At 38.2% G+C, this 346389-nt stretch carries 290 protein-coding genes, 3 tRNA genes and 8 pseudogenes; 126 read left to right on the plus strand and 175 right to left on the minus strand.

The annotated features are described in order from the left end of the window. The first annotated feature begins 52 nt into the window (after window positions 1-52). Both sbmA and ACG916_RS00010 read left to right on the plus strand, forming a co-directional pair. Window positions 53-973: a peptide antibiotic transporter SbmA gene (gene sbmA, locus ACG916_RS00005; protein WP_419330104.1), complete on the plus strand. Its 921-nt coding sequence runs from the start codon at window positions 53-55 to the stop codon at window positions 971-973. 1 nt (window position 974) lies between these two features. Beyond that, window positions 975-1155, plus strand: a pseudogene (locus ACG916_RS00010) (3-oxoadipate CoA-transferase); the annotation flags it as partial. A 294-nt stretch (window positions 1156-1449) separates the two neighbouring features. On the opposite strand, the gene phnX reads toward ACG916_RS00010, so the two are convergent. The 8 genes from phnX to ACG916_RS00050 form a co-directional block, all read right to left on the minus strand. Beyond that, window positions 1450-2265: a phosphonoacetaldehyde hydrolase gene (phnX, locus tag ACG916_RS00015; RefSeq protein ID WP_336951607.1), complete on the minus strand. Its 816-nt coding sequence runs from the start codon at window positions 2263-2265 to the stop codon at window positions 1450-1452. Window positions 2266-2459: 194 nt separating this feature from the next. Beyond that, the gene (gene phnW, locus ACG916_RS00020; RefSeq protein WP_419328583.1) at window positions 2460-3593 is read right to left on the minus strand and encodes a 2-aminoethylphosphonate--pyruvate transaminase; all 1134 of its coding nucleotides are present in this window, start codon (window positions 3591-3593) and stop codon (window positions 2460-2462) included. Window positions 3594-3648: 55 nt separating this feature from the next. Continuing rightward, window positions 3649-4803, minus strand: coding sequence for a TIGR03364 family FAD-dependent oxidoreductase (locus tag ACG916_RS00025; RefSeq protein WP_419328581.1), 1155 nt, complete (start codon window positions 4801-4803; stop codon window positions 3649-3651). A 114-nt stretch (window positions 4804-4917) separates the two neighbouring features. Beyond that, complete coding sequence (locus tag ACG916_RS00030; RefSeq protein ID WP_419328579.1) at window positions 4918-6633, minus strand: putative 2-aminoethylphosphonate ABC transporter permease subunit; 1716 nt, start codon at window positions 6631-6633, stop codon at window positions 4918-4920. Beyond that, complete coding sequence (locus tag ACG916_RS00035; protein ID WP_419328577.1) at window positions 6627-7820, minus strand: ABC transporter ATP-binding protein; 1194 nt, start codon at window positions 7818-7820, stop codon at window positions 6627-6629. Before ACG916_RS00035 ends, ACG916_RS00030 begins: the two co-directional genes overlap by 7 nt. Window positions 7821-7892: 72 nt before the next feature. Beyond that, entirely contained in the window at window positions 7893-8894 is a 1002-nt protein-coding gene (locus ACG916_RS00040) for a putative 2-aminoethylphosphonate ABC transporter substrate-binding protein (protein WP_419328621.1), read from the minus strand. A gap of 149 nt (window positions 8895-9043) precedes the next feature. Continuing rightward, window positions 9044-9778 carry a UTRA domain-containing protein gene (locus ACG916_RS00045; protein WP_410549091.1) on the minus strand — a complete coding sequence of 245 codons (735 nt, stop codon included), beginning with the start codon at window positions 9776-9778 and terminating at the stop codon, window positions 9044-9046. Window positions 9779-9956: 178 nt separating this feature from the next. Next, on the minus strand, window positions 9957-10232 hold the full coding sequence (locus ACG916_RS00050; RefSeq protein WP_419328575.1) for a hypothetical protein: 276 nt from the start codon (window positions 10230-10232) through the stop codon (window positions 9957-9959). Window positions 10233-10713: 481 nt separating this feature from the next. On the opposite strand from ACG916_RS00050, the gene ACG916_RS00055 reads away from it, so the two are divergent. After that, window positions 10714-11250, plus strand: coding sequence for a DUF4189 domain-containing protein (locus tag ACG916_RS00055; RefSeq protein ID WP_336951620.1), 537 nt, complete (start codon window positions 10714-10716; stop codon window positions 11248-11250). Between the two features lie 465 nt (window positions 11251-11715). On the opposite strand, the gene ACG916_RS00060 is transcribed toward ACG916_RS00055, so the two are convergent. The 12 genes and pseudogenes from ACG916_RS00060 to ACG916_RS00115 all read right to left on the minus strand — a co-directional run bounded on the left by ACG916_RS00060 (window position 11716) and on the right by ACG916_RS00115 (window position 19374). Beyond that, on the minus strand, window positions 11716-11850 hold the full coding sequence (locus tag ACG916_RS00060) for an HNH endonuclease (protein ID WP_419328574.1): 135 nt from the start codon (window positions 11848-11850) through the stop codon (window positions 11716-11718). Between the two features lie 277 nt (window positions 11851-12127). Beyond that, entirely contained in the window at window positions 12128-12469 is a 342-nt protein-coding gene (locus tag ACG916_RS00065; RefSeq protein ID WP_419328572.1) for a hypothetical protein, read from the minus strand. A gap of 224 nt (window positions 12470-12693) precedes the next feature. Continuing rightward, a complete protein-coding gene (locus ACG916_RS00070) occupies window positions 12694-13164 on the minus strand; it encodes an SMI1/KNR4 family protein (RefSeq protein ID WP_419328571.1) in 471 nt (156 codons plus the stop codon). A gap of 17 nt (window positions 13165-13181) precedes the next feature. Next, window positions 13182-13373, minus strand: coding sequence for an HNH endonuclease (locus tag ACG916_RS00075; RefSeq protein ID WP_419328569.1), 192 nt, complete (start codon window positions 13371-13373; stop codon window positions 13182-13184). A 115-nt stretch (window positions 13374-13488) separates the two neighbouring features. Then, the gene (locus ACG916_RS00080) at window positions 13489-13815 is read right to left on the minus strand and encodes a hypothetical protein (RefSeq protein WP_419328567.1); all 327 of its coding nucleotides are present in this window, start codon (window positions 13813-13815) and stop codon (window positions 13489-13491) included. A gap of 32 nt (window positions 13816-13847) precedes the next feature. Then, window positions 13848-15590 (minus strand): annotated as a pseudogene (locus tag ACG916_RS00085) (hypothetical protein); the annotation flags it as partial. Between the two features lie 306 nt (window positions 15591-15896). Next, a complete protein-coding gene (locus tag ACG916_RS00090; protein WP_419328565.1) occupies window positions 15897-16364 on the minus strand; it encodes a hypothetical protein in 468 nt (155 codons plus the stop codon). A gap of 27 nt (window positions 16365-16391) precedes the next feature. Continuing rightward, window positions 16392-17156, minus strand: a complete 765-nt coding sequence (locus ACG916_RS00095; protein WP_419328563.1) for a polymorphic toxin type 47 domain-containing protein — start codon at window positions 17154-17156, stop codon at window positions 16392-16394. A gap of 31 nt (window positions 17157-17187) precedes the next feature. Continuing rightward, window positions 17188-17510, minus strand: a pseudogene (locus ACG916_RS00100) (VENN motif pre-toxin domain-containing protein); the annotation flags it as partial. Between the two features lie 399 nt (window positions 17511-17909). Then, window positions 17910-18353 carry an immunity protein YezG family protein gene (locus tag ACG916_RS00105; RefSeq protein WP_419328561.1) on the minus strand — a complete coding sequence of 148 codons (444 nt, stop codon included), beginning with the start codon at window positions 18351-18353 and terminating at the stop codon, window positions 17910-17912. 428 nt (window positions 18354-18781) lie between these two features. After that, window positions 18782-18919: a hypothetical protein gene (locus ACG916_RS00110; protein ID WP_419328559.1), complete on the minus strand. Its 138-nt coding sequence runs from the start codon at window positions 18917-18919 to the stop codon at window positions 18782-18784. A 146-nt stretch (window positions 18920-19065) separates the two neighbouring features. Next, window positions 19066-19374: a MafI2 family immunity protein gene (locus tag ACG916_RS00115; protein WP_419328557.1), complete on the minus strand. Its 309-nt coding sequence runs from the start codon at window positions 19372-19374 to the stop codon at window positions 19066-19068. 45 nt (window positions 19375-19419) lie between these two features. Between ACG916_RS00115 and ACG916_RS00120 the strand changes: the two are divergent. Beyond that, window positions 19420-19503: pseudogene (locus ACG916_RS00120) on the plus strand (integrase); the annotation flags it as partial. Window positions 19504-19722: 219 nt separating this feature from the next. Here ACG916_RS00120 and cdiI read toward each other — a convergent pair. The 9 genes and pseudogenes from cdiI to ACG916_RS00165 form a co-directional block, all read right to left on the minus strand. Continuing rightward, window positions 19723-20109 carry a ribonuclease toxin immunity protein CdiI gene (cdiI, locus tag ACG916_RS00125; protein WP_419328556.1) on the minus strand — a complete coding sequence of 129 codons (387 nt, stop codon included), beginning with the start codon at window positions 20107-20109 and terminating at the stop codon, window positions 19723-19725. A gap of 39 nt (window positions 20110-20148) precedes the next feature. Next, entirely contained in the window at window positions 20149-20553 is a 405-nt protein-coding gene (locus ACG916_RS00130; protein WP_419330102.1) for a hypothetical protein, read from the minus strand. A gap of 317 nt (window positions 20554-20870) precedes the next feature. After that, the gene (locus tag ACG916_RS00135) at window positions 20871-21272 is read right to left on the minus strand and encodes a hypothetical protein (RefSeq protein WP_419328552.1); all 402 of its coding nucleotides are present in this window, start codon (window positions 21270-21272) and stop codon (window positions 20871-20873) included. Between the two features lie 144 nt (window positions 21273-21416). Next, window positions 21417-22019 carry a hypothetical protein gene (locus tag ACG916_RS00140; RefSeq protein ID WP_419261685.1) on the minus strand — a complete coding sequence of 201 codons (603 nt, stop codon included), beginning with the start codon at window positions 22017-22019 and terminating at the stop codon, window positions 21417-21419. Beyond that, complete coding sequence (locus ACG916_RS21750; protein ID WP_419328549.1) at window positions 22019-32752, minus strand: hemagglutinin repeat-containing protein; 10734 nt, start codon at window positions 32750-32752, stop codon at window positions 22019-22021. Before ACG916_RS21750 ends, ACG916_RS00140 begins: the two co-directional genes overlap by 1 nt. A 3-nt stretch (window positions 32753-32755) precedes the next feature. After that, complete coding sequence (locus tag ACG916_RS21755) at window positions 32756-34471, minus strand: two-partner secretion domain-containing protein (RefSeq protein ID WP_419371582.1); 1716 nt, start codon at window positions 34469-34471, stop codon at window positions 32756-32758. A 70-nt stretch (window positions 34472-34541) separates the two neighbouring features. Beyond that, window positions 34542-36287 (minus strand): annotated as a pseudogene (locus tag ACG916_RS00155) (ShlB/FhaC/HecB family hemolysin secretion/activation protein). Between the two features lie 1537 nt (window positions 36288-37824). Beyond that, a tRNA-Ser gene (locus ACG916_RS00160) sits at window positions 37825-37914 on the minus strand. 98 nt (window positions 37915-38012) lie between these two features. Further along, window positions 38013-40046 carry an oxidoreductase gene (locus ACG916_RS00165; protein WP_336951667.1) on the minus strand — a complete coding sequence of 678 codons (2034 nt, stop codon included), beginning with the start codon at window positions 40044-40046 and terminating at the stop codon, window positions 38013-38015. 261 nt (window positions 40047-40307) lie between these two features. Here ACG916_RS00165 and ACG916_RS00170 point away from each other — a divergent pair, with 261 nt between their 5' ends. Further along, a complete protein-coding gene (locus ACG916_RS00170; RefSeq protein WP_419327194.1) occupies window positions 40308-41135 on the plus strand; it encodes a hypothetical protein in 828 nt (275 codons plus the stop codon). A gap of 128 nt (window positions 41136-41263) precedes the next feature. Here the strand turns inward: ACG916_RS00170 and dld are convergent, their stop codons facing one another. The 5 genes and pseudogenes from dld to ACG916_RS00195 all read right to left on the minus strand — a co-directional run bounded on the left by dld (window position 41264) and on the right by ACG916_RS00195 (window position 48375). Further along, window positions 41264-42961 (minus strand): D-lactate dehydrogenase, encoded by a 1698-nt coding sequence (gene dld / locus ACG916_RS00175; RefSeq protein ID WP_419327193.1) that lies wholly within the window; start codon window positions 42959-42961, stop codon window positions 41264-41266. 297 nt (window positions 42962-43258) lie between these two features. Then, on the minus strand, window positions 43259-44413 hold the full coding sequence (gene lldD, locus ACG916_RS00180) for an FMN-dependent L-lactate dehydrogenase LldD (RefSeq protein WP_336951672.1): 1155 nt from the start codon (window positions 44411-44413) through the stop codon (window positions 43259-43261). A 2-nt stretch (window positions 44414-44415) separates the two neighbouring features. After that, window positions 44416-45159, minus strand: a complete 744-nt coding sequence (gene lldR / locus ACG916_RS00185; protein ID WP_336951674.1) for a transcriptional regulator LldR — start codon at window positions 45157-45159, stop codon at window positions 44416-44418. 42 nt (window positions 45160-45201) lie between these two features. Further along, the gene (gene lldP / locus ACG916_RS00190; protein ID WP_419327192.1) at window positions 45202-46872 is read right to left on the minus strand and encodes an L-lactate permease; all 1671 of its coding nucleotides are present in this window, start codon (window positions 46870-46872) and stop codon (window positions 45202-45204) included. Between the two features lie 585 nt (window positions 46873-47457). Beyond that, a pseudogene (locus tag ACG916_RS00195) lies at window positions 47458-48375 on the minus strand (DMT family transporter). A 152-nt stretch (window positions 48376-48527) separates the two neighbouring features. On the opposite strand from ACG916_RS00195, the gene ACG916_RS00200 reads away from it, so the two are divergent. Together ACG916_RS00200 and argG are read left to right on the plus strand one after the other, a co-directional pair. Next, the gene (locus ACG916_RS00200; RefSeq protein WP_336951678.1) at window positions 48528-49379 is read left to right on the plus strand and encodes a LysR family transcriptional regulator; all 852 of its coding nucleotides are present in this window, start codon (window positions 48528-48530) and stop codon (window positions 49377-49379) included. A gap of 591 nt (window positions 49380-49970) precedes the next feature. Continuing rightward, entirely contained in the window at window positions 49971-51314 is a 1344-nt protein-coding gene (gene argG / locus ACG916_RS00205) for an argininosuccinate synthase (protein WP_004724905.1), read from the plus strand. Between the two features lie 78 nt (window positions 51315-51392). Here argG and ACG916_RS00210 read toward each other — a convergent pair whose 3' ends face one another. The 4 genes from ACG916_RS00210 to icd all read right to left on the minus strand — a co-directional run bounded on the left by ACG916_RS00210 (window position 51393) and on the right by icd (window position 54772). Beyond that, entirely contained in the window at window positions 51393-51623 is a 231-nt protein-coding gene (locus ACG916_RS00210; protein ID WP_336951679.1) for a hypothetical protein, read from the minus strand. A gap of 300 nt (window positions 51624-51923) precedes the next feature. Beyond that, a complete protein-coding gene (locus ACG916_RS00215) occupies window positions 51924-52280 on the minus strand; it encodes a DUF4124 domain-containing protein (protein ID WP_166782095.1) in 357 nt (118 codons plus the stop codon). A gap of 166 nt (window positions 52281-52446) precedes the next feature. Beyond that, a complete protein-coding gene (locus tag ACG916_RS00220) occupies window positions 52447-52938 on the minus strand; it encodes a DUF2867 domain-containing protein (protein ID WP_336951680.1) in 492 nt (163 codons plus the stop codon). A gap of 577 nt (window positions 52939-53515) precedes the next feature. Beyond that, entirely contained in the window at window positions 53516-54772 is a 1257-nt protein-coding gene (icd, locus tag ACG916_RS00225) for an NADP-dependent isocitrate dehydrogenase (protein WP_333667652.1), read from the minus strand. 919 nt (window positions 54773-55691) lie between these two features. Here icd and ACG916_RS00230 point away from each other — a divergent pair. Together ACG916_RS00230 and ACG916_RS00235 are read left to right on the plus strand one after the other, a co-directional pair. Beyond that, window positions 55692-56984, plus strand: a complete 1293-nt coding sequence (locus tag ACG916_RS00230; RefSeq protein WP_336951681.1) for an MFS transporter — start codon at window positions 55692-55694, stop codon at window positions 56982-56984. 403 nt (window positions 56985-57387) lie between these two features. Further along, the gene (locus ACG916_RS00235; RefSeq protein WP_336951683.1) at window positions 57388-58176 is read left to right on the plus strand and encodes a pseudouridine synthase; all 789 of its coding nucleotides are present in this window, start codon (window positions 57388-57390) and stop codon (window positions 58174-58176) included. A gap of 259 nt (window positions 58177-58435) precedes the next feature. Here ACG916_RS00235 and ACG916_RS00240 read toward each other — a convergent pair whose 3' ends face one another. Then, a complete protein-coding gene (locus tag ACG916_RS00240) occupies window positions 58436-60667 on the minus strand; it encodes an NADP-dependent isocitrate dehydrogenase (protein ID WP_336951684.1) in 2232 nt (743 codons plus the stop codon). Window positions 60668-61351: 684 nt separating this feature from the next. Between ACG916_RS00240 and ACG916_RS00245 the strand changes: the two genes are divergently transcribed. Both ACG916_RS00245 and ACG916_RS00250 read left to right on the plus strand, forming a co-directional pair. After that, complete coding sequence (locus tag ACG916_RS00245; RefSeq protein ID WP_419330100.1) at window positions 61352-63808, plus strand: acyl-CoA dehydrogenase; 2457 nt, start codon at window positions 61352-61354, stop codon at window positions 63806-63808. A gap of 158 nt (window positions 63809-63966) precedes the next feature. Then, window positions 63967-64356 (plus strand): carboxymuconolactone decarboxylase family protein, encoded by a 390-nt coding sequence (locus ACG916_RS00250; RefSeq protein ID WP_336951688.1) that lies wholly within the window; start codon window positions 63967-63969, stop codon window positions 64354-64356. Between the two features lie 64 nt (window positions 64357-64420). Here the strand turns inward: ACG916_RS00250 and ACG916_RS00255 are convergent, their stop codons facing one another. Continuing rightward, complete coding sequence (locus ACG916_RS00255) at window positions 64421-64675, minus strand: hypothetical protein (RefSeq protein WP_336951690.1); 255 nt, start codon at window positions 64673-64675, stop codon at window positions 64421-64423. 308 nt (window positions 64676-64983) lie between these two features. Here ACG916_RS00255 and ACG916_RS00260 point away from each other — a divergent pair, with 308 nt between their 5' ends. From ACG916_RS00260 to ACG916_RS00275, 4 genes are all read left to right on the plus strand, one after another. After that, window positions 64984-65337 (plus strand): hypothetical protein, encoded by a 354-nt coding sequence (locus ACG916_RS00260; protein WP_336951692.1) that lies wholly within the window; start codon window positions 64984-64986, stop codon window positions 65335-65337. Between the two features lies 1 nt (window position 65338). After that, complete coding sequence (locus ACG916_RS00265; RefSeq protein WP_419327190.1) at window positions 65339-67057, plus strand: PepSY-associated TM helix domain-containing protein; 1719 nt, start codon at window positions 65339-65341, stop codon at window positions 67055-67057. Beyond that, entirely contained in the window at window positions 67054-67392 is a 339-nt protein-coding gene (locus ACG916_RS00270) for a DUF3325 domain-containing protein (RefSeq protein ID WP_336951695.1), read from the plus strand. The genes ACG916_RS00265 and ACG916_RS00270 overlap by 4 nt, the downstream gene beginning before the upstream one ends. An 86-nt stretch (window positions 67393-67478) precedes the next feature. Beyond that, on the plus strand, window positions 67479-68003 hold the full coding sequence (locus ACG916_RS00275) for a tetratricopeptide repeat protein (protein WP_336951696.1): 525 nt from the start codon (window positions 67479-67481) through the stop codon (window positions 68001-68003). A 454-nt stretch (window positions 68004-68457) separates the two neighbouring features. Here ACG916_RS00275 and ACG916_RS00280 read toward each other — a convergent pair whose 3' ends face one another. Then, entirely contained in the window at window positions 68458-69396 is a 939-nt protein-coding gene (locus ACG916_RS00280) for a DUF4424 family protein (protein WP_336951697.1), read from the minus strand. Window positions 69397-69415: 19 nt separating this feature from the next. After that, the gene (locus tag ACG916_RS00285) at window positions 69416-69967 is read right to left on the minus strand and encodes a hypothetical protein (protein WP_419327189.1); all 552 of its coding nucleotides are present in this window, start codon (window positions 69965-69967) and stop codon (window positions 69416-69418) included. A 418-nt stretch (window positions 69968-70385) separates the two neighbouring features. Here ACG916_RS00285 and ahcY point away from each other — a divergent pair, with 418 nt between their 5' ends. The 6 genes from ahcY to ACG916_RS00315 all read left to right on the plus strand — a co-directional run bounded on the left by ahcY (window position 70386) and on the right by ACG916_RS00315 (window position 80275). Next, window positions 70386-71768: an adenosylhomocysteinase gene (gene ahcY, locus ACG916_RS00290; RefSeq protein WP_004717024.1), complete on the plus strand. Its 1383-nt coding sequence runs from the start codon at window positions 70386-70388 to the stop codon at window positions 71766-71768. 152 nt (window positions 71769-71920) lie between these two features. Further along, on the plus strand, window positions 71921-72757 hold the full coding sequence (gene metF / locus ACG916_RS00295; protein WP_419327188.1) for a methylenetetrahydrofolate reductase [NAD(P)H]: 837 nt from the start codon (window positions 71921-71923) through the stop codon (window positions 72755-72757). 36 nt (window positions 72758-72793) lie between these two features. Next, window positions 72794-73513, plus strand: coding sequence for a 16S rRNA (uracil(1498)-N(3))-methyltransferase (locus ACG916_RS00300; protein ID WP_419327187.1), 720 nt, complete (start codon window positions 72794-72796; stop codon window positions 73511-73513). Between the two features lie 136 nt (window positions 73514-73649). Beyond that, complete coding sequence (locus tag ACG916_RS00305; RefSeq protein WP_419327186.1) at window positions 73650-76511, plus strand: sensor domain-containing protein; 2862 nt, start codon at window positions 73650-73652, stop codon at window positions 76509-76511. A 137-nt stretch (window positions 76512-76648) separates the two neighbouring features. Continuing rightward, complete coding sequence (locus ACG916_RS00310; protein ID WP_336951706.1) at window positions 76649-78919, plus strand: NADP-dependent malic enzyme; 2271 nt, start codon at window positions 76649-76651, stop codon at window positions 78917-78919. 114 nt (window positions 78920-79033) lie between these two features. After that, a complete protein-coding gene (locus tag ACG916_RS00315; protein WP_419330099.1) occupies window positions 79034-80275 on the plus strand; it encodes a multifunctional CCA addition/repair protein in 1242 nt (413 codons plus the stop codon). A 123-nt stretch (window positions 80276-80398) separates the two neighbouring features. On the opposite strand, the gene epmA is transcribed toward ACG916_RS00315, so the two are convergent. The 3 genes from epmA to sthA form a co-directional block, all read right to left on the minus strand. Further along, window positions 80399-81373 (minus strand): EF-P lysine aminoacylase EpmA, encoded by a 975-nt coding sequence (epmA, locus tag ACG916_RS00320; protein ID WP_419327184.1) that lies wholly within the window; start codon window positions 81371-81373, stop codon window positions 80399-80401. Continuing rightward, window positions 81370-82437, minus strand: coding sequence for a 4-phosphoerythronate dehydrogenase (locus ACG916_RS00325; protein WP_336951712.1), 1068 nt, complete (start codon window positions 82435-82437; stop codon window positions 81370-81372). Before ACG916_RS00325 ends, epmA begins: the two co-directional genes overlap by 4 nt. A 140-nt stretch (window positions 82438-82577) precedes the next feature. Then, complete coding sequence (gene sthA / locus ACG916_RS00330) at window positions 82578-83993, minus strand: Si-specific NAD(P)(+) transhydrogenase (protein WP_004717049.1); 1416 nt, start codon at window positions 83991-83993, stop codon at window positions 82578-82580. Window positions 83994-84195: 202 nt separating this feature from the next. Here sthA and lipA (ACG916_RS00335) point away from each other — a divergent pair, with 202 nt between their 5' ends. Next, the gene (gene lipA, locus ACG916_RS00335; RefSeq protein WP_004717052.1) at window positions 84196-85209 is read left to right on the plus strand and encodes a lipoyl synthase; all 1014 of its coding nucleotides are present in this window, start codon (window positions 84196-84198) and stop codon (window positions 85207-85209) included. Window positions 85210-85282: 73 nt separating this feature from the next. Here lipA (ACG916_RS00335) and ACG916_RS00340 read toward each other — a convergent pair whose 3' ends face one another. Then, window positions 85283-85702 (minus strand): hypothetical protein, encoded by a 420-nt coding sequence (locus ACG916_RS00340; protein WP_336951715.1) that lies wholly within the window; start codon window positions 85700-85702, stop codon window positions 85283-85285. Window positions 85703-86489: 787 nt separating this feature from the next. Here ACG916_RS00340 and uraH point away from each other — a divergent pair. Then, complete coding sequence (uraH, locus tag ACG916_RS00345; RefSeq protein ID WP_419327183.1) at window positions 86490-86891, plus strand: hydroxyisourate hydrolase; 402 nt, start codon at window positions 86490-86492, stop codon at window positions 86889-86891. A gap of 79 nt (window positions 86892-86970) precedes the next feature. On the opposite strand, the gene ACG916_RS00350 is transcribed toward uraH, so the two are convergent. Beyond that, window positions 86971-88674, minus strand: coding sequence for a M61 family metallopeptidase (locus ACG916_RS00350; protein WP_419327182.1), 1704 nt, complete (start codon window positions 88672-88674; stop codon window positions 86971-86973). Window positions 88675-88852: 178 nt separating this feature from the next. On the opposite strand from ACG916_RS00350, the gene ACG916_RS00355 reads away from it, so the two are divergent. From ACG916_RS00355 to ACG916_RS00370, 4 genes are all read left to right on the plus strand, one after another. Next, window positions 88853-90121, plus strand: coding sequence for a D-alanyl-D-alanine carboxypeptidase PBP6B (locus ACG916_RS00355; RefSeq protein ID WP_419327181.1), 1269 nt, complete (start codon window positions 88853-88855; stop codon window positions 90119-90121). A gap of 127 nt (window positions 90122-90248) precedes the next feature. Then, a complete protein-coding gene (locus tag ACG916_RS00360; RefSeq protein WP_336951721.1) occupies window positions 90249-91535 on the plus strand; it encodes an NAD(P)/FAD-dependent oxidoreductase in 1287 nt (428 codons plus the stop codon). Window positions 91536-91678: 143 nt separating this feature from the next. Beyond that, a complete protein-coding gene (locus ACG916_RS00365; RefSeq protein WP_004717066.1) occupies window positions 91679-92161 on the plus strand; it encodes an FKBP-type peptidyl-prolyl cis-trans isomerase in 483 nt (160 codons plus the stop codon). Between the two features lie 109 nt (window positions 92162-92270). Further along, complete coding sequence (locus tag ACG916_RS00370; protein ID WP_419327180.1) at window positions 92271-93707, plus strand: cryptochrome/photolyase family protein; 1437 nt, start codon at window positions 92271-92273, stop codon at window positions 93705-93707. A 32-nt stretch (window positions 93708-93739) separates the two neighbouring features. Here ACG916_RS00370 and ACG916_RS00375 read toward each other — a convergent pair whose 3' ends face one another. Further along, entirely contained in the window at window positions 93740-94219 is a 480-nt protein-coding gene (locus ACG916_RS00375) for a hypothetical protein (protein WP_419330097.1), read from the minus strand. A gap of 246 nt (window positions 94220-94465) precedes the next feature. Between ACG916_RS00375 and ACG916_RS00380 the strand changes: the two genes are divergently transcribed. Then, window positions 94466-94541: transfer RNA gene (locus tag ACG916_RS00380), tRNA-Asn, on the plus strand. A gap of 132 nt (window positions 94542-94673) precedes the next feature. Beyond that, a complete protein-coding gene (locus ACG916_RS00385; RefSeq protein WP_419327178.1) occupies window positions 94674-94859 on the plus strand; it encodes a hypothetical protein in 186 nt (61 codons plus the stop codon). 97 nt (window positions 94860-94956) lie between these two features. On the opposite strand, the gene ACG916_RS00390 is transcribed toward ACG916_RS00385, so the two are convergent. From ACG916_RS00390 to ACG916_RS00435, 10 genes are all read right to left on the minus strand, one after another. Continuing rightward, window positions 94957-95601: a MiaE family protein gene (locus ACG916_RS00390; RefSeq protein WP_336951728.1), complete on the minus strand. Its 645-nt coding sequence runs from the start codon at window positions 95599-95601 to the stop codon at window positions 94957-94959. 34 nt (window positions 95602-95635) lie between these two features. Then, window positions 95636-96361 carry a pyridoxine 5'-phosphate synthase gene (gene pdxJ, locus ACG916_RS00395; RefSeq protein WP_336951730.1) on the minus strand — a complete coding sequence of 242 codons (726 nt, stop codon included), beginning with the start codon at window positions 96359-96361 and terminating at the stop codon, window positions 95636-95638. A 31-nt stretch (window positions 96362-96392) separates the two neighbouring features. Next, window positions 96393-97112, minus strand: a complete 720-nt coding sequence (gene recO / locus ACG916_RS00400; RefSeq protein ID WP_336951731.1) for a DNA repair protein RecO — start codon at window positions 97110-97112, stop codon at window positions 96393-96395. Between the two features lie 11 nt (window positions 97113-97123). After that, window positions 97124-97315 (minus strand): NF038104 family lipoprotein, encoded by a 192-nt coding sequence (locus ACG916_RS00405; RefSeq protein WP_336951733.1) that lies wholly within the window; start codon window positions 97313-97315, stop codon window positions 97124-97126. A gap of 20 nt (window positions 97316-97335) precedes the next feature. After that, complete coding sequence (era, locus tag ACG916_RS00410; RefSeq protein ID WP_004823128.1) at window positions 97336-98364, minus strand: GTPase Era; 1029 nt, start codon at window positions 98362-98364, stop codon at window positions 97336-97338. 5 nt (window positions 98365-98369) lie between these two features. Further along, complete coding sequence (gene rnc / locus ACG916_RS00415) at window positions 98370-99062, minus strand: ribonuclease III (protein ID WP_004717088.1); 693 nt, start codon at window positions 99060-99062, stop codon at window positions 98370-98372. Further along, window positions 99034-99408 carry a DUF4845 domain-containing protein gene (locus ACG916_RS00420; RefSeq protein ID WP_336951736.1) on the minus strand — a complete coding sequence of 125 codons (375 nt, stop codon included), beginning with the start codon at window positions 99406-99408 and terminating at the stop codon, window positions 99034-99036. Before ACG916_RS00420 ends, rnc begins: the two co-directional genes overlap by 29 nt. A gap of 309 nt (window positions 99409-99717) precedes the next feature. Then, window positions 99718-100572 (minus strand): signal peptidase I, encoded by an 855-nt coding sequence (gene lepB / locus ACG916_RS00425; protein WP_419327177.1) that lies wholly within the window; start codon window positions 100570-100572, stop codon window positions 99718-99720. Between the two features lie 21 nt (window positions 100573-100593). Continuing rightward, entirely contained in the window at window positions 100594-102411 is a 1818-nt protein-coding gene (lepA, locus tag ACG916_RS00430; RefSeq protein ID WP_004717093.1) for a translation elongation factor 4, read from the minus strand. A gap of 261 nt (window positions 102412-102672) precedes the next feature. Next, window positions 102673-103503: an enoyl-CoA hydratase/isomerase family protein gene (locus ACG916_RS00435; protein ID WP_336951739.1), complete on the minus strand. Its 831-nt coding sequence runs from the start codon at window positions 103501-103503 to the stop codon at window positions 102673-102675. A gap of 97 nt (window positions 103504-103600) precedes the next feature. Between ACG916_RS00435 and ACG916_RS00440 the strand changes: the two genes are divergently transcribed. Beyond that, window positions 103601-104011 carry a winged helix-turn-helix transcriptional regulator gene (locus ACG916_RS00440; protein ID WP_419327176.1) on the plus strand — a complete coding sequence of 137 codons (411 nt, stop codon included), beginning with the start codon at window positions 103601-103603 and terminating at the stop codon, window positions 104009-104011. Between the two features lie 609 nt (window positions 104012-104620). Here the strand turns inward: ACG916_RS00440 and ACG916_RS00445 are convergent. Together ACG916_RS00445 and ACG916_RS00450 are read right to left on the minus strand one after the other, a co-directional pair. Continuing rightward, window positions 104621-105067 (minus strand): acyl-CoA thioesterase, encoded by a 447-nt coding sequence (locus tag ACG916_RS00445; protein ID WP_419327175.1) that lies wholly within the window; start codon window positions 105065-105067, stop codon window positions 104621-104623. Window positions 105068-105156: 89 nt separating this feature from the next. Then, on the minus strand, window positions 105157-106557 hold the full coding sequence (locus ACG916_RS00450; RefSeq protein ID WP_336951742.1) for a Do family serine endopeptidase: 1401 nt from the start codon (window positions 106555-106557) through the stop codon (window positions 105157-105159). 225 nt (window positions 106558-106782) lie between these two features. Between ACG916_RS00450 and nadB the strand changes: the two genes are divergently transcribed. Next, window positions 106783-108426 carry an L-aspartate oxidase gene (gene nadB / locus ACG916_RS00455; RefSeq protein ID WP_419327174.1) on the plus strand — a complete coding sequence of 548 codons (1644 nt, stop codon included), beginning with the start codon at window positions 106783-106785 and terminating at the stop codon, window positions 108424-108426. A 332-nt stretch (window positions 108427-108758) separates the two neighbouring features. Here nadB and ACG916_RS00460 read toward each other — a convergent pair whose 3' ends face one another. From ACG916_RS00460 to pabC, 8 genes are all read right to left on the minus strand, one after another. Continuing rightward, window positions 108759-109532 (minus strand): AraC family transcriptional regulator, encoded by a 774-nt coding sequence (locus tag ACG916_RS00460; RefSeq protein ID WP_336951744.1) that lies wholly within the window; start codon window positions 109530-109532, stop codon window positions 108759-108761. 18 nt (window positions 109533-109550) lie between these two features. Then, window positions 109551-109931, minus strand: a complete 381-nt coding sequence (locus ACG916_RS00465; protein ID WP_419327173.1) for a hypothetical protein — start codon at window positions 109929-109931, stop codon at window positions 109551-109553. 106 nt (window positions 109932-110037) lie between these two features. Further along, complete coding sequence (locus ACG916_RS00470; protein WP_419327172.1) at window positions 110038-110919, minus strand: arginase family protein; 882 nt, start codon at window positions 110917-110919, stop codon at window positions 110038-110040. Window positions 110920-110923: 4 nt separating this feature from the next. Then, window positions 110924-111904: a hypothetical protein gene (locus tag ACG916_RS00475; protein WP_419327171.1), complete on the minus strand. Its 981-nt coding sequence runs from the start codon at window positions 111902-111904 to the stop codon at window positions 110924-110926. A 467-nt stretch (window positions 111905-112371) separates the two neighbouring features. Beyond that, entirely contained in the window at window positions 112372-112797 is a 426-nt protein-coding gene (locus ACG916_RS00480; RefSeq protein WP_336951748.1) for a PaaI family thioesterase, read from the minus strand. Window positions 112798-113256: 459 nt separating this feature from the next. Next, entirely contained in the window at window positions 113257-113856 is a 600-nt protein-coding gene (gene tmk / locus ACG916_RS00485; protein ID WP_419327170.1) for a dTMP kinase, read from the minus strand. A 9-nt stretch (window positions 113857-113865) separates the two neighbouring features. Continuing rightward, a complete protein-coding gene (mltG, locus tag ACG916_RS00490) occupies window positions 113866-114927 on the minus strand; it encodes an endolytic transglycosylase MltG (protein WP_419327169.1) in 1062 nt (353 codons plus the stop codon). Further along, a complete protein-coding gene (gene pabC, locus ACG916_RS00495) occupies window positions 114920-115741 on the minus strand; it encodes an aminodeoxychorismate lyase (RefSeq protein ID WP_419327168.1) in 822 nt (273 codons plus the stop codon). The genes mltG and pabC overlap by 8 nt, the downstream gene beginning before the upstream one ends. A 163-nt stretch (window positions 115742-115904) precedes the next feature. Here pabC and ACG916_RS00500 point away from each other — a divergent pair, with 163 nt between their 5' ends. The 7 genes from ACG916_RS00500 to ACG916_RS00530 all read left to right on the plus strand — a co-directional run bounded on the left by ACG916_RS00500 (window position 115905) and on the right by ACG916_RS00530 (window position 122864). Further along, window positions 115905-116915, plus strand: a complete 1011-nt coding sequence (locus tag ACG916_RS00500) for a sulfate ABC transporter substrate-binding protein (RefSeq protein WP_336951752.1) — start codon at window positions 115905-115907, stop codon at window positions 116913-116915. 43 nt (window positions 116916-116958) lie between these two features. Further along, window positions 116959-117564 carry an RBBP9/YdeN family alpha/beta hydrolase gene (locus ACG916_RS00505; protein ID WP_336951753.1) on the plus strand — a complete coding sequence of 202 codons (606 nt, stop codon included), beginning with the start codon at window positions 116959-116961 and terminating at the stop codon, window positions 117562-117564. Window positions 117565-117644: 80 nt separating this feature from the next. Continuing rightward, window positions 117645-118478 (plus strand): sulfate ABC transporter permease subunit CysT, encoded by an 834-nt coding sequence (cysT, locus tag ACG916_RS00510; RefSeq protein ID WP_336951754.1) that lies wholly within the window; start codon window positions 117645-117647, stop codon window positions 118476-118478. After that, window positions 118475-119371 carry a sulfate ABC transporter permease subunit CysW gene (gene cysW / locus ACG916_RS00515; protein WP_419327167.1) on the plus strand — a complete coding sequence of 299 codons (897 nt, stop codon included), beginning with the start codon at window positions 118475-118477 and terminating at the stop codon, window positions 119369-119371. The genes cysT and cysW overlap by 4 nt, the downstream gene beginning before the upstream one ends. Window positions 119372-119381: 10 nt before the next feature. Beyond that, window positions 119382-120443 carry a sulfate/molybdate ABC transporter ATP-binding protein gene (locus ACG916_RS00520; protein ID WP_336951756.1) on the plus strand — a complete coding sequence of 354 codons (1062 nt, stop codon included), beginning with the start codon at window positions 119382-119384 and terminating at the stop codon, window positions 120441-120443. Between the two features lie 55 nt (window positions 120444-120498). Next, on the plus strand, window positions 120499-121428 hold the full coding sequence (locus tag ACG916_RS00525; protein ID WP_004717184.1) for a CysB family HTH-type transcriptional regulator: 930 nt from the start codon (window positions 120499-120501) through the stop codon (window positions 121426-121428). A gap of 218 nt (window positions 121429-121646) precedes the next feature. Next, window positions 121647-122864, plus strand: a complete 1218-nt coding sequence (locus ACG916_RS00530) for an OmpP1/FadL family transporter (protein WP_336951757.1) — start codon at window positions 121647-121649, stop codon at window positions 122862-122864. An 89-nt stretch (window positions 122865-122953) separates the two neighbouring features. Here the strand turns inward: ACG916_RS00530 and carO are convergent, their stop codons facing one another. After that, a complete protein-coding gene (carO, locus tag ACG916_RS00535; RefSeq protein ID WP_336951758.1) occupies window positions 122954-123700 on the minus strand; it encodes an ornithine uptake porin CarO in 747 nt (248 codons plus the stop codon). A 304-nt stretch (window positions 123701-124004) separates the two neighbouring features. Here carO and dapD point away from each other — a divergent pair, with 304 nt between their 5' ends. From dapD to ACG916_RS00565, 6 genes are all read left to right on the plus strand, one after another. After that, on the plus strand, window positions 124005-124826 hold the full coding sequence (gene dapD, locus ACG916_RS00540) for a 2,3,4,5-tetrahydropyridine-2,6-dicarboxylate N-succinyltransferase (protein ID WP_034612558.1): 822 nt from the start codon (window positions 124005-124007) through the stop codon (window positions 124824-124826). A 109-nt stretch (window positions 124827-124935) separates the two neighbouring features. Then, the gene (gene queE / locus ACG916_RS00545) at window positions 124936-125646 is read left to right on the plus strand and encodes a 7-carboxy-7-deazaguanine synthase QueE (protein ID WP_419327165.1); all 711 of its coding nucleotides are present in this window, start codon (window positions 124936-124938) and stop codon (window positions 125644-125646) included. A 36-nt stretch (window positions 125647-125682) separates the two neighbouring features. Further along, window positions 125683-126354 carry a 7-cyano-7-deazaguanine synthase QueC gene (gene queC / locus ACG916_RS00550; protein WP_004717194.1) on the plus strand — a complete coding sequence of 224 codons (672 nt, stop codon included), beginning with the start codon at window positions 125683-125685 and terminating at the stop codon, window positions 126352-126354. A gap of 13 nt (window positions 126355-126367) precedes the next feature. Continuing rightward, complete coding sequence (locus ACG916_RS00555) at window positions 126368-126778, plus strand: hypothetical protein (RefSeq protein WP_004717195.1); 411 nt, start codon at window positions 126368-126370, stop codon at window positions 126776-126778. Window positions 126779-126843: 65 nt separating this feature from the next. Continuing rightward, window positions 126844-127536, plus strand: coding sequence for a Dph6-related ATP pyrophosphatase (locus tag ACG916_RS00560; protein WP_419327164.1), 693 nt, complete (start codon window positions 126844-126846; stop codon window positions 127534-127536). A gap of 9 nt (window positions 127537-127545) precedes the next feature. Next, window positions 127546-128007 (plus strand): peroxiredoxin, encoded by a 462-nt coding sequence (locus ACG916_RS00565; RefSeq protein WP_419327163.1) that lies wholly within the window; start codon window positions 127546-127548, stop codon window positions 128005-128007. Between the two features lie 156 nt (window positions 128008-128163). Here ACG916_RS00565 and ACG916_RS00570 read toward each other — a convergent pair whose 3' ends face one another. Then, window positions 128164-128766 (minus strand): LysE/ArgO family amino acid transporter, encoded by a 603-nt coding sequence (locus tag ACG916_RS00570; RefSeq protein ID WP_419327162.1) that lies wholly within the window; start codon window positions 128764-128766, stop codon window positions 128164-128166. A 179-nt stretch (window positions 128767-128945) separates the two neighbouring features. Between ACG916_RS00570 and ACG916_RS00575 the strand changes: the two genes are divergently transcribed. Then, window positions 128946-129836 carry a LysR family transcriptional regulator ArgP gene (locus tag ACG916_RS00575; protein WP_336951765.1) on the plus strand — a complete coding sequence of 297 codons (891 nt, stop codon included), beginning with the start codon at window positions 128946-128948 and terminating at the stop codon, window positions 129834-129836. Between the two features lie 311 nt (window positions 129837-130147). On the opposite strand, the gene ACG916_RS00580 is transcribed toward ACG916_RS00575, so the two are convergent. Beyond that, window positions 130148-130711 carry a YceI family protein gene (locus ACG916_RS00580; protein WP_336951766.1) on the minus strand — a complete coding sequence of 188 codons (564 nt, stop codon included), beginning with the start codon at window positions 130709-130711 and terminating at the stop codon, window positions 130148-130150. 62 nt (window positions 130712-130773) lie between these two features. Next, entirely contained in the window at window positions 130774-131340 is a 567-nt protein-coding gene (locus ACG916_RS00585; protein ID WP_336951767.1) for a nicotinate-nicotinamide nucleotide adenylyltransferase, read from the minus strand. Between the two features lie 100 nt (window positions 131341-131440). On the opposite strand from ACG916_RS00585, the gene ACG916_RS00590 reads away from it, so the two are divergent. Then, window positions 131441-132241, plus strand: coding sequence for an enoyl-CoA hydratase (locus ACG916_RS00590; RefSeq protein ID WP_004717217.1), 801 nt, complete (start codon window positions 131441-131443; stop codon window positions 132239-132241). Window positions 132242-132339: 98 nt separating this feature from the next. After that, window positions 132340-133098, plus strand: a complete 759-nt coding sequence (locus ACG916_RS00595; RefSeq protein WP_419330096.1) for a nitroreductase family protein — start codon at window positions 132340-132342, stop codon at window positions 133096-133098. Window positions 133099-133154: 56 nt separating this feature from the next. Here ACG916_RS00595 and ACG916_RS00600 read toward each other — a convergent pair whose 3' ends face one another. The 6 genes from ACG916_RS00600 to ACG916_RS00625 all read right to left on the minus strand — a co-directional run bounded on the left by ACG916_RS00600 (window position 133155) and on the right by ACG916_RS00625 (window position 141551). Continuing rightward, window positions 133155-133469, minus strand: a complete 315-nt coding sequence (locus tag ACG916_RS00600) for a YqfO family protein (protein ID WP_419327161.1) — start codon at window positions 133467-133469, stop codon at window positions 133155-133157. A gap of 193 nt (window positions 133470-133662) precedes the next feature. Continuing rightward, a complete protein-coding gene (gene gyrA / locus ACG916_RS00605) occupies window positions 133663-136686 on the minus strand; it encodes a DNA gyrase subunit A (RefSeq protein ID WP_336951769.1) in 3024 nt (1007 codons plus the stop codon). Between the two features lie 524 nt (window positions 136687-137210). After that, a complete protein-coding gene (locus tag ACG916_RS00610; RefSeq protein WP_336951770.1) occupies window positions 137211-138026 on the minus strand; it encodes a zinc ribbon domain-containing protein in 816 nt (271 codons plus the stop codon). 733 nt (window positions 138027-138759) lie between these two features. After that, window positions 138760-139692: an FAD-binding protein gene (locus ACG916_RS00615; RefSeq protein ID WP_004717227.1), complete on the minus strand. Its 933-nt coding sequence runs from the start codon at window positions 139690-139692 to the stop codon at window positions 138760-138762. A 17-nt stretch (window positions 139693-139709) separates the two neighbouring features. Further along, a complete protein-coding gene (locus tag ACG916_RS00620; protein WP_004823176.1) occupies window positions 139710-140462 on the minus strand; it encodes an electron transfer flavoprotein subunit beta/FixA family protein in 753 nt (250 codons plus the stop codon). 483 nt (window positions 140463-140945) lie between these two features. Continuing rightward, window positions 140946-141551 (minus strand): LysE family translocator, encoded by a 606-nt coding sequence (locus ACG916_RS00625; protein ID WP_419327160.1) that lies wholly within the window; start codon window positions 141549-141551, stop codon window positions 140946-140948. Window positions 141552-141667: 116 nt separating this feature from the next. Between ACG916_RS00625 and ACG916_RS00630 the strand changes: the two genes are divergently transcribed. The 3 genes from ACG916_RS00630 (at window position 141668) to ACG916_RS00640 (ending at window position 143426) form a co-directional block, all read left to right on the plus strand. Then, window positions 141668-142162 (plus strand): Lrp/AsnC family transcriptional regulator, encoded by a 495-nt coding sequence (locus ACG916_RS00630; RefSeq protein WP_336951772.1) that lies wholly within the window; start codon window positions 141668-141670, stop codon window positions 142160-142162. Between the two features lie 24 nt (window positions 142163-142186). Next, window positions 142187-142741 carry a GNAT family N-acetyltransferase gene (locus ACG916_RS00635; protein WP_336951773.1) on the plus strand — a complete coding sequence of 185 codons (555 nt, stop codon included), beginning with the start codon at window positions 142187-142189 and terminating at the stop codon, window positions 142739-142741. A gap of 133 nt (window positions 142742-142874) precedes the next feature. Next, window positions 142875-143426 (plus strand): GNAT family N-acetyltransferase, encoded by a 552-nt coding sequence (locus ACG916_RS00640; RefSeq protein ID WP_336951774.1) that lies wholly within the window; start codon window positions 142875-142877, stop codon window positions 143424-143426. A gap of 1 nt (window position 143427) precedes the next feature. On the opposite strand, the gene ACG916_RS00645 is transcribed toward ACG916_RS00640, so the two are convergent. The 3 genes from ACG916_RS00645 to ACG916_RS00655 form a co-directional block, all read right to left on the minus strand. Beyond that, window positions 143428-143799, minus strand: coding sequence for a hypothetical protein (locus ACG916_RS00645; RefSeq protein ID WP_004717237.1), 372 nt, complete (start codon window positions 143797-143799; stop codon window positions 143428-143430). Window positions 143800-144027: 228 nt separating this feature from the next. Further along, window positions 144028-144927 carry a tyrosine recombinase XerC gene (locus ACG916_RS00650; RefSeq protein ID WP_336952130.1) on the minus strand — a complete coding sequence of 300 codons (900 nt, stop codon included), beginning with the start codon at window positions 144925-144927 and terminating at the stop codon, window positions 144028-144030. A gap of 80 nt (window positions 144928-145007) precedes the next feature. Then, window positions 145008-145967 (minus strand): M28 family peptidase, encoded by a 960-nt coding sequence (locus ACG916_RS00655; protein WP_419327159.1) that lies wholly within the window; start codon window positions 145965-145967, stop codon window positions 145008-145010. A 139-nt stretch (window positions 145968-146106) separates the two neighbouring features. Between ACG916_RS00655 and rlmH the strand changes: the two genes are divergently transcribed. From rlmH to ACG916_RS00675, 4 genes are all read left to right on the plus strand, one after another. Continuing rightward, window positions 146107-146589, plus strand: coding sequence for a 23S rRNA (pseudouridine(1915)-N(3))-methyltransferase RlmH (gene rlmH, locus ACG916_RS00660; protein WP_336951776.1), 483 nt, complete (start codon window positions 146107-146109; stop codon window positions 146587-146589). 126 nt (window positions 146590-146715) lie between these two features. Beyond that, a complete protein-coding gene (locus ACG916_RS00665) occupies window positions 146716-147492 on the plus strand; it encodes a dioxygenase family protein (RefSeq protein ID WP_004717246.1) in 777 nt (258 codons plus the stop codon). 166 nt (window positions 147493-147658) lie between these two features. Then, window positions 147659-148429: a DUF4377 domain-containing protein gene (locus ACG916_RS00670; protein ID WP_419327158.1), complete on the plus strand. Its 771-nt coding sequence runs from the start codon at window positions 147659-147661 to the stop codon at window positions 148427-148429. Window positions 148430-148703: 274 nt separating this feature from the next. Beyond that, on the plus strand, window positions 148704-149120 hold the full coding sequence (locus ACG916_RS00675; protein WP_336951778.1) for a DUF4377 domain-containing protein: 417 nt from the start codon (window positions 148704-148706) through the stop codon (window positions 149118-149120). A gap of 74 nt (window positions 149121-149194) precedes the next feature. Here ACG916_RS00675 and gdhA read toward each other — a convergent pair whose 3' ends face one another. Beyond that, entirely contained in the window at window positions 149195-150538 is a 1344-nt protein-coding gene (gene gdhA / locus ACG916_RS00680) for an NADP-specific glutamate dehydrogenase (protein WP_419327157.1), read from the minus strand. 345 nt (window positions 150539-150883) lie between these two features. Between gdhA and ACG916_RS00685 the strand changes: the two genes are divergently transcribed. Together ACG916_RS00685 and nth are read left to right on the plus strand one after the other, a co-directional pair. Further along, window positions 150884-151687 (plus strand): RnfABCDGE type electron transport complex subunit B, encoded by an 804-nt coding sequence (locus ACG916_RS00685; protein ID WP_336951780.1) that lies wholly within the window; start codon window positions 150884-150886, stop codon window positions 151685-151687. Continuing rightward, complete coding sequence (gene nth, locus ACG916_RS00690; protein WP_336951781.1) at window positions 151684-152361, plus strand: endonuclease III; 678 nt, start codon at window positions 151684-151686, stop codon at window positions 152359-152361. Before ACG916_RS00685 ends, nth begins: the two co-directional genes overlap by 4 nt. 655 nt (window positions 152362-153016) lie before the next feature. Here nth and ACG916_RS00695 read toward each other — a convergent pair. From ACG916_RS00695 to ACG916_RS00710, 4 genes are all read right to left on the minus strand, one after another. Beyond that, complete coding sequence (locus ACG916_RS00695; RefSeq protein ID WP_004823188.1) at window positions 153017-153232, minus strand: hypothetical protein; 216 nt, start codon at window positions 153230-153232, stop codon at window positions 153017-153019. Between the two features lie 90 nt (window positions 153233-153322). Next, window positions 153323-153976, minus strand: coding sequence for an adenylate kinase (gene adk / locus ACG916_RS00700; protein WP_004717260.1), 654 nt, complete (start codon window positions 153974-153976; stop codon window positions 153323-153325). Window positions 153977-154059: 83 nt separating this feature from the next. Continuing rightward, window positions 154060-155376 (minus strand): DUF445 domain-containing protein, encoded by a 1317-nt coding sequence (locus ACG916_RS00705; RefSeq protein ID WP_004717262.1) that lies wholly within the window; start codon window positions 155374-155376, stop codon window positions 154060-154062. Window positions 155377-155436: 60 nt separating this feature from the next. Further along, window positions 155437-155976: a hypothetical protein gene (locus ACG916_RS00710; RefSeq protein ID WP_336951782.1), complete on the minus strand. Its 540-nt coding sequence runs from the start codon at window positions 155974-155976 to the stop codon at window positions 155437-155439. 344 nt (window positions 155977-156320) lie between these two features. Between ACG916_RS00710 and mrdA the strand changes: the two genes are divergently transcribed. Further along, window positions 156321-158390, plus strand: coding sequence for a penicillin-binding protein 2 (mrdA, locus tag ACG916_RS00715; RefSeq protein ID WP_336951783.1), 2070 nt, complete (start codon window positions 156321-156323; stop codon window positions 158388-158390). Between the two features lie 4 nt (window positions 158391-158394). Continuing rightward, on the plus strand, window positions 158395-158943 hold the full coding sequence (rsmD, locus tag ACG916_RS00720) for a 16S rRNA (guanine(966)-N(2))-methyltransferase RsmD (RefSeq protein ID WP_171500312.1): 549 nt from the start codon (window positions 158395-158397) through the stop codon (window positions 158941-158943). A 420-nt stretch (window positions 158944-159363) separates the two neighbouring features. Here rsmD and ACG916_RS00725 read toward each other — a convergent pair whose 3' ends face one another. Both ACG916_RS00725 and ACG916_RS00730 read right to left on the minus strand, forming a co-directional pair. After that, complete coding sequence (locus ACG916_RS00725) at window positions 159364-159573, minus strand: hypothetical protein (protein WP_336951784.1); 210 nt, start codon at window positions 159571-159573, stop codon at window positions 159364-159366. A gap of 137 nt (window positions 159574-159710) precedes the next feature. After that, entirely contained in the window at window positions 159711-160277 is a 567-nt protein-coding gene (locus ACG916_RS00730) for a hypothetical protein (protein WP_419327156.1), read from the minus strand. A 429-nt stretch (window positions 160278-160706) separates the two neighbouring features. On the opposite strand from ACG916_RS00730, the gene ACG916_RS00735 reads away from it, so the two are divergent. Further along, complete coding sequence (locus ACG916_RS00735) at window positions 160707-161468, plus strand: 3-oxoacyl-ACP reductase (RefSeq protein WP_419327155.1); 762 nt, start codon at window positions 160707-160709, stop codon at window positions 161466-161468. A 153-nt stretch (window positions 161469-161621) separates the two neighbouring features. Here ACG916_RS00735 and sucD read toward each other — a convergent pair whose 3' ends face one another. The 9 genes from sucD to sdhC all read right to left on the minus strand — a co-directional run bounded on the left by sucD (window position 161622) and on the right by sdhC (window position 173413). Next, complete coding sequence (sucD, locus tag ACG916_RS00740) at window positions 161622-162512, minus strand: succinate--CoA ligase subunit alpha (protein ID WP_004717274.1); 891 nt, start codon at window positions 162510-162512, stop codon at window positions 161622-161624. 12 nt (window positions 162513-162524) lie between these two features. Beyond that, complete coding sequence (gene sucC, locus ACG916_RS00745) at window positions 162525-163691, minus strand: ADP-forming succinate--CoA ligase subunit beta (protein WP_004717276.1); 1167 nt, start codon at window positions 163689-163691, stop codon at window positions 162525-162527. A gap of 168 nt (window positions 163692-163859) precedes the next feature. After that, window positions 163860-165293, minus strand: a complete 1434-nt coding sequence (lpdA, locus tag ACG916_RS00750) for a dihydrolipoyl dehydrogenase (RefSeq protein ID WP_004717278.1) — start codon at window positions 165291-165293, stop codon at window positions 163860-163862. Window positions 165294-165353: 60 nt separating this feature from the next. Next, complete coding sequence (gene odhB, locus ACG916_RS00755; RefSeq protein WP_105713590.1) at window positions 165354-166565, minus strand: 2-oxoglutarate dehydrogenase complex dihydrolipoyllysine-residue succinyltransferase; 1212 nt, start codon at window positions 166563-166565, stop codon at window positions 165354-165356. Then, window positions 166565-169402: a 2-oxoglutarate dehydrogenase E1 component gene (locus tag ACG916_RS00760; RefSeq protein WP_004717282.1), complete on the minus strand. Its 2838-nt coding sequence runs from the start codon at window positions 169400-169402 to the stop codon at window positions 166565-166567. Before ACG916_RS00760 ends, odhB begins: the two co-directional genes overlap by 1 nt. Window positions 169403-170013: 611 nt before the next feature. Then, window positions 170014-170724 carry a succinate dehydrogenase iron-sulfur subunit gene (locus ACG916_RS00765; protein ID WP_004717284.1) on the minus strand — a complete coding sequence of 237 codons (711 nt, stop codon included), beginning with the start codon at window positions 170722-170724 and terminating at the stop codon, window positions 170014-170016. Between the two features lie 14 nt (window positions 170725-170738). Next, complete coding sequence (locus ACG916_RS00770) at window positions 170739-172637, minus strand: FAD-binding protein (protein ID WP_336951788.1); 1899 nt, start codon at window positions 172635-172637, stop codon at window positions 170739-170741. Between the two features lie 12 nt (window positions 172638-172649). Then, a complete protein-coding gene (gene sdhD, locus ACG916_RS00775) occupies window positions 172650-173015 on the minus strand; it encodes a succinate dehydrogenase, hydrophobic membrane anchor protein (RefSeq protein WP_336951790.1) in 366 nt (121 codons plus the stop codon). Further along, on the minus strand, window positions 173015-173413 hold the full coding sequence (sdhC, locus tag ACG916_RS00780; RefSeq protein WP_336951791.1) for a succinate dehydrogenase, cytochrome b556 subunit: 399 nt from the start codon (window positions 173411-173413) through the stop codon (window positions 173015-173017). Before sdhC ends, sdhD begins: the two co-directional genes overlap by 1 nt. Window positions 173414-174481: 1068 nt before the next feature. Between sdhC and gltA the strand changes: the two genes are divergently transcribed. The 3 genes from gltA to ACG916_RS00795 all read left to right on the plus strand — a co-directional run bounded on the left by gltA (window position 174482) and on the right by ACG916_RS00795 (window position 179381). Next, a complete protein-coding gene (gene gltA / locus ACG916_RS00785) occupies window positions 174482-175756 on the plus strand; it encodes a citrate synthase (protein ID WP_309285271.1) in 1275 nt (424 codons plus the stop codon). Window positions 175757-176013: 257 nt separating this feature from the next. Next, window positions 176014-177582: a peptide MFS transporter gene (locus ACG916_RS00790; RefSeq protein WP_336951793.1), complete on the plus strand. Its 1569-nt coding sequence runs from the start codon at window positions 176014-176016 to the stop codon at window positions 177580-177582. Beyond that, a complete protein-coding gene (locus ACG916_RS00795) occupies window positions 177579-179381 on the plus strand; it encodes an aminopeptidase P family protein (RefSeq protein WP_419327154.1) in 1803 nt (600 codons plus the stop codon). Before ACG916_RS00790 ends, ACG916_RS00795 begins: the two co-directional genes overlap by 4 nt. Window positions 179382-179705: 324 nt before the next feature. Here the strand turns inward: ACG916_RS00795 and ACG916_RS00800 are convergent, their stop codons facing one another. Beyond that, a complete protein-coding gene (locus ACG916_RS00800; RefSeq protein WP_336951795.1) occupies window positions 179706-180356 on the minus strand; it encodes a hypothetical protein in 651 nt (216 codons plus the stop codon). A gap of 36 nt (window positions 180357-180392) precedes the next feature. Continuing rightward, window positions 180393-181061: a YARHG domain-containing protein gene (locus tag ACG916_RS00805; protein ID WP_239045192.1), complete on the minus strand. Its 669-nt coding sequence runs from the start codon at window positions 181059-181061 to the stop codon at window positions 180393-180395. Window positions 181062-181267: 206 nt separating this feature from the next. On the opposite strand from ACG916_RS00805, the gene ACG916_RS00810 reads away from it, so the two are divergent. Continuing rightward, entirely contained in the window at window positions 181268-181957 is a 690-nt protein-coding gene (locus tag ACG916_RS00810; RefSeq protein ID WP_419327153.1) for a DUF2306 domain-containing protein, read from the plus strand. A gap of 38 nt (window positions 181958-181995) precedes the next feature. Here ACG916_RS00810 and ACG916_RS00815 read toward each other — a convergent pair whose 3' ends face one another. The 4 genes from ACG916_RS00815 to ACG916_RS00830 form a co-directional block, all read right to left on the minus strand. Beyond that, entirely contained in the window at window positions 181996-183522 is a 1527-nt protein-coding gene (locus ACG916_RS00815) for a flavin-containing monooxygenase (protein ID WP_419327199.1), read from the minus strand. Between the two features lie 281 nt (window positions 183523-183803). Then, window positions 183804-184649, minus strand: coding sequence for an SDR family NAD(P)-dependent oxidoreductase (locus tag ACG916_RS00820; RefSeq protein WP_336951798.1), 846 nt, complete (start codon window positions 184647-184649; stop codon window positions 183804-183806). A gap of 27 nt (window positions 184650-184676) precedes the next feature. Further along, entirely contained in the window at window positions 184677-185630 is a 954-nt protein-coding gene (locus ACG916_RS00825; protein WP_419327152.1) for a metal-dependent hydrolase, read from the minus strand. Window positions 185631-186005: 375 nt separating this feature from the next. Further along, on the minus strand, window positions 186006-186962 hold the full coding sequence (locus tag ACG916_RS00830) for a metal-dependent hydrolase (RefSeq protein ID WP_336951800.1): 957 nt from the start codon (window positions 186960-186962) through the stop codon (window positions 186006-186008). Between the two features lie 731 nt (window positions 186963-187693). Between ACG916_RS00830 and ACG916_RS00835 the strand changes: the two genes are divergently transcribed. The 3 genes from ACG916_RS00835 to ACG916_RS00845 all read left to right on the plus strand — a co-directional run bounded on the left by ACG916_RS00835 (window position 187694) and on the right by ACG916_RS00845 (window position 191262). After that, the gene (locus ACG916_RS00835; RefSeq protein WP_336951801.1) at window positions 187694-188203 is read left to right on the plus strand and encodes a hypothetical protein; all 510 of its coding nucleotides are present in this window, start codon (window positions 187694-187696) and stop codon (window positions 188201-188203) included. A 384-nt stretch (window positions 188204-188587) separates the two neighbouring features. After that, window positions 188588-190213, plus strand: a complete 1626-nt coding sequence (locus tag ACG916_RS00840; RefSeq protein WP_419330094.1) for an NAD+ synthase — start codon at window positions 188588-188590, stop codon at window positions 190211-190213. A 5-nt stretch (window positions 190214-190218) separates the two neighbouring features. Next, window positions 190219-191262 carry a hypothetical protein gene (locus tag ACG916_RS00845; RefSeq protein ID WP_336951804.1) on the plus strand — a complete coding sequence of 348 codons (1044 nt, stop codon included), beginning with the start codon at window positions 190219-190221 and terminating at the stop codon, window positions 191260-191262. Window positions 191263-191389: 127 nt separating this feature from the next. Here the strand turns inward: ACG916_RS00845 and ACG916_RS00850 are convergent. The 5 genes from ACG916_RS00850 to rlmE form a co-directional block, all read right to left on the minus strand. Beyond that, window positions 191390-191466 (minus strand) — tRNA-Met (locus tag ACG916_RS00850). 645 nt (window positions 191467-192111) lie between these two features. After that, on the minus strand, window positions 192112-192426 hold the full coding sequence (locus ACG916_RS00855) for a DUF5713 family protein (protein ID WP_336951806.1): 315 nt from the start codon (window positions 192424-192426) through the stop codon (window positions 192112-192114). Window positions 192427-192584: 158 nt separating this feature from the next. Next, window positions 192585-193439: a dihydropteroate synthase gene (gene folP / locus ACG916_RS00860; RefSeq protein WP_419327151.1), complete on the minus strand. Its 855-nt coding sequence runs from the start codon at window positions 193437-193439 to the stop codon at window positions 192585-192587. A 127-nt stretch (window positions 193440-193566) separates the two neighbouring features. Continuing rightward, on the minus strand, window positions 193567-195456 hold the full coding sequence (gene ftsH, locus ACG916_RS00865; RefSeq protein ID WP_336951808.1) for an ATP-dependent zinc metalloprotease FtsH: 1890 nt from the start codon (window positions 195454-195456) through the stop codon (window positions 193567-193569). A gap of 179 nt (window positions 195457-195635) precedes the next feature. Next, window positions 195636-196286 (minus strand): 23S rRNA (uridine(2552)-2'-O)-methyltransferase RlmE, encoded by a 651-nt coding sequence (gene rlmE / locus ACG916_RS00870; protein WP_004717323.1) that lies wholly within the window; start codon window positions 196284-196286, stop codon window positions 195636-195638. Window positions 196287-196485: 199 nt separating this feature from the next. Here rlmE and yhbY point away from each other — a divergent pair, with 199 nt between their 5' ends. Both yhbY and ACG916_RS00880 read left to right on the plus strand, forming a co-directional pair. Then, window positions 196486-196809, plus strand: coding sequence for a ribosome assembly RNA-binding protein YhbY (gene yhbY, locus ACG916_RS00875; protein ID WP_004717326.1), 324 nt, complete (start codon window positions 196486-196488; stop codon window positions 196807-196809). An 11-nt stretch (window positions 196810-196820) separates the two neighbouring features. Then, window positions 196821-197360, plus strand: coding sequence for a DOMON-like domain-containing protein (locus ACG916_RS00880; RefSeq protein WP_336951809.1), 540 nt, complete (start codon window positions 196821-196823; stop codon window positions 197358-197360). A gap of 114 nt (window positions 197361-197474) precedes the next feature. Here ACG916_RS00880 and ACG916_RS00885 read toward each other — a convergent pair whose 3' ends face one another. Further along, complete coding sequence (locus ACG916_RS00885; protein WP_336951811.1) at window positions 197475-197939, minus strand: hypothetical protein; 465 nt, start codon at window positions 197937-197939, stop codon at window positions 197475-197477. 319 nt (window positions 197940-198258) lie between these two features. Between ACG916_RS00885 and carA the strand changes: the two genes are divergently transcribed. The 5 genes from carA (at window position 198259) to ACG916_RS00910 (ending at window position 205605) form a co-directional block, all read left to right on the plus strand. Then, window positions 198259-199398: a glutamine-hydrolyzing carbamoyl-phosphate synthase small subunit gene (carA, locus tag ACG916_RS00890; RefSeq protein ID WP_336951812.1), complete on the plus strand. Its 1140-nt coding sequence runs from the start codon at window positions 198259-198261 to the stop codon at window positions 199396-199398. Between the two features lie 14 nt (window positions 199399-199412). Continuing rightward, window positions 199413-202646, plus strand: coding sequence for a carbamoyl-phosphate synthase large subunit (carB, locus tag ACG916_RS00895; protein WP_419327149.1), 3234 nt, complete (start codon window positions 199413-199415; stop codon window positions 202644-202646). Between the two features lie 92 nt (window positions 202647-202738). Beyond that, entirely contained in the window at window positions 202739-203215 is a 477-nt protein-coding gene (greA, locus tag ACG916_RS00900) for a transcription elongation factor GreA (protein ID WP_336951814.1), read from the plus strand. A gap of 736 nt (window positions 203216-203951) precedes the next feature. Continuing rightward, a complete protein-coding gene (locus ACG916_RS00905; RefSeq protein ID WP_419330091.1) occupies window positions 203952-204836 on the plus strand; it encodes a class I SAM-dependent methyltransferase in 885 nt (294 codons plus the stop codon). 145 nt (window positions 204837-204981) lie between these two features. Then, window positions 204982-205605 (plus strand): CatB-related O-acetyltransferase, encoded by a 624-nt coding sequence (locus tag ACG916_RS00910; RefSeq protein WP_419327147.1) that lies wholly within the window; start codon window positions 204982-204984, stop codon window positions 205603-205605. A gap of 86 nt (window positions 205606-205691) precedes the next feature. On the opposite strand, the gene ACG916_RS00915 is transcribed toward ACG916_RS00910, so the two are convergent. Beyond that, window positions 205692-207080, minus strand: a complete 1389-nt coding sequence (locus tag ACG916_RS00915) for an amino acid permease (RefSeq protein ID WP_004823234.1) — start codon at window positions 207078-207080, stop codon at window positions 205692-205694. A 352-nt stretch (window positions 207081-207432) separates the two neighbouring features. On the opposite strand from ACG916_RS00915, the gene fahA reads away from it, so the two are divergent. From fahA to ACG916_RS00935, 4 genes are all read left to right on the plus strand, one after another. After that, window positions 207433-208740 carry a fumarylacetoacetase gene (fahA, locus tag ACG916_RS00920; RefSeq protein ID WP_419327146.1) on the plus strand — a complete coding sequence of 436 codons (1308 nt, stop codon included), beginning with the start codon at window positions 207433-207435 and terminating at the stop codon, window positions 208738-208740. Continuing rightward, window positions 208727-209359, plus strand: a complete 633-nt coding sequence (maiA, locus tag ACG916_RS00925) for a maleylacetoacetate isomerase (RefSeq protein ID WP_419327145.1) — start codon at window positions 208727-208729, stop codon at window positions 209357-209359. Before fahA ends, maiA begins: the two co-directional genes overlap by 14 nt. Before the next feature lie 18 nt (window positions 209360-209377). After that, window positions 209378-209926 (plus strand): VOC family protein, encoded by a 549-nt coding sequence (locus ACG916_RS00930; protein ID WP_336951819.1) that lies wholly within the window; start codon window positions 209378-209380, stop codon window positions 209924-209926. Window positions 209927-210410: 484 nt separating this feature from the next. Further along, window positions 210411-211190 (plus strand): IclR family transcriptional regulator, encoded by a 780-nt coding sequence (locus tag ACG916_RS00935; RefSeq protein WP_336951820.1) that lies wholly within the window; start codon window positions 210411-210413, stop codon window positions 211188-211190. Between the two features lie 68 nt (window positions 211191-211258). Here ACG916_RS00935 and hppD read toward each other — a convergent pair whose 3' ends face one another. Next, window positions 211259-212314: a 4-hydroxyphenylpyruvate dioxygenase gene (gene hppD / locus ACG916_RS00940; RefSeq protein WP_336951821.1), complete on the minus strand. Its 1056-nt coding sequence runs from the start codon at window positions 212312-212314 to the stop codon at window positions 211259-211261. Window positions 212315-213484: 1170 nt separating this feature from the next. On the opposite strand from hppD, the gene ACG916_RS00945 reads away from it, so the two are divergent. Further along, the gene (locus ACG916_RS00945) at window positions 213485-213922 is read left to right on the plus strand and encodes a universal stress protein (protein ID WP_336951823.1); all 438 of its coding nucleotides are present in this window, start codon (window positions 213485-213487) and stop codon (window positions 213920-213922) included. Window positions 213923-213970: 48 nt separating this feature from the next. On the opposite strand, the gene ACG916_RS00950 is transcribed toward ACG916_RS00945, so the two are convergent. After that, entirely contained in the window at window positions 213971-214285 is a 315-nt protein-coding gene (locus ACG916_RS00950; protein WP_336951825.1) for an MGMT family protein, read from the minus strand. Window positions 214286-214452: 167 nt separating this feature from the next. Here ACG916_RS00950 and ACG916_RS00955 point away from each other — a divergent pair, with 167 nt between their 5' ends. Continuing rightward, complete coding sequence (locus tag ACG916_RS00955; RefSeq protein ID WP_419327143.1) at window positions 214453-215427, plus strand: alpha/beta fold hydrolase; 975 nt, start codon at window positions 214453-214455, stop codon at window positions 215425-215427. Between the two features lie 123 nt (window positions 215428-215550). Here the strand turns inward: ACG916_RS00955 and ACG916_RS00960 are convergent, their stop codons facing one another. The 3 genes from ACG916_RS00960 to ACG916_RS00970 all read right to left on the minus strand — a co-directional run bounded on the left by ACG916_RS00960 (window position 215551) and on the right by ACG916_RS00970 (window position 219145). Continuing rightward, window positions 215551-217050, minus strand: a complete 1500-nt coding sequence (locus ACG916_RS00960; RefSeq protein ID WP_419327142.1) for a cation:proton antiporter — start codon at window positions 217048-217050, stop codon at window positions 215551-215553. Window positions 217051-217276: 226 nt separating this feature from the next. Beyond that, window positions 217277-218167, minus strand: coding sequence for a KPN_02809 family neutral zinc metallopeptidase (gene ypfJ, locus ACG916_RS00965; RefSeq protein ID WP_336951828.1), 891 nt, complete (start codon window positions 218165-218167; stop codon window positions 217277-217279). Between the two features lie 51 nt (window positions 218168-218218). Further along, window positions 218219-219145: a DUF808 domain-containing protein gene (locus tag ACG916_RS00970; protein WP_336951829.1), complete on the minus strand. Its 927-nt coding sequence runs from the start codon at window positions 219143-219145 to the stop codon at window positions 218219-218221. A 196-nt stretch (window positions 219146-219341) separates the two neighbouring features. Here ACG916_RS00970 and trpS point away from each other — a divergent pair, with 196 nt between their 5' ends. After that, window positions 219342-220355: a tryptophan--tRNA ligase gene (gene trpS / locus ACG916_RS00975; RefSeq protein ID WP_004717376.1), complete on the plus strand. Its 1014-nt coding sequence runs from the start codon at window positions 219342-219344 to the stop codon at window positions 220353-220355. Between the two features lie 78 nt (window positions 220356-220433). Here the strand turns inward: trpS and lysS are convergent, their stop codons facing one another. Next, window positions 220434-221960, minus strand: coding sequence for a lysine--tRNA ligase (lysS, locus tag ACG916_RS00980; RefSeq protein ID WP_336951831.1), 1527 nt, complete (start codon window positions 221958-221960; stop codon window positions 220434-220436). Between the two features lie 103 nt (window positions 221961-222063). Here lysS and ACG916_RS00985 point away from each other — a divergent pair, with 103 nt between their 5' ends. Further along, a complete protein-coding gene (locus ACG916_RS00985) occupies window positions 222064-222780 on the plus strand; it encodes a hypothetical protein (protein WP_419327141.1) in 717 nt (238 codons plus the stop codon). Between the two features lie 50 nt (window positions 222781-222830). Here ACG916_RS00985 and ACG916_RS00990 read toward each other — a convergent pair whose 3' ends face one another. Beyond that, on the minus strand, window positions 222831-223274 hold the full coding sequence (locus tag ACG916_RS00990) for an SRPBCC family protein (RefSeq protein ID WP_336951834.1): 444 nt from the start codon (window positions 223272-223274) through the stop codon (window positions 222831-222833). Between the two features lie 321 nt (window positions 223275-223595). Between ACG916_RS00990 and ACG916_RS00995 the strand changes: the two genes are divergently transcribed. Then, window positions 223596-224099, plus strand: a complete 504-nt coding sequence (locus ACG916_RS00995; RefSeq protein ID WP_336952131.1) for a YqiA/YcfP family alpha/beta fold hydrolase — start codon at window positions 223596-223598, stop codon at window positions 224097-224099. Between the two features lie 146 nt (window positions 224100-224245). Here the strand turns inward: ACG916_RS00995 and ACG916_RS01000 are convergent, their stop codons facing one another. Next, a complete protein-coding gene (locus tag ACG916_RS01000; protein WP_336951835.1) occupies window positions 224246-224791 on the minus strand; it encodes an adenine phosphoribosyltransferase in 546 nt (181 codons plus the stop codon). A 492-nt stretch (window positions 224792-225283) separates the two neighbouring features. Here ACG916_RS01000 and rubA point away from each other — a divergent pair, with 492 nt between their 5' ends. From rubA to ACG916_RS01025, 5 genes are all read left to right on the plus strand, one after another. Continuing rightward, complete coding sequence (gene rubA, locus ACG916_RS01005; protein WP_004678010.1) at window positions 225284-225448, plus strand: rubredoxin RubA; 165 nt, start codon at window positions 225284-225286, stop codon at window positions 225446-225448. Window positions 225449-225552: 104 nt separating this feature from the next. Continuing rightward, complete coding sequence (locus ACG916_RS01010) at window positions 225553-226743, plus strand: NAD(P)/FAD-dependent oxidoreductase (protein WP_336951836.1); 1191 nt, start codon at window positions 225553-225555, stop codon at window positions 226741-226743. Window positions 226744-226801: 58 nt separating this feature from the next. Then, complete coding sequence (gene estB / locus ACG916_RS01015; protein WP_419327140.1) at window positions 226802-227740, plus strand: esterase EstB; 939 nt, start codon at window positions 226802-226804, stop codon at window positions 227738-227740. Window positions 227741-227753: 13 nt separating this feature from the next. Next, window positions 227754-228659 carry a LysR family transcriptional regulator OxyR gene (gene oxyR / locus ACG916_RS01020; protein ID WP_004717396.1) on the plus strand — a complete coding sequence of 302 codons (906 nt, stop codon included), beginning with the start codon at window positions 227754-227756 and terminating at the stop codon, window positions 228657-228659. A 346-nt stretch (window positions 228660-229005) separates the two neighbouring features. Then, window positions 229006-230220 (plus strand): TCR/Tet family MFS transporter, encoded by a 1215-nt coding sequence (locus ACG916_RS01025; protein WP_419327139.1) that lies wholly within the window; start codon window positions 229006-229008, stop codon window positions 230218-230220. Window positions 230221-230381: 161 nt separating this feature from the next. On the opposite strand, the gene ppk1 is transcribed toward ACG916_RS01025, so the two are convergent. Both ppk1 and mtgA read right to left on the minus strand, forming a co-directional pair. Beyond that, window positions 230382-232466, minus strand: coding sequence for a polyphosphate kinase 1 (ppk1, locus tag ACG916_RS01030; RefSeq protein ID WP_004823258.1), 2085 nt, complete (start codon window positions 232464-232466; stop codon window positions 230382-230384). Between the two features lie 112 nt (window positions 232467-232578). Further along, window positions 232579-233253, minus strand: coding sequence for a monofunctional biosynthetic peptidoglycan transglycosylase (gene mtgA, locus ACG916_RS01035; protein WP_004717400.1), 675 nt, complete (start codon window positions 233251-233253; stop codon window positions 232579-232581). A 73-nt stretch (window positions 233254-233326) separates the two neighbouring features. Between mtgA and ACG916_RS01040 the strand changes: the two genes are divergently transcribed. Continuing rightward, window positions 233327-234136 (plus strand): rhomboid family intramembrane serine protease, encoded by an 810-nt coding sequence (locus ACG916_RS01040; protein ID WP_336951842.1) that lies wholly within the window; start codon window positions 233327-233329, stop codon window positions 234134-234136. A gap of 178 nt (window positions 234137-234314) precedes the next feature. On the opposite strand, the gene ACG916_RS01045 is transcribed toward ACG916_RS01040, so the two are convergent. Together ACG916_RS01045 and ACG916_RS01050 are read right to left on the minus strand one after the other, a co-directional pair. Further along, complete coding sequence (locus ACG916_RS01045) at window positions 234315-236909, minus strand: ABC transporter permease (protein ID WP_419330089.1); 2595 nt, start codon at window positions 236907-236909, stop codon at window positions 234315-234317. Continuing rightward, complete coding sequence (locus ACG916_RS01050) at window positions 236909-237658, minus strand: ABC transporter ATP-binding protein (protein ID WP_419327137.1); 750 nt, start codon at window positions 237656-237658, stop codon at window positions 236909-236911. Before ACG916_RS01050 ends, ACG916_RS01045 begins: the two co-directional genes overlap by 1 nt. A gap of 45 nt (window positions 237659-237703) precedes the next feature. On the opposite strand from ACG916_RS01050, the gene ACG916_RS01055 reads away from it, so the two are divergent. Further along, entirely contained in the window at window positions 237704-238318 is a 615-nt protein-coding gene (locus ACG916_RS01055) for an arylesterase (RefSeq protein ID WP_419330087.1), read from the plus strand. 32 nt (window positions 238319-238350) lie between these two features. On the opposite strand, the gene ACG916_RS01060 is transcribed toward ACG916_RS01055, so the two are convergent. Beyond that, the gene (locus ACG916_RS01060) at window positions 238351-238947 is read right to left on the minus strand and encodes a TetR-like C-terminal domain-containing protein (RefSeq protein ID WP_336951850.1); all 597 of its coding nucleotides are present in this window, start codon (window positions 238945-238947) and stop codon (window positions 238351-238353) included. A 152-nt stretch (window positions 238948-239099) separates the two neighbouring features. On the opposite strand from ACG916_RS01060, the gene ACG916_RS01065 reads away from it, so the two are divergent. Then, window positions 239100-240305 (plus strand): MFS transporter, encoded by a 1206-nt coding sequence (locus ACG916_RS01065; protein ID WP_419327135.1) that lies wholly within the window; start codon window positions 239100-239102, stop codon window positions 240303-240305. Between the two features lie 63 nt (window positions 240306-240368). On the opposite strand, the gene thrH is transcribed toward ACG916_RS01065, so the two are convergent. Next, entirely contained in the window at window positions 240369-240986 is a 618-nt protein-coding gene (thrH, locus tag ACG916_RS01070) for a bifunctional phosphoserine phosphatase/homoserine phosphotransferase ThrH (RefSeq protein WP_419327134.1), read from the minus strand. A 321-nt stretch (window positions 240987-241307) separates the two neighbouring features. On the opposite strand from thrH, the gene ACG916_RS01075 reads away from it, so the two are divergent. Together ACG916_RS01075 and ACG916_RS01080 are read left to right on the plus strand one after the other, a co-directional pair. After that, window positions 241308-242042 (plus strand): phosphoadenylyl-sulfate reductase, encoded by a 735-nt coding sequence (locus ACG916_RS01075; RefSeq protein WP_419327133.1) that lies wholly within the window; start codon window positions 241308-241310, stop codon window positions 242040-242042. A 406-nt stretch (window positions 242043-242448) separates the two neighbouring features. Next, on the plus strand, window positions 242449-243900 hold the full coding sequence (locus ACG916_RS01080; protein WP_336951856.1) for a WS/DGAT/MGAT family O-acyltransferase: 1452 nt from the start codon (window positions 242449-242451) through the stop codon (window positions 243898-243900). A gap of 83 nt (window positions 243901-243983) precedes the next feature. On the opposite strand, the gene ACG916_RS01085 is transcribed toward ACG916_RS01080, so the two are convergent. The 6 genes from ACG916_RS01085 to ACG916_RS01110 all read right to left on the minus strand — a co-directional run bounded on the left by ACG916_RS01085 (window position 243984) and on the right by ACG916_RS01110 (window position 248763). Continuing rightward, a complete protein-coding gene (locus ACG916_RS01085; RefSeq protein ID WP_004717412.1) occupies window positions 243984-244157 on the minus strand; it encodes a PA1571 family protein in 174 nt (57 codons plus the stop codon). A gap of 132 nt (window positions 244158-244289) precedes the next feature. Next, window positions 244290-245744, minus strand: coding sequence for a ribonuclease G (gene rng / locus ACG916_RS01090; protein ID WP_336951858.1), 1455 nt, complete (start codon window positions 245742-245744; stop codon window positions 244290-244292). Window positions 245745-245795: 51 nt separating this feature from the next. Beyond that, complete coding sequence (locus tag ACG916_RS01095) at window positions 245796-246362, minus strand: Maf family nucleotide pyrophosphatase (protein WP_336951859.1); 567 nt, start codon at window positions 246360-246362, stop codon at window positions 245796-245798. Next, a complete protein-coding gene (mreD, locus tag ACG916_RS01100) occupies window positions 246350-246847 on the minus strand; it encodes a rod shape-determining protein MreD (protein WP_336951861.1) in 498 nt (165 codons plus the stop codon). The genes ACG916_RS01095 and mreD overlap by 13 nt, the downstream gene beginning before the upstream one ends. Then, window positions 246834-247691, minus strand: coding sequence for a rod shape-determining protein MreC (gene mreC, locus ACG916_RS01105; RefSeq protein WP_004717416.1), 858 nt, complete (start codon window positions 247689-247691; stop codon window positions 246834-246836). Before mreC ends, mreD begins: the two co-directional genes overlap by 14 nt. Window positions 247692-247722: 31 nt before the next feature. Further along, the gene (locus ACG916_RS01110) at window positions 247723-248763 is read right to left on the minus strand and encodes a rod shape-determining protein (protein ID WP_004717418.1); all 1041 of its coding nucleotides are present in this window, start codon (window positions 248761-248763) and stop codon (window positions 247723-247725) included. 134 nt (window positions 248764-248897) lie between these two features. Between ACG916_RS01110 and gatC the strand changes: the two genes are divergently transcribed. The 3 genes from gatC to gatB are packed head-to-tail and all read left to right on the plus strand — an operon-like array spanning window position 248898 to window position 252224. Then, window positions 248898-249212 (plus strand): Asp-tRNA(Asn)/Glu-tRNA(Gln) amidotransferase subunit GatC, encoded by a 315-nt coding sequence (gatC, locus tag ACG916_RS01115; protein ID WP_336951862.1) that lies wholly within the window; start codon window positions 248898-248900, stop codon window positions 249210-249212. A gap of 52 nt (window positions 249213-249264) precedes the next feature. Then, complete coding sequence (gene gatA, locus ACG916_RS01120; RefSeq protein ID WP_336951863.1) at window positions 249265-250743, plus strand: Asp-tRNA(Asn)/Glu-tRNA(Gln) amidotransferase subunit GatA; 1479 nt, start codon at window positions 249265-249267, stop codon at window positions 250741-250743. Continuing rightward, window positions 250743-252224 carry an Asp-tRNA(Asn)/Glu-tRNA(Gln) amidotransferase subunit GatB gene (gatB, locus tag ACG916_RS01125; RefSeq protein ID WP_004717427.1) on the plus strand — a complete coding sequence of 494 codons (1482 nt, stop codon included), beginning with the start codon at window positions 250743-250745 and terminating at the stop codon, window positions 252222-252224. The genes gatA and gatB overlap by 1 nt, the downstream gene beginning before the upstream one ends. 136 nt (window positions 252225-252360) lie before the next feature. Here the strand turns inward: gatB and ACG916_RS01130 are convergent, their stop codons facing one another. The 5 genes from ACG916_RS01130 to ACG916_RS01150 all read right to left on the minus strand — a co-directional run bounded on the left by ACG916_RS01130 (window position 252361) and on the right by ACG916_RS01150 (window position 255638). Next, complete coding sequence (locus ACG916_RS01130; RefSeq protein ID WP_336951865.1) at window positions 252361-252768, minus strand: PIN domain-containing protein; 408 nt, start codon at window positions 252766-252768, stop codon at window positions 252361-252363. Further along, window positions 252765-253016: a DUF6364 family protein gene (locus tag ACG916_RS01135; RefSeq protein WP_336951866.1), complete on the minus strand. Its 252-nt coding sequence runs from the start codon at window positions 253014-253016 to the stop codon at window positions 252765-252767. Before ACG916_RS01135 ends, ACG916_RS01130 begins: the two co-directional genes overlap by 4 nt. A 431-nt stretch (window positions 253017-253447) precedes the next feature. Further along, window positions 253448-254194, minus strand: coding sequence for a hypothetical protein (locus ACG916_RS01140; protein ID WP_335955461.1), 747 nt, complete (start codon window positions 254192-254194; stop codon window positions 253448-253450). 151 nt (window positions 254195-254345) lie between these two features. Continuing rightward, on the minus strand, window positions 254346-254840 hold the full coding sequence (locus ACG916_RS01145) for a DinB family protein (protein WP_336951867.1): 495 nt from the start codon (window positions 254838-254840) through the stop codon (window positions 254346-254348). A 276-nt stretch (window positions 254841-255116) separates the two neighbouring features. Beyond that, on the minus strand, window positions 255117-255638 hold the full coding sequence (locus ACG916_RS01150; protein WP_336951868.1) for a hypothetical protein: 522 nt from the start codon (window positions 255636-255638) through the stop codon (window positions 255117-255119). A 372-nt stretch (window positions 255639-256010) separates the two neighbouring features. Here ACG916_RS01150 and ACG916_RS01155 point away from each other — a divergent pair, with 372 nt between their 5' ends. Next, the gene (locus ACG916_RS01155; protein ID WP_419327132.1) at window positions 256011-257003 is read left to right on the plus strand and encodes a putative solute-binding protein; all 993 of its coding nucleotides are present in this window, start codon (window positions 256011-256013) and stop codon (window positions 257001-257003) included. A 54-nt stretch (window positions 257004-257057) separates the two neighbouring features. Here the strand turns inward: ACG916_RS01155 and ACG916_RS01160 are convergent, their stop codons facing one another. The 3 genes from ACG916_RS01160 to ACG916_RS01170 form a co-directional block, all read right to left on the minus strand. Next, complete coding sequence (locus tag ACG916_RS01160) at window positions 257058-258089, minus strand: hypothetical protein (RefSeq protein WP_419327131.1); 1032 nt, start codon at window positions 258087-258089, stop codon at window positions 257058-257060. Between the two features lie 267 nt (window positions 258090-258356). After that, window positions 258357-260429 carry a M13 family metallopeptidase gene (locus ACG916_RS01165; RefSeq protein ID WP_336951871.1) on the minus strand — a complete coding sequence of 691 codons (2073 nt, stop codon included), beginning with the start codon at window positions 260427-260429 and terminating at the stop codon, window positions 258357-258359. Window positions 260430-260671: 242 nt separating this feature from the next. Further along, on the minus strand, window positions 260672-261556 hold the full coding sequence (locus ACG916_RS01170; protein ID WP_419327130.1) for a LysR family transcriptional regulator: 885 nt from the start codon (window positions 261554-261556) through the stop codon (window positions 260672-260674). 164 nt (window positions 261557-261720) lie between these two features. On the opposite strand from ACG916_RS01170, the gene ACG916_RS01175 reads away from it, so the two are divergent. Together ACG916_RS01175 and ACG916_RS01180 are read left to right on the plus strand one after the other, a co-directional pair. Then, window positions 261721-262302 carry a chromate transporter gene (locus tag ACG916_RS01175; protein WP_419327129.1) on the plus strand — a complete coding sequence of 194 codons (582 nt, stop codon included), beginning with the start codon at window positions 261721-261723 and terminating at the stop codon, window positions 262300-262302. Between the two features lie 6 nt (window positions 262303-262308). Further along, the gene (locus tag ACG916_RS01180) at window positions 262309-262827 is read left to right on the plus strand and encodes a chromate transporter (protein WP_004823357.1); all 519 of its coding nucleotides are present in this window, start codon (window positions 262309-262311) and stop codon (window positions 262825-262827) included. A 160-nt stretch (window positions 262828-262987) separates the two neighbouring features. Here ACG916_RS01180 and ACG916_RS01185 read toward each other — a convergent pair whose 3' ends face one another. After that, window positions 262988-263461, minus strand: coding sequence for a hypothetical protein (locus ACG916_RS01185; protein ID WP_336951874.1), 474 nt, complete (start codon window positions 263459-263461; stop codon window positions 262988-262990). Window positions 263462-263610: 149 nt separating this feature from the next. Between ACG916_RS01185 and ACG916_RS01190 the strand changes: the two genes are divergently transcribed. The 3 genes from ACG916_RS01190 to ACG916_RS01200 all read left to right on the plus strand — a co-directional run bounded on the left by ACG916_RS01190 (window position 263611) and on the right by ACG916_RS01200 (window position 267095). Beyond that, complete coding sequence (locus ACG916_RS01190; protein WP_419327128.1) at window positions 263611-264189, plus strand: DJ-1/PfpI family protein; 579 nt, start codon at window positions 263611-263613, stop codon at window positions 264187-264189. A 196-nt stretch (window positions 264190-264385) separates the two neighbouring features. Continuing rightward, window positions 264386-264574 (plus strand): hypothetical protein, encoded by a 189-nt coding sequence (locus tag ACG916_RS01195; protein ID WP_262086650.1) that lies wholly within the window; start codon window positions 264386-264388, stop codon window positions 264572-264574. A gap of 280 nt (window positions 264575-264854) precedes the next feature. Then, window positions 264855-267095, plus strand: coding sequence for a TonB-dependent siderophore receptor (locus ACG916_RS01200; RefSeq protein ID WP_419327198.1), 2241 nt, complete (start codon window positions 264855-264857; stop codon window positions 267093-267095). 97 nt (window positions 267096-267192) lie between these two features. Here the strand turns inward: ACG916_RS01200 and zigA are convergent, their stop codons facing one another. Together zigA and ACG916_RS01210 are read right to left on the minus strand one after the other, a co-directional pair. Continuing rightward, entirely contained in the window at window positions 267193-268419 is a 1227-nt protein-coding gene (gene zigA / locus ACG916_RS01205) for a zinc metallochaperone GTPase ZigA (RefSeq protein WP_336952135.1), read from the minus strand. A gap of 305 nt (window positions 268420-268724) precedes the next feature. Then, a complete protein-coding gene (locus ACG916_RS01210) occupies window positions 268725-269483 on the minus strand; it encodes a peptidase M15 (protein ID WP_419327127.1) in 759 nt (252 codons plus the stop codon). Window positions 269484-269593: 110 nt separating this feature from the next. Here ACG916_RS01210 and folE2 point away from each other — a divergent pair, with 110 nt between their 5' ends. The 3 genes from folE2 to ACG916_RS01225 are packed head-to-tail and all read left to right on the plus strand — an operon-like array spanning window position 269594 to window position 272452. Continuing rightward, on the plus strand, window positions 269594-270496 hold the full coding sequence (gene folE2 / locus ACG916_RS01215; RefSeq protein ID WP_336951877.1) for a GTP cyclohydrolase FolE2: 903 nt from the start codon (window positions 269594-269596) through the stop codon (window positions 270494-270496). Between the two features lie 50 nt (window positions 270497-270546). After that, the gene (locus tag ACG916_RS01220; RefSeq protein ID WP_336951878.1) at window positions 270547-271107 is read left to right on the plus strand and encodes a gamma carbonic anhydrase family protein; all 561 of its coding nucleotides are present in this window, start codon (window positions 270547-270549) and stop codon (window positions 271105-271107) included. Beyond that, window positions 271097-272452 (plus strand): dihydroorotase, encoded by a 1356-nt coding sequence (locus ACG916_RS01225; protein WP_419327126.1) that lies wholly within the window; start codon window positions 271097-271099, stop codon window positions 272450-272452. The genes ACG916_RS01220 and ACG916_RS01225 overlap by 11 nt, the downstream gene beginning before the upstream one ends. A gap of 74 nt (window positions 272453-272526) precedes the next feature. On the opposite strand, the gene ACG916_RS01230 is transcribed toward ACG916_RS01225, so the two are convergent. Beyond that, a complete protein-coding gene (locus ACG916_RS01230) occupies window positions 272527-273225 on the minus strand; it encodes a type 1 glutamine amidotransferase domain-containing protein (protein ID WP_336951880.1) in 699 nt (232 codons plus the stop codon). 91 nt (window positions 273226-273316) lie between these two features. Here ACG916_RS01230 and ACG916_RS01235 point away from each other — a divergent pair. Further along, window positions 273317-273730 (plus strand): annotated as a pseudogene (locus tag ACG916_RS01235) (MerR family transcriptional regulator). A gap of 251 nt (window positions 273731-273981) precedes the next feature. Here the strand turns inward: ACG916_RS01235 and ACG916_RS01240 are convergent. The 5 genes from ACG916_RS01240 to ACG916_RS01260 form a co-directional block, all read right to left on the minus strand. Continuing rightward, on the minus strand, window positions 273982-275220 hold the full coding sequence (locus ACG916_RS01240; RefSeq protein ID WP_419327125.1) for an NADH:flavin oxidoreductase/NADH oxidase family protein: 1239 nt from the start codon (window positions 275218-275220) through the stop codon (window positions 273982-273984). A gap of 209 nt (window positions 275221-275429) precedes the next feature. Further along, a complete protein-coding gene (locus ACG916_RS01245) occupies window positions 275430-276260 on the minus strand; it encodes an alpha/beta fold hydrolase (protein ID WP_336951882.1) in 831 nt (276 codons plus the stop codon). Between the two features lie 401 nt (window positions 276261-276661). After that, entirely contained in the window at window positions 276662-277855 is a 1194-nt protein-coding gene (locus ACG916_RS01250; RefSeq protein ID WP_151956364.1) for an LLM class flavin-dependent oxidoreductase, read from the minus strand. 17 nt (window positions 277856-277872) lie between these two features. Further along, window positions 277873-280200: a TonB-dependent receptor gene (locus ACG916_RS01255; RefSeq protein WP_419327124.1), complete on the minus strand. Its 2328-nt coding sequence runs from the start codon at window positions 280198-280200 to the stop codon at window positions 277873-277875. A 263-nt stretch (window positions 280201-280463) separates the two neighbouring features. Beyond that, the gene (locus ACG916_RS01260) at window positions 280464-283076 is read right to left on the minus strand and encodes a TonB-dependent receptor (protein WP_419327123.1); all 2613 of its coding nucleotides are present in this window, start codon (window positions 283074-283076) and stop codon (window positions 280464-280466) included. Window positions 283077-283359: 283 nt separating this feature from the next. Here ACG916_RS01260 and ACG916_RS01265 point away from each other — a divergent pair, with 283 nt between their 5' ends. Further along, window positions 283360-284949: an ABC transporter substrate-binding protein gene (locus tag ACG916_RS01265; protein ID WP_419327122.1), complete on the plus strand. Its 1590-nt coding sequence runs from the start codon at window positions 283360-283362 to the stop codon at window positions 284947-284949. Window positions 284950-285273: 324 nt separating this feature from the next. Here ACG916_RS01265 and ACG916_RS01270 read toward each other — a convergent pair whose 3' ends face one another. The 4 genes from ACG916_RS01270 to ACG916_RS01285 form a co-directional block, all read right to left on the minus strand. Next, window positions 285274-285678: an ExbD/TolR family protein gene (locus ACG916_RS01270; protein ID WP_004717481.1), complete on the minus strand. Its 405-nt coding sequence runs from the start codon at window positions 285676-285678 to the stop codon at window positions 285274-285276. Next, window positions 285678-286418: a MotA/TolQ/ExbB proton channel family protein gene (locus tag ACG916_RS01275; protein WP_096734860.1), complete on the minus strand. Its 741-nt coding sequence runs from the start codon at window positions 286416-286418 to the stop codon at window positions 285678-285680. The genes ACG916_RS01270 and ACG916_RS01275 overlap by 1 nt, the downstream gene beginning before the upstream one ends. A 27-nt stretch (window positions 286419-286445) precedes the next feature. Continuing rightward, window positions 286446-287273 carry an energy transducer TonB gene (locus tag ACG916_RS01280; protein WP_224964047.1) on the minus strand — a complete coding sequence of 276 codons (828 nt, stop codon included), beginning with the start codon at window positions 287271-287273 and terminating at the stop codon, window positions 286446-286448. A 191-nt stretch (window positions 287274-287464) separates the two neighbouring features. Further along, window positions 287465-288598: an LLM class flavin-dependent oxidoreductase gene (locus tag ACG916_RS01285; RefSeq protein ID WP_419327121.1), complete on the minus strand. Its 1134-nt coding sequence runs from the start codon at window positions 288596-288598 to the stop codon at window positions 287465-287467. 315 nt (window positions 288599-288913) lie between these two features. On the opposite strand from ACG916_RS01285, the gene ACG916_RS01290 reads away from it, so the two are divergent. The 7 genes from ACG916_RS01290 to tatC all read left to right on the plus strand — a co-directional run bounded on the left by ACG916_RS01290 (window position 288914) and on the right by tatC (window position 293880). Further along, window positions 288914-289987 (plus strand): ABC transporter substrate-binding protein, encoded by a 1074-nt coding sequence (locus ACG916_RS01290; protein WP_419327120.1) that lies wholly within the window; start codon window positions 288914-288916, stop codon window positions 289985-289987. Window positions 289988-289990: 3 nt separating this feature from the next. Next, a complete protein-coding gene (locus ACG916_RS01295) occupies window positions 289991-290830 on the plus strand; it encodes an ABC transporter permease (RefSeq protein ID WP_419327119.1) in 840 nt (279 codons plus the stop codon). After that, a complete protein-coding gene (locus tag ACG916_RS01300) occupies window positions 290830-291618 on the plus strand; it encodes an ABC transporter permease (protein ID WP_004717492.1) in 789 nt (262 codons plus the stop codon). Before ACG916_RS01295 ends, ACG916_RS01300 begins: the two co-directional genes overlap by 1 nt. A gap of 30 nt (window positions 291619-291648) precedes the next feature. After that, window positions 291649-292404 carry an ABC transporter ATP-binding protein gene (locus ACG916_RS01305; RefSeq protein WP_004717493.1) on the plus strand — a complete coding sequence of 252 codons (756 nt, stop codon included), beginning with the start codon at window positions 291649-291651 and terminating at the stop codon, window positions 292402-292404. A 96-nt stretch (window positions 292405-292500) separates the two neighbouring features. Next, complete coding sequence (locus tag ACG916_RS01310; protein ID WP_004823388.1) at window positions 292501-292716, plus strand: Sec-independent protein translocase subunit TatA; 216 nt, start codon at window positions 292501-292503, stop codon at window positions 292714-292716. A 13-nt stretch (window positions 292717-292729) separates the two neighbouring features. Further along, window positions 292730-293146, plus strand: a complete 417-nt coding sequence (locus ACG916_RS01315) for a twin-arginine translocase TatA/TatE family subunit (RefSeq protein WP_004717498.1) — start codon at window positions 292730-292732, stop codon at window positions 293144-293146. Then, entirely contained in the window at window positions 293143-293880 is a 738-nt protein-coding gene (gene tatC, locus ACG916_RS01320) for a twin-arginine translocase subunit TatC (protein WP_419327118.1), read from the plus strand. The genes ACG916_RS01315 and tatC overlap by 4 nt, the downstream gene beginning before the upstream one ends. A gap of 42 nt (window positions 293881-293922) precedes the next feature. Here tatC and ACG916_RS01325 read toward each other — a convergent pair whose 3' ends face one another. Beyond that, window positions 293923-294993 carry a sigma-54 interaction domain-containing protein gene (locus tag ACG916_RS01325; RefSeq protein WP_419327117.1) on the minus strand — a complete coding sequence of 357 codons (1071 nt, stop codon included), beginning with the start codon at window positions 294991-294993 and terminating at the stop codon, window positions 293923-293925. Window positions 294994-295310: 317 nt separating this feature from the next. Here ACG916_RS01325 and ACG916_RS01330 point away from each other — a divergent pair, with 317 nt between their 5' ends. After that, the gene (locus ACG916_RS01330) at window positions 295311-296402 is read left to right on the plus strand and encodes an LLM class flavin-dependent oxidoreductase (protein ID WP_419327116.1); all 1092 of its coding nucleotides are present in this window, start codon (window positions 295311-295313) and stop codon (window positions 296400-296402) included. A 127-nt stretch (window positions 296403-296529) separates the two neighbouring features. Here ACG916_RS01330 and ACG916_RS01335 read toward each other — a convergent pair whose 3' ends face one another. The 4 genes from ACG916_RS01335 to ACG916_RS01350 form a co-directional block, all read right to left on the minus strand. Then, window positions 296530-297792 carry a lipase family protein gene (locus ACG916_RS01335; protein ID WP_419327115.1) on the minus strand — a complete coding sequence of 421 codons (1263 nt, stop codon included), beginning with the start codon at window positions 297790-297792 and terminating at the stop codon, window positions 296530-296532. A gap of 53 nt (window positions 297793-297845) precedes the next feature. Beyond that, window positions 297846-300338 carry a TonB-dependent receptor plug domain-containing protein gene (locus ACG916_RS01340; RefSeq protein WP_419327113.1) on the minus strand — a complete coding sequence of 831 codons (2493 nt, stop codon included), beginning with the start codon at window positions 300336-300338 and terminating at the stop codon, window positions 297846-297848. A 166-nt stretch (window positions 300339-300504) separates the two neighbouring features. After that, window positions 300505-302337, minus strand: a complete 1833-nt coding sequence (locus ACG916_RS01345; RefSeq protein ID WP_336951894.1) for an ABC transporter ATP-binding protein — start codon at window positions 302335-302337, stop codon at window positions 300505-300507. Then, the gene (locus ACG916_RS01350; RefSeq protein ID WP_419327112.1) at window positions 302334-304157 is read right to left on the minus strand and encodes an ABC transporter ATP-binding protein; all 1824 of its coding nucleotides are present in this window, start codon (window positions 304155-304157) and stop codon (window positions 302334-302336) included. Before ACG916_RS01350 ends, ACG916_RS01345 begins: the two co-directional genes overlap by 4 nt. 286 nt (window positions 304158-304443) lie before the next feature. Here ACG916_RS01350 and ACG916_RS01355 point away from each other — a divergent pair, with 286 nt between their 5' ends. Further along, the gene (locus ACG916_RS01355; RefSeq protein WP_419327111.1) at window positions 304444-305499 is read left to right on the plus strand and encodes an ABC transporter substrate-binding protein; all 1056 of its coding nucleotides are present in this window, start codon (window positions 304444-304446) and stop codon (window positions 305497-305499) included. A gap of 395 nt (window positions 305500-305894) precedes the next feature. On the opposite strand, the gene ACG916_RS01360 is transcribed toward ACG916_RS01355, so the two are convergent. From ACG916_RS01360 to ACG916_RS01430, 15 genes and pseudogenes are all read right to left on the minus strand, one after another. Further along, window positions 305895-307163, minus strand: coding sequence for an acyl-CoA dehydrogenase family protein (locus ACG916_RS01360; protein ID WP_419368145.1), 1269 nt, complete (start codon window positions 307161-307163; stop codon window positions 305895-305897). A gap of 24 nt (window positions 307164-307187) precedes the next feature. Next, the gene (locus ACG916_RS01365) at window positions 307188-309005 is read right to left on the minus strand and encodes a dipeptide ABC transporter ATP-binding protein (RefSeq protein ID WP_419327110.1); all 1818 of its coding nucleotides are present in this window, start codon (window positions 309003-309005) and stop codon (window positions 307188-307190) included. Then, a complete protein-coding gene (locus tag ACG916_RS01370) occupies window positions 309002-309856 on the minus strand; it encodes an ABC transporter permease (RefSeq protein ID WP_336951900.1) in 855 nt (284 codons plus the stop codon). Before ACG916_RS01370 ends, ACG916_RS01365 begins: the two co-directional genes overlap by 4 nt. Beyond that, window positions 309853-311004, minus strand: a complete 1152-nt coding sequence (locus ACG916_RS01375) for an ABC transporter permease (RefSeq protein ID WP_419330185.1) — start codon at window positions 311002-311004, stop codon at window positions 309853-309855. Before ACG916_RS01375 ends, ACG916_RS01370 begins: the two co-directional genes overlap by 4 nt. A gap of 2 nt (window positions 311005-311006) precedes the next feature. Next, on the minus strand, window positions 311007-312584 hold the full coding sequence (locus tag ACG916_RS01380; protein WP_336951901.1) for an ABC transporter substrate-binding protein: 1578 nt from the start codon (window positions 312582-312584) through the stop codon (window positions 311007-311009). 12 nt (window positions 312585-312596) lie between these two features. Next, complete coding sequence (locus ACG916_RS01385) at window positions 312597-313790, minus strand: LLM class flavin-dependent oxidoreductase (RefSeq protein WP_336951902.1); 1194 nt, start codon at window positions 313788-313790, stop codon at window positions 312597-312599. A gap of 33 nt (window positions 313791-313823) precedes the next feature. Continuing rightward, complete coding sequence (locus tag ACG916_RS01390; protein ID WP_336951903.1) at window positions 313824-314534, minus strand: class II aldolase/adducin family protein; 711 nt, start codon at window positions 314532-314534, stop codon at window positions 313824-313826. 15 nt (window positions 314535-314549) lie between these two features. Then, on the minus strand, window positions 314550-315608 hold the full coding sequence (locus ACG916_RS01395; RefSeq protein WP_336951904.1) for an ABC transporter substrate-binding protein: 1059 nt from the start codon (window positions 315606-315608) through the stop codon (window positions 314550-314552). 286 nt (window positions 315609-315894) lie between these two features. Further along, window positions 315895-316326, minus strand: a pseudogene (locus ACG916_RS01400) (TonB-dependent siderophore receptor); the annotation flags it as partial. 104 nt (window positions 316327-316430) lie between these two features. Then, window positions 316431-317489 (minus strand): 2,3-butanediol dehydrogenase, encoded by a 1059-nt coding sequence (locus ACG916_RS01405; protein ID WP_336951905.1) that lies wholly within the window; start codon window positions 317487-317489, stop codon window positions 316431-316433. A 22-nt stretch (window positions 317490-317511) separates the two neighbouring features. Next, window positions 317512-318297: an acetoin reductase gene (locus ACG916_RS01410; protein ID WP_336951906.1), complete on the minus strand. Its 786-nt coding sequence runs from the start codon at window positions 318295-318297 to the stop codon at window positions 317512-317514. An 11-nt stretch (window positions 318298-318308) separates the two neighbouring features. Further along, on the minus strand, window positions 318309-319709 hold the full coding sequence (lpdA, locus tag ACG916_RS01415) for a dihydrolipoyl dehydrogenase (RefSeq protein WP_336951907.1): 1401 nt from the start codon (window positions 319707-319709) through the stop codon (window positions 318309-318311). A 10-nt stretch (window positions 319710-319719) separates the two neighbouring features. Further along, the gene (locus ACG916_RS01420; RefSeq protein ID WP_336951908.1) at window positions 319720-321255 is read right to left on the minus strand and encodes a dihydrolipoamide acetyltransferase family protein; all 1536 of its coding nucleotides are present in this window, start codon (window positions 321253-321255) and stop codon (window positions 319720-319722) included. 1 nt (window position 321256) lies between these two features. Further along, window positions 321257-322276 (minus strand): alpha-ketoacid dehydrogenase subunit beta, encoded by a 1020-nt coding sequence (locus tag ACG916_RS01425; RefSeq protein ID WP_004717558.1) that lies wholly within the window; start codon window positions 322274-322276, stop codon window positions 321257-321259. Window positions 322277-322291: 15 nt separating this feature from the next. Further along, window positions 322292-323254 (minus strand): thiamine pyrophosphate-dependent dehydrogenase E1 component subunit alpha, encoded by a 963-nt coding sequence (locus ACG916_RS01430; RefSeq protein WP_336951909.1) that lies wholly within the window; start codon window positions 323252-323254, stop codon window positions 322292-322294. Between the two features lie 362 nt (window positions 323255-323616). Between ACG916_RS01430 and lipA (ACG916_RS01435) the strand changes: the two genes are divergently transcribed. From lipA (ACG916_RS01435) to ACG916_RS01450, 4 genes are all read left to right on the plus strand, one after another. Beyond that, window positions 323617-324609: a lipoyl synthase gene (gene lipA / locus ACG916_RS01435; RefSeq protein ID WP_419327108.1), complete on the plus strand. Its 993-nt coding sequence runs from the start codon at window positions 323617-323619 to the stop codon at window positions 324607-324609. 291 nt (window positions 324610-324900) lie between these two features. Next, window positions 324901-325998 (plus strand): helix-turn-helix domain-containing protein, encoded by a 1098-nt coding sequence (locus ACG916_RS01440; protein WP_004823428.1) that lies wholly within the window; start codon window positions 324901-324903, stop codon window positions 325996-325998. Window positions 325999-326872: 874 nt separating this feature from the next. Continuing rightward, complete coding sequence (locus tag ACG916_RS01445) at window positions 326873-327790, plus strand: siderophore-interacting protein (protein WP_419327196.1); 918 nt, start codon at window positions 326873-326875, stop codon at window positions 327788-327790. Between the two features lie 518 nt (window positions 327791-328308). Beyond that, on the plus strand, window positions 328309-330477 hold the full coding sequence (locus ACG916_RS01450; RefSeq protein WP_419327107.1) for a TonB-dependent siderophore receptor: 2169 nt from the start codon (window positions 328309-328311) through the stop codon (window positions 330475-330477). A 315-nt stretch (window positions 330478-330792) separates the two neighbouring features. Here ACG916_RS01450 and ACG916_RS01455 read toward each other — a convergent pair whose 3' ends face one another. Next, entirely contained in the window at window positions 330793-332385 is a 1593-nt protein-coding gene (locus ACG916_RS01455) for a BCCT family transporter (protein WP_419327106.1), read from the minus strand. Between the two features lie 263 nt (window positions 332386-332648). Between ACG916_RS01455 and betI the strand changes: the two genes are divergently transcribed. The 6 genes from betI (at window position 332649) to ACG916_RS01485 (ending at window position 339949) form a co-directional block, all read left to right on the plus strand. After that, the gene (gene betI, locus ACG916_RS01460; protein ID WP_336951915.1) at window positions 332649-333272 is read left to right on the plus strand and encodes a transcriptional regulator BetI; all 624 of its coding nucleotides are present in this window, start codon (window positions 332649-332651) and stop codon (window positions 333270-333272) included. Beyond that, the gene (gene betB, locus ACG916_RS01465) at window positions 333265-334737 is read left to right on the plus strand and encodes a betaine-aldehyde dehydrogenase (RefSeq protein WP_336951916.1); all 1473 of its coding nucleotides are present in this window, start codon (window positions 333265-333267) and stop codon (window positions 334735-334737) included. The genes betI and betB overlap by 8 nt, the downstream gene beginning before the upstream one ends. 89 nt (window positions 334738-334826) lie before the next feature. Beyond that, a complete protein-coding gene (gene betA / locus ACG916_RS01470) occupies window positions 334827-336521 on the plus strand; it encodes a choline dehydrogenase (protein WP_336951917.1) in 1695 nt (564 codons plus the stop codon). Between the two features lie 67 nt (window positions 336522-336588). Continuing rightward, window positions 336589-337383, plus strand: coding sequence for a TorF family putative porin (locus ACG916_RS01475; protein WP_419327105.1), 795 nt, complete (start codon window positions 336589-336591; stop codon window positions 337381-337383). 579 nt (window positions 337384-337962) lie between these two features. Continuing rightward, entirely contained in the window at window positions 337963-338550 is a 588-nt protein-coding gene (locus ACG916_RS01480) for a TetR/AcrR family transcriptional regulator (RefSeq protein WP_336951919.1), read from the plus strand. Between the two features lie 190 nt (window positions 338551-338740). After that, window positions 338741-339949: an MFS transporter gene (locus ACG916_RS01485; RefSeq protein WP_419330115.1), complete on the plus strand. Its 1209-nt coding sequence runs from the start codon at window positions 338741-338743 to the stop codon at window positions 339947-339949. Window positions 339950-340079: 130 nt separating this feature from the next. Here ACG916_RS01485 and ACG916_RS01490 read toward each other — a convergent pair whose 3' ends face one another. Beyond that, on the minus strand, window positions 340080-341987 hold the full coding sequence (locus ACG916_RS01490; protein WP_419327103.1) for a Tle4 family T6SS lipase effector: 1908 nt from the start codon (window positions 341985-341987) through the stop codon (window positions 340080-340082). Between the two features lie 2 nt (window positions 341988-341989). Then, window positions 341990-342997 carry a T6SS immunity protein Tli4 family protein gene (locus tag ACG916_RS01495; RefSeq protein ID WP_419327102.1) on the minus strand — a complete coding sequence of 336 codons (1008 nt, stop codon included), beginning with the start codon at window positions 342995-342997 and terminating at the stop codon, window positions 341990-341992. A gap of 364 nt (window positions 342998-343361) precedes the next feature. On the opposite strand from ACG916_RS01495, the gene ACG916_RS01500 reads away from it, so the two are divergent. Continuing rightward, on the plus strand, window positions 343362-343745 hold the full coding sequence (locus tag ACG916_RS01500; RefSeq protein ID WP_419327101.1) for a hypothetical protein: 384 nt from the start codon (window positions 343362-343364) through the stop codon (window positions 343743-343745). A 225-nt stretch (window positions 343746-343970) separates the two neighbouring features. Here ACG916_RS01500 and ACG916_RS01505 read toward each other — a convergent pair whose 3' ends face one another. After that, a complete protein-coding gene (locus ACG916_RS01505) occupies window positions 343971-346277 on the minus strand; it encodes a TonB-dependent receptor (RefSeq protein ID WP_419368146.1) in 2307 nt (768 codons plus the stop codon). Window positions 346278-346389 lie beyond the last annotated feature (112 nt).

Raw genomic sequence — 346389 nt, forward strand, 5'->3', positions numbered from 1 at the left:
GACCAGCTACCACAACAAAATAAGGTAGCTTAACTAGAGCAGAGTATCACTTATAAATAAGCTTTTAGTTGTTCAAACATGTGGGACCACCTCTCAAGTAAGCGTCGTAATCAATGCTTGGTATCAACCATTCTATAACCTTATTCAAAACATGTTAGAAAATGGTGGAGGTGATATTAAAGAACTCTATATGGGAACAATTACTTTCTTATTGATTGCTCTAGTTGCAGTTACTTTAGCTGTAATCAATTCTTTTTTTACCAGCCATTATGTATTTCGTTGGCGCACAGCTATGAATGAATATTATACCAAGCACTGGCAAGAACTACGTCATGTAGAAGGTGCTTCCCAACGTGTTCAAGAAGATACCATGCGTTTTGCAACAATTTTAGAAGACCTTGGTGTAAATTTTATTAAGGCGATCATGGTCCTAATTGCTTTCCTGCCTATTTTATTTGAACTTTCTAAACAAGTAACAGAATTACCACTGGTTGGAAATATTGATCATTCTTTAGTCTGGGCAGCAATCATATGGGCAATATTCGGTACAGTTTTACTTATGCTGGTCGGGATTAAATTACCCGGTCTACAATTTAATAATCAAAAGGTTGAAGCGGCTTATCGCAAAGAATTGGTTTATGGAGAGGATCATGAGCAACGGGCACAACCTAAAACATTAAAAGCACTATTTGGAAGTGTTCGGCAAAACTATTTCCGATTGTACTTTCATTACACCTATTTTAACCTTGCAAGCATCTGGTATATTCAATTAGATATTTTGTTTAGCTTATTCGTTTTATTTCCATCCATTGCAGCTGGAAAAATGACATTAGGACTCATTACCCAAATTACCAACGTTTTTGATCAAGTACGTCAATCTTTTCAATATTTGATTAACTCTTGGAAAACAATTATAGAGTTACTTTCCATTCACAAACGCTTAAAAGCTTTCGAATCAATTTTAGATAAATAACATTAAGACTAAATTATCTTATCCTGTAACAGCTTTGAAATGTGTTGATCGTCTTTATACTGATCTTTGTGTGATTGATGTGGCTGAGAAAGGTGTGAAAGTCATTGAAAACGTAGACAGTTTAAGCTTTGACGAATTGCAGTCGATAACTGGATGCGAAGTTGATTGATGTAACTATATAAAACCTCCCTTCGTCCCTCATGAAAGGGGGAGTAACTTAAATTGCAAAACATTGAATGGAAGCTATTAGGCAACATAAGTTTTATAAGCATAATTTTGGAAAACCGTACTCACTTCCTTATAAAATCGATTTAACTCATAGCTTGGTCTACCACAAACAACCAAGCAAACACTCAAGTTAATTAAACAATTTCTCATGGATTCATCATTTTCATGCAGCATGAGGAAATTAAAAAAAGAATTGATACTTCAGCACTAAAAAAATACCAGTCATAAAGACTGGTATTCATCATCTGTTAAGGCTTTTCACCATTTGCTAAACGCTGTTCAATCGCATCCAATACCGCAGGTAAGTCAGCAATACTATCAATCACATAATGTGTACCTGAAGCATTCATTTTTGCGTATGCTTTTTCTTTTAAACTTAGTTGTTCAGACGCTGAAAGTGCAGACCATTCTTCGAAGCTTAGCCCCACTTCATTCCCACTAACGGCCAAACCCACAGTCCAACAACCAGCGTTTAAACCTTCTTCGATGCCGACCACTGTGTCATCCACTTTCACCACATTTTTAACATCTAACACATCAAGTTCGATTAAGTTTTTCCACAACATTTCAGGATATGGACGACCATGTTTCACATCACTGGCTGTGATAGTACAGTCAGGCACATAGCCTTGATCAGCTGCATCTTGCATCAATTGACCAATCATCATCGAAGCATAACCAGTATTACTGCCAATTTTTGCACCACGGGCACGAATATCAGCAAATGCCTCTAATGCCCCCGGAATCAATTTTGAGCAGCTTGGGATGCTTTTCAATTGGTATGGAATAAAGTCCTGATATAAACGGTCAATATCCGCCACAGTCACTTCAGCACCATGTGCCTGTTTCCACGCATCTGCAACACGTGGCATTTTCAAAACTGCCGCAATGTGATCGCGTTTTTCCAAACCCATTGGCGCACGTGCTTCTTCAATTGAAATTTCAACTTTATTATCTGAAAATAAGGCCATAAATGCTAAAATTGGTGCACGTGAACCAAAATCTACTGTTGTACCTGCCCAATCAAAAACCACGGCTTGTAATGCTGAAGTTGAAGTGTTCATAAGTTTGTCCTATTCATTTCTCAAAGTTAAAAATAGCTATCTTGCGTAAGTTGAGTTTTGCGTAATATTTAATTTCAAATGGAAGCGCCCGCTCCTTTCAAAGGAGATAGCTAGGGAGAGGATTTATAATCTCCCCCCATCCAAACCTCCTTCCTGAGCCATAAATGGCGCAAAAATGAAGTTGTGAATTCCAATCAAATTCGATAGTGCTCAATCGCTGTTAAAAGTCGTTCAATATCATCTAAATAAATCTCTCCGATATTGCCGATACGGAAGCAATTTAAATCGGTGACTTTGCCGGGATAGATCACAAACCCTGCTTGTTTCAGATTTTCATACAAGGCTTGAAAGCTAAAATCGACTTCATTTGGATATAAAAATGTAGTGATAATTGGAGATTGTGGTGCGTCTTGATCTAAGACCATTTCAAAACCAAGCGCTTGCATACCTGCAGCTAAACGTTGTTGATTATGGAAATAACGCTGATAACGAGCGGTTACTCCACCTTCTTGTTCTAATTCTAAAAGTGCTTGATAAAAAGCACGCACCACATGAGTGGGTGAAGTAAAACGCCATTTACCATTATGCTGTTCCATGGTGTTCCATTGGTCATATAGGTCTAAACTGACTGAACAAGCCAAACCTTTGCACGCTTGTAATTGCTCACGTTTTGCCAAAATAAAACCAAAACCTGGTACACCTTGGATGCATTTATTGGCACTTGAAATCAAGAAATCAATTTCAAGCTCTGCAATGTCCATTGGTACACCACCAAAAGAACTCATCGCATCGACAATCCACACTTTGTTTTTGGCTTTGACAATGCGTCCAATCGCTTGAATTGGATTTAATAAACCTGTGGTGGTTTCGCAATGCACACATGACACATGAGTGATATTGTCATCTTCAAGTGCTTTTTCGATATCAGCCAGTTGAGGGATTTGCATTTCAGGGTAGCGTAATTCCACCACGTCAATTTTTAAACATCGAGCCATTTGCACCATGCGTGCACCATATGCCCCGTTATTGATAATTAAAATTTTACCATCCTTTGGAATCGCCGAACCTAACACTGCTTCTACAGAGAAACTCCCACTGCCTTGCATCAACACAGCACTATATTGTTCAGGTTTTGCAGTTGCCAACGCCACCAAACGACTGCGGATCTCCTGAACCAATGCGTTATATTCTTTGTCCCAAGTACACCAATCACGTTGCATCACACGACGCACACTTTTCGAGGTAGACAATGGTCCCGGTGTCAACAGTAAGTATTTATTTTCAACATCGTTTTCAATTGTGTTTGCAAGTTCAATTTGTGCGTTCATTTCGCCTAACCTTGTTCAATTTCATACAGTATAAACAAATCTGGTTTAAACCAGATTACAAAATATAATTTTCTAACATTTCTTTCATAAATCCTGCGCCTGTGGTCATGCCTTTGCCTGCAATCGCACTAACAAGGAAAATATTGGTTTCAGCTTCTATCACACATGCCAATTCCGTAGGATGAGTCAGATAGTAACCATTCCAACGAGATTCAATTTCAGGTAGTTCTAAGCCAATATTTTCTTTGCAATATTGCAAAATGAATTGGTTAATTTCTTCACGTTGATTAAATTGTGGTATCTCTTCAATCGGATAATATTCATGGCTATCGCCCAAAATAATTTGTCCGAATTCATTTTGTTTAATCAGGATGTGAATACCGTATTTTTCAACTAAACCGATTTGTGATTCATTGCGTAAATCTTGATGACTAGGGCAAATCTCAAAAGCGGGATAACGAGAGATCGACAATCCTGAATAAATCGAAGCTTTAAGATTGACTTTTAGCGGTTTGGTTAATGCCATTTGTAAAGTACAACGTAATAAACCTTTTTGTTGTAAGAGCTCGGGATACAACGATTGTGTCTCTTCACCATGACAAATCATGACTTTATTTGCGGTAAATGTTTGACCTGATGCCAAGCGAATATGCGCCATGCCTTGATCAAAGTTCGTCAATACCACAGAAGCATTGCAATGAATGTGTACACCAAGTTTTTCGGCATATTGCAACAAACGCAATCCCACCAAATGTGGCTCAAGTGAATAATCTTCATGAAACACCATACCGCCACGTAGCGCAGTTTCTGGGTTTAAATAAGCATATTGATCAAACAGTTGCTGCTTAGACAATAGACTTACAGGAATCTGATAATCAGCTGCAGCTTGAGCAAACTCGTTTAATACTTGCCATTCAAGTTCAGTATTGGCGAGATACAAGCCGTTTCGCTGTTGAAACGAAATATCGGTTTGTGCCTGAATCCGTTGATAAAATTCACGGGTCGCCAAAGCATATTCACGCCATTTCGCATCAGGACGGCTTAGAGTCGAAGTCCCAACCATGCCAAAGTTACGGCGAGTCGCACCTATAGGTTGTGCATATTTTTCAAAGACTTGCACCTTTAAACCTTGCTCTGCCGCTTGGATTGCAGCCGATAATCCTAAAATGCCTGCACCGACAATAATTAAGTCAAATTGTGCTGTATTCATTGTCTTTTCCACCTTATCTACCTTTTTTAGGACGCAAAATCCCCAGCGCCTAAAAGAAAGCGTTCAATTCAAATGATTTAGTTAATTAAAAAGATTGACTAAAAGATCAATTTGTTATGAATGTGTTTGCTCATGCCAACGTTGTGTCGATACCATCATTTTCCGAGTGAATAACCAATGCAGCAACTTGACTGCACATGAGGTGAGTAAAATCAAAATACTCATCGCCACAGCTGCCACGGTATCACCTGCATCATCCATATTCAGCACCGCCACCGATGCCAAATTGGTATCAGGTGAATAAAGGAAAATCGCAGCTGAAACAGTTGTCATAGCATTGACAAATAAATACACCAACACATCACACAGCGCAGGAAAGGTTAAAGGCAAATATACTTTGCGGAACATTGTCCAATGTGAAGATCCTAAACTTTGTGCAGCATGATCAAGTTGATTCGGGATCTGTTGAATCGCATGCGTTAAGGTCAAATGTGGCACGGTGTAATAATGAATAATGGTTGAAATCACCAACAGCGTCATCGTACCGTAAACGAAAGATACAGGATTTTGCGGTGCGTTAAAGAACAAGATATAAGCAATACCCAACACCAAGCCCGGCACAGCCAAAGGCAATAACACCAAGGCTTTTACATAGTTTTTTAGCAAAGGATGTGCTTTAAAACGGGTACTAAATAAGGCAATGATGAAAATTATCATCGTACCGAAAACTGTACTAAACAATGCCAATTTTATTGAGTTAAAATAACTTGACCAACCACCACCATCAACATAGTCAAAACGATAATGATTTAAGGTCATTGACAAATCATAGGGCCAATAGCGAATGAATGATGCGAGAATCGCAGTCACAATAATCAGTAAAATACCGCCTGAAATCACCCCACAAAATACAGTTAATGCTTTTTCAATTCGAGGATTGGCACGCAAACGATAAGGCTGAATTTGGAAATTTTGATAGCGTTCCTGATGGCGACTTTGGTATCGATCAAAAATGAATGCCAACACCGCAGGACAGAGTAACAGAATCGAAATGACGGCACCCATGTTCATATTTTGTTGACCAATGATCTGCTTATATACATCCAAAGCCATCATATTGAATGACCCTCCAATCACTTTGGGAATCCCGAAATCGGTAATGACATAAGTAAATGCCACTAGACAGGCACTGACTAAACCATAGCGAATCGCAGGAAAAGTCACAGCGCAATGGGTTTGTAGTGTATTTTTTCCTAAAGCATGAGAAGCCTCAATTAAATGTTGATCAATATGGCGAAATGCACCCATCATCAACATGACCATGGCAGGAAATAGCCAAAAGCAATAACTGATCAAAATGCCTAGTGGACCATAAATTTCCACCTCTCCCAGCATGCCCTTAAAAACACCTTGCTGACCAAATAAATATACCAAAGCCAATGAAGGCAGAAGTGAAGGCGCAAGAATCGGTAAAAATGCCACGGTTTTAAAGAAAGCTTTGCCTCGAATATTGCAATTGATCAATGCAAAAGCATAAACACTTGCCAAGCTCACCGTAATCAACATGGCTGTAATGGCGATCCACATCGAATTAAAAATCGATGAGATTAAGGCCGGATTGGAAAAATAAGCTGTAAAGTTATACAACCCAACAAATTGATGCTGTTCATTTAAAAATGCGCTTTGCATCAATACGATTAAGGGTGCAATCAAACTCATGGTGAATAGAATTGCTGCGACAAACAACACCGCACTTGAACGCAATGAATAACGAAAACGATGTGCTGTTTGACTACTTAATAAAGCATCTGCAGCAGACTGATTTAACATCTCGCATGCCCTCGTGAATCAAACACATGTAAGTCACGAATCGGCACTTGCAGATACATTCCATCTTGCACCACCGCCATATGTTGATGATCCACATCAACTTGCAACATATTGTCATCTGCCTGATCTTGGTTTTGCATCACGCAAAATAGACGACGTTTAGCACCTAAAAACTCAGTATTGACAATATGTACAGCTAAATTTAAATATTCAGTAGAAGGTTCATTTCCAGCAACTAATTTGACATTTTCAGGTCGAAAAGCGATTTCATAATGTTCATCTTGGGCAAAGCTTAAATGTGGAAATTCAATAAAAGATTGCTCATTGATTTTTAAATGATGCGTATCGACCACTACTGTCTGTATAAAATTCATCGAACCAATAAACTGTGCTACAAAACGAGTTTGCGGTTTGTAATAAATATTATGTGGCGTATCGAGTTGTTCAATCACACCTTTATTCATCACCGCCACACGGTCAGAAATACTTAACGCCTCTTCCTGATCATGCGTAACCATGATCGCAGGCAAATTTAATTGACATTGAATGGTACGAATTTTTTGGCGGAGGTTTAAACGTACCAAAGCATCCAAAGCGGACAAAGGTTCATCCAACAATAAAACATCAGGATTGGGCGCAATTGCACGGGCTAAAGCCACACGCTGTTGCTGACCACCTGACAATTGATTGGGATATTTTTCTGAGATATTGGGCAATTCAATTAAGTTTAATAATTCATTGATACGAAATTGAATCTCTTGCGCTGACCAGTGTTTTTTATGCAAACCAAATGCAATATTTTCCGCCACAGTTAAGTTTGGAAAGAGTGCATAGTTTTGGAAAACAATGCCACATTTACGTTTTGCAGTATTAAAATGGGTAATATCAATTTGTTGTTTAATCACTTTGCCATAATCAGGCTGTTCAAGCCCAGCAATGATGCGTAGCAATGTTGTTTTACCACAACCTGATGGACCTAAAAAACTAACAAATTCACCTGCTTTCAAGTCAAGGTTAATGTGTTCCAAGACACGGCTTGAACCAAAAGATTTTTGAATATCCATCACTTCAAGCACTGTTTTTGATTCTGCCATTTTAAACGTTCTTAAAGTTGAGAGCAGATGCCCTGCCGAGTTTGGCATGTCTTGCCCTGTCCTACTATTTTGTAAATGCGATGGAATTTGCATACTGCACCTAGTTTTTAATCGTTAATTTTGAATAACTGATTCTGAATAGCTTTTTGTGTGTATATGATTCAATTACTTTTCAAATTTTGCTGACCATTGTTTTAGAATTGATTCACGCTGTTCAGCTGCCCAATAAAAATCATTCTTCACCAATTGCTGCGCGAGATTTTTTGGGAAGTCTTGGTTTTTGCTATGAACATTTTGATGTGCCACCATTGAAAAGTTTTGTGCATAAGCTTCATTGGCAGCTTGGCTAACACTCCAATCAATAAACTTCTCTGCACTGCTGAGTTTTTTCGTACCTTTGACAATAGCTGAGGCTTCCATTTCCCAACCTAGCCCCTCTTTCGGATAGACAATTTCTAAAGGTGCACCACGTGATTTCAGCTTAAAGCCCGGATAACCAAACGAAATTCCGATGACCGTTTCACCTTGAGCCGCCATCTTGCAAGGCTTCGAGCCTGAATGCACATACTGAGAAATGTTTTTATCGAGTGCCTGCATATATTGCCAAGCTTGTTTTTCACCAAAAATTTGTATCCATGCAGTCACATCCAAATAGCCTGTGCCACTCGATGCCGGATTTGGCATCACGATTAACCCTTTATAAATTGGTTTAGTCAGGTCTTGCCATGTTTGCGGAATCGGAAGTTTTTTCTTTTCCAATTCAACAGTATTGACACAAACAGCTGACTCCCAAGCAGTCATGCCTGTCCATGTTGGAATGTCGTTTTGGCTATAAAAATCAGTTTTAAGTTGTTCAATATGCTTCGGACGATACGGTTGCAATAAGTCTTTTTTTTCCATGACCAATAAACTGGTCAAAGCAAGTCCCATCACTACATCGGCTTGTGGATTCTTTTGTTCTGCTAATAATTTTGCGGTGATCACACCTGTCGAATCACGCACCCATTTTACTTTTAATTCAGGATGTACTTTGCGTAATTCCCATTGATAACGCTTTAATTGATCCGCTTCAACCGCGGTATAGACTGTGATTTGCTCAACATCATTCGAGGTTGAAGACGTGGTGCATGCTGTGCTGACACAAGCAAAGAGAATACTTGTGCCCATAGCGAGGAGCTTTTTTTGCTGCTGTTTCAGATACGGGCTCATTATGACATTCCTAACGAATGCTGCTTCTTGATAGCCTGTATTTCAACAAAAGTTTATGACAATTTAATTAATCTGGTTTAAACCAGATTAATTATTTTAATTCTATATTATGACGCTTCAAAATGTAAATCGAGTACATCATGTAACCAATATTCTTGGTCAACATCGGTAATCACTCCATTTTGATCGCAGTTGGTACGGCAAATATATAACCCCATACTACCAACATTGACATGCAAAGCTTTGGCTTGTTGTTCTGACAATACCGTTGGATAAAGATTAATATGCGCTCGGGTCAATTGCCGTTGATAATGCTCTGCCATCAGAGTCGTAATAGAACCTTCTAATTGTTGTTCTAAGAATTGAGGAAATAAACTTGCATTAATACGTAAATGTTCAACTACCGCAGGACGACCATTGATACTACGACGTCGCCACATCGAATAAATATCATCACCCACCGAAATTTTTAAATGTGCTGCATCCCAAGAGGTCGCTTGCAGCAATTCCGCAGAAATCAATTCCGTACTTGGTACACCCCCTTGCTCAGTCACATATTGGTTAAAACTTTTAGTCGATTGCGGCCGGTAAATAATTCGTGGCGCACGAACAAACCAACCACGGCGATCTAAACGATAAATCAGACCATCCATTTCCAAAGCCAATAATGCTTCTCGAACTGCGACACGTGTAGTAGCAAATTGTTCCATCAACACACGCTCTGAAGCGAGTTTGGTATTGGCACTCCATTGCCCAGACTCAATCTCATGGGCAATAGCATCTCGAATGGCAATATATTTGGGAATACGTGGAGAAGTCGTTTCTTGAACAGGCATACACATTTATTTTGTGAAAATTTCTTCTAATATACTCAAATATCGTGTCTAAGCGATGACATTTTTAAAATAAGCATAGTTCATACACAAATTTTATGTTTTAAAAAGCTCATCTTTTGATGAGCTTTTGGAGATCACAATGAAATGTGTTGAGTCAAAAAGACTCATGATTTTTCTCAAAGAATTACTTATTTGTTTTGTTTGGCATCTCCATATTTGAATGATTCATATCCCTCATCGAAGAAGGCATATTGGTCATTTTTGAATGATCCATTTGTGACATTTCTGAAGCGTTTCCATGCTGATGTTGCGTTGAGTTATTTGTTTGAGTTTTAGGATCATTGTTTGTTTTACAATTTTTTTCACATTTCTTTTGTTTTTTGTCTATTGGCTGTTCATCGACTGTTCTAGTCAATACTTTGTCTTCATCCTCATGTGCCCATGTTTGAACTGTGGTCATTAAAGCACCCATACAGATTAAAGCTTTTACACTTCGACTAAGTACATTTCTCATGAGTTTCTCTCAGATTAAGTTTGTTCACTTTTACAATAAAATAATTTGCCAAACTTTAAAGTGACATGAAAATGATATTTTAGTCAGCCAAAACTATATGAGCTTTTATAAAACAATCTGCAGCATATGATCACAGTATAAGTACTTTGGTGTTCTACTCATTCAATCAACTCAAAATGGGGGTTTTCCGAACGATTTGTTTTTTCTATAAAAAAGAAAGCCAATGTTCATTTTAATGCCACATCAATTCGCTAAATTATTGCATTAAAAGACGGAACTAAAAATTTTAGGTACTATACTTTCTACCGAGAATACACTGACATTTAAAAACACAAGAGAACCTAGTATTATTTTAAAATATAAAACTCATACAAAAAAATTCATAGTATTTTTATCATTAATTTCTGATTTTAAAAGGGCTTAAAGAATGATATTGACAAATAATCAGTTTTTTTATTTATCCATTTTCTTTATTCTTATCATTTATTTAACTATTGAGAATGCACATGCTGAAGGGAATTGTCCTTCAGGCTATTATCCTATAGGTGGACAAGGTGTTCAAGGTTGCGCACCTATTTCAGGCGGAGGAAGTGGTGGATATACAAATCAAAATCCAACGTTGTATCCTCAGATTGAAACATTATGGGGTGCGATTGCAGAGGATAAAAGTAAAGGCTTAAAAGGGCGTCCAATTGGTTTTACAAGAAATTTTAAATCTAAAGATGAGGCACAAGCAAAAGCATTAAAAGCGTGTCAACAGGATGGCGGACAAAAATGTGAAGTATCTAAAACTTATTCTAATCGCTGTGTTGCTATAGCTGATCCAATTAATGATGGTCAAAAATCAAAAATTTTACTTGATTTTTCAGAGGATGGTGCTAAAAAAGGTGCATTAGTGTTTTGTTTAAGTGAAAATTTACAGCCTTGTCGTATTGTATATTCTGGTTGTAGTATTGGAGATTAGATAATAAATAATGAACGTATTCAAAATACAAATTATGAAATAGATTTTGAAATCGCCAGATTAAAACGATCTCGATGAATCACACAATTACCTCATCTCTTTTAGACAAATTTCTGAATAAATTAAAAAAATCCCTTGTATCAACAAGGGATTTTTAAATATTTGGCGGAAGCGCTTCATACTGTCTAAAACTGTCTGACATAAAATTATTTTTTAATAACTTAAAATAAAAACCAATCCAACCGATCAGTTTTAAAACTTAAAAAATTTAAATCTCGCTCATCTTCTTTTTATAAATATTTTAAAAATAAAAAACATTTTCAACTGGGGCTAAAGCATCATGATCTTTTATTAAATTAATATAACTCATCGGAAAGTTATATCCTAAACTACTCTCAACTTCATGTATTATATCTAAGGATAGTTGTCCGCTATCATCATAAACTCGCATCTTATTTACCTATCTTAATAATTATCACTTGATAAAGAATTTTGCCCCGAATGAGGAACAGCCTTATTCGAATGAATAGAGTTTGGAACTAATTGCATATTATTCGGCGCTGACTGTCTATTATGATACCAAGTATAATCAGGGATCATCTTTAATTACATTCCACATATCTTTTGATTCTTGAATCATTTGTCCTGTGTAACTTTTTATCTCATCTAGCTTAGTTTTAAATATCACAACATCATCAAAAATTGCTAAACCTCGACTATGAAATGGTGCAATTTATAACTCTGGATTTTAATATTTACCAAATTCTAAATCTATCCACTTAATTTCCGAAAATTTACTCTTAAAAAAATACCCTCCAAATTAGACTATAAGTGTCCAACTTTCAGGGTGCAATTCAAATTTTAGAGGTTTTTAACATTAATCATTAAATTCATCCATACATGATTGTATTTCATAAATAAACTGCGTTTTCGCTTTACCTTGCTCATCTATAGTTAATATAAACTTTCTCCAATCACCACCTGTATGTGATTGCATTTCATCATGAAGTTGTTTACACATTCTATCAATATTATGTTGGGCAACATCATCTTCCTTTGGTGATAATGTTTTTCCTTCATTTTCATACCACATACTGATAGAACGCCAACCTTCATCAGGATTAAATTTATATTCCAAATGAGCAGATTCATATAAACTATCACTTGAATAATGCAATAATTTAGCTAACTCATTCAAAATATTAATTTGAGCTTCCATTATTGTCCTCCACCAGCTTTATTCTCAAACATTACAGGATCTAGCTTTTTACCATCTATAGGAAACTCTACAAAAACTTTGTCTGGTCTTAATGAATTTGAATATTTTTTATAAATTTAAATACTTATTATTTATCATCTTTAAATTAATTTTTTTAATTTTTTCTCTACAGATTCAAATATGAGAGCTGTTAAGCGAATAACAGCCCTCTTTATTAATATCTACTATTCATGTAACAAATTTAAAAAATCATCAAAATTATTAGCTACATTATTAACAACCATAGAACTTGTTCCATCTTCATAATCAACAAAGTCATCATGATAAACCAATACTATTTTGGGTTCTGTACTTTTAATATTATCTCTATAATCAAAGCAAATATAGTCTCCATTTCCACATCTACCAAATATAACAAGATTTTTTACTCCATAATTATTTAGATCAGATATATTACTTTGCTTTTTTAAAATATTACCATTTAGATGATTATCTTTAAAGCTAATAAAGACAATATCTCTGTCATCTTGCTTACCATAAAAATTGATAAAATCAAAACAATCTTCTTCTGGTCTAAGAGCATCATGCTGTAGCATTAAATCAATATAAGTTTTTGGGAAAAAATAACCTAATTCATCTTGGACTCTTTGAATCTCATTTAATGAATTTTGACCATTATCCTGATAAACACGCATTATTTTCTCCTTTTCTTTTACTTACCTATTTTCAATGAGTTTTGCCCTGTATGAGGTACAGCTTTATTCGAATGAAATTCATCTGGGACTAATTGCATAGTGTTGGGTGAAGATTGAGGATTGTGATGCCAAGTATAATCATCTATTTTTTTCTGAACGCAATTAATACAGTTGAGCAGATCAAAATTCACTCTTAGCCATTGAATCATTTTTAATCATTTCCCACATTCGTGTCTCCCCTACAAATCAGGCAGATATCTCTCACATTATCACTTAAAATTAAGAAAGGTTAATCTTACGATCATTGTGCAAAAAGCCGTTGTTTTAAAAAAAGAAAAAAACTGCAGTTCTTTTTTCTAATGCAATTGAAATTAGTTTCTTAATCTTTCTCCATAATTTTTCATTATCAGAGTATTTTATTGAAAAATCATTCGTAATATCTAATGCTAAAACTAATGATTCATATATAATTTTTTCATCCTCATAATCATCTATCATAATCCCTAACTGGTTATTCAGTTTAGAAAAATAACCAATTTTTTTTAAATTCTCATACTCTTCTTGACAAAGATTTAATTCAACTAAATCTTCTCTTAAATTTTCATCTAAATCTAATCTTTTCATTGCTTCAGATGAAATTGGAACACTCATGATTCTCATAAATAAATACCTAGTTTATTACTTTATTTAATCTTAAAATGTGTTGCTTCATTATATTCACTTTGTGTTCTACCAGCCTGCTTTCCATTAGGCAAAATTTTATTATTTGGCACACTACCATTTAAGTCTAGATATTTTCTTTTTCCATTTATCGATGGATCAAAAACTCTAAAGTAATTTCCTTTTAAATCATAGATTACTTGAACTCCATTTTCTTTATTTGTATAAATTACTTTACCTGTATCAGTTCGTTCCATCTTCGGATTTTTACCTGCAAACTTATCGATACTAGTTTTTAAATCACCTTTATCCCAATTTTGGGCAAATTGTGCAGCTCGTTCATCACCTCTCCCAAATGGTTTATTCAACAAATCATCATCACTGTGTACATTATTCTCAATAGTCTGTTTTTTTACAGCTTCTTTTTCAGCATCTTTGACTACTTGTTTGGCAACTTGATTTTCAACCGCCTTAATTGCTTTTTCTGTGATTTCTTTTCCTAACTTTCCTGCCCCTAAGCCTATTACTTCTATTTCAGGAAAAACAGGTACCACACCTTTTGACCCTCTTTCCAAACCATCAACTAAATCTTCATTTTCCCGTCTTACAGTACCTTGCGCTGTTTTATTTGCTGTACCTGAACTTCCATAACTTTTCGGATCATCTTTTGCTTTCAACCCGGCTGTATTTGAATCATATCCAAATAATGACGTATTTTTCTTTTGTGCTTCTGTGGCTTGGAATGTTTTTACAGCTGCACCATTTTCCATAATTGGCTTATTACTATTATCAGTTAAAACTTTACCTGCCATCGAATCAACTATATTAGATGCAAATTTTATATTTTTGGACAGTTGCTGTAAGCTAAAATCATTAGTATCTTTACCAGCTTTATCCCATTGCTTTGCCATAATCATGAGTTGCTCACGACCCTCTGTATCGACCTTACCATAGGCAACACTATATAAAAGGGTAAACCAGTATTCATAGCCATCTCGACTCATTTGACCATTTTGAGTTGCTAATATAGCGGCTTCTTTCTTAAGCCTCGCAATTTCATCAACATGGAGTTGCCGGTTATTCATATCAATATTTGCAGAAATAGCTCCTGTTGAAGCATTTCCGCCAATAGTATTTCCAATTCCAAAAGCGGCGGCAGTTGTTACAAAACTACTTAACCCTTCTGCAACATTTTTGGACAATCCACTTGCTTCAAGACTTGATTTCACATGATCTTGAATGGTATTTAATGTTGGTGCCGCTTTTGCTGTCGCACCAGCTGCTAACGTGCTTGTGATATCTCCACCCATTAATGCACCAAGTGCTGAATGCGCTGCTACTCGATATATTCCACCCTCATCCCACTTCCTTGCCTCGTTCTCTTGTCCTTGTTTTCTTAAACTATCTGCCTTACTTTCAGCAAAATCAGCAACTGCTTTTGGTGCATTTTCCCCAAATCTCTTCGTCACATCCATCTGCAAATTGATTTCACTTTGAACCTTATCTTTGTCAAAGTTATTTTTCAGCACACCACTGTTTTCTCGTGCTGTATCTGTCGTCACACTGGTCAAGATTTCAGACTTGATCTGTTCAGCTGTTTTACCTGTTAAAGCTTGCTGACCTTGTTCATCTCGAATGGTGATATTTGATGTATTGATACCGCTTTTGGTCACACTACTGTCTTTATCACTGTCTAAACCAAAGCCGATAGCTTTACTTACACCTGTGATACTTGAAGTATGTGGATCAATTTTGTTTGGTGTTGTTTACTTTCCCTTCGCTAATCCCTGCCTGAAGTAATGCAAAAATTATTCCTTGGTTCTTAACATTTTCAACAGAAATTTTATCTCCTAATTAAGCCTGTTTAGCATCCGTTACTTTTCTGCCTTCTGCAAAGTATCGTCCAACCTTCACTGGAAATTTGTGATCCTTTTATTTTGATAATTCCTTCTTGTAGCCGTGTATAACTTATGCTTTGTATCAGTGATACCTATAACGCTGACAATCTAGGTACGGTTGAAATATAAATCTTAAAGGACATTCAACATAGGTTGTACAAAAAGTCGAATAAACTACCAATTATCTTGCAAGGATTTTATCCAATTCTCAGCTGCACCAACTCCAAAAATCGTTTCTTCTTTACACCAAACAAATAAAAAATCGCCACCTACAATATAAAAATTAAAATTATATGTATTTTCAAAAATTTTTGACAAATCATCAAAACTTTTAAATTTAAATATTTTTCTACAATAATAAAAATCAAAAAAAATATATAAATTCTGTTCTTTAGGATTGCAAAACTCAAAAAGCCGCTCCATTTGAGAAGCTCCCATAGGTAAATGCACACCAAACGTCTCTTTTTTTAATTCTTGCCAGAGTTCAGAGTCATTCAAAGCAGGCTGTTTCCTAAAATATTTTTCAAAAACCTGAATATAAAAATTTTCACTTTTACTAATATCAAGTTCACTATAAAAGATGCTTAATTCATCAGCTACCTCAAAAAAATCTTCAATAAAAAAATCTTCACCTTTTAACATAGATACATCACCCTCTCTTAAAATCGATTATTGACCTTTTTCTCTAGATCGGTTAGCAGAAACATCATCTAACAAAATATGACCCACTACACTTTTTTTACCTTTTCCTGGAGTCTGCCAACCTACATGCGGTACCCCTAAAGTACCCTTACCTTCATGGGCAACGTCTACACTTACTTCTGCCCCCTTATATTTACTTCCATGTAATGTTTTATACTCAACAGGAATACTCTTACCATTTTGATCATATCCCCATTTAGTAACAACAAATTGATCTTTAGGGACTCCTGTTTTTTCAAATGCTAATTGTACAGCGTCTTTCGTATAAACTTGCTTCCCACGTAGATCAAGATCAATACCCTCTTTAAATTTATATCCTTGACTAAAGGCTATATCTTTACTGCTATATTGGTTCGCAGAATTTTTACTATTACCCTTAATAGCTTTTCCTACGCCAATTGCCGACACAATCATCGCGTAACGTGTTGCATCTTCATCACTAATGTTATATTTATTTTTGAAATCACGTGCTAACTCTACATTAAAAATGAATCCTTCTGCTGCCATTTGCTGTGAAAATAATGCGCTTTCATAAAATGCAGGTATATTTTTATTTTTATCCAATGCCTCTTTTATTGCCTTTCTGGAATTAATAATAAATCCATATTTTTCTTTACATAGAACAGCATTCACTGAACATATTGCCGCTAATTCTTTATCTTGATTTAACGCAATATCTTCATATTTTTTTAATACCTGACCACAATTATTATTAACTTTACAATTCGCCATTAACAAAGTACTTTGGATCGTCTTTATATTTTTCTTCTAATCGTTTAGTAAAGTAATCCGCTGCTGCTTCACTTGCAACTGCTGCACTGCCTCCTGCTGCTGGGTTACCTCCATTTACATAGGCAAGTGCTGCTCCCAATATCGCATGGGCAACCAACTGAGCTGCTTTGTTTTTGTCCTCTCCATGACCTAACTCTTTTCCAATAATATTTGCTGCATATGGTGCAAGGGCATTGGCTGCAACTTGTAAATCTGTTTGACCGCCTAATGCACCTGTAACTGCCATAGTTACTGCATATTGACTGCTCGACTCTTATCTCCCCCCATACCCCAGTCTTGGGCTGTTTCTGAAGCTTGTTTGTAACTCGGTGAATTATTTTTCAGAAGTTCTTGTTTTTCAGCTTCATTGTTTGAGTTTTGATACTTATTCCAATCTTCTCCACCTTTGGCTTGTAGTTCTGCTATCGCTGTTTGTTCAATGTTTTTATTCTCTTGTTCCGCTTGTTTTTGCTGATTTTGACTATAGGTTCTTGTGGCCGCCACAATGGTTGAAGTCACTTATTTACGTCGGACTTATCTTGAAAAATGTAAAGTCCTGATGTTTGACTGGGCTAAGTTTGCGATAAATAAAAATAAATTACTTAAAATTAAAGCTTCAGCTTTAAATAGCAGAAGCTTTAATTGTTTGATTCCTTTCAGAATGATCAGGAAACTTATAAAAATTGAACTTACATAAAATAATTTACAGGCACATTATTTATTTTGCTCTTTAAGTTTTACACGTTCTCGCCATAAATCCTTAGGAATTTGTGAATAATCTCTATCTAACTCTTCCTCAGATAAATCACTAATTCCCCTCATACTCAAACTTGGCCAGTGATCTTCTTCTGGAATATACGCAAACTCTATATTAAATTTACCTGTATCAGTTAACGTAACTTTAAAGTTTGTCCACTTTTCTTTAAGATTATCTAATGACCTTAACTCAGCTATTAAAATCATTATTTTTTGTCCTATTTCATGCGGTATTTGATCAAAATCAAACCATCTAGTTTTATTGTTTTTTGTAATCCATTCAAAACTATAAGATGAAGAATCAGGGTAAATATAACCTTCACAAAACATTATCCCAGCATCCTTTGCCATTATGGACCACAGCAACTCGCCTAGATTTTGATATATTTCTTGATCATTCATAAATCAATCTCGAATAGCACTTCAACTTTAGACTACGGAAATGGATGATCTTTTAAGTAACTTTCAACTTCATTTTCCTCTAATCCTTTAACACCGTTTTCTAACCATTTATTAAAATAGTCGATATTCCAACGATATGCTCGCCCATCTTCATCAAGTACTAGTTCATCTGTATGTCTAAATTTTTTTAGAAAACGAATGTGACTTATGCATACGCATATTGTTCTATTTCCACTTTTGATTTAGGTATATTGTTAATCGAATCCGTTGTATAAGGTGATTCTTCACTTAAAAGATCTAACAAATCACTATACCGCGCTAATTCAATCATTTTATTTACAAATTTTTTGAGCATTTTATTTTCTCTCAATAGATACTTTTGGCATCACACTATTACAATAAGATACTTTAGTAATAGAACTTATATTTTAAATTAATTTAGTGTCATACCGACTATCTAACACCACAAAGGGTTCAGCAACCTCCTCCCATACCTGACGTGCCATGCTCTGCCATTTAGCCATATCATTTATATAATCTCGTGGACGCCAATCCTCTGGTTTCATATGTTGAAGATGCTGCCTAATCAATTTAACGGGCAGGTTAAAATCATCTTTGCTTAAATCTTCAAAAGTATAAAATTTTAGATACTCCCCCCTCTATCAAGGCTTTTTTGTACCTATTTTTAGGTCGAACTCAGGTTACTATAATTTTAGTAATTTTCTTTTTTTCTATAAAACTCAACAAGAATATTAAAATCAGAATCTTTTAAATATTTCTCATAACCAATAATAATTTCATAATTGACTATGTAATCTTCATACTCATCCTCTAGTAACATTTCAAAATTTGATAGAATCTCATACTGAATATTTTCCAGATCATCTTCATTTTTTTCCCTCAATAAGAAATATAATGTCAAAATGTTTTTATCAACTGAAAAGTAAATTCTTCTAAAATTATCAGAAATCTCACCTAAACAACTACGACTTAAAAAAAATGTTATTTGATATATATTCATAATTTCACCTATTAAGGACCTTATTGGGTGGGATATGATACAGTTGTTGAAGCAGCTTATTTATGTGGTGCTTATATTGAGAAACGTAAAGCACTTATGGCAGACTGGGCTGAGTTTTGTAACCAATAAAACAGCATAAAAATAATGCTTCTACCCTGTTAGGCAGATGCATTACTGAGGTTATTGCATTTTATACTAAGAAATCTTGTATAAAATGGACTTACAAAAAAGAATTTATTGACTCTTTAATTTCTTCCCAATATGTATGTAAGTTACTTTGCATATCACTGGGCATTAGAATCCAAATAAGAAATAGCTTAAGTAAGAAAACAATAGATAAAAGTCCAGTTAAATACCATAAGCTTGTTCGAGGCGTGGTATAAGATGAATAATCTGTTCTTTATCCTTTGGATTATATTCAGCATATGCTAATGCTATTATTTCAAAGACTTCAACAAACATCTTAACAGGTACTGTACCATCCAATTCTCCATTAAAATAGAACTCTACAACATCTACTCTTTCCCCATCATCTGTAACATCATTCGTGAATGAATAATCTGCCACCTCTTGAATGCTAGCTCCTTCCTTTCGGATAGCTAACTTAATCATATCAATAAAATTATCCTTTCCAGCACATGTACTAAAATAATCCATAAAATATGATAATAAAGGTCTTGATTCGGGATGTTTTTGTAAAAGATCATTCCAATTATTATCAAGCCAATTATTCATAGTAGTTCATACTTCTTTCTAAACCTCTTAGTATTTTAGTTATAAGAAAAAAACATAATTATCTTCTTCCTCTTGTATTTCTAAGTTTTTTATTAATTTTCTATTTGATGAATAAAGAACAAAAGATCCCATATCCATATCATCTTCATCTGGAATATAAAAATCTAATTTATCTTTTTTTGCTATAGTTTCCAAGTTTTTAATTATAAAATCATTATCCAGTTTATCTCCATCAATTATATTCACTAATAAAGAAACATCCTCTTTACAAAATTGATAAGTACATATTACCTTGAACTTATTAAAATCGTAAACTTTATTTTCTGGAGTAAATTCTTCATAATCAACAAGACAAAGATCATCTATTTCTAAATTTAAAATATCTATTAAGATACTCCTTAGATTATCTAGATCTAAATTTTGCTTAATGTAAAAATCTATCATTAAAATCTACTATTTTTTGGATTATATGGTTAATAACTTACTTTAGACTTCTTGCATTAGTCAAAAAAATGCGTATTCTGTGCCAATCCATATTTGGTCTAGATATCAGTTGACCAGCTTTTATGTTAATAAATCATAGAGGTCTTACTATCATGTGATGATATGTATGTGTACATCTATTTAAACTTTAAATACAAGCTGTGACATTACACAATTTACAATCATACAAATTCATTTCTATAGAATAGAATAAGTTTCATGATTTATAAAGCTTAATCTTATTTAAAATTATCTAAAAGATTACATTCGCAAAAGCCCTATTGTCTAGGTATAGATAGTGTATCATCATATCGATCATCTTTTGTAACTAACGGTTCAAGTAACTCAAACCAAACTTGCTGAGCTCTAGATTTAACTAACTGGACATCAGTAATCCAAACTTTTTCTCCCCATACCACCTCTTTTAACATAGGCATATATGCACGAATCAATTTAATTACTAAATTAAAATCATTAGAAGATAATTCTGTAAATGTATAATATTCAAATAATGAAAACTCATCTCTTGCTATTCCATCATATAATTCAGGATAGTTTAATAAGAAAACCTCCTCTAGTAACACACCAATGGCATCCCAATATGTCGAACTCATTTCACATTCTAGTACATCAAAAAGATGATCTTTACATGTATGTCTTCCAATATAGATTGTACTCATGATTACCTTTAAACATTTTATTTATCCCTACGACTATGTAATGCAACAATCACTCTTATTTTTTCAGAACCGAAATAAGTTTGACATATTTTTCATCATTTCCTTTTAAAATTATTGGTTATTTATTTTTTAATCATACGCCTTTTAAGCTGCTAAACGAGTAAAATGTACATTTATCTGATCATTCTTTATAATTTTATCAATTCTAAAGTCTAAAGAATCAGATACAGCAATAATTTTTTTCAACCTTTCAGGAAAGTCATCTATTTTTCCATAAATAGTAGGAACTAAAAAACTATAATAATCGCCCATTTCTGTTTTTATATTACATCCAACGGGAAAATCTTCATTAGGTTTAGATCCTTCTACAGCATAAAAAACGAATAATCCTTTTATAGCAGGTAAACTATATTCTCTTAACTCCCCATTATAGTTTGAACGATCATCAACCCAATTTTCGACAGCTGTTCTATCCAAAAAATCTGCATACGCTAAATGAGAATACATATCAAGTTTCGTTTTACCCATTTTATTTTTAGGATAATTAAAGAACTCAGATGATTCTTCCCAAATATATTCATTAATCATATCCAATTCATTTTCTGGATTCTCTTTTTGCAAAATGACTTTTGGGATATTCCCCCAATTATTATTTACCATAAAAGCTAAATGCCCAAATTTATCCATTGCAATCCACGTATAAATTTGACCAAAGCTTGGTGTCCAACTCAAATTTAAATCATTCATTATTTTGTTCCTTTTGGCCATGTAACATTACAATTATCACAAGTTTTCACAATAGCTTCAGGTGTAACTACTCTTTCCTGAAAAACAACTTTTGGCCTAACTGCAATTGTAAACTGAATATTCGCTGGATTTACACCTTGTCTTACTAATTTATCTGCTGCTGAGACTTCAGCACATGCACCTGCTACATTTTTACAAAAACTTGTAAACTCTCCAATTTTAACACCTAGTTGTGTTTCAATATGTTTAACTGTTCTTGGATCCAGTACATCAGCTGAAATTTTAGCATTACTACTGCCTATAGCTACTTTTCCAGTTACTGGATCAAACGCACCAATCATAGCAGCACTTTTACCCGCCTGAGTTTTTGAAGGAAAATTATTAATAGTATCCAATAATAATTTAGTAGCTTTTTCTTCACTTAATTTATGATTATAGGTGTTTATACCTTGTTTACTTACAGCAGGAACAATTGTCAATACACCACCTATAACTTGGACTGCACCCTCGCTATACTTACCATTAACAATTTTTTCTGTGCCTTGCCCAACATTATAAGAACCAGCTAAAGCTCCAACATATCGAATAACTGTACCTAATTTACCAGACAATCCAAATAATGCTGGCTCTGCTGCTTCAGCTAATTGCTTATCCGTAGAGTTTGCATAACTTAAAGATTGTTTTGCTTTTGTGATTGCTTTATTCAAGTCATCACCTGTGTACGGATCTATTGTTCCATACCTTCCACTATCGTAGATTTGTTGTGCCTTGACTGGATCTCCATTTGATGCTTGATTAATCAAATATACTAAATCATATTTTTGTTGTGGAGTTAAAGAGTTCGGATCTTTTTGATATTGTTTTAACAACTGATCTGAATATTTATCCATTGCAACTAAAGCCAAGAATTCTCTTGCTTCTTTTTCATTCAGTGAACCATTATTTAAAATTGCGAGCGCTTTAAAATTCAGCCCATTTGCTCCACCTTGTGCTTTATTAATGAGCTCAACTTTACGTTTATATTCTTCAGGAGATAAAAAGTTATTCTCCACCGCATTCTGCCCAACTACGCCAGCAAGCTGTGCATTAAATGCTGAATCTCCAACTGTTCCTCCAACCACTGCTCCTATTGCTGCTGTCAGATCTCGAATTTGAGTCTTCACATCTTCTGGTAAAAGATTTGCTTGGAACTCTCCATTGACATCTTGATATTCTTTTTTGTCTTTGTATTGATTAGTGAGATAATCCGCTGCTGCTTCACTTGCAACTGCCGCACTGCCCCCTGCAGCTGGGTTACCGCCATTTACATAGGCAAGTGCTGCTCCCAATATCGCATGGGCAGCCAACTGAGCTGCTTTGTTTTTGTCCTCTCCATGACCTAACTCTTTTCCAATAATATTTGCTGCATAAGGTGCAAGAGCATTGGCTGCAACTTGTAAATCTGTTTGGCCTCCCAATGCACCTGTAACTGCCATAGCTACCGCATTGACTGCTCGACTCTTATCTCCACCCATACCCCAATCTTGGGCTGTTTCTGAAGCTTGTTTATAACTAGGCGAATTATTTTTCAGAAGTTCTTGTTTTTCAGCTTCATTGTTTGAGTTTTGATACTTATTCCAATCTTCTCCACCTTTGGCTTGTAGTTCTGCTATCGCTGTCTGTTCAGTGTTTTTCTTCTCTTGTTCCGCTTGTTTTTGCTGATTTTGACTATAGGTTCTTGTTGCTGCCACAATAGTTGAAGTCGCATCTGCTACGGTTTTTTGCTTGTCGATAATCTCTTGTAGATTTGGTAATGTGTCTACACTTCGATGTGCTGTACTCGCATCACTATGGATCCCTAACGCTGTAGTCGTTGTTGCTTGACCACCAATCGTGATATTACCTTCGCTTAAGGTTGAACGAGTGACACTACTGTCTTTGTCAGATTCATGCTGTGGTAAGCTTGGGCTAAAAGTCGTGCTATCTCGCCAATTGACGTTATTGGTATATTTATTTCCCTGATTATCTGTTTTGGTTTCTTCTCCAAAGCGTGTTCCACCAGATAAACTCACCGAAGTCGCATCATAACTACTGTTATTTTTGATATCGCTAAACGTCAAACGATTCGCCGTTAAATCGTTATTTTCTTTCTTCGCTGTCGATACAATCGCTCCACCTTGTAGATCAACTTGATCTGCTTTGATATGGTAGCCACCATCACCTGCAAATAAGCCTGTTTGTTGATTTACACTGTTTGATGTCCCTTGCGCTTTGCTGCTCGATACGTTCCCTGACGCTTGCCATGCTGTTCCCAATGAAGCTTGTACGCGTCCACCAACGTTGGTTTGGTCAATCTTTTGGTCAACCGTGTCTTGTGTACTGATCACACTTAACTTACCACCAACATCTGCATCTATGCGTTGAGCATTAGCCTGAGCGCCATTGAGTGTGGTATCTCCTTTACTCTTTAGAATCAGTTTGTCTGATTCGAGAGTCGTCATGTTATGAGTATTATTATCTGCTCGATTACTGCCTTTACCATAGCCTGCCTCGCCATAGATATAAACACCCGTCTGCGCCCCTACCGATGCACCGACACCGACACTTAAACCAGCATTACTATTTTTACCCTGAGCCTTTTCTTGGCTTTGTCCTGATTCTAAAAGAATATTTTTAGCCGAATCTAAGCTTATTGTTTCTTTCGCTTTGACTTGAGTATTCTGTAAATGAATATCACCTGCTGTACTGGTGAGATTAACATTACCACCCGCGCTGATCTGGTTTGGTTGTGAAGTCGCATAACTAGTGCTTTGTTGATTTTTACTGGTACTAAAACCTATACCAGCCTCAGCTTTAGCAACTGAACCGCCTTTGATGTCACTATAACTTTGATAAGCTTGCGCACCCGCTGCCAATCCCTGTAAAGCTTGGGTACGATCATCTGCGGCATTGCCTTTAGCGGCTTTGTCTGCCGAACCCAGCAAATCTAAAATTGGTGAACTTATCCGTTTAAATACACCGACTTTTAAATCTTTCGATGAACTGTCTGAGCTTCCAGTATTGTAATCATCCAATACACTGATTTGTTTTGCAGTAATATTGATATCTTTATTGGCAACAATATCTGCAACTTGCTGATTATAGTGATTGCCTGCCTGAATATTGACATTGCCCTCTAAACTTCCGACTTGGCTACGTTGCTGTTCAATACTTTGACTATTGCTTTGGTTTTTACCCTTCATATAGCCATAAAATTGTTCAGTATCTGAAATCTGAGCACTACCAATGCCTTTATTTGAATTGCTTTGACTTTGGCTTTGACTACTCTGTGCTGATTTAATATTGACATCATTCGCAGCATTGATCTTCACATCACCTTGTGAAGCGACTGAACTGCCAAGGATATTGATGTCACCTTTTTCTGTTTGTAATGTAGTTTTTCCACCCACAGAAAGTTGGGTACCTGTAACTTTATCTACGTTTCCTTGACCTTTGTCTTTATTATTATAAACACCTGCAGGCGCCGCCCAATTTCGTGTGTCAACACTAAATCCACTTTGTTTACTATTTGCAGTCTGATCTTGACGATCAGTCACATAGTTCAAGTTAATGTTATCTTTTGCATGTAACAGTGCATCACCTTCAACAGCGAGTTGTGCACCTTGGCTATTAATATTTCCGCCTGTTGCAATGATATTTAAATTACCTTTCGCTTCTGCTTGAGTCACAACGGCTTGAGTATTTGTATAGTTACTACTTTGATTGGATTTTTGATTTCCTGCAGTCAGCACAATAGGTGTTTGTGCGGCCATCAATGCTTTATTAACAGCATCCGCTCGTGACATCACCTGACCTACAGCACTATCACTAAATTGACCATTATCGGCATTTTTCTTATATGTTGAAGCCGCTGCTGTACCAGGTGAATAAGTCAACCCAACTGAAAAACCTGAGTTTTTACTCTGTACCTTTGTATGTTGCTTACTACTTTCATATCCTGCATTTAGACTAACATTAGCAGCTTGTAGATTCAGGTCTTTGCCTGCACCCAAAATAGCGGCTTCCGCTGTCAAATCCTTGCCTGCTAGAATATTGGTATTTCCTTGCGTACTTATAATTTTACTTTGCAGTAACTCAGTTGATTGATTATCCTGCTGAGCTTTTACATTTGATTTACCATAACCAATACTGGCTACACCACCTGAGAGGCTTGCAGTAAAACCAGATTTTTTAACACGCTTTTCTGACTCATTTAGGTATTGGTTTTCAGCAGCGGTAATACTGACATTTTCTTTGGCCTGAATTTGCGTTAATTCATCTGAAATTATTTCACTGCCTTGTATCTTTATATTTTTGGCATCTAAAATGACTTGCTTACCATCAACAGTACTGGCTATGCCCTCATCTGACTTATCTTTTCGGTAAGTTTGGGTCGTTTTACTGCTTAAAAAGCTCTTTTTCTTCACTTCATCTGCATGTTCAACTGTACTACGAGCACGCCCTTCTTGAATATTGAGTTGTTCATCAGCACTTAAAGTCGTCCGACCTAGCACACTACTGACCTGAGAAGCTGTAATATCAATATTTTTCCCAGTCAGGGTTAAGTCGCCTTTTGCAACGATTTGATTACCTACATCTTGTTGCGTTGTACTAAAGTCATAATTTTTATTATTTTTATAACTATTGTTAATCCGCTCTGTTTGTAATGTCGCTAAATTTACATCCCCTTGCGTTTGTAGAATGGTTGAACCATTGCTATTTAAAATTTCTGCGCCTTTCAATGTGGTATTACCAGCCACTTTGATATTTAAAGTCGTTTTTAAATTATCACTACCTTCCACTGAGCTAGTCTGGTTATTACCCACATAGATCCCTGCTTTACGATCTATAGCGGTAAAACCATAATTACTCCGGCCTTTTTGTTTATTATTACTGGTCAATGTACTATTTACATTTAAATTTCCGCCAATATCAAAAGATGCTGCTTCTTTTGCAACAATCTGACTGCCAATATTGTTTAAATCATTTTGCGTTTTAATCCCAACACGATTGGCTTCCATTCGTCCAGCCAATTGATTGACATTATTTGCATTGATGATGAGTGCTTCACGGCCAGCGATCGTCGCTTGATTAAGCACATCACCGTTCATATTCAGTTGCACTTGATCAGCACTGATCAAAGTACCATCACCTTTTAAATCACCAGGTCTTGCTCGAACATAAACTTGTGGAACCAATACTTTACTACTTGTCCCATCTGCCAATGTGATGGTTTTTTCTTCTAACCACACAATATCACTGGTGAGCTGTGCAATCTGGGCAGCAGTTAAAGCAATTCCAGGACGTAAATTATAACTTTTAGCAAAGGTTAAGCCGTTGTTCATTAAAGCTTTATATTGCTCTTCATCACTACCATAACCAGATAAAAAACGATGCCCTGTCAATTGTGCAATTTGATCTTGCACCAAACGTTGCTCATAAAAACCATCACCTAGTCGTTTTTGTTGATTTGCTGGATCTAAACCAAGTGCACTCAGCATGTAATCGGATGATAGCCATTTTTTATATTGGCTAAATGCTGGATCAGTTTCTACCAAATACTGCGCTTGGCTATCTTTGGTTGTGCTATACAACGCATTACTTGGCAAGGTAATTGTCTTTTGTTCTACACTACGCACTTCATAGTCAGATGCTTTGTCTACCCCAGACACCTGCTTGTCTAAAGCATTTAGCTGTTGAGCTGAATCAACTTTTTGATTTTCAGTTGGTTGGACTTGCTGTTGTGAACCATTCGGATCAAGCTCACCAATCTGCTGATTTTGTGCATTTTCTGATTGTTTAACGTTGACCTGTTGTCCAGCATCCACTGCAACTTGCTTTTGTTGAGCCTGTTGTTTTTCATATTCAAGTGCTTGCGCTTGTTTGGAACCTGTTACATCCACTTGAACAGTGTCATTGGTCTTGTCTTTAATCTCTGTCGTTGGAACAGCAATAACTTTATTGCCACCATAAAGGCCACTTAACTGATATGGCTCTGTCTCATCAGCAGGCGTATAGGCCATTGAACTCTTTCGACCAGAATCATAAAACCATTTTTTTGGATTTTTAAATTGAATGAGTTTATTTGCTAAATAGGCTTTGTTATCAATATCAGTTCCTTCTACCTTTAATACGCCTGCTGCAAGTATTTGGCTCTGATCATTTACGATATGATCAGATTGAAGCAACATATTGCCCCCACTCAATATTTGCCCAGGGGTACTGGTTAATACTTCGGGAACATAGGTTTCTTTATTATATTCAAAAATATTATAGGTACGTAAACGTCGCCCATCACTTAACACAAGCCAGTAAAAACCACCGTCTCTCTCCAGCTCAACAAGCAAATCTGCAACATCAATCCCAGGATGTCGATTATCCTCATAACTATGTACAAATTTGGAAGACTCTAATACTTGATGTACTGAAAAATTATCATTTAAATTTTGAATTTCTTTTGCAGTGAGTCGCATATTGCCTTGAGACTCAATGGTTGCACTACGATTATTAATCAGTTGGGCTTGACCTTGTGCTTGATAATTACCATCCAGTGAGCCCCCAACATTTAATTGCCCCATACTCAATATCCAAGCATTGTCTTTTGAGTCACTATTGATCAAACCTCCTGCTTGGTTATTTAAAATATCAATCCCTAAATCAATATCTCCACGTGAAGCAATAACTGCGCCTGAGGAAGGACTAGCAGAGCACTGCTCTGTCCCGACGCAAGAGCCGTTCGATTTGTTATTTAAGGTCTGTGCTTGTATAGCAATATGATCACCATAAATTTTAGCACCATCATTCCAGACTAAGTTTGCTTTTAAGTGGGTTAACTCACCATTAATTAAACCTTGATTATGTAGCACATCGTTGGCGATTAAATGCGTTTCAATACTGCTAATACTCGCCTCAGTTTGATTTAAAATATTCTGAGCATTTACAGTAAGGCCTTTGCCTGCACTTAGGACAGATTGATTGATGAAATCGTGTTCGCTATCGATCTTGAGTAAACCATTGGCACTCAGCTCATCACCTTGCTGATGTGTATAACTTTGCTTTAAATTCAATTCAGCATCACCAAGGCTAATGATTTTACCTTGATTGATTAAATTGTTCGCACTGATTGCTAACCGATTTTGCGCGATGAGTTCCCCTTGAGTATTCTTAATATTTAAGGTTTTTTGAGAATCGCCAATCAATAATGTCCCTAGGCTGGTCACACTGCCTTGTTGATTATCAAAGTTCTGCTGAATCAAAAGTGATGCATCTTTGCTTGCTCTAATTCCACCAGATTGGTTATTTAACTCACGTGCATTTAATTGGATATTTTGAGCATCTAAACCACCCAAAATCGTATCATCTAAATTTTGTCGATTGTCGATCACTTGCGCTTGGATTGATAAATCCTCAGCAGCAACAATATGACTGCCTTGACCACTGTTGTTCAATTGGTCGGTATAAATTTGAATATTTTTTAATGCTTGAATTTGACCTTGGTTATTCAGCACCCCACCTGACTGTTGTTGAGCAATTGTTAGATTGCCTTGACTATTGATTTGTCCTTTTTGATTGGATAATTGCTGTGCGCTGATTTCTACATCATCTGCTGAAGCAAGAATGCCGTTATCATTTAATAACTGTTGGACATGGGTTAAATTAAGTTTTCCTTGGCTGAGTATTCCACCACGAGCACCAGAATTTTGATTCATCAAATCATGCTGATTGGTATCGATGCTTAATTCAGAATTAGATTGGATCAAACCTGAATTATTATTAAGCAAGCCAGTTTTTAGCAAAATTTGATCTGCTAAAATTTTACCTGATTCATTATTCAATGTTTGTAATTGACTGTCTAAATTCAATTTTTCTAACGATGAGATTTGCCCTAAGCGATTATCAATCCCTTGAGCAACAACATTTAATCCTTTACTTGCAAATAATTCGCCCTGATGATTATTCAATGCACCTTGTACAGTTAAATCTGCGCGTCCCAGTTCTGATTGAATAATACCTTGCTCATTATTTAAATCTGTACTGTTTATCTGTAGATCTTTTTGTGCAGCGATTATACCTTGCTGATTTTGAATTGCTGACTGTGCCAACAGTTGTAGTTGATCTTGGCTATAAATTATTCCAGATTGATTATCTAAAGTGTTTGTTTCAATCTTGGTTTTTAAAATACTCTGTATTTTACCTTTTTGATTATTGATTTGCTGCGCTTTTAAATTTGCTTCTTGTTGTGCAAATATTTCACCTGACAGATTACTCAGCTCATTGTTTACAGATAAATTTAACGAACCTTGTTCTGCTCTGATTTTACCCAAATCATTAAGCAATGACTGTGAGGTTAAATCAATCTGTTTAGACGCAATAACCCCTGAAGTATTATTCACTTGACCAGTGGCTACAATCTTAGACTGGTCTTGTGCATAAATCACACCAAGATGATTGTCTAATGTAGCGGTATTTAGGTGTAATTTTTGACCCGCTACAGCTTTACCTTCAACATTATTCCAATGACCACTATTCATTGTTAAGTCTTGCGCGGCTGAAATCTCGCCTTTGATATTGCTTAATTCGTTGGCAATATCGAGCTGCATTGCAGATTGCTGTGCAATTAATTTACCAGCATTATTTGATAATGAAGCTGCATTTAAATTAAATCCTTGGTTAGCCGCGATCACACCATCTTGATTGTTAATATGCGCTAAAGCATTTAATTTTAATTGACCATCTGCATAGAGTGTACCAGCAGTATTATCCAAAGATTGAACGGTTAAATCAGCATGTTGACCTGCTTGAATTTGTCCATTTTGAGAAGATAGATCCTGTGCAGTGATCGCAACATTTTTTGCTGCCACAATAACGCCTGAATCATTGTTTAAATATTGCTGAGTAATAATATTTAAATGTTGTTTTTCAGAGCGTATTTGCCCTGAAGTATTATCTAATGATTGAGCATTAACTGAGATATTGTTATTGGCAGCAATTGTACCAGACTGATTTTCAATTCCCCCGTCTACATCTAAGTTTAAGCCTTGATTAGAAAAAATTGTTCCAGATGCATTGTTTAAACTTAGACTTTGAATACTGATATCTTGATTAGACAGCAGTTTTCCACGTTGATTATCCAGCGCTCCACTGATACTGAGATCAAGATTTGACTGTTCGGATTGAACTGTACCCTCTGTATTATTTAATGATTGTGCCTTTACGTATACCGCTTGTTTGGCTGCTAAGATACCTTGCTGATTATTAATGCCATGTTTTGCAATGATACTAAGCGAATCGTCTGTATATACAGTACCTTGTGTATTGTTGATATCATCAGCTTTTATCCCAAGTTGTTTATCTACAAGAAGCTTAGCTGCACTGTTATTCAGTTGAGTAACTTTCAGCTGAGCGCTACCAGCAGCACTAATCACACCTGAGCTATTATTCAATGTTTGTGCAACATTCACTTTCAACTGCCCATTAGCATCACTTTGAAGCAATTGTCCTTGTTGATGGCTCAGTTCAGTTGCATTCAAATCAATATTTTGTGCAGATGTAAGCGCTTGGTCTAAATTAGCAATGCCTAGATCGAGTTGTAGATGGCTATTACTTTGGATTTTGCCTTGTTGTCCTTGTAGGTTTTGTGCTGTGATTTTTAACTGTTGATCACCTGCATGTAAAATCTCACCTGCAACAGAGTTCAGTGTATTGGTCTTGATTACAGTACCTGTAGCATTACTGATAATCTGCCCTGCATTGTTATCAATCTGATTTGCGACATCCAGAATAAAATCATTTTTACCTGTGTGTTGAATTAAACCTTGGTTGTTATTCAACTGTGCTGTATTAAGATTGACCTGTTTTGCACTATATTGCCCTTTTTCATTGACAATACTTTCTGTTGCGGTTAAATCCAGTTGCTCATCTGCAATAATTTTTGCATTGTTGGTATTCAGTTGGGTTGTAGCAATGTTTATATTTTTGGCTTGGCTTTCACTTTGACTTAAGTCTGCTGTTTGAGCTGCTTTAATTTGCAACTCAGCACCTGCCAAAATTTTCCCTGCCAGCTGAACCTGTTGCGCATCAATATTCAGTGTGGCATCTGTATTGCTTAGTTTCCCGTCTTGATCAAGACCTGCGACCCATACTGCATTTTTATCACTGACAATGGCATTTGCTTGAACCTTGATTTTGTTCTGTGCTGCCAATTGACCATGCTGTTGTAACTGATTCACTGTTAAATCAGCCGTATTGCCTGCATAGATTTGCCCAGTACTTTGTAATTGCTGGGCATTCAATTTTAGATTTTGCCCAGCAATCAGATTCCCTGCTGAAGCTTGCGTCGTACCATTATCAATTTGATCAATATTGATGTTTAGATCTGCTGTTTTGGATTGAATTGTACCCTGTTGATTGTTTAAACTCTGACCCGTCAGGTGTACATTCTGTGCTGAAATCTCCCCTTTACGATTGTCTAAAGTTTGAATAGACAGCTTGGCATCCGCATTGACTGAACCAATGATGCCTCGGGTATTATTGGTATTTGCAGAATTTAGAGTTAATGCATCCGCAGCAAGTATTTGACCTTGGCGATTATCAATCTCAGCTGAATTTAAATTGAATGTCTTGGCGCTTTGTAAACGGCCTTGATCGTTATTTAATTGTTGTGCGGTTAAATCAAAGCTTTGATTGGCATTAATTACACCTTTTTGATTATCCACCTGTTATGCAGTGATATTCACCACATTCGCAGTGAGTTTACCTTGTTGGTTGTCAAAGTATTGCCCATTAAATTGCAATTCAGGCAGTTGAATTTCACCACCATTGTTTTTAATACTGCCTTCAACTCTAAGATTGATTTCAGCATTGTTGACAATTGCACCTTCTACATTGGCAATATCTTGAGCAATCTGAATATTTCCTGCTTGGAAAACCTTGGGTGTCAAATCTGTAGGTGCAACTTCAACCGTACTTGAGTCTTGCGCTGAAGACTGTTGCTCAGGATCAGTCACACTTGGCGATGTGGTTCCACCTGGTGTTTGCCCTGTCCCACTAGGATCGACGGTTGCCTGATCAATTAAGCCCTGAGTATTGTCTAAGTTTTTTGCAGCAATGTTGAGTTGTTGCTGACCTGTTTGCTCGATTTTACCTTTGTTATTGGCTAAGTTTTGCGCAGTAAAATCAATTCGTCCCGCGTTGATCACTCCCTCATTATTATCAATCTTGCCTTGAGCATTGAGTTTAATTTCATCACGAGTCGCAATCAGCCCAGTGTTTTGAATATTGTCGGCTTGAATCTGTATTTGTTGTTGTGTACTACTGATATTACCGCTGTTTTTTACATTGCTTGCCTGAATTAGAATTTGATCTTTATTGGCAATCATATTGCCTGTATTGGTTAAGTCACCATTAGCATTTAAATGCATTTGACCGCTCAAAGCATTGAGTGACCCTGCATTACGTACCCCTAAACCTTTTTCAGTACCGACCAAATAGATTTTTCCAGCATACATCCCACCTAATTTTCCAACATCAAGGGCAAAGCTCGGTGTAGGGGAAGATGGGGTACTTGTTGTTGCACTAATTTTTGCTGAGTTTGGATCTTGAACATTGATGTCGTTTTGACCCAACACGGTTTTTAGCTCATTGGCATATAGACCCGCATTGACATTTAAAGCACGTGCATAAATATCGGTATAAGGGGTTAAGCTTCCATTTAAGCCTTTCCCTTCAATCGTAACTTGCCCTTCACGTACTCGGAATGAATCAAGATAACCTTGATGCATTACTGCTTGACCCGTGGTTAAGGTAAAACGATCTGCGTTAATCACCCCACAGCCATCACAGACCAAACCAGATGGATTGGCAATCACCACTTGCGCTTGTTTACCCGCAACCTCCAAATAGCCCTTTAATTGACTCGGATTACTGCTGTTCACTTCATTCAGGATGACCTTGGCTTCACCTTTGGCGAGCCATGGATTGCCTTGTACCCATCCACCCAATTGGGTTTGGGTATTATTTCGTGCGTTATTTAGAATCGCACCTTCCTGCCCCACATCAAACTGGGTATAGGTATTGCGTGATACACCACCAGCACTTGGGGTTTGAATATTAACTTGGGTCAAACCATTGCTGCTGTTGAGAATGGTGGCTTGTTGTGAGCTTGGTGCTGATCGATCTGCCACAATTTGGCTTTCAGCGATGGTTGCCATCGGCAAGGTGTAAATTGCTGCACCCAATAGGCTCACCACAGCAAAATTGACAGGATTGAGTTTTTTATAGGTGATTGAAGATGCTCCCGTGACATCCTCTATTTCGATTTCACCAATGCTATGTGATTGCCCCGCTGTTTTGGTACGGCTTTTTACAATCTCAGCAACCGCAATAAACATGCCACGTGCTTGGCTAAAAATAACGCGATAACGATTCTTATTCATAATGTTTTACCTAAATGTTTTAATATTTTTTCAAGATTGAATGTTGCATATGGACATTGAATGTAATGGATTAATACATCCAGTTCAGGCTAAATCCTGTCGTCACATTGTCTGTTTTAAAGTGGTCTGGTTTTTTTAACGGCGTCCCAACAAAAACGTCATAATTGACCGATTTTAAGACTTGCCCACGTAATCCAAAGGCAGCGCCCATTAAACTTGTTCCCAGCAATGGATTTGGCTCATGTGCGGTTTTACCCCCCACTTCACCATAGTCAATTCCTGTGTACCATTGCATCGGAAGCTTAAACATCGAGCCACTGATTTCATTACGCACTAAAAATCCATTATCTGCCAATAAGGTCTGTTCACCATCAAACCCTCTTACCGTATAGCGATTCCCAATCGAGAATCGATCTTGTGGGGTCAGGGGTTTTTTACTATATTGTGTTCGCCATTCAGCGAGATACTGTAGCGATTGATTACCGACTTTAAATGGCACTTGCAGACCGGCATTGGCTTGTAAAATACCGACATGAGTATAAGCTTCGCCAAACTCCTCTTCAGGTGCATGCATTGCATTAAATGCACCTGTGCCTCGTTTATAGGTTAAATTGCCTGTTAAAGTCGCATTGGCTAAATATTCTATATGATCCAGACTGGCTTTCCAGCCACCAGTTTTTCGACGTTGTACTTCAATTTCTACATCATTGATAAAGTTTTGTGATTCCCGATACCAGCCTCCTACACTGGCTGTAGTTTTTCGTTTGGCATCACGATAAAGTACCCGAGATAAATCAGCCCCGATCAGTTTGCTTTTGCCGCTATAGTTATAGCTTTGGCTATCACCTGCAACCGTTTGGTTATAATCAGACTGACTATAACTGGTGCTAAGTAACCAATATTTGAGTGGAATGCTATAACTTAAGTAATAGCCATCTGTACCTCGTTTACCTTGATCTCCTCCGCCCAAATCATGGTTATAACTACCATAAAACAGGTCATTTGCAGTAAACAGATGGTCTAAAGATAAGGTTGCTGTACCTTGATACTTCCCAGTTGAATCTTAGCCTGCATCATCAACACCTAAATGAATCCGGTAGGGTTTTGTTTGTTGCCATGCCAGTTCTAAATCACTATAGCCAGGTTGATTACGTTGTTCTGAGGGCTTGATTTTAAAGTCTGCCTCAACAGTCGGCACACGTTTAAAGTTTTCTAAGCCTTGTTCAATATCCCGAATATTTAAAATATCCCCAGAGCGAACAGGCAAGGCATTAAATTTATGAGCACGCTTTGACGTTCCTTGAACAAATTGAATTTGATCTACTTTCCCAGCAATCACTTGTAGTTTAATCTCGCCCGAAGCAATATTTTGTTGAGGGAGCAGCATGCGGGTGGTGACATAACCATGACTAATAATACTGTTTTGAATCAGATCTAAGGCTTGGTTTAAGCCTTGTACCCCAATACATCGGCCAATGAGATTATGTTCACCTTGCGTGACGGAGCGCATAGCAAAAGTAAATTGATGCGCATCCTCTCCCATCAACACAAATTTTTTAATTTCAAAACATACATCTTCAGTGTTTGATTTTAGATAGTGCAGTTGTGTTTGGGTTTGAAGTTGTTTTTCTAATCCCGTTTGCACTATAGCTTCGGGCTGTAATTGCTTTTGTAATGCTTCATCACGTTGTTGCTGGCGCTGAACAGCATCTAATTCTAAATCTGGACGCGGCTGTGGTTCTGCAGCTTGTATTGTTGTTGCTAAAATCGTAAAAAAAACACTCAAAGTAAGTTTATTAAATTTAAAATTATTCATGTCAATAGTGATTGTGATGAGTTTCACATTTAATTATGTTTAAATTATTACGTTTTGTAAATAGGACGCCGTGTATAATTCTAATCAATTTCAATAATAAAAATTAAGAATATAATTTCTAAATAAAAATATATATAAATTCAATATTTTAAATAAAATAAAGAGTGCTCTTTGTGGATTTTAAATTAATCCAACACTTGTCCAATCGAATAATAGGCTTGAGCAATAGGAGTTAACATATCATTAACCTGATACTACTGAATCGCATAATCACCCGTTTTCTAACCATCAAATAGAACATAACTCACCCAGTTTTGATCACTTTGAGGATTTACAGGCTGAAGCGTAAATAATTATACTTATTCACTCATTTCACAAAACCTGATCAATTTTCGATAGTTTCCCTAATGTATCGAAGTAAGCAATGATTAGTCGATTCTTATAAACTTCCGACATGTGCACAGACTGTGAGTTATTACTTTGATTTCTAGATAAAATGAGTTTACCTTATATATCTTCTTTAGAAACACTAGCTTCACTCGTGAGTACTTCTAATAGCCTTTCTGAAAACTGTTTTTTATTTTGAATAGAACTAAAATTGTTTAAAGGAAATGCTTTCGACAAATAGTGTGCAACCTCCTGATTAGGCATTTGCTTGAGTACCATTTTTATTTTATCTATTGTTGCTTGGGATAAAATATGCCCATTCGGTTGTGATATCAATGCATTAAATTAATCATCATGACTGTTTGGAATTGGTTTATTTATATTTTCACTTAATATTTTAGAATCAATTTCATTTTAGAATCAATTTCATTGTATGGCTGAGACGGATTATTTAATCCTTTATCAAAATTCTTCAAAGCGATTCCATAGCATGAAACAAAATAGAATTGGCCAACAAGAATTACCTTAAAATTCATTTTATAAAGCACACAGATAATTTATGTTATTAATAAGAAAATTAGAAATAGAAAAATTGCTTCCACTATCAATCACATACTATTTAGTAAAGCCTGTACTAGTGAATGATTTAAAACTTGATGTGGATGCACAAACAGCTGTTTTTGCATCAGCAGAGATTTTCACCAAACACCGACCTATTGTAATTTAAATAAGTTTTCAAATTGTCTAATGTTAAATAGCTTCCACCTGATTTCTGGCCGATTGCAACTACAGACACATATAAATTCGAAAGCGCATAATCTATTGCTTAGTGTTTAACTTCACGACTAAAGCATTTAGCCATTTTTACATCTCCAAAGTTAATATTGCATTAGCTTTAAAGCGACTATATGTCCATTTTTTCGTTTAGGATCAATCCACAGCCCCTGAGTCACTAATTGGGATTTTTTATTTGATGAACGTCATTTTATGAGCTTGTAGAAATTTAAACTAAATGAGTGACTATTCCTACAATGCCCTAAATACACCCAATTAATGTCATCTAATCTAAAATTTTATGTGAGTTACAGTGTGAGAAAAAAATACACATAAAAAAAAGGCCCTTGTAAAAACAAGGGCCTTTTAAAATATTTGGCGGAAGCGGTGAGATTCGAACTCACGGAGGACTCACACCCTCGTCGGTTTTCAAGACCGGTGCATTAAACCGCTCTGCCACGCTTCCATGTGCGCAAGAATACTAAGCTTTTCCAATTCTGACAAGAAAAAAATAGACTTAAACCATTCAAATGCATATTGTTTCATCAAAATAGATGATTTTGATTAAAGTTTAGCTGCTATTTCAGCACCTTCACGAATCGCACGCTTGGCATCAAGCTCACCAGCCAATTTTGCACCACCGATAATATGGTAATTTGCTAAAGTTGACTCCCCCTCTAGAGGCATTAAATCCTTAACGGATTCCTGACCTGCACACACCACAATCGTATCGACTCGTAACAATTGATCATGACCATTGCTTTCAATCCATAATCCTTCATTGGTTACAGACTTATATTGCACACCACGCATCATTCTTACTGCATGTTTTTTCAATTGTGCACGGTGTACCCAACCAGAGGTTTTACCTAAACCAATACCAAGAGGTGTGGTTTTACGTTGCATCAAATATATTTGACGAACCGGTTGCTCTACTTCAGCAGGAACAAAGCCACCTTCAGTCATATAGTTCGGATTTGGGTCTACGCCCCACTCACGTTGCCAATCTGCCAAAGGTTGTGGTTGCGGCTGATGCTCAGGTTTTAACAAATATTCAGATACATCAAATCCAATACCACCTGCACCGACAACAGCAACTCTATTGCCGACAGGTGCGCCACGTAATACTTGAGCATAAGACAACACTTGCGGTGCGTTACTGCCCTCAATATTTAAACCACGTGGAATCACACCTGTTGCGATCACCACATCGTCAAAACCTTCACGCTCTAATTGCTCACGATTCACTTTGGTATTTAAACGTAAATCTACACCAGTTTTTTCGATCTGAACTTTAAAATAACGTATGGTTTCATGGAACTCTTCTTTACCGGGCACAACTTTAGCGAGGTTAAACTGTCCACCGACCTCAGTAGAGGCTTCAAACAAAGTTACTTGATGTCCACGACTTGCAGCTATAGTGGCTGCAGACATTCCTGCAACACCACCACCTACAACTGCAATTTTCTTCGGCTTTTTTGTTTTGAGATAAACCAGTTCAGTTTCATGTGCTGCTCGTGGGTTCACCAAGCAACTTGCACGCTTATTTTGAAAACTATGATCTAAACAGGCTTGATTACACGCAATACAAGTATTGATTTCATCAACACGATTGGTTGCGGTTTTACTTACCCAAAAAGCATCTGCCAATAATGGGCGCGCCATTTGCACCATATCAGCTTTACCTGTTGCCAAAATTTCTTCAGCAGTATCAGGCATATTAATTCGATTAGAAGCAATGACAGGTACAGCCACATGCTTTTTCACTTCTGCTGTGTAATCTACAAATGCAGCGCGTGGAACAGAAGTGACAATGGTGGGTACACGTGCCTCATGCCAACCAATCCCTGTATTGAGCAAAGTAATACCTGCTTTTTCCAATGCCTGTGCAACAGTGATCACCTCATCCATGGTATTACCATCATGAACTAAATCGAGCATCGACAAACGGAAACAAATAATAAACTTTTCACCAACTTTAGCACGAATCGCTTTTACAATTTCTACCGCTAAGCGCATACGATTTTCAATTGGCCCACCCCAACGGTCTTCACGTTGGTTAACATGACGACTTAAAAATTGATTCAGCAAATAGCCTTCTGAACCCATAATCTCTACGCCATCATAACCGGCCTTTTTTGCCAGACTAGCTGTTTCAGCATAATCTTGAATGGTTTCAAGTATCAGTTTGTCACTCATCTGACGTGGTTTAAACATCGAAATCGGCGATTTAATTGGGCTTGAAGACACAACGAATGGCTGATAACCATAACGCCCTGCATGCAGAATTTGCATCAGAATTTTTGCACCATGCTTATGTACCGCATGTGTGACTAAACGATGTGGTGCAATATCACCTAAAGTATTCATCGTACCACCAGCGGGGAGTAACCAACCTTGGCGGTTTGGGGAAATCCCCCCTGTAATAATTAGCCCAACACCACCTTTGGCACGTTCTCCAAAATATGCAGCAAGTTTTGGATAGTTATAAAAACGATCTTCTAAACCCGTGTGCATTGAGCCCATCACGACACGATTTTTAATGGTCGTAAATCCCAGATGGAGTGGTTTTAAGATATTTGCATAGCTATTTGACATGATGAATCCTTTAAGTTTGGCTTTGCAACTTGTTGCATACTACTTTATCGAGTTTTAATTTTTTTTTGATGGCAATTTTTGATATTTTCATCGTATATAGTGTCAATTCTAACTGTCTTACGCATAGCGAGAAGTAACACATCTTGATATGATTCATAAAAGAAAAGTGTTATACAGTTTTATAACAATCTTCTGTGTCAATTTTCGTTATTTTGCAATATAACTGCTGAATAAAAGTAAATAAGAAAAGGCATCAACGTTATGAGCCACCCAGTATTTTTAACCAGTTCTACCTTTAGCCGTATGCCAAGAGGTAGTCAAAATCAATGGGCTGAGTTTTTTCAAAGCGCATCTTTTGAACTTGAAGCAAATGCGTTTATTCCAATTTTATGGTTTATGCTGTTTAAGCAAGAGAATATTTTCTGGACTAGATATATAGATGATCTTGATATCAACGATGATCGCAATCAAGTTGATCTTGAAGAACGCCAAGAAGATTTTGGGGAGAGTCAGTATGCTTATTTAGTCATTGACCAACAACAAGCACTTCTCAATTTAGCAGCTCGAAAACCCTTATTTATAGAAATTTTTGGTACAGAAAATATCTACCATTTTGATGATTTTAAATCTTTAATCGAACAACATTATCCTGAGTACATTCTATTGCGGACCAGTGGTTTACCTTTGGATTTAAATGATGCTTATTTCTTAACCCAATTGCTACAACACATCGAAAACAAAGCACAAGATGATTCACAGCAGCACTCTTTTATCGAAATGCAACGTATTGAACTTGCGCGTTTTGATGATCATCCTTATTTCTTTTATGGTGTCAATCTGCATACCCCTATTCTCAATTTAACCACCACAGAAAACCAATCAACAGTTGAACAAAGCAACCATGCTCAATCTCAACAACACTCTTTAGAAACTTCTGGTTTGGCGATTTGGATTTGCACAGCTATCGTTGCAATCTTAACCATTGCAGTATGGTTTACGACACAATCCGCACTCTATGCTGGTATTACCTTCTTGATTAGTGCTTTTGTTCTTGGGTTTATTTCTTCCAAATTTGGCGAACCGAAATAAAAAATAGCCATGTTTTTTAGCATGGCTATGTTAATCAAATAAATCAGTTCTTCATTTATTACTTTTTTTAAAGACTGCTGATTTGATCAATCAGCATGAGCAAGTTAAATTAAAACGGCTCAACATCATCATTTCCAGTACTTTAATTTACTGGTCTGCCCAATCCCAACATTAAAACTATTGGTTGGATCAAGTTTTTGATAATGATTTTTTAAAGTAGGCTTTGCAATATATAAATGCCCGACATTGTGCTCCGCTGGATATTCTGCACCACGACTATCTAGCAAATGCCACATTTGATGTTCCATCGCCAAAGGATCGACACCTTTTTTGACAATATAATCTTGATGAAACACATGACAGAGGAAATGCCCGTAATACAATTTATGGGTAATCAAATCATCCATCTCTTTAGGTAAAGTTTCGACCCATTCACGATCGTTACGACGTAAAGCAATATCCAGCGCAACAATGTCCTCAACTTCCGAACGATGTGTATCACGATAACGAATGGCAGCACCTGCCACTGCGAAACGGTGTAAAAATGCCTTTCGGCCTTCTTCATCTGTACAACGGAAAAAATGGCCTGATGTTTTATGTTGGAAATACTCATTTAAAAAGAGTTCAACTTGTTCAACATCCTGATTTTCGATACGAATCATCAAATGATGTTCATATAAATCACGAAATGTATTCATTCGTTTTGGCAAATGATTTGGCAACAACTTCGTCACCATCTGCAAAACTTTATCAGACAAACTGCGAAGACCAATTTTTTCAAGATATCCGTCTACCTTATCTTTTAACGCAAATGCAGCAGGCACTTTTGCCGTACCAAATTTTTCAATAAACATAAAGGTATCTTTGCCAAATTCAGCACCAATATCATAGGCAACACGATGAATATATTCACCAGCAATCGGCAATCTCGGCAAATCTTTCAATAAGAAACGGCGGATTTCAGTCAAATCGGCATGTGAGTTGGTTCCCACATAAAATACCTGACTTGGAATTTTTTCAAAGGTGTCTAAACGCACTGCAAAGACACAGACTTTACCCGCAGAACCTGAAGCTTCAAATAAACGTGATGGATCAGCATTAAAGCGTGCAGGCGTATTTTCATCGACCTGTTTAACATCATGCGAATAACGATGGTCAGAAGCACAACAACTAGAATTATTAATAATATCATTGAGTTGATATTTTTTATTTTCAAGTTTTGTCAAAATTTCTTCAGGTGTTTCACCCAGATTCACACCCAAATGATTGACCAATACTAATTCACCAGACTCATTTATCCGTGCATAAAGCGCTAACTCCGTATAAGCAGGCCCTCGACGAACCAATGCCCCACCAGAGTTATTACATATTCCACCTAAAACCGATGCACCAATACAAGATGAACCAATTACTGAATGCGGCTCACGATTATAGTGTGCCAACTCTTTTTCAAGACGATCTAAGGTTGCACCAGGTAGGCAAATCACTTGCTGACCTTGATTAATCACTTGAATACCAGTCAAACGACGTGTACTCATTAAAATAACTGGTCGGTCGTAATCATCACCAAAAGGTGTTGAACCACCCGTGAGGCCAGTATTTGCAGCTTGCATAATCACAATACAGTCCGCATTTACAGCAGCTTGTAACACTTGCCATTGTTCAAACAAAGTTCCAGGAACCACAACAGCCAAGACTTGCCCTGAGCCATAACGACGACCCTGACGATAAAGGCGGGTATCATTATCATGAGTTAAAACGTGTTGCTGACCGATGATGTTGATTAATTGCTGAATGGTTTGTTGTGAATCAATATTAGATTGCATTTTCCCTATCCTATTGATGAACCCTTATTTAATCTCAGTCAATAAGGCATTCATTCCGACAGCATTTTTTTCAATATTATTTGTATTGAGGGATTAATGATCAGTTCAAGCTACTGTTTTGATGAAAAGTAGCTTAAACCTCGCTTATCCACAAAACTTGTTAAATCACATCTTTTCATTTGATGCTTTGCAAAAACAACATGTTATAAGGTCGTTCTACCTGAAAGCTTTTCAGATGACATTTGCACCTATCAAATTTAAAAATGTCATTTATCTTGATGAATTATCAAAAATACATCATTCATCCAATCCTTTATCTAACTTCACTAAACAATCGGCGCTTATGTCTGCAATTGTTTTGGCGCCCGTCAAAGTCATTGCGACACGCATTTCTTTATCAATTAACTCAAGCAGATTTGAAACGCCTGCACCACCCGCTGCCCCTAATGCATAAACAAAGGCACGTCCCAGCATGCAGGTATCTGCACCCAATGCGAGCATACGTACAACGTCCAAACCATTACGAATACCAGAGTCAGCAAGGATTTTAATATCGCCTTTGACGGCATCTGCAATTGGCGGAAGTGCGCGCGCAGATGACAAGACGCCATCTAACTGACGACCACCATGATTTGATACAACAATACCATCGGCACCGAAACGAACTGCATCTTTGGCATCTTCAGGGTCAAGAATTCCTTTAATTACCATTGGGCCATCCCAAAATTCACGAATCCACTCAAGGTCTTTCCATGAAATAGACGGGTCAAAGTTATTGCCCAACCAACCAATATAATCTTCAAGTCCAGTCGGCTTTCCTAAGTATTTTGAAATATTTCCTAAATCATGTGGACGACCCAGTAAACCGACATTCCAAGCCCAATGTGGATGAAAACATGACTGCATATAACGACGCATCGCTGCATTTGAACCACTCATGCCAGAATGTGCATCACGGTAACGCGCCCCTGGTACAGGCATATCAACAGTAAACACCAAGGTTGAGCAACCTGCAGCTTTGGCTCGCTCTAAAGCATTTTTCATAAAGCCACGATCACGCAGCACATATAACTGAAACCACATTGGGCGGTTAATTGCTGGTGCAACTTCTTCAATCGGACAAACTGACACTGTAGATAATGTAAAAGGAATGCCCTTTTTATCTGCCGCTATAGCAGCTTGAACCTCACCACGACGTGCATACATACCTGTTAATCCAACAGGAGATAATGCAACAGGCATTGATAAAGTTTCATCAAACAATTTTGTTTCTAGACTTAGCTGAGACATGTCATTTAAAACACGTTGCCTTAACGCAATTTTTGATAAATCTTCTACATTTCGTTTCAGTGTATATTCCGCATATGCACCACCATCAATGTAATGAAAAAGAAATGGTGGTAAACGACGTCGCGCGGCTTCACGATAGTCATTTGCAGAAGAAATAATCATGCTCATATCCTGTTTAATCGACTCGCACGCTGACGACGGGCTTCTTCCTCATCAATCATACGTACTTGCTGTACTACAAATTCTATATGTCCACATACTGCATCTCTTGCTGCATCTGGATCATGACGTTCAATTGCATCCATCACTTTAAAATGTTGATCATGCAATTGATCAAAACGATGTGTTTCTGAATACACTTTACGTCTACCCAGTAGCACGTTAAATTGCAACAGATCAAAAACGCCCCGCATCATCTGAATCAATACTAAATTGTGTGATGCTTCAGCAATCGCTAAATGGAATTTAGCATCTGCTAGAGAAGCCTGCTCATCATCGCCAATCGACTGAAAATATGAAATCTGATCATAATATTCGCGAATCTGAGCTAGATCTTTAGGCGTTGCACGTTGCGCAGCATACCAAGCTGAACCACCCTCAAGTATTGTTCGAGCCTCTTGCACATCAAAACGATATGCAGGGTCTTCATCAATCAAATTACTTAAAGGTTCAACAATCTGAAATTTTGACCAGTTCACAGGGAATTGTTGTAAATACGTCCCTGCTCCAACTTTACTGACCAGCATACCCGTACTGGTCAGTTGTGAAATCGCTTCTCTTAAAGAGGAACGGGATACACCGAGTTGTTCACACAATTTTCGTTCAGCAGGTAGACGTTCTCCGACTTGCATGTTTTTTTCTTCAATTAACATACGAAGGCTTTGTACCACTTTGTCAGAGACTTTCATCTGCTTTCCTCAGTTTTGTGTTGGTTCAACGATGCTTCATTCTCATGGAATCATCCAAGGGAACACATAAGCTTGTAGTGTAACGATAATACCGATCATTATAGTAAACGTTATACTGTGTTTAACCGTAAAACGGAACAAATCAGATTCTTTACCTACAAGCCCCACTGCCGCACATGCTATTGCAATCGATTGAGGCGAAATCATTTTTCCTGTCACACCACCACTGGTATTTGCAGCCACCAATAATACTTCTGGAACTCCAATTTGCTGTGCAGTCGTGGCTTGTAATGCGCCAAATAAAGCATTTGCAGAGGTATCAGAACCTGTGAGGAATACCCCCAACCATCCTAAGAATGGAGAGAAGAATGTAAATGCCTGACCCGTATGTGCAAGTGCCAAAGCAAGCGTGGCAGACATACCTGAATAATTTGCAATAAAGGCGAAAGCCAAGACCATACCAATTGAATAAATTGGAATTTTTAACTCATTAATCGTTTCACCAAAAGTTACAACAGCTTCTTTTGGCTTCATTCTTAAGAAAATAATGGTAATGATCGCTGCAATAAAAATTGCGGTACCTGTGGCTGAGAACCAATCAAACTTATAAATTGCATCATAATCTTTCATTTCAGAAACAACAGGTGGCATCTTTTGAATCATTTGATGCAAATAAGGCACTTGGATTGAAATCACTAAATCATGTAGCGCACCATCTTTGGTAAATAAATCCTTAAACGGTTTTACACTCCATATCGTGACCATCACAGTTAAAATTGCAAATGGAGACCACGCTTTAGCTATCTGAGCAAGGCTATATTTCTGTTGTTTTTGTGCAGCAAGATTCTCATCCATGCTGGCATCTTCATTTGCAAAACGGAAAATATGCTTTGGCTGCCAATATTTCAATAAAATTGTTAATGAAACCAAAGAAGCAATTGAGGCAGTAATATCTGGTAATTCTGGCCCCACAAAGTTTGAAGTCAAATATTGTGCAAGTGCGAAGGAGCCACCACCAACAATGACAGCAGGCCAAGTTTCTTTCACACCACGCCAACCGTCCATAATCGCCATGATCCAGAACAGCACAATTGGCACCATAAATGGTAATTGACGACCAACCATCTGACTGATTTCCATCGTTTCCACACCAGAAACCTGACCAGCAACAATAATTGGAATACCCATTGCGCCAAATGCCACAGGTGCTGTATTTACAATTAAACATAGACCTGCTGCGTAAAGTGGTTTAAAACCAAGTCCCACCAACAATGCAGCGGTAATTGCGACAGGTGCACCAAAACCAGCGGCACCTTCCAAGAACGTACCAAAAGCAAATCCCACAAACAGCATTTGCAAACGTTGATCTTCAGTAATCGACAAGATCGAAGAACGAATAATATCAAATTGCCCTGTTTTTACTGAAATTTTATATAGAAATACTGCTCCGATAATGATCCATGCAATTGGCCATAAACCATAAAGGAAACCATAGACCAATGATGCCAATGCCATCATCGTTGGCATTTGATAAGCAAATAATGAAACCAGTAAAGCCAATACAACCGTAATTGTCCCCGCAACACTTCCTTTCATGCGGAATACAGCAAGGGCTAAAAAGAAAAATATAATTGGTATAAGCGCAATAGCACTAGATACCCAGATATTGCCCATCGGATCATAAATCTGTTGCCAATGTTGAAGCATTGTCATCTCCTTGAAATGCTTGCTAGAACGTGGAATGTCATTGAATCATCCATTTATTTCTCAATAATTGGTATGACCAATTTAGTTTTAAATTAAAAAATTTTGCACTAACTGCCACTTAATATTAATTTTTGCTGATTTAAAGATCAATAGTTGACACTCAATTAATTATTTTGGTATGACCAATATTGCAAGTATTTCAGTCAATTCACAAATCAATCCTTCAGATTTCAGGGTTTCAAATCGAATAACTCATTTGTTTTATATTATATTTTTTTAAATTAAACTAATTTTCTACAACTTTAGTCGCATGCTATTCTTAATGCACTTTTTAGTAACACTGATTTAAGTTTATTATCGGGTTTGGAAATACCTCAAAACCAAAATTAGTCAGACCAATTTAACAATCAGTTAAAATAAGCGTTAAGGCATCGCCTTAAACAAACAAATATCAAGTAAAAATAGAAAGAAAAAGCAGAAAGAAAAAAAGCAAAACCAATAAATTTTCACTGATTTTGCTTTTCACTTTAATTAAAAAATTATATAAATTTAATCAACTATAAATTAATTCATCAATACGCATTTATTGATTTAACGATGCTCACAACTCAATAAGGTTTCAGGTTTTTTCTTGATTTTAAGGTTTAAAGAACTTGAAATAATTCCTGAACAGATCAATGCCGCGCCGATAATAATGTTGATTGTAATCGGCTCATGCCAAAGCACATAACCAAAAAATAAACTTAGAATAGGAATACACATGATTGAAATAGACGCAACAAAGGTATCTACCTGACTCACAATCCAATTCCACAAGGCAAAGGCAAAACCAGTACCAATTACAGCAATATAGAACAGGATTGAATCATTCAGTGGATTCATCCAAACTTTAACATCTACAGGTTCAAAAATTAAAGCACCGATCAAAATCACCACTCCACCCATCAACAACTGCCAAAAGGTCAATTTGATTTTGTCATAAGTTGCAAAATTCTGTTTGATATACACTGTGGTTAAAGCCCAAAAGAAGCCAGACAAGATTAAGAAAGCTTGACCAATTAACTATAAATTCAAATGAATATGATTTAATTGTGGCCAAAGAATCGCAACCAAGCCCAATGTGCCAAGAACCAACCCAATCATTTTTTGGCTATTTAAACGCTCATTTAAAATATAATGCGCCAATACACCAATAAAAATAGGCATAGTAAACACTAAAACTGCAGACAATCCTGAATCAACAAATTGCATGGCAAAGGTTTGTGTTGCATAAAAACCAATACAAATCATCAAACTTGAGATTATCAGTTTTTGCCATTCACCTTTTGCGGGTAAAACAGATTTTCTTAACAGTACTTGAACCAACATAAGGGTAAGCGCAGCTAAGATTAAACGCGTAGAAATAAATAAGAATGGCGGAAATACTTGCAAACTATGTTTGACCAATCCCCACAAAGATCCCCAGACGAGACACAATAATACAATTGCACCAATCACTCGAAGATTCATTTGCTGTACTCAACAGATGGAAAGTGCTTAGAGTATAGAAAATAAATGACATCATGAATAATGCTGTGTTTTAATGTACACATCATTTTTTTTGATGCCAAAGTGGATACTTTAGTGTCAGCGCTTATTCAATGCATTTTTGAGGAATTGAAATGAATATCGATATGGGTGATATCAAATCATTTGTGACTGTTGCTGAACTAAAAAGCATTACAGCAGCAGCAAATAAACTCAATTATTTACAATCAAATATGACTGCAAAAATAAAAAAGATTGAAAATCACTATAAACGTCAACTATTCATCCGAAAACCTAAAGGTGTTGAGCTCACTGAATCTGGCATGAATTTATACCAGCAATATAAAAAAATGATTTTCACATGGGAGGAAACTGAAAATAAAATCTATCAGCAGGAAAAAAATTTACGCTTTGGTACCAACACCAGTTTAGGCGGAATGCGTTTCTACCCTTCTTTTAGCCAGCTATATGAAACTTACCCTGAACTTTCGATCACCATGAAAACAGGTGCGACAGGTTATATTGAAGATGAAATATTACTTGGAAATCTAGATATCGCCTATGTTTTAGGTCATCCCAAGCAGAAAAATATTCAGTATATTCAAAAAGCAGATGACCAGCTTGTGATTATTGGGAAAAATGTCATCAACCATGACAACCTTGAAGATTGTCTCAATCATCAAAATATTTTACTTGCTTCTGAAGAATGCTGTTATGCAACCACTTTAGATCACATTTACACAGACTATAATTTAACCAAAGGCGAGTTAACCCATATTTATGATCATGAGGCCTTAGTCAATTTCACTCAATTGGGTATGGGAATATCAATGATTGCAAAATCACTGATTAAAAAATTTAATATTCAATATTATCGAGAAACACCTGAACAATATCGAGATATTGGATTCTATCTGATTGCACGAAGTGAGCATGTATTTACGCCGATTGAAAAGCAGTTTATCGGATTGAATGATCAGCTTTAACCACACCAATATTTTGCTTTTAAACATTAGCTTTCATAATTTATATTGGGTTATTTTATTTGGTGCGCGTTTTCCGATTTAAACACTGAGAAAAACAGCATAACCGTGGCAACAAAGTACCAACAGGAAATATTTTGAGCATAAAAAGAGGAAAGAAAATTGAGCCTAAACGATTGCACAAGCTTCCAGATTTCACTCCATTTGCGCATGAGAAGTGAATAAGAATTAACACCAATTTCTCTAATATAGAACCAACAAAATAGCTGCCTTGATTTGTAAACACATAATACAGCATGTTTATTAAATCAAAAATCAAGGCAAATGCTACAATTTTATGCAATGTTGATGAAGTTTGATTTTTCTGTATTCGTCACACTTTTTTATCTTTGTTATTTGATTCCATTTCAGTTTTTTACTCAATGTAAAACCATCGTTTTTGCTATATTAATCTATTTTTCAAATTAAAAAAAAATGATTTCCACTGACAACAGCCCAAAATTTGTATTGAAGGGTGTTATAATACTGCGTTTATAAAATTCTCTTTGGCCACCCATATATGTGGTGCCTCTTTCGAAATAGTTAGGACGAGCAATGACTGATAATGCAACGATCTTGCAGAATGTACCAGTAGGCAAAAAAGTGGGTATCGCCTTTTCTGGTGGTCTAGATACTTCAGCAGCTTTATTGTGGATGAAACAAAAAGGCGCAGAACCTTATGCTTATACAGCAAACTTAGGTCAACCTGATGAAGATGACTACGATGCAATTCCGCGTAAAGCTGAAAACTATGGTGCTGTAAAAGCCCGATTGGTTGACTGCCGCTTACAACTTGCATTGGAAGGTATTGCTGCAATTCAATGTGGTGCATTCCATATCAGCACTGGGGGTGTTCCTTATTTCAACACAACACCATTAGGTCGTGCAGTAACAGGTACAATGCTTGTTACAGCTATGAAAGAAGATGATGTTAATATTTGGGGCGATGGTTCAACTTATAAAGGGAACGATATTGAACGTTTCTATCGTTATGGTTTATTAACCAACCCAGCACTTAAAATTTACAAACCTTGGTTAGATCAGCAATTTATTGATGAATTAGGCGGTCGCGCTGAAATGTCACAGTTCTTGATCGACAATGGTTTTGATTACAAAATGTCGAAAGAGAAAGCTTATTCAACAGATTCAAATATGTTGGGTGCAACTCACGAAGCAAAAGATCTTGAATATCTCAATGCAGGCATCAAAATCGTTGAACCAATCATGGGCGTTGCATTCTGGAAAGAAGATGTAAAAGTTGAAGCTGAAGAAGTTTCTGTAACGTTTGAAGAAGGTTTCCCAGTTGCATTAAATGGCAAGCGTATTGAAGACCCTGTTGAATTCATTCTTGAAGCCAACCGTATTGGTGGTCGTCATGGTCTTGGGATGTCTGACCAAATCGAAAACCGTATTATTGAAGCAAAATCTCGCGGTATCTATGAAGCTCCGGGAATGGCGCTTCTTCATATTGCTTATGAACGTCTTGTAACGGGTATTCATAACGAAGACACTATTGAACAATATCGCATCAATGGTTTACGTCTAGGTCGTTTATTGTACCAAGGGCGTTGGTTCGATTCACAAGCATTGATGCTACGTGAAACAGCACAACGCTGGGTTGCTAAAGCAATCTCAGGCACTGTGACTTTAGAACTTCGTCGTGGTAATGACTATACGATTATGAACACTGAATCAGAGAATCTCACTTATGAAGCTGAGCGTTTAACCATGGAAAAAGGTGATTCAATGTTTAGTCCTGCTGACCGTATCGGCCAATTGACTATGCGTAATCTTGATATCACTGATACCCGTGCAAAACTTGGTATTTATACCAATACTGGTTTATTGGCTGTTGGTACAGGATCTGCGATCCCTCAATTGAAAGACAAAAATAAATAATTTTTGATGAAAAAAAACCGCCAAATCAGGCGGTTTTTTTAGCTTTAGTCTTTGTGATTTTTCATTAAAGATCGCTTATCAAGACACTGCATTCTTAGTTTCAGGCTGCGATAAGTTTTGTTGCCCTAATTTTTGCTGTTGTTTTTGCAACTCAATCTTTTCAGCATGTTCTTGGCGAATTTGATCATATTGTCGTTTGGTTTCAGCATCACTTTTAGCCGCAAGAAAAGCCATTCCCACTAAAAATACTGGAAATAACAACGCTAATGTCGCAAAGATATAAAATTTTTTCGAACTTGTCTGTGACATAAATTCAAGGCTTTCAATAAATTTAATTAGGCTAATTAATATAACAGAATAATCCCATCCAATACATTACTCACCTACAGCCATAGGACGACAATCTCCTATATATTTAAAGCGAAAAACTTAAGTAAAAATCACACCACCCTGTGACCTAGAAGCTTTATAAATCACTTTCAGCAATACTCTTCATCAATCAAACTATTGTTATATGGAGCTTATCCCGCAAACTTCTTTAATAAATGTAACTTTAATAAAAACCAGATGCCCATAAAACAAAACGGTCTAAGCCAATTTAAAAAATAATTAACGATTCTTTGTTTGTTTATAAGCTTCTTGCGCTATAGCCAAACTTTTCTTTTTACCTTCAACTGTATCTGAAATCTCATTAGAAGTTCCATTTCCTGAATGACGTTGCAGATGTTGCTGTTGAGAATACTGATGCATTTCAGACTGAGTTTTTTGCTGCTGTATCGAAGTTTGGTTTGCAGTTCGTTGGGTTAATTTTTGTTGAAGTTGTTGCTGTGGATTTACAGTAGCAGTTCCTGCACAAGGTCTAGATTGGTAAGTTACCGAACCTTTTACCACACATTTGTGTACGTCTTTAGCAAATACATGATGCGAAATCCCTAAAGCTAAGATAACCAACAATACTTTTTTCACAACCAACACTCCATTTAAGTTTCAACAAAATATCAATAATTGATTTAAATTGCTATTTACACAGGAGTTTTCTTATTCACAGGATTTTTCATTTACAATTAAGGTATAAATATGACTTTTTTTGCCAAGTTTTACAGCATTTTGTCATAGTTCAAATCCTTCAGTTTCAAGATTTAATTTGAAGGTTTTTAAGTGATTGCTGAACAATAAAACCATGAACTAAAGACACAGGCAGCATATAAATTTTCCCGAAAAGATTATAGGTGACTACACTGGTACACACCTTCAGTTCATTTCTAAGTTCATCATATTCCTCGATTTGTAAAACCAGCAATACACTCAAATGTTTATCGGTTGACTGTAAAAAAAGCTCACGATCGGAGACTTTAATCACATCAAAAAAATCTGCTTTCCTACCTACTTGAAGTGGTTTAGTTGATTCACCAAAGCCTTGAATAGGTTGCACACCACCTAAACGCTGGCTTAAAAAATCCCTCAGCTTAAACGCAGCCTTCAACCAAACTGGCGGCTTGCTAGTCATTAGATAATAGGCTTGAGTACTGGTGAGATTTTTATCAATATATTGCTTGGCTTCGTGTAAAAAATTTAATTGATCAAGTGGAGCAACTAAAGTTTGTGGGTCTCTTTCTATATTCAATTAACCACCCCTATAAATATAATTAATATTTTTTCAAACAACCGCTAAAAACAGTCTACAGTAATCAGTTATTGGTGCAATTACTCACAGCCTAAAGTTTAAGAAATATATAATCGACCTGTCAAAAAAGCTTAGACACAAGAACATAATTCCCCTTAATCAATATTTTCAATTAAATCAATCGCATGGACAAACAAATTATTTAATTATAAAAAGCTTGTACTGCCACACCTTACATTCAAAGTTTAAATACCTTTGCGTAGGCGATGCCAAACCTTGCGCTGCAAACAAAGCAGTGCTTTGTTTTTGCTCATGGGCGAGGGGTACGACCTGTACCCCCTCCCAACGGCGACATCCATGTAGCCACACAGTAGGATCACCATCTAGGATTCAAAAATCTAAAAAATGAATTGATAACTAAAATTTTATAAAAATTATTAAAAAACATAAGCTTAATTTATACTCAATGACTTAATAAAAGTCACTGGTATGAATAATTAAGTAGTTTGAATACAACAAAAAGGTCTGCACTTGACAGACCTTTGATTATACTGACTTTAGTGCGTTTATCTTTTAATTAACTATCCATATTTTCAATAATCGCTTGACCGAATTCAGAACAGCGAAGCAAAGTTGCACCTGGCATCAATCGCTCAAAGTCATAGGTGACAGTTTTCGCAGCAATCGCTCCCGATACGCCCTGAATAATCAAATCAGCAGCTTCAATCCACCCCATATCACGAAGCATCATTTCCGCAGAAAGAATAATAGAGCCTGGATTGACTTTATCTTGGCCTGCATATTTTGGTGCTGTACCGTGAGTTGCTTCATATACAGAAATTGCGCCACCAATATTTGCACCCGGTGCAATACCAATACCACCTACTTCAGCTGCCAATGCATCAGAAATATAGTCACCATTTAAATTAAGTGTCGCAATCACAGAGTATTCAGAAGGACGCATTAATATTTGCTGTAGGAATGCATCTGCAATCACATCTTTAATAATGATCTCTTTACCCGTTCTTGGATTTTTAATTTTTACCCACGGGCCACCATCAATCAGCTCTCCACCGAAACGATCAATTGCCAGTTCATAACCCCATTCTTTGAACGCACCTTCGGTATATTTCATAATGTTGCCTTTATGCACTAAAGTTACACTTGGCTTATCATTATCAATCGCAAACTGAATCGCCTTACGCACCAAACGCTGAGTACCTTCTTTTGATACCGGTTTAATACCAATCCCACAATTATCTTCAAAACGAATCTTAGTTACACCCATTTCTTCTTTTAAAAATTTAATGACTTTTTTCGCTTCAGGAGAATCTGCTTTCCATTCGATACCCGCATAAATATCTTCGGAATTTTCCCGAAAAATCACCATATCGGTCAGTTCAGGGTGTTGAACAGGTGACGGCACTCCTTCAAACCAACGTACAGGGCGTACACAAACATAGAGGTCGAGCTCTTGGCGTAAAGCCACATTCAATGAACGAATACCGCCACCCACAGGTGTGGTTAATGGCCCCTTAATCGAAACAACAAATTCCCGCAGCGCCTCAAAAGTTTCTTCAGGCATATATGTTCCGTAGATTTTATCTGCCTTTTCACCACAGTAAACTTCCATCCATTCGATCGAACGTTTGCCACCATATGCTTTTTGAATTGCTGCATCCACAACAGCTTTCATGGCTGGTGTAATATCAACACCAATACCATCCCCTTCTATAAAAGGAATGATTGGATGATTTGGAACATTCAGTGACAAGTCCGCATTTACAGTAATTTTGCTACCATCAGCAGGCACTACGATCTTCTGATAACCCATTGTTGAGGTTCTCCCTTTTATTATAGTTGGCAAATCCAAAATAATTGCCAAATCGACAATATTTCTAACCATTCTTAACGCATATCAGTCTAGTCTAATTTGTACATTTTTTGAGATTTATACGAGGAATAACAACATTTCTCTACTGAATAAAGCACATTGTTCCATTATTTAATGTCATTTAATTCATCATTTTTTATATAAATCAATATTCTCAATCACCTCGAATATTGAAAAATAAAAGTATTAGCTATGTTTTTCCACACAAAGAAATTTTCCAAGAGTCGGATCTTCTCCATGTTTCACACTGTAAACACAAGTAGTTAATTCTTATTTTTTAAATGATAGCCACTCTATCCAACATATCAGCCGCCAAAATAACTACAAAACCCCCCAATCGGATCTTTAAAAGTGAGAGCTAATATACCTTTTCACTATAAGCTTTATTTTCAATTTTTTGATTTGATATTCGTTATTTAATTTAAAAATTTATAACATTTTGACAATAGATTAATGACCAAACTGGCCACCTTAAAACCACAATATATTCATATATTTCATTGTATTAAAATACGCACCACAATAGAACACAAACAAAAACCCGTAAATTTATTTTGATTGCTGGTATTTTTTGCCATTGCTTTTAATTTAAAAATCAAATTATTAAAAACAACATCATCGACTTAAGATTAATTACAAAAATATTTCACTTTTACTATATGTTTTCACATGAATTTTAATGAAAGAATAAATCGAAATTCATTTTTTGATTCCTTCTGTCTATCCTATAGCCTCCAATCAAATTAACCATCTTTGCAATTATTATTTAGTCTTAAAATCTTTAACATTATTCCTGTTTTTTTAAATCGCAATGAATTTTGAATTAATTACGATTCAACCTAACTCATGGATGTAAATAATGGATCAAACTTACAGTAAAGAAGAGAAACGAGGCCGTATACGCGGTATCGTCGGCGCAGCTTCAGGAAACTTAGTAGAATGGTTTGATTTTTATATTTATGCTGTATTTGCGGCATATTTCACTAAAGCATTAACTGCACCAGATATGGACTCCGGTACTCAAGCCATTTATGTATGGGGTGTCTTTGCAGCCAGCTTCTTTATGCGACCAATTGGTAGCTGGGTTTTCGGACGAATTGCTGATAAACATGGCCGCAAAAAATCAATGGTCATTTCAATCTGTCTTATGGCAGTAAGCTCTTTCTTATTTGCCGCACTCCCAACCTATGAACAAGTTGGGATGGCAGCACCTTTCCTACTTTTACTTGTTCGCCTGCTACAGGGTTTATCTGTAGGTGGTGAATATGGTGCTGTCGCAACCTATATGAGTGAACTTGGCTTAAAGGGTCAACGAGGCTTTTTTGCTTCTTTCCAATATGTCACCTTGTCAGGTGGTCAGTTATTAGCAAGTTTGCTCGGTGTTATTATGCTGGCATTCCTATCAGAGCAGCAATTGCTTGATGGCGGCTGGCGTATTCCTTTTGTCATTGGTGGTATTGCTGCAATTATCTCCCTACTTGCACGTAGTCGTTTGGAAGAAACATTATCTAGCGAAGACAGTGATAAAGAAGAATCAGGAAGCTTAAGTGAACTGTTTAAAAATCACTGGAAAACCTTCTTATTGGTCGTAGGTTATACTTCTGCGGGTTCCCTCACCTTCTATGTGATTACAGTATATTCAAAGACCTACCTCACCAATATGGGTGTGGATAGTAAGACTGTCGGATTCATTATGACAGCTTCACTATTTATCTTTATGCTTGCACAACCTGTGTTTGGTGCTATTTCTGACCGCATTGGTCGTCGTGCTGCAATGCTTGCGTTCAGTGGAACTATGGCAATTTTCATCTATCCAGTTATGGTGATCTGGATGCCACATTTCAGTTACTCACCATTGATGGTTGCACTGCTACTTATTTTCCTGATGATGTTACTCAGCTTCTATACCTCTATCAGTGGATTGGTTAAGGCAGAAATGTTCCCGCCACATGTTCGTGCATTGGGTGTTGGTTTCTCTTATGCTGTGGGGAATGCAATCTTTGGCGGTTCTGCACCATCTGTAGCACTACAGTTCAAAGCAGCCGGTATTGAAAGCACCTTCTTCTTCTATGTGATTTTCATGTTAGTGATCTGTTTCTTGTGTAGTTTTAAATTACCGAAAGAGCCAGAATATCTAAAACATGACCACTAAATAACATGGTTAAGTCATAAATAGCTTGTGATCACTGATTAAAATTTGAGATCTACACTATTCAAATAAGCTGTACTATCCAAAGGTGGTACAGCTTTTTTATTATATGGTTTTACTTCAATAGACGCTGTTTTTTCCAGTTGTTTAGCTTAATTTTATGCAATGGTAAATTGCAAAAAGATAAAACCTCCCACCCTACTCTAAAAACCTCGTATCTTAAGATCGCCCATCTAAGAAAAATGTATTTACAACTCAAGCTTGGTAAATAAATAAAGTTGAAGAATACAAAGCGTAATCTGATATAGTAGCGCACATATCGTAGTCTTTATCTTTACCCAACTCTCTTCAAACGGGTAACTTTATCAAACTCAAAAATTTTATTGATATTTATTAGTGGTCTAAAGTGAAAATTGTCATTCTTAATAAACCTTATGACGTCCTCTCCCAGTTTCGTAAAGACGAAGCACATATGACGATGTCAGACTTCGTAGATGACTCGACTTTGCGTTTGGCGGGTCGTCTCGATATGGACTCTGAAGGTTTAGTTTTTTTAACTGATCATGGTGGTTTAAATCAGTACATTACCAATCCTGCCAATAAGAAATTTAAAACTTATGTGGTGCAAGTTGATGGTGATGTGACTGAAGAAGCCCTTGAACAGTTGCGCAAAGGTGTTGAGCTAAAAGATGGTATGACTTTACCTGCTCAAGCGAATAAAATAGAACAGCCTGGATGGTTGTGGGATCGTGATCCACCTGTACGCTTTCGTGCGAACATTCCAACATCTTGGATTGAAATTTCGATTTGCGAAGGCCGTAACCGCCAAGTACGTCGTATGACTTCAGCTGTCGGTTTCCCTACTTTACGTTTAATTCGTACCAAAATTGGTGCAATTGACTTGGTACAAATGGGTTTACAGCCTGGTGAAACCAAAGAAATTGAACCATTGCTTTATCCTGACTTCCAAAATATTCCTGCGGACGAACCTTATCGTTCACGATCTTATGTGAAGAAACCTGGTGGTACAGGTGGAAAACCAATTGTTCGCAAGAATAAAGATGGTTCAACAAAAAAGTCAGGCACTAAACGTATCTGGCAAATGGAAGATGGTGAAAAACCACGTCGTAAGACCAATGGTACCACTCGTCCAAATACCAAAACCCCACGTGGTCGTGGACGTAATGGTCGATAGGATTTAGTTATTCGAAGCCATTAATCGATTGTCGCATATTATAAAAATGCCTAATGAAATTCATTGGGCATTTTTATTTTTATAATTTAAAAAAACTCAAGACCAATTAAAACCAATCTCCCCCTCATCATTTAAATTGATTCATACAAAACTTGCAAATAAATTACTTAAACAAAGATTTATTCCCTCAATAAAAAAGCCGATGCTTATGCATCGGCTTTTCTCACCAACAAGATCGTTGGTTTATAGCATTTAAAACTTAAACATTAGCAAGTGTAGCGTTAAGCGTAGCACTTGGACGCATTACAGCTTCAACTTTAGCCGTATCAACTGCATAGTACCCACCGATATCCGCTGGCTTACCTTGAACAGCAGCAAGTTCAGCAAGAATTTTGTCTTCGTTCTCAGCTAATGCTTTTGCAAGTGGTTCAAACTTGGCTTTTAATTCAGCATCGTCATTTTGAGCAGCAAGTGCTTCAGCCCAGAATTTCGCAAGGTAGAAATGGCTACCACGGTTGTCTAGCTCACCCGTACGGCGAGATGGAGACTTATCATTATCTAACAATTGACCTGTTGCTTGATCCAATGTCTTCGCCAACAACTTAGCACGCGCATTGTCTTCTTTAATACCTAACTCTTCTAAAGAAACTGCTAATGCCAAGAATTCACCAAGAGAATCCCAACGCAAGTGGTTTTCTTCTACAAGCTGTTGTACGTGTTTAGGCGCTGAACCACCCGCACCTGTTTCGTACATCCCACCGCCCGCCATTAACGGAACGATAGATAACATTTTCGCAGAAGTACCCAGTTCCATGATTGGGAACAAGTCAGTTAAGTAATCACGTAAAATGTTACCTGTCACTGAAATTGTATCTAAACCACGAGCAACACGTTCAAGCGTATAACGCATTGCACGTACTTGTGACATGATTTGGATATCAAGACCCGCTGTATCATGATCTTTCAAGTATTTTTGTACTTTCTTGATCAATTCATTTTCATGCGGGCGGTATGGGTCAAGCCAGAAGATTGCAGGCATACCTGAGTTACGCGCACGCGTTACTGCAAGTTTTACCCAGTCACGAATCGGTGCGTCTTTCACCTGACACATACGCCAGATATCGCCTTCCTCAACGTTTTGTGACATCAACACTTCACCAGTCTCAAGATCTGTGATGTTTGCAACACCTGCTTCAGTGATCTCAAAAGTTTTGTCATGTGAGCCGTATTCTTCAGCTTTTTGCGCCATCAAACCAACGTTTGGCACAGTACCCATAGTACGTGGGTCAAAATTGCCATTCCACTTACAGAAATTGATCATTTCTTGGTAAATACGTGCGAATGTTGACTCTGGCATAACAGCTTTACAATCATACTGCTTACCATCAGCTCCCCACATCTTACCACCGCCACGAATCATCGCTGGCATAGATGCATCTACAATCACATCATTTGGTGAATGGAAGTTGGTAATACCTTTCGCTGAATCGACCATTGCAAGTGCAGGACGGTGTTCTTGACAAGCATGAAGATCTTCGATGATCTCTTCACGCAATGATGTTGGTAAAGTTGCAATCTTCTCATAAAGACCAGCCATACCGTTATTGACGTTAATACCTAACTCGTCAAATAACTTGGCATGCTTTTCAAATGCTTCTTTATAGTAAATTTTTACACAGTGACCGAATACAATCGGGTGTGAAACTTTCATCATCGTTGCTTTTACATGCAACGAAAATAAAATGCCCGCTTCACGGCAATCATCAAGTTCTTTTTCATAGAAATCGCAAAGCGCTTTTTTGCTCATAAACATTGAGTCGATGATTTCGCCATCAAGTAATGCAACTTTTGGCTTCAGCACAATGCTCTCACCATTTTTGGTGATAAGTTCCATTTTGACGTTACGCGCACGGTCAAGTGTCATTGACTTTTCACCGTGGTAGAAATCACCCTCATCCATATGAGAAACATGTGTTTGTGACCACTGTTTCCATTCGTTCATTGAATGTGGATGTTTCTTGGCATAGTTTTTCACTGCAGCAGGTGCGCGACGGTCAGAGTTACCTTCACGTAACACTGGATTCACCGCTGAACCAAGGCATTTGCTATAACGTACCTTAATTGCTTTTTCTTCTTCAGTTGTTGGATTTTCAGGATAGTCAGGGATTGCATAACCCTTTGACTGAAGTTCCTTAATACATGCGCTCAACTGAGCAACAGATGCACTGATATTTGGGAGTTTGATAATGTTAGTGTCTGGATCTTGAGTAAGACGCCCTAGCTGTGCAAGGTTGTCAGATACTTTCTGTTCATCGCTTAAGTATTCCGCGAATTCTGCAAGAACACGAGCAGCTACAGAAATATCAGTTTTGACAATCTCTACGCCAGCTGGCTTAGTAAAGGTCTCAATGATCGGCAGTAGCGAATAAGTCGCCAACAATGGCGCCTCGTCAGTCAGTGTGTAAATGATTGTTGACTTTCCACCAGCCATATATAGCCCCTTGCTTTAGATTGTGTTTTGAGAACCGAGCTTGTGACCCAGCTCTTACGAACCGACTTGCTTAAATTTAACCCCAAGAGTATCAGCCTTCCTGATATTACAGTCAACGTAAGATCTGTGATAACGACATTTCGTAAAAAAATGGTACATCACAAATATTGCATTAATAGCAATATTTGCACAAAAATTAATCACTTTCTTGTAAAAATAGCCATTCCGACCAAGAGCAACAACAATCCATACCATCTTCTTCTTTATTGTTTTAAACATTAAAAATTTTATCTTGCTGATTCTTACAAACAGAGCAACCAATTAAAAACCATTGAAAACACATCGACGCGCTTCAGCGACATAAAACAAGCCGAACAGCACAAAAAAAATCAGCTAGATACTGTTTAAATTTTAAATCATTCAAGTCTGTCTAAAAAGTGAATGAGCAAATGAATGGAAAATTTATTTATTCCCCAATACTCTGGTCACGATATGACAATAAATATGCTTTGGTTAACTTATACTCACAAAACAACAATACTTTTACCTTGAATAGTAAGTCAAAAAATCGTTATTAATAAATTACATGTTTAATTTTTCATCACATCATTAATGAAAAAATAAGCTTCAATGATGTATTTCCTATCCCCAAATTAATATTAAAACTGTAGAGGTAATATGTTAATGCTATTACTCATCGCAATACTTATTCAAATCATCTCACTCTGGGCCGTTTTCTTTTTTGCACTTGAACGGACAATCGGTAGTATCACCACGATTGTCATTGCGATTCTGAGTGCAGTGATCAGCCCATGGTCTCTCATCCTTGGTCTCCCGCTTATTCTTATCAGTTTAGTTTTACTGATTGAGCCACTGCGAATGCAAGTTTTGACTAAACCAGCTTATAAAACATTAGCCAATGCAATGCCAAGCATGAGTAGCACTGAACGTGAAGCATTGGATGCGGGTACCAGTTGGTGGGAAAAAGAATTATTTATGGGGGCGCCAGATTGGGAAAAATTTAACAATTACCCCTACCCGACGCTTAGTAATGAAGAGCAATCTTTTTTAGATCATGAGGTTGAACAACTCTGTCAGTTGCTAGATGAATGGGAAATTCATCAAAATAAAGACCTGAACGCAGAGACATGGCAATTTATTAAAGACAATGGCTTTTTTGGACTTATCATCCCTAAAACTTATGGTGGTCGTGAATTTAGCTCTTTTGCACAAAGTCGTATTATGAGCAAAATCGCTTCACGCTCATTAACCACTGCCGTAACCTGTATGGTGCCTAACTCATTAGGGCCGGGTGAGCTTTTACTGAATTATGGTACAGATGAACAAAAAAATCGTTATTTGCCCGGCTTAGCCAAGGGTGAAGAAATTCCTTGTTTTGGACTAACCAGTCCTGAAGCGGGTTCTGATGCTGGAGCGATTCCTGACACTGGGGTAGTTTGTTATGGGGAGTTCGAAGGTCAACAAGTGCTTGGCTTAATTATGAATTTCTCAAAACGCTGGATTACCTTAGCACCCGTTGCAACCGTAGTCGGTCTGGCCTTCAAACTGTATGACCCAGATGGCTTATTGGGAGATAAAACTAAAACTGAGTATGGTATTACATGTGCACTTATACCCGCCTCTCATGCAGGCGTAGAAGTTGGACCTAGGCACCATCCGGGTGGTTCTCCATTTATGAATGGCACAGTTGAAGGTAAGGACGTCTTTATTCCGATTGACTGGATTATTGGGGGCGCAAAAAATGCTGGGAATGGCTGGCGTATGCTGATGGAATGTCTGGCTGTTGGACGCGGTATTTCCCTTCCTGCATTGTCTACAGCCGCAGGTGAAATGACGTATTTATCTGTAGGTGCATTCGCTAAAATTCGTCAACAATTTAAATTATCAGTCGGTAAATTTGAAGGGGTCCAAGAAGTTAGCAGTGACATCGTCAGCCATACCTATATGCTAGAAGCTTTCCGCTATTTAGTCACTTGCGGTTTAAATCAAGGTGGCAAACCCGCTGTTATGACCGCAATGGCAAAATACTACGCCACTGAAACGATGCGAAAAATCGTCAATCATGGTATGGACATCACAGGTGGTCGTGGTATTCAACAAGGTCCGCGTAACTTTCTTGCCAATATGTATCAAGCTATTCCGATCTCGATAACGGTTGAAGGAGCAAATATCTTAAGCCGTTCGTTGATGATCTTTGGTCAAGGTTCAATGCGTTGCCATCCTTATTTATTTGAGGAATTACAATTGTTACAGGCCGCAGATAAAGCTTCTGCCTTAAACACATTTAACACCATGTTATATCAACATTTAGGCTACACTTTAAACCGTGGAGCTCGTGCATTCACTTATGGATGGTTTGGGGCAAGTAATCAACGACCTGACTCATCAGATGCTTTTACTCAACCTTATTATAAAATCATCAATCGCTTCAGTACTGATTTTGCCCTAACCGCAGATATGTGTCTTGGACTATTAGCTGGTGATATTAAACGTAAAGAAATGCTCTCAGGGCGATTAGCTGACATTCACTCCAAAATGTTTATTGCGACAGCCATACTCAAATTTTATGAAAATGGTCAAAGATCCACGCAAGAACAGGTACATGCCAAACTTGCATTAGATGAAACGCTTTATGATGCCCAAGAAGCATTTTATGGCTTATTTGATAATTTTCCGATTCAAATTGCATCAAGTCTGGTTAAATTTGTTTGTTTCCCATTTGGTCGACCGATCAAGAAACCGAGTGATCGTCAAAAGAGTGAAGCAGCAGAACTGCTCATGCAAGATAACCCATTCCGAGATTATTTAAAAACGCAGGTTTATTATACTGTTGATCCGAATGATGCTTTTGGCCGAATGGAAGCCACCTTCAATCTACTCTCAACCGTTGAAGACGATTGGAACAGCTTTAAAAAAGCGGAATCTAAAGGTGAATATCAGGGGCTAACATTTGAAGAGCGCATACAGGATGCAGTCACTCGTGGCTTAATCAGCGATGATTTAGCCACAAAATTAACCCAATATAATGCCCTGCGTTATGACAGTATGCTCACAGATATTTTTGATGAAAAATTAGAGCAGGTATTGGTATTAGAAAATCCTCATCTTCACTCAACTTAAATCTATTTGGCAAATGCCATTTAAGAGATAAGACGATATAAAACGTTGACCATAAACAGCGATTCACCATCGCTGTTTTTTAACATAGACATATTGCCAATGGGTTATTTGGTTATTTCGGTATAGTGTTAAAAATATAACAGCTGAGGAAAAAAGCAATGTCTCAACAAGATTATGAAAATGGCTTAAAAGTCCGTACAGAAGTGATGGGAGAAAGTTTTGTAAAACGCGCTCAAGATAACACTGTTCCTTTTACAAGACCTTTGCAAGACTGGATCAATGAGCATGCATGGGGTTCAACTTGGCAACGTGAGGGTGTTTTACCACGTAAATACCGCTCTTTGATTACCATTGCATTTTTGGTTGCGCAGAAAAGCCCAACCGAACTTAAAGGTCATATTCGTGGCGCATTAAATAATGGCGCGACAGTTGAAGAAATTCAGGAAGTATTATTACACAGCCTACCTTACTGTGGCGCCCCAGCGACACAAGAAGCATTTCGTGCTGCACTCGAAGTCATCAATGAATACCAAAAGGTAGATTCATAAACAATTAATGCGATCAAATTCTTCAATATAGGCCATGCTCCAACATGTTGCCTGTATTGCTGAGTTAATTCCAAAACACATTAAAACTATAAAAAAACTCATCTACTTCAAAGCGAACATGGTATCCCAACTGAGTTAACTCAGAAGAAAGCCCCCGAATATCCTCTAAAGCTAGATGTTTAGGTAAAACTGTAAAAACAGCAGTATTGCCCTGCTTGGCATTTTCTTCAATCATTTGAGCTAAACGAAATTTATATAGCTCTATATTTAAGTTAGAATTGGCTGCCAATTGTTTTGCGTCTTCAGCATGAATAAACATGATTAAATTTCCATATTATTGTTTTCCACGATATCACTACAAGATATAAATAAATATCGGAATACGCTGTATGCTTTATGTTCGAAAGCACATGCACAAAAATATACTCACGAAAAAATTTTTATAGCCATAAAAAGCTTATAAAATTCTCACACATATCTTCAGAATTAACTTGTATAAAAGTTTGAACATAAAAATTAAATTAAATCCAGTGCTTTATTTTGGTGGAATTTAATTTTTTGTATTTAAAAAGTAAATGATAATTGTTATTATTTACTTAATTTTTAACCTTTCTTATTTGATTGCCTATGAATAGCCAGACTGAACTCGATGTCCTAAACGCATCTGTTTCAACTCCGACTGTATCAACACGAGCTAAATCCGCACACTCTCTCATACAATATCGCGTCATGATTGCCTACCGTTTTGCTCTGGCAATTCTTGGTGGTTACCTGCTTGCATCCATGTCCGCTATAGTGATTGCAAAAACATTTGCCGATTATCGTGCTGCCGCTGCAATGAGCGCCACACTTCTTGCTTTCTGTATTCACTGTGCCGCATTCATTTGGGTTTTTATGGTCAATAAGACATTAAAAGCCAGCTTAGGCATACTTGTTCCAAGTATCATTTTATTTGTCATTTATAAAATGATGGGGAATTAAGATGCGCGTAGATGCAAAAGTTGAAGGTCCACGCCAATCCATGTCATGGTTACATACATGGGCAAGCTTAATTCTTGGTTGGTTACTTTATGCAATTTTTTTGACAGGAACATTGAGTTTCTTTCAGTCTGAAATAACTGCTTGGATGAAACCTGAAATTCATCAATCTGTTCCAAGTGATTCTCAAGTACAGCAAACGCAGGTTGCTTTAAATTATTTACAAAAAAATTATCCTGATGCAGGTAGTTGGTCAATTCAATTACCCAACTCCAGACAAACCACAACTGAGTTAAATATCCGCAAAAAAGGTGAAGATCTACAAGCACGTCGTGGTGGAGAAAGAATCACCCTAGACAGTGCAACTGGACAAGTCATTGAGGCTCGAGATACGCGCGGTGGTGGATTTCTCTATCGCTTTCACTTTGAATTGTATGGATTTGATCGTATTTGGGCCCGTTGGATCGTCGGTTTGGCTACTATGCTGATGTTTGTGGCAATTATTAGTGGCATTATCACCCATAAAAAAATTTTTAAAGATTTCTTTACTTTCCGTTCAGGTAAAGGGCAACGATCTTGGTTAGATGCACACAATGCCACAGCTGTTTTTGCCCTACCCTTTCACATTATGATTACATTCAGTGGTTTGTTATTGCTGATGTTTATGTTTATGCCTTGGGGAATCAACCAAGTTTATAAAGATCGACAAGAGTTTTTTCAAGAAATGCGCGGAGGCGCAGTTCAGCAAAATAATTCTCGCAATAGAAATGTTGAAAATCGCTCAGTATCTGCAAATACATCCCAAGCTCGAGGCATCACTGAACAACGCTCACGAGGAGAAAGAGGCAAACAACATGAACAAGAAGCAGGATATCCTGCACCACTTACGAGCTTAACACCACTTATTATAGCAGCTCAGGCACAATGGAAAGAAAATCCAATTGCCTCTATTCAAATCCTTGCGCCAAATACATCCAATGCCACCATTGAACTTCGTGCTTTATATGCAAAAAGTGTGGTAGAACGTGGTGTTTACCCAATTTTGAAATTCGATGGTGTAACTGGTAAAGACATCAATGAAACTGTTCAAACAAAGAATGCATCTATCCCGATGGGAATTTACAATGTTGTGACTGTATTGCATGAAGCTCGAGGTCTTGATTTAACCTTCCGCTGGTTATTGTTCTTCTCTGGCGTAATAGGTACCTTAATGATTGCAACTGGACTTATTTTATGGTGTGTCAAACGTGCACCTCAACAACAAAAGCAAGGCTATAAATCATTTGGTTATCGTTTTGTTGAAGTGATGAATATTGCTGCTGTGATTGGACTACCTATCGCATGTGCAAGTTATTTCTATGCCAATCGTTTCATCCCATTTGAGATAGAAACACGTTTAAATTGGGAAATTCGTGCTTTCTTTATCGCATGGTTAGCTACGTTAATTTATGCAGCGATTCGTCCACACCGTCAGGCTTGGCTTGAGCTTCTAGCTTTTGCTAGTGTTGCTTTTGCACTACTGCCTATTGTCAACTTTACCACGGGTGGTCAAGCATTTTGGAACAGCATTGCCAATGACCAATGGATGATTGCCTCTTTTGATTTAATGACATGGGTACTCGCCATTTTATTTTTCTTGTCATTTTATAAAGTTAAAAAGCACAAAGGACTTCCTGTCAAAAAATCTAGAAATGCACCATCAAATAAGGAGATTTCAGCGTGATTTTCTTCTTACTGGTTTGGTCTTTGTCTAGCTTGGCTTTTATTGCACTTGCCAGTGCAATGTCAAAGCATCAAAAACAGATGTATGGACAGGAGTTAACAGCTCAACAAACACGACTCGCTTCTATTTTAGGTTGGACTTTACTGCTTATTTCACTGATCATTTGCGTAATATCAGGGCCGCTTAGTAGTATGCTCAGTTTTTGGATTGGCATTCTGACATTTTCAGCATTATTTGTGGGTGCCTTATTAACCTATTACAGTTTAAAAGTGAAATTTGTTGCCTGCTTTTGTGCGGGAATGAGCTTTGTCACCAGCGTGATCCTACTCATTTAAACTGTTTCAAAAAATCAGTTATACTCATAAGCCAATCTCTAGATTGGCTTTTTTTATCAAATTTATTGCTTAGTGTTGGTATTTTTATGTCTAAACCACTTTCAATCCCTTCAGAACTACTCAATCGTGCTGCAATGGGTAATCCAGCAGCACAATTTGAACTTGCTGAAATATATATGCAAAGTGAAGATGAAGATAACAATCAACTTGCAGAAGAATGGGCTCTTAAAGCAGCACAATTAGGCCATGTTGAAGCCATGTATTGGTTAGGTGAAGGCTATGCTTATTATGCAAAAGATATCCTTGAAGAAGATCCTAAAGAAGCCAAGGCTTATTTTGAACATGCCCACCGCTGGTTAGAGCAAGCGGTCAAACATCAACATCCTGCTGCGATTTTAGAGTTATCTAATTTCTATCGCCGTGGGGATGTGGTTGAAAAGGATCTGGTGAAATCAGTCGAATTGGTTGAGCAAGCAGCAAAACTGGGTGAAGTTCAAGCCATGCGTGATCTTGTTTGTATTTACGAACACGGGATGGGGGTTGATGTTGATGAAGAAAAAGCTGATTTTTGGGCTGAAAAAGCCAAGTCAGCTGAAGACACTTCGGTATAATTGATAAATTTCAGCCCACATTAGTCAAACCACCTAATTATTCATACAAATGATTGCTATCAAGTCATTGATCATAAATAAAGCTTATATTTTTGTATGAACTTTTAGAACTGTTGGTTATCAATTCATTTTTACTTTTGAATCCTAGATGGTGATCCTACCGTGGGGCGGGGGTATATGAGCAAAAATAAAGCACTGCTTTGTTTGCAGCGCAAGAGCCCTGTTAAACAAAAGATTTTTGTCATCTTTTGATCTCTGAAAAGTGAGGCATCGCCTACGCAAAGCTATTTAAACTTTATGTAAGGTGTGGCATTGCAAACTTTTTTATAATCAAATAATTTATTTTTCCATACAATTGATTTAATTAAAAATATTTATTAAAAGAACCTATATTCTTGTGTCTAAGTTTTTTGACATGTTGACTATAGAATGAGCTTAAATTTGATTCACTAATTTAATTACCTAAATGCACAAAAATTACATCTAAATCTTGTTTAGGTACAAAGTTTTTCTCAACCATTTGGAACTGTGTCGGACTAATTTTATTGACTTTACCTTTCCAGCAAAACGATACCAACTCTCCCGGATCACGTTCAATGATCAATTTAAAATTTTCGATCGGTTTTGCCCAATTTGCCCCAGTAGTCAAAATATAACTCAGTGCATTAAAAGGCGAATGTTCCGACTGTGCTTTTTTCAAGCCTTTCTTAAAATTACTGTCCATACAAAATTGTTGATTATATTCATCTGGATATAGTGCAACCGAACCACCCACTAAAGGTTTATATTGATGTTTGACCTGTGTAATTGAATTGGCTTTAAAAGTTTGCTTCCAGCTATAAACCACTTGTGAAGACCAGTTGATGACTTCGTCTGGATTTTTAGGCAAAATACTTTTTACTTTAGGGTTTGAACAGCCTTTTAGTTTCTTTTCAAATATCCCATATTCATCAGTTTTGCGATTCCAAGGATTTAACATTTCAGTTTGTGAAAAGCCACATTGCTTAAATAACTCAGTGACATCAATTGCTTTAGACTTTTCATCTCTTTGTATAAATGTCTGCACATGCATTGTCGGTTGAACCGCTTTTCCATTAACCTGAATTTTAAAACTTTTTAATAATTCCTCAGTATGGGCAAAATCGGATTCAAAAGTATTATCAACGCGTGGTAAAGGGAATAAAACAGTTTCAGTAATATCTTGATTACTGAGGTTTTTAAATTGATAATCAACCTTAATTAATTTTTTACTAATGAATAAGTCTTCACGTTGCATTGCAATATTTTTATTTTTAAGGTACTCAATTCCCCCTGTTCCCACATAGCCCGTAGAGTCATTAGCAAAAGCAGATGTCGCTGTCAGAATCGATGTGATCAATACGATTTTTTTCATTCTATTTCATCCAAATCAGTTAATCTAAATCAGGAAATTCTATTGTTTGATAATGCACACAATAAATGGATTCATCAAAAATAATATTTGTAGCAATCTGTTTGATAATTTGTTCTTGCAAAAGAATTTCTTTTTCTAAAACTTCATTCCAATAGATTGAGTTTTCTGAAAAATTCTCATAATAATCCAGTACTTCAATCATAGCATTAAACAAAGCCACTAAATACTGGCTTTTGTTTTGATTTGATACCATCAAGAAAAACGCATCCAAAGAAATCACTTCAATGGCCTCTAATTCCTCATAATCATCGGCATATTCATCTACAGAATCATTTGATTGTCGAATTCTCTTTTGATAATCAATTAAATTTTCTTGATCAATATCATGAAACAATTGTTTTTTATCAATTTTTATTTGATAATTTTGTTCAATAGAAGATTGAAAGTTTGGTAATTTTTCATAAAAAGCAAAAATAGCTTTCACTAAACTTTTCCGCTGTTCAAGAGAAGCCTGCTCAATGGCTTGCCTCAATGCAAAACTATGCTGATCAATTACTTTTAAAATATCCATAAACTCACTGTCCCAATATTTACTTTTCAAAACCGAAACCACCTCACAGAAAAAGCAAAGTACTTTTGATCGTTAAAAATACTGCAATCCCAGATACATGCCTCAGTGACTTAGCAACCATTAAAAAGCATCATCTTGATTTTATTTTTGTTTATAGATCAATAAATACGGATCTTATTTTTGCATAGATTCTCTATTTAAAAACAATTCTATCTTTTAGTTGAATATTAACCAACTACATTTGAACTCTATTAAAATCTAGGTACAATAGTCGCCAGTCGAGGGATGCTGCGACTTTTTCACAGGCACATAAATGTGAAATCGCTAGGCTCGACGATTCGGTCAGACTTTCGTGCTGGTCAACAACGGCATCCGCGAACTGAATGATCAATATTTTTTTAATATAAAGGAGATCGTGATGAACGCGGTTAATGCTTCATTTACAGATTATAAAGTTGCAGATATTTCCCTAGCTGACTACGGTCGTAAAGAAATCAAACTAGCTGAAGCAGAAATGCCAGCATTGATGGGCTTACGTAAACGCTATTCAGCAGCAAAACCACTTGCTGGTGCAAAAATTCTTGGTTGTATTCATATGACCATTCAAACTGCTGTTTTAATTGAAACACTGGTTGAATTAGGCGCGGAAGTACGTTGGACTTCATGTAACATCTTCTCAACTCAAGACCATGCAGCAGCAGCAATTGCAGCATCTGGTGTTCCAGTATTCGCCTGGAAAGGTGAAACTGAAGAAGAATACATGTGGTGTCTTGAACAACAAATTAATGTTAATGGCACGCCTTGGGATGCCAACATGATTCTTGATGATGGTGGTGATTTAACTGCTGTTGTTCATGAAAAATACCCTGAACTTATTGCTAAAATCCACGGTATTACAGAAGAAACCACAACAGGTGTTCAACGCTTAAACGAAATGTTCCGTGATGGTACTTTAAAAGTTCCTGCAATTAACGTGAATGATTCGATCACGAAATCTAAAAATGACAATAAATATGGTTGCCGTCATTCATTAAATGACGCAATCAAACGTGGTACAGATATGTTGTTATCTGGTCGCCGTGCGCTTGTGATTGGTTATGGTGATGTCGGTAAAGGTTCTGCTCAATCACTTCGCCAAGAAGGTATGATTGTCCGTGTAACTGAAATTGATCCAATCTGTGCAATGCAAGCATGTATGGACGGTTATGAAGTTGTTTCTCCATATAAAAATGGTGTACAAACAGGTAAAAAAGAAGATATTAATCTAGACCTTCTTCAAAATACTGACTTGATCGTGACGACTACGGGTAACTATCACGTATGTGATTCTGCAATGTTAGATACATTAAAAGCTGGTTCAGTTGTATGTAATATCGGACACTTTGATACTGAAATCGATACAAACTATTTACGTGGTTATAAGTGGGTTGAAGTTAAGCCTCAAGTACACCAAGTGTATCGTACAGAAAATGAAAATGATTATCTGATTCTTCTTTCAGAAGGTCGTTTAGTTAACCTTGGTAATGCAACTGGTCACCCTTCGCGAGTGATGGATGGTTCTTTTGCAAACCAAGTATTAGGTCAAATGCACTTATTCGCAGAAAAATTTGCTGATCTTCCAGAAGATCAAAAAGCAGCACAGATCCGTGTTGAACTGATTCCTAAGAAGTTAGATGAAGAAGTTGCTGCAGCAATGGTTGCTGGTTTTGGTGGTGTATTGACGCAATTGACTCAAGTTCAAGCAGATTACTTGGGCGTTGCAGTTGAAGGTCCATTTAAATCTGAGGCTTATAAGTACTAAGTTTTAATCCCCTCTCCCTAGCTTTCTCCCTAAGGGAGAAGCAATATTCATTTACTGATTAATGAATTAAAAGCTAAGTCCTCTCTTTTTAAGAAAGGACTTAGGAGAGGCTAAAACAAATTAAAAAAGTATGAATAAAAAAGGATTTAACCATGACCAAACGTGTTCCAATTTCGTTTGAGTTTTTCCCGACCAAAACTGATGCAGGGGCGGAAAAACTTAAGCTTGTTCATCAAGAATTACAGCTTTTAAATCCAGAGTTTTTCTCGATTACTTATGGGGCTGGTGGTTCTACTCGTGAGCGTACACTAGCCGCAATTGCTGACTTTAATGGTAAAGGCACACCTGTTGCCCCTCACCTTTCATGTATTGGTGATGATAAAGTACGTATTGCTGAATTACTCGATATCTATAAAGCTCAAGGAATTGACCGTATTGTTGCGCTTCGAGGTGACTTACCTTCTGGTCAAGTCGGCCTAGGTGAGCTTCCTTATGCGACTGATTTGGTCCGTTTTATTCGTGAACACTCAGGTGATCATTTTAAAATTGAAGTTGCAGCATATCCTGAAATGCACCCACAAGCTGACAACTTTGATGCAGACATTAAGCACTTTGCTGAAAAAGTCAAAGCAGGTGCAAATGCAGCCATCACTCAATTTTTCTTTAATCCAGATGCCTATTTCTATTTTGTAGAGCGTATCCAAAAGCAAGGAATCGATATTCCTGTTGCGCCTGGCATTATGCCAATTACCAATGCAAACAATTTAATCCGCTTTGCAGATGGTACAGGTGCAGAAATTCCACGCTGGATTCGTAAGCAACTGGCGACCTATGGTGATGATTCTGAAAGTATCAAAGCCTTTGGCCATGAAGTTGTGATCAAACTGTGTGAACGCCTTATTGCCGGAGGTGCACCAAGTTTGCATTTCTATAGCATGAATCATACTGAGCCAAACCGCCAATTGGTACTTGATCTCGGTTTAGCTTAAATCAAAATTGCATCATCCACTTGTGAGTAAAACTGCATGCCCCGCTTTTATATTGAAACTGATTTAGCTGTCGAAACTACGGTTGAACTCACTGAAACAGTATTTCATCATTGGGTCAAAGTATTGCGTGCACAAGTCGGTGAAATAGCCACCTTGTTCAATGGACAAGGTGGCGAATATGAAGTGACTTTAACAGAGGTCGCCAAAAAATCGGCCGCTGTTAAAGTCACTTCGTTTAATCCAAACAATCGTACCCCTGCTTTTACAGCGCTTCTCGGACAAGTAATGAGTAAGGGAGATCGTATGGATTATGCGATTCAAAAAGCTGTTGAATTGGGTGTATTTCAAATTCAATTACTGACGTCAGAACGCTGTGAAATGCGCTTAAAATATGATCGAGATCAAAAGAAGTTAGATCATTGGCAAGGTATAGCGATTGCAGCTTGTGAACAGTGTGGTATGAATATTGTTCCAGAGATTTTAGCGCCTATCAGCCTAAATGAGTGGATAAAAACTGAATTGCCCGAGACTAGATTTGTCCTTGCACCTGAAAAAGAGCAGACTGATGTACTCAAAGGAATTAGTCCAAATATTGCCCTTTTGATCGGCCCTGAAGGCGGTTTAAATGAAGCTGAAATTGATCAGGCAAACCAATCTGGATTTAAAAATTGGTGCATTGGTGAACGTATTTTAAGAACTGAAACTGCCCCTGTCGTTGCTTTGTCAATTTTGAATTATCAAAGCTTTAAAAAGTGATGTATGTCATGTAAAATAATTGCAAATTGGATGATTTCACAGTATTTTAATCCCAAAGAAACTATTAATTAGCAAATTTTAAATAGTTGCTCCGTTAAACCTACACATTCTAAAAATAGCAGAGGTGCAAGCGCTAATGAATGATGTTCAGGAAGAGCTTCTTTCATATGATGTGAATTCTTCGAACATCAGAAAGATAACCAAAGATATCCGGATATTTTTTATTTGGGTATTTTTTACGTGCATCTGTGACGCTTTACTTTATATTTACTTATTTGATACGTCTTCAGAGCTATTAAGCAGTTGGTTTATTGTCACTGTCTTATTTGTATTATCAGCATGTTTTTTCTCCACCTATCTCTTACAGCAAAATAAAATTCAAAAATTTAAAAATATTGATCTTTTTTTTCAGTTTTCGTGTTTAATTTTAGGAAGTTTATTTGGGATTGGCGTTTATATCATCAATTTAGAATTTATGATGATGCCAAATCGGGTTGACCCATTTTTTTCATTTCTTTTATCCAGTTTTTTATTAAGTTTTTCATATGTTTTGGCAATGAATTTTCTAAACCAAAAATTTAGTTATTTTATTGCCTTTTTTGTTCCCTCTGTAATCCCAATAGTGACAATCCCCCTGCTTTTCCCTCAAAATACCAACGAAATCTATAGTACCATTTTCATTATTTGGTTTTCTTTACTATTCTTTAGTACTTATGCCTCACATAAAATTTATATTAATGCAGAAATATTAGAACTCAAAAATAAGTTTTTATTTAAGCAATCGCAAGAACAGCTTGGAAAATATACAGACCTTGAAATACAACTTAAAAATGAAATCTTAAAAACACAGGTCATGAAAAGTGAATTGCAATTACATAATCATTTATTAGAACAAAAAGTTAAAGAACGGACTTTTGATTTTAAACAGATGAACGACCGTTTAGAGAATCATCAGGCCAATTTAGCTTTTGCACATGAAACTGCCGGTATTCACTCTTGGGTCTGGAATATTGAAAAACGAACTTTTGAGATCTCTGACTCAAAAAGCGGTGCCGAATTTAAACAACTCAATCTAAAACACAATAGTGTAGATGAATATGTTCATCCTGATGATATTGCTAATTATAAAACAACTCTCAAGCACCATCTCAAAGGTAAAACTGAGCGTTTTGAAGCAATCTACCGAGTTAAACGAGATAATCACTGGTGTTGGATTCAAGACATTGGCAAAGTGGTTTCTAAGAATATCAATAACAAACCGCTCAGAATGGTGGGTATCCAACGTGACATTCAAAAAGAAAAGACTGACCAAGAAAAGTTAAAACTCGCAGCAAATGTTTTAGCCCAAGTGGCTGAAGGTGTTTTCATTTTAGATAATAATTTATGCTACTTAGAAGTAAACCCTTATTTTGAAAAACTCTTAGATTACAAACAACACAATATCGTTGGAAATCATCTATTTGATATTACGATCAATAATAACCCACGTACTCAGCAAATGTATAATGTGATTACCCAAAGTTTAATTCAAAAGGGAGAATTTGAATCTGAATTGCAAATTGATTTTACCTCTGGGAAAAAACTCGCACTTTGGGTACATATCAACGCAATTTATGATGAAAAAAATAAATTTTCCAATTATGTGGGCATTATTACTGACTTAACTGATCGAAAAAAACAAGAACAACGACTCTCGTATTTAGAACATTATGACATTCTCACCGATTTGCCAAATCGCTTTTATTTTAAACAACAACTGCATAATTATTTAATTCACTATTCTGATTCATTTAAAAACTTTGCGGTTTTACGCATCAACATCGACCGTTTTAAATTATTTAATGAATTTATGAGTCATAAAGAAGGTGATGAGTTATTAAAACAAGTCGCTCACAGGTTAAGATTATGTTGCCCAAATGCCTCTCTCATTGCCTATTTAAATAATGATGATTTTGCTGTGATCTATAATTTAAGTAGTAATAACATTAATATTCATCAACATACCCAACATATTTTAGATGCATTTAAACAACCTTTTGATGTTAAAGAACAAGAACAAACCATTACGATCTCAATTGGCGTTGCATTATATCCAGAGCATGGTTTACAACTCGATAGTCTCATTGGCCACGCAGAATCAGCATTACATGAAGCAAAGCGTTTAGGTGGAAATACTGTATATTTTTATTCTAATAAAAAAACACCTCTACTCAACCAAGGTATTAATTTAGAAAATGAGTTGAGAAAAGCGATTAAACACAAAGAACTAACCGTACATTATCAACCTAAAATTTGTGTTAAAACCCACCGTATTTATGGTTTCGAAGCATTAGTGCGCTGGCAACATCCAAGTTTGGGTTATATCTTGCCAGATATTTTCATTCCACTTGCTGAAGAAACTAGCCTCATTTCAGATATTGGCTTAATTGTATTACATGAAACTTGTCAACAAATACAGCAATGGCAATCGCTCGGTTTTGATCATTTTAGAGTATCGATTAATATTGTTGCTCAACAAATCTACCGTGGTCAGTTGGTTAAAGATATTGATTACGCCCTCAAAAAATATAACATTTCGGGGGATATGCTTGAATTGGAACTCACTGAATCATCTCTATTTGATAAATCTGAAGAAGTCAATTTTCTCTTACAACAATTAAAAGATCGCCATATTTCTATTTCTTTGGATGATTTTGGGACTGGTTATTCATCTTTAGCATATCTAACCAGTTACCCTTTTGATATTTTAAAAATAGATCGAGCTTTTATTTCAAAAATCGGACAAGAAAAAGATGAAGCCATCGTCAATGCGATTATTGCAATGGGCAATGCAATTGGTATTACCTTGGTGGCTGAAGGTGTTGAAACAAAAGAACAAGCGTTATTTTTAGAAAAACATGGTTGTTACATTTTACAAGGCTTTTATTTTTCTAAAGCATTGTCATCGGCAGACAGCACAAAATATTTGGAACAGCATAAACTTATAAAGATTTGTTAATTTTTTTAGACTTTATATCTATTACTTTGTTTGAAATAACTATTTTTTGACTGTCGGTATCGCTCAACAAATGTTATATTCGATTAAATTAAGTCAAACCACCAGCCTCGCTGGAACATGTAATAATCGAGATTCAGATGGATGATCAATCTTTAAAACAGCAAGCCCTTTACTATCACGAATTTCCAACACCAGGAAAAATTAGCGTTACACCAAGTAAGCAACTCGTCAATCAACATGACCTTGCGCTTGCTTACTCGCCAGGTGTAGCAGCGCCTTGTTTAGAAATTGAAAAAGACCCTTCAAAAGCAGCCCTTTATACTGCTCGTGGTAACTTGGTTGCAGTGGTCAGTAATGGTACAGCCGTTTTAGGTCTAGGTAATATTGGTCCATTAGCATCTAAGCCTGTAATGGAAGGTAAAGGCGTATTATTTAAAAAGTTTGCTGGTGTAGACGTTTTTGATATTGAAATTGCTGAAAATGATCCAGATAAAATTGTTGATATCGTTGCAGCTTTAGAACCTACTTTTGGTGGTATTAACCTCGAAGATATTAAAGCACCAGAATGTTTTTATATTGAGCAAAAACTTCGTGAACGCATGAAGATCCCTGTGTTTCATGATGACCAACACGGTACCTCAATTATTGTAGGCTCAGCTCTTCTCAATGCTTTACAATTAAATGGCAAAAAAATTGATGAAATCAAGATTGTTGCTTCGGGTGCAGGTGCTGCAGCGCTTTCTTGTTTAGACTTGCTGTGTGCAATTGGCGCTAAAAAAGAAAATATCGTGGTTGCTGACTCACGTGGTTTATTGACCACTAAACGTGAAGGCTTGGATGAGTCTAAAAAACGTTATGTACAAGATATTGAAGGAACTCAACTTGCAGATGTCATTGCGGGTGCAGATATGTTCCTTGGTCTTTCTGCGGCAGGTATTTTAACCAAAGAAATGGTTAAAGTGATGGCAGTTGATCCAATCATCTTTGCGCTGGCAAACCCAGATCCAGAGATTTTACCTGAACATGCACATGAAGTACGCCCAGACGTGATTATGGCAACTGGTCGTTCAGATTATCCGAACCAAGTAAACAATGCACTTTGCTTCCCTTATATCTTCCGTGGCGCCTTAGATGTTGGTGCTACGACGATTAATGAAGAAATGAAAATTGCCTGTGTACATGCGATTGCTCGTATGGCACATGTTGAAGCTGATGCTGCATCATATGGGGAAAAATCTGCATCATTTGGTCGTGATTACTTAATTCCGCGTCCTCTTGATCAACGCTTAATTCTTGAAATTGCCCCTGCTGTTGCACAAGCTGCAATGGATTCAGGTGTTGCAAGTCGCCCAATTGCGGATTTCTCTGCTTATCGTCAACGTCTATCTGAATTTGTTTATAATTCAGCATTGATGATGAAACCAATTTTTGCACAAGCGAAAACAGCGCCTAAACGTATTGCATATGCTGAAGGTGAAGATCTTCGTGTATTACGTGCGATCCAAATCGCAGTAGATGAAGGTTTAGCACAACCTATTTTGGTCGGTCGTACTGCAGTCATTGAAGCAAATATCAAAAAATTAGGTTTGCGTCTTGAGCACGGCGTAAATATTACCATCGTGGATCAAGAAAAGAATCCTGATTACGATAAGTTTGCAGATGACTATTACAACTTGATGCAACGTAAAGGTGTAACGCCTGAGTATGCACAACGTGAAACACGTCGTCGTTCTACCCTGATCGCAGCTATGTTGGTTCGTCACGGTCTTGCCGATGGTATGCTATGTGGTACTTATGCAAGTTATGATATTCATTTAGACTTTGTTAGAAATGTGATTGGTTTAAAAGAAGGTCGTAACAACTTCTTTACGCTTAATGCATTAATGCTTGAAGATCGTAATATCTTTATGGCAGACACTTATGTAAATACCAATCCTACTGCTGAACAGCTTGCTGAAATGACTATTTTAGCTGCTGAAGAAGTTCGTCGTTTCGGGATGACGCCAAAAGTTGCATTACTTTCGCACTCTAGCTTTGGTTCAGATCAAAATGATCCAAGTGCACAAAAAATGCGTAAAGTATTTGAAATCTTGACTGAAATCGCACCTGAATTAGAAGTAGATGGCGAAATGCACGCAGATGCTGCACTTGATGAAAATATTCGTCATTTTGCATTTCCAAATTCACGCTTCAAAGGTTCAGCGAATTTGTTGATTATGCCAAATCTTGATGCGGCAAATATTTCATTCAACTTATTAAAATCAACTTCAGGCAACAATGTGACCATTGGTCCTATCTTGCTTGGTGCTGCTAAACCTGTTCATATTTTAACACCTACGGCGACAACACGTCGTTTGGTTAATATGACAGCTTTAACCGTTGCTGAGATTCAACAAGCTGAAGGCTAAGCCTTATTGTCAATTTAACATCAATAGCTCAGAACTTTAGTCAATCACTCAAGTTCTGTACTTGAGAAAACCTCTATTCTGTTGCATGATGGCAGTAAGAATAGAGGTTTTTTCATGCAAGTTTATTTAGTAGGCGGTGCCGTTAGAGATCATTTACTCGGTCACCCCTATCACGAAAAGGATTATGTTGTTGTTGGCGCTACGCCAGAACAACTTCTTGCCCAAGGTTATCAACCCGTTGGGAAAGATTTCCCTGTGTTTTTACATCCTAAAACAAAAGAAGAATACGCCCTCGCCCGTACTGAACGTAAATCGGGACATGGTTATCATGGATTTGAGTTTTATACCGATCCAGATGTCACATTGGAAGAGGATTTAATTCGTCGTGACTTAACCATAAATGCTATGGCGATGGATGAGGCAGGTCAAGTGTATGACCCTTATCATGGTCAAGATGATTTAGCACATAAAATCTTACGCCACGTTTCAGACGCTTTTGCAGAAGATCCTTTACGTGTACTACGTGTGGCTCGTTTTGCTGCTCGTTATGCACAATATAGTTTTCGTATTGCCGATGAAACCCTTACATTGATGCGCAAACTGGTTGAATCTGGCGAATTAGAAGCACTGACACCTGAACGCGTATGGAAAGAAACCTCTCGTGCTTTAATGGAACAGCATGCAGATGTTTACTTTGAAGTCTTACGTGAATGTGGTGCATTAAAAGTGCTCTTTCCTGAAATAGATGCCCTGTTTGGCGTTCCACAACGACCTGAATATCATCCTGAGATTGATTGTGGTATTCATACACTGATGTCTTTACAGCAAGCATGTAAAGCCAATTACTCTTTAGATGTGCGTTTTGCTGTACTAGTACATGATTTAGGTAAAGCTTTAACCCCAAAAGATGAATTACCTCGTCATATCATGCATGAAGAACGCGGGATTCAGCCTGTCACAGATGTATGTGATCGTTTAAGAGTGCCTACTCAAACGAAACAGCTTGCTCTAGCAGTATGTAAAGAACACTTAAAATGCCATCAGGCTTTTAGCTTAAAAGCAGGCACTTTATGGCGTTTGTTACAGCGTTTAGATGTGTTGCGTCGCCCTGAACGCGTTGAAGCTTTTGCACAAGCTTGTGAATGTGATGCTAAAGGCCGTTTAGGCTTAGAAAATCGCGAATACCCCCAAGCACATTACCTATTAGATGCAATGAAAACCGTACGGACGATTAAAGCATCGGATTTGCCCTCGGATATTCAAGGTCCTGATATTGGTGAAATGTTAATTCAAAAACGTATTGAAGCGATTGCTCATTTAAAGCATGAGTTAGGTCATCATCATCATACGGTTTAAAAAAATGCCTCTCAGCAATGAGAGGCGTTTTATACATAGTTTTTTCTATTAAATAATATCCAAGCATTCGTTAACCATAGCATTCATAAATACCAGCAGCCTATAGTCCAAAACAACTTTATATCAAGACACATCCGCAGGAAATGTAATCACCCTTTCCAACTTGATTTGGTTCATCACCACCATTAACAAACGATCAACTCCCAAAGCAATACCCGCACATTCCGACATATTCGGTAAAGCAGCGAGCAAATACTCATCGATTGGCATCACATATAAGCCCAGCTTTTCACGCTCTGCATTATCTGCTTGAAAACGACTACGCAAAACCTCAGCATCAATTAACTCATCATAGGCATTGGCAAGTTCTAACCCTTCAATATAGAGCTCAAAACGTGCAGCAACTAACTCACCGTCCTCATCCAGTTTGGTCTTTGCCAACGAGGCCAATTCTGGGGGGAAATCAGTTAAAAATACCGGCGTATCAAAACCTAAACTTGGCTCAACCATATGAGAAAATAACAAATCAATATAGGCTAAACGATCATCACCCAAATCAAGATTGAGCCCCACACGCTGTGCTGCATCTTTTAATTGTTGCAATGTTGCTTGCAGTGGATTCAAGTCCAAACGATCGATAAATGCATGTTTATAACTGAGTACGGTTGGTCGAACTTCACCAAAACGTTCAGCCAAAACCACATTTAATAAATCAGTGACTTCTAGCATCAAATCTTTCAAGCTGAATTGCGGACGATACCATTCCAACATGGTAAATTCACTATTGTGCTTACGCCCATGTTCATCATCTCGAAAAACTTTACAAATTTGATAAATCGCACCACTGCTACTCGCCAATAAACGCTTCATGGCAAACTCTGGTGAAGTTTGTAAATAATGCGTTTGTTTTTTGCCATGTACATGACGCTGAGCCTGTACAGAAGCCAGATGGACATCAGTTACACCCGCTTGAGACAAGATCGGAGTTTCAACCTCTAAAACATCACGCTCAATAAAAAATTGGCGAATTTGTCTATAGAGTTTTGCTCGTGCTTTAAGCGCCTGAATATCACATGTTGGTTTAAAATCTATGCTCATGCTTTTGGCCCTCCATGAGCAGCCCATTCACGGCGCAAAGGATAAGTTTTACGAAGGTAATCAAAGGCTTTTTGATCCACCTTGCCGTCCTTTAAGCAATCTCTTAAATTTTCATCATCTCGCTGAATATTGTAAATTTCAGCTAAGTATTTTTTTAACGTTTGTTTAATGTTATTGCCATAAAAATATTGTTCGCATGCTGGTAATTGTGATTCAAATTTCTTATGTGCGGTATAGGCAAATGTTTTACAAAATGCGTCATAAATCATCTGAGTACCACGTGCTTTACCTTCCAGACTGTAACCCGCAATATGTGGCGTCACGATTGTAATTAAATCCAGTAGACGTTGTGAAATCTCAGGCTCATGTTCAAAAACATCCAACACCACTTTACGACGTGTTTTTAAGATATCTGCCATTAATGCTGCTTCTTCAACAACAGCACCACGCGCTGAATTAATTAAAATGGTTTCTGGCTGCATTAGCGCCAATGCATTAGCATTGATTAAATGATGTGTTGCAAACGGCCCTGTTTGGGTTAAAGGCACATGTATGCTGATCGCATCGGCTTTCTTTAATAAAGCGTCAAATTCAACTTGCTGAACATTTTCTCGTTGTACCAAGGGATCATAGCCAATTACATTCCAGCCCAACAACTGAGCCATATATGCTAATCGTGTTCCCACATTGCCTAGACCAATAATGCCTAAAGTAAACTTTTTCCCTAAATCTAGAAAATCCTGATTGAGATGCAATAAAGCTGTAATCACATATTCTGCAACGGCTTGTGCATTGCAACCTGCTGCATTTGACCATGCAATTTGATGCTTTTCTAATGCTGGAATATCTAGATGATCTGTACCTATGGTTGCACTACCGACAAATTTTAGTGCTGTATCTTGGATCAACTGTTCATTGACTTTTGTTATAGAGCGTACCAATAACGCATCTGCATCATTCACATCATGATGAGTCAAATTGCGTCCTGCTGCTTGATGAATGGTTCCGAATTCTGAAAAGAAATATTCAGTAAATGCTAGATTTTCATCTGCAACAATTTTCATAGCGTCATCCACAAGTTTAACTGCCGCTATGATAAACCTTTGAACCATTTAAGACTATGCAGTTCACACATCAAATCTTTTAAATATGGCATAAAAAAACCCGCAAGATGACTTACGGGTTTTTAATTCTGAATATTTGTTTAGAACAAACGATTCATACCATTCAATGTTGCAACACGATAGGCTTCTGCCATTGTTGGATAGTTAAATGTCGTTTCAACAAAATACTTAATGGTATTGTTTCCACTTTGCATCACCGCTTGTCCAATATGGATAATTTCGGCCGCATTATTGCCGAAACAATGCACACCTAATAATTCTAAGGTGTCACGATGGAATAACAGTTTAAGCTCGCCGACTGTATCCCCGGTAATTTGCGCACGTGCCAAATGACGGAATGATGCTTGTCCAACCTCATATGGAATTTTTTCAGCAGTTAACTGGCTTTCAGTTTTACCAAAGAATGAAATTTCAGGAATAGTGTAAATCCCCGTTGGAATATCTTTCACTGGTTTAACATTTTCTTCGCCACTCATATTTGAACCAGCGCAACGACCTTGGTCATATGCTGCAGAAGCAAGTGATGGCCAACCTACAACATCGCCTGCCGCATAGATATTTTCAACTTCGGTTTGATATTGGTCATTTACCGCAAGTTGACCACGGCTATTTGGTGTAATACCTACATTTTCAAGACCTAAACCATCTGTATTTCCTGAGCGACCATTACACCAAAGAATGGCATCAGCTTTAATTTTTTTACCGCTTTGCAAATACAATACTACATGATCATCAAATGTTTCTAAATGATCAATTTGCTCATTGTGACGCATCAACACGCCTTGTTCACGTAAGTGATAAGACAATGCATCAGCAATTTCATCATCAAGATAACTGAGCAGCTGATGCTGTGTATTGATCAAGTCAACTTTATGGTCTAAACCAATAAAGATAGATGCATATTCACAACCAATTACACCCGCACCATAAATAATAATTTTATGAATTGGATAATCTAAATCTAAAATTTTATCTGAATCAAATACACGCGGATGATTAAAGTCTAAACCTTGTGGGTGATAAGGACGGCTACCTGTGGCAACCACAAGCTGTTTGAAAACTAAAGTTTCTTTAACACCATCTTCGCTAAAAATAATCACCGTGTTTTTATCTTGGATATAAGCGCGACCGTGAAATACATCGATGTGGTTACGGTCATAAAAACGTGAATGTGTATCAACTTGCTGTTGAATCACTTTATGCGCATTACGTAAAACTTGCTTCATAGTGAATTGTTTCCAATCCCCTACTTTTTTAAACATTGGATCACGTTGGTAACGGATAATACTTGAAACTGTCTGACGTAAAGCCTTACTTGGGATGGTGCCAACATGGGTACAGTTCCCACCAAGTTGCTCACGAATATCTACAATTGCAACACGCTTACCCGATTTAGCAAGCTTCATTGCCGCGCCTTCACCAGCAGGACCAGAGCCAAGTACGACCGCATCGTATTTCACAAATTTCCCACTAACGACTTCTTTCTTACGTGGCATTCAAAGCTCCTTATAGTAAATTCAGTCTATATCTTGTCTTATGCGATATTATGACCTAAACCAAAACAATTTTCTGTATTTCGCATGCATATATTCTGTGATAACGACATTTAGTATATGAATAGTGTTTTTGCCCTATCTTTTTGCATTTCCGCTATAATGAGCATAATCTCCCCCGTAGAAAACAGTGGAAAAGTTGAATATGTCAGAGAACCGTAAACCAGAACAGGGTGTCAAATTACGTGGCGCGGAAAAAGTTGCTCGTATACCTGTAAAAGTTATTCCGACGGTTGAAGCACCACGAAAGCCGGATTGGATTCGTGTCAAAATGGCTGCGCCTGATGAAGTTCAACGAATCAAAACCACTTTACGTGCACAAAAACTACATACTGTGTGTGAAGAGGCGGCTTGTCCTAACCTTCCAGAATGTTTCGGTGGTGGTACTGCAACCTTTATGATCATGGGTGATATTTGTACCCGTCGCTGCCCGTTCTGCGATGTTGCACATGGTCGTCCAAATGCACTTGATCCAGATGAACCTCGTCATATGGCAGAAACCATCGCCAATCTCGGTTTAAAGTATGCAGTGATTACCTCTGTAGACCGTGATGATCTTTTAGATGGTGGTGCGCAACATTTCGTTGATTGTATTCAAGAAGCACGTCAACTCAGTCCAAAAACACTATTAGAAATATTGGTTCCAGATTTCCGTGGTCGTATGGATATTGCACTGCGTATCATGACTGAATGTCCACCAGATGTATTTAACCATAACATTGAAACAGTACCTCGTCTCTACAAAGCGATGCGTCCAGGCTCAGACTATCAACATTCTTTAAACTTGTTAAAAATGTTTAAAGAGTACTGCCCTGACGTGCCAACAAAATGTGGTTTGATGGTAGGTATTGGTGAAACCGAAGAAGAAGTGATTGCCCTGTTAGATGATCTACATGCACACGGTGTTGATTATGTGACAATCGGTCAATACTTGCAGCCTTCTAAAGAACATGCACCAATCGACCGTTTTGTCACACCAGAAGAATTTGAACGTTATACTGCACATGGTCACAAGCTTGGTTTCAGAAATATCTGGGCTGCACCAATGGTTCGTTCTAGCTATTTTGCAGATCGTCAATATTATGGTGAACCTGTCCCAGTGGTACGCCGTAAAGTTGATCCAGCGAAAAAAATTGCGGTACAAGCCATCGAAGCTTAAGTCATTGTTCAAAAAATTTAAGCGTCCAAAAAGCACTCTATATTGAGTGCTTTTTTACAGATATTTTTGATTTTTAACGACACTTCCCTGTAGTTTTACCTTCAACACTACTCATACTGCTTTGTAGTTTCGTCAGTGTGGAACATTGTAAATTTCCTGTAATCATTGATTTATTTAAGCTCAATGTTGATGAAACCTGACCTGCAAGCACATTTCCCTCAACAGAAGAATTAACCAACTTTAATACTTTGGCTGTATTGGCTTGCACATTTCCACTCACTGAAGAGTTGTTTAAAATCAAACTTCCACCATTGAGTACATTCACGTTCCCTTCAACGGATGTACTATTTAACGTACATGTTGCACCTGCTGGAACAGTTAAGTTTACCACAGCATTATTGCTGATTGTACTTGAACAATTTGCAGCAAATCCAAGTGGAGCTACGCCTAAACCACATGCGATTGTGATGAGCCTTAAGAAACGCTTTTTCATTGACATTATCCTTTTGTATTATGAATTTAGAATAAACTTATTGTTGGATGATTTTAAAATATACAGTCAGAAAGTTTAATGACAAATATGTTGATTTCTTTTAACTGGGAATCATAAATATAAAAATGGATGATACTTTAGCTTATTTGCCTCATTTTACTGTTGTTGCAGATTTCGGTTGAAATAAATCATTGCTGATTTATCGACTTAGCGAATTTGACTGATTTCAAAATCAAAAAGCCACTTAAAATTTGGGAGGTGTCGTTATTTTACTTACTGCTTAAGTTACTTAACATAGCCTGCTGAATTCAACATTAAGCCCTTTCTAGTCAGATCCTCAGAGAGTAATTTAGTACGAAACCAATTGTCGGTCGATTTATAATTTTACAGAAAATACAGATGTTCTAACTCATTCTGAACCTCTGTTTTGAACTGAGCAATCAATTCCTGAGCTCTTGCTTTTCCTATCTATTGGCTAAGTAACTAAACAAGAATTGTGGCTACTCTCTCTAATAACATCTATGCTTTTGATACCATTGATCATATAAGCCTTGTAACTTATGAGGGAAAAGGGATCTCAGGAAGCAAGTGTTTTTGGAAACAAGCCGTAAGGTGTATATAGAAACTACATTTTTCCTGTACTGTCTGCTCGCACAACAGATGTCGCCAAAACCGAACCCTACACAAAATATATTTGGGATATTGATGATTAATATAATTTTACATTTTTTTAACAGCAATGCTTCAACTTGACCTTAACATAGAGATTTTAGTCTTAGTAAAAAACATGATGAAAAAATTAATTTTAGCTGTTTCGGCAACCCTATTTTCTGGGATTTGTTTTGCCCAAAACCCATTAAGCGTACATGTATTAAATCTTGAAAATGGCTTACCTTCAAGCAATGTTAAAGTCATTCTTGAAGCGCAACAAAAAGATAAATGGGTAAAAATTAATGAAGGAAGCACAGACAGTAATGGGCGAATTTTATCATTGTATCCTGAAAATAAAGCATTAGATAAGGGTGTATATAAGGTTACTTTTCAAACAGGCGAGTGGTTTAAACAGAACAACCAACGTGCTTTTTTTCCAGAAGTTCCTGTGGTATTTGTGATTGATGGAAGCCTTGAACATTATCATATTCCACTGCTGATTAGCCCCTATGGATATTCAACATATCGTGGTAATTGATTGATCATATCAAGTTAAATTTTAGGCGTAAAAAAACCGATGTTTTTTTAACATCGGTTTTTCTTGGTACACAACTTAATTAAGCCTTTAACCATTTATCAGCCTTAGCTTGATCTAATACAGTCAACTCAACCGTAGTCAAAGCAACTTCACCACCTTGCAACTCAAATTGTAAAAACTCATCACGGCGGAATGCATAAAGTGTAAATTGACCTTGATGTTTTGCATATTGGCTTAAAAGTTTTTCAGACGCTTTTAAACCATCAATCGCAATGATCACATCATTGGCAGATAAACCCGCTTTTGCGCCAACACCATCACGACGCGCTTGCTGAATGATGACACCCTCAGCTTTTTCAGCAACTTTCAAACCAAATGGAAGTGCTTTTTCATTTTGCAAGCCATAGCTCAAACCAAATTCAGGGAACAATTGATCCAGTGGTAATTCATCTGTGGTATTAATCAAATGATTAATCTGTTCGATCCAATTATCACCCGTCAGTTCATTACACAATTCAACAATCGTACGCTCATTGACTTGCATACCCTTTTGGGTATTTTCATACAAACGGCGCATTAATGCATCCAGACTAGAACCACGTAAACGTAGACCTAAATCTAAACTGAGTGCCACCAAACACCCCTTATTGTAATAACTGGTTCCAGCATTATTTGAGTTTTCATCCTGACGATAAAATTTAATCCAAGCATCAAAACTAGACTCTGAAACAGATTGAATAAAACGTCCTGGATTCTGTAGATAACGATCAATTTGCCCTTTTAGCAACTTTAAATAAGATGCTTGAGAAATCACACCACTGCGATACAGAATCAAATCATCATAATAAGAGGTGAAACCTTCAAAAATCCATAGCAGTGAGGTATAGCCTTCCTGATCCAAGTCATAATTTGCAAAATTTTCAGGACGGATAAATTTAACCAACCACGAGTGAAAATATTCATGGCTACACAACCCAAGGAAGCGTTGATAATCCGCTGAGGGCTCTACAGGTTCATTTGCTTTAGGAAGATCATCACGTGGCGAAATCAGACTGGTACTATTCGGATGCTCTAAACCACCATAACTATTGCCGGTTGCCATGGTCATAAAAGTATAGTTTTCAAAAGGTGCTGAACCAAACATTGAAATTTCTGTACTACAGATTTTTTCAAGATCTTGCTTCATACGCTCTGCATTGATTGTATGCTGACCAGAAATCACAAATTCATGTGGAATCCCATTCGCTTCAAAACTAAAACGAGTTTGTTCTGCCAATTCAAATGGCGCATCAATCAATTGTGCATAATTGTTGGCTTTTAAGGTGTAGCGCCCTTTCACCAAACTTCTTGACTCTAAACCTGTGGCAATTTGAAAATGCTTTAATTCTTCAGGTAAAAATACTTCAACTTCGATTGCTGAATCTTCTTGGTCTTGTAACCCTAGACAGACACAAGCAGGATTGACATATAAACGGGTTTGATCGACATACGCGCCACGTACCGAAAGATCATAGGCGTAAACATCATATTCAACAGTAATCAGTTCATGGTCTGTGTTATATAAACGCCATTTATTTTTTTCAAACTTATTAATTTGCAGCTGACGACCTGCTTCATCATAAGCTTTCACAGATTCGATATGTTTAGAAAATTCACGGATCAAATAGCTACCAGGAATCCATGTAGGAAGTGACAAAACTTGGGTAGGGTTCGCCAGAAAGCGCAATGTGACATGGATGAGGTGCTGACGGTAATCGTCAAATTCAATCTGATAATGCAACATAAATATATATTCGAAAATAGACAGTGAGAAATTACCAATTAGATTAGCATTTTTTTACAAAGTCAGGCGATTTTAGTCGCAATTGTCTACGATTCTGACTAGCGAAGAGTGCAAAAAAGGCATAGCATTCGCAAAGTTTATGCACTCTCGCCATAGGATTGGCTTAAAGGTAAATCTGTTGAAAATTCTTGCTTCTTTTATCGCAATAACGGGCTTGGTTTGCTCCACGTTTGTTAATGCCGCTTTACTTAATATTAATCCGCAATCTGTTGAAGCTGAAGCTTGGACAATATTAGATACGCAATCAGGTCAAACCATTGCTGAATATAATAGTCATGTACAGCGTGCGCCAGCATCCATGACCAAAATGATGGTCGCTTATATTGCGTTGAAAGAACTCAAAGCGGGTCATATCAAAAAAGAAGAGATTATTACTGCAACCCCTGTGGTTCAGATCGTGCAATGGGATGAATCCCAAATGTACCTAAAGCAAGGTGAGCAAATCTCAATCGACCAACTTCTTGCTGGATTGATTGTGATGTCTGCCAATGATGCAGCAGTAACACTGGCAGAACGTATCTCAGGTAGCGTACCTGCATTTGTTGCTCGTATGAATCAAGAAGCACAAGCATTGGGAATGAAGGATACTCATTTTGCCAACCCTCCCGGTATTACCATGCCTGATCATTTTTCGTCAGCGCATGATATGGCAATCTTAGGTCAAGCAGTGACATCACAAACCCCTGAATATATGCATTATTCAGTGATGCCAAGTTTTAGTTATAACCAACATTTTCATCATGCCACCAACCTTGTTTTAAAGTCTGATCCAAGTGTAGATGGTTTAAAAACAGGTTTTACCAAAGCAGCCGGCTATAACTTAGCACTGACAGCGCATCGTCCTTCTGCCATTACAGAGTCTCCTGATCGTCGTTTAATTGTGGTGGTGATGGGTGCAAAAAGTGCAGTTAAACGCGCGGAAATTGCACATAAACTGTTAAACTTGGGCTATGCCTATACCCGTGATGAAGTCGCAATTAAAGACAAACAGCTGATTGCTGAGCTCCCTGTGGTTAAATCCACCTTGAAAATGTTTAAGGTTGAAGCAAAAAAACCTCAACTCATTACCACATCTTTATATAACGATGCGACACCAATTGATTTAGCGACTTTTGATGTTGTAAATAGCCGTATTATGAAAACTGAAGCAAATGGTCTATTGGCAACAGTTGAACCGCTTACAACAACTCAAACCCATTTGAATGTTGAACTGAATGAGACATCACTTACCGCACCTTTAGAAAAGATCATGCATTTGGCAAAAGTGAATGTTTACCAAAACAATCAACTGATTCAAAGTTTTGATATTGAAGATGAAGTGCATATCGAACAAGCCTCTTGGTTTGAACGTTTAATGGAATGGATCAAGTCAATTTTTGGAATTTAATTAAAACCAACCAATTTACTTAGATTTATTATAATTATGTAACCTGTAATACAAAAAAAACCTAAACAATTAAATAGAATGGCATATTTATGCCATTCTATTTTCATAACAACAATTTAGGTTTTCTATGTCAAATCTACATCATATCGTGATTGTTGGTGGTGGCGCTGGTGGTTTAGAACTGGTGACACAACTCGGTGATACGCTTGGAAAGAGTAAAAAAGCCAAAATCACCCTTGTTGACCAAAAACTCACCCATATCTGGAAACCATTGCTGCATGAAATTGCAGCTGGCACCATGAACCCAAGTGATGAAGAAACCAATTACTATGCGCATGCAGCCAAGCATCACTATGAATTTGTCTTGGGCCGTTTTGAACATTTAGATCGTGATAACAAAACCATCGAGCTTAGCAAAACCCAAACCAGTAAATATGAATCTAATCAAGAGAAAATCACACTGCATTATGATACCTTAATTCTGGCCGTCGGCTCAGTCTCCAATGACTTTAATACGCCCGGGGTTAAAGAATTTTGCCATTATCTCGACAGTCGCCAACAAGCGGAAGTCTTCCAGCAGGACTTACTGCACTTGTATTTAGATGCTCAAAATAAAAATATTGATCGTGAATTACACATTGCCGTGATTGGTGCAGGCGCAACAGGTGTTGAACTTTCAGCTGAGTTGGTTCAAGCCAAACAGAACTTTTATAAATATGGTTTAAATAAAATTAACCCAAACAATGTCAAAATTACTTTGGTTGAAGGCGCTGATCGTATTTTACCTGCACTTTCTGAAAAAATGGCAGAGCATGCCACACAGCAATTACAACGAATGAAAATAGATGTATTAACGGGCAAACGTGTTGAAAAAGTAGATGCTGAAAAAGTCTATTTTAGTGATGGCACATCTGTAGAAGCACAATTAAAAGTTTGGGCAGCAGGGATAAAAACCCCTAAAGTAATTGCCAATTTAGCAGGCTTTGAAAAAGATCGTATGGGGCGTTTAAACGTATACGCAACCTTACAGACTCAGGCTGATCCAAACATTTTTGCCTTTGGTGATTGCGCCCACTGTATCTTAGATGCAAGAGAAGCACCACTTGGTCCACGTGCACAAGTCGCAAGTCAACAAGCTTCGTTTCTTGTAGATGCAATGAATGCACGTATCAAAGGGCGACCACAGCCAATGTTCCAATTCGCAGACAAAGGCTCACTGGTATCACTTAGTGAAAATAAAGCGGTCGGTGAGCTACTTGGTCAGGTCAATGTTCAGGGCTTCGTGGCAAAATCGATGTATGTGTCTTTATATCGTATTCATCAAGCGACGATATATGGCTATGCTCATGCAGGCTTGTTAACGGCTAAAGATTTTGTTACACGAAAAATCGCGCCAAAAATAAAATTGCATTGAAATTTAAATTTTTGCCCATATTTATGAAAAAATGGTCAAAATACAGATGAAAATGCAATTTTTTAGTAATTTTAGTCTACAAAAATTGCTTTTCACTTTATGATGTAGCCTTAAAATTATCGATTACCCAATGGATCAATAACATGACTGCTATTGCAAATAACAACGTGGTTTCTTTCCACTATACGCTGACTAACGCTGAGGGTGAAACTCTCGATAAATCACAAGGTGAACCACTTGCATATTTACATGGCGCAGGTAACATCATTCCGGGTTTAGAAAAAGCTTTAGAAGGTAAAACTGTAGGTGACAAATTTACAGTCACTATTCCAGCTGCTGAAGGTTATGGCGAATACAACCCTGACCTCGTTCAAGAAGTTCCTGCTCAAATGTTCCAAGGTGTTGAGAACATTGAAGCTGGTATGCAGTTCCAAGCTCAAACTGATGATGGTGTTCAAATCGTTACTGTTAAAGCAATCGAAGGCGACAACATCATCGTTGATGCTAACTTCCCATTAGCTGGCCAAGATCTTACTTTTGAAGTTGAAATTGCAGAAGTTCGTGATGCATCTCCAGAAGAATTAGAGCACGGTCATGTACACGGTGCAGGTGGTCATCACCACTAAGATCTGATTGATCTGATCGAAAAGGCAAAGTTTTTACTTTGCCTTTTTTATATGTATCCGTTTAAATTGATTAAAATCTAGTGCAATTGAGTCTATTCTGATAAATCCTATGCAAAAACAACTTCTTTGGTTCCGTCAAGACTTGCGTATACAAGATCATACTGCCCTATGGCATGCGGCACAAAGTGGCCCTGTGATTGCACTTGTGATTCTTTCACCTGAACAATGGCAGATGCATGACGATGCACCAATTAAGCTTGATTTCTATTTACGTCAAATTAAAGCCATCCAGCAAGAACTTGCTTCCATTCAAATTCCGCTAATTATTTGCAACATCCCCTTATGGGAAAACATTCCAACCGAGATCAATCAACTGTGCCAAAAACTGGAAATTGAAAATGTACATGCCAATATCGAGTGCGGTGTCAATGAGTTAAATCGAGATTTTCAAGTTCAAACACAACTGAATCAAAGTAAGCGTGATTTGATTTTATATCATGATCGCACGCTGTTCCCTGTGGGTTCAATTCGAAATAAATCCAATCAACCCTATCAAGTTTTTGGCCCATTTAAAAAATATTGCTATGAACAACTGAGTATTTCAATCCCGCAATGCTTCCCTATTCCTGAGACTCAAGCCTTAAATGATGCAATAGATGTAAGCAAGTTGAATAACAATAGCCTGCCAACTTTGGCCGAGCTTGGTTTTAAATTCGATCCGAATCAGATCAACAAGCAGTGGCAAATTGGCGAACAATATGCTTTGAATGTCTTGGATGAATTTATTGAAAACAAAGTCCGTCATTATCAACTCGAGCGTGATTTCCCCCAAATTGAAGCTACCAGCCAGCTTTCAGCCTATTTAAATATAGGCATCCTTTCAATTCGACAGTGTTTCAATGCCCTCTTTCGAGCACAATTTGGACATTTTTTTATTGATCATATTGGTCAACAAACATGGCTCGATGAGCTGCTTTGGCGTGAGTTTTATCAGCATATCCTGTTTGATTTCCCTCGTGTGTCAAAGCACTTGCCCTTTAAAATGCCAACACAGCAGCTACAATGGCGCAATGCTCCAAATGATTTAAGCGCTTGGCAAACTGGTCAGACAGGGATTCCTATCGTCGATGCAGGTATGCGCCAGTTACTTTACACAGGCTGGATGCATAATCGGATCCGCATGGTTGTCGCCATGTTTCTCACCAAGAACCTATTGATTGATTGGCGTTTAGGTGAGCAATGGTTTATGCAACACCTTATTGATGGGGATTTGGCTGCCAATAACGGAGGATGGCAATGGTGTGCATCCACAGGAACAGATTCCGTACCTTATTTCCGTATTTTTAACCCTATCAGCCAATCGCAGAAATTTGACGCACAAGGTGATTACATTCGAAAATGGGTTCCAGAACTTGCACATTTAGACGCAAAAACCATTCATGAACCTTATGCAAAAAATCCCAATATAGAGCTCAACTATCCAAAGCCAATTGTGGATTTAAAGCAAAGTCGTATTCGAGCAATTGAAGCTTTTAAGCAGATTTAAAGTCACACTTAAAAGCGTTCTCAATGGTTTGATTAAATCGCTTGCTGATACAATTTAAACGGGTTTTGAGGATGGTTTTTTGGGCGTTCAATCGATTCAAAATAGCAGTAATATTTAAAGATGCGATCCAAAGAAACATAAAGCACTTTTTGTTCTGAAACTGACCAAATTTGTGCGTGATTAGAACCTGATAAGGTACTTCCACTCAATTGGAACAGATAAAAATCTTGTGTACGTTGAACTGGTTTTTGAGTAGCTTGCGTGTCTGAACTTGATGAAACCTGACTGGATGAATTTAATAATCGACATGGTGTATTAATCAGCCATTTTTCACTAAACCATAGTTGCAACAGATCGCTCAAATACAGTTTTTTTTCAGTAAATGGCCAAACATCTAAATAGGCTTGTTCAACTTGGATAAAATATTGTTCAGAATCTTGCAAGATTGAAAGGTAGTTTTCTTGATAAAATAAGAAGTTTTCAAAAATTTGAGAAATAGTAAGCGTATTCATTCGCTGTCTCCTATTTAGCCATTTAGTGCTGGCAAGTTGGTTTTAAATCCACACTGTTTAAGTCAAACTTAAACACTCTTTATGGTTTTAATCTAACAAGACCGTTTCACTATTGCAACTGTAAGAATCAATTTTTTTAATTTATCGATAGATTGCTCAAATAAAAACCATACAGTGTACAAATGAAGAAAAGATGACAGGAAAGGCTTGACCCATAAAGATATATCCTTATAATCGCATTCAGATTCTCCAATAGCTCAGTCGGTAGAGCGACGGACTGTTAATCCGCAGGTCCCTGGTTCGAGCCCAGGTTGGAGAGCCAAATTCTAAAAGCCCACTTTCATAAGTGGGCTTTTTTTATTTCAGAACTCGACACCGGGTGTAACAAATAGACAAGTTTTATGTGCTACTTTCATTTCTAAAAACAACATATAGCCAACCTGTCAAAAAACCCATGCACAAGAATATAAGTTCTCTCAATTCGTATGTTCATTTAAATTATTTACAGAACAACCTTAAAGCCAATCAGCTTAGCCTCACGAATGAACAAATTCTACAACTTGATCAACTTTTTGCACCTGATCAGATACAGGATGAACGTTATCCAAATGCAGGCTGGACAGGTATCGAAACTGCCTAAAGCAACAATTTCATCTGATTTTATTAAAGAGTACAACGAAATAGACCAAAGCAATGCTTTGGTCTATTTTTTAATTCAGCTTTTAATCAGATAATAGTTAAGCTGGCACACCACTATGAAAACGGAAGGTCTTATCAGGCGTTAAAATCAAATCCTTCTCTACTTCACGAATCAATTCGATACGTTGCTCAATATCCTCTTCTGGATCTTTTAATTTGGCAGTTTTAGCAACATCTAAAGCCAAAGCTAAATAGTCCTCATAGTGACGAGATTCAGATTTCAACAAGTAACGGTAATATCGACCCAGCTCGTCATCCACCAATGGTGCTAAAGCATAAAATCGTTCACAAGAACGTGCTTCAACAAACGCCCCAATCACCAGAATATCAATCAAAGCTTCTGGTTCATAAGTACGAATTTCCTTACGCAAACCACCTGCGTAGCGACCTGCACTCAGACCTTTCCATTCTTGACCACGCTTGCTCATAAACTCTAACACTTGTTCATAATGCAACATTTCTTCACGAACAAGTTGTGCTAATTTGATCTGCAAATCGGTAAAAAAACTGTAACGGAACATCAAGTTCATTGCTGTTCCCGCCGCTTTCTTTTCACAATTCGCATGATCTTGCATGAGCAATGGGAGATTGTTCAATGCCTCATCCAACCATGCCTTTGGCGTTTCACAGCCTAAAAAAGCAATCACAGGTTGCATGAGTTCATCATAATTCATATTCGACATGATCAATATTCAACAACGTAAATCAAAAATTAAATTAACCAGCTGCATGAAGTGCGGCCTTCATGTCCTTCACTGCTTGTTCCAAACCGACGAAAACACTTTCGGCGATAATCGAATGTCCAATATTGAGTTCATGAATCTGTGGAATTGCAGCAATTGCAGCCACATTGTCCAAATTCAAACCATGACCAGCATTGACGACCAAACCTTTAGATGCTGCGTACTCTGTACCTTTAATAATTCTTTCTAGTTCAATCTGTTGAGCTTCAGCATTTTTAGCGTCTGCATAAGCACCTGTATGCAATTCGATGGTTGGTGCACCACAAGCAATAGCAGCATCAATTTGCGCAAGATCAGCATCAATAAATAAAGATACATCACAACCAATCGCAGTTAATGCCTGAGTCGCGGCTTTCACATCTTCAAAATGTCCAAGCACATCTAAACCACCTTCTGTCGTGATTTCTTGACGTTTCTCTGGCACAAAACAAACATGATGTGGTTGAATCTCTTTTGCAAATGCAACCATTTCATCTGTTACAGCGATTTCCAAGTTCATTCTTGTGGTCAATACAGGTCGCATACGGCGCACATCATCATCTTGAATATGACGACGATCTTCACGTAAGTGTAAAGTGATCCCTTCCGCCCCTGCTTGTTCACAAATTAATGCAGCTTTCACAGGATCAGGATAAGTTGTTCCACGTGCTTGTCTGAGTGTCGCAACATGGTCAATGTTTACACCTAGCAATGCAGCCATAACATTCTCCTAATTAACCAATAAAATAAAATTAACGGCTCAAGGTTTTAGATTGAGCGTTTTGAACCCAAAGCTGACGACTTTTTAATGGTCGATCACCTAAAAGTGAAGTAATCATTTGTCGATAGAGTTTAGCCAATAATTGTAACTGTTCTGGGCTAAAATCCCTACCCTTTTCATAATTTGCCATACTTAGAATTTGTTGCCCCAGCAACGTCCCAGATGAAGTATATGACACTGGTGTAAAGCCTTCCGCCAATTGAAATTGATAACGTTGGGTCAGCATAATCTCTTGTTGATTTGAATCATGCTCATAATCCAGTGGATAACCCAACTCTTCTAACAGTGCATGTTCAAACTGGCGTAAAATTTGTCGGAGAAATAAATCTGCTTGTGGATGTTCAGCCAATTTTTGTAAATGCTGTAAGGTTAAATGGTATTGCTGAAATGTTTCAGACATCATTTCTTCAAGCGGACATAAACGAAGTAGCAGTTCATTTAAATAAAAGCCTGAAAAGAAAGCATCCCCATAAAAGAAAATCGGTTGATTGAGTATTTCGAGTTTTGAAAAGTTTTTAAGCTCGGATTTTCCCGACGCTTGTAAAGTAATCGGTTGATATTGGGGTGGTGGGGTTTGTCTAAGAATACCGTCGACACGACCATGCTCTTGTGTAAATAAGTGCACAATATGACTACGTTCTCTGTATTTTCGATGATGGATTAAATAACCATGCAAGATTTCATTACGCATCTAGCTTGAACTTAATCATCCTTTTCTTTTTTCTTATCATCGTCATCATCCCCGTCAGGGATAACAGCGCCTACAACCGCAGCTGTACCTTTAACCACGCCTTTTGTGGTTTTATACGCAACTTTGACGGGAACTGTCACAATTTTAGTGATACAGCCTTGTAACATGACTATGCAAGCAAGAATTGCTATAACTCGAATCATTTCAGTTCCCAAAAAGTCAATTAAATATCGCTGTAGCCTAAACTTTTTAAAGCACGTTCGTCATCAGACCAACCGCCTTTAACTTTCACCCAAAGTGTTAGCATGATTTTTTGCTCAAACATTTTTTCCATGTCAACACGAGCATCCATACCAATTTTCTTCAGCTTAGCACCTTTTTCACCGATCACGATGGCTTTTTGGCCAGGGCGATCAACAAAAATTGTGGCATCAATATAAGTACATGCTGCTTTAGGACGACCAGTTTTTTCATTCACTGTTGCTTCTTCTGTTTTAAATGATTCAATTTGAACCGTTAAATCATACGGAAGTTCTTCGCCCAACTGACGCATAATTTTCTCACGAATGATTTCACTGGCAAGAAAACGTTCTGAACGGTCAGTTAACTGTTCTAAAGAATACAATGGTGGCTGAAATGGCAGATACTTTTCAATCGCTTCACGCAAATGATCTAAGTTTGCACCACGTAAGGCAGAAACAGGAACAATTTCAGCAAAATTCATCAACTTCGCACGTTCTTGAATCAACGGTAAAATCATACGCTTATTTTCTAAAGTATCGATTTTGTTGATAATCAAAACGACTGGCATTTCTGCATTTTGTAGTTTCTCTAAAACTAAGTCATCATTTGGCGTCCATTTCTGGGCATCTAAAACAAATAGAACCAAATTGACATCGCGTAAGGCAGAATGTGCAGCTTTGTTCATCATTTTATTAATCGCACGCACTTCTTTCTTGTGCATCCCTGGTGTATCAACAAATACAGCCTGAGACTTTTCACGACTATCAATACCAATGATTTTATGGCGTGTCGTTTGTGGCTTACGTGAAGTAATTGACAACTTTTGACCCAATAAATGGTTCATCAATGTCGATTTACCCACATTTGGACGTCCTACAATTGCAACAAATCCACTTCGATAATCCGAAGGGATTTCTGTACCTTGCGAGCTAAAAAATTGATTAATTAACTCATTACCGTTTTCAGACGGCTCGTGATCAGCATCATTGTGATCGGAATGTGTACTCATGCAGTTTACTGCTCCAATATCTTTAAAAAATCCGCCGCGACTGCTTGTTCTGCAAAACGGCGACTTGATCCCTCACCCATCATTTTAGGCAAGCCATCTACTGTACATTCTACTTTAAAATGCTGGTTAGGTGCATCACCCTGAATATCTACGACCTCATAAACTGGGAGATGCTTTTTACGAGCTTGTAGATATTCTTGTAAACGTGATTTTGGATCTTTGAGTTGATCTGTCGGTTCGATATGGTCTAAATAGGGTTCATACCATTTTAAAACAATCGATTCCAATAAAGGCAAATCTCGTGTTTCGGTATAAATCGCGCCAATAATTGCTTCAACAGTATCCGCTAATATTGACTCACGATGATGACCGCCTGATTTCAATTCACCTGTACTTAAAATTAAACTTTGACTTAACTTTAAATCATTTGCAATTTTACCCAGTGCTTCTTGGCGTACCAAAGTTGCACGCATACGCGTCAAACGTCCTTCATTTTCATGAGGATATGCATGATATAAGTAATTTGCGATGATCATACCCAACAATGCATCACCTAAAAACTCTAGGCGCTCATAGTTATATTTATGACTCACCGAGCGATGAGTCAGTGCGAGTTGTAATAACTCGTATTGTTTAAACTGGTAACCGATTCTACTCTGTAAGCGAGGATCACTTACTTTCAACTGACCTTTGATCAAAACTCTTCTCGAAAGTGAGGACTAAATCTATATTCAGCATGAAATTTTTCCGTACTTCATATTTTTTAGTCACTTGTAAACCATCTTTAGTTGATACAGTCGCAATATCCTCAAATTTAGTATCTCGGATATTGTTCATTTCTAACCGTTTATCAACTTCTGTTGCAAATTTCATTGGCGTGATATCAGTAGAGCTTTTATTTATTTGCTCTACAATTTGATTGTTAATCACACGATCATCCCAGTATAAGGGCCATACAGCAACTATGATTTTCAACATAAAAGCTAAGGCAATTATCCCCAATAAAATTCCAATATATGAAGCGCCTTGTTGATTTTTACGCATTTTTTTATCCAACAGGTAAGAATGAATAATCTTTAATCGCAATTGAAAATAATCATATAATTGAGTCAAATACTGTGATGCAATTCAACTAATCATTTTCAATTGTTATAAATTTTTTATCCACTGCAACCCCTGGTGTGATAAAAAACTTTTCCGCGCTATTATCCTTGAAACTGCATCAAGTTGCTAGTTTAAATCATTTGTTCTATTTCATTTTTCTTATAAATCAAGGCAACTTGATAGCTTTAACAGATAAAAATAAAGGTCAACATAAATTGACCTTTATTTGATTTTGTAAATTGTAGTCGATTAGTTAATAGCACCATTGCGACTAAATGAAGGAATTTTAAAACCAGGTTCCTTATGCATCCATACATATATTGCATGACCCGTTAAATTTTCTTCAGGTACAAAGCCCCAAAAACGACTGTCTGCACTTTGGTCACGGTTATCACCCATGGCAAAATATTGACCTTTTGGAACAGTGACTTCCCAGCTTTGACCATTGGATTTTACAAAGCGATCATTTGCTGTTGCTACATATGGTAGGTCTTGTTTCTTCTGTGCATAATTAAATGCTGAAACCAACGTGTTTTGGCCTTCCAACAGACGGACTAAATGCTTATGTGTACCCATCGTTTCATAATAGTAGATTGACTTAGGCGTATCTAAAATATCTTTTTCACGACTAAACTCAGTAGGTACTTGCTCAACATTTTTGCCATTGATTGTGAGTTGACCATTATTGAATTCAAGATGGTCACCTGGTAAACCAATAATACGCTTGATGTAGCTAATTTTAGGGTTTTCTGGATAACGGAAAACAGCAACATCACCACGTTGTGGCTCACCAATACCAATAATCTTGGTATTGGTAATCGGTAAACGTACGCCATACTGGAATTTGTTCACCAAAATATAATCACCCGTCTCTAAAGTGGGTACCATAGAATCAGAAGGAATATTAAACGGTTCAAATAAGAATGAACGCAATACCAAAACCACTGCTAGAACAGGCCAGAAATCATATGCCCATGAAATAATGACATTTTCATTCCCCTTACCTTTGGTTGCACGTTGTTTCAGTACAAACTTATCCAGTAACCATAGCCCAAAAAATATAAGCGTTGCAGGAACGAGAATTAAATTAAAATCAAAATCCATGAGCAATAAGACCTCTAGTTTTTATCTTTCTACTTTTAACACAGCAAGGAACGCTTCTTGTGGGATTTCAACACTACCCACTTGCTTCATGCGTTTCTTACCTTCTTTTTGTTTCGATAACAGTTTCTTCTTACGAGAAACGTCACCACCATAACATTTAGCCAATACGTTTTTACGCATCGCTTTAACTGTTGAACGTGCAATGATTTGTGCACCAATTGCAGCTTGAATCGCTACATCAAACATTTGACGCGGAATCAAATCTTTCATTTTTTCAACTAAAGCGATACCACGGTGACGCGCATCATTACGATGACAAATCATTGCCAAAGCATCAACCTTATCACCATTAATTAACACATCAACCTTAACTAGAGATGAACTCTCAAAACGCACGAAATTGTAATCCAGTGAAGCAAAACCACGTGAGCAAGATTTCAATTTATCAAAGAAATCCATAACCACTTCTGCCATTGGAATTTCAAAGGTAATAGATACTTGATTACCCAAGAATTTCATATCTTTTTGCACACCACGGCGCTCGATACATAAAGTCATGACATTACCCAAGTATTCTTGAGGCACTAAGATATGACATTCAGCAATCGGCTCGCGTAAATCTTCAACCGTTGAACCATCAGGCATTTTAGATGGGCTATCGATATAAATCGTTTCGCCATTTTTCATCAATGCTTCATAAATTACGGTTGGCGCAGAGCTAATTAAGTCTAAATCATACTCACGCTCTAGACGTTCTTGTACAATTTCCATGTGTAGCATTCCCAAGAAGCCACAACGGAAGCCAAAACCTAAAGCATCGGAGCTTTCGGGTTCAAAGAACAACGCAGAATCGTTAATCTGTAACTTATGTAGTGCTTCACGGAATGGTTCAAAATCACTAGCATCAATTGGGAATAAACCCGCATAAACCTGTGGTTTTACCTTTTTGAAACCCGGTAAAGTCGCAACATCCGGAGTCGTTGCCAAAGTAATCGTATCACCAACAGGCGCACCAAAAATATCTTTGATCCCAGCGATGATGAAGCCAACTTCACCCGCTTCTAAAATACCGGTATCGGTATGTTTTGGATTAAAAATACCAACTGAAGTGATAATGTGCGATTGACCTGTTGATTTCATCAACATTTTATCACCTTTACGCACACGACCTTGCTTGATACGAACAAGTGATACAACACCTAAATAGTTATCAAACCAAGAGTCAATAATTAAGGCTTGTAAAGGTGCATCACGGTCACCTTGCGGTGCGGGAATAATGTCAACCAATGTCTCTAAAACAGACTCTACACCTAGACCTGTTTTTGCTGAACATGTTGGTGCATGTGTTGCTTCAATACCGATAATTTCTTCGATTTCATGAATAACACGTTCAGGTTCTGCTTGTGGTAAATCGATTTTATTCAGGACGGGTAATACTTCTAGACCCTGCTCAATTGCGGTATAGCAGTTTGCAACAGATTGTGCCTCAACCCCTTGTGCAGCATCGACAACCAACAACGCACCTTCACAAGCCGCAAGTGAGCGCGATACTTCATAAGAGAAATCCACATGCCCAGGTGTATCGATAAAGTTTAATTGATACTCTTGCCCATTTGGATGGGTATAATACAAGGTTACAGAAGCCGCTTTAATGGTAATCCCACGTTCACGCTCAAGCTCCATAGAGTCAAGGACTTGAGCCTGCATTTCACGGTCTTGCAATCCACCACACATTTGAATGAAACGGTCTGCAAGTGTCGATTTACCGTGGTCGATATGAGCGATAATGGAAAAATTACGTATATTGTTGATATTAACGGATTTCTTAGCTACTGCCATACACTACTCTAAAAATATGTACACGATCATGTACTCAATATCAAAAGTACTTATGACGTGCAAAAAATGAAATATCTTAATTGCTGCACAGTATAAGCAGAACAGGGTCAAAAATATAGTGAGGCTTTGATAAATTCAGATACTATTAATTAAATAGTAAAAACCATCATTACAAAACAACTAAAATTATTTTCCCCATTTAGATTCATCCCAAAGCCACCAATAAGATGACACGTTGCAGATGAAGATAATACCTCCTAATTAAGATAGTTCGCGAAGTAGTTGCTCCAAATCATGTTCGCCAGTTTTTGTTTGAGCACCTCCCTGCAAACCGCCACGTATTCGTTTTTCAGCAGCAGGAAGCGCAAATAGACCTGCCCATTCCTGATGCTCTCGCAACAAACCCTCTCTCAAATCCGCTGGTTTAACGACTTTCTTTGCAGCGGAAATAACACCTTCTGGCAAAGCAGCAATATTGTTGGCTAGACGGCGAACAAATGCACCCAACTCGTTTGCAGCAAGTGCACGGTTCACCCACCCATATTTTTCTGCCAGCAGCGCATCAATGAGATCCGCTCCAAGTATTACTTCTAACGCACGTCCCCGCGTCATTCGCTGTGAAAGATATTGAGTGGCACCGCCACCGGGAATAATACCCATCAATGCCTCACATTGAGCGAGTCCTGCACGACCAATGGCGGCGAATGTCATATCCACTGCCGCCACGAATTCAGCACCACCACCCCGCGCCAGACCTTCGAGTTTGACAATTGTCACTTGCGGTTGTGCCCGAATCATCTCTCCCAAAGCCTGAAATGGGTTCAAGCCATCAGGAGCATTCTTGGCTATCTCATCGAAAGCATGCGGCTCATCAATCAGTGTCATGTCTACATGAGCTATAAAAAACTCTGGATCAGCACTTTGGAAAACGATTACGCGAGTTTGTGGATCATCACGCACCTGAGTGAGAAAACTTTGGATATCGCTCATCACAGCAACATCCAACACATTGACTGGCGGATTATTGATTGTAACAGTAGCCACACCACCATCATGCTCAATGTGAAGTGTAGAATAAGTGGAAATATTCATAATGTACCCTGATTTAGCTGTATATAGTCATGGTATCTTATGTATACTAGGTGTCAATTACGCACCTTAAGCATCCTAAGTATGTTGGAGCATACCAATGAACCTTGACCTAGATCCAGTCTACCGTGCCGACTGTCCTAGCCGCGCTATTCTCGATCAAATCGCAGACAAATGGTCAATGCTGGTCTTGATTGTCTTACATGAACCACGTCGCTTCAATGCCATTAAGCGTCGCCTCGATGGTATTACCCAGCGCGTATTGACACAGACACTTCGTAAGTTAGAGCGCAATGGTATGCTGACACGCACTGTCATAGACGGTAAAACCCTAGGTGTAGAATATGCTTTGACACCACTAGGTAAGTCACTCAAACTACCTTTTAACGCGCTCTACGACTGGACTGTAGAGAATATGGAAAGCATTCAGGCTTGCCAATCTCGCTATGATGAGTGTGATGATGTAATTGGCTCGAATTTCACGAAGGAGTCTCCCGTTACTCCAAAATAAAATACGTGGGAGATGGCTACAAACAGTGTCTGAGCTTGGCTTACTTAATTTATCCCGCTTTCCTTTAGACATTAAAAAACCACTCAAATTAAACTATTGATTATTATAAATTATCCTGAGATATGCATATAAAAAACCTACATATCTATAGACGTTTTTAGAATTATTGATTTGATAAACAACAATACTCAATACTTTTTAAATCAGATTCAATCAACAATCCCTTGCTAATCAGCATAATTCTAGAAACGATTGTGACATTATTTGGTTGATTAGGATTGATTTTCTTAAAATTATTATTAAATACTTTAACGAACCTAATTATACAAATTGAGATCAACTATTTTAAATTGACTATTGACTGCACCGAGTTGTAAAAATAGTTAATCTAATTCGCTTTAAGTTTTTAATTCAGAACAAAGTAAGAAATTTAATATTAAAAGTAAATAGATATTTACTCTGTAGTATGGCTATTTAATATTTCTACCAACAGTTTAGAACGCAAATATCGAAGCAGATTTATGCATGCCGATTTATTTAAGTTTTATAATTCTACTTCAATATATAATAGCAACTGATTAACTCTAAACTTTAAATTTTTTATTGTGTTTAAACTATCGAGCTTAAATCAAAAGGATCTACTTCAGGATCAACTGGTTGATAGGCTTGAATAAAAGTTGGAGACATCCGTTTTGGACGCCCTGAAGCGATTTCTATACATGCCCATTTGGTATTACCAGTAAAGAGTAAGCTAAGATCTTTAGCATTAAAAAAAGCGTATTGACGAAAAGAATAAAGTGCATTGATCTCATATAGCCAAGTTCTCAGAATAATATCATCATCCAACATCGCTGCTTTGCGATAATGAACATGATGTTCTACTGCAACCATTGCATGTTTCATTTCTAAGTATTGATCTAAGCCAACACCTAATGTTTCGATATGTGCAGAGGCAACATCCTGCATCCATTGTACATACACCACATTATTTACATGACCCAAGAGATCTATATGCTCTGGTTTTACTTTGATTTTTAAATCAAATACTGAACTCATCTCATCATTCCTTTTGCACTTTTAAATCATCCGCATAAGTTTGACATAAAAAAGCCACTCTTTGAGTGGCTGATTCTGATCAGTTGTATTTATTGAATACGTAATCCAATCATAGCATGTTGTCCTTCACGAACAATCGCTACACGTGCTACCGTATTTTTCTGTAGCTCAGACACTGCATCAACAAAATCATTTGGTGTATTTACTTTCTTGTTATTTACTTGTGTGATTACATCACCAGGTAAAATCCGTGACTGTGCAGCTAAGCCGCCTCTGGTCACATCTTGAATAAACACGCCACCTTTAACATTTAAACGATTCTTTTCTTGTTCAGTTAACGCACGAATCGCAACACCGATGATAGGTCCTTTATTTGGCTTAGCTGAAGTGTTAGTGTTATCAACTTTTGCAGGTGTATCATCAGGTGCAACGGTTAAAGTTGCTGTAATCACTCTCGGTTTATCATCGCGTAAAATTTCGAGCTTAACAGATTGATTTGGCTGAGTACGATTCAAATAGTTCAATAATTCTGAAGTACGTGAAATTGGTGATCCATTATATTTTAGGATCACATCGCCTGATTTAAAGCCCGCTTTTTCTGCAGGTGAATTTGGCGCAACTTGTGTAATCAGTGAACCTTCTGGTTTATCTAATTTATAGGCTTCAGCTAAGTTTCGATCGATATCTTGTAACATTACACCAAGATAAGAACGGGTAACCTTACCATTCTTTTTCAACTGATCAACAACATCCATTGCAACATCAATTGGAATAGAAAATGACAAGCCCATATAACCGCCAGTACCACTAAAGATACGTGAGTTTACACCGACAACCTGACCTTGTTGGTTAAATAATGGACCACCTGAGTTTCCTGGATTTAACGCGACATCAGTTTGGATAAATGGTACCGATGTTTCACCCATCATATTGCGTGACTTAGCACTGACTATCCCTGCTGATGCTGAATAATCAAAACCAAATGGTGATCCAATTGCAAGAACAGGTTGCCCTACTTTAAGTTGATCTACATTACCCACAGATAATGATGGGAAATTATTTCCTTCAACTTTAAGCAAAGCGACATCAGTACGTTCGTCACTACCCACCACTTTTGCATCAATTTCACGGCGATCGTTCAGCATAATTGTTACTTTAGATGCATCTTCAACCACATGGTGATTTGTCAGTAAATAACCATCTTTACTAATAAAGAATGCACTACCATACGCGGTCTTTTCTTGTGGCGCACGTTGTTGTGGAATAATGATTTGATTACCAAAGAAACGCTTTAAAATTTCAGGGACTTGCTGTTGTAACAACTCTTCCTGAGATAATTTTTTAACAACATTAACACTAACAACAGCTGGACTGACTTGTTCAACCAAGTTAGAAAAATCCACAGGCGTTGAAGCTTGAACTTGTGATGTTGCCGCAGCGACAGTAAATACTGCTGCATACATTCCTTTTTGCATTAGACCATTACTCATTTCTCACGAACCTGTATCTGATGATGATTGCTTAAAAATATTTGTAACATATTATTTAATATAAATACGTAAAAATATGTTTACATTTTTTTATAAAACAAGACTTTACTTAATTTTATCTTAAAAGCCTTAGAATATCTTATTTATACTAAAATCTGACACATGTGACTATTGTAATTTGTTAAAAAAAAGAGTGTTATTAGCAAACATTTTTCAAATTAGCTGATGGACATGTCTAATTTAAGCACAACTCATCAATTTGACGTGGTTATTGTAGGGAGCGGCGGTGCTGGCTTAAGTTTAGCCTTATCTTTGCCTGAAAACTTTAATATTGCTGTTTTAGCGAAATCGACCTTAACCGATGCAAGCACGTATTTTGCACAAGGTGGTGTTGCTGCTGTACTTGATGAAACAGATTCCATTCAACAGCATATTGATGACACTATGATTGCTGGCGCGCAGTTATGTGAGCTTGAAGCAGTTAAACATACGGTAGAGGGGGGGCGACCTTCTGTCGATTTCTTACTCCACCATGGTGTGCAGTTTACATTAGATCAGGATGAACAATTACATCTGACCCGTGAAGGTGGACATTCGCAACGTCGTATTATTCATTCAGCAGATGCAACAGGTAAGGCCATTTCGACAACACTGGTTCAAAGGGCTCAAGAAAAGAAAAATATTCATATTTTTGAAAATTATATTGCGATTGATTTAATCACCACACATAAATTAGGACATAAACAACAACCTAATCGTTCGGTTGGTCTGTATGCACTTGATGAAAGCAATGAAAAAGTTCATACCTTTTTAGCGCCCTTTACTGCCCTTGCTTGTGGTGGTGCAATGAAAGCTTATTTATACACATCAAATCCTGATATTGCCACAGGCGATGGTATAGCCATGGCATATCGTGCAGGTTGCCGTGTGGCAAATATGGAGTTTAATCAGTTCCATCCCACTTGTTTATATCATCCTCAAGCACGCTCATTTCTGATCACGGAAGCAATGCGTGGTGAAGGTGCATATTTACGTTTACCCGATGGTGAACGCTTCATGTTGCGCTTTGATGAACGTGCAGAGCTTGCTCCAAGAGATATTGTTGCACGCGCCATTGATTATGAAATCAAACGCTTAGGTATCCGTCATGTATGGTTAGATATCAGTCATAAACCTGCTGAATTTGTCAAAGAGCACTTTCCTACTTTATATGCACGCTTATTGGAACTTGGTATTGATATCACCAAGGATATGATCCCTGTTGTCCCAGCAGCGCACTATACTTGTGGTGGTGTGGTTGTCGATGAAAATAGCCAAACTGATTTAGCTGGTTTATATGCGATTGGTGAAACATCCTATACGGGTCTACATGGAGCTAACCGTATGGCGAGCAATTCACTACTTGAATGCTTTGTGTATGGTATGAGTGCTGCTAAAGACATTGAAGCAAAATTTAATCATCACTTTGACATACCCACTGTACCTGAATGGGATGCTTCACTATCGACCAATCCTGATGAAGATGTTGTCATTCTGCAAAACTGGGATGAACTGCGTCAAACCATGTGGAATTATGTCGGGATTGTAAGAACAACAAAACGTTTACAACGTGCATTGCATCGTATTGAAATGCTGAAGAAAGAAATTACAGAATATTATCAGGACTATCATGTCAGTAAGAACTTGATTGAGCTGCGTAATTTAGTCATGGTGTCAGAAATGATTGTTCGTTGTGCCATGCAACGTAAGGAATCACGAGGCCTGCATTATACGCTTGATTATCCAGAGCTTTCCCCTGAATTAAGAAAAACGGTATTAACACCGCCAAACTTTACTGTCGAAACACCCCTGGTAAATGAAGAAGTTTAAAACTCCTTGAAATCTTGAAAAATAGCCAGATGATTCTGGCTATTTTTATATGAGGATATTAGAGTTTATTACCCTTCCATACATGGTCTACATTCTGAATTAAAATTGAGCATGAAAGGTATACATCATAAAGCATGCACGTGAAGCGCGAGACTAGTTCAAAATTCATAAGGGATAGTGTATCTATTGCTAAAGAAATTATTTTTAATTTTTATCTCTGAAAAGTGAGGCATCATCTACATCTACGCAAATCAATTTAAAGCTTTCAATCTAACATGAGACATGTGCAAAATCTTTAATGCTATTAGGTCTTCTATTTGAGAATAAAAAAGTTATGTTTGCTGCATATAATTTCGAGGTGAAAGATGCATTATTTTCTTAAACATCATAATAAATGAGCTATCACTATCATAGCCTAATTTCATCGCAACCTGATGCACCGAATTCCCTTCAGTTAACCACTGTAATGCCAATACAACATGTAACTTTCTTCGCCATTGATTAATACTCATCCCTGTTGTTTGATGAAAAGTGCGTGTAAGGCTGCGTTCACTCATACAGCATAACTTTGCCCATTTAGCTAGGCTTTGATTTTGCTCAGGGTTCCTCAATAAGTTGTCAGTCATTTTCACTAAACGTAGATCTTGCGGGATCGGTAAAAAAAATGTTGGCTTTACAACCGATTGAATTTCGTCTAACAAACATTGATGTAAACGTAAGCCTTTTTCTGAAAGTACCTTCTCAGACAAGCTTTCAACTCTTTCCAATAGCGCATTAAGTAAATTTGTCACCTGTAACATAGTGCAAGTGAGTTCTGAGAAATGATCAAGTTGGGGATCAATAAATGCAACATAGCCAGAGGAGATACCATAACTACTGACTTTATGTGACACATTTGATGGAATCCATAAAGCATGTTGCGCTGGAACAACCCAAATTCCAGATGGTGTTTCCACAGTAATTAAGCCATTGATGGTCATCATTAATTGGCTTTTTATATGCTGATGTGACGCAAGTTCCCAATCAGGAACTTGCTGATGTATTTTTAATACAATAATTGCTTGGTCTATTTGATCTACAAAAAAAGCATCCACATTATCAAGCATGGTTTACCTATACATTTATCACTTTAAAACAGCGTTGATAACTTTCTGTGCTTGTTGTTGATTGTCTACGATAAACATCGGGTAACCTGTAAACTTAATAAAGTTATTGGCAAATTTTTGCGCCTCTAGTCGAATATTTTCATCAGGTTCAATATGAATCAATGCTTTCACATATTGGATTAAACTTTCACGTTTTGCTTTTACCCATGCTGCAACTTGCTTGCGTTCTTCATGATCATTTTTTTGTTCAGGAAAAGCGCCTTCACTGATAAAAACAAAAGTTTCTTTGCGACTCAATAATGATTCATAAATTGCAATTGTTTCATCAACTGAAACTGCATCTTCAGCTTGATAACTAATACGAACGATTGGAAAGTTTTCTAAATTTTGAATAAACATGATAATTACCTTAAATGAGAATAATTATCATTGTATAAATTTATACAGATTGCACATTACTAAATTCAGCCAATAAATACGGTATTCCAGCCAATTTTAAAAGAGTCTAATCTTTATTTTTTCCATAATAAATACGATGTGCTATATGAAAAGTTTCAGCATGTAATTTTGCTAAATCGTCTAAATTCTGATAGCCCCCTGCAAGTACAAACATGATCGGAATATTTTCACGTTTGGCTAGGTTAAACACCATTTCGTCTCTTTTTTGAATTAACTCTGTCGTAAACCATGCTGAACCATAAGGATCTGCTTGATGACAATCCATCCCCGCTTGATAAATAATAATATCTGCTTTCCACTCATTCGCTCGCTGAAATGCTTCATGCAATGCCATGGTATATTGAGCAAAACTTCCATGCTTGGTATGAATGTGACGACTTTCCGCTCGCTCATACGTGGGGTAGCCAAAAGCCAAACCGTAAATACTAAAATTATATAAATTATCCAATCTACGAGTAAAGTCAGCCGTTCCATCACCACCATGCTGATCGCAATCCAAAATAAAAATTCGCTTATTTGCATAATGTTGTGCAATTAGTGCCAAACCATTAAAAGTACAATATGAGCCACCATATTCATAATTTGCATGATGAAACCCTTGCGCAATATTGGCAGCAATTCCATGTTGGAGTGCCAGTTCAGTTGCCAACAATTGCCCAGCATTGATGGAGAGTACCGCATCTCTTAATTGTTCATTCCAAGGCTTAAAACCAGCAAAAGTTGCAAGTTTTGCTGGTTGCCCAGTTAAAAAAGCCTCGACATATTTAGGAGAATGTAAGGCTTTTAAAATCTCTGGTTCAATTTGTTGTGGTTCATGAAATTTATAATGATTAAATTGCTGTAGTTGCTCTGCGACTGCAACAAGTTTTTCCATGCTATTGGTATGTGTTTGAGCAAAATAGCGTGGAGAGAAACAAACATTTAACATAAAACTATCCGAGAATGAGTGCTCTCAATTGTGATTTTGCAACATCATTGAGTTGTTTTATAAGTGTTGTGTCCGGACTAAACAGTCCATTATTCACTTGTTGTTCAAAATGTGTCGTAAATGCCCTTTGTCGATTCTCAGGTGAAATGGCTAAAGTGGTTAATCGCAAGAACCAAAAACCTTGAATCTCTTTATAAGGAATAATATAACCTTTAAACTCTTGATTGGAGACTTTGTTTGCAATTTGTTCGATATCATAATCGACAGAAAATAAGGAACCAATCGGAATACGAATCCCATTCATCAATAAAGGTTGTAAATTTATACACGAATGATTATCTCCCATATTCATTTTTTCAATCAATAACGGACGATTTTGATCATCTACAAAAATATTAATTGAGCCTTGTCTTAACATGGAGCGATGGGCAATCTTTAAGAAAAATGCTTCTGCCATGGGACATGAGCCCACTTTAGGCTTGCCCTCTAGCGTCGGAATTTCAACATAACCTGTTTCATCTGCTGTTTTTGGTAAAATCACATCCTCCAACATAGCGCAAATAACATTACTTTCTTCTAATTGTGCTTGTTGCGATAAGCGTCTCAAGTTTGCTTGAATTGCAACTTCTTGTTCAACTAAGACTTTAAACTCATCATCTTTGGCTTCAGTAAGAAAATTTTGAATCGATTTATTTTGATCTAAGTTATGCCAATCATCGATCTCTAAACCATAAGCATTTTTTTGCTCAATGATTTTTTTTAACTTCTTAAAATCATAATCTTTAAATATTTTTAAATCAGTTGCTTCAACTTGATCACGCGGAAAATTAATGTACTCAGCCAATACTCGTGTAGCCTGCGTATAACCGCAACCACGGCGCTCAGTTTGATGTGAATAGTGTTCATTTAACATCTCCGTCAATTTATCTGATAAAGGAAAAACCCGTTCCTTAAACAAATCTACGACTTCATGACCTGATGACATATTCTTTATTCCATTCAATCTATATTAATATTTTTAAATCAACTATTTATTATGAATAAATTAGCATTATCCCTTGCACAACTCAATATATCACTCAAGTTGTAATTCCATCTATATCAATCAATACAATTGATTATTTATTATTCTTTTTGATACTCATGCTCACATTCATGATTTAAGTATCCATCAACGATCTTTCATCAATCAAAAATGGCCATATTGAGTGAATTAGACTTTTTATCGAAAGCCCCTTCTCCCTTTGGGAGAAGGCTAGAATAAGGGGATTGTATGATGATCTATGCTTTAAAAAAGAACGAACGTAAAAGTCTATTGTTAATGATGCTTGAACCAAAAATATAGATTGATGATCAAAACAAGCTAACCATCAGTAAAAATAGTGATCATTAAAAACCATCAGAAAACTGCTAGGGATTATAAAAAATCACCCAACAGGTATTTTAAAACCCCTAAATGATTTTTTTTTGTGGTGGAACAGAATAAGTTCCTGTCACATGAGCAACAGGATCATCCGAATCCAAAGAATAAATCCAGACCTCCCCCACAATTAAAGCTTTACCCACTTTCATCAATTTACACACGCCGCGAATATCAACACCACCTGTTGGTTTGCGTAAAAAATTAATATTCATATTGGTTGTGACCGTCAAACCCACTAAACCGATTTCACCCATAATCGCAACATACAGTGCAAAATCTGCTAGGGCCATCATGGTAGGGCCTGAAACAGTTCCACCTGGTCGTATATCTTGATCACTGACATGCCAAACCAATGAAGCTCCTTTTTCGGTTACTTCTTCAATTTCACAACGTTGTAAGCTAGGTGAAAAAAATTGCTGTAAGAATTCTACGATTTCAGCTTTCGAGCTTTTCATAATTAAAGTCTTTATATCCATGACCTAAAACAATATAAAGACTTTTTCGGTTCAAAACACTAGGGGCCGTTGACAATTCGTCTATGTTTACGACTATAAGTGTTTTTTAGGCAATACTAGGCACGAAATACGAAATTTAGTCATTCTAAATGATGAGAAACATCGTTTCGCAAGGTAACGAAGTAGTGACAAAAAACACTTAAGTCCCCCCACTGCGCCTTGCGCTGCAAACAAAGCAGTGCTTTGTTCTTGCTCAGGGTTGTGACTAAAATTATCTTAGTCTGCGTTATGAAACTCGAAAATAGTCTCGCTATTTTCTTCATGCTTTACGACGTATACGTCTCATGCTCAATTTTAGCCTCCAACGCAAGCCATTTATGAAATGCCAACAGCCCCTTTATCGTTCAAATCAATAGAATAAATTGCTCAACTGAACTTATTTAGAGGATTGATTGGCACTTATTTTAAATAACTCAACGCCTCAGCAAATACTTGCGCTGGTGCTTGAGTTGCATCTAAACGTTTCATTCGCTGAGAATCGCGAAGATGTATTTCAGAAAAACCACTACGTACCGATTCAAAAAACACCACTTTTTCTTGTTCAAAGCGGTCTAAGGCACCGCGTGCACGTGCACGGTTCATTCCCAATTCAATTGGTGCATCCAACCAAAAAGTAATATCTGGCATTTTAGAAACAAAATTTTCATTGAGCAGTTGTAACTTATCTCGGCTTAACCCGCGACCAGCACATTGATAAGCAAAGCTTGAATCGACAAACCGGTCACACAGTACAATTTTACCCTCTGCCAATGCAGGTAAAATCACAGTTGCCAAATGTTGTGCTCGTGCTGCATACATCAGCAATAACTCAGTGTCATTACTCATCTGTTCTTCATGATTGACAGACAGCAATAATGAACGAATTTGTTCAGCTAAGGGCGTACCACCAGGCTCACGTGTTAAAACAACCTGTTGACCTTGTTGTTGAAAGTAATCAAATAACTTTTGAATGAGCGTGGTTTTTCCTACACCTTCAGTACCTTCAAAACTTATAAACATGCTCATTCCTTAATTCTTAGACCGCATAACTTGAATATATTCTTGCACTGCGCGATTATGATCATTCAGATTGGCTGTAAATTTGTGCCCACCATTACCTGTGGCAACAAAGTAAATGTTTTCAGAGTGATCTGGATGCATCGTCGCTTCAATGGCTTTTTTACTAGGTAAAGCAATCGGTGTAGGCGGTAAACCATTGATCGTATATGTATTATAAGCAGTCGGTGTACGTAAATCCTGCTTAGAAATTTTACCCGTATATTTATCACCCATCCCATAAATCACGGTAGGATCGGTTTGTAAACGCATGCCCAGTTTTAAACGACGATAGAACACACCTGAAACCTGAGGTAACTCGCTGTCTACACTAGTTTCTTTTTCAATAATCGATGCCATGATTAAGGCTTCATATTTATTTTTATAAGGTAAGTCTGGCGCGCGTTTTTCCCAAGCTTCATCTAAAATTTTCATTTGACGTTGGTAAAGATCAGTCAAGATTTGCTTATCCGTTGCACCTTTATCAAAGAAATAAGTATCAGGTGCAAATAAACCTTCTGGGTGATCATAAGGAATATCTAAAGCTTTCAGCATTTCACTACGGGGAAGTTGGATCACTGATTTTTCAACCAATGGATCTTTTTGCAATGACTGAATTAATTGCTTGGTTGTTGTTCCCTCAATCACTAAAAGTCGGCTCATCTGAGCATTTTCAATATTAGAAACCATTTCTAATACTTGACGTACATTCATCCCTTTGGTCACTTCATACACACCAGCTTTCATGGTGTCATGGATGAAAATCTTACGATAGAGCTTAAGAATAATCGGAAAACTGACCTTATCCTCTTTGGCCAATTGATCAATAAAACCGGTATAGGTTTCACCATTTGAAATAGACAGCTTTTGTTTTTGACCTGTCACTGGATATTCTTTAAAAATACTATTTTTTAAAATAATTGCAGTTATGAGAAAAAAAATAACCAGAACGATTGCAATGCCTTTATAAATGTTATTGCTCACTTGGGCTTGAGTTTTCTTTTTAGACTTTGGCTTAGGTTTGGTTTTAGACATGAGAATTAAACTGACTTAAATTTAAAGTATTAAATAACTCAACACAGGATTGAGTGTCTAGATATTGATGATTCAACGTTTCGACTGCTTTCATTGGACTGAGTGCATTGCAAAAGAATAGGCTTTGAAAATGTTGAATTTCATCCATATCGATAAAACGCTGTTCACAATTGACGCCATAATGTTGCATCCGTGACAAAATTTCGGCTCGCATCACACCATGTACACCATTATAACGAAGTTCAGGCGTAATCCATCTATTGTTTATTCGAATAAAACAATTACTGCTCACACCTTCAACAACTGAACCTTGTACATCTGTAACTAATGCTTCTAACCAGCCTTTTGCTTGAGCTTCTTTTTTGAGTAGTACCTGTTCTAAACGATTTAAGGTTTTTAGTCCCACCAAATTTGGCATCAATAAGCCAATCGCCTGATCTAATACACCACTTTGAATTAATTCAGGCTGAAAGCACGCAGTTGTTTTTGGATAATAGACCACATAAAGGTCTGCTTCATGCTCGGGCATTGCATAACCACGGTCACCATCTCCCCGACTAATAATCACTTTCAATGTTCCATTCAATATTCCATTTTTTTGTCTTAAACCTTGTAGGGTGTGATCCAACAATTCGAAATTCACATCTAAAAACAAACGTTCAGCCGCTAGCTTCAATCGAGCACGATGTAAAAGTTCCAACTCCATAACATCTTGATGTAATCGGACTGTAGTAAAACAACCATCTCCATAATGAAATGCTCGGTCTAAAAGTGAAATAGAATCAACAAATTGAGCATTTTTAAAACAGATCATTAAGCAGTTTCCTATGACTTTGCACGAATACTATAAGCAATATAAGTATTTTCTTTTTCTTTTTTATTCATATAAAATTCGTTTTTTATTATTTTTTATGGATAAAGACTAGCGTTATGCTCACTCCATCTTACCGAACTTCAGAATTAAATGGGGCAAAAAAATGCAGTTCTCTAAACTTAAATTCGCTGTAGCAGCAGCACTAATTTCAACCACATCTTTCAGCGTTGCTGCAAAAGATTTTTTAAATGTCTCTTATGATCCTACACGAGAATTGTACGATAATTTTAACAAGCAATTTGCAACATTTTGGAAATCTAAAACGGGCCAAGACATCCAATTTAAACAATCACATGGTGGTTCTGGCAAACAAGCCCGTGCTGTAATTGATGGTTTGCAAGCAGATGTTGTGACTTTAGCATTGGCCGCAGATATTGATGCAATTGCGCAAAATACAAATTTATTGCCAAAAGACTGGCAAAAGAAATTCCCACAAAACTCTACACCTTACACATCAACAATCGTTTTCCTCGTCCGTAAAGGTAACCCGAAAGGCATCAAAGACTGGGGTGATTTGGTAAAACCAGGTGTAGAAATTGTAACACCAAACCCTAAAACTTCAGGTGGTGCACGCTGGAACTATTTGGCAGCATGGGCTTGGGCAAAACATAAATATGGTTCAGACGCGAAAGCACAAGAGTTTGTACGTCAAATTTATAAACAAACTAAAGTACTTGATTCTGGTGCACGTGGTTCTACTACAACATTTGCAGAACGCGGTATTGGTGATGTGTTATTAGCTTGGGAAAATGAAGCGTATTTATCTACACGTGAACAACCGGGTAAATTTGAAATCATTACCCCATCACTATCGATCTTAGCAGAACCCCCTGTCGCGATTGTTGAAAAGAATGCTGAAAAAGACGGTAACTTAAACTTAGCGAAAGCATATTTAAACTATCTGTATTCACCTGCTGGTCAAGACATTGCAGCGAAAAACTTCTATCGTCCGCGTAATGCAGCAATTTTACAAAAGTATGCGACAACCTTCAAACCGTTAAAATTGGTAACAATTGACAAAGAGTTTGGCGGTTGGACTAAAGTTCAAAAGCAACATTTTGAAAATAATGGTGTTTTTGATCAAATCGTAAAAGCCAATGCAAGCAGCAAATAACTGTTTAAAATAAACTTAAACGAAAGGAAACAGGAGCATAGACTTGATTCATACAATTATTGTTCCAGGCGTTGGTGGTAGTGATTACGATCACTGGCAATCTAAATTACAACGTGAACTCATGTCTTGCTCGCGCGTACAACAACAAGATTGGAACTTACCTATTCTGAAGGACTGGATTGCCCAATTTGTTGCGACTGTCGTCAATTCTGAACAACCTGTTCAAATTGTTGCACATAGTTTCGGATGTTTAACCACGGTTGCTGCTTTGGCTCAACATCCTGAAATTGTAGCTAAAGTAAGAAAAATTATTTTAGTTGCACCAGCTAATCCAGCACGTTTTGGTGAGGCTGGTTTTGCTCGAAACAGTATGGGTGACTATGAAGCTTATTTTCATGAATTGAAAATAACTGTGCCTGCTGAAATGATTATTTCTGAAAATGATCCTTGGTTGAATTTTGAGGATGCACAAAAGCTAGCAAAAGCATGGAAAATTAGACCTCGAAATTTAGGTCAAGTTGGGCATATCAATGTTGCATCAGGCTTTGGGCACTTTCCTGAAATTTATGATCATTTGATTTTTAATCAGCAAAACTTCTTTATCAGTAATACTGATGACAACAAGTTGTTATTTAAATTTGCAATTTAATCATTGCCTTTTAAGCTTGCAAAATCGTTTTAAATTTGCTTATTGATTTCAATAAGCTTTCTCTCTTTTGAGGAGTCATCATGTCGCAGCGATCCCGAGTGCTGCCAGGTTTTGGTCTTTCACTAGGCTTCACCCTAGCGTATCTATCATTAATCGTACTGATACCACTGTCTGCTGTATTCATAAAATCATTAGGCGTAGGTTGGGATGGTTTGTGGGAAATCTTGAGCTCTGAACGTATTTTAAAATCATTACAGCTCAGTTTTACCACCGCCCTCATTGCAGCCTTAATCAATGTCATTTTCGGATTTTTATTGGCTTGGTGCTTAGTCCGTTATTCATTTCCTGGTAAACGTATAGTCGATGCATTGGTGGACTTACCCTTTGCATTACCTACAGCGGTCGCAGGTATTGCATTAACCTCTTTATATGCATCAACAGGTTGGATTGGTCATTTGCTTGAGCCTTTAGGGATTAAAATTGCCTATACCTCACTGGGTATTACGCTTGCTTTAATTTTTATTGGTATTCCTTTTGTGGTTCGTACAGTCCAGCCTGTTTTAAGTGATCTTGAAACTGAGCTAGAAGAAGCCGCTTCGGCATTGGGTGCAAACCGTTTTCAGATCGTAACAAGAATCATTTTACCGATTTTGTTTCCTGCATTACTGACTGGCTTTGCGTTGGCATTTGCTCGTGGTGTGGGTGAATATGGTTCGGTAATCTTTATTGCGGGAAATATTCCTTACGAAACTGAAATTGCTCCGTTAATGATCATTACGCGCCTTGAAGAATATGATTATGCAGGTGCAACGACAATTGCAGTTGTGATGCTGGTGATTTCTTTCTTTATCTTGTTCCTGATTAACTTGATACAGGCTTGGGCTAGTCGCCGTACAGGGAGAACAGCACGATGAGCTTAAATACCAATAGCAATGCTTTGGCAGAAAAATTGCAATCTCGTGATGCGACACGTGAACCGGCATGGGTACGTAATACCTTACTGATTATTGGTCTGATTTTCTTTTTAGGCTGCTTAATTCTACCGTTGGTGCTTATTTTTGTTGAAGCATTTAAACAAGGGGTTCAAGTCTACTTTGCCTCACTAGTTGACCCTTATACTTTGTCTGCAGTCAAACTCACATTATTGACTGCAGCCATTGCAGTACCTTTGAATGTGATTTTTGGTGTTACAGCAGCATGGTGTGTCGCCAAGTTTAATTTCCGTGGAAAATCATTCTTAACCACCATTATTGATACACCATTTTCAGTCTCACCCGTCATTGCTGGTTTAATGTTGGTTTTAATCTTTGGTTCACAAGGTTGGATTGGATCATGGTTAATTGAACATGATATTAAAATCCTCTATGCAACACCGGCCATTATCCTTGCCACTGTATTTATTACTGTTCCTTTTGTGGCACGTGAATTGATTCCATTGATGGAAGCACAAGGTACGGAAGAAGAAGAAGCTGCGATTGTACTCGGAGCTTCTGGTTGGCAAACCTTTTGGAAAATCACCATTCCAAATATCAAATGGGGTCTTATTTATGGCGTGATTTTGTGTAATGCACGTGCCATGGGTGAATTCGGTGCAGTATCTGTGGTTTCAGGACATATTCGTGGCGAAACCAATACCTTACCGTTGCATATTGAAATTTTATATAACGAACCAAATTCGATTAGTGCTGCTTTTGCGGTCTCAACACTGTTAGCATTCTTAGCCATTTTTACCCTGATTTTAAAAACATGGGTTGAATATCGCCAAGAAAAACAAGATCGAGAAAGTAAAGAATCAACTGTTTCTTAAGGAATTGCACATGAGTATTCAAGTTAAAAATATTGAAAAAAACTTCGGTGCATTCCATGCACTTAAAAACATCTCTTTAGATTTTCCAGAAGGTCAGCTGGTTGCGCTACTTGGCCCTTCTGGTTGTGGTAAAACGACACTACTGCGTATCATTGCTGGTTTAGAATCTACCGATAAAGGGCAAGTCATTCTTGAAGGTACAGATGCGACTAATATTCACGTACGCGAACGACAAGTAGGTTTTGTTTTTCAGCATTACGCATTGTTCCGTCATATGACCGTCTATGACAATGTTGCATTTGGTTTACGTGTTCGTCCAAAAGCAACTCGACCAAATGAAACTGAAATAAAAAAGCGCGTTACCCGTTTACTAGATTTGGTACAGCTCGGTTTCTTAGCAGATCGTTATCCAGCGCAATTGTCTGGCGGTCAACGTCAACGTATTGCATTGGCACGCGCATTGGCTGTTGAACCTCGGGTATTACTCTTAGATGAACCGTTTGGTGCACTGGATGCCAAAGTACGTAAAGAATTACGCCGTTGGTTACGTACTTTACATGATGAATTACATATCACTTCAATCTTTGTTACCCATGATCAAGAAGAAGCCTTAGAAGTTGCTGATCAAATCGTGGTAATGAACAAAGGTGATATTGAACAAATTGGTTCACCGCGTGAAGTTTATGAAAAGCCTGCAACACCTTTTGTATTTGACTTTTTAGGTCAAGCAAACCGTTTTGAAGGTGAAAACCATCAAGGCATCATTCAAATTGGTGAAGATCGCATCCATCTGCCTTCGGCTACACAAACCGCCAATGGTAAAGTGATTGCCTTTGCCCGACCAAATGAATTGAAAATTCATACGCAACCGACTGAAAATACAATTCAAGCAATTTTCTTACGTGAGTTGTGGATTGCGGGTAAAGTTATGGCAGAGTTACAAGATCGTCAAGGACAACTGATTGAAATTGCTTTAAATCCTGATGAAGCAAAATTACATCAATATCGACCAAATCAAACAGTTTGGGTAAGTGCATCTACACTTCACCTATTTGAAAATCAAGTCGCATAATCGACGACAGGATGAATATTACTCCTATTCATCCACATTTGAGGTATCGAACATCATGAACTTTCAACAATTACGAATTATTCGAGAAACAGTTCGTCAAAATTACAATTTAACTGAAGCATCTGCTGCACTTTATACCTCGCAATCAGGTGTAAGTAAGCATATTAAAGATTTAGAAGATGAATTGGGTGTACAACTTTTTGTTCGTAAAGGTAAACGGTTATTAGGTTTAACTGAACCTGGTCAAGCCCTACTGAGTATTGTTGAACGCATGCTCATTGATGCTGACAATATTAAACGTCTTGCAGACGATTTTAATAAAGTTGATGAAGGTACACTCACCATCGCAACAACACATACACAAGCACGTTATGTGTTACCACCGATCGTGAATTTATTTAAAAAAGCATTTCCAAAAGTTCATTTGATTTTGCAACAAGCCAGTCCTGTGGAAATATCTGAAATGTTATTGCTTGGTTTGGCTGATATCGGTATTGCAACTGAATCACTGACCACTGAAGATAATTTGGGCAGTGTATCTTTCTATAACTGGAAACACAGCATCATTACGCCACAAGATCACCCATTGACTAAGCTTAATCCCAAAGAGATTACCTTAGAAAAATTGGCTGAATTTCCAATTATTACTTATCACGGGGGTTTTACTGGACGTTCTAAAATTGATAAAGCCTTTGAAGATGCCAATTTAGATGTAGACATTGTGATGTCAGCACTGGATGCCGATGTGATCAAAACCTATGTTGAACTGGGAATGGGTGTCGGTATCGTCAATGATGTCGCTTATGACACAGAACGAGATAAGCGTCTAAAACAAATCGATACTGATATTTTTGGTTTAAATACGACATGGATTGCAGTTCGGAAAGGGCATCTACTCCGTGGCTATGGCTATGAGTTTATTTCGCTCTGCTCTCCAGAAGCTGATATCAAAGCATTGAAAAAAATTGCGTATCCTGATGATTAAACTTTGAAATCAATCATCAAGAAAGAAACCATCAAAGAGTCATGATGATTAATGATAGAGAGCTACGGCTCTCTTTTTTATCATTTAAAAATAAAACACAAACTCTTAAGAATAATTAATCTATTTGATTTTATTTAATATTTTATTATGAGCATGCTTTTTTAGTATAAAATTTAGTCTTATCTTAATCACTGATCAATTTATTTTTGGGGGAATGAATGAATTCGATTGCTTGGGGCTTAACCCTTGGAAGTTTTGTTCCTCTTTTTAGCCATGCAGCAGGTATGGAGAAATCTGACCAGTCTATCCTTGCTTTTTTAGAACCACGTCATTATGTAGAGTTGTCTTATGCAGAGCTCTATGCAGATGTTTCAGGACAACTACCCCAACATGAGCAATTCAAACAACTCGGCATTCAAGATTTTTCAACAGGCAACCTTGTTAACAATTACCACTTTGTCAAAGCTGCCGCAAAACTACAAATTGCCTCGCAACTTTCATTTGGACTGATTTATGATCAGCCTTATGGTGTTGATCTCAGTTATGAATATCGCCCACAGAGCTTTGCTGGAAAGCAACTTTTAGAGTCGGGTCAATTTAAGTTTAAAAGCCAAAACCTTTCAATGTTATTGGGTTATCAACCTAGTGCGAATTGGAATATATATACTGGTGGCATTTATCAACAGTTTGAGGGTGAACTCAAAGTCTTTGGAGCAAACTATTCAGCGATGAGTGGTTATCATGCAGAGCTAAAACAAAGTTCAGGTCATGGTTGGCTTGCAGGTCTAAGCTACCAAATTCCAGAGTATGCAGTAAAAACTGCGATTACCTATCGTTCCAAAATCAATCATCAATCGGCAATCAATGAGGATGTTGCAGAGCAAGCTTTAAGTATTCTTCCCTTCGCGAAAACGCAAATCACCACACCTCAATCCATCAATTTGGATCTTCAGACTGGTTTAACACCATCGAATATTCTTTATGGTAATTTGAGGTGGGTCAATTGGAAAGATTTTGAAATTCAACCTAGACAATTTGGTGCAGTGGTTAATATTGCTGCAGAACAATATCCCGAGCTAATCAAACCTTTTAATTTGATTGATTACAACAAAAATCAATGGTCTGCAAAGCTTGGGCTTGCACATATATTTTCACAACAATGGATTGCCACTACGGATATTTCATGGGATTCAGGCACTGCGAATCCCGCTGGAACCTTAAATCCTTCTGATGGCTTTTATGCTTTAGGTTTGGGTGCTTTATATAACATCAATCCGCAGAGCTTTATTTCTTATGGTGTTAAATATTTTAAATTCAATAAAGCAAAAGTTAGCGACTTAGATGCCAATACTTCGATTATTCAAAACTCAACTTTATCTGAAGTGGCTCATAATGATGCTTTTGCCCATGGAATTCGACTTGGCTATCGCTTTTGATTCATCTGAAAATCCAGTTATAAAAAATACCCAGTTCAAAATAAAAAAACGAGCCGAAGCTCGTTTTTTATTACATGATCAACAATCAATTACCAATGGTAGCTTACGCCCACTTTACCAACTGGTAACCATTTATATTTGTCATCATTACGGATTTTATCCGCTTCTGCTCTAGTTGCTTGACCTAGAGTACGACCATCATCACCAATTAATCCAGGGTTACTAGAAACCAGTTCCACTGTTGGATTACCTGTGTAGTAAGCACCTACTTCACCAAATACACCGAAATTCTTATTAATTTTCGGAGCAATACCGAAGCCTACATATGGGGCAATGTCATTATCGTATTTCTGGTTACCTTTGATTGATACATTATCATTTAAACCAGCATTAAAGCGTGACCCATCAACTTTAAATGATGCATTACGACCAATATTACGATTTACATCATAATCATTGTCAATATAAGCTACACCAGCAGCGACATATAGACCTTGTGCCCAAGTATTTTGGCTTGCACCCCAAGGACGAATCTCAGCGTTTAAATACGCTAATTTGTTGTCCATGTCTAAGTCATATTTAGATCCATTGATTTTTAAATCATCAGACCAAGAAATATCACCACCGTTATAACCCAGTGCTAAACCAACATAAGGGTTAGCAGTCCAAAGTAAAGCACCACCGTAACCAGTTGTACCGACTTCAAGACGAGCACCTGTAGGAATTAATTGGTTTGCTTCAAATGCATAACCTTGGTCAACAACAGAACCATCTGCCATTGCTAGACCAGAAGCAGATAACGCAGCTGTAACAGCCAATAATTTTAACACTTTCATTTATGTCTCCTCAAAAAATAGAGTTTGTTCTTTAATCATTAATGTGTTGGACTCAGGACGATCATATGTGATTCTCTGCTCACAATTAATAGATAAATTGATTGCTTTTTGTTATTTTTTGATACAAATAGATATTAATTGTTGTTTTTAAAGAGAATAAGTTAAATAAAAACTTAACAATTCGCTCTTTTGGTTATTTTATTTTAAATTATAAGATTAGTTTTTTCGATTGAAACTAGATTTTATATCTAAACTGAGTCCAATTTGGTGTAGAATCTTTTAAAATTTTTTGGGAAGGAAGATCATGTCTCAGCTTTCAACGATCATCGAACAAGCGTTTGAAAACCGTGCTAACTTTACAGCAGTAGATTGCCCTGCTGAAGTACGTCAAGCTGTTGAAGAAGCCATTGCTGGCTTAGATAACGGTACACTTCGTGTAGCTGAAAAAATTGACGGTGAATGGATTGTTCACCAATGGTTGAAAAAAGCTGTGTTATTGTCTTTTAAGTTAAATGATAACAAGCCAATCGAATCATGTGATCTTCGTTTCTATGACAAAGTAGAGACTAAATTTACAGGTTGGACTGAAGAACAATTTAAAGCTGCTGGTGTACGTGTAGTACCGCCTGCTGTTGCGCGTAAAGGTTCTTTCCAAGCGAAAAATGTAGTATTGATGCCTTCGTATGTAAACATTGGTGCTTATGTAGATGAAGGCACAATGGTCGATACATGGGCAACTGTAGGTTCGTGTGCCCAAATTGGTAAAAATGTTCATCTTTCAGGTGGTGTAGGCATTGGTGGTGTTCTTGAACCACTTCAAGCAAACCCAACAATCATTGAAGATAACTGCTTTATTGGTGCACGTTCTGAAATCGTTGAAGGTGTGATTGTTGAAGAAGGCTCAGTTATTTCAATGGGCGTATTCATTGGTCAATCGACTAAGATTTTTGACCGTGAAACAGGTGAAATCCATTATGGTCGTGTACCCGCTGGATCAGTTGTTGTTTCAGGCAGCCTACCATCTAAATGTGGTACGTATAGCTTATATGCTGCAATTATTGTCAAGAAAGTTGATGCTAAAACACGCGCTAAAACAAGCCTGAACGAATTGCTTCGCGAAGACTAATTTATATCCCCTCGTGGAATTTTAGTCATCTAGCATGGCAATCGCTTCTCATCTCTACGGTCAATCGTGATCGTAGAGATTTTTCATTTTGTAATCTGTGGTAAATTTCATGAATTCTCTTCGTTCTTCAACTATTCCTGTTTCTGATCCGTCTGCGGGGCTACGTATCACGGAGATTTTTTATTCATTGCAAGGTGAAGCCAACACTACGGGTTTACCTACTGTTTTTATTCGTTTAACGGGTTGCCCATTACGCTGTACCTATTGCGATACCACCTATTCTTTTGAAGGTGGCGAGCGCCAATCGCTTGACCAAATAATTCAAACAACATTAGATTATAAAACTCCTTACATCTGTGTCACAGGTGGCGAACCCCTCGCTCAACCCAATGCCTTACCCCTAATGCAACGTTTGGCAGATTTAGGTTGTGAAGTTTCTTTAGAAACCAGCGGCGCTTTAGATGTCTCTAAAGTCGACTCACGCGTTTCAAAAGTTTTAGATTTAAAAACCCCAACTTCGGGTGAGGTTGCACGAAATTTACTGAGCAATCTTGATCATTTAACCCAACATGATCAAATCAAATTTGTGATTTGTAATCGTGAAGATTATGAATGGTCTAAACAGCAAGTTGAACAATACGCTTTAGAGCAAAAAGTCAGTACAGTTTGGTTTTCTCCTGCTTTTGCAGTGGAAAAAGGTGCGGCACGTTTGCCTCAGCTTGCTCGTGATTTAGCACAATGGATTTTAGAAGACCATCTCCCTGTTCGCTTCCAGTTGCAATTACATAAATTGCTTTGGAACGATGAAACTGGTCGTTAAATTTATCGTCAATTATTAATATTTGGAGAGTTGGATATGCGCCCTCGTGCCGTAGTCTTATTATCTGGTGGCTTAGACTCAACGACGTGTTTGGCTTGGGCTCAAGCAAACTATGACTGTATCGCCCTAAGTTTTATGTATGGTCAACGCTCTACCACTGAACTCGATGCAGCCCGTGCTTTAACGCAACGCGCAGGTGTAGAACATCGTGTGATTAATATCGATTTAGGTAATTTAGGCGGTTCAGCGCTTACAGACCTTAACATTGATGTACCTGATCATGAAACAGATGGTATTCCTGTAACTTATGTTCCAGCACGTAACACCATTTTCTTGTCTTATGCACTTGCTGCTGCTGAAGTTTTTGATGCTCAAGCAATTGTAATTGGCATCAATGCTGTTGATTATTCTGGATATCCTGACTGCCGACCAGAGTTTATCGAGGCTTTTGCCAATATGGCTCGTCTTGCAACGAAAGTGGGTGTGGAAGGAAAGCCTCTTAAATTTGAAACACCTCTGTTACATTTATCCAAAGCGAATATAATACGCTTAGGTATCGAACATGGCGTAGACTATAGTCAAACGGTTTCATGCTATCAAGCAGATGACCAAGGACGTGCTTGTGGCAAGTGTGATAGCTGCCGACTTCGTAAAGAAGGTTTTAAGGATGCAGGTATTGCAGACCCAACACGTTATATACCGCAATAACAAGGTACTGTTTATGAAAAATTTAAAATCAAGTCTTATTCTTTCTGCTTTATTTTCAGCCTCGGCTTTAATGGGATCTACGGCTTTTGCTGCTGAATCAAATGCAGTTCAACAAGCCTATAAAAGCGCAAATGTGAAATCTGCGCTTATTGGTGTGTGTAAAACAGAAACTGCTAAAGGTGGTAAGTTAACTTCTGCGGAAGTAAGTAAATACTGTAGCTGTGCTGTTGAATCTGATGGTAAGTTAACCAATGATCAAAAATGGCAAATTCAAAGTGCCATTAACCAAAAGAAAAGCCCAGCGACACTGGCTTTCGTTCAAAAAAACAACCAAGACCTTCAAACATGTTTTGGTCCTCAGTTAACAGGTAAATTAAAAACCTTAACTGAAGAAGCAATGAAAGCTGCACAAGCGAAGAAATAATTTCTTCTTGTTGTGAAGAGCCTGCATATGCAGGCTCTTTTTACAATTGGATGATACAAAGCGATATGCTAGATCAATGGGACACTGTTCTACAGCAACAAAAGTTTGTTGCTTCATATAGTGGCGGTAAAGATAGTAGCCTTGCGTTATACCATGCTTTGCAAACTGGACAAGCCGTGGCTTTAATGGTCATGTTAGAAGAACATGGGCAAAGATCTCGTTCTCACGCCATGCCGCTGGATATCATTGATACTCAAGCTAAGCTGATTGGTTTACCAATTCTTAAAGCAGCAGCCACGTGGAATGAGTATGAACATCAATTTTTAAATCTGCTCAATCAAGCCAAACAGCTGGGTGCAGAAGCCCTTGTTACGGGTGATATTGATCTGATTGGACATGCGCAATGGAACCAATCTGTCTGTGAGCAAAGCCAATTACAGTTATGCATGCCATTATGGCAAAAACCACGGCTCGACATTGTGAGTGAATTGATTCAACTGGGTTTTGTCAGCATCATTGTGACGATTAATTTAAACCTCGGTATGCGGGTTGAAGATTTAGGTAGAATTTTAACAGCTGATTTTGTGAATGAATTAATTACACGAGGGATTGATCCATGTGGTGAAGCTGGTGAATTTCATACCACATTGATAGATGGTCCCATTTTTAAAAAACCACTTTTAATGCATAAAGGTGATATTCTGTATCATGAAAATTATGCATTTCTAGCACTTGAACTTAAACAAGATAGCATTTAAGGACAAACAATGACTGAGCAAATATTACTTCCGAATCAAAAATTCCCTACGACTACGGGTGAAATCAATCTCACTGAGCTCTCCACAGATTGGTTAGTTTTATATTTTTATCCAAAAGATTCTACATCTGGCTGTACCACTCAAGCGGTTGGTTTCTCCTGTATAAAAGACCAATTTGACGCTTTAAATACCACTATCATTGGTGTATCTCGTGACTCTGTAAAAGCACATCAAAACTTTACTGAAAAGCAAGCATTGACCATTAATCTGATCAGTGACAAAGAAGAAGAATTATGTAAACACTTTGATGTGATTAAAGAAAAAAATATGTATGGTAAAAAAGTGATGGGAATTGAACGCTCAACATTTATTTATCATCAAGGTAAACTGGTTAAAGAATATCGTAAAGTTAAAGCAGCTGGACATGCTGAACAAGTTTTAGAAGACTTAAAAGCACTACAAAAAGCTTAACTGCAAAAGTCCCTACTCGCTTTGAAGTTAACGCGATTTTAAGCGTGTCAGGGACTTTAGCAGTTTCTTATTGAGAACATACTCAAATCCGATATAGCTTATTCCTTCTTTTCTCATTAAAAATGATCATTATGGTGAGTTGACCAACAATACCAATTAAACCAGCAAAGATATTGCAATTCCCCACATGACTAATGCAATAATAAAATCTAATATTTGCCATGAGCGTTGATTTTGAAAAACGGGGAGTAAAAAGCGTGCACCAAAACCTAAGCTAAAGAAGAATAACCACGATGCCGTTACTGCACCAATCGCAAAATACAGCGCGGCGGTAGATTCAAACTTTGTCGATATAGAACCAATTAAAACCACTGTATCCAAATAAACATGTGGATTAAGCCAAGTTAAAGCTAAACAAATCAGAAGCATTTTCATTAGTTTGAATTCATTATTTTCACTCGGTTTTAAACCTGTCGATGTTCTGAAAGCTTGTAGAAAATGTTGTGCTCCATAGACCAATAAAAACGTTGCTCCGAAATACTTTGCCCAATCGACAAACTCTGGATGGGTTTGAATAACTTTTGAAAATCCAAGCACACCCAATAAAATTAAAATCGAATCAGATGCGGCACAGACCACGCAAACCCAAAATACATGTTGCTTCTTTAAACCTTGTTTGAGTACAAAAGCATTTTGAGCGCCAATTGCAATAATCAGGCTAAACCCAACAGCTAACCCCTGCATATAACTTTGCAACATTTTAAAACTACACTTTTAAAGTTTTGAATGGATTGTGCTATTATCCAAATTTACTCCTTTAAATGAGTATTTCTAAGTAAATATCATCTAAGTTAAGTTTTTCTTAGTTATTGGTAATGGGGTATTTTAAAATAACTCATCTCTTTATATAAAAACGTCCAATTTTTTAGAGGATCGGCATGTTACAAAGTAAGCATAGTGAAGCTTTTCTAGCGGTTGCCGAAACAGGTAGCTTTGAGCAAGCTGCTATTCGTTTGAACATCACAGCGTCAGCGGTAACACTACGTTTGCAAACTTTGGAAAAACAACTTGGACAAGTCCTGATCATTCGAGAAAGACCATGCAAAGTCACTCAAGCAGGCCAGGAAGTGTTACTTTTTCTACAACATCATCGCTTGATGGAACAGAATTTAATTCAGAGTCTTCAAGGACAAAGTTCACAATCACAATTTTTTAAATTAAACATAGCCACCAATGCCGATTCATTGGTGACGTGGCTATTACCCACAATTCAACACACCTTACTTACAGAAAAAATTGCTATAGACTTAAAAATTGATGATCAAACTCAAACCCATCACTTACTGGAAGCGGGATTAGTCAATGCCTGTATTTCAACCGAATCGAAACCAATGAAAGGCTGTGAGGCGATTCATTTAGGTACAATGAGTTATAGGATGGTTGCTACACCGAATTTTATCCACACTTACTTTCAGCATGGTATTCAACGTGAAACATTACGGCATATCCCTGCTGTTATTTTTAATGATAAAGACCACGTGCATGCCGAAGTTTTACAGCAAGTTTTTGGCTTGATGCCAAACAGTTATCCATGCCACTTTATTCCTTCTGCAACATCTTTTGTAGATGCGATTTTGCTCGATTTGGGCTATGGCATGGTACCTAAAATGCAAATTCAAAAAGAATTAGTAACAGGACAATTACTTGAAATCATACCCAAAGCAAGAACCGATTTACATCTATATTGGCATCATTGGAAACAACAATCTAAGCAACTGGAAAAACTCACTTTGGATTTAATTAGTAATACTCAGTCTATTTTAATCTAAGCACATGCTAATACTATTTGATTAATAGCGAATTCAAATCACATGTAAAGAGCCCAACCATATCCCAGATTGAAATTTCATACATTTGACGAGCTAAACCCTTAGCTTGCGTTACAAAAAATTGTGCTTTGTTCTAGTACTCAGAGTTAAAGTATCTAAGTACCAAAAAAATTGTCGAATGAGTGAATCGTCCCCGCGTAAAAATGATATCCGTATCGCTATGCGATAGATATACAATAAATAATTGAACAATAAAAAAAGTAAAACTACGTTATAGATATTATGCTAATTATGTTGGGCACTGTACGTTATTACTTTATCCTCCACTGCCCAGACACTTGGATATTCACTTTTTCTCCAACGCCACCCACAGCTTTTTTCATTCCGAAATCACTACGCTTTATGACTGTAGTAGAACTAAAATCCAGCAATTTTGGATTATTTAGATTGGGTTTAATTGTTGCATTAAAAGTTACAGGCTTAGTCACATTACGCAAGGTTAAATTACCTGAAATTAGATACTTATTATTAGCAAGCGGTTTAAATGCCATACTTTTAAAAGAAGCGGAAGGATATTTAGCAGCGTAAAATAAGTCTTCACCCATAATCATATTTTTTAAAGAAGATTTATTAATGCTTAGGCTATTTACATCCATCACAAATTCAGTAGATGCATTTTGCGGAGCGCTCGTATCAAAATTAAGGGAAGAATTAACACGCTTAAATTGCCCTTTGACGATGTTCATACCCAATGAGTCGATATGAAATCCAACATCACTATTGGGTGTCAATGTCCAAGACGCGGCATAGCTTGAAATCGAAATAACGAAGCTACCCAATAAAACTCCGTTTATAGCGACTGATTTAAACTGCATGCAATACTCCATTCATATTCTATATATTTCTATTCAGTGTATTGCAATGCACACAAAAAACATTAAAGATTTGATTTGTCTTGCGTTTGGTATTTGTACTTTAATTGTTGGTAAATTTCCGTTTTCTGAAATTTCTCTAAAAACTCAGCTGTGCCCAAAGGAAACTCGACCTGATAAACTTCACCACGATAATATGCCTCACGTAGTGGGGTCGCAGAGATAGAGCCAACTAAACTATCCAATTCAACCATTTGCCATTCTGGAAATAGTTTTAAGTAATAAGATGAATCATCTTTAAAGTGACCAATTAAACCAATCTTATCAGTCTCTAAAACTGTAGCATTCACCAAGGACTTAACCAGCTCTACCCATTTAGTATCATTATAAACATCAATAACATGTACAAATTTGATTCGTTTTTGATCCGCTTCAGAAAAATTAGATAAAATCATTTGTTCCCGTTCTGATGCCAGAAAAGGATTTTTAGTATTCCGTTCATTTTGCGCAGAACCCAAGGCCAAAATTACATATTGGCTTTGTTGTAATGCAATTTTAATAGTTTGCATATGCGCGAGATGAAAGGGCTGAAAACGTCCAATATAAACAAGATAATCAAATTTATAAGTCATAAAAGTAATTTTTATGAACTCATCAGTTGCAACAGAATTTCAAATATGCGACATAATGAGGGCATAAAATCCAATTAAATTTTAAAGCAAGGATAGTACGATGACACTTAGTTGTATTCAACAGCCACATCAACATTTAAACGCAAATTTAGAGAATGGTGTACTGACTTTAGCAATTAATCGACCAGAAGCAAAAAATGCACTGTATGGTGAATTATATCTATGGATTGCAAAAGCCCTAGATGAAGCTGATCAAGATCGTGATGTTCGTGTGGTAATCTTACGTGGCGCAGATGCTGACTTTAGTGCAGGTAATGATATGAAAGATTTTATGGCTTTCATTCAACAACCACTTGAAGGTAAAGAAGGTGACGGCCCTCCATTTGTATTATTAAAATCTGCTGCACGTTTATCTAAACCATTGATCTGCGCAGTACGTGGTGTGGCGATCGGGATCGGAGTAACAGTACTTTTACATGCTGACCTCGTTTATGCAGACAATACTGCCCTATTCCAAATCCCATTTGTCAGTCTGGGACTTTCTCCTGAGGGTGCTTCCAGTAAACTCTTAATTCAACAAGCGGGATATCATAAAGCGGCTGAATTACTGTTAACTGCACAAAAATTTAACAGTGAAAAAGCGCTCAATGCTGGCTTAATCAATAGTATTGAAGACGATGTATATGGTCACGCTTTACACCAAGCACAGACCCTAGCAGCACTTCCGTTGGCTTCAATCAAACAAACCAAAGCATTAATGAAGCATAATCTTGAAGAGATTATTCAATGCGTGGATGATGAAGCGGTGATCTTTATGCAACGCGTTAAATCACCTGAAATGGCTGAAGCCGTTGCCGCATTTATGCAAAAGCGTAAGCCAAACTTCTCTCAATTTAATTAATTGAGAGAATCTGTCAAAAGCCACTGCATGACTAATATTCAGTGGCTTTTGTCATTTTGAATCCAATAAAACATATCATTTAATTATGGGTAAAGATCATGTCACAAGATACAACGACCAAGAAGCGCTATTACGAACCCGCTCCACAAGATATCGATATTGAAAATTTCCGTAAAGTCATAGAAAGTCGTCGCTCAGTACGTAAATACACTGAAAAGCAAATTCCTGCCGATGTTTTAGATGCTTGTTTAGATTTGGCTTTATTGGCACCAAACTCATCAAATCTTCAGCCTTGGACGTTCTATGTGGTTCAGTCTCAAGCGAAAAAGAAACAATTAGTCAAAGCTTGTTTAAGCCAATTATCAGCAAAAACAGCCGCAGAACTGATTGTATGTGTGGCACGTATTGACCGTATTGATGAAATGGCAAAAAACAATTTAACCCATTTCCCAATGCCAGAAGCGCCAAGAGCTGTAAAACAATATTATAAATTTATTGCATATAACTATAAAACAGGTTATCTGAATGCTTTAGGTAACTTTAAAAAGGTGGCTTTTAAAGTAGCACGCACTTTAGATAAACAACTTCCTGTCACTGCATTCAACCCAGCTGATGCAAAGCTTTGGGCCAGTAAAACAACAGCCTTGGCTTGTGAAAACTTGGTACTGGCTTTACGTGCTTATGGTTTTGACAGTTGCATGATGGAAGGTTTTGATGAACCCTTAGTTCGCAAGATCCTCAATCTAGGTGATAAAGAATTTCCAGTCATGGTGATTAGTGCCGGTGAACGTGCTGAAGATGACGTATTCTTCCCACAATACCGTTTTGATCGTGATTTGTTTATTCAAAAAGTTTAATTTTAGCTTATAAATTCCACCTCTTTGTTCAGAAGAGGGTTAAGATTTTTAAACTATTATTCAATATCAATGATTTGAATAAACTCAAAAGCAGGTTCTTCATAAGGATGACTTGCTTTTAAAGCGATTGCCACTTGTTTGGCCTTGTGTTCAGGAACGATAGTTTCCACTCGCCATTCAGGCAATTGCTCTAAATGATCTAACTCGCCTATAAAAGGCTGTGCACCGCTTAACGGTTTAAATTGCCCTATTCCTAACACTTGCCAAGCGCAATGTTCATAATCACCAATACCACCCGCTCCTGCTTGAAAAATTGCAAGTTTGGTTGCTTCAAGGTGTGATTCTGGAACATAATAGATCAGTTTAAGCATATTATTTTATAATCAAAAACTTGATTATAGCTTTGTTCGTATTTACTTTTACTTATTTTTATTTGGTTTTCGTTAGAAAAAAGCTATGTATCGTTAGCTCAATTCATAAGATTTAAACAGAACTGTAGATTTTATAAGCTTGATCAGAATACAAAAAAAGAGCGCCTAAGCGCTCTTTTTATTTCTCTAAAAATTACTCGTCAGATTCAGTATTATTAGACTCAGTCTCAACTTGATCCATAACGGTTTCATCATCAACTAATTTTTCTGAATCAATTAAACTCTCTGACTCTAAAGTAGTCTCGCCTTCAATTACATCTAACTGATCGATAATCTCATCATCAGCTTCGACAGCTTCAACCGCAACCACACCGACCAAGACTTCTTCATTACCTAAGCGGATCAAACGAACACCTTGGGCATTACGACCTGTTCTCGCTACTTCAGAAGCACGGGTACGAACCAGTGTTCCACCATCAGAAATCAACATTAATTCTTTAGATTCATCGATGGCAACAGCACCCACTAACTCACCATTACGTTCAGATGTTTTAATTGCAATAACACCTTTACCACCACGTTTTTTAGTTGGGAAGTCATCTACTGGTGTACGTTTACCATAACCATTTGCAGAAGCACATAATACTTCGCCAGTTTCTGGTACAACAACTAACGAAACGATTCGGCTAACCACATTGGTATTCGAATCTATAGTATCTTCATCATCTGAATCTACATCAACTTCAACATCTTCTTCTGTTTGTGCCGCAGCCAATGCCACACGCATACCACGAACACCTTTCGCAGTACGACCCATCACACGAGCATCAGTTTCAGAGAAACGGATTGCTTTACCTTCATTCGAGAACAACATGATTTGCTGTTCGCCATCAGTAATTGCAACACCAATTAAAGTATCTTCTTCTTTCAACTCAATCGCACGTAAACCATTTGAACGAACATTACCAAACTGCTCTAATTCAACACGTTTTACTGTACCTGATGCTGTTGCCATAAATACATAGAAGTTTTTACGAACACTTTCTACACGTTCAGCAAATTCAGCGATTAATTCATCATCAAGATCAGAAGCAGAAAGTTCAATACCAATTTCTTTGAGTTGCTTACGTAAAGCATCTGATAAGTCATCTGGATTTTCACCAAGATCTGCAAACGCAGCTTTTAGTGCTTCATAATGTGAGTCGATAATTGTATTTTGACGCAGTTGAGCAACGTTGGCACGGACAAAAGTTCTAAACTCTGTTAAACGCTCTGTAAATTTCTTCGGTGCATCGATAACAGGAAGAATCGCTGTAATGGTCTCTTCTGCATCCAGTGGTAATAAGTTCACCATTGGGCGACCTTTTGCACCACGTGACGCTTGAGGTACTTCAAATACTCTTAAGCGATAAACTTTACCTACATTGGTAAAGCACAATACAGTTGCATGGTTCGATGTCACAATTAAATGTTGAATATAATCGTCTTCTTTCATCGAAGTTGCAGATTTACCACGTCCACCACGGCGCTGTGCAGCATAATCAGACAATGGTTGCGTTTTTGCATACCCTGTTTTTGAAACAGTTAAAACAACTTGCTCTTCTGGAATCAAATCTTCACGAGAGAAATCAATACGTGATTCAACAATATCCGTTTTACGTGCATCGCCATATTGTTGAAGAACCAATGCAAGTTCTTCACGAATCACATTCATCAAAAGATTGAAGTCATTTAAAATTGCGGTAAGTTCAGCAATTTGAGCTAAAATTTCAGAATATTCAGCTTGTAATTTATCTTGTTCAAGCCCTGTTAAACGATGTAAACGTAATTCTAAAATTGCACCAACTTGAGCTGGAGATAAACGATAAAGCTGACCGTCTAAACCAAATGGACGACTTGGATCTTCACCTTCAATCTCATCTGGGCGAACTGAAATTGCACCCGCTTTTTCTAGCAATGCAACAACATTTCCACCCGCCCATTCGCCAGCAAGTAAACGCTCACGTGCTTCAGCTGGATTCGCAGAAGTCTTAATGGTTTCGATGATTTCATCAATATTGGCTAAAGCAACAGTCAAACCTTCTAAGATATGACCACGTTCACGCGCTTTACGTAATTCAAACATGGTACGGCGCGTCACCACTTCTTGACGGTGACGAATAAATGCCGCAATGATGTCTTTTAAATTCATCAGTTTAGGTTGGCCATTATCCAAGCAAACCATGTTGATACTGAATGAATTTTCAAGTTGAGTATTTAAAAATAAGTTATTAACAATAACTTCAGCGTTTTCGCCACGCTTTAAGTCAATTGCAATACGCATCCCGTCTTTATCAGATTCGTCTCGAAGTTCTGAAATACCTTCAAGTTTTTTCTCTTTGACCAATTCAGCAATACGTTCAATGGTTCTTGCTTTATTGACCTGATAAGGAATTTCAGTGAAAACAATCGTCGTACGACCAGTTTTTTGATCTTCTTCAAAATGGTATTTACCACGAATATGCAAACGACCTTTACCCGTACGGTAAGCATCTACAATTCCTGATTTACCATAGATAATGCCGCCTGTAGGGAAATCTGGACCAGAAATATATTCCATCAACCCTTCAATTGAGATGTTTGGATTATTTGCATAAGCCAAACATGCATTAACTACTTCTGTCATGTTGTGTGGCGCCATGTTGGTCGCCATACCGACAGCAATACCTGTCACACCATTGATCAGTAAGTTAGGAATACGTGTTGGCATAACCTGAGGAATACGCTCAGAGCCATCGTAGTTATCTTCCCACTCGACTGTATCTTTTTCCAAGTCAGCTAACATTTCATGGGTGAGCTTACGCATACGCACTTCGGTATAACGCATTGCTGCTGCGCTGTCACCATCGACAGAACCAAAGTTACCCTGACCATCAACCAATTGATAACGTAGACTAAAATCTTGAGCCATACGAACAATTGTTTCATAAACAGCTGAATCACCATGTGGGTGATATTTACCGATTACGTCACCAACAACACGTGCAGATTTTTTATAGGCTTTGTTATAGTCGTTGCCTAACTCGTGCATAGCGAACAGCACACGACGATGAACAGGTTTTAAACCATCTCTCACGTCTGGTAATGCACGAGATACAATAACACTCATGGCATAATCGAGATATGAGCTTTTTAGTTCATCCTCAATGGCAATCGGTCTAATTTCCGATACGCTCATGCATACTCCTTATTACAAACAGTGCAAACTGCTACTGCTCATTTATATAATCTAGCTAGTCAAAATTTAGCTCAAAAAGCGTTGAGCCAAAATCTAAAATTCAGTCGCACAGTATAGCATAAAACCAAGCGATTTTGTGCCTATCCAACCACACTATAATCATGATTTTTTGTAGTATTTTTAAACAATTTTAACGATTTATTGACAATAAAAAAACGCCTGATTGTCCACTCAATTAAGCATCGTTAAATTTATAAATGAATGAGTATTTTTATCTCGAAACCTAGATTTTTTCTATCCAATCATACCCAATGATGTGCTTCATTGACTATTTTTGTTATGTTTATTAGTAAAAAATAAATCACATCAAACAGTTTTGCTTCGGATAGATTAAAAAACTCAAACTTGAAAATTGCCCTATAAAATCCAATATGGCAAAAAATATGAGCAAAGCAATACGGAGTCTAACTCCACTGATCAGAAAAATCTAAACACTTCCAAATATAGAGTTTTGTGAATTTCTATCATTTATATGGATCTGCCTGAATCAATTCACAGTGTTGCAGCAAATCATCACTGATTGCTACACGATAACATTGCCAATCATGAATTTTATTATTTTCAAGCTGTGGAACCATATATATTCGACTTGCAGGAGTATCAGTGAATTTACCCACTAGAACTCCTTGCTGTGTAATTTCAATTTGATCAAAAATAAAATCACTAAACTGAGTCTGTTCAAACTTTTCAATATCTTTTAGGCTCGTTGCAAAACGATGCTTGACATCATAATACTCTGTTAAGCGCGCTTGATAAGCTTGCATATCAAAATAACGCGCTTGATATTCATTAGACACCACCTCTTCGCTTGCAGGAAGTGCTTCATCTGTGATCGCAGCCTCATCTTGATTGGATGCCCCAATTACAGACATCACGATAGGAATAACGACACTTGAAATAACCCCAAGCACTGCCGGACCAAACAAAAATACAGCTAAAAGTATCCAGACAATTTTAAAATTTTTCTTTTTAGGCTGATTCTGAGACTCTCTTTGAGTATGTGCAACTTTCTGCTGCCATGATTCAAGTAATGCACTCGCCTTATCTCCTACAGAAGCATGCTGATTGCTTTCTGTTTCATTGTTCGGCGGAGTCTGTCGAGGTTTTATATTATGCGTGGGATTTGACTGTCCCTGCTTATTTTCACGGCGTACAGAAAATTCAACATTACTATTGCCTGTTAAATCGTTAGTCTGTTTAACATGTTTTAAACGAGTACCACAAATACCACATTTCATGGCTTCATTGATATTCTCAGCGTAACATTTGGGACACTTCATATTTATAGGTATTCTAGGTGAGATGATATGGAATTGAGCAGTAATGGAAAAACACAGCGTCTAAAATGACAGAATCAGCCAGTCTAATGCGCCAACAAATATAGAATTAAAAAAATGGTGAAAAACAGCTACAGAGTTAAAGGATATGTTTGTGTCTGTAACAACTGATTTAAACTGGAATTTTCTGCATGTTGTCAGTATACGATTGAAAATTTAATTATGTTTATCATTTGATCTTATAGGGTTTAAAATTAGACTTCAAGGCATTTATCTACTCATTCTCTCTCGCAATATTCCTTAAAAAACTTAACTATTTATATCAATTAATTATAGATAAAATAACCACTCAAATTACAGTACCTTAGACGTAAGAATTAATATCAGAAAAAATGAAAATAGCATTTTTGATCACTGTTTTTATTTTATGATACCTTATGTTTAAAAATCCCTTTTATAAATCAAGAAAAGATCATGTAGCTTGAATCGTATTAGTTTTGCAAGGTTCCTTATACCTATGGGAAAAATGACCATAAAGGAGCTTTTAAATTGATTTACACTATAAAAAAAGGTCTTATGAGAGAAGCTACTCAGAGTTTCTTTATTAGCATAGAGAATAACCCACCACCACGACTTTATTTATCCGCACATACAATCCATCTATTTAATCAATAAATTTGAAAAAAAAACGCACTTAGGAAATCCTAAGCGCGTTTTTTGAAACTTAATTCGAGAATTAAAGCTTAGAAACTAATTCAGGAACAACAGTATTCAAATCACCAACTAACCAGTAGTCAGCTACAGCATTGATTGGTGCTTCTTCATCTTTGTTGATTGCAACAATCACTTTAGAATCTTTCATACCTGCCAAATGCTGGATCGCACCAGAAATACCTACAGCGATGTAGAGATCAGGCGCAACGATTTTACCAGTTTGACCAACTTGCATATCGTTAGGAACGAAGCCAGCATCAACCGCAGCACGTGAAGCACCTTGAGCTGCACTCAGCTTGTCAGCAAGTGGGTCAAGTACTTTATGATAGTTCTCACCAGAACCAACACCACGACCACCCGATACAACGATACGCGCAGCAGTTAATTCAGGACGTTCTGATTTCACAATTTCTTCAGAAATGAACTTAGAAATACCTGCATCACCTGTAGAAGCCGCTGATTCAACTGCAGCTGAACCGCCTTCAGCAGCAACAGGATCAAAAGCTGTACCACGTACAGTTGCAAGAACAATTGCTTCGTCAGATTGAACTGTAGCAATTGCATTACCTGCATAAATTGGACGTTTGAAAGTTTTAGGACCTTCAACAGCAATGATGTCAGTGATCATGCTTGAGTCTAAAAGTGCAGCAGCGCGTGGCAAGATGTTCTTACCTGTTGTTGTTGAAGCAGCAAGGATATGTGAATAACCTTTACCTAATTCAGCAACAAGTTTCGCTACGTTTTCAGCCAATTGGTTTGCATAAGCTGCATCGTCAGCAAGCAAAACTTTGCTTACACCAGCAACTTTCGCAGCAGCATCTGCAACTGCTTGAGCACCAGAACCTGCAACCAATACAGTGATATCACCACCGATTTTTTGAGCCGCAGCAACAACGTTTAAAGTTGCACCGTTAAGTGTCTTATTGTCGTGCTCAGCGATAACTAAAATACTCATGATTTTATCCTTCTGTATTAGATCACTTTCGCTTCATTTTTAAGTTTTTCAACAAGCTCGTCTACAGACTTCACTTGTACACCAGCTTTACGCTCTGCAGGTGGTTCAACTTTAACTGTTTTAAGTTTAGAAGTTGCTGTAACACCGAAATCTGCAGGAGTTTTCGTATCAAGTGGCTTTTTACGTGCTTTCATAATGTTTGGAAGCGCAGCATAACGTGGCTCATTCAAACGTAAGTCAGTGGTAATGATCGCTGGAGTATTTAACTCAACAGTTTGTAAACCGCCGTCAACTTCACGAGTTACTTGAACTTTATCGCCATTTACAGTTACTACAGAAGCAAATGTACCTTGACCAGCGCCAAGTAAAGCCCCCAACATTTGACCAACTTGGTTAGAGTCGTCATCAATTGCTTGCTTACCTAAAAGCACAAGTTGTGGTTGTTCTTGTTCAACAACAGCTTTTAGGATTTTAGCAACTTCTAAAGCGCCAAGTTGACTGTCATCAGCCTCAACTAAAATACCGCGATCTGCACCGAGCGCCATAGCAGAACGAATTTGTTCTTGCGCTTCTTTTGGTCCAATAGAAACAACAACGATTTCTGAAACTGTTCCTTTTTCTTTTAAGCGAACCGCTTCTTCAACTGCGATTTCATCGAATGGGTTAATTGACATTTTAACGTTAGTAAGGTCTACCCCACTATTGTCCGGTTTAACGCGAACTTTAACGTTGGCATCAACCACACGTTTTACAGCAACAAGAGCCTTCATGTAATCCTCGGCTGTTTTAGCAAAAGTAAATGTTAAGAAGAGTTATAATAACGCTTCATTTAAAATTATTTAGGTGTCCTATCTTGCAATGTGATTGGCATTTCGGTCAAGTCACAATTCGCAAAACTGCTGTAAAAAGTCATAAAAAAGCTTGAACGTACAGTTCACATTTTTTCTAAATATTTTAACTTAGACACATAAGGCTACTATTTCGACAATATTTATATATTGATAAATAACATTATTTGTATAGATTCTGTATAAATAATCAAAAAAATTAAGATAAATTATCAATCAATCAAAGGGATGACACCACCCGTTCATCGATACTGCTACACTCTGTCATTTTAGACAGAATCAGCAATTTTTCTAAGTATGTTTATTGATTAAATTTGTGAACTTTTTGGCATTAAACTTGTAACAAAATACTAAATATACAAAAACGGGCTTCTTTTCAGAATTACCCGTTTGTTTCTGCTTGGATTAATTTACCAATAACCATGCGGCTGCAATAGTCAACAAAGTCCCTGAACCACCATCAATCCATTTTTGCTTACGCTCATTGATGTGCTGCTTTTTGGTCAATTGAGCAATCAAAAGACTCAAACCACAATACACCAAGAAAATCAAAGCAATAAAAATTGCTGACAAAGCCAAGCCTTGAAACACGGTGTTGCCTGATTTATCGATAAATTGTGGCAAAATCGCAAAATAGATCAACATGCCTTTTGGATTCAACAATGCCGTAACAAAGCCTTTGCGAATAGGATTTGAAACTGCTTTCTGTTCAATACGTAATGCCTTTGGGCTAAATACTGATTTAATCAAATGAAATGCCAAATACAATAAATAGGCGATCCCCAAATATCGAATCGTCTCAAACAATACTGGGAATGAAACAATAATTGCAGCAATTCCAAGCGCAACCAGAATCGAATGAACCAGATAGCCAGAACAAATACCGATTGTCGCCATCATGCCTGCTTTCGCATCTTTACCTATCACTTGTGACAGGATAAATAACATATCTGGTCCTGGTGTGAAAATTAACGGAAGTACCGTTAAGGCAAAAAGTACAAATACAGACATCTCTTTTCCCTTTCTGAAGTTTGACTGCGAGAAGAAAACAGTATCTTTTAAAATGCTTAAAATAGGATTTCAAATATTCTATAATAATGATTATTTTTCGAATTAAATTCTAATTTATGAAAATTTCATCTAAGACTATTCTAATCAAACTAGATCGTATTGATAAAAATATCATTCGGGCTTTACAAGCCAATGGCCGAATCCAAAATAATGATTTGGCTCGTGAGATTGGGCTCTCGCCCTCATCATGTCTGAGACGAATTCGACTCTTAGAAGAAGCTAAAGTCATCCAAAACTATACAACAGTGGTGGATCCACAAAAAATTGGATTTCAATTGATACTATTCTCAAGAATCTGGCTGTTAGGACAAGATGCTGAAACCATTGATACCTTTATTGAAGCAATGAAAGAACTGCCTCAGGTCATGGAGTGTTATATTATTCTGGGTGAATGTGATGCGATGTTAAAAGTGGTCGTCCCCGATTTAGAAAGCTACCGTAAATTTCAGTCGACACATTTGACCAAGAAGAATGGTATTACCAGTGTAAAAACCGATGTCCCAAGTCAAATCATTAAACAAAGCTTTCAGCTACCTCTTGAAGATTTATAATTCAAAAATACGCATTAGGTGAATATGAAAACATTTACTCCCCCCGTTCAATTAGAAACACCTAGACTTATTCTTAGACAATGGCAAGTTCGTGATTTTGATGTTTTTGCAGATTTAAATGCTGATCCAGATGTTATGCGGTATTTTCCAGCGGCCTTGTCAAAAAATGAAAGTGACCTTTTGGCAGGTCGATTTCAAGACACAATTACTGAATATGGTTGGGGATTTTGGGCGGTTGAGTTAAAAGAAAATCAGCAATTTATCGGTTTTGTGGGTCTAGCCAATCAAGCGGAAAAATTTACTTTCTCTCCTTGTGTTGAAATTGGTTGGCGCTTGGCACAGCAATATTGGCATCAAGGTTATGCAACGGAAGCCGCTCAGCAATGTTTAAAGTTTGCATTTGAAAAATTGGCTTTGGAACAGGTTGTTTCGTTCACAACTGTACTGAATCAAGCTTCGGAAAAAGTAATGCAACGACTTGGTATGGATTATGTCGAGAACTTTATGCATCCCGTTTTAGACAAAAACCATGCTTTGGCTGAACATGTACTTTACCGTATACAAAATCCAAAGCTGTAACGCTGGTCAATATGCGGATTATCTTAGACGATGTAAAATTATATATCATAGGTGAAAATTTGACTGAGGCAATACGCTAAAAATTCTCCCCTCTTCTACTTAAGTAGTGCTTTAATCAGGATATTCAATAAAAATGATTTATGAATTATGTACAGATCGTCTTTTACTTCGACAATGGCAAGCTTCTGATTACGATGCATTTGCAAAAATCACAGCAAACCCTGAAGTGATGCAATTTTTCCCAAAAATTTTAAATCGTGAGCAAAGTGACGAACTGGCAAATCAGATTAAATATTTAATCGAAATCAAAGGCTGGGGACTTTGGGCTGTTGAATTGATTGAAACCCAAGAATTTATTGGATGTGTGGGACTACATCAACAACCCTCAAAATTTGAATTTTCACCATGTATAGAAATCGGGTGGCGGCTTGATCCAAAATTTTGGAATAAAGGCTATGCAACTGAGGCAGCTCAAGCTTGTCTAAGATTTGCATTTGAAGAACTGAATTTTCAAGAAATTGTTGCATTTACATCTAAACATAATTTTGCGTCGCAAAATGTCATGAAAAAAATTGGAATGAGCTTTTCTCATGACTTTCTGCATCCTGATTTTGATGAGCACCATCCACTACATGAAGAGAAGCTCTATAGAATCCAAAAACAAGATTTTCAATTTGAGTATTGAACTATTTCGCCATGCTTGCTAAAAAATCACGATGAATATGGCTTAAATCAATCAAATCTTGATTTTTGAGCTCCAGCACTTGCCAAATCTCAATAAAGTCTTCTTTTAAATCAATATGATTAGACACTGTTTGGGCCGCTTGCCATTGTTGGTCTGATATCCATAAATAGGTCTGATTAGTTGCTGTATTTACAGCTTGAACTTTACCCTCAGCATTGATACCCAATACTTTTCCTTCTTGCGGTAACGTTGCCTCAATTTTGGGAAGGCTGAATTCTACAAAATGTTTAATTTGACGTAAGCCATAGCCCTTAAAAATTTCTTTTTGAGCGTCAGTCAGTTGCTTATATTTTTGTTCAAGTTCAGGGATCATTGAAAGACCTAATTTTTCTGCAAAATTGAATCAATAGAAATGTATTGAATAAATAAGAAACCTAGATATACATGAGAGCATTTTTAAAAACAATTATCTATTCGACTTTTTTCTGTGCTAAATGTGTTTAAGCGCTGTGCATTTTATCAAAAACTAACAGTACTTCTCAGCAGGTCTATTCATTACAAAATACAAAGATCAACGCTTAATAAAGCCTTATATGCAAGGTCAATCTTTTATTTTCGATGCAGCAGCTCTTGGATGCGCTTGATCATAGACTTGTGCCAGATGATCAAAATCGACATGGGTATAAATCTGTGTCGTGGTTAAATTGCTATGTCCTAGCATTTCTTGCACTGCACGCAGATCTCCACTATTGGATAACATATGACTGGCAAAACAGTGGCGCAATAAATGTGGGTGTAAATCAACATTTACCCCTGCACGTAGTGCTTGATATTTGACTCGATTTTCAATCTGACGTGGGGTAATACTTGTGCCGCGTTGGGTAATAAATACCAAAGACTCAGGGCTAAACTCCCCCTGCCAGATTCGATAAATTTTTAACCATTCAATCAGACTCTCTCTCGCTTTAGAGCCAAAAGGTACAATTCGAGTTTTATTCCCCTTACCCGTGATACGCAATAAATGGCGGGTAAAATCAATATCCCGTATAGTTAAACTTTGCACTTCTGCCAAGCGTAAGCCACTGGAATAGAGCAATTCCAGAATAGCTTTATCTCGTAACCACAACTGCTTTTCTCCAGGCTTTTCAGGCTCGGGCTGATCCATAATCTGATTGACCGTTTCAATATCAATCATCCCTGGTAATGGTCGAGATTGCCGCTTTATCTGAAAATCATCAGCTGCATTGATTTCTAAATAATCACCCTGTTTAGCCCACTTCATAAACTGACGAATTGAAGTTAAATGCCGTTGTAAACTACTGGTTGAAAGCTGATCTTTTTCGACACGATAAGCCACATACTCTCTTAAATCAGTAGCTTCGACTTGTTTTAACTCCATCTGCTTGTCATAGCAAAAGTCAATAAAGTTAGCCACATCTCGGAAATAAGCTTCTAAGGTATGTACCGATTGATTCTGTATTTTCCGATCCTTAATCCACATCGAGAGCAATTGCATTGCACCGTATTGCATAAGCTCTCCTTTGATCAAAATAGCAAATGATATAACCTGATTGAAAAATATCAGTCTTGTAAAACTGTATACACCACACCATTGATGACTTCTGCCATCTTATTTAAATTGAGTTTTTCAACAGTATCGTCTTGGGTATGATAATGCTTATTTCTAAAAAAAGCCGTATCTGTGATCATAATAGCAGGTATATCGAAAAGCCAATAATTCAAATGATCTGAGAAATCCACGCCTTGTACAAATGATGGCGCTATCAATCTTTGACAATCAAGGCGTTTTAACGCTTTCATGGCATCACAATATTTTTCACCCAATCCACGTGAAGTGAAATTACTCACTGCGCCAATAAAATTTCCATGTTTGGGATAAAACAGAGCTAATCCGGATGGATAATCCTGAACATTTTTATGGTCAAAATATCCAATCATTTCCAAAATATACACCGCTTGAATTTGATCTTTTTGTTTTAAAATGGATTGTGCGTGAATATAACTCCCCATATGTTCAGTACGGAAATACGGAGGTTCTTCCAAAGTATAAAAGACAAAATCAACATTCTGTTTAAGACTGGCTTTATTGACTGCCAAAATTCGCGCTGTCTCAATCAGCCCCACCACACCAGAAGCATTATCATCAGCACCTTTGAAATTCCCATAAACATCATAATGGGCACCAAGAATCACTTTTTTGGCGTGCCCCATTTGTAAGTGACATATTACATTTCGATAAGTTTTGCCTTTGACTTGATAAGGCTGGTATTCACAAGGAATCGCAAACTGTTCAAGTTGTTGTTTAATGAAAGCCGCAACTCGATCGAGCTCTTGAATATTTTGATAATTTCGAAACGCTTGTGGGTGAATCACTTGTTGTAAATAACTGTTTAAACGATCAGGTTCAGCTTGCTGATCATAGCGTTGTTCTGCGGCTACACTCCATGTTGAAAGCACACAGCTGAGCAATATAATGAAAAGATAATTTAAATTTAAAAAATTTGGATAACCTATTTGCATGTATAAATCCAATTTAAAAGCGTGTTGGTATAGCTATAATTTAAAAAAACAGCAGTTAGACATTCAGTTCTTGTTGTACGCCTGAGAATAACCAATATCGCGCTATAATGATGCAATTACCACGTTAGAAATTGTTAATATGAAAATCCGTATTCTGACCATTGGTCAAAAAATGCCTGCTTGGGTATTAACTGGTTTTGAAGATTACTTCAAAAGAATCCAACCTTTTGTACAGACGCAAATTATTGAACTCCCGATGGCAAAGCGTGGCAAAAATGATTCAGAAGCAGATATTTTAAAATATCGCCAAATTGAGGGTGATAGTATTCTCAGCCAACTGAAACACAATGAAGTATTAATTGCACTTGAAGTAGGCGGACGTGAATTTAGTACTGAAAAGCTGGCTGAAACCATGAAAGGCTGGATGCTTGAAGGTAATGATGTTGCACTGGCCATTGGCGGACCAGATGGGCATTCTGAAGCCGTGCGAAAAGCTGCTGCTTGGCACTGGTCACTGTCAAAACTAACTCTGCCCCATCCATTGGTTCGGGTTATGCTGATTGAACAACTTTATCGTGCGATGAGTATTAATCATAATCATCCGTATCATCGTGCAGGCTAGTCATGTAATTGGGCAAAAGTTGCATTGATGAAACAGTCTGTTGAAATAAAAGGCTTATTGAGAGCATACATTTTAGCTAGAATGGGCAATTCACGCTGTATTTAATGATCATTTAGGCACAAAGATATGAACTTACAAACACTCCCAGGTTTATTCATTTCACATGGCTCTCCCATGCTTGCGCTAGATCCTGAACAAGTCGGTCCTGCTCTACATCGTCTTGGTCTAAATTTGCCAAAACCACAAGCCATCGTGGTGATGTCTGCCCATTGGGAAAGTGAGGCTTTAGAAGTCAATACAGGTGTACGCCCTGAAACATGGCATGACTTTCGTGGTTTTCCTCAAGCGCTGTATGAGATTCGCTATCCCGCACCAGGAAATCCTGAATTAGCGGAAGAAATTTTGCATCTCTTGGCTGAAGCACATCTTCCTGCACATGCAAATAGTACTCGACCACGTGATCATGGCGTATGGATGCCTTTATTACATATGTACCCTGAGGCAGATATTCCAGTCATTGAAATTTCTTTACCTATGAATATGCATGCTGATCAAATCTACCAAATTGGTCAAGCACTTGCCCCACTCCGTGAAAAACAAATTTTATTGATTGGTTCAGGTAGCATCACTCACAATTTAAGAGAATTGTCATGGAACGGCAAAGATGAGAATGTCCCGGAATGGGCATCTACATTTAGAAATTATGTGGTGAGCAAACTCAATCATAGTAATTATGATGCTGTATTGGAATGGGATAGCATTCCTTATCTACAGAAGAATCACCCAACACTTGAACACTTTGCACCTCTGTTCTTTGCAATGGGCACTGGTCACCGCTTTAGTATTGTCCACAGTAGTTTTTCAATGGGTGCGCTAGGTATGGATATTTATCGTTTTGACTAAAGAACCTAATTGATCAAAATTTAGTTGGAATAATAAAAATTTGTTAATTATTGTTTAACTTTTAGTTATATGGATACATATTGAAACCGAATTAATAAATTGTATCCATATCTTTTAGTGTTTCATGGTTTATCCTATGCATAGTTTTTTAAAACGTGAATAGAATATGAAATTCAAATATTTAGCATTAGCTGTACTTCCTTTAGCCCTCGCGGCTTGCCAATCTGGCGATATTCAAAAATTGGGTGATACCGCAGTGAAAGTATTACAACAACAAGATAATGCAGAGCAAACATTAAATGCTTATCAATGGTCTTATCAACCAGCAGATACCAAGCAACCCATCGTACTTAACTTTGCAGACCAACGTTTAAATGTTGCAACTGGCTGTAACCGACTAATGACAAGTGCTAAAGTTGAGAATGGTTTATTAGTAACAGGAAATATCGCCTCAACAAACATGATGTGTTCCCCTGAATTAATGAAACAGGAAAGTTTTGCTGCGGCATTGTTCCAATCGAATAAAACAGCATTTGTACTTGATACAGCAAATACTGAAAACCCAACGCTTACCTTGGTAAATGCGACAGGCGGTAAAGTTGTATTTACTGGTAAAATGACACCTGAAACTAAATACCAAAGCCAAGGTGAAACAATTTTCTTAGAAATCAGCCCAGAAACCAAAGAATGTTCTGCTGGTGTAAGAAAAATGCAGTGCTTACAAGTACGCGAAATCAAATATGCTGATAATGGTGTAAAAACGCAAGTAGATAAAGATTGGACATATTTCTATGATGATATCGAAGGCTTTACTCATAGCCCTGCTGAACGTCAAGTGGTTCGTGTAAAACGTTATGAGATTAAAAACCCAGCGGCTGATCAGTCTAAATACGCTTATGTACAAGACATGATTATCGAACGTGAAACTTTAAAATAATTGTAGAGAAAAGCTGAAGTTCAACTTCAGCTTTTCATTTTAGCTACTTATATAAACATATAGATTTAATTCAGCTTCATGCTTTTTCAGCCAGATAATCAAAACATTTCTACCTTAAGGTCTACCTTTTAATTTTAATCGATGCAAAGCCCCAAACACTGCACAATAGTTAAATAACAGTGAATTTAAACACTCAATAATAGAAACTTAAGCAATCAATAGTCATTGCATGAAAGCACATTTTTAATTTAGGAAGATCGATAAAGGTAAAACTATGAATCACAAATCAAGCATTTTACTGCTCTTACCGTTGCTCGTCATAGCATGTAGCGAAGAATCTACAACTCAAAAAGTTCCGACGCCTGCACATATAGAGACCCAAATTTCAAATACAACAGTTCAACCACAAATTATTTTTTTAGAAGTCAGTCCTGAAATTCGACCCTGTACTGGTGTTGCACCACAAACCTGTTTTTTAGTCCGTGAATTGACAATAAGCGAAACTGGTCAAAAAAATTATAGCGAAAAAGAAGCGAGTTATTTTTATGATTCTATTGACGGCTTTACCCATAATTCAAAGTCTTATCAAATTATTAAGGTCAAGCGCACAGAAATTGTCAATCCGGCCGCTGATCAGTCTCAATACCAATATGAGCTCGATTCAGTTGTTGAAACGATTCCTAAAAAATAAGCTTGTCACTGTTTTAATTGCTCAGAAAAAACCGATGCAAAAGCATCGGTTTTAAGTTCAAAATCAAACAGAAATTAGAACACGCCTTGCGCCAACATTGCATCTGCAACTTTTACAAAACCAGCAATATTTGCACCATTTACATAGTTCACTGTGCCATCTGCTTGAGTACCATACTTCACACAGTTACGGTGAATTTCTTTCATAATCGCATGTAAGCGCTCATCCACTTCTTCAAATGTCCACCCCAAACGAATCGAATTTTGTGACATTTCAAGGCCAGAGGTGGCAACACCACCTGCATTAGACGCTTTACCTGGCGCATAAAGAATTTTTGCTCCTACAAATTTTTCTACAGCTTCTAGTGTTGAAGGCATATTGGCACCTTCAGCAACACAGATTACACCATTGGCAAGAAGTACATCTGCATCTTCTTCATTTAATTCATTTTGAGTTGCACATGGCAATGCAATATCACACTGAATTGACCAAGGGCGTTGACCTTCTAAATATTCAAAACCGTGTTTTGAAGCAAATTCAGAAATACGTCCACGTTTTACGTTCTTAAGTTCCATCACTTCGGCAAGAAGCTCATTGGTAAAGCCATTTTTTACATGTACCGTGCCATTTGAGTCAGACAATGAAACCACTTTCGCGCCTAAATAAATAGCTTTTTCTGCAGCAAACTGCGCAACGTTGCCCGAACCTGAAATCACCACAGTTTTATCTTTAAAGCTTTCACCGCGAGTTTTTAGCATTTCTTCAGCAAAATAAACTGTACCAAAACCAGTTGCTTCTGGGCGAGCCAAAGAACCACCAAATGATGAACCTTTACCCGTAAATACACACGAAGTGTCGTTACTGAGCTTTTTCATCATACCCGCCATGTAACCCACTTCACGGCCACCCACACCAATATCCCCTGCTGGAATATCAGTATTTGAACCTAGATGACGGTATAGTTCGATGATTAATGCTTGGCAAAAACGCATGATCTCACCGTCTGACTTGCCTTTCGGATCAAAATCAGAACCACCTTTACCGCCACCCATTGGTAGTGTAGTCAAAGCATTTTTAAACGTTTGCTCAAAACCTAAAAATTTTAAAATAGAAAGGTTTACAGATGGGTGAAACCGCATGCCGCCTTTAAATGGACCAATAGCAGAATTATATTGAACACGAAAAGCACGGTTAACTTGAGTTTGGCCCTTGTCATCTACCCATGAAACCCGGAATTGAATCGCTCGTTCTGGCTCAACAAGACGTTCAAGCAAACCGTGCTCAGCATACTCTGGGTTTTTCTCAATAAATGGCCACAAACTGGTCATAACTTCTTCCACAGCTTGTAAAAACTCTGGTTGATTTGGATCACGTGCTTTAACGTAATTTAAAAAGTCATTCAGGCTATTATATTTCAACGCTCATTCCTCAGCAGAAAATGATACAAAAAAGGTCAACCCTTTTAATAAAATGATAAATTTTGGCGCAAAGTATTTAATCCCTTTTGTATATAATCCACAACCTTTTTTCAAATGTTTTTTCAAATAATATTTAAATTCAATATGATAATTTCTAATCAACCCCAAATAAAATGTCAATTTGTTGGCGTTTTTAAACCAAAATTATTCAATATTTTGATCTAAATTAGCGCATTTTTAGCGCCAAATTAGAGCAAAGATTTTCACTGTAAAACATGCTAAAATTGCAAAATATTCTTCGCTTTTACCAAGTATTTGTTCATTTTTCTTTAAAGTTTTATTCACATGAATTCATCGCTTTCCTTCATTCAGCAAATAGATGCTATTTTGCCACAAACACAATGTGGACTCTGTGGTCACCGTGATGGGTGTCTACCTTATGCAAAATCTATTGTAGAAAAAGGTGAAGCAGCCAATAAATGTGTGCCAGGTGGGCAACCTGTTGCAGATGCGCTTGCTGATATACTCAATCGCAATAAACTCGTTGCTGAACCAAGTGTCTGGCCAATTCAAAGCGATGGCCGCCCACAACGCATGAAAGCTATTATTCGTGAAGATGAATGTATCGGTTGCACCAAATGCATCAGTGCTTGCCCTGTAGATGCCATTATTGGTTCTGGTAAACTAATGCATACCATACTTACAGATTTATGCACTGGGTGTGAACTATGTATTGCTCCTTGCCCAGTAGATTGCATCGATTTAGTTGAAGACATCCAGCCTATTCCAAATGACGAACAACGTTTCTTAGAACAAAATGACTTACGTGGTCGTTACTATGCCCATATTCAACGTGAAGAAAAGCTACGCATCCATCGTAAAGGCCCTGTGGTTCGTGCAGAAATCGACACTGAACTCTTTGCACAAATAACACAGCAAAGTCAGGCTTTACCTACAATTGAAATCAACCAACCCATAATAAAAAATCCAATTGTTACAGATGCTAAAACCACCATTCAATTGGCTAAGCTGCGAACTCAAATTAAAAAATTAGAGAAACAATTGAGTGTTCGAGCAGATGAAAATAAGCAACATCAATTAAATGAATTGATTCAACAGTTATCTGTTTTGCAAGAGGATGCATCATGACTGTAAAGAATATGACCAAAAAGCAGATTCAGATTTTCTTTGAAAGATTACGCGAGCAACGCCCAAATCCGAAAACAGAACTCAATTACTCAAACCCATTTGAGTTGCTTGTTGCTGTTACTTTATCGGCTCAAGCCACAGATATAAGTGTCAACAAAGCCACTGATAAGTTATTTCCTGTCGCCAATACCCCTGAACAGATTTATGCATTGGGTGTAGACGGTTTAAAACAATATATTAAAACCATTGGTTTATATAATGCCAAAGCTGAAAATGTGATTAAAGCCTGTAAAATTCTGATTGAGAAGCACAATAGCCAAGTTCCAGATAATCGTGCTGATTTAGAGGCTTTACCCGGTGTAGGACGCAAAACTGCCAATGTTGTGCTGAATACCGCCTTTGGTCAGCCTACAATGGCTGTAGATACGCATATCTTCCGAGTTGGCAATCGTACTGGACTTGCTGTAGGAAAAAATGTACTTGAGGTCGAGCATCGTCTAATCAAAGTGATTCCAAAAGAATTTATTATAGACTCGCATCATTGGTTAATTTTACATGGGCGATATTGCTGTATTGCACGGAAACCGAAATGCCATGAATGTATTGTGTCAGATGTTTGTAATTGGCCTGATAAATATGAATTTGGCGCTGTACGCGAAGTCAAAACAAAGTAGCGAATAAACGAGAGATTTTAGCAAAGCATAATCATCATTTAATTAAAATCAGGCTTTGTCATTTTCCTGAGGAAGCTATTTTCCGAAGAAACAGCTAGCATCTTAAAATAGTTCTCAATCAAATCTGACTTAACACCTCTAAGGGCACCCAGCCAGACTGATCATCAGATAATCTGCTACACCAAATCCAGCCATTTAGTTGTTCTTCTCCAACCAATAGATCGCCATGATCTACATTGAGTTCTTTCGCTGTGTAATCTGCTATTGCATGGCGCCTTGATGCTTATTGATCCATTCAATGATTTGAGTAGCACCCCCCTCTAATCCATTGTCAACTGTGCAGAAATACCAATTGTCCCAATTCTCCGAGCCTTGATACTTTTCGCCTATGTTCAGCAAAGTCCCCTTTGAAAAATGAATAGGCTCTAAATATTCGCTAAGATGTGCTGTTAGGCAATCAATTTCATTTAGACAGTCTTCATATAATATGAATGCTGTGAATTTAACATGTAGATGGATAAACAAAATACTTAGAATTAATTGCTTACACATCTCAATCATAAAAATTCATCAGTTAAATTCATTAATTTGGAAGAATGAAGCGCGATGATAGATAAGGATGAATTTATCCTCAGCATTCATCTCCCTAATTATTTTACTTTTTATTTTCCAAATCTTTCTTTAACTTTTCAAGCCGTTTCCACTCTTCAGCCACCTGTGGATGCACTTGGTAATTACCTGATTTTCTCATTTCACGGCGTTGCTGAAGCTCTTCTTTTTGTGCTTTGCGTAGTAATTTAAAGCTCATATACAATAAGCCCAAAAGAAGCAATATACTCAAAATGACCAAGGCAATTAATACAAACTTCACTCTCTACGCCACTCTTGCAAAAAAAAGAGACCTAATATGAATCAGGTCTCTGTTATTGTCAAAGCTTAAAAAAATGCTTTGAATGCGGTCTTATTTATCTAAAATCGCAAATAAATCTTTTTGGACATCTTCTATTGGACGTAAACCGTTCAATTTATTATAAGTCGGTGCATTTTCCCCAGAAGCTGCACGCCCTTGATAGAAACCAACAAGCTGTTCAGTTTCATTATGATAAGAGCCTAAACGCTTACGAATCGTTGCTTCTTCGTCATCTGGACGTTGCACAAGATCTTCGCCAGTTTCATCATCTTTACCTTCCACTTTCGGTGGGTTATAAATCGTGTGATAAACGCGACCAGATGCTGGGTGCTGACGACGACCAGAAAGACGTTTTACGATTTCTTCGTCTGGCACTTCAATTTCGATCACATGGTCAATGCTAATCCCTTCGTTCTCTAAAGCCTCAGCTTGAGGAATCGTACGTGGGAAACCATCGAAAATACAACCATTTACACAATCAGGTTGTGCAATACGTTCTTTCACTAAACCGATAATAAGCTCATCAGATACTAAACCACCTGATTCCATTACACTTTTAGCTTTAAGACCTAATTCAGTACCTTCACGAATTGCAGCACGGAGCATATCACCGGTTGAAATTTGTGGGACATTGTAGCGCTTACAGATCAACTGAGCTTGTGTACCTTTACCTGCTCCAGGTGGTCCGAGTAATATAATGCGCATAAAAAAACATCCTCATTTAAAACAATATGTATGATACCGTTTGCCATGACAAATTAAAACTTATCATCGTAATGGCATCAAATTTATAAGAAAGCCACAAATAAATGTATTAGACCAGCAAAAAATCCAGTCACACCACCGAGTACTATCAAAATCCATTCGTCTTCCTGAAATGCAGGACGTAACAAGTTTTGAAACTCTTTTGGGGTTAACTCTCTGATCCGCTCTTTAAACATCTGAAAAATTTTCTGTGCACGGCTCGCATTAAACGCAGGGTCGCAAACAGGCACCATCGTAATTTCAATTGACCGATCAATCAAGTCTGTCTTGAGTTTTGCATACTCTTTTAGTCCTAAAGACAATTGTAAAGAGGTACGAACCAATGGAGTTTCCATAATTTCGTTAATATGACGCTTTACAATACGACGGGTTTTTTCTTTCTTAGGACCGTACATCATTTCAGTCATGATTGACTTTAATGTAATCAAATCTTCAGTGACGACACTTGCAAAAACATCTGACACTTCTTCTTGGCGTTTCATAAACGCACCTTGAACATTATAAGTGCCAATTCTTGGAATAACAGGTTTAATCCATGGAAATTTTCGATCTTTTGTCCGTTCAAAAAATTGTGGATAGCGTACATAATGTGGCTCTACAGGATTGAAAACCATCCAGATTGCAATCCAGTTGGTTAAAAAGCCCCAGACTGCAGCAAAGAAAGGTACAGTCCAATGTTGAGGAACAAATACATAGACAAACATTTGAAAAATACCAAAGAAACTGCCAATGACCGCACTAATATGCCAAATAAAGTTAATTTCTTTTTGTCCAACTTTTAAAAACATACGGACCATCAAACGGCGATCGCCTTCCATTTGAGTTACGACCATATCTCGCATGTTGACCAGTGACTCGACATTCATAGTCAGCTCGGTCACGAGTTCTCTTAAAACACCCGGCAATTGTTTATGCGCTTGACCATAAATTCGCCGTTTAATCGAATAAGGTAGGTTTTCCCACAAAACAGCATTACGATCTAACATCACCTCATCAATCAAATGCTCAAGTTCGAAACCGACTTGTTCACCGATAATCCGAGCCATATCTTCAGGGTCCATTGCATCTAAAAACTCACGCAAAGAACCTAGTTTGGATAATGTATTGTCTGTAATAATGCCTGAAATTCGCCCAGCTTTACGTGGCACAATCCCTTGCCATCCTACAGGTAAGGGACCAATATGAAATCCCCAAAACGTGATTGGATAAAATACCATTTTCAGTGCCATCCAAACGTGCGCCCACGTTACAAAGGCCGTCACTGGGATGATACTTAAAATGGCAAGATGATCAGGTCGAGCTGTAAAAGCGTGCCACAAACCATTAACGTATTCCAACATGCATGACTCTCGTATTTATTTCTATTTGCGGTCGAAGGATATAGATAAAATCATAAAACTTTAGAACCCGACACTTAAGGTATAAGCAAATTGTATTTGTGGACGAGTCTCTAGGATCATATCTCCATTTTTATTATGAAGTTCACTACCTGCACCCATCCCCACACTAAATGTACTTATACGCTCTTTATTCAATAAAACATAAGATAAATCGGCACCACCACCATATTGGACTTCATCACTTCCGTCCACTTTTTTGCTTTTAAGTGTTCCGCCATAGACCCCTACATAGAAGCCATTTTTATCTTTACCATTTAATACTACAGGAATTCTATAACCGACTTGGCCTGCAAACTCATGGTCACCATTATAAAAAACACCTAATTTAGTATAGGCAATTCCATAAGGATTTACCCATTCACCATTTGCATGAACCATCTGTTGTGTTACACCCGCACCGATATTCCATTTAGAAGCATCTTCAGGCTTAAACTTTGCCTCTGGTAAAATTCCCTTCATATCTGGCAAATAATCTTTAACATCAGCGTGCGCGAAACTTCCGACAGCAACCAATATTAATAAGGGAAAGATTTTTTTCATTATTTTCTCCATTATCCCTAATCTTAACTTAGGTCGAATATATTTATCCTTAAGGCTCGACTTTAACAGAATTATTTTAGCACTCATATACAAAACACTATAAATTTAATGTCGCTAAGGTCAAATCCATATAGGGGCTATTGACATTTTGCCTAGCTTTACAATGATGCGTATTTTTCAAATGAAATGTAAACGGTCTCATCTAAGAAACAAAATCAATTACAGTTTTTAGTTAAAATATATTTTGATGACTTATTTGTGTTTTTTAATTTTTAAGACGCAATCTAGGGTAAAATGTTTGACCCCTAAATTCACCCATCTTTAAGTACTAAAGCCGACGACGTATGAAGCAGCAGTTTCCTCTAAAAAATGTCCAACAAGAAAAACGCATCTTCCGTGGTCGTGTCTTTTTTGCGATTGGTATTGTTTCATTTTTTATGTGCCTTCTAGTTGCACGCTATGCTTATCTGCAAATTTTTCATCATCAAGAGTTTAGTGAAGCGTCAGATAAAAACCGAATTCGACTACAACCTATAGCACCAGCACGTGGCTATATTTATGATCGTAATGGGATTTTACTTGCAGATAACTACCCTGTTTTTACCGCAACATTGAGCAAAGCCGATGTCGAAGATATAGATGACACTGTTAAGCGCTTGATTCCAATTTTAAATCTCAATCAAGAAGATATCGACCGTTTTAATAGCCGCATTAAAACCTCTAAAAAAACAGAACGTGTTACCTTAAAGCTAAATCTAACAGAACAAGATATTGCTCGCTTTAGTGAAATAAAGTTTCAATTTCCAGGTGTTGATATTGAAACTCAAATGACTCGCTATTATCCACATGGTGAATTGTTTGCTCATGTGGTGGGTTATGTTGGTCGTATTAACGATAAAGAACTTAAAGCAATTGATAAAGATAGTTACGCTGGCACAAACCTAATCGGGAAAATTGGTGTAGAAAAATCTTATGAGGAATTACTTCATGGCGTTCCTGGTTATGAATCGATTGAAGCTGATGCACATGGTAATGTGTTACGCCATTTAGGTCGTAAAGAGTCAACCAGAGGCAATGATTTATATCTTTCATTGGATTATGGTTTGCAAACTATTGCAGCAGAACAACTTAAAGATCGTCGTGGTGCAATCGTCGCAATTGACCCACGCACTGGTGAAATATTAGCGCTTGTTTCCAGCCCAAGTTTCAACCCGAACTTATTTGTGACAGGTATTGGGCATGCGGACTATACTGCTTTACGTGACAACTTAGACCAACCACTCTATAACCGCGCTGTTCAAGGGACTTACCCTCCCGGTTCTACCATCAAACCAATGGAAGGCTTAGGTGGCATCCATTTTAAAACTGTGGATTGGGGAACTACAATTTCCGATCCTGGTTATTTCCATTTACCTGGTGATTCACATAAATTCCGTGACTGGAAAAAAACTGGGCATGGCGCTGTCAATTTACATAAATCTATAGTGGTTTCTTGTGATACTTACTTCTATATCTTGTCTTACCAGATGGGTATAGATCGAATGAATGAATGGATGCGTCAATTTGGTTTCGGTGAAAAAACGGGTGTAGATTTACCAAGCGAAAGTACAGGTTTATATCCAAGTCCTGAATGGAAGATGCGTACTCGTAAGAGTAAATGGCTCAAAGGTGAAACCATATCTGTCAGTATTGGTCAAGGTGCATTTACTGCCACTCCATTACAGTTAGCTATGGCAACGGCAATTACGGCCAACCATGGTGCGCATGTCACCCCACACGTATTACGTGAATCTAAAGGGGCGAAAAAGCATGAAGTACTCAATGCCCCGACAGGAAAAATCAACTTTAGTGGTACGGATGACGACTGGGTCAAAATGCGCGATGCAATGGTTGATGTTATTCAAACAGGTACAGGCCGAGGTATCCGTACACCGATGTACCAAATCGCAGGTAAAACAGGTACAGCACAGGTGAAGAGTATTGCGCAAGGCAAACGCTATAACGAAGCTGCACTGACATCAAGACAATTAGACCACGGTTTATTTGTTGGTTTTGCACCTGCTGAAAATCCTGAAATTGCCATTGCCGTGATTTGGGAAAATGGTAAGCATGGTGGTTCTGCTGCCAAAATTGCTCGTCCTGTATTTGATTACTGGTTGCTAACTCGCAAAAAGAATCCAATTGTACCGCTTAATCATCAAGTCAGTGGGGGCTTAATGACAGCCGGCATCAAACCGGGTGAACTGCCAAGTGGTGATGTTTCCCTTGCAGCAGATCCAAATGCCTTGCCTAAACCGAAGCCAAATACGCAGACCAATACGGCTACCCAAAACCGTATACCAACTCAAGGTCATAGTACGACTTCGACGCAACCCACTCCTCCACCTGTACCTGAGGCTGATATCAGTGAATAATAAAGTGAAAAACCAATTACGTATTATTGGTGGAGAATGGAAACGTCGAGTTCTTCCTTTTGCTGATATCGATGGTTTACGTCCCACACCTGATCGAGTACGTGAAACATTGTTTAACTGGCTCATGTGGGATATTCAAAATGCCAAAGTCTTAGATCTTTGTGCTGGTTCAGGTGCTTTAGGATTTGAAGCACTTTCACGTGGTGCAAGGCACGTGATCATGATTGAACCCAATGCCACGCAAGCTAAATTTTTAAAAGACAATATTCAGTTGCTCAAAGCTGATAACTGTCAGCTAAAAACACAAACAGCACAACAAGCCTTATCCAATTTAAATGAACAGTTTGATTTAATGTTTTTAGATCCACCCTATAGTTTAAATTTATGGGATGAATTGGCTCAAAAAGCGGATCAATACTTATCTGATCAAGCATTGATTTATGTAGAAGCAGATCGTGGCTTAAATCAACTGAATTTACCCTCAACATGGCAATTACAGAAACAAACCAAAGCTGGTGTAGTACAAGCAGGTTTATTTAAAAAAATAATATAGGGTCTGTAGACATTTCATAAATGACTTGCGTTGTAGGTTAAAATTGAGCATGAGACGTATACGTCGTAAAGCAGGAAACGAAGAGAATAGCGAGACTATTTTCGAGTTTCATAACGTAGGCTGAGATAATTTTAGCCACAACCCTGAGCAAGAACAAAGCACTGCTTTGTTTACAGCGCAAGGCGCAGTGGGGACTAGAGTAGTTTTTACCGCTACGTCGTTACCTTTCGAAACGATGTTTCTCATCATTTAGAATGATTAAGTTTAATAGTTCTTGCCTTGTATCATCCAAAAACCACTTGTAGTCGCAAACGTAGACGAATTGTCAACAGACCCTAATTACTTCATTCATATATTTTCAAACAACAAGATAGAAAAAAATGGGCATACATTGCCCATTTTTATATTTAAGATAAAGAATTAACGTCCTTTCCAATTCCAGTCACGATCATTGCGATCTCGGTCATAACGATGTCGATCACCATCACGATGCTGATCCCTGCGATGATCCGAATCATGTCGCTGATCATAACGACCATGACCACCTCGATGACCATCATCAAATGGTGCAACAATACAGCCGGTTAATGAAATAGCAACTACACCCAACACAATAACTTTGTTTAACATGATGACTCACCTCTTCATCTCATTTTGTTTAAGTTAGTCTTTTAATGTGTAGTGCTAAACAAGCTTATGTTTCAAGTTGTAGTATTTCCAACATGATTTCTTCATGGTAATAAAAATGATCGATAAAATATTTATTGTTAATAAGTCAGCGTTCTAATCCAAAACAGACGCAATAATTGCCCACGATCATAAGGAAAACTAGAGATGTATTCATAACCCACTTTGTTTAAAGCATTGATCTTAAATTCAATGCCATAACCAAAAGAAAGATAAAGCTCACTTGATGCAGGATTATCATTTGAAGGATTGAGCAATGATGTCTTTAATTGTTGTACATTGTAAGCAGTATAATTGAACACCCGAATACGCTCATTTTCATAAAATTTATTGGTTAAAATTGAATAATCTGCCAATTCATGCTCATGCTGTTCTGCTAGCTTTTTTTGCAATTGGTCTTGTTCAAAAAAAATATCATTTCGCTCAATGCTCATTTCAGTATCACTTAGGCTATTTTCTTGATTTTCAATTTTAAATAATTGCTCATCTTGCAATTGATCTGGTTGTCCTAATAATTCATCTTGATATTCCACAACTTGATTTTGTGCCTCTTCTACCGTAAGTTCCAGATCATCAAAAGCATAAACATTTGAATTTATGAAAAATATAAAAATGACCATTAAATTGAGCGGGTAAATAGATCGCATGTTTTGCCTAATCAATTCATGATTTTTATCGGAGTTATACCAATCATAAAACAAGATGGTTGTCTCCTCTGTTTGTTTATAAGTCACTTAAATGATCAGTCTAATTGTAGCCTACATATAGATCAGAATGGCTAAAGCACACCTAATATCAAATGCGTTTCGTTTTAATTATAAATAATATGATCAATATGTTAAACCAATTAACTATCATTCTGAGCCATCATTTTATCAATAGGATTTAAAAAGTTTAATTATTTGAATATTCATATGTAATCAATCCACTAAGATGCTTAAATTTCTCTAGATGTTTTTTATATTTTTCATCTTGAGTATGTGCAATTGATAAACTTTGTAACTCATCTCTCAATCGAAGTGTCTGATCGATAAAAGTGCTAAAATTAAATTGATATCAAATGAGTTGATTTGAACATGGAAATACGAGATCAAATTATTCTAGTGACTGGTGGCGCACGTGGTTTAGGACTTGCAATTACCCATGCTTTGATTCGTGAAGGTGCAAGAGTTGTGGTGAATTATTTCAATAGTGAAGAATCCGCACAACAACTTGCTAAGGAATATGCCGAACAGGTTTTTATTTACAAAGCAGATGTAACCGATGCAGATCAAGTCAACACGATGTTTAAAAAGGCAAAACTGCATTATGGACATGCAATCACTTCAGTGATTAATAATGCACTATTGGCATTTAAATTTGATGGTGATCTACGTCCAAAAGTTGAAACACTGAGCTGGCACAGTATGCAACAGCAATTGGACAGTGCAGTAAAAGCCGCTTTAAACACCACCCAAGCTGCGCTAGAAGATATGAAAAAAGATCATTTTGGTCGAATCATCAATATTGGAACCAATCTCGTGCAAAATCCTGTGGTTCCTTATCATGATTATACTGCGGCTAAAGCAGCACTTTTGGCTTTTACTCGAACCACTTCACATGATTTAGGTCAGTATGGTATTAATGTAAATATGCTTTCAGGTGGTCTATTACGTAAGACTGATGCCAGTAGTGCAACACCTGATCAAGTGTTTGATTTAATCGCAGCCTCTACGCCCTTACAAGAAGTCACCACACCTGAGCAGTTTGCAGATGCCGTGCTGATGTTTTTATCACCGTGGTCACGTGCTGTAACAGGACAAAATTTGATTGTGGATGGTGGTTTAGTCAAAGGCTAATCACAGATCACCCATCTCATATAAATTCCCTTTTTTTATTTTGATTACAAAGTTAAATACTAACAATCAAGAATCTACAACTAATACTCTACAACCAATAAAAATGGGAGCCAATTGGCTCCCATTTTTTAGCTTAAAAAATTAAAAATTAAATTAAACCAAGCCTTTCTTTTTTAAGACATCAAACATAGTTGAACCAAGTTCAGCTGGGCTACGCGTATATGCCATACCCGCTTTTTCAAATGCAGCAAACTTCTCTTCAGCAGTACCTTTACCGCCAGAGATAATCGCTCCAGCGTGACCCATACGCTTACCTTTAGGCGCTGTTACACCCGCAATATAACCAACAACAGGTTTAGTCACATTAGATTGAATATATTCAGCAGCTTCTTCTTCCGCACTGCCACCAATTTCACCAATCATGATGATTGCTTCTGTTTGAGGGTCTTCTTGGAAAAGTTTTAAGCAGTCAATTTGATTCATACCTGGAATTGGGTCACCACCGATACCAATACAAGTAGACTGACCTAAACCAAGCTTAGTCGTTTGAGCAACCGCCTCATAAGTCAATGTGCCAGAACGAGAAATGATCCCGATTTTACCTGGTTGATGAATATGCCCTGGCATAATCCCAATTTTACATTCGCCCGGTGTGATAATACCTGGACAGTTTGGACCGATTAAACGTGCATTATTACCATAAGTTTCAAGGTAACGTTTGGCTTTTAACATGTCTAAGGTTGGCACACCTTCAGTGATCACCACGATTAACTCAATACCAGAATCTACTGCTTCAACAATTGAATCTAGTACAAATGGAGCAGGTACATAAATTGAAGTTGCATTTGCACCCGTTTCTTTTACTGCTTCACGCATTGTATTGAAAACAGGTAGACCAATATGAGTTTGACCACCTTTACCTGGTGTTACGCCACCAACTACTTTTGTACCGTATGCAATTGATTGCTCAGAATGGAATGTACCATTCTTACCTGTAAAGCCTTGTACCAATACTTTTGTGTCTTTATTAACTAATACGCTCATGATTGATACTCCTTACGCTTTCACAGCAGCAACAACTTTTTCTGCGGCATCAGCTAAGCCGTTCGCAGAAATTAATTTTAGACCTGATTCATCAAGTAATTTAGCACCTAACTCCGCATTGTTGCCTTCCAAACGAACAACAACAGGTACGGTTACATTTACTTCTTGAACCGCTGCAATAATCGCTTCAGCAATCATGTCACAACGTACAATACCACCAAAAATATTGATCAACACACCTTGTACAGATGAATCTGAAAGAATAATTTTAAATGCTTCAATGACGCGATCTTTGGTTGCACCGCCACCAACATCAAGGAAGTTTGCTGGCTGACCACCATACAGTTTGATGATATCCATTGTTGCCATTGCAAGACCTGCACCATTTACCATACAACCAATATTGCCTTCTAGAGCAACATAGTTGAGGTCAAATTCAGATGCTTTTAACTCACGTTCATTTTCTTGAGATTTATCACGCATCGCAGCAATTTCAGGCAAACGATAAAGTGCATTTGAGTCGATACCGACTTTGGCATCTACACATAAGATTTCACCATTTTCACGAACGGAAAGTGGATTAATTTCAAATAGTGCAAAGTCATTTTCAACAAATGCTTTGTACGCGCCTGTCATGATAGTTACAAATTGGCTGATTTGCTTATCTTTTAAACCCAACTGGAAACCAACATCACGCGCTTGGAATGGCAATAAACCAACTAATGGATCTACTTCGACTTTAATAATTTTTTCAGGCGTTTCTTCAGCAACTTTTTCAATTTCTACGCCACCCTCTGTAGACGCCATGAATGTCACACGACGACTAGAACGATCGACCACTGCACCTAAATACAATTCACGTTCTACAGGATAAACATCTTCACAAACAAGGATACTATTTACAGGCTGGCCATTGGCATCAGTTTGATATGTGACTAAACGAGTACCTAACAGGCTTTTTGCATATTCAGCTGCTTCTTCTTTTGACTTAACAACTTTTACGCCACCCGCTTTACCACGACCACCTGCATGGACTTGGGCCTTCATCACAGCGAATTTGCCACTAATTTGCTCAAAGGCAGCAGATGCTTCTTCAGGCGTAGTGATTAAAATGCCTTCTTGAACTGGCATACCATATTTTTTTAACAGCGTTTTCGCTTGATACTCATGTAGATTCATGTTTTACCTTTTACTACTTTTCACATTGTTATGACACACCAATAATTAGACTTCCATCACAATAACTATCGGCATTTATTAAAGTTTGTTCTTTTATTTTTAGATGATTATTCAATTAAAAACAACCATCAAAAGTAAAAAGAGCGGTCGAAACCGCTCTTTTTTGTGTTATTTACGTTTACGCTGAATCGCGTGAATCGCACGCCCATCAACAGCAAGCGCTGCTTCATGAACGACTTCAGAATAAGTTGGGTGACCGAAAGTCATCAATTGTAAATCTTCAACAGAAGATACAAATTCAAGTGCAATCATACCTTGGTGAACAATGTCAGAAGCACCAGGACCAATGATATGCATACCCAATAAACGATCTGTTTTTGCATCTGCAACAAACTTCACAAATCCAGCAGATTCATTGGCAGCTAAAGCACGACCATTGACAGCAAATGGGAATTGACCGGTTTTAACGTCGTGACCTTTCTCTTTAGCTTGCTCTTCAGTCAAACCTACCCATGCAGCTTCAGGGTGTGTATAAATCACTGAAATAATGGTGTCGTAATTCACTTGAGCAGCATGACCATGCATACGCTCAACCGCCATTACACCTTCTTCCATTGCTTTATGCGCAAGCATTGGGCCACGCACCAAGTCACCAATTGCATATACACCGTCAACAGACGTTGCACACCAATCGTTCACTTCAACCAAACCACGTTCAGTTAATTTAATGCCTGAATCTTCAGCCAATAAACCTTCTGCATACGCTTTACGACCAACACAAACGATTAATTTATCGAAAGTTTGAGTTTTATCTTCGCCTGCTTGATTATATTGAACAGTCACTTCACGACCATTCACTTCAGTGCCTGAAACTTTAGCACCAATACGAATATCTAAACCTTGTTTTGTTAAAAGTTTTTGATAATCTTTTGCCAACGCTTTATCCGCCATTGGTAAGAATGCATCTAATGCTTCGAACACAACAACTTCAGATCCAAGACGACGCCATACTGAACCAAGTTCCAGCCCAATTACGCCTGCACCAATTACACCTAAACGTTTAGGCACTTCTTGGAATTCTAAAGCACCTGTTGAATCAACGATAAGGTCTTCATCAACTTTTGCTACAGGAATATTTACAGGTACAGAACCAGTTGCAAGAATTACGAATTTAGGTTCTAAAACTTGAACATCACCACCTTCTAATGGTGTGAATTCAACTTTTTTACCAGCAAGTAGTTTACCCGTACCTTGTAACCACTCGATACCATTGCCTTTCAGCAATTGAGCAACACCACCAGTTAAGTTATCTACAACTTTGTCTTTACGAGCAAGAAGCTTTTGAAGATCAAGTTGGACATTTTCAACTGTAATACCGTGAACATCTAAGCCATGAAGAGTATCTTCATAGTGATGAGAAGAATCTAAAAGTGCTTTAGAAGGAATACAACCTACGTTTAAGCAAGTACCACCTAAAGATGGCTTACCTTTGTGTACACGTTTTTCGATACACGCAACTTTGAAACCAAGTTGAGCAGCACGAATTGCCGCTTCATAACCACCTGGCCCACCGCCGATTACAACTAAATCAAACTGAGACATGCTTATCTCCAAAAACGAGTTTAAAGGATCACTCTAAACTCGTGTTGTTATTCTAAAGAATTAAAGGTCAAGGATTAGTTTAGCTGGTTCTTCAAGTAACTCTTTAACAGTTACCAAGAAGCCTACAGCTTCTTTACCATCAATCATACGATGGTCATAAGAAAGCGCTAAGTACATCATTGGAAGAATTTCAACTTGACCATTTACAGCCATAGGACGCTCTTGGATTTTGTGCATACCTAAAATAGCAGTTTGTGGTTGGTTCAAAATAGGTGTTGAAAGTAATGAACCGAAAGTACCACCGTTGGTAATTGTGAAAGTACCACCAGTCATATCTTCAATTGCTAATTTACCTTCACGTGCTTTTGCAGCATACGCACCAATACCTGATTCAACTTCAGCATAGTTCATACGGTCAGTATTACGTAATACTGGAACCACTAAACCACGATCAGAAGAAACCGCAACACCGATATCATAGTATCCATGATAAACAATATCATCACCGTCGATTGAAGCATTTACCGCAGGATAGCGTTTAAGTGCTTCAGTTACAGCTTTAACGAAGAATGACATAAAGCCTAAACGTGCACCATGACGTTTTTCGAAAGCATCTTTATATTGCTTACGCATTTCCATCACAGGTTTCATGTTAACTTCGTTAAACGTAGTCAACATCGCAGTTTGCTGTGTAGCAGCAAGAAGACGTTCAGCAACACGCTTACGTAAACGTGTCATTGGAACACGTTTCTCAATACGCTCACCAACTGCAACGCTTAATGGTGTCACAGCAGCAGCTGGTTTAGTTTGATGATTTGCAACATCTTCTTTGGTGATACGACCACCACGACCAGTACCATCTACATCCGCAGCTGCAATACCTGTTTCAGTTAAAGCTTTACGCACTGCAGGTGCTTGATCTTGTACTTGAGCACGTTCAACAACAGGTGCATTACCCGCTTGAGTTTGTGCCGCAGCTTGTTCTACTTTCTCTTCTGATTGAACTGCTTGAGTTTGAGTAGCGCCAGAAACAGCACCTTCTTCAAATGTCGCAATAACTTCAGAAGAAAGAACTGTGTCACCTTCATTTTTGATGATTGCAGAGATAGTACCATCAGCAGGAGCAACAACTTCTAAAACAACTTTATCCGTTTCAATATCACAGATGACTTCATCACGTGATACCGCTTCACCTGGTTGTTTGTGCCAAGTTGCAATTGTTCCGTCAGCAACTGACTCTGGGAACACCGGTGCTTTAATTTCGGTTGCCATTATTTAGATTCTCCTGATTGTTCAGCTACGATCGCAAGTGCGTCATTCACGAGCTGAGCTTGTTGTTTTGCATGCAAATATGGTGAGCCACATGCAGGTGCAGCTGAAGCTTCACGTCCTGCATAGCTAATTTGAACTTGTAGAGCAGACTTCATTACACCTTCGTATAAACGAGGAGCAATGAATAACCATGCGCCTTGGTTCTTCGGTTCTTCTTGACACCAAACAAGTTCTTTTATGTTCGGATATGTCGCAAGCACTTCAGCAAGACGTTTTTCTGGGTATGGGTACAATTGTTCAACACGTACCACTGCAATGTTCAAGTTTTCTTCACGACGTTTTTCAAGTAAGTCGTAATAAACTTTACCACCACAAAGTACAACACGTGTTACATCTTGTTTGTTGATTTGATCCACTTCATCAATCACAGTCTGGAATGTACCAGTTGCAAGCTCTTCCAAAGTTGAAGTTGCAAGTTTATGACGAAGTAACGACTTCGGTGAAGTCACGATCATTGGCTTACGAATTGGGCGAATTGCCTGACGACGCATTGCATGGAAAATCTGTGCAGGTGTCGTAGGTGTAATCACTTGCATGTTTTCTTCAGCACATAACTGTAAGAAACGCTCAAGACGTGCAGATGAATGCTCAGGACCTTGACCTTCATAACCATGTGGAAGAAGCAATGTTAAACCACACACACGCTCCCATTTGGTTTCACCAGATGAGATGAACTGATCAATAACCACTTGCGCACAGTTTGCAAAGTCACCGAACTGAGCTTCCCAGATGACCAAACTTTTTGGCAATGTTGTTGCATAACCATATTCAAATGCAAGCACAGCCATTTCTGACAATAATGAGTCATAAATTGCAGTACGTGGCTGGTTTTCTTTGATATGACACAGTGGAATATAAACCGAACCATCAACTTGGTTATGTAGCTTAGCATGACGGTGTGAGAATGTACCACGACCAACATCTTCACCAGTCAAACGCACCAAGAAACCATCATCAAGGATAGAAGCATAAGCTAAAGTTTCTGCTGCACCCCAGTTTAATGGCATTTCACCAGTTTGCATTTTCAAACGTTCATCGATCACTTTAGAAACTTGACGCTGCATCACGAAACCTTCCGGTAATTCGCGCATTTTCGTACCAATTTCTTTTAAGCGTTCGATTGGGAAAGTCGTATCCCAAACATCTGTATATTCATGGCCTAGATACGGTTTCCAGTCCACAAACATTTTGTCATTTGGTTCAAGCACTAAAGCATTGGCAACATGGTTACCTGCTTCAAGATCTTCACGATATTTTTCAACTAAAGCATCTGCATCTGAACGATCTAATACTTTTTCTTGTACCAATTGATCTGCATAAAGCGTACGTGTAGTCGCTTTTTTATTGATCACTTGATACATCATTGGTTGTGTTGCTGCTGGCTCATCTGCTTCGTTATGACCACGACGACGATAACAGAACATGTCAATCACAACATCTTTACGGAATGTATGACGGAAATCATGTGCCAATTGCGCAACAAACAATACAGATTCAGGGTCATCACCATTTACATGGAAAATTGGCGCCTGAATCATTTTTGCAATGTCAGTACAGTATTCAGTAGAACGTGCATCACGTGGATCAGATGTAGTAAAACCAACTTGGTTGTTGACTACGATATGAACCGTACCACCTACGGTATAACCACGCGTTTGTGACATTTGGAAGGTTTCTTGGTTGACACCTTGACCAGCAAATGCAGCATCACCATGTACGATTACAGGTAATACGTCATCACCACCAATGTCTTTACGACGTACTTGGCGTGCACGAACTGAACCTTCAACCACAGGACCAACAATTTCTAAATGCGATGGGTTAAATGCCAAAGCCAAGTGAACTTCGCCACCAGGTGTCATCACATTTGATGAGAAACCTTGGTGATACTTAACATCACCAGAACCTTTTTTAGCTAAAGTTTTACCTTCGAACTCACCAAACAAATCAGCTGGGTTTTTACCCATAATGTTCACAAGTAAGTTTAAACGACCACGGTGTGGCATCCCAATTACGACTTCTTTACAACCTACAGAACCTGCACGTTGAATAAGTTCGTTTACCATTGGAATAAAAGATTCACCACCCTCTACACCAAAACGCTTCGCACCAACATACTTATTACCGAGGAATTTTTCTAAGCCTTCAGCAGCAGTTAAACGTTCAAGTACATGTTTCTTTTGATCTGCCGAGAAACCGAACTGACCGCGTGCACCTTCAAGACGTTGTTGAATCCAGCGTTTTTCTTTGGTGTCAACAATGTGCATATATTCAGCACCAATAGAAGCACAGTATGTTGCCTCCATTGCGCTAACCATTTCACCTAAAGTTGCTTCAGTTTTACCAATCGCCAAATTTCCAGCATTGAAAACTGTATCTAGGTCAGACTTGGTTAAACCATGTGCAGCAAGATCTAAATCTGGCACATCTTCACGTTTAGCCAAACCTAGTGGATCAAGCTTCGCTTTTTGATGACCACGGTTACGGTATGCTGCAATCAGTTGCAAAACACCGATTTGACGACGTTCATGCTCAGTACTTACTTCACTTTGCACAACAGGCTGAACACGACTTGAATTACGACCTAATAATAAGAATTGCTCACGAATGTTTCCGTGCGGTTGGTCACCTTTAGGGAATTTATCGAAATATTGACGCCAATCCTCACCTACTGAGGTTGGAGAAGAAAGGTACTGTTCGTAAAGCTCTTCAATATACGCTGCACTATCAGCGGAAAGTTCAGTATCAAGACGCAATGCGTCAGCAACTTCTTGCATTTGTGGACCCATTTCCTATTGCAAAAACATTAGAGGGTGCTTTTTAAGCACTCCCATGATTGATAATGCCAAATCGGTAAATTGACATTCACCCATCAGATACTCATGACCAAGGGGCGTTATAAACATTAGCTTTTACTAATGCATACAATGAATCATAACGCCCTCAATGGCATCATCACTCACTTATATACTCAACCGAAGCTGAGCAATTTTTTGCAAATCGACTTAGAAAAAACAAAGACTTTTTTGCTTTTTCTAAAGCGGTTCTAAACTTTGCTTATAAAATTATTTATAAACTGATCTGGATCACACTTATGTAGAAAAAATGTACCAAAAATATGGTGTGTTTTTCACATATAGTGGTTTGTTAAATCGTAACATGATCTGTCACTTCAATTGATTTTTTTGACACATACCACCTATAAATTAGCGAAATACATACAAGAAATAATCTATTATTATCCATCCATTTATATCGGGTCTGTTGCTACTTTTTCAATGCTTAAAACTTATCCTTCACTCGCTCGAACAAAAAACAACCATCTCATTAAAAATCCAATAAAAAAAGAGCGTACATCCCAAGATGTACGCCCTTTTTTCACATCGTATTAACCCGCTTGATCGAGCAACATGCTACGGATATGACCGATTGCTTTTGTTGGATTCAAGCCTTTCGGACATACAGACACACAGTTCATAATTCCTTTACAACGGAATAATGAGAATGGGTCATCAAGACGTGATAAACGATCTTGTGTCGCAGTATCACGAGAATCAATAATAAAACGATATGCATTCAACAATGCTGAAGGACCCAAGAATTTATCCGGGTTCCACCAGAATGATGGGCATGACGTTGAACAACATGCACAAAGAATACACTCATATAAACCATTTAAGTGCTCACGCTCTTCTGGAGATTGTAAACGCTCTTTTGGTGGTGCAGGTTGATTATTGATTAAGAATGGATGAATTTTGTCATACTGATCGTAGAACTGATTCATATCCACAACTAAATCTTTAACTACTGGCAGACCAGGCAATGGACGAATGACGATTTTTTCAGGTAAATCGTTCAAGTTCCATAAACACGCAAGACCATTCTTACCATTGATATTCACACCATCTGAACCGCAAATACCTTCACGGCAAGAACGACGGAATGTTAATGATTCGTCTTGAACTTTTAACGCTAAAAGTGCGTCAAGCAACATACGATGCTTGTCCGTCAACTCTAGTTTAAAAGTCTGCATATACGGTGCTTTATCCTTATCAGGATCATAGCGGTAGATTTCGAATGTACGTGTACCTCTACTCATCTTATTTCTCCCGATTAGAATGTACGTGGTTTAGGTTCAATTGGGTCTACAGACAATGGGCTGTAACGTACTGGCTTGTATTCAAGATGGTTATCCGCTGAATACCATAAAGTATGTTTCATCCATTCATCATCACGACGACCATATGAATAGTGCTCATCATCAGCAGGCAATTCATAATCTACAACAGTATGTGCACCACGACATTCTTTACGTGCAGCAGCAGAAATCAATGTTGCTTTTGCTACTTCGTATAAGTTTTCAACTTCCAAGGCTTCAATACGTGCAGTATTAAATACTTTAGATTTGTCTTTTAAATGAATGTTACGTACACGTGGTTCAATCGCAAGAATCTGCTTAACACCCTCATCAAGCAATGCTTGAGTACGGAATACACCCGCATGGTCTTGAACGATATCACGAATCGCATCCGCAACTTCTTGTGCATTTTCACCAGAAGTAGAATCATCTAAATGATTGATACGTTTCAACGTGTTCATAAGTACATCATTTGGAAGTGGCTGGTATTCATCACCGTGATGTTTAGTCACGTAATCAATGATGTGTTCACCAGCAGCTTTACCAAATACAACCAAGTCAAGTAATGAGTTTGTACCTAAACGGTTTGCACCATGTACAGACACGCAAGAACACTCACCAATCGCATAGAAGCCTTTTACAGGCACTGTGTAATTCATTGTACCGTTGGTTGTGTATTCATTTGCAGCTTTATCAAAACCTGCATAGAAATCTGCTGCATTTTTCGCTGTTTCAGGGATAACCACTTGACCGTGAATATTGGTAGGAATACCCCCCATTTGATAATGGATTGTTGGTACAACTGGAATTGGTTCTTTGGTGATATCCACGTTTGCGAATTTCTTACCAATCTCAAATACAGATGGTAAACGCTTCATGATGGTATCTGCGCCCAAGTGAGTCATATCAAGAAGGATATAATCACCTTTAGGACCACAACCACGACCTTCTTTGATCTCTTGGTCCATAGAACGTGATACAAAGTCACGAGGAGCTAAATCTTTCAAAGTTGGTGCATAACGCTCCATGAACGGTTCGCCATCTTTGTTACGAAGGATTGCACCTTCACCACGACAACCTTCCGTTAACAATACACCTGCACCAGCAACACCGGTTGGGTGGAATTGCCAGAATTCCATATCTTGTAATGGAATACCCGCACGAGCTGCCATACCAAGACCATCACCAGTATTGATATAAGCATTGGTAGATGCACGGTAAACACGACCAGCACCACCAGTAGCAAACAATGTTGCTTTGGCTTGGAATACAGCAATTTTGCCTGTTTCTTGGTCAATTGCTGTTACACCAAGTACATCACCAGCTTCGTTACGGATTAAGTCTAATGCAATCCATTCAACGAAGAATTGAGTACCCATTTTCACATTACTTTGATAAAGCGTATGAAGAAGAGCATGACCTGTACGATCGGCAGCGGCACAGGCACGTGGAACTGGTTTTTCACCATAGTTCGCAGAGTGACCACCAAATGGACGTTGGTAAATTGTACCATCTGCATTACGGTCAAATGGCATACCTAAGTGTTCAAGTTCATAAACAACTTTAGGCGCCTCACGACACATAAATTCGATTGCATCTTGGTCACCTAACCAGTCAGAACCTTTTACTGTGTCATAGAAATGATAGTGCCAGTTGTCGTCTTGCATATTACCAAGCGATGCACCAATACCACCTTGAGCCGCAACAGTATGAGAACGTGTTGGGAATACTTTAGTTAGCACTGCAACATTCAAGCCTGCTTGAGCAAGTTGATATGAAGCACGCATACCTGAACCACCACCACCAACGATGACTGCATCGAAGAACTGGCTTGGAATATTTGAATAATCTTCTTTAGGGGTTAAAGCGCCCATGACATTTTCCTATCAATTCGCCCAAAAAATCTGGATTGCCCAGATCGCATATGCAATAACAGCAATAATCACTGCTGAAGTTAACACGATGCGTAAACCTGAAGCTGAAGGACCCATCTGACGAGTAGTCACATAGTCTGTGAATACTTGCCACATACCAATCCAAGCATGCGCAACAAGAGATAAGACTGCCAATAAAGATAAAATCTTCATCGGAAGTGTCATCATAAAGCCAAACCATTGCTCATAGTTAAATCCGACATTGCACAGAATCCAACCTAATACGACAACAGTATAAACAGCTAGAACTACAGCACTTACGCGTTGGATATACCAATCACGAGAACCTGACCCCGTTAAACCTGTAGCACTTTTCATTAGAGAACGATCCATACAAATGATGCGACAACTGATATCGCAGCCAAAATTAATGCAATAGTTGCTGCTATGCGACCGCTTTGTAACTCTTCCGCAAAGCCTAGATCAGCAAGTAAATGTTTAATGCCCATAATAAAATGGAACAATAAACCAGCGACAAATACCCATACGATGAAACGTACAATGAAGCCACCAAAGATTGCTTGAACTTGAGCAAAGCCTTCAGGCGAAGACAAAGACTTGTCTAAAAGCCACAAAAGTACCGGTACGAGTAAAAATACGATGACACCTGATAGACGGTGTAGAATTGATGCAATAGCCACAGGGGATTTTAAGTTTACATCTAAAACTTGACCCATGGACAAATTGACAGGTCTGTTGCTTTTCACAGCGGGCATCCTGTAAGTAAAAACTCCATCCGGAGTTTGTTGGAATTAATTCGAAGGAAAGCTAGCATTGTCAGACAAATAAATTGCCTGAACTTTAAACGACACTGAATTATAAAACGTGCACTGTCAAAATACAAACCATCGAAATTGGCTTTTTCTTTAAAAAACACTCAAATAAGAATCATTTACAGCTATTTAAAAAATAAAGTAGAACACCCATCTAGGCTTTTAAGGGCTATCTCTTTATTTTTTATGATAATTAAACATATTACTTTTATACATAATTACGACTTATATTATTTTTATAAATTTAGACTAAAGCACAACATTACGGACAAAATCGTCCTGTGGTTAATTTTATCTGCGCTTTTATTTTCTTTCACGTTGTTAAATTTTTTTAGATACCCAACATGTTATTTTAAAATAGTCCTTTATTCCCATTTTAAATGGGTATCATTTAATTCTGTGATTTGACTGAAAGCTTTGTAATAAGAAATAAAGACTTAGTTTGTGAATAATTCACAATTTAGATTCAAGATTTTGTCATATTTGATTATTCATCAGGCAATCAAATATCTATTTTTATGCTAATTCGATTATTTTTTATACTTTAAAAGCTTCAATAAAAACTATTTTTTAATCAATTAAGCATTAAAATGAAAATAAATATTTCATCATCTTATTTGGATGTTTTTTACACAAAAATAATATCAAAAGCTATGTAAGTCGTGAAATTCAGATGGTTTTAAAACAGCAACAATGCATTTACCAACTTACAAAAGCTACAAAATATTGGTCAAAAATGCCATTTCCTGTCTAGCAATCACAATTATTTTTCTGCACCTTCTTTAGAATTTACCTTATTATACTGACCGACTCTGAAATTTAATGATCAATCTTACTGGTTAAAGTTAGACTAACTACTGATGAAAACATCATTTTTTCATCCATAAGTATAATTGACAAAATTTCAGTACTCACTAAGCTAAATAGCAATTTTTGATCCGTCTGACTTGTACATTACAAGATGACTCAGCAAGTTAGATAAAATATCCACCAGGACAGGAGATCTATTGAATGTCTGCAGCAACTGGCAAGAAAGCCGTTCTAGAGCTTGATGGCAAAAAAATTGAATTACCAATTTACAGCGGCACATTGGGCCCAGATGTAATCGACGTTAAGGATGTGTTGGCTTCAGGTCACTTTACTTTTGATCCTGGTTTTATGGCGACAGCTTCTTGCGAGTCTAAAATCACTTTCATTGATGGTGATAAAGGCGTTCTTTTACACCGTGGTTATCCAATTGCTCAACTTGCAACTCAAGCTTCTTACTTAGAAACTTGCTATTTATTATTAAGCGGTGAGCTTCCAACTGCTGAACAAAAAACAGACTTCGAAAACAAAGTCCGCAACCACACGATGGTTCACGATCAAGTTAGCCGTTTCTTCAATGGTTTCCGTCGTGATGCTCACCCTATGGCGGTTATGTGCGGTGTAGTTGGTGCGTTATCTGCGTTCTATCACAACGGTTTTGATGTTGAAAACGTTGATCACCGTGAAATTACTGCAGTTCGCTTAATTGCTAAGATTCCTACCCTTGCGGCTTGGACTTATAAATATACTGTTGGTCAACCATTCGTTTACCCACGTAATGATTTAAGCTACGCTGAAAACTTCCTGTACATGATGTTTGCTACTCCAGCAGATCGTGACTACAAAGTTAACCCTATTCTTGCTAAAGCAATGGATCGTATCTTTACGCTTCATGCTGACCATGAACAAAATGCATCAACGTCTACAGTACGTTTAGCTGGTTCTACAGGTGCTAACCCTTATGCATGTATTGCTGCGGGTATTGCTGCACTTTGGGGACCTGCGCATGGTGGTGCAAACGAAGCTGTTCTTAAGATGCTCGATGAAATCGGCACTGTAGAAAATGTTGCGCCGTTCATGGAAAAAGTAAAAACTAAAGAAGTTAAACTTATGGGCTTCGGTCACCGAGTTTATAAAAACTTCGATCCACGTGCAAAAGTAATGAAAGAGACTTGTGACGAAGTGTTAAGTGCACTTGGTATCAATGATCCTCAACTTGCGCTTGCAATGGAACTTGAACGTATTGCATTAAGCGATCCGTACTTCATCGAACGTAAACTTTACCCGAACGTAGACTTCTATTCAGGTATCATCCTTAAAGCGATTGGTATCCCAACTGAAATGTTTACGGTAATCTTCGCGCTTGCACGTACAGTTGGTTGGATCAGCCACTGGTTAGAAATGCACAGCGGTCCGTACAAAATCGGTCGTCCTCGTCAGCTTTATACTGGCGAAACTGAACGCGATATCAAACGTTAATTCGTTACGCATTCACATTGAAGAACCACCCTTTTGGGTGGTTTTTTATTATATATTTATACCAATTGGTATAACCTTTTTATTTTAAAATTTATTTAAAATCAAGCCATAACAATATCAATAATAAGCATAGAAAATGAAATTTATATTTTTACTATAAAGCTTACAAATCACTACTTTAAAAAATACCCAACAAATAACTTTATTTTATATATTGTTTAAAAATTTTTAATCATACATTTTCAAAGGACTTGAAGATGCCTCAACATTTATCCAAGCAAATGCACGACCCAGATCAAGCTTTTTTTGGTCACCCTAAACCATTAAAAGGTTTATTTTTTACCGAGCTTTGGGAACGTTTTTCCTATTATGGTATTCGCCCTTTATTAATCCTCTATATGGCGGCTTTAGTTGCTGATGGAGGTCTCGGTTTAGATCGCCCAACAGCATCAGCAATTGTCGGCTTATTTGCAGGCAGTATGTATTTAATGACCGTATTGGGTGGATGGGTTGCTGACAATTATCTCGGTCAGGAGCGCGCTGTGTGGTACGGTTCACTGATCATCGCATTTGGACATCTATCCATTGCATTGGCAGCTTTATTTGGGCATTTCTTTTTTTATTTTGGTTTAGTTTTGATTGTGATCGGTTCTGGTTTATTTAAAACCTGTATTTCCGTCATTGTTGGCACTTTATATCAGGCTCAAGATTCACGGCGTGATGCAGGATTTTCCATTTTTTATATGGGAATTAATCTAGGTTCGTTGATTGCTCCACTATTGACTGGTTTATTGGTTAAAGAACATGGTTGGCACTGGGGGTTCGGAATTGGTGGCCTTGGAATGTTAATCGCATTACTGATTTTTAAGTTAATAACTGTGCCTCAATTAAAACAATTTAATCATGTGCAAGGCAATGAAAATAACTGGGCTCGTCCTGTACATTACAATCCTAAAGCACCCCAAATGATCATAGGTTTTATTGCCGTTGTTGGCTTGATTATCGGTCTAGTTTCTCTTGGCATAGTTAACATCAATCCAATTCAAATCGCCACATATTTCACGATCACAATCTGTATTTGTATTGCCTTATATTTCAGCTACCTATTACTCTTTGCTGGTTTGAATAATACTGAGAAAAAACAAATCATCATCTGTTTTATTTTACTCATCACCGCTGCACTTTTCTGGTCAGCATTTGAACAAAAACCAACATCTTTCAATCTTTTCGCCCAAGACTTTACAGATCGCCAATTCTTTGGCTTTGAAATACCCGCAGTTTGGTTTCAATCGATTAACCCGCTTTTCATTATTATTTTCGCACCGATCATCGCATGGCTTTGGGTTAAATTAGGCAAACAAAATCGTGACCCTAGCTATATCACCAAATTTATTATTGCTTTACTCCTCGCTGCGGGTGGTTTCCTCGTGATGAGCATTGCCAGTTACTTGATCACCCAAAATGGTGGAACTGTTTCTGCATTATGGATCGCATCAAGCCTCCTGCTTTTAACACTAGGTGAATTATGCTTAAGCCCTGTTGGTCTTTCAACGATGACTAAACTTGCTCCAACCATAATTCGTGGGCAAGTGATGGGGCTTTGGTTTACAGCATCTGCTTTAGGAAACTTGATGGCAGGTTTAATCGGTGGTCATGTTTCAATCCATGAAGTTGACCAATTACCCTTGCTATTTGTGCGATGTGTCATCGCTTTACTTCTTGGCGCACTCGTTCTATGGTTAATGAGAAAACCGATTCGTAAATTACTCAATCAAACATCGACCCCCTCTCAAAAATCTATTGATATGCAATTGGAAAAAGTATGAACAGTTTGTCACCTGCCAACAAATTAGAAAACCTTCGTACAATTATGAAGAAATATCAGCAGGATGCTTTTATCGCCATGAGTGCAGATCCACATATGTCAGAATATCTACCTGATTATTGGAAAATACGTCAATGGCTAACAGGCTTTACAGGTTCAGTCGGCACAATTGTAGTCACTCAAAACTTCGCAGGTTTATGGGTAGATGGTCGATATTGGGTACAAGCTGAACAGCAACTGGAAAATACAGGTTACGTTTTACAAAAGCAGACACCTGATCCTGCTTCAACACATTTGGCTTGGCTTTCACAACATTTAGCCAAGGATGCAAAAATCTCTGTCAATGGAAATACCATTTCAACTCAACAATACAGCGCATTATCAGCGCTTGCAATAGAACACAATTTCTTCATTCAAACAGACTTAGATTTAATTGATGAAATTTGGACTGAACGGCCAGCACTGCCCCTACAACCCATTTGGCAAATGGCAGATGATTTAAATGCCCAAACACGCTTAGAAAAAATAACAGCGATCCGTCACAAACTTATTCAGAAAAAAGCAACGGGGCATTTTATTTCTGCACTCGATGATATTGCTTGGATTTTGAATTGTAGGGGGCGTGATGTTGAATATAACCCCGTGTTCTTAGCGCACTTATATATTGACCATTCTCGAACTGTGCTTTTTATTGATGTTGCAAAACTTTCAACTGAAATGCAGCAAAGATTTGCTTTGGATAACATTGAAATCTTATCTTATAACGCAAGCATCGAGTTTTTGGCCGAACTTAAACAACAAAATATTTTAATTGATCCAGCTAAAGTCTCAATTTCATCTGCACAGGCCATTGAGCAGCAAAGTCATTTAGTCCATGACATTAATCCAAGCACCTTATTTAAATCGCAAAAACAGCCTATTGAAATTACCCATATACGCAGTGCAATGACCAAAGATGGTGTTGCCCTATGTCATTTCTTTCATTGGCTAGATAACGCATTGGCTGATAAAGAATCGATCAATGAACTCACCATCGACGAAAAAATTTCAGGCTTTCGCGCACAACAAGCTGGTTTTATTGGATTAAGCTTCTCGACAATTGCAGGCTTTAATGCCAACGGTGCATTACCACACTATCGCGCTACAGAAGAAAGCTTTAGCGAGATTAGTGGTGATGGTTTGCTGCTGATTGATTCAGGCGCACAATATGATGAAGGAACCACAGACATTACCCGCGTTGTTCCCATAGGCACAGCAAGCGCTGAACAAAAACGTGATTACACTTTGGTGTTAAAAAGCCATATTGCACTTGCACAAAGCGTTTTCCCTGAAGGCATTGCATCACCTCTTTTAGATTCGATCACACGTCAAACCCTGTGGAAATATGGTTTGGATTATCGTCATGGTACAGGTCACGGTGTAGGCTATGCATTGAATGTTCATGAAGGTCCCCAAGTGATTTCATATTATGCCCCAGTCACACCATCCACTAAGATGCGCGAAGGGATGATTACTTCCAATGAACCTGGTTTATATCATCAAGGCAAGTACGGCATTCGAATTGAGAATCTTGTCGTCAACAAAATTAAGCATTTTGAAGATACCACCTATGGCCAATTTTTAGAATTCGAAACACTAACACTGTGCCCAATTAACCTAAGCTGTATTATTTTAACGTTGTTAAATGATGATGAAAAAGCATGGTTAAATCAGTACCATCAAACAGTCAGAGAACGATTAGCAGCTCACTTAGAAGGTGATGTTTTAAACTGGCTAAATGAAAACACCCAAGCTATTTAACTCTTCATATCAATCAAAAAAGCGCAGAGCCTTTTGACTGTGCGCTTTTTTGAAAAGCTATATACCATTGATGCATATAATAAAGATAAAATTCTGCACTTTTTAGCATAGTGAGTTTATGGAAAACACATACAACAAAATATCGTTTATCTTCAATAATAAAATTAACCGTCGAATATATCGGACGGTGATATGAATGCTGTGACTACCCTGCCTTACATTTTAAGTTTAATTACTTTGCACAGATGATGCTTCATTTTTCAGAGATGGAAAAAGTGAATCCCATCTAATCGAATCACCGAGCACTGCAATCAACACGGGTACTTATAGTACGATTTTAATTTTTTCCGTTTTGGTTGTAACTTTTGCATTTTTACACGCATTGGATGATTGAATAGTTTTAATCACTTCATTGCTGGCGGATAAAATTTTTAAACTTGAAACAATTTCCCCACCCGTTTTACAATCTTCCTCACCCAACTTCTCACTAAAACGCCCCGGATCACTCGAAGATTCAGCAGTTACAATAATTTTAGCTTTCCATCCATCAAAATAGACTAAATCAGTTGTCTGGGAAACTTGCCCCTGACCCGAGCCTGCAGATTCTATTTCAATCAAATCGATTGGTTTTGCTCGATATTGCACCGTATGTACTGTGAAATCATTGGCTTGACCACCGAACTCAAGTATTCGAGATTGTTTTAGTTTTGGGCGCGTCAATATATAGCCTCCCCAAAAATTTCGTCCTGCATTTTCAAATGTTACACCAGAGAGATAAGCCAGCTCTCCTGACAGCAAACGAACCTCTTTCATATAATCAATCATTATCGCTTTGGCGGGTGTAGCTTGAGAAGCGTTTAGGTTCGTTATACTGTTGATCACTGCTTGATCTGTAGGTGTTGCTGCAAAACTTAGGGCAGATGAACTTAAAACAAAAACCATAATACTCAATCGAACTGAAGGATAGTGAAGCATAAGATAAACTCTCAGATTTTGTGATTGATTGTGTGCTTAACGACCCCATTCCATTTTCGCCATATACGGGCGAATTTTTTTAATACGTTGGATATTGGTCTTTTCAATCTGAGTTAATTGATTTTCAACATTAGTACTGCATGGCATATACCAATTATCGTTAGCAAATTGAGAGGCAATCTCTTTATTGGCAAATGAATAACCATGACGCGCATAAATTTCATTACGCATCCAGTCCAGCTCTTCAGGAGGAATTTGTAGATCCTCATCTTTTAATAAACGTTGTGATGCAACTGGATAATCACCGACATCTTTTTGATAGCGACACTGTTGCGGCTTTAAATCAAAATATTTTGGTTTAACCTTAGCCGTTGTAGATTCCCAACTAGACTCCAACACATTCGGTTGATTCTGTTTTACAGTAAAGGTAAACACACCACTACTTGCTTTAGCGCCACTTTCTGTTGCGGTAATTTTATAGCCTTGTGAAGTTGTCTGTACTTTCCCTGAGAAATTTTGTTTATTTTTACCAAGAACACTATAGCCTTTGACCTGATTACGATCGATAGATTGGATGAAAACAGCAATTTTCTGCTCATCATATTTTCCAGACCAAGATTTTTGCAACTGTTGAATATCCAGTGCATAACTATTCTGGAAACCAATCATTCCTAATCCAACGAGTGTGATTAAACTTTTATTCATTGTTATACCTATTTGTTATGAAGATATTGGATGCATTTTCACATTGATTTTAGATTAAATTGTTTGCTTTGTGATCTACTTTAAGATAAATAAATCAGGATTCTCTGTGGTTTATTTTAAAATCTATGCCATACCCAAACATAAATATGCTGTTTCAACCTATCTTCCACTATAATTTCTCAATCACCATTCCATTATAAGCAGTGATGAGCAAAACAAAAACTAACTTGGCATATTCAAGCTTGAGTCTAATTTCACTCGTGATCTATGCTTATTTATGCTATCTCATGGTCGCAATATGTCTACAATATTTCCCATGGCAAACTGATCAGCATTTTCTCTTGTTAAAGCAAGATGTAGTCAATACTCAACCTTGGCAGGCGGCTTTTAAAATCCATGTGATCAGCAGTAGTTTTGTACTCATCGCTGGATTTACACAGTTTTTCCGTGTCTTTCGCACGCGTTATCCCCGAATTCATCACTGGAGTGGTTGGCTCTACATCATCACCATTTTGGGGCTGTCTTTACCCAGTGGCTTAATTTTAGCTTTTTCAGCGGCTGGAGGGTTATCCACACAAATCAGCTTTGTCTTATTAAGTTCACTCTGGGCGATCACCACCCTATCCGCTTTATACTTTTTATTGAAAAAGCGCTGGATTTTACACCGTGACTGGATGATCCGTAGTTTTGCACTGAGCCTTTCAGCGCTGAGCTTAAGGACATGGAAAATCGTGCTTTATGAGTTACAACTTTATTTTGATTGGTTAACCCCAATTCACATCTATCAGTTAGAATCTTGGTTAGGTTGGGTGGTCAATCTAATCCTAGCTGAAATCATTATTTTTGGATTACATCGTCGCACAAGACAAAAAAATAAAAGCCCTAAATCAATTTAGGGCTCGCATAAAAAGTGTACAGCAATTGAATACTAAACTTATTTTTTACTCACACTATAATGGTTTAAATCTAGTTGTTTTAATTGGTTACGTAATTGTTGCAATGACCATGGCCATGCTGCAAAGTTACGACCATTTTCATCCAGATAATAAGACTTACACCCACCCGCATTAAATACAGTGGTTTTTAAATGTTTCTGCAAACGTTTATTATGCTGTGCAAGCACATCCGCTTTGATTTCAAAGCGAGTGAATTTTTGCTCACGCATTTTTAGCAAGCCATCAACAATATAGCCGACTTGTGCTTCCGCAATACCAATAAATGAATCATATACCAGAATGTTTGGACCGAGGACCAAGAACGCATTCGGTACATGTTCAATACTCGCACCCAAATAGGCTTCAGGTGAACTATTTTTCCAACGCTCAGCAAGGACTTGACCATTGCTGTCATAAACTCGTTTACCAATTGGAGGATGTGAAACTTCAAAGCCTGTTCCCCAAATAATCACATCCACTTCATGACGTTCACCATTTGCTGCAACCACTGTATTTCCATCAATTTCAACCAAACCATGTGCAATCAGATTCACATTATCTTGTTGTAGTGCTGGATAATAATTGTTTGCAAACAATAAGCGCTTACATCCAATAGTAAAGTTCGGTGTCACTGCTTTACGCAAAGTTTCATCTTTAATTTGTAGTTTGAGTAATTGCTTACTTAGGAAATTAACAGGTTCCAATACTTTAGGATTACGCAATCCAAAGTTAATCCCATTTAAAATCTGTGCAATGCTATTACGCCAAGTTTGTTGAATGATTGGGAATCGAGAAATGATCCCTTTAGCCGTTTCGTTTAACTCCATATCCGCCTTGGGTAGTACCCACGGTGCTGTACGCTGGAATACGATCAGCTGTTTCGCTAAAGGTTGTACTTGTGGGATAAACTGAATTGCAGAAGCCCCTGTACCAATCACTGCAACACGCTTACCCGTTAAATCATAATCATGATTCCAACGTGCTGAATGGAACATTTCACCTTTAAAACTTTCAATTCCTTTTAATTTCGGCAAAGCAGGTTCAGTAATCGGTCCTGTCGTAAAGATCACTGTCTTTGATTGATATTGACCTTTAGAGGTTTCTAAGTACCAAATATGTTGTGCTTCATCCCATTTGGCACTGATTAATTCATTATTAAATTCAATTTTCTCACCAAGGTCATATTTTTCCACCACCTCTTCTAAATAGCTTAGAATTTCTGGTTGCTTGGCAAATAAATGACTCCATTTATGGCTTGGTGAGAAAGAAAATGAATAAAGTGCTGAGGGTACATCACAACCGCAGCCCGGATAATTATTGTCGCGCCATGTTCCCCCCACACGACTGGCTTTTTCAAGTACCACATAATCATTATAGCCTGCTTGATTCATTTTATAAGCAGCAGCAATCCCTGAAATACCCGCACCAACCACGATGGTATCATATACATGTACAGCATCTTTCTGCTGAGTTGTTGGAGCACTTTTCTCTGTGGGCTGTTCAAGCTTTTCAGAGGTAGACGCTATTTGAGTATCAGCTTTATTTTTAGCTTTAGACTGAGTTTGGACTTCAGCTTTAGCGGTATTTTCTTTCGCTGGCTTTGTAACAGTCTTTGCCTCGGCTTGCTTCTGAACTGACGCTTTTTCTTTAAGCTGTTTTGCTGCAAGTGACTTATCTTGTGCCATATTCGGTTGAGTCACCTGTTTAATATCTTCAACTGTAGTTTGGGTTGTTTTTTGCTCTACGCTGTTCTCTTCAGGTAGCTTAGCTAAAGTTGTTTCTGTTGTCATTTTGATCTACTCGCAGCTTATTTGATGTATTTGTTAAATAATGGATATCCAATACCCAACGCTTTGGCATATAACGCGGGTGATGCACGTTTTAATATCCAAAACAGTTTTGCATCTGGCTGAGGAATGGTGTACAGCTTGCCTGCATCCAAATTATTTAAGGTTTTAACCACCACCTGATCACTGGTGGTAAATGCATGATTCATCAATAAATCATCTGCTAAACCCGCATAATGACCAGGCAAACGACCATTTTTCATAATATTTGTAGGCACTAATGTTGGACACAACACATTCACTCGAATGTTGTCACCGCGAAGTTCTGCTGAAAGAGTTTCTGACAATGCCAGCACACTGGATTTGGTCACGTTATAAGCGGTCATTTCGGGAGCTGCTGTATAACCCGCAGCTGAAGCAACATTGATAATAGCCCCATATCCTTGTTGCTTAAACTGAGGAACAAAATAGTGACAACCATGAATAACCCCCCAGAGGTTGACATGCATACACCATTGCCAATCTTCCAGTGAAACTTCATCAAACTTACCGCCCAATCCCACACCCGCATTATTAATGATCAGGCTTACAGGGTGATTCATTAATTTTTCGGCTTGTTCAGAAAGTTCTTTTACTTGCTCTTTCACACCAACATCACATTGCACAGCAAATGCTTTTGCTGACGTTCCTGATTCAATCAAACTGACAGTTTCTTTGGCTGCATCCAAATTTATGTCAGCACAAACAATTGTTCCTCCGCGTTTTGCAAGCTCCATTGCAAAACTACGTCCAATGCCACTGCCTGCGCCTGTCACAACTGCATAAGCACTGTAGCTCGGCTTAACTTTTTTAGAAAAAATTCCCATAAACTTTAAATCCATCTCTTTTAGGTTTTATGAACGCAATGCAGGATAAAACTCTTTCGTCAAATATGGCGTAAGAAGCCCTGTCTTTGGATTCAGCAGTTTCTCTTTGTAATAGTCCAGAAATTCAGATGTGTCATGATCATTTGGATGAAAATCGGGACGCAGATAATCAAAAATATGCTTAAAGCTGCTGCCGTAGACCCCATCTTTTAAGCCAAAGATAAGGCGAAAATTATATGGAATTTCTTTCCAATAACGTAAGCTAATCAAGTTCTTAGGGTTGCGATAGAAAGGCACTAAAAATGATGCAGCTGAAATCAGCACCAAAATTGTGATCAATGCGGGAAAGAATCCTGCAATACGCAATAAATAGTTATTGGATAATTCTTGAAACACATCGAAAGCAATATCCTTATGCTCTGACTCTTCAAGCATATGCCACATCCAAATTGCCCGTTGTTTTTCGTCTTGTGAACGGAAGAACACTTCTTCATGATTCATCATGTATTCTGCAAGTACCGCCGTGAAATGCTCAATGCCTGCCATCAATGATAATTTCATTGGTTGTGGAAGACGCTCAAACCCATATTCAAATGCCCAGCCAGCCCAAGTACGAAAGAGTTTCACTGGCAAATCACGAATTAAATAAGCATCATTTAACTCTTCATGCATCTTTGAATGAATAGCCTCTTGACCGATCAGTGAGGTAACACGTTGCTTTAATAATGGATCGGTTATGAAATCACGATGATAACGTGCAGTATCAATTACGAGATCTTCACCTCGGGTTAAAAAAATCGACAGTGATGCAAAATATGCACTTGCCAATTCTGCATCCATATAAAATCGGTGATCTACTTGCTCTGGATCAAAATCAAACTTCATATGTCGAATTGGAATAATCGGCGTTTGATTTTCCAGACTGAATGGTGCCGCAGCAAAAACTTTGGCTACGGCTTTCTTAAGTGGCTTTGCGAACATAGCTGGTACTCTTTATTCATTTAATATGGCAATCCATTTCATCGTCTTAATGCTGATGACTTACAGATCGCCTTTTGAGTAAAAACTCTACTTTGATGGCTAAAAATTACGACAAGCCTTGTCAATTACCATTGGCACATGCATTCATTCGGTTTGCAAATTATGACAACCTTATATAATTGTCAGACAATCACTTTGAGAAGTTGCCTCCACTGATAAAGAATGTCCCTTAAAAACAATTTTTATGAGATGCTTGGTTAGAATCACAGCTTTAAAAAAAGCTTTTCCTTCAAAAAATTGATGAAAAAGCTCAGTATTGATCTACAACATCATTTTCATATTAAATAGAATGTTGAACGCAGAGACTGAATAGAATTACACCCGTAAAGCAGGTGTAAACGCTTTAACAAAATAAGGGGTGAGTGTACCTGTTTCAGGATCAAGTAACTCTTTTTTGAAATAGTCTAAAAGCTCAGTTGTATCATGATCATTAGGATGAAAGTCTGGACGTAAATAATCAAAAATATGACCTAAACTGCTACCAAAAACACCATTATCTCGACTAAATAATAAATCCCAACTGCCCTTTGCCTCTTTCCAAAAACTTAGACTAAAGGTATTCATTGGACGTCGTAAAAATGGCAACATCAATGCGCCAGCACCTACGCCTAAACCCAAAGTAATCAGCGCAATAAAGAATCCCGAAACTCGTAATGGATAGTTTGCAGACAGCACTTGATAAGTATCATAAGCAATATCTTTATGCTCAGATTCTTCCAGCATATGCCATAACCATAAAGCACGTGTCTTTTCATCGAGAGAATGATTAAAGATGTCTTGATGAGTCATGGCATATTGAGCAAAGACAGCTGTGAAATGCTCAATCCCAGCCATCATTGAGAGCTTTAAAGGTTGTGGGAATTTTAAAAAAGTATGATTAAAAACCTGTTCTGCTAAAAACCGATACAACTGCACTGGCAAATTATTTGGAATCATAGTTTCATTGTATTCTTCATGGACTTTTGAGTGAATTGCCTCTTGCCCAATCAAACTAGTCAAACGCTGTTTTAAAACAGGATCTTGTATTTGATCACGATGATGTCGTGCAGTTTCAATCACTAACTCTTCACCATAGGTCAAAAAAATTGACAGCGCTGCAAAATAAGCACTTGCCCACTCTTTCTGCATAAAAAATTTAACATCCATTTCATCCGAGCTAAATTTAAAATTGAAGTGACGAATCGGAATATTTGCAATCTGATCTTTTAAATCAGGCAATCGGCTTGGAAAAGCTTTTGCAAACACTTTTTTGACAGGCTTAGCAAGTAACATATAGCACCCATTGGTTATTTACGGAGCAAGGATTTGACTGAAACCAGTACAAATTCACATTTCAAGTAAAAATCATATTTATGTTTGAAAAAGTAAGTCATCTTGATTCAAATACCACTGACATTTCAGGTCAATCCATTGGCAATTTATGACTATTCAATAAAGTGTCTGACAAATAAGAGAGGAGATTGCCTCTACTGATAAATAATGACCTTTGTGGATAAATCATCACTTTTGACATGCTGACATCATGACTTAAATATTAGGTATGCTGAACCAACAAAAGAATTGAAAAGAATAGGCAGAATATTAAACTGTAGAATATTAATTTGTAGAATTCTAAATTGTTATAAAGCTACATATGACAAAATCACCACTTATATAAAATCTTGGATGTCTCAATTTGCAATAAAGCGTAACAGTTATAAATGCTGAAACAGATAGGTGACTTTGTTGATTTACGCATTGCTTAAACTATACCCGCTTCCCTTTTATTGTGATTTACAAAGAGTGAAATCATTAAGAGATACTTAGTCACCCACACAATTACATTCTCTGAATCACTAAAACCAGTCAAATGAAGATTTATCAATAAAAAGTTCATTTCAGCCTATAAAAACAACAGACATTTTCTTTTATCATGGTGTTACTGAGTCACAGTTAATCTTTGGGTCAAACTGAATCAGTGCTAAACTTAATGATGTACTCTTTAAACAGAACAAAATTAAACAATGTTCAATTTCATTTGGCGCTTTGTACAGCTTCTCCAATTGGATCAATTCAAATATCGAAAATTGACAGATGGCGAAATTCGTATTAGCCAAAGTGTATTTGGAGATTTAATTGACTACAGCCAAGTCAAGGTGATGAATCATCCTTATTTACCGTGGCAGCCTGTTGGGATTTTGATGGCGCCCAATGGCTATATTCACTTAAAAGATGCAGACTATTGTGAAGACTTTTCCTGTATGAGCTTGGGTTATCAAGCTGTTTTTATTCATGAAATGGCCCATGTTTATCAATATCAGCGTCAAGAAAATGTATTACTCAAAGGTGCTATTTTACAATCCGCACTCTATCTAAGTTTTGGTAAATACAACCCTTATCGCTACACTCTGATTCAAGGAAAACCTTATTTTGATTATAATATTGAACAACAAGGAGATATTGCGAAAGATATTTATTTAAATCGAATTGAAAATATTATTCTGAATAAAAATTCAGGCAACTCTTCTATTTAATTGCTTTTTGATGCTAATTCAAACAAATAAAGTGATGTATTTCACAAAAAATATTTAAAGCTGATCTTTCCCAATATAAAATCCAAAAAAATAATGAAAAATCACTAGTTTCTATAAAAGAAATACTCTAAATTCATGAGGTCATTGATGGTGTACTGAATAAACTTGATGAATCACTAGCTTCTGACGTTTTTTTAGTTAAAATACTCAATGTCTGAAATTTTTGCCTTGCAAGAAAATAAAGATTTTTGATGATTTTTAATGATTTTATAGTTTCGCCCTTTGGCAATTTCTGTGATATCTATATACTTATGTTGAATAACTACATTTTAAAAATCAACAATTTGTGTATAAATTACCCTATTGGAATAGGATTTGGTTTAAATGAAAAGTTTTAAAATTGCTCTCGCGCAATTCTCTCCGTTCATTGGTGATATTGAGTCAAATGTTCAGAAAATGATTGAACAAGCCAATGATGCAAAAAAACAGAATGCTGAAATTGTTGTTTTCCCTGAACTTTCTATAATCGGTTACCCTGCCGAAGATTTGCTTTTACGCCCAAGCCTAGCAAAGCGTACAGCACAAGCTTTCGAAAAACTGTCTACTGTTAAAGACATTGTGATGGTATTTGGTTTTGCCAATCTTACTGATGATGGTCAACGCTATAATGCTGCTGCAGTGATGAAAGATGGTCAAGTTTTAGGTGTTTATAACAAACAAAACCTTCCTAATTACAGCGTTTTTGATGAAAAACGTTATTTTAATGAAGGCCATCAACATCTTGTATTTGAGTATCTAGGTCATAAATTTGGTGTACTCATTTGTGAAGATGTCTGGTCTCTAAATACTGTTCAACAGCTTGCTCAACTTAATGTGGAAAGTGTTCTAGTATTGAATGCTTCCCCATATGAAGTAGGTAAACCACAACATCGTATTGAAACGTTAAAAGAATTGGCAAAACAGCTTCACCTCAATGTGGTTTATATCAACAAAGTGGGTGGTCAAGATGATCTTATTTTTGACGGAACCAGTTTTGTCATTAACCATTCAGGTGAAGTTGCGTTACAAGCACCAAGCTTTAAAGAAGATCTCTACTTTGCTGACTACCAAATAGAAAACAAAGCCTATCAAGTGGTTGAAGCTGCGCCAGCATTAAACACTATGGCTGAGATCTATCAAGCTTTGGTTTTAGCAACACGCGACTATGTACAACGCTCTGGTTTCCCTGGTGTGATTTTAGGACTATCAGGCGGTATCGACTCAGCTTTAACCTTGGCAATTGCAGTTGATGCGATTGGCGCAGATAAAGTTCAAGCCGTGATGATGCCTTTTACTTACACATCACAAATTAGTGTGGAAGATGCCACTGAACAAGCAAAACGTATGGGTGTTACTTTTGGCATTGCCGAAATTCATCCTATCGTAAATAGCTTTATGCAGACCTTGTTCCCATTCTTTGGTAACTCACCTGCGGATACAACTGAAGAAAATCTTCAAGCACGTGCACGTGGTACATTGCTTATGGGCTTGTCCAATAAGTTTGGTAACCTTGTGCTTGCAACAGGCAATAAGTCTGAGCTTTCTGTAGGTTACTGCACACTGTATGGCGATATGGTAGGTGGTTTTGCTGTACTCAAAGATGTTTATAAAACCATTGTCTTTGAATTGGCTAAATACCGTAACAGTATTTCTGAAACGCCTGTGATTCCTGAACGGGTTATTTCACGTCCACCATCAGCAGAACTTCGTCCTGATCAAAAAGACCAAGACTCTTTACCTGCTTATGATGTACTTGATGCCATTCTATATGCATATATTGAGGAAGAACAAAGCCAAGAAGACATCATTGCCAAAGGTTTTGAACGTGCAATCGTGGAAAAAGTCATTCAGCTTGTTGACCGTAATGAATACAAACGTCGTCAAGGTTCAATTGGACCGCGTATCAGCTCACGTGCATTTAGCCGTGAACGCCGTTATCCGATTGTGAATGGCTGGAAAGCAGGTGTATAAGCCTCGTGAATGTGAATAATTCACCACCACCTTCGAGCTTTGCTCAGGAACTTGCTCAAGCACTCTTGCTTGAGCAAGTTCGCTTTATAAAAAAACAACTCTTAGATCAAAAAAATCCGCAATTTATTCAAAATTTTATTTCTCAAACCTATCAGAATGCAGACAAAATTCTTTTAAAAAATGTGATTCAACTTGAGCAACTGCAGTCTGTAGTGCAAAAATATGCTTTTGAATTGAATTTAGGCTCTGACATTCTTGAATTTATTGGTGTCGTCGCTCAAAAAATTCATCAATATGCCATTCATAGCCAAACCATTTTCAATGATCTACTCTCAGATGAATCTTTTGAACTGTGGCTGTTTAAAATATTAGAATTAGAACAATTAAGGGACTATATTCAAGAAAACTTACAACACAACCCCCAAATTCAACAAGTTAGCCTACAGCTTGCCAATCAGATTTTAGAAAACAATACCCCTTGGCTCAATCAGCTACGTCAATATACAGTTAAACATAACCGCATTGGCGCTAAAGTCATCAGCTTTATTCAAGATCAGCAACACAATATTGAGCTTAAGTTAGAACAGCAACTTGCAACTGCTATCCGTAGCCAACTCAGCAATATCATTCTACTGCCTAATGAAGACCTAGCAGATATTGCTACACATGTTTGGAATGAAGTTAAGCAACGCACATTAAAAGAGGCTTTCTCTCAACTTCAATCCATTGATTTTGAAGAATTCTTTATTCTTGTCTATGAAACTTGGAAAGAATTACGTCAAACAGAATATATGCAACAGGTCATTTTAAATGTTGTCGAAGCATTTTATGAATACTTTGGGGAATATAGCTTACAAGAATTACTACACTCAGTTGGCTTAGATCAAAACGATTTATTTATCGAAGCAGATCGCTTTATTCCGCATACACTAGGTGCTTTGGACCAACATGGCTTATTGGATGAGATTATTCAATCCTTGATTGCGCCATTCTACCTTGACACGCAAACACAAAGATTTATAGAAAATTATTTAGCAGAAAAAGCTTAATCAAACATTCAACTGGATTTTTTCAGTATTCTAAATATTCATAGCACGATGATAATTTTTATCTGTATCTACTAATCTTTTGATGATGCAAAAAAAGAGACCATGCAGTGAGCATGGTCTATAAAAATGGTGGCTATGACGGGACTTGAACCTGTGACCCCCGCATTATGAGTGCGGTGCTCTAACCAACTGAGCTACATAGCCATAAACTGTGTGCGCATTATCTAAACTTATCTACCATACGTCAAGCATTCAAACACACCAATGCTCATACTTTAAGCAATTGATATTTAAATGTTTAAATTTAATACATATTTATGTTTTTATCGAAAAAACAGCTTAATAAGTAGCATATATAAGTAAGGAATTAAGCTTGCCATTCTATAGTCAAACCACCTAATTATTCATACAAATGATTTGCTTCAAGTCATTAAGCATAAATGAAGCTTATATTTTTGTATAAACTTTTATAAACTATTGGTTATCGATTCATTTTGTACTTTGAATCATAGATGATGATCCTATCGTGAGGCGATATGGACATCTCCGTTGAGCGGAGGTACAGGAGTACCCCTCGCCCAACATGAGCAAAAACAAAGCATAGCTGTGCTTACAGCGCAATGTTTGGCATCTACTACTAAAAGTGAGGCATCGCCTACATAAAGGTATTTAAACTTTGAATGTAAGGTGTGGCATTGCACACTTTTTATAATCAAAAAAATCATTCTCTATGCAATTGATTTAATTTAAAATATTAATTAAGAAAAACTATATTTTTGTATCTGAGTTTTTGACTGATTGACTGTACTTGTTTGTCTCTAAAAATCCATAGCAAAAAAAGAGAGTGGCTTACCACTCTCTATTTGCAACAAGTTCTTCCATTTCAATATCGAGATACCCTTGGTCTTGTACCACCATCATCATTGCCTCAGCAATATAATCAGCCGCAGTACCATCCAAAGAAGAATCAAGATCCTCAAACTGTGGCTTCATTTCATTAATTTCAATCACAGTCAGTTTTGCCATAGAATAAATTTCTGCATCACTAAAGCTGGTTTTTGCCACTTTTTTAGCAAAATTTTCAATAAGTTGCTTAACCTCAGCAACTAGAATATCTGGATAATATTCATCATCGAACATTGGGAGAAGTAGATCGTTAAACATTGCAACCTAAAATAAAACAGCAATTCACGCGCTTATATAACACAAACCATACAATTCACCAAATTGATTGAGTAATTTAACTGATTAATTCTTCAGATGTAGATAATCTAAATTTTAAAAAAGATCAAACAATATCAGGGGCTATTGACTATTCATCATTAAATTGCAGAGCACATGGCTTGCCATACTTTAATTGCATCCGACATCGCTTTTACATCATGTGCACGCACCATACACGCGCCCTGTTGAATGCTGAGCAAGTGTGCAGCAACACTACCCACAGCACGATGACTTGCATCTGCACCATCTAGAGCTTCACCGATAAAGCGCTTACGTGATAAGGCTGATAAAATTGGATAGCCCATTTTGTTCAATTGATAAAACTCATTAAGAAGCTTTAAATTTTGTTGCGCATTTTTAGCAAAACCAAAACCAGGATCTATCATAATATTTTTGGGGTGAATTCCTGCCTGTAGTGCATCATCTACTCGTTGCTGTAATTCAGCAATTACCTCTAGAGTAACATTTTCATACTGATCAAGATGATTCATTGTGGTTGGCTCGCCTCGCATATGCATAATAATCACAGGGATATTGAGCTCTGCAGCAGTCTCTAAGGCATGTGGACGAGTTAAGGCACGGACATCATTCCAAATATGCGCACCAGCCTTAACCGCCTCACAAATCACTTCTGGTTGTGAGGTATCTATTGAAATAATGACATCCAATTTGGCTAATTCAGCAACCACAGGAACGACACGACGTATTTCCTCAGCAATTTCAACTGAAGAGGCACCAGGGCGTGTAGATTCCCCTCCAACATCAATTACTGTCGCACCGTCAGCAATCATTTGCTTGGCATAAGCAACAGCTTGATCTTTTTGATCATGTTTCCCACCATCGCTAAATGAATCTGGAGTGACATTCAGTATGCCCATGACATGTGCTTGCGATAAATCCAGAATCAAACGCCCACATTGCAAAATTTGCTTAGGTAGTGGCATCAGTTGCATGTCAATTCTCCGTATTCAATTCAGGCTAGTTTAACAATTCAAATCAATAACACAGTGATTTTTATCTGTGAATTTTTTTGTATAAAAAAAGAGCCTCGATTGAGGCTCTTGTTTATTTACTGACTGATCAGGTCGCTGGCAATGGTGGTGGCGTTGATGGACCATCTGTAGGTGTTACATCAAGCACTGGATTTTCCGCAACATAAACCTTAGGTGGCTGAGGAGGACGACCTTCCATGATGTCACGGATCTGATCACGATCAATCGTTTCCCATTCCATCAAAGCTTTTACCATTGCATGAGCAATATCTTTGTTATTTTCAAGGATATCACGCGCAACACGATACTGTTCATCTAGGATACGACGTACTTCTTGGTCAACTTGCTGTTGCGTTGCTTCAGAAATTGTACGGCTACCGACATTTCCGAAGAAACCATTTTGGTTTTCATCTTCATAGACCATCACGCCCATTTTGTCTGACATACCGTACTTGGTCACCATTGCGCGTGCCATTTTGGTTGCACGTTCAAAGTCGTTAGACGCACCCGTTGACATTTGATCAATGAAAACTTCTTCTGCAATACGACCACCAAATAAGATTGAAAGTTCATTCAACATCTTAGACTTGTAATGGCTGGTTTGATCATGTTCTGGCAATTGCCAAGTTACACCCAAAGCCCAACCACGTGGCATAATTGTTACTTTATGCACAGGGTCAGTCCCTGGAAGAATTTCTGCAACAATGGCATGACCTGCTTCATGATAAGCAGTTGCACGACGTTCCTCTTCACGGATCACCATCGACTTACGCTCAGGACCCATGTAGATCTTATCTTTTGCATCTTCAAAGTCATGCATATCGACGGTGTTCTTGTTACGACGAGCAGCAAATAATGCAGCTTCATTGACAAGATTCGCCAATTGCGCACCAGAGAAACCAGGTGTACCACGTGCCAATACCTTAAGATCAACACCAGTTACCGAAGGAAGTTTCTTTAAATGCACTGCCAAGATCTGTTCACGACCTTTAATATCTGGCAGCCCCACCATCACTTGACGGTCGAAACGCCCCGGACGAAGTAATGCTTTATCTAGTACATCCGCACGGTTTGTTGCCGCAATGACGATAATTCCTTCATTACCTTCAAAACCATCCATTTCAACAAGCATTTGGTTTAGTGTTTGTTCACGTTCATCATGACCACCACCTGTACCTGAACCACGATGACGACCGACTGCATCAATCTCATCAATAAAGATGATACATGGTGCATGGCGTTTCGCCTGTTCGAACATGTCACGCACACGAGATGCACCAACACCAACGAACATTTCAACGAAGTCAGAACCTGAAATACTAAAGAATGGAACTTTGGCTTCACCAGCAATCGCTTTTGCAAGTAAAGTTTTACCTGTACCTGGAGGACCAACCATCAATACGCCTTTAGGAATCGTTGCCCCTAAGCGTTTGAATTTTGCGGGGTCTTTCAAGAAATCAACGATTTCTACAACTTCTTGTTTTGCTTCATCACAACCAGCAACATCGGTAAAGGTCACTTTGATTTGGTCTTCTGAAAGCATTTTCGCTTTAGATTTACCAAAACTCATTGGTCCATTTTTACCACCTGCACCACCACCCATGTTACGCATAAAGAACATGAACAATAAAATAATTAAAAGCACAGGAAAGCTTGCGATGAGAAGTTGCATCAATAAACCTTGACGTTGAGGTGCAGTACCTTCAACAACAACGTTATTTTTGATGAGTGTAGGCATCAATTCAGGATCTTGAACTGCTGGGCGAATACTTTCAAAGTTCGAACCGTTCTTTTTTTCGCCGCTTATTCTTTCACCATCAATTGTGACTTTACTAATTTGACCAGCATTCACCGCTGTGACGAATTCTGAATAATTCATCGCAGAAGGCTTACTGCGGTCACTGAGATTGCTGAAAATTAAGATCAGCACACCCAGTATGACCAGCCACAATACGGCATTTTTGAAGTAATCGCTCAAAGCTTTATTCCCATATATAACTATTTTGATCAGGCTCAATCTTGCTTGATCGTAACAAAAAGCGAGTAATGAATTTCGCAATAAAGGTTAAAAAGGTACAAAATGCACAATTTTTAACAACTTGGCAAGTATTTGTTGGCAATTCATTACGAAGAATGAACATACCTTAAAACCACCACCTATTGCGAAACTTTTTTACGGCCCTGTCCAATTAAAAAAACTTCTTTTGAACGTGCACGTGAAGCAGCTGGTTTTGCTGTTTTTAACACATCAAAACTATCCACGACTTGCTTTCGGAACTCATCAAAACCAGTTCCTTGGAAAACTTTAACTAAAAACTGCCCTTTTGGTCCAAGAACCTTGTTGGCAAAATCTAACGCAAGTTCACACAAGTAAATCTGGCGAGGTTGATCTACAGCCCTATTACCTGATGTATTGGGGGCCATATCTGAAATTACAACGTCTACAGTGCGTCCATTTAAAATATTTAACAATTTTTCAAAAACTTCTTCTTCTCTAAAATCACCTTGTAAGAAGGTAACATCAGGCAAAGCATCCATTTCCAAAATATCTGAAGCAATCACTAAACCTTTATCACCAACCAGTTTACCAGCGATTTGCGACCAACTTCCTGGCGCAGCACCCAAGTCAACCACGGTCATACCTGGTTTAATCATTTTGTGTTTTTCTTGAATTTCAAGAAGTTTATATGCAGCGCGAGCGCGGTAACCTTCTTTTTGTGCTTTTTTCACAAAAGGGTCATCTAAATGCTCTCTCATCCACGCACGACTACTTTTGGATAACTTCTGGTTGGTAATGCGTGTAGCCATAACTCTCTTGATCTAAACCGATAACTAACTTCTGATTGTACGTGAAAAAAATTCTCATTGCAGTATTCATATTGATTTAAATCGACAGATATTGATATGTTTTTTTGAATAAGCTTCATCGATTATTTCTACAGAATTTACAGCGTAGTGATATGGCTTTTGTTATACTAAGTCGTTTCTAAAATTAGGTTATCTTTATATGGCGGCTCTATCTATCCAAGAACGTAAACGTTTACGTCAAATCGGCCATGCGTTAAATCCTGTTGTAATGCTTGGCGATAAAGGCTTGACTGAAAGTGTCGTTGAAGAATTAAACCGTGCTTTAAATGATCACGAGTTAATTAAAGTCAAGGTTACTGGTGAAGACCGCGAAGCACGTGCTGCAACGATTACTGAAATTGCAAATGTTACTGGTGCTGAAGTTGTTCAAACAATTGGTAAAATTGCATTGCTTTATAAAAAAGCTGCGAAACAAAATCCAAAATTGTCTAATTTAGTTCGCCACGCTCATCTTTCAAATTAAGATTTATTTTCATGGCAAGTTTCGAACTGAATGCATTTGATCGTCGTTTTCAAAGTATCTCCCTAGTTGGTGCGATTGAACAAATTAGCCCGTATACGCTCAATGTCGGTTATTGGTTAAGAGATCCCAATCAATTCATAATTTATCCTGAACTGGTTACAGCAAATCCGCGTCAGGATTTGCTTTGGGAAAATACCTGTTTTGAGATTTTTATAGGTGTGCAAGGCGAAGATTATTATCGTGAAATTAATCTATCCCCTTCTCAAGCTTGGCAAGCTTATCAATTTGAAGAATATCGTTATCCTGAAAATATGCCACCAGTCGCTGCTTATGACATTGAATTAAATCAGTTAAAGCGCACACATTATGGATTAAATGTCAGCATAGATCTTAGCGAGTTTATGCTTGCCAATAAATTAAAATGGTCAGACTTATTTTTGGGTTTAAGCGCTGTTTTAAATACCACGCAAGGTCAACATTTCTTTGCCATGCAACACAGTGGCCAACAGGCCGACTTTCACAATAAACGTGATTGGTTACATACATTTTAGACTACAATTATGTAAACTGAGCTTGAAAATAAAAAAAGTGAGGCTAGTTGCCTCACTTTTTTATTGCCATTTTTCTTAAAAATAGCTTTTCTTAAAACATAAGCCTTACATATCTTATTGTTTTGTCGTTACTTTATTCCAAACTTCTAAAGTGTGATCTTTAGAACGCTTTAAAGTTTCAGTTAACTGAACTTTATGTTTGCTCGAAATTTGTGAAACGTCTTCACGAATTTCTTTACCAACTTCAGTTAACTCTTTCACTAAAATGCTTAATTCTGATTTTAAGAAATCAGCCAATTCAGCCAAATCTTTTTGTGAAGTGGAAAATTGTGATTTGATCACATCAAGACGTTGCACCAAATCTTGTTTAAAGTTTTGTACTTGATCTTGAACTTGCTCAGTTAATTGCTCTGACTCTGCTTCAAGCTTAGTTTTAGTTTCTGTAACAGCTTCAGCAACTTTCTGCTGCGCTTCTTTACCTAACTTCTCTAAGTTCTCTGTAGTTTCAGTTACAACTTCTTTCAAAGCTGCGGTGTCTTTGGTTACTTTCTCTGTAACACTTTCTTTAGATATTGTCATATTGATTCCCCCTGGAATGTGAGTCAATAAGATACATTGAAAAGATAAATTTTAGATTTTGATTTGTCTAACAATAATTAAATACTTACAATTTCAAATATTTCACTTTAAAAGCAGAATTAATGATAAATAGCAAGGTATTTATCTTAGATTATCCCTCGAAATAAAATAGACTTTCGAGGGGCTCATGCGTATAATGCGCTGTTAAGTTACAAGCGAGCAGACAAGAGGAGGGTAGGATTTAGTAAGCCTTCCTTTTTTTTCGTCTACTCGCTTTTTTACAGCCCTATTTTTGTGGTTTTAGTTCAGGAGCTATGGTTTGAGCACCCCCGCCATTTTAGCCCTTGCTGACGGTACTGTTTTTAAAGGTACATCGATCGGCGCTACGGGAAGTACGACTGGTGAAGTCGTTTTTAACACTGCCATGACTGGTTATCAAGAAATTTTGACCGACCCTAGTTATGCACAGCAACTTGTAACTTTAACTTATCCTCATATCGGTAATACTGGTTGTAATGAAGAAGACGCTGAATCAGGTCGAATTCATAAAGTTTGGGCGAATGGTTTAATCATTCGTGACCTACCGTTATTACACAGCAATTTCCGAGCTACTCAGTCTCTTGGCGAATATTTACAACAACATAATGTCGTTGCCATTGCAGATATTGATACTCGTAAATTGACACGTATTTTACGTGACAAAGGCGCACAAAACGGATGCATTCTTGCCGGCGATAATATTACTGAAGAAGAAGCTATTGCAAAAGCACGTGCCTTTGGTGGTCTAGATGGTTTAGACCTTGCGAAAGAATGTTGTGACCCACAAGGTTTTGAATGGACCGAAGGCTCATGGACACTGGGCCAAGGCTTTTCTCAACCTGAAACAAAGTTTCATGTTGTTGCATACGATTACGGTGTCAAAACCAACATCTTACGTATGCTTGCCGACCGTGGGTGTAAATTAACTGTTGTTCCTGCACAAACACCTGCTGAAAAAGTATTGGCGTTAAATCCAGATGGCGTATTTTTGTCAAATGGACCTGGCGATCCAGCAGCATGTGATTATGCAATTGCGGCAGTAAAAACCATTGTTGAAACTACAAACCTACCAGTTTTCGGTATTTGTTTGGGTCATCAAATTCTAGCTTTAGCTTCTGGCGCTAGAACGGTGAAAATGCCACATGGTCACCATGGTGCAAACCATCCTGTACAGAATCTTGAAAATGGTACAGTGATGATTACTTCTCAAAACCATGGCTTTGCAGTAGATGCAGAAACCTTACCTGCAAACCTCAAAGCTACGCATAAATCTTTGTTCGATCAAACCTTACAAGGTATTCATCGTACAGATAAACCTGCGTTTAGCTTTCAAGGTCACCCTGAAGCAAGCCCTGGTCCACATGACTGTGCCCCATTGTTCGATCATTTCATCGAACTTATTGAAGCATCTAAGAAGTAATTAAGGAAGCGATCATGGCTAAACGTACAGACATTAAAAGCATCTTAATTATTGGTGCGGGTCCGATTGTCATCGGGCAAGCATGTGAGTTCGATTACTCAGGTGCACAAGCATGTAAAGCCCTTCGTGAAGAAGGCTACCGTGTTATTTTGGTGAACTCTAACCCAGCCACCATTATGACTGACCCAACTATGGCAGATGCAACGTATATCGAACCGATTACGTGGCAAACTGTTGCACAAATCATTGAGAAAGAACGCCCAGATGCGGTTCTTCCGACAATGGGTGGTCAAACGGCATTAAACTGTGCATTGGCACTAGATGCCAACGGTATTTTAGAAAAATACAATGTTGAATTGATTGGTGCGACCAAAGAAGCCATCGAAAAAGCAGAAGATCGTAAACTTTTCGATATCGCAATGCGTAAAATTGGTTTGGAATGTCCGCGTGCTGATGTTGCAGAAAGCATGGAACATGCGCTTGAAATTCAAGCCCGTTTTGGCTTCCCTGTGATTATCCGCCCATCATTTACGATGGGTGGTTCAGGTGGTGGTATCGCCTATAACAAAGAAGAATTCATTGAAATCTGTGAACGCGGTTTTGATCTTTCTCCAACCAAACAATTATTGATTGATGAATCATTAATTGGCTGGAAAGAATATGAAATGGAAGTTGTTCGTGACAAAAACGACAACTGTATCATTGTATGTACCATTGAAAACTTCGATCCAATGGGTGTGCATACCGGTGACTCCATTACTGTTGCACCTGCACAGACACTAACAGATAAAGAGTTCCAATTACTGCGTAATGCTTCTTTAGCGGTGCTACGTGAAATTGGTGTAGAGACAGGCGGATCAAACGTTCAGTTCGGTATCAACCCGAAAGATGGTCGTATGGTTGTGATCGAGATGAACCCTCGTGTATCTCGTTCTTCTGCGCTTGCGTCTAAAGCAACAGGTTTCCCTATTGCCAAAATTGCAGCAAAACTTGCAGTGGGCTATACCCTTGATGAATTGAAAAATGACATCACTGGTGGAACAACGCCTGCATCGTTTGAACCTGCAATCGACTATGTTGTAACCAAGATTCCTCGCTTTAACTTCGAGAAATTCCCACAAGCTGATGCAACACTCACAACACAGATGAAATCTGTGGGTGAAGTCATGGCAATTGGTCGTAACTTCCAAGAATCTGTACAAAAGGCACTTCGTGGTCTTGAAGTCGGTGCTTGTGGTTTTGATGAGAAAATTGCAGTGGGTACTGAAGGCGCGAAAGATAAAATCTTGGTCGAGCTTAAAGTGCCAGGTCCTGAGCGTATTTGGTATGTTGCTGACGCATTCCGTCATGGCTTCACATTAGATGAAGTATTTGCTGCAACCAATATCGATCGTTGGTTCTTGATTCAAATCCAAGACATCATTCAGTCTGAAGAGCAAATCAAAACTTTAGGTTTTGGTGATTTGAACGCTGACAATATCCGTGCATTTAAACGTAAAGGTTTATCTGATTTACGTATTGCTGACTTGATGGGCATTTCGCAAAAGCAATTCCGTAAGCACCGTTGGAACTTGGGTGTATACCCTGTTTACAAACGTGTAGATACCTGTGCAGCTGAGTTCGAGTCAGATACTGCTTACATGTACTCAACTTATGATGACGAGTGTGAAGCGAATCCGTCTAACCGTGACAAGATCATGGTGATCGGTGGTGGTCCTAACCGTATTGGTCAAGGGATCGAGTTCGATTATTGCTGTGTTCACGCTGCCCTTGCAATGCGTGAAGATGGTTATGAAACCATTATGGTTAACTGTAACCCTGAAACGGTTTCAACTGACTATGACACATCTGATCGTTTGTACTTTGAACCGATCACTTTAGAAGACGTTTTAGAAATCGTACGTACAGAAAAACCAAAAGGTATTATCGTACAGTACGGCGGTCAAACACCTTTGAAATTGGCTCGTGCTTTAGAAGAAGCAGGTGCACCAATTATCGGTACGTCTCCAGATGCGATTGACCGTGCAGAAGATCGTGAACGTTTCCAACAGATGATTCAACGTTTGAATCTTCGTCAACCAAGCAACAGCATTGTTAAATCTGCTGAAGAAGGTATGGCTGAAGCATCTAAAGTGGGTTATCCGTTGGTTGTACGTCCATCTTATGTCCTTGGTGGTCGTGCGATGGAAATCGTATACAACGACGACGAACTTAAACGTTACTTGCGTGATGCTGTACAAGCGTCTAACGAAGCACCTGTACTGCTTGACCATTTCCTTGATGATGCAACAGAAGTCGATGTTGACTGTGTATCTGACGGCAAAGATGTGGTGATCGGCGGTATTATGCAGCATATCGAACAAGCGGGTATTCACTCTGGTGACTCAGCATGTTCAATTCCGCCTTACTCTCTTTCTGCAGAGATTCAGGATGAAATGCGTCGTCAAACCGTTGCTATGGCGAAAGAGCTTGGTGTGATTGGCTTGATGAACGTACAGTTTGCTGTTAAAGGCAATGACGTTTATATTCTTGAAGTGAACCCACGTGCGTCTCGTACAGTACCGTTCGTTTCTAAATGTATCGGCGAATCATTAGCAAAAGTTGCAGCACGTTGTATGGCGGGTCAATCTTTAGAATCGCAAGGATTCACAAAAGAGATTATCCCAACGCATTTTGCTGTAAAAGAAGCAGTATTCCCGTTCAACAAATTCCCAGGTGTAGACCCGATCCTTGGACCAGAAATGAAATCTACTGGTGAAGTGATGGGTGTTGGTACAACTTTTGGTGAAGCTTTCTATAAAGCTGTGTTAGGCTCTAACGATCGCTTACCAGGTAAACCAACTGATGGTGAAGTGAAGCACGTATTTATTTCAGTACGTCATTCAGATAAGCCTCGTGCCGCGGGTATTGCGAAAAAATTGGTTGATTTAGGCTTCAAAATTATCGCAACTGGCGGTACTTATGATGTCATTAAAGAGGCTGGTATTGAATGTGAACGTGTGAATAAAGTAACTGAAGGTCGTCCAAATATTGTCGACCGCTTGAAAAATGGCGAGATTCACCTCATTATCAATACTACTGAAGGTAAACAAGCTCAGCAGGATTCATTCTCAATCCGTCGCTCTGCTCTTCAAGGTAAAGTGTATTACACAACTACCTTGAATGGTGCTGATGCTGTATGCCAAGCTTTAGCAATTAAATTGCCAATGGATGTATATCGCTTGCAAGATTTGCAAACACTAGGTTAATTCGTTTCCGATAAGTCCTGCCATCTTATCGGTGGCGGGCTTTTTTCATTTTATAAACCTGTATTTTTTAAATACTGAACTGAGGGACAACAATGCAACGTTATCCTATGACTCCTGAAGGCAAGGTAGCCTTAGAGAAAGAATTGCAACAGCTCAAATCTGTTGATCGTCCACGTATTATTGCAGCAATTGCAGAAGCACGTGAACATGGGGATTTAAAAGAAAACGCAGAATACCATGCAGCGCGCGAGCAACAAGGTTTTTGTGAAGGTCGTATTCAAGACATCGAAGGTAAACTTGGTGCTTGCCAAGTTATTGATGTTAAGGAACTTGAGCAAACTGGTCGTGTGGTTTTTGGTGTGACGGTAACCATTGAGAATTTGGATACTGAAGAAAAGAAAACCTATAAGATTGTAGGTGATGATGAAGCTGACTTTAAGATCAATAAGATCTCAGTGAACTCGCCTATTGCGCGTGGTCTTCTTGGCAAGAATGAAGGTGACGAAGCTAAAATCACTACACCACAAGGTGAAGTGGAATATGAAGTGGTGAGTGTTGAATATATTTAACACATACTAGGGCTGATGATTCAGCCCTTTTTATTGAGCTAAAAATATAAAATGAATAACAAAAAACTAATCGCTTTTATATTCAACCATCAGTTATTGACTAAGACAAAACGACTCAAAATATTTTTGTCAAAGCCTAAGACACAAAAATACAATTTCAATAATTAATATTCTTAATAAAATCAAAAAAATGTAGAAATAAATTATTCAATTATAAAAAGCTTGCAATGCCACACATTACATTTAAAGTCTAAATAGCTTTGTTTAGGCAAAGGGTACATCCTGTACCCCTGCATTCCCAAACATCAAGGGCAACATCCATGTCGCCCCACAGTAGGATAATCATCTAGAATTCAAAAATACAAAAACTTATTCATAGCCGAAAATTTTCAAGTTCATACAAAAACATAAGCTTCATTGATGATCAATGACAGGATGCAAATCATTTATATATACAATTAGAAGGTTTAGCTATATAGATAAAAAGTTTAAAAACATTCACATCAGAACAATCCTGCATTCACATAGAAATTAACACTGATCACGTATCTATTTAATAAATATCAAACATCATCCATACATTTCTCAAATCTTGCTCCAAGCAAAATATGATGCATCCGCCATACGAACTCAAAGAAAACTAGCATTTATCACCAACCGCTCTAAGTAAATTGCCATTGTTAAATATTTTCGATGCATTACATTGAGGAAAAATTAAAATTCATTGAGAACGAGAATGAAAGCAGGACGAGCAAGTAAAACTGCTGAAGCAGCGGCAGCAATTAGAGCCAATCATCATTTAAATGCCAACGATCCAGTATTCTCTGACCCTTATGCATTTGAAATGACCAATTCACAATGGCGTTTACTTTTAAATAATGCTCTTCTACGTAAAGCGTTAAACTCCAATTTAATGAATCAAACTTTTGGTAAATTGACAGGCCAAGTGGTTGGACGTTCTCGCTATACAGAAGATCTTTTAAAACAAGCGATTGAACATGATCATATTCAACAATATGTATTGGTTGGCGCTGGTCTAGACTCTTTTGTATTACGCTTGGCCCAGCAATACCCCCAACTCAAAATATTTGAAATTGATCATCCTGATACACAAAGAACCAAATTAGAAAAATTAAAAAAGCTTAGTAATACAGGTGAGCTCCCAAGCAATGTGGAATTTGTTGGCATTGATTTTGAAAAAGAAAAACTGTCTGATGCTTTGGCGCGTAGTGGATTTCAAAACACCCAAGCCGCATTTTTTTCATGGCTGGGCACAACCCATTATTTAACCCCACAAGCAACCCTAGCAACCTTACACAACATTGCATCCTTTACTGGCAAAAATAGCCAAGTTGTGATGGATTATTCGATTGATTATAAAGTCTTACAAGGTATTGAGCGTTTGGGTAGCTTCGCAGTGTCACAGTTTATCCGTTTCTTAAAAGAGCCTTTGATTGGTGCGTTTGCTTCGCAAGCATTGCATCATGCAGTTGAAATGATGGGTTATCAGGTGGTTGAAGATTTATCAGGTAAAGACATTACCCATCGTTACTTTAACCATCGTGCTGATCATATTCGTCATACCCATGCCACGCATTTGATCCATTTAAAAATAGGTTAATACTTGAATACCAGCCAAGGAATAGCTGAAGAATTGATGTTTAAACCCAATACACTGAATATTTTTTAATTGCTGATCAAGATCTAAGTTCAATCTAAGGTTACAATGCGCGCTCTAGCCCTTGCACTTAAGCTTTTGTACTCCCATGACTGACGCTATTCACTCCCCCGTAAAACACTGGTGCGAATTTGAGTTTATTTCTAAAACTGTGAAAAATCCCAATATTCATATTAAAGGAAATTATTCTTATTATTCGGCATATTGGGATCAGGGATTTGAACGTTGCGTGGTGCGTTATTTGCATGATAAGCCGTCAACTGTAGAGAAACCAATTGACCAATTATATATTGGTAACTTTGTTTGTTTTGGGGCTGAATGTGTGGTCATGATGGGTGGCAATCAATTACATCGCTCTGACTGGATCTCTACATTTCCTTTTGATACCCGTAGCTTTTTACCCGCTGGGGATACAGTGATTGGCGATGGTTGTTGGATTGGCAGTCGTGCCATGATTATGCAAGGGGTAACGCTAGGTGAAGGTGCCATCGTTGCTACAGGTGCAGTCGTCACTCAAGACGTGCCAGCGTATGCAATTGTCGGTGGTGTACCGGCAAAACTCATTAAATATCGGTTTTCTCAGGATCAGATTGAAAAATTACAGTCAGTTAAATTGTATGATTTAGATGAGAAGCAGGTTTTAAAAATTCGTGAACAATTACAAAGCGATGATATCAATCAATTGATTGATTTTTTAAAAGCAGCAGAATAATACCCTCGGTATAGGTTAATAATCACACAAAAAGCAAAAAGGGCTAAATATCAATTTAGCCCTTTTGCAAAGATTAAAATCTTTTGCTACACATCAGAATTTAACACAACATTTTGCTGTGCATTTTTTAACTTTCGTTGTTTCAGATAATAAGCAAGCATCAAACAAAGAATCCATGCTGGAATCATCATTACCGCAATACGCATATTCTCGGTGAATGACATTACCACCAGAATACCCAACATAAAGATAATGCAAAGATAATTACTGAATGGATAAGCAATACTTGGAAACTTGGTGGTCTGCCCTTGTGTTTGCATGGCTTTACGGAACTTTAAATGCGTCCATGAAATAACCACCCAGTTAATCACAATTGCAGCAACCACTAACATCATCAATAAACCAAATGCTTTTTCTGGAAATGCATAATTGAGTAGTACACATAAAACCGTAACAAAAGCTGAAACATAAACCGCATTGGTTGGAATACCACGCTTATTAATATGCTTAAGGAACTTCGGTGCATTACCCTGTTGTGCTAAACCAAGTAACATTCGACTACTACAATAACTGGTCCCGTTATACACCGAAACAGCTGCGGTAAGAATGACAAAATTCAGTAAGGTCGCAACACCATGACTATCCAGTGAAGCAAATACCATTACAAATGGGCTACCACCTTCTGCCATTTGGTTCCATGGAAAAAGTGCAAATAAGATAAACAGTGTTGCAATATAGAAAATCAAAATACGATAAATAATTTGATTGACTGCTTTAGGCAGAGTTTTATCAGGATCACGCGCTTCTGCTGCAGTAATACCAAATAGCTCAATCCCACCAAAGGCAAAAATAATCACAGCCATTGCCATGACTAAACCTTCCACACCAAATGGGAAAAACCCACCCAATGCCCAAAGGTTACTAATGCTTGCCTGTGGCCCTGCTGTACCTGTTGCAAGTAGATAGGAACCAAAGCCGATCATGGCTAGAATTGCCAAAATTTTGACGATAGAGAACCAAAATTCCATTTCACCAAAAAATTTTACATGCAATAAGTTGATACCGTTGATTAAAACAAAAAACACCAATGCTGAAATCCAAGTTGGGATTTCAGGCCACCAATATTGAATATAAAGACCAATTGCGCTCAGCTCTGCCATACAGACCAAAACATTGAGTACCCAATAATTCCAGCCAGACATAAAACCTGCAAATGAGCCCCAGTATTTGTATGCAAAGTGACTAAATGAACCACTGACTGGTTCTTGCACCACCATTTCACCTAACTGTCGCATCATTAAAAACGCAATAAATCCAGCAATCGCATAACCGAGTATGACTGAAGGACCTGCAAGCTTAATCGATTGCGAGATACCCAGAAACAATCCTGTACCAATTGCACCACCTAGCGCGATAAGCTGGATGTGCCGATTGCTTAAACCATGTTTCAGGTTTCCTTGCTCATGTTTTGACATATGATTATTCTCATCCCTGTCTCGTAATTTTTGTATTCAAAATTACGTATATCATAAGTTAATCAAAAATGCCTATATCTAATCGAAAAATAATTGATTTACTTTTCTCATAACCGCGCATATAAGCAGAAAATTCAACAAATAACAATTATTATGAATTATGTAATTAAATTATGTATTGCGTAATTAAATATTTTCAGTATGATAGAAATCATAAGACACTGACAGCTTGCTTGAGTCATTTGAATAAGGCATTTAAATAAATCTATATTCATTTGTTTTTCAAATACTTAAGAAAAATATCAAAGATTTTGATCTTCTCTAACAAAATTAAAGACAAGGAAAGCAAATCATGAGCTCACATTTAACTTGTTTTCTTGAAATTGACTCACAATCAGATTTCACCATACATAATTTGCCCTACGGTATTTTTAGTGAAACACCCCAAGGCACAAAACGAGTGGGTGTTGCCATTGGAGATTGGGTCATAGACCTTGCCCACTTAGAGGCACATGGACTATTAGCGATCAATGGACATCAAGATTGTTTTAATCAAGCGACACTGAATAAATTTATAGAAACGGGTAAACACAACTGGCAAAAGGTTCGTACTACATTACAAAGTCTACTCTCTGCTGAAAATCCAACACTTCGTGATGATGTGGTTTTACGCCAAAACGCATTATTTAAGCAAAATACAGTCACTTTGCACTTACCTATTCAAGTCTCTGGCTATACAGATTTCTACTCGTCCAAAGAACATGCCACCAATGTCGGAACCATGTTTAGAGATCCTAAGAATGCATTGCTTCCAAACTGGAGCGAACTTCCTGTGGGATATAATGGTCGTGCCAGCTCTGTGATTGTCAGTGGCAAAGATATTGTTCGACCTTCTGGGCAAATCAAATTACCTGATCAAGAACGCCCTGTTTTCTCTGCAACACGTAAACTCGATTTTGAATTAGAAACTGCCTTTATCGTTGGCAAAGCGACTGAATTGGGTGAGCCTATCGTGATTGCAGATGCTTGGGATCATATTTTTGGTATGGTTTTGCTCAATGACTGGTCGGCACGTGATATTCAACAATGGGAATACGTACCATTAGGCCCGTTTAACGCCAAGACTTTTGCAAGTGCAATTTCACCTTGGGTGGTGACCATGCAAGCACTGGAACCGTTTAAAGTCAAAGGTCCAGAACAACAACCTAAACCACTTTGCTATTTAGAAGAAAATATTGCCAACAGCTATGATATTCACCTCAGTATTGAAGTTCAAAGCCCTCTATCAACACAAGCTGATGTGATTTGCCAAACCAACTTTAAATATATGTATTGGTCTATGGCACAGCAACTCACCCACCACACAGTTGCAGGTTGTAATGTCCAAGTCGGTGACTTGATGGGTTCAGGCACAATTTCAGGTCCTACAGAAGATGCTTATGGTAGCTTACTTGAACTGACATGGAATACCACCAAACCGCTAACTCTCTCGAATGGAGAAAAACGTGGTTTCTTGCAAGATGGTGACCGTGTCGTGATGAAAGGCTACTGTGAAAAAGCAGGGATCCGTGTGGGCTTTGGTGAGGTTGCCAATCGCATTTTGCCAGCGCGCCAGTTTAGCTTCCATCAAACAGAAGACTTGAGCTATGAAACTGTATAGTTATTTTCGTAGCTCTGCGGCTTATCGGGTTCGGATTGCACTGAATCTCAAACAACTGAGTTATGAAATACAACCCGTGCATTTGGTCAAGAATGAGCAACTACTAGAGCTTTACCGAGCCGTTAATCCAAGCCAATGTGTTCCAACTTTAGTGGATGAAGATCAAAGCTTTTTACAGTCACTCAGTATCTTGGAATATCTTGAAGAACGTTATCCAGCAATTTCATTATTGCCTGAAAATATCGTCACGCGAAGTAAAGTACGTGCTTTTGCACAAGCGATCGCCTGCGATATTCATCCGTTAAATAATTTAAGAGTCTTAAAGTATTTACAAGATGATCTTGCTCTCAGTGACGAGCAAAAAAAACACTGGTACCAACACTGGATCGTAGAGGGTTTTAACAGCTTAGAAGCCCAACTACAAGATTCAAATGGGAAATTCTGTTTTGGTACACAACCGACATTTGCAGACTGTTGTTTGATTCCTCAAGTCTATAACGCCAAACGCTTTAAAATTAATTTAAGCACTTTTGCAAAGATTGAGTCGATTAGTCAACACTGTTTAACCCTTCCAGCCTTCTTCAATGCTGCTCCAGAACAACAACCTGATTGGGAATAAAGATAAAGGAGTTTTATCATGAGCTTTGCGATTAAAAAAATTCACCATGTGGCTTATCGTTGTAAAGATGCCAAAGAAACCGTGGAATGGTATAAAAAAATGCTCAATATGGATTTTATTTTGGCCTTTGCTGAAGACCATGTGCCTTCGACCAAAGCCTTTGATCCGTATATGCATTTGTTCTTAGATGCTGGGCAAGGAAATGTATTGGCATTTTTTGAGCTGCCTACTCAACCAGATATGGGGCGTGACGAAAATACCCCTCAATGGGTTCAACACATCGCATTTGAAGTTGAAGACCTGAATACTCTACTGATTGCAAAAGAGCATCTCGAAGCACATGGCGTTAAAGTTCTTGGCATCACCAACCATGGCATTTTCCACTCGATTTATTTCTTTGATCCCAATGGTCATCGTTTAGAACTAACCTATAACGATGTGCATGCAGATGCAAAAATTGCACGAATTACCGAAGAAATGAAATTAGAAATGCTGGATGAGTGGAGTCGTACCAAACGCGCACCTCAGCATACTCATTTTTTGCATGAAGACGAGTTGGGAGCATAATCATACTCAATTGAATATGTCTAGGTGCCAAAGCCGACTTGGTATTTACTAAGTTTATTAATCGAATAATTCATGATTTGGTATCCTATATCTAGTTGAATATCATAATAAGCAGCTTTAATGGTACACAATGCTCGTTTTGCTGAAGCTTATATAAGCTTCAACTAACAACAGCAATCAGTATTTAAAATATTGCTGTTGGACAATGCTAGAACTCATCGGTATTGAAGCGTTGTAACTCCAATACCGATTTTTATCGGCTGAACTTTAATGGTCTAGATCTTTTGATGATGTACTGTTGTTTAACAAATAATATGTAACACCTCGAAAAACAATTGTATGCTTATAGCATTCGCCTATTTAAATCATTTAAAAAGATGATTTCTATTTTGTACAATGCTCAGGCACTATGTGTTAAATATGTAAATCAAATATCGAGAGCAAATGAACACTGCTAAATCGTATGCAGATTAAGGGTTATTCAATGATTGAAGAAAAGTTGTCTGGTGGGGTTCAATCACTTGAGGTGGGCTTAGCCGTTCTCAATGCCCTTTTGGAGCATAACAAGCCGATTATTTTAAAAGAGCTGTCCAGTAAACTTGATATGCATCCAGCTAAGGTACATCGTTACCTTGTTAGTCTGATTCGCATGAATTATGCAAAACAACTTGAAGATGGTCAGTATGCGCTAGGGGATCAAGCTTGGCGATTGGGCTTAAACTGTATACAGCACACAGATGTTTTACAACTTGTTCAGCATCTTATTTATGAACTACAAAGTAAAATTGGTTGTGGTATTCAAATCAGCAAATGGTCACCTAAAGGCCCTTTAGTTGTACAGTCGATTGAATCAAATCATCCAATTTCCATTGTGACCAAAGTAGGTTCGATCATGCCCTTAGTCAATTCGGCTGCTGGGCGGGTTTTTGCCTCATATTTGCCTGAAGCAGTAATTAAACCATTAATGCACTCAGAATGGGAAAAAGTAGCACTCAATCATATTCAAATTAAACCAAACAATTGGGATGAATTTCTTGTTTTAAAAGAAAATACTTTACAACAAGGTATGGCGATTGCTCAAGGAGACTTACTTGTTGGCATCAATGCTGTGGGTTTACCTATTTTCAATGCGCATCTTGCAATGGAGTTTTGCATTGTTGCATTAGACAGTGAAATGTTTTTACCAGTCAACGCGGGCAGTGAAAAACTTGAACTATTTAAACGTGAAGTTGCTACGATAAATCAATACATACAAACACGTTAAGTTTTTAGCGAAAGATCGTGAAAAGCCAAGAATTTAATTCTTGGCTTTTCACTTTCAATACGATTTTGTTATTTGGCTTCTAACACACCACGGCGGATTTGGTCACGTTCGATTGATTCAAACAATGCCTTGAAGTTGCCTTCACCGAAACCATCGTCATCTTTACGCTGGATAAACTCAAAGAACACAGGACCAAGCATATTTTCAGAAAAAATCTGTAATAATAGTTTCTTCTGACCTTCTTTGGTATTGCCATCTAACAGAATACCACGCTTTTGCAGTTCTTCTGTCGGTTCACCATGATCAGGTAAACGATCTTTTAACATTTCATAATAAGTTTCAGGAGGCGCCGTCATAAATTTCAGCCCTAAACCTTTTAACTTATCCCATGTGGAAATTAAGTCATCGGTAATAAAAGCAATATGTTGAATTCCTTCACCATTAAAGTCAGCCAAAAACTCGGCGATTTGCCCATTGCCTTTGTCTGAGTCTTCATTCAAAGGAATACGAATCATCCCATCAGGTGCAGTCAGCGCCTTAGAGGTTAAACCCGTGTATTCACCTTTAATATCAAAGTAACGAATTTCTTGGAAGTTAAAGATTTTTTCATAGAAATTTGCCCAATAATCCATACGCCCTTTATAGACATTATGGGTTAAATGATCAATTTCATTTAAACCAGCACCACGTGGGTTGCGATTTTCGTCATCAAAGAATACAAAATCATTTTCATAAATATCACGATCGACCAAGAAAATTGGCATACCGCCTATGCCTTTAATCGCGGGGATATTTAATTCCATTGGTCCTGCTTGCGAATACATTGGCTCTGCGCCAAGTTCAATTGCATTTTTAAAAGCTTTGGCTGCATCACGTGTTCTAAACCCCATTGCACATGCTGATGGGCCATGTTCTTTAAAGAAGAATGATGCATAAGATTCAGGTTGATAATTCAAAATAATATTGATATTACCCTGACGCCATAAATAAACTTTTTTTGATTTATGCTTTGCGACTTTAGCAAAACCAATTGCTTCAAAGATTTGATCTAATCCATTTTCCGTCGAAACAAACTCAATAAAAGCAAAGCCACATAGTTCTAATGGGTTATCTAAAATATCCATCTAGTTTCCCTTATTTGAATAAATTCATCCGTTTTTTAATGCCGAGAAAAGATCACAGGTATTTAGGTCAATCGACAAAATATTCTGATTTGAACTCTTCCTTTCCATAATTTAGTCCACGTAAAGCTCTAAGTTTAAGCTGCATTTACAGTGACGTTTAACACTAAATTTATCCTACAAGAAAGCTTTGATTTATGCAATACATAATCAAATTATGTTATATGTAATTTTATTTCTTATTTTAATAAAGTCGAGCATACTATTTTTGTGCAAAATGTGCTTGAACTGACCTGTTTAAGTATCCATTTTAACCTGTGGAATTGCTTTGATTTGATCCGCAATTGCCTGTTTTTTGGAAAAAGAATAATCCAGAGCACATCATTCATTTTAATGTCTTGATCGTTTGAATCTTAAGGATAAACATCATTTATCGTACTTTAAATTTAGCTTATCTTTCATTAAAAAACGTGAACACCTTTAAAAAAATCTGCTGACTACCCCGCCTATCTTTGCAAATCCTGCTCAACTTTAACTTGGCTGGTAAAATCATTTTGCATACAGACTCGCAAAGCTATTCCAATCGCAGCAATCACAATAATGCGGCTTCCAGTATCATCTTTCAATTATGTTAAAGCCTATACAATTTCAAGGCAGATTTGCGCTGTAAAACTATTAAAGCGTTCAGGCTAATTTAAGCTCAAATATCCAGCTTCGTTTTTTCTTCGACGATAATTGTTTGATATTCCATTGTCTTTTCCTTTTAATCCATGATTTAAATTGTAATGTTCTATTCTGTTCAGTATTTATATTTAAAATATTTTAAAGGAAGAAATGGATTTACAATTTGCCAATTGTTTCATTCAGCCTCTATATTTTCTCAATTGTGTATGTCTTTTATTAAACCATTTAAAGCTTTACTTTGATCGTGCTAGATTGCATCTCGATCTTTATTTTATTGATTGATTTATCTTTTATTTAGTTGCATTTAAAAGCAATAAAACGATGTAACTTGATGCCAATGCTTTTAATTAAATTTATGATATTTATATGAATTATCCATACACATTTACTCGGTTTTATTCATCTCATATTCACGTTATGATGGTTCTATAAACTTAGAATTGTAATAAATAATCATCTCAGCTTTTCGGTAAAATAAGGAAAATAGACATGGCTTATCAAAATATCCTCGTTCCAGTTGATGGTTCAGAAACTTCATTATCTGTTGTGAAACATGCAGTTGAGTTTGCAAAAGCATTTAACAGTAAAATCACGGTTGTGCAAGTGATGACTTTAGACCCTTATATTGCATCAGAATATTTGGCAAATGGTCAAAGCAATATGCTGATTGAACGGGCTCGTGAATTTATTCAAGCAAATATCAATGTAGCTAAAGATCAATTTGCTGCAGAAGGCGTTCAAGTTGAAACACGGTTACTCGAAGGCGAAAACATTGCGCATACTTTAAATCAAGCTGTACATGATTTAAAAGTTGATTTGGTCATTCTCAGCTCACATGGTCGTACGGGGCTAAAAAAAATTATTATGGGCAGTGTGGCGCAAAGTTTATTAACTGAATTGCAAATCCCAGTCTTAGTGATTAAATAATTTTTGTCATTCCTTTTATGATTCCTCACTACATCTGAAAGTGAGGAATTATGGTATCCATTGATATTTTTTTAAATTTATTTTGCCATCAATAACAACCACATCTTCTGCCAACAGCTTTATCGTCTGAATACACATACCTTTTTCGTCCAGTTTTTTTAAGCTGATTCGACCTTGTGAATTGACCACTCGATACCAAGGGATATTATGATCTTCAGGTAATTGTCCTAAGACACGCCCAACCAATCGTGCATGTTTAGGTAAGCCTGCAAATTTAGCCACTTGACCATAACTGGCTACTTTGCCTTTGGGGATTTGAATGATGACACTTAAGATCATCTGAGCGAGCTCATGATTTGACATTTTTCAGATCAATCAAGTAATAAAAAATAGTATTCATAATCGTCTTGGCAAATAACATTAAATTGACTTTGAAAATAAGCTTTAAACATTTTTAGGCAAATGTAATTTGACTGTACATAAACTAATCTTAAATCGTACATCAAATACAACAACAAGAGTATTCAAAGATGAAAGGAATCTTCAACAAACTGATTTTATCAACGGCATTGGCAATGGGTTCTGTGGTAACAGTTGGTTTATCAACTACAAGCTATGCTGCTCCAGCAATTGACATCCAAAGTGTGCTGCAACAAGAACGAGCGTGGGCTGGCATGGAAACCAAACGTGTAAAAGTAGGTGATATTGACTGGGCATATAGTGAAGGTGGGCCAGCAGGTAAACCGACGATCATGTTAGTTCATGGACTTGCAGGAAGTCGTGACAACTGGAATCGTGTTGCACGCTATTTAACCCCTTATTACCATGTAATAATTCCTGATCTTCCAGGTCAAGGTGACAGTAAGGTACCAAATGATTTTGATTATTCATTGCCTAATCTAACTGAAAAATTACGTCGTTTTGCCGAAGCTATTAAAGTAGACAATGGCTTAAACGTCGCAGGTCACTCTATGGGGGGATCTATTTCATTACTTTACGCAGCACAATATCCTGTCGATACTAAATCATTATTTCTGATTGATAGTGCGGGTGTGTTTAAATCAGCCAATACGCCTTATTTAAAAGATCCAACAACTTTACGCAACATGATTGTCAGTAAACCAGGCGATTTTGATCGTTTAATGAAAATCGCAACCAGCATGCCTCCTTTTATTCCTAAAGAATTAAAAGATGCCCAAGAAAAATTGATGATCAGCCAATCTGCAAACACAACCAAATTGGTTGAACAACTGATTGTCATGTCTAAATTATTTACCCCAGATTCATTTGCAATTGCAGCACGCTCTATTGACCAACCCGTATTGATTGCATGGGGAGACAAAGATCAAATTATCAATGTTGAAGCTGCGGCTGAACTCAAAGGCTTATTGAAAAATGCACAAGAGCCGATAATTCTCAAAGGAGTCGGGCATTTACCGATTTTAGAACAAGAGCAACTTTTGGTGAAACCTTACCTCGATTTCTTAGCCAAAAACGCAAAATAACAGCTCTAATAAAAAAGCCAGTATTGTTACTGGCTTTTTTATGGCGCTAAACCTTTAAAAATATTTAATTTTTAGTCGCTCAGTTTTATATCTTAACTATTCATTTAGCTTAATGCGCTATGTTTAAAAGTTACCAGGATGTTCCAATCGCTTCATTTCCTGGGCTTTTTCAGGATGATGTACCGATGCCACACCATCTGCAGCTTTCTTGTCAACAAGCGCTTCAGGATTATAAATGGTAATGGTTTCATGTCCTTCGTTATCTTCCCCCACAATATATTTGATACCTTTACGATTCATTTTATTGCACATGCGCTGATACCAACCTTTAAAACCTTGTGTTTCTTCATTTGGGTTGTAATAAAATGCATTCATGACTGCTGGTAAACCCAGCCCACAGACCACACCTGAAAGTAATACACTAATGAAGGTATAACCAATTAAAATACTACTGTAATCACGTAGCTCAGGGACGTTTGCCACAGCAAGGATCAATGCAAGGGAAATTCCTCCACGAACCCCTCCCCACGAAAGAATAGCTAGACTACCGTTATAACTCTTTTTGCGAAATGATGGGAAAAATGCAAAAGCTAAGAAATTTGCAGCAAAACGAGAAAGATGCAATGCAAAGAATGCAAAAATACCGCCAAGAATCAGACTTGTGCTTAAGTCTAAAATAAAGATTTCTAGACCAATCAGTGTGAAGAGAAAAGAATTAATAATCCCTTCTACTGTATGCCAAAAATGATTAACCTCTCGAATCTCACGATCCTGTAAAATTTCTTTCCACTTATTACCTACGATTAAGCCCCCAATTACACAAGCAATTGGTGCCGATGCATGAGCAAATAATGCAACAAGATAAGAGCCACATGCCAATAACGCAGTTGTGAGAATCAATGATTCCATCTCATGCTTGCCACGCAATAAACGCAAGATTCCTAAACCAAAAGCCCAACCAATGATGACCGCAACCACAATTTCATATAAGAATGTTTGTAATGTTGCAACTAAACTAAAATGCTCACCTTCAAGGACATTTAATAAAGTCATGAAGACCGCGATACACATCGCATCATTAAATAAGGATTCACCTTCCAATTTAACAATGAGATGATGTGGCGCTCGTACTGAACTGAGAACACCTTTGATCCCAATCGGATCTGTTGCACCTAATGCTGAACCCAGTAATAATAAAACTAAAATTGGGACTGGATTACCAATCAAAAACTGAAAGCCAAAGACCAATCCTGCAAAAAATACAGCACAGAGCAGTAAGGCAATCGTTGCCAATATACTAATCGGCTTCCAATAAACTTTTAAATCTGAAACTTTAAATTTAAGCGCTGAAGATGTCAGAATGAAACAAATAACGCCATTGACTAAAAAATCATAAAAATCGACATGCTTTACAGCTTCTTCGATATTATGGATATTAATAGAGATAAATTGATTGCCATTAAGTAAACTGGCGCCCCATTGCAAAATAAAGACAAAAATTGCAGAGACAATGGGAACACCGATGGCTTGAGGGAAACCTAATATTCGCTTATTAAAAATTGTAGTCGCGATAGAAAGCGCAAAAATGACTGTAAAGACCTGAAGAAAGAAATAGTTACCCATCAGAAACCTGTTTAGATTTTTAATTTAAATGCACATCAAACACTCAATCATTTTTTTATAAAATATAAAATAAGAGACCATTTAACAATCTGGATAATTGTACAAAAAAAACTGAAATATGATGATTACTGGTTATATTTTTTAACATAAAAAATGCTTGAAAAAATTGATTCAGAAAAAAAGAGAACATGATGTTCCCTTTTTTAACGCAATACTGAGTAGCTATCTATTTAAAGGTATCACATGCATTGATATCACCAGAATTCATACCAATATTAAACCATTGCATACGTTGCTGGCTGGTACCATGGGTAAAGCTGTCTGGAACAACATAACCCCGTGCTTTTTTCTGCAAGTAATCATCGCCAATTTTTTCAGCTGCATCCATCGCTTCTTCAATATCACCCTGTTCTAAGAACTGAGTCCGTTGTTGAGTACGATTGGCCCAGACCCCAGCTAAACAGTCTGCTTGTAATTCTAGACGAACTGATAGTTGATTGCCCTGAGTTTCACTGGCACGCTGGCGTGCTTGCTGAACCTGAGATGATATTCCCAATAAATTCTGTACATGGTGCCCCACTTCATGCGCGATCACATAGGCTTGAGCAAAATCACCTGCTTCATCTTTAGCTGAAAGCTCAGATTGATTTTTTTCACCAGAAATACCCATCTGCTGGCGCATATCTTTAAAGAACTGGGTATCGATATACACCTTTTGGTCTGCTGGGCAATAAAATGGCCCCATCGCAGATTCAGCCGTACCACAACCCGATTGTATCGCACCACTAAACATCACCAGCTTAGGTGAAACATACTGTACACCTTGTTGTTGGAAAATTGGCTTCCAGGTATCTTCGGTATCTGCCAAAACCGTTTTAACAAAAGATGAGGTTTCCTGCTGTTCAGGGGTTAAATTCGTCGGTGCAGAATTTTGACTTACACCAGCCGAAGTCACCTGTTTAGTCGCTTGATAGGCTTGCTGTGGGTCAACACCAAAGAATTTCCATGCAACAAAAGCGACGATTAAGCCTAGTATACTAATCCCACCCGCTTTTACGCCACCACCACCACGGCGATCTTCGACATTATCACTTTCTCTACGTCCTTTCCAACGCATAGATCGGTCCTTTTATTTTATATTGGCTATCATTTAGAATGTGCTTTGCATTTATGCAGTAGTTGATTTACCACGAACTTTTTGAATAAGTCCAACAACCAATACCACAGCTAAGCCGGCTACGATACCAATCAGTAAATTGATTAACGTTGGTGTTAATGCACCAATAACACTACCAACGGTTGGAATATGTTGAATATGATCAACGGCTTCTTCTGACCAATGATGCAAAGTTGAAACAGCATGGGTGATGATCCCCCCACCGACAAGGAACATTGCAATGGTTCCAACAATTGTTAAAGTCTTCATTAACTTTGGTGCAAATACCAGTAAACCACGGCCAATGCTTTGTTTAACATTTGATGTTTGTTGGGTTAAATACAAACCTAAATCATCAATCTTTACAATCATGGCGACAAAGCCATAGACACCGACGGTCATTAAAATTGCGATGACAGATAGCACCATCACTTTGGTACCAAATGTTGCAGCCGCAACAGTGCCTAAAGAAATCACCACAATTTCAGCAGAGAGAATAAAGTCTGTACGTATTGCGCCTTTAATTTTATCTTTTTCAAATGTGGCTAAATCAGTTTCAATTTGTTCAAATTCCTCTTGCGCAGCTTCACCTGTTTTGGCTTTTTTATGCTGCAAACTATGTAGAACTTTTTCAACACCTTCATAGCAAAGAAACAGACCACCAATCATCAACAATGGGTTAATCAACCATGGTGCAACTACACTGATCAACAAAGCCAAAGGTACTAAAATTAATTTATTGATAAATGAGCCTTTCGCGACACCCCAAACCACAGGAAGTTCACGCTCTGCTCTTACACCACTCACTTGTTGTGCGTTCAGTGCTAAATCATCACCTAAAACACCCGCAGTTTTTTTAGCCGCCATTTTACTCATGACTGCAACATCATCGAGTACCGCTGCGATATCATCTAATAATATTAATAGACTACTTGCCATTTTTTATCCAAAATTTTAGTTATCCTGTCATTTTAAAGTGAAAATTCATTTTTCTATATAAAATTTTGTAGATTTTCACATTTATTGATAAAAATTGGTTCTACACCATTTTTCGCTGACATTAAAATAAATTATCTCGTACAATAGTGCCCATTCATAAAACACGACTGTCTATATAAAGACTTTGGAAGCGATAATGACGAATCAAGATAATCGTCCTGTGATTTTGACAGGCGACCGTCCTACTGGACAACTACATTTGGGACATTTTGTAGGTTCTTTGCGCTCACGAGTAGGCTTACAAGATTCTCATCATCAACACCTCCTTCTCGCAGATGCTCAAGCTTTAACAGATAATGCGGATAACTTTGAAAAAGTTCGTCGTAATATTCTTGAAGTAGCAACAGACTATTTAGCAGTCGGCATTGACCCAACAAAAACTACAATCTGTGTTCAATCTTGTTTACCCGCGTTGAATGAACTCACCATGTTGTATTTAAACTTTGTGACGGTTTCACGTTTAGAACGTAACCCAACCATCAAAGCTGAAATTCAATTACGTGGTTTTGAGCGTGACATTCCAGCTGGTTTTCTTTGCTACCCTGTTGCACAAGCTGCCGATATTACTGCATTTAAAGCCACTGTCGTGCCAGTTGGCGAAGACCAAATTCCAATGATCGAACAGACCAATGAAATTGTTCGGCGTTTAAACCGTCAAATTGGACAAGAGGTTTTACCAGAGTGTAAAGCGCTTTTATCTAACATGAGCCGTTTACCTGGCTTCGATGGTAAAGCAAAAATGTCGAAATCATTGGGCAATACCATTGTATTAGATGCAACCGATAAAGACATCAAAAAAGCAGTCAATGCAATGTATACCGACCCAAACCATCTGCGTATTGAAGATCCTGGTCAGGTTGAAGGAAATATTGTATTTACCTATTTAGATGCTTTTGATCCAAATAAAGAAGAAGTTGAAGAACTTAAAGCACATTATCGTCGTGGTGGTTTAGGTGACGGTACTGTGAAAAAACGTCTTGAAGGTGTGTTAAAAGAGTTGATTACACCAATTCGTGAACGTCGTATGGAACTTGCCAAAGATCCAGATTACATCATGGATATCTTAAAAACTGGTACGGAAAAATGCCGTATCATCACTCAAGATACTTTAGATGAAATTAAAAATGGTTTAGGCGTATTTCATTTCTAAAATGCCCTGATTGTCTAAGCAAAAAAAAGCCACTGAATTCAGTGGCTTTTTTTACAACATCTTTTATAACATCATAAATTAATTTTTATGACGCATATGTGGGAATAAGATCACATCACGGATACTTGCTGCATTGGCAAATAACATCACCAAACGATCGATACCAATACCTTCACCTGCTGTAGGAGGTAAACCGTATTCTAATGCTTCAATAAAGTCAGCATCGAAATGCATTGCTTCATCATCGCCCGCATCTTTTTCAGCAACTTGCGCTTGGAAGCGTTCAGCTTGGTCAATTGGATCATTTAATTCCGAGAAACCATTTGCCAACTCACGACCACCGATAAAGAATTCGAAACGGTCAGTGATATGCGGATTATCATCATTTCGGCGCGCTAACGGGGAAGTTTCCGCAGGATATTCTGTGATAAATGTCGGCTGACGTAATTGAGTTTCAACAGTTTCTTCAAATACGATCGTTTGTAATCGACCTAAACCAAAACCTGGTTTAACTTGCTCTTTTAACTCTTCACGAATAAATGTTGCCAAGAATTCACGATCCGAAACATTTTCAGCAGTGAAATTGGGGTTATGCTCAAGAATCGCATCAAACATCGAGATTTTCTTAAATGGGCCTTTGAAGCTATACACTTCTTCACCATAAGGAACATCCGTTGAGCCCAAGATGTCGATTGCTAATTTTTCTAGCATACCTTCAGTCAAAGCCATAAGATCTTTGTAATCAGCATAAGCTTGATAGAATTCAATCATCGTAAATTCAGGGTTATGACGCGTTGAAACACCTTCGTTACGGAAGTTACGGTTAATTTCAAATACACGCTCAAATCCACCAACAACCAAACGTTTTAAGTAAAGCTCAGGTGCAATACGCAAGAATAATGGCATATCTAATGCATTATGATGTGTTTCAAATGGACGCGCTGACGCACCACCTGGAATCACATGCATCATCGGAGTTTCAACTTCCATAAAACGTTCATTAATGAGATAGTTGCGAATACCAGACACAACTTTTGCACGAATTTCAAAAGTTTTACGTGTTTCTTCATTCACAATTAAGTCTAAATAACGTTTACGGTATTTTACTTCTGTGTCATTCAAACCATGAAACTTGTCTGGAAGTGGACGAAGAGATTTCGTCAATAATTCAAAATGTTCAATATGAACATATAAATCACCTTTGCCAGAACGACCGATATAACCTTGTACAGCAATAATATCACCAAGATCTAGACTTTTTACAGTTTCTAAAACTTCTGGTGCAAGCTCTTTGCGTGGCACATATAATTGAATACGGCCCGTCATGTCTTGAATCACGATAAATGAACCACGATTCAACATCACACGACCCGCTACAGATACGTGAACTTGCTCGCCTGCTTCGATTTGTTCTTTAGATTGATCTGCAAATTGTTCTTGTAGATCTTGCGCATAATGCTCACGTTTAAATGTGTTTGGCCATGCGCTAACACCTGTTTCCTTGGCGTGATCTTGAATTTGCTTTAACTTGGCATGACGCTGTGCAATTAAATCGTTTTCGGAAATGTGTTGTTCAGAAGTCGATTGAGCGTTATGTTGCGTCATCTCTGCCTCGATTATATTAAAAAACGGAAGTTGCATAGCATAGCAGATTTACAACATAATGCGTATGAATATAACTCTACGAACCATTTAAAAATTAAAAATCATGAGTAAATACTGGCAAAGATTCGCCCAAAGTATCATTCTTTTCAATGTTTTGTCATTTTCAACTGTAGTTGGAGCCGAGCAAATCATTGTTATGAGCAATACTCAAAAAGATCTTCCCATAAAAATTGAAAGTACCAATCTCAATAATCAAGATTATATTTGGCAATTAGAAATCACTCCAAATCGAACTAGTCTGCAAAGCCAAGTCAAATTAATGAATCCACACCCCACTCAAAAAGCACTCAATTTAAGGGCTTTAGAACTGGCAAAAAAACTCACTCTAGATCAATTACCACAGGTCACTAATGATTTTAAAAATAAAGCGCTTAATTTTGATGAGCAAAACATCGCAAAAACAAAATACTATTATGGAAAATACATTCTGTTTATTAAATTTCCCACCACCGTCCAATACGCCATAAAACCTAACTTCTCACAACTACAAAGCGCTTTAGAACCTTTTTGTACTCAAAGTAAGACGCCATCTCAGAATAAAATTAAATTTGATCAACAAGGTAATATCTTGCTCTCAGCAAAATTTTTAGTAGAGGCACAAGGGCAAATCCTTAATATCCGTTACCCCCCTTTAATTCACGAACATATGAAATCAATACTCCAACCCTTACTAGAAAAAATTCGCTTCCAACCACGTAATGAAAATGGTGTGGCAAAAACATTTTCTATTGAACAACCACTGATCATTCAATGCCATTAAATAATGAGAAAAAACATCAGGGCTAAGCTACGCAGTAAGCGCAAAGTTTCTCAATGGTTTTGTTCAGCCAATGATTTGACTATGGCAAACCCTTGCTGGAAAGCACGATCCATCATATCCTTATATTCCTCAGAGGTTTCTATTTCAGCAGATAATGTGGTTGTTGCATCCTGATCATTTAAGAAATATTTTTCTAAAGAGCCACTCCAACTTTCAACATCTTCACTTGTTGAATCTAAAACACCATTTTTCAAAACACCCAAATGTTTAAATACCACTTTTTTAAACTGCTCCAACTCTACAATGGTGGCGACCATGCCATTGCCACTGGCATCTTGAAATAAGGTTTCCCCGCCAACTTTCCAGTCAGACTGCATCTGCGAAGTTTCAGAAAATGGTTGGGTCCATTTTGAATAAGTATGCGTATCCCAAAGGATATTCCATACTGTTTGTGCATTCGCTTGAATGACAATGTCGTAGCTTAAAGTAATCATTTGTTTCTCTTATTTTATTAATCCAATCTATAGCTTAGTACAATAAAAACCCAGAATGATTAATTTTTGTTAATAAAAATCCATAACCTAAAAAATTTAAACCTAAACATTCAATATGTTAAACAATAAATAACAAGCATATTGATCTGTTACATAATACTCTTAGACCAAAATCTAAGTTTTTAAAAAAGTGCAGCTAAGTAGAATATTTGAATATAAAAATAGTTAGATGGAAAATTTTAAATCCGTTGATAACTTTTTCTAGCTTTATTCAATTTCTACCTTTGCTCAATAAAGAAAGACCATATGAAAACGATAACAATGAAGAATATTCATTCTAAAATTTTATTTTTACATGGACTAGATTCTTCCAAAGAATCGACAAAATTCCATGCAATAAATGCTGAAAAAAAATACTGCATTGATGTGGATTACCGTAACCTTAACTACAAAACGGTTGAATGTTTCTATCAAGATATTATCGAAAAAATTAAACCCGATTTATTGGTAGGTCATAGTTTAGGGGGATATTGGGCATTAAAAATGTCACAACAACATCGAATTCCTGCAATCATTGCAAATCCAAGCTTAGATCCAGATTTCCGTGAGGATTATGTAGCGATTGATGAACATGATTTAGACCATGATATACCACAGATTGCTTATCTGGAGCTTGGTGATGAGGTTTTAGATATGTATAAAGTAGTTGAGCAACTAGAATCCTATATGCAGATTGAAGCTGTTGAAGGTGGACATCATCGTTTAGTCCAACCTGAAAACTTAAATCATTTAATTGAATATATGGAACAAACCTTTATTGCTTGAAAAAAATCAGCAAAGCACAAATTGGCGTACTTGGCATAAAAAAGCCTTGTATTTACAAGGCTTTTCCCACGACGAGACAGACAAACAAAATGATTTAAGTATTCAATGACAAAAATTGAGTTCGAAAACTTAACCTGTTATTGCCTTTAAGCAACCGCTTGTTCAACTGGCTTTGAATGCTCATCAAGCACTGACCAAATCTTTAAATCAAGATCTTTATGTAAATCAGTTAGATTAAGAAAAACACTCGCACCCAATACGGTGTGTTGACATTTATGCATCAATTCATTGACTGCTTTTAAAGTACCACCTGTAGCCAATACATCATCTACAATAATCACTTTCTGTGCTTTGATATCAGCTGACATTTCCAAGCGATCTAAACCATATTCTAAGCTATAGCCTACACCAATCACTGGGGGTGGTAACTTACCTGCTTTACGAACCAGTAATAAACCTTTGCCCGTACGCTGTGCCAATAAGCTTGCTAAAACAAAACCTCGCGCCTCAACTGCAACAAAACTATCCACTGCATTTAATTGTTTTACTGGAATACTTGCAATCAATGCATCGGTTAACTCCACAAGATTGTTCATAAACAATGGGGTTAAATCATAAAAACAAATACCTGGTTTTGGAAAATTCGGGACAGCACGGATATTTGACCACAAAGCAGTAGATATGTTGATCATAGGGAGAGATTTAAAAAATAAATAATATGCGAATTTTAACGTTTTTTAGTCAAAATAGACAGCAGTTCGCTATCTACCCTCTATTGAAATCACCCTAAGTTATTGAATTTATTAAGTCCATTTTCACACAAAATAATGGCTATATAACATACTGACTCTAGCTTAATATTATTGTCTAAAATATTCATCTAACCTTGGTCTAAATACAAAAAATTTAAACATTTATAGCAGTACTCATCCCTTGTAGCGACACGATTATAATTAAAATTGTCTGACAAAGTTGGCATAATAAACATCGCTTTTGTCCTGAGCTGCCATTCAGCTTTGAGATTAGTTAGATAAACTCCGATATTTACTTTACTTTAGATACAGAACTGCGTAAGAATTTAGAGGAATATGTACACATTTTATTTGCATATTATTTGAGTCAAGCAGCAGAAGGAATTTAACTGACAGAAAAAACATAACATCTGTCAGATATCGGAGAATCAGATGAAGAAATATCAATGCATCGTTTGTGGTTGGATTTATGACGAAGCAGAAGGTTGGCCACAAGATGGCATCGCAGCAGGTACCAAGTGGGAAGATATTCCTGATGACTGGACATGCCCAGACTGCGGTGTTTCTAAAGCAGACTTTGAAATGGTCGAAATCTAAGATATTGCGTAAAGACCATGTTCACATGGTCTTTTTACATTTATTTTCAATAATACAAAATTACTCAATTCACCGCTAAATTTGAAACAGGTATGGAGAAAGATATGCAACCGATTATCATCATAGGTTCTGGCATGGCGGGTTATACCCTTGCAAGAGAATTTCGTAAGTTAAACACCGAACAGGAATTGGTGATGATTTGCGCAGATGATGCGGTGAATTATGCAAAACCGACCCTATCTAATGCATTGGTTGGGAAAAAAGCACCTGAACAAATTGGTTTAGGCGATGCTGAAAAGATGAGCACCCAACTGAACATGCGGATTGAAAAAGAGACATGGGTTAAAAATATTGATGTAGAGAAACATGAATTAACCCTTGAAAAAGATGGACAATCTTCAACTCAAGGCTACTCAAAACTTATTCTTGCCGTGGGCGCAAATCCGATTCGATTAGCGATTGCTGGTGATGGGAGTGATGATATTCATGTGGTTAACTCACTAATTGACTATCGAGCATTCCGTGAAACTTTAGACAATTGCAGCACGGGTGAATGTGGCAACAAACGTGTGGTGATTTTAGGCGCGGGCTTAATTGGTTGTGAATTTGCCAATGACTTACAAAATACTGGGCATCAGGTTACGGTGATCGACTTAGCACCACAACCTTTAGGGCGTTTATTGCCTAATCATGTTGCACAAGCATTTAAAGACAATCTTGAACAATCAGGAATTAAATTTGCCTTGGGTACCACTGTAGAAAAAGTTTCTAAATCTGAGCGTGGTTATATCGTTTCATTGGCCAGTGGTCAGTCCTTGCTCGCGGATGTTGTGCTTTCTGCAATTGGCTTACAACCTAATATTGCCTTGGCTAAAGCTACGGAAATCAACACCAGTCGTGGTGTCATTACCAACACCTTGCTCGAAACCAGTCAAGCAGATATTTTTGCCATCGGTGACTGTGCCGAAGTGAATGGAACACTCTTGCCATTTGTCATGCCAATCATGCAACAAGCGCGTGCATTAGCCAAAACCTTGAGTGGACAAACCACCACTGTACACTACCCTGCAATGCCAGTCGCGGTGAAAACCCCAGCTGCACCTTTGACTGTACTTCCTGCTCCAATTGATGTAGATGTTACATGGGAGAATGAAGAGTTTGAAGATGGGATGTTATCTAAAGCAACAGATGCTGAAGGTACCTTACGTGGTTTTGTATTATTAGGTGCAACTGCTGGAAAACAGCGTTTAACATTAACAAAACTGGTTCCAGACTTGATTCCTGCATCCGTTTAAGGTTTTAATAGCAAGGATATTTTTTAATCAAAGAATATCCTTGCTTAGGAAAATAACAATGAATAGCGCACTTCAATTTCAAGTTTCACCTTATGCCTCGTTCATGAATGAAACCAAAGTCGACTTAGGTAATGGTATTCAGCTTCATGTTGAAACTGGTGGAAATCCACAACACCCGACCATTCTGTTGATTATGGGTTTGGGTGCGCAAATGTTATTTTGGCCTGATTTTTTTTGTAAATCACTGATTGATCAAGGCTTTCATGTGATCCGCTTTGATAATCGTGATATTGGCTTATCTTCAAAAATTCGCCACCAAGGTCCACGTTTAAACTCTTATAAGCTGATGGGTCGCTTTGCTTTGGGCTTACCAAATGACGGCGCGCCTTATAACTTATTTGATATGGCGGATGATGTTGCATTATTGATTGATCGTTTAGGCATTGAAAAACCACATATTTTGGGTGCTTCAATGGGGGGGATGATTTCTCAAATTTTAGCAGCAAAATATCCTGAAAAAATTGATAAAGTCGGCTTACTCTTTACCAGTAATAATCAACCTTTGCTACCTCCACCATTTCCAAAACAACTCTTTAGTCTTATCGGTAAACCTGAATCACGTGATGAAGAAGGGATTATGAATCATTCCTTGAAAGTTTTTCATATGATTGGTTCACCTGGTTATATCAACCAAGTTGAAGCAATTCAAACTGCTCGTAAATTATATCGTCGTAGTTATCACCCAGCGGGTGTACTTCAACAGTTTTTAGCAATATTATGTACAGGTTCCTTACTTAAATTGGATAAGCAGATCAAAAAGCCAACTTTAGTGTTACATGGCTCTAAAGATCGGTTACTACCTCCAAGTCATGGTAAGGCAGTTGCTAAAGCAATTTCAGGCGCTAAATTTGAATTAATTGAGGGAATGGGGCATGATATCCCACCGCATTTTGTTCCTCAACTTAGCGGGTTATTTGCACATCATTTTAAATCATAAGCATTAGGACACTATGGCTGCATTACCATCCCTAAGACAGTTGTCATATTTAGTGACACTGTCTGAGACGCTGCACTTCACTGAAGCAGCGCGCCGTTCGTTTGTAACTCAATCTACTTTATCTGGTGGAATCATGGAGTTAGAACGTTTATTGGGTGGCGTACTCGTAGAACGTGATCGCCAAAACGTACGTTTAACTCCTCTAGGTGAGCAAGTTGTTGCCCGAGCCCGTGTTCTACTCGCCGATGCTCAGGACTTGATGCGGTTAAGTCGAGAAATGAGTGAACCGTTAACTGGTGATTTGCATTTAGGGATTATTCCAACCATCGCCCCTTTCATTTTGTCGCAGCTTTTGGAAGAAGTGCATAAACAACTTCCAAAAATTCAGTTGCATCTGCATGAAGCACAAAGTGAAAAAATTGTTGAAAAACTTGAGCATGGCAATCTAGATGTGATCATGCTGGCTTTACCATTCGACACACGTGGTTTGAAAGTTGCTGAAATTGCGAAAGAAGATTTATTCTTAGTCTGCAATAAAGCAGATCAAAATGCGATGAATGCAAGAAGCTTAGATGATTTAGATCTTTCTCATCTCATGCTCCTTGAAGAAGGTCATTGCTTACGTGATCATACCTTAAGTGTTTGCCCAATCGGTGAGCGTAAAAATGATCACCGTTTAAAAGCAAGCTCATTGCCAACTTTAGTGGAAATGGTCAGTTCAAACTTAGGCTATACACTGCTTCCTGAGATTGCAATTCATGCACATATGCTGAAAAACAATGATCAGATTGTGGTTAAACCTATTGAGAATGCGCCTTCACGCACTTTGGCTTTGGTTACACGTAAAAGTACACCGCTACAAAGTGAATTTGATGTGTTGGTACAAATTCTTCAAAAAATCACGCCAAATTTACGTTAATTTTCCAATACTGAAAAGGAGTCATGATTGACTCCTTTTTTATTGAAGATCTAAAAAGTCTATAGATCACCTCAGCATAAGCAAAATTAAAACGATCTTGTTTTTACTAGATCAAGAATGATAATATTTGAGCAGTACAAAATACTCGCTTATTTTTGTATGTATTGTTACGATGAAAATCGCGAAAAATCGACCTATCCTCAGCTTGTTTTAAAAAGCATGCATCCATCTCGTCGACACATATCCAATCCTTTGCATTGGTCAGCGTTCCACAGGGCTTGAATCTTCCAAGCATCGTTAACAGGTTTTCACAGTTTTCTGTGCCTGAATTTTCGATAGGACGCGTATGAACCGACCTTTATATATTATTTTTTCAACGATTGTCTTAGATGCAATTGGCATTGGCATCGTATTCCCTCTGTTTCCCTCACTACTGAAAGACCTAAGCCATCAGCATAACGTTGCCTTGTTAATGGGGGTTTTCCTAAGCCTGTATGCGCTTATGCAATTTATGTTCTCCCCGATCTTAGGTGCTTTGAGTGACCGCATTGGTCGAAGACCTGTTTTGCTGATTTCACTTGCGGGTTCTGCAATCAACTATTTTTTTCTTGCTTGCTCACCCTCTCTTATCTTGCTGTTCATTGGACGAATCATTGCTGGAATAAGTAGTGCCAATATGTCCGTGGCTTCAGCCTATATCGTTGATACCACGTCAGAAGAAAATCGAGCAAAATACTTCGGTTTAATGAGTGCCATGTTTGGTATAGGATTTATTCTCGGTCCTATCCTCGGTGGATTATTGGGCGGGTATTGGTTACGGCTACCTTTTTTCATTGCGGTAATTTTAACAACAGTTAACTTGCTTATCGCATTCTGGCTACTCCCTGAATCCCAAAGCAACAATCCTTTACCCACCATTTCTCGACCTGCGATTTCTTTACTTTCCAGTTTAGAAATGAATCCATTTAAAAGTCTTAGTTTTATCCTTGCTCAAAAAAATATACTGCCCATTTTACTGATATTTTTTCTGTTTAGCGCCTGCGGTGAAGCTTATGGTGTCTGCTGGGCACTTTGGGGACATGATACCTTTAAATGGAATACATTTTGGGTTGGTCTTTCTTTAGGCACTTTTGGTTTATGCCAAGTACTGGTTCAGTCATTTATACCTCAACATGCCGTCCGATATTTTGGTGAAAGAAATACCGTGCTGATTGGTCTGGCATGTATATGTATGGCATTAATCATCATGGCTTTTACCCAACACGCTTGGATCATTTTTGCAATCATGCCGATCTTTGCCCTAGGAAGTATTGGTACTCCTGCACTACAAGCTGTTGTTTCACAAAAAATCCCAGCTGCACAGCAAGGACAGTTTCAAGGTGTTATAGCCTCAACCATTAGTCTGGCCTCGATTATTGCCCCCTTATTGTTTTCTACACTTTACTTTCATTTCCAAACACGATGGACTGGCGCTATATGGTTGGTTGTCGCGATGATTTATTTAATTGCACTACCTGCAATTTTATCGAGTTTAAAACCACAACAGCTTAAGTCATCCTAGTATTTAAGAACTTCAATGCTTTATTAGAAGCGTTGATTGCTGATTTAAAAAAGCTTAAATCTAAAATAACCAAGTCATTCAATTTCATTAAAATCCGATTGACTGATACAAAAAAGCCCGATTAATTTTAATCGGGCTTAAGACAATCAGATTATCTTGGCTTAACCATTTACAAAGTGCTCAAGCAAAGTTTGTTGAGCATTGTAAATTGCCTCGCCTTCTTTAGGTTGCACACGAGTCCAAGTCCCATCGCCTTGCAATAGCCAAGCGCGGATATTGTCTTTTAAGTAATTGACTAAACCTTGCTGGTAAATGCGTTTTTTTAATGCTGGATCTTCGATCGGGAAGCACACTTCTACACGATTAAATAAATTACGATCCATCCAGTCTGCACTGGAACAGTATATACGTGGATTGCCATTATTTCCGAAATAATAGACACGGGTATGTTCTAAGAAACGCCCGACAATTGAACGAACTCGAATATTTTCAGACAGATTTGGTAACCCTGGACGTAAACAGCAAATTGAGCGAATAATCAGATCAATTTGTACCCCTGCTTGCGAAGCTTCATATAATTTATTGATCAATTGAACTTCAGTTAACGCGTTAACTTTAACAATAATTTGTGCAGGCTTGCCCGCTTTGGCATTGGCAATTTCATCATCAATAAAAGCAATTAACTGAGCATGAAGAGTAAACGGCGCATGTAACAGTTTTTTCAACTTTGCCATTTTCCCCATACCAGTCAATTCTTGAAAAATACGATGTACATCTTCGCAGAGCTCTTTATCTGTAGTGAGCAAACCATAATCGGTATAAATACGAGCATTTGTTGCATGGTAGTTACCCGTACCCAAATGCACATAACGTACTAACTTATTATTTTCACGGCGTACCACCAAGATCATTTTGGCGTGCGTTTTATAGCCCACGATGCCATAAACCACAACAGCACCCGCCTCTTGTAATACATTGGCAACGGCGATATTTGATTCTTCATCAAAACGCGCCCGTAACTCAATCACAGCAGTGACTTCTTTACCATTACGTGCCGCTTCTGCAAGTACCTGAACAATTTCAGAGTCAGCACCACTACGATATAAGGTTTGTTTGATCGCTAGCACTTGGGGATCACGTGCAGCTTCACGCAACAAGTTAATAACTGGTGCAAATGATTCAAATGGATGGTGTAAGAGAATGTCTTGTTTTTGCATTGCTGAAAAAATATTTTCAGACTTTTTCAATACTTTTGGAATCGCGGGTACATGCGAATCATAACGCATATGTGGACGTTTAAAATTTGACACAAGACGTGCCAGATTTACTGGCCCATCCACTTTATAAAGTTGTTCTTGTTCTAGATCAAATTCTTCAAGCAAGTATTCATAAATATGTTTTGGACAGTTTTCTGTCACTTCTAAACGTACTGCACGGCCAAAACGACGTGAACTCAATTCGCCTTTCAATGCTTTGGCTAAGTCTTCTACATCTTCATTCAGCGCCAAATCCGCATTACGTGTGACACGGAACTGATAACAACCTGTAGCTGTCATCCCAGGGAACAAATCCGATACATGCTCATGAATAATCGCAGACAACATCACAAAATGTTCTTTACCGCCTGTAAGCTCATCAGGTAAACGCACTACACGAGGAAGCGAACGTGGTGCTGGTACAACTGCTAAATCAATTTGTCGACCAAATGCGTCTTTCCCTTCTAGAGTCACAATAAAGTTTAAGCTTTTATTGACCAGTCGTGGGAATGGATGTGCAGGATCAAGGCTAATTGGGGTAAGTACTGGTGCAACTTGTTCTTGGAAATATTTTTTAATCCACACAGATTGTGCAGGCGTTAACTCACCACGACGTAAAAAACAAATGTCTTCTTCACGTAACTTAGGAAAAATTTCTTCATTAAGAATACGGTACTGACGCTCAATCGCTTCATGTGCAGTTTTAGAGATTTGGTCTAAAACTTGTTTTGGCGTCAAACCATCTGGTGAACGACTTTCATTCCCTAAAGTTAATTGCTCCATCATTCCTGCAACACGGATTTCAAAAAATTCATCCATATTACGAGAAAAGATCAACAAGAAATTCATACGTTCAAGCAAGGGGTGTAAAGGATCAACGGCTTGCTCTAAAACACGTAAATGGAAATCTAAAATTGAAAGCTCACGATTTATATATCGTTCATTATAAGAATATTCTGTAGGCGTTGTTGTCGTCACTGCGGTATTCATGCAATAAACCTGCATCAAAAAAAATGTCTTAATTCTAGTATGCTTCAAATTTGTGACAATTTCATAAAAAAAGCACATCAATTTGTGCTTTTTTAAATTCATTTATTTAGTGTCAATCTGGAATACGGGTATAACGCATATACTTCAAAACCAAACGCTTACGGTATTGAAGCTTAGAATCATCACGATTTTTTTGATAATACTTCGGATTGGTTAAAATCACCGCTAAAAATGCGGCCTGCTCACGACTTAAACTTGCCGCACTCTTAGAAAAGTAATGTTGTGATGCAGCTTCAACACCATAGATATGATCACCAAATTCAACAGAGTTCATATAGACTTCTAAAATGCGCTGTTTAGTCCACATCCGCTCCATCATGGTGGTGGCAATCGCTTCCTGACCTTTGCGGATAAATGAGCGACGATTATAGAAGAATAAATTTTTAGCCAATTGTTGAGAAATCGTTGAACCACCAGCGACTACTTTGTCTTTTTTTAGATTACGTTGTAGTGCATTTTCAATACCATCCCAGTCGAAACCATGATGATCGAGAAATTTAGCATCTTCAGCAGCGACAATTGCATGTTTAAAATTATCACTGATCTTGTCATAGTCGCGCCATTGATGTTGAATCGGCTCAAAATCAGACAGATATGTCCAACGCATAAACATGGTGGTTTCTACATCATGGGTACGCCAATAAATTAAACTTGAGAAAATCCATAGCTGAATCATGATCAAAATACTGACCACAATTAACAAAGCACGAACAATAAAAGCTTTCATGTCAGCTGCTTACTCCGAAAATTCTGACGTTTCATGTTAAGCTGAATCTATCTATAAAAAGCTAAGCAATAGCATGTCTAAATATCAAGATCTTTCAACTTATAGCCAACCCAATTCTATTGGTAAAATAACCTTATTGCTGATTGTCATCAATGTCGGTTTATTTGCCATCCAAGTCTTATCAGGTGTCAATATTACTGACCCGACAACATTGGACGCGTTGCGTTGGGGTGCTGATTATGCACCTTTAACCTTCTTAGAGGAACCATATCGCTTATTCAGCAGTATGTTTTTTCACTTCGGTATCCTGCATCTAATGATGAATATGTGGGCACTGTATATTTTTGGTGATGTTGCTGAAAAAACTTTAGGAAAGTTTTATTTCCTTGGACTTTATATCCTTGCTGGACTCATGGGAAGTTTATTAAGTGGTTATTTGGATATTCGAAATAGCTACGAACTGCTGCAAAATTTTGATCAAAAACTCTTTCCTCATGTATCTGCAGGTGCATCGGGTGCTGTAATGGGACTTGGTGGTGCACTGACACTACTATCGTTGTTCCCACCTACCCCGAATCAAAGATTCATTTTAGATAAAAGATCACTTTTAACCGTACTTGCGGTCAACTTAGCTTTTGGCTTTTTAGCCTCTGGAATTAACAATGCTGCCCATATCGGTGGGATGTTAATGGGTGCGGTCATGGCTTTGGCTTGGTATGCAACACAGCGTGCCAAAATGGGTAAAGCTGCCAATATTATCATTGTGATTTTAGGGATTGCAGCAACCTATGGCGTTTATCTCTATTGCCAGCATCTCGTTGGACCACTTAGCCCACTTTGGCAACAAGCCATTGCACAAATGCGTGAGCAATTAAACTTTTAATCTCTAAAATAGCTTGTCTATGCCGTAATAAAACATTACAGAGTACACTGAATTCAAGAAGCATAAAAAATGGCGACCTAGTAGGTTGCCATTTTTTAATTTACTGTCTTCACTGGGCAGCCTTTTAAAGGCTCAACTGAGATTAAACAGTCAAATAAAACCACTTAAACAAAGCGGTTTAATTCAACTCTCTTAGACTTTGCAATGGTGGGATTTCAGATAAATAGCTCAATCGGTAACGTCCAATCAATGCGCACAACACTGCCATCGAAATTGGTAAAATCAACCAAATTTCCCAATGTAATTGCACCACCATTTCCATACGATAACTGACAACTGCACTAATCACCTCTGCAAAGAAACAGGAAACAATCCCCGCCAATAATCCAATAAAACCGATTTCAAAACTCATCATATTTTTTAACTGACGCTTTGAACTACCAAAAGAACGTAACAATGCCACTTCTTTTTTACGTTCATCCATCAGCAAATTGATACAGGCGATCAGCACCAAAAAACCAGATAAACTTACCAATACTGCCAAAACTGTAATGATTTTGACCAACACAGAAACCAAGTTTTTAATTTCATCAAAAATTAAAGTGACGTCAATAAATACCGTATTGGAAAATTGCTGAATCAGATTAACCATCTTGATTTTTTCACTCGGTGGCACATAAAAACTCCCTAAGTAGCTGCCTGCGTTTTCATCCAACGTCTTTGGAGTAAAAATAAAGAAAAAGTTTGGACTAAAGCTTTGCCATTCCACGGTACGCAAATTCACAACTTGCGCGTCCAAATTTCCCTCAGGCAAACTAAAGGTTAAACGATCACCAATTTTAATGCCCAATTCTTCAGCCAATTTGGCCTCTACAGACACCTGCCCAATTTGAGTTAATTGAGCATTTCCCGCAACAATAATATTATCTTGTGGATAATGATCTGCTTGGGTGAGATTTAACTCACGACGTAAAGAATTATTGGTTTTTACCAATTGGGCAGGAAAAGCTTGACCATTTTTTGCCAATAAGCGCCCTTTTACATTGGGATATAACGGTGTACTTTTCCATTGTTGCTGTGCTAATTGTTGCTTAAAGGCATCCAGTTCAAATGGTGGTAGACCATAAATAAACTGGTTAGGCGTTCCTTCAGGCAATTGTTGCTGCCAACGCTCTAATAAATCAGTTCTCAATACAGCAAGTACCGTGATCAGACTTAAACCCAATGCCAAAGCGGTAATTTGCAATGCGGTTTGCGAAGGGGTTCGGATATAGGCTGAGAGCCTATTTTTCATTGATTTTAAAGTCTTTAAAATCATCCAAACCACTGCATATAACAAAGCTGTTAACACAATGACTGCACCCATTACCAACGCAGTAAGTATCAGATTTTCGGTCAAGACCAAACTAAAAATAATCAAGCTGACTAAACCTGTAGCCATCATCCACAACATTGAACGTGCCGACTTTTCTTGTTGGCGTATCACCCGAATAGGCGGTGTATTTAACAGTTGCCACAAGCTCGGTAAAATAAATCCAATCAATACAATTGCACTGGTAAAAATTGCAATAGGCAAAGGACCAACCAGCATCTGCAACATTGAAAATTGCAACTCTAGGTTCGGAATCATCTGCAACATCAATTGCAACAACGAATAACCTAAAATCAGTCCTAAAATACTGCCAATGACAATGGCGATTAAAATAACAACGCTCAGCAACCCGAGATAGGTTTGAAAAATCTGCCGTTTCGTTGCCCCCATACAACGCATCAGTGCAATATGATCTTGGTTCTGCTGTACATAACGCTGACTGGTTAAAGCGATGGCTAAACCACATAAAAGAATCGTCAGAATATTGGCCAATTGTAAGAAAGTATCGAGGTTTTCAATTGGTTTAAGTAAGCGTGAATTACCCTCATCTGCATTACGTAGTCTTAAATTACTTTGTGCATCTAGTTCATTATCCGCATTTTGTTGATCTTGTATGGATTGATCTGTTTGTGAGTGTATTGCTGGCTGATTTTCAGTCGATGTAGTGGCACTTGATGCACTTAAAGCTGAATCTGCATCCGAATTTTGTGCAATCTTTGGATTCACATTTTGCTTTTCTTGCGCTTTAAAAGTCTTAAAAAATTGCTGATATGTTGCAATCGACTCCGCATCCCCTGCCATCAACAAACGATATTCAATCCGACTTCCAACTTGAATTGCACCCGTTTTTGCAACATCTGCTTGAGAGATAATCACGGTTGGCGAAAAGGCAGAAAAGCCTAATTCTTGATTTGAATCATGTTCAATGATGCCAGTAACTTTAAACTGACCATTGGCAATTTGAACGCTATCGCCTAGGTTTAATTTTAATAATTCTTGTGCGCGTTTGCTTAGCCAAACCCCGCCACTTTGTAAGGCTTGTTTTGGCGCAATCCTTAATTCACCACGTAAGGGAAATGCTGTGTCAATGGCTTTCACATTGACCATAACAAACTGATCCTGTGTAGAGGCCATTGAACCAAAAATGGTGACATGGGACTGTTTTAATTTTAAATCATCAGCCTGTTTGATCCATTGTTGGTCAATTGGATCTGTATCACTAAGTTGTAAATCTGCAGCTTGCATTTTGGCAGCTTGTAAGGTCACTGCTTGTTTGACTTGATCATTGCTAAACTTTAATGCAGTAGTCGCACTAATGGCTAAACTCAATGCAATAATCAGCAGATATATGCCTGAACTGGCAAAACTTTGCCTAAATAAGGGTTTAAACAAGGTCAACATTACACCACCTCATTCGATTGAGGAGTTTGCACATGTTCAATCAATTGACCATCTTTTAATTCATAATGACGTTGGCACTGTGCGGCCAATTGCGAATCGTGAGTGACAAGCACTAAAGTTGTACCGAGTTCTTTATTTAAATCAAATAAGAGTTGTTCAATTTCAAAGGCGGTATGTTCATCTAAATTGCCTGTAGGTTCGTCGGCAAAAATAATTTTGGGGTCAGAAATTAAAGCTCGTGCAATGGCAACCCGTTGTTGCTCCCCACCAGACAATACTTTCGGTGTTTGCTGGCTTTGTCGTTCTAAACCAACTTTGGCCAATAAACTTAAAGATTTTTGTTCTGCGTGTGCATAATTAAAATTCTTCTGTAAACGTAATGGTAACATCACATTTTCTAAGGCAGAAAGATGTGGGAGCAACTGGAAAGATTGAAATACAAAACCAATATATTGAAGTCGAATCAACGCACGTTGTTCTTCATTTAAATGCTCAATTGATTCACCACAAACACTGAGTTGACCTGCACTGGCTTGATCGAGAGTAGCAAGGATGCCTAATAAAGTTGATTTTCCGGAACCAGAACGTCCAGTAATCGCGACCTGTTCACCTGTATAAATATTAAGATTTAGATTTTCAAAAATTGTAAGCGTTTGATGAGGTAATTCTATCTTTTGTGTAAGTTGCTGTGCAGAAATTATCACTTGTGGCATGATGGGAGAAGCTGAATCATCCTGAACCTTAGACATCATAAAGTACCTTATATGCAAATCAAAAAATTGTTAAATTTGAAAATGATGAAAAATCTAATTCATTGTTTATTTTTTAGCATATTCTGTCTGTTGCCCGTTAGTAGTTTTGCAAAAACGATCATGATTTTAGGTGATAGCTTAAGTGCGGGTTATGGTATTAGCCCACAACAAGGCTGGGTTTTCTTGCTACAGCAACGCTTAAACCAACAATTTCCTAAACAACATAATGTGGTGAATGCCAGTGTAAGTGGTGAAACCACCAGTGGTGCGTTGGCGCGTTTTCCAAAACTATTACAAAGCCATAAACCTGATATCGTGGTGATTGAGTTGGGTGGCAATGATGGTTTACGCGGTCAACCGCCACAAATGATTCATAAAAATCTTGCGCAATTAATTCAACAAAGCCAGAACAGCCAAGCCATGGTCATTTTATTGGGTATGAAAATTCCACCGAATTATGGCGCAGCTTATAGCCAAGCTTTTGAGAAAAATTACCAAACCCTAAGCCAACAATACAAAGTTAAAATGCATCCGTTTTTTATGAATGGAATTGCAGGCAATAAAAGTTTGATGCAAAAAGACTTAATCCACCCCAATGCAACGGCACAGAAAATTCTGCTAGATAATGTTTATCCTTTAATTCGAGGCGCGCTTTAATTTTTTCTCAAAGCCGAAATGATTGCAGCTGTTTATTTGACTAAATCGGATGTCGTGTTTTTAAGGACATCCGCAAAATTAAATAAACGCGCTAATAAATGGTAAATATAGTCCAAACTCGATTCTTGTTCGGTAAATAGAATCCGATGTAACATCGGTGCAATAACAATTTCAATAATCAGTTGATTTTCGATGCTTGTTTCATTCCTTTGCTGGGCACGTTGCTGGATAATGTCTAACTGTTGAATCAAAAAGTCATAACACTTACCAGAGGTCGGCGAATCATTTTCCGCCACAATATCGCTTAAGATTGTACGCCCAACGGGTGAGGCATATTCCTCAAAATATTGCTCCATCCATGCATATAAGTCTTGCTTAAAACTACCAAGATCCGCAGGTACACTGTCTGGATGTAAAATATTAAAGCCAACATCTGCAAGCAGTTGAGATAAATCTCCCCAACGTCGATAGATCGTAGAGGGGGTGACCCCTGCAAATTCAGCAATCATCGGAATCGTCAAATCTGCCACAGCAACATTTTGCTGTAATGTTTGCACTGCATTATGAACTGCAGCTTGTATTCGTGCACTGCGCCCACCGGGACGCAAACCTGTAATCACTTTCGTCATCAGCAAATCACTACAAATCTATAAATGAAAATCTATCAATGGGTTAATAATTAAAGAACAGCTTTAAGCAAAAATCATCTTAGCTAAACCTTTGTGTTTAATCCAAAATACGGTATAAAAGCTAATTAATAGCTTTTATGTACATGTTGATTATGCGCAACTCTAATTTTAATCGTCAAGTGACTTCCTATAAATTAAGCCATAATGCTGCACTGTACACACATACTTTTACCCTGATGACCTTTTTGGCAGCCTCAAGCGCACCAACACCGTTATATCGTTTGTATCAACAACACTTCCATTTTTCTCCTGTTTTATTAACGCTTATCTTTGCCACCTATGCGTTTGCATTGCTATTAACCTTATTGGTGGCAGGATCATTGTCTGATTATATTGGACGTAAGCCAGTTATTTTTGTGGCATTGATTTTAGAAATTATGTCCATGGGCTTTTTCTTGTTTGCATCCAATATCGAAATGCTGTTTATCGCACGAGGTTTGCAAGGTATTGCCACGGCTTTAGCCGCATCTACATTTGGAGCAGCTTTACTTGATTTAAGTAAAACACAGGGTTCTTTAATTAATAGTATTTCTCCAATGCTCGGCATGGCTGCGGGTATGCTGATGACCTGTATTGTTTTAGAGTTTTCAACTGTTCCATTGACACTAGTTTTTGAAATACTCATCTTTCTTTTTGTATCTACCAGCTTTATCGCAATTTTTAGCCCTGAAACAGCAACTAAACGTGTGGGTGCTTTGGCATCATTAAAACCGCAACTGACTATTCCAGTACAAACCCGAAAAGCACTCTTGATCGTAAGTCCAATTAATATCTCGTTATGGATGGTCAGTGGGTTCTTCCTCTCGTTAATGCCTTCATTGCTGGCTCAAGCTTTCCATGTGCAATCGGCATGGCTGAATGGCATGATGTTTATTACTCTATCAGTTTCAGGGGCTGTTGGGATTTTAACACTGCGCAATGCGTCAACATTTAAAATTCTAATCACTGCTGCAATTACGATTGTCTTGGGCTCAAGTGTTATTTTGCTTGGCATTCATCTGGTGCAACCAATCTTATTGTTTATTGGTGCTGTGGTGACTGGGATTGGCTTTGGTACAGGTTTTATGGGTGCAATTCGTGCTGTAATGCCCTTAGCTTTACCTGAACAACGTGCAGGTTTAATGGCCGCATTTTTTGTTGAAAGCTATTTGGCGTTTAGTATACCTGCGATTATTGCTGGATACTTTGTCAATAAAGTTGGCTTAATTTTTACAGCAGATGTCTATATTTGTATGATTATTTTGTTGGCCAGCTTGGCGTTTGTTTTTGCTTTTAAAAATAAACAGAACATCCACTAAAGTATGTTAAAAGTCAAAGCAAAACAAAAGGCGCATTGAGCGCCTTTGGATTTAAATCTTAGATTAAGCAGGAATATCACGGATAGATGCTTTGCGAATTGCTTCTTTAAGGGCGTCATAGCCATGAATTGGTGGGAACTGTGGAAATTCACGAATCACATTTTCAGGCGCATCAAATAAGAAACCATGATCAGCTTCACCCAACATTGTTGTATCGTTATACGAATCGCCTGCTGCGATGACACGGTAATTTAGACCATGTAATGCTTTTACAGCTTCACGCTTTTGATCAGGTTGACGCAATTTATACGCAGTGATCATACCATTTTCATCAGTTTCTAATTTATGACAGAAAATTGTTGGCCAACCTAACTGTTGCATCAACGGATGCGCAAACTCATAAAATGTATCTGAAAGAATAATCAACTGAAAATAGGTACGTAACCATTCTACAAACTCTTTTGCACCCGGAAATGGCCCCATGTCTGCAATCACAGCTTGAATGTCATTTAAGCCTAGACCATGCTGTCTAAGAATATTTAAGCGTTGAGTCATCAACACATCGTAGTCAGGGATATCACGAGTTGTTGCTTCTAATTCTTTGATTCCTGTTTTTTTAGCAAAATTGATCCAGATTTCTGGTACCAATACACCCTCAAGATCAAGACATACGATTTCCATGGGTTCTCCCAAATGTCAGTTAAAAATTTTGGGCTTATCATAGCACTAAAGTTTAAAAAGAATGCTGAAAGTTTTTACAGCAAATCCATTTCATTTGGTTATGCATAAGGCTTGTGAATGTTTACAAATCTGTTTTATTCATAAGCATTTTAATTAATCTGCTAAGTGGCATATTTCATTTACTTTAAAATATCTTGATTGTCAAAAGCAGCAATTCACAGAAGTTGAATTGAGCTAATTTTTGCCAAAATGCTTAAATTCAAATATCTTTTGAATATGTTTACGAAAAATGTAGCTTCAAGCTAACTGCCAGGAGCAGATATGACCGCCATTCCAACCATAGATCTTGTGGACGCACTTGCGACTGAGTATGCCGACAAATCACCTTCTGAAATTTTAGAACTTGCGCTTTCTCAGGAAGGTGAAATTGCAATTTCATTTTCTGGCGCAGAAGACGTTGTTCTTATCGATATGGCACATAATTTAGGCAAACCATTTCGTGTTTTTAGTTTAGATACAGGCCGTTTACATCCTGAAACCTATCAATTTCTTGAAACAGTTCGTAAGCACTATGGGATTAAAATTGAAATTTGCTTTCCTGAAGCTGATGCCATTCAACAATTGGTTAATGAAAAAGGCTTATTTAGTTTCTATCAAGATGATCATAAAGAATGCTGTGGTATTCGTAAAGTTCAGCCCTTACGTAAAAAATTAGCCACTTTAGATGGCTGGATCACAGGACAACGCAAAGATCAAAGTCCAGGCACACGTACAGAAATACCAGTTATTCAAGTGGATAGTGGTTTTTCTGGTGAAGGAAAACAACTAATTAAATATAATCCATTGGCAAATTGGTCCAGTGCGGATGTATGGAACTATATTCGTATGATGGAGATTCCTTATAATCCATTACATGAAAAGGGTTTTATCTCAATTGGCTGTGAACCATGTACCCGTCCAGTATTGCCAAATCAACATGAACGCGAAGGCCGTTGGTGGTGGGAAGAAGCAACGCATAAAGAATGTGGCTTACATGCAGGTAACTTAAAAAAGTAATAGTAGAAAAAGTCATGAAAACTCATGGCTTCTTATTAACTTATCGTTCATCGAAATGCTTGGATTTTACGCTTAGAAAAGTTTTATACTAAGATTTGTTGATATTTCCCCTATAGCTTGCGTTGTGGGCTAGAGTTGAGTAGGTAACGACATGTAAAAATAGCAATACTATTTTCAAGTTTCATCACACAGACTGAGATAATTTTAGCTATACACTGAGTATCTACAAAGCACTGCTTTGTCGACACCACAAGACGCAGCGATGTACAAATTGTTTTCCAACATGTCATCGTTGTAACCATGGATGAATGATCAACAGACCCAAGTTACACGGTTCTATAATTCTAACAATTCACCAACTCATAAATGAGTTGTGGTAGAAATTGCAGTGAGGCAATCCAAGACTATGCGCCCATTACACCCCATTGATTTTATTTTTTTAAATTTAGAAAAACGTCAACAACCCATGCATGTTGGTGGGTTATTCTTATTTGAAATACCCGAACATGCGCCTTCTACATTCATTCAAGATCTCGTTGCGGATATTCGTAACTCAAAATCTATCCCGGTCCCACCTTTTAACAATCGCTTAAGTGGTATGTTTTGGGATGAAGATGAAGAATTTGATATTGATCATCATTTCCGTCATATCGCATTACCTCATCCAGGACGTATCCGTGAATTATTGATTTATATTTCACAAGAACACAGTTCACTGATTGACCGAGCAAAGCCACTTTGGACTTGTCATATTATTGAAGGCATTGAAGGCAATCGTTTTGCCATGTACTTTAAAATCCACCATGCCATGATTGATGGTGTAGCAGGTATGCGTCTTTTAGAAAAATCATTTTCAAAAGATGCTGATTCCAAAACCATTATTCCTCCTTGGTGTGTCGAAGGTAAACGTGCAAAACGTTTAAAGGAAACCAAACTGGATAAAGCTAAAAAAATATTCTCTGCACTAAAAGGACAAGTTGAAGCAGCCCCCAAGGTCACCCAAGAGCTATTCCAAACTGTATTTAAAGAAATGGGGAAAAACCCCGATTATGTTTCAAGCTTTCAAGCACCCAGTAGTTTATTTAACCAACGCGTAAGTTCATCACGTCGTTTCGCTGCCCAGTCCTTTGAACTTGACCGTTTCAGAGATATTTCCAAAGCTCTTGGCGTCACGATTAATGATGTAGTACTGGCTGTCTGTGCGGGCGCGTTACGTGATTATTTAATCACACAAGAGGCTTTACCGAAAAAGCCACTGATTGCAATGGTTCCTGCCTCATTACGTGATGATGACTCAGATATGAGTAATCGTATCACCATGATTTTGGCAAATTTAGGAACCCATAAAGAGAGTCCGTTAGAACGTTTAGACATCATTAAGCGCAGTGTACAAAATGCAAAAAATCGTTTTAAACGTATGAGTTCCGATCAAATCTTAAACTATAGTGCTTTCGTTTTTGGTGCAGCAGGTATCAATATTGCATCAGGACTTATGCCAAAGCGTCAGGCATTTAATGTGATTATTTCCAATGTACCTGGACCACGTGAACCTTTGTATTGGAATGGCGCTAAATTAGATGCCCTATACCCTGTTTCTATTGTTTTGGATGGTCAAGCACTGAATATCACCATGACTAGTTATTTAGACAAATTAGAAGTGGGTTTAACTGGTTGCCGTAAATCTCTGCCTAAATTGCAAAATCTTCTGACTCATTTAGAAAATGAAATCCAAAAATTTGAGCACATTATTGCTGAGAAAAATGCAGTTGAACTTGCCGATAAAAAGCCAAATGCTCAAACAAAAGCAGATACTCAAGCCAAACTGAAAGAATCTATTGCCGAACGAAAGTCAGTATAAGATTTTATAATTGATTTTATTTTAGGGTTAATTTAAATATAAAACATAAATTGATTCAAAATTAAGGGGCTAATTAATGCCCCTTAATCTTTAACATTACGACACTTGTTTAACAGTTGATGACAGACATTTACAACCATGTCTTTGGTAATTTTCACTTCTTGACCATTGTCATCTAACATGACACATGTATTTTTAGGTTGGCTTTCCAATACATGTTTTATACTACGACTGATTAATTGTTCACTTACACTCATTTTTTGACCTCACTTGCTAAGACTGTGGAAGGGAGAAAGTCTTTGGCTACCTTTGTAATCTAGTATTGTGAAATCAGTCCTAAAAGTAAAATTTCAGATGTAACAACTGTTTAACGATATCCTGTTACAATTTCAACTTAAAATGATATCGTATTGCTCTTGCGTGTATAAATTTTCGACTTGGAATTTAATCACACGATTAATAAAATGCTCTAAATCCGCGACTGCTGGGGCTTCCGCAGTGAGCAGGCGATCAATTACAGATGGATGACCTATAACAGTAAAGCCACTCTTAGACTCATAAGCACGGGTATATCTTAAGATTTCTCGAAAAATTTCGTAACATACTGTCTCAGCTGTTTTCACAAATCCGCGCCCTTGACATGTTGGGCATGATTCACACAACAAATGCTCCAAAGATTCACGTGTACGTTTACGTGTCATTTCAACTAAGCCAAGTTCGGAAACTTGAGTAATTTTAGTTTTTGCATGGTCACGTTCAAGCATTTTATCAAATTGATTCATGACCTCTTCACGATGTACAGCTTCCTGCATATCAATGAAGTCGATAATAATAATGCCACCCAAATTACGTAAACGTAATTGGCGTGCAATCACTTGAGTTGCTTCCATATTGGTTTTAAACACAGTGTCTTCTAGTGTACGACCACCGACATAGGAACCTGTATTGACATCAATTGTAGTCATCGCCTCAGTCTGATCAATCATCAGATAACCACCCGACTTCAATGCAACTCGGGTTTGTAATGCTTTTTGAATATCTTCTTCGACATTGTACAAATCAAAAAGTGGACGTTCACCAGGATAATGCTGCAAACGGCTTTCCATACTCGGTACAAATTCACAAACGAACTCTTGCAACTTGGCATGTATTTCTCTTGAATCGACATAAATCGTTGCCGTATCATCATTGGCTAAGTCGCGAATAACACGTTGTGGTAAAGGAAGCTCTTCAAAAATCAACGAAGGAACTGCAATAATTTTTTGTTTTTTCTGAATAAATTCCCAAAGCTTGGCTAAATACGCCATATCTTGAGCAATTGAAGCCTCTTCAATGCCTTCAGCAGCTGTACGTACAATGACCGAACCAGGCAACTTATGCTCACTTTGAATCCTTTCAATCATTGAACGTAAACGGTCACGCTCTTCTTCGGACTCAATCCGCTGTGATACCCCAATATGGCTGCCATATGGCATCAAAACAAGATAACGAGATGGGATAGAAAGATCTGTACTCAGTCGTGCACCTTTAGTACCCAACATATCTTTCATCACTTGAACTGTCAGAATTTGACCGGGTTGTAATAACTCAAAGACATTCGGCGTAGGTTGATTACGCGACCAAATCATATCATTGATATGTAAGAATGCAGTACGTGATAAGCCAATATCCACAAAGGCTGCTTGCATCCCTGGAAGTACACGGACAACTTTTCCTTTATAAATATTCCCGACTAACCCGCGTTTAACAGTCCGCTCAACAAACAGTTCGTTAACCGTACCATTTTGAATTAGCGCCACACGACATTCCATAGGTGTGACGTTAATCAATAACTCGTCAGACATAACTAAACTCAAAACATTATAAAAATTCTTTTCAGCAGTTAATTTAGTGCCTCAACTGCGCTGATCTATACGATCAAGTAACTGTATCGTTTCATGCAACGGTAGCCCAACCACATTGCTATAACTACCATTTATACCTATCACATACTTTGCCGCAATGCCTTGAATTGCATATGCGCCAGCTTTCCCCAAAGGTTCACCTGTAGCCCAATATTCTTCCATATCATTCAGACTGAATTGTTGGAACTCAACTTGCGTGCGAACCACGACACTCAATAATTGATGTGCATTTGCAACGCAAACACCTGTCAATACTTCATGTTTTTGACCTGACAATAATGTCCATATTTCAAAAGCATGCTGCTTAGATGTTGGCTTACCAATAATTTGATTGGCAAAAACCAAGCTTGTATCTGCTGCAATGACAGTGCTTTGCGGGTACAATTTCAATACCACTTTGGCTTTGCTTTCAGCCAAACGTTGTACATACTGCTCAATCTGTTCATGCTCTAAGACAGATTCATCAATATCTGGGCTGTGGATGCTAAAATCCAAGCCCACTTGTAAAAGCAGCTCTTTACGCCTTGGCGAGCCTGAGGCCAGAATTAAATGCGCCATCTTCTTAATAAATAATAAAGAACTGGCCAGCAAAAAATACTCGAAACCAATGTCTGCCAATGACGGGTAATCGAAAAATGCGTACCTGCCATCACTTGTGCCATAAAGGTAAATACCAAATGTGCTAGGATTGCAAACATACTAATAATCCAAAGATTACTAAATGTCAGCACACGTCTTTCTCGAATAAAATAACGAGTTAAAAATGCAATCAGCACATAGCTCAACGCATTCATCCCCAAAGGTGCATCTAATAATAGATCGGTAAATAGACCCATGGTAAATGCAAACCAAATTCCACACCATGTAGGTTGACACAACACCCAAAACAGCATGATCAAAAACATATATAGTGGTCGCCATCCTGCTATCGCATAGGACATCGGATACACCACTAAAATTGAACCAATAATAATGGATACAACAATGATCCATAATGGATCTTTACGTTGCTTTTCAGAAGGTAATCTTTTAGCGATCAACATTTGGCTGCTCCATCGCTAAAGAATCTGAGAAAAGTACCACAACATGATGACCGCCTGCTAATTGTGCAGCTGGAACCACATCAATTTGCGCAAACTCACCCGTGTTGTGACGCATAACTTTAGATACTGAACCGACCAAATAACCGGCTGGAAAATGTTGACCTAAGCCTGAACTATAGACCTTATCACCCACTTTGATATTGGCACTTGTTGGAACATATTCCATTTTCAAATGTCCTAAATCACCAGTACCCGTCACGATGGCGCGCATACCTGAGCTTTCTAAACGTACAGATAAAGAATGTTCTTTATCGGAAAGTAACATAACGCGACTACTATGGGGATAGACGTTGATGATTTGCCCCATGATTCCTTTATCATCTAAAACGGTTTGCCCGACTTTTAAATGATTAGCTTCACCGCGGTTGATGATAATGATATGGCGCAATGGGTCAGCATCGGTTCCAATCACTTCTGCAATTTCCATACGCCCATCGATAATCAATGGCGTATCAAGCAAACCACGTAAACGGGTATTTTCAGCAGAAAGTTCAGAGAGTTTTTGCAGACGTACTTGAGCCTGAAGCAATTCAGCTTGCATCGCAGTATTTTCACGACGTAACTGAGCCTCAGATTTAGTTTGTTGATTTAGCCATTCTTTCGACAATACAGGATAACTTGCTAAGGCATAAATTGGATTATATGCCGCATACAAGACATCTCTTGCCGGTTGAATCACTTGTGGCATGCGCCAGTTAAAAAACAGCACTACCAAACAAGTGATGACCGCAATGATGAACGAGCGAAAAGATGGCGGTTGTCTTGAAAAGAGATTCGGTTGCACCGCCTCATCCTTAAACTTAATCGAGTATAGTTTAGCCTACAAAAAGCATATCATGGTTTGGATTGTCAAAGAATTCTAAGACTTTACCGCCACCACGTGTTACACAAGTTAAAGGATCTTCTGCTACAACAACAGGTAGACCTGTTTCTTGAGCAAGCAACTTATCTAGGTTACGCAGTAATGCACCACCACCTGTCAGCACAATACCACGCTCAGCGATATCTGAAGATAACTCAGGTGGAGTTTGCTCAAGTGCCGATTTCACAGCAGAAACAATACTTTGTAATGGATCAGAAATCGCTTGGGTAATCTCATCTGAGGTAACCGTAATCGCACGCGGTACACCTTCAGCAAGGTTACGACCACGAACTTCAATTTCTAAAGTTGTACCGTCAGCAACAGCCATACCCACTTCTTTTTTGATAGTTTCAGCCGTTGTTTCACCAATTACACAACCATGTGCTTTACGTACATAGTTAATAATTTGTTCATCAAAAACATCACCACCAATACGTAAAGAATCTGCGTACACACAACCTTGTAAGGAAATGATGGCAATTTCAGTTGTACCACCACCCACATCTACGACCATAGAACCACACGCTTGCTCAACAGGCATACCCGCCCCAATCGCAGCAGCCATAGGCTCTTCAATCAAACGTACATCACGTGCACCTGCGTTAAACACAGCTTCACGAATCGCACGGCGTTCTACCAATGTTGATTTACATGGTACACATACCACTACACGAGGTGCAGGTGGAAATAAACGTTTTTCATGCACTTTACCAATAAATTGATTTAACATGGTTTCAGTAACTTCGAAATCTGCAATAACACCATCTTTCATCGGACGGATTGCAGAAATATTGGCTGGGGTACGACCAAGCATTTGCTTAGCATCTAAACCTACAGCTGCAACAATTTTCTGCGAACCACTGTGACGAATTGCCACAACTGTCGGTTCGTTTAATATAATGCCCCTTCCTGGTGCATAAATAAGTGTATTTGCAGTACCTAAATCAATGGCTAGATCTGGCGAAAACAAGCCAATTAGTCGTTTTAGAATCACGGGTCGTTCTCAGTTTAAACTTTATATGGACGCAAGATGGCAACTTTAACTAAATGTGATGATTTGAACAAGTCAATCGCTTATTATAACGCACGATATTTTGAATTTTTTTAAAACTGATTAGGTGAGACATCATGTCAAGTTCAGATGTTCAGCATTCTGCAGAATTAAATGCACAAACTGTATCGCAAATCGCCAATCTTGCTCGATTGTCGCTGAATGATACGCAATCTGCTGAATATGCTCAAAGTTTAAATAAAATCTTAGGAATGATGGAGACCTTAAAAGCGATCAATACCGATGGTGTTGAGCCACTTAAGAGTCCATTTGATAATCCGCAACCACTTCGTCCAGATGTTGTGACTGAAGTGAATCATCGTGAAGAATATCAAGCCATTGCTCCTGCAACTCAGGATGGTTTGTACCTTGTTCCGAGAGTGATTGAATAATATTTGATCAAATGAACTTATTTTAAAAAATTAATCGTAAAGAATTGTACTCATGACTGATTTACACCGTTTATCGATTCGTGAAATGACAGAAGGCTTAAAATCTGCCCAATTTTCATCTCGTGAATTGACTCAGCATTATTTGGATCGTATTGCGAAAATTGATGATCGTGTCAAATCGTATGTAACGGTCACTCCCGAACAAGCGTTGGCACAAGCTGATGCTGCTGACAACTTACTAAAATCTGGAACAGCTGGCGTATTGACTGGTGTTCCACTGGCGCATAAAGATATTTTTTGTACCCAAGGGATTAAAACCACTGCGGGTTCAAAAATGCTGGACAATTTCATTTCACCTTATGATGCAACTGTAGTGGCAAAAACCAAAGCAGCTGGCCTAGTGACTTTAGGTAAAGTGAACATGGATGAATTCGCAATGGGTTCAACCTCTGAAAGTTCATTCTACGGTGCGACTAAAAACCCATGGAATTTAGAACATGTTCCTGGAGGCTCTTCTGGTGGTTCGGCTGCTGTTGTCGCGGCTGATCTTGCACCGCTGGCAACAGGTACCGACACAGGTGGGTCAATTCGCCAGCCAGCTTCTTTCTGTGGCTTAACTGGTCTTAAACCGACTTATGGCCGTGTCTCTCGTTTCGGGATGATTGCGTTTGCATCATCACTGGATCAAGGTGGCCCAATGGCACGTTCTGCTGAAGACTGTGCTTTTTTGATGAACACCATTGCTGGACATGACCTCAAAGATTCAACCTCTATCAACAAAGAAGTGGATGACTATGTTGCAAACTTAAATGCAACAGCTGTGAAAGGTTTACGTATTGGTATTCCAAAACAATACTTCAATGTTCAAGGCCTCGATACAGAAGTTAAGACACGTGTTGAAGAATCGTTGAAAAAATTGCAAGACATGGGCGCAACGTTGGTTGAAATTGACCTCAACATGACTGAAGCCTATGTACCAACTTATTATTTGATCGCACCTGCGGAAGCATCTTCTAACTTGTCACGTTATGATGGTGTTCGCTATGGCTACCGTTGTGAAAACCCAACAGATATTTTAGATCTCTATAAACGCTCTCGTTCAGAAGCATTTGGTGCAGAAGTACAACGTCGTATCTTGATTGGTACTTATGCGCTTTCTGCTGGTTATTACGATGCTTATTATGTGAAAGCACAAAAAGTTCGTCGTTTAATCCAACAGGATTTCTTAAAAGCTTTTGAGAATGTCGATGTCATTGCAGCGCCATCTGCACCAACGACAGCATACAAAATCGGTGCGAACTTGAGTCCAACCGAAATGTATTTAGGCGATATCTATACACTTGCGGTGAACTTAGCGGGCTTACCAGCCATTAACGCACCTGTTGGTTTTGATACGAATAATCTCCCAGTAGGTTTACAGTTAATTGGTAACTATTGGTCAGAATCACAATTGCTTTCAATTGTGCATCAATATCAACAAAATACAGATTGGCATACTAAACGTGCGGCAATTGCTGAGGAGAATGCATAATGACCGAAGCTCAAAAGTTAGCACCGTCCGTGTCAAAGCTGATTGACGGTTGGGAAGTCGTTATTGGTATTGAGATTCACACACAGCTTGCAACTCAGTCTAAAATCTTTTCAGGTTCATCAACTGAATTTGGTCAAGATCCGAATACTCAAGCCAGCCTTGTTGACTTGGCAATGCCGGGTGTACTTCCTGTGCTAAACCAAGAAGTGGTTGATCTTGCGATTCGTTTTGGTTTGGGGATTGATGCCTATATCGATCAAGCCTCTGTATTTGCGCGTAAGAACTACTTTTACCCAGACTCGCCAAAAGGCTACCAGATCAGCCAGATGGACAATCCTATCGTCGGGCTAGGTCATATCGACATCCAGCTTGAAGATGGCACAGTGAAGCGTATAGGCGTGACCCGTGCGCATTTGGAAGAAGATGCAGGTAAATCAATTCACGATCAATTCGAAGGCATGTCTGGTATCGACTTAAACCGTGCTGGCACACCTTTACTTGAAATCGTGTCTGAACCTGATATGCGTTCAGTTGAAGAAGCTGTTGCTTATATCAAATCGATTCACACTTTGGTGCGTTGGTTAGGGATTTCTGACGGTAACATGGCTGAAGGTTCATTCCGTGCTGACTGTAACGTATCGTTACGTCGTCCTGGGCAACCATTTGGTACCCGTTGTGAGTTAAAAAACCTCAACTCATTCCGTTTTATCGAACAAGCCATCAATGTTGAAATTCAACGTCAAATGGACATCTTGGAAGATGGCGGTCGTATTGATCAAGAAACCCGTTTGTTCGATCCGAACAAAATGGAAACACGTTCAATGCGTTCTAAGGAAGAAGCCAACGATTACCGTTACTTCCCTGACCCTGACTTGCTTCCAGTGATCATTGCCAATGAGCAAATCGAAGCTGCTCGTGCTGCACTTCCTGAGTTACCTAAAGCGCGTCGTGCGCGTTTTATCGCAGACTTTGCTGTGACTGAATATGATGCACATGTACTGACTCTATCTCGTGAATTGGCTGACTTCTATGAAGCGGTTGTTACTGCTTCTGGCGGCGCGGCTCAAGGTAAAGTTGCTGCCAACTGGGTGATGGGTGAGTTCTCTGGTGCTTTAAATAAAGCCAGCCTTGAACTTCAAGACTCTCCTGTTTCAGCAGAACAACTGGGTGGGATGATCGCACGTATTGTTGACAATACCATTAGCGGTAAGATTGCTAAGCAAGTGTTTGGCTTTATGTGGGAAGAAGGCAAAACTGCAGATGACATCATTGCTGAAAAAGGCTTGAAACAGGAAACTGATACAGGTGCCATTGAAGCCATTATCAAAGAAGTGCTTGCTGCCAATGAGAAGATGGTTGAAGAGTATAAATCTGGTAAAGAGAAAGCATTCAACGGTCTAGTTGGTCAAGTAATGAAAGCCTCTCGTGGTAAAGCCAACCCTGCTCAAGTCAATGAATTGATGAAGAAATTGATTGGTTAAGCTGATTTAATTTTAAAAGAAAACCCGCTTTAGAGCGGGTTTTCTTTGTTTAAAGTATTTATATGTTTAGTTTTTAAAATTTGGGAGACATTTAAATCTATTATTTTCTCAAAATTTTGTATCTGGGAACATACCTTCAGCCTACAAAAGTACTCGGTAAAACAACACCTATTTCAGCAAATTTATAGTCTTGAATATTTCTCGTCACGATTTTGCTACAACCAAAACTCAACGCAGAAAAATATTGAATTGCATTTTCAAAATCAGAAAACTTAGACACCAGTGCTTGAGAAATCCCAACATGATCAACAGGGATAATCACCAAAATTTTTAAAAGTTGTTGAATAAAAAGACGCGCTTTCTCATCACCGCCCAATTTACGCAAAATATAATAAATATTGGCAACACTGTTCGAAGAAATGCACCCTGTAAAATGCCCTTTCTCACACAACGCTACAACAGTTTGACTTGCCTCAACAAAAGGCTGACGCGCTAAAGCCACATCCAAAATTACATCAGAATCAATAAATATCCGCTCGCTCATTTATGTTTTTCCATACGAGCCTCAGAAAGCAATGCCTTATAATCTTGCCCTTGGTCTTGAATGGCAAACATCCCTGTCAAACGTCCAGTAATAGGAGCTTGAACATCACTCGAAATTTCAGTGTGTGCTGAAATACGATCTAAATAAGCTTCAACCAAACTCGAAACACTCTGCTCATGTTCCTGAGCAAAAAGTTTCGCCCGTTCAATCACTTTTTTATCTATAGATAAAGTCAATTTCGCTTGCATAAGATTTCACCTCATACGTATCATTTAATTAATTATACGTATTGGTTAATTTTTAACAATTAAATTTTAACCAAATGAGACAACGATTGATTTCGCATACCTAACTTATTTCTAATATCAGAAAGCAAAAATCATCTGCTATTTTTAAACTATCAAAGCGCTCTACGTTCAGGTTCATACTGATAAATAAAGACCGTATATGTATCGGCAAGATGATACTATTCAAGAGCGATCTTATAGTTCATAAAATATATACCCTTAGTTTTTAAAATCTCTCCCAGATATCCAAATAGATTATTTCTTTTCAATGTCATTTTTTTGTGAGAAGGTACCCAACCCTCTCCCAGAGGGAGCTTCATATGATCTTAATAATGCTATTCATCCAATAATGAATGTTCTCCCTCCGTTTACGAGATGAGGAGCGCTACTGATCATTTATTATTAAACCAATAATCCCATTTCTCACGATCAACGCCAAACTGTCCTTGCCACCATCGTGTTGGATAGTTCACATCATCATTTCTAATCGGTCGGTGCTCTCTTTCTGGATATGTCACATATTTTTCAGCATAGCCAAAATGCTTGTCATCATGCAAAATACCAATCACTCCAAAAATCTCTAAAAGCCCCAAACGCTCATCGTCATTGGACTTGAGTGCTTTAGAAATACTCTTTTTAAGTTGAGCTATTCTGTCATTGGGTTGAGCTGTCTCTATTATCGTTTTGAGTTCATTGAGAATGTTGTAATCTTCATCGCTTGGTTCAACGACAGGAAATTTAAGAAATTGTTCCAAATCAAATAAAACAGAAATCAAATTATCGGTACAGCTTCCATGTTTGTATTTAAAGAAATTGAGTGTATTAAACTCAATGAGTCTTTCAAACTCATACGTATATAGCCCACAAACTGCACATATATTTGAGTTTGGTTCTGGACTGGAAACAAAGTCATGTTCAATCAAACTTTTACCAATACAGTAACTTGATAAAAAAGATCGATACTCCAATCGTCTTGTACTTAGACTGTAAATAAATGCATCCACCACAGATTGCTTTTCAATTTGATTAACTGCTGTTTTTATTCTTCGACAGATTTCATTGTGACTTATTTTTTCTTGTTCAAACATAACGGAATGGCTTTTTGCATATTCAAACTCATCTTCAGTAATGAATTGCATGTATGTATCCCAATAAAACCAGCTCTCTAAATTTTGATCCTGCGAGCTTTTAATGGTTTTAAGTAAAATTTTGACTGCTTTCTTGTCCATGTTTATTTATCTATTCACTTAATTTTTTAATTCAACATCTTACATATATCATGATAATGATTTATCCCACTCTACGTTCAGGTTCATACTGATGAATAAAGACTGTATATGTATCGGCAGGATGAACCACCTGAGCATGATGTAAAGCATGTGCGATATTGCCTCTATGGTATGTTCCATGATTGATGATATGAAAGAAGATCTCTTCTATTGAAAGACTGCCCGTTTTTTTATCTATAAATTGAAAATGAATAATTTCAGCAAGTTGATTCGATGGAATATTTTGGACAAATTCAATAAACCATAAATGTGATTCAGCAATTCGATGCTTAAGTTCATCTAAGGAGGGTAAAAATTCTGTATTGGTTTGGGTGTGCAATGCTTTTTTGTTTTCTAGTCGAGATCTAAATAGCTCTTCGACAATGATCATATGATTGAATTGTTGCTTGGCAAAATTATAATCTTCTAAATATTGCACTTGATTGATCTGATCTACGGCTTTAAATAACCGCTGATCCGACCATTGTTTATATAAAAAGAGTTTTTCAAAATTCATTAAATTGACCTAAAGCTTTCTTTGAATCAAATCATCAAGATAGCATGCAATCACTGAAAAAAACCAATCTTTTAAATATCCTCAAATGCCACGTTTTTACACACAAAGACTCAATTTAGCTTTAATAAGCTTTCTTGATGCATTTATTCCACTCCCCAAACCCTTTCAATAATAAGAAGAGCTTCGTTGAAATTTCTATAATTATTTCAATTGAATCATCAAGACTCCCACTCCTTTAAACAGATAAGAAGTCTTGCTCTGTAAAGGTAAAGTGATTTATGGACGAATCACACCCAACTTATTCCAAATATCAGGGGTTAAAAAAGTCATCACCAATTTATTTAAGTCGATATAACGCAATACACCCTGTAACTGTTTTTTCACTTCAGGGTTTTTAATAATATCTTCACCTGTCGTACGACCTAGCTCTTGGAAACTGTCACCTACTGCTTGCACACCTTCAGCGGCAATCACTGCTTTGGTCTGTGCGGCACACTGCTCTACAATCACCCGTTGTAAAACCTGAGCAAACTTTTGATCGAGTTGTGTTCTTTGTGCATCACTAACATTACTCAATGCTTTTAGATCAGGGTGTGTAGATAACGCAGCAAAGGTCCACTGTAATACTGTAGTTTTATCTGTTGCTGTGGTTGCTTTTACCAAACAATCGCTAAGTTGATCAACGGTTGGTCCTGCGACAGCAAATTGTGCTGTTCCCATTAATGCCGTCGCCATAAATACAGAACGACCCATATGGGAAAATTTAGAATACATTGAGGAGAAAATTTGGCGTGACATAAACAAAGTCCAATTCGAAATTAAATCCTTTGTATCACAAGCGCTACCTATTCGCCTGTTATGACTCTGTAAACAACCACTAATGAAAATAATCTTGTTTGCTGTGCTAAACTCGATTCAATATTTAGGTTGTATTTAAAAATAGAAAGCATCTCAAATTTCAAAAATAAAATACTTTCTTAATCCATCATCTAACTTAAACTGATTAAAGATCTAAAAGACCAATATCTCAGATCTCAATCGATAATCTATATTCAAAAACCTACATTTGTTGGATTTTTTGACATAAAAAACAATCCTCATGGTCATTAGTTCATCAATAGCACATACGTTTTAATAAGATATGCCATAACTGTTTATAGGGAAATATATATGAAAATGGTTCAAACTCTCACAATAACTACTTTATTCGCACTTTCAATGCCTGCTTTTGCAAAGCAAGTTGTATGTGTTTTTGATCCGGTTGGTAAAGCAGGTGATGCATATGCCCTAGCTAAAGATTATGCACTTGAAGCAAAAAATTGGGGTGCTGATATAGATTTAAGAGCCGTTACTGACGAAAGGCTCGCCGCAGAAGACTTGAAAGTGGGTAAATGTGATGGTGCCATTATCAGTGGTTTACGTGGTCGCCAATTTAATAAATATATTGGCTCCTTAGACGCGATCGGCGCATTAACAGATATGAAAACAGCCATTTCAGCCTATAAATTATTGTCTTTACCTCGAGCAGCGGAAAAAATGGTCAATGGTCCTTATGAAATTGCAGGATTAGGTACAATTGGACCAGCATATTTATTTGTAAATGACAAAAATATCAATACATTAGCAAAAGCTGCTGGTAAAAAAATTGGGGTGTTCCGTTATGATGAAGCGCAACCAAAATTGGTTCAACAAGTGGGTGCACAAGCTGTTTCTGTTGATGTCACCAGTGCAGGCGCTAAATTTAACAATCATGAAATTGATATTCTTCCTGCACCTGTTGTTGCATTTAAACCTTTTGAACTCTATAAGGGCCTAGGAGAAAAAGGCGGAATTGTAAAATTTCCACTGACTCAAATTTCGGCCAATTTTATTATTCGCAAAGACAAATTCCCTCAAGGCTTTGGACAAAAATCTCGAACTTGGGTCGCGAGTCAATTGGGCAGAACATTTAACATCGTAGCAAAATATGAAAAAGAAATTCCCGCAAAATATTGGATGAATATCCCAGCCAATGAACAACTAAACTATATCAAAATGATGCGTGAATCTCGTATTGCACTGACTAAATCAGGTATTTATGATCCACAAATGATGAATTTCCTCAAAAAAGTTCGTTGTAAAGAGAATCCGAGTAGTTTTGAATGCTCATTAAATGATGAATAAAGCTTTTTGTTTATTCGGGTATTTCACTCCATTGAGATGAAATACCCCATTCCATTACTTAATCTGCTTTAACATATGTTTGGCAACAGCATGATTTTGATTAGCCGCCAGATTCTGTAAAATACGTTTGGCTCGATCTTGCGGATTAGAAAAACGCTGACTGTAACCCGGCACATTGGTTAAACATCTTGCCACCATTACACCTGATTCGGCATAGATATTGATTCCACTTGCCCCATGCAAGCGTCCATAATTATAGGCGCGTTCTGCATTGTTACAGGCATTGATCTGATTTTGCCCCCGCCCTAAATCCTTACGCGCTGATGTATATAATTGCATCTGTTGTGATTGCGGTGTAGTCACGATTTTTTCAGGCTGAAGTCTTTCTTTTACTTCATCTGCAATTGTGGCGACTGGCTTTTTTTCTTCCACGACTTTAACAGGGGCAGTTTTTGCTACGTTGTTGATAGCAATATTTTTTGAATTGTTCGTTTTTATATCAGTGCTTTTTGCATCACTGCTTTTTGAATGACTATTTTTAGATTTCTTTTCTTGGGTAACTGTCGCCATATTACTTTTGTTGTTATAGAATTTGTTAAGCTCATCCAAAGATAAAACTTTGGTTTGCAAATTTACAACTCGAGTTCCAGTTTGATCAAGTTTACGCTCAGATAAAGGTTCGATAGATACATACCATTGCTGACCATTACTTTCAGTACATTGGTATGCACCGATCCCCTGTTTAACACTGCTATAAGTATTTAATAATTTTTTTGCCCAAATATCCTTAACCGAACTCATTGTGCTTTTTTGCACTTGAGAAAAATGACCACCTTTGGCACTACAATAACGGTTTAAGTAACTTTTGGGTGTTAAAGACTGCACCTGCTGATCACTTTGCTTTGATCCCCAATCATAAACATATTCTTTAGATGCGCTATTGTTTTCATTAATATTGTACTTCTCAATGAGTTCTTGAGCAGAAGCATATTGTTTAAAAGCGTCTGATGTTGATGTATTCATGGTTGTACAACCCTGCAATACAAAACCTACCCCACTCAACAATAAGAATATTTTTAAATTCACCTGACATTTCTCAATTATATTTATGCATAAAAATATCTTAAAATACTCAAAACAACAAACTTATTACATTGAATTTATTAACTATTTATCGAAATAAAGTGATAAAAAAGTCACAAAAAAAATGATTAGAGATAATCAATTAAGTTAAAACTTAAAAAGCTCTATCTAGACATCTATTCCATTGCGATTTATTTATACAACATGTGAAAAAAATGTTAAAAAGCTGCCAAGTGTTGATACAGCTTGGCAGGCTTTTAGGTCAGATTATTACCAAATGGTCACGCGTTTATTGGCAGGTAAATACATTTTATCGCCCTGCTGAATATGAAAAGCATCATAAAATGGCGCTTGATTTAGCAAGGTAGCATTGCCACGAACTTTATCAGGTGAATGCGGATCTCTTTTTAAGAATTCAACTTGCATTGCATCAGTAATTTTAGAACGCCATGCTTGTGCCCATCCAATATAAAAGCGTTGTTCACCTGTTAAATTATCCAATACTGGCGCAGCCTTGCCATTTAAAGACAGTTGATAAGCTTTGTAAGCAATTGCCAATCCAGAGTTATCTGCAATATTTTCGCCTAAAGTTAACTCACCATTGACATGATAGCCTTTGATTGGCTCATAAGCGTTGTATTGAGCAACCAATGTATTGGTTTTTTCTTTAAATTTTCGATGGTCTTCTGCCGTCCACCAATTTTTCATATTGCCCAATTCGTCAAATTGACTGCCTTGATCATCAAAACCATGACTGATTTCATGTCCGATAATTGCACCAATCGCCCCATAGTTCACTGCATCATCGGCATCCATATCAAAGAATGGGGGTTGTAAAATCGCTGCTGGAAAGACAATTTCATTTAAAGAGGCATTGTAATACGCATTGATGGTTTGCGGTGTCATGCCCCATTCATCACGATCAACAGGCTTGCCCAATTTATTTAAGGCATATTGATGTTCAAATTCACGTGAACGGATCACATTTCCAATCAAGTCATTATTTTTGATTTCTAAAGCTGAATAATCACGCCATTTGTTTGGATAACCAATTTTCACCGCAAAACTTGCTAACTTTTTCTGCGCTTGAACTTTCGTTGTTGGACTCATCCAATCCAGTTTGTCTATGCTTTGAGAGTATGCTTTCATTAAGTTTTGCACCAAGACTTCCATGCGTTGTTTTTTCTCAGCAGAAAAATACTTTTTCACATAAATCTGGCCCAGACTTTCACCTAAAGTTCCTTCAACCAATTGCACACCACGCTTCCAACGTGGTTTCTGTTCCTTGATTTCTCTGAGCTGTTTGCTATAAAAATCAAAGCTATTGTCTACGAAAGCTTGACTAAGCAGTGATGAAAAATCACTGACTAAATGAAATTTAAAATAAGCTTTCCAAACCTCTAATGAGGTATTGTCAACAATTGGGCCTAAACCTTTGAAGTAACTCGGTTGAATGACTTGTATGGTTTTAATCTTATCGGACAATTCTTGTTTTTCTAGATAAGTTTGCCAATCAATTTTTGGACTAAGTTTGGCTAAGTCTTGCGTTTTATAAATATTATAGAGTTTTGTTACATCACGGTTTTGGACATTACTCCATTGTATCTTGGCGATTTGAGTTTCTAATTTTAAAATCCCTTGCGCATGCTGGGCGGCTTGCTTGTCTCCAGCTAGGCTTAAAGTTTTTTCAATATACTTTAAATATTGCGAACGGATTTTCTTAAATTTGGCATCATTTTTTAAATAATAATCACGATCAGGTAACCCTAAACCACTCTGTCCAAGCATTGCCACCATTTCAGTTGAATTTTTCATATCTTGGTCAATGCCCACATCAAAAGGGCTGGTTACACCAATACGTGAAAAATGTGCGGCCAATTGCGCAATATCTTTTTTGCTTTTCAATGCATCAACATTGGTAATTTCCGCTTGAATCGGCTGGATCCCCAATGCTTCAATACTTTTTTCATCCATAAAATTAGCATATAGACTTGCCACTTTTTGCTCAGAACTTCCTTCCACCAATTGCTGTTTTGAAAGCTCATCGACAATGTCATGCAATTGTTTTAATGATTCTTCATGCAAAATATCAAAAGTTCCCCACCGTGATTTATCTGCAGGAATTTCAGTATTTTTCAACCATCCTCCATTTACATGTTGATAAAAGTCATCATTTCCTTTTATATTTTGATCAAAATATTGATGATCAATCCCCGATTTTTTTTGATCTTTCACAATAGCTGAAGTGGTTTGAGTGATTTGCCCTGTTGTTTCAGCCCATACTGGTGCAGATGACAACATGATTGCAGATGCTAAAACACTTTTTACAAATCCAAATTTCAAAGCGATATCCTCAATTCTATTTCTAAGGTTTGAATTTAAAACAATAATAGTAATCTTGAGCTCAGACTTTATGTGTAGCAAAAATGCAATGATTCACTGATTTTGTTTTTAAGATAGAATTTCAAAGCATAAAATATTCCGAAACAGCTTAACCTAGATCTTTAATCACAGTGAACAGCTCAAATATTCAAAATATATAAATCCACTTATTTAGCTGAAGCTTTAGCAAGTCAACCTATAAATTAAGCGAGCAAATTTAAAATATGTTTTAAACGGATATTTTCAGCATCCTGCTTATAGACTGCATAAATTGGTGCAATACACGGCGTATCCGCTTTAAGCGCTTTGTAAATAATTTGCTTGTTCCAAAAATCTCGAATGGCCTCTGGAACAATAGACAAACCAATCCCTGCTGCAATCAAATTTAAACTCGACGTTAAACGTGGAGCTTCTTGAACGATCTTTGGACTAAACCCAGCCTGATAACAGCTGGCCAAAATATTATCAAACAAGTCTTGTCCTGCTAAACGGCGATACAGTACAAAATCATAAGGCTCTAAATCAAGTAATTGGATGGCATCAGGATGTTCGGTTAAGGGATGGTTATTGGGCAATGCCACAATTAAAGCCTCATCAAGTACGTGCAAACTGGTGAGTCCCAAACCAATCGGCGCAGGCTTACGCAAAAAAACGATGTCATTCTTTTCATTGATAATCGAATCAATCAATGAGCTACTGCCATCTTCTTCCAAATGAATAGATACCGCTGAAAATACTTCACGAAAATTACGCAGTAAAGCAGGCAAAAAGGAATGTAAGCCGACTGAGTTGGTAAAACCAATATTGATTTGCCCTTCCAAACCTTTAGAAATATTTTGCACGCGTTTGGGAATAGCCTGTGCATGCGCAAGTATGGTAAGTGCCTCTTGGTATAAGGCCTTACCCGCTTCAGTTGCTTCTACGCCACGCGGTAAACGCTTCAATAAATCTGTGTCTAATTCATCTTCTAAGTTTTTGATAATCCGTGTTAAAGGCGGTTGCTGCATATTCAGACGTACCGCTGCCCGAGAAATATTACTTTCCTCAACCACAGCCACAAACGCATTAAGCTTATGAATATCAATCATCTTTTCGCCTCAATATCGATCTTTTCATTTTTATCGTGCTAATTCACGTTTAAAGCATACTTTTTAGGTATGAATAACAGCAAAAATAGCATTTTTCTTTATAACTCAACAAGCAGATAATCATATTCAAGCCAAGTACATCACAGCAAATTGAAGAGGTCTAAATGAATACTGAAGCAATCCCAATGGAACAATCCATGACCACACCCAATTGCAAAGCATTATTTTTAGGCTTTATGAAACTTGGCCTCATGGGATTTGGTGGGGTACTCCCTCTCGCACATCGTTTAATTGTAGAAGATCAGAAATGGTTAACATCTGAAAAATTTACCGACTTGTTGGGTGTCTGCCAAATCTTACCCGGTGGAAATATTGTAAATATGGCAGTGGCAATTGGTTATGATTTTGCTGGTGTAAAAGGTGCGATGAGTGCGGTATTTGGTCTTATGCTGGCCCCGACCATTATTGTTATCTCGTTGTACCAGTTATACAGCAGTTTTCAAGATATCCCAATGGTGCAGCACATGATTCAAGGTTTAGCTGCCGCTGCTGCGGGTCTACTGTTTGCTACAGGTTTTAAGATGTTAAAACCAATCATGAAAAGTAAGCTGACCTATTTCACCATTATCTTGACCATTATTTTTATGCTGTTGATTAAATTGCCCTTGGCACTGACGCTGTTGATTTTAGTCACCGTGAATATGGCAGTTTTAGCATTTAATCAAACTAAAGTGACTCAGGAGTAAAATAAGATGTATGTTCTCATCGCACTGACTTTAGTGTTTACTCAACTGTCTTTATTGGCCTTTGGTGGCGGGAATGCCATCTTACCTGAAATGCAACATCAGGTGGTTGTGATTCACCAATGGATGACTGCTGAGCAATTCAGCTCTATGTTTGCAATGGCGCAAGCTGCACCCGGTCCCAACATGATGATTGTTCCTTTAGTGGGATGGCATGTCGCTGGGCCAATGGGACTGATCGTGACGTCTTTTGCGAAGTTTGGTCCGTCTTCAATCATCACCATTTATGCACTTAAATTTTGGAATAATTTTAAAAGTCATCCACTGCGGGCGAAATTTGAAAAGGCGTTAAAACCGATTACAGTCGGTTTGGTTTTAGTCAGTGCTTGGATTATTGCCCAAGCCTCTGCTCAAAATATTTTACTGATTGCAATCGTCGCCATCACCATTTGCCTAAGTCTGTTTAAGAACGTTCACCCAGTTTGGTTAATGGTGATTGGTGCTGGTACAGGTGCTTTAATTCTATAGATATTGATTAAGACCGCCTATACAGGTTCATTCATAAAAATTCAGACAAGACATCTTCCTCCCTCTAAGCAGTGCATCACACAAAGCAAAGAGGGAGAAAATTTATAATATAATATGAGATTTAAATCGCGACTGCTCTATATAGCTTAATTTATCTATTTTACTGCTGGTTTTCTAAATCACGTTCACGACAAGAAAGCTCATAATATTCTGCCGTTGGTAATGCTTTCAGTTTAAAACCATAATAATTACTGGCATCTGACTCTACTTTGCTTAACGAACACTGATTAGTTTTGGCAAATTGAGTCAAGAGTTTCATATCACTCTTTTTAGCTAAAACAGCTCCCCAGCCCTCACTGACACAACAACCAGCATACTGTGTCATATATTCGTCTGATAGGAGTGCAACTGTTTGCCCCATAAATTGAAGCGGTTTTTTTAATTTATATACATCATTATAGTCATTTCTTGAAATATCCGGTTTTTTATTGATTATCCCCTGCTTTTGCATCTTTTTAAAGCTCGGAAACTGTGCAGATGCCTCGCCCATTCCTCTATACACTGTTTCTTCTACTGCAGCATGGTTGCTCATAGCAGCAGTCGCGATCACTAAACCCAATAGATACTTTTTCATATTTTTCTCATTCATCACTGAATACAATTTTTATTACAGTTAAGTCTGTTAAATTAAGACTAAAGCCGTATAAATTCAACTTAAAACTGCAACTAGAGCATGCTATTTTACATGAAATAAATCATAAAATTTAAACAAAAGGTGTAAAAATGTCTAAACAAATTCTAATGTTAGTGGGTGATTATGTAGAAGATTATGAAGCCATGGTTCCTTTTCAGTTCCTCACTGGATTAGGCTATAGTGTTCATGCAGTCTGCCCTGATAAAAAAGCTGGCGATACAATTGCAACAGCGATTCATGATTTTGAAGGTGAGCAAACCTATAGCGAAAAACGTGGTCACAACTTTGCAATTAACTATGACTTTAACCAAGTCAACAGCGACAACTACGTAGGATTAGTGATTCCGGGTGGCCGTGCACCTGAATATTTACGTATGAATGACCGAGTAATTGAAATTGTTCGTGAATTTGATGCGATTAAAAAACCAATTGCCGCTGTTTGCCATGGCGCACAACTGCTTGCCGCAGCCGATGTATTAAAAGGACGCTTATGTTCCGCTTATCCTGCATGTGCCTCAGAAGTTAAACTAGCAGGCGGGCAATATGCAGATATTGCAGTCACTGAAGCAGTCACAGATGGACACCTGGTAACAGCGCCAGCATGGCCAGCACATCCTGCTTGGTTAGCCCAATTTGTTAAAGCGCTTGGTGCAACGATTACTTTATAAAATTTAAAACTGTCTAAGCTAAGTTTTCCGCTGAGAGAAAACTTAGCCTTATACAACAGTGAAACTTTAAAAATGTTTAGGCTACATAAAGACCTATCAATGTTGCGTTTTTTAACGCTGTATCTCAGCAAAGCGCTTTGCGCTGTGCAATAATTATTTATAGAATTTTATGTTCAAACAATAGGTTAGTATAAAAGTGGAAATCATTGAATTACTCCAACCCGTTACCTTAAATAAAGATAATTTAGAACCAATTACCATTAAAACAGGGACTTTATTAAAGGTACTGATGGTGAATCCATCCTCATATCTTGTTGGTGATGAGTCAGGTGTTTCGTTTCTAGTTAATTTCTCAGAAGAAAATCGACAATGGAAAAAGATATAAGCTTTCAATTCGGAATCAGGATAAGGCTCAGTCCATAATTAATCACTGTGATAAATAAAATATAGGTTTCATATTTTACAATTTATTAGTGTAAAATTACACTCAAACACAACCAATATTTGATAATTTATAAATCAAAATCATACACTTCAATTTAAAACCCCATCTAAATTTTGAATTTATATCATCCATAAAAAAGTTTAAAAATTATGTTTTATTTGTATCTTTTTGTATGTTAATTGATAATAATAATGATTCTTATTTACTAATTTCTATTCTTATGGACAATCTACGTAAACAAACGGCATTAAACATTGCAATAAAATCAATTCTTATTTGCAGCGCTATTTCCCATAGTGCTTTTGCACAAGAGCAAAAAAGTGATGAAGCGAATACTTCTGTACTCCCAACCATTACAGTTAAAGCAGATGCTCAGGATGAAAAAACTGAGGGAAGCGGAAGTTTTAAAGCAAAGTCCTCAAAAAGCTCATCAAAATTAAAATTATCTTTAAAAGAAACACCACAATCTGTAAGCGTGGTCACCCGTGAACAAATTGAACAACGCGGGCTGACCATTCTGGATGATGTTCTTGCCGCAACACCAGGTGTTACCGCCACTAAAAATGACAGTGAACGTTCTAACTACTATTCCCGTGGTTTTCAAATTACCAATAGGCAAATTGATGGTATGCCTGTAGGAGACAATGCTCCCCGCTTTGATAGTTTTTTCTTTGACCGAGTTGAAGTGATCAAAGGTGCTTCTGGCTTAACTGGTTCAACAGGCAGCCCTTCTGCAACCATCAATATGGTGCGTAAGCGTCCTGAAAAAGAGTTTAAGGGCAATGTCAGCTCAACTTATGGCTCATGGGACAATACCCGTGTTGAAGCAGATGTATCCATCCCACTGACTCAAGATGGCAGTGTCCGAAGTCGATTCATGGCAGCGTATACCGATAAAGAATCCTATATGGATCGTTATAAGCTCAAGTCAACAGCCGCAATGGGAATCATCAGTGCAGATTTAACCCCAACAACAACAGCCTCAGTAGGATTTCAATATCAAGACAACGATCCTAAAGGCTCAACGTGGGGAACAGTACCATATTTCAATGCTGATGGAAGCAAAGCAAATTTTCCGCGAAACTTTAGTTTATCTGCGGACTGGAGTTCAATTGCCAATACTGATAAAACCGTTTTTGCCGATCTTGAACATAATTTTGCCAATGACTGGCTGGTTAAAGCAGCGATTGCCCACAGTACCTCAGATAATAGTTGGATGGTGGCTTATGGTGGTAGTGGCTTTCCAGACCCAAAGACAGGGAAAGGCTTAAGTTTATGGACCAGTGTTAGCCCTTATGCTGAAAGTAAAAAGCTCAATATCGATTTGTATGCCACAGGACCATTTCAGTTGTTAAATCGCCAACATGATTTAATTATTGGCTATAGTGGTTTTAAAAGTGAAAGTACCTCATTGAGTGTAAAAAGCAATGTCGAGTATCCAGCAGCTATACCTGATTATCGTAATTGGACAGGTAATATTGCAAAACCAACCTATGAGAAAACCGGAGCTGGAAGTACCAATACCACAGAGCTTTACGGGGTATATTCGACTTTACGTTTAAATCTAGCTGACCCGCTTAAGTTAATTTTGGGCGCACGTTATAGCTCATATGACTATAAAGTTAACAAGTGGGATCCTAATGCCCCAGTTTCTCCTACAAAGCCACGTAACTTTGATCAATTGGTGCCTTATGCAGGGATTTTGTACGATATTAATGATACTTATACGGCCTACACCAGCTACACCAATGTATTTAATCCATCCACTAGACGAGATCGTTTCGGCGATTATCTAGACCCTGAAATGGGAAGCACCACTGAGCTAGGGATTAAAGCAGATCTATTGGATGGTAAGTTATTGACCAGTGCTGCTTTATTTTGGTCAAGTGTCAAAGACCTTGCGGTAGAAGATGTTGAATATCGTGAAGGTGTAAAAAATGGCACTATTCCAAAAGTAGATGAGATGGATACTGCATATATATCATCGGGCAAAGGACTGAAAGTTAATGGGTTTGAGTTAGAAGCCATAGGAAAGATACAGGAAAATTGGAATGTTAGTTTCGGCTATACCTATGTCAATAGTGTAAGTTCTGCAAACGCCAATGCTCTAAGCAATATTCCTCAAAACCAAGTAAAGTTATTTAGTAGTATTACTCTTCCAGAAAATCTTTGGACAGGTTCAGAAAAGCTAACATTAGGTGGTGGATTGAATTGGCAAAGTGAAATCTCACAAAAATGGGGGGGAGCTCCTGCAAATGCCTATAACGGTGGTGTAGTCACACAAAAGGCCTATGTATTGGCCAATGCTTTTGCCAGTTATAAGTTAAGTGATGAGCTGACTGCAAGTGTGAATATCAACAACTTATTTGATGAAAAATACTATTTAAATGTAGGTTTCTATAATGGTGTTTATTGGGGAGAACCACGGAATGTGACTTTCACCTTAAGAGCGAAATTTTAATAAAATATAAAGCCAAGCATGAGCATATGATTAAAAGCGCTCATGCTTGCAAGTATTCTCAGCGATGCTTTGGCTGAATTGAACGGATCATAATGAATTAATGGCTAATAATAGAATCAGTCCACCCACTAAAAGGATTTTCAAACTCTTGCCATTTTTCTGCGCCTAACGCCATTTCATCATCGTTTAATAAACAATTATCAAATTGACGAATAAGTTCAGATTGATCCATCTGCATCCCAATCAACACGATTTCTTGTCGTGCATCACCTGTTTGAGCATCCCAGCTTTGTTGAATTGCATCTCGACTTTGTTGATCCGTAGGCCAATGTTCGTCTGGCACTGCTGCCCACCAATATCCAGCAACACCATGGCGTGCCATCGCCCCTGCTTGAGACCAAGATCCAGCAAACTCGGGATTTGAGGCTAACCAAAAAAAGCCTTTGGAACGGATTACGCCTTTCCATTCGGAGTTGATAAAATCAAAAAACCGTTGTGGGTGAAAAGGTCTGCGCGCTCGATAAACAAAATTATTGATTCCATATTGCTCTGTTTCAGGCGTATGCTCACCTCTTAATTCCTTTAACCAACCCGGAGCTTGTGCCGCTTCGTTAAAATCAAATAGCTGGGTATTTAACACCCGATCAAGATTCACCTTGCCAAACGCAGAAACTTCAATTTTTGCTCTTGGGTTTAAAGACTGCAAAATTCCAAATAATTTTTCCAGCTCGTCTTGATCAATCAAATCTGTTTTATTCAATACAATCACGTCACAAAACTCAATTTGATCAATCAGTAGATCAACAACATTTCGCTCATCTTGTTCACCTAATGATTCACCGCGCGCTTGTAAGCTATCCAGCGAACTATAATCTTTTAAAAAGTTATAAGCATCGACCACAGTCACCATTGTATCTAAGCGGGCAAACTCATTGAGAGAAATCCCATTTTCATCTTCAAAGGTAAACGTCTCTGCAACAGGGAGTGGTTCAGAGATCCCTGTAGATTCAATCACCAATTGATCAAAGCGCTGATCCTGTGCTAAACGACGTACTTCAACCAGTAGGTCTTCTCTTAAAGTACAACAAATACAACCATTACTCATTTCAACTAACTTTTCATCCGTTCTTGAAAGCTCAGCACCGCCCTCTCGAACTAAAGCGGCATCAATATTGACCTCCGACATATCATTCACAATCACTGCAATTTTTCGGTCTTCACGATTGTTTAAGATATGATTGAGTAAGGTGGTCTTTCCAGCCCCTAAGAATCCAGAAAGCACGGTGACGGGAAGTTTTTGCGGAGTGGCTAAAAGAGTATTCATTGGCATTCTCACTTTATATTTTTGTGTTTTCATATCGAGATCGACATGAAAATACTGACTGAATAACTCCAAACAGATCGCTTTAGAGTTAAATTTTAGCTGTGCTTGCACATACATTTTCAACACTGCAATTTGATGATTCGGTTTTAATCATTCGGTGATGATTACAGCGTTTTTCCAGATCCTATAAATCTAAGCTGAGGATTGAAAAACATCAGGATTAAGATTATTTAATAGCGGATAAACATGTGTCGCTTGAATTTCTCGTATTAAAAGTTGTCTGATGTCACGGATGAAATTTGACTTCATGGCGATTCACTCACTTTTTTATTGTTGCCAATTAAAGCGTTATTGATACATGGTGATGAGCTATAGCGATGGTCTGCACCCCAAGTACGAAAACCTGCACTATCAATATGAATCTGTCCTGATGCATAGACGCCTAAGCCCATGTGAAGTTCCTCACCAGAATCCAGCCAAAATTGACATAATTTTGCTTTGCGCTCTTGAATCATCAGCTGTTGGTTTAAGTCCGGATTTTCATCACCGATACGAAAATCTAATGCGGCATTAAAAATATGTTTGGAGGAAGCAGCGCCTTTTGCACACTGATTAAGCTTGAAATTTCGATAGACAGAAGTCACGCTAAACTGGGTTAAAATTTTTTCATCCACAAGAAGATTTAAAATTTTTAATGTTGGCACAATATTGCCCCACAGCTCTTGTGGCGGAACTTCAAATTCAGATGCATCACATTGTTGCCAATCTCTGGCTGTTTGTAAAAATTCAAAAATAGGAACATAAGCAGAAATACCTTGTTGCTTTAAAAAGCGCTGATAAGCCTGAACGCTTTCAGCATTTGTCGGCTCACTGAGCCATTTTAAATAAGCAGGCGGCAGATTTTTCTCTTGTTTTAAAATACCTTGCTGCTGAGGAAAGTCTGCTTTTAATGGCACTTGTGGTGACGTTTGCTGAACTGTACGCATAGCATGCATTGTATTTGAGTTATTTTGACTACATGCAGAAAGGCAGAGTATGAATCCGATCAAATATTTTTTGTTCATCTCAATTTGCAATGATCTCATAGCGTAAATTTAACTCAGATGAGTAGTGTTGATTAATATTGTTATGTTATAACATAACAATATCTATTTCAACTTAAGCTATTCCCCCTATGAATCTTGTTCTTCCAGATGTTTCTGCTGAATCCTCACTCACAAGAAGCTATCACTACCCGCTCGATTGGGTCGGTATGGAAAAAATCGCGCTTCCGCTTTATCTAGAAAATAGTCTTTGTCAAAGCCAAGTGAATGCTTATGTCAGTTTGGATGATGTGTTTGCCAAAGGTATTCATATGTCGCGCTTGTATACGCGACTTTTGAAATTGAGCACGATCAAAAATCTAGCTCTACTTGATATTAAAGATGCTTTATTGGATTTCTTAGCCAGCCATAAAGATTTATCAGCACATGCCAAAATCGAAATTCATAGTGAGCTTTATATCGAGCGCCCTGCCTTAGTCAGCCAATTGTCTGGCTGGAAAAGCTATCCTTTTGTGTTGTCCTGTCAGCTTTTAAAAGATGATTTTTATGCTGAATTAAAAATCGAAATTCCCTATTCATCTACTTGTCCTTGTTCCGCAGCACTTGCCAGAAATATCATCCAACAAAGATTTGCAACCGCATTGGAAAATCATGAAATTCAGTTAGACCCGCAAGAAATCCTCAGTTGGCTAAATAGCACAGATGCAATTGCAGCAACGCCTCACAGCCAAAGAAGTTTTGCTCAGTTAAATTTCAAATTAGATCAAAACATTCAGTATATTCCACTGATTTTATTTATTAATCAGGCTGAACAAGCCTTGATGACACCCGTACAAACGGCGGTAAAACGTATTGATGAACAAGCCTTTGCTATTGCAAATGGTCAAAACCTGATGTTTTGTGAAGATGCCTTAAGACGCTTGTATACCACATTTATCCATCATCCCAGTATTCTAGGCTTTAACTTTAAGGTGATTCATGCGGAAAGTTTACATGCCCATGATGCAGTTGCTCAGGGTGCCTGGCAATGGTAATGCCTTATCTTCCCTCCCTCATTGTTTAACTTATTTAAAATGGTCTAGTCATGCTTAGAAAAAACCCATCTGGTGATCTCCCTGTTATAAATCAATCAGCCTATGTTGACCAAACCGCAATTATTTGTGGAAAAGTCATTATCCATGCCAATGTCTTTATTGGTCCTTATGCAGTGATCAGAGCAGATGAAACCAATGACGCAGGTGATATGGAACCCATCATTATTGGTGCAAATTCCAATATTCAAGATGGTGTCGTGATTCACTCCAAAGCCGGGGCAGCAGTGAGCATTGGTGAAAATTCTTCAATCGCACATCGCTCTATTATTCATGGTCCCTGTGAAATTGGACATCATGTTTTTGTTGGCTTTAACAGTGTGTTATTTAACTGCAAAGTGGGTCATCACAGCGCGATTCGTCACAATGCCGTGGTTGATGGTCGTGATTTACCCGATCATTTTTATGTACCTGCAATGAGTTATATCAACCCTAAAACTGATTTAAAGCAATTTCCACCCATTGATATTTCAATCAGTGAGTTTTCAGAAAGCGTTGTCAGCACCAATATCAAACTGGTTCAAGGCTATAAGGCATTGCACAATGAGTTTTAAAAATTCGCCCAATCTTATTATTCGTAATGCCAATATTGTCAATGAAGGCAAGCAGTATTATTCCGATGTACTGATTCGACATGGACGGATTGAAAAGATTCATCCTAATATTACAGGGGCTTATCCTGCGAAAAATATAGAGGCTGAAGGTTCGTGGCTAATTCCCGGCATGATTGATGACCAAGTTCATTTTAGAGATCCCGGCGCAGCGCATAAAGGCAATATTGCTTCGGAATCAACGGCAGCAACGATTGGTGGAATTACTAGCTACATGGATATGCCAAACACCAATCCAGCCACCTTAACTCTAGACGCTTTGACCCAGAAAAAGCAGATTGCAAAACAACATAGTCGGGCCAATTATGCTTTCCATTTTGGAGTCAGTGCGCATAATTTAGATATTATTGAACAACTTGATCCTAAATCTATCAGTGGTGTTAAAGTTTTTATGGGTGCTTCTACGGGTGATATGCTCGTCGATGACCCTAAAGTTTTGGAACGTTTATTTGCAAATGTTCCAACAGTTTTATTGACCCATTGCGAGTTTACCCCTGCCATTAAAGCGGAAGAAAATTTCTATTTTCAAAAATATGGGGAAAATATTCCAGCTGAAATTCATGCTCAGATTAGAAATAAACATGTTTGCTTTGAAAGCTCAAAATTAGCGGTATCTTTGGCCGAGAAATATGCCACACAGTTGCATGTTTTACATATCACCACCGCGAAAGAACTGTGTTTGTTTAAAAATCTGCCTTTAAATCGAAAACATATCACAGCAGAAGTGTGTATCCATCATCTCAGTTTTGATGATGCCGATTATGCTACTTTGGGTCACTTAATTAAATGTAATCCCGCCATTAAAACCCAGCAAGATAAAGATGCTTTGATTAATGCCCTTGCCAACAGTAATCGGTTGGATATTATTGGTACTGACCACGCACCACATACTTGGGATGAAAAACATCAATCATATTTTTATGCCCCTTCTGGCCTACCTTTAGTACAACATGCGTTGCCTGCACTGATGGAGCTAGTTGCAGCAGGTAACCTGAGTATTGAAACACTGGTTCAAAAAACTGCTCATCAAGTGGCAGACTTATTTAGGATCAAAGACCGTGGTTATATTCGAGAAGGTTACTGGGCTGATTTAGTGATTCTTAAAGAAAATCAACAGCACATTGCAGTGAAAGATCAAAAAAACTATATGAAATGCAATTGGACACCATTTATACATAAAACACTTGCTTATGAAGTCAGCACTACAATTGTTTCTGGACAACTTGCTTGGCATCAACAACAACTGTTTTTGAATTGTCAGGGACAGCAACTAGAAATTGACCGTTAAATTAGCAAATAAAAATTACTGACGTGGTTTTTATCTAAGTTAAGGATGCCCAATTGTCTGGACTTATTAAGTGTTTAAGTTGCTTGATTTTCTAAAGCATCGATGATGGCTAAAGCCGTACGACGTGCAGAAAATGGATTTTGTCCTGTGATTAAGTTTTTATCTCTTACCACATAAGGTGCGAAGGGAATAACTCTCTTATCATAATTTGCACCATGTTCTTTGGCCAAATTTTCTGCATTATAAGGAACAATTTTTGCAACTCCTGCAACGACTTCCTCAAGCCATGCAAAACCCGTCAACTTCTTACCATCAATCAGATATTGACCATTTGAAAGTCGTACATTGAGCAGCCCACAATAGCCATGGCATACACTGGAAACAATAGCGCCTTTTTCATAAATATTTTTAGTGATTTCTTGTAGCTCAGGATTGTCTAAGAAGTCCCACATCACCCCATGACCACCAGTATAGTAAATCACATCATAATCTTGCCAATTGATCTCTGAAGGCTTTTTGGTATTCTCAAGAAGCCGCATAAATCCTGGATCATTTTTCCGTTTTAATACCGATTCATCGGTAACAAAACGTTCTAACGATTTTGGCTCAATAGGAGAGTTTCCACCTAAAGGACTAACAATATCTTGAATATAATTGTACTTTTCGAACTCATCATAAGCATGGGTTAATTCACCTAACCATAATCCTGTAGGTCGCTTTATCTGATTATATTCAGCGATGTTCGTCACAATGTGTAATATACGTTTCGACATGATTAGCCTCAGCTTTTAAGTTATTTCTGATCTTTCTTTTAGCTTACTATAAGCCTAAAGTTAACTTTAATGTCAAGTGGAAATCAGTAAAATGAATCTTAGCGAGTTATCCAAACAGAGTGATTTGAGTACCCCAACAGTTCGTTATTATGAACAAATCAAAATATTTCCTAAAGCAAAACGTAAATCTAATGCTTAATATAAATATAGCGACAATGACCTAAAACAATTATTTCTAATTTAGCAAACTCAACAAGTTGAATTTTCATTGACTAAAATCAAAGCTTACCTGCCTTCAAATGTAGGCAAATGGAATCAGGATATTCTAATTGGATTACTCGAAAGTAAAATCAAAGACATTGAAGATCTAGAACAAAAGTTGTTGATCAGTAAGCAAAACCTAGGTAGCATGATCACTGCAATCAATAGTAAGCCTGACGAAATCGCCTGTGAAGAAAACGCCAACCGTTTACTGAATCTCTATTATGCCAATGATAAATGTTAAAAATTTCCATGTTATCGGAAAATCATAAAAGCGATTGAGCTTAAATCTCACTTTAAGCTCAGGATTGTGCATAGGTCATTGATATGTGATCTATGATTTTCAAATATTGAAGTCTGCAAAACTGTTTGATCAGTATTCTCATCATTACTTTTAATGAGTGATCATACCTAAACATCTGGTAAATCCTCTTCGAGCCACAGCTGTAGTACAGTCTGTCAGATCAAATCCAATATCTAAACAAAGCACTGTACTTAAGCTGAAGGTGAATACTGATGCATACGTTTTTTATACTGACGTGTGCGGCATGTCGTTTCTGTTTGTTGTAATATCAAGGCCCATAAAGGTGAAACTTTAGGATTCGGTGTTTTCCCATGGCTGAGTTTCCGTAACTGGAATTTAACTGTTGCCATATTGGCAAGTGAAGCTAATGTTTTATTTTCCCAGCGAATCGGTTTCAATTCAGGTGCGATATTCTGACCTTGTCTCCATTTGTTGGGTAAGTTAGGTTCGATTGCCAAGCCTGTTGCAATTCCTACCATATCGATCCCACTGTCAAGGACTTGTTCTGCAACGGGTTTACGGCGAATACCACCAGTCACCATAATCGGCATATGGGCAACCTTGCCAATCTCTTGAGCAAATTCTAAGAAATAAGCTTCACGTGCCAAAGTCCGTCCATCTCTGGCTTGGCCTTGCATAGCAGGTGCTTCATAACTCCCCCCTGACAATTCAACCAAATCAACCGACAGATCATTTAACATTTTAACTACTTGCTGAGCATCTTCAGCACTAAAACCACCACGTTGGAAATCTGCAGAATTCAGTTTAACAGCAACTGTAAATGTTGATGACACCACCGCACGTACTGCTTTGACGATCTCAATCAAAATACGCGCACGATTTTCCAATGAACCGCCCCATTGATCTTGACGTTGGTTGCTTAAAGGCGAAAGGAACTGACTGAGTAGATAGCCATGAGCTGCATGAATTTCTACACCGGTAAATCCCGCTTTTTCACCCAAATATGCGGTATGGGCAAAACGTTGAATCACTTCGTCAATCATGGCCTGAGTCATTTCAATTGGAGTATTAAAACGATCTGACATTTTACCTAAATCTAAAGCCACAGCAGAAGGTGCCCACGTTGACTGACCTAAATTTGACTGCATTTGGCGACCTGGATGGTTGATCTGCAACCATGCTTGCGCGCCTTGAGAACGTGCGATTTGAGCCCAACGTTTGAAGTGCGCTAAATGCTGTTCATCTTCCAAGACCACCCCACCCGGTCCTGTCATCGCACGACGATCCACCATCACATTACCGGTAATGATTAAACCGACCCCACCATCTGCCCATGCCTGATACAAACGCATAAGCTCTTCTGATGGTGCATGATTGAGATCTGCCATATTCTCTTCCATCGCAGCTTTTGCAATACGATTTGGAATCTGAGTACCATTAGGTAAAACTAATTTTTCAAAGACGTTCATTTTTATAGCCTCATAGAGTATGGACTTACTTTAAGATTAAAGCTCACTTTAATGTCAATCCTTTTTTTGCATTTAATTTTTATTATTTTAAGAACTAATTTTATTTAAAGACTTACATCAGAATAAAATGGTTCAATGCTTTAATAGCAAAAAAATAGAGGCCGCAAAGCCCCTATTAATATTCTGTTTTTAAATCAAACGACAACTGTTCACTCGCGAATAAACGCCAACAAATCTGGATTAATCACATCTGCATTAATGGTTAACATACCATGTGAATATCCTTTATAGGTTTTTAATCGGCCATTTTGAACCAGTTTGGCAGAAAGTACCCCTGAGTTTTCATAAGGTACAATTTGATCATCATCTCCATGCATGACTAAAACAGGCACTGAGATTTTTTTCAAATCTTCGGTAAAGTCAGTCTGTGAAAATGCAACAATTCCATCATAATGCGCTTTTGCTCCACCCATCATGCCCTGACGCCACCAATTCAATACGATGGGTTCCGAAGGTTGAGCATCTGGTCGGTTAAAGCCATAGAATGGCCCCGCTGGTAGATCATGATAAAACTGAGCACGATTTTTAAAGAGCTGATTCTGTAAGTCATCAAAGACTTCTTTGGCTAAGCCTTGCGGATTTTTTTCCGTTTTCACCATAATTGGAGGTACAGCACTGACCAATACGGCCTTTGATACATTTTCCTCACCATGACGTGCGATGTAGTGAGCAACCTCACCACCACCAGTAGAATGTCCAATATGCACTGCATTTTTAATACCCAAGTGTCTGACCACTTCTGCAACATCATCGGCATAGTGGTCCATATCATGACCATCCCATACTTGACTTGAACGTCCATGTCCGCGACGATCATGTGCAACTACACGAAAACCTTCATTTAAAAAAAACAATAACTGAGAATCCCAGTCGTCTGAGCTTAATGGCCATCCATGATGAAAAAATAATACTGGGGCATCTTTCGGTCCCCAATCTTTATAAAAAATATCAACACCATCTTTTGTCGTAACATATGCCATGTTAATTTCTCCTGTGTATGATTTACACTTTGAATAACTTATTGCTGTTCTCATTAATGTCAATAAATTACAATGTTTGATACGATTCGTATGGACCGTCATTCTATACTAGGATTAAAGTTAACTTTAAGGTCAATGCTTTTGGTGATTTTCTGATAGCAGAAATGTAAATCTATAAAAAATAAAAACACGCAAATATCAGTATTTATCATTGAAAGAAAACAGCTTTATTTTTTATTCAAGATTGTTGAGGCTTTATGTCGTTACATAATTTAAACCATTACAAATTTTCTGTTCAAAGTTTCAACGACAACCCACAGTATTTTTTATCGGTATAAAAATGAATATAAAAAAGCCAAGACTGGCTTAAAAATCTTGGCTTTAACATCTTGCAATGGAAGTTAGGCGATACGATATTTTGCCTCTTCAGAAATACGCTGTAATGCCTGACGCTGTTTTTTGAAATAAGGTAAAACATGTTCGCCAAGGCGATAAGCTTCTTCTAAATGTGGATAGCCCGCCAAGAAAAACAGATCAATCCCAATACTATTATATTCTTGAATCCGCTCGATAATCTGCGAATAACTTCCCACTAAAGCAACACCGGGTGGAATGCCAATATAGCCAAAGCCTGACCAAACATTGGGATGGATAAAGAAATCATCAACGTTTTTACTGCCTGCTTTTTCACTGTATTCTTTTTCAAAACTCAATACACGCGCCGATCTCAAACCTGCATGAGCAGCAGACGCATGTAAGCGTTGTTTTTCAGCAGCTTCATCCAAATAGCGTTGTGCCTCTGCCAAAGCTTCTTGTTCGCTACGGCGTGCAATCGTATCAATGGATAAGCCAAATTTAATATTATCTCGCCCATATCTTGCAGCACGTTTACGCACATCTGCAATCAATTCGGCAATTTCACTGGGTTTTTCAGCACGCATTAAATAATAATCAGCATGCTTTGCACCAAACTCACGGGCAGCTTCAGATGATCCTGCCGTACAAATGATCGGTAGTTCAGCTTTATTCAAAGGATATTTTAAACCGCCACCTTCTGCAGAATAATATTTGCCCTGGTAATGGAATGATTCGTTATACCAGTACCCTTTCACCACATCTAAAAATTCAGTGGCACGGATATAACGGTCATCGTGCGGGGTAACATCTCCAACTTGGCGCTGAATGACCTCAGAGCCGCCATTGATAATATTCCAGACCAAACGATTCCCAGTCGCGCGCTGATACGTTGCTGCACTTTGTACTGCATTATAAGGACTAAAATGATAAGGCTGGAATGCAGTCACAAAGTTTAAGCGTTTGGTTTCTCTTGCCAATAAGGAACACACTGTCCATGGTTCTTCACCTGTAGGTGCATTCACCATCAGCGCACCTGCAAAACCGTTGATTTCAGCCGCGCGAGCCACTTGGCTAAGATAGTCGATATAGGTAAAGTCATCACCAACTTGGTAGTTTGATGTCGCACCAGTATTCTCTACACCCGCCACACGTGACCAATCACCACGATTCCTTGGATCGCCTGCTAAGTACTCTGCTTCACCGTGTAGTGGTAGACGGGTAAAAAATTCAATTCCCATGAGGTTCTCCGTATAACTTAGAATTTAGCAGTAAGAGAAACACCAACTTGGCGTGGGTTTCCATAAGTTAGAACATATTGTCCAGCGGGTCCATTGGGACGACCATGTACTTGATATTCTTCATTCAATAGGTTTTTAACATAGGCATTGATTTGGTATTTATTATTAGCACTATGGTAGCCAACATTGGCATTCCATAAGGTATATGCTTTTTGGCTTAAGATTGGATCTACCGAATAGTCTTGACGGTTTACGAGGAAAAATTCACGATCACGGTAGCTGGCATCTGTACCTACAACAACACGAGCACCGTCATTGAGATTAAAAGTATATTCTCCCCCCAGACCGACGGTGTATTTTGGCGAACGGACTAGACTGTTGCCTGTATTATCTGCATTAACCACATTGGTTACTGGGTTTTTATCGACGAAATCGGTATATTCGCTGTCAAGATAAGCACCAGCAAAACGTAAACGTAGATTTTCTGTCACTGAATAATCTAACTCTAATTCAGCACCTTTAACTTCAGCTTTTGGTCCATTGGCGAGAACCGAGGTCACACCGCCACCTTGTCCCTCTGTTGCAACCAGTAAATTGGTTTGAATATCTTTATAGTCATAGTAAAAGATATTGGCATTTGCGATTAAATCTCCGTCCAATAACGTAGACTTTAAACCGAGTTCATAACTATTTAAGTATTCAGGATTCACGTCGGCAAGTTGGGTTAAGCTGCTGGATAAACCTGTGTTAAATCCACCTGAGCGGAAACCGCGTGCGAATCTAAAATAAGTATTTAAATTAGGATTAATTTCATATTCTGGGGTGATGTCATAGGTCAACTCATTCCAAGTTTTATTGCGACTTGTTGATCCATTTGCATTTGGAGTTGGGTTATAAACAGCATGGCTGTAACCATCTTTTTTCCACCAGCTGCCTTTTGTATAGTCTCCCGTTGTGATCTGGGTCAGATTGAGATCAATATCTTTTTCTTCACTGGTCCAACGTAAACCACCTGTCACTTTAAATTTATCTGTAAATTTATAAGTACTGTTACCAAAAAGTGCAAAGCTTTGAGTGGCTTGGTTATAGGTTATATCTCTAAATGCTGGCGTAGACGCAGTTTGAGAAGCAGCGCCATTTGGTAATGTTTTATTGACACGTGCACTGACTCCAGTGGAATCTAAATCCTCATTGAAATAATGAAATCCTGCAATCCAACTTAAGCGTTTTTCAGCATCAGAAGCGATACGGAACTCTTGGCTATATTGACGCCATTCATTATCACTATAGCTTCGTGCGACATCATAAGGGGTGTAATCACCATCTGAAATCGACTTTTGTGTGGTCTTATCAAAAGCAGTAATCGAAGTAAAGCTATATCCGCCCCCCAAATCTCCAGTTAAGGTTAATGACGCGCCATCATGCTGAATCTTATTGTTTTCATCTAAATCTAAATTGGTGTCTCGTCCTTTAGGTCTTTCATAAATACCCCAGTATTTACCCACGCTTAAGGAACCATTACTGCCTAAACCATTATAAGTTTGGCTGTGTAGATTGACCAAAGCATCCCATTCATCATTGATTTTGCCTAGCACTTGGAAGCGAAAAGATTTTTTATCCACGTTGCCATAATCTTCACCATTGGCAATATTCTTTGCATATCCGTCACGGTCTTCAGAGTAAAAAGCCCCGCGCACCGCAACATTTTCTGAAATTTTGCCGTTGGCAGCACCTTCAAATGTTCTTAGGTTATGATCCCCTAAACCAATGGTTGCATATCCATTGGGTTTATCTGAAAAATTAGGCTTTTTAGAAATATAATTGACTGCACCCGCAGTGGTGTTTTTCCCATAGAGCGTGCCCTGTGGACCACGTAAAACTTCTATACGCTCTAAATCAAACAAGTCACCTGCACCTGCAACTGGCGCATTTAAGTAAACCCCATCTGCATACACGCCAACAGGAAATACTGTCGATGCAGCCACATCTCCCGTACCTAGACCACGAATATACCAACGTGGACGACTATCCCCATCTGGGTTTTCAGCTGCAGCATTTGGTGTATAGGTTAAAACATCCCCAATAAAAGTAGAACCTTTCGCTGCCAAGTCCTTACCCGAAACAGCAGTAATTGCAGTTGGAACTTTCTGAATATTTTGCGCCCGATATTGTGCAGTAACGATCACATCACTTAATTTTTTGACATCTTTGGCTTTTTCAACCTGTGCTTGTTGTGCTGGTGTAGTCTCGATCTCTTCATTTGCAATAGCCAGTGTTGAAACACTCGCCGTTACGCCCCACATAGCAGTTAAAATACTCTGCCTAATTTTTGTAACCTTAAACATGGTGACTCCATTTAAATAAATCTATTCTTGTTATTGGCAACTTTTGTGCCATTCTATTTATTTAAATATTTTCAAAGTGTTATATAAAAAATCATAAAAAAATTATTTATTTTTGCTGATAGATAGACATTTTTAATTGTCGTATTGTTGTTATTTCAACATTTTGCTGTTTTTTATTTTTAATGATATCTACTAAGAATAAATTTATAAAAAAGCCATACAAAAGTATGGCTAATGCAATCAAAAATAAAAATCTGTTTAATTTAGAATTTATAGCTAAATTGTCCTTGTACCGTCAATGGACGCATTGGCTGTAAAAACTCGCTATTTGCACCAGCTAAACCATTTACGAAATTACGCTCATTGGTCAAATTAAGAATATTTAAGCCTACTGTCCACTGCGGTTGACGATAATAAAGTCCCAAATCTAAATTATAATTATTGGGTACCTTTACGGTCTGACTTAAATTGGTATACCAGTTACTTGTCCACCAGCCCGATAAGTTTAGCCCAAAACCTGACTGGTGCTGATAGTCCACATAAGCACTTGCAGAATATTTAGGAATGCCTGCTGCATCATAACGTCCAGCTTTGCGTTGGTTTAAAGCATTGCTATCGCCCCATACCGTCGCATTGTCTGCATGGAAACCAAAAGGTGAAAAACCAGCCGGAATAATGGAAGAATATTCAGCATTGAGATAGGTTAAGTTTGCCCCGATCGCGATATTTTTTTGTAGCTGCCAACGTAATGATGATTCAAGGCCTTTGATTTCAAAACGCGCCATATTGCCATTGGTATCAGGTGATAAATCGCGCTTCTGTTCAAAACCACTGAGCGTTAACAGAAGTTGATCAGTGATCGGCTCGTATTTCACTCCCACTTCTTTTAATTCACTTTGGCTGTCAAAAGCCAAAGGATTTAGCTGATTTCCAGCGCCCCAAATTAAAAATGGACCAAATACACCCGTATTCAAAGCTGTACTTTTATCATAAGTAAAATATAGGGTACTTTTTTCAGTAGGTTTAATAAAGGTACTGGCTTGATAGCTGAGTAAACTGTATTTATTGGAATCTGAGCGGACATCTGTAGGGACTAAAACCAGTGGATTCTCTAATTTTGCTTTTATAGAACTGTGGTTAATTCCCAGATTAATCCCAAAAACATCATTAAAGGTAAAATTTTGCTGTGTAAATACGCTGTAAGTGTCCCAAAAGCCTGTTCCTGTATAAACTGCTCGACCTCCATTGGGAGGAAAACCGCCTTTTTCAGCATATAAGCCATGACCCACAGGGTACATTCGAGGTAGATTTAAATAGCCAAAATACTGCGAATACTGTGGAACACCAGCCTGCCCAATCCAGCTTCCAGTCGAACCACCATGATTGACCAACCCCAATAAATCTCCAGGGTTTTTCTGTGATGGATCATTGGTTAAATCATAAGGATTGATATTAAAACTATTGTTTGCTGCGAGAGAGGTAAATTTCTCATGCCGATAAGCGCCACCTGTACTGCTTTTATTGTTGATTTTGACACCCAATAGCTCAAAGTCATGATCGCCTAAAAACTCTAAGCGGTTATCCAATAATTCATGGTCCAAATCGGTAAAGAAACTCCCAACAGAATCACCCAAATCACGACTCTTTTGATATAGCGTACTATTGGCCACAGACCAATTTTCATTGATATCTTTGACCAGTTTAAATTGTGTACTAAAGCGCTTTGCACTGTTTTTATCTTCGCTCCGACCAGAAACATCATCATCTAATTTGACTAAGCCATTGCCTGCGATTGATGGATCATAGACCCAGCCTCGAATTGTACCCGCTTGATCAGCAGTGGAACTTGGCAAAGGAGAAGTCTGTACTGGACCTACAGCAATATATTGATTTTTGTCATTCTTCTGCCGAGTTTGCCAACCAATCACTTTAGAGTGAGCTGCACCAGACTCAAAGACTGGAGACCAAAAGTTTGAACCGTTTTGAATAATCGGGGTCGCTCTGCCTTTATAGTAAAGCCCTTGATCAACGGATTGTTGTGTCGCTCTGTTCCAACCATGCGTCACATTAAAATCTGAATAATCGTCATAACTGATATTCCAGTCAACCCGTAGACTGTCATCTGGACGCCAAGCCAAAGCACCATAAAATGCATTAAAATTATTTTTTACATTGTCATAATAGTCATCTGTTCGTTGTGCTGTTGCACTGACACGAAATGCCAATTCTTTAGAAATAGGTGCAGTATGATCAATACTGACTGAGAAATTAGGCTCAGCACCTTGCCCTGCATAAATTGAACCCACTGATCCCGAAATCGTGGTTTGTGCTTTATTAAAATTCGGTTTTTTGGTGAGATAATTAATATATCCCCCTGAACCTGACGTCGGTGCAAAAATTACCCCTGTTGGTCCTGCAACAATATCAGCAGCTTCATAGGCATTTAAATTGGTCGGATGTCGGGTACTGTATATTCGTTGGCTATCTTGAAAAACTTCAGAGTTTTGCCCTCGTATCTGTGGCGCGAAATTGGCATTTTGCCCACCTCCTCTGGTTATACTTGGAGCATACTTAACCAAATCATCTGCACTACGAATAACATCTTCACGAAACTGTTGTTCTGATACTTGTGAAACGACACGTGGGGTATCTAATACAGAACTATCCGTCCCATAAATCGAAGTGACTTTACGCTTGGGGAGAATGGTGGTTTTTTTATTTGCTCCTGTCACCACAACATCAGCTAAGGTAATTACATCACCATCAGAATCCTTGGCTTGCTCTGAGGTTTCTTCAGCAAAAATAGCGCATGGAAAGATTGCCCCAAATAGCCCTAGCGCAATCACCAGTGGCTTTAATTGAAAGTTCTGTTTCATATCACACTCAGTAAAATAAATTTACACTGCGTTACGCAAAGCCTATGCCAATCTTTAAATAGGCAAAACTCAAATATAAAACATTGATTTTTATTACTTTTAAATAATCTTCATTGATATACAACTTTTATGCATGTTTATTTTTTCAACAGAAATGCTGAAAAAGCAACAGTGACAAAAAACACAACGCTTATAATTAATTGATAAATATTAGAAAAATATAAAAAAGAATTGGCATTCATTGTGCAATCTCCTCTGGATAAGTTCTAACTGAGTATTTTTAATGACACATGAAACCTTGTTACTCTCACGTCGAAAATTTTTAACCCAAAGTCTAACTGCACTAGGTGGCGTTTCTTTAATCAGTGGTTTATCTGCTTGTGGACAATCTCCACAACCTAGCGCTAACTCCCAAAGTTCACTTTCCAGTACCCCTAAGCATGGTGGAACAATTCGATTAGGGCTGATTGGGGGACAACAATCAGGTAGCCTTGACCCTCACCTTTCAGCTTCAGGAAGTGGGATTACCCGTGGATTTGCGATTTATAATAAGCTCTGGGAATGGGACGAAAACATGCTTCCTCGTCTTGCTTTGGCTGAATTTGCAGAACCTAATCATAATGCCAGCGAATGGACCATACGACTGCGTAAAGGTTTAGAGTTTCATCATGGTAAAACCGTCAGCGCAGATGATGTCATTTTTTCATTGCAACGATTAACAGATCCAAAGCTTGCCTCACCTTTTCGGAATCTTGTGCAATGGATTGATCGTGATCGTATCCAAAAATTAGATCAATATACAGTACGCATTCCTTTTATTAGTTCAATTGCTGGCTTTGTGGCGCTGCCTGAAACTTGGGTCAATTTTGGTGGTATTGTCCCCACTGATTTTGATCCCATTCATAACCCTGTGGGCGCAGGTCCTTATAAAGTCAAAGAATTTATCCCCGGTCAACGTTCAGTCTTTACTCGGTTTGAAAACTATTTTAAAGCAGATCGGCCTTATGCAGATCGTTTTGAAGTCATTGACTTTAAAGATCAAGTTTCTCGACTAAATGCATTATTGGCAGGACAAATTGATCTTGCAAATGCGATTTCACCTGAATACATTAAAATTTTAGAGCAAGCAAAACATATTCAAACGGTTCGTTCTCAAACCAATACCCACAATAGTTTTGACTTTAATACTCAACAGGCACCATTTAATGATCCCAAAGTCCGCCAAGCATTTCGTTTAATCGCCGACCGTCAAGAGCTGATACAACGGGGTTTAAACGGTCAGGGACGCATCGCCAATGATCTATATTCTCCACAGGATCCAGCATTTCTAAATTTGCCACAACGTCAACAAGACATTACGGAAGCCAAGAATTTATTGGCTCAAGCGGGCTTTAAAGATGGCTTAAGCGTTGAACTGATTACCCCCGTTGGCAACGCCCAACCTGCCCTGATATTTGCAGAACAAGCAAAGAAAGCCAATGTCAGTATTCGGGTCAAACAAGTTGATTTAGCTACCTTTAATGGACCTGATCGAAGTAAATGGCAATTCTCCAGTAATGCAACCAACGTGGGTACACCCTATTTATCCACTGCTGTAGTGAATGATGCGCCAATTTCAACAACCAATCGTGTCAACTTTAAAGACCCAGAATATAGTGAGCTGTTTTATAAAGCACTGGCTGAACCCGATTTAGCCAAGCGTAAAGTGTATTTGGCTCAGGCACAAAAAATTCAACATGAACGCGGTGGAATGCTGATTTGGGGTTTTAGCCATAGCATAGATGCTGCATCGAAACAGATCGGAGGATTAGCGGCAGAACACACTATTTTCCCAACGTGGCGTTTTGAGAAATTATGGACCGATCAAGCCTAAAATAAAATTTGCAGAGCCTTAACACCAGCAAGCATCTGCTGTAGTCAGCGATCTTCTGACTTTTCAAGGACGAAAAGTCAATCCAGTATGGGGCTCTGATGATGCATCCCGACTATTGCTACCCAACACAACGACCTTAATGTTGCTGATCAAAATCGTGAATAACACATTCATTTTGTACATATTCAGTTTATAAAAATCAGGCTTATATAAATCATGCTTATACAAAGCAACAAAATTTGAACGCTGTTTTTATTTTAACTACTCATATCTTTAGGCACTAAAAAAGCTGCCGTAGCAGCTATTTCATTCAGCATCCAAAGACTACTTGGGTACGGTAATCACGGATAATTTTTCTACCCCTACTCGCTCAATACTGGCAAGTAATTTTGCAACTGTTCCATAAGGAATGGTCTCATCGGCATTTAAATTCAAAGCCAATTTAGGGTTACTGTTTTTACGTGACTGAATCTCTTTTTCAAAACTTGCCAAAGTTACTTTATCCTTGTCAAGGAAGATTTCTCCTTGCGGATTAACACTAATGACAACCGCTTTATTCTGATCCGTTGACTGCGTCGGTGCAGCCTTGGGTAAATTTACTTTCACGGTATTGGTTAACAGGGGTGCTGTAACGATAAACACGATGAGTAAAACCAGCATTACATCAACCAATGGCGTAATGTTAATTTCACTCACCACATCATCTTCTTGGGAGGTTGAAACGGCCATTATGCAAACACTCCTTTTTCTTTGACTTCTTTACTGGATGCATCATGATTGACTACAGTATTTCCAGTGGTATTTTTTGGCTTAGCGACAGGTAATTGAAAACCCGCTTTTTGATTTAAACTGACAAAATCAGTAGCAAAATCATCGAGGTCTGCACCGATGGTTTTAACTTTACGTATGAAATAGTTGTAAGCCAACACAGCGGGTACCGCCACAGCAATACCAATACCTGTAGCAATCAAGGCCTCACCAATTGGCCCTGCAACCACATCCATACTTGCATTACCTGAATGTGCAATGGCCTGTAAAGCATGAATAATCCCAAACACGGTTCCAAATAGTCCAATGAACGGTGCGTTATTACCAATCGAAGCCAATAATGCAGAACCTTTTTCCAATTGACGACGTTCAGTTAAAATTTGCTTGCGTAAATGACGCTCTAATAAATCCTGACGACTCCAACTGTTTTGCAAATCTTGATGAGTCTTTTCATCTGCCTCAATCAAGGTTTGAAAACCTGCATTTGCAACACGTGCTGTAGGGCCTTCACCTTGTTGTGATTGAGTCACTGCCTCAGGCAAATTTTTGGCTTTCCAAAAGGCTTCGACAAAAACCTTACTTTGCTTGCTGGCTTTCTGTGTCTGTACCACTTTAACCACGATCAACACCCATGTGACGATGGAGAAAGCAACCAATAACCAGATTGTGCCGTCATGGATTAATGAATTTATGTCTGTCATGTAGATATCCTCTTAATTTAAAATAGTTTATTTCGGTAATTGATAATGAATTGGAACATCAACCCAACCTTCGACAGGTGTTTTACCTTTTAAGGCCGGTGAAAATTTCCATTGCTTTACTGTTCTTACAGCCGCGCTGTCTAAAAGTTTTTTGCCGCTACTTTGTTTAACCGTTACGCTATCTGGGCTACCGTTTGGCAATACTTTGACCCTTAAAATCACCGAGCCTTCCCAACCACGTTCTAAGGCCTGTTCAGGGTACTCTGCTGCAGGGTTGCTTAGATAACCTGCATACCCCTTGGCTTCTGTCACAGGTAAATTGTCATCAGCAGGCTTCACTGGTTCTGCTGTTTTTGGAGCAGGTTCAGCGCTCAGTTTTTTGCTTACAACAGGTTCCTCAGTTTTTTGAACTGTGTCTTGCGCAATGGGTTTTACAATCGGTTTGGCTTGCTCCACAGTTTTTTGAACAGGTTTCGGCTGTTCGATAGGTTTCGCAATCGGTTTTGGTTTTTCGACCACAGGCGGAATTTTGGGTTTTTGCGTCACTGGTGGAATTTTAGGTTCAATGACTTTAGGTGGTTCCACTGGTTTGACAATTTCAATCACCACGGGTTCTGGCTTTGCAATGTCCAAAGCTGGTGTCGGTAATTGTTTTGCGATATACCAAATACCCAAATGTGCTGCAGCAACCGCAATGATCGCGATCCACAATTTATTCAATTTTGCTGGAGGTGATTGACTCACATCCAAATGATGTCGTGTAAATGGGTCTGATATGCCAGTTGCAGTTGAAGCAGATGCATATTGCCCAAATAGCAACGCCCGCTGATGGGGATTAAATATTCGTTCACTCATGGCAATTTAAACTAAAAAATAAAATACTGTATTGAAAATTGCACAAGTCATGCCAACAATATAAGCTACTAATTTTTATAAATTTAATTAAAAACACTCTTCGATTTGTCAGCAAAGCTGTTGGTTTTAAGACAGTTCTATGCTGTTGAAACAACAAGATCCCTCTGATATCTCAATGGGATCTAAACTTATTATTTTAATTTATATCCAACCAAGGGTAAGACTTCTTCAGCAACCCGATATGCTTCTTCCAAATGTGGGTTACTGGCGAGAATAAAATGCCCAACACCAATGTCGATATATTCTTGTAAGCGCTGTGCCACTTGTTCATAGCTCCCCACTAAAATACAGTTTGGCCCACCCCTTACATTTGACATACCAGCCCAAACATTTGGACTGACAAATAAGTCTTCAAAACGATTGCCTTGTGCTAAGGCCTGCTGACGTTTTGCACCAACCGACTCAGTATCTTTACGTTCAAATGCATTGCCATCAACAGCAATGGTTTCATACATCTGTTTAAGCTCTTGAAATGCTTGTTCCTGTGTGGGGCGTGCCAAAATATCAATACGCATACCAAACTTTACCTTATGGTCTGGAGTATTTTGTGCAAGGAAGGATCGCGCCTGTTCAATCACTTTTTTCTGCTGTTCAACAGGTTCCCCCCAGGTTAAGTGGATATCGGCATGCCGACCTGCAACTTGCAGTGCCGCTGGACTTGCTCCCGCTAACCACAAACGAGGAACGTCATATTGATTCATTGGGTATTTCAAACCACCTTGTTCAACGTGGAAAAACTTTCCATCATAGTCAAAAGGTGCCTGATGCGAATACCCTTTTACAAACTCTAAAAATTCATTGGTTCGCGCATAGCGGTGATCATGGTCAATAAAATCACCATAGGCACGTTGCTGTGTCCCACCGCCACCTGAAATCACGTTCCATTCAACCCGTCCCTGACTGAGACGTTGCAAACTTGCTGCCATTTGGCTTGCGTATGCAGGATGGATAAACCAAGGTTGAATCGCAATCAATAATCGGAGTCTTTTGGTTTCTCTTGCCAATGCCGATGCCAGCACCCACGGTTCTTCAGTATGTGGAAAAGCAGGAATCAATGCGCCGTGAAAACCCACGATATCTGCGGCTTTTGCTACCTGTTGTACATAATCATAGTAGGCAAACAATTCATCTTGATGTTGAGGTGCCACACGTTGAGGGGATTGTACTGCTGGGCCCAACTGGTTCCATTCACCTCGTGTATGTAACTGATGTGCTCGACGACCATCCCCATGTACAGGGATTCTCCATAAAAATTCAACAGACATAATACTTCTCAATAATTTAAAGGTTTTACACGCTATCGTGAGTGATACAACTCATGAGCAGAAACCATGCCGTTTTTTATGCAATTTTGAATTCATCTATATTGTTGTTTTATCTAAATATTATAAAAACCCAGCTAAACAAGGTGTTGAAATTTCAACACTTATCCATCCAATACTGTCGGTTTCACAACATAACCTGTTTGATCCATTCAAATAACACCAATCATAAAAACATAACAAACTGATTTATATAAAATAATTATTTTGGCTTGGTTCTTGCTCTATCCCCTTATATTTCTAGATTTTTATGATGATATGCGTATTTTTTCTGGTCTTTTTTTAAGTTTTAGTCTTTTAGGATTGGTTGCTTGTGGCGTACACAAAACCGAAGATCCAAACCAAAGTAAAACCAGCCCACAACAGCTTCGTATTGCGGTTGTGGCCAATGGAACTTCTGGCGGTCTGGACTTTATTGGTGTACCACAACTTATCGCACAGGACCCCATTTTTCTAAAAGCATTAAAACAGAAAAATATTGAATTAAAGTGGGAACCTGTAACCACTGCGGCTGTGGCCACCTTAGTCAATGAAAGCTTTATCAACAATAAAATTGATTTTGCTTTTTATGGCAATCTTCCTGCGGTAGTACTCAATGCCACTGGTGTTAGAACACAAATTGTCGTCCCTGGCGGAGTCGGTAATAATGTTTATTTGGTGGTTCCAGCGGATTCACCCATCAAAACCATTGAGGACCTCAAAGGTAAAAAGATTGCCTTACATCGTGGTCGTCCTTGGGAAATTAATTTTGCTCAATTGATACAGAGCAAAGGTTTAAAGCTTAAAGATTTTCAAATCATCAATCTCAATCCACAGGCGGGAGCTGCTGCTTTATCCGCTAAAAGCGTCGATGCATTTTTTACCTTAAGTGATGCGCTCACTTTACAAGATCGCCATCTTGGCAAAATTATTTGGTCATCGCAAAGTCTACCCGCTGACTGGAAAATGCGTGCTGAACTATGGGGACGCAAGACTTATCTGGATCAACATGCAGACACAACTCAACTGCTTGCTGATGCGACAGTACGGGCAATGCAGTGGATTTCACAGCATCAAGATGAATTCCAACAAAGCCAAACCAAATTTGGTCAGCCTCTAAGTGTGATTCAACGCGAAAGTCAAAATACCAGCAGTAACTGGCAACAAGATTGGTCACCTGAGTACGAAGTGGATTTTCTTAAACAGCATTATGCAAAGGTCATCGACCATGCTGTAAAAAACCAATTGATTCAAACGCCAATCAAAGCTGAAGAGTTGCTCAATGCTCAGTTTACCCGTCAAGCCATTCAAAATTTACAACCACTTGATATTCAACATAAGCAAGGAAACTAGGTCATGAAAATCCTCGTAAATCCGCTTATCGAAAAAAAAATCGTGGCGATCAAAGCACCATTCTGGAGGCGATTGTCTTCTGAGCAGGTCTATCGCTTGCTCTCATTCCTTTCACCCATCTTGGCGTTACTGGTTTGGCAATTGATTAGCTATTTACAGATTTTTCCAACCCAAATTTTAGTACCACCTATAACGGTATGGCAGACATTTCTTGCCTTGTTGCAAAGTGGTGAACTCCAACTGCATTTAAAAGATAGCCTTTCTCGACTGCTGATGGGTTTTTCAATTGCGGCCACCTGTGCGATTTTGTTTGGCATTGCCTATGCATCTCTCAGCTCTTTCCGAAATTACACTTATATTTTGTTCAATATCCTTTATCAAATTCCAATCTTTGTGCTTATTCCTATTTTTATTTTGGTTTTTGGCATTGGTGAACTATTTAAAATTTTACTGATTATTAAAGCCTGTTTTTTTCCAATCGCACTCACAACAGCGGATGCTGTTAGAAATATTCCTAAAAAATATATTGAATTGGGCCATATCTACAAACTAAAAACTCCAGCATGGTTGAGATACATCATCATCCCTTGCATCCTCCCACCATTAATCGGTGGACTGCGGATTGCTCTAGGTCGTGCTTGGTTGATTTTGGTGGCCGTTGAATTACTTGCTGCAGGCACTGGCATTGGTCAAATGATGGAGCTCGGACGACAAATGTTACGTTTAGACGTTGTCATGGTCGGAGTTTTTATTACAGGAATCATTGGTTTTGCTTTAGATAAAACTTTACGTCAGCTCGAACAATATCTTGTATCACCTGCATTGAGTTCAAGGGGGAAATAATGTCACAGCATCCACTGAACTTAAAAAGTGCTTTTGCGCAACCACTGATCTTGATCAAAGGTCTGCTGCTCCCGCTCCTTTTACTGGCTTTATGGCAATACAATTCAAGTTTAGGCGCCAGTCATGCCTATGCATTTGTGCCTTTACAGAAGGTGTATTTTGCTTTTATTCAGCTGCTTGAAACAGGTGAATTATGGTTAAACACATGGGGAAGTCTTAAAAAAGCTGGACTGGGGTTTTTACTTGGCTCGACAACAGGGCTACTACTCGGTGCCTTACTTGCCTATTCAAAAATTTTAAATGCCTTGGTTTCACCATTATTTAATAGCATTCGCCAAGTACCCTTACTTGGTTTAACCCCATTGATTGCACTGTGGTTTGGCAATGGTGAGCAGGCAAAAATCTTTATTATTGCGCTTGCTTCTTTTTTCCCGATGGTGATTAACAGCTTTCAAGGGCTAAGTCATTATGATCAGAAATACAGTGAAGTCGCTCGTATTTACAAATTATCTTTTTGGCAGGAATTTAAAAAAATCCGTTTCCCTCAAGCTCTCCCATATATTTTAACGGGGTTGAATTTAGCGGTGCCTTTTACATGGATTACCACAACTGCCAGTGAGCTGTTATTCAATGCTGGTGCAGGCTTAGGCAATTTAATGATGAAAGCTGAAATCAATGCCGAAATGGATATTTTGTTGGTGTGTGCAATCACGGTCACCCTCAGCGGTATTGGCATGACGCTTTGCATTCACTTGATTTCTAAACGACTACTGCAATGGCGTGTTTAACTGAATCACCCATCTTCTCAGGATATTGATATGAGCTTTTCCTTACTCTCGATTAAAAAACTCAATAAATCATTTTATCGAGACCAACAAACTTTCACCGTATTAGATGGTATTCATCTCGATATTCAACAAGGAGAATTTATTTCTATTGTCGGAAGCAGTGGCTGTGGTAAATCGACCTTGTTGCGCTTAATTGCAGGATTAGATAAAGACTATCAAGGTGAGATTTTACTGAATCAAACACCAATACAAGGGACAGATTTAAAACGAGGTTTAATTTTTCAGGAGCACCGTCTATTGCCTTGGCTCAGTGTTTCCGAAAATATTCATTTAGCGCTCGAAGAAACCGACTTAAGCCGTGCCGAAAAAAATGCCCGTGTGGCAGAACATCTTACAATGGTGGGTTTAAAAGGTTTTGAAAATGCTTATCCACATGAGCTATCGGGTGGTATGGCCCAGCGGGTAGCGATTGCACGAGGCTTGGTTAATCAGCCTGATATTTTACTTTTAGATGAACCCTTTGGTGCTTTAGATGCAATTACACGTAGCCATCTGCAAACTGAATTACAACGTATTTGGCAAGATCAAAAGATCACCATGATTCTAGTTACACATGATATAGAAGAAGCGGTTTATCTGGGTGATCGCGTGATCGTAATGTCTGCTCGACCAGGAAAAATTAAAGAAATCATTCAAGTTCCTTTGACCCATCCAAGACATAAAGACAGCGAATTATTATTTAACTATCGTAATCAAGCACTCAATATGCTGGACCATAGCGCATAATGAAATCGAATATTCATCGATATAAATATTATTTAGAAAATATATTCAAGCATGATATTTATATCAACAAGTTTTAAATTATTAAGGAAATATGAAATGGGTTTATCAATTTGGCATATATTATTATTTGCCGTGATCGTTATTTTATTATTTGGTACATCAAAACTTAAAAACTTAGGTAAGGATTTAGGTGGTGCAATTAAAGATTTTAAAGACTCGGTTCATTCTGATGATCAAAAACTGTCTGAAACAAATCAGCCTAAAGAAATCCATCATCTCGATTTAAATAAAGAAAAAAACACTAACCGGTGAGTACTAAATCATTATGTTCAATATCAGTTTTGGTGAACTCTTGGCTTTTGCTGTTATTGCACTGATTATATTGGGACCTGAAAAGCTCCCTCAAACATTCAGGGTGGGATTACTTAAATACAGAGCCCTTAAAAATAACCTTAACAAAATCCAGCTAGAGTTAGAAAATGAACTGGAATTGCTTGAACTAAAAAGGATCATGCAAGAAGAGCTGCTCAAAATAAAACAAAACGAAGAGCTGCTCAAACAGCAGCTTGCACAAATGCAACACGAAATCCAAAGTGTACATAGCGCTGTTGCTATAGCACATCAAGCGCCCCCTTATCCCACACATGATTATGTTTATCAAATCTCTGCGCGTGAATTAAAAGTACCCTTTTTAATTTACACAACATCATCCAATATCTTGCGTGAGGATCAAGCTGCATGACCGAACAAATACTCAGTGAAACACTCACTGAAATGAAATATAGCGAACATTTAATAGAGCTTAGAAAGCGTTTGATCTATAGCATTGCTACAGTCTTAACTATTTTTTTACTCTTATTGCCCCTTGCACAACACAATTATCATTTTTTGGCTCAACCCTTAATATCCCGATTGCCTAAAAATTCAACCATGATAGCTACAGATGTGATGAGTACATTTTTAGCGCCCTTTAAACTCAATATTTATTTTGCAATTTTATTGGCGATTCCCTTTATTCTTTATCAATTCTGGCGCTTTATTGCACCTGCTCTATATCAAAGTGAAAGAAAATTTGGCATGGCGCTTGTGCTCTCCAGCATCTGTTTATTTTATCTTGGCATCTTATTTGCCTATTATTTGATTCTGCCTTTGGCTTTAAACTTCTTTGTCTTAGCTTCACCAGATAATGTTTTACCGATGACTGATATCAACAGCTATCTTGATTTCTGTCTCAAGCTTTTTCTGGCTTTTGGTATCGCCTTTCAAATCCCTGTACTGACCTACATTCTTATTTTTATTGGTATTCTTTCTATTCAACAATTGGAACATTACCGTAAACACATCATTGTTTTGTTTTTCTTTATCGCAATGTTTATTACACCCCCTGATATTTTTAGCATGCTTGCACTGGCAGTACCAATGTGGCTTTTGTTTGAACTGGGTTTATGGATCACAAAAATGACCAGCCCAAAATAAAACATCCATGGGTAAAATGGATGTTTCTATTGCACAGCCCAATTAAACAATTTCATTTTTATTTGGTAATAAATTATATCTTGATAACAAATTACGTAAAACATTGCGCGACAGTCCTAACATTTTTGCAGTCTTAACCTGATTATTCCAGCAACTTGAAAAAGCGGTATTGACGATTTTATCTTCAATGATGTGCCATGCTTCACCCTCATATTCTTGAAATAAACGCTTGAGTACATCCTCAAACTCTTGAATCAAATCATTATCTGGTAAAACGCTTGAGCCACCCTCCTCTGAAAACCTTAAATGTTCAATATCAATGGTTTTGCCACCACTGATGAGCAGTGCATAATGGATATTATTTTCAAGCTCACGGATATTCCCCGGCCAACTATAGTTGAGTAGCGCATTTCTGGCGCGATCACTGATGTTGGGTTTCGGCGTAATCATCTTTTGCGAATAGGAGTTTAAGAAAAAATCCACCAAAGGCAAAATGTCACCCTTACGCTCTCGCAATGGTAAAATATTTAGCACAACCACATTTAGGCGATAGTATAAATCTAAACGGAATTTATTTTCCGCGACAGCTTTACGCAAATCAACATGTGTACCAGACAAGATGCGTACATTAATCGGGATCGGTTTACGTCCACCGACCCGAACAACTTCCTTTTCTTGCAATACACGTAACAGTTTTACTTGCAAAGACAACGGCAACTCACCCACTTCATCCAAGAATAAAGTTCCGCCGTCGGCTGTTTCAAAAATACCAGGGCGTGTCTTATGCGCACCCGTAAATGCGCCTGCTTCATAACCAAACAATTCAGATTCTGCAAGTGTTTCAACTAAAGCACCACAATTGACGGCAAGAAACGGCTTATTTTGGCGATCACTTTTCAAATGAATTTCACGTGCGATTAATTCTTTACCTGTACCTGATTCACCTTGGATGATCACACTGGCAGAACTTGGTGCAATGGTTTCAACTTGGCTTAATAGCTTACGAGAGTTTTGATCAGAAAATATAATCGCTTTTGCTCTTATTGGCTTAATTGGCACACCATTATCAGGCAAGGTAATTACTTTATAATCATTATCCAAATAGGATTTCATAATTAACCCTTTAAATAGCTGAGGAGGATATTAAAATAGAATAGTACAATTCTATTACAAAGCTGATAAATAATAATTACAGATATTTAATCCTAAATTTATATATTGAATGATTTTATAGACGTTTTTTATTATCCATTTATAATCAATATATTTCTATTTTTATGCAATGTTGCTTTTTAAACAATATGTCTATCAATTGATCATATATAAACAGCTTACAAAAATATTTTTGAAAAAATTATATATTTTATCTCTCCTCTCTATTTGGCATCTATTTTTCTCTTTTATTTAAAATTTATAGTATAGGTTAAATGATGAGCATAGAGTTTGTGGGTATGGTTTTTCCAAATCAATGGTCTGAAACCAAAGGGACCCGAGTTGGTCATAAAATTGATCTCGAATATTTACGCTATCATGCTCGTGCACATGAATATGCAGGCTTTGATAAAGTTTTAATCGCCAATGGACCAAGTAGCCCTGATAGTACTCAAATCGCAGCTTATCTGGCACAACAGACTGAACGACTGGGATTTATGATTGCACATCGCCCTGCGCTGATGACGCCTAATCTGGCTGCACGTTCCTTTGCCACACTGGACCATACCACTGGCGGAGGACGCATTCGTTTACATGCCATTACGGGAATTACCGCTGAACCCCAAGAAGGTGATGATATTGTTGATAAAATTCAACGTTATGAACGCACAGGTGAATATCTAGATATCATCCAAAAGCTTTGGAAAAGTGAGCAACCGATTCACTATGAAGGCAAATACTTTAAATTGGAAAATGCTTTCTGCCCTTTAAAACCGGTCAATGGAACTTCTATTCCGATTTCATTCGGCGGTTCTTCAGATATTGCCTACGATATCGCAGTGCGTCATGCAGATCTTTATTCGCTTTGGGGTGAGCCTTTAGCGGGCGTGAAAGAGCAGATAAATAAACTTAAAAAGGCAGCAGAAGCAGCCAATAAACCACAGCCGCAGGTCAGTTTATCAGTACGTCTTATTATTGGACCAACAGAACAACTCGCATGGCAACGTGCACAACAAATTTTAGCTGATATTCAGCAAAATCCAACGTTCCAAAATAATGGTTCACTTTCGGGACATAAAATTAAAGGCGTAGGTTCACAACGGTTACTGGCAGCAGCACAACAAGGTGATCGCCATGACCGAGCCTTATGGATGCCAACTGCAAGCGCAGTTGGGGCCTATGGTGATACCACCGCCCTTGTCGGAACGCCTGATACGATTATTGCCGCATTACTTGATTATGTAGATCTGGGCGTCACCACCTTTTTAAATCGTGGTTATGATCCAATTTACGATACTGTGGACTATGGTCGTTATATTATTCCTGCGGTACGAGATGAGGCGGCCAAGCGAAACAAACAGATTGCCTAAGTCCTCAAGCTAAATAAAAACCGCTCATTTAATCGGATTGAATGAGCGGTTTTTATTGCTTGCTAATTTAAGGTCTTGTCATAACCATGAGCATCATTATGAGGGATGGTTATTTTCTTCTGATTTTCTATTGTAAATCTGGTTTGCAAATGGACTGAATCTTCTCCCCTGCAATCACCTTTTTGGCAAATGGAATAGAATCTTGTAGGGAAGCATTCACTGTCTCACTATGTCCCAATCCATGATACAAATGCCCTTCAACGACTGTACCTGCCTTACATGCATCCGCCACCAACTTCATTTGATTACGTGCATCTGGTGTACGATCATTTGCCCCAGTGCCAATAAATAATGGATGATTGATTTTTAAGGTCGGGTAATAGCCATAATCATTGGATTGTTTTTCCTGTAATTTTTTATAGATCGATGGTGGATTCACCTTATAGGCTTGCGCAGGTGAAAGTCCTGCTGTTTGAATATCTCCCATAAAACTGGTCAAACAGGCATTTCTTGCTTGTTCCACCAAAGGCACTGCTTCAGCGGTAAAAATATCTTCAGTTTTGATTTCAGGAAATAAGCTTTGCGTCACTAGAAAACTATAAATACCATATGCTAAGGATGGACTGACTTCATAAGGATTTAACTTTAACTGATTCTTTTCAGCTGTTGCCTCGGGGTCCTGATAAATCACCCCTGTGCCAATAGATCCTTTAATATTTAACTCTGGTGCATAGGTTGCTGAATAAGCTGAAGCTGAAACAGCCCCTGCCCCACCTTGAGATTGCCCCACAATAACAAAACGATTTGCTAGAGGTAATTTCGTTTTAAGCGCAGCTCGACCGCTGTCTAAAATACTATAAGCAAGCATTGGATTATTGATCAGCAAGTGCGGGCCAGCCACACCAAGTCCTTCATAGTCAGTTGCTACTACAGCGAATCCTTCTTTTAACCATCGGTTTAAATATTGTACATCTCGATAAGATCGTCCATTCCAAGAAGGTGCGCAGGCATCTGCTAGACCAACCGTACCATGTGCCCATAACACAACAGGCCAACCTTCTTTCGGTGGCGTACCTTTAGGAAGATGTACTGTCCCAGAAACCACAATGGGGGTCTTACTATCCCTTCCACTTGTTGAACTATATAAAATACGAATGGCCGTACTATCATTGTCCAAACGGATATAAGGGTTGCTGATGTCCTCTGTCTTTAAGAGTTTTCCAGCTTGTTCTGGAATCGCAGCTTTCCATGTATAAAATGCTGAAACACGTCCATCCCCATAACGATCTTCAGGCTGTGGGGCTTGCTGGGCATTTGCCATTCCAGCAGACGTGAGTATGCTTGCGACAAAAACGGATTTAACCACATTAGATATAAAAGTATTTTGCATTTTCATGACCTTGAAACCTATTTAAAAACTGTTTTAAAAATTTATTTTTTAATTTAAAAGTCGTAACTTACACGGCCATATAAATACGTTCCAAAGGCACCTTCTGGCGCATTAAAACTGTATTTGACGATGTTCCCTACAGATGAGTCTTTGGCTTTGTCTGGGTAACTGTTAAATAAATTATTTGCGCCCAGATTGAATTTTAGCCCCTTTACCCACGCATCTGCTTTGTAGCCAAAGTCCAAATCAGCAATCCATTGCGGATCAAAGGTCTGATCCAATGAAGTATTGGTATTATTTAAGGTGGTCCATTTATCATAACGACGGACTGCGGCATTGATACTCCACACTTGATTTGACCAAAGTGCACCCAATGCTAATTTGGTTTTTGGCGCTGTAGATTCAATTAGGCTTTGGGTATTTCGACCAGCAATACTAGAGACTGGAATTCGCTCACCTTTTGCAGTGATTGAGTCTCGGCTGTCAGTGATTTTATTTTTATGATAAGCCAAGCCTAAATTCAGCTTTAACTTGCCATATTGTTCAAGATCAAGATCATGTTTTAACGCGAACTCCAAACCACGCGTTTGCGTATCTAATAAATTATTAAAAAACGCCACATTGGCAATATTTACATACGGCGTATTTGCAAAAGCATTATTGATCACGCTGCCAGTAATATTGTCAGAAAGTAAAATACGATTTCGAATATCGATTTGATAAAGGTCTAAAGTTGCAGAGGTATTGATAAATGGTTTGAGTACCAAACCTAAAGAATAATTGGTGGATTTCTCAGGCTTAAGTGAAGTTCCACCAATCAGTAAAGCCGCTTCACTTCCCGCAACTAAAGTCCTTTGCTGTACATCTTGCCAACCTGTCGGAGTTTGCACCGTTTGTACACTATAAGCGGAGTATCCTTGCTGGGCTAATGACGGTGCGCGATAACCTGTATTGACAGATCCACGAAGGGTCAACTGCGGAGAGATATCATATTTGGCAAAGAGTTTGCCGTTGGTTGTCGAACCAAAGTCTGAATATTTTTCTGTTCGAATAGCAGCACCAACATTTAAATCTTTTACAATATCGGCTTCGAGATCCAAATAAATGCCGTACACATCTCGACTAATTTTGCGTTGGTCTTGATCTGTAATACCCGCGTATATACCTGGGATACCCGTACCTAAAGCCGTACTTGGATTAAAATAGGGTCCACGGGTATAAGCAATGGGGTCGCCTGCATTTTGTTTATATTGTTCCCAACGGTATAGCGCTCCCGTCGAAACAGTCAATGGACTGGCTAAACCATCAATTGCAAAATCACGACTATAGTCCAGTCCTGTATTGAGTTGGGCAAAAATGTTTTCCCCTAAATCATAATGAGAAGGTGAATCTGCACCATAACTTGGGTTAATGCCATTGCCTTGTTCAGTGCTGACTTTGTTTTGTCCATAAGTGGCATACAGGTCATATTTTCCTGAAGTCTGGTTGCCTTGTTTAACCCCAAACGTGGTCGCAAAATCATCCACACTGACTAAACTCAAAGGTGAGCGTCCATCAGGATAACGTTGCTTAAAATAACTGGATTGATTCAGTACTGTTTTGGTGGTTGGAGGTTCATAAAAATTTTCCCCGATGGTCTTACGATGCCCATAACTACTAAAACCATACAAGGCAATTTCATCAGTTAAAGGTAAATCTAAATTCGCAGTGATATTGATTTGGTCTTTTTGTTCAGGAGAACCAAATTTCCAAGTTCTAAATGGTGTGTTCTGCTCGGTATATTGGGCTTGGGTTGAACCATCATAAAATGTTCGCGTATCTGGTGCAGTATTACTTGCAGCTTCACGCTTTCCTAAATCTACAGCAACAGTTAAAGCACCATCATTGGGTAATTCAAAGCCTTTCCAAAGATTGATTTTATGCTGTTCACCATCCCCTTGTGTATAGCCTCCAGTTTGATAACTCACGCCACCACCATGATCACGTGATTTCAATATAATGTTAACCACGCCCGCGATCGCGTCAGAACCATATTGAGCTGCGGCACCATCTCGTAAAATCTCTATACGTTCAATGGCACTAATCGGGATTAGGCTTAAATCTGTTACCGCAGCACCTCTCCCCCCAGCATACGCTTGTCGAGTGAAGTAAGCCGCTGTATGGCGACGTTTACCATTGATCAAAATTAAGGTTTGATCTGCAGATAAACCTCGCAATGCAATACTCGGCGGCACCGATGCACCGAAACCACCCGCAGGTGATGTTGGTAAACTCACTGACGGCGATAAGCGTGTTAATGCAGCTGCAAGATCACCTGCCCCTGTTTCTTGTAGTTCTTTGGCTGTCACAATGTCTACTGGAGCAGGAGCCTCTAAAGCACTATTGATAGCTCGCCGAGAACCCGTTACAACAACTGATTGCAATGTCACGACATCCTCTTTTTCTGATACAGGCCTTTGTTCATTTGCCAAAGTGATTGAGGCGGTAAGTGTACTGAACGCAAAAACAGAAGAATGAAGAATGAATTGAGAAAAATATGTACGCATATAAGCTTCCTTAACGATCTGCACCGATATAGCAAAGCCAATGCCAAAATTTTTATTATTGAATATCAAAAACTTGTCATTAAAAATAAAAAAATCATTGTTTATATTTAAACAATGATTCGAAAAAATGTTTATAAAACCACAGATTTGCTAGTGGCGCATAAGCTTATACAAGTTGATTGTGTAAATAAGATTGATACAACTGATAGTAAGATTGTTGCTGTTGAATCAGTTGTTCATGAGAACCTTGTTCCACTACAGCCCCATTCTCAATCACCACAATTTTGTCTGCTTCTTGAATGGTACTTAAGCGATGTGCGATCACAATACAGGTTCTATTTTTACATAAGCGTCGAAGGGCATATTGGATTTTCTGTTCCGTATAAATATCAATCGCAGAGGTCGCTTCATCTAAAATTAAAATTTTAGGATCAGCCAAATATGCACGTGCGAGACAAACAAGTTGGCGTTGCCCATGACTTAAATTTTTTCCGAGTGTTCCAACTTCAGTAAAATAACCATGAGGAAGCTGTCCTAGAATATCATCTGCACCAAGTTCTTCAATCGCCTGAATCAGTTGTTGATCTGTAGCTTCGGGTTGAATTAAACGTAAATTGTCTAAAATTGTGCCGCTAAACAAGACATTGTCCTGTAAAACAATACTGACATTTTGTCTTAAACTGTCCAGATGAATATCCTGTATCGGATAACGGTCTAAGAAAATCCCACCCTGCTGAGGCTCATAAAACCGTGTCAGTAACTGAACGATCGTGCTTTTACCATGACCTGTAGGCCCCACGATCGCAACCACCGTTCCAGCGTCGATCTCTAAATCAAAATTTTGTAAAACAGCTTTGGTGGTATAAGCAAAATGTACAGACTGAAAACGAATATGCCCGTTAAGTTGCCCTAATTTCAACGCATGTGGTGCATCTTGAATGCTAGATTGGGTATCTAAAAGTAGAAATATCCGTTGTGCACACGCTGCACCATTGGCATAACGCTCAAATAAATCGGTCAATTCCTGTAAAGGTGCCAAGAATAAAAACACATAAAAAATACTTTCGGCAAACTGTCCAATACTGATGACACCTTCACTATAAGCATAACTTCCAATCACAATAAAAACTGCGGTTGCCACTGTCGAAAGCAATCCAGTAAATGGGGCAAACCAGCTGGTCCGCTTACTTCCATAAATAATAGAATCATTAAAATCTTTTAAGAGCTGCTGATAGCGCTGTTGATTGGTTTCACTATAATTCAATTGCTGAATAATTTTGGCGCCATTTACCGTTTCAACCAAATGTGCAGTAAATCGACTGCGTTCTTCGGCAACCCGTCCCCAATGCCGTTGTGATGACTTTTTAAATATTGCAGTCATTGTCAATAAAATCGGCAAAGTTGCAAATAAACACCAGAAAAATGGGGGATAAATATGCCACAAAAGCACAGATGCTAATCCGCAACGTAAAATCGCAGAAAGTAGTTCAGGTGGTCCTTGTATCAATACTGGTTCTAAAGTATCGACATCACGATCCGCTCGTGAAATAATTCGGCCGGCTTTAGTTCGATCAAAATAACCAATATTTAAAGCTTGAATATGTTGAAATAATGAACGTCTTAGATCATTAATGACACTTAAAGCCGCTTTTCCAGACAAGTATTTTGATATACCCGCTAATCCAAAACGACACACCCAGCTGAATGCCAGAATAGCAATTGCTATAAAAAGTACTGGCTGATACAACACCAGTTTCCCAGCCACTTGCTGAAATCCAGAATCTAAAATGTACTTGACTGCCCATGGACGTACAAAGATGCTCAGCACTTGTAAGATCTCTACTGAGATCATGGCTAGAATTAAATAACGAATCGGATAAAGCAAAGGAATGAGTTTTTTTAACATTCCGCGATGTAGCGCGGTTTTTGCTAAGTTTTCTTCGATCTGCAGATCAGAGATTTTCGTCAGCGGTTGGAAATTTTTAACCGTGGTATTCATGCTTGAATCTCCTGTTGCACTTTTTGAAAGCCCATCAACTCCCGATAAAATACGCAATGCTGGAGCAATTCTGTGTGGCTCCCTTGAGCAAGAATTTGTCCCTGATCTAATACGATAATGCGATCTGATAAAGAAATCGTGGTCTGTTTATTTGAATTGATCAGAATGGTTCTTTTGAGCTGATTTTTATTGTCAGCCAAGCCTGATAAACGCTGTAACACCTGTTTTTCTGTAGTGGAATCTAAAGCACTGGTTGAATCATCAAGTGCCAAGATTGGCGAGTTTTTTAAAATTGACCGTGCCAGTGCAATCCGTTGTTTTTGCCCTCCCGATAAGGTGACTCCCTTGTCCCCTATTGGTGTCTCCAGACCAGCATCGAGTCGCTGTAATAGTTCAGATGCTGAAGCCAAATGCAACGCGTCTCGCATCTCCTGTTCAGTCGCATCCTGTTTGGCTATTTTTAAGTTATCCGCCAAGGTTCCTGAGAAAAAGAAATTATCTTGCGGAATAATCTGAACCATATGACGTAAGTTAACCAAACTCAGATCTTTAAGATTGAGCCAACCGCGTTGATCTGAACCAATCCAGACCTGCCCTGCGGTTGGATCGATAAAACGATTGAGCAAGTTCATCAGTGTGGTTTTACCCGCTCCAGTTTTCCCCACAATGGTGACGATTTCACCTGCTCGGAATTCAACATTACACTGTTTTAAAATATACTTTTCTGTGTTTCGATCCTGAAAACTGACATTTTCCAGTCGAATATTTAAACCTTCATCCCCATCAGCATCCCCTTGTAGTGGCAAAGCATGTGCAGCATCTACAATTGCCGATTTCTCATCTAGCATTTGCCATATTCGAGTTGCCGATGAACGTGCATCTGCAAAAATATGTAAGACCTGTCCAATACTTTCAATACGAAACACCAATAAATTTGCCATAAGTACAGCAGCCACAAATTGCCCAATCTGTAATTGATTTTGTCCAATTAAGTAGCCACCAAACCCAATCACCCATAAGTAGGAACAGGCAATAATCATTTGAGGAATCGGTAAGCGTTGTGCGCTGGTGCGAATGGTTTGAATAGAATGACGAATAAAGCTATCAACTGCAGCATCAAAACGTTGTAAGAGCTTTTCCTCAAGTTGAAAGGCTTTGACTACTCGAATGCCATTGACGCTTTCAGCCAAAGTATCACTGACTTTTTCATAGGCATAGGCAACTTGATGATCCAGCACCACCAACTGATTGGTCAGTTTAAACAGCACTGCTAGGCCTAGAAAAATAAAAATAAGCGGGACGATCCCCAACCAAGGATGATACCAACACAACAATCCAACTGTTGCGGCGACCACTAGACTGGATTCAAACACTTGTCGCCAAAAATTAATTAAAGCTTCTTTTAATTTATCTGAATCTCGGGTGGTTCTTGATAAAACTTCACCTAATCCGTGTTTCCAGTGCCATGAAACATCTAAATGCTGGACTTGGCTAAAGATTCTTTCTCTTAAAATACTTAACAATTGCTGTCCAATCGTCAAGGCACTTAAACCTGCTAAATATTGAATAATGGCACGAAGTAAAGCGATACTCGTCAGTAGAATAAACCAAAACCACGGATTTAACGGATCTGTAAAAGCATGTTGAAATAAACGTTCAGGTTGGCTGTGTTTTAGCGTATCAATCGCATGTCCGATTGAATATTGCTGTAGTGCTAAGCCAAAATTGGCAAGGACAAATAATGTTGCCGTCAATACAAAGCGAAATGGCATAAAACGATATAAGGCCAAACTTCGCAGCAGTGGATAATTTTTAAACATAAAAATAAAACAACAACTAAAGATCTATAGCTCACTGCGAGATCTATGCCAAATTTTTCAAAGGCATAAATATTTTAATCTACTGTTTTATATTATTTTTTTAAAAAACATGTTTGATGAGATGTTTGATTTAAAACATCCACACTTGTTATCTGTTGTTATTGCAACAATATTTGATATATCAACATCATAAAAATAGATATTAAAAATATATTTTAAATATCAACAAGTTAAACAATGGCATCAATATTGCTTTAAAGCATTCAAATCACAACAGGATGTCACAATGACAACACTTCAAATGCAACCATTGAATACACTTTGGTATACACGCTGTCCAGTTCCTACAGGGCTTGGAATCTCGATTCAAAAAGGCTGGCTAAAAGAAAAATTTATTGAGCAACAAATTGAAATTAAATCAATTCGTGAATCGAACTCAAAAGAGGTTCGTAACTCACATTTTAACCATACCCTTGCCAATTCAGTTCGGCATGGTGGCAGTATTCCTGCAATTTGGGCATATGCTTCTGGACAAAAAACCAAAGTCATCGGTTTATCTTGGGCAGATGAAGTCCAATTACTGCTGACTCGATATGATTCCCAAATTAAGACGGTTGAGGATTTAAAAGGTAAACGCTTTGGACTCCCACTCAATCAAGATGCCATCATCGATTTCTCTCGTGCTCAAGCCATTCGCGGTTTAGAAAATGCATTAAGAACAGTAAATCTTAAGGTCAGTGATCTGGAACTGGTGGATTGTCTGCGTGCTGATATATTAGTGGCGCAACAGCAAAATCATACCGAAGAAAATGATTCGAGTTTCTTTAGCAATCGTAATAAACTGAGCGCAAGTGCAGAGATTGTGGCTTTAATCAAAGGGGATGTCGATGCCATCTTTTTAAAAGGCGCACATGCAGCACAAATTGCCCATGATTTTGCCCTGCATACCATTATTGATATTGGTTCACATCCCGACCCTATCCTACGTTCAAATAATGGTACCCCTCGAACACTAACTGTGGATGAAGATTTTCTATCGCAATATCCACAACAAGCTCAATCCATTGTCGATGCGGTTTTACAAGCTGAACAATGGGCGCATGTGCATGCAGATGAAACTCACCGCTATCTGGCTAAAGAATGTAATAGCAGTGAACAATGGGTTCATGCAGCGTATGGCGCAGATGCACATCTCAAGCTGAATACCAATTTTGATGAAACATCGATTATTGCCTTACAAGACCTTAGTGACTTTCTCTATCGCTGGAAGTTTATTCCAGCTCAAATTAATGTTCGTGAATGGCTAGCACAAGACATTGCTATTCATGCACAAGTGGCTTAACAATACGAAAAAATAAAAGGTTGTCGTAATGACAACCTTTTATTTTTCAGCTTTCAAATTTAAGACATCCCCCTATACAAAAGCTTCTGACTATTCTCAACGCATAAAGCACTGCTATGCTCATGAATAACAATTATCTTAATGGCGTCTTACTGAAGTTCTTAACCAGCTCTTACCTAGCCTCAGAATCAGTCAACGGCTCACGCTACTTTTGTTCCGGGAAAATGAGACGCCAAACTTTGCAAGAAAAGCATCTTGCAGAGTGCTGCTTCTCACCGTAAAACTCACTGCCCACCATCAGCTCGTTTAATCAATCGCAAAACATATGCGATTAAGTACTGCCTCAAACAGTTGTGGATGAGGTTTACGAATAGCATATTTTTATCGAACTCAAATTATGACTTAAATTTGGTCACATTTTCAGCCTGTTTCTTTAAAAGTACAGAGTTATATTCACCAGGTGGAATATTATTTAAATAATAATTTCCAACATGATATAAACGCCAACGAATCGGATCATGTGTGGTATGCGTACGTGCATTACGCCAGAAACGATCTAAATTCCATTTTGACAAAGTAGAGCTTGCTCCAAGTAAGCCAAAAATTTCACTGGAAATTTTCAAAGATGCATGGTCGGACTGACTCCGTGTGGCAGCCACAGATAAAATCAATTCAGTTTGTAAAGCTTCATCTTCCAGATTGGTTGAATGCTGCTCAAAAATCGCTGCTGAGCGATCTAAAAGTGCTTCTGCTGAACGGACCAAAACTGCAAACTCGCCAATTTGCTTAATGATATGCGGTTCCTGTGTCGGGGAGTCGACACCACTTTCCACCCAAGGACGAGCATTCTGTTGCAAATAATCAATCCCCCCTTCAAGTGCACCTTTGGCAATACCTGTATCCATAGCTGCATGCAAAATCTGAGGCCAAGTTAAACCTGTGCGTAGCACTGTCCCTAAACCACCAGTATTGCGCTTGGCAACATAGCGTTCATCGACAATAACGTCTTTAAAATTGACTGTACCACTGACACTATTGTTTTGCCCCATTGCATCCCAATCATCAAGCAGTTCTACCCCATGCGTATCACGATGAATCAAGATCGAAACAGGTCCATCATCACTGCCTGCAAATAAAGAGATCCACTCAGCCAATAAAGAGCCTGTGGAATAAAATTTACTGCCATTTAAGATTAACTGCCCTTGTGAATTTCTTTCTACACGAGTCTTATGCTGAAATTTATCTTTTCCGCCCACTTCTGCGAGTGCATTGCCTAAACGTTTACCACTCAATACATCACGCAATAATTGATCGCGAATATCATCCTCATAACCCGTTAAAATTCCTCGAAACATGGTGAAATGAATTTGTAGAAGTTGTCCCACACCACCATCTGCAGATGAAATGATCTTTACCACATTGACCAATGTGCTAATACTCGCACCTAAACCACCAAATTGTTGAGGAACAATAATCGCTGTCAGACCTGCTTCTGAAATTAGGCGGGCCTGTTCATAAGGAACACTTTTGTTATATTGAGGATCTTGGGCAAATTCTGTCAGTTGTTTTGCTACTGCCTTGGCAATATCCAATGCTTCTTGTTCACTTTGAATATGTCTTATACTGCCTAATTCTAAAAAATTGTGTTGCTGAATATCGTTCATTTTAACTCCGGAAAATCTCTTTTTTTATGCACAGATACGCTGTGCTGTAGTCTTAAATAAGCTGGGGGCATGTGTAAGCAAAGTTTTGGTATACGCATGTTGCGGATGACTCAGTACTTGATCGGTTTCACCGTATTCCACCAGATGGCCATTTTTTAAAACGGCAACTCGATCAGCAATTGCTCTAACTACCCCAAGGTTATGGGTAACAAAAAGTAAAGTTACGCCTTGCTTTTGCAATTGTTGCAACAGTTTTAAAATAGATGCTTGTACTGAGACATCTAAAGCAGAAGTAATTTCATCGCAAATCAAGACATCAGGCTGACATAACAGCGCTCGTGCAATCGCTACACGTTGCCGTTCTCCGCCAGATAAATCTCTTGGGTAGAGTTCTTGAACCTGTGGAGGAAGCGATACTTGTTGAAGTACCTGAACGACCTTTTGTTGAGTTTCTTGCTGAGATGTAGCAAAAAAGTGCTGAACCACTTTAGTGAGTGTCTGTCCTATGGTATGTGCTGGATTCAAGGCTTTATATGGATTTTGAAAGATATATTGCAGTTTATGTCGTTGTGTTAACTGACGTTTTTGTCCCTGCAAGGACAATACTTCATCTGCTAAAATCACCTGACCTTCTGCATTTTCATTCAGTCCTGCAATCACTCTAGACAGTGTGGTTTTACCTGAACCAGACTCCCCGACTAAGGCCAAACATTCTCCACGCTGTATTTGAAAAGAAACATCGAAAAGTGCTTGTTGCTGGCCATACCAAGCATTGATATGTTCTACTTTAAGCAGTGCCTGTTGATCTGTTTTTAATTCAATCATATGCGGATCAAGCTCTTGAAAATTGATCACGCTCACTTCATCCCAATGATGACAAGCAACAAAATGTGGATCAAATGCTTGAGATAACAGGGTTAATTTCGGTTGCTGTTGATGACATAATTCGCTAGCGAAAGTACATCTTGCGGCAAAAGCACATCCTGTTGGACGATCATTCGGTGAGGGTGCATGTCCTTCGATGGGGGATAAATATTTACGAATCGACACATCGGGGATGGCATTGAGTAAACCTTGGGTATAAGGATGTTTTGGCGTTTCAAATAACTGGCTTAATGCGGCATCTTCTGCAATCTGGCCTGAATACAGGACGATTACGCGATCTGCAATATCTTTCACCACAGTCAAATCATGTGATACATAAATTGCTGCGACATTATATTCGCGACATAATTTACGAATAATATTCAGCACTAAAGTTTGGGTCGTAACATCCAATGCTGTTGTCGGTTCATCCAAGACAATTAAGCGAGGCTGTAACAAAAATGCCAATGCTAATAAAATCCGTTGTTGTTGCCCGCCAGAAAGTTGATGAGGATAGCGCTTTAAAAACACATCATCCTGAGGCAATCCCACTTCATCTAAAATTTTAGCAACTTTATGATTTCTTTCACTACTGGATAAGCGTAATTGATGGACTTCTAATAACTCAAGTAGATGCTGTCCAATGGTTAATGCTGGATTTAGTGCCGTTCCCGGATCTTGGGCAACGTGACTGATTTTATAACCTCGAATTTGACGCAAGGCGTGATCGTCAAGACTGAGGATATCTTGTCCATCCAGCGCAATTGTGCCTTGAATAATTTTGGCACCATGTCGTGCATAGCCCAATAACGCACTCGACAATGTGGTTTTACCTGAACCACTTTCTCCCACCAACCCAAGGACTTCGCCCTCATTTAAATGAAAAGAAATATTCGAAACCACATGATTGCCTGTGTTGACCAATGCCACCGTTAAGCCTTTTACCTGTAGTACCGTATTCTTTAAAATCTCTGTCATGGTGATTTTTCCTCAATCCGTGCTGCGGCACGCCCTACACCTTCAGCCAACACATTGGTTCCCAGCGCAAACAAAGCAATTAAAATCACCGGTGCAAATACTGCCCACGGTTGAACCAATAACCCAGCACGATTTTCATTAATCATCAGGCCCCAATCGGCTGCAGGAGGTGCGATACCATAACCAAGAAAAGCCAGACCAGATAACATGCCAACAGCCCACGTCAACATCACCCCAAGATGAATTAATAAGGGTGTCAGCATATTGGGTAGGATTTCACGGAATAAAATGTAGCTTTTCGAATAACCTAAAATTTTGGCGGCCTCTACATACTCTTGCTCAACCAAATTTAGCGCAACACTTCGTGCAAGACGTACTACCCCAGGAATAAAAGCAATCGAAACAGTGAGCACAATCAGCCATGGCTCACGCCCTAGCATCGAAACGATTAATAGCACTAAAATCAGATCAGGAAATGCCATAAAAACATCCGTCAGCCAAGTCACAAACTGGTCAACTTTATCTCGTGCAAAAGCAGCCAATATGCCTAAACTGGAACCAATAATTAAAGCCACCAGACTGGCAGCGAGGGTCATCCAAATAATTGAAGCACCACCCGCTAATACACGAGACCAAACATCATGCCCAATATAGTCATAGCCAAGAAAAGCCTGTGCTTCAGGCGCACCATAGGTCATGCCCACTAAGGCAGTTGGTTCAAAAGGAACCAGCACTGGGCCAATAAGCGCAAATATCAAAACTAAGCTTGTCACCACAAAACCAAAACGTACTTGTCGCTCAGAAATCAAGGCTTTAAAAAACTTACGTTGATACCAATGAAGTGTACTCATTTCCCCTCTCCTGAATTGATATTCTTCAAGGCATTACGGCGATCCACAGGCTTTACCGTAATCGGTCGGCCAGATTTCCATAAACGTAATGCCTGACGTAAACCAGGTGAGCGGGCTTTATGTTTTTTTGCAGTGCGTATTTTCGGTGTGAGTAAAGTCGTAATTAAGTCTGCAATTAAATTGACCACCACCACACAGATGGTCAGCAATAACACAATCGCTTGAATGGTAGGAATATCCCGCATTTCAATTGCTGCATTCAATGCATTGCCAATTCCGGGATAACTAAATACAACCTCGATAATTAAAGCCCCACTGAGTAAAACCCGTATGGTCAATGCCGTGCCTTGCACCACAGGCACTAAAGCATTAGGTAAAACATGCTTCCAGATAATGCGACCCTCTGGAATACCGCGTAATCGTGCTGAAGTGACATAATCAGACTCTAAGGCATCGATCATTGAGCCTCGCACAAGACGCATGAGATAAGGAATAAGCGATAAAGCTAAAGTTAAAATGGGTAAAATTAAAAACTCTAGCTGGCTAAAAGGAGACTGCCCAGGAATCAACAATGATGCAGCGGGTAATACATGCAAGATCGAAGTTGAAAATAACATCATCAGCCAAATGGCAATGACAAATCCGGGTACTGCTTTAAAAATAATCGAGCTAGATACAATGATTCGGTCTAGTTTGCTATCACGACGTAGCGATAACCAAACCCCAAGTAAAACTGAAATCGGTACAGTGATTGCCACCACCAAGCTACTCAAGGCAAGTGTATTACCAAAATAGTTTTGAATAATCTGTAACACAGGTACATTGGAATCAATTGAGCGTCCAAAATTACCTTGTAATAATTGAGTCAGCCAATTCCAGTATTGCACCAATATCGGTTGAGTCAGCCCCAATTGTTCACGCAGTATTTGAACCGTAGCTTCTGGTGCTTCTGGCCCTAAAATGACCCGCGCAGGGTCAGATGGAAGCGCTTGAGTCGCGACAAATACAATTAAACTAATCACAAAAATCACTAAAATTCCTGACACGATACGGGTCAAAAACCAAGGTAACCATGCAGGAAATTCAAACGACTTGGCGATAGCTGGATGTTGAATCGAGCTTTCAATTTTGCTGGCTTGAGTCGTCATCATCACTCCCCTTTACGCCAAAACTCATCAGTTCGCCATGCTGCAAAACCGGTTCGATCAGGTGTTACACCACCAATCTGATGAGAATGTGCATCTAAAACATTGTTAAAACCCCAAATCAGTAAGCCACCTTGTTCATGCTGAATTTGCTGTGCCTCATGCACCAAAACTTTGCGTTTTTCCAGATCAGGCTGTTGCAATGCGTGATGCACCAGCTCCGTAAAACGGGCTTGATTAAAGCGGGTTTTGTTATTGGCTGCACCGGGTCCATCAATCTGCAATACCGTCAATAAAAATGGACGAGAAACATTTGAACCTGTACTCAATGCCCAATCTTGTTTGACTGCATCTGCAAATGTTGCAGCTTCAACTTGTTTAACGTTTACAATCACGCCAGCTTGCGCTGCATGTTGCGCAAACACCAAGGCGGCATTGCTATCTGGTCCTGTATATAAATCAACTTTTAAGTTTTGATCAAAACCAGCAGCTTTTAATAGTGTTTTAGCTTTGGCTAAATCTTGCTTACGCTGTGGAATTTCATGGTTATAAACAGGATCACTAAATGAATACAGATCGTTGGCAATTCGTCCTTGACCCGCCAATGCCCGTTTCACTAAATCATCCCGATTGGCAATCAAACGAAATGCTTGTCTGACACGAGGATCATTAAACGGTGCTTTAGTGGTATTCATGTCGAAGGATTGCCAAGCATCTGTTTCAGATGAAACAACACTCAGTCGTTTATTGGCTTGAATCAAAGATAAATGCTCGGCACTAATACCTGATGCAATATCAATTTGCCCTGATTGCAAAGCAGCAAGACGCCCGGTTTGCTCTTTAAAATCTATAATTTCAATGGCATCTGCATAAGGCTGATTGTCTTTCCAATAATTTTCAAAACGTACGAAACGGGAACGTTGACCTGGGGTAAAACTTTCTAGCTTAAACGGGCCTGCTCCGACGACATTCTTGATTGGGTCATAATCTGTTGGAACAATACCGCCCCAACTCATCCATGCTTCAGGTAGGGCTACTAAGCCTTTGCCTTGAGCAAATGGAATTTCAACGGTGTAATCATCCCGCTTTTTAATCGCATCGCGCTGTAGTGAATACAGATAAGCCGCAAAGGGAGACGCCAGTTTAGGATCGGTCAAACGACGTAAAGAGAAAATGACATCATCAGCTGTAATGGTTTTACCATGATGAAACTCAAGCCCTTTCTTTAGCCGAATCGTCCATTTAGTGCCATCCTCATTGGGTTCTGCAAATTCAGCAAGCGCCAATTTAGGTTGAATATCTCGCCCCCATTCCCATAATTTGGCATATAACGGCCAACCTCTAAAGGCACTCGACATCCCAATCGGCTTATGGGCATCTAAATTTCCAGCTTGATTACCATTAATCACCCCAATTTTGATCACTCCACCTTTTTGCGGTGTGGTATGCTGGCTTGTATGTGCAGCAGCTTCATTTGATGCTGAGGAATCGGAACGAGAACACCCAATCAGGCTTGCTGCTGCAATCGTACCTAGACCTAAACCCGTATTTTTAATTAATACTCTGCGCGTAATTTTACTCATAGGATTCTCCTTTTAAACCACAGTTTCTTGATTCAACAGAGAATCTACAGACGAGCATTTTTTTAACTTCGGTAACTCAAAACCATGATCGAGCTCAAGTAAAGGAAACAACAAGTCTGCAACACGATAAACTTCCGTAATTAAAGGAAAACCTGACAAAATAAATGCAGATGTACCGTAGCTTTCATATTCTTGGATACGTTGAGCAATATTTTCAGCGCTCCCGACCAATGCGGTCCCCGCAGCGGGATTTAAGATATCAAAACCAAACAGTGATGGCCCTGTCCAAATATTTGGATAAATTTCAAAGTCTTTAGCTTGAGGTAATATCCCCTGACGTAAGCGTTCTAAATTTTTTTGAACAATCGGGTTACTACTCTGATAGCTTTCGAAAGTTTCATTGGGTGGAAGCTGACGTTTTACAGCTTCAATCGCATAATTCACATCAATTTTATCGAGTAGAGACTGCGCGTATTGCCACGCTTCTTCTTCGGTTTCACGAACGATAATTTGTAAGCGAGTTCCATACTGCAAAGTTCGTCCAACTTTAGCGGCTTCTTTTGCAACTTTACTGAATTTTTCTCCCAGCAGCGGCGGTGTGTTGGCAAAGCTTAAATACACATCCAGCAATTCCACTGAATGTTGTACCCCTTTGGCTGATGTGCCAGCTCCCCACAGCGGTACGCCTTGTTTTTGGGTTGCCCCATGCCATTTTGACATCGGTGAAGCCCCCTCTTGACGTGGAGCAACTTGAATAAACTCACCCTGAAAGCCAGATTTATCGCCTAAATAATTCTGTTGAAATGTGCTCCAGTATTCTTTACTAAAGTCATAGCGTTCATCATGTGAATAATGAATACCCAATGCGGCAAGTCCCTGATCATTGCCATTGACCACATTAAACAACAAACGTCCCTGAGAGAAAGAGTCAAAAGTTTGTGCATATTTGGCTAAAACTGCGGGTTGAACTTCACCTGGATGCTGCGCCACCAAAAACTTCAGGCGCTCAGTAAAAGGAATTAAACTCGCAGCAACTGCCAGTGTTTCATACTCACTTGTACCCATGAGTGAACCGTAAAACCCCAGACGATCTGCGGTAATTGCAATTTGTTGTAAATGTTCATAATCGGTATCCCAGCGTCCCGACTCCAACCAAGGATAGGGACCATCAGGTGAGGTGAGATACCATAAAAGTTTTACAGCCATAATATTCTCTATATTTGTTTTTAAATCATGTTTCTAATGGAGTGGAAGTAATCCCAGTGATTTTGCTTTTTCAGTCAATCCACTCATTTTCCACTGTTGCTGTAACACCCCTTGCCCATATTCACGACTTCCCCCAACCAGTTCTGCTAACAGTTGAATTTGAGCACCTTCTTCAAGCAATAAAATAAATTCAGCAGTTTCTTGTAGACCTTGACGCCCCCAAACTGTGGCACCGCCATTGGCTTCCAAAATAGCCCGATGCTCAATATCAATCTTGAGTTGATCTAAAATAAAATCGACTTCTGCTTGACGGCGATCGATATAAATCGGCAGTTCATTAAATAAATGAAAACGCTGAACAGGCACATAACGAATCGGTAGGGTTCGGTGTGTTTGGGCCCAAGCACCTAAATTCGGTGCATGTACATGAGAGATTGTGGTGACATCTGCATGTTCACAAAATAGTTTGTTATAACGGCCACCCGCACCTTTTCGTCCCAATAAAACTTCACCATCAAGTTTCTCTACCAATACTTTGCTTTTTTTATCTCGTGACCAAGGACCTGCATAGTTAAAGGTCACCAAGGTATTTTCAGGGGCGCGTTCAACAAAATTGACTGTGCCATTGGCAGTGATGGTGCCCGTCTCACGGAACACCTCAAATGCAAATTCAGCTTTTTGACGGTTGCGTTCAATAAAATCATTAAGTTCAGGGGAAAGTGGCGATTGAATCAGTGTAGTCATGATAAATATCCTGTTTTAACGTTGTTTATTTTGGCGACGCTTTAAAACTTCGAGTAATGGGCGATGATCGACCCATGTATCAAGATCGACGTCTTTTTCAAGGAAGCCATGTAACCAAAGGAAATCTTTTTGTTGTTTTAAAAGCTCAAGGCGTTCTGCACTTAATGAAGGATGTAAAGATTTATGAAAATTATTACGATACGCTGTAGCCACACTTTCAGCACCCGCAATGGTTTCATCTTGTAGAATAACCAGCACTTCATCTAAATGATCTTCTGCCCAATCTGCGGTATCAAAAAGCTCTTCCAGAAAGTCAACGACGACATCAAAGTGATGTTCCAATAAATCTTCATGTACCGTGATAGGTCGAGGTGTCCCGTTGTTCACACGCGAAGTCACATCTGTAAATTGATCTAAATCGATACCGACTTTTAAACCACGTTTGGTGGCTGCCTCAACAGCCGATGCCCCTTTGACATACACGGCATCCACTTCACCTGTAATCAAGGCATCAAGGCCTGACCAATAGGCACTGGCATCACGATCTTGTTTCGATTCAGCTCGCTCAGGAACTTCAATAAAATCAACATCACGGAAACTTAAATTTGCAAGTTGTAAAGCCCCTCGAATACCTTGTAATGACATGGCTCTAAAAATACTGCCTGCACGTTTATCGGCATATTCAGGTAAAGCCACTTTGGTATTTTTTAAATCTTCAGGCTGACGAATTGCTGAATCTGGTCGAACAATAATCACTTGCCATTCATCAATCCAAGTTAATCCAATCAGACGACTTGGGGCACCTTCTGAACGCGCAGCCAAAGCAGGTACATTACCTCCTTCACGGAATAAAGCCGGGAGCTGATGATCAAAATGATGCACAGACAAGCCTTTACGCGCATCTTGCAATACCGCAACATCAATACCATGTCGCTCAAATTTTTCGACTAAGGTGCCGCGTTTTAATGAGATTCCTGTTGCAGTGGGTACAGGACATCGTGTGACCCAAATTTCAGATAAAGTACTTTTTACAAACTCTTTAGAATTTTCTTTTTTATCGATGACAAGTGACATAGGTATTCCTTAAGATACTTCCAATTTCATATCACTTGTATTGAGCAGCTTTTATGCCAATATTTATTTTTATAATTTTCAATATCTTATACAAAATCTAATTTTAATAAATGTTTAGATTTCATCACTTGTTTTAGATTTAGTGTTGTTTTATCAACAGCGCTTTAAGCAAGCCTGCCCTGAGACAAAAATCCCATCCGCATTATTTTTTGATTGAACAGATTTAAAGCCCCTCATTGAATCAACATACAGCACCATATAAAAATATAGTGCTGTATCGCTTAAATTAAAAATCGATAGAAGCCGACAGCATATAAGTTCGAGGTGCACCCAAGACTAAACTGGACAATTGTGGCATGCCCCAATACGCCTTATTGGTCACGTTATTGATACTCGCAGCTAAGTTTAGTGGAAAACTTGAAACATTGGTCTTATATCTCGCCTCAACATCAAACAGTGTTCGTCCAGAAGCATGTAGTGTATGTTCCTGATTGATATATTGCTTTGAAACTGCTGTGGCATTTCCAGTCTAGATTAAACCCTGCAAAATCGAAATATCCCACTCCATACCTAATTTCGCCTATTGCTTGGCAACCCCAGTCGCAATATTGCCTTGATTTTTACCACCTGCAGTTTGGGTTAATTCAGGATCAATATAGGCAACACCACCGATTACACCAAGATTCGCAATAGGTGCTCCAAAGAAGCTCCATTCAATTTCACTTCAGCTAAAACTTGTTATTGATTATTGATCAGTAATTGTGAAGCCCTCCCACACACGATTCATTAACCAATAACATGCCTTATTGAGTAGTATGATTTCTAGGGATGCACAATAATCTTGACCGCAGATTCGTTGTTATGAATCAAGGTTTCAAAGCCTTGCGAAACCAAATCATCTAAAGCAATTCTTTGGGTAATAAAAGGTTCTAAATTGATTTTACCTTGCTCAACCAAGCGAATGGTTTCTTGATGGTCATTAACATAGGCTATCGTACCGCGAATATCCAGCTCTTTCATCACCACACTATGCACATTAATCGTTGCAGGATGACTCCAGATCGAAACTATCACTACCACACCAGTTGGTTTCATAGCTGCCACCAGTGTATCCATGACCTTATTGACACTACTGCATTCAAAAGCCACGTCTACCCCACGGTCTTGGGTGATTTTCATGACTTCAGCCACAACATCCACTTGAGACGGATCTAGCACATAGTCGGCAACACCCGCTTCTAAGGCTTTTTCTTTACGTTTTGCACTGAGCTCGGTAATGATGACGGTTAAGCCTTTGGCCTTTAAAATTGCAGACAATAACAATCCAATCGGGCCCGCTCCACCCACCAAGGCAATATCACCTGACTGTGCTCCACTTCTTACAAAGGCATGATGCCCGACAGATAAAGGCTCAATCAATGCGGCTTGATCCAACGGAATTTGGGCAGAAATGGGATGTACCCAACGGCGTTGTACCGCAATTTTTTCAGATAGCCCACCACCGCGACCACCTAGACCAATAAAATTCATATTTTTTGACAAGTGATAATTGTCATGCGGTCCAGTCGGAACATCATCCGCAATGATATAAGGCTCAACCACAACATGTTGCCCCACCTGAATATCATCAACGCCATCCCCTACAGCGTACACCACACCTGAAAACTCATGCCCCATGGTTACAGGTGCAGCTTCACCCGAAATCGGGTGCGGATGACCACACGGAGGAATAAAAATTGGACCATCGATAAATTCATGTAAATCTGTGCCACAAATACCACACCATGCGACTTGAATGCCAACTGTTCCTGGTTGTACCTGTGGTTCTGGAATATCCTCTATTCGGATATCCCCTTTATCATAAAAACGAGCTGCTTTCATAGATGCATTCCTCATTCCAATATTAACGATAAACCATTCCGCCATCGGTCAAAATTGACTGTCCAGTAATATAATCAGCGTCCTCACTGGCTAGAAAAGCAACCAATGCGGCAACATCATCTGGGGTTTCGGCACGTCCTAAAGCAATTCCATCCACATATTTCTGATATGTTTCACCAACGGGTGCACCAGTGATATCAGCGAAACGTTGATCTATTTCCACCCACATATCTGTACCAACTACACCGGGACAGTAACTATTCACAGTGATACCAGCACTGGCATATTCTTTTGCTGCTGTTTGAGTCAAAGCACGAACGGCAAATTTAGTAGCTGAATAGACACCAAGCAAAGCAAAACCTTCATGCCCAGCAATCGAACATGCATTGATAATTTTGCCAGAATTTCGGCGCTGTTTAAATTTATCGGCAGCGGCCTGAATCCCCCACAGCACACCACCCACATTGATATTCATAATCCGATTAAATTCATCTGGACTGACCTCTGCCAAGGCTTGGACTTGGGCAATCCCTGCATTATTAATAATGATATCAAAGCCATTTAATGTTGATTCTGCATGGTCAATCGCACTGCTGATTTGTACAGGATCAGCAACATCTGCAATAAATGTGGTGGCTTTAACCCCAAATGCTTGAATCTCTTGCTGAACAGCAGTTAACTTTTCTTGGTGAAGATCAACCAAGGCAATATGTACGCCCTCTTGTGCCAAGCGTAAAGCAATACCGCGTCCTATGCCCTGTGCGGCACCAGTAATTAATGCGACTTTATTGTTTAGACCTCTAGGCATGTTGCGACTCCTTAAATATGGATTGCACGTTGCATTGCCGATAAAACCGACTCATGCATCGCCTCAGATAACGTAGGATGTGGGAAAATAACCTGTGCTAGGCTTTCATCAGTGGCTTCTAAATATTTAGCGATGGCAAAGCCCTGAATATGTTCAGTGACCTCATGACCCACCATGTGTGCCCCCAATAATTCCCCTGTTTCTTGATTAAAAATAGTTTTTACAAATCCTGTGGTCTCGCTTAAAGCCAAAGCTTTACCATTGGCTTGTAAAGGGAATCTACCCACATTGATTGTAAAACCAGCTGCTTTGGCTTTTTGCTCGCTTAGACCAATACTTGCCACCTGCGGATGGGTAAAAATACACCCTGGAATTTGGCTACGATCTAAAGCATGTACATGCGTCAGCCCTGCAATTTTTTCTACACATAAAATTGCTTCATGACTGGCTTTATGCGCCAAGCACGGCGCACCAGCGACATCACCAATGGCATAAACTCCAACTACATTGGTCTTACACCACGGATCAACTTTGATAAAACTATGCTCAAACTCAATACCCAATTTTTCTAAACCCAAATTTTGAGTATTAGGTTGTACACCAATTGCGGAAAGGACTTTTTCAACAGTAATGATTTGTACACCTGTTGCGGTTTCAACATGGCAATGTACTTGGTCCTTATCTATTTCGATGTTTTGTACAGCAGCTTCAGTCAAAACCGTCATACCATGCTGTTCAAATTGCTTTTGCACATATTTGGCAACTTCAATGTCTTCACTAGGTAGGATCTGTTTGGCAATATCAACCAAAGTCACTTGGCAACCTAAGTCCTGATATAAACTGGCAAACTCACTGCCAATGGCCCCTGAACCAATTACCAAAAGTGATTTCGGCAAGTGTTCTGGGACTAAAGCTTCTTTATAACTCCAGACATGCTGTCCATCGACAGGGACATGCGCTAAATTGGCGGCTCTGGCGCCCGTAGCCACAATAATATGCGGTGCAGAAATCTGCTGTTTTTGACCCTTTGCATCAGTCAGTTCTAAGCTTTCTTTCTCGATAAATTGAGCGCTTGCATTAAATACAGTAACTTGATTCTTTTTCAGTAATTGCCCAATCCCTTGTACCAACTGTTCAGAAACCTGACGGCTATGACGAACCAGTTGTTGGATATCAAAATCAATAGAACCTAAAGAAAAACCAAACTGTTGTGAATGTTTAAATTGCTGTGCAAGTGCCGCTCCACTCAATAAAGCTTTGGTTGGAATACAGCCCCAATTCAGGCAAATTCCACCCAAATGCTTTTCTTCTACAATGGCGGTTTTTAAACCCAGTTGGGCTGCACGTATCGCAGCCACATAGCCACCTGGACCAGCGCCAATCACAATGAGATCAAATTGTGTGTCTGACATGCTCATACTCCTACACCAAAATCAATGCAGGATTTTCAACAAACTGCTTAAATGCTGCCAAGAACTGTGCACCTAACGCCCCATCAATCACCCGATGATCACAAGACAAGGTCGCGGTGACCATCTGTCGAATCACGATGCTCTCATTTTCAACAATTGCCCGTTTTTCTGCTGCACCTAAAGCTAAAATCGCACCTTGGGGTGGGTTAATAATCGCGTCAAACTGTTGAACGCCGAGCATACCTAAATTCGAAATACTGAAACTACCGCCCTGAAATTCATCAGGCGCCAATTTGCCAGTTTTGGCACGTGTTGCAAGATCACGCATATCATTGGAAATTTGTGCCAAAGACTTGGTATTGGCAGCTTTAATGATTGGAGTGATGAGGCCATTCTCAATCGCTACAGCAACAGAGATATCCGCCTGATCAAACTGCAAAATCTGCTGATTCTCTTCATCAAACTGAACATTGACCTGTGGCACTTTGATCAATGCAGCTGCTGCCGCTTTAATCAACATGTCATTGATTGACAATTTCACTTGCGGCACAGTGGCATTAATCTGTTGACGTAGTCCCTGAATAGCATCCACATTTAAATTTACGGTTAAACGGAAGTGTGGTGCATTACGTTTTGCTGCCTGTAAGCGTGAAGCAATGGCTTTACGCATACCATTCATCGCAATGGTGGTCACCTTGGCAGTTTCAGTTCGCATTACATCAGCGCTATTTTGGGCAAGTGCAGGGTTTTCACGCTGATGAACTGCTTCAACATCTTCCTTACAAATACGCCCTCTTGATCCTGAGGCACGACAGTCATGTAAATTAATGCCCCATTGTTTGGCTAAACGACGTGCAACTGGTGTTGCCAACACTTGGCTATCATCAGCTTTAGATTTCGCCACTTTACCACTCGGTTGCTGCCGAATATCGGGCCATGATCCACCCGCAGCTTGAACTGCGTTTTGAATGTCTTGCACACTGATACGACCTCCACGCCCTGAGCCTGAAACCAGCGCCAAATTCACTTGATGCTTTTCAGCCAATTTCAAGGCATGCGGTGTTGCAAAAACATCCTCAACATGTTGATAACCTTGTAATGCAGCAGGAATTACATAACCATTTTGGGCAACAGCTTTTGATACCTGCTCAATACGATTCTGTTTAGGCGCAGTTTGTGGCTTGGTTTCAGGCTGCGTTGCCGTCAGCTTTTCAGTAACCACTTCAACAGCTTTGCTTTCATTGAGAATAGGTGCGCCAGCCAAAGATTGAGCAAAGGCATCAATTTCAGCATCGGAAACTTGCGCATCTGCACAAATTGCAATGATCCCGCCCACCACTAAAGTATCGCCATTATTGGCAATGATTTTACGCAAGGTACTATCAAACGGTGCTTCAAGGACATTGACGATTTTTGTGGTCTCAATTTCACAAATTTCTTGTCCTTTACTAAACTGCTCGCCTGCTTGAATCAACCATTGGGCAATGGTGCCCTCTTCCATCGACAAACCCCATTTTGGGATTTCTAAAGTTTTAATTTCGCTCATCCTAAGCCTCCAACGTTTTACGTACAGCCTGTTCGATACGTTCTACACTTGGTAGCCATTGTTTTTCTAATACGGGTGAAAATGGCACAGGTGAATGCGGTGGTGTCACCAGTTCAATGGGTGCTTTGAGATAATGAAAGCCTTTTTGTGCAATCAGTGCGGCCACATCATGCCCAAAACCACAACGGGCAGCAGACTCATCAACAATCACCACACGCCCTGTTGACGCGACAGATTCTAAAATGCCTTCTTCATCCAATGGAGAAATCGTTCGTGGATCGACAACTTCGACAGAAATTCCCTCCTTAGCAAGCTTATCCGCGACTTCATTAGCACGATGCACCATTAAACTTAAGGCAATAATCGTGACATCGGTTCCTTCACGGGTGTAATTTGCTACACCAAAAGGAATGGTATATGGTTCATCTGGCACTTCACCTTTGATGTCATAAAGCAATTTATGTTCACAAAAAACCACTGGGTCATCATCACGGATGGCTTGGATCAATAAGCCTTTTACATCATATGCACTGGACGGCACCACGACTTTTAAACCGGGTACAGCAGCAAACACGTTATACGGGGATTGTGAATGTTGTGCGGCAGCAGAAAAGCCTGCGCCGATCATGCCTCGAACCACCAAAGGCGCTTTGGCTTTTCCACCAAACATATAACGAAATTTGGCCGCTTGGTTATACAACATGTCATGACATACGCCATAGAAGTCCATAAACATCAGGTCAGCCACAGGTCGTAAACCTGTTGCAGCAGCCCCTGCCGCCATTCCAATAATTGCAGATTCAGTGATCGGGGTATCAATCACACGCTCAGAGCCAAACTCTGTCCATAGCCCTTTGGTGACACCAAGTACGCCCCCAAAGCCTTCGAGTTTATTGTCATCTGTATTTTTACCGCCATGCCCGCCACGCACATCTTCACCGACAACAATCACACTTGGGTCACGGCGCATTTCTGATTCAATCGCTTCTTTAATCGCGTTTCGATAACTTTTATTTGGCATTGTTTTACTATTCCTTTAGTAAGAGACATAAACGTCAGTAAGAAGTTGAGAAAGTTCTGGATAATTGGCAGCACGTGCATTTGCGACAGCAGCATCGACATTGGCTTTTGATTCAACATCAATTGCATCCAGCGTGGCTTCAGCAATCTTGCCTTTGACTTTTTCACGGAAAATTTTCAACGGATCTTTATGCTCTTTGACATAATCGAGTTCTTCTTTGGAACGAATCAGTCCTGGGTCACCTTCAAAGTGTCCATAAAAACGATTGGTAATGGTTTCAATCACACTTGGGCCTTCGCCACGCCGTGCACGTTCAATGGCTTTTTGGGCGACCTCATACACAGCAAAGAAATCTGTCCCATCTACTTTTTCAGCAGGCATCCCAAAAGCCGCAGCACGACCTGCAATGTCTTTGCTTCCGACTGCATAATCATGCGCAGTACCTTCACCAAAACCATTATTTTCAAAAACAAAAATCACGGGAAGTTTTAAAACCACAGCCATATTCATGGCTTCAAAGGTCAGACCTTGGTTAGAACCACCATCCCCAGTAAATGACAAACCAACTCCACCCGTCTTTAAGGTTTTTGCGGTTAACGCTGCACCAATTGCCAAAGGTGGCCCACCACCAACAATTCCGTTGGCTCCCAACATACCTTTGTCTAGATCAGCAATATGCATTGAACCGCCTTTGCCACGGCACAAACCATCATCTTTACCAAAAATTTCCAACATCATGCCGTGAATATCACATCCTTTGGCAATGCAGTGACCGTGACCACGATGGGTTGAGGTAATAAAATCTTTGTCAGTCAAATTTTCACAAATTCCAACAGCTACCGCTTCTTCACCACTGTAAAGATGGATAAATCCGGGAATATCACCTGTATTATTTTCATCGTGAAGTCGATCCTCAAACTCACGAATATCTCGCATCCGTCTGTATGCTGCTAGCAATTGCTCTTCCGTTAATTGCATATACTTATTCCTTCATGCTCACAGTTAAAAGTAAAAACCATATATTTAAAAATAAATATTGGTATTTAAAACCCGTATGTTTATATAAAATTATTTCATTAAAAATTAATATTAGACTAAAAAAATATTTCTTTATAAAACACAATAAAAATATTAAAAACAGCACTTTATAAAGCAAAAAATATTTGTAAATTTTTATAATTTTCAAAAACTTAAAAAATCAAACCTTTAACCAACCTTTATTTTATAATATTAATATTTTGCACTCTTTTATTATATTGATAAATATTTTAAATATATTTGACATCATAGATAAAAATGTCATTTTATATTAAATTATTTTATTTAATGGACTATTTAAAATGGATTTAAAAGTTTCAGTCACCACGGGACAAAAACTACGTGGTGCAGATAAATTGGCACGTATTCCAGTAAAAATTATCAGTACAGAACAGATCCCACAAAAGCCTGAATGGATTCGCGCCAAGATCAGCCAGCCTGAAGAAGTGCAACGTATTAAAAATTTATTACGTCAACAAAAACTACATACCGTATGTGAAGAAGCCGCGTGCCCCAATTTGCCACAATGCTTTGGTGGTGGAACAGCGACCTTTATGATTATGGGAGATATTTGTACCCGTCGATGCCCATTTTGTGATGTGGCGCATGGACGTCCAAATATTTTAGATGCTGATGAACCGAAACATTTAGCAGAAACCGTTAAAAATCTAAATTTAAACTATGTGGTGATTACCTCAGTAGACCGTGATGATCTTATTGACGGTGGAGCACAACACTTTGCTGCATGTATTCGAGAAATCCGTAAAAGTAGCCCAGATACGCTAATTGAGATTTTAGTCCCTGATTTTCGGGGCAGATTAGAAGTTGCCCTCAACATTCTGAGCGAAACCCCGCCAGATGTATTTAATCATAATATTGAAACGGTCCCTCGTTTGTACCGTGCAATGCGTCCAGGTTCAGATTATCAACATTCCTTGGAACTGTTAAAACGGTTTAAGCATTTACGTCCAGACATCGCAACGAAATGTGGCTTGATGGTGGGATTGGGTGAAGTCGAAGCAGAAGTTATTGTGTTGCTGAATGACCTCAGTGACTATCAGGTGGACTATGTCACCATTGGTCAATACTTACAGCCGTCTAAATCTCATGCCCCAATACATCGTTTTGTTTCATTGAAAGAGTTTGAACATTATCAAGCACATGGTGAGTTATTAGGGTTTAAAAATATATGGAGTGCGCCAATGGTTCGTTCCAGCTATTTTGCTGATCGTCAATACAAGGGCGAGCCTGTACCTAAGCCGTTTACACGTGAAAACATTGCCACAGAAATTTAGGATGATTCAGTGTTGAAAGTGAATATGTACACCTAAATATTAAACAATGAGTACCAAAAAGAATACGCTGTCTTTTTATTGGTAACTTTATTTAACATTTGTGAGCAGAAAACTCATTTTAAAGCAAAACATTAACTTCTAAAGTGAGAACCTAATAAAGATGATTATTTTCAGAACACTATTTGTTTGAATATAGATTAAAATTTGGTGTCATCAAATAAAATCACCAGATACAGCGATAAAGAATACAAAGTATTAATGGCATAACCATTCATCATAAAGGAATATGATATGAAGCTATTGAATCAACTACAGCCGCAAGCGCTTCGTTTACAGACCACACATTTTGTCAATATCGAATCCGTCACTGCTGCGCCACTTCTCGCTTTACCTCCCGAACCAGAACCCTCTCTGTTTCGTCGTTCTCTTCAACATAATTATGCGGATTTACTAAAAATTGCAGATGATTCTGAAATGGCAATTGGAATCACAGATCATCATGGCACCTTACTTTGGACATGGAGTAGCCGTGCTATGCTCTCCTCTGCTGAGCAAGTGCATTTTGTCGAAGGTGGACATTGGTCAACACAGGCTGTCGGTACAAATGCGATTGGTTTGGCCTTAAATAATCATCTCTCTAGCTGTGTTTATTCACATGAAAATCAGATGAACAGTGTACAGGATTGGGTTTGTTATGCCGCGCCGATCGTTGATCCTGTATCTGGACAATTTCACGGTGTGATTAATTTATCGACCAAGTACAAGAAGCATACTTCACTGGGTGTATTGGCTGTAGAACGCTGTGCAGAGTTGGTTCAACGTGCGATTCAATTTGAACAAAAAAACATGCTTTATCTCAAAGTATTTGGTACACCCAAAGTTCAATTTAACCAACAGCTTTTAACATTGACCCATCGACAAATTGAAATTCTATGCATTCTTGTGTTACACCCAGAGGGTATTAACCTAGATGAACTGCACTATGCGTTATACGGTGATCGCGACATTAGTGAAAAAACCTTAAAAGCAGAAATGTCACAATTACGCACCTTGCTCCCTAACTGTATTTTATCGCGCCCGTATAAGTTAGTTTGTGAGATTCAAACCGACTTTACCAGAGCTGAACAATCCCTCAATGCAGGTTTTCTCGCTAGTACATTTTCACTTTACAAAGGTAGTTTTTTGGCCAAATCAGAAAGCCCTTTCTTGACCACATGGCGTGATTGTTTCGATGCGCGTTTAAGTCATCTGATTTATCAAATTCAGGATATTGACCCACTTTTAAAAATTATTAGTCGTCTTCCTGAACGTAATGATGCAATACAACGGGTACTGGAATTATTGCCTGAACAAAGTCAGCATCGCGCGTATTTTTTAAAATTACTTTAGGCTCAATGAACTTAGATATTTTATTGCACAACTTGTAGTACAGTGCCGTTTTGCTCCGATGTTTAAGGCTATAAAGTTGAGTAAAGTAGAATACATCTCCTCAAGCGAGCTATGTTTTTGCTTGAAGTTGTTTTGCTTAAAATTGCTTTGTATAAAAAATGATAAATGAATCGATTTAAGATTAATTTTTAAAGCCAACGACAGAAAATGCACGGCAAATATAGTCAACCTGTCAAAAAAAATCAGACACAATAATATAATTTCTCTTAATTAATATTTTTAATTAAATCAAACATATGATGAAATAATATTGTTTAATTATATAAAAGCTTACACTGCCACATCTTACATTCAAAGTTTAAATCCCTTTGCGTAGGCGATGCCTCACTTTCGTAGGAGGTGCCAAACCTTGCGCTTCAAACAAAGCAGTGCTTTGTTTTTGCTCATGTTGAGCGAGGGGTAGGATCACCAGCTATGATTCAAAAGTATAAAAATGAATTGATAACCAACAATTTTTAAAAGTTCATACAAAAACATAAGCTTCATTTATGCTCAATGACTTGATGCAAATCACTTGTATGAAATAATTAGGTGATTTGACTATATAGAAAATTACAAGATTAAAATTAATATATTTTTCACGCAATTAAAATAAACCATGAGCCTGATCAATACTACAACGCCTCACAATCTTACCTCTCTCCGCAATAAATCGATTGCTAAAATTAAAATACAAGTAATTTAAACATAAATGCTCTTTAAATGATAATGATTATATTTTACATTTAACACCATGCAGATTTTCTCGATCCGCTCAGCACTGAAAGAAAGGCAATTGTGGTTTATTGCTCAATAAAGATAGGTAGACTTAATGATGAATAGCCAACAACAAACGACATTAGATCAAAAAATAGTACCAGACCAAAAAAAGGTTTCAGACAAAAAAACAGTATCAGATCAAAAAGCGATACTGAAACAAGATGATCATATGCGGAATCTGGAAGTCATTGAGATGACGATAACGGCGATTTCTCATCCTTTTCCATCAATTGTACGTATTCGGGGCGAAATCAATACAACACAGCCAGACTTATGGACAACACCTAACCTTGCTATTCGTTTAGAAGTGCATCAACAAGCAGACAGCTTACCTATATCACGTGTATATACCGTGCGTTGCTTTGATCCAAGTACTCGTCAAATTGAAATTGACTTTGTTCTACATGCTGACCCAAGTCCAGCAATGCTTTGGCTAGATTCAGCAAAAATTGGCACTAAAATTCAACTTACGGGTCCAAGACCGCACTTTCTCCCCAATTTTACCCCAGCTAAACGCGTGGTGATGTTTGCCGATGAAACCGCCATTCCTGCCGTCTATTCAATTTTACAGCATTGGCAAACGGGGATTCAGGGAGAGATTTATATTGAAAGTTGTGAAGCCAATATTATTGATGATTTGCCAAAACATCATGGCGTAAATATTCATTTACTCCATCGGGAAAAACCACAGCAAGCGGGTAAATTGGGCATACTACTTAAAGTTGCCGAGCAGTTTAAAGATCGTGAAGATATAAGCGTTTGGGCAGCCTGTGAACGTAATGAAGCAAGAGCGATACGTAAGCTGTTTACCCAACATAGTCATTTGAGTAAAGATGATATTCGTGTGGCGGGCTATTGGAATGTCGGCATGTCCAGCTCAACATTAGATCTGAGCCGAGTCGCATATTATCAAAAACATCTAGAACAAGGTAAAACGTTAGAAACATTTGATGATCTAGATATGCCTGTTTAACTGAAACCATTGCCTGATTTAAATCACCCCCATCTCAGTTTTCTTAAGACGATTATTTCGGGGGAGTATTTGGAATGGAAATCAATTCTTGAGGTTGATGCTCTGGCTTTATTATGGCCTAACTCAATGATGATTGAACACAATTGACAGCAGCCGACTCGGATCTCGCGATCCGAGTCTTTATATTATTCATTGCACAGCCTGTGTTGCATATCTTTACATCATGGTCTGCTTAAAGATCCAAAGCGAATCCACTACAGCATTTTTTTCATGATGACTAATTATAACTACCGCGAAAACATGGTGATGTAATTGCTGAAAATAAGATTACCAAGGTTGTTTTTCTCTAGCCAAGTGCAAAACTTAAAACCAATCTACCCGCGTTAACAGATGAGCCAATGTTATCTCAAAATGACAGGGATAAATTTGTTTGATCCTTTTTTAAATCTCAAACGACATTATAAGCGTACTCCTCACATCTTATAAGGCCGCTTTCGATGTCATCAACAAGAATGCAAATGACAGACAAAAAATACCTGTCAAAAATGATTCAAATGATCATGTTAGGTCTCACTTCTGTAGCTGCTACTACCCTTTTGCATGCTACTGAAGAGATAACTCAAAATAATGCAGAACCTCTTGCATTGCCAACGCTCAAGTTTACAGCAAACCAATTGGGTGAAATTACAGAAAACAGTGGTGTCTATACTCCGGGTTCAATTGCCACAGCAACGCGTTTGGTTTTAAAACCCAAAGAAACCCCACAAACGATTAGTGTGATTACTCGCCAAGAAATGGATGATTTTAATCTCAACTCTATCGATGATGTTATGCGGCATACCCCGGGTGTTAGTGTGGTGACCTATGACAGTGAACGGACAGAATATTACTCCCGTGGTTTTGCAATACAAAACTTCCAGTACGATGGGATCCCGATGAATCGTGATTCGGCCTACTCAGCAGGAAATACCCTAAGTGATATGGCGATTTATGATCGTATCGAAGTTTTAAAAGGAGCAACGGGGCTTTTAACTGGGGTGGGTGATCCTGGTGCAACGATTAATTTGATTCGTAAAAAACCAACCAAAGATTTTCAAGGGAATGTTTCTCTGGGTCTAGGCACATGGAATAACTACCGCGGCCAAATTGATTTAAGCGGTCCACTTAACCAAACGGGCAGTATTCGTGGACGTGGCGTTGCTGCGTATCAAGACAAAGAATCTCAATTAGATCGCTATGAACGCAAGACTCCTGTGTTCTACGGCATATTAGAAGCAGATTTAACTGAGAATACCCTACTGACTATAGGCGCAGATTATCAAGACAATAAACCTAAGGGCTCAACGTGGGGCGGTATCCCAATTTATAATTCAGCGGGTCAATTTAATAAAATGTCGCGTGGCTTTAACAATGGTGCAAATTGGAGTAATTGGGAACAATATACTCGAACTATTTTCTCAACTTTAGAGCATAAGTTTGATAATGATTGGGTCGCAAAAATCCAGTTAAATCATCAAATCAATGGCTATGATGCACAATTAGGCGCAGCGGCAGGTGGTCATCCAAATCCATCGACGGGAACTGGTGTTTCAATGTGGGCTGGAAACTATAAGGGCGAAACCAAAAGTGATGCTGCAGACATCTATGCAACAGGTCCATTTCAACTTTTTGGCCGTGAACACGAGCTGGTTGTAGGCGCAAGCATTTCTGAGAGCACTTGGAAAAATAATGGTTATAGTGCACCAACTGGTTATAAAACCAGTGTAGATCAATATTATCAATGGAATGGGAACGTTGCGGAGCCTGATTGGCAAAAAGGTAATCATTGGTCAAACAATGAAACCACCAAGCAGAATGGATTTTATCTCACCTCACGTTTGAATTTACATGATGATTTAAAAGTCATTTTGGGTGGACGTATTGCAAACTATAAGTCAGAAGAGACTAAAGAGTCAGGTATCTTTATACCTTATGTCGGTGCGGTTTATGATTTAAATGACCAATACTCAGTTTATGCAAGCTACAGCACCATATTTAAACCTCAATCTGCACAAAATCCAAACGGTAAAACACTTGATCCGCTTGAGGGAGAAAACTACGAAGCTGGAATCAAAGGTGAATTTTTTGATGGTCGCTTAAATGCAAGTTTGGCATATTACCAACTCAAACAAGACAATTTTGCGAAAGAGATTCCAAACGTCCTTACACCATCTGGTGGTGTCGCATCTGAAGCGCTCCAAGGTGTCAAAACCAAAGGGGCTGAACTCGAAGTTACTGGTGAAATTCGTCCTGGTTGGAATTTACATGCTGGCTTTAATCATAAAATCTCTAAACAAGATGGGATAAAACAGAGCACTTTGACTCCTGAAAATGAATTTAGCCTTTATACCAGCTATAAGCTCAATCAATGGGTGGATGGTTTAACTGTTGGTGGTGGTGCACGTTGGCAAGATAAGACTTGGGGCGATGTCACCAATCCACTGTATAAAGATCCTGTTAAACATGTGGTGTCTGATTATTGGCTATTTGATGCAATGGCAAACTATGAAGTCAATGATCAATTATCCGTTTCTTTTAATGTAAACAATCTTCTAGATGAAAAATATTATACGATTTTTAGCTGGTATAGCACGTATACATGGGGCGAAGGTCGTAATTATAATTTAGGACTTAAATATAAGTTTTAATCAGGTTTAACTGACTTCCTCTAGGTAATAGACAAACATCATACTGCATGGGGAAGTTTCATCTATTCAACAAGGGGCAATCAGCTTTTACTATTGTTCCAAAATCACTGATCTCATTTCACCCTACGCTAACATCAACCTAATTTGGTCTTAAATCACTCGGTTGATCTGCAGATTTTATTATTTATTTTGAGCATTGAATTTTTTAAAACTCAAGCCCTATCTTTAGCTATGCCTTTTCACTGTCTAGTGGAGGAAAAGGCAAAGCTAAACCAAGCACAAAGAAGAATCATAAAACTATAGTATTTCTGATTTTTATTTGTTCCGATTTGAGGATTCAATGGGTTTGTTGATGACTTTTTTGGGGGCTTGATCAGCTAAGTCCTGATTAATTGCTTTGGTTAAACCAAACATATAAAGCAAAATAATCACCGAGAATGGTAAACCACATAGCACCACGGCACTTTGCATCGAATGAAAACTACCTGCTAACAGTAAACCAATACTGACAATCGTAATCACCACAGACCAGAAAATTCGCAACCAAATCGGTGAATCACTTTCATTGCTTCCGCCTTTTGTAGACAGATTTGCAATCATCAGCGTACCAGAACCCACTGGGGTCAAGAACAGTACAAAACAAATCACCACAACAATCCCAGCCACATAAGGATTAAAAGGTAAATATTCGAGCAACTTAAACAAAGACAAAGCTGGATCGGTAAGAACCATATCGCCCAAAACTTTTTGTTTTTGAGTCAAAATTAAATCAATTGCAGTATTTCCGAAAATGGAAATCCAAGCCAAAGTAAAGCCTAAAGGGATCAGACACACACCCAAGACCACTTCACGAATGGTGCGCCCTTTTGAAATACGCGCAATAAACATCCCAACGAAAGGTGCCCAAGCAATCCACCAAGCCCAATAAAACACCGTCCAAGAACCAAGCCAGCCTTTTGCTTGTGAATTGTATAAATACACATCAAAACTTTTCGCGACAAAATGGTTGAGATAGTCACCCACGTTCTGTACCAAACCATTGAGCAAATGATTGGTTGGGCCTGTTAAGAATACAAATAACAATAAGCCATAGAGTAAACGTAAGTTAATCCGTGAAAGCCAAGCCAGTCCTTTTTCAATCCCCACCACTGTGGTGATGGTCGCAACAGACATCATCACCAATACCACTGCGATCAGAGTAACATTGTTGTCTGGAATGGCTGGGACTAAATAACTGATGCCCGAAACCAATACCAAAGCACCTATACCTAGATTGGTGACCAAAGATATCACCGTGGCTAAAATCCCAAAACCATCTACGAAGTCACCGATCAAACCATAGATCCGATCGCCAAAAATTGGATAAAGTGCAGAACGTAAAGCTAGGGGTAAATCTAAGCGAAAAGCAAAATAGCCCAAAGTGACACCTAACAAGGCATAGAGCACCCAGCCATGTATACCCCAATGTAAGAAGCTATACATCATGGCATCTCTGGCAGCTTGGATTGTGCCACCCTCGCCTTCAGGTGGTCTTAAAAAATGATCGACAGGTTCAGCAACACCATAATACAGTAAGGCAATACCGATACCTGCGGAAAACAGCATAGATACCCAAGCCAAGTAACCAAACTCAGGTTTATCGCCATCTTTTCCAAGTGGAAGTTGTCCAGCACGAGAAAAAGCCAACCATCCAACAAAACCTAGACATGCCACAATCACCAGCATGTAATACCAACCAAAGAGTTGATTGGCCTGCTCTTGTACATAGGTTAGCCAAAACTGACTTTTTTTTGGAAATAAAACAAACAATAGACCAAAAATACCGATACTGATTGCAGAACTTCCAAACACAAATAAATTTAACCGAATCCGTTCGGATGAATATCCTTTATGGCTATTTGACACCATGCTATTGCTCCTTGCAATTGGTGTATTTTCTTAAAAAATAATAGGATATGTACTCTTTTTACTGAACATTCTGATGGATCAGAATGTTGATGTATACACTTACATTTCTTATTACTCATCAAAAAATTATTGATTTTTGTAGATTATACTTTTTATTGATTGAACGTTCAATCAATAAAAAGTATTATAAAAAAATGCTAAGATGTTCTACATTGAGTAATGTTAAATAAAAAGTGCCTTTTCAGCACTTTAAGTGGATATACATGACAAAACGTAGAGTCAAACCAGAGCATGTGCGACGTGAAGAAATTATTAACGCCGCATTTGATGTGATTTATGAAGTGGGTTTATCCAATATGACCATTGCACAAATCGCAAAGAAAGCCGAGCTATCCACAGGTATTGTGAGTCACTATTTTGGTGATAAACAGGGATTAATAAATACCTGCATGCAAGAAATGTTGAATGTTTTACGTCGCAAAACCGACCAAAATAAAACTGAAGCAGACGAGCATCCAGAAAGCCAACTTAAAGCGATTATTGATTCTAACTTTGATATTAGTCAGGTCAATAAACAAGCCATGCGCATCTGGTTAGACTTTTGGTCTGCAAGCATGCATCTACCCGAACTTGGGCGCTTGCAACAAATTAATGATCAACGCCTGTACTCAAACTTGAAGTTTCACTTTCTCAAGTTATTGGACAAAGAACAGGCAAGCATTGCCGCTCGTGGTTTAGCGGCATTGATTGACGGATTATGGTTACGTGGCAGTCTAAGCAGTCATGATGAATTTGACAGCCAACTGGCACGTTCCATTGCTTACGATTATGTAAAAACGCAATTACAATTTGCGGAAAAGCCTTTGCAGGAGAGACAGAATGAGTGATTCACAAGTTCATCAATTGTACATCCATGGTCGCTATGTAGCAGCGACCAGTGGTAAGACCTTTACCAGTATTAACCCTGCCAATGGTGAAGTGATTGCAACCCTTCAACAAGCATCACAACAAGACATCGAAGCGGCTGTTCAAAGCGCACAACAAGGTCAAAAAATTTGGGCCGCAATGACAGCGATGGAACGTTCTCGTATTTTACGTCGCGCTGTCGACATCTTACGTGAGCGTAATGATGAACTCGCTCGCTTAGAAACCCTCGATACAGGTAAAGCCTTTAGCGAAACATCGACCGTTGATATTGTCACAGGTGCTGATGTCCTCGAATATTACGCAGGTCTCGCGACTGCAATTCAGGGAGAGCAAGTTCCGCTTCGTGAATCAAGCTTTTTCTATACCCGTCGTGAACCACTTGGTGTTGTCGCGGGAATCGGTGCTTGGAACTATCCAATTCAAATCGCATTATGGAAATCTGCCCCTGCTCTAGCTGCTGGGAACGCCATGATCTTTAAACCAAGTGAAACCACACCGCTGAGCGTATTCAAACTTGCTGAAATCTATACTGAAGCGGGACTACCAGATGGCGTATTTAACGTGGTACAAGGTGCAGGCCGTGAGATTGGACAATGGTTAACTGAACATCCTGTTATTGAAAAAATTTCTTTCACTGGTGGTGTTGAAACAGGCAAGAAAGTTATGGCAAGTGCCGCAGGCTCTACACTCAAAGAAGTGACCATGGAACTCGGCGGTAAATCCCCTTTAATTATTTGTGATGATGCTGACCTCAATCGAGCAGCAGACATTGCGGTGATGGCTAACTTCTTTAGTTCAGGTCAAGTATGTACCAATGGTACACGTGTTTTTGTTCCAAAAGCCCTGTTGGCAGATTTTGAAGCCGCTATTGTAGAACGGGTAAAACGGATCCGTATTGGTGATCCAATGGCTGAGCAAACCAACTTTGGTCCACTCACCAGCTTCCCACATATGGAAAAAGTCTTGTCGTTCATTGAGTCAGGTAAACAACAAGGTGCCAAACTGTTGATTGGCGGTGGTCGTGCGACAGAAGCTGAATTGGCGCAAGGTGCTTATGTGTTGCCGACAGTTTTCAGTGACTGCCAAGATGATATGCGCATCGTTGAAGAAGAAATCTTTGGCCCTGTCATGAGCATTCTCAGTTATGAAACTGAAGAAGAAGTCATTCGTCGTGCCAATGACACCACTTTTGGTTTAGCGGCAGGTGTTGTCACACAAGACATCACCAAAGCACATCGTATTATTCATCAAATCGAAGCAGGTATTTGCTGGATCAACACTTGGGGCGAATCCCCTGCTGAAATGCCAGTGGGTGGCTATAAACAATCAGGTGTCGGCCGTGAAAATGGTTTAACCACACTTGGACATTACACCCGTATCAAGTCAGTTCAAGTTGAGTTAGGTGAGTATCAAAGCATTTTTTAATGCACTCAGGCTTTCTCCGTATATCAATCCTATGTGCCATGTCATCACCTGATTGCATTGGCACTTTTAAAAATACAAAAAGGATAATTATGAATACTCTAGCATATGACTACATTATCATCGGCGCAGGATCTGCCGGAAATGTGCTCGCAACACGTTTAACTGAAGACAAAGACATTACAGTTTTACTCTTGGAAGCAGGTGGCCCAGACTACCGTTTAGATTTCCGTACTCAAATGCCAGCAGCGTTGGCTTATCCACTACAAGGACGCCGTTACAACTGGGCATATCTCACTGATCCTGAACCACATATGAATAATCGCCGTATGGAATGCGGCCGTGGTAAAGGTTTAGGTGGTTCATCATTGATTAACGGGATGTGTTATATCCGCGGTAATGCGATGGACTTAGATCACTGGTCGACGCTCAAAGGGCTAGAAGACTGGAGCTATGCAGACTGCTTACCGTATTATAAAAAAGCTGAAACCCGCGATATTGGTGGCAATGACTACCACGGTGGCGATGGCCCTGTATCTGTGGCAACCCCTAAAAATGGCAATAATGTCTTGTTCCATGCCATGGTTGAAGCAGGTGTACAAGCAGGCTATCCACGTACAGATGACTTGAATGGTTATCAACAAGAAGGTTTCGGTCCAATGGATCGTACTGTGACACCAAAAGGCCGTCGCTCTAGTACTGCGCGTGGTTATTTAGACATGGCAAAGGGTCGCCCTAATTTAACTATCGTGACCCATGCCACCACCAATAAAATTTTATTTAATCAAAAACACGCCATTGGTGTGGAATATATTATTGGTGCAGATCAAGCCAATCTCACACAAGCACGCGCAAACCGTGAAGTCTTGCTTTGTGCAGGCGCGATTGCATCCCCACAAATTTTACAACGTTCGGGTGTTGGCGAAAGTAATTTCCTTAAATCGATGGACATCGACGTGGTACATGATTTACCGGGTGTCGGTGAAAACTTACAAGACCATTTGGAAATGTACTTACAATACAAATGTAAGCAACCTGTTTCACTCTACCCCGCTTTAAAATGGTTTAACCAGCCTGCGATTGGCGCTGAATGGTTATTTAATGGGACTGGTATTGGCGCAAGTAATCAGTTTGAAGCAGGTGGTTTTATCCGCAGCTCAGATGAATTTGACTGGCCAAATATTCAATATCACTTCTTACCTGTTGCGATTAACTATAACGGCAGTAATCCCGTCAAAGAACATGGCTTCCAAGCCCATGTCGGTTCTATGCGCTCACCTTCACGTGGTAGAATTAAGCTGAAATCAAAAGATCCTTTTGAGCATCCAAGCATCCTGTTCAACTATATGTCGACTGAGCAAGACTGGCGTGAATTCCGTGATGCCATTCGCATCACACGTGAAATCATGCAACAGCCTGCACTGGATGCATATCGTGGCGAGGAAATCAGTCCTGGAAAACAGGTGCAAACTGATGCGGAACTGGATGACTTCGTGCGCAACCATGCTGAAACGGCATACCATCCTTCATGTAGTTGCAAGATGGGTGAAGACGAAATGGCAGTGGTTGACGGTCAAGGTCGTGTACACGGTCTACAAGGCTTGCGGGTTGTTGATGCTTCGATAATGCCACTGATCATTACTGGAAATTTAAATGCCACAACGATCATGATCGCTGAAAAAATCGCAGATCAAATTCGTGGTCAAAAATTGCCACGTTCTGAAGCGGGTTATTACAAAGCTGGCACTGCACCCGTGCGCAAAGCACCTTTACGTCCGATCGTGTAAAAGTATTCATATTTTAGCGACACCTGAGTTTTGACTGAGTGTGTCGCATCTTGCAAGGACGAATAAAATGAGAAAAAAATTATTATTGACCATCCCTTTGAGTCTATTTTTTCAAACCATACATGCCAATGAATCAGGTGTAGAAACACCATCTCCTTATAGTGCAAATTTGACAGTGGCCAGCCAATATATCTCACGTGGTTTTCAACAGACCTGGGGCAACCCTGCTATACAAGGCGGATTTGATTATGCACATCCCAATGGTTTTTATGCAGGAACTTGGGCTTCTACTGTGAGTGATGACTTCATCCGTGATGCCAATGTTGAATGGGATGTCTATACTGGTTATAGCCGTAGTTTCGGTCAGTTAAATCTGGCTACTAAAGTCGCTTATTACTACTATCCTGGGGCAAAAACCACTGCTGAAACAGGTCATACCCGTTTTGATTATGGTGAAATTATTCCAGAAATCAGCTATGGTCCGCTGAGTGTTAAATATGCAATCACCTATACCCAAGATTATTTTGGCAATAATTCTGACACTTTAGCAATTGGTTCCAATAAGCACTCTCGAGGTTCAGGCTATTTAGATGTAAATTGGTTACAGCCCATCGCTCAAGGCTGGTCGGTGAATATGCATTATGGCAATCAACGTATAAAAAACTTTTCTGCCGCAAGCTTTCAAGATGCCAGTTTTGCCATTAATAAAGTGCTACCTTATGGCTTATCTTCCAGTTTAAGTTATAGCAAAGCATGGGACAAAGACGGATATTATCAAAAATACAGCAATGGCAATCACAATGCCAAAGTTTCCAATCCAATTGATTCTACCCTCACTTTTTCACTCACTAAAAAGTTTTAAGCTAAAGTTTAGATATTTAGTAACCTGTTATAGATTAACCAAAAACCATGCCCTCTATGAGCGTGGTTTTTTAATGTCTATAGTCACCCCCCTAATTATTCATACAAGTGATTTCTATCAAGTCATTGATCAGAAATGAACTTATGTTTTCGTATGTGCTTTTAGAAACTGTTGGTTATCAATTCATTTTTTTTACTTTTGAATTATAGATGGTGATCCTACCCCTCGCCCAACATGAGCAAAAACAAAGCACTGCTTTGTTTGAAGCGCAAGGTTTGGCACCTCTTACGAAAGTGAGGCATCGCCTACGCAAAGCTATTTAAAGTTTGAATGTAATGTGTGGCATTGCAAGCTTTTTATAATTAAATAATTTATTTTCTCATGCAATTGATTTAATTAAAAATATTAATTAAAAAAATTATATTCTTGTGTCTGAGCTTTTTTGACAGGTTGACTTATATCTTGGCTTAATTCAATAAAGCAAACTCAAATCTCCCCATACTGTTGAATTATCATTAGACAGCCATTGATTGTTTGTATAAAGTATCAGGAACGATTGTTCCAGTATGAATTAACATTATGCGCACTAAAGCGTTTGATCCAGAAGAAGTTGAAAATGCCGTTATGCAAGTTTTCTGGCGTAAAGGGTTTGCAGCGACATCCATTCAAGATTTGGTTGAGGAAACTGGACTTTCACGCAGCAGTTTATATAGTTCCTTTAACAATAAAGAGCAGCTATACCAACAAGCCTTATCTCGCTATCAACGCCTGATTAGTAAATCAAATATCGACTTATTATCCAGTGATGGATCAGTCAAAAGTATCATCCAACAATTACTATCTCGTATCATTGAAGATGAATTAAACGATCCGCAACAACGGGGCTGCCTAATGGCCAATGCCTGTTTGGAGTTAGCAGGACATGATCAAAAGACAGCTGAATCTGTCACGTATAATTTTGAACGATTACAACTTGCACTAGAACAGCTCATAATCAGAGGAAAGCAATCTGGTGAAATCATCCTACATAGTTCGCCACAAGCTTTAGCTCTTTTTTTCGTGAATACCATTCAAGGCATTCGCGTTTTAAGCAAAGGCTGTAGCCCAGAAAATCGTCAGCAATATCTAGAGAATGTTGCTGAAGTCGCACTGAATATCTTGTATTAATTTCGAGTTACCCCTTAGCAGACTGTCCAATTTGCAATGCTGAGGATTTTATTTACCCTAAAATGGAACGATCGTTCCATTATAATGACAACATGGTGTTTAGTATGGATATTTATCTTCAATATTTTGTGATGCCTATATTCCTTAAGCGAGATGATCTTTCTGTCAATCATACACAGAGGTATAACGCATGAATCAGCTCAACAACAGACCAGAGCTGAATCGATCTGCGTCAAGCTTACCAATTTGGAAATTATTGGCCTTTACGGTTGCAGGTTTTATTACCATTATGACGGAAATCATACCAGCTGGCTTATTGGCATTAATCAGTCATGACTTAGAAGTTTCTCAAGCTTTAGCAGGGCAAATGATTTCAGTTTATGCCTTAGGATCGGTCATTGCGGCGATCCCTGTGGTTGCTGCAACACGAAGTTGGTCAAGAAAACCTTTATTATTATTGGCAATCGCCGGCTTGTTTATCTTCAATAGTCTAACAGCGCTATCTTCTAGCTATATCGTCATCCTGATTTCACGATTTATTGCCGGAATGTCTGCTGGAATTATCTGGGGTATCTTGGCTGGTTATGCTCGAAATCTGGTTCCTGCCCATCTACAAGGCAGAGCGATGGCAATCGTTGGGGTTGGTCAACCCATCGCATTATGTATGGGTGTGCCTTTAGCCATTTGGTTGGGCAATCTGTTTGGCTGGCGTGGGGTTTTCTGGATGATTTCAGGGCTTGCCTTAATCCTAATCATCTGGATTAAAGTAAGCCTTCCTCATTTGGCTGGACAACCCCCGAGTAAGCAACAGTCTATCCTCAAAGTCTTGGTTCACCCTGGTATAGGCGCAATTTTGACAGTTATTTTTGTTTGGATTTTGGCACATAACATACTTTATACCTTTATTTCTCCTTATTTATCAGCTGTTCAGCTGAGTGAGCATATTGATCTTATCCTGCTTATTTTTGGTCTTTCTTCAATATTCGGCATTTGGATTACAGGGATTTGGATAGATAGATCATTACGCAAATTAATCCTGATCAGTTTAACAGGCTTTGCAATCGCTGCTTTTTTCATGGGCTTGAGCGGTCATCACATCTGGCTTGTGATGCTAGGTATCGTACTTTGGGGAATGACTTTTGGTGGTGCACCAACTCTACTACAAACTGCGCTAGCAGATGTTGCAGGTGAAAATGTAGATATTGCCCAATCAATGCTGGTGACAGTGTTCAATCTTGCTGTTGCAGGGGGCGGTATTTTTGGCGGCATCCTACTGCAAAATGTAGGAATAGACTCATTTTTTGTTTGTATCATCGCCTTATCATTATTGGGGTTATGTATTGTATTTTTAGCAAGTGGAAATGGTTTTAAATCGGGGCATCGTTTAAACAGCAAATAAGTTTAAAACCGTCATTTAACTGCATGTTCTGATGACAAAATCTATTGGATCAAACAGTGCCATCATCGTTGACTGTGCTGTTTGATCAATCTCTTAAACAACAGCTATGGTTTGGTTTACTAAAGTTAGCTTATGGTCTGTTTATTTCACTTTTACACACTTCTGCTGCTGAAGCTTGCTTCATAATGTCAACAATATTTGCGATACAGTAGATGGTATTTAATTGAACATCCGCATTATCATAACTACTCGCATGTTCATAACCATTGATAATAAATGTTTCAATTGGACTACGACCATCAGCACGCACATCCTGTCCAGACTGATAACAAACCGTTCCATCTCCCTTTGAGGTTGGCTTAATATCTAAATAAAACGTGGCTTTATTGGTTTTAGAAATTTTTGACTTTTCATCTAGCAAGACTTCCCTTATGCCATCTTTTTTAAAGGCATTGTCTAATAAATTATGGATTTTCGAACCTTTTATGCTTAATTCAGCATCATCTTCCTGAACACGTGTTACATCGTCTTCTTTTATATCACTTCGATCTTTTATATCTGGGAGTTCAATTAAATTTTTCTTGCCATATAAGCTCATTAATTCAATTAGTTCATTTTCACTGCTAATATTTAGCTCTTCTTTACAACGCCAGACCACTTGACCAAATGCTTTAAACCCTTCGTCAGCACCATAGCTTGCATAAGTATTGGCATGATAAGTATCTTTTATATGATCATGTAATTCTTTAACTGTTTCTATATTCTTTATATAGACATCAAAAATACTATCATATCCTTCTTTATCTACCGTTTTTGCAACCAATCCAGCTGGGTCAATAAAATCAGGATTGATCATCGCCCACCAACAGTCTTTTCTTTGGTAGATTTCAGTATAAGGATCAGCAGTTTTGGGTAATGTGGCAGTCATTTCACCTGTAGGCGTTTTAGCTTTAATGACCAACCATGCTTGAGAATTTTTGGGAAAATCCTCAACATTGGAATAATTTGAAAAAGGTAATAACTCTAAGCCACCGGGCGCATTTGCCAATGTTGCGGTGAGACGTTCAGAAGTATTCCCAAACATAAATTTGGTTGCCCAAGCTACAGCACTTTTGAAAAGTCCTGTTGAGGCTTTCCAACCATCCCAGCCTACAGTGAGGCGTTGATATACTGCTGGCGCACCACTGGCAGGCATCGCACCATGTATCACACCAGCAATCTTATCTTTAACTTTAGCATTTTGGATCAGGGCGCGAGTCACTAAGCCACCCATAGAGTGGCTAACGATAATAAATTTTTTAAATTTTGCTGTAGGAAATTCTTTTTTAACTTGCGCCATAACTTGATTATTCAGTCGGTCTGCAACATGATCTGCTGACTTCATATTACTTTGTAACCAGTTATAGCCACAGGCAAACACTGGAAAAGCATAATCTGCCAACTCCTCATGCTGTTCTAGACCTAATAATTCAACGGTTTTTTGCGACGACCAATTTTTAAGTATTTTTTCCGTGTCTGTATTGCCGGGTTGGACAATTTTTTCCCATTCAGCGGTACCATTAAACTTATCCTTCTCTTGATCTTTTAATTTCTTGAAGGGTTGATTTAAATTACTCTCCAAATAAATCAGTAAATTTGCATAACCCATGGTAATCACTGAACCCCAACCGCGTGCCAAAGCCAAGTCTTTGGTCATATGTGGAATTGCTTTTTTACTTATTTTTACATCGCCATCGTACCCAACCTGAGTTGTTGCTGGGTTCAGGGCAATCTGTCGTTCTCGTGCATCTCGTTTACTGTATTCAATAATTGTAGACAGTGATATTCTGGGATACCAAACCTCTTTATCATCAGCGGTATCTTTAATATTTGACCCCATAATCCCTGGAATAAAAATAATCGGCACCACATATCTGACAGGTGCAGGAATTACACACTCGGAATTAACACTATCTGGTGTGGTATATGAAACATAAGACACACTTCCAGATTCGTAAAGTATTTCATAGGCTTCATGACGATGGACATTATTTGACATTATTATTCTCCGAATTTACGGATGGTTTTTAGAATCGATTCATATAGTTTTAAGGCATCATATTGTTCTAGGCTACTGCTCTGTGTAAGAGGTGAAGAACGTGCCGTATCTACCTCAAAACTAATCAATGGATCTTGGCTATTATTGGCACTGCCTGTATGTTCCCATAAGGCACTAATGCCATTTTTTCCTTTCATTTTTTCTACTGAAATCCATTCTTGTCCCGTTAAATGCCCAGTATTTTTTTCACCTTTACGAATATTGCCTTTATCAATTTGACGCTGGCTTTGCCCGACCTCTTTAAACTTTTTTTCTATCCGTGGAATCATTGGCAAGACATATTCATCATTTGTTTCTGCCTCAAAACGTAACACTACTGTTGGATAGTCCTTAAATCTAAAACCAAGCTTTTGGATACTATAGCGGTACTGTTTGGTTTGATCTTTGATAAAGCCTTGGTAAATACATTGTCCTGCTTCCTTAGGAATCTCATGTTCATTACGATAGCGTAAGTTTTTCACTAAATTATGAATCGCCTCGTTACTTCTCTTGGTTCTTTCAGGGGAGTCACTATGTCCTCCTTCAATTAAAAATAAAGTATTTTTATCGAGTACAAATCCAAAAACATCATAAGGTAGTATTTTTTTATCTGCTAATTTCCCTTTAAAAATCTTAGTCAATCGACCATCGAATACTTGTTCTTGTGGGTCTTCAAAAATTTTTCGATTACCTTTGGAATAATCGTTTCTCCATTTTTGAACTGCTTCATCAAAATCTTGACGTGTTGCTTTAGTTTGAGCCTTAATAGTAAAAGAATCATATTTATCATAACGTTCTAATGGATTAGCCTCAGCAGGAATATCAACCACATAACGCCCAATACAATAAGTTTTAGTTTTTTCTAAATTGATCATATTATTTCCAGTATTTTTTATTGCTGATTGTGCAAATGTACAACTTGTCGTGATCATGCAAGTGGTGAGTAATAAAGAAGAAAATAGTTTATTCATTAATATTTCCTTTTTAGATAAGCGTTATCAGATGTATAAGTATTCTTAGCTATTGAAGAAAGTAAAAATATTGTTCAACATTTATTTATTCTTATAGCCTAAAATTAATAAGCAAAACTTAACACAAAATGTAAATAATCTCAAAAAAACAATAAATATCATTTAATTATTAAGCTATTAAAAATAATTGGCATATTTGGACTCTGTAGTTGCAGTCTTTGTTAAATCGATTTTTTCTTATAAAAGCTTTTTAAATTTCACAATATAGCTTTCAGCACACCATTTAAGAAATTTAATGATTATCAAATAGACTTTTTGCAAAATATAATTGATAATGATTATCAATTTCATTATCTAAAGATTGGTGAACACTTTGGAACAGCCTACTCTAGCGACTGAAGCGATTCGAGCATTTTTTACCTTACAATGTTGCTGGTTAAACAGTGAAGAAATTTATCTTGAACAAGGTTGTTTGCATTGTGGTTCGGCAGCGACTTATTTAATTTATTTTACTCACGCCCCTATTCAAAAAATAATGCTTGATTTTATTCAAAAATATAACTGCCATAACAGCAAAAAATCAGATTTACTCGACTTATTAGACTTTGAACAGAATTATAATGATTTTTTACAAGTGCTTGAAAATGCAGTAAACAGCTATGCGCGACAATATCAAAACCAAACTTGTCATTTGGTATTTGAAAGTGTTGAATCTATTTTTGAACGTGAAGAAGCAATCGCATGTTAAACAATTCACGCTGTAATAAATCAAGCTGTAATGATTGAATCGAATAGACTATTTTTAACAGCTATTTTTTAATTTAATCACATCAATTTGTTACTCTCAATCTATCAAAATAAAGGGGCCAACATGTTGCTTGAAGTCTTCTAGACAACAGCAACTTATTGCCCCCGATAATAAATCTTAAGTTAAGATCTCGCATATAAAATTTAGCCAACAAAAGTTAAGCGATTAAATTTTCATACTTATACCCAGCTGTACCCCACGCCCAGGAAGAGGTGCAATGTATTTTAATGGCGAGTTCTGTGGTCGTGCATCTTCATTTAACAAATTAGATCCATTGAGGAAAACATCAAAATTGGCATTTTGTAATTTGAAGTGTTTCTGAATTTGTAGATCCAGCAAGTTATAAGACGGCAATGGAATTTCTTTAGACACATTTTTGCCTAAATACTGAGCTTGATCGTAGTAAATATTGGATAAGCGTGCTAACCAATCATTTTTATTCCATTCAAGATTTAGCCCATAACGGTTCGTTGGCATATTAGGTAAGTAATTTCCATCATTTGCTAAACTGGTTTTGTTTGGATTCAAGTTTTTATTTTTCACCAAATCAGCAAAAGCAGAGATCAAAAGATTACCATACTGATTGAGTTCAAACTTTTGTTTTAAATCAATTTCAAATCCAGTAATTTCAGCATCTGTCTGGGTCCAATATTTGAGTGGCAAACGATTACGCATTTGTGCCCCTGAATGGGTCAAATACAAATACTTGTCATATTTCATCTTATATACAGTTGCTTCAAAATTAAAATTTTTATAATTGAACAGACCTGTTAACTCAAGATTTTTGGACTGTTCTTCTTTGAGTTTTTGGTTACCTTCTTCTTGTAACATAATTGAATAATGTGGATGGCTGGCATAAAGTTCATTAATTTCAGGTGCTCTATCTGATACTGAATAACGCAACTTTAAACCCAATAGATCATTATATTTTAAGAATGAACCGAAACTATAGCTTTCAAGATTAAATTTCGTATCGGTGAGTTTTGTATTCGGTGAGTTTCTGGATGGTACAAAATCACTTTTTTGAATTTTATGTTCAACCTTTTCGTTACGATAACCAGCATCGAGTTCTAGCCAATCAAAGTCTAATTTTTCCTTGATAAACACGGCTTGTGTTTGCGTATTGATATTCGGTAAATAACGTAAATTTCCATGCCCTACCACTTTACGATCAATCTGATTAAAGCCAATAAAACCATTCCAAAATTCAACAGGTCTATGCATAAGTAATAATTCAGCCTGTTGGGTATCAAATTTATAGTTATTGGCCATTTTTGATCCTAAATATTCTCCTGATGTATTAACGCTCTTACTCACATCAAATTGTATTTGTTTCAATAACAACGGGCTAAAATTAAACTCGCTGTCTAAGGCATATCTTCGCTGATCTGTTTTCACCCCGACTGGTATGCTGTCACTGGTAGATTGAAAAGATTTATTTTCAAGAGAAAATCCGGGTACCCCATATTCACTTTTTTTTGAATCAGCACTGAGCCCAATACGTCCATTGTTAAGAAAATAAGTGCTTCCAATCGCAAAGTGTTGATTGTCTAAATAGCTATTGCCCAGCTTTTTTTTATAGTTGGGTGTGACATCTTTATTAATTTTGTTTTCAGTATATTGCTGGGTATTGGGCACATATTTAGAGTTTATCGGATTGGTATAGGTTTTTCCACGCATCTCAGTAGTTGGTTGATCCGTATAGAAGGAAAATGAACCATCTGCCCAATCAGGGTTTTCTGTCATAAACTGGTTAATATAAGGCTGAGATGCAGTGTTATAATTTTTTTGAATGCGTGCTTCTTTTTGGCAAGCATCTGCCAATGCTGTATTTACCCCACCCGTCGCTGGAAATACGCCACTATTACATACGCTCGCTTTACCCTCTCCCGGAATTTTATAAGCTGACATATCTTGGCTAGAAAACAATAAATTGGTGGAAAAATTACTTTGGTTATTGAGATTGAGCTTAAAACCTTTGGCATCAAAATCATTCCAGCCCTTTTTCGCTACCAGCTCTAATTGAGAACTTTTATTCGGCATCGCTGTATCGATTAGACCAGAATCAATATTCACACTTCCGCCAATGGCGTTGCCACCATAACGTACACTGTCTGAAGATTTATTGACAGTAACAGATTGAGTGAATAAAGGATCAAAAGGGATATTAATATTGCCGCTGATACTATTCATTCCATAAATAGACTGACCATCTTCCAAAATCTGCACTCGGTTTCCACTTAAACTGCGAATCACAGGCGCACCTGAATTGGGACCAAAAGCGCTACTTTGTACCCCTGAAAGATGCTTTAAAGCATCACCTAAAGTTTTATTGTCTGCATTTCTATTTTCTACAACAATACTTTGATTGATAAATGGATCATTTTCGGCATTGACTCGAATCACAGGAAGTACAGTCAGCTGTTTATTTTCAATCGCATATGCAGGAAAGACCGGTAAAGAAATAGCGATTGCTAGAGTATGATGAGAGGTGGATCAGGAAATTTGAACAACACTTATAAGTGATATTTTGCTCCCCAAATGATGTTATAAACATCAATATATGGAGTATTTTATGGCACGT

The sequence above is a fragment of the Acinetobacter legionensis genome, from assembly GCF_048552295.1.
Lineage (GTDB): Bacteria > Pseudomonadota > Gammaproteobacteria > Pseudomonadales > Moraxellaceae > Acinetobacter.

Excerpts from the sequence above, each read along its gene's own strand:
- phnX (WP_336951607.1), bottom strand. The coding sequence starts at position 2,265 with ATGAACACTTCAACTTCAGCATTACAAGCCGTGGTTTTTGATTGGGCA.
- phnW (WP_419328583.1), bottom strand. The coding sequence starts at position 3,593 with ATGAACGCACAAATTGAACTTGCAAACACAATTGAAAACGATGTTGAA.
- ACG916_RS00025 (WP_419328581.1), bottom strand. The coding sequence starts at position 4,803 with ATGAATACAGCACAATTTGACTTAATTATTGTCGGTGCAGGCATTTTA.
- ACG916_RS00030 (WP_419328579.1), bottom strand. The coding sequence starts at position 6,633 with ATGTTAAATCAGTCTGCTGCAGATGCTTTATTAAGTAGTCAAACAGCA.
- ACG916_RS00035 (WP_419328577.1), bottom strand. The coding sequence starts at position 7,820 with ATGCAAATTCCATCGCATTTACAAAATAGTAGGACAGGGCAAGACATG.
- ACG916_RS00040 (WP_419328621.1), bottom strand. The coding sequence starts at position 8,894 with ATGGGCACAAGTATTCTCTTTGCTTGTGTCAGCACAGCATGCACCACG.
- ACG916_RS00045 (WP_410549091.1), bottom strand. The coding sequence starts at position 9,778 with ATGTGTATGCCTGTTCAAGAAACGACTTCTCCACGTATTCCCAAATAT.
- ACG916_RS00050 (WP_419328575.1), bottom strand. The coding sequence starts at position 10,232 with ATGACCACAGTTCAAACATGGGCACATGAGGATGAAGACAAAGTATTG.
- ACG916_RS00055 (WP_336951620.1), top strand. The coding sequence starts at position 10,714 with ATGATATTGACAAATAATCAGTTTTTTTATTTATCCATTTTCTTTATT.
- ACG916_RS00060 (WP_419328574.1), bottom strand. The coding sequence starts at position 11,850 with ATGATCCCTGATTATACTTGGTATCATAATAGACAGTCAGCGCCGAAT.
- ACG916_RS00065 (WP_419328572.1), bottom strand. The coding sequence starts at position 12,469 with ATGGAAGCTCAAATTAATATTTTGAATGAGTTAGCTAAATTATTGCAT.
- ACG916_RS00070 (WP_419328571.1), bottom strand. The coding sequence starts at position 13,164 with ATGCGTGTTTATCAGGATAATGGTCAAAATTCATTAAATGAGATTCAA.
- ACG916_RS00075 (WP_419328569.1), bottom strand. The coding sequence starts at position 13,373 with ATGATTCAATGGCTAAGAGTGAATTTTGATCTGCTCAACTGTATTAAT.
- ACG916_RS00080 (WP_419328567.1), bottom strand. The coding sequence starts at position 13,815 with ATGAGTGTTCCAATTTCATCTGAAGCAATGAAAAGATTAGATTTAGAT.
- ACG916_RS00090 (WP_419328565.1), bottom strand. The coding sequence starts at position 16,364 with ATGTTAAAAGGTGAAGATTTTTTTATTGAAGATTTTTTTGAGGTAGCT.
- ACG916_RS00095 (WP_419328563.1), bottom strand. The coding sequence starts at position 17,156 with ATGGCGAATTGTAAAGTTAATAATAATTGTGGTCAGGTATTAAAAAAA.
- ACG916_RS00105 (WP_419328561.1), bottom strand. The coding sequence starts at position 18,353 with ATGAATGATCAAGAAATATATCAAAATCTAGGCGAGTTGCTGTGGTCC.
- ACG916_RS00110 (WP_419328559.1), bottom strand. The coding sequence starts at position 18,919 with ATGAAACCAGAGGATTGGCGTCCACGAGATTATATAAATGATATGGCT.
- ACG916_RS00115 (WP_419328557.1), bottom strand. The coding sequence starts at position 19,374 with ATGAATATATATCAAATAACATTTTTTTTAAGTCGTAGTTGTTTAGGT.
- cdiI (WP_419328556.1), bottom strand. The coding sequence starts at position 20,109 with ATGAATAATTGGCTTGATAATAATTGGAATGATCTTTTACAAAAACAT.
- ACG916_RS00130 (WP_419330102.1), bottom strand. The coding sequence starts at position 20,553 with ATGATAGATTTTTACATTAAGCAAAATTTAGATCTAGATAATCTAAGG.
- ACG916_RS00135 (WP_419328552.1), bottom strand. The coding sequence starts at position 21,272 with ATGAGTACAATCTATATTGGAAGACATACATGTAAAGATCATCTTTTT.
- ACG916_RS00140 (WP_419261685.1), bottom strand. The coding sequence starts at position 22,019 with ATGAATGATTTAAATTTGAGTTGGACACCAAGCTTTGGTCAAATTTAT.
- ACG916_RS21755 (WP_419371582.1), bottom strand. The coding sequence starts at position 34,471 with ATGAATAAGAATCGTTATCGCGTTATTTTTAGCCAAGCACGTGGCATG.
- ACG916_RS00165 (WP_336951667.1), bottom strand. The coding sequence starts at position 40,046 with ATGTCAAATAGCTATGCAAATATCTTAAAACCACTCCATCTGGGATTT.
- ACG916_RS00170 (WP_419327194.1), top strand. The coding sequence starts at position 40,308 with ATGAGCCACCCAGTATTTTTAACCAGTTCTACCTTTAGCCGTATGCCA.
- dld (WP_419327193.1), bottom strand. The coding sequence starts at position 42,961 with ATGCAATCTAATATTGATTCACAACAAACCATTCAGCAATTAATCAAC.
- lldD (WP_336951672.1), bottom strand. The coding sequence starts at position 44,413 with ATGATTATTTCTTCTGCAAATGACTATCGTGAAGCCGCGCGACGTCGT.
- lldR (WP_336951674.1), bottom strand. The coding sequence starts at position 45,159 with ATGAAAGTCTCTGACAAAGTGGTACAAAGCCTTCGTATGTTAATTGAA.
- lldP (WP_419327192.1), bottom strand. The coding sequence starts at position 46,872 with ATGACAATGCTTCAACATTGGCAACAGATTTATGATCCGATGGGCAAT.
- ACG916_RS00200 (WP_336951678.1), top strand. The coding sequence starts at position 48,528 with ATGAATATCGATATGGGTGATATCAAATCATTTGTGACTGTTGCTGAA.
- argG (WP_004724905.1), top strand. The coding sequence starts at position 49,971 with ATGACTGATAATGCAACGATCTTGCAGAATGTACCAGTAGGCAAAAAA.
- ACG916_RS00210 (WP_336951679.1), bottom strand. The coding sequence starts at position 51,623 with ATGTCACAGACAAGTTCGAAAAAATTTTATATCTTTGCGACATTAGCG.
- icd (WP_333667652.1), bottom strand. The coding sequence starts at position 54,772 with ATGGGTTATCAGAAGATCGTAGTGCCTGCTGATGGTAGCAAAATTACT.
- ACG916_RS00230 (WP_336951681.1), top strand. The coding sequence starts at position 55,692 with ATGGATCAAACTTACAGTAAAGAAGAGAAACGAGGCCGTATACGCGGT.
- ACG916_RS00240 (WP_336951684.1), bottom strand. The coding sequence starts at position 60,667 with ATGGCTGGTGGAAAGTCAACAATCATTTACACACTGACTGACGAGGCG.
- ACG916_RS00245 (WP_419330100.1), top strand. The coding sequence starts at position 61,352 with ATGCTATTACTCATCGCAATACTTATTCAAATCATCTCACTCTGGGCC.
- ACG916_RS00250 (WP_336951688.1), top strand. The coding sequence starts at position 63,967 with ATGTCTCAACAAGATTATGAAAATGGCTTAAAAGTCCGTACAGAAGTG.
- ACG916_RS00255 (WP_336951690.1), bottom strand. The coding sequence starts at position 64,675 with ATGTTTATTCATGCTGAAGACGCAAAACAATTGGCAGCCAATTCTAAC.
- ACG916_RS00260 (WP_336951692.1), top strand. The coding sequence starts at position 64,984 with ATGAATAGCCAGACTGAACTCGATGTCCTAAACGCATCTGTTTCAACT.
- ACG916_RS00265 (WP_419327190.1), top strand. The coding sequence starts at position 65,339 with ATGCGCGTAGATGCAAAAGTTGAAGGTCCACGCCAATCCATGTCATGG.
- ACG916_RS00275 (WP_336951696.1), top strand. The coding sequence starts at position 67,479 with ATGTCTAAACCACTTTCAATCCCTTCAGAACTACTCAATCGTGCTGCA.
- ACG916_RS00280 (WP_336951697.1), bottom strand. The coding sequence starts at position 69,396 with ATGAAAAAAATCGTATTGATCACATCGATTCTGACAGCGACATCTGCT.
- ACG916_RS00285 (WP_419327189.1), bottom strand. The coding sequence starts at position 69,967 with ATGGATATTTTAAAAGTAATTGATCAGCATAGTTTTGCATTGAGGCAA.
- ahcY (WP_004717024.1), top strand. The coding sequence starts at position 70,386 with ATGAACGCGGTTAATGCTTCATTTACAGATTATAAAGTTGCAGATATT.
- metF (WP_419327188.1), top strand. The coding sequence starts at position 71,921 with ATGACCAAACGTGTTCCAATTTCGTTTGAGTTTTTCCCGACCAAAACT.
- ACG916_RS00300 (WP_419327187.1), top strand. The coding sequence starts at position 72,794 with ATGCCCCGCTTTTATATTGAAACTGATTTAGCTGTCGAAACTACGGTT.
- ACG916_RS00305 (WP_419327186.1), top strand. The coding sequence starts at position 73,650 with ATGAATGATGTTCAGGAAGAGCTTCTTTCATATGATGTGAATTCTTCG.
- ACG916_RS00310 (WP_336951706.1), top strand. The coding sequence starts at position 76,649 with ATGGATGATCAATCTTTAAAACAGCAAGCCCTTTACTATCACGAATTT.
- ACG916_RS00315 (WP_419330099.1), top strand. The coding sequence starts at position 79,034 with ATGCAAGTTTATTTAGTAGGCGGTGCCGTTAGAGATCATTTACTCGGT.
- epmA (WP_419327184.1), bottom strand. The coding sequence starts at position 81,373 with ATGAGCATAGATTTTAAACCAACATGTGATATTCAGGCGCTTAAAGCA.
- ACG916_RS00325 (WP_336951712.1), bottom strand. The coding sequence starts at position 82,437 with ATGAAAATTGTTGCAGATGAAAATCTAGCATTTACTGAATATTTCTTT.
- sthA (WP_004717049.1), bottom strand. The coding sequence starts at position 83,993 with ATGCCACGTAAGAAAGAAGTCGTTAGTGGGAAATTTGTGAAATACGAT.
- lipA (WP_004717052.1), top strand. The coding sequence starts at position 84,196 with ATGTCAGAGAACCGTAAACCAGAACAGGGTGTCAAATTACGTGGCGCG.
- ACG916_RS00340 (WP_336951715.1), bottom strand. The coding sequence starts at position 85,702 with ATGAAAAAGCGTTTCTTAAGGCTCATCACAATCGCATGTGGTTTAGGC.
- uraH (WP_419327183.1), top strand. The coding sequence starts at position 86,490 with ATGATGAAAAAATTAATTTTAGCTGTTTCGGCAACCCTATTTTCTGGG.
- ACG916_RS00350 (WP_419327182.1), bottom strand. The coding sequence starts at position 88,674 with ATGTTGCATTATCAGATTGAATTTGACGATTACCGTCAGCACCTCATC.
- ACG916_RS00360 (WP_336951721.1), top strand. The coding sequence starts at position 90,249 with ATGTCAAATCTACATCATATCGTGATTGTTGGTGGTGGCGCTGGTGGT.
- ACG916_RS00365 (WP_004717066.1), top strand. The coding sequence starts at position 91,679 with ATGACTGCTATTGCAAATAACAACGTGGTTTCTTTCCACTATACGCTG.
- ACG916_RS00370 (WP_419327180.1), top strand. The coding sequence starts at position 92,271 with ATGCAAAAACAACTTCTTTGGTTCCGTCAAGACTTGCGTATACAAGAT.
- ACG916_RS00375 (WP_419330097.1), bottom strand. The coding sequence starts at position 94,219 with ATGAATACGCTTACTATTTCTCAAATTTTTGAAAACTTCTTATTTTAT.
- ACG916_RS00385 (WP_419327178.1), top strand. The coding sequence starts at position 94,674 with ATGCACAAGAATATAAGTTCTCTCAATTCGTATGTTCATTTAAATTAT.
- ACG916_RS00390 (WP_336951728.1), bottom strand. The coding sequence starts at position 95,601 with ATGTCGAATATGAATTATGATGAACTCATGCAACCTGTGATTGCTTTT.
- pdxJ (WP_336951730.1), bottom strand. The coding sequence starts at position 96,361 with ATGGCTGCATTGCTAGGTGTAAACATTGACCATGTTGCGACACTCAGA.
- recO (WP_336951731.1), bottom strand. The coding sequence starts at position 97,112 with ATGCGTAATGAAATCTTGCATGGTTATTTAATCCATCATCGAAAATAC.
- ACG916_RS00405 (WP_336951733.1), bottom strand. The coding sequence starts at position 97,315 with ATGATTCGAGTTATAGCAATTCTTGCTTGCATAGTCATGTTACAAGGC.
- era (WP_004823128.1), bottom strand. The coding sequence starts at position 98,364 with ATGAGTACACATTCCGATCACAATGATGCTGATCACGAGCCGTCTGAA.
- ACG916_RS00420 (WP_336951736.1), bottom strand. The coding sequence starts at position 99,408 with ATGCGTAAAAATCAACAAGGCGCTTCATATATTGGAATTTTATTGGGG.
- lepB (WP_419327177.1), bottom strand. The coding sequence starts at position 100,572 with ATGGATTTTGATTTTAATTTAATTCTCGTTCCTGCAACGCTTATATTT.
- lepA (WP_004717093.1), bottom strand. The coding sequence starts at position 102,411 with ATGGCAGTAGCTAAGAAATCCGTTAATATCAACAATATACGTAATTTT.
- ACG916_RS00435 (WP_336951739.1), bottom strand. The coding sequence starts at position 103,503 with ATGAATATTTCCACTTATTCTACACTTCACATTGAGCATGATGGTGGT.
- ACG916_RS00440 (WP_419327176.1), top strand. The coding sequence starts at position 103,601 with ATGAACCTTGACCTAGATCCAGTCTACCGTGCCGACTGTCCTAGCCGC.
- ACG916_RS00445 (WP_419327175.1), bottom strand. The coding sequence starts at position 105,067 with ATGAGTTCAGTATTTGATTTAAAAATCAAAGTAAAACCAGAGCATATA.
- ACG916_RS00450 (WP_336951742.1), bottom strand. The coding sequence starts at position 106,557 with ATGAGTAATGGTCTAATGCAAAAAGGAATGTATGCAGCAGTATTTACT.
- nadB (WP_419327174.1), top strand. The coding sequence starts at position 106,783 with ATGGACATGTCTAATTTAAGCACAACTCATCAATTTGACGTGGTTATT.
- ACG916_RS00460 (WP_336951744.1), bottom strand. The coding sequence starts at position 109,532 with ATGCTTGATAATGTGGATGCTTTTTTTGTAGATCAAATAGACCAAGCA.
- ACG916_RS00465 (WP_419327173.1), bottom strand. The coding sequence starts at position 109,931 with ATGTTTATTCAAAATTTAGAAAACTTTCCAATCGTTCGTATTAGTTAT.
- ACG916_RS00470 (WP_419327172.1), bottom strand. The coding sequence starts at position 110,919 with ATGTTAAATGTTTGTTTCTCTCCACGCTATTTTGCTCAAACACATACC.
- ACG916_RS00475 (WP_419327171.1), bottom strand. The coding sequence starts at position 111,904 with ATGTCATCAGGTCATGAAGTCGTAGATTTGTTTAAGGAACGGGTTTTT.
- ACG916_RS00480 (WP_336951748.1), bottom strand. The coding sequence starts at position 112,797 with ATGAAAAGCTCGAAAGCTGAAATCGTAGAATTCTTACAGCAATTTTTT.
- tmk (WP_419327170.1), bottom strand. The coding sequence starts at position 113,856 with ATGTTTATAAGTTTTGAAGGTACTGAAGGTGTAGGAAAAACCACGCTC.
- mltG (WP_419327169.1), bottom strand. The coding sequence starts at position 114,927 with ATGTCTAAAACCAAACCTAAGCCAAAGTCTAAAAAGAAAACTCAAGCC.
- pabC (WP_419327168.1), bottom strand. The coding sequence starts at position 115,741 with ATGATCTGTTTTAAAAATGCTCAATTTGTTGATTCTATTTCACTTTTA.
- ACG916_RS00500 (WP_336951752.1), top strand. The coding sequence starts at position 115,905 with ATGCAGTTCTCTAAACTTAAATTCGCTGTAGCAGCAGCACTAATTTCA.
- cysT (WP_336951754.1), top strand. The coding sequence starts at position 117,645 with ATGTCGCAGCGATCCCGAGTGCTGCCAGGTTTTGGTCTTTCACTAGGC.
- cysW (WP_419327167.1), top strand. The coding sequence starts at position 118,475 with ATGAGCTTAAATACCAATAGCAATGCTTTGGCAGAAAAATTGCAATCT.
- ACG916_RS00520 (WP_336951756.1), top strand. The coding sequence starts at position 119,382 with ATGAGTATTCAAGTTAAAAATATTGAAAAAAACTTCGGTGCATTCCAT.
- ACG916_RS00525 (WP_004717184.1), top strand. The coding sequence starts at position 120,499 with ATGAACTTTCAACAATTACGAATTATTCGAGAAACAGTTCGTCAAAAT.
- ACG916_RS00530 (WP_336951757.1), top strand. The coding sequence starts at position 121,647 with ATGAATTCGATTGCTTGGGGCTTAACCCTTGGAAGTTTTGTTCCTCTT.
- carO (WP_336951758.1), bottom strand. The coding sequence starts at position 123,700 with ATGAAAGTGTTAAAATTATTGGCTGTTACAGCTGCGTTATCTGCTTCT.
- dapD (WP_034612558.1), top strand. The coding sequence starts at position 124,005 with ATGTCTCAGCTTTCAACGATCATCGAACAAGCGTTTGAAAACCGTGCT.
- queE (WP_419327165.1), top strand. The coding sequence starts at position 124,936 with ATGAATTCTCTTCGTTCTTCAACTATTCCTGTTTCTGATCCGTCTGCG.
- queC (WP_004717194.1), top strand. The coding sequence starts at position 125,683 with ATGCGCCCTCGTGCCGTAGTCTTATTATCTGGTGGCTTAGACTCAACG.
- ACG916_RS00555 (WP_004717195.1), top strand. The coding sequence starts at position 126,368 with ATGAAAAATTTAAAATCAAGTCTTATTCTTTCTGCTTTATTTTCAGCC.
- ACG916_RS00560 (WP_419327164.1), top strand. The coding sequence starts at position 126,844 with ATGCTAGATCAATGGGACACTGTTCTACAGCAACAAAAGTTTGTTGCT.
- ACG916_RS00565 (WP_419327163.1), top strand. The coding sequence starts at position 127,546 with ATGACTGAGCAAATATTACTTCCGAATCAAAAATTCCCTACGACTACG.
- ACG916_RS00570 (WP_419327162.1), bottom strand. The coding sequence starts at position 128,766 with ATGTTGCAAAGTTATATGCAGGGGTTAGCTGTTGGGTTTAGCCTGATT.
- ACG916_RS00575 (WP_336951765.1), top strand. The coding sequence starts at position 128,946 with ATGTTACAAAGTAAGCATAGTGAAGCTTTTCTAGCGGTTGCCGAAACA.
- ACG916_RS00580 (WP_336951766.1), bottom strand. The coding sequence starts at position 130,711 with ATGCAGTTTAAATCAGTCGCTATAAACGGAGTTTTATTGGGTAGCTTC.
- ACG916_RS00585 (WP_336951767.1), bottom strand. The coding sequence starts at position 131,340 with ATGACTTATAAATTTGATTATCTTGTTTATATTGGACGTTTTCAGCCC.
- ACG916_RS00590 (WP_004717217.1), top strand. The coding sequence starts at position 131,441 with ATGACACTTAGTTGTATTCAACAGCCACATCAACATTTAAACGCAAAT.
- ACG916_RS00595 (WP_419330096.1), top strand. The coding sequence starts at position 132,340 with ATGTCACAAGATACAACGACCAAGAAGCGCTATTACGAACCCGCTCCA.
- ACG916_RS00600 (WP_419327161.1), bottom strand. The coding sequence starts at position 133,469 with ATGCTTAAACTGATCTATTATGTTCCAGAATCACACCTTGAAGCAACC.
- gyrA (WP_336951769.1), bottom strand. The coding sequence starts at position 136,686 with ATGAGCGTATCGGAAATTAGACCGATTGCCATTGAGGATGAACTAAAA.
- ACG916_RS00610 (WP_336951770.1), bottom strand. The coding sequence starts at position 138,026 with ATGAAGTGTCCCAAATGTTACGCTGAGAATATCAATGAAGCCATGAAA.
- ACG916_RS00615 (WP_004717227.1), bottom strand. The coding sequence starts at position 139,692 with ATGAGTATTTTAGTTATCGCTGAGCACGACAATAAGACACTTAACGGT.
- ACG916_RS00620 (WP_004823176.1), bottom strand. The coding sequence starts at position 140,462 with ATGAAGGCTCTTGTTGCTGTAAAACGTGTGGTTGATGCCAACGTTAAA.
- ACG916_RS00625 (WP_419327160.1), bottom strand. The coding sequence starts at position 141,551 with ATGTCTGTATTTGTACTTTTTGCCTTAACGGTACTTCCGTTAATTTTC.
- ACG916_RS00630 (WP_336951772.1), top strand. The coding sequence starts at position 141,668 with ATGAAAATTTCATCTAAGACTATTCTAATCAAACTAGATCGTATTGAT.
- ACG916_RS00635 (WP_336951773.1), top strand. The coding sequence starts at position 142,187 with ATGAAAACATTTACTCCCCCCGTTCAATTAGAAACACCTAGACTTATT.
- ACG916_RS00640 (WP_336951774.1), top strand. The coding sequence starts at position 142,875 with ATGATTTATGAATTATGTACAGATCGTCTTTTACTTCGACAATGGCAA.
- ACG916_RS00645 (WP_004717237.1), bottom strand. The coding sequence starts at position 143,799 with ATGATCCCTGAACTTGAACAAAAATATAAGCAACTGACTGACGCTCAA.
- ACG916_RS00650 (WP_336952130.1), bottom strand. The coding sequence starts at position 144,927 with ATGTGGATTAAGGATCGGAAAATACAGAATCAATCGGTACATACCTTA.
- ACG916_RS00655 (WP_419327159.1), bottom strand. The coding sequence starts at position 145,967 with ATGCAAATAGGTTATCCAAATTTTTTAAATTTAAATTATCTTTTCATT.
- rlmH (WP_336951776.1), top strand. The coding sequence starts at position 146,107 with ATGAAAATCCGTATTCTGACCATTGGTCAAAAAATGCCTGCTTGGGTA.
- ACG916_RS00665 (WP_004717246.1), top strand. The coding sequence starts at position 146,716 with ATGAACTTACAAACACTCCCAGGTTTATTCATTTCACATGGCTCTCCC.
- ACG916_RS00670 (WP_419327158.1), top strand. The coding sequence starts at position 147,659 with ATGAAATTCAAATATTTAGCATTAGCTGTACTTCCTTTAGCCCTCGCG.
- ACG916_RS00675 (WP_336951778.1), top strand. The coding sequence starts at position 148,704 with ATGAATCACAAATCAAGCATTTTACTGCTCTTACCGTTGCTCGTCATA.
- ACG916_RS00685 (WP_336951780.1), top strand. The coding sequence starts at position 150,884 with ATGAATTCATCGCTTTCCTTCATTCAGCAAATAGATGCTATTTTGCCA.
- nth (WP_336951781.1), top strand. The coding sequence starts at position 151,684 with ATGACTGTAAAGAATATGACCAAAAAGCAGATTCAGATTTTCTTTGAA.
- adk (WP_004717260.1), bottom strand. The coding sequence starts at position 153,976 with ATGCGCATTATATTACTCGGACCACCTGGAGCAGGTAAAGGTACACAA.
- ACG916_RS00705 (WP_004717262.1), bottom strand. The coding sequence starts at position 155,376 with ATGTTGGAATACGTTAATGGTTTGTGGCACGCTTTTACAGCTCGACCT.
- ACG916_RS00710 (WP_336951782.1), bottom strand. The coding sequence starts at position 155,976 with ATGAAAAAAATCTTTCCCTTATTAATATTGGTTGCTGTCGGAAGTTTC.
- mrdA (WP_336951783.1), top strand. The coding sequence starts at position 156,321 with ATGAAGCAGCAGTTTCCTCTAAAAAATGTCCAACAAGAAAAACGCATC.
- ACG916_RS00725 (WP_336951784.1), bottom strand. The coding sequence starts at position 159,573 with ATGTTAAACAAAGTTATTGTGTTGGGTGTAGTTGCTATTTCATTAACC.
- ACG916_RS00730 (WP_419327156.1), bottom strand. The coding sequence starts at position 160,277 with ATGCGATCTATTTACCCGCTCAATTTAATGGTCATTTTTATATTTTTC.
- ACG916_RS00735 (WP_419327155.1), top strand. The coding sequence starts at position 160,707 with ATGGAAATACGAGATCAAATTATTCTAGTGACTGGTGGCGCACGTGGT.
- sucD (WP_004717274.1), bottom strand. The coding sequence starts at position 162,512 with ATGAGCGTATTAGTTAATAAAGACACAAAAGTATTGGTACAAGGCTTT.
- sucC (WP_004717276.1), bottom strand. The coding sequence starts at position 163,691 with ATGAATCTACATGAGTATCAAGCGAAAACGCTGTTAAAAAAATATGGT.
- lpdA (WP_004717278.1), bottom strand. The coding sequence starts at position 165,293 with ATGTCTCAGTTTGATTTAGTTGTAATCGGCGGTGGGCCAGGTGGTTAT.
- odhB (WP_105713590.1), bottom strand. The coding sequence starts at position 166,565 with ATGGCAACCGAAATTAAAGCACCGGTGTTCCCAGAGTCAGTTGCTGAC.
- ACG916_RS00760 (WP_004717282.1), bottom strand. The coding sequence starts at position 169,402 with ATGCAAGAAGTTGCTGACGCATTGCGTCTTGATACTGAACTTTCCGCT.
- ACG916_RS00765 (WP_004717284.1), bottom strand. The coding sequence starts at position 170,724 with ATGAGTAGAGGTACACGTACATTCGAAATCTACCGCTATGATCCTGAT.
- ACG916_RS00770 (WP_336951788.1), bottom strand. The coding sequence starts at position 172,637 with ATGGGCGCTTTAACCCCTAAAGAAGATTATTCAAATATTCCAAGCCAG.
- sdhD (WP_336951790.1), bottom strand. The coding sequence starts at position 173,015 with ATGAAAAGTGCTACAGGTTTAACGGGGTCAGGTTCTCGTGATTGGTAT.
- sdhC (WP_336951791.1), bottom strand. The coding sequence starts at position 173,413 with ATGCCCGCTGTGAAAAGCAACAGACCTGTCAATTTGTCCATGGGTCAA.
- gltA (WP_309285271.1), top strand. The coding sequence starts at position 174,482 with ATGTCTGCAGCAACTGGCAAGAAAGCCGTTCTAGAGCTTGATGGCAAA.
- ACG916_RS00790 (WP_336951793.1), top strand. The coding sequence starts at position 176,014 with ATGCCTCAACATTTATCCAAGCAAATGCACGACCCAGATCAAGCTTTT.
- ACG916_RS00795 (WP_419327154.1), top strand. The coding sequence starts at position 177,579 with ATGAACAGTTTGTCACCTGCCAACAAATTAGAAAACCTTCGTACAATT.
- ACG916_RS00800 (WP_336951795.1), bottom strand. The coding sequence starts at position 180,356 with ATGCTTCACTATCCTTCAGTTCGATTGAGTATTATGGTTTTTGTTTTA.
- ACG916_RS00805 (WP_239045192.1), bottom strand. The coding sequence starts at position 181,061 with ATGAATAAAAGTTTAATCACACTCGTTGGATTAGGAATGATTGGTTTC.
- ACG916_RS00810 (WP_419327153.1), top strand. The coding sequence starts at position 181,268 with ATGAGCAAAACAAAAACTAACTTGGCATATTCAAGCTTGAGTCTAATT.
- ACG916_RS00820 (WP_336951798.1), bottom strand. The coding sequence starts at position 184,649 with ATGGGAATTTTTTCTAAAAAAGTTAAGCCGAGCTACAGTGCTTATGCA.
- ACG916_RS00825 (WP_419327152.1), bottom strand. The coding sequence starts at position 185,630 with ATGTTCGCAAAGCCACTTAAGAAAGCCGTAGCCAAAGTTTTTGCTGCG.
- ACG916_RS00830 (WP_336951800.1), bottom strand. The coding sequence starts at position 186,962 with ATGTTACTTGCTAAGCCTGTCAAAAAAGTGTTTGCAAAAGCTTTTCCA.
- ACG916_RS00835 (WP_336951801.1), top strand. The coding sequence starts at position 187,694 with ATGTTCAATTTCATTTGGCGCTTTGTACAGCTTCTCCAATTGGATCAA.
- ACG916_RS00840 (WP_419330094.1), top strand. The coding sequence starts at position 188,588 with ATGAAAAGTTTTAAAATTGCTCTCGCGCAATTCTCTCCGTTCATTGGT.
- ACG916_RS00855 (WP_336951806.1), bottom strand. The coding sequence starts at position 192,426 with ATGTTTAACGATCTACTTCTCCCAATGTTCGATGATGAATATTATCCA.
- folP (WP_419327151.1), bottom strand. The coding sequence starts at position 193,439 with ATGCAACTGATGCCACTACCTAAGCAAATTTTGCAATGTGGGCGTTTG.
- rlmE (WP_004717323.1), bottom strand. The coding sequence starts at position 196,286 with ATGGCTACACGCATTACCAACCAGAAGTTATCCAAAAGTAGTCGTGCG.
- yhbY (WP_004717326.1), top strand. The coding sequence starts at position 196,486 with ATGGCGGCTCTATCTATCCAAGAACGTAAACGTTTACGTCAAATCGGC.
- ACG916_RS00880 (WP_336951809.1), top strand. The coding sequence starts at position 196,821 with ATGGCAAGTTTCGAACTGAATGCATTTGATCGTCGTTTTCAAAGTATC.
- ACG916_RS00885 (WP_336951811.1), bottom strand. The coding sequence starts at position 197,939 with ATGACAATATCTAAAGAAAGTGTTACAGAGAAAGTAACCAAAGACACC.
- carB (WP_419327149.1), top strand. The coding sequence starts at position 199,413 with ATGGCTAAACGTACAGACATTAAAAGCATCTTAATTATTGGTGCGGGT.
- greA (WP_336951814.1), top strand. The coding sequence starts at position 202,739 with ATGCAACGTTATCCTATGACTCCTGAAGGCAAGGTAGCCTTAGAGAAA.
- ACG916_RS00905 (WP_419330091.1), top strand. The coding sequence starts at position 203,952 with ATGAAAGCAGGACGAGCAAGTAAAACTGCTGAAGCAGCGGCAGCAATT.
- ACG916_RS00910 (WP_419327147.1), top strand. The coding sequence starts at position 204,982 with ATGACTGACGCTATTCACTCCCCCGTAAAACACTGGTGCGAATTTGAG.
- ACG916_RS00915 (WP_004823234.1), bottom strand. The coding sequence starts at position 207,080 with ATGTCAAAACATGAGCAAGGAAACCTGAAACATGGTTTAAGCAATCGG.
- fahA (WP_419327146.1), top strand. The coding sequence starts at position 207,433 with ATGAGCTCACATTTAACTTGTTTTCTTGAAATTGACTCACAATCAGAT.
- maiA (WP_419327145.1), top strand. The coding sequence starts at position 208,727 with ATGAAACTGTATAGTTATTTTCGTAGCTCTGCGGCTTATCGGGTTCGG.
- ACG916_RS00930 (WP_336951819.1), top strand. The coding sequence starts at position 209,378 with ATGAGCTTTGCGATTAAAAAAATTCACCATGTGGCTTATCGTTGTAAA.
- ACG916_RS00935 (WP_336951820.1), top strand. The coding sequence starts at position 210,411 with ATGATTGAAGAAAAGTTGTCTGGTGGGGTTCAATCACTTGAGGTGGGC.
- hppD (WP_336951821.1), bottom strand. The coding sequence starts at position 212,314 with ATGGATATTTTAGATAACCCATTAGAACTATGTGGCTTTGCTTTTATT.
- ACG916_RS00945 (WP_336951823.1), top strand. The coding sequence starts at position 213,485 with ATGGCTTATCAAAATATCCTCGTTCCAGTTGATGGTTCAGAAACTTCA.
- ACG916_RS00950 (WP_336951825.1), bottom strand. The coding sequence starts at position 214,285 with ATGTCAAATCATGAGCTCGCTCAGATGATCTTAAGTGTCATCATTCAA.
- ACG916_RS00955 (WP_419327143.1), top strand. The coding sequence starts at position 214,453 with ATGAAAGGAATCTTCAACAAACTGATTTTATCAACGGCATTGGCAATG.
- ACG916_RS00960 (WP_419327142.1), bottom strand. The coding sequence starts at position 217,050 with ATGGGTAACTATTTCTTTCTTCAGGTCTTTACAGTCATTTTTGCGCTT.
- ypfJ (WP_336951828.1), bottom strand. The coding sequence starts at position 218,167 with ATGCGTTGGAAAGGACGTAGAGAAAGTGATAATGTCGAAGATCGCCGT.
- ACG916_RS00970 (WP_336951829.1), bottom strand. The coding sequence starts at position 219,145 with ATGGCAAGTAGTCTATTAATATTATTAGATGATATCGCAGCGGTACTC.
- trpS (WP_004717376.1), top strand. The coding sequence starts at position 219,342 with ATGACGAATCAAGATAATCGTCCTGTGATTTTGACAGGCGACCGTCCT.
- lysS (WP_336951831.1), bottom strand. The coding sequence starts at position 221,960 with ATGACGCAACATAACGCTCAATCGACTTCTGAACAACACATTTCCGAA.
- ACG916_RS00985 (WP_419327141.1), top strand. The coding sequence starts at position 222,064 with ATGAGTAAATACTGGCAAAGATTCGCCCAAAGTATCATTCTTTTCAAT.
- ACG916_RS00990 (WP_336951834.1), bottom strand. The coding sequence starts at position 223,274 with ATGATTACTTTAAGCTACGACATTGTCATTCAAGCGAATGCACAAACA.
- ACG916_RS00995 (WP_336952131.1), top strand. The coding sequence starts at position 223,596 with ATGAAGAATATTCATTCTAAAATTTTATTTTTACATGGACTAGATTCT.
- ACG916_RS01000 (WP_336951835.1), bottom strand. The coding sequence starts at position 224,791 with ATGATCAACATATCTACTGCTTTGTGGTCAAATATCCGTGCTGTCCCG.
- rubA (WP_004678010.1), top strand. The coding sequence starts at position 225,284 with ATGAAGAAATATCAATGCATCGTTTGTGGTTGGATTTATGACGAAGCA.
- ACG916_RS01010 (WP_336951836.1), top strand. The coding sequence starts at position 225,553 with ATGCAACCGATTATCATCATAGGTTCTGGCATGGCGGGTTATACCCTT.
- estB (WP_419327140.1), top strand. The coding sequence starts at position 226,802 with ATGAATAGCGCACTTCAATTTCAAGTTTCACCTTATGCCTCGTTCATG.
- oxyR (WP_004717396.1), top strand. The coding sequence starts at position 227,754 with ATGGCTGCATTACCATCCCTAAGACAGTTGTCATATTTAGTGACACTG.
- ACG916_RS01025 (WP_419327139.1), top strand. The coding sequence starts at position 229,006 with ATGAACCGACCTTTATATATTATTTTTTCAACGATTGTCTTAGATGCA.
- ppk1 (WP_004823258.1), bottom strand. The coding sequence starts at position 232,466 with ATGAATACCGCAGTGACGACAACAACGCCTACAGAATATTCTTATAAT.
- mtgA (WP_004717400.1), bottom strand. The coding sequence starts at position 233,253 with ATGAAAGCTTTTATTGTTCGTGCTTTGTTAATTGTGGTCAGTATTTTG.
- ACG916_RS01040 (WP_336951842.1), top strand. The coding sequence starts at position 233,327 with ATGTCTAAATATCAAGATCTTTCAACTTATAGCCAACCCAATTCTATT.
- ACG916_RS01045 (WP_419330089.1), bottom strand. The coding sequence starts at position 236,909 with ATGTTGACCTTGTTTAAACCCTTATTTAGGCAAAGTTTTGCCAGTTCA.
- ACG916_RS01050 (WP_419327137.1), bottom strand. The coding sequence starts at position 237,658 with ATGTCTAAGGTTCAGGATGATTCAGCTTCTCCCATCATGCCACAAGTG.
- ACG916_RS01055 (WP_419330087.1), top strand. The coding sequence starts at position 237,704 with ATGATGAAAAATCTAATTCATTGTTTATTTTTTAGCATATTCTGTCTG.
- ACG916_RS01060 (WP_336951850.1), bottom strand. The coding sequence starts at position 238,947 with ATGACGAAAGTGATTACAGGTTTGCGTCCCGGTGGGCGCAGTGCACGA.
- ACG916_RS01065 (WP_419327135.1), top strand. The coding sequence starts at position 239,100 with ATGCGCAACTCTAATTTTAATCGTCAAGTGACTTCCTATAAATTAAGC.
- thrH (WP_419327134.1), bottom strand. The coding sequence starts at position 240,986 with ATGGAAATCGTATGTCTTGATCTTGAGGGTGTATTGGTACCAGAAATC.
- ACG916_RS01075 (WP_419327133.1), top strand. The coding sequence starts at position 241,308 with ATGACCGCCATTCCAACCATAGATCTTGTGGACGCACTTGCGACTGAG.
- ACG916_RS01080 (WP_336951856.1), top strand. The coding sequence starts at position 242,449 with ATGCGCCCATTACACCCCATTGATTTTATTTTTTTAAATTTAGAAAAA.
- ACG916_RS01085 (WP_004717412.1), bottom strand. The coding sequence starts at position 244,157 with ATGAGTGTAAGTGAACAATTAATCAGTCGTAGTATAAAACATGTATTG.
- rng (WP_336951858.1), bottom strand. The coding sequence starts at position 245,744 with ATGTCTGACGAGTTATTGATTAACGTCACACCTATGGAATGTCGTGTG.
- ACG916_RS01095 (WP_336951859.1), bottom strand. The coding sequence starts at position 246,362 with ATGGCGCATTTAATTCTGGCCTCAGGCTCGCCAAGGCGTAAAGAGCTG.
- mreD (WP_336951861.1), bottom strand. The coding sequence starts at position 246,847 with ATGTTGATCGCTAAAAGATTACCTTCTGAAAAGCAACGTAAAGATCCA.
- gatC (WP_336951862.1), top strand. The coding sequence starts at position 248,898 with ATGTCAAGTTCAGATGTTCAGCATTCTGCAGAATTAAATGCACAAACT.
- gatA (WP_336951863.1), top strand. The coding sequence starts at position 249,265 with ATGACTGATTTACACCGTTTATCGATTCGTGAAATGACAGAAGGCTTA.
- gatB (WP_004717427.1), top strand. The coding sequence starts at position 250,743 with ATGACCGAAGCTCAAAAGTTAGCACCGTCCGTGTCAAAGCTGATTGAC.
- ACG916_RS01130 (WP_336951865.1), bottom strand. The coding sequence starts at position 252,768 with ATGAGCGAGCGGATATTTATTGATTCTGATGTAATTTTGGATGTGGCT.
- ACG916_RS01135 (WP_336951866.1), bottom strand. The coding sequence starts at position 253,016 with ATGCAAGCGAAATTGACTTTATCTATAGATAAAAAAGTGATTGAACGG.
- ACG916_RS01140 (WP_335955461.1), bottom strand. The coding sequence starts at position 254,194 with ATGCAATTCATTACTGAAGATGAGTTTGAATATGCAAAAAGCCATTCC.
- ACG916_RS01145 (WP_336951867.1), bottom strand. The coding sequence starts at position 254,840 with ATGAATTTTGAAAAACTCTTTTTATATAAACAATGGTCGGATCAGCGG.
- ACG916_RS01150 (WP_336951868.1), bottom strand. The coding sequence starts at position 255,638 with ATGTCACGCCAAATTTTCTCCTCAATGTATTCTAAATTTTCCCATATG.
- ACG916_RS01155 (WP_419327132.1), top strand. The coding sequence starts at position 256,011 with ATGAAAATGGTTCAAACTCTCACAATAACTACTTTATTCGCACTTTCA.
- ACG916_RS01170 (WP_419327130.1), bottom strand. The coding sequence starts at position 261,556 with ATGATTGATATTCATAAGCTTAATGCGTTTGTGGCTGTGGTTGAGGAA.
- ACG916_RS01175 (WP_419327129.1), top strand. The coding sequence starts at position 261,721 with ATGAATACTGAAGCAATCCCAATGGAACAATCCATGACCACACCCAAT.
- ACG916_RS01180 (WP_004823357.1), top strand. The coding sequence starts at position 262,309 with ATGTATGTTCTCATCGCACTGACTTTAGTGTTTACTCAACTGTCTTTA.
- ACG916_RS01185 (WP_336951874.1), bottom strand. The coding sequence starts at position 263,461 with ATGAAAAAGTATCTATTGGGTTTAGTGATCGCGACTGCTGCTATGAGC.
- ACG916_RS01190 (WP_419327128.1), top strand. The coding sequence starts at position 263,611 with ATGTCTAAACAAATTCTAATGTTAGTGGGTGATTATGTAGAAGATTAT.
- ACG916_RS01200 (WP_419327198.1), top strand. The coding sequence starts at position 264,855 with ATGGACAATCTACGTAAACAAACGGCATTAAACATTGCAATAAAATCA.
- zigA (WP_336952135.1), bottom strand. The coding sequence starts at position 268,419 with ATGAATACTCTTTTAGCCACTCCGCAAAAACTTCCCGTCACCGTGCTT.
- ACG916_RS01210 (WP_419327127.1), bottom strand. The coding sequence starts at position 269,483 with ATGAACAAAAAATATTTGATCGGATTCATACTCTGCCTTTCTGCATGT.
- folE2 (WP_336951877.1), top strand. The coding sequence starts at position 269,594 with ATGAATCTTGTTCTTCCAGATGTTTCTGCTGAATCCTCACTCACAAGA.
- ACG916_RS01220 (WP_336951878.1), top strand. The coding sequence starts at position 270,547 with ATGCTTAGAAAAAACCCATCTGGTGATCTCCCTGTTATAAATCAATCA.
- ACG916_RS01225 (WP_419327126.1), top strand. The coding sequence starts at position 271,097 with ATGAGTTTTAAAAATTCGCCCAATCTTATTATTCGTAATGCCAATATT.
- ACG916_RS01230 (WP_336951880.1), bottom strand. The coding sequence starts at position 273,225 with ATGTCGAAACGTATATTACACATTGTGACGAACATCGCTGAATATAAT.
- ACG916_RS01240 (WP_419327125.1), bottom strand. The coding sequence starts at position 275,220 with ATGAACGTCTTTGAAAAATTAGTTTTACCTAATGGTACTCAGATTCCA.
- ACG916_RS01245 (WP_336951882.1), bottom strand. The coding sequence starts at position 276,260 with ATGGCATATGTTACGACAAAAGATGGTGTTGATATTTTTTATAAAGAT.
- ACG916_RS01250 (WP_151956364.1), bottom strand. The coding sequence starts at position 277,855 with ATGGGAATTGAATTTTTTACCCGTCTACCACTACACGGTGAAGCAGAG.
- ACG916_RS01255 (WP_419327124.1), bottom strand. The coding sequence starts at position 280,200 with ATGTTTAAGGTTACAAAAATTAGGCAGAGTATTTTAACTGCTATGTGG.
- ACG916_RS01260 (WP_419327123.1), bottom strand. The coding sequence starts at position 283,076 with ATGAAACAGAACTTTCAATTAAAGCCACTGGTGATTGCGCTAGGGCTA.
- ACG916_RS01265 (WP_419327122.1), top strand. The coding sequence starts at position 283,360 with ATGACACATGAAACCTTGTTACTCTCACGTCGAAAATTTTTAACCCAA.
- ACG916_RS01270 (WP_004717481.1), bottom strand. The coding sequence starts at position 285,678 with ATGGCCGTTTCAACCTCCCAAGAAGATGATGTGGTGAGTGAAATTAAC.
- ACG916_RS01275 (WP_096734860.1), bottom strand. The coding sequence starts at position 286,418 with ATGACAGACATAAATTCATTAATCCATGACGGCACAATCTGGTTATTG.
- ACG916_RS01280 (WP_224964047.1), bottom strand. The coding sequence starts at position 287,273 with ATGAGTGAACGAATATTTAATCCCCATCAGCGGGCGTTGCTATTTGGG.
- ACG916_RS01285 (WP_419327121.1), bottom strand. The coding sequence starts at position 288,598 with ATGTCTGTTGAATTTTTATGGAGAATCCCTGTACATGGGGATGGTCGT.
- ACG916_RS01290 (WP_419327120.1), top strand. The coding sequence starts at position 288,914 with ATGCGTATTTTTTCTGGTCTTTTTTTAAGTTTTAGTCTTTTAGGATTG.
- ACG916_RS01295 (WP_419327119.1), top strand. The coding sequence starts at position 289,991 with ATGAAAATCCTCGTAAATCCGCTTATCGAAAAAAAAATCGTGGCGATC.
- ACG916_RS01300 (WP_004717492.1), top strand. The coding sequence starts at position 290,830 with ATGTCACAGCATCCACTGAACTTAAAAAGTGCTTTTGCGCAACCACTG.
- ACG916_RS01305 (WP_004717493.1), top strand. The coding sequence starts at position 291,649 with ATGAGCTTTTCCTTACTCTCGATTAAAAAACTCAATAAATCATTTTAT.
- ACG916_RS01310 (WP_004823388.1), top strand. The coding sequence starts at position 292,501 with ATGGGTTTATCAATTTGGCATATATTATTATTTGCCGTGATCGTTATT.
- ACG916_RS01315 (WP_004717498.1), top strand. The coding sequence starts at position 292,730 with ATGTTCAATATCAGTTTTGGTGAACTCTTGGCTTTTGCTGTTATTGCA.
- tatC (WP_419327118.1), top strand. The coding sequence starts at position 293,143 with ATGACCGAACAAATACTCAGTGAAACACTCACTGAAATGAAATATAGC.
- ACG916_RS01325 (WP_419327117.1), bottom strand. The coding sequence starts at position 294,993 with ATGAAATCCTATTTGGATAATGATTATAAAGTAATTACCTTGCCTGAT.
- ACG916_RS01330 (WP_419327116.1), top strand. The coding sequence starts at position 295,311 with ATGAGCATAGAGTTTGTGGGTATGGTTTTTCCAAATCAATGGTCTGAA.
- ACG916_RS01335 (WP_419327115.1), bottom strand. The coding sequence starts at position 297,792 with ATGCAAAATACTTTTATATCTAATGTGGTTAAATCCGTTTTTGTCGCA.
- ACG916_RS01340 (WP_419327113.1), bottom strand. The coding sequence starts at position 300,338 with ATGCGTACATATTTTTCTCAATTCATTCTTCATTCTTCTGTTTTTGCG.
- ACG916_RS01345 (WP_336951894.1), bottom strand. The coding sequence starts at position 302,337 with ATGAATACCACGGTTAAAAATTTCCAACCGCTGACGAAAATCTCTGAT.
- ACG916_RS01350 (WP_419327112.1), bottom strand. The coding sequence starts at position 304,157 with ATGTTTAAAAATTATCCACTGCTGCGAAGTTTGGCCTTATATCGTTTT.
- ACG916_RS01355 (WP_419327111.1), top strand. The coding sequence starts at position 304,444 with ATGACAACACTTCAAATGCAACCATTGAATACACTTTGGTATACACGC.
- ACG916_RS01360 (WP_419368145.1), bottom strand. The coding sequence starts at position 307,163 with ATGAACGATATTCAGCAACACAATTTTTTAGAATTAGGCAGTATAAGA.
- ACG916_RS01365 (WP_419327110.1), bottom strand. The coding sequence starts at position 309,005 with ATGACAGAGATTTTAAAGAATACGGTACTACAGGTAAAAGGCTTAACG.
- ACG916_RS01370 (WP_336951900.1), bottom strand. The coding sequence starts at position 309,856 with ATGAGTACACTTCATTGGTATCAACGTAAGTTTTTTAAAGCCTTGATT.
- ACG916_RS01375 (WP_419330185.1), bottom strand. The coding sequence starts at position 311,004 with ATGACGACTCAAGCCAGCAAAATTGAAAGCTCGATTCAACATCCAGCT.
- ACG916_RS01380 (WP_336951901.1), bottom strand. The coding sequence starts at position 312,584 with ATGAGTAAAATTACGCGCAGAGTATTAATTAAAAATACGGGTTTAGGT.
- ACG916_RS01385 (WP_336951902.1), bottom strand. The coding sequence starts at position 313,790 with ATGGCTGTAAAACTTTTATGGTATCTCACCTCACCTGATGGTCCCTAT.
- ACG916_RS01390 (WP_336951903.1), bottom strand. The coding sequence starts at position 314,534 with ATGACTACACTGATTCAATCGCCACTTTCCCCTGAACTTAATGATTTT.
- ACG916_RS01395 (WP_336951904.1), bottom strand. The coding sequence starts at position 315,608 with ATGTCACTTGTCATCGATAAAAAAGAAAATTCTAAAGAGTTTGTAAAA.
- ACG916_RS01405 (WP_336951905.1), bottom strand. The coding sequence starts at position 317,489 with ATGAAAGCAGCTCGTTTTTATGATAAAGGGGATATCCGAATAGAGGAT.
- ACG916_RS01410 (WP_336951906.1), bottom strand. The coding sequence starts at position 318,297 with ATGCCTAGAGGTCTAAACAATAAAGTCGCATTAATTACTGGTGCCGCA.
- lpdA (WP_336951907.1), bottom strand. The coding sequence starts at position 319,709 with ATGTCAGACACACAATTTGATCTCATTGTGATTGGCGCTGGTCCAGGT.
- ACG916_RS01420 (WP_336951908.1), bottom strand. The coding sequence starts at position 321,255 with ATGAGCGAAATTAAAACTTTAGAAATCCCAAAATGGGGTTTGTCGATG.
- ACG916_RS01425 (WP_004717558.1), bottom strand. The coding sequence starts at position 322,276 with ATGCCAAATAAAAGTTATCGAAACGCGATTAAAGAAGCGATTGAATCA.
- ACG916_RS01430 (WP_336951909.1), bottom strand. The coding sequence starts at position 323,254 with ATGCAATTAACGGAAGAGCAATTGCTAGCAGCATACAGACGGATGCGA.
- lipA (WP_419327108.1), top strand. The coding sequence starts at position 323,617 with ATGGATTTAAAAGTTTCAGTCACCACGGGACAAAAACTACGTGGTGCA.
- ACG916_RS01440 (WP_004823428.1), top strand. The coding sequence starts at position 324,901 with ATGAAGCTATTGAATCAACTACAGCCGCAAGCGCTTCGTTTACAGACC.
- ACG916_RS01445 (WP_419327196.1), top strand. The coding sequence starts at position 326,873 with ATGAATAGCCAACAACAAACGACATTAGATCAAAAAATAGTACCAGAC.
- ACG916_RS01450 (WP_419327107.1), top strand. The coding sequence starts at position 328,309 with ATGACAGACAAAAAATACCTGTCAAAAATGATTCAAATGATCATGTTA.
- ACG916_RS01455 (WP_419327106.1), bottom strand. The coding sequence starts at position 332,385 with ATGGTGTCAAATAGCCATAAAGGATATTCATCCGAACGGATTCGGTTA.
- betI (WP_336951915.1), top strand. The coding sequence starts at position 332,649 with ATGACAAAACGTAGAGTCAAACCAGAGCATGTGCGACGTGAAGAAATT.
- betB (WP_336951916.1), top strand. The coding sequence starts at position 333,265 with ATGAGTGATTCACAAGTTCATCAATTGTACATCCATGGTCGCTATGTA.
- betA (WP_336951917.1), top strand. The coding sequence starts at position 334,827 with ATGAATACTCTAGCATATGACTACATTATCATCGGCGCAGGATCTGCC.
- ACG916_RS01475 (WP_419327105.1), top strand. The coding sequence starts at position 336,589 with ATGAGAAAAAAATTATTATTGACCATCCCTTTGAGTCTATTTTTTCAA.
- ACG916_RS01480 (WP_336951919.1), top strand. The coding sequence starts at position 337,963 with ATGCGCACTAAAGCGTTTGATCCAGAAGAAGTTGAAAATGCCGTTATG.
- ACG916_RS01485 (WP_419330115.1), top strand. The coding sequence starts at position 338,741 with ATGAATCAGCTCAACAACAGACCAGAGCTGAATCGATCTGCGTCAAGC.
- ACG916_RS01490 (WP_419327103.1), bottom strand. The coding sequence starts at position 341,987 with ATGTCAAATAATGTCCATCGTCATGAAGCCTATGAAATACTTTACGAA.
- ACG916_RS01495 (WP_419327102.1), bottom strand. The coding sequence starts at position 342,997 with ATGAATAAACTATTTTCTTCTTTATTACTCACCACTTGCATGATCACG.